The organism is Pseudomonas baltica, from assembly GCF_014235765.1.
Classification (GTDB): domain Bacteria; phylum Pseudomonadota; class Gammaproteobacteria; order Pseudomonadales; family Pseudomonadaceae; genus Aquipseudomonas; species Aquipseudomonas baltica.
This window is the reverse complement of record NZ_JACMYH010000004.1, coordinates 57,672-394,066: the sequence shown is the minus strand read 5'-3', so window position 1 is coordinate 394,066 and position 336,395 is coordinate 57,672. Positions and strand designations below refer to the sequence as shown.

Here is a 336,395-nt window from a genome sequence, read left to right as displayed (position 1 = left end):
GCAGACCGAAGCGCGGCTTCAGGCGCGGAACTGGCCCAGGCTGGCTTTGAGCTGGGCAGCGAGCTTGTCCAGCTCTCGGCTGCTGGCCGTGGTCTGCTGTACCGCGAACGCTGCTTTTTCTGCCTGGGCGTGAATCACCTGCACCCTGCCCTTCACCGCCTGCGCGCCTCGCGCCTGCTGTTCGGCCGCCTGGGTTGCCAGGCCGATCGCCGAGTGCACCTGTTCCACCGAAGCCTGAACGGCCTGCTGCAGCCGCGCACTGTCGCGCAGCACTGCCAAGCCTTCGTCCGCCTGCCGTCCGGCCTGACCGATAGCCGCCACCGCTTCCCGCGCCCCGGCCTGCAAAGCGCCGATGTGGGCCTGGATATCGCCGGTCGAACTCTGCGTCTTGCTTGCCAGCGCGCGCACCTCGTCGGCGACCACGGCGAAACCGCGCCCGGTCTCACCAGCCCGCGCCGCCTCGATGGCGGCATTGAGCGCCAGCAGATTGGTCTGCTCGGCGATCCCGTGGATCACCGTCAACACCACCTCGATCTGCTGGCTCTGCTCGGCCAGGCGCTCGATCACCTTTGAGCCGCTCTGCACCTGGCCGGCCAACGCCTCGATCAACCCTCCGACCTGTTGCGAGGCACGGGTATTGTCGTCGGTGGCCTTGCGAATCTGCGCCACCTGCTGCAAGGCCGACTGCATCGCCTGGCTCTCGGCCTGAGCCTCATCGGCCATCTGCGACAGGTCGTGCAGGCTCTGCGCCACTTCATCGCGCTGCAGTCGAGCGGCATCATCGGCACCAGCGTTGCGTTGGGCCATGCTGCCGATCTCGATACCGGTCTTGTGCGCCACCTCACCCGCCTCGCGAACGATAGGCTGCAGCTTGTCGACGAAACGATTGACCGCCGCCGCCATGTCGCCGATCTCGTCACGGCTGTGGATAGCGACGCGTTTGGTCAGATCACCCTCGCCTGCGGCCAGATCATCCAGCGCACCGACCAGCAGACGCAGACGATGCACCACGCGCCGCCCCAGTACCGCGGCCAGCACCACCAGCATGACCATGCCGACCAGGGCCAGACACAGCCCGATGCGCCAGCGCAACTGCGCCGCAGCGGCCTGCACCGTGTTGTGGGTATTGGCCTGCATGGTCGCCGCCGCCGATTCCGCCGACTGCAGACGCGCCTGCAGCGCCTTGGCACTTTCGGCCGAGGCGCCTTGCAGGCTCTCGCCCACCAACTGCCCCGCACTGGCAATCAATGCCGCGAAGCGCTTGTCCAGTTCGGCCACCTCGGCCTCTACACCGGTGCGCGAGACAGCCATCAGTACCCGGCCGATCTCTGCGCCATTGGGGTTGATCGAGGCCTCGACATAGATCACCGCCGGGTCTGTCTTGGCCGCATCGAGCACCTTGTCCAAGGCTCGCTCACCGGCGCCCTTGGCCAACAGCGCCTGGTTGATGGGGTTGTCGCGGTTCAAGTAACGGGTCAAGTGCTCGCCCTGGGCGTCGTTGTAGATCACGAACAGCACGTTGGGGTTGCGCTGGGCACGGCGGGCGAACTCGGAAAGCGTCGGTACATCGTTATCCCACATTGCCCGCGGCGCGACCGAGGCCAGCAATTCGGCCATGTCGGTGGCCGATTCCTGCAGGTCCTTGTCCAGCGTGGCGCGGATCTGCGCCTGCTCGCCGCTCAAACGCGCCGACAAACCGGCACTCAGGCGCTGGCGAGTATTGCCCGAAAGACTCTCGAGGCCGGAAGACACTTCCGCGCTCGCGCTTTGCAGCTCGCCCGTCAGCCGTTGACTATCCTGAGCCATGCGACGGTCCAGGTCCGATTCAAGCGCGGTGACCGTGCTTCGGGTCAGCGCAATGGCGGCCAGCACCTGCACCAAAAGAGCGATGCCCAAGGCGATGAAGACCGGACGCAGCAAACGGCTGCGCAGAAGAGAAAGGACAGCGGACATGTGAATCCCCTTTTTATTGACGCCATTCTGATGATGGCGCCTGATTGAGGACTCACACAGCAAAGGCCGTGCCGAGAAGGTTTGCCTGTTGCTTGAACGACAAAGGGCCCCGAAGGGCCCTGTGCTGTGTTGCGCGAACCGCTGTCAGCCGAACGGATGACGCAGCACGATGGTTTCGTTGCGGTCCGGCCCGGTCGAGATGATGTCGATCGGTGCGCCGATCAGCTCCTCGACACGCTTGATATAGGCACGAGCGTTGGCGGGCAGCTCTTCCAGGGTTTTGGCACCCACGGTCGACTCGCTCCAACCCGGCACTTCTTCGTACACGGGCTGCAGGCCCGCGTAGCTGTCAGCGTCAGTGGGGGCAACGTCTTTGCCCTCCGCATCTTTATAGCCGATGCAGATATTGATGGTTTCCAGACCATCGAGTACGTCCAGCTTGGTCAGGCAGATGCCCGAGATGCTGTTCACATCGATAGCGCGACGCAGGATGACGGCGTCGAACCAGCCACAACGACGAGCCCGGCCGGTGGTCGCGCCAAACTCGTGGCCTTGCTTGGCCAGGTGCGCACCGACTTCGTCGAACAGCTCGGTGGGGAACGGACCCGAACCTACACGGGTGGTGTACGCCTTGGTGATGCCCAGGATGTAGTCCAGGAACATGGGACCAACGCCGGAGCCGGTCGCAACGCCGCCCGCGGTGGTGTTGGAACTGGTCACGTACGGGTAGGTACCGTGGTCGATGTCGAGCAACGAACCTTGGGCACCTTCGAACATGATGTCTTTGCCGGCACGACGCAGGTCGTGCAGTTCGGCAGTCACGTCGAGCATCAGCGGCTTGAGCAGCTCTGCGTATTCCTTGCACTCGGCCAGAGTCTTTTCAAACTCGATGGCAGGCTCTTTGTAGTAACCAACCAACATGAAGTTGTGGTAATCCACCAGTTCACGCAGCTTGTCTTCGAAGCGCGGCATGTTGAGCAGGTCGCCCACACGCAGGCCGCGACGAGCAACCTTGTCTTCATACGCCGGGCCGATGCCGCGACCGGTGGTGCCGATCTTGAGCTCGCCACGGGCCTTTTCACGGGCTTGATCCAGCGCCACGTGGAAAGACAGGATCAGCGGGCAGGACGGGCTGATACGCAAGCGCTCGCGCACCGGTACGCCTTTGTCCTCGAGCTTGGTGATCTCGCGCATCAGAGCGTCGGGTGCAACTACCACACCGTTGCCGATCAGGCACTGGACGCCCTCGCGCAGCACGCCCGAAGGGATCAGGTGCAGGACGGTTTTCTCGCCGTCGATGACCAGCGTGTGGCCGGCGTTGTGGCCGCCTTGATAGCGCACCACCGCGGCAGCATGTTCGGTCAGCAGATCAACGATCTTGCCTTTGCCCTCATCACCCCATTGGGTGCCCAGGACTACGACATTCTTACCCATAACACTTGTCCTCATTCGCGCAAACTTGGTGCCGGCAGCGGCCGGCAGGAAAACTCAAGAGGCCAGTGGCAGCACTTGCCATTGCCCGTTCTGCTGAATCAATTGACAATCGCAATCTGCCTCGCCGGCAGCCTCGATCGTCTGTCCCGGCAATGCCTGGACCACGCGGCGACCCTCGCGGCGCAGTTGGCAGACTGCCTGCCACAAGGCCGCATCGGTGCTGTCAGGCATCCAGACGCCACCGACGGGCAGTTCGATCCGGGCCCGACCCAGCGTCACCAGGGACTTGAGGTCCGTGGAGAAACCGGTTGCCGGGCGGGCACGGCCGAAGTCCGCACCAATGTCGTCGTAGCGGCCGCCCTGGGCGATGGACTGGCCCATGCCTGGAACGAACACGGCGAACACCACGCCGGTGTGATAGTGATAACCGCGCAACTCGCCCAAGTCGAAGTACAGCGGCAATTGTGGAAAACGCAACGACAGCCGCTCGGCAATCGCCAGCAGGTCGTCCAGTGCGGTCATCACCGGCGCCGGTGCGTTGGCCAGGCGTACCTTGGCCTGAGCCAGCACTTCGCGACCGCCACACAGGCCAACCAGGGCACGCAGCATCTCGGCGATGTCCGCTTGCAGCCCTTCGGTGAGGACGATCACTTCGTCGATGGCCTTACGCTGCAGGGCATCGAACAACTGCTGCTCGACATCGCCCGACAACCCGGCCGCGCGGGCCAGGCCGCGGTAGATACCGACGTGCCCCAGATCCATGTGCACGTCTGGCACATCGGCCATTTCCAGCATGGTCAGCATCAGGCTGATGACTTCCACGTCGCTGCTCGGACTGGCATCGCCATACAGCTCGGCGCCCAGCTGGATCGGGCTGCGCGAACTGGACAGTGCCCGCGGCTGTGCATGCAGCACACTGCCGGCATAGCACAGGCGGTTCGGCCCTTCACGGCGCAAGGTGTGCGCATCGATGCGCGCCACCTGCGGCGTGATGTCGGCACGGAAGCCCATCTGCCGACCCGATTGCGGGTCGATCACCTTGAAGGTGCGCAGGTCCAGGTCCTGCCCGGCACCGGTCAGCAGCGACTCGAGGTATTCGATGTGCGGCGTTACGACGAACTCGTAACCCCAGCTCTGGAACAGGTCCAACACCTGACGCCGCGCGACTTCGATGCGCGCAGCCTCGGGCGGCAGTACTTCTTCGATGCCATCTGGCAGCAGCCAGCGGTCTACCGTTGCCATTACGCCTTTCCCCTATGATCCGGGCGGCCTGCCGTCGGGCTAGCCTTGAGTGAAGCAGAAATCGCCCACCGCAAGCAGGTCGCGGGGCAATGTCCTCATGAACCGGGCCTATGAATCGGCCAATCTAACTTGCAGACGCAAAAAAGCCGGGAATTTCCCGGCTGCCGCATCATACACACGTTTCGCCGATCGTTCACCCCGCCGAACGGTTAAACCGCTCGACGGGGAAAGCCGATCAGGGCTTGTACTTCTCCATGAAGCGGAAGAAATCGCTCTTGGAGTCCAGCACCATCACGTCGCTCTTGTTGGCGAAGCTCTGGCGGTATGCCTGCAGGCTGCGGAAGAAGGAATAGAATTCCTGATCCTGACCGTAGGCCTGGGCGTAGATGGACGCTGCCTGCGCATCGCCGTCACCACGCGCTTCCTCGGACTCACGATAGGCTTCGGCCAACAGCACACGACGCTGGCGATCGGCGTCGGCACGGATGCCTTCCGCCAACTCGTTACCCTTGGCACGGTGCTCGCGCGCCTCGCGCTCACGCTCGGTGCTCATGCGCTCGAACACGCTGCGGTTGACTTCCTTGGGCAGGTCGATGGCTTTGACGCGCACGTCGATGACCTCGATACCCAGCTCCTTGTCTGCCATGCGGTTGAGCGACGTAGTGATGTCGGACATCAACGCGTCACGCTCGCCCGACACCACTTCATGCAGGGTGCGCTTGCCGAACTGGTCACGCAGACCCGATTCGAGACGTCGCGACAGACGCTCGTCGGCGATCTGCTTCATGCCGGAAGTAGCGGTGTAGTAGCGCTCGGCATCCTTCACACGCCATTTGGCATAGGCATCGACCATCACCGCTTTCTTCTCCAGGGTCAGGAACCGCTGGGTCGGGGCGTCGAGGGTCATAAGCCGCGCATCGAACTTGCGCACCTGGTTGACGTACGGGAGCTTCACATGCAGGCCAGGCTGGACATCGGCCTGAACCACGCGGCCGAATTGCAGGAGGACCGCACGTTCGGTTTGCGCAACGATGTAGAAGCAGTTCCATGCTGCCACCGCCAGAACGACGGTGACGACAAGGGCGATCACAGATTTATTGCCCATCAGCGACTCTCCCTTGAACGCATTTCACGCTGTTGCTGCTGCAGGTCGGCCGCAGCGCGTGCGCCGGCGGCGTCGCTGGCCGAAGCCGGCGTGCTGGCGGCAGGCGTGCTGCTGTTGTTGCGGTCGCCACCGACCATCTTGTCCAGCGGCAGGTAGATCAGGTTGTTCTGACCTTCCTTGCTGGCCACCAGCACCTTGCTGGTGTTGCTGTACACGTCCTGCATGGTTTCCAGGTACAGGCGCTGACGGGTTACGTCGGGAGCCTTGCGGTACTCGGTGACCAGCTTGGTGAAGCGGTCGGCCTCACCCTTGGCGCGCGATACGACTTCGTCGCGGTAGCCGTTGGCATCTTCGATGATGCGCTGGGCCTGACCGCGAGCCTCGGGTATCACGCCATTGGCATAGCCTTCGGCCTGGTTACGCGAGCGCTGCTCGTCTTCCCGGGCGCGGATCACGTCGTCGAAGGCTTCCTGCACTTCACGCGGGGCTGCCGCGCTCTGCACGTTGACCTGAGTCACAGTGATACCGGTCTGGTAGGTGTCGAGGAAACGCTGCAGGCGCTCCTTGATCTCGCCGGCCATCTGCTCGCGGCCTTCGGTCAGCACCTGGTCCATGGCGGTGGAACCCACCACGTGGCGCAGCGCACTGTCGGTAGCATGCTGCAGGCTGATTTCGGGCTGGTCGACGCGCAGGACGAAGTCCTGCAGGTTGGTGATCTTGTACTGCACGGTCAGCGGCACTTCGACGATGTTCTCGTCTTCGGTGAGCATCTGCCCCTGCTTGGTATACGAACGCTCGCGCGTGACGTTTTCCAGGTACTTGCGGTCGATCGGCGGGAAATAGATGTTCAGGCCCGGACCCACCGTTTCGTAGTACTTGCCGAAGCGCAGCACCACGGCCTGCTCCTGCTCGTCGACCACATACACCGCGCTGTACAGCCAGATCGCGCCAAGCACGGCAAGGCCGATGCCCAACAGGCCGAGACCACCGCCCTTGGACGTGCCTCCACCGTCGCCACCGCCACCTGTGCGTTTCTTTCCACCGCCGAACAACCCGTTCAGGCTGTCCTGCAGCTTGCGGAAGGCCTCGTCGAGATCCGGTGGCCCCTTGCGGTCGCCTCCACGGCGTTTACCACCCCAAGGATCTTGATTGTTCGAGTTGCCACCCGGCTCATTCCAAGCCATAGCGCTCTCCATCTGATAAAGCAAAGACGCACCCACGGCGCGCCGACCAATGCTACAGAATGCCCGACATGACAGCACAGCTGCCACACGAGGCTTTTATTGCAAAGTGTGTTGCTCGATGAATTCAGCGGGCTCCATGCCTTCGCGACTGACCAGGCGATTGAGCTCCGCACGCGGCAGGCGTATTGCCAGCAGACTGCCACCTTGCTCATCATGCGCTTCGCTTTGCACCGCGCCCAGCGAAAACAGCTGGGCGCGCAGGCGGCCCAGTGTCTGGCCCAGCTGCAGCGTGCCGACGAACAGGTCTTCGCCGAGCAGCTCGGCAACCGCCTGCTTGACCAGCTCAAGGCCGCGCCCGTCGCGCGCCGACACCCATACCCTGACCGGTTTGCCGTCGGCATCGCGCTGTATCTGCGGCTCGACGTTCTCGAGCAGGTCGAGTTTGTTATACACCTCGAGGATCGGCAAGCCTTGCGCGCCGATCTCGGTGAGCACGGCCATGACCTGTTCGATCTGCGCCATGCGCTCGGGCTCATGGGCATCGATCACGTGCAGCAGCAGGTCGGAGTTGCTCGATTCCTCGAGGGTGGCGCGAAACGCTTCGACCAGCTTGTGCGGCAGGTGACGAATGAAACCCACCGTGTCGGCCAGGATTACCGGCCCCAGGTCGTTCAACTCGAGTCGGCGCAAGGTCGGGTCGAGCGTGGCGAACAGTTGGTCGGCCGCGTACACCTCGGACTGCGTGACGGCGTTGAACAAGGTCGACTTGCCGGCGTTGGTGTAGCCCACTAGGGACACCGACGGAATGTCGGCTCGCCGGCGGCCGCGACGTGCCTGCTCGCGCTGGCTGCGAACCTTTTCCAGGCGCTGCTTGATCTGCCGCAGGCGTACCCGCAGCAGACGCCGGTCGGTTTCCAGCTGGGTTTCACCAGGGCCGCGCAGGCCGATACCACCGCCTTGGCGCTCGAGGTGAGTCCAGCCGCGAACCAGCCGCGTGCTCATGTGCTCGAGCTGGGCCAGTTCGACCTGCAGCTTGCCTTCATGGGTACGGGCGCGTTGCGCGAAGATATCCAGGATCAGACCGGTACGGTCCAGCACGCGGCACTCGAAGACTTTCTCGAGGTTGCGCTCCTGGCTGGGTGTGAGGGTGTGATTGAAGATCACCAGATCTGCGTGCTCGGCCTTGACCTGGTCACGCAGCTCCTCGACCTTGCCGCTGCCGATCAGAAATTTGGCACTGGGCCGATGACGGGCGACATTGACGAATGCGACAGTTTCGGCGCCGGCCGAGATGGCCAGCTCCTGAAACTCCTGCGGGTCTTCGCGCGCCTCAGGGTCCTGACCATCCAGATGAACGAGGATCGCTCGCTCACCACCACCGTGGCGCTCAAAGAACAAGGCAGACTCCTATCAAGCGTTACCTGGGTCGGTGTCGCCCTGCTCGGATTCGGTCGCACTTGGCAGACGAATCGGACGCACCGGTACAACCGTGGAAATAGCGTGTTTGTAGACCATCTGGCTGACCGTGTTCTTCAGCAAAATGACGAACTGGTCGAACGATTCGATCTGGCCCTGCAACTTGATACCGTTCACCAGATAGATCGAGACGCCGACCTTCTCTTTACGCAAGGTGTTCAAGTAAGGGTCTTGTAGCGAATGCCCTTTTGACATGTGCCGCACTCCTTTAAGGATCAATAGTGGAAAAGCTTTGAAAAGATGAAGGCTCTGACCGTCAGACCCAAGGATAGACGGCAATTGCGGGACTCAGCTCAATATGGAGGCCGAACCCAGGTATTTCAAGGTGCGAGGCAGATTGTCGATGGCCAGGCTGTCGAGCCAGTGCAGATCGGCCCAACTGCGCAACCAGGTAAACTGTCGCTTGGCCAATTGGCGCGTGGCGATGATGCCGCGTTCGCGCATCTGCACCTCGGTCAGCTGGCCATCCAGATGATCCCAGACTTGCCGATAGCCCACCGCTCGTATAGACGCAAGCCCAGCATGCAAGTCACTTCGAGCACGCAAGGCAGTGACCTCGTCGACGAAGCCTTGTTCCAGCATTTGTCCGAAACGCACAGCAATTCGCTCATGCAGCACCGAGCGATCGGCGGGTGCGATTGCCAAGTGGGCCACAGTATAGGGCAATTGCCCGCTTGCCAATGCGCCTGCCTCGGTACTTTGCGCAGATTGTCGCGCGCGCAGCTCGGTCATGCTCGAACCACTCACGCGGTAGACCTCCAACGCTCGGATCAGCCGTTGCGGATCGTTGGGATGAATGCGCGCGGCAGAAACCGGATCGACCGCCGCAAGCTGGTCATGCAGTGCCTGCCAGCCGTGCAGCGCGGCCTGCGCCTCGAGATCGGCGCGCACCTGGGCATCGGCGCCCGGCATGTCCGCCAACCCCTCGAGCAAAGCCTTGAAATACAGCATGGTGCCGCCAACCAGCAGCGGGATGTTGCCCCGCGCGGTGATCTGCGCCATGGCCTGCAAGGCATCGCGGCGAAAGTCGGCGGCGCTGTAGCTTTGCGCCGGATCGAGGATATCGATCAGTGCGTGCGGATGGGCATCGAGCACCGCCCGCGACGGCTTGGCGGTGCCGATGTCCATGCCGCGGTAGACCAGGGCCGAGTCGACGCTGATCAGCTCGCACGGCAGCACCTTGCTCAGCTCGATGGCCAGGTCGGTCTTGCCCGCGGCCGTGGGCCCCATGAGGAAGATCGCCGGAGGTAGGCCACTCATGTTCAACGCCCGCGCAGGAAGAGTTTGTCCAGGTCGTCCAGTCCCATCTGGGTCCAGGTCGGTCGACCATGGTTGCACTGGCCACTGCGCTCGGTGTTTTCCATATCGCGCAGCAGGCCGTTCATTTCCGGAATGGCCAGGCGCCGGTTGGCACGAATGGCACCGTGGCAGGCCATGGTGCCCAGCAATTCGTTCAAGTGGGCCTGGATACGGTCGCTGGTACCGTACTCCATCAGGTCGGCCAGGACATCGCCGACCAGGCGATTGGCCTCGGCCTGCTTGAGCAGGGCTGGAATCTGGCGTATGGCCAGGGTTTCCGGGCCCAGCCGCTGCAGCTCGAAGCCCAGCCGCTGGAACCACGCCGCGTGCTCCTCGGCACAGTCCGCCTCGCGTTGGCTCATGGCCAGCGATTCGGGCACCAGCAAGGGCTGCCCGCTCAGACCTTCGCTGGCCATGGCGATCTTCAGGCGCTCGTACATGATGCGCTCGTGCGCCGCATGCATGTCCACCAGAACCAGCCCCTGGGCGTTTTCGGCCAGGATATAGATACCCTTGAGCTGTGCCAGCGCGTAGCCCAGCGGGGGGATGTCGCCCTGGCTTGGTGGCAGACTGGGAATCGGCGCGGTGCTGCTGCCGGCGGTAGGCAGCGGTGCGAAGAACTCCCGGTAGGCGCTCTGCGCCTCGGCCACCGGCAGGGCAGCGGTCGGCCGTGGCGTGTATGAATAACCGCCGCTGGAACCCCCACTTGACTGCGGCTGGGCCATCGGTGAGTGCAGCAGGTTGGCCGCCAGGCCCATTTCACCCTGAGGGCCGAACTCGCCTGCCTGGACCCCGCTCGGCCGCAACGGCTGGGCCTGCGCCGGCGCGCTCGCCAACTGGTCTTCCGGGCGAACATCGGCCAGCGCCCGGTGCAGTGTGCCGTAAAGAAAGTCGTGCACCATGCGCCCGTCGCGAAAGCGCACTTCATGCTTGGTCGGGTGCACGTTGACGTCGACCACCGCTGGGTCCACTTCCAGAAACAGGACGAAGGTCGGATGACGGCCGTTGAACAGCACGTCGCGATAAGCCTGGCGTACCGCGTGGGCCACCAGCTTGTCGCGCACCGCTCGGCCGTTGACGAAGAAGTATTGAAGGTCGGCCTGGCTGCGCGAGAACGTCGGCAAGCCAACCCAGCCCCACAGCCGCAGGCCGTTGCGCTCGACTTCTATAGGCATCGCCTGTTCAAGGAACGCCGGCCCGCAGACCGCAGCGACCCGCCGTGCACGAGCAGTTTCATCATGGGCCTCATGCAAGCCGAGGATGCTCTTGCCGTTGTGCCGCAGGTGGAAGCCTACGTCAAAGCGCGCCAGCGCCAGGCGCTTGATGACTTCCTGCAGGTGGTCGAACTCGGTTTTTTCGGTCTTGAGAAACTTGCGCCGCGCCGGCGTATTGAAGAACAGGTCGCGCACCTCCACCGAGGTGCCCACAGGGTGCGCCGCAGGCTGCACGCGGGCGTCCATGTCGCGGCCTTCGGTTTCTACCTGCCAGGCCTGATCGGCCGCCGCGGTGCGCGAGGTCAGGGTGAGCCGCGCCACCGAACTGATCGAGGCCAGCGCTTCGCCGCGAAACCCCAGGCTCATGACGCGCTCGAGGTCCTGCAGGTCGCGGATCTTGCTGGTGGCATGGCGCGCCAGGGCCAGCGGCAGGTCGTCGGCCGAGATGCCGCTGCCGTCGTCGCGCACGCGCAGCAGCTTGACGCCACCCTGCTCGACCTCGATGTCGATGCGCCGGGCGCCGGAGTCCAGGCTGTTTTCCAGCAGCTCCTTGATCACCGAAGCCGGTCGTTCGACCACCTCGCCAGCCGCGATCTGGTTGGCGAGCCGCGGACTGAGCAGCTCGATACGCGCCGATTCAACCATTACTGGGACGCCAGGGCAGTACTGGGAATGGTGACTTCCTGACCTATCTTCAATTCATCGGTTTTCAAGTCATTGGCGCTGCGCAAGGTGGCGATGCCCAGGTCGTAGCGCGCCGCCAGCATGGCCAGGGTTTCGCCGGGACGCACCACGTGAGTGCTGGGGCCGCGGGCAATCTTGCCGGTGTCGCGCAACCAGGCCATGTAGGTACCTGGCGGCGGGTTCTGCTGGAAGAACTGCTTCACGCCGGTACGGATGGAGCGCGCCAGCGCCTGCTGGTGACCCGAGCTTTGCAGTTTGTTGGCTTCGTTGGAGTTGGAGATGAACCCGGTTTCCACGAGGATCGAAGGGATGTCCGGCGATTTCAACACCATGAACCCGGCCTGCTCGACCCGACGCTTGTGCAGCGGTGTCACCTGGCCAATGTTGCTCAACACTTTCTGGCCCACATTGAGGCTGGAAGTCAGCGAAGCGGTCATCGACAGATCCAGCAACACGCCGGCGAGCATGCGGTCCTTGTCATCCAGGCTGACGTTACCGGCGCCACCGATCAAGTCCGAACGGTTCTCGGTATCGGCCAGCCAGCGTGCGGTTTCCGACGTGGCGCCGCGCTCGGACAGGGCGAATACCGAGGCGCCGAAAGCCGCCGAGGAGGGCGCGGCATCGGCGTGAATGGACACGAACAGGTCAGCGCCCTTCTTGCGGGCGATTTCGGTACGCCCGCGCAGCGGAATGAAGTAGTCGCCGGTGCGCGTCAGCTCGGCGCGAAAACCTTGTTCGGCGTTGATCTGGCGTTGCAATTCCTTGGCAATCTGCAACACCACGTCTTTTTCGTGCTGCCCGCGCGGCCCCGAGGCGCCTGGGTCTTCGCCGCCGTGGCCGGCATCGATGGCAATGACGATATCGCGCTTGCCGTTGGGCACCGGGGTCAGCTTGATGGCCGGACGCGTCGGCGTCACCGGCACCGCCGGCGTGATGGCCACGGCCGGCTGGGGTGGCTTGGGCTCGGCATCGGCCGCGGAGTCGAACAGGTCAACCACCAGGCGGTTGCCATATTGCTGGTTGGGCGCAAGCGTGAAGCTTTTCGGGGTGATGGCCTTTTTCAGGTCCACCACCACGCGCAGATCGGTGGGGGTACGCTGTGCCGAGCGCACGCTGGTGACGGGCGAGTCGCCAGGCGCCACGCTCAACGGACCGGCCGCAGTGGCGCCGTTGATGTCGATGACCAGTCGATCGGGCGACGACAGCGTGAACACGCTGTGCTGGACGGGACCGGTGAGGTCGAAGACCAGCCGGGTGTTATCCGGCGCTCGCCACAAGCGCACGCTCTTGACTTGTGTAGCGGCCACGGCATTGACGACAAAACCCGTCAACATCAGACCAACGACCGCGACCAGCGCGCGAATGCGCATACCTAACCCCATCAATTTATTTGGATTTCTGTGCCACAGCGGCACACCAGGACACACCGCGCGGGCCCTGTGGCGATAACTTCAACAGCCTTCCGGCCGCTTGCGGGCTTATGGTAATGGTCAGGTCCGGCTTTGGCAAAAAGCCTGCGCCTTGTTGGGGCCACTCGATCAGGCACAAGGCGTCCTCTTCAAAGTAGTCGCGGATGCCCAAATACTCCAATTCCTCTGGATCAACAAGACGATAGAGGTCGAAGTGAAAGGCTTTTATAGGGCCGATCTCGTAGGGTTCGACCAGAGTGAAGGTCGGGCTCTTGACCGCTCCGACGTGGCCCAGGCCGCGGATCAGGCCTCGGGAAAAGGTGGTCTTGCCGGCGCCCAGATCACCCTCCAGGAAGATCAATCCGTGGCCATGGGTCACCTCTGCCATGCGCGCACCGAATGCAAGCATGGCAGCCTCGCCTTCCAGGTAGATTTCTACTTCAGACACGGATAATGCTCCTCGAGCAACTGACGAATGGCAGGTATCAGGTCGCTGGCCGCCAGACCACGACCGAGCTTGCCCAGCCGCTCTCCGGCGCCGGCATGCAGCCACACACCCAGGCAGGCCGCATCGAAGCCATCCAGGCTTTGGGCACGCAGGGCGCCGACCAGCCCGGCGAGCACGTCGCCCAGGCCTCCGGTGGCCATGGCGGGATGACCCTGATCGCAGATCGCCAGGCGCCCATCGGGCGCAGCGATCAGGCTGCCCGCCCCTTTGAGCACGCACACTGCCGAATACTGACGCGCCAGGCGCAGGGCCGCCGCGGGGCGATCGGCCTGCACCTGCGCGGTGGAAATACCCAGCAGCCTGGCCGCTTCCCCTGGGTGCGGGGTCAGCACGGCATCGGCCGGCAGCGCGACGGCGCCCTGCGCCAACTGATTCAGTGCATCGGCGTCCCACACCTGTGGCTTGTCCTGGCTGGCCGCCACCGACAGCAAGCTTCGGCCCCAGCTGGCCTGCCCCAGCCCGGGCCCGACCACCAGCACCGTGGCCGCTTCGGCCAGCGCCAGCAACTGGTTGGCCGAAGCGATATCGGCAACCATCACTTCCGGCATGCGCGCCAGCGCCGGCGCCACGTGCTCGCCGCGGGTAGCGAGCGTTACCATGCCGGCCCCGCTGCGCAGGGCACTTTGCGCGCTGAGCAAGGCCGCACCGCCGGTGCCATGGTCGCCACCGATCACCAGTACACGGCCGTACATGCCCTTGTGCGCATCCATCGGCCGCGCGGCCAGAACCGGCAAGGTGGTGGGGTCGAGCTGCACAGCGGCCGAAGGCTGGCGCTGCCCCGCGTCGGGAATTTGCGTGTCTGGCGGCATGCTTGAACCTTTACTGTCGATGTCTGGCAGAATTATACCCACCTCCGCACAGGTTTCCTCGCTCGCATGTCTGCTCCCACCATCGACCTTCCCGCCCTGGCGCTCTCCATCAAGCAATGGGGACGCGAACTGGGTTTCCAGCAAGTCGGCATCGCAGGCCTGGACCTGGGCGAGCATGAACAGCACCTGCAGCGCTGGCTCGATTCTGGCTATCACGGCGAAATGGACTACATGGCTGCCCATGGCAGCAAGCGCTCACACCCCGAGCAACTGGTGCCAGGCACCCTGCGGGTCGTTTCGCTGCGCATGGACTACCTGCCCGGCGACACCCAGATGGCGCAACGCCTGGCGCAGCCTGAAAAAGCCTATGTGTCGCGCTATGCCTTGGGCCGCGACTACCACAAGCTGATCCGCAAACGCGTGCAGCACCTGGCCGAACGCATCCAGCAGGACATCGGCCCGTTCGGCTTCCGCGCCTTCGTCGACAGCGCGCCGGTGCTGGAAAAAGCCATTGCCCAGGAAGCGGGGCTGGGCTGGATCGGCAAGAACACCCTGGTACTCAACCGCAAGGCCGGCAGCTACTTCTTCCTCGCCGAACTGTTCGTCGATCTGCCGTTGCCGGTCGACGAGCCCCACGCCAGCGAGCACTGCGGGCGCTGCACGGCCTGCCTGGACATCTGCCCTACCGCCGCCTTCGTCGGGCCCTACGTGCTGGATGCTCGTCGCTGCATTTCCTATCTGACCATCGAGCTCAAGGGCCCCATTCCCACCGAGCTGCGTCCGCTGATCGGCAACCGTGTGTTCGGTTGCGACGACTGCCAGATCGTTTGCCCATGGAACCGCTTCGCCCGCCCTTCGGGCGAAGGCGATTTCCAGCCGCGGCATCAACTGGACAATGCCGAACTGGCGCAGCTGTTTTTGTGGGATGAAGACCGGTTTCTGAGCAGCACCGAAGGCTCGCCCCTGCGCCGCGCCGGTTACGAGCGCTTTCTGCGCAACCTGGCGGTTGGGCTGGGCAACGCACCGTCGAGCATCCCGGTGCTCGAAGCCTTGAAGGCACGCCGCGAACACCCCAGCGAACTGGTCCGTGAACACGTCGAATGGGCCCTGGCGGCCCACGCTCAACGATCGTCGTAGACGAACTTGGGCATTTCCCAGTGGAAACGGATAGCCAACAGGCGCAGCAGAAAACCGCCGAACAGGGTGATGGACAGCGCCTGAATCGGCACCAGCTCCAGGTAGGTGCAACCCAGAAAGCACCACGCCGCAGCGAATGAGACGCTGGCATACAGCTCGCGGCGGAACACCAGGGGAATGTCGTTGCAGAGGATATCGCGCAGGATGCCGCCGAAGACCCCGGTGATCATGCCGCTGATGGAAGCCACCAGATAATCGTGGCCCAGCTCCAGCGCGGTCATGGTACCGATCAGGGTAAACGCCACCAGCCCCAGCGCATCGAGCACCAGAAACAGCGAACGCAGGCGGCGCATGAGTGGCGCGATGAAAATCGTCACCAGCGCCGCCACGCTGGTCAGTACCAGGTATTCCGGGTGTTTGACCCACGTCAGCGGATAGTTGCCGAGCAACACGTCGCGCATCGACCCACCGCCCAATGCAGTCACACAGGCAATCAGCACCACGCCGAACCAGTCCATACCGCGCCGCCCTGCGGACAAGGCACCGGTCATGGCTTCAGCGGTGATGGCGATGAGGTAGAGGGTCAGCAGCATGGGAACCTGGAGCCAAAAGACGAGCAGTGTGATGGGCGCGGTATCGACTGCAACATGGGCGCCGCGATGATCGCTCATGATACCGGGCACGCACTGGCGTTGTCCGCTTCACGAGGTCCGGAGACACAGCGTGAGTTCATCGCCCACAGGATAGCTGCAACACGCCAATGCGTACCCAGCCGCGCGCTCCTGTACGCTCAGTGCAAAATCGGCCTCGCTGCGACATTCCCCTTTCAGGACTTTGATCTTGCACGCACCACAAATTCCAGCACGACACTGACTGCGCACTTTCAGGCCCTGGGATTCCAACTGCGCAAGCAGGGTCAGCGAATGAACCGCTTCGAACTCGACCCCCGACGCGGGGATCTTCAAACGCACCGTTCCAGTGTCGGCCTGCTTGGCGGGCAACGGCGAATCGGCCGAGCTGAATGCTTCGATAAAGTACTGGGCCCCACCATGCCGAACCTGCATGGCCCGGTGTATTTCTACAGCGAATGCCTGGCTTCCGCAGATTACGATGCCTTGCGACGCCTCCAGGGCGTCCAGTACCCCCTGGTTTGGACGCCCCCTCCACAAGCAGCCGTTGTCTTGGTACAACGACTGCCGGGTGACATGGATGCGCAAAGTGAACCAGCGTTCGGCAAGCTCCAGGGTCATCAACTCGGCGAAGCATGGCACGGCTTCCAGAGAGGGCGTGCACAACAGCAATGTGATCCGTGGCACTCGGCGGCCTTGCCGTGCCCATTGCCTGAATTCGCGTATCAATGCCCAAGGCAAGGCAAACCCGATACCACCAGCCAACAGCGCCACGCTATCCAAACCAGAAAGTTGTTGCGCCGTGATATCTCCTGCAACGCCCACACAGCGCACCAGGGCGCCGACCATCAGATGATTGAACATCGTCTCTGACAACCCTTTGGAAGGCACGCGCTGGACGATGATCTCAACCTGCCAGCGCGTGGGGCAGGCCACTATCGAATAGCAGGCCGTGCGAACTTGACCGGTAGCACCTGCGTATTCAAGTATCAGGTAACGGCCTGGGACATATTCTTCTTCACGCTGTTCATCGAGCACCGTGAAGACAAATCTCCTCGCGTTCTCGGCAACGTCGCATGCCACATCACACCGTAGAAAACCTGGCCCAACTGGCTCTACTGCAGATGAATTATTCTTGGCCGAAAGCACCATCTATTCCAGACCTATACGTGCAAGGAGACTGAAAACCGACTCGGTGTAGACCTCTACTTCGCTTGATCGAGAACACTCCAGAAGCATTGCCTCATACCCCTGGAATCCCGCTAGAGAAAGCGCCCGAGCCCACGCACCCAGTTCGTTATCGGCAAACATCTCTACCGTCCTGGCAATCACAGCCTGCAAGTACGTTCGTTCGCCAACACTTAGCGTGTGGACGATATCGCACGCTACAAAACTGAAAACACTTGAATGGCTCCACTCATCCACTGCGTGAGTACGAGTCACCTCATGGCACACCTGCTGGATGGAGTCATCCTCGGACAAGGTTTTCAGGTAGTCAGTGATCAAGGTTTCACTGGCACAGGCAATACCGAATCGAGTGAGCCGCCGCTGCCACTCAGCCTTACATGTGGACAATATCTGGTCCCGCCAGCGGATGAGATTGAAGTCGCTGAAATCGAGGTAGGGCAGCTTGCGGTTCAGATAGATGTAATTGCATGCCGTAACTGACATTTTGGTATGGAGCGCTTCGTCAAGCAGCGCCTCAGACATCACTCGCTGCAGGATGTCGCGGTTGCGAGACTCAACAGGTGGCCTTTTGATGATGTCCTCGCAGGCAGGTGTCACAATGTCGCATTCGATATAAATGGTTTTGAGGTTATAGATAATCCAGCCATAGGACAGACATCTGGATTTCATTTCAGCCGTAGCTGCCTGCCAGGCTGGATGACTTCGAAACGGAACCAGCGACTCGCTAAAGTCCAACCTGCCGTGTTCGAAGAGCAATTCGCTATACGGGGTCGCATCATTATTGACTGCTGCCCGTACGTTCCACAAAGAAGACAACTTCTCCAGCATGTTCCTGACGCCATCATGGCTTTCCGGACCAACTTCCATATTCACGTGCTGTGTACCTCTTTACCTGTAATGTTCAACCAATTGCGCCATTGATGGCATTCAAGTCTTTGCAAACATGCCCTGCGCATACAGCAACCGAATCCCGTCAGGCGTGGATTCCAACAACCGGCGCTCACCCGTTTTGCGTTGTATGTCGAGGGTGTAGCCCTCGCCTTCGGGGAAGCGGCGGACCACATCCGCCAATGCATGCTCGGCAGCGGCATGCTCTATATCGAACTGGCACCAGTACGCCCGGTGCAATTGAACGATGACGCGAAAGTGCTGCATGGTTTCTACTCTCCTGAAAGGGGACCCAGCACTCGGCTGGCCCAGTTCTCGATCTGGCCCGTTGTCAGGCGCCGCTCCACGAGTGAGCGCCAGGATGGTACGAGCGGCAGTTGCGCAAGTTGGCTCAACTCATCGAGGTCCAGCGGCCGTTCGTACAAGAGCGCGATGACTCTGCGCAACGGCCATCGAGGGATGGGGCGGTCCTCGAGCACCATTGCGTCGCCTGCTCGCAGGACACCGCCCTCGAGGACCCGGTAATACCAGCCGGTCATTGCACTGGCCTGCATGCGCAAGGCCATATCGCTCACCTCGAAGCGGTCGCTGAGCTTCCAGCAAGGCTGGCGGGTCTGGCTGACTTCGAGGAGCACGTCGCCGCAGCGAAAGATGTCACCCAGGCAAACGGTGTTTTCGTCGAGACCGACAGTCGACAGGTTCTCACCGAATGCGCCTGGCCGTGCAAGGCGTGGATGCTCGCCGATGAGCTGTGTCCACTCCTGATAGTGCTCGAACGGGTAGTGGTGAAGGGCTTTGTCGGGGCCTCCATGGATGCGGCGGTCCCCCTGCTCATCGCCTGTTATTCCCAGCGTTCCCACTTCAACCGGTCCGCACACCGACTCCTTGTCGATACCGGTGAAACTGCCTGGGCGCGTAAAACGGCGAGACTTGCCCGCGAGCACGTGCCGCAACTCGATGACGGACCGCGCCCCACTCATCGCAGGCGCGCCAGCCAGTCGATCAGGATCGTGCTGGCTGCTTGTACGCCTGCAGAACCCAGGGCCTGAGCCTGGGCGCGCAGTTCGCGGGGGTCGATTCGCTGTTGATGCAGTTCGTTGGCGTGGCCGACCAGCCATGCTTCGAGTGCCTGCGGTGCCACCTCGAGATGAAATTGCAGCGCGAGCACCTGATCGCCCACGCTGAATGCCTGATGAGGGCAGTCCTCGGTGCTGGCGAGCAGCGTGGCCTGCGCTGGAATGTCGAACTGATCGCCGTGCCAGTGCAATACGGGTATTCCGCTCGCCAGGGGCGCCAGTACCGAGGTGCTTCCGGCTGCGGTCAGCGTGACGGGGCCGAAGCCGATTTCCTTATGGCCCATGGCGGCAACGTCGGCGCCCAAGGCGCGAGCGATCAGCTGAGCGCCCAGGCAGATGCCCAACAAGGGTTTACCGTTGTCCAGGCGTTGGCGGATGAGCTGGAGTTCGTCCAGCAGGAATGGGTACAGCCCTTCATCGAAAGCGCCAATGGGCCCGCCAAGGATGATCAGCAGGTCTGCCGAGTTCACATCGAGCGACGCCAGCGGGTGCAGAGGCGCCTCTATCGTTTCGATTGCATAGCCTTCGGCTTCCAGCACCGCAGCCAGGCAACCCAGGTCTTCGAACGCGAGGTGACGCAGGACCAATGCTCTTTTCATTTTTGTACCAATACAATAATATGAATGTATGAATACATTATTGACGAATGCGTCCACTGCCGTCGAGATCGCCGACGCCATCGAGCGGCAGATCCGCCAGGGTGATTTGCTTCAAAACGCTTCGCTGCCTTCGGTCCGCAACCTGGCCATGCAGCTCGAGGTCAGCCCCAATACCGTCGCGGCGGCCTATGGAAGGCTGCGCGACAGCGGCCTGTTGATCACCGACGGGCGCCGCGGCACGCGCGTCAATGCACCTGGGTCGCAGGTCGCCGAACACGGCTTCGTTATTCCCCAGGGCCTCGACGACATGGCCAGCGGCAATCTGGATGCCGCGCTGTTGCCAGCCGCTGATCACGACTGGCTGCTGCGCAACTTCAAGCAGAATGGTTTCGACCAGTTCGGCGATGATCCACAGCTATCCGGCCTGGCACGCGACTGGCTCGTGAGCCAGCGATTGCCCAGCGAGCACGTGGGCGTGTATTGCGGGGCGCTGGACGCTGTGGAGCGAGCACTGCGGGCGCGCTGCCGACCCGGCGCCACGGTGCTGATCGAAGACCCGTGCTGGCCACCGTTGCGCGATCTACTCGCCGGGCTGCAGCTCAAGCCGGTGACCCTGGCGATGGACGACCATGGCGCGCTGCCACCGGCGCCCGAGGTGCTGCGCGGTGCGGCGGCCGTGGTATTGACGCCTCGCGCGCAGAACCCGACCGGCTGTTCGTTCGACGCCCAGCGGTGGCGGCAGTGGTCGCAGGCCATGCAGGACCCGGTGCAGACCCTGCTGGTGATCGACGATCATTGGGGGCCGCTGAGCCAGGCCCCGACCATTGATTTGCAGCCGCTGCCACAGCAATGGGTCTACGTGCTGTCGACCAGCAAGTTTCTGGGCCCCGATCTGCGGGTGTCGATTGCCGGCGCCAGCGCGTCCCTGCACGCCGAGATGCAACGCCAGCAGCGGGTAGGCCCGCGCTGGGTCAGTCTGCTGCTGCAACGGCTGACCGCTCATCTGTGGAGCGCGATGCTGCACGGGAATCGTTTGGCGGAAGTCGGGGCAGCCTATCGAAGCCGACGACGCTCGCTGGTCGAGGCGCTCGAACTCAACGGTGTGAGGCCGTCCAGTTCGGGTGAAGGCCTGCACCTGTGGCTGCCGGTTGCGGATGAAACCTCGACGGTGCAGGCCTTGGCCGCCGCGGGTTGGGCGGTCCAGGCAGGGAGCCCGTTTCGGTTGCAGAGCGGGCAGGCGGTGCGTGTCAGTGTCGGCAACCTGGCTCATGCCGATATCGCGCGGTTGGCCGGCGACATTGCCAGTGCCATGCAGGCACCGCGGCGTCGGGTGTATTGAGAGAGGTAGGCTTGAGGGCCTCTTCGCGGGCAGAGGGATCGCCGCCCGCTTCGCTCCCGCAGCAGAGGTTTCCGGGCTTCAGAACTTGATGAAATGCTTGCGGTAGTGTTGCAGCTCGGCGATGGATTCGCGGATGTCGTCCAGGGCCAGGTGGGTGCTGCCCTTCTGGAAGCTGTCCTTGACCTCCGGGGCCCAGCGCGCGGCCAGCTCCTTGAGGGTCGAAACGTCGAGGTTGCGGTAGTGGAAGTAGTTTTCCAGTTCGCGCATGTGGCGGTAGAGGAAGCGGCGATCCTGGCAGATGCTGTTGCCGCAGATCGGCGACTTGCCCTTGGGCACCCATTGCTCGAGGAAGGCAATGGTCTGCGCCTGCGCATCGGCCATGCTGACGGTGCTCTCGCGCACCCGCTGGGTCAGGCCGGAGCCGCCGTGCTGACGGGTGTTCCACTCGTCCATGCCGGCGAGGATCTCGTCGCTCTGGTGGATGGCGATAACCGGCCCTTCGGCCAGGGTATTGAGGTCGCTGTCGGTGACGATGGCGGCCATTTCGATGATGACATCGTGATCCGGGTCCAGGCCGGTCATTTCCAGGTCGATCCAGATCAGGTTCTGTGGGTTCTGCATGAAAGTCTCCTCGGCGTAGCTGCGCAGTTTAGCCTAGCCGGCCGTGCTAGTATCCCGCCTTCGTCAACACCTGCATTCATTTACACGGAACACACATGGCCAAACGCCAACTGAACCGCCGCCAGAACTGGCGCATCGAAAAAATCCAGGGCGAGCGCGCTGCCCGCGCCGCCAAGCGCGAGTCCCAGGCCCTGGAGACGCTGGAAGGCGGTGACCTGGGCCCCGAGCAGACGGGGCTGGTGATCGCGCACTTCGGTGTTCAGGTGGAAGTCGAGGCACTGGAAGGCGAGCACGCCGGCCAGGTCTGCCGCTGCTATCTGCGGGCCAACCTGCCGGCGCTGGTCACCGGCGACAAGGTGGTCTGGCGCGCGGGCAATCAGGGCATCGGTGTCATCGTTGCCCAACTGCCGCGCAGCACCGAGCTGTGCCGCCCCGACAGCCGCGGGCAGCTCAAGCCGGTCGCTGCCAACGTCGACCTGATCGTCATCGTGTTCGCGCCCATGCCCGAGCCCCATGCCAACCTGATCGACCGCTACCTGGTAGCCGCCGAACACGCGGGCATCCATCCCCTGCTGCTGCTGAACAAAGCCGACCTGATCGACGAGCAGAACGCGCCGGCGCTCAACGCGCTGCTGGCGGTGTATCGCCAGCTGGGTTACCCACTGCTCGAGGTCTCGGCTCATCAGGGCGATGGCATGCAGCAGTTGCAGGCACGCCTGGATGGTCACATCAGCGTATTCGTCGGCCAGTCCGGCGTAGGCAAGTCATCGCTGGTCAACAGCCTGCTGCCTGAAGTGCAGGCCCGTGTGGGTGCGCTGTCGGAATGGTCCGGCCAGGGCACGCACACCACCACCACCGCACGGTTGTTCCACTTCCCCGGCGGCGGTGAGCTGATCGACTCCCCCGGTATCCGCGAGTTCGGCCTGGGCCATGTCAGCCGCGCCGACGTCGAAGCCGGCTTCATCGAGTTCGCCGACCTGCTCGGCACCTGTCGCTTCCGCGACTGCAAGCATGACCGCGAACCCGGCTGCGCCTTGCTCGCAGCACTGGACGATGGCCGTGTGCAGCAGCAGCGCATGAACAGCTACCGCTCGATCATCGCCAGCCTGACCCAGGACACCTACTGATTCAGGGCACCTGCTGATCCTCGGGCCGGCTGCGGCCCCAGGGTCTGGACGATGTAGTCCACGAATGCGCGCAGCTTCGGCGAACGGTATCGCGCCTGTGGATAAAGCAGGTGCATGGGTCTGCCGGGCAACGCGTATCGAGCCAGTACCTGGACCAGCTTGCCTTCCTCGAGATCGCCACGCACCAGCACGTCGGGAAGCATCACCAGGCCCATGCCCGCCAGGGCGGCCTGACGCAGCCCGGCGCTGCTGTTGGTGACCAGACGCCCTCGAACATCGACGCCGATCGAGCCACTGGGCCCCTGCATGGACCACCGCTTTTGCGTGCCGCGCCACTCATCGCCTGGGTTGTACATGAACTGCAGGCACTCGTGCGCAGCCAGCTCTTCGGGGTGGCCAGGCGTGCCATGGCGACGCAGGTAGTCCGGAGACGCACAGATGCTCAGCCGATAGTCGTCCAGGGGACGTGCAATCAAGGTCGAGGGCTCCAGATTACCCAGGCGCAGGGCGGCGTCGTACCGGCCGTCGAGCATGTCCTGTACCTGATCACCGAGGCTGAGGCTGACGCTGATCTGTGGATAACGCTGAAGAAACCCCGCCAGTGCCGGCGCCAGGCACTCGGCGCCGAAGGTGGGCGGCGCGGTGATCCGTAACAGGCCCTGCGGGGTGCCTTGGGTGTGTTCGGCCCAGCGCTCGGAATCGGCGACCAGCCCCAGCACCTCCAGGCAGCGCTGGTAGTAGGCCTGGCCCGCGTCGGTCACCTGCTGACGGCGCGTGGTGCGCAGCAACAGGGTAACGCCCAGACGCCGCTCCAATGCCTGCAGATGGTTGCTGACCATGGTCGTGGACAGGTCGCAGGCGTTGGCGGCTGCCGTCATGGTGCCTAGTTCCACGACTTTCACGTACACCTGCATGGCTTGGAACAGATCCATTATCAACTCCAAGTGAAAAGTGCATCCAGTCTAGCGGCGTTTATCCATCTGAGCTTGAAGGGAATACTGCAGATTCATTTCCTCCCGAGCGATTCGCGATGAGCGCCAACCACTTGATGCCGACCTATCAACCCCTGCCCCTGACGTTCACCCGCGGCCTCGGCACCCGCCTGTGGGACGACAGCGGCCGCGAATACCTGGATGCACTGGCCGGCGTGGCGGTGACCAACGTGGGCCATAGCCATCCCGACGTGGTAGCCGCCATTGCCGAACAAGCCGGGTTGTTGCTGCACACGTCCAACCTGTATGCCATCGACTGGCAGCAACGATTGGGCGCGAAGCTGGCTGAAAAATCCGGCCTGGCCCTGGCGTTTTTCAACAATTCGGGGGCCGAGGCAAACGAGACCGCATTGAAGCTGGCCCGCCTGCATGGCCATGCCCGCGGCATCGCCCGGCCTTTGGTGGTGGTCATGAACAACGCCTTTCACGGGCGCACTCTGGCCACCCTGGCAGCCAGCGACGGCGCGCACCTGAGCGCCGGACTGGGCCAACTGCCGGGCGATTGCGTGAAGATCCCCTTCGCCGACCTCGACGCGCTGGCCAGCGTCACCCAGGCGTTCGGACAGCGCATTGCGGCAGTGCTGCTCGAACCGATTCAGGGCGAAAGCGGTGTGCATGTCGCCTCTGCCGCCTACCTACGCGCCCTGCGTGAGCACTGCGACAACCATGGCTGGTTGCTGATGCTCGATGAGATCCAGAGTGGCATCGGTCGCACCGGCCAGTGGTTCGCCTACCAGCATGCGGGCATCCAGCCAGATGTGCTCACGCTGGCGAAGGCCCTGGGCAACGGCATTCCGATCGGCGCCTGCCTGGCCAGCGCGGCAGTAGGCCGCCTGTTCACGCCCGGCAGCCATGGCAGCACGTTCGGCGGCAACCCGCTGGCCTGCCGGGTTGGCTGTACGGTGCTGGACATCATCGAGCGCGAGGGGCTGCTGGACAACGCCGCGCGCCAGGGGCAGGCGCTGCTCGAATGCTTGCGCAGCGAAGTGGGCATCTTGCCCGGAGTCAAGGCTGTGCGCGGCGTGGGCCTGATGATCGGCGTGGAACTGGACCGGCCCTGTCGCGAACTGATGCAGCGGGCGGCGCAAGAGCATGCCCTGCTGATCAACGTGACCCGTGGCACCACCCTGCGCCTGCTGCCGCCCTTGACCCTGAGCGCGGCTGAGGTGGAGCGTATTGCCGATGCCCTGTCCGCCCTGGTGCGCGCGCCGCAAGGGTTGTGCACAGGTGCCAGCTAGAGGAATTGGCTGTAGGAGAAGTTACTTTCCTAGGTAAGGAATGTCTCTTTTGAATGACATACCTTGCCGCTTAAACGGCATTGAACAATCTTTCAACCTTCAACACTCACGATGAAGGTTTTCCATGCTCGACCTGCCCCTTGCCTGCCTGCGCCTCGCTCGACCGACTGCTGGCGGGAGTCGGCGATGAGCGTGTTCATCGGCTACCAGCATGCCGATCATCCACACGCGCTGCGGGTCCGCAAGCAACTGCGCAGGGCCGGGATCGAGGTGCGCATGGACGTGATGGACTTCGAATCGCTGACCACCCTGCATGTCACCGAGACGATCACCGCGCACATCCGTGACTGCACCCACGTGATCCTGATGATGTCCCACAGCAGCGCGCGGCGTTGGTGGATACCCTTCTCCATCGGCGAGGCGACCTCGTGGGACCGACGCATCTGCGTGTATCGAATGGGTGACCAGGCGCTGCCCGAATACCTGGCCCATTGGCCGACCCTGACGCGCACGCAGCAATTGGACTTCGTCATCGAGGCCTACCACCGCGAGGCGGCCCTGCGCATGCCGGCCAGTCAGCGCGAGACGCCGCTGCAGCTGTGCGCGCGCGATATCCACAGGGGCCTGCGCGAACGCATCGGGCGTGGATTCTAGCTCGGCGGCAAGGCTGGGAAGGCTGGGAAGGCGATGCAGTCCATCAGGGCGCGGGTTTGCCCGGCTCGACCATCTTCGTCGAGCCGTCCTCGAAGAGGTTCAGCCGCTGGCGCAGCTCGCGCGGCTGCACCGGCGCATCGGGATCACCGATCGACGCGCCAGGAGGACTGGCAGCTGGAGGCGCGCCGGGTGCAGGCGTTTCCAGGGCCGGTTGCTCGCCTTCGATGTCGCGCTGGGCCTTCTTGGTCAGCACCACGATATCGATACGGCGATTGATGGAGTTCAGCGGATCCTTGCGGTCGAACAGCGAAGACGAGCCATAGCCAACCACTCGGGCGATCTGGTCTTCCGGGTAGCTGCCGGCTACCAGCGCGCGGCGCGCGGCATTGGCACGGTTGGACGACAGCTCCCAATTGCCGAAGCCGCCCGCCGCACTGCCGGCGTAGGGCTTGGCATCGGTGTGACCGCTGACGCTGATCTTGTTCGGCACCGCCTTGATGGTGTCCGCCATGGCCAGCAGGATGTCCTCGAAATAGGGTTTGAGCCGCGCACTGCCCAGGTCGAACATCGGCCGATTCTCGGCGTCGGTTATCTGGATGCGCAAACCGTCCTGAGTGATCTCGAAAAGGATCTGGTCCTTGAATTTCTGCAGCTGGGGGTTTTCGTCGACCTTGTTCTGCAGTTCCTGCAGCAACAATTCGAGGCGTTCCTTTTCAACCTGCTGGGCCACTTGCTCGGCCTGCTCGGCCGCGACCTGGGTCGAGGTCTCGGGCTTGGGCGGCGACACCTCGACGTCCGGATTCAGGGTCTTCTCGGGCGATAGCTGGGGCGAGCCGCCCAGGTCGATGACATAGGGCGTGCCGCTTTCGGAGAAGCCGATCGGGTCCTTGAAGTAGCCAGCGATGGCGATCTTCTGTTCAGGCGTGGCTTCGGACAACAGCCACAATACCAGGAAGAACGCCATCATCGCCGTCGCGAAGTCGGCGAATGCGATCTTCCAGGCGCCGCCATGATGGCCGCCGCCAAAGCGCTTGACCCGCTTGACGATGATGGGCTGGTTGTTTTCCATGACTCAGCGACCGCGTACGGCTTGTTCGAGTTCGGCGAAGCTGGGCCGGTGCGCCGGGTACAGCACCTTGCGCCCGAACTCCACGGCCAGCGACGGCGGCATGCCCGAGGCCGAAGCCACCAGCGACGCCTTGATGGCCTCGTAGACGTTCAGTTCTTCCTTGGCATCATGGGCCAGGCAGGTCGCCAAGGGCCCGAAGAAACCATAGGCCGCCAGGATACCCAGGAACGTACCGACCAGGGCGGCGCCGACGTGACCGCCGATCGCTGCCTTGTCGCCATCACCCAGCGAGGCCATGGTCACGACGATACCCAGCACCGCCGCAACGATACCGAAACCGGGCAACGCATCGGCGATGCCGGTGACGGCGTGGGACGGGTGCTCGAGCTCTTCCTTCATGCTCAGCAGCTCCATGTCGAACAGGCCTTCGAGTTCGTGTGGGGCCATGTTGCCCGAAGACATGATGCGCAGGTAATCGCAGATGAACGCCATCATCTGCTCGTCCTTGAGGAGGGCTGGGTACTTGGCGAAGATCGGGCTGGCGGCGACGTCCTCGATGTCGGCCTCGATGGACATCATGCCCTCGCGACGGCTCTTGTTGAGGATCTCGAACAGCAGGCTCAGCACTTCCAGATAGAAGGCATGACTGAAGCGCGACTTGAACATCTTCAGCGACTTCTTCAGCACGATCATGGTGGTGCTGCCGGGGTTGGCCTGCAGGAACGCGCCCAGTGCGGCGCCACCGATGATCAGCACCTCGAAGGGCTGCACCAGGGCAGCCAACTGACCATGGGAAAGAACGTATCCGCCGAGCACGCTCGCGAACACGACAATGATGCCGATAATTTTAGCCATGGATAAAAAACACTTCAGAAGTCGGGTTCATGGACGAAAAAGGTGATGTTGAATCTGTTGTTCTCCTTATCGGCAGAACTGCGCCAGACTATAGGCAGCGGTTTTCAAAAGCCAGTTTGGTCCGTTCGTGTAGTCGGCCTGCATTCAGGCATGCATCAGGATAAGCATAGTGTCCAACGCCAAGCCTCAAACCCTCGACACCTGGCTCGCATTGCTCGATGGCGTGCGCCTGCCGATCCCCAGGCTCTACCACGACAAGGTTCGCGCGGCGATCAAGGACCGACGCCGCTCGCTGCGCGACATCGCTGACCTGATGCAGCACAGCCCGGCGCTGGTGCTCAGCGTGATGCGCGAAGCCAACCGGCATGCCAGCAACAGCCTGGCGGAACCGGCGGAAAGCCTCGAAGTGGCCCTGAACCGGCTGGGCCTGTCGCGTGCCGAAGAGTTGCTGATGCGCCTGCCCGCGCTCGACCCGCAGCAGATGCCGCTGACCCTGCGTCAGTTGCAGATGATCAGCCAGCATGCCAGCCAGCAGGCCAATGGCCTGTTCGCGGCACGGCTGGCGCGGCTGTGGCAGGAGATCCACTGGGGCAGCCTGTTGTTCCTGTCGCCGCTCTGGCCACTGGCTGCAACCTACCCCGAACTGCTCGATGAATGGGAGCGCCGGGTCATTGCCGAGGGCGAAGCGGCGGCCACGGTCGAGCAGGCGCTGTTCGGCGTACCGCTGCTGGTGCTCTGCGAGGCACTGGCGCAGAAATGGCGCTTGCCGGCCTGGGTGCTGCACGGCTATCGCCTGCTGCTGGGGGAACGCCGGGCGCTGGTGCAGGCGCTGCACATCGCCCGCGATAACCAGCACCGCCTGCGTCAGCAACAGCAGCTGGACGACGAGCCGGCGCTGCGCCGCTGGTTGAACCAGCCGGCCAATACCATCCTGATGGCCAATGGTCTGGCCCTGGCGGCGCAGCACGGCTGGTTCACCCCCCACCTGCAGCGCTGGCAGTACCTGAGTTGCCTGTACCTGCAAGTGCCGCTGGAGCAGGTGCAGCAACAGGTTCATCAACACGCGGTGCACAGCGCCCGTGTGCACTGGGCTACCGACCTGTGGCACCCGGCGCGCAGCCTGCCGTGGCCGCCGCAGCACGCGCCCGCGACGCAGGACAGCGAACCGGCGCCGGCACCCAGCGAAGCGGCACTGGCGGGCTGGCGGCACCTGTGCACGCAGCTGCTGGCCACGCCGACGCCGTTCAACAATGCCTTGCACCTGACCACCTGTGCACGCGATGCATTGCTGGCGTGCGGCATGCAGCGCGTCATGCTGCTGATGGTCGACCGCAGCCATGGCAGCCTGCTCGTGCACCAGAGCGCCGGGCTGCCCAAGGAGGCGGCCGCGCTGAGCCTGGGCATCGAGCACAGCAGCCTGTTGCAGCGGCTGCTCGCCCAACCGACCCAGTTGCGCATGAACACCGCCAACAGTGCACAACTCCAGGCGCTGCTGCCGGCAACCCTGCGCGCGCTGTTCCGCGGTGAACACCTGCTGCTGCGCTCGCTGGGCGTCGAAGGCCGGGTACACACGCTGCTGGTCGCCGACCAGGGCGGGCGCCCGTTTTCCGAGATCAGTGTGCAGGGCTTCGGCAAGACCGCACAGTGCATCGAGCGCGCGCTGGACACCTTTACCAACCGCAGCCGGTAAGGCTTGCGCTACAATCGTCGTTCCGTTTTATCTGGAGACCCGCATGCCTGACTTCGCTGGCCTGCCCCTGGTGATCGAGCCCGAGGCGCTGAGTACTCGGCTCGATGCCGCCAACCTGATCGTGGTCGACCTGACCAGCGACGCGCGCTACGCATCCGGGCACATCCGCGGGGCGCGTTTCGTCGATCCCAAGCGTACCCAATTGGGTCAGCCGCCTGCACCGGGGCTGTTGCCCGGGCTGGCGTCACTGGAGCAGCTGTTCGGCGAGCTGGGTCACCACCCGCAGGCGACCTACGTGGTCTACGACGACGAGGGCGGCGGTTGGGCCGGACGCTTCATCTGGCTGCTCGACGTGATCGGCCATTCTCGCTATCACTACCTCGATGGCGGCATCCTGGCCTGGGAGGCCGCCGGCCTGCCGCTGAGCCAGGACACGCCAGCCAGCGCCGGCGGCCCGGTGTCGCTGACCCTGCACGACGAGCCCACCGCAACCCGCGAGTACCTGCAAAGCCGCCTGGGCGCCAGCGACCTGGCCATCTGGGATGCCCGCGGCCCGCTGGAATACTCGGGCGAAAAAGTGCTGGCAGCCAAGGCGGGGCACATTCCCGGTGCGATCAACCTGGAGTGGACCGCCGCCATGGATCCGGCGCGCCAGCTGCGCATCCGCAGCGACGTCGCGCAGATGCTCGACGGCCTGGGCATCACCGCCGACAAGGAAATCATCACTCACTGCCAGACCCATCACCGCTCTGGCTTCACTTATCTCGTGGCCAAGGCGCTGGGCTATCCACGCGTCAAGGGCTATGCCGGTTCCTGGGGCGAATGGGGCAACCACCCCGACACCCCCACCGAAGTTTAAGGACACTCAATGAAAGATCGCCTGTTCATCATCAGCCAGTACCTGCTGCCCCATCACCTGCTCTCGCGCCTGGCCGGGTGCGTTGCCGAATGCCGCTCGCGCTGGTTCAAGAACGCCTTCACCCGCTGGTTCGCCGAGCGCTACAACGTCGACATGTCGCTGGCCCAGGTCGAAGACCTGAGCGCCTACGAGAACTTCAACGCCTTCTTCACCCGTGCCCTGAAGCCCGATGCGCGTCCGCTGGACCCGACCCCCGGTGCAATTCTCTCGCCGGCCGACGGCGCCGTCAGCCAGCTGGGCACCATCGAACACGGTCGCATCTTCCAGGCCAAGGGCCACAGCTTCAGCGTGCTCGAACTGCTGGGCGGCGATCCAGACAACGCCGCTCCTTTCATGGGTGGCAAGTTCGCTACCATCTACCTGTCACCGCGCGACTACCATCGGGTGCACATGCCACTGGCGGGTACCCTGCGCGAAATGATCTATGTGCCGGGGCGCATCTTCTCGGTCAACCAGACCACCGCCGAGAACGTGCCTGAACTGTTCGCGCGCAACGAGCGGGTGGTGTGCATCTTCGACACCGAACGCGGGCCGATGGCCATGGTGCTGGTGGGCGCGATGATCGTCGCTTCGATTGAAACCGTCTGGGCGGGCCTGGTGACGCCGCCCAAGCGCGAACTCAAGACCTTTCGCTACGACGAAGCCGCTCGCGCGCCGATCCATCTGCAGAAGGGTGCCGAGATGGGCCGCTTCAAGCTGGGCTCGACCGTGGTCGTGCTGTTTGGCCCGGAGCAAGTCAAATGGGCCCATCATCTGGCCAACTTGTCACCGGTGAACATGGGCCAGGGCATCGGGCTGGCGGCCAGTGCGGACGACGTGGCGCCGGCGCCAGCTTCCACCGTGATCTGAACCGCCTGCGGCCTGCGCGGCGCAGCCTCGGCGACATCGAGGCTGCGACCTTTATCCAATGCTGTTAGAGTCCTTGCATACGGCCAAATGAATGGCCTGTCTTTTCTCGTCGTTCAAGCCCTCGAGCGACGACCTGAGTTGAACCAGGAAACGACCGATGTCGCCACGCCCCCATCTGTTGTTGCGCGCACCGACGCCATCGCAGTTGAGCCTGACCTTCTGCGAAGCGACCCCGCGCGACCTCAAGCGCTGGATTGCCAAGCTGCCCAAGGCCAATCTGGGGGAAACCGCCCGGTTGCTGTACCAGGGCCTTGGCGAGCTCAACCAGCTGCTCACGCCCAGCGAAAACCGCCTGCAACTGCTTGAGCTGCTGCGGCCCGAGGTGTATTTCGTCTGCAAGCATCTGGAACGACACTTCCTGAACCAGTCTATCGTTCTCGACGAACGCTCACGCAAGGTCGCCAACCTGTGCCAGGCCCTGCAGAACCATCTGGCCATCGGCTACAAGCAGATAGTGCTGCGCATTAGCGCCACCTACGCGAAAGACCGTGCCTCCAAGGATCGCGCCGCCCTTCTGGCCACCGCTGCGCAGCGCGCCCTGCACTGTCTGAATGGGCCAGTGATGCGTGCCAGCCTGCTGTACTGTCCGGTGCCCGACGGGGTCTGGCTGGAACTGCACCAGCTGTACCAGGCGGCCCTGGCGCATCAGTTGCAGAACGTCCCGATCAATGACCCGCTGGCCGCGCATGGCACGACCCTGAGCGTGCAGCAAAGCTACACCGCCGCCTTGTTGCTGGGCAGTTCACGCTGCAACCAGATGCGCCAGCAGGCGATCCTGCGTCTGGCCGAAGTGCTCGAGGCCTGGAGCCTGCTGGTGCGTGTGCAGCCTGCCACCCTGGCTTCGAGTCTGTTCGCCATGGCGCCCGACGAAGACAGCCCGCCGCGCTACAAGACGCTGTATGAAGAGGACCAGTTGCCACTGCTGGTCGGACTTGACCCCGCCGATCTGGTCGAGGCGATCAAGACGCACCTGGAAATGCCGGTCGAGCAGCGTGCTCAGTCGCGCCTGATTCCCAGCAATTTCAGCATCGATCTGCTGCAACACGTGGCGGCCGCCTGGGGCGATGTGGCGGAACGTACCTTTACCCGCACCCCTGGCCAGGGCAACCTGACGGTGTGCATCGGCATGAGCGCGCTGCATTACTACATTGGCGGCGAGCGTTCCTTCAGCGAGATCCTCAAGCGCCCGGCCCTTTCCCAGAGCGCACAGTTCGTGCCAGGCGCCACCACCCAGTCCTGGAGCAGGCCGAGCGAAACCGATCGGCACGGCGACTACGAAGAAATCCAGTACGACCTGCCGAGCGGCGAAGGCAGCGGCGCCGCCAGCGCGTCCAACAATGACCAGCACTTCCCTACCTACGCTCTGCAGATCGTCAACCACAGCCCCGGTGGCTATTGCCTGGCATGGCCAAGGGAAGTCCCGCCGCAGCTGCAGGCCGGAGAAATGATCGGCATCCAGGACACTCAGGCCCAGGGCTGGAGCGTGGCGGTGGTGCGCTGGATCCGTCAGGTGCGCAGTGGCGGCACGCAGATGGGCATCGAGCTGGTGGCACCGCACGCGCAGCCATGCGGTCTGCAACTGGTGCGCGTCAGCGAGCAGAACAGCCAGTTCCTGCGCGGCCTGTTGCTGCCGGAAATCCGCGCCATCGACATACCCGCCTCCCTGCTGGCCCCACGCATGCCGTTCCTGGAAGGCAACAAGGTGATCATCAACACCCAAGGTGAAGAACGCCCGGCCGGGCTTGGTCAGCGCATGACCGGCACCGGCAGCTTCAACCAGTTCGAATACCACCTGCTGGAGGTGGCCACACCGGCGCCGGCCGGTGCCGACGATGCTGCGCCCGAAGAAGACTTCGATTCGCTGTGGAAAGACCTCTGAGCCAGCCTGCGTTCAGTCGCGGCGGCCCAGCAGGTACAGCACGGCGTCCAGCCCCAGCACGCTGATGGCCTGACGCGCCGACTGCCGCACCAGCGGTTTGGCACGGAACGCCACGCCCAGGCCTGCAATCGCCAACATGGCCAGGTCGTTGGCGCCATCGCCCACGGCGAGGGTCTCGCTCAACTCCACACCTTGTTCACGAGCCAGCTGCTGCAGCAGGTCGGCCTTGCGCTGGGCGTCGACGATCGGCTCGACTGCCACGCCGGTGCATTTGCCGTCGACCACCTGCAGTTCGTTGGCGAACACATGGGTGATACCCAGGCGCTCCTGCAACTGCCTGGCGAAATATGTGAAGCCACCGGACAGAATGGCCGTCTTCACGCCCATGCGGTTGAGTTCGGCGAACAAGCGCTCGGCCCCTTCACTCAGGCGCAGTTGAGCACCGATGTCATCGAGTACCGCAACGTCGAGACCATCGAGCAGTGCCAGACGCGCCTTGAAGCTGGCGCGAAAATCGATTTCGCCGCGCATGGCCTGCTCGGTGATGGCCGCGACGCGTTCGCCGATGCCGGCCGCCTTGGCCAGTTCGTCGATCACCTCGGCCTCGATCAGGGTCGAATCCATGTCGAACACCGCCAGGCGTGGGTGTCGGCGCTGAGGTGACTCGGGCTGGTAGACGATGTCCAGACCCAGCGCAGCGCTCAGTTCCAGCACCTGCCCGCGCAATTGCAGAGGCTGCTCCAGCGTGCCAAGCAGGCCCAGCTCGAAACAGGCATTGCCGCCCACGGCGGCAGACAGGCGTTCGATGCTCGCCAACGCCAAGCCATGCTCGCTCAGCAGGCTGACCACCTGCTGCAAGGCGGGGTGACCGACCTGGCGCCCCATCACGCTGACCACATGTTCAGCCTGCGTGGCGGACTGGGCGGCGCTGAACGTGGTATCGGCGGCCAGGGCGGCGCGCAAGGCATCGGCGATGCCCGACTGCTCCTGAGCGGTGATGTTGATCAGGACGATTTCGCGCAAGAGGCACCCCGTTTCATGAAAAAAAACGCATTCTAACCACTTTCAGTGACCATCGGGCACAGGCAGCGCTTTGCCGCTCGGAGGGTGCTCGTTATACTGCGCGCCAACTTCACGGACAAAGAGCCGCGCTCAGTGAACCGGCCTACGCCAGTCAAAACCGACAACTTCTTCCTGCTGATCTTCCGAGCCGTGCGCCACCGTCGAGTGCCCCTGGCTTTGCGCATCGCGTTCACCAACATCGTGCTGGTTGCCATTGCCCTGGTGATCTACGCCTGTGTCATGGGTCTGCAGTTCAAGCAGGCCATGCACGAGCAGGCCGACGCGGTGGGGCAGAGCCTGACCACGCAGACGGCCACGTCCGCCACCGAGCTGCTGGTGTCCAACGACATCCTCAGCCTCAACGTGCTGCTCAACAACTTGGTGAAGAACCCGCTGGTCGCCCACGCGGCGATCTTCAGCCCGGACAACCGCATTCTCGCCGAAGCCGGCCAGCGCCCCAAGAGCGGCCTGCTGGGGCAGAGCCAGGGGCTGTACGAAACCAAGATCAACTTCCAGGATGCGCTGGCCGGGCAACTGCGCATCAGCCTGGACATGAACCAGTTCCAGCAGCCGTTGACCATCAGCCTGCAAAGCATGGGCGTTCTGGCCGGTATCCTGTTGGTGCTGGCACTGGCTTTGAGCCTGCGGCTGGGTCGCTACATCTCCACGCCGCTGCTGCAACTGCGGGTCTGGTTGCGCAACCCCGACGAGTTCACCCCGGCCACCCAGCGCACCGACGAGATCGGCGACCTGGCCCGGCAGCTGCACGCACAGCTGGCGCCAGAGCCGCGCGAGCCCGAGGTCGAACCCGAAGACACCGACGAAGACGAGGTGCCGCACGCAGCGCCACCCGTGCGCACGGCAACCGCCAAGCCGGGCCCCTTCCCGCCCGTGGCAGCCAAGCCGGTAAAACCGGTCATGCGCCAGATTCAGGCTGACGAAGACGAAGAAGACTTCGGTGACGACCCGTTCGCCGACCTGCGCGAAACCCCGGTGGCCGTGATCAAGCAGCCGACCACTGCCGTGGCTCGGGTGCACACCGACAGCGCCGTGCTGGCCGTGCAACTGGGTGCACAGGAACAACTGCGTCGTCTGCCCAAGGCACGTCTGGCCGAGCTGCTGGAGCGTTATCACGACTGCCTGCAACAGGCCGCCTCGCTGTACGAGAGCGAAGTGCACATGCTCAACGACGGCAGCACGCTGATGCTGTTCCACAGTGAACACAGCGGTGATGACTACCTGACCAACGCGATCTGCTGCGGCGAACTGTTGCGTGCCCTGGGCCATGCCTTGCAGATCGAGGTCGCCGACAGCGGCATCACCCTGCAACTGCAGTTGGGTCTGGTGCTCAGCGACGAAGTTCACGGCTTGAACTCCATCGACCTGCTGCTGACCGAATCGGCCCAGGATGCACTGGCGCTTTCGCAGCACAGCCGCAACCTGTTGCTGGTCGTGCGCGAGATCGGCGAAGACCCGCTGATCCGTCAACGCGCGCGCATTCGCTCGATCGCCAGCCCCGAAGGGGCCTGCTGCGTCGAGCGTCTGCTGGAGCCCTACCCGTCCCTGCTGGAACGCCAACTGGCACGAATCAGCTGATTGGTTGAGCGTTTGCCCATAAAAAAAGCCCGCAATGCGGGCTTTTTTGTGGGCGCCGTTCTAGAAGCGGAACACTTCCAGATCGGTGCGGATGGGCGTAGCCAGAGGAATCCGCGACTTTTCCTGCTCGCGGCGCACCTGCGCCGGCGCGGACTTGCGCTCCTCGACCAGCGCCGGCTGGTTGGCCAACGGCTTGAGCGCTGCAGTCAGCTGCGCGGCCAGGCGCTGCAGCAGTACGCCCTGGGCCTGGACTTGATCCGCGGTGCCGCCGTCATGCTTTTCCTCGAGATGGACGATGCGGTTGTCACGCACTTGCCCACGGCGGTCGAGGACACGCCACTGGGCATCCAGGACGGCAGGCTGGCCGCTGCCTGAATCGAGTCGAGTGATCGACAACAGCACCTGGGCGTCAGGCGTGAAGTTGGCGGGCGTAGGCGCCAACACCACACGCTGGCTGTCCAGGCGCCAGGCCATCTGGCGCAACAGCAACTGGTCGATGTCGGCAGAAAGGCTGCCGGCCCAGCGACCGTCGGTGGACGCTCTCAGGCTGCCGTCGGACTGGCGCTGCAGCAGCGTTTCGCGCTGCAGGTAGTCGGCCACGGATACTGGCCCCAGCAGCACGGCCATACCCCGACTTTCCTTGGGCAGCCCGGGGTTGCCGCTGTCGAGCTGGTACAGGGCCACCGGTTGATGCGTGCTGCATCCGGCCAGTCCCAGCACGCCGCTGAGCAATAAAATCACGGGAAGGCGCAACAGTTTCATCATTTCATCCAGGCGGCTGCCACACGGCAACCGCAGCAATACTTGACCGAGTCGTCTGGACGCTGCCGCTTGGCAGCGCCGCGAAAGGGCCTATCATCCGTGAATCCGCGCCCTGACTCCAGTGCTTGTCCGTCGAACGGCAGCACGGCCACCGTCCAGGCGCGGGCGTCGATCAGAGGTTTTCCACGACCAGGGCGTCGACACGCTGGAAACCGCGGGGCAGCTTGTTGCCGCGCCGCCCACGCTCGCCACGGTAGTGCTCCAGGTCATCGGGTTTGAGCGACAGCGTGCGTTTACCCGCGTGCAGCACCAGCGTCGAGCCTTCGGCGACCACCGCAAGGTCAGTGACGAATTCTTCACGACTGGCCACGCGATCACCGGGAATGCCGATGATCTTGTTGCCTTTGCCCTTGCCCAGTTGCGGCAGGTCGCTGATCTTGAACACCAGCAGGCGGCCCTCGGTGGTCACCGCGGCCAGCCAGTTCCGTTCCCGATCGGGTACGGCACGCGGGTTGATCACCTTGGCCCCTTTGGGCAGGCTGAGCAGTGCCTTGCCAGCCTTGTTCTTGGCCTGCAGGTCTTCGCCCTTGACCACGAAGCCGTAGCCGGCGTCCGACGCGATGACGTACAACGCGTCGTCGTCGGGCAGCATCACGCACTCGAAGCTTGCGCCGGGTGGCGGCGTCAGGCGGCCGGTCAGCGGCTCGCCCTGGCCACGGGCCGAAGGCAGGGTGTGCGCGGCCACCGAATAGCTGCGCCCGGTCGAGTCGATGAATACCGCGAACTGGTTCGAACGCCCGATGGCTGCGGTCTTGTAGCCGTCACCGGCCTTGTAGGAGAGGCCCGTGGCGTCGATATCGTGACCTTTGCCACAGCGCACCCAGCCTTTTTCCGACAGCACCACCGTCACCGGCTCGGTCGGCATCAGCTCGTTCTCCGAGAGCGCGCGTGCTTCGCTGCGCGCAACGATCGGCGAGCGACGCTCGTCGCCATAGGTTTCGGCGTCCTTGATCAGCTCGGCGCGCACCAGCTTCTTCAGCTTGCTTTCGCTGCCCAGCAGCGCCTGCAGCTTGGCGCGTTCCTTGGCCAGTTCTTCCTGCTCGCCGCGGATCTTCATTTCCTCGAGGCGCGCGAGCTGACGCAGGCGCGTGTCGAGAATGTAGTCGGCCTGGATCTCGGTGAGGGCAAAGCGTTCGATCAGGCGCGCCTTGGGATGCTCCTCGGTGCGGATGATGTGGATCACTTCATCCAGGTTGAGGAAGGCGATCAGCAAGCCGTCCAACAGGTGCAGGCGACGTTCGACCTTGTCCAGGCGGAACTGCAGGCGACGGCGCACGGTGTTGACACGGAACTCCAGCCATTCGACCAGCAACGTGCGCAGGTTCTTCAACTGCGGGCGACCGTCCAGACCGATGATGTTGACGTTGACCCGGTAGGTCGACTCCAGATCGGTGGTGGCGAACAGATGCTGCATCAAGTCGTCGACTTCGACGCGATTGGAGCGTGGAATGATGACGATGCGACACGGGTGCTCGTGGTCGGATTCGTCACGCAGATCGGCCACCATCGGCAGCTTCTTGGCCTGCATCTGCGCCGCGATCTGTTCCAGCACTTTGGCGCCGGACACTTGGTGCGGCAAGGCAGTGACGACTACGTCGCCGTCTTCCAGGCGATACACCGCGCGCATGCGCACCGAGCCGCGACCGGTCTGGTAGATTTTCAGCAGATCGGCACGCGGGGTGATGATTTCCGCTTCGGTCGGGTAGTCGGGGCCCTGGATGTGTTCGCAGAGCTGCTCGATCGTTGCCTTGGGCTCGTCGAGCAGGCGCACACAGGCGCTGGCCACTTCGCGCAGGTTGTGCGGTGGAACGTCGGTGGCCATGCCTACGGCAATGCCGGTGGTGCCGTTGAGCAGGATATTGGGCAGCCGTGCCGGCAGCACCGACGGCTCGTCGAGGGTACCGTCGAAGTTCGGCACCCAGTCTGCCGTGCCCTGGCCCAGCTCGGTGAGCAGCACCTCGGAATAGCGCGACAGACGCGCCTCGGTGTAGCGCATCGCGGCGAACGACTTGGGATCGTCCGGTGCGCCCCAGTTGCCCTGGCCATCGACCAGCGTGTAGCGATAGCTGAACGGCTGGGCCATCAGGACCATGGCCTCGTAGCAGGCCGAGTCGCCGTGGGGGTGGAACTTGCCGAGTACATCGCCCACGGTACGTGCGGACTTCTTGTGCTTGGCGTCGGCGTCCAGGCCCAACTCGCTCATGGCATAGACGATGCGTCGCTGGACCGGCTTGAGGCCATCACCGATATGCGGCAAGGCGCGGTCCATGATCACGTACATGGAGTAGTTGAGGTAGGCCTGTTCGGTGAAGTCAGCCAGGGACCGGCGTTCTACGCCGTCAAGACTGAGATCGAGGGAATCGCTCATGCAAGCCTCATCGTTTCGTGGTCTGGCGCAGCAGCAAGTTGCCGCCGCGCTGAGTGAATTCAAGTTGTTTCAGGGCGCTCATGCCCAGCAGCACCTGGTCGCCGTCGAAGCCCGGCACCACCAGGGCGCGGACATTGCTCAGGCGTATATCGCCCAGCTGCAGAGTGGCGATCTCGGTGCGATAGCCTTGGGTCTTGCCATTGGCAGTGGTCAGCAGCACCGGCGCACCGCGGGCCAGATCGAGCTTGCGCGCGACCGCTTCGGGCATGGCCACATCGGTGGCGCCGGTGTCGAGCATGAATTGCACCGGCTGCCCATTGATGAAGCCGCCGCTGACGAAGTGCCCCTGGCCATTGCCGGCCAGTTGCACTTCCACGTAGCCGTCGCCGTGCTGGGAAACCGGCACCGCATTGGGATTTTCTCGACGCTGTTCCCAGTCACCGAAGAACTGCGTGGCCAGGTACAACGCTGCGGCCCAGGCCAGCAGCATCAACACCTTGCCAACACGCCTGCCCGGTGCGGCCTGGCTCATGGCGCGGCGCTCCAGCCGCCGGCGGGGGCCGCGAAGCGCCAGACCACCGGACGCCGCTCGCCATCGGCGCGGGCCCACTGGTTATTGTCGGTGCCCACCCATGCCCCCTCGGCATCGACGCTCAGCGCTTCGGTCAGACCGTAAGGAGCATCATAGCGGCGAGCCGGCAACAGCGCCTCGGCGGCGAACGACCAGCATCGCTCCACGGCAGCCGTGTCCGCGTCGCGACGACAGATGCGATAGGCATTGCGTTCCAGCGTGAACAGCTTGCCATCGAACCAGGCCAGATCGGCAAAATCGCGCGGCATGTGCCTGGCCCGGGGAATCTGCACCGGCAGGGCTTCCGCACCGCCTTCAGCAAGCAATACGCAACGCCCCTCACAGCTCCAGCTCAATGGCCGCTTGCGAACGGCCAGCAGGCCGCGCTGCTGACGTTCGGCAGCCAGCCACAGGCGGTCGCCCGCCAGATTGACGGTCAGCCCTTCGAACAGGGCATTGAAATGCAACAGCAGGTGGCTGGCGCGTGCCTGACTGACCAGGGTCGGGTCCAGGGTCAACCATTTCGGCTCGCCTGACACGGGAATCTGCAGCACCGCGACGTGGGATTCACTGACCAGGTATTGGTTGCCTCGGGCATCGCAGCTGATGCCTTCGAAATCCAAGTCGCCGCCACGCACGAAGGCCGCCGCCCAACTGCTCATGCGCAGACGAACGGGCAGCCCGCTGGGCGGTACCGGCGGCGCCTTGAAGGTTACGGCCGTGGCCTGCCAGTTGGGAGTCGAGGTATCGAGCCGATAGACCGTACCGTCCTCCCGGTCCGAAACGGCCCACAAGGTCTTGCGGCACAGCGCCAGGCCGGACAGGTTCCCGGTGGGCATACCGTCCACCGCGTGCTCGCCGACCAGGGTCAGCTCGGGCACGGGTGGTTGCCCCGACGCCACGGCCAGCGTCGGCAGGGCCAGGGCGAACAGGGCTGTCAGCAGCGCTGCGATCAAGCCAGCACCTCGGCCAGGTTGCCCTTGGACTCGAGCCACGCCTTGCGGTCGCCCGCACGTTTCTTGGCCAGCAGCATGTCCATGATTTCGGTGGTGCCGGCGAAGTCGTCCAGGGTCAGTTGCACCAGCCGGCGGGTGTTGGGGTCCATGGTGGTTTCGCGCAGTTGCGGCGGGTTCATTTCGCCCAGGCCCTTGAAGCGCGTGACCTGCGGCTTGCCGCGTTTCTTTTCGGCGACCAGGCGGTCGAGGATGCCGTCGCGCTCGGCCTCGTCCAGGGCGTAGAAGATCTCCTTGCCCAGGTCGATGCGGTACAGCGGCGGCATGGCGACGTAGACGTGACCGGCGTCCACCAAAGGCCGGAAGTGCTGGACGAACAGCGCGCACAGAAGGGTCGCGATGTGCAGGCCGTCGGAGTCGGCGTCGGCCAGAATGCACACCTTGCCGTAGCGCAGCTGGCTGATATCGGCGGCACCGGGATCGACGCCGATGGCCACGGCAATGTTGTGGACTTCCTGGCTGGCGAGTACTTCGCTGCCGTCCACCTCCCAGGTGTTGAGGATCTTGCCGCGCAACGGCAGGATCGCCTGGAACTCCTTGTCCCGCGCCTGTTTGGCCGAGCCACCGGCCGAGTCCCCTTCGACCAGGAACAGTTCGGAGCGGGCCGGGTCCTGCCCGGCGCAGTCAGCCAGCTTGCCAGGCAATGCGGGGCCCTGGGTGATGCGCTTGCGCTCGACCTTCTTGCTCGCCTTGAGGCGACGCCCGGCGTTGCTGATCGCCAGTTCGGCCAACTGCATGCCCAATTCGGGATGGGCGTTGAGCCACAGGCTGAAGGCGTCCTTGACCACGCCGGAGACGAACGCAGCCGCCTCGCGCGAGGACAGCCGCTCCTTGGTCTGGCCGGAGAACTGCGCATCCTGCATCTTCATCGACAGCACGAAGGCGATGCGTTCCCAGATATCTTCGGGCGCCAGCTTCAAGCCGCGTGGCAGCAGGTTGCGGAACTCGCAGAACTCGCGCATCGCATCCAGCAGACCCTGGCGCAGCCCGTTGACGTGGGTACCGCCCTGAGCCGTCGGGATCAGGTTGACGTAGCTTTCCTGAACGCTGTCGCCGCCTTCGGGCAACCACAGCAGTGCCCAGTCCACGGCTTCCTTGTTGCCTGCCAGGCTGCCGCAGAACGGCTCGTCGGGCAGGCGAGCGAATTCGGTGACCGCATCGATCAGGTACGAACGCAGACCGTCTTCATAATGCCACTCGACCTTCTCGCCGCTGCCCTTGTCTTCGAAGCTGACCAGCAGGCCGGGACACAACACCGCCTTGGCCTTGAGCACATGCTTGAGGCGGCTGACGGAAAACTTCGGCGAATCGAAGTATTTCGGGTCCGGGGCGAAGTACACGCTGGTGCCGGTGTTGCGCTTGCCGACGGTGCCGATGACTTCCAGATCGGTGGCCTTGAAGCCATCGGCGAAGGTCATCTGGTACTCGTTGCCGTCGCGCTTGACCCTGACCCGCACCTGATTGGACAAGGCGTTGACCACCGAGATGCCCACCCCGTGCAGGCCGCCGGAAAACTGGTAGTTCTTGTTGGAAAACTTGCCGCCCGCGTGCAGCTTGGTAAGGATCAGCTCGACGCCGCTGACGCCTTCCTCGGGGTGGATGTCCACGGGCATGCCACGGCCATCGTCGGACACTTCAAGAGAGTGATCGGCGTGCAGGATGACCTGGATGGAACGTGCATGGCCCGCCAGGGCTTCGTCGACACTGTTGTCGATGACTTCCTGGGCCAGGTGGTTGGGCCGACTGGTGTCGGTGTACATGCCCGGGCGCTTGCGCACCGGGTCGAGGCCCGAGAGGACTTCGATGGCGTCTGCGTTATAGGAGCTAGCGCTGGGATTGGCCATGGGGTCTCGTCGTCAGTCGTTCGTGAAAAGAGTAATCAAAGCTGGGCAAAATCGACGGCCTGGTAACGCGCCGCGTCGATGCCGGCGAATGCCAGCAGCGCTGGCAACTTTTGCGCAAAGCCTTGGAAGCCGTGGTCGCCGCCGTTTTCGATGTGTACGCTGCAGGCTTGGTAGAAGGCCGCAGCCTGGCGATAGTCGAGGGTTTCGTCGCCGGTCTGCAGCCACACCTGAAGCCGCTCGGGGTCGGTGGGCGCCGGCACTTCCAGCTCGGCAAGGGCCGTGACGTGGTCGCGGGTCAACTGCCAGCGTTCGCCCGTATAGTGGTTGGTCTGCATTCCCAGGTAGCCATCGAACAGGTGGTGGGGATTGACCACCGGATTGATCAACAATGCCTTGAGGCCGAAGCGCTTTGCCAGGTGCGTCGCATAGTAGCCGCCGAGGGAGCTTCCCACCAGCAATGGTGCGTCGAGCTGCGCCAGCGCGGCTTCCAGTTGGGCAATGGCCTGGCGCGGATGGTGGTGCAGCGCCGGCGCGCGTAGCTGGTCGGCCAGGCCGATGCGTTGCATCAGCGCGCTCAGCTGGCGGGCTTTCTGCGAATCCGGCGAACTGTTCAGACCGTGAATGTAGAGGATCGAACCGGGCATGGGGGCCTCCGGGCATAGAGATGGCGCGCAGTTTACCTTGTCGGGGGTGCAGTTGGGGTGTTGCTGCGTCGGTATATGGGCAAGCCGCAATCCTGGCGCGAAACCCTGCGGGAGCGGGCTCTGGCCGCGAAGGCCGCACTACCGCCTCTGAATCAGTAACCCGCCGCGTCCAGGTCCGGGGTGAAGGTGAAGTTCGCCAGCCGCGACACGCCGGTCTCGATCTGCCCGTCCGGCATCAGGCGCAGCCAGCGGTAGCCCGGCGCGCGGTTGTCCAGGGCGAAATCCTCACTGCCGGGCAGAAACTGAATGCCCGTGGACGGCGACGCCAGCAGGCGCAAGCCATGGGCGTGCCGGTCAATCTCCTGATGCACATGCCCCCAGAGCACACCACGCGCCTGCGGGAAACGCGCGAGCAGTTCGAACAGGGCCCCGGCGTTGCGCAGCCCGATGGGCTCTATCCATTGGCTGCCGATCGCGACCGGATGGTGGTGCAGGCACACCAGATGATGCTTGTGCGGTGCTTCAGCAAGCGCCCGCTCGAGCAACTGCAACTGGTCGTCGGCCAGATGGCCGGCTGCCGAACCGGCGATGGTCGAATCGAGCAGCGTCACCCGCCAGGCGCCCACGTCCGCCACAGGCTCCAGCCACTGGGTGCCTTGGGCGGCCTGCTGCATGAGCGCAGGCTCATCATGGTTGCCAGGCAGCCAGCGCGTGGGTGCGCAAATGACCTGGGTGGCCTGCGCGAATGCCTGGTAAGACGCCAGCGTGCCGTCCTGAGACAGGTCACCGGTGGCGACCAGCAGGTCGATGCGCGGCTGCTCCTCGAGCACCTGCGCAACCACCTGCGCCAGGCTCCGTCGCGTGTTCAAGCCGAACATGGCACCGTCGGCTGCGGCCACCAGGTGGCTGTCGGAAAGCTGCACGAGCACTACCGGTGCATCGACAGCAGGATCAGATAGGCTCGACAAGACCGTCTCCAGGCAAAAGGGCGAACCGGCAAATTATGCGCAGCCTGGATGACAAGGGCAATGCGACCTGCGGCGCTCGTGCAGGCCGATGTTCAGCGTACCGCTTCGTACTCGTGGCCACAGGCCAGGCAATGACTCAGCCACTCACCCAGGAACAGATTGAGCTGGGCCTTTTCGTCAGGCTGGTGCATGGCCGCGTTGGGGTAGGGATAGACGCTGCGGAAACGCCGGGCGTGCTCGGCGCTGACGACTTCGGCCATGCGCGCGTCGTGGTACACCTGCACCTCCATCTGCGGCACCGGCAGCCATGGCAGGCTGTGTTCCTGGCGTACGCGCAGGGTGGTGGTGTACGGACAGGCAAGTAGCACCTCCAGCGTCAGCACACCGAGCATCTGGTCGGCCTGGGTCATGGCGATGCGGCGTGACAACTGCTGGCTGCGCATGTCCGGCAGCAGGCGCATGAGCCGCGCGTAATTGGCTTCGCAGGCGGCCTGCAGGCCGACCAGATCGACGCGGTAGCGCTCGCGCAACGGGCTCACGACCACAGCCCCCTGACTTCGTCGCGGTTCAGGGCCAGCCATTGGATGGCGATGATCGCTGCCGCGTTGATGATTCGACCATCGCGCACGGCCTGCAGGGCATCGTCGAATGCCCAGACCTTGACGCGGATGTCCTCGCCCTCTTCTTCCAGGCCATGCAGGCCACCTGCGCCCTCGCTGCTGCAGCGGCCCAGGTAAAGGTGCACGAACTCGTCGCTGCCGCCGGGTGACGGGAAGTACTTGCTGATCGGCCACAACGCTTCGATCTGCAGGCCCGCTTCCTCGTCGGCCTCGCGGTGCGCGACTTCCTCGGGCCGCTCGTCCTTGTCGATCAGCCCGGCGACCATTTCGATCAGCCAGGGGTTGTCGACCTTGCCCACCGCGCCGACCCGGAACTGCTCGATGAGCACCAGTTCGTCGCGAGCGGCGTCGTAGGGCAACACACACACGGCATCGTGGCGCACGAACAATTCGCGGCTGATCTGCTTGCTCATGCCACCGTTGAACAGCTCGTGGCGCAGGAACAGCTTGTCCAGTTTGTAGAAGCCCTGGAAGCAGAGCTCGCGCTTGTCGATTTCGACCGCCGAAGGCATTGATCGTGATGAATCTGGCATGGAAAAACCTCTTACTCGTGCATGCAGCATGGGGCCATCCTAACCGCGATGGGCCCGTATTGCAGCCCCTTTGAGGTGAAGCCGCGCGCCTCGGGATAGGCGGTTGGGCGAGCAGGCATTAAGATTGCGCAACTGGCGAACCGACGGTTCGACCGACAGTCCAACCACGATAATTCCATTACCCGCCAAGGACCCTCATGTCGTTTCTCAAGTTCGCCTCCGTGGCCTGCGTCGCCCTGACCCTGGGTGCCTGCTCCAGCCTCTTCCAGCCCAACTACCGGGCGCCGCTGGACACCAAGCGCGAGGCTTTCGAGCACCTCAAGCCTGGCTGCGACAATCAGGATTGCCCGCTGGTGAACATCGACGTGGTGCACTTTCCCGACGAGCCGGGCCTGGATGCAGCCATCGACAAACGCTTGCGCGAGATGACCGTCAATACCCCCGACGCCCGCGTGCCCGCGACCCTGAAGGCTTACGAAGAGCAGTTCATGCGCGAGGCCCAGCCACGTTACAGCAGCTACCTGCAAGCCAAGGTACGCGAACAGCATGACGGCATTGTTGTGGTCGAGCTGTCCAGCTACGCCATGACCGGCGGCGCCCATGGCATGCCCGGGCGCGGCTTCATCAACTGGTCGCGCCGCGAACACCGCGAGCTGACCTTGCAGGACATGCTGGTCCCAGGCCAGGAGCGTGCGTTCTGGCAGGCCGCCGAAGAAGCCCACCGCGGCTGGCTGGTCGCCAGCAAACTGGACAAGGACGCCGAGTTCATTCGCCAGTGGCCCTTCCAGCAAACGCCGAACATTGCCCTGACCTATGGGGGCGTGGTGCTCAAGTACAATGTGTACAGCATCGCCCCCTACGCCATGGGCCACCCGGAAGTGAAGATCGCCTACCCGCGCCTCAATGGCGTGATCAAGCCCGAGCTGTTCCCGGGTCGCGGTTGAGCACTCGCTCGATCAGGTAGTACAGCAACCCGGCCACCAGCAGCGCTGGCAGGGTTGCGCCGATCTGCGGGTACAGATTGGCCAGCACGTGGTACAGGCATACGCCGCCAAGCCAGGCCAGCAGCGCACTCCAGTGCACGGCGCGCGGTTCGACCTGCGCCGAACGCCTGCGCAGCACGAAGTGGTCCATCAGCACCACGCCGAACAGCGGCGCGAACACCGAGCCAATCAGCAGCAGGAAGTTCTGGTACTGCGCCAGCGGTGCCAGGCAGGCGATCAGCGTGCAGATCATGCCGATTGCCAAGGCCAGGTGTTCGACCTTGAGCCCTGACAGCAAGCTGGTCGATACCGCCGCCGAATGGATATCGGCGAAGGCGTTCTCCGTCTCGTCCAGCAGGATCAACAACAGCGGTATACCCAGGCCGGCCCCGGCCAACGCCAGCAGCAGCGCATTGACTTCGCCACTGGGCGCGAACGCCAGGGTGTAGGCGACGCCCAGGCTCATCAACCAGAAGTTGCCTATGAAAAACCCGACGGCCGTGCCGCCGAACACGCTTTTGGCGCGCTTGCCGAATCGCGAATAGTCGGCAATCAGCGGCAGCCACGACAAGGGCATGGCGATGGCGATGTCGAAGCCCGTGGCCAGGTCCATGGAACCGTCGCCAGCGGTGTTCCACAGGGTCGTCAGGTCGGCCTTGGCGAACAGATTCCAGGTCAGCCACAGGCACGCTGCCAACAGCAGCCAGATGCCCCACTTGCGCAGCACCTTGCGCACGAAGGTCAGCGGTCCGGTGACCGCCAGCAGTGTCGCCAGGCCGCCGAAAAACACGGTCCACAGCCAGGGGTTGCTGCCCAGGCTGCCCTCACCGAACGCGCGCGTGCCCAGCAGGCTCGCCGCATCGCGCATGACGATGATCTCGAACGATCCCCAGCCGATCAGTTGCAACAGGTTGAGCAAGGCCGGAACGCTGCCGGCGCCGCGGCCCAGGGTCAGGCGCAGGGCGGCCATGGCGGACAGGCCGGTGTCGCTGCCGATGACGCCGACCGAGGCGAGCAGCAAAACACCCACCAGGGTGCCCAGGAAGATCGCCGCCAGTGCGCCGGCCAGGCCCAGGCCAGGCGCCAGCAGGGCGCCGGTCTGGAGCACCATGAGGCCCACGCCCAGGGAAAACCACAGGGAGAACAGGTCGCGCCCGCCCAGCACGCGCTGGGCGGCGGACACCGCAGTATCGGGAGAATAGGAGGTTTTCAATGGCTGGGCTCGAGTGGAAATGGGTCGAAGGTTGTTGGGGCATCGGTGGTGCCGGTTCGCGGCCGCTGACCGCTCCTACGGAGGGATCGCAGGAGCGGTCAGCGGCCGCGAAAACCGCACCACCGAAGATACTGACTAGACCTTTTGGTACAACTGGCTGCCTTCCTGCTTGAAGCGCTGCGCCTGTTCGCGCATGCCCTCTTCAACGCTCAGATCGACGGCTTCGATCTTCTGGTTGGCCGCGTACTCGCGCACTTCCTGGGTGATTTTCATCGAGCAGAACTTCGGCCCGCACATCGAGCAGAAATGTGCGACCTTGGCCGAATCCTTGGGCAGGGTTTCGTCGTGGTAGGCGCGCGCGGTGTCCGGGTCCAGCCCCAGGTTGAACTGGTCTTCCCAGCGAAACTCGAAGCGCGCCTTGCTCAAGGCGTTGTCGCGGATCTGCGCGCCCGGATGTCCCTTGGCCAGGTCGGCAGCGTGGGCGGCGATCTTGTAGGTGATGATGCCGGTCTTCACGTCATCCTTGTTCGGCAACCCAAGATGCTCCTTGGGCGTCACGTAGCAGAGCATGGCGCAGCCGAACCAGCCGATCATCGCGGCACCGATGCCCGAGGTGATGTGGTCGTAACCCGGCGCAATGTCGGTGGTCAGTGGGCCCAGGGTGTAGAACGGCGCTTCGTCGCAGCACTCCAGCTGCTTGTCCATGTTCTCCTTGATCAGTTGCATCGGCACATGCCCCGGACCTTCGATCATGCACTGCACGTCGTGCTTCCAGGCGATCTTGGTCAGCTCGCCAAGGGTTTCCAGTTCGCCGAACTGGGCTTCGTCGTTGGCGTCGGCGATCGACCCCGGACGCAGGCCGTCGCCCAGGGAAAAGCTGACATCGTAGGCTTTCATGATTTCGCAGATGTCATCGAAGTGCGTGTACAGGAAGTTTTCCTTGTGATGCGCCAGGCACCACTTGGCCATGATCGACCCGCCGCGACTGACGATGCCGGTGACCCGCTTGGCGGTCAGCGGCACATAGCGCAACAGCACACCGGCATGGATGGTGAAGTAGTCGACGCCCTGCTCGGCCTGTTCGATCAGGGTGTCGCGGAACAGCTCCCAGGTCAGGTCCTCAGCCGCGCCGCCGACCTTTTCCAGGGCCTGATAGATGGGTACGGTGCCGATCGGCACGGGCGAGTTGCGGATGATCCACTCGCGGGTTTCGTGGATGTGCTTGCCGGTGGACAGGTCCATCACCGTGTCCGAGCCCCAGCGAATGCCCCAGGTGAGCTTGGCCACTTCTTCCTCGATGGAGGAACCCAGCGCGCTGTTGCCGATGTTGCCGTTGATCTTCACCAGGAAGTTGCGGCCGATGATCATCGGCTCGAGTTCGGTGTGGTTGATGTTGGCCGGGATGATTGCGCGGCCGCGGGCGATCTCGTCGCGGACGAATTCGGCGGTGATCTCCTGGGGAATACTGGCGCCGAAGCTGTGGCCCTTGTGCTGGTCCTTGAGCAGGCCGGCAGCGCGCGCCTCGGCCAGCTTCATGTTCTCGCGGATGGCGACGTATTCCATTTCGGCGGTAATGATGCCCTGGCGGGCATAGTGCATCTGGCTGACGTTGGCGCCGGCCTTGGCGCGGCGCGGGTTGCGCACATGGGCGAAGCGCAGTTTGGTCAGTTCCTCGTCGCTCAGGCGTTGCTGGCCGAAGTTGGAGCTCAGGCCGGCCAGGCGCTCGGTGTCGCCGCGGTCGTCGATCCACGCCGAGCGCACGTCGGCCAGGCCCTTGCGCACGTCGATGACGACGCTGGGGTCGGTGTACGGGCCAGACGTGTCGTAGACGGTCACCGGCGGGTTGATTTCACCTGCGCCGCTGCCGGTCGAGAAGTCGGTGGGCGTGACATCCAGGCTGATCTCGCGCATCGGCACGCGGATGTCCGCACGCGAGCTCTGGACGTAGATCTTGCGCGAACGGGTGAAGGGCTGCACGGAGCCCGAATCGACCCGGGCCGAGTCGCTCAAATGCACGGTGTTTTTTGCTTTTGTATTCATCACAGGCTCTCCAGACGGCATCCATCACGGGAATGTCGGAGCGAACCTGAAAGGCACGGATGCACCCTGTGAACGGATGCTGTGCTTGTACGCGAGGTGCCGTGCAGAAAATGCGCGAGACCCCGGACGAAGCACAAGAGGACTCGCCGAAAGGACGAGAAATCTTGTTCCCTACGCAGGCGTTAACCTGATCAGGTTCAACGGGATCCGGATTATCCGATCTCAGCCTCATAGCAAGGCACCCCGACAAGAACGTGCACAGCATAGACGGCCCGCACACGGAACGCCAACTCCGCCTGCAGGTCTTGATATTGGCCGTTGCGCCGGATTGTTGTGCAGCGCGTCGCGCTCTACACTCGCCCTGCCCCACGCCTATTTTCACAGCTGATGCCCAGACCCAGCTTTCAGACCAAGGATTGCCCCATGCTGCGCAGTAGATTTCCCTCGGCAACGGCCCTCGCCCTGGCCGTGTCCGGTGCCATTCCAGGCATGGTCCTGGCGCAGCAGGCACCGCTGGCGAGCATGACCGACCTGGTCAGCGTCTATCAGGAAGCGGTGCTGAACAACGCCGATCTGGCCGCGTCGCGGGCCGACTACGCCGCGCAAAGCGAAATCGTGCCGCAGGCGCGGGCCGGCTTGCTGCCCAACCTGTCGGCGGGCTATGACATCAACGATACCCGCACGGCGCTGGACCAGCCGTCGGCGGTGTACAACCGCAGCGGCAATTCCTACCGGGCGCAGTTGAGCCAGCCGCTGTTCCGCGCCGACCGCTGGTTCCAGCTCAAGGCCGCCAAGGCGGTCGACGAGCAGGCGGCCGTGCAGCTGTCGGCCACCGAGCAGAACCTGATTCTGCAGAGCGCCCAGGCTTATTTCTCGGTGCTGCGCGCGCAGGACAATCTGGCCACCGCGCGTGCCGAAGAGAATGCTTTCCGGCGCCAGCTCGATCAGTCGCAGGAGCGTTTCAACGTCGGTCTGTCCGACAAGACCGACACCCTGCAATCCCAGGCCAGCTACGACACCGCCCGGGCCAATCGAATCATCGCCCAACGTCAGGTCGACGACGCCTTCCAGGCCCTGATCACGCTGACCAACCGCGAATACAATTCGATCCAGGGTATCGTTCACACCTTGCCGGTGCTGGCGCCGATGCCCAACGACGCGAGTGCGTGGGTCGACACCGCTTCCCGGCAGAACCTCGATCTGCTGGCCAGCAACTACGCCGTGGAAGCTGCCGAGCAGACCTTGCGCCAGCGCAAGGCCGGGCATGCGCCCACGGTGGATGCGGTGGCGCAATACCAGAAGGGTGACAACGACAATCTGGGTTTCAGCAATCCTTCCAATCTGCCGGGCGTGAGCTATGGCAGCGACGTGTCGCAGCGCAGCATCGGGGTGCAGTTGAACATTCCGATCTACAGCGGCGGTTTGACCAGTTCGCAGGTCCGTGAGGCCTATGCGCGGCTCACGCAAAGTGAGCAGCAGCGTGAAAGCCTGCGCCGACAGGTGGTGGAGAACACCCGCAACCTGCACCGCGCGGTGAACACCGATGTCGAGCAGGTGCAGGCGCGCAAGCAGTCGATCATCTCCAACCAGAGCTCGGTGCTGGCCACGGAAATCGGCTATCAGGTGGGAACGCGCAACATCGTCGACGTGCTCGATGCGCAGCGCCAGCTGTACAGCTCGGTGCGCGACTACAACAACACCCGCTATGACTACATTCTCGACAACCTGCGGCTCAAGCAGGCGGCGGGCATTCTGAGCCCCGGCGACCTGCAGGACCTGACACGATTCCTCAAGGCCGATTACAACCCGGACCGGGATTTCCTCCCGCCAGACCTGGCCAAAGCGGCCGAAGCGCTGCTCAAGCCGCCAGCGAAACCATGACCTGACGCGCCGCTGCCACAGGGGGTGTGTGAGCCGCGTCCGGCGTCGAAGCGGGGTGTCAGGTGTATCGCGTCGCCAGTGACGCGGCTTGCGCCGCTGCTACAGGGCGCGCGCAGCCCGTAATGAGCCCCACGCGTTCCTGTAGCAGCGGCGCGAGCCGCGTCCGGCGTCGAAGCGGGGTGTCAGGTGTATCGCGTCGCCAGTGACGCGGCTTGCGCCGCTGCTACACGGGTCGCGCAGCCCATAATGAGCCCCACGCGTTCCTGTAGCAGCGGCGCGAGCCGCGTCCGACGTCGATGCGGAGTGTCAGGTGTATCGCTTCGCCAGTGACGCGGCGTGCGCCGCTGCTACAGGGGTCGCGCAGCCCGTAATGAGCCCCACGCGTTCCTGTAGCAGCGGCGCGAGCCGCGTCCGGCCTTGATGCAGTGGGTCAGGTGTACCGCGCAGTGGGTGACGCGGCTTGCGCCGCTGCTACAGGGGAAATTATTCGGGAGCGGAAAAAAGAAAACCCCGCCGAAGCGGGGTTTTGCAGACTGTTTCCCATGACATCCATTTCCGTCCGCCATCCTGGCAGAAATCCTACGTGTCCTTGTTATATCTAGGCGCATCCTGCGCAACGTCCTTGGAGTGAAGATTAACTGTGGATCCAATCCGTGGATATAGCTCAAAGACACCACGTGATGTAAGCCAAAGCTTACATCGTCAGAATTGCTCCTCATCCAACAGAAACAGTGACGCGCTGCCGGCATCGACGGCAGCCGCCAGCGAGTGGATCCGCGGCAACAACCGGGCGAAATAAAAGCGCGCCGTGCCCAGTTTGCTGGCATAAAACGCCTCGTCCTGCCTGCCCAGCGCGGCCGCCGCCATTCTCGTCCACATGTAGGCGTAGGCGGTGTAACCAAAGGCCTGCAGGTACTCGACCGATGCGGCGCCGATCTCGCCCGGATCGTTCGCGGCGCGGTCCAGAACCCCTGCCGTCAAGGCGTCCAAGCGATCCAGCGCGTGAATCAGCGGCTGGGCGAACTCCTGCAACGCGGCATCGGCCTGGGCGGCGTAGGCACGCACTTCGTCGGAAAACAGCTGATAGAACGCACCACCGTTGCCCACCACCTTGCGGCCCATCAGGTCCAGTGCCTGGATGCCGTTGGTGCCCTCGTAGATCTGGGTAATGCGCACATCGCGGACCAACTGCTCCTGGCCCCATTCGCGGATATAGCCGTGGCCACCGAATACCTGCTGGCCATGCACCGTGGTTTCCAGGCCCAGGTCGGTCAGGAAGGCCTTGGCCACCGGAGTCAGCAAAGCCACCATGTCTTCGGCGCGCTTGCGCGTGGCCGGCTCTTCGCTGTACTTGGCGGTGTCCAACTGCAGCGCCACGTAGGTGGAGAACGCCCGCCCGCCTTCATTGCAGGCTTTCATGGTCAGCAGCATGCGCCGCACGTCCGGGTGGACGATGATCGGGTCGGCCATCTTGTCGGCCTGCATGGCCCCGGTGGGCGAACGGCTCTGCAGCCGGTCACGGGCGTACTCCACAGCGTTCTGATAGGAGCGCTCGGCCGACGCCAGGCCCTGAATGCCTACGCCCAGACGCTCGTAGTTCATCATGGTGAACATGGCCGCCAGGCCCTTGTTGGCCTCGCCGACCAGGTAACCGGTGGCGCCATCGAAGTTCATCACGCAGGTGGCCGACGCCTGGATGCCCATCTTGTGTTCGATGGAACCGCAGGACACCGCGTTGCGCGCGCCCAGGTTACCGTCGGCATCGACCATGAACTTGGGCACCAGCAGCAGCGAGATGCCCTTGGGGCCGGGCGGTGCGTCGGGAAGCTTGGCCAACACCAGATGAATGATGTTCTCGGTCAGGTCGTGTTCGCCGCCGGTGATGAAGATTTTCGTCCCGCTGACCTTGTAGCTGCCGTCTGCCTGCGGTTCGGCACGCGTGCGGATCAGGCCCAGATCGGTACCCGCATGGGCTTCGGTCAGGCACATGGAGCCGGCCCAGGTCCCGGCATACATCTTGGGCAGGTAGGTGCGTTTCAGCTCTTCACTGGCATGGGCGTTGATGGACAGGCAGGCACCGGCAGTCAGCATCGGGTACAGGCCGAACGCCAGGCTGGCCGAGTTGACCATTTCCTCGACCTGCGCCGAAATCACCTTGGGCATGCCCATGCCACCGTGGGCAGGTTCGCCACCCACGCCGACCCAGCCACCCTCGGCGTAGGTCCGATAGGCCTGGATGAACCCAGCCGGAGTGGTCACCGCGGTATCGCGCCAGTGGCAGCCCTCTTCATCGGCCGCCCGGCTCAAGGGCGCGATGGCCTGGGCGGTGACCTTGCCGGCCTCCTCGAGAATGGCCTCCATGGTGTCGACATCGACGCTGTCGGCCAGGCCCGGCAGCTGCGCCCAGTGGCTGGCAACGTCGAATACTTCGTTCAGAACAAAGCGCATATCGCGCAGGGGAGCTTTGTAATCCGCCATGGCTGACTCGCAGAAATTCGAGGGCTGAGGTTCGAAAGCCGGGTGGCGCGCTCGGCAAGACGCGCGCCGCCCGGCTGGTTGGCGTACCTGTCAGTAGGACAGGTCGAAGTGCGCTTCGTCCATGTCCATCAGGTTGGCCGCGCCCGAGAGCATGGCGGCAACGTGAGTGCGGGTGCGCGGCAGGATGCGCTGGAAGTAGAAGCGCGCCGTTTGCAGCTTGGCCGTGTAGAACGCGGCATCGCCCGTGCCTTCAGCCAGCTTCTGCGCTGCCACACGAGCCATGTCGGCCCAGAAATAGGCCAGGCAGGCGTAACCCGAATACATCACGTAATCGACCGAGGCTGCGCCGACTTCTTCGCGATCCTTCATGGCGGCCATGCCAACCTTCATGGTCAGCTCGCCCCACTCCTTGTTCAACTGCGCCAGGGGTGTAACGAACTCGGCAACGGCTTCGTTGCCTTCGTTGGCCTGGCAGAACTTGTGCACGATCCGGGTAAAGCCCTTGAGGGCCTCGCCCTGGGTCATGAGCACCTTGCGCCCCAGCAAGTCGAGTGCCTGGATGCCGGTGGTGCCTTCGTACAGCATGGAAATGCGGCTGTCGCGCACGTTCTGCTCCATGCCCCACTCGGCAATGAAACCGTGCCCACCGTAGATCTGCACGCCGTGGTTGGCGGCCTCGAAACCGACTTCGGTCATGAACGCCTTGGCTATCGGCGTCATGAACGCCAGCAGGGCATCGGCGCGCTTGCGCTCTTCTTCGTCCTGGCTGAACTTGAGCACGTCCACCAGCTTGGCGGTGAAATAGACCATGGCCCGCGTGCCTTCGGCGAAGGCCTTGATGGTCAACAGCATGCGCCGTACGTCCGGGTGCACGATGATCGGGTCGGCAGCCTTGTCGGGCGCCTTGGGGCCGGTCAGCGAGCGCATCTGCAGGCGATCGCGGGCATAGCGCAGGCCACCCTGGAACGCGACTTCGGCATGGGCCAGACCCTGCAGGGCAGTGCCCAGGCGTGCCGTGTTCATGAAGGTGAACATGCAGTTCAGGCCCTTGTTGGCGGGGCCGATCAGGTAGCCGGTGGCGCTGTCGAAGTTCATCACGCAGGTGGCGTTGCCGTGAATGCCCATCTTGTGTTCCAGCGAGCCACAGCTCACCGCATTGCGCGCGCCGATCGCGCCATCGCTGTCAGGCAGGAACTTGGGCACGATGAACAGCGAGATGCCCTTGGTGCCGGCCGGTGCATCGGGCAGGCGTGCCAGCACGATGTGCACGATGTTGTCGGCCATGTCGTGTTCGCCGGCAGAAATGAAGATCTTCGTGCCGCTGATTGCATAGCTGCCGTCTGCCTGGGGTTCGGCCTTGGTGCGCAGCATGCCCAGGTCGGTGCCGCAGTGTGGTTCGGTCAGGCACATGGTGCCGGTCCACTCGCCGGACACCAGCTTGGTCAGGTAAGCCTCTTGCTGCTCGGGCGTGCCGTGAGCGGAAATGGTGTTCATGGCGCCGTGGGACAGGCCGGGGTACATGCCCCACGACCAGTTGGCGCTGCCGATCATCTCGCTCACCGCCAGACCGAGGGATTCGGGCAGGCCCTGGCCACCGTGTTCGACGTCGTGGGCCAGGCTTGGCCAGCCGCCTTCGACGAACTGTTTGTAGGCCTGCTTGAAGCCGGTCGGCGTCTTCACGCCGTCTTCGCTCCAGGTGCAGCCTTCGATGTCGCCCACACGGTTCAGCGGAGCCAGTACCTGTTCGCAGAACTTGGCGCCTTCTTCGAGGATGGCATCGACCATGTCCGGGGTCGCATCCTGGCAGCCGGGCAGGCTTTGATAGTGCGCTTCGTAGCCGAGCAACTCGTCGCGGACGAAGCGAATATCACGCAAGGGGGCCTTGTACTCAGGCATAGCGATAAACCTCTGCTGATGAATTCCGATGGGTTCGACCTGCGACAGGTTGTCGCTATCAAACGGCTGTTTGAAACATACGTTTACGCCTGCGCAAAGTCAATACCCGCCCGGCGGCCGTCACGGTGCCGTGGCGGCTGCGGGCTGGCTTGCTGAAAAGGGGGATCGACAGGGTTCGGCGGGTATGGCGCGGGTTAGAGCGGAGTACCGAGTAGAACGTTGGCAGGATCGAGCCACACATTGACCGAGTCGCCCTCACGGATCGAGCAGTGCTCGGAAAGTGCGCACAGGGTCTGCCCATTCGCCAGGCCGATACGCATTTCGCAAGGCCCTCGAGCGTCCTTCAGGACCTGCTCCAGCACACCCTGCAGGCAGCTGTGACCAGGCATGGCGGGAGCATCCAGTGGCAACACGCACAACCAACCCGCCTTGATCAAGGCCACCACACCAGCGCCGGGCACCAGCGTCAGGGTTTGCGTGCTGTCATGGGTGATCTGCGCGCGCAGGCTCAGCCCCTCGCCCAGGTCCAGAGTGATTTCGTCGTTGCGCCCTTGAGCGTCGATGGCAGTCACGCGGCCGTGCAGTTGATTGCGGGCACTGGTACGCAGCATGAGTCGGCCCAGCAGGTCGAGGTCGCCGACGTCCTCGGCGGCTTCGAGCACCTGCGCCTGCAAGGCCTGGAGCTTCTGGTAGAGGCGCAGCATGCGCTGCCCTTCCGCGGACAAGCACGCGCCACCACCGCCCTTGCCGCCCACGACCCGTTCGACCAGCGGCGTTTGGGCCAGGTTGTTGAGTTCGTCGATGGCGTCCCAGGCGCCCTTGTAGCTCAGGCCAGCCGCCTTGGCGGCACGGGTGATCGAACCCTGCTCGGCGATATGACGCAGCAGTTCGATGCGTTGCGGACGACGTGCGATGTACTGGGCCAGCAAAGGAGGCAAGGTCATGGCCCAAGGCTACTCGGGCTTGGCCGTGCGCGCCAGACAGTAGACGTCGACCCGCGCGGCGCCGCCCTCGCGAAGCAGCGTGGCCAGGGCCTGCGCGGTGGCGCCGGTGGTCATCACATCGTCGACCAAGGCGACGTGCACTCCATCGAGCACCGCACCGGGCATCAAGGCAAAGGCTCGTTCCAGGTTGTGCAGGCGCGCCTTGGCCCCCAGCTCCTGCTGCGCCTGGGTCTCGCGCGGTCGTTGCACCAGGGTCGAATCGCAGTCGATGTGCAGTGCCTCGGACAACCACCGAGCGAGCATTTCAGCCTGGTTGAAACCGCGTCTGCGCAGGCGTTTGCGCCCCATGGGCACCGGGATCAGCAACTGCGGGCGTGGCAACCCTTCGTTGAAACGATGATCGAGCCAGTGACTGGTCAACTCGGCCAGCAAACGTCCGTAGGGCCACTGGCTGTTGTGCTTGAAGCGGGTGATCAGGCTGTCGACGGGAAAACCATAGTGCCAGGGGGTTTCCACCTTGCCGAATGCGGGTGGCCGGCGCCGACAGGGCGCGCAGGTGAACCCACTCATCGCCAGGGGCAACGCGCACACCGTGCACTGCTCCTCCAGCCAGGGAAGGTCGCATTCGCAGGCCTCGCACAGGGCATAGGGATTGCCCGACGCTTCGTCGCACAGCAGGCAAATCTGATCAGTTTCTAGCCACTTGTAGACCTTGATAGCCGCAGAAGGTTGACAGTGCATGGAGCTTCCTTAATCATGCCCGCATTCGACTCAATAGCCGCGTTGCGCCCATGGACATTCCAGCGTCCCTGCGCGCGCCCAAGCATAAACAAGGAATCGCCGATGAGCGCCAGTACAACTGCAACCGTTCGTCACGACTGGACCCTGGCCGAGGTCAAGGCGCTGTTCGTGCAGCCGTTCAACGACCTGCTGTTTCAGGCGCAAAGCGTGCACCGGGCGCATTTCGACCCCAATCGGGTCCAGGTCTCGACCCTGCTGTCGATCAAGACCGGCGCCTGCCCCGAGGACTGCAAGTACTGCCCGCAATCGGGGCACTACAACACCGGGCTGGAAAAAGAAAAGCTGATGGAAGTGCAGAAGGTGCTCGAGGAAGCCGCCCGCGCCAAGGCCATCGGTTCGACGCGATTCTGCATGGGCGCGGCCTGGAAACACCCCTCGGCCAAAGACATGCCGTACGTGTTGCAAATGGTTGCCGGGGTCAAGGCGCTGGGCCTGGAAACCTGCATGACCCTGGGGCGCCTGGACGAGGACCAGACCAAGGCGCTGGCCCAGGCCGGCCTCGACTACTACAACCACAACCTGGACACCTCGCCGGAGTTCTACGCCAGCATCATCACCACCCGCACCTACAGCGAACGCCTGCAGACCCTGGCCCACGTGCGCGACGCCGGCATGAAGATCTGCTCCGGCGGCATCCTGGGCATGGGCGAGTCGCTGGACGACCGCGCCGGGCTGCTGATCCAGTTGGCCAACCTGCCCGAGCATCCCGAGTCGGTGCCGATCAACATGCTGGTGAAAGTGGCCGGTACTCCGCTGGAAAACGCCGAGGATATCGACCCGTTCGATTTCATCCGCATGCTGGCCGTGGCGCGCATTCTCATGCCGCAGTCCCATGTGCGCCTTTCCGCCGGGCGCGAAGCGATGAACGAACAGATGCAGGCACTGGCTTTCCTGGCCGGGGCCAACTCGATCTTCTATGGCGACAAGCTGTTGACCACGGCCAACCCGCAGGCAGACAAGGACATGCAGTTGTTCGCCCGCCTGGGGATCGCTCCCGAAGCTCGTGAAGAACACGCCGACGAGGTCCATCAAGCGGCCATCGAACAGGCCCTGGTCGAGCAGAAGAGCAGCGACCTGTTCTACGACGCCGCGTCCGCCTGACCCTGCGCCGGCCCCAGCGGCCGGCGTTCACCCCCTGCCATTCGAGGCCTGCATGCCCTTCGACCTCAGCGCGCGCCTGGCCGAGCGCCGCGCCGCCGACCTCTATCGTCAGCGTCCATTGCTGCAAAGCCCGCAGGGGCCATGCGTGGTGGTCGATGGCCAACCGCTGCTGGCTTTCTGCAGCAACGACTACCTGGGCCTGGCCAACCACCCCGAAGTGATCAAGGCCTGGCGCGAGGGCGCCGAGCGCTGGGGCGTGGGCGGTGGAGCATCGCATCTGGTGGTCGGTCACAGCAGCCCTCACCACGCGCTGGAAGAGGCCTTGGCCGAATTGACCGGGCGTCCGCGGGCGTTGCTGTTTTCCACCGGCTACATGGCTAATCTGGGGGCGGTCACCGCCCTGGTGGGGCAAGGCGATACCGTGCTGCAGGACCGGCTCAACCACGCCTCGCTGCTGGACGCCGGGCTGCTCAGCGGCGCGCGCTTCAGCCGTTACCTGCACAACGATGCCGCCAGCCTGGAAACGCGCCTCGACAAAGCCACCGGCAATACGCTGGTAGTGACCGATGGCGTCTTCAGCATGGACGGTGACCTCGCGGAGCTGCCACAACTGGCGGCTGCCGCACGGGCCAGGGGCGCCTGGTTGATGGTCGACGATGCCCACGGGTTCGGTGCCCTGGGCGCCACCGGTGGCGGTATCGTCGAACACTTCGGGTTGGGGTTGGACGATGTGCAGGTGCTGGTCGGGACCCTGGGCAAGGGCTTCGGCACTGCGGGCGCCTTCGTAGCCGGCAGCGAGGAACTGATCGAGACGCTGGTGCAGTTCGCCCGGCCCTACATCTACACCACCAGCCAGCCACCGGCGCTGGCCTGCGCCACGCTGCGCAGCCTGCAGCTGCTGCGCAGCGAGCACTGGCGGCGCGAGCACCTGGCGACCCTGATCGCGCAGTTCAGACAGGGCGCTGCCCGGTTGGGCCTGACCTTGATGGACAGCTTCACGCCCATTCAACCCATTCTCATCGGCGACGCCGGGCGAGCCCTGCATTTGTCGCGGCTGTTGCGCGAGCGCGGAGTGCTGGTGACGGCCATTCGCCCGCCAACGGTGCCTGTCGGCAGTGCGCGATTGCGGGTCACGCTTTCGGCCGCTCACAGCAGTGCCCAGGTGCAGCGACTGCTCGATGCGCTGGCTGAGTGCTACCCGCTGCTGGGAGCTGAACATGCTTGATCGCTTGATCCTGCTACCTGGCTGGGGCCTGGGCAACGGTGCTTTGGATCCCCTGGTCGCCGCCTTGCGAGGGCTCGCTGAACCCGTACAGGCGCGGATCGAAGTCTTGCCCGAGCCCGGTTCCATCCAGCTTTCCGACTGGCTCGACGCGCTCGACGAACGCCTGCCGGATGGTGTCTGGCTGGGCGGCTGGTCGCTGGGAGGCATGCTTGCTGCCGAACTGGCGGCGCGCCGTGGCGAGCGCTGTCGTGGCTTGCTGACGCTGGCCAGCAACCCCTGTTTCATGGCCCGCGCCGACTGGCCGGATGCAATGCCCGCTAAGACGTTCGAAGCGTTTCTGGCCGCTTGCGAGGCGGATCCGAAAAACCTGCTGAAGCGCTTCGCGTCGCTCTGTGCGCAAGGCGCTGCTGATCCGCGCGGGCTTTCTCGGCGACTGGCGGTTGCTGAGCCGACTTCGACACAGACGTTGGTGGAGGGCCTGCATGTGCTGACGGAGCTGGATACCCGGGCCGCGTTGCAGGCGTTTGCCGGGCCGCAACTGCACCTGTTTGCCGGGAACGATTCGCTGGTGCCTGTTGGTGCAGTAAGCGCGTTGCGGGAGCTGCTGCCAGAGGCGGAGATCGGCCTGGTCGAGCAGACCAGCCATGCGTTCATGCTGGAGGACTCGCAAAGGGTCGCCGGTGCAATTCAGGCCTTCCTGCGTGAGCGAGGTTTTGATGAATAACGGCAAGGGTTTTGCGTTTGGTGCACGTTTGGCGGTGGTAGACGACGCGGCTTGCGCCGCTGCTACAGGGGCCGAGGCGGGGTCTGCGTTGCCGGACAAGCGGCGGGTGGCGGCTTCCTTTTCCAAGGCGGCGGCGAGTTACGACAGCGTCGCGCAGTTGCAACGCGACGTGGGCCATGCGCTGCTCGCACGCCTGCCGACCGATCTGCAGCCATCGCGCTGGCTGGACCTGGGCAGCGGTACGGGCTATTTCAGCCGCGCCCTGGCCCAGAGTTTTCCGGACGTCGGCGGCGTGGCGCTGGACATCGCCGAAGGCATGCTGACCCACGCGCGCGCCCAGGGCGGCGCCACTTGGCATGTGGCCGGGGATGCCGAGCAGCTGCCGTTGCGCAGTGGCTGCTGTGGCCTGATCTATTCGAGCCTGGCAGTGCAATGGTGCAGCGATTTCGCCGCCGTGCTCGCCGAGGCCTACAGGGCCTTGCAGCCCGGCGGCGTGCTGGCCTTTGCCAGCCTGTGCGCGGGCACGCTGCACGAGCTGCGCCAGAGCTGGCGCGCAGTGGATGGCCGGGTGCACGTCAACCGCTTCCGTGAGTTCGCCGACTACCAGCGCCTGTGCGCCAACAGCGGTCTGGAGGTACTGAGCCTGGATAACGTGCCCCATGTGCTGCACTACGCGGACGTGCGCGGCCTGACCCATGAACTCAAGGCGCTGGGCGCGCACAATCTCAACCCCGGCCGACCCGACGGCCTGACTGGCCGCACGCGCATGCTTGGCCTGCTGCACGCCTATGAAACCTTTCGCACACCGCTGGGGCTGCCCGCCACCTACCAGGTGGTCTACGCTGTGTTGCGCAAACCTGTCGAGCAAGGACAATCCCGATGAGCGCCTATTTCATCGCCGGTACCGACACGGACATCGGCAAGACCACGATCGCGGCCGGCCTGTTGCACGCCGCTATGCTCAGGGGCCTCAGCACGCTGGGTGCCAAGCCCGTTGCCTCGGGCTGCGATGTCACACCCAAGGGCCTGCGCAACAGTGATGCGCTGGCCTTGATGGCGCAGAGTTCTATCAGCCTGGAATATGCGCAGGTCAATCCAGTGGCCTTCGAACCGGCGATCGCTCCACACATCGCCGCTCGCGAGGCTGGCGTGGCGCTGACGGTTGGCTCGTTGCTGGCGCCCATGCGCCACGTGCTGGCCCAGCAGGCAGACTTCACTCTGATCGAAGGCGCCGGCGGCTGGCGCGTGCCGCTGTCCGATCAGGCCAACCTCTCGGACCTCGCCATGGCCCTGAAACTGCCGGTGATTCTGGTGGTGGGCGTGCGCCTGGGTGCCATCAGCCATGCGCTGCTCAGTGCGGAAGCGATCGCCCGCGACGGCCTGCAGCTGGCCGGCTGGGTGGCCAACATCATCGAACCGAAAACCTCACGCCTGGAAGATAACCTCGCCACCCTGGCCGAACGCCTGCCAGCGCCCTGCCTGGGTCGCGTGCCCTACCTGAAGGACGCCAGTGCCCAAAGCGTTGCCGAGCATCTGCATCTGGAGCTTATTGGATAGGACGATTCAAACGTGCAATGCGGGTGCGCCGTATTGGCTCAACAATGCGTCGGCCGTCAGTAACTGCATGCTCTCGAGGGTAGCCTGGGCGAATAGCAGGCGATCGAACGGATCGCGATGAATGGGCGGCAGTTTTTCCACGGCCATGCCATGGGCTGCAGTGATGGGTAGCTCGCTGTAGCCATTGAGCAATAGCTGCCGGCGCAGACGCGCCGTATCGATGACCGTGGCGCTGCGGCTCAGACCGTTCTTGATGGCCACTTCCCACAGGCTCGCTGCGCTGAAGTACACCTCGTGATCCATATTGCCGATCAACGATCGAGCACTTGCTGAAAGCATCGGGCTGTCCTTGGCAACCCAGATCAGGATATGCGTGTCGAGCAGTAACTTCACACCTTGCCCTCGAAGAGATTGGCGACCTCAATGTCCAGCTCATCAAAGTCTTCGGGTACCTCCAGGTCAAGCATGAAACCGATACGCTTTGCTTCACCCGCTAGTGGCGTGTCATAAGCCACCAGCCGGGCAACCGGCTTGCCGGCTTTGGCAATGACGACCACTTCACCGGCCGCAGCTTGATCCAGTAGCCGGGACAGATTGCTTTTGGCATCGTGAACATTGTGAATGGCCATCGGTGGCGACTCCTTTGTACAGGTGACTACAGTGTATCTTAGCCCATCTGGTTAGCTAATTCTCTTGTGCGCATTCATGCTGACTTTGCACCGTGGTTCCCCCCGTATTGCTGTATTCGGAAACATTTCTGCACGCACGCATCGGCACACCCCCTGCCTGCAACCTGTTCGTCATAATCCCTCCTTAAGGTACTCGCTGACCTGAAGGGAGATGATCATGAGCCTATTAGAAGAACATCAAGCCACCGACCTGGAAAAGATCACCGGCCTGAGCCGTCGTCGCTTCATCGGTGCTGGCGCATTGTGCGGTGCCGCAATGTTCATGGGCGGTAACCTGCTGACCCGCACGGCCGTGGCCAGCGCCGTGAGCGCCGGTAACAGCGGTCTGCTCGGTTTCACCGGCATTGCGGCTGCCACCAGCGACACCATCAGCCTGCCGCCAGGCTATCGGGCCAGCGTGCTGATCAGCTGGGGGCAACCCCTGCAAGCCGGCGGCCCTGCGTTCGACCCCAGTGGCAACGGCAGCGCCGAAGCCCAGGAAGTGCAGTTCGGCGACAACAACGATGGCATGAGTCTGTTCCCCTTCCCCAACGACGCCAATCGCGCGTTGATGGCCATCAACAACGAATACACCAACTACCGCTACCTCTATGCCCACGGCGGCAGCCCGCAGTCGGCTGAAGAGGTGCGCAAGGCCCTGGCCTGCGAAGGCCTGTCGGTGATCGAGATCCAGCGCAAGGCCGGCCACTGGCACTTCGTCCAGGGCTCGCAGTACAACCGCCGCGTTCACGGCAACACGCCGATCCGCGTCAGCGGGCCAGCCGCAGGCGACGCTCTGCTCAAGACCGCCGCCGACAGCACCGGGCAACTGGTGCATGGCACTTTCCAGAACTGTGCCAATGGCAAGACGCCCTGGGGCACCTACCTCACGTGCGAAGAAAACTTCACCGACTGCTTCGGCAGCACCGACGCAACGCTGGCGTTCACCCCGGCGCAGAAACGCTACGGCGTGGTCGCGGCCAGCAAGGAAATCAATTGGCACCCCCACGATCCGCGCTTCGACATGGCGCGCAACCCCAACGAACTCAACCGTCATGGCTGGGTCGTGGAAGTGGACCCGTTCGACCCCACCGCCATGCCGGTCAAGCGCACCGCACTGGGTCGCTTCAAGCATGAGAACGCAGCCCTGGCCGAAACCCGCGACGGGCATGCCGTGGTGTACATGGGCGACGACGAGCGCGGCGAATTCATCTACAAATTCATCAGCCGCGATCGCATCGACCACCACAACCCCAAGGCCAATCGTGACCTGCTCGACCACGGCACACTGTACGTTGCGCGTTTCGACGACGGCGACGGCAACCCCGACCACCCCAAGGGCCGCGGCCAATGGCTGGAGCTGACCCATGGCAAGCACGACCTGGATGCCAGCAAGGGCTTTGCCAGCCAGGCCGAGGTACTGATCCACGCGCGGCTGGCTGCCACCGTCGTGCAGGCTACGCGCATGGACCGTCCCGAGTGGATCGTGGTCAGCCCGAAAGATGGCCAGGTCTATTGCACCCTGACCAACAACGTCAAACGCGGTGACGACGGCCAACCGGTCGGCGGCCCCAACCCGCGCGCGAAGAACGTCTACGGTCAGATCCTGCGCTGGCGCGAAAGCGACGACGAGCACGGCGCCATGGAATTCGAGTGGGACCTGTTCCTGGTGGCCGGCAACCCCAGCGTGCACCCTGGCCAGGCCAAGGGCGGCTCGTCCAACATCAATCCGCAGAACATGTTCAACAGCCCCGATGGCCTGGCGTTCGACGATGCCGGTCGACTGTGGGTACAGACCGATGGCGATACCACCAACGTGGGCGACTTCGCCGGCATGGGCAACAACCAGATGCTCTGCGCCGACCCTGCCAGCGGCGAAATCCGCCGGTTCATGGTCGGCCCGGTCGGCTGCGAAGTCACCGGCGTCAGCTTCGCCCCCGATCAACGCACCCTGTTCATCGGCATCCAGCATCCGGGTGAAAACGGTGGTTCGACCTTCCCCGAGCACCTGCCCAACGGCAAGCCGCGCTCCTCGGTGATTGCCATCAGCCGCGAGGATGACGGGGTGATCGGCGCGTAACGCGCCACCGCTGCCGCCGCGTCTGCGCTACCATGGCGAGCCGGACGCGGCAGCCTGCCGCGCGCAGGAGTACGCATGGCCCACCCTTTTGAAACACTGACCCCAGACCTGGTGCTCGACGCCGTGGAAAGCATCGGCTTTCTCAGTGATGCCCGGGTGCTGGCGCTCAACAGCTACGAGAACCGCGTCTACCAGGTGGGCATCGAAGATGGCCAACCGCTGATTGCCAAGTTCTACCGTCCCGATCGCTGGACCAACGCGGCCATCCTCGAAGAACACGCCTTCACCGCCGAGCTGGCCGATTGCGAAGTGCCCGTGGTCGCCCCCATGGTGCATGAAGGCGAAACGCTGTTCGAGCACGCCGGTTTCCGCTTCACCCTGTTTCCTCGCCGCGGCGGCCGGGCGCCGGAGCCGGGCAATCTCGATCAGCTCTATCGCCTGGGCCAGCTGCTGGGCCGCCTGCATGCCGTGGGCGCCACACGCCCGTTCGAGCACCGCGAAGCGTTGGGGGTGCAGAATTTCGGCCACGATTCGCTGCAGACCTTGCTCGAAGGCAACCATGTACCGCGCAGCCTGCTGCCCGCCTACGAGTCGGTCGCCCGAGACCTGCTCAAGCGCGTGGAAGAGGTGTACAAGGCCACACCGCACCAGAACATCCGCATGCACGGCGACTGCCACCCGGGCAACATGATGTGCCGCGACGAAGTGTTTCATATCGTCGACCTCGACGATTGCCGCATGGGCCCGGCGGTTCAGGATCTGTGGATGATGCTCGCCGGCGACCGCCAGGAATGCCTCGGCCAGTTGTCCGAGCTGATGGACGGCTACCGCGAATTCCACGACTTCGATCCGCGTGAGCTGGCGCTGATCGAACCCCTGCGGGCGCTGCGCCTGATGCACTACAGCGCCTGGCTGGCGCGGCGCTGGGAAGATCCAGCCTTTCCGCGCAGTTTTCCCTGGTTCGGCACCGAGCGGTATTGGGGCGACCAGGTGCTGGCGCTGCGCGAGCAGCTGGCCGCACTCAATGAAGAGCCGCTGAAGCTGTTCTAGCCTGATGCTGTGCCTGAAAGCAGTGCTCGCCTTTTTGTTTCCAGTGGTTTGATGTGTAACAGTTACCGACCAGCGATTCGATATCGAAACCGTGCCAGCAGGGAGCTCCATGCAAGTCGCCAATCCCCGTCGGGGGTACATCCTGGGCCTGAGCGCCTACATCTGTTGGGGGTTCATCCCTCTCTACTTCAAGACCCTTGCGCACTACCCGGCCGTGGAGATCATCGCCCAGCGGGTGCTCTGGTCGGCGCTGCTGGGGTCGTTGCTGCTGCTGGTGTGGAAACACCCCGGCTGGCTGCGCGAATTGCGCGAGAACCCCGTACGCCTGGCGATACTGGTGGGCAGCGGTTGCCTGATCGCCGCCAACTGGCTGGTCTATGTGTGGGCGGTGAACAATGGTCGACTGCTCGAGGCCAGCCTGGGCTACTACATCAACCCCCTGCTCAACGTATTGCTCGGGCTGCTGATCCTGCGCGAGCGGCTGCGCCCGCTACAATGGATCGCCGTGGCACTGGCGGCGACGGGGGTGGCGCAGCAGGTCTGGCAGGTGGGCAGCCTGCCATGGGTCTCGTTGGCACTGGCCTTGACGTTCAGTTTCTACGGACTGATCCGCAAGCGGGCACCGGTGGCGGCGTTGCCGGGGCTGGTGATCGAAACCTGGTTGCTGGTACCACTGGCCGCAGGCTGGCTGCTTTGGCACGGCGATGCCGTCAGTATCCAACCGGCCTTCTGGACCACCAGCGATGCGCTCTGGTTGATGGCTGCAGGGCCGATCACACTGGTGCCGCTTCTGTGCTTCAACGCTGCGGCGCGTCATTTGCCGTATACCACGCTGGGCTTCTTGCAGTACATCGCGCCAACGCTCGTGTTGCTGCTGGCCGTTCAGGTGTTCGGCGAACACCTGGCTCCCGCGACCTTGATGACGTTCATCTTCATCTGGGCGGGGCTGGCTATCTACAGTGTGGATATCTGGTGGAATCGACGCAAACGCGACTGATCAGAAAACGATCAACTGGCTGCAGGCCGCGCCGAGCTTGATGTACAGCGATCTACGCCGAGGTTATCCACAGCCTGGTCCCCGTGGATTGTGCACAACATGCCGTAAACTGGCTGTTTTTTGAACGATTTCCTGTAAGCCTTGCAGGACGCGCCCTGCAGAGGGGTCGACACAGGTTATCCACAGGCAGGCGCAGGATAACCTTGGATAACCTGGGAGAGGCTTCAGATCAAGCCGAGCTCTTCGCGCGCCAGTCTTACCAGCAAGTCCAGGTCGATCGGCTTGAGGAGAAAATCCACCACGCTCAGGTGCATGGCAGTAATCGCATCCTTCACGCTGGCATCGCCTGAAATGATGATGATCGGCAGCGCCGCACGCTCCGACTCGCGGACTTCACGGATGAGGTCCAGGCCCGACTCGGGCCCCATGCGCAGGTCGGTGATCAACAGCCCGATGCCCCTGTTGGCGCGCAACTGCAGCATTGCGCCCATGGCGCTGTCGGCCTGCAGGCACTCGATGCCATGCAGCGCCAGAATCTGCGCAAGGACATCCCGCGTGTCGTCGTCATCATCCACTACCAGCACCAGCTGCGGCGGCAGCGCCTGCACCTGGCCCAGTTCGCTGAGCGCTTCACGCTCGGCATCGCTCAACAACAATTCGTGATCGGACATACGCTTCCCGTCATCCAGAACCTATCCATCTGGCCATTGCGCTCGATCCCGCCTTTTAGACTTACGTCCAATGGGCACCTTCGCCCATGCAGTCGACCATGGCCGAACGATAAAGACAAATCTCCCATAACAACAACTTCCGATTCGACCTATCGAGCGGTAATGGCCATGAGCAAAACCGACGCCTTCACCCAGGCGGGCAAGACCGCGGTGCTGCAGAACATCCACGGCACCGTGCAGTTCCTGCAACGCTTCCCACCGTTCAACCAGATGGAAAACGCCCACCTGGCGTACCTGGTCGAGCAGTGCCAGCTGCGCTTCTATGCCGGCGGTGAAAGCATCATCAAACCGGCCAATGGCGCTGTCGAGCATTTCTATATCGTCAAGCAGGGGCAGGTGGTGGGCGAGCGGCCGCACAGTGCGCGTCGCGGCACCGAAACCACGTTCGAGATCACTGCCGGCGAGTGCTTTCCGCTGGCCGCCCTGCTCGGCGAACGGGCCACGCGCACCGAGCATCTGGCAGCCGAAGACACCTTCTGCCTGCAATTGAACAAGCCGGCCTTCATCAAGCTGTTCGCGCTGTCGACGGTGTTCCGCGACTTCGCCCTGCGCGGGGTGAGCAGCCTGCTCGACCAGGTCAACCAGCAAGTGCAGCGCCAGGCCGTGGAAACCCTGGGCACCCAGTATTCGCTGAACACCCGACTGGGGGACCTCGCCATGCGCCACCCGGTGACCTGCTCAGGCTCTCTGCCGCTGCGCGACGCCGTGCGGCTGATGCACGAGCAGCAAGTGGGCAGCATCGTCATCGTCGATGACCTGAAGGCCCCCCAGGGCATTTTCACCCTGCGCGACCTGCGCCAGGCCGTGGCCGACGCGGCCACCGATTTCGGTGCGGGCATCGAGCGCTACATGATCCCGCGGCCCTTCCACCTCAGCCCCGAAGCCAGCGCCTTCGATGCTGCCGTGGCCATGACCGAACGACACATCGCCCATGTCTGTTTGGTGAAAGACCAGCGCCTGTGCGGCGTGGTGTCCGAGCGCGACCTGTTTTCCCTGCAGCGGGTGGATCTGGTGCACCTGGCACGCACCATTCGCCATGCCTCGCGCCTGGAACAACTGATTGCCTTGCGTGGGGAGATCAGCGCTCTGGTCGAGCGCATGCTGGCCCATGGCGCATCGTCGACGCAGATCACCCAGCTCATTACCTTGCTCAACGATCACACCGTCTGCCGGGTGATCGAGCTGGTGCTGGAAGAGCGCGGTGATCCGGGCGTGCCTTTCAGTTGGCTGTGTTTCGGCAGCGAGGGCCGCCGCGAGCAGACCCTGCACACCGATCAAGACAACGGCATCGTCTTCGAAGCCCGCGACGCTGCCCACGCTGCCGAAATCCGCGGCAAGCTGCTGCCACTGGCGCACCAGATCAACCTGGCCCTGGCGCAGTGCGGCTTCAGCCTGTGCTCGGGCAACGTCATGGCCAGCAACCCCGAGCTGTGCCTGTCGCGTCTGGAATGGGCACGGCGTTTCGCCGGTTTCATTCGCGAAGCGAGCCCGGAGAACCTGCTCAATTCGAGCATCTACTTCGACCTGCGCACGGTATGGGGCGATGATTCGGCGTGTGCGCAGTTGCGCCGCAGCGTGCTGGAGCAGGTGGCCGACAATCGCCTGTTTCAGCGCATGCTGGCGCAGAACGCCTTGCGCCAACGCCCACCGGTGGGGCGCTTTCGCGACTTCGTGCTGACCCGTCAAGGCAGCGACAAGGCAGCCACCCTGGACCTCAAGGTGCAAGGCCTGACGCCCTTCGTTGACGGCGCGCGCCTGCTGGCCCTGGCCAACGGCATCGACACCGGCAATACCCTGGAGCGCCTGCGCCAACTGGTGGCCAAGGAGGTCATCGACGCGCAGGACGGCGCCGCCTACGAAGAGGCGTACCATTTCATCCAGCAGACGCGCATGCAGCAGCATCAGGCCCAGGCCCGGCAGCACTTGCCCTACTCCAATCGCATCGACCCCGCCGAGCTCAACCACCTGGACCGGCGCATCCTGCGCGAGTCGCTGCGCCAGGCCCAACGTCTGCAGGCCAGCCTGAGCCTGAGGTATCAACTGTGAATTTGTTCCCGTGGCGACGGCCACGCCCCACCCCGCTGGCAGTCGAGCTGCAGCAGCGCCTGCAAGGGTTGCCAGGCCCGCAGCCTTTGGCTGACTGCAGCCTGCGCGAACAGCGCTGGGTGGTGCTGGACCTGGAAACCAGTGGCTTGAACCTGAACAAGGACCAGGTGCTGTCGATCGGCGCGGTGGTCATCGAAGACGGCGCGGTGGACTTCTCCCAGCAGTTCGAACGCACATTGCTGCGCGAGCAACCTCGCCTGGGCGCCAGTGTGTTGATCCATGGCCTGGGGCCGGAAGCGATCGCCGCCGGCCAGGTGCCCGCAGACGCCCTGCTCGATTTCATGACCTTCGTCGGCGACAGCCCGCTGCTGGCGTTCCACGCACCGTTCGACGAGCACATGCTGGGCCGCGCGCTCAAGGACAGTCTGGGCTACACGTTGCAACACCCCTTCATCGATGTCGCCGAGCTGGCCCCGATGCTCTGCCCCGATGCGCTGCTGCGCGCAGCTGGACTGGACGACTGGACCACGCATTTCGGCCTGCAGGTCGGCGAGCGCCATCACGCCAGTGCCGATGCGCTGGTCACCGCAGAGTTGGCCATGCTGCTGTTCAGCCGTGCGCGCCGCCAAGGTCTGGATAGCCCCCGCGTCCTGGCCGAGAAAGTGAGCCAGTGGCGGCGCAGGCAGCAGAACCAGGTGTTCTGACCAGCGCAAAGGCGTGTATGCACCCGACCGCTACCCGACAGCGGTCGCCAGTATCGACTACAGGTGATAACGTCCTGGCACTCAACGCGCCATGACCCAGCCATCCCTGTGTGGACGGCTGGGTTCTTTTTGCAGGCCCTGAAATGAAAAGCACCACCATCCGCCGCTGGTCCTTCATCCACACCTGGACCAGCCTGATCTGCACCCTTTTCCTGCTGATGCTGGCCATCACTGGCCTGCCCCTGGTGTTCCATCACGAGATCGAACACCTGCTGGGCGATGCGCCACAGTTCCGCGAAATGCCTGCCAACACGCCGCAACTGGATCTGCAACAGCTGGTGGAAGCCGCCCAGGCCCATCGTGCGGGTGAAGTGGTGCAATACTTCGGCTGGGACGAGGACGAGCCCCACGGCGTGCTGGCGATTACCGCTGCCACCGCCGACACCGAGCCCAATTCGTCGCACACCTTCATGCTCGATGCGCGTACCGGCGAAGCCGTGGAAACGCCCTCGGCCAACGGTGGCTTCATGATGGTCATGCTGCGCTTGCATGTGGACATGTATGCCGGCCTGCCCGGCAAGCTGTTGCTGGCATTCATGGGTCTGCTGTTCGTGCTGGCGATCGTTTCCGGAGTGGTGCTGTATGCGCCGTTCATGCGCAAACTCACGTTTGGCACCGTGCGCAATCAGAAATCGACCCGCACCCGCTGGCTCGACCTGCACAACCTGATCGGCGTGGTCACCTTGACCTGGGCGCTGGTGGTGGGCGTGACGGGGGTGATCAGCGCCTGCGCCGACCTGCTGATCGGTGCCTGGCGGGCAGAAACCCTCAGCGCCTTGATCGAACCCTACCGCGACGCGCCACCGCTCAAACAACTGGCGCCCGCCACCCGCCTGTTGGACATCGCCCACGGCGCTGCGCCAGGCATGACACCCGACTTCATCGCCTTCCCCGGGACGCGCTTTTCCAGCGAACACCATTACGCGGTGTTCATGCAAGGCGGTACCCACCTGACCTCGCACCTGCTGACGCCAGTGCTGATCGACGCCACCACGCTGGACGTCACTGCCGTGGTCGAACGGCCTTGGTACATGGACGCCATGGGCCTGTCGCAGCCGCTGCACTTCGGCGATTACGGCGGCATGCCGATGCAGATCCTGTGGGCGGCGCTGGATGTATTGACCATCATCGTGCTGGGCAGTGGCGTGTACCTGTGGTGGGTCCGCCGCCGCGCCGCCAAGGCCTCTGGCGCAGAGGCCACTGCGTGACGAAAAGGAAGAAGTCGATGTTCTGGCCGGTGTTCCGCATTCCGCTGTTGGTCGGCGTGCTCGGCGCCACCGGATTGTTCGCTGCCCTGCTGGGGGATGGCGGGTGGGATGCCCTGGCGTGGGTGGGGTTGGGGGTTCCTGCGGTGCTGGGGGTGTGGGGGTTGGTGAGGAAGGGCTGAGCTGGGAGGAAGGAAGTTACCCCTGGTTAACTAGGCGGTAATGTTTTGTTTAACTTTGCGATCCTAGTATTTGATATTACCTAGTCCTACATAACAAGCCGCTCTACATCAAACAACTGAAAACAGCTTCCTACTTTGCAGTCAATTAATCCGGTACCCTTTGGTAAAATTTCCTACAGTTTTTTTGAACATAGAGATGCACGCAAGAGTTGTACAAAACCAAACTCAATGATATCTCTATGCACCTCGCAAACATCTTGCGAGATGAGGCTAAATACTCTGTTCAGCTTCACTATCCAAATGGAGATATTAAAAATGGGAAGCAAACGCTCTGAAATAAACACTCTTGAAATTTTTCGTAACCTCAGTGACTACAAGGTCACTTTCCTTGCGAGCGAGATGAGTTTCTTCGCTAAATCCGAGTATTGATCGGCCGCTGAAGCGTAACGCCTGGGGGGAAGGGCCCGCCCCCAGGCCTCATGATTGAAAAGGAACTCAACATGTCTGAACGCGAATTTACTGCAAGCGAAGCATTGGCCAGGATCACCGACACCATTAGTTCGCTCGGCCTAAACTACACACTTAACTTATCTAAGACATCAGATTTGATAGCTACTGCAGCATTAACTGACAAGGCTGGAAAAATACTTTCAGAAGGTGCGGGGAAAGGGCCATCCTGTTGTGTTGGAGCTCTCGCCGAATGTATCGAGCATCTCTATGCCACCGGTGATGTCAATCAACAGACTACTCGCATTGAAAGTCGTAAAATACTGCTCCAGAAATTCACCATTGTGGATGAAGTGATAGCCAATCTCCCTAACAAAGATATATCTCTTCCATGCCTTCTATTTTCTGACATCAGCGGAGGCTCGGAGGTCCAAGTGCCAGCAGCACTGATATCAACGAACAGGAAACTTCTTGAAACGACCATGAATTGTCCTGATACGAATTTCCTGGCGCGCTACTCCACCAATTCCGGCACAGCATTTGGATGTAGCTTCAATGAGGCAATTCTGCACGGCCTGAATGAAGTGGTTGAACGCCACACTTTATCGTACCTATTAATGTCTGCGTGCAAGCAGTCTCTAAGGCAGTACACCTATACTCCTTCGCCCACCCTGATGAGTCTGGTCTGTTTAGAGCTTTGTGACGCTTCTATAGATATATCTTGGATGAAGATTCTGCTTGTAGAATCGACTAGTGGAGTATTTTTCTCAGCAGCGCTTCCAAACGAATCCGAGAGTCAGTTTATCCTGTGCCTCGTTGGATCTGGATGTTCCATCTCTCCAGTTACTGCAATTGCAAGAGCGATAACCGAGCTTATTCAGATTACTGCTCTGCATGATGAGTCGGAAAAAAAACTAGACAGCATAACCTATGACCTACTTGACTCACACCCCCTCCTTCGAAACCTTATAAAACTCGCGGAGCTTCGGAAAGACGATCTTGCCGTATGGAACAAGAGCATTGACAGCCGAACACCTCCTATCGAAAAACAAATCAAGTTAATAGTCAACAGCTTAAAGAGGACGGGCCACAACACTTCATACAGAGTACTGAAAAAATTTGATAACGGCTGTATTGTCACTCAGGTTTACATACCGGGAATGGACCGATTCAACCTAATAAGAGCAGGCTCCGCTGTCGCCCCGCAGCATATCCTGCGATGCTCGAGAACGTGCGTACCCTACGATGAGACCTCATCGATATGAGGCGTTTCCTGGCGCAAGCAATAACACAAAGACCAGCCCTGTTCGGGGCTACCTTGATCACGATATTCATCCTCAAACTTTCGCTGTTTGCGCCTCCACTCTTGCTGGGTTCTATTATTGACAACCTGTCACTCGACAACAGCGGTGAAAACCTGGCGATACCTTATCTGCTCGGTGGTTATGCGTTGGTCATACTGGTGACAGCTGCGGTTGCACCCATCCAGACGTATGTCCTGACTCGACTGGTGCAGCAGACGGTCAAGGATCGATCCATCAGCTGGATGGCGGAGATATTCAGAAAAGAATTCAGCATCTTCAATAATCTGAGAATCGGCCATTTGATCAAAGCGACGGATCGAGGCATTACCGCTCATGAGCAGATACTGAATTTCTTTGTCACCGTTGGGCTGCCCCTGATCATCGAAATCCTTGTCGTCAGCGTTCTGTTTGTGCACTTTGGCGGCGCGCAACTCTTTGCAGCGCTGTTGACGGCGTCATGCATCTATTTATATGTGTGCCACAGAATCATCCAGTGGCGGACTCGACATATCAACGACGTCAACGACAGCGAAGACGAAGTCTCTGAACGTCTGTTCAGCACGCTGCGCGCCGCACGGTCGATCAAGCTGGAAGGCGCGGCAGAACAAACGCTATCCCCGCTCAACCTCGCATTCGAGCGCTACGCGCGTTGCGCTACCACCGTCGCCAGTTCTGCCGCAGCGCTGGGGTCCGCGAAAATGCTCTTCATCGGGCTCGCCACCTGTGGACTTCTGGTGTGGGGCGTTCGAAACCAGGGGATGACAAACCCGACATTGACCATCGGCGAGTTGGTTGCCCTATGCTCGATTGCGGGTGGATTTCTCACCAACATATCGGGCATTGCCGAAGCCTATCGTTCGGCCCACCAGTTCATGGCTGACAGAGTGAAACTGCAGCAGACCCTTAGCCTTCCGCGATTCGATGGACCGGACCGATCACTGGAACCTGGGACACCCCTCATCTACTCCTTGGAGTTGGCAGCATGCGAGGTGTCAGGCCGACATCTGACGCTCGACGCTTCCCTGCGATTCAAGTCCGATGAGAGCGTGGCGATCACGGGCCCCAGTGGTGCAGGCAAGTCAACATTGCTCGAGTTGCTGGCGGGTATGGATGCGGCGTATCGACAATATCTCTCTTTGAATGGTATCTGCGTTCAGCGTATCTGCGGCGCCTCACAGCTGCGCGCGCTGCGCTACTGCCCGCAAAGTCCGGTCTTTCTGCCGGGCGATTTGGAATCGGGCGTGATGTATGGCCATGCCGCCGGACCTGAACTGTTGAAGCAGGCCCGGCAACTATCATTGAGCGCACTCCTGAGCCAATTGAATCTCAACGACAACGCTTCCAACCTTTCCGGTGGACAGGCCAAGCGGCTTGGCCTGCTTCGCTTGTTGAACAGACCTGGACGCTTCAATCTTTTCGACGAGCCAACCGCTTCACTCGATCAGGAGCTGGCCATGGCAACGTGGGACACCCTGATGCATGCATTCAAAGGTAAAGGGTTGATCTGCGTTACTCACGATATCGAAGCATTGGCGCGTTTCGACCGGGTTCTGGTTATTCAGCAGGGCAGAATCATTGCCGATGGGCCATGGCATCTGTTGAGAAAGAAGGCAGGTCTGCTCGAAGGCATAGCGGAAGTGACACAACGCTGAGCGATAGCCCTGTGTACAAGTTGAGCTGTGAACCTGCATTCCTGGCCAACGCACCCAATGTCGGAGAGCGTGGATCACGATCAAGCTGAGACGACTTGACCCCATCTCACAGCTGATACAGGGTGTTTCCTTATCCAAGGAGAACACCTCATGCCCGCCATGACGCTCTATCACAACCCCGCCTCCCCCTTTGCTCGCAAGGTCATGGTGCTGCTGCATGAGACCGGTCAGTTGGAGCGGGTCGCTCTGAAGACGGTGGCGTTGAGCCCTGTCAGCCCGGATGCTTCAGTGAACCAGGACAACCCGGCCGGGAAGATTCCGGCGTTGGTACTCGAAGACGGCACTACGCTGCATGACAGTCGGGTGATCCTGGAGTATCTGGATCACCAGCATGTGGGCAACCCGCTGATCCCTCGGGAAGGGGCGCCGCGCTGGCGGCGGTTGACGGTGGCGTCATTGGCGGATGCGATGCTTGACGCGGCCGTGCTGATTCGCTACGAGAAGGCCCTGCGGCCGCCTGAGCTGCACTGGCCGTTGTGGCTGGATAATCAGGCGGAAAAGATCGAACGGGGACTGGCGTATCTGGAGGCCACGGCGGTCGCGGAGTTGAGCGCAGCGTTCGATATCGCGGCGATCGGCGTGGCCTGTGCGCTGGGGTATGTTGATTTTCGCATGCCGGAGTCTGGCTGGCGGCAGCGCTATCCGGAATTGGCAGGGTGGTATGCCGAGGTGAGTGAGCGCGAGTCGCTGCGCTCGACTGTGCCGTCAGCCTGACAGGCCGGGGTGCTCACGCGACCTCGCACCAGTCCTGTACCTCGAGTCCCTCGACAAAACGAAACGCCTTGTCACTGGTGACCAGTGTCATCCCGAGCGAAAGGCTATGGGCGGCGATAAGGCCGTCCAATGTGCCCAGACATTGCCCGCGACGCTCGCCTACGGCTCGGCTCGAGCCATAGGCCTGGGCCGCCTGGCTGCCCCAGGGAAGGATATCGACGGTTTTCAAGAACGCATTGACAAGTCCCGCCAATCGCTGCGCCGACGGTCGCTTGGCCAAGCCATAAAGCAACTCTGCCTCGGTGATGGAGGAAATGCACACCGATGCCATGGGCACAGCGCTCAAGTTCTTGATGACCGCTGGATGCCCCTTGAGCAGGTAGCTGACTGTATTGGTGTCCAGCATCAGCTGCTTCATTCAGGGATACCGTCAAGTGGATCACGGTTTTCACCACCCGCCTGGGTGCGATCGTCGGCGTTCAGGAAGTCGTCTGGAACGCCACCTTCCGCGACAAGTGCCAGAAACTCATCCCATGAATCCGGCTTTCTGGACAAAATAACATCGCCGGTCTCGGGATCGCGCCGTATGAAGACTTCATCGGTGTCGAATCGGAAAGCGGCAGGCAAGCGCACGGCTTGGCTTCGACCATTTACGAAGACTTTTGCTGTCTGAGACATGTGCATCCCCCAGTGCTGGTATACACCACAATATATACCAGCATCCAAGGGGGGAAAATGAGAGATTTTCCGTTCGCCTCGTAGGCCTCACGATCCTGATTAATGCACGTTGGATACGTGACAGGCGCATTGCCAGCTTGCCACACGCAGAATCAGCAGTCGGGCTTGTCGGCGACGAAGCGGCGGGCGGGGTTTACCGCGGCCTTGAATTCACGCAGGCCCTTGGCGCCGATCAGCAGGGGGTAGTTGAAGCTGCTGCGGTCTACCAGGTTGACCTCGACGGTGCGCTTGACGTCGCCCAGGCACAGCTCCAGGTCGACCACGGGGCGTTGCGAGACTTCGGTACCTTCACCATCGTCGTCTTCTTCGGCGCGGTTCTTGATCTTGCTCATGCGCGAGATCTTGTGCTCGTAAACCTTGTTGTCGGCGTCCTTGGTGGCCAGGCGAAAGCGTACCCAGTCATCGCCGTCGCGGGTGAACGTCTGGATGTCCTTGGCCGACAGCGACGCTGTCAGTGCGCCGGTGTCCATCTTGGCCTTGAGCGTCTGCCCGCCAATTTCGGGCAGTTTGATGTATTCATAGCGACCATACAGGGTCGGCTCTGCTGCCAGCGCGGGCAGGGCCAGTATGGACAACAGGGCGAGTACGTTCTTCACCTGGGATTCCTTCGGGGCAGTGTGCAATGCGCGCAGCATACCGAGATAAAAGTGAAACATTTGTTGACGAAACCCTCGGGCAGAATTGGTTACAGCCGCGCTTGTGCTTATCATTGCCTGCTTCATGAAGCCAGAGTAGCCCTATGCGCCGCCTTCTCACCGGCTGTCTTGCGACCGCCCTTCTGCTGCTCAATACGCTGGTGTTGATCGGCCCCTTGCTGGTGTTCGCCTTGGTCAAGCTGGTGGTGCGTGGTCGCTGGCGCGACCATGCCTCGGCGGCGGTCATGTGGATTGCCGAGACCTGGTCGGAGATCGACAAACTGATCTTCAAGGTCTGCACCCGTACCGAGTGGGATATTCGCGGAGCACGCGACTTGCGCAAGGGCACGTCCTACCTGGTGGTAAGCAATCACCAGTCGTGGATCGACATTGCCGCGTTGATCCAGGCACTCAACGGTCGCGCGCCGTTCTTCAAGTTCTTTCTGAAGAAGGAGCTGATCTGGGTACCGTTCCTGGGGCTGGCCTGGTGGGCGCTGGACTATCCGTTCATGAAGCGCTACAGCAAGGCGTTTCTGGACAAGCACCCACACCTCAAGGGCCAGGACCTGGAAATCACCAAGGCGGCGTGCGAGCTGTACAAGCGTCAGCCGGTGACCATCGTCAATTATCTGGAAGGGACTCGCTTCACCCAGGCCAAGCGCGAGCAGCAGGCCTCCCCTTTCCGCTATCTGCTCAAGCCCAAGGCCGGCGGCGTGGCCTTCGTACTGGCCGCGATGGGGCCGCAACTGGATCGCTTGCTGGACGTCACGGTGGTGTATCCACACGGGCGTATCCCGGGCTTCTGGAACCTGTTGTGCGGGGATGTGCGCAAGGTGATCGTGGATATCAAGTCGCGCAGCATCGATCCGGGCCTGATCGATGGCGATTATGAAAACGATGCGGTATTTCGGCTCAAGGTCCAGAACTGGGTCAACCAGCTATGGACCGAGAAAGACCAATTGATCGGCACATTGCGCACCGAATCGGGACGTTGATCAGCTGCCGGTGGCGCCCCAGATGCTGCCCAGGCTTTGCAGCAACGGGCCGCCGACACCCTGCTGGCCCAGGTACTGAAGAATGACTGGCGCGAACTGACCGACCATGCCGCTGTTCATGCCCAGCGCGCTGAAGGCGCTGTTCATGTCGCTGGTGGTTTTCACGTCGCCAAGGGCGTTGTTCAGTGCGCTGATGTTTTTCTGGTCGGACTTGCCGAGCAGGCCGCTCAGGCCTCCCAATCCACCCAAGGCGTTGTTGCCCGAAAGCTTGTCGATGCCGGGAACGGATTTGCTCAGTTGCGAATAGTCGGCGGTGCTGAGTTGATTCTTGGCCAGGCCCAGCATGGCGCCGGTGCCGCCGATGGCCTGGGTCGGAGTGATGTTCAGGGTCGAACCCAAGGTGTTCAGCAGGCCTGCGGCTTCCGGGGCTGCGGCAACGGCAGCGTTGTTGCCTTGCTTGCCGTTCTGCAGGGTGGAGGCGGCATTGACCGCGTCGTTCAGGTTGAAGGCGAAGGCGGGACTGGTGGCAACGGCCATCAGGGAAGCCAGGGCCATGGCGCGAGTGATGTTCATTGTGCAGCAACCTCGGGGACAGATAGACGGACCGTCGTCAAACGGCAGTTCGGTCCATTATGTTCCTCGGGGGTGAAAATTGTGTAATGGCAAAGATGAAGCCACGTAGGAGCGGCCCGTGGCCGCGAAAGGCGCGCTGCGGTCGTGCAGATACACCGCGGTGGCCTCTTCGCGGCCGATGGCCGCTCCTACAGGGGAGTTGTATGCTCGTTGCAGGAGCGGGTCTGGTCAGGCGGCGCTGAACAGCTTGTGCGGGTCGATGACGAATTTCTTCGGTACGCCCGCGTCGAATTCGCCGTAGCCGCGCGGGGCGTCGTCCAGCGAGATGACTTCCACGCCGACGATATCGGCGATCTTGATGCGGTCCCACATGATGGCCTGCATAAGCTGCCTGTTGTACTTCATCACTGGCGTCTGGCCGGTATGGAAACTGTGCGACTTGGCCCAACCCAGTCCGAAGCGAATGCTCAGGCTGCCCATCTTCGCCGCCGCGTCCACCGCGCCCGGATCTTCGGTAACGTACAGGCCGGGGATGCCGATCTTGCCCGCCACACGTACCACGCCCATCAATGAGTTGAGCACGGTGGCCGGTGCTTCTGCCTTGGCCCCGCTGTGACCGTGACCGCGTGCTTCGAAGCCTACCGCATCGACTGCGCAATCCACTTCCGGCTCGCCCAGCAAGGCGGCGATCTGCTCGTGCAACGGTGTGTCCTGGGACAGGTCGGCAATCTCGAAGCCCTGGGCCTTGGCATGCGCCAGACGTACCGGGTTGACGTCACCGATGATCACCACTGCCGCACCCAGCAGGCGCGCGGAAGCCGCGGCAGCGAGCCCGACAGGGCCTGCACCGGCCACGTAGACGGTACTGCCAGGGCCAACGCCTGCGGTCACGGCACCGTGATAGCCGGTCGGCAGAATGTCGGAGAGGCACGTCAGGTCGCGGATCTTCTCCATGGCGGCATCGCGGTCCGGCAGCTTCAGCAGGTTGAAGTCCGCATAGGGCACCAGCACGAACTCGGCCTGGCCACCGACCCAGTCGCCCATGTCGACGTAACCATAGGCGCCGCCGGGGCGCGCCGGGTTGACGGTCAGGCAGACGCCGGTGTTCTGCTCCTTGCAGGAGCGGCAGCGGCCGCAGGCGACGTTGAACGGTACCGAAACCAGATCGCCGACTTTCAGATGTTCCACGTCGCGGCCGGCTTCGATGACCTCGCCGGTGATCTCATGGCCCAGCACCAGGCCGACCTGAGCGGTGGTACGGCCACGGACCATGTGCTGATCGGAGCCGCAGATGTTGGTCGAGACCACGCGCAGGATCACGCCATGCTCGATGCGTTTGCCCCTGGGGTCCTGCAATTTGGGGAAATCGATATTCTGCACTTCGACTTTGCCGGAGCCCAGATACACCACTCCACGATTACCAGACATGCTTTCACCTCGCTGTTTGTTGTTTTTGAGCTTGGGTTTTGCGTGCTGCGGTCATGCGTTTGCTCGTGCGATGCCCCGACGCGGCTCGCGCCGCTGCTACAGGAATGCGCGGTCGTCCGTAGCAGCGGCGCGAGCCGCGTCAATGACGGCGCGGTACATCTGACACATCACATCAGGGCCGAACGCGGCTCGCGCCGCTGCTACAGCACTACCGTGCGGTTGGCGTTAAGAAACACGCGGCGCTCGATGTGGTAGCCGATGGCTCGGGCCAGGGTCAGGCATTCGATGTCGCGGCCCTTGGCGATGAGGTCTTCGGGGTAGTGACTGTGATCGACCACCTCTACACCCTGGGTGATGATCGGACCTTCGTCCAGATCATTGTTGATGTAGTGCGCGGTTGCCCCGACCAGTTTGACGCCTTTGTTGTAGGCCTGATGATAGGGTTTGGCGCCCTTGAAACCAGGCAGCAACGAGTGATGGATGTTGATCGCCCACCCGTCCAGACGCCGACACAGCTCTGGCGACAACACCTGCATGTAGCGGGCGAGGATAACCAGTTCGGCGCCGGCCTGCTCGATCACCTGCAACACCTTGCGCTCCTGGGAGGGTTTGTCCTTGGGGTCGAGCGGAAAATGGTAATAGGGAATGTCGTGCCAGCGCGCCAGCGGCTCGAGGTCCGGGTGGTTGGAGATCACTGCGACCACGTCCATCGGCAACTGGCCGATGCGCTGGCGGTAGAGCAAGTCGTTGAGGCAGTGATCGGCCTTGGAAACCATGATCACCACCTTGGGCCGGTATTGCGGCGCGGTCAACTCGAAGATCATGCCGAAGCTGGCTCCGCGCTCGGCGAGGCCTTCGCGAAAGGCAACTTCATCGAAGCCGTCGGGCTGACGAAACTCGACCCTGATGAAGAAGCGCGACGACAGTCGATCATCGAACGAGTGGTGCTCGGTGACATAGCAGCCCTGCTCGAACAGGTAGCGCGTAACCGCATCCACCGTGCCCAATACGCTGGGGCAATCGGCGGTGAGGATCCAGGTGTCAGGGGCGCGGCTCATGGGTAGTCCTTTGGTGTCGAGGTCGAAACAACTGTAGGAGCGGTCATCGGCCGCGAACGGCGCACGGTGGTATGTCCGATGCACCGCGGCGCCTGGTTAGCGGCCGATGACCGCTCCCACAGGGCTGTGCAATCCCTGCACTGTCAGGCCTGGATGCTCAGCCCATACTCGGCCGAGGCATCCTGCAACCACAGCCACCAGTAATCGGCGAAGCTGCGGCGGATCAACAGCTCCCAGGTGTCCTCTTCGGTGCGGCGGATCACCAGCTGAGACTTGGCGAACACCGTACCCACCGCCTTGCCTACCGGAAAATTGTTCGGGTGCACATCGTAGCTCGTGGACTTCATCAGCACGTCGCGCACGTTCGGCCCGCTCAGTTCGATCAGCGACTGGCCGCCGCTGACGTTGACCACCGCGACATGCAACCCGGCCAGCGCTTCGCGCAGGCGTTGCTCGGTGGCCAGTTCCTCGCCACCGGGAACGATCAGCAGCCACTCGTCCGGGCCCAGCCACTGCAGCGACGTGTCGCCGCTGCTGACCAGGCTCAAGGCGCCGGGCAATTCCAGGCCGGTTGCCTTGTGCACGGCGCCGGCAAAGATCGGGTCATGGCCGTCGCCGCGCAGGGTCAGGTGACCCAGCAGCTTTTTCTCGCGCAGGGTCACACCGGCGCCCTGGCGACCCTTGCCCACCAGGCTGGCGAGGTCGGCATGGTGGAGCGGGTCTTCGGCCTTGGCGCCCGAAGCGGGGCGTTGCTGGTATACGTTGACTGTGGTCATTTTGCTGCACCTGTCAGTGAATGCTGTTGAAGCCTGCAAGAAGGTGGTGAGCTCCCGTAGGAGCGGTCATCGGCCGCGAAGGGCCTGCTGCAGTTGCCTTGGCACACCGCGGCGGGCTTTTCGCGGCCACTGGCCGCTCCTACAGGCGCCCTGTGCTAGATGTTCTGCCGCTCGCCCTTCGGATCGAAGAACACCGAGGAGACGATTTCAGCTTCGATCACGCTGCCATCGGCCTGCGGCGAGAACACCCGTTCGCCCATGCGCTTGAGACCGCCCTTGACCACACCCATCGCGAACGAATAACCCAGCGAGTTGCTGGCATAGCTCGACGTTACGTGGCCGACCATGCTCATGGGGATCGCCTGCTTGGGGTCGAACACCAGCTGGGCACCCTCGGGCAACCACTTGTTCGGATCGACCGGCTTGAGGCCGACCAGTTGTTTGCGCTCGTGGCGCACGGTGTCTTCGCGGTTCATGCCGCGCCAGCCGATCCACGAGAAGGGCTTGGTCCGCCCGACACACCAGCCCATGTTCAGGTCGTCGGGGGTCATTGACCCGTCGGTGTCCTGGCCGACGATGATGAAGCCCTTCTCGGCACGCAGCACGTGCATGGTTTCTGTGCCGTAGGGGGTCAGGTTGTACTGCTTGCCGGCCTCGATGATCTTCTCCAGCACGCCCATGGCGTAGTCGGCCTGGACGTTGACCTCGTACGACAGCTCGCCGGTGAAGGAGATGCGGAACACGCGCGCCGGCACACCCCCCACCTGCCCTTCTTTCCAGGTCATGAAGCCGAAAGCGTCCTTGTCCAGGTCGATGTCGGTCACTTCACTGAGCAGCTTGCGGCTGTTGGGGCCGGACAGGGTCAGGGTCGCCCAATGGTCGGTGACCGAAGTGAAGTAGACCTTCAGGTCTGGCCATTCGGTCTGCTGGTAGATTTCCAGCCATTGCAGGACCCGCGCGGCACCGCCGGTGGTGGTGGTCATCAGGAAGTGGTTGTCGGCCAGACAGGCGGTGACACCGTCGTCGAAGACCATCCCGTCTTCCTTGCACATCAGGCCGTAGCGTGCCTTGCCCACGTCCAGCTTGGTCCAGGCGTTGGTGTAGATGCGGTTGAGGAATTCGCGGGCGTCCGGGCCCTGGATGTCGATCTTGCCCAGGGTCGAGGCGTCCAGCAGACCGACGCTGTCGCGCACCGCCTTGCACTCGCGGGCGACGGCAGCATGGATGTCCTCGCCACGCTTGGGGAAGTACCAGGGGCGCTTCCATTGGCCGACGTCTTCGAACTCGGCACCGTTCTTCACATGCCAGGCATGCAGCGCGGTGAAACGCACCGGCTCGAACAGGTGGCCACAGTGACGCCCGGCCACCGCACCGAAGGTGATCGGCGTGTAATTGGGGCGGAACATGGTCGTGCCCATTTCCGGAATGGTGACGTTCAGCGAACGGGCGGCGATAGCCAGGCCGTTGACGTTGCCCAGCTTGCCCTGGTCGGTGCCGAAGCCCAGCGCGGTGTAGCGCTTGACGTGCTCGACCGACTCGAAACCCTCGCGGGTAGCCAGTTCGATGGCGGCCGCAGTGACGTCGTTCTGCAGGTCGACGAATTGCTTCGGCGCGCGCGCCGTGTCCTTGTCGTGGGGCACCTGGAACAGCGCCAGGGTCGGCTCTTCAACGCGGGTCAAGACATTGGGCAAGGTGCCTTCGACGACGCCGAAGCCTGTTTCCGAGGCCGCTCGGGCACCGCCTTCGAAACCGTCGGCCATGGCATCGGCCAAGGCATACACACCGTTCACGCCGCCGACGCACAGGCGTTTCTGCGGTGCTTCGCCCGGCACGAAGCCGAGGATGTCTTCACGCCAGACGGGCTTGCCGCCCAGGTGCGAGGCCAGGTGCACCACCGGGCTGTAACCGCCCGAGCTGCCGACCAGGTCGCAATCGAGCCATTCGCCGGGGCTGACTACCCTGTGCGCCTTGACGTCGATGGCAGCGACGCGGGCAGCGGTGACATGCTTGCTGCCGCGAGCTTCGATCACCGCGCTCGCGGTGAGGATGCGAATACCCTTGGCCCGTGCTTCCTCGACCAGCGCGCCGCGCGGGTTGTGGCGGGCATCGGCCACGGCGACCACCTTGAGGCCGGCGTCGTGCCAGTCCAGGGCTACGCGGTAGGCGTGGTCGTTGTTGGTCGACAGCACCAGTTTCTTGCCCGGTGCCACGCCGTAGCGACGTACATAGGTGGAGATGGCGCCGGCCAGCATGTTGCCCGGCACGTCGTTGTTGCCGTACACCAGTGGCCGCTCGTGGGTACCGGTTGCCAGCACCACGCGCCCGGCGCGAACCCGGTGCATGCGTTGGCGGACCTGGCCCATCGGTGCACGGTCGCCAAGGTGATCGGTGAGGCGCTGGTGAATGGTCAGGAAATTATGGTCGTGGTAGCCGTTGACCGTGGCGCGGGGCAACAGCACCACTTCAGGCATGCCTGCAAGCTCGCTGATCACTGCGGCGACCCATTCGCCGGCAGGCTTGCCATCGAGGCTTTCACGGGTGTCGAGCAGCGAGCCGCCGAACTCTTCCTGCTCGTCGGCCAGGATCACCCGGGCGCCACTGCGCGCCGCGGCCAGGGCAGCGGCCAGGCCGGCAGGGCCGGCGCCGACCACCAGCACGTCGCAGGTGCGGCTCATGTAGTCGTAGGAATCCGGGTCCACCTCGGTCGGCGAGCGACCCAGGCCGGCAGCCTTGCGGATGTACTTCTCGTAGGTCATCCAGAAGGACTGCGGGTACATGAAGGTCTTGTAGTAGAACCCCGGCGGCATCAGCTTGCCGCCGACCTTGCCGAGGATACCCATCATGTCGGTATTGACGTTCGGCCAGCCGTTGGTGCTGGTGGCAACCAGGCCCTGGTACAGCGCCTGCTGGGTCGCCCGCACGTTGGGGATCTGGGTGGCTTCGGTGGCGCCGATCTGCAGCACCGCGTTGGGCTCCTCGGCACCGGCTGCGACGATGCCGCGCGGACGCGAATACTTGAAGCTGCGGCCGATCACGTCGACGCCATTGGCCAGCAGGGCCGAGGCCAGGGTGTCGCCTTCATAGCCGATGTAGGTCGTGCCATTGAAGGTGAAGGTCAGCTTCTTGCTGCGCTCCAGACGTCCGCCGGTGGAGAGGCGATTGACCTGGCTCATGGCTTGTCTCCCGAGGCGATCTGCGGCGCCTCATCAATGGTCTTTTCGACGAACTGCGGCTGGCTGCCGATGCGATAGGTTTCCAGGATCTCGTAGGTCACCGTGTTGCGGGTCGCATTGAAATACTGGCGGCAACCGGCGGCATGGATCCACAGCTCGTGCTGCAGGCCGCGCGGGTTGTTGCGGAAGAACATGTACTCGCCCCATTGCGCGTCGGTGCACGCACCCGGGTCGAGCGGGCGGGCAATGTGCGCCTGGCCCGAGCAGTGGAATTCTTCTTCGCTGCGCAGCTCGCCACAGTGTGGACAGAAGATGTTGAGCATGGTGGTTTCTCCTGTCAGTGGGCGACGGCGGCGGCGCCGTGTTCGTCGATCAACGCGCCGTTGTGGAAGCGCTCGATGGAAAACGGCTTGGCCAGCGGGTGCATCTCGCCCGTGGCCAGGCTGGCCGCGAACACATGGCCCGAGCCCGGCGTGGCCTTGAAGCCACCGGTGCCCCAGCCGCAATTGAAGAACATGTTCGGCACCGGGGTCTTGGAGATGATCGGGCAGGCGTCCGGTGTGGTGTCGACGATGCCGCCCCACTGGCGGTTCATGCGCACCCGCGAGAGCACAGGAAACATTTCGACGATGGCCTGCAGGGTGTGTTCGATGATCGGGTACGAACCGCGCTGGCCGTAGCCGACCCAGCTATCGATACCGGCACCGATCACCAGGTCGCCCTTGTCCGACTGGCTGATGTAACCATGGACGGCGTTGGACATGATCACGCTGTCGATGATGGGCTTGATCGGCTCGGACACCAGCGCCTGCAGCGGATGGGATTCGACCGGCAGGCGGAAACCGGCCAGCTTGGCCATGTGCCCGGAGTTGCCGGCGGTAACCACACCGACGCGCTTGGCACCGATGAAACCCTTGTTGGTTTCGACACCGATGCACACGCCGCTTTCCTTGCGAAAGCCGGTCACTTCGGTCTGCTGGATCAGGTCCACGCCCAAGGCATCGGCGGCACGGGCATAGCCCCAGGCCACAGCGTCGTGACGGGCCACGCCGCCACGGCGCTGGACGGTAGCGCCGATGATCGGGTAACGGGTGTTCCTGGTGCAGTCCAGGTAGGGGATCTCTTCGGCCACCTGCTTGTTGTTCAACAGCTCGCCGTCCACGCCGTTGAGGCGGTTGGCGCTGACGCGGCGTTCGGAGTCGCGCATGTCCTGCAGGGTGTGGCACAGGTTGTAAACGCCGCGCTGGGAAAACATCACGTTGTAGTTGATGTCCTGGGACAAGCCTTCCCACAGTTTCATGGCATGTTCGTACAGGTGGGCCGACTCATCCCACAGGTAGTTGGAGCGCACGATGGTGGTGTTGCGCGCGGTATTGCCGCCGCCCAGCCAGCCCTTCTCGACCACGGCCACATTGGTGATGCCGTGGACCTTGGCCAGGTAATAGGCGGTCGCCAGGCCGTGCCCGCCGCCGCCGACGATGACGACGTCGTAGACCTTCTTGGGGGTCGGTGTGCGCCACATGCGCTGCCAGTTTTCGTGGTGGCTGAGCGAGTGCTTGAAAAGGCCAAAGCCAGAATAACGTTGCATGGTGTTCACTCCACTCTCAGCGGTAGACCGGGAAGTCGCTGCACAGGGCCGTCACGTGACGGGCCACGTTGGCCTCGACGTCGGCATCGCCCAAATTGTCGAGGATGTCGCAGATCCAGCCGGCCAGATCAAGGCACTGGGCCACTTTGAAACCACGGCTGGTGACCGCTGGGGTACCGATGCGCAGGCCCGAGGTCACGAACGGTGACTGCGGGTCATTCGGCACGGCGTTCTTGTTCACGGTGATGTGCGCACGGCCCAGGGCGGCGTCGGCGTCTTTGCCGGTGAGGCCCTGGCGAATCAGGCTGACCAGGAACAGGTGGTTGTCGGTACCGCCGGACACCACGTCGAAGCCACGCTCGATGAACACGCCGGCCATGGCCTGGGCGTTGTCGATGACCTGCTGCTGGTAGGTCTTGAACTCGGGCTCCAGCGCTTCCTTGAAGCACACCGCCTTGGCAGCGATCACATGCATCAGCGGGCCGCCCTGGCCGCCGGGGAATACCGCGGCGTTGAATTTCTTTTCCAGGGCTTCGTTGGCACGGGCCAGGATCAGTCCGCCGCGCGGACCGCGCAGGGTCTTGTGGGTGGTGGTGGTGACCACGTCGGCGAACGGGATCGGGTTGGGGTACAGGCCAGCGGCAACCAGCCCGGCAACGTGGGCCATGTCGACGAACAGGTAGGCTCCGACCTTGTCGGCGATTTCACGGAAGCGAGGGAAGTCGAGGGTCTTGGAGTAGGCCGAAAAGCCGGCAATGATCATCTTCGGCTGGTGCTCGACCGCCAGGCGCTCGACTTCGTCGTAGTCGATCAGGCCGGTGTCGGTGTCGATGCCGTACTGCACGGCGTTGTAGAGCTTGCCGGAGAAGCTGACCTTGGCACCGTGGGTCAGGTGACCGCCATGGGCCAGGCTCATGCCCAAGACCGTATCGCCGGCCTGCAACAGTGCCAGGTAGACCGCGGCGTTGGCCTGGGAACCCGAGTGCGGCTGGACGTTGGCATAGTCGGCACCGAACAGTTGCTTGGCGCGATCGATGGCCAGTTGCTCGACCTTGTCCACGTGCTCGCAGCCACCGTAGTAGCGCTTGCCCGGATAGCCTTCGGCGTACTTGTTGGTGAGGCCGCTGCCCTGGGCTTCCATCACGCGCTTGCTGGTGTAGTTTTCCGAGGCGATCAGTTCGATGTGGTCTTCCTGACGCTGGTCCTCGGCGTTCATGGCAGCCAGCAGGACGTCGTCATAACCTTGGATCTGATCTTGTTTGCTGAACATCGCGGTCTCCCCAGCGGCGGCGTGGCGCCTGGCATGTTGGACGAAGGCGACCGGCAACGGCTGCCTCCCTTGATTGCGATGGTAGGGCCGGCGCGATCCGACCAAATGCCTGCGCGCGCCTTGCAGAGGTTCGTTTACGACATGGCGCGATCAGGCCAGCGTCAGAGTGCCCGCAACAGCAGGCGCAGGCCCAGCAGGGCGAGGAAATGCAGGGGGTAGATGGCGTACGCCCAACGGCGCATGGGGGCAACTGCCTGGTGTATCCCGACGCGCAGCACCAGCAGGCCCAGCCCTGGTGCCAGCAGACAGGCAACGATGCCGCCGATTGCCGGCCAGTAGAAGTGCCGCGCGGATTCGAACAGGTTGGCCCAGGCGTTGGCGGCCAGGCACAGCACGCCCAGGGGCAACGCCCAGTACAGCGGGCGCTGCCAGGCCAGGACAAACCCCAATGGCAGCAGCACGCCCGCCAGACCGAACATCAGCTGGTGGTCGAACAACGCCGCCACGGCACCCACCGCGCAGCCAAGTGCGGCCATGGCGGGTTGTCGACGTTGCTGCCAGGCCTTGGCCACGATCAAGCCCAGAGCGAGGGTGGGCAGCACGTTGAGAGTGTCGGCCGGGTAGACGAACAGGCGGTAGGGGATTTCCGACAGCGCGGCGAAGCTCAGCAACCAGGCCAGGTAGCGGCCGCCCAGGGGAGCCTCAGGGCGGCGCGTCAGGTTGGCGGCAATCGCCAGGCAGAACCAGGGGAAAGCCAGGCGGCCCGGCACGTAGAGGAAGTCCAGCGACCAGCCGACATAGCGCAGGTGGTCGAGGACCATGCACAGCATGGCCAGCCATTTGAGCAGATCCAGTGCATGATTTCGGGTCATCCGAGAAAAAGCTCCAGTTTTTGGGTTGTCATACCGGCCTCGTAGCGGCCACAGACCGCTCCCACGCGAGCCTCACACAGCGCAGGAGCTGTCCGCATGGACGACACGTTTCCCGTAGGAGCGGCCAGTGGCCGCGAAGAGGCCCGCCTAGACGACACATCTTTCACAGTTGGTTTACAGTGCCCGCATACCTAACACCAAGGACCCGCCCATGAACGACCAAACCCAACAGTTCGCCAGCGACAATTATTCGGGCATCTGCTCCGAGGCCTGGGCGGCCATGGAGCAGGCCAACCAGGGCCATCAGCGTGCCTATGGCGACGATCAATGGACCGCACGCGCCGCCGATGAATTCCGCCGCCTGTTCGAAACCGACTGTGAAGTGTTTTTCGCCTTCAACGGCACTGCGGCCAACTCCCTGGCCCTGTCGTCGCTGTGCCAGAGCTACCACAGCGTCATCTGCTCGGAAACCGCGCACGTCGAAACCGATGAGTGCGGTGCCCCGGAATTCTTCTCCAACGGTTCCAAACTGCTGACAGCGCGCACCGAGCTGGGCAAGCTGACCCCTCAGGCCATTCGCGAAGTCGCGCTCAAGCGCCAGGACATCCACTACCCCAAGCCTCGCGTGGTCACCCTGACCCAGGCCACCGAAGTGGGCAGCGTGTACCGCCCCGAAGAACTCAAGGCCATCAGCGCCACCTGCAAGGAACTGAACCTGAACCTGCACATGGACGGCGCGCGCTTTGCCAACGCCTGTGCGTTTCTGGGCTGTACACCGGCCGAGCTGACGTGGAAAGCGGGAGTGGATGTGTTGTGCTTCGGCGGTACCAAGAACGGCATGGCCGTGGGCGAGGCCATTCTGTTCTTCAACCACCGGCTGGCCGAAGATTTCGACTATCGCTGCAAGCAGGCGGGGCAGCTGGCGTCGAAGATGCGTTTCCTGTCGGCGCCTTGGGTGGGGTTGCTGGAGAACGATGCCTGGCTCAAGCATGCCGGACACGCCAACCATTGCGCGCAACTGCTCAAGGCGTTGGTCGAGGGTATACCGGGGGTGGAGTTGATGTTTCCAGTAGAGGCCAACGGGGTGTTTCTGCAGATGCCGGAACCGGCCCTGGAAGCCCTGCGCGCCAAGGGCTGGCGCTTCTACACCTTCATCGGCAGCGGCGGCGCTCGCTTCATGTGCTCATGGGACACCGAGGAAGCCCGCGTGCGCGAGCTGGCCCGCGACATTCAGGCCGTAATGGCCGCCTGAGCACCGGGTCGTCCCGTTCGCGGCCACGGACCGCTCCTACATCTCGCTCATGCCACCGCAGTTCCACCGTAGGAGCGGTCATCGGCCGCGAAGGGTGCGCCGCGGCATGGCTGAACCCCCCGCGGTGCGCTTTTCGCGGCCGATGACCGCTCCTACAGGTCACCACCGCCCAGCCTGACTCAGACTTCCAGGTAATCCAGGATCCCTTCGGCAGCGTTGCGGCCTTCGAAGATGGCGGTCACCACCAGGTCCGAACCGCGGACCATGTCGCCGCCGGCGAAGATCTTCGGGTTGCTGGTCTGGTGCTTGAACCGACCCTGCTCCGGCGCCACCACGCGGCCCTGGCTGTCGGTCTGGATGCTGTGGTCCTGGAACCACGCCGCCGGGCTTGGGCGGAAACCGAAAGCGATGACCACGGCATCGGCCGGGATGATCTCCTCGGAACCCGGAATCGGCTCGGGGCTGCGACGGCCACGGGCATCGGGTTCGCCCAGACGGGTTTCGACCACCTTCACCCCTTCGACCTTGTCTTCACCGACGATGGCGATCGGCTGGCGGTTGTAGAGGAATCTGACCCCCTCTTCCTTGGCGTTCTTCACCTCTTTGCGCGAGCCCGGCATGTTCGCCTCGTCACGCCGATAGGCACAGGTCACCGCCTTGGCACCCTGGCGAATGGAGGTACGGTTGCAGTCCATCGCCGTATCGCCACCGCCCAGCACCACGACCTTCTTGCCCTTCATGTCGACGAAATCTTCCGGCGACTTTTCGAAGCCCAGGTTGCGGTTGACGTTGGCGATCAGGAAATCCAGGGCATCGTGCACGCCAGGCAGGTCTTCACCGGGGAAGCCGCCCTTCATGTAGGTGTAGGTGCCCATGCCCATGAACACCGCATCGTATTCTTCCAGCAACTGCTCGACGCTGATGTCCTTGCCCACCTCGGTGTTCAGGCGGAACTCGATGCCCATGCCGGTGAAGACTTCGCGCCGATTGCTCAACACGCTCTTCTCCAGCTTGAACTCGGGGATACCGAAGGTCAGCAGACCGCCGATTTCCGGGTTCTTGTCGAACACCACCGGAGTCACGCCACCGCGCACCAGCACATCGGCGCAGCCCAGACCGGCCGGGCCGGCGCCGATGATGGCGACGCGCTTGCCGGTCGGCTTGACCTTGGACATGTCCGGGCGCCAGCCCATGGCGAACGCGGTGTCGGTGATGTACTTCTCCACCGAACCGATGGTCACCGCGCCGAAGCCGTCATTGAGGGTGCAGGCACCCTCGCACAGACGATCCTGCGGGCACACCCGGCCGCACACTTCAGGCAGGGTGTTGGTCTGGTGCGACAGCTCGGCGGCGGCGAGGATGTTGCCCTCGGCCACCAGTTTCAACCAGTTGGGAATGAAGTTGTGCACCGGGCACTTCCACTCGCAGTACGGGTTGCCACAGCCCAGGCAGCGGTGGGCCTGGTCGGCCGACTGCGCGGGTTTGAAGGGCTCGTAGATCTCCACGAACTCTTTCTTGCGTTGACGCAACAGTTTCTTCTTCGGATCTTTGCGCCCGACCTCGATGAACTGGAAGTCATTACTCAGACGTTCAGCCATTGTTAAAACCTCATCAAACTGTTCAGGCGCATATCACTGCGGGTTGGCACGGGTGCTGGACAGCAGCGATTTCAGGTTGGCGGCCTTGGGCTTGACCAACCAGAAGCGACGCAGATAGTCGTCCAGGTTTTCCCAAAGGTTGCGGCCCCATTCGCTGTCGGTTTCGGCGACGTATTCGGCCAGCACGCGCTCCAGGTGAGTACGGTAGGCCTCCATGGCTTCGCCACTGATGCGCTGGATTTCCACCAGCTCGTGGTTGACCCGGTCGACGAAGCTGTTGTCCTGGTCGAGCACGTAGGCGAAACCGCCGGTCATGCCCGAACCGAAGTTGTAGCCGGTCTTGCCGAGCACGCAGACGAAACCGCCGGTCATGTATTCGCAGCAGTGATCGCCCGTGCCTTCCACGACCGTGTGGGCACCGGAGTTGCGCACCGCGAAACGCTCGCCTGCGGTACCGGCGGCGAACAGCTTGCCGCCGGTGGCGCCGTACAGACAGGTATTGCCGATGATGGCACTGTCCTGGGTCTTGAACGGGCTGCCCTTGGGCGGCACGATCACCAGCTTGCCAGCGGTCATGCCCTTGCCGACGTAGTCGTTGGCATCGCCCTCCAGGTACATGTTCAAGCCACCGGCATTCCAGACGCCAAAGCTCTGGCCCGCAGTGCCCTTGAAACGGAAGGTCAGCGGATTGGCGTTCATGCCCTGGTTGCCATGCAGCTTGGCGATTTCCCCGGAGATGCGCGCGCCGATGGAGCGGTCGCAGTTGCAGATGTCCATCGCGTATTCGCCACCGGTCTTGCCCTGAATCGCCGGCAAGGCCATTTCCACCATCTTCTCGGCCAGCAGGCCCTTGTCGAACGGCGGGTTGCGCTCCACCTGGCAGAACTGCGGCTTGTCGGCTGGAATATGGTCGCTGCCCAACAAGGGGGTCAGGTCCAGGTGCTGCTGCTTGGCGGTTTCACCCGGCAGCATTTCCAGCAGATCGGTGCGCCCGATCAGCTCGCCCAGGCTGCGTACGCCCAGCTTGGCCAGCCACTCACGGGTTTCCTCGGCCACGTAGGTGAAGAAGTTGATCACCATGTCGACCGTGCCGATGTAGTGATCCTTGCGCAGCTTCTCGTTCTGCGTGGCCACGCCGGTGGCGCAGTTGTTCAGGTGGCAGATGCGCAGGTATTTGCAGCCCAGGGCAATCATTGGCGCGGTGCCGAAGCCGAAGCTCTCGGCACCCAGGATCGCCGCCTTGATCACGTCCAGGCCGGTCTTCAGGCCGCCGTCGGTCTGTACCCGCACCTTGCCGCGCAGGTCGTTGCCGCGCAGGGTCTGGTGGGTTTCGGCCAGGCCCAGTTCCCACGGTGCACCGGCATACTTGATCGAGCTCAGCGGCGATGCACCGGTGCCACCGTCGTAGCCGGAAATGGTGATCAGGTCGGCATAGGCCTTGGCCACGCCGGCGGCGATAGTGCCCACACCTGCCTCGGCCACCAGTTTGACCGACACCAGCGCGGCCGGGTTGACCTGCTTGAGGTCGAAGATCAGCTGCGACAAGTCCTCGATGGAGTAGATGTCGTGGTGCGGCGGCGGCGAGATCAGCGTCACGCCAGGCACGGCATAGCGCAGCTTGGCGATCAGGCCGTTGACCTTGCCGCCGGGCAGCTGGCCGCCCTCGCCGGGCTTGGCGCCCTGGGCCACCTTGATCTGCAGCACTTCGGCGTTGACCAGGTATTCGGGAGTGACACCGAAGCGGCCGGTTGCGATCTGCTTGATCTTCGAACTGCGTACGGTGCCGTAGCGCGAAGGGTCTTCGCCGCCTTCACCGGAGTTGGAACGCGCACCCAGGCGGTTCATTGCCTCGGCCAGCGCTTCGTGGGCTTCGGGCGACAATGCACCCAGGGAAATGCCCGCCGAGTCGAAACGCTTGAGAATCGCTTCCAGCGGTTCGATCTGGTCCATGCCCAGCGGTTCGTCGAGCGTCTTGACCTTGAGCAGGTCGCGGATCATCGACACCGGACGGTTGTCGACGATCGCGGTGTATTCCTTGAACTTGCTGTAGTCGCCCTGCTGCACGGCGGCCTGCAGGGTGTTGACCACGTCCGGGTTGTAGGCGTGGTACTCGCCGCCGTACACGAACTTCAGCAGACCGCCTTGCTGGATCGGCTTGCGCGGGCTCCAGGCCTCGGCGGCAAGGGCTTTCTGCTCGGCTTCCAGGTCGACGAAGCGCGCGCCCTTGATGCGGCTCGGCACACCACGGAAGCTCAGCTCGCAGACTTCCTCGGACAGACCGATGGCCTCGAACAGCTGGGCGCCGCGGTACGACGCCACGGTGGAGATGCCCATCTTCGAGAGAATCTTGAGCAAACCCTTGGTGATGCCCTTGCGGTAGTTCTTGAACACCTCGTAGAGGTCGCCCAACACTTCACCGGTACGGATCAGGTCGCCCAGCACTTCATAGGCCAGGAACGGATAGACCGCCGAAGCGCCAAAGCCGATCAGCACGGCGAAGTGATGCGGATCGCGGGCGGTGGCGGTTTCCACGAGGATGTTGCTGTCGCAGCGCAGGCCCTTCTCGGTCAGGCGATGGTGCACCGCACCGGTGGCCAGCGACGCATGCACCGGCAGCTTGCCCGCAGCGATGTTGCGGTCACTGAGCACCAGCAAGGTACGTCCGGCGCGTACCGCTTCCTCGGCCTGATCGGCGATGTTGCGCACGGCCGCTTCAAGGCCCATGGCTTCATCGTAGTTCAGTTCGATGACCTGGCGATCGAAGCCCGGCCGATCCAGGTTCATCAACGAGCGCCACTTGGCGGGCGAGATGACCGGCGAGCTGAGGATCACCCGCGAAGCATGCTCCGGGGACTCCTGGAAGATGTTGCGCTCGGCACCCAGGCAGATTTCCAGGGACATCACGATCGCTTCGCGCAGCGGGTCGATCGGCGGGTTGGTCACCTGCGCGAACTGCTGGCGGAAATAGTCATAAGGCGTGCGCACGCGACGCGACAGCACGGCCATCGGCGTGTCGTCGCCCATCGAACCCACGGCTTCCTGGCCTTGTTCACCCAGTGGGCGCAACACCTGGTCGCGCTCCTCGAAGGTCACCTGGTACATCTTCATGTACTGCTTGAGCTGGTCGCTGCTGTAGAAGGCCGAACCGTGGTCGTTGTCTTCCATGGTCGACTGGATGCGCAGCGCGCTCTTGCGCAGCCACTGCTTGTACGGGTGGCGCGACTTCAGGCGATTGTCGATGTCATCGGTGTGCAGCACCTGGCCGGTTTCGGTATCGACCGCCAGGATCTGGCCCGGACCCACACGCCCCTTGGCGATGACGTCCTCGGGCTGGTAGTTCCACACGCCGATTTCCGAGGCCAGGGTGATGTAGCCATTCTTGGTGGTGACCCAGCGCGCCGGACGCAGGCCGTTGCGGTCGAGCAGGCACACGGCATGGCGGCCGTCGGTCATGACCACGCCGGCCGGCCCATCCCAGGGCTCCATGTGCATCGAGTTGTATTCGTAGAACGCCCGCAGGTCCGGGTCCATGGTCTCGACGTTCTGCCAGGCCGGCGGAATCAGCATGCGCACGCCACGGAACAGATCGATACCACCGGTGACCATCAGTTCGAGCATGTTGTCCATGCTCGAAGAGTCGGAACCCACGCGGTTGACCAGCGGGCCGAGCTCTTCCAAATCCGGGATCAGATCGTTGGCGAACTTGGCGCGACGGGCCAGCGCCCAGTTGCGGTTGCCGGTGATGGTGTTGATCTCGCCGTTGTGGGCGAGAAAGCGGAATGGCTGGGCCAGCGGCCATTTCGGCAGGGTATTGGTGGAGAAGCGCTGGTGGAACACGCAGATGGCGGTCTGCAGACGCTCGTCGGACAGGTCTGGATAGAAGGCCGTGAGATCGGCCGGCATCATCAGGCCTTTGTAGATGATGGTCTTGTGCGAAAAACTGCAGATGTAGTGATCGGTGTCGGCGGCATTGGCCACGGAGGACCGGCGGCGGGCACTGAACAACTTGATCGCGAACTGCTGATCGCTCAGGCCTTCGCCCCCGACGAACACTTGCTGGATTTTTGGCAGGCGCTCAAGGGCCAGGCGGCCCAGCACGCTGGTGTCGATCGGTACGTCGCGCCAGCCGACCAACTGCAGGCCGGCAGCCTCGATTTCGCGGTTCATGTTTTCGCGGGCCGCTTGGGCGCGTACCGGGTCTTGATTGAAGAAGACCATGCCCACGGCATATTGCTTGGGCAGTTCGTTGCCGAAGTGCTGTTGGGCGATGGCACGCAGAAACAGGTCGGGCTTCTGGATCAGCAAGCCGCACCCGTCGCCGGTCTTGCCATCGGCGTTGATCCCACCGCGGTGGGTCATGCAGGTCAGGGCCTCGATGGCCGTTTGCAACAGGTTATGGCTGGGCTCACCCGACATATGGGCAATCAGGCCAAAACCGCAGTTATCCTTGAATTCATCCGGACGATACAGACCTGTTTTCATAGACACATTCTCACCAGGCTGCCTCTTGTTCGAGGCAATTTCTTTTCGATTCAACTAGTTACCACACGCGCCGAACGTTCGCCGGCTTTGCGGGGGCAAAAGGGAGGTCATTGTACACAGCGCTACGGGTGGTCACAAATTCAGCGACGAAATCAATAACTCATTTGTCGCAAATGTGAACGTTTCCAGCAGGCTATTGTGATAGCGACTTGAGCTGGATTCTGAATCCCGCAGCCTGACAGTGCAAGCCCGCATGCCTGCAGGGCCCGTGCTTGAGCCTTTCAGAGCAAACCAGGGAACAGGGACGGCGAAGCCTGCCTCGCAGTGCGGGGCAGGCTCGGGATTCAGATGACGCCGGAGGGTGGGGCGGCGGGGATAGGGTGCCGCCCGACAATCAGCGAGCTGTCGCGAGGTCCTGTTGGACGCTGGCGACAGTGCGTGGCCAAGGTTTACCAGCCTGGACCTTGGCTGGCAAGTTCTTGATGGCGGCAACGGCGGCATCACGGCTGGCGAAGCTGCCATAGGTGATCACGTAGAGCGGTTTGCCTTGCAGGGTTTTCTTGAAGTAGCGGAACTCGCCACCCTGCTCCTTGACGTAGGCCTGCGCAGCGCCTTCGTTGCTGGTCCCCAGAATCTGCACCACATAATTGCTTGGCGACTGCCCGGCATACCAACTGCCGCCGGCGGCAGCTTTGCCGGCCGCTGCAGGGGCCGCCGGAGCTGGCTTGGCCGCCACGGTGGGCGCAGGCGCAGGCTTGACGGCTGTGGTCGGCGCAGGTTTGGTGGTTGCTGGCGGAGCTGTCTGACGCGCAGGCGCTGGGCTCGGCGCGACCGCTGCAGGCGAACCTGCAGGCACACCGGCTGGCGGTGCGATGGTGGTCACGGTAGGCGGCTGCGGCGACGTATTCACCGCGTCGCCCGTCTCTTCTCCGTCGCCCATGCCGGTGGACTCGGCCAGCGGGCCACGCATGACCGGCTGCTGTCCATTCATCGGCAACGACTGCGAACTGCCATTGAATTCGACCGATGGATTGCCATTGTTGGACTGAGCTGCACTTGGCTGCCCCTGCCCCATTGGCAACTGGGCCTGTTCTGTCGTGCTCGGTGCCTTGCCGTCGCGGCTGGGGATCAGCCAGGCGGCAGCCACAGCGACGACTACAACGGCGGAAATCGCCAATACGTGTTTCTTAGGCATCTTAAACCCCATAGCAGGACGCTTCACCGACGAGCGGCTAGCGATCATGGCCTCGATCAGTGCGTCACGAGCAACCTGGTTGATGGCTCCTGGCCAACCATCCGAGTTCTCGTGAATGTCGGCGATCTGATCATTGGTGAGCAACTGGATTCCCTTACCGGCACCCTCCAGACGCAGGGCCAGGTATTCGCGGGTTTCCTCGAGGCTGTACGGTTGCAGCTCGATCACGTGGAACAATTCCTGCCCGGCGCTGAACTGCTCCAGGCCCGCGATCAATGAAGGCTCGCCGAACAGGAACACATGTGGGCGCCCGTCCGCGGTGCCCGCCGCCAACGCCAGCAGGGCTTCGAGTGCGGATTCGTCGAGTTGTTCCGCGTCGTCCACCAGCAGGTAGACTTCCTGCCCGGTCAGCCCCAGCTGGACGATCTGCGCCAGCAGGGCCGGCACTTCCAGAGTATTGAGGTTGAGCGACTGGGCGACCTGGGTCAGCACGCTGGCGGCATCGCCGGCCCCGCGCGCCGACACCACGATGCTTTGCACCGACTGCTTGTTGGTACTGGCGACCAAAGCCTGGCGCAGCAGGGTCTTGCCACTGCCATGCGGGCCGGTGACCACCAGCAACAGCTGGCTATAGCGCGCCAGGTGATGCAATTGGCCCAGTACCGGCTTGCGCTGGGCCGGGAAGAATTTGAAGCCAGGCACCCTTGCGGCGAAGGGGTCATGATCCAATTGGTAGTGGCCGAGAAAGGCCTCATCGGCATGCAGACTTGTCATCGAACTCTCGTAGAACAAAGGTGGATCGTTGATGGGTTGCTGGAAACACGTCCTGCTGGAACAGGCTCCACTAGGCTTCCAGCCCGGCGACGATGGCGCGGTAATCCGCTTCCAGGGTCGCCTGAAGCACATCGTGCGGGTAGTCGGCGGTGATCACTGCTTCGCCGATGCTGCGCAGCAGCACCAGGCGCAGACTGCCATCCAGCACTTTCTTGTCGATTGCCATGTGCTCGAGGAAATCGGTCGGCGTCATTTCCGCCGGCGGCACCACCGGCAGGCCGGCGCGCTGCAGCAGACGAATGCCGCGATCCCGCTCGGCCTGGGTGATCCAGCCAAGGCGCATGGACATCTCCAGCGCCATCACCGTACCGGCCCCCACGGCCTCACCGTGAAGCCACACACCATACCCCATATGGGTCTCGATGGCGTGGCCGAAAGTATGCCCCAGGTTCAGCGTGGCGCGCACACCGGACTCGCGTTCGTCCGCACCCACCACTCGTGCCTTGGCCTCGCAGGAACGGGCAATGGCCAGCGTGAGGGCCGCCTGATCGAGCGCCCGGAGGGCATCGACGTTATCTTCCAGCCAGCCCAGGAACGGTTCGTCGCAGATGAATCCGTACTTGATCACCTCCGCCAGCCCCGCCGACAGCTCGCGCGGCGGCAAGGTGGCCAGGGTGGTGGTGTCGATCACCACCGCCTGCGGCTGATAGAACGCACCGACCATGTTCTTGCCCAGCGGATGGTTGATGCCGGTCTTGCCGCCCACCGACGAGTCGACCTGGGACAGCAGCGTGGTCGGCACCTGGATGAAATCGACACCGCGCTGGTAGCAGGCAGCAGCGAACCCGGCCATGTCACCAATGACACCGCCGCCCAAGGCAATGACCGTAACGCGCCGATCCAGCCGTGCCGTGAGCATGGCATCGAAAATGGTCTGCAGGGTTTCCCAGTTCTTGAACGCTTCGCCATCAGGAAGCACCACGGGCACCACCGAATAGGCGCCCAGGGTCTGGGTCAGGCGATCCAGGTAGAGCGGCGCCACCGTGGCGTTGGAGATGACCGCCACCTTTCGCCCGGCAATGTGCGGGGCCAGCAGCCCAGCCTGATCTAGCAGCCCTTCGCCAATGTAGATCGGATAGCTGCGTTCGCCGAGGTCAACCTTGAGTGTCTGCATGTGTCCCCACTATTGTTCTGTGAATCGAATGCCGTCAAACGGCGCCCTGCGCCGGTAGCGGATGGCCGCGCGTACGGCCGCCTTCAGCGCGGCGGCAGGCGTTGCAGGCGTTCGAGGATATCGAGGACCACCATGCGCGGTGGGCGCTCGTCGGTCTGCACCACCAGGTCGGCGATCTCGCGGTACAGCGGATCGCGGATTGCCAGCAGGGCCCGCAGCGTGGCCTCCGGGTTGGCGGTGCGCAATAGAGGCCGATTGCGATCGCGTGCCGTGCGACCGACTTGCTGTTCGACCGAGGCGTGCAGGTAGACCACGCGCCCGCCGGCGTGCAATGCCTGGCGGTTTTCATCACGCATGACCGCGCCACCGCCGGTAGCCAGCACCAGGCCGTCGAACTCGCACAGTTCGGCCAGCATGGCCTGCTCGCGGTCGCGAAAGCCGACCTCGCCTTCCTGATCGAAGATCCACGGGATATTCGCTCCGGTACGGGTCTCGATTTCCTTGTCGGAATCCTTGAACGGCAACCGAAGCTCTTTGGCCAGCAAACGGCCAATGGTGCTCTTGCCTGCACCCATTGGCCCAACAAGTATCAAATTTCGCACAGAATCAACGACTCACAGCAATCGCCTGGTTATTCATGATACGCGGTGTCAAGAATACCAGCAGCTCGGATTTGGCTTCCGACACGACATCCCGACGGAAAAGGCGCCCAACATACGGCACGTCGCCCAAAAAGGGCACCTTGTCCACGGTTTTACTTTGCGTGTTGGAGAAAACCCCACCGATGACGATGGTCTCGCCGTCGTTGACCAGCACCTTGGCGTTGACCTCGTTCTTGCTGATCGGCGGTACACCCAGCACCGCGTTCAGGTAGTCGGGCTCATCCTTGGTGACCTTCACTTCCATGATGATGCGGCTGTCCGGGGTGATCTGCGGCGTCACCTCGAGTGACAGCGAAGCCTCCTTGAACGACACCGTGGTGGCGCCGCTGGAGCTGGCCTCCTGGTACGGCACCTCGGTGCCCTTGAGGATCTTCGCGGTTTCCTTGTCCGAGGTCACCACCTTGGGCTGGGAGACGATCTCGCCATTGCCGGTGCTTTCCATGGCACTGAGTTCGAGGTCCAGCAGAACGTTGTTGGTCACGAAACCCAGGCCGATGCCGGAGGTTGCATCGGCAGCTCCCAGGTCGATGAAGGGCGTGTTGCTGCCGACGTCGGCGCCGGTGTTGCCGGCTTCGTCGCCATTGTTGTCCAGGCCGTAGGCAGTCCAGTTGTTCTTGCCCCTCAGGTTGGTCGAACCGCCCCAACGCACGCCCAGCGCCTTGTTGTAGCCGACGTTGGCTTCGACGATGCGCGCCTCGATCATCACCTGACGCACCGGAATATCCAGCTGGGTGACGATGCGACGCAGTTCGTCGAGGCGATCCTGGGTCTGGTAGGCAATGATGTTGTTGGTGCGTTCGTCGACGGTGATCGAGCCACGCTCGGTCTCGACGTTCTCGCCACGGGTCACCGACTGGAACAGCTTGGCGATGTCGGCAGCCTTGGCATAGTTGACCTGCATCAACTCGCGGCGCAGCGGCGCCAGCTCCTGGATCTGCCGCTGCGACTCCAGCTCCTGGCGCTCGCGGGCGGCAATCTCGTCGGCCGGGGCCACCAGCAGCACGTTGCCGACCTTGCGTTTGTCCAGGCCCTTGGTTTTGAGCACCAGGTCCAGCGCCTGATCCCAGGGAACGTTCTGCAGGCGCAGGGTGATGCCACCCTGCACCGTGTCACTGGCCACCAGGTTGAGGTTGGTGAAATCGGCGATCAGCTGCAGCACCGAACGCACGTCGATGTCCTGGAAATTCAGCGAGAGCTTCTCGCCGGTATAGACATTGCGCTCGACATTGCGCCGCGCGACGTCCTCGTTGGTCAGCGGCCGCACACTGATGGTCAGGCGGTTTTCGGTCTGGTACGAGGAGTAGTCGAAGCTGCCGCTGGGCTCGATGGTCACGGTCGCGCCAGTGGCGCCGACCGAGGAGTTGACGAACTGCACCGGGGTCGCGAAATCCTTCACGTCCAAACGCACCCGCAACGGATCGGGCAGCTGGGTCTTGGCGAAAGTGAGCAGGATCTTGCCGCCCTGCTCCTGGATATCGGGGCTGATGGTCGGGTCGCTGAGGTCGATGATGACATTGCCCTCACCCAGCTCGCCGCGCTGGAAATCGACGTTGCGAATGGCCCGGCCGGCGGGCACCGCCGCCCGCGCAGGAGCAGGCACGGCTGCGGGTCGCGGGGCGGGCCGAGCTGCCGTCGGAGCCGGTATCGCCGTGCCCTGCAGGGCCGCGGCACCCTCGCCCACCAGCACGAACAGGTCGTTGCCCTGCACGCGGGTGCTGTAGGGCGCCAGCTTGGTCAGGTTGACGATGATCCGCGTGCGGTCGGTGGCCTCCACCACCACCACACTGCGGGCATTGCCCACGCCCAGGTCGCGACTGCGGGCGCCCAGTTGACTGGTCACACCCGGCAGGTCGAGGGCGATCCGGGCCGGTTGCTCGGTGGTATAGCCGCGTGGCGCCGTGACCGGGCCGTCGAACGAAAGCTTGAGCTCGACGCGATCACCGGGCAGGGAAGCAACGTCGAGCGTCTTCAAGTTCGCGGCCATGACGATCGGTGAAAGCATCGCTATCCCTAGCGAAATACCGAAGGCTGAGAGAATCCTGTTCATTTTCGAGTTCCACTAGACATGCTTGACCCAAGCCCTTTACGAGCGCTCTTTGAGCGGGATGGTGCGAGGCCGCTCCAACCAACCACCATCCCCATCGGGAACGATTTCAACGACATCGACCTGGGCATCGCTGATGGCGATGATCCGCCCGTCGTTGCGACCCAGGTAATCGCCTACCTTCAGGCGGTGCACGCCACCGGCGCCGCGCATCAGGGCAAAGCGGCCACCGGCATTGCCCAAGGTGCCGACCATTTCGAAATCCTCGATGTTGAAACCCTCCAGGAATTGCTTGACCCGCGTGGTGTCGGGCTTGATGAGCCGGGAGCCCTTCTGCCTGTTCACCAGTTCGATCTTGATCGGTGGCTGGAACGGGCTGCGCAACGACGCGGCCTCGTAGCTGAACGCCTGATAGGGCGCAAAGCGCGGTATCGGTTCGATCTTGCCCTTGGGCCGTGCCTTGACCTCGGCCATGAATGCGTCGAGGTCGGCGAAATCGCCGTTGCCACCGCAACCTGCCAGCACCAGCATGCACGCGGCCAGGCCTGCAACGAATACTGCTTTCATTTCGCTTGCCCCTGTGTCGGTGCCGCGTCCGCGCCAGGCAGGCCTTGATCGTTGTAGCGGTAGGTCTTGGCCAGGATACTCATGCGCAGCTGGCTGTTGCTGGCCTTCGGGTCCACGGGTTTCACTTCGAAGTCGTGCAGGGTGACGATCCGCGGCAGGCTGGCCACGCCACTGACGAAGGTGGCCAGGTCGTGGTAGGTACCGGTCACGCTGATCTGTATCGGCAGCTCGATATAAAACTGCTGGGTCACCTCAGGCAACAATTTTATTTCTTCGAACTCCAACCCCGAACCCAGACCGGTGCGCGTGATGTCCTCGAGCAGGCCCGGCACTTCGGTGTCGCTGGGCAACTGTCGCAACATGGCGCCGAACGACGTTTCCATTTCCTGCATCTGTTCGGTGTAGGTTTCCAGGTTCGCCGCCTGGAAGGCCTTGGTGGAGAACTGCTCCTTGAGCGCAGTTTCCTGATCGGCCTGCTGCTGCAATTGCGCTTCGAGGTCCGAGATGTGGAAGTTGTAGCCCAGGCCGAGAATGAGCGCCATCAGCAACACGCCGGCAATCACCTTGACCGCGGTGGGCCACGAACCGATGTTGTTCAGGTCAAGCTCGCTGAGCTCGACCTTGCGCAGGCTGTCCATCCAGCTCGAAGGGTTCATTTGTCGTCCCCTTCGGCCTGGACCGGAGCGGTCTGGCGCACGTTCAGCTGGAAACTGTTGGCGCCGTTGACGTCGGCACTGGTGTTGGCCTTGACTTCGTTGAGGGCGGGCGCTTCCAGCCAGGGCGAAGCGTCGAGGTTGCGCAACAGGTCGGACACGCGGTTGTTGGTCTCGGCGGCGCCGGCAATGGCAATGCTCTTGTCGGTCATTTTCACGTCGGTGAAGTACACGCCGTCGGGCAGCGTGCGCGCCATCTGGTCGAAGATGCGCCCGATGATCGGGCGGTTGCCCTGCAGGTCCTGGATGGTTTTCATGCGCTCGAGCAATTGCTTGCGCCGCGCCTTGAGCTCACTGATCGACTTGATGCGCTGATCGAGCAGGACGATCTCGGACTGTAGGTGGGCATTGCGCGCCGTCTGGGTGTCGATGGCATTGCCGATGAATCGGTCCGCCAGAAAAATGACCGCGATGGCGCCGACCAGCACGCCGGCCATGGCAATCAGGAATTGTCGCTTGCGCTCTTCTCGCAGCTGCTCGCGCCACGGCAGCAGGTTGATCCTTGCCATCTAGTCGAAGCTCCTCAGCGCCAGGCCACAGGCGATCATCAAGGCCGGTGCATCGCTGGCCAGCGCACCGGCGTTGACCTTGCTGCTCAGGGCCATATCGGCGAACGGGTTGGCCACCAGGGTCGGGGTGCCCAGGCGTTGCTGGATCAGCCGATCCAGGCCGGAAATCGAAGCGGTGCCACCGGCGAGCATGATGTAGTCGACATCGTTGAACTGGCCGGCGGCAAAGAAAAACTGCAGCGAGCGCGACACCTGCTGTACCACGGCATCCTTGAACGGTTGCAGCACTTCGGCCACATAGTCGTCGGGCAGCCCGCCCTGCTTCTTGGCCAGGCCGGCTTCCTCGTTGGACAGGCCGTAGCGACGCTGGATTTCCTCGGTCAGCTGGCGCCCCCCGAACAACTGCTCGCGGGTATAGATGATGCGGCCGTTGTGCAGCACGCTGAGGGTGGTCATGGTCGCGCCGATGTCCACCACGGCCACGGTCAGGGCCTGGTTGCCACCGGCCAGCTGCGCGGTGAGCAGGCCAAAGGCACGCTCCAGCGCATACGCCTCGACATCCACCACCTTGGCGCTCAGCCCGGCCAGGGCCAGGGCAGCCTCGCGGACCTCGACGTTTTCCTTGCGGCAGGCAGCCAGCAATACCTCGACCCGCTCGGGGTTGCGCGCCGAATAGCCCTGAACTTCGAAGTCGATGGCGACTTCTTCGAGGGGGTAGGGAATGTACTGGTCGGCCTCGACCTTGAGCTGGGTTTCCAGCTCGTCGTCCGACAGGCCGGCATCCATCTCGATGGTCTTGGTGATCACCGCCGAACCGGCCACGGCCACCGCGACGATGCGGGTACCGGTGCGCGCCTTGACCAGCACGCGGCTCAGGGCATGCCCGACGCCTTCGAGTTCGGCAATGTTCTTCTCGACCACGGCATTGGCCGGCAACGGTTCCACGGCATACGACTCGACCCGGAAACGGTTGCCCGTGCGGCTCAGCTCGAGCAATTTGACCGACGTGGAGCTGATGTCGATGCCCAATAGCGAATGTGCTTTCTTGCTGAAGAGTCCACGCACAACCGATTCCCTATTACTATCCGCGACTTACGGACCCTTTGTCGTACGAGGCATTTAATAGCAGTCTTGACAGAAGCGCAAATGACGCTCCGGGTCGAAAAATGCTTATAATGCCCAGCGTTTTTTCCACGTACCGCGTGCTGCGCTTAACCCATTCTTTTATCTGGAAATCCAAAAGCCTTGATACGCCTGCTGAAGTTTTTCTGGTGGTCTTTCCTCGCCGTCGTCTGCGGGCTGTTGCTCGTGCTCAGCGGGGCATTTCTGTATCTCAGCCCCAGCTTGCCGTCTGTCGACGCCCTGCGCAGCGTCGAGCTGCAGATCCCCCTGCGGGTCTTCAGCAGCGACGGAAAACTGATCGCCGAGTTCGGCGAGATGCGCCGCTCGCCGATCAAGTTCGCCGAGATTCCGCCACATTTCATCCAAGCCCTGTTGTCCGCAGAAGACGACAATTTCGAAAACCATTACGGCGTCGACCCCAGCAGCCTCATGCGCGCCGCCTCGCAGCTGGTGCGCAGCGGTCATATCCAGACCGGCGGCAGTACCATCACCATGCAGGTCGCCAAGAACTATTTCTTGACGTCCGAACGCAGTTTTTCACGCAAAATCACTGAAATCCTCCTTGCCTTGCAAATCGAGCGCCAACTTACCAAGGATGAGATTCTCGAGCTGTACGTGAACAAGATCTACCTGGGCAACCGGGCCTACGGGATCGAAGCCGCCGCACAGGTGTATTACGGCAAGTCGATCCGCGACGTAAGCCTGGCGCAGATGGCGATGATCGCCGGCCTGCCCAAGGCGCCTTCGCGCTTCAACCCGCTGGCCAACCCGGTACGCAGCAAGGAGCGTCGCGACTGGATCCTGGGGCGCATGTTCCGCCTGGGCAAGATCGACGAAGCCAGCTACAACGCTGCCGTCGGCGAGCCGCTCAACGCCAGCTATCACGTGCCCACGCCGGAAGTCAGCGCGCCGTGGATCGCCGAAATGGCCCGTGCCGAAATGGTCGGTCGCTACGGCAGCGAGGCCTATACACAGGGCTTCAACGTCACCACCACGGTGCCGAGCAATCTGCAGGAAGACGCCAACCACGCCATCAGCTCCGGGCTGATCGCCTACGATCAACGCCATGGCTATCGCGGTCCGGAAGCTCGCCTGCCCGGCAAGACGCCGCGCGAGTGGGCCCAGGAACTGACTCGCCAGCGTCCGCTGAACGGCCTGGAGCCTGCCATCGTCACCAAGGTCGACAAGACGGGCATCGTCGTGCTCACCCGCGACGACAAGCAGGAGTCGATTGCCTGGGACAGCATGAAATGGGCGCGCCCCTTCATGAACACCAACAGTGTCGGGCGCACGCCTGCGCAGCCGTCGGACGTTGCGCAGGTAGGCGATCTGATCCGCGTACAGCGTCAAGACGATGACACCTTGAAGTTCAGCCAGGTACCGACGGTGCAGAGCGCGCTGGTGTCGCTGGACCCGCGCACCGGCGCCATCCGTGCCTTGGTCGGTGGTTTCTCGTTCGAACAGAGCAACTACAATCGTGCGATGCAGGCCAAGCGGCAGCCGGGCTCCAGCTTCAAGCCGTTCATCTATAGCGCGGCACTGGACAAGGGCTACACGCCCGCCAGCCTGGTCAACGACGCCCCCATCGTGTTCGTCGACGAGTCGGTGGACAAGGTCTGGCGACCCAAGAACGACACCAATACCTTTCTGGGCCCGATCCGTCTGCGTGAAGCACTGTACAAGTCGCGCAACCTGGTCTCGATCCGCGTGCTGCAGAGCCTGGGTGTAGACAGCACCATCGACTACATCAGCAAGTTCGGCTTCAACAAGCAGGACCTGCCCCGCAACCTGTCGCTGGCACTGGGCACCGCCACCCTGACACCGATGGAAATCGCCACGGGCTGGAGCGTGTTCGCCAATGGCGGCTACAAGGTTTCGCCGTACTTGATCGAACGTATCGACAGCCGCAACGGCGAGACCCTGTTCCGCGCCAATCCGCCGACGGTACCGGCCGACGACATCGCCGCCGCCACGCCCCAGGCGGCACCGGCCAGCGCGACCACGGTATCGGCCCCCATCGCGGTGGACGCCACCTTGACGCCAGGCGCCGCCCCGGCCCCGGTGATTGCCGAGCGGATCATCGACGGGCGCACCGCGTTCATCCTCACCAGCATGCTCGAGGACGTCATCAAGAAGGGCACCGGGCGCCGCGCCATGGCCCTGGGTCGCACCGACCTGGCCGGCAAGACGGGCACTACCAACGACTCGAAGGATGCCTGGTTCTCGGGCTACAACGCCGACTACATGACCACTGTCTGGTCGGGCTTCGACCAGCCTGAAACCCTGGGCCGGCACGAGTTTGGCGGCACCGTTTCACTGCCGATCTGGATGACCTACATGGCCGCCGCGCTCAAGGACAAGCCGGCTCATGTGCAGCCCGAGCCCGACGGCATCCTCAGCCTGCGGGTAGACCCGATCAGCGGCCGCGCGGCCGCACCGGGCACGCCGGGCGCCTACTTCGAGCTGTTCAAGAGCGAAGACACACCGCCTTCCAACAGCGAGTTCGGTGGCGGCAGCGCACCGGGCAGCCCGCTCCCGGCAGACGAATCGGCGCCGATCGACCTGTTCTGATACCAGACCGCGTCGATCCCTTCGCAGCCACCACAAAAAAAGCCCCGACTCTCGCGAGCCGGGGCTTTTTCATGGCGCGTCCAAAGGCTTAGCCGTTGAACACGTCATCCACGCTCTGCAGCGGGTAATGCTTGGGGTACGGCAGGGTGGCCACACCGGTCTCGATTGCAGCCTTGGCCACGGCGTCGGAGATCAGGGTGATCAGGCGTGGGTCCATCGGCTTGGGAATGATGTACTCGCGACCGAATTCCAGCGAGATACCGCCGTAAGCGTCGCAGACTTCCTGGGGTACCGGCAGCTTGGCCAGTTCACGCAGGGCGTTGGCGGCGGCGATCTTCATTTCTTCGTTGATGCGCTTGGCGCGAACGTCCAGGGCACCACGGAAGATGAACGGGAAGCCCAGCACGTTGTTGACCTGGTTCGGGTAGTCGGAACGACCGGTGGCCATGATCACGTCGTCGCGGGTGGCGTGCGCCAGTTCCGGGGAGATCTCCGGATCGGGGTTGGAGCAGGCGAACACGATCGGATTGGCGGCCATCGACTTCAGGCCTTCGGCGCTCAGCAGGTTGGGGCCCGACAGACCGACGAACACATCGGCGCCCTGCAGGGCATCGGCCAGGGTGCGTTTCTCGGTGGTGTGGGCGAAGACCGCCTTGTACTGGTTCAGGTCGTCGCGGCCGGCGTGGATCACGCCCGTGCGGTCGATCATGAAGATGTTCTCGATGCGAGCGCCCATGCTGACCAGCAGCTTCATGCACGAGATGGCGGCGGCACCCGCGCCCAGGCAGACGATCCTGGCGTCTTCCAGGGTCTTGCCGGCGATTTCCAGGGCGTTGATCATGCCGGCTGCGGTGACGATCGCGGTACCGTGCTGGTCATCGTGGAACACCGGAATGTCGCACTGCTCGATCAGCGCACGTTCGATTTCAAAGCACTCGGGCGCCTTGATGTCTTCCAGGTTGATGCCACCGAAGGTGATCGAGATACGCTTGACCGTGTCGATGAAGGCCTGCGGGCTTTCCGAGTCGACTTCGATGTCGAAGACGTCGATGCCGGCGAAACGCTTGAACAGAACGCCCTTGCCTTCCATGACCGGCTTGGAAGCCAGCGGGCCGAGGTTGCCCAGGCCCAAAATGGCGGTGCCGTCGGAGATGACCGCTACCAGGTTACCCTTGCCGGTGTACTTGTAGGCCAGCTCGGGATCGCGACCGATTTCGCGAACGGGCTCGGCTACACCGGGGCTGTAGGCCAGCGACAGGTCGCGGGCGGTTGCAGTGGGCTTGGTGAGTTCGACGCTCAGTTTGCCTGGGCGTGGATGGGCATGGTACTCGAGAGCGGCAGTTTTCAAATCTGACATTGGGGGCGTTCCGCTTTTACGTTGGTCTGACGAGACCCGCGAGGATACGCAAGATGCCTACACCCGACAAGACTACCCGGTCACATGCGTCAAGGCCCCTGGCCTACGACTTTCGGCGGGTACCGACAGGGCCGTCGAGGGCCTGCGAGGCAGCCCATGCACGGGCGCCTCTGGCCGGTTCACGGCTGTATCTGCACCATCTGCGGGGTGCTCACCGGCAACATCCAGCGCAACTGCCCGGCAGCCCGATTGCCGCGCCGATTGCGATCCAGCACCCAGCCGCGGGCCTCGACCTTTTGGCCTTTCAGGGCATCGAGCCAGCCTTCGGGGAACAACGCGAACACCTTGGGCGCGACGTGCAGGACCACCGAGTCGTCCAGTTCGATCCAGGCCCCGGCGCGGTTGCGTTCGACCTTGCTGACCCGCCCGCCGAGCAGGGCGAAGCCGGCACGCTCCACCTGCGCGGCGACGATGGCCGGCGATTGACGCCACAGCCCCAGCCCGGCCTTTCGAGCGGCGTGCTCGGCCTGCTGCTGGCAGGCCACCTGCTCGACATTGGGCGCCACAGCGACCTGCAGGGCCAGTCCTTCGGCCAGCAATTGCGCCTCGAAGTTCAGCCCACCGCGGCCATAGACATGGGCCAGGGTGCGCTGGTAGCGATCCTGGCTCTCGCGGCCCAACTGCAGGCCGACCAGGCCGTCGCTGTCATCGACCAGCGCCTGCAATCGGCGCCGCGCGGCCACGGCGTAGGGCTCGTCGCCGCGCCCCTGGCGACCGATCTCAGGCGCATTGATACCGATCAGGCGGACGCTGCGGCCATCCTGCAGGCGCAGGGTATCGCCGTCGATGACCTGGCGGACCTGGGCGGTGCCCAGCCCGCTCGGAGCCGGGCAGAAGGCCTCGGCCTGAGCGGCGCCAAGCCAGAAAACGCCCACAAAAAAGGCGCCCGCAAGGGGCGCCTTCTTCAACAGCGAGAGCAAACCAATCAAGCTTTCTTGGCGCCGAAGCCGCCGAAACGCTGCTTGAAACGGTCAACACGACCGCCAACGTCCAGGGTCTTCTGCTTGCCAGTGTAGAACGGGTGGCATTCGGAGCAGACGTCGAGGCTCAGTGGCTTGGCCAGAGTCGAACGGGTCTTGATGACGTTACCGCAGCTGCAGGTAGCGTCGATGGCTTCGTATACTGGATGGATATCGGCTTTCATGGTGACTTCCTCAGGCTGCGTGCCGCCACCCGACACCATTGTCGAGTACCGCACGTAATTAGGCCGCGTATATTAACAGAACAGGGCGAACACGCAAGGTGTCGCTCGCACCGGCCGTCGTCTGCTAGTCTGCGCACCTCGAACCCCGTGCGAGCGGCAACCAGCCGCGACCCGTAAATCACGTAGGAGCGGTCTCCGGCCGCGAATGGCGCACCACGTCATTTCGGTAACACCGCGGCGCAGCCCTCGCGGCCGATGACCGCTCCTGCGACTGCAGTTGCTCCCACTCAAGAGAACTCCCGCGTGCCCGACGTCATCCTGCGCCTCGCCCTGCCCTCGCCGCTGCGACGCCTGTTCGACTACAAGGCGCCCGCCAACACTGCGCACACCGTGTTCATGCCCGGCATGCGCCTGCGGGTACCATTCGGGCGGCGGGAAATGATCGGCATCCTGATCGAAGTGGCCAGCCACAGCGATGTACCGGCCGACAAGCTCAAGCCCGCCATTGCCCTGCTCGATGCGGTAAGCCCTCTGCCACCTGCGCTGTTCAAGTTGTGCCTGTGGACTTCGCAGTACTACCAGCACGGCTTGGGGGACACCCTCAGCTGGGCGCTGCCGGTGCTGCTGCGTCAGGGCGAACCGGCCGAAGCGCGCCAGGAGCGCTTCTGGCACGCCGCCGCCGATGCACGCCTGGACGACCCGCGCATCGCTCGCGCACCCAAGCAGCGCGATGCCCTCAAGACCCTGGCCCAGCACCCCCATGGCGTCGCCCATCAGCTGTTGAGCAAGCTGCAACTGAACAAGGACAGCCTCGACCTGCTGCTGGCCAAGCAACTGGTCAGCGTGGAAGTACGCCGCCACGGCCCCGGGCCGCGGGCCGAACACTGGCTGGCGCAACCGGAACTGCCGCTCAACGAAGAGCAACGCGCGGCTTTCGAGGCGATCCGCGCCAGCCTCGGCGGCTTCCATGCGTTTCTCCTCGCGGGCGTGACCGGCAGCGGCAAGACCGAGGTGTACCTGCAACTGATCCACGAATGCCTGGAAGCCGGCAAACAGGCGTTGGTGCTGATCCCGGAAATCAACCTCGGCCCGCAAACCCTGGCGCGCTTCGAGCAGCGCTTCAACGCACGCATCGCGCTGGTGCACTCGGCGGTCAATGACCGCGACCGCCTCGACGCCTGGCTGGCGGCACGCGATGGCGAGGCCGACATCATCATTGGCACCCGCTCGGCGCTGTTCACGCCGATGAAGAACCCTGGGCTGATCATCATCGACGAAGAGCATGACGGCTCCTATAAACAGCAGGAAGGCCTGCGTTACCACGCACGCGACCTGGCGCTGGTGCGCGCCAGCCAAGAGAACATTCCCATTGTGCTGGGCTCGGCCACGCCTTCCCTGGAGAGCCTGCACAACGCCCATACCGGCCGCTACGGCCTGCTGCGCATCGACCATCGCGCCGGTGGCGCCCAGCAACCCAAGTTCATGCGCCTGGATGTAAAGAGCCGGCCGCTGGACAGCGGCATCAGCGGACCGATGCAGCAGGCCATCGGCCAGACCCTGGCCAATGGCCAACAGGTGCTGGTGTTTCTCAATCGCCGTGGCTTCGCGCCCACCCTGCTGTGCCACGACTGCGGCTGGTTGTCCGAGTGCCCACGCTGCGATGCCCGTACCACGGTCCACCAACGCTCGGGCGAGTTGCGCTGCCATCATTGCGGGCATGTCGAACGCGTGCCGCGCCAGTGCCCCAAGTGCGGCACGGTGGACCTGCGTCCGGTCGGCGCCGGCACCGAGCGCGCCGAGGAACGCCTGGCGATCCTCTTTCCCGATTACCCGGTGCTGCGCGTCGACCGCGACAGCACCTCGCGCAAGGACGCGATGAACCAGCTGTTCGCAACCATCCAGAAAGGCCATCCGTGCATCCTGGTCGGCACCCAGATGCTTGCCAAGGGGCATCACTTTCCACGGGTCACCCTGGTGTCGATTCTGGATGCCGACGGCGGGCTGTTCTCCGGCGACTTCCGCGCCAGCGAGCGCATGGCACAGTTGATCGTTCAGGTGGCAGGCCGCGCCGGTCGCGCGGAGGAACCGGGCAAGGTAATCATTCAGACCCACCTGGCCGACCACCCGCTGCTGGTGCAACTGACCGAGCAGGGCTACTTCGCTTTCGCCGAGCAGGCCCTGGCAGAGCGACGGGGCGCAGGCCTGCCGCCCTTCGCGCACCTGGCACTGCTGCGTGCCGAAGCGCACAAGCCGGGCCAGGCCGAAGCCTTTCTGGATGAGGCCTGTGCGGCGGCCGAAGTGCTGGTGGCGCAACTGGCCCTGGGCGGCCTGGAGCTGCTGGGGCCGGTCCCGGCACCCATGGAACGGCGCGCCGGACGCTATCGCGCACAGTTGCTGGTCCAGGCAACGCTGCGCGCCCCACTGCACCGCCTGCTCAATGCCTGGATGCTGCAACTGGAGCAACTGCCGAGCGGGCGACAGGTGCGTTGGTCGCTGGATGTGGACCCGGTGGATTTGTATTGAGATAGACGCACCTGAGGCAGGGATCGGCGGCGTCCGCCGTCGCGGCTGGCGCCGCTGCTACAGGGGTGGCGGTTTGCACGGGGGATTTGCGGGTTGGCAACCCCGGCCAACAACCGGATAATACCCAGTTTTTCCACCCGTGCATCCAGCACCGCCGTACCTGCGGTCGACCGAGAACCCCATGAAAGACACCATTCGCCAGCTGATTCAACAAGCCCTGACCCACCTTGTCGCCGAAGGTGTGCTGCCAGAAGGTCTGACGCCGGCAATCCAGGTGGAAAACTCGCGCGACAAGAAGAACGGCGATTTCGCCAGCAACATCGCCATGATGCTGGCCAAGCCTGCCGGCATGAAGCCGCGCGACCTGGCAGAAAAGCTGATTGCCGCACTGCCGACCGACGAGCAGGTGAGCAAGGTGGAAATCGCCGGCCCCGGCTTCCTCAATTTCTTCCAGAACAGTGCTGCTCTCGCCGCGCGCCTGGACGCCGCCCTGGCCGATGCCCGCATCGGCGTGCGCAAGGCCGGCCCCGCGCAGCGTGTGGTGGTCGATCTGTCTGCACCCAACCTGGCCAAGGAAATGCACGTAGGCCACCTGCGTTCGACCATCATTGGCGACGGCGTGGCCAATGTGCTGGAGTTTCTTGGCGATACCGTGATCCGCCAGAACCATGTCGGCGACTGGGGCACCCAGTTCGGCATGTTGCTGGCCTATCTGCAGGAAAAGCCCGCCACCAGCGACGAGCTCTCCGACCTCGAGAATTTCTACCGCGCGGCCAAGCAGCGCTTCGATGAATCCGCAGAGTTCGCCGAGCGTGCCCGCGGCCTGGTGGTCAAATTGCAGGCCGGCGATGCCGAATGCCTGGCCTTGTGGAAACGCTTCAACGAAATTTCCCTGTCGCACTGCCAAAGCACCTACGAGCGCCTGAACGTCAAGCTGACGCCGGCCGACGTGATGGGCGAAAGCGCCTACAACGACGACCTCGCCAACGTGGTCGCCGACCTGAAGGCCAAAGGTCTGCTAGTGGAAAGCAACGGCGCGCAGTGCGTGTTCCTCGAAGAATTCAAGACGGCCGAAGGCACGCCCCTGCCGGTGATCGTGCAGAAGGCCGGTGGCGGTTATCTGTACGCCACCACCGACCTGGCAGCGGTGCGCTATCGCAGCAACGTGCTCAAGGCCGACCGCGCGCTGTACTTCGTCGACCAGCGCCAGGCCCTGCACTTTCAGCAGGTGTTCGAGGTCGCGCGCCGTGCCGGTTTCATCACCAACGGCATGCAGCCGGAGCACATGGGTTTCGGCACCATGAACGGTGCCGACGGACGTCCGTTCAAGACCCGTGACGGTGGCACCGTGAAACTGGTCGACCTGCTCGATGAAGCCGAGCAACGCGCCTACACCCTGGTCAAGGAAAAGAACCCCGAGACCGCCGAGGCCGACCTGCGCGTGATCGCCCGAGCCGTGGGCATCGGGGCGGTGAAATATGCCGACCTGTCCAAGCACCGCACCAGCGACTACAGCTTCAACTTCGACCTGATGCTCAATTTCGAAGGCAACACCGCGCCCTACCTTCTCTACGCCTATACCCGCGTGGCCGGTGTGTTCCGCAAGCTGGGCAAGAACTTCGCGGACGTCGAAGGGCAGATCGTGCTGGAAGCCGAGCACGAGAAGGAACTGGCTGCCAAGCTGGCGCAGTTCACCGAAGTACTGAACAACGTCGGCGAGAAAGGCACGCCCCATGTGCTGTGCACTTACCTGTACGATGTGGCCGGGCTGTTCTCCAGCTTCTACGAGAACTGCCCGATTCTGGCGGCCGAACACCCCGCTCAGCAAAACAGCCGCCTGCGCCTGGCGGCGCTGACCGGTCGCACCCTCAAGCAAGGATTGGCTCTGTTGGGCCTGGAAACACTGGAGCGTATGTAAGTTGGCTGCCAAGAAAAAACCCGCACCCAAACGCGGCGCCAGCCGCAATTCCGCACCTGCGAAGAAGCCCATCCCAGGCTGGCTGTGGCTGGCGATCGGCCTGAGCGTGGGGGCCTTCGTGGTGTTCCTCATGAAGCTCGAGCCGGGCAACAGCGACGTCAAGCGCGTCAAGGCCGAGCAACTGAAAGCGGAAAAGATCGCCGAGGCGAACAAGACGCCGCCCAGCCCGCAGGCACCGGTCAAGCCCAAGTACGACTTCTATACGCTGCTGCCGGAATCCGAAGTGATCGTGCCACCCGAAGCGGTGCCCGAGAAAACCCCACCGATTCCGGCCCAGGCGCCGGTAACCCCGGCCGAGGCAGCCAAGATCGACACTGCCCGGGCTCAGGCCGCGCTCAGTGGCGCGACCCCGCCGCCGGCCCCGCCGGTGATCAAGCCTGCCGCAACCACGCAGTTCTACCTGCAGGCCGGTTCGTTCCGCAAGCAGGCGGACGCCGACCGGGTGCGGGCGCAGATCATCCTGCTGGGGCAGTCGGTGAACGTGGAATCCGGGACGGTCAAGGAAGACACCTGGTACCGGGTGCTGGTGGGTCCGTTCAGCAACCGCGAGCAGCTGACCGTGGCGCAGAAACAGCTGGCCGGCAGTGGCTTTAGTAACCTGCTGTTGCAGCAAAGGCAGATCCGACAGTAAACCGCGGCGCGCCCTTCGCGGCCGCTGACCGCTCCTGCAGACCGTAGGAGCGGTCAGCGGCCGCGAAAGCCGTGACACGGACCTCCCGATACCCGCAAGCTGTCCCACCACCGCGCACAACCGACAAAGGTTGAAATCTCCTCACCCACCCCCATATTCGTTTCCATCAGGGCATTTTCGCCCCGCTGCGTGGAGACTCTCCCCTTGACCACCATCGTTTCAGTCCGCCGTCATGGCAAAGTCGTCATGGGCGGCGACGGCCAGGTTTCTCTCGGCAATACCGTGATGAAAGGCAACGCCAAGAAAGTCCGTCGCCTGTACCACGGCCAGGTCATCGCCGGCTTTGCCGGTGCCACCGCCGACGCCTTCACGCTCTTCGAGCGTTTCGAAGGCCAGTTGGAGAAACATCAGGGCCATCTGGTCCGTGCCGCCGTGGAACTGGCCAAGGAATGGCGCACCGACCGCTCGCTCAGCCGTCTCGAGGCGATGCTGGCGGTGGCCAACAAGGACGCTTCCTTGATCATCACCGGCAACGGTGACGTGGTCGAGCCCGAGGACGGCCTGATCGCAATGGGCTCCGGCGGCGCGTTCGCGCAGGCCGCGGCCAGTGCGCTGCTGAAGAAGACCGAGCTGGGCGCACGGGAAATCGTCGAGACCGCCCTGGGCATCGCTGGCGACATCTGCGTGTTCACCAATCACAACATGACCATCGAGGAGCAGGATCTCGCCGAGTGATCAGACGGTTGTGGGGCCAGGCCTGCACGCAATGCGTCGCAAGCCTTCACCCCTCCCTGCCTGAACCTCCGAGTCCGGAACACACCATGTCCATGACCCCCCGCGAAATCGTCCACGAACTCAATCGCCACATCATCGGCCAGGACGATGCCAAGCGCGCTGTCGCCATTGCCCTGCGCAACCGCTGGCGGCGCATGCAGCTGCCCGAAGAACTGCGCGTCGAAGTGACGCCCAAGAACATCCTGATGATCGGCCCTACCGGCGTCGGCAAGACCGAAATCGCGCGGCGCCTGGCCAAGCTCGCCAATGCACCGTTCATCAAGGTCGAAGCGACCAAGTTCACCGAGGTCGGCTATGTAGGCCGCGATGTCGAATCGATCATCCGCGACCTGGCCGATGCGGCCATCAAGCTGCTGCGCGAGCAGGAAATGGTCAAGGTTCGCCACCGCGCCGAGGATGCGGCCGAAGAGCGCATTCTCGATGCGCTGTTGCCCGCCGCCCGTGCAGGCTTCAACGAAGAGCCGGTGAGCAACGATTCGAACACCCGTCAGCTGTTCCGCAAGCGCCTGCGCGAAGGCCAGCTGGACGACAAGGAAGTCGAGATCGAGGTGGCCGAGCAGATGGGTGGCGTGGACATCTCCGCGCCTCCCGGCATGGAAGAAATGACCAACCAGCTGCAGAGCCTGTTCGCCAACATGGGCAAGGGCAAGAAGAAGAGCCGCAAGCTCAAGGTCAAGGACGCGCTGAAAATGGTCCGCGACGAAGAAGCCGGCCGCCTGGTCAACGAGGAAGAGCTCAAGGCCAAGGCACTGGAAGCGGTCGAGCAGCACGGTATCGTCTTCATCGATGAAATCGACAAGGTGGCCAAGCGCGGCAATGTGGGCGGTGCCGACGTGTCCCGTGAAGGCGTGCAACGCGACCTGCTGCCGTTGATCGAAGGCTGCACGGTCAACACCAAGCTGGGCATGGTCAAGACCGACCACATCCTGTTCATTGCTTCGGGTGCGTTCCACCTGAGCAAGCCGAGCGATCTGGTTCCCGAACTGCAGGGTCGCCTGCCGATTCGCGTCGAACTCAAGGCGTTGAGCCCGCAGGACTTCGAGCGCATCCTCAGCGAGCCACATGCCTCGCTGACCGAGCAGTATCGCGAGTTGCTGAAGACCGAAGGCTTGAACATCGAGTTCGTGCCCGAAGGCATCAAGCGTTTGGCCGAGATCGCCTGGCAGGTCAACGAGAAGACCGAGAACATCGGTGCGCGCCGCCTGCACACGTTGCTCGAGCGGTTGCTGGAGGAAGTCTCGTTCAGCGCCGGCGACATGGCCGCTGCGCACAGCGAGGCGCCGATCCAGATCGATGCCGAGTACGTGAACAGCCACCTGGGTGAGCTGGCGCAGAACGAAGACCTGTCGCGCTACATTCTGTAAGACGGCCTGTCATGCGCGGTGCGGCCTTTGCGGCCGCTGACCGCGCCTACGGAACGCGGCTCGCGGGCGACGTCAATGATCGTTCCCACAGGCCGGGTTCGCAGGAGCGGTGCGTGGCCGCGAAACAGACACCGCGCGACTTCGAGACCCACCATGACCAGAATCCCCAGCGCCATCAATTTGCACAAGGCCTCCAAGACTTTGAGCCTGACCTATGGCCCCGACGAGGTGTTTCACCTGCCCGCCGAGTTCCTGCGCGTGCACTCGCCGTCCGCCGAGGTCCAGGGCCACGGCAAGCCGATCCTGCAGGTCGGCAAACTGGGGGTTGGCCTGGCCAAGGTCGAAGCTGCAGGCCAGTACGCCTTGAAACTGACCTTCGACGACGGCCATGACAGCGGCCTGTTCACCTGGGACTACCTGTACCAGTTGGCGCTGCGCCAGGAGCAGCTCTGGGCCGACTACCTGGAACAATTGCGCGCGGCCGGCAAATCCCGCGACCCCGCCGAATCCGTGGTCAGGTTGATGCTTTAAGCCGCCAGGGCCTTGTCCAGGGCCTTTTCGATCTCGCTCTGGATGGTGCCGCTCATCATCGCCAGCATCATGCCCAGCTTCAGATCGATTCGAATCGCTTCGTCGTCGATCTGCACGGTGCCCTGTGCACCGCTGCGCTTGACCGCCACCGTGTCGCCTTGCCAGGTAGCCTGCACGTCATAGCGGTCGATCAGCTTCTGTACCACCACTTCAGCTTTCTGCCGCGCCGCGTCGCGGCCCAGATTGTGTTTGCGTTCGACGTTGATCTGGGTCATCGGGGATTCCAACAGGTAAGGGTTCAATGGCGCACAGTTTAACCCGGTTGCCCCGGCAATCCATCGTGCCAAGACAAAGCGCCCTTGTGCGGCTTAGAATGGTGCGTAATTTTTCCTGGTGACAGCGATATGAATGATCAGCGCAAAGGCGGCGATGCCGAACCCACCACTCACTTCGGCTACAAGCACGTACCGGAAAGCCAGAAGGCCGAAAAGGTCGCCGAGGTGTTCCACTCGGTAGCGGCCAAGTACGACTTGATGAACGACGTGCTGTCCGGCGGCATGCATCGGCTGTGGAAGCGCTTCACCATCGAGCTCTCGGGCGTGCGCGTGGGTAACCGGGTGCTCGACATCGCCGGCGGCACGGGCGATCTGGCACGCAAGTTCTCCGACCTGGTAGGGCCTACCGGCCAGGTGGTGCTCGCCGACATCAACGCCTCGATGCTCAAGGTCGGTCGCGACCGGCTGCTCGACCGCGGCGTGGCCGGCAACATCGAATTCGTCCAGGCCGATGCGGAAAAGCTGCCGTTCCCCGACAATCACTTCGATTGCGTGACCATCGCCTTCGGCCTGCGCAACGTCACCCACAAGGAAGCGGCCATCGCTTCCATGCTGCGCGTGCTCAAGCCAGGCGGGCGCCTGCTGGTGCTGGAGTTTTCCAAGCCTACCAACAAGCTGATGTCCAAGGTCTACGACGCCTATTCATTCGCGTTCATGCCGCTGGCCGGCAAGCTGATCACCAACGATTCGGAAAGCTACCGTTACCTGGCCGAATCGATCCGCATGCATCCCGATCAGGAAACCCTCAAGGCCATGATGGTGCAGGCCGGTTTCGACCGCGTCACGTATCACAACATGACCAGTGGCATCGTTGCCCTGCACCGCGGGATCAAGCCCTGATGCTGCTCGGTGGCCTGATCGCCAGTGTCGAACACGGTCTGAACCGTGTGCTGCGCCTGGACGCCACGGCGTTGCCGCGCCTGGCGCACCTGCACGGCAAGGTGATTGCCATCCAGGGCCGCCAGCCCGCCTTTAACCTGTACATACTGCCCAGTGCCAATGGCCTGATGCTGGCCCAGCAGTGGGCCACGCCGCCCGACTGCACGTTGCGCGCGCCGGCTGCCAGCCTGGTGCAGCTGGTATTGCGCAAGGACAAGACCGCGGTGCTGCACAGCCCGCAGGTCGATCTGGACGGCGACAGCACCGCGCTGCTGGACCTGGTCAAGGTGCTGCAGGACCTTGAACTGGACTGGGAATACGAAGTCTCACGCTGGCTGGGGCCGGTGCCCACCGCCTTGTTGGCCGGGCATTTGCGCAGCCGTACGGGCTGGACCCGTCAGAGTCTGGCCACGGCGACGCAGAACCTGGGTGAATACCTGGCCGAGGAAGCGCGTACATTGGTGGGCGAGCAGGAAGCCCAGGCCCGTTTCAGTGAGCTGGATGCTTTGAAAGTCGACGTCGAACGCCTCGAGGCGCGTATTGAGCGCCTCGCCCGATCCCACAATTCCAGCGATAACGCATGAAGCTGCTTGCCGTCCGCCGTCTGTTGCGCATCCAGCGCGTCATCATTCGTTACCGCCTCGATGACCTGATGTTCGCCCTGCCACTGCCGTGGTGGCTGAAAATCACCCGTTTCGCCATGCCTTGGCGCTGGCTGCCGCGCAGCCGCCAGGAACTCAACCGTGGCGCGCGCCTGCGCCTGGCCTTGCAGGACCTGGGGCCGATCTTCATCAAGTTCGGGCAGATCCTTTCCACCCGCCGCGACCTGCTGCCCGAAGACATCGCCGATGAGCTGATGCTGCTGCAGGACCGGGTGCCGCCGTTCGACCCCAAGCAGGCCATGGCCCTCATCGAGCAGCAACTGGGTGCGAAGATCACCGACGTGTTCAGTCGCTTCGACGTCGAGCCATTGGCGTCGGCCTCGGTGGCCCAGGTTCACGCCGCTCGGCTCAAGACCGGTGAAGAGGTGGTGGTCAAGGTCGTTCGCCCGGGGCTCAAGTCGGTCATCAGCCAGGATCTGGCCTGGCTGTTCCTGCTCGCCCGCCAGGCCGAGCGGCTGTCCGCCGACGCGCGCCTGCTGCACCCGGTCGACGTGGTCGCCGACTACGAACGTACCATCTACGACGAACTCGACCTGTTGCGCGAAGCGGCCAACTCCAGCCAGCTGCGGCGCAATTTCGAAGACTCCGACCTGCTCTACGTGCCCCAGGTCTACTGGGACTGGTGCCGGCCGAAGGTCTTGGTGATGGAGCGCATCTACGGCGTGCAGGTCACCGACATGGCCGCCCTGGCCGACCAGCGCACCGACATGAAGCTACTGGCCGAGCGCGGCGTCGAGATTTTCTTCACTCAAGTGTTTCGCGACAGTTTCTTCCATGCCGACATGCACCCCGGCAACATCTTCGTCAGCACCGTGGCACCGTGGAGCCCGCGCTATATCGCCATCGACTGCGGCATCGTCGGCAGCCTGACCCCTGAAGATCAGGATTACCTGGCGCGCAACCTGTTCGCCTTCTTCAAGCGCGACTACCGCCGCGTGGCCCAGCTGCACATCGATTCGGGCTGGGTACCGGCCGAGACCAAGCTCAACGAATTCGAAGCGGCGATCCGCACCGTCTGCGAGCCGATCTTCGAGAAGCCACTGAAGGACATCTCCTTCGGCCAGGTGCTCATGCGCCTGTTCCAGACCGCACGACGTTTCAACATGGAAGTCCAGCCGCAACTGGTGCTGCTGCAGAAAACCCTGCTCAACATCGAAGGCCTGGGTCGACAGCTGTACCCGGACCTCGACCTGTGGAGCACCGCCCAGCCGTTCCTGGAACGCTGGATGCGCCAGCGGGTCAGCCCGAAATCTTTGTTTCAGAATGTTCAATCGCAGGTCGAGCAATTACCTCACCTGGCCAACATGACCCGCGATCTGCTCGAACGAATGTCTCAGCCTCATCGCAAGGATCCACCGCCGCCCTGGGAGCAACGCCACGATCGCTGGGCCCTGCGGCTGCTCGGCGGCGCCTTGCTGGTGGGTGGAACGGTCACCGCCGTCTCCGGCATAGCCCTGGACAGCGTCCAGGCATGGCCCGCCTGGTTGATGCTGGCATCGGGCTTGTACCTGGTCGTGCGCCGATAGCCAGTCGCGCCATCGGCTGGCACACTAGCCCTCTCTGTTGTCGGAGTCGCACATGAAAGACTGGCTGGACGAGATCAAATGGGACCGCGACGGCCTGGTGCCGGCGATTGCCCAGGATCACCACACCGGGCGCATCCTCATGATGGCCTGGATGAACCGCGAGGCACTGGCATTGACCGCTGCCGAAAACCGGGCGATCTACTGGTCCCGTTCGCGTGGCAAGCTGTGGCGCAAGGGCGAGGAATCCGGTCACGTGCAGAAACTGCACGAGCTGCGCCTGGACTGCGACGCCGACGTGGTCGTGCTCAGCGTCGAGCAGGTCGGTGACATCGCCTGTCACACTGGCCGCCAAAGCTGCTTCTATAGGGTCTTCGAGAACGGCCAATGGACCGTCGTCGACCCGGTCCTGAAAAATCCCGCTGCCATCTATTCCGCAGGCCATGGCCATGAATGACACTCTGGACCGCGTCGCTGCGGTGCTCGAAGAACGCAAGGGCGCCAGCGCCGACAGCTCGTATGTCGCCAGCCTGTACGCCAAGGGATTGAACAAGATTCTGGAAAAGCTCGGCGAAGAATCGATCGAGACCATCATTGCCGCCAAGGATGCCGCCCACAGCGGCGACTGCAGCGATGTCATCTACGAAACTGCCGATCTGTGGTTCCATAGCCTGGTCATGCTTGCACAACTCGGCCAACACCCACAGGCTGTACTCGATGAACTGGATCGCCGATTCGGCCTGTCCGGTCACGATGAGAAAGCCGCCCGCCTGCCGTCAGCCTGAAATGTCTTTTTGGAGGAGTTGAATCATGGGTCTGTTTGATTGGAAACACTGGATCGTCATCCTGATTGTCGTGGTACTGGTCTTCGGCACCAAGAAACTCAAGAACCTGGGCACCGACGTCGGTGAATCGATCAAGGGCTTTCGCAAAGCCATGAACGACGACGACAAACCGGGTGCCGAGCAGCCGACACAGCCGGTCCACCCGCAGGCCAGCTCGCCGCTGACTCCGCCGCATACCCTCGACGGCCAGCATCAGAAAGTCGAAGAACCCATCAGGAAAGACTGATCAATGTTCGGTATCAGCTTCAGCGAACTCATGCTCGTGGGCCTCATCGCCCTGTTGGTGCTGGGCCCTGAGCGACTGCCCGGTGCCGCGCGCACCGCAGGGTTGTGGATCGGGCGCCTGAAACGCAGCTTCAACGCGATCAAGACCGAAGTGGAACGCGAGATAGGCGCCGACGAAATCCGTCGCCAACTGCACAACGAGCACGTGCTTTCGCTCGAGGAGCAGGCGCGCAAGATCCTCGATCCGCAGCGCGCCGCGCGTCCGAGCGAGCCGCCCGCACCGCTGGCCGATCCGATTCCACCCGGCGCCCAGGCGCAACCGGTGCTTGATCGTGATGCGGTGAGCACCGACGTCACGCCTACCACGGTGCCCACTGCCACGCAGACACCGGCTGTGGTTGACCGTGACACGAGCAGCGCTCAGGCTGTTGCGATACCCGTATCCTCCAATGAACCTACACAGCCACCGCGGGCCCCATGAGCGAAATTCCGGAAAACGACCAGCCCATGCCGCTGGTCTCGCACTTGACCGAATTGCGCACGCGCCTGCTGCGTTGCGTTGCCGTGATTTTCCTGGTCTTCGCCGGGCTGTTTTCCTTCGCCCAACAGATCTACACCCTGGTGTCGGCGCCGCTGCGCGAGTACCTGCCCGAAGGGGCCACGATGATCGCCACTGATGTGGCCTCGCCGTTTCTCACGCCTTTCAAGCTGACCATGATGGTCTCGCTGTTCCTGGCCGTGCCGATCATCCTGCACCAGGTCTGGGGCTTCATCGCACCGGGCCTGTACAAGCACGAAAAACGCATTGCCATACCATTGCTGGTGTCGAGCATCTTCCTGTTCTATGCGGGGATGGCCTTCGCCTACTTTCTGGTGTTTCCACTGGTCTTCAAGTTCTTCGCCAGTGCCACGCCGGTGGGCGTGACCATGGCCACCGACATCGCCAGTTACCTCGATTTCGTCATGACGCTGTTCTTCGCTTTCGGCGTGGCGTTCGAGATTCCGGTGGCCGTGGTACTGCTGGTGTGGATCGGCGTCGTCGACGTCAAGTACCTGCGCAAGATCCGCCCGTACGTGATCATCGGCTGCTTCGTGGTCGGCATGATTCTGACCCCACCGGACATTTTCTCGCAGACACTGCTGGCCGTGCCGATGTGGTTGCTGTTCGAGATCGGCATCCTGTTCGGTGCCCTGATCCGCAAGCGCGGTGACGAACCAACCGAGGACGATGACCGCAACGGCCAGCCGCCTGCGACTCAGGCATGAACCTGCTGCTGCTAGAAACGGCCGACTTCACCGCGCCGGACAAGGTAGTGCTGCGTGATCGACGCTTCACCCACATGCAGGCCGTGCACCGTGTCGAGCTGGGCGACAGCCTGCGGGTGGGCAAGGTCGATGGCTTGATGGGGCGTGCCCAGGTCACGAGGTTGGAAGATCACGAGGCCGAACTCGCCGTGGTGCTCGACCAACCGCCACCGGCGAAACTGCCGCTGACACTGGTGCTTGCGCTGCCCCGCCCGAAAATGCTTCGCCGAGTGTTCCAGACCATTGCCACCATGGGGGTGGCCAAGCTGGTCCTGGTGAACAGCTATCGGGTCGAGAAAAGTTTCTGGCAAACCCCTTTTCTCGAGCCGGCTGCCATTCGCGAGCAGCTCATCCTGGGCCTGGAACAGGCACGCGATACCCAGCTCCCCGAAGTGCTGATCGAAAAGCGTTTCAAGCCCTTCGTCGAGGATCGCCTGCCTGCTGTGAGCGCCGGCACCCTGGGGCTGGTCGGGCATCCTGGCGACTACCCGCCCTGCCCGCGTCATCCGGAGCAGCCAGTGACCCTGGCCATTGGTCCGGAAGGTGGCTGGATTCCCTACGAGGTCGACCTGCTGGGCCTTGCAGGTTTGCAGCCAGTGCAGCTGGGCGAACGCATCCTGCGGGTTGAAACCGCCGTGGCGGTGCTGCTCGCGCGGCTGTTCTGACCCACGTCGTCCAGGCTTGACGATTCCCGGTGGGTCACGTCACTTAGCCACCATCGAGTTTCGGCGACACCTGCCGATGCCCCTGAACTGCCGACAATCATGCTGTCGGCCTGTCAGGGAGCTTCATCATGTCCAACACCTTTGCCCGCTACCTGGGCAATCTGAGCGTCAACCTGAAACTGGGGATTGGTTTCGGTGTGGTGCTACTGCTTACTCTTTTGATTGCCGCCACGGGCTGGTCTGGCCTGACCCGCTTGATCGAGCGCGCCGACAAGATCACCAGCATTTCCATACTCGACGACCGCATGCGTGACCTGCGCATTGCCGCTCAGTCGTTCGAACTGCAGAAAGGCAGTTCCGGTGCCGACAATGTCACCCGTCTTCTCGACCAGCTCGACACCGATCTTGCGGCCGCCCAGCACACTCTGGTGCAGCCCGAAGACATCGCGCTCGTCGAGCAGGAAATAGCCACCACCCAAGCCTATCGCCGGGAATTCACCGCATCGCTGGCGTCGATCCAGGGTCGCGAGGCAGCCCGCAGCCAACTGGGCAGCACCGCCGACCGCGCCGTGGCCGAAGTCAATCAGGCGCAGGCAGCGCTGCTGAGCCAGGGCGAGCTGACGGCCTACAGCACCCTGGTGGAAACCAGCCGGCTGATCCAGCAGGCGCGCTTTCAAGTGCGTGGCTACACCTATAGCGCCAAGGACGAAGCACGCCAGCCGGCGCTGGCGGCCATCGACCAGGCGATCGCTTCGGTCGCTGCTGCGGGGGCCAGCGTTTCCGGCGAATTCACCGGCCGCTTGCAGCAGGCCGACGAGTCCCTGCGTGCCTATCGCGCGGCGGTGGCGCAATTCAGCGAAAACCAGCAGGCCACACTGCAGAGCATCGACAAGATGACGGCATTGGGCACCACCCTGCTCGGGCTGAGCGACCGACTGGGCGACTCGCAGACGGCCAAGCGCGATGCCGACACGGCCCAGGCCAAGGCGTGGCTGGCCACTGCAGCCGCCCTGGCCACACTGCTTGGTATCGCTGCGGCATGGGCGATCACCGCGCAGATCGTCGGCCCGTTGCGGCAGACCCTGGCGAGTGTCGAGCGCGTCGCTTCCGGCGACCTCCGGCAGTCGCCCGCCATCACCCGACGTGACGAACTGGGCAAGGTTCAGCTGGCCCTGCAGCGCATGACCCTGAACCTGCGGGAACTGGTGGGTGGCATCAGCGAGGGCGTCACGCAGCTGGCCAGTGCCGCCGAGGAGCTTTCCGCGGTCACCGAGCAGACCAGCGCCGGGGTCAACGCGCAGAAAGTCGAAACCGACCAGGTAGCCACGGCCATGAATGAAATGGCGGCGACGGTGCAGGAAGTGGCGCGCAACGCCGAGGAAGCCTCGGAAGCTGCCGTGGCTGCCGATCAGCAGGCCCGTGAAGGTGATCGAGTGGTCAGCCAGGCCGTGGGCCAGATCGAGCGACTGGCAGCCGAGGTGCTGCATTCCAGCGAGGCCATGAATCAGTTGAAACAGGAAAGCAGCAAGATCGGCGGCGTGCTCGATGTAATCAAGTCGGTGGCGCAGCAGACCAACCTGTTGGCTCTGAACGCGGCAATCGAGGCGGCCCGTGCCGGCGAGGCAGGTCGCGGTTTTGCCGTGGTGGCCGATGAAGTACGCAGCCTGGCCCAACGCACTCAGCAATCGACCGAAGAGATCCAGTCATTGATCGCTTCGCTGCAGACCGGTACCCATGAGGTTTCCAGCGCACTGGACAGCAGCCGGGCGATGACCGACAGCAGTGTGCAACTGGCCCGGCGTGCCGGTGAGTCGTTGAGCGACATTACCCGTACCGTGTCGACGATCCAGGCGATGAACCAGCAGATCGCCGCCGCGGCGGAGCAACAGAGTGTGGTGGCTGAAGAGATCAACCGCAGCGTGCTCAACGTGCGCGACGTTTCCGAGCAGACATCGGCGGCGAGCGAGGAAACGGCAGCGTCGAGCATCGAGCTGGCGCGTCTGGGCACACATCTGCAGGGGCTGGTGGGTCAGTTCAAGGTCTGACCCTGGTTGGGTGAGCCTGATGGCCTCTTCGCGGGCAGAGCCCCGCTCCCACAGGAGCCTGCAGCGATCTTGTGGGAGCGGGTCTCTGCCCGCGAAAGCGGTCTGCGGATCGGCGCAGGAACCCGGGCTACAACACCTGCCGCAAAAACGCCTGTGCCCTTGGGTCCTTGGGTGCGTCGAAGAACTCGGCCGGGGGCGCGTCTTCCAGCAAACGGCCATGGTCGAAGAACAGCACACGGTCCGCCACTTCACGGGCGAAGCCCATTTCATGGGTGACGCACACCATGGTCATGCCTTCTTCGGCGAGGGTCTTCATCACTTCCAGCACCTCACCGACCATCTCCGGATCGAGCGCCGATGTCGGCTCGTCGAACAGCATGACCTTAGGGTCCATGCACAGCGCCCGGGCAATGGCCACGCGCTGCTGCTGGCCACCGGACAGCCGTGAAGGAAACGCATCAGCCTTCTCGCCGATGCCTACCTTGGCCAGCAATGCGCGTGCCTTGGCCTCGCGCTCGGCCTTGCCGCGCTTGCGCACCACTTTCTGCGCCAGGCACAGGTTTTCCAGCACGGTCATGTGCGGAAACAGGTTGAAGTGCTGGAACACCATGCCGACTTCGCGCCGGTAGGCATTGATGTTGGTTTTAGGATCGTCGAGGCGCAGGCCATCGATGCTCACCGAGCCTTCATCGAACGCCTCAAGGCCATTGAGGCAACGCAGGAAGGTGGACTTGCCCGAGCCCGAGGGGCCCAGTACCACCAGCACCTCGCCCTTGGCCACCTGCGTGCTCACCTGATCGACCGCGCGCACCACCTGGCCACGGGTATTGAACACCTTCAACAGGTCGCGTACTTCAATCACTTTGCGCAAGCCTCCGCTCGAGCCGGCTGGCGAAATACGACAGCGGCAGATTGATGACCAGGTACAGGGCCGCCACGCAGAACCAGATCTCGAACGTCGAGAACGACGTGGTGATGGCTTCGCGACCGCTCTTGGTCAGCTCGGTAATGGCGATCACCGACACCAGCGACGTGTCCTTGACCAGGCTGATGAACTGCCCGGCCAGGGGTGGCAGAACACGCTTGAAAGCCTGCGGCAGGATGACGTGACGCATCGACTGTCCGGCATCCAGGCCCAGGGAGCGGGCAGCCTCGCCCTGCCCCTTGGCGATGGACTGCACGCCCGAGCGTACGATCTCGGCCACGTAGGCACCGGTGAACAGCGCCAGCGCCGCCACCCCGGCGAATTCGCGCGAAAGGTTGAGCACGGTACCGATGAAGAAATAGAAGATGAAAATCTGCACCAGCAGCGGCGTACCCCGCACCAGCTCGACATACACCGTCGACAGATGGCGCAAGGTGGGGTTGCTCGACAGCCGGCACAGCCCGGTGACCAGGCCCAGCAGCAGGCCGGCCACGCCGGACACCAGCGACAGCCACAGCGTGGTCCACAGCCCCCAGGCGATCGGCCCGGCGGTCCAGTGGCGCGTCACGCCGATCTGGTCGCCTTCGGAGACGTCATCGCCCTCTTCGAGCACGACACTGCCACTGTCCGCCAGCAACACCTGTTCGCCACCGTCTTCGTCGCGCAGGGTGACCCGTGTCTGCCCGCCCTGCCGGACGATCTGCTCGACGCTGCCATAGCCCTCGGCGCGCTGCGGCAGCTCGGCCTGATAGACGAAGTACTGCGGCACTCGATTCCAATGCCACTCATAGGAAATGCGCGAGGTGGCAGCGTACAAGCTGAAAGCCAGGCCGATGAGCACCAGCGCGGTGAGCCCGTGCCAGGGCCATTGAGCTTTGTGGTGTTTGATCACAGGGGTTCAATCCGCTAGAAGACCGCCGCGCAGGGCAGGCCTGCGCGTCAGGGAGAGTCTGGCCAGAGGCGCAGTCATTGCATTTCGTCGAGCCAGTTCTTGCTCACGAACCACTTCTTGTGGATACGATCGTAGCTGCCGTCTTCACGGGCCTGGCGCAGGAAATTGTTGATGAAGTTGAGGCTGTCGTAGTCGCCCTTCTTCAAGCCGAACGCCAAGGGCTCGTAAGTGAAAGGCTCGTCGAGGTAGACCAGCTTGCCGTTACCGACCTTGTCCACCGCCACCACGTTGTAGGGCGAATCGTAGATGAACGCATCCGCCTTGCCGTTGACCACGTCGAGTACCGCCTCAGGCTCGTTGTCGTAGCCGTGGTACTGCGCCTTGGCGATCAACTTGCGCGCCACGAACTCGCCGGTCGTACCGACCTTGGAGGTGATGCGGTAGTCCGGCGAGTTCAGGTCCTTGTAGGTCTTGACCTTGTCGGCCAATTCCTTGCGAATCAGCAGGGTCTGGCCGACGACGATGAACGGGTCGCTGAAGTTGATGCGCAGGTTGCGCTCCTGGGTCAGGGTCAAGCCGCTGCCGATCATGTCGAACTTGTCGGTCATCAGCGCTGGAATGATGCCATCCAGGCTGGTCGACACCAGCTCCAGCTTGACGCCCATGGACTTGGCCATGGCCTTGAGCAGGTCGACTTCGAAACCGATGATTTCGCCACGCTTGTTGGTCATTTCGAACGGCATGTAGGTCGGGTCCATGCCCACGCGCAAAGTGCCGCGCTTGACCGCTTCGTCGATAGCGCCCGCTTGCGCCGAACCCACGACCGCCATGGCCATGACGCCGAGCAGCAGCCGCGACAGATACTTGTTCATTACCAATTCCCCTAGCCAACTTCGGGCACGGCCAAGCCTGGGCGCACCATTTCGGGGTGCGATCCTAACTCAAACGGGGGGTTGAACAAAGTTTGGCGGTGAAATGAGTGCCAGGTGGCACTGTTGGGGGGCATGGCAGGAATATCGAGGTGCAGCATTCGCGGGCAGAGCCCGCTCCCACAGGAGTGCTTTTGCTACTTGTGGGAGCGGGCTCTGCCCGCGAATGAGGCCAACACGGTCAGGCGTTCTGCAAGCCTGCCGCTGCAGCGGTGTCCAGCGTTGGCACAGCCGGCGATTGCCGCTCCGCCTGCTTGGACTGACGCCACGCTTCCAGCCACGCAACGTTCTGGTCAGCCCAGACATGCTCGTGCAGACGCGAGATCGCTACCGGATCACTGAGCAGCGACATGCGCGTGCTGTTGTCGAGCTTCTGCGGGCCACCCTCCAGTGCCTGATGCACCCACTGCGCGCGCATGCTTTCGATCGGCGCAGCCTTGCCGTGCCGCGCCGTGCCCAGGCCGTAGGCCAAGGCATTCTGGCGCGGATCGACAACGGCACGCACGAAACCATCCTTGAGCGCGTTATCACGGTTTGCCTGGGTATAGCGATCGGTGGACAGCAGCTCCTGTGGCGTGTCGTACTCCTCGGGAATCAGGAACAACTTCTCATCGCGTGCCTGCATGCCCAGATTGGTTCGGCTGGAGATCACCGACACCGGGATCGACAGCATCAGCGAACCCACGATCGGAGTCAGCCACCACAGGAAGCTGGGGTTCAGCCAGATCACCAGGGCAGCCCAAGCCGCGCCCAGCAGCGTCTGCGAGCCATGACGCTTGATTGCCTCGCTCCAGGGCGTGGAGTCGTCGTCACGCTGCGGCGAGTTCCAGGTCGCGGCCCAACCCAGGAACGCGGCGAGCACGAAACGGGTATGGAACAGCATGCGCACCGGCGCCAGCAGCATCGAGAAGAGCATTTCCAGCAGCATTGACAAGGTGACCTTGAAACGGCCGCCGTATTCTTTCGCGCCCTTGGCCCAGATCAGGATGATGCTCAGCAGCTTGGGCAGGAACAGCAGCACGATGGTGGTGGAGAACAACGCCACCGCCTTGTCCGGGTGCCATTGCGGCCACAGCGGGTACAGCTGCCGCGGCGCCAGGAAGTAGGTCGGCTCCATAAGCGTGTTCACCGCCAGCAGCGCGGTGGACAGCACCAGGAAGAAGAACCACAACGGTGCCGACAAGTACGACATCACGCCGGTGAGGAATACCGCCCGGTGAACCGGGTGCATGCCCTTGACCAGGAACAGCCGGAAGTTCATCAGGTTGCCGTGGCACCAGCGGCGATCGCGCTTGAGCTCGTCGAGCAGGTTGGGCGGCAGTTCTTCGTAGCTGCCCGGCAGATCATAGGCAATCCACACGCCCCAGCCGGCGCGGCGCATCAGTGCCGCCTCGACGAAGTCGTGGGAAAGAATCGCACCGGCGAACGCACCCTTGCCCGGCAACGGCGCCAGGGCGCAGTGCTCGATGAAAGGCTTCATGCGAATGATCGCATTGTGCCCCCAGTAGTGCGATTCGCCCAACTGCCAGAAGTGCAGGCCGGCGGTGAACAGCGGACCGTACACGCGGGTAGCGAACTGCTGCATGCGCGCGTACAGGGTGTCCATGCCCGAAGCCTTGGGCGCGGTCTGGATGATGCCCGCATCTGGGGTCGCTTCCATCAAGCGAACCAGGCTGGTCAGGCATTCGCCACTCATTACGCTGTCGGCGTCGAGTACCACCATGTAGCGGTATTCGCTGCCCCAGCGACGGCAGAAGTCGTCGAGGTTGCCGCTCTTGCGTTTGACCCGACGGCGGCGACGACGGTAGAAGATATGCCCGAAACCACCGGCTTCGCGGCACACTTCCAACCACGCCTGTTGCTCGGCAACCGCGATATCGGGGTCGTTGGTGTCGCTGAGCACGAAGAAGTCGAAACGATCCAGGTCACCAGTCGCCTTGACCGATTCGAACGTGGCGCGCAAACCGGCGAAGACGCGTGTCACGTCTTCGTTGCAGATCGGCATGACCAGCGCGGTACGCGCGCCTGCCTCGATCGGCTCGTTGCCCGCGCTGGCACCGGAGATGCGGTACTTGTCGCGACCGGTAAGCAGTTCGAGGAAGCCCATCAACGCCGTCCAGAAACCCGCCGATACCCAGCAGAACAGGATACCGAAAAGGATCAGGATGCTGGTCTGCAGGAAGTACGGCAGAACCTGAGTAGCGGTCTGCATGATCGGCTGACGAACCACTTCGTCGAGGTCGACCATGCCCCAGCCCTGGTACGGCATGATGCCTTTCATGTACCAGCCGGCGACGATGGTCTGGCCCAGCATCAGCACCAGCAGAATGTAGCGACGCATCGAACCGACCCAGCGCCAGCGTGCCTTCGGCAGCACCCGCTTGTCGCTGGTGGGCTCGGGCTTGCTGGCCTTGCCGGTCAGCTTGCGCCATACCCGCACCAGCACGTTGGTGCGCCACGGCTCGGGAATCACCAGCGTGCGGTTGATCGGTGGCGTGGCCTTGAGCTGCAGGCGACCGCTGGCGTCGACGCCAAGCATCTCGGCCTCTTCCAGCTCGGCAGCCGAGTCCAGCCGCAGGCGCTGCTCGACCGAGTTCTGTGCGCCAAGCACGGCATCGTGCGCCGGGCGCCCGGACAGGCGCTCGTGCAGTTCGGTGAAGGACGTGCAGTCGGCAAGTTCTGCGCGCTGTGCGTCCCCCAGGGGCAAATGAGCCAGATATTCGCCAAGCGATTCTGGCCGAGCTGGAGAATTAGTCATCGGCGGGCAACTGGTAGCTCCAGGTTTCAGTCAGGACCTGCTCGGTCTTGACCGGTTCGGTCGGTGTGACAGGAGCGGTTTCAGGCGCGGCGGGTGCCGGAGCCTGTGCAACCTCGGCAGCCTTGTCGGCCTTGCCGTGTGCCTTGTCATGCTTGGGCGCAGCCTTGTCTTCGACCGGCTGGGCTGCCTTGACAGGCTCCACCGGCAGATCCTTGACCAGCGCTGCACGCATTTCCACGGCCTTGTTCGGATCCTTCACCTTGACCCGCAGGGTCAGGCGCCAGCCTTTGGTCAGCGGGTTGTAGCGGACGTTGTTCTCGACCAGCTCGGCGTTGTCATCGACGCTGACCTGACTGCGAACGGCGGTGTCTTCAGCCAAAGCGGCCAGCACCGGACCTTCGTAGTCGATCAGGAAGGCAATGCTGCCATCGGCCTGACGGATCAGGTTGGACTGCTTCACGTCGCCGGTCGAACGCAGGGTCTGATTGACCCAGGCAACGTCGGGCGAGTGAAACTCGTCTTCGTCCGTGGTCCAGTGCAGGCGGTAGTTGTGCTCCAGCGCCTGACCGGGCTCCGGGATCTTTTCCGGGTTCCAGAAGGCCACGATGTTGTCGTTGGTTTCGTCGGCGGTCGGAATTTCGACCAGGTCGACGGTACCCTTGCCCCAATCGCCCTTGGGCTCGATCCAGGCGCTCGGACGCTTGTCATAGCGGTCATCGAGGTCTTCGTAACGGGAGAACTCGCGGCCACGCTGCAGCAGACCGAAACCACGCGGGTTCTCCACGGTGAAGCTGCTCACGGCCAGGTGCTTGGGATTGTTCAGCGGGCGCCACAGCCACTCGCCGTTGCCGGCATGGATGGACAGGCCGGTGGAGTCGTGCAACTCGTGACGGTAGTTCTGCACACGGGACGGCTGGTTCGAGCCAAACAGGAACATGCTGGTCAGCGGCGCAATGCCCAGGCGGCTGACACGGTCACGCAGGAACACCCGCGACTCGACGTCGACGGTCGTGTCCTTGCCCGGACGCAAGGTCAATTTGTAGGCACCGGTTGAGCGTGGCGAATCGAGCAGGGCGAAGATCACCAGCTGCTTGTCGCCTTCGTTCGGCCGTTCGACCCAGAACTCGCGAAACCGCGGGAACTCTTCGCCCGACGGCAATGCCGTATCAAGGGCCAGGCCGCGGGCCGACAGACCGTAGACCTGATTTTTGCCGATGACGCGGAAGTAGCTCGCGCCCAGCATAGTCATGATTTCGTCCTGCTTGTCCGCCTTGTTGATCGGGAACAAGACGCGGAAACCGGCGTAGCCCAACTGATCGGTGGATTTGGGATCGAACTGCAGGTCGCCGAAATCGAAACGCGCTGGGTCGTACTTGATTTCGTTGACGGTGGTAGCGGTGACTTCGTTGATCTTCACCGGGGTGTCGAAGTGCATGCCCTGATGATAGAAGGACAGCTTGAACGGGGTCTTGGCGTCGGCCCATTCGGCGTTTTCGTTGCGGAAACGGATCTTCTGGTAGTCCGCAAACTTCATGTCGCGAAACTCTTTGGGCAGATTGCTGCGCGGAGTTTCGAATTTCTGACCGGCGAGCTCCTTGGCGCGTCCGGCAACATCATCCAGGCTGAAGGCCCAGAGTTGGCTGGCGCTGAACAGGCAGAACAGTGCAGACCCGGCCAGCATCGCATTGCGCAACCGAGTGCGGGGTGTTCTTGAAGCATTTAAAGGACTAACAATCACGAGCAACCCTCGCCGAAAACATATCGAAAAACCAACGGCCAGCAGTCTTGCGCCGGGTTGGCGAGCACTGTTCCGACTCCAAAAGGGCACAATGATTCCCCAAGCGGAGCCGGACACGCTTCAAACTGGACATACCGGGTAGCGAAATGCGGCCCCCTGGCGCGCGATTATCTAGTACGTCGCGTCACAACGCATCAGGGTAGCTCAAGTATTTATGCTGTGAGAAACGGACGACGACTGCAAACTCGCCAGCAATAGGCCATTAAATTTGTAACAAAAAGGTTACGGGGCCATCGTTGGTCAGGCTTACCTGCATATCGGCACCGAACTGCCCGACCTGAACCTGTGGATGCGCTTTTTTTGCAGCGTCCACGAGGTGCTCGAAAAGCGCCTGCGCCAAGGCCGGCACGGCTGCAGTGGAGAAGCCTGCGCGCAGGCCGCTGCGGGTGTCCGCCGCCAAGGTGAATTGCGACACCAGCAACAGGCCGCCGCCAACATCCTTCAGCGACAGGTTCATCTTGCCTTGCTCGTCGCTGAACACTCGATAGTTGAGCAGCTTGTGCAGGAGCTTGTCGGCGCTGGCGGCGGTGTCGTCCGGCTCGACCGCTACCAGCACCAACAGCCCCTGGTCGATGGCCCCGATGGTTTGCCCGGCCACCTCGACGCGGGCCTGGCTGACCCGCTGCAGCAGCCCCTTCACGCTTCTTCCAGGGGCAGGTCCAGCAAACGCCGCGCCATCTGCTCGGCGGCGCGCACCAGGGCGTCGGTAATGCCCGGCTCCGAAGCGGCATGACCCGCGTCGCGAATGACCTGCAGCTCGCTGTTTGGCCAAGCCTGATGCAGCGCCCAGGCGTTGTCCAGCGGGCAGATCACGTCGTAGCGGCCGTGCACGATGACTGCCGGCAGGTGGGCGATGCGCGGCATGTCGCGGATCAGCTGGTCGGGTTCGAGGAAGGCATTGTTGACGAAGTAATGGGTTTCGATGCGCGCGATCGACAGCGCACGCTGCGGCTCGGAGAAACGATCGACCACCAGCGGGTTGGGCCGCAGGGTCGCGGTGCGCCCTTCCCAGGTGGACCAGGCCTTGGCCGCATGCATCTGGGCAATCTGGTCGTTGCCGGTAAGACGCTTGTGGAAAGCCTGCAACAGGTTGCCGCGCTCATCCAGCGGTATCGGCGCGATGTAGTCCTGCCAATAGTCGGGGAACAGGCGACTGGCGCCGGCCTGGTAGAACCATTCGATTTCCTGCGGGCGGCAGAGGAAAATGCCGCGCAGGATCAGGCCGTGGACGCGCTCGGGATGGGTCTGGGCATAGGCCAGGGCCAGCGTGGAGCCCCAGGAACCGCCGAACAGCACCCACTTGTCGATGCCAAGGTGCTCGCGAATGCGCTCCATGTCTGCCACCAGCCGCCAGGTGGTGTTGTTCTCGATGCTGGCATGGGGCGTGGAGCGGCCGCAGCCGCGCTGGTCGAAGGTCACGATGCGATAGACGTTGGGATCGAAGTAGCAACGGCTCTGCGCGTCGCACCCGGAACCCGGGCCGCCGTGGATGAACAGCACCGGCAAGCCCTTGGGCGAGCCGCTTTCGTCGACATACAGCACGTGCGGCTCTTCCACGGCCAGATCATGCCTGGCGTAGGGTTTGATCTGCGGGTACAAGGTTTGCATCGTGCGCTCCGTTGGATGTTGGGTCTCTGCCGTTGGCCATCATAAACCCGAATGACCGCTCGGCGCATTCTCCCTATTCATTGCAGGGTCTCCACTGCAGGGTTTCACAAGCGCTCCCCTACCAGATAGGCGCCACCCGGCACGCCCTGGTGCAAAGCCGTGCGGATATCGCGATACAAGCCGTCGGCCTGCTGCGCAGTCAGGGACTGGGCGTGGTCGCGCAGCACCACCTGCAGCACCAGGTTGTGCTGGCCGCGAACGATGCCCAGGCGCTTGATGGTCAGCGCGGGCAATTCCTCGAACGGCCAGCAGCCGCGTATGTGCAGTTCCTCGATCCAGCTGGCGCGGTAGCCGGCCACCTGCAGGACCTGCTCGGTGATGTCCTCGATCCCCAACCCCGGTGCCACCGCCAGCGACAGGTCACGGCTGATCGCCGGCTGGCGGTACAGGGGCTGCCAGGCCTTGAGGTCGCCCATCTGCGCCTGCACCTGGGGATGGCCGTCGCGCAGCAGGCGGATGTCCGGAACGCCCTTGCGCAGCATGGCCAGGCGGTCCAGCCCCAGGCGCAGAACCAGACCACCATGGGCCTGGGGATCGACCTCCAGACGCTGCAGGAACGCCGGGCAGATGCAGCCGCAGGCGAGGATGTCCACCGGTGCCTGGCGGGTCACCAAACTGACGTTGAGGCCATCGCGGGTAAAACCGCAGGCTCCGCAGCTGTGCCCCCACATTCGCCCCGGCACGGCGATGTCCAGCACATCACCGACCAGACGCAGCAGATCCTGACGATTGCCCAGTTCGGCGTCGCCCAGTACCCAGATGTCCATCTGGTGCGGCTCGGCGCAATGCCAGCGATCACGGATATCGCGACGGAAAGTGATGCCCGGTGCGGCGAGCATGATGGTTTCGCCCGGTGCCCGACGCGCCGCCGCTGCTTGCAGGCCGGTGATGATCGCGCTGCTGGTCTGGGTGCGCAGCAGCAGTTCGTCATCCACCCAGCAGCTGTGGTTGCCTACCTCATCCATCACCTGGGGATCGTCGCCGCACAGCTGGAAGTTTTCCACGGCAGAGATGATCCGCGGCCCCTTGTGCACCTCGGCCAAGGGCCAGCCTTGTCGCACCAGGCCGGCAAGCAGATCCTTGACCAGCAGGCGCACGGCATGGGGCGGCTCGCAGGCTTCGGTCAGGTCGGCAATGCGCAGCGCCTTGTGTATCGCTTCATGGCTGAGATAGTGCTTGGTGACGGGCATGCAGGCATTCCTTGTTCGAGGCGAATGCCTGCACGCTAGGCAGGGTATTGGGGGACCACAATCAGAAAAGTCTGAAAGGCCTGTTATTCAGAAACGTCTGTCGGACGTTTCTGAATAACAGGCCGTTTGGAGCTTCAGATCGCAACGCTGCGCCGCTGGACGAACCGGTCCACATAGTCGTCGGCCGGGTTGTGCAGGATTTCCCTGGCGGTGCCGGCCTGGATCAGGCGTCCGTCCTTGAGAATGGCGATCCGGTTGCCCAGGCGAAGCGCTTCGTCCAGATCGTGGGTGATGAACACGATGGTCTTGTGCAGGCGGGTCTGCAGCTCCAGCAGCTGGTCCTGCATTTCGGCGCGGATCAAGGGGTCCAGGGCACTGAACGCCTCGTCCATGAGAATGATGTCGGTATCCGCCGCCAGCGCCCGCGCCAGGCCCACGCGCTGGCGCATGCCGCCGGAGAGCTGCTGCGGGTAGGCACGTTCGTAGCCGTTGAGGCCCACCGCTTCGACCCAGTGCTGCGCGCGCTCCTCACACAGCGCCTTGCTCTCGCCTCGCACCTTGAGGCCATAGGCGACGTTGTCCAGCACGCTTCTGTGCGGCAGCAGGCCGAAGCTCTGGAACACCATGCTGATCTTGCGACGGCGAAATTCGCGTAGCGCCGGCATGCCGTAGCGCAGGATATCCTCGCCATCCACCAGTATCTGGCCACTGGAAGGATCTACCAGTCGGTTGAAATGCCGCACCAGGGTGGATTTGCCCGAACCGGACAACCCCATGATGACGAACACCTCGCCTGCGGCGATCGACAACGACAGGTCGTCGACCCCGACCACGCAACCGGTGGCGGCCAGCACCTGCTCCTTGCTCTGCCCTTGCTGGCTCAGCGCCAGCGCCTCTTTCTCGCGCTTGCCGAACACCTTGTAGACATTGCGCACTTCGATCTTCGGCGCGTTCATCGGCCTGCCTCGTGACGGGGACGACCATAGGCCTGGGTGATGCGGTCGATCACGACCGCCAGAATGACGATTGCCAGCCCGGCCTCGAGCCCCTTGCCCACGTTCAGGGTCTGGATGCCCACCAGTACGTCTTCGCCCAGGCCACGAGCACCGATCATCGAGGCAATCACTACCATCGACAGCGCCATCATGGTGGTCTGGTTGATGCCGGCCATGATGCTTGGCAGGGCCAACGGCAATTGCACACCGAACAGCTGCTGCCAGCGATTGGCACCGAAGGCATTGATCGCTTCCATGACCTCGCGATCGACCTGGCGAATGCCCAGGTCGGTCAGGCGTATCAGCGGCGGCGCCGCGTAGATCACGGTGGCGAAGATGGCCGGTACCTTGCCCAGGCCAAACAGCATCAGTACCGGGATCAGGTACACGAAGCTGGGCATGGTCTGCATGATGTCGAGCAGCGGCATCAGCACCGCGCGCAGACGGTCGCTGCGTGCGGCAAGGATGCCCAGGGGAATGGCGATCACGACGGAAATCAGCGTGGCAACCAGCATCAATGCCAGGGTCTGCATGAGCTTGTCCCACAGCCCCACCGCGCCGACCAGAAACAACAGGCCGACGATGACCGCAGTGGTCAGCCACTTGCGCGATGCATGCCAGGCGATGCCGCCGACGATTGCCAGCATCAGCCACCAGGGCGTCATGCGCAGCAGACTTTCCAGGTTGACGATGGCCCACAGCAGGGTGTCGGATATCTGCCGGAAGACATCGCCATAGCGGGTCACCAGCGCATCGACGCCGTCATTGACCCAGTTGGCGATGGAAAAAGTGAAGCTTTCAGGAAACATGGGGCGCTCTCGATGCTGGGGGCTTTGTCGATACCAAAGACCAGGTCAAAGCGCTGCTTCGATCTTGGTGGCGGCCGCTTCGCTGACCCATGGTTTCCAGACGTCCGGGTGCTCCTTGAGGAACAGGCGCGCCAGCTTGGGCGACTCGATACGCTCGCGACTCATGCGCGCCAGATTCTGGTTGAGCAGGTCGATGGGCAGGTTGACCTTTTCGAACACGCCGAGCAATTCCGGCGCACCGTCGTGAAAGGCCTTGGACAGGCCGACCTTGATGCTGATGGTCTTGTCCACACCGGGTTTTTCCGCCAGCTTGACGACGTCGACCTGGCCCAGCAGAGGGGTCGGTGACCAGTAATAGAACAGGATCGGTTCGCCACGCTTGTAGCTCGACAGTACCGCCGCATCGAGGGCGGGCCCTGTGCCTGGGCGGAAATTGGTGTAGCTGTCCAGCAGGCCGTAGCTTTTGAGCATTTCGCTGTTTTCCAGCTCGCAGGTCCAGCCGGCCGGGCAATTGTAGAAACGACCCTTGTTCGGTTCTTCCTGATCCTTGAACACCTGGGCGTATTTGCCCAGGTCGGCGATGGCTTTGAGGTCGGGCGCTTTGGCGTCGAGGCCGCGCTTGGCGTCGCCTTCGACCACATAGCGCGGCACGTACCAACCTTCCACGGCGCCGGTGATCGGCGCGCCTACACCCACCACCTTGCCCGCCTGCTCGGCCTTGTTCCAGACCTCGCTGCGACCGACCCATTCCTCGGCGAATACCTGGATGTCGTTGCTGCCCAAGGCACTTTCCATGGTGATGGAGTTGCCCGGCAGGCTGTCGGTCTTGCAGTCGTAGCCGTGTTCCAGCACGAACTGCAGCAGGTCGGTGAGCAGCATGCCGCTCTCCCAGTTCAGGCCGGCGAATTTCACCGGTTTGCCCGATTCGCACCACCCGGCGGCTTGGCTGTTACCGGCAGCGGCCAGCAAGCCCAGGGAAAGGGTCGTTGCCAGGAGGGTCTTGTTCAGTTTCATCGGGTCCTGCTCCACATGGGCCATGGGTCACGGCGGTCTATGGCTGTGACCGCGCGATGAGCCATTGTTCTGCGCGACCTGTGGCAGATTGGCGTATTTGTGTCGCCAGCAGGCCTATTTGGTGAAGCGTCCTTCCAGCCGATGACGCGAACCTGGGTGGATCAAGCGCGCCGCCGTGACCGGCGTCTTGCCCGACCAGGTGCGGCGCAGGATCAGCAGGCAGGGCTCGCCGCGCTCGATCTGCAGCAGTTCGCACTCGCTGGGGTTGGCGAGCATGGCTTCCACCAGGTGCTCGCCGGCGGTCAGCGGTGCCACACGGGTCAGGTAGGCATACGGCGTCTCTTCGACGAAGTCCTGCTGCAGGTATTGCGGAGCGATCTGGGCGTTGACGTAGCGATCCTCGATCTGCACCGGGATGTCGTTTTCGTAGTGGACGATGATCGAATGAAATACTCGCTGGCCTTCGCGCATGTTCAAGGTCAAGGCGCGCTCGGCGCCGGCCGCTTCTTCTTCCAGCAATACCAGGCGGCTGCTGTGGCGGTGGCCGCGGGCGGCGATCTCGTCGGCGACGTTGTGCACTTCGAACAGCGCCGACTGGCTTTTCGGCTCGGCCACGAACGTCCCTACGCCCTGCATGCGCACCAACAGGCCTTCGGCCGTCAACTCGCGCAAGGCGCGGTTGATGGTCATGCGGCTGAAGCCCAACTGGTTGACCAACTCGCTTTCCGAGGGCACCCGGTAGTGCGGTGGCCAGGTACCGTTGAGGATCTGCACCGCGATCATCTGTTTGACGCGGGCATACAAGGGCGCCGGACTTTCGCCCATCTGGGCAGCCAGCGCAGGGACAACGGGCGGAGTCGGCACAAGAATTCCTTGGATTGATTCGTGGGGCACAGCGAGTGACATTGTAACGCGACTCGCGCCTGGGCAGGACAACTCTGCGCGGGCCGGGCGCGAGAGGGGTTACGCCATCACTTGCCGATATCGGCATCCGCCGCGCGCCAGATCAGGCGCGTGGTGTCATAGCCCTGCTGGCGTGCTTTCGCCAGCATGCGCTCGCGCACGGCCGTGGACACCTGCGGCGTGCGCGACAGCAGCCACAGGTACTTGCGGTTCGGGCTGCCGACCAGCGCGTGCTGGTAGCCGTCGTCCACGTCCAATACCCAGTAGTCGCCCTTGGCCAGGTCCGGGGCCATTCGGGAGAACCAGTTGTCGAACACCACCCACAGCTTGTCGGTCTTGCCGGGGACCTGCGGCGAAGCGGTGCCGTTGGCTTCCTGCCACTTGCCAGCCTCGGTGCGGCAGCGGTTGAGCACGCCGATGTTGCCGTCGGCCTGCAGGGTGTAATGGGCTTCGGATTGGGCGCAGTTGCGCTGGAAGAACATGGGCAACCTGGCCACTTCGTACCAAGTGCCTTGGTAGCGCTTCAGGTCTACGCTGTCGACGGTACGTGGCGCCATGCTGGCGTCGGGGGCATTGCTGCAACCGGCGATCAACAGCGACAGGCACAAAGGCAGCAAGGCAAACGTGCGCAACGACATGGGGGGCTCTCCTCGAACGGCAGACACAGGGGATGTGCTGCTTAGAAGAGCGGAAGCGGCGCGGGTTCCAATTGGCAACGGTGCGCCTACCGCGGTGGGCCAGAGGCACCCCATGCACCAGTGCCTGTCTTCAACGCGGCCCCTGTAGCAGCGGCGCAAGCCGCGTCAGGGGCACAGCGGTGATTCATCCACACCGCATGCACCGCCGACGCGGCTCGCGCCGCTGCTACAGACGAATCCGCCAACCCCTGCACCAGCGCCCGGCTTCAATGCGGTCTTGCGGCGTTTACTCGGTGTGGTAACCGGTGACGCGCTCGACTTCCTGCTTGGAACCCAGGAACACGGCAACACGCTGGTGCAGGCCCTCGGGCTTGATGTCCATGATGCGCTGGCGGCCATCGGTCGAAGCACCACCGGCCTGCTCCACCAGGAACGACATCGGGTTGGCTTCGTACATCAGGCGCAGCTTGCCTGGCTTCTCTGGCTCGCGGCTGTCGCGTGGGTACATGAACAAGCCGCCGCGGGTCAGGATACGGTGCACGTCGGCGACCATCGAGGCGATCCAGCGCATGTTGTAGTTCTTCTTCAACGGGCCTTCTTCACCGGCCAGCAGCTCGTCCACATACTTGGTCACCGGGGCTTCCCAGTGACGCTTGTTGGACATGTTGATGGCGAACTCGGCGGTGGTTTCCGGAATCTGGATGTTCTCGTGGGTCAACACGAAGCTGCCCATTTCGCGATCCAGGGTGAAACCCTTGACGCCGTTGCCCAGGGTCAGGATGAGCATGGTCTGCGGGCCATAGATGGCGTAACCGGCAGCAACCTGCTCGGTGCCTGGCTGCAGGAAGGCTTGTTCCTTGAGGCTGTCGTTCTGGCTCAGGTGCTCGGTAGGGCAGCGCAGGACCGAGAAGATGGTGCCGACCGACACGTTGACGTCGATGTTGGAAGAGCCGTCGAGGGGGTCGAATACCAGCAGGTAGGCACCCTTGGGGTACTGGCCGGGAATCTGGTAGGCGTTGTCCATTTCTTCGGACGCCATGCCGGCCAGGTGACCGCCCCATTCGTTGGCTTCGAGCAGGATGTCGTTGGACAGCACGTCCAGCTTCTTCTGCACTTCACCTTGGACGTTTTCGGTGCCCATGCTGCCAAGCACGCCACCCAGGGCGCCCTTGGACACCGCATGGCTGATCTCTTTGCACGCGCGCGCCACCACTTCGATCAGGAAGCGCAGATCGGCCGGCGTGTTGTTGCTGCGGGTCTGCTCGATCAAGTAGCGACTCAGGGTAACGCGGGACATGGACGACTCCGGAGTAGAAAAGGGTTGGGGAAAGCCCGCACAGTTTACACGGGTGCGGTCAAACCTAGCGAGTGCTAGCCACGCCGCGGCAGCCATCAGATCGCTATCAGGGAATATAGTTCGCCGCTGAGTATGCGGCGAGCCCTTCGCGGCCGATGACCGCTCCTACCGGATGAACACAAAAATCCGTAGGAGCGGTCTGTGGCCGCGAAAAGGCTGGTGCGCTGTATTTGATACACCGCGGTGCGTTCTTCGCGGCCGATGACCGCTCCTACAGACATCCGTAGGAGCGGTCTTCGGCCGCGAAAAGAGCGCCGCCGATCCTGGCCCTACTCCAACGCCTGCCAGATATCCTGCGCATACTCGCGGATGGTTCGGTCGGAAGAGAACCAGCCCATGCGCGCCGTGTTCAATACCGCCATGCGCCACCACTTGTCGGCGTCGTGCCAGGTGTCCTCGACCTTGCGCTGGGCATCCCAGTACGCGTCGAAATCGGCGCACAACAGGAAGCGGTCGTAGTTGGTCAGCGAATCGACCAACCCGACATAGCGCGATGGATCGTCCGGCGAGAACACCCCGCCGCGGATGGCCTGCAGTACATCGTTCAACCGATGGGAAGCCGCGACATCGCCATGGGCACTGTAGCCCCCGGCATGCTTGCGTTCTTCCACCTGAGCGGCGGTCATGCCGAAGATGAACATGTTTTCCTTGCCCAGAAATTCGCACATCTCGACGTTGGCACCGTCCAGCGTACCGATGGTCAAGGCGCCATTGAGGCCGAACTTCATGTTGCTGGTGCCCGACGCTTCGTAGCCGGCCGTGGAAATCTGCTCGGATAGATCCGCTGCCGGAATGATGCTTTCCGCCAGGCTCACGTTGTAGTTGGGCAGGAACACCACCTTGAGCAGGCCGCGCACGGTCGGGTCGTTGTTGACCACGCGGGCGATGTCGTTGGCCAGTTTGATGATCAGCTTGGCCTGGTGATAACTGGCCGCGGCCTTGCCGGCGAAGATCTTCACCCGCGGCACCCAGTTCGTCTCCGGCTCGGCGCGAATGGCCTGGTAGAGCGCCACGGTGTGCATCAGGTTGAGCAATTGCCGCTTGTACTCGTGGATGCGCTTGACCTGAACGTCGAACATGGCCTCGGGATTGACCGCCACCCCCACGCGCTCATGAATGATGCGCGCGAGTGCTTTCTTGCTGTTAAGCCGTTGCGCAGCGAACGCCTTGCGGAACTCGGGCTGGTCGGCAAAAGGCTCGAGGTTCTTCAGCAGCATTTCCGGATTGTCGAGCAGTTCCGGCCCGAGCTTGTCGACCAGCATGGCGGTCAGCTCGCTGTTGGACTGGTACAGCCAGCGGCGGAAGGTGATGCCGTTGGTCTTGTTGTTGATCCGGTCGGGATAGAGCTTGTGCAGTTCGGAGAACACGGTGCTGCGCATCAACTGGGTGTGCAGGCCCGACACGCCGTTGACACTGTGCGAGCCGAGGAACGCCAGGTTGCCCATGCGCACGCGACGGCCGTTGTCTTCCTCGATCAGCGATACCGCGCGCAGCACATCGACGTCGTCCTGGCCTTTGGCGCGCAGCGAATCGATGTGATAGGCGTTGATCAGGTAGATGATCTGCATGTGCCGCGGCAGCATGCGTTCCATCAAGCCCACGGGCCAGGTTTCCAGCGCTTCGGGCAACAGTGTGTGGTTGGTGTAGGCCAGGGTGTTGACGGTTATTTCCCACGCCGTGTCCCAGGCCAGGCCATGTTCGTCCACCAACTGGCGCATCAGCTCCGCCACGGCGATGGAGGGGTGAGTGTCGTTGAGCTGGATGGCGGCCTTGTCGGACAGGTTGAGCAGGCTGTCGTTGCCATTGAGGTGACGACGCAACAGGTCCTGCAGAGAGGCTGCAACGAAGAAGTACTCCTGGCGCAGGCGCAACTCCTGGCCCGCCTCGGTGCTGTCGGCGGGGTACAGGACCCGCGAGATACTCTCGGCGCGTGCCACTTCGGCCACGGCGCCCAAGTGGTCGCCCGCGTTGAAGCGCTCCAGGTGCAGCTCTTCCAGTGCCCGCGCACGCCACAGGCGCAGCGTGTTGACACTGGAGCCACGCCAGCCGACCACTGGCGTGTCGTAGGCCACCGCACGAACGGTCTCGCTGGGCCACCACACCTGCTTTTGCTGGCCTTCGCTGTCGGTGACGGTTTCCACATGGCCACCGAAGCTGATCGGGTAGATCACTTCAGGACGCTCGAACTCCCAGGGGTTGCCGAAATTCAGCCAGTTTTCCGTCTGCTCCTGCTGCCAGCCGTCGACGATGGCCTGGCGGAACAGGCCGTGCTCGTAACGGATGCCATAGCCGTGGGCAGCGACGCCCAGGGTCGACATGCTTTCCATGAAACAGGCGGCCAGGCGGCCGAGGCCACCATTGCCCAGCGCTGCATCGGGCTCGAGCAGACGGATGCGTTCCAGGTCCACGCCCAGGTCGGTCAACGCTTCACGGGCGATGTCCAGCAGCCCGAGGTTGCTCAGGCTGTCGTAGAGCAGCCGGCCGATGAGGAATTCCAGCGAAAGGTAATAGACCCGTTTCTGACCCTTGCGGTAGATCTGCCGGGTGTGATCCATCCAGTGCTCGACCATGTGGTCGCGCGCCGCCAGGGCAATGGCCTCGAACCAGTCATGGTCGAATGCGTGATCGGGGTCCTTGCCCACCGCGTAGGTGAGTTTGGCGAGTACAGCAGCGCGGAAATCGGCCACCTCGGCGTCACGGACAAGCGGTTCCTGAGACATGCAATGCGTCCTCGGGGAAATTGACGATTCTAGATGGAATACCTGAGCCTAGACGCTTCGACACACGCTGAAAGCTCAGGTTCGTAACTTTGCACGATTAGCAGGGTTTCAGGCAGATGGTTGTTCACTTTTTCACCAATGCCGGTATGATCGCGCGCCCTGATCCACGTTACCTGATGACCTGACAATGAAAAGCTCTTTGATTGCCGCCGCCGAAGTGGACCGCCTGGACACCTGGCAGAAATATTCCGCGCCGATGTGCGGCGCCTGTATCTCGACCTGCTGCACGCTGCCGGTGGAAGTGAAGATCAAGGACCTGATCCGTATCGGCGTGGTGGATGAGTTCGAGAAAGGCGATCCCCCCAAGAACGTTGCCAAGCGTTTGCAGAAGGAAGGCATCGTCGAGCGCTTCAACCAGAAGTCGGGCATTTTCACCCTGACGCGCATGAGCAACAACGATTGCCTGTACCTGGACAAGAAAAGCCGCCTGTGCACCATCTATGAAAAGCGTCCGGACACCTGCCGCAATCATCCGAAGATCGGGCCTCGCCCAGGCTTCTGTGCCTACCAGCCCAAGCCAGTATCGCGCCAAGGCTGAGTAACGTCCCTGCTACCCCTGTGGGAGCGGGGCCTACCTGCGAACACTGCGCGCCTTGTGGGAGCGGGCTCTGCCCGCGAAGGCCATACCACGGTCTGCCAGGCACACTGCAGCGCCCTTTCGCGGCCAATGACCGCTCCTACAGAACATCGCCACACGCCTCCCCCCTGTGGGAGCGGGCTCTGCCCGCGAAGGGAGCGCCGCCGAATTGCCGCCGGTCACCCCTGTCGGCTCAGCCCTGCCAGACGGGTCGACAGAGCCTGCATGCCCTGGCTCAATTCACTGAGGCTCGACGCATCGCGCGCGCCGTCTTCGCTGGCTGCGTGAATGCGCACTGCCAGTTCGTTGATCTCCTGGGTGACATGGCTCTGTTCCTGGGCGGCCACAGCGATCTGCTGGGTGCGCTGGACGATGTCGTCAAAACCGACCACCGTGCTCCCCAGCGACACGCTCAACACGTCAGCTTGCTGCGCCACGGTCCGCGTGCGGTCTTCGCCCGCGACCATGGTATTGACCGCCTTCACCGACGCCTGGCGCAGTTCGCCGATCATCTCCTGGATCTCGTCGGCCGAAGCCTGGGTCCGTCCTGCCAGGGTGCGCACCTCGTCGGCAACCACTGCAAAACCTCGCCCCTGCTCACCGGCGCGAGCGGCTTCGATCGCGGCATTGAGTGCCAGCAGGTTGGTCTGCGCGGAAATCGACTTGATCACGTCGAGCACGCCACTGACACTTTCTATGTCCTGACCCAGGCTGGTGATCGCCTGTGCCACGCTGGCGATATCACCGGTCAAGGAATTGATCGTCTGGCTGTTCTGCTGAACATGCCCCTGGCTCTGGCGCGCCGTCGACAGCGACAGCTGCGCGGTGTCGGAACACTCGGTGGTGTTGGAGGCAACCTCCTGGGCACTGGACGACATCTCGGTAATCGCCGTGGCCAGCAAGGTGTTGTCCTGACGCTGGGTTTCGGCGCGTTCGGCCATGATCACCGACAACCGAGCAACGTCATCGGACTGTTTCTGCAGGCGCAGCGCCTCATCGGCGATGGCCTTGAGCATGCTGCGCAGGTTGCCGGCGTAACGGTTGACCGCCCCGCGCAGCAGGCCGATCTCGTCCGCTCGAGCCACGTCCAATTCGGCGCTGGCGCCACCGCCCTGCTCGCCCAGCTTGTCGATCTGTGCCGTGGTTTCGTTGATCTGACTGAACACCGCGCGCCCGGCCAGCCAGGCCAGACCGAACACCAATGCAAGGATCGGCAGCAAGGTGGTGAGGATATCCACAGTCAATTTGCTGGCAATGCCGGTCATGTGTGCCTGCGGCGTGGCCAGGCCCACCACCCAACCACTGGCCGGCACCCGCGTGAGACTGATGTAGCCCGCCCCACCCAGCTGGGCGTCCTGATCGACATGAAACGTCTGCGCTTCGCGCTGGCCGCTGCTGCGCCAATCGGCAACGCCCTTGAACCAAGGGTAGGCAGCGAGCATCGCCGCCTCGTCGGCAGGTGCCGGCTTGTCGTTGGCGGCCGGGAAATACAGGACCTTGCCTGATGGGTCGATGGCGAACGCATAACCCCCGGTGACCTGCCCATTGGACTTGAGGAAGTTGGCCAAGCCCGTGAGTGTCAGGTCGATGGTCGCCACACCGGCGAAACGTCCGTCACGACTGTAGGGCACGGTACAGGTGGTCATCAGGATCTTGCTGACCGGATCCTCGTAGGCATCCGACCACGCGCAGCGGCCAGGCGCGGATGCCTTGCCCTGCACGTACCAGTCGGCGGCGTGATAGTCATCGACGGCGCCGGCATTGTATTCCTCGGAATAACCCAGGCCCTGCCCACTGCGTGCCCAATAGAAACTGCGCCGCGGCACGCCTGCGCTGAACGCATTGGGCTCGGGCCACAGGCCACCGCCGGCAATGGCGGCATCGCCCTGTGAGTCGATGATCGGTGCCAATGCACCCTTCACCAGCTCAACGTCGGCCGGCAGCGTCGCGCCCAAACTCGCCAGCGCGGCGACGCGCCCCTCGACCTCGGCCAGCTGGATCGACAGCTGCCGAGCGATGGCCGTGGCCGACTGCTCGGCGCTCTTGGTGTTGGACTGGATCAGCTTGGGCTCGCCGCTGAGTACCATGACCGCGTAGATGGCCACCGTCGTGACCAGAAGGATGAACAGGATGCCCAGGCTGAAGCGGGACATGATCTTGGTAGGTAGCAGGCTCACGGGGCCCCCTTCGGAGGGAATCGATATTGCCTGCGCTATCGGCTCGGTCCGAGGAAACTCGAGAAGTGGGCGATGGAAGGTATGCAGGGTGCCAGGGCCGGCCCTTTCGCGGGCAGACCTGCCAACACACAGCCATAAAAAAACCCCCGGACGCTTTCGCGCCGGGGGCCTTTTCAATCAACCGGAACTACGGATCAGTTCTTGGCTTTCTTGGCAGCGCGGGTACGCTCGCCTTCGTCCAGGATCTTCTTGCGCAGACGGATCGACTTCGGCGTAACTTCGCACAGCTCGTCGTCCTGGATGAATTCCAGAGCCTGTTCCAGGGTGAAGCGAACAGGTGGAACCAGAGCGATGGTTTCGTCTTTGCCCGACGCACGCATGTTGTCCAGCTTCTTGCCCTTGGTAGGGTTTACGCCCATGTCGGTGTCGCGGCTGTTCAAGCCGACGATCTGACCGTTGTAGATCTCCTGGCCGTGCTCGACGAACAGCTTGCCGCGCGCCTGCAGGGTTTCCAGCGAGTAGGTCAGTGCCTTGCCGGTTTCGACCGAAACCAGTACGCCGTTCTGGCGGCCGGACATGTGGCCCGACTTCATCGGAGCGTAGCGATCGAAGATCGAAGTCAGGATGCCCGCACCGTTGGTCAGGGTCAGGAACTGGTTACGGAAACCGATCAGACCGCGAGCAGGGATGTTGTATTCCAGACGAACACGGCCCTTGCCATCCGGCACCATGTTGGTCAGGTCGCCTTTACGCAGGCCCATCTCTTCCATGACCTTGCCCTGGGATTCCTCAGGGGTGTCGATGGTGACGTTTTCGAACGGTTCCTGCTTCTCGCCGTCGATGACGCGGATGATCACCTCAGGACGACCGACACCCATTTCGAAGCCTTCGCGACGCATGGTTTCGATCAGTACCGAAAGGTGCAGCTCGCCGCGGCCGGAGACCTTGAACTTGTCGGCCGAGTCGCCTTCTTCAACGCGCAGAGCAACGTTGTACAGCAGCTCTTTGTCCAGACGTTCCTTGATGTTGCGGGACGTCACGAACTTGCCTTCTTTACCGCAGAATGGCGAGTCGTTGACCTGGAAGGTCATGGAAACGGTTGGCTCGTCGACGGTCAGCGGCTTCATCGCTTCGACGTTGTCCGGCTGGCACAGGGTGTCGGAGATGAACAGCGAGTCCATGCCGCTCACGCAGACGATGTCGCCAGCGAAGGCTTCTTCGACGTCGATGCGGTGCAGGCCGTGGTGACCCATCAGCTTGAGGATACGACCGTTGCGCTTCTTGCCGTCGGCGCCGATGGCGACCACCGGGGTGTTCGGCTTGACGCTGCCGCGAGCGATACGGCCAACACCGATGACGCCCAGGAAGCTGTTGTAGTCCAGTGCCGAGATCTGCATCTGGAACGGGCCGTCGCGGTCGACTTTCGGAGCCGGTACGTTGTCGACGATCGACTGGTACAGCGGGGTCATGTCTTCGGCCATGTCGGTGTGTTCCAGACCGGCAATGCCGTTCAGGGCCGAGGCGTAGACGACTTTGAAGTCCAGCTGTTCTTCGGTGGCACCGAGGTTGTCGAACAGGTCGAAGATCTGGTCCAGAACCCAGTCCGGACGCGCGCCTGGACGGTCGACCTTGTTGATGCAGACGATCGGACGCAGACCGGCTTCGAACGCCTTCTTGGTCACGAAACGGGTTTGCGGCATAGGGCCGTCCTGGGCGTCGACCAGCAGCAGCACGGAGTCGACCATCGACATCACGCGCTCTACTTCACCACCGAAGTCGGCGTGGCCCGGGGTGTCCACGATGTTGATGTGGTAGCCGTTCCAGTTGATGGCGGTGTTCTTGGCCAGGATGGTGATGCCACGCTCTTTTTCCTGGTCGTTGGAGTCCATCACGCGCTCGTCGTTGAGCTCGTTGCGCTCCAGGGTGCCGGACTGACGCAGGAGTTTGTCTACCAGGGTGGTCTTGCCATGGTCAACGTGAGCAATGATGGCGATGTTGCGTAGATTTTCGATCACTTGTGTATCTCGATCAGAGGATTCGGTTGCCGCGCATTCTACGTGGCGAATATTAAACAAAAAGCTATCCGGGCCAGACAGCGTAGGAACGTAGCGAGCGACGGCAAGGCAAGGAAGAAATAGGCGAGGAAGCACAGTTTACTGGTTGTAAATGAGCATTCCGAGCCTGTTTCTGACGCAGCATTGCCTAGCGCAGTAGTTCCTACGCTGTCTGGGGGTCGGGAGGGCGATGGCGGATACTCCCACCATTCAACCCTGGGACTCTATGTCGGACGATAAACGCGCACATTGGCATGTCCCTCACTCAACAGATGGTGAGCATGCAGTCGGCTCATGACGCCCCTGTCGCAATACAGCAAGTACTGGCGAGTGAAATCCAGTTCCTTGAAGCGGCTGTTCAGGGCATAAAAAGGCATTGCCTTGACCTCGATGCCGGCCAGTGACAGCGGCTGGTCTTCCTGGGCATCGGGGTGGCGGATATCGATGACGACTTGTCCGGACAGCGCCTCGCTGACCTCTTCGACCTCGATATCCCGGCCCAGCTGGTCGATGACTTCATCAATGGACACCAGCTTGGCGCGTTCCAGCGCTCGCTCAAGAACGGCCATGTCGAAAGACTTCTCTTCATGGACGACGCGCGGCAATTTTGCACTGGTGGTCGGGTTGACCGAAATCACGCCGCAATATTCTGGCATGTGTTTGGCAAAATCGGCAGTCCCAATTTCAACTGCTTGATCGATGATGTCTTGTTTGTGGCTCGCCAGCAGCGGGCGCAGTACCAATTTGTCGGTCGCGCTGTCGATCGCCGACAGGTTGGGCAGGGTCTGGCTGGACACCTGCGAGATGGCTTCGCCCGTGACCAGCGCGGGAATCTTCAGTTGGTCGGCCAGGCGCGTGGCGGCCCGCAGCATCATGCGCTTGAGGATCACGCCCATGTGGCTGTTGTCGACCTTGCCGAGAATCTCGCCCAGCACTTCTTCGAACGGCACGCTGATGAACAGCACGCGCTGAGAGCTGCCGTACTTCTTCCAGAGGAAGTGGGCAACTTCCATCACCCCCAACTCATGGGCGCGACCGCCCAGGTTGAAGAAGCAGAAGTGGGTCATCAGGCCACGGCGCATGATCTGGTAGGCGGCAACGGTGGAATCGAAACCGCCCGACATCAACACCAGCGTCTGTTCCAGCGCGCCCAAGGGGTAGCCACCCATGCCGTCGTGCTGGTCATGGATGACGAACAGGCGCTGGTCGCGGATTTCCAGGCGCACCACCACGTCGGGCTTTTTCAGGTCGATGCCGGCAGCACCACACTCGCGGCGCAATTGGCTGCCGACGGTGCGTTCCACATCCATCGAGCTGAAGGCATGCTTGCCGGCACGCTTGGCGCGTACCGAAAAGATCTTTCCAGGCAGCAGCGGGCCGAAGTGCGCCTTGCACTTGGCCACGATGTCATCCATATCGCCCAGCGGGTATTCGTCCACTTGCAGGAAATGCGCGATACCTGGCGTGCAGCTCAGGCGTTCGGTCATCTCGCGCAACACCTTGGCGTCCGTCAGCTTGGTCTGGACTTCAAGGTTGTCCCACACGCCAGTGACCATCAGCTGCGGGTCCAGGTCACGGAGCACCATGCGGATGTTCTTGGCGAGCTGGCGGATGAAGCGCCTGCGCACCGGCGGGCTCTTGATGGTGATCTCTGGAAAGACTTTTACGATAAGTTTCATGAAAACAGCGCGCGAAATGCCAGCCTGAAAAGAGGGGCGCGGATTATAGCGGAAATTGCTCAAGGTTTGACCAGTTATCGTACGAACGGGCAAACGCACCAATATCGACCACCCAAAACAGACCCGCACCAAACCAGCGCACCCCCCTTTAGCACCACCCCGTGTAGCAGCGGCGCAAGCCGCGTCCCGCGCTCATACCTATTAATGCCGGGGACGAAGCGTGACGCGGCTTGCGCCGCTGCTACAGGGGAATGGGTTCGAACCTGCGGATAGTGAGAATCAGCGTTGCGCCCATCACAGGGCACTGGCATGCAAATTGCTCCCTTGTGAGGCAGGTTGCCTTGGCCGACTATCGGGCCCGGCATCACACATACTTAGGGGCCCCCTTTCACAATCGGCCCCATTCCACCCCGGAGGACAACATGTCGAAGTCGGTTCAACTCATCAAAGATCATGACGTCAAGTGGATTGATCTGCGCTTCACTGATACCAAAGGCAAGCAGCAGCACGTGACCATGCCAGCGCGCGATGCCCTGGATGACGACTTCTTCGAAGTCGGCAAGATGTTCGACGGTTCCTCCATCGAAGGCTGGAAAGGCATCGAAGCCTCCGACATGATCCTGCTTCCGGACGACAGCACTGCCGTTCTGGACCCGTTCACCGAAGAGCCGACCCTGATCCTGGTCTGCGACATCATCGAACCGTCCACCATGCAGGGCTACGATCGCGACCCACGCGCCATCGCCCATCGCGCCGAGGAATACCTGAAGTCGACCGGTATCGGCGACACCGTGTTCGTCGGCCCGGAGCCTGAGTTCTTCATCTTCGACGAAGTGAAGTTCAAGTCCGACATTTCCGGCTCCATGTTCAAGATCTTCTCGGAACAGGCTTCCTGGATGACCGACCAGGACGTCGAAGGCGGCAACAAAGGCCACCGTCCAGGCGTCAAGGGCGGTTACTTCCCAGTGCCACCGGTCGACCATGACCACGAGATCCGTACCGCCATGTGCAACGCACTGGAAGAGATGGGTCAGGTCGTCGAAGTTCACCACCACGAAGTGGCGACTGCCGGCCAGAACGAAATCGGCGTCAAGTTCAACACCCTGGTCGCCAAGGCCGACGAAGTGCAGACCCTGAAGTACGTCGTGCACAACGTTGCCGACGCCTACGGCCGCACCGCTACCTTCATGCCCAAGCCACTGTACGGTGACAACGGCTCGGGCATGCACGTGCACATGTCGATCTCCAAGGATGGCAAGAACACCTTCGCTGGCGAAGGCTATGCCGGCCTGTCCGACACCGCGCTGTACTTCATCGGCGGCATCATCAAGCACGGCAAGGCGCTGAACGGCTTCACCAACCCGTCGACCAACTCTTACAAGCGTCTGGTCCCAGGTTTCGAAGCGCCGGTCATGCTCGCCTACTCGGCCCGCAACCGTTCGGCTTCCATCCGTATTCCTTACGTCAACAGCCCGAAAGGCCGTCGTATCGAAGCGCGCTTCCCGGACCCGGCAGCCAACCCGTACCTGGCTTTCGCGGCCTTGCTGATGGCTGGCCTGGACGGCATCCAGAACAAGATCCACCCCGGCGATGCCGCCGACAAGAACCTGTACGACCTGCCGCCCGAAGAGGCCAAGGAAATCCCGCAGGTTTGCGGCAGCTTGAAGGAAGCCTTGGAAGAGCTGGACAAGGGCCGTGCGTTCCTGACCAAGGGCGGCGTGTTCAGCGATGACTTCATCGACGCCTTCATCGCCCTCAAGAGCGAAGAAGAAATCAAGGTTCGCACCTTCGTACACCCACTGGAATACGACCTGTACTACAGCGTCTGATCCCTGTGATGTGACAGAAAGGCCACCCTCGGGTGGCCTTTTTTCGTTCTGCGCCTACCATGGCAACGCTGCACGCACCCCCTCAATTGCTCTATGCTGGCCACCATGCAAGCGCCACTCAGAGAAGTTTCCATGCGCTCACCCCTAGCCTGCCTGTTGCTGCTGTGCGCGCTGCCCGCCGTGGCGCAGATCTACAAATACACCGACGCCGAGGGCAACACGGCCTACAGCAACCAGCCGCCCCAGGGGCGTGCCAGCCAAACGGTCGAGCTGCCGCCGCTCAACAGCGTCGAGTCGCTGCGCAAGCCCGCGCCAACCACCCTGCCGAGCACCACCGTCGCGGTGCCGCAGACCCAGTACAGCCAGCTGGAACTGACCGGGCTGCCAACCGACGAAGCGCTGCGGGCCAACAACGGCACCTTCGATGTGGGCGTGGCGATCGTGCCACGCCTGCGTTCGGGCGATCGCCTGCGCCTGGTGCTCGACGGCGAGCCCTATGGTCAGCCAAGCAACGTGCCGCGCCTGCAACTGGTGAATGTCGATCGCGGCGAACATGGCCTGGCGGTACAGGTCCTCGATGCCCGCGAAGCCGTGATCCAGCAGAGCGCCACCGTCACCTTCACGGTCCAGCGGGTTCACCTGCCGTGATGCGCTGGACGCTGCTCTGGCTGGTAGTGATCGCCGCGTCGGCCCATGCCGCGGTGTACACCTACGTCGACGCCAATGGCAACCGGGTTTTCACCGACCAGCCGCGCAAGGGCGCCGAACGGGTGCCGATGCCTGCACGCGCCACGCCCACCGCCCCGGCTATCGTGATGCCGCCGCGCACCAGCAAGGTGCCAGTGCCGAACAGAACCGCGGCGACGCGTTATCAGATGCTGCGCATTCTCGGGCCCCTGCCGGACACCGCCGTGCGCGAGGAAGACGGTTCACTGATCGTGACCCTGACCAGCGAGCCGGCCTTGCAGCCGAATCATCGCTACCGCCTGTTGCTCGACGGCGAAGTGGCGCAGGCGCCGGGGCGCAGTCCGGTGTTCGCCCTGAGCAACGTCGACCGCGGCACCCATACCCTGGCCGCCGAGATCATCGATCAGGACGACCATGTGATCGAGCGCACGCCAGCCCAGCCGGTCCACCTGCAGCGTATCTCGCTGATCCAGAAACGCCGGGTTCACCCCTGCCGAAGTTCCGATTACGGTGTACGCCCGGAATGTCCACTCAAGGACAAGCCGGAGGACGACTGAGCAGCGGCAGCCGAAAACGATATATCCCTGCCCGCACTTTTTTGGTGCGCTATGCTGGTCATTGCCAGGCATGCCGTGCCATTTTGGGTCGCCATGGCATTTCACAGACCGAAGATCCCCTGCTGCGAAGCACTAATGGTACCCATTTGCAGGATCCGCGCTTCTTTTCGGAGCCTTGGTTTGGTTCTTGCATTTTCCCTGCACCAGCGAGTTTGTTTCGCGCGCGAACCCGGGCGCTGCCACGGGCGCCCTGTGCCAAAAGAGGTCACCTGTCCCCATGACCATCAGCGATGCCCTGCACCGACTGTTACTCGACAACCTCACCACTGCCACCATTCTGCTCAATGCCGACCTGCGCCTTGAGTACATGAACCCCGCAGCTGAGATGCTGCTGGCGATCAGTGGCCAACGCAGCCATGGTCAGTTCATCAGCGAGTTGTTCACCGAATCCACCGAAGCCCTCAACTCCCTGCGCCAGGCAGTCGAACAGGCTCACCCCTTCACCAAGCGCGAAGCGATGCTGACCGCGCTGGCCGGGCAGACGCTGACGGTCGACTACGCGGTGACGCCGATCCTCAGCAACGGCGCCACCTGGCTGCTGCTCGAAGTGCATCCGCGCGATCGTCTGCTGCGCATCACCAAGGAAGAGGCCCAGCTGTCCAAGCAGGAGACCACCAAGATGCTGGTGCGCGGCCTGGCCCACGAGATCAAGAATCCGCTGGGTGGCATCCGTGGCGCGGCTCAATTGCTGGCGCGCGAGCTGCCTGAGGAAAGCCTCAAGGACTACACCAACGTCATCATCGAGGAAGCCGACCGCCTGCGTAATCTAGTCGACCGCATGCTCGGTTCGAACAAGCTGCCTTTGCTGGCCATGACCAATATCCACGAGGTGCTGGAGCGCGTGGCCAACCTGGTCGAGGCCGAAAGCCAAGGCTGCATCACTCTGGTGCGCGACTACGACCCGAGCATTCCGGATGTATTGATCGACCGCGAGCAGATGATCCAGGCCGTGCTCAATATCGTGCGCAATGCCATGCAGGCGATCAGCGGCCAGAACGAGCTACGCCTGGGACGCATCAGCCTGCGCACCCGCGCCATGCGCCAGTTCACCATCGGCCATGTGCGGCATCGCCTGGTCAGCAAGATCGAGATCACCGACAACGGTCCGGGCATTCCTGCGCAACTGCAGGAAACCATCTTCTACCCCATGGTCAGTGGCCGTCCCGACGGTACCGGCCTGGGGTTGGCCATTACCCAGAACATCATCAGTCAGCACCAGGGCTTGATCGAGTGTGAAAGCCACCCCGGCCACACCACCTTTTCGATCTTCCTGCCGCTGGAACAAGGAGCCGCTTCGTCATGAGCCGTAGTGAAACTGTCTGGATCGTCGATGACGACCGTTCCATCCGCTGGGTACTGGAAAAGGCCCTGCAGCAAGAAGGCATGACCACCCAGAGCTTCGACAGCGCCGATGGTGTCATGAGCCGACTGGCACGCCAGCAGCCCGACGTGATCATCTCCGACATCCGCATGCCCGGTGCCAGCGGCCTGGACCTGTTGGCGCGCATTCGCGAACAGCATCCGCGCCTGCCGGTGATCATCATGACCGCGCACTCGGACCTGGACAGCGCGGTCGCCTCCTACCAGGGCGGCGCGTTCGAGTACTTGCCCAAGCCGTTCGACGTCGACGAGGCAGTGTCGCTGGTCAAGCGTGCCAACCAGCACGCCCAGGAACAGCAAGGCCTGACCGAAGTACCGGCTCTTACCCGCACGCCCGAGATCATCGGCGAAGCACCGGCCATGCAGGAAGTCTTCCGCGCCATCGGCCGCCTCAGCCACTCCAACATCACCGTGTTGATCAATGGCGAGTCGGGCACCGGCAAGGAGCTGGTCGCCCACGCCCTGCATCGGCACAGCCCGCGGGCCGCGTCGCCGTTCATTGCGCTGAACATGGCGGCGATTCCCAAGGACCTGATGGAGTCGGAGCTGTTCGGCCATGAAAAAGGCGCCTTCACCGGCGCTGCCAACCTGCGCCGAGGCCGCTTCGAACAGGCCGACGGCGGCACACTGTTCCTCGACGAAATCGGCGACATGCCGGCCGACACCCAGACGCGCCTGCTACGCGTGCTGGCCGATGGCGAGTTCTACCGCGTCGGTGGGCACATACCGGTCAAGGTCGACGTGCGCATCATTGCCGCCACCCACCAGAATCTGGAAACCCTGGTGCACGCCGGCAAGTTCCGCGAAGACTTGTTCCATCGCCTCAATGTGATTCGCATCCACATTCCGCGCCTGTCGGACCGTCGCGAAGACATCCCGACCCTGGCGCGACATTTTCTCAGCCGCGCGGCCCAGGAACTGGCGGTCGAGCCCAAGCTGCTCAAGAGCGAGACCGAGGACTACCTGAAGAACCTGCCGTGGCCTGGCAACGTGCGTCAGCTGGAGAACACCTGCCGCTGGATCACGGTGATGGCCTCGGGCCGCGAAGTGCACACCGGCGACTTGCCGCCCGAGTTGCTGAGCCTGCCGCAGGACGCGGCACCGGTGACCAACTGGGAGCAGGCGTTGCGCCAATGGGCCGACCAGGCCTTGGCACGCGGGCAATCGAGTCTGCTCGACAGCGCCGTGCCCAGCTTCGAGCGGATCATGATCGAGACCGCCCTGAAGCACACCGCCGGGCGTCGTCGTGACGCGGCCGTGCTGCTGGGCTGGGGTCGCAATACCCTGACGCGCAAGATCAAGGAGCTGGGCATGAAGGTCGACGGCGCCGACGAAGACGAAGTCGAAGAAGCCTGAGGTCCCGCACACCGTCACCGGCATATGCGATCCCTGTAGCAGCGGCGCCAGCCGCGTTCGGCCTCACCGCGCTGGGTCTGATGCACCGCACATACCGCCGACGCGGCTTGCGCCGCTGCTACAGGGGTACGTCAGATGCCCAGCACACACCCCCACGGCATACCCGATCCCTGTAGCAGCGGCGCCAGCCGCGTCCGCCCTCACCGCGCTGGGTCTGATGCACCGCACATACCGCCGACGCGGCTTGCGCCGCTTCTACAGGGGTACGTCAGATGCCCAGCACACACCCCCACGGCATACCCGATCTCTGTAGCAGCGGCGCAAGCCGCGTCCGGCCTCACCGCGCTGGGTCTGATGCACCGCACGTACCGCCGACGCGGCTTGCGCCGCTGCTACAGGGGGTTTGAAGAAACTCTCCGCTTTCGTGCATTCGCCTTGTGCAGTGCACCCACACGATGCGCTAGCGAACATCGCTTATTGCTCGGATAAAACCTCGTCCGTTTCAATGAGCTAAAAGACTGTTATCCGATAAAAATAATTTTCCCTTACATTCCAATCAGATAGATTCCAAGACAAAACGTTTTTGGCGTTCAGAAAGCTTCTGCAACAAAACTGGCACGCACGCTGCAATGTACTAACCATTACCCAGTTTCGGGAACCTCGGTACAGGCAGGCCGGGGATTCCCTCTTTACACCGCGACTCCAGCCAAGGCTGGAATACCGCACAACTGTTTTGGGGACCTTGGTACAGGCAGGCCGGGACTCCCCTTCTTTACATCGAAACGCCCGGCTGCAAGGCCGGGTGTTTCAGCCCCGCTTGGGGGGCCCCGGTACAGGCAGGCTGGGGTCCCCTCTTTTATTGCTCGCGCAGCTCGACGGTGGTTTGCCAGCGTCCATCGAGCTGCACCGCGCGCCATTGCATCTGCAACGGACGCGCTGCCACCACCGTCAACAACAACCCCTGATCACTGCGCTGAATGCGCCAGGTCACCGGCTTGCCGTCCACCAGCAACCGCCCGCTGGCCGGAGCGCCGGTGGCGTCGAACAGCATCGCCACCGTTCCTTCCACCACCTCGCCATGCAACCGCGGCTCATCGTTGAACCACAGCACCAACTGGTCGCGGTGCACTTCGATGTTGTCCAAGCGGGCAGGCTCGGGATTGGTCAGGCGACCGATCATCAGTCCGACCAGCAAGCCAATGATTGCCAGCGAGCCCAAGACCCGTGGCCACAGTTGCGAACGCTCGCTCGGATCAGGAGTAGAATGCTGCCCGTCCTTCAGTTCGGTGCCGCGCATGTTTCACGTGATCCTTTTTCAACCAGAGATTCCGCCCAATACGGGCAACATTATCAGGCTGTGTGCCAACAGCGGTTGTGCCTTGCACCTGATAGAACCGATCGGCTTCGAGCTGGACGACAAGCGCTTGCGTCGGGCCGGCCTGGATTATCACGAATATGCCACGCTGCAGCGCCATGCCGATCTGGCCAGTTGCCTGGAAGGTTTGGGGCAGCCACGGGTGTTCGCGTTCACCACCAAGGGTTCGCGACCGTTTCATGATGCCAGCTTCGAGAAGGGCGATGCGTTCCTGTTCGGTCCGGAAAGCCGTGGGCTGCCGGCCGAGGTGCTGGACGCGCTGGACGGCCAGCACAAGTTGCGCCTGCCGATGCGCGAGGGGTGTCGCAGTTTGAATCTGTCCAATACGGTGGCGGTGGCTGTCTATGAAGCCTGGCGACAGTTGGGGTTTGAGTAGGGCTTGAGGACCTCTTCGCGGGCAGAGGGCTCGCGAAATAGGCAGCACGCACACACAAAAAAGCGCCCCGAAAGGCGCTTTTTGTTCACAGCACGGCCATGCTTACTGGGCCGGAGGGGCTTCGCCCGATTCCTGCATGCGTTGCAGTTCCTGCGCGTAGAGCATGTCGAAGTTCACCGGAGCGAGCATCAGCGCCGGGAACGAACCGCGGGTTACCAGGCTGTCCAGGGTCTCGCGGGCATACGGGAACAGGATGTTGGGGCAGAAAGCACCCAGGGTGTGGCTCATCGAGCCTTCGTCCAGACCCTTGATCAGGAAGATACCGGCCTGTTGCACTTCGGCGATGAACGCCACTTCTTCGCCGTTCTTGACCGTGACCGACAGGGTCAGCACGACTTCGTGGAAGTCGCCTTCCAGGCCTTTCTGGCGGGTGTTCAGGTCCAGGGAAACGCTGGGTTCCCACTGCTGGCGGAAGATCGCCGGGCTTTTCGGGGCTTCGAACGACAGGTCACGCACGTAGATGCGCTGCAGCGAGAACTGCGGTTCGTTTTCGGCGGCAGCGCCATTGTTCGCTTGATCGGTCATCGCTGATCCTTGTGATCTTCAGAGGTGTGGGGGTAAAGGGGACCGAATCAGGCCCCCAGCAACGCGTCCAGTTTGCCGGCGCGCTCGAGGGCGAACAGATCGTCGCAGCCGCCGACGTGCAAGTCGCCGATCCAGATCTGGGGCACCGACGTACGGCCAGCCTTGGCGGCCATCTCCCGGCGCAGCTCGGGCTTGCCGTCGACCTTGATCTCGGTGAACGGCGCCTTCTTGCTTTCCAGCAAGTACTTGGCGCGCGAGCAGTAGGGGCAATAGTCGCTGGAGTAGACGAGGATCGGCTTCATGTCACTTCACCACAGGCAGGTTGTCGGCGCGCCAGCTCGAGACGCCACCGGCCAGCTTGGCGGCGGTGTGGCCGGCCTTGACCAGCTCGGCGCAGGCAGTGCCCGCGTGCTGGCCGATGGCATCGACCACGATCAGGGTCTTGCCCTTGTATTTTTCCAGCTCGCCGACGCGGCTGGCCAGCTTGTCCTGGGGAATGCTCAGCGCGCCGACGATGTGGCCCGCGGCGTAGTCCTTCTTGTTGCGGATATCCACGACCACGCCTTGGTCGCTGTTGACCAGCGCAGTCAGCTCGCGGGGGCTGAGGCTTTTGGCGCCCTTGCTCATTTCCAGCATGATCAGCATGACCAGCAGGACCACGAACGCGGTCACGAGCAGATAGTGATTTGTGGCGAATTCAATCAGGTGAGCGACCATCAGCGGGTTCCAAGGCGTTAAAATGTCGGCCAGTATACACAGCCGCCAAGTCCGGCCAAAGCCCGCCGGACGGAACCGCTCGGCCTGATTGCGGGTCTGTGCTTGTTGTTCTTGCACCCGCGGTGAAATAAACCGCCATGATTCGTCACGCAGGCCCGCAATGCCCTAAAATGCCGGGCTTCTCCTGAATGCTCTTCTGACATAGCGAGTGGGATCCATGACAGCCACGCCCAAACCCTTGGTCCTGATCATCCTCGATGGTTTCGGTCACAGTGAAAACCACGAGTACAACGCGGTCTATTCGGCTCGCAAGCCGGTGCTCGATGCCCTCATGGCACGCCAGCCCAATGGCTTGATCTCGGGGTCGGGCATGGATGTCGGGCTGCCCGACGGGCAGATGGGCAATTCGGAAGTCGGCCACATGAACCTGGGGGCCGGGCGTGTGGTGTACCAGGATTTCACTCGCGTGACCAAGGCCATCCGCGACGGCGAGTTCTTCACCAACCCCACTATCTGTGCAGCCGTGGACAAGGCCGTGGCCGCCGGCAAGGCGGTGCACTTCATGGGCCTGCTGTCGGACGGTGGCGTGCACAGCCACCAGGATCACCTGGTGGCCATGGCCGAACTGGCCGCCGGGCGCGGTGCTCAGAAGATCTACCTGCACGCCTTCCTCGACGGCCGCGACACCCCGCCCAAGAGCGCCCAGGCCTCGCTGGAACTGATGGATGCCACGTTCGCCCGCCTTGGCCGTGGGCGCACCGCCAGCCTGATCGGCCGCTACTTCGCCATGGATCGCGACAACCGCTGGGAGCGCGTCAGCGCGGCCTACAACCTGATCGTCGATGCTGCCTCCGAATTCCACGCGGCCACTGCCGTGCAAGGCCTGCAGGCCGCCTACGAGCGCGGCGAGAGCGACGAATTCGTCAAGGCCACCACGGTCGGCGAGCCGGTTCGCGTAGAAGATGGCGATGCCATGATCTTCATGAATTTCCGCGCCGACCGTGCGCGCGAGCTCAGCCGCGTATTCGTCGAAGACGATTTCCACGATTTCCCGCGCAATCGCCAGCCCAAACTGGCCGGCTACGTGGGCCTGACCCAGTATTCGGCAAAGATCCCGGCACCGGCGGCCTTTGCTGCCACCGGCCTGACCAACGTGCTGGGCGAATACCTGGCCAAGAACGGCAAGACCCAGCTGCGCATCGCCGAAACCGAAAAGTACGCCCACGTGACGTTCTTCTTCTCCGGTGGCCGTGAAGAAGAGTTCCCTGGCGAAGAGCGCATCCTGGTCCCCTCGCCCAAGGTGGCGACCTACGACCTGCAGCCCGAGATGAGCGCGCCGGAAGTGACCGACCGCATCGTCGAAGCCATCGAACAGCAGCGCTATGACGTCATCGTGGTCAACTACGCCAACGGCGACATGGTCGGCCACAGCGGCATCATGGCTGCAGCGATCAAGGCGGTCGAGTGCCTGGACACGTGCGTGGGTCGCATCGCTGCGGCACTCGACAAGGTCGGCGGCGAAGCGTTGATCACCGCCGACCACGGTAACTGCGAGCAGATGGAGGACGTCTGCACCGGCCAGGCGCATACCGCGCACACCACCGAGCCGGTGCCGTTCATCTACGTCGGCCAGCGTGACGTCAAGGTACGCGCCGGCGGCGTGTTGGCCGACGTGGCGCCCACCATGCTCTGGCTCATGGGCCTGCCCAAGCCCGAAGAGATGACCGGCACCTCGATCCTGGTACAAGGCTGACCCATGCTCCGCGCCCTGATGTTCCTGACCCTGACATGCCTGCTCGGCCCGGCCTTCGCCGACGAGCGCGCGCAAACCCAGCAGCAGATCGATGCCACCCGCAAGGACATCGCCGAGCTGCAGAAAACCCTTGGCAAGTTGCAGGCGGAACGCTCCGGGGTGCAGAAAGAGCTGCGCACCACCGAAACCGAGATGGGCAAGCTGGAAAAGCAGGTGGAGGCCCTGCAGAAAGAACTAAAAAAGACTGAGGGCGAACTGGAGCGTCTGCAAGGCGAGAAAGCCAAGCTCCAGGCCGCCCGGGTCGAACAGCAACGTCTCATTGCCATCCAGGCCCGCGCGGCCTATCAGAGCGGGCGCCAGGAATACCTGAAACTGCTGCTCAATCAGCAGAATCCGGAGAAGTTCGCCCGCACCCTGACTTATTACGATTATCTGAGCCAGGCGCGCCTGGAACAGTTGAAGAACTTCAACCAGACCTTGCACAAGCTGGCGGGTGTGGAAAAGGACATCAATCTGCAGCAGGCGCAGTTGCTGGTGCAGCAAGGCAATCTGGACAGCCAGCGCGAAGACCTCGACAAGGTGCGCAAGGAGCGTCAGGTCGCCCTGGCCAAGCTCAACGATCAGTACAAGCAAGGCGACCAGAAGCTGCAGACGCGTCAGCAGGACCAGGAAGACCTGGCCAAGGTGCTCAAGACCATCGAAGAAACCCTGGCACGCCAGGCTCGCGAAGCCGAGGAAGCGCGGCAGAAGGCCCTGCTGGCCGCCCAGGAGGCTGAAAAACGTCGCCAGCGCGAAGCGCAGGCGGCCGCCACTCGAGAAGCGCCAGCACCCGCGCCACAGGCCCCTCGCGCACCGAGCGGCCCGCTGGTGTCGAGCAGCGGCGAAAGCTTCGGTGGTGCATTTGCTTCGGCGCGGGGAAAACTTCCATGGCCTGTCGATGGTCGACTGTTGGCACGTTTCGGGGAAACCCGCGGCGACGATGTCCGCACCAAATGGGACGGGGTCATGATCAGCGCATCGGCCGGTAGCCAGGTGCATGCGGTACACGGTGGCCGAGTGGTATTCGCCGACTGGTTGCGCGGCGCCGGGCTTCTGGTCATTCTCGACCATGGCAATGGCTACCTGACCCTGTACGGGCACAACCAGACCCTGCTCAAATCGGCCGGTGACGTGGTCAAGCCCGGTGATGCCATCGCCACCGTAGGTACCAGCGGCGGGCAAAGCACGCCAGCGCTGTATTTTGCAATACGCCAGCAAGGCAAGCCGACCGACCCCTCGCAATGGTGTCGAGGCTGACTGGCGCAGTCGTTCAAAAGCAGCCCTCAAAGGCGCGAACCCGTATCAGGAGTCTGTTAGACATGCCGCATCTGTCCCGCCTTACCTCGCTGGCCCTGACGATCGCCGTGGCCTGTGCTGCCCCGGCAGTGATCGCCGCCGATCTGGCTCCCCAGCCTGCCCGGTCGGTCGGCACGGCTCCGGCCGCCGCACCGTTGCCGCTGGACGAGCTGCGGACCTTCGCCGAGGTGATGGACCGCATCAAGGCGGCCTATGTCGAGCCTGTGGATGACAAGACGCTGCTGGAGAATGCCATCAAGGGCATGCTCAGCAACCTCGACCCCCACTCTGCCTACCTGGGCCCCGAGGACTTCCAGGAGCTGCAGGAAAGCACCAGTGGCGAGTTCGGCGGCCTGGGTATCGAGGTGGGCAGCGAGAACGGCATGATCAAGGTGGTTTCGCCCATCGACGACACGCCAGCCTCCAAGGCCGGCATCGAAGCCGGCGACCTGATCGTCAAGATCAACAACCAGCCCACCCAGGGCCTGAGCATGACCGAGGCCGTCGATCTGATGCGCGGCAAGCTCGGCGAGAAAATCACCCTGACCCTGGTGCGCGACGGCGGTACGCCGTTCGACGTGACCCTGGCCCGCGCCACTATCCAGGTCAAGAGCGTCAAGGCGCAGTTGCTGGAGAACGGTTATGGCTATTTGCGCATCACCCAGTTCCAGGTGAAAACCGGCGAAGAAGTCGGCAAGGCCCTGGCAAAGCTGCGCAAGGACAACAACGGCAAGCTCAAGGGCCTGATTCTGGACCTGCGCAACAACCCCGGCGGCGTACTGCAAAGCGCCGTGGAGGTGGCCGACCACTTCCTCACCAAGGGCTTGATCGTCTACACCAAGGGCCGCATCGCCAACTCGGAACTGCGCTTCTCGGCAGACCCTGCCGATGCCAGCGAACGGGTGCCTTTGGTGGTGCTGATCAACGGCGGCAGCGCCTCGGCGGCAGAAATCGTCGCCGGCGCACTGCAGGACCACAAGCGCGGCATCCTCATGGGCACCGACAGCTTCGGCAAGGGCTCGGTGCAGACCGTGCTGCCGCTCAACAACGATCGCGCCCTGAAGATCACCACGGCGTTGTACTACACGCCCAATGGCCGCTCGATCCAGGCCCAGGGCATCATCCCGGATGTCGAGGTACGTCAGGGCAAAGTCACCCGCGATGCCGACACCGAAAGTTTCAAGGAAGCCGACCTGCAGGGTCACCTGGGCAACGGCAACGGCGGCGCCGATCGACCTTCGGGCAAGCCGGTGATCGGCGCCCGCAAGGCCCGGCCACAGGACGACGACTTCCAGATCAGCCAGGCGCTCAGCCTGCTCAAGGGCCTGAGCGTGACGCGCGGCAACTGACATGCGCCGCATCCTGTTGGTGGCCGTACTGTTGCTGACTGCCGGCCCGGTCTTCGCCGGGCCGGCGTACCTGAGCCTGATCATCGATGACCTGGGCCAGTCCCCGGCTCGCGACAGCCGCACCCTGGCTCTGCCCGGCCCAGTGACGCTGGCAATCATGCCGGATACCCCCCATGCCGCAGACTTTGCCCGCCAAGCGCACAAGGCCGGCAAGACCGTGATGGTGCACATGCCCATGGATCCTGCGACCGGCCCGTTCGCCTGGCGACCCGACATGCCTGCCAGTGAGCTACTCGCGCGCCTGCAGGCCGCGCTGCGCGCCGTGCCGTATGCCGCCGGTTTGAACAACCACGAAGGCAGCCGCATGACCTCGCAGCCCGAGGCCATGGCCCTGTTGATGAACGAACTGCAGCAGCACGGCATGTTCTTCGTCGACAGCCGCACCAGCGCCGCCACCGTTGCCGCCGCCAAAGCCCAGGGCATCGGCCTGGCCAGCCTCTCCCGGGACGTCTTCCTGGATGACACGCGCACTGTCGAGGCCATCGCCGGCCAGCTGGAAAAGGCCATAGCCCTGGCGCACAAGCAGGGCACGGTGGTGATCATCGGCCACCCCTATCCACAGACCCTGGAAGTGCTGGAGCGCGAACTACCGCGCTTGAAGGCCAGGGGAGTGGAGTGGATACCGGTCCGGCAGATGATCGGCGAGCGCGGCAACCGCGCCACGGCCGCCCATGGCAAGGGCGGGATCTACCACTGATTCGCCATTGCCCTGTTTCATGGAGTGCCGTGTCTCATAGATAGTCGGCAAATACCCGATCGACAAAGCCGTCGCGGCGCATCTCATCGAGTGATCGTTGCAGACGCTCGACCACCGCCTGCGGTGTGTCCTTGTTCAGCGCCAGAAACAGCTCGGCGCTGTTGAAGCGCAGCACGGTCTTGAGCCCGTTGATCCCTTCCAGACGTGCCAGATAGCGGCCAGCCGGATCGCCCGTGGCCCACAGGTCGATCTGGCCATCCAGCAACTTGCGTGCGTTGTCCTGGTCGCGCAGGGCGACGATCGGGCGCATGTCACGCTCGGCAAGGCTCTGCGCAATGGCATCGCCCTTGTAGGCGCCGATCCGGTAGGGCCGGGCCTGGTCGAGGGTTTGCAGGGTGATCGGGCTGTCCGCACGGGCCAGCATGATCCAGTCATCCGGACCCAGTGGGCCAACCCATTTGAAGGCCTGTTCGCGCTCGGGCAGGCGCGCGGTGACGAACACCCCATAGCCGGCATTGCTCAGGGCCAGCTTGTAGATACGGTCCCAGGGAAACCGCAGGGTCATGCTGTAGGGGATGTCCGCCCGGCGGAACATTTCGCGCACGAGTTCCGCTGCGATGCCGCGGATGTTCTCTTCCTGGGCGAAGTTCTTGTCGTTGCTGGCCATGTTGTAGGGTGGAAAGTTTTCGGTCAGCAAGACTATCGAATAGCCTGCCGGGACCTCGGCGCGCACGGGGCTGCCACTGAGCAGCGCAGCACAGAAGGCAAAGGCGAGAAAAGTGCGGTCGAGCATTACGAGGTCCCTGCAGCAAAGGCAACGTCAGAGTGCCGGTCAGGCCGACGGCTGTAAAGCCCTGCGACGATTACGTGACAAGGTGTCTACACCGCGCTGTGCAGCAGATTTTCCAAGGCTGTGAGGTCCGGCACCCGCGCTACGGTTTCGCCGACCTGCACCGCCGCCATTTCCAGCGGCTTGAGCGGCACGTCAACGTAGCTGAGCTGGCTGTCGACCCGGCACGAGCGAGGCACGTGCTGGATCAGTACGGCAATGAAACGCGTCGAGGTTTCACCCAGTGCATTGAGCACGACGATACGGGCGCGCTCGCCGATCACCGCTTCGCCGCCGCTGGCCGCTTCGAAGCTGACCAGCGGCAGGCGCAGGTTGCGCCACTCGATCATTCCCAGGTGCCAGCGCGCGGCGCCCAGCACCGGTTCACCGGGCAGATAGTCGATCAGCTCGGCCACCGCCACGTTGGGCAGCAACAGGCTTCGATCGGCCAGGGGCAGCACCAGCGCGGTAAGGCTGTCGCGGCGGCCGATCGCCCGATCAAGCATGGACCTGGCCCCAGCGTTCGATGCATTCCAGCAACTGGCTCTCCTGATAAGGCTTGCCCAGGTACTCGTTGACGCCAATGGCCATCGCCCGCTCGCGATGCTTTTGCCCCGTACGTGAGGTGATCATGATGACGGGAAGGTCCTTGAGCGTGGGATGCTGGCGGATGCGCCGGGCGACCTCGAAACCGTCCATGCGCGGCATCTCGATGTCCAGCAGGAGAATATCGGGGCTGTGTTCCTGCAACAGCGCCATGGCGTCGACCCCATCCTTGGCGGTCAGCACCTGCATGCCATGACGCTCGAGCAAGCGACTGGTGACCTTGCGCACGGTCACCGAGTCGTCGACCACCAGGACTTGCAGGCGCCGTACCTGCGCACCGTGCTGATAACCGGCGCGAGCCACGGCCACACCCTGACGGGCCCGCAGCTGAGCCAGCAGGTCGAGGATCAGCACCACGCTGCCATCGCCCAGGATGGTCGCGCCGCCCAGGCCCGGCACGGCCGCGAACTGGCTTCCCAGGCTTTTCACCACGATTTCGCGGGAGCCGGCCAAGGCATCGACCTGCACCGCCACCTGCTGATCGAACGCGCGCACCAGCAGCACGGGCAACGGTTGGCTCTGCGCCGTCAGCGAGGGGACGGCGAGGCCATGCAGCAGGGTGCCCAGGTAGCGCAGGTCATACACCCGCCCGGCGTAGCCGTAGCGCGGTGGGGCAGACTGATAGGCATCGTGCAGCTCGCCTGGCATGACCCGCACGATCCCCTCGATGCTGTTCAGGGGAATCGCATACTGCTCTTCGCCACACTGCACCATCAGGGCGCGGTTGACCGACACGGTGAACGGCAGGCGAATCTGGAACCGCGCACCTTGCCCCGGCCGCGAGTCGATACTCATGGCGCCGCCCAGCTGCTTGACCTCTTCGTGGACCACGTCCATGCCCAGGCCACGGCCGGAGATCTGCGTCACCTTGGTGGCGGTGGAGAAGCCAGGCTGGAGGATGAATTGCAGCACGTCGTGGTCGCTGAGGTCGCTGTGCGGATCCAGCAAACCACGCTTGATGGCCTTGGCGCGCACCGCTTGCAGGGGCACCCCGGCACCGTCGTCACTCATTTCGATGACGATGTCGCCGCCTTGGTGCAGCAAGGCCAGACGAATGTGCCCCACCGCCGGCTTGCCCGCAGCCAGGCGCTGCTCGATCGGCTCCAGGCCATGATCGACGGCATTGCGCAGCATGTGTTCGAGCGGCGCGATCATGCGTTCCAGCACGCTGCGGTCCATCTCGCCCTGGGCCTGGCTGACTTCGAACTCGACCTCCTTGCCCAGCGCTTCGGCCACCTGGCGCACTACACGCTGCAGGCGCGGCAGCAGGCGCTCGAACGGCACCATGCGCGTGCGCATCAAGCCCTCCTGCAATTGGCTGTCGACGCGCGCCTGTTGCTGCAGCAACGTCTGTGCTTCCAGGTTGCGGCCGGCCAGGGTTTCCTTCAGATCGAGCAGGTCCGAGGCCGATTCGAACAGGGCCCGCGACAGCTGCTGCAGGTGTGAATGACGGTCCATTTCCAGTGGGTCGAAGTCTTCGTAACCCTGCCCATCGACCTGCTGACGGCTGAGGATGCGGCCTTGAGTTTCGGTATCGAGGCGGCGCAGCTGATCGCGCATGCGCTCGATGGTGGTTTCCATTTCCTGCAGCGCCGCCTGGGCGTCATTGACCTGCTGCTCGATGCGTCCGCGAAAGATTGCAGTTTCCCCCGCCAGGTTGCCCAATTCATCGAGCAGCTCGGCGCCGACCTTGATCACATCGACGGGACCGCGTTCGGCGGCCACCGGTTCGGCAATGGCGGGCTTGGCCGAAGCAGCTGGCCCGGCGGGCCCGGCTGGCTCACTGCCGGCGGCGAATTCGGCGATCGCGGCAATCAGCTTTCCGGCGGCTGGCAACGCCTGCCGCGAGCGGACCGCGTCGAGCATCTGGGCCAGGCGGTCGTGACCCTTGTGGAGCAGGCCAAACAGTTGGCTGGAAGCCTGCAGCTGGCCCTGGGAAATGCGTTCGTACACCGATTCCAGCTCGTGGGCCAGGTCGCCCAGCGGACCGATCTCCACCATCCGTGCGCCGCCCTTGAGCGTGTGCAGGTCGCGCAGCAGGTTTTCCGCTTCGAGATGGTTGCCCGGTTCGGCCTGCCAGCGCACCAGTGCCGCGCCTGCGCTCTCGACGATGTCCAATCCCTCTTCGATGAAGATACCCAGCAATTCACCGTCGGCGTCGTCCACCTGCTCGATTCCAGGCTCCGATGGACCCGGACGCGGCGGGGGCTGGGATGCCCCCTCGTAGCCGGGTTCGCTCAGCCAGCGCCGCTGGGTCTGCTCGATGGATTCCTCGGTGAATGACCCTTCATCCTCGGCATCCGCCGCAGCGGCGTTGCCAAGCAGGGTAAGATCGATCACCGCGCCGCCTTCGCGCTGCACCACACCCATGGCGTGCGGGGCCAGGGCACCCTGCAACAGTGCCCGCAAGGCACGCACGTGGGTGGGCTGGGCCTTGACCTCTTGCCCGGCCGCCAATTGATCGAGCATGCCGATCATGGCTTCCTGGGCCTGTTCGGCCTGCTGGAAAAAATCCGTGCTGACACTCAGGCTGCTTTCTTCGACCGCGCCATACAGATCGAGCAGCGCCTCGCACAGCTCGTCGAGCGCCTGCACGTCCGTCAGTTGCGCCTGTTCGCCCAGCAGGGTCAGCTGGTCGAGCAGCCGTGGCAACTCCACACGGCTGGCCGGCGTCTGTTGCCAGCGCTGCAGCAAGCGCTCGGCATCGAGCAGGATATCCATGCCCTCGTCGAGCAACCGCTCGATCAGTTGCGGCGCCTGGACCTGCCGGGCATCGCCCAGCGTCTGTACGCCCTGCAGGCGTTCGGTGGTGTGTTCCTGTACCTGCCGGATCAGCTCGCCGGCACCTGGAATGGGCGTCAGCGGCTGCGCAGGCAATTGCAGCAGCTTCTGCCGCATCAGATAGTGGGCATCGCCCAGCAGGCCCAGCGTTCGGGCCTGGAACGGCAGCCGGTGGGCACGCAGCTCGCGGGCCATGACGTCGAAGGCCGTGGCCAGTTCGGCCAGCGGCGTGACACCGGCCACCAGCGCGCTGCCCTTGAGCGTGTGCAGGGCACGCTGCAATTCGTCGGTGACGGCGACGTCGTTGCCCTGCTCGTCCAGGGCGAGAAATCGCTCCACGGCGCTCAGGTGGCTCAAGGCCTCGCTGTGGAAGATCTCCAGCAATTGGGTATCCACGGGTTCGGGCTCCGGGCCCGTCGCGGCATGCGCCTCGCCGTGTGGGTCTGTTGGCGCAGCCGCTGCCAGGCCAGCCTCGGCCACCGCCAGCAGGCTCTCATGGGCAAGCTGCGGTGCTTCGCTGGTGCGCTGCAGGTAATGCTCGACCGCCGCGAGTGCAGCCGTCACCTGCTCCAGGGGCACAGGTACCGATGCCGTCGGCTCGTCCAACAGGTGCGCTTGAACGGCGTCATTGCAGCCTTGCAGCACCGCGGCGGCCCTGGGCAACGGCAGCATGACCAGCGCACCGCGCAGCTGGGTGAGCAGCGGCACCAAGGTGCGCAGCCGTTGCCGGTCCCAGCGGCCGTCGCTGGAATCGGCCAGTATGTCCCTGGCCTCCTGCAGGCCGAAGCGGGTTTCGCGCATCACCAGTTGGCGAATCTGCACCAGGTCGGTGCTGGACGTCTGCTGCTCATCGCGCCCCGGCGTATCGCTGGGTCCCGCCATGCCCGCCAGCGTGGCTTCGACATAGAGCAATGCCCCGGCGACGTCCATCAACACGGCATCGTTGGGCTCGCGGGTCCCCTGCACCAGGCTCTGGATCACCGCCAACTGGTCGATGATGACCTTGCGCGGCTGGCCGAAACCGAGCACAGCCAGGGCATCGGCAATCTGTCGCAACGATGCCGTCAGGCCGTTCAACTCCTGGGTGTACTCGCGACCACCGCGCACGAACAGGTCCAGCTGCTCCTTGACCTTGAGCAACTCCTCGCACAACGCGGGAAGTACGTATTCGTGCCGTTCAGCCATGATCACTCCGCAGTTGCATCGGCACTGGGCGCCGGCAAGGTGAAACCGGACACCGAACGGCGCATCTCGCTGGCCATCTGCGCCAGATTGCCGATGCTTTCAGCCGTTGCACTGGAGCCTGAAGAGGTCTGCTCGGTGATCTGCTGGATCACCGACATGGTGTGCGAGATCTGTCCTGCCGAACTGGTCTGCTGCTGGGCAGCGCTGGAAATCACCTGGATCAGCTCGGCCAGATCCTGCGACACGCCCTCGATCTCTTCCAGGGCGATCCCGGCGTCGTGAGCCAGGCGCGCACCGCGCACCACTTCGAACGTGGTCTGTTCCATGGAGATCACTGCCTCGTTGGTGTCGGCCTGGATCGCCCGCACCAGCGTCTCGATCTGCCGGGTAGCCGATGACGAGCGCTCGGCCAGGCGTTGCACTTCGTCGGCGACCACGGCAAAGCCACGCCCGGCCTCGCCAGCCATGGAGGCCTGGATAGCCGCGTTCAGGGCAAGGATGCTGGTCTGGTCGGCAATGTCGTCGATCAGGCTGACGATGTGGCCGATTTCCTGGGACGATTCGCCCAGCCGCTTGAGGCGCTTGGCGGTGTCCTGGATCTGCTCGCGAATGTTGTCCATGCCCTGGATGGTGTTGTTCACCACCTCGCTGCCCTTGTTGGCGATGGTCACCGAACGATCCGCAACCTTGGCCGACTCCCAGGCGTTCGTCGACACCCGGTCGATCGACTGGGCCATGTCGCTGATCGCCACCGATGCGTCACTGATCTGCTGCGCCTGATGCCCCGAGGCCCGCGCCAACTGGTGAGCAGTGGCCTGGGTGTCCTGCACGGCCGTAGCGACCTCTTCGGCGGTGAGGTTGATGGTGGCCACCAGATCGCGCAACTGGTCGATGGAATGATTGATCGAATCGGCGATGGCACCGGTGAATTCCTCGGTCACCGAGGCGGTCACGGTCAGGTCGCCATCGGCCAACCCACCGATCTCATCGAGCAGGCGCATGATCGCCGCCTGGTTGCGCTCGCTTTTCTCTGCGGTCTGGCGTAGTTGCCGTTTGGTTTCGCGCACCATCACCAGGGCGATCAGAATGATCGAAGCCAGCGCCGCCAGGCCCAGCACATAGCCACCGACGGTACCAGCGGAACGCCCGCTGGCCAGGTTCTCGAAGCCGCTGGCCAGGCGCGAGGCTTCTTCCAGAAGGGTCTGCGACTGATTGAAGATATTGCTGGCCGAGGCCCGCACCTGAAACAGTTCGGGCGAGGTTTCCAGGATCTCGTCGACGCTGCCCGAGACGAACTGGAACAGCTCGGCGATCTCGCGCAAGCGCGCGCGTGCCTCCGGATCTTGTACCTGGGTCACCCGGATCAGCGCATCGCCGTCGAGCATGCCGCCCAGCACCTGGCCGAAACGGTTGGCGTCGCGGCCGAAGCTCTCCGCAGCCTGGGCCGCGCTTTCGTCGCCGGACAGCACCGTGTTGACGGCGCCCAGAATGCGCTCGGCGAGCAACGACTGTCGCTGGGCCACGGCGACCTGGCTGGCAGGCGCGGCACCGCGCAGCAGCGTGTCGACGACCTTGTCGTACTCGACCTGCAGTTGCGGCACGGTTTCGGCCAGGGTCGCAGCCACCTGGTGCAGCGACAGCACCGTCTGCTCGCTGGCCAGGATCGCATCGGAATTGTGGCGCAACTCGTCCCAGTCGCGCTGCACCAGGCGCATCTGTTCGCGCATCGCCGCGGGGGCCGCAGGCAGCCCGGTGGCGCTGTCGCCCTCCTTGAGAAAACCCCAGCGGCGCTCGAAATCGTTGCGCGCATCGGCCAGCAACTTGAACGCTGCAGCCTTGCCAGCCGCCGCTTCGGTGGCGTTCTTGGCGATGCGCTGCGACAGCACGCGCAATTCGCCGGCATGGCCGATGTACTGCTTGTCGTAGGTGGATTGGGTGTTGAGGTAGGTGAAATTGGCGAACAGCAGAACGATGAAGATCACCAACGCCACGAACAGGCCGATGATCTGCGCGCCGGCTCGGGAGCCCAACAGAGAGTTGCCTGGCCAGCGCTTGGTCATGATGTGGGCCCGTGTAGGGCGAGTCTGCTGGGGGAAGTACGGATACGCATAGGCATGCTCAGAGTGCTACATCCAGGAAAGCGGGGGCCTGTACCAGCCGGGCCGGGCTGAACACGCACCAGGGGTGTTCACGCAGGAAGTGGCCCTGCAGGAACGGCGCGGCGGCAGCCAGCGCCATTTCGGGCAATGATGCCTGGTGGTTGGCCGAGCTGAAATGCTGCAGACCTGCGACCTCGTCCACCAGCAGGCCGACGAAGATGTCCGCTCGGTCCACCACCAGCACCCGGTGCTGTTTGCGCTGCGGCGACAGGCCATGGCCGAAGAATCCGCCCAGGTCGATGACCGGCAACAGCCGCCCGCGCAGGTTCGACACGCCCACGACCCAGGGCCTGACCCCCGGCAGCCGCGTGCTGCGTGGCTCGGGCAGCACTTCGGCGACCTCGCCCATGGGCGCGACGTACCAGTGCCCAGCCAGACGAAAACCGATGCCGCTCCAGGTCTGCAGGCGCAGTTCCTGCGAGGGCAGCTCGGCGGCCAGCAGGCGACAACGCTGGTCGATGTCGAGCAGCAGGTCGAAGGCGGTGCGTGACTCCAGCATCGGCGTGGGTCAACCGGCCAGGACGGTGTTCAACGTCTGGATCAAGGTGTCCTCGTCCACCGGCTTGGTCAGGTAGCCCTTGGCCCCCTGGCGAGTGCCCCAGACCTTGTCGGTTTCCTGATCCTTGGTGGTGATCATGATCACCGGAATGTGCGCGGTCTCTTCGTCCTTGTGCAACTGGCGGGTCGCCTGGAAGCCGTTCAAGCCGGGCATGACGATGTCCATGAGGACGGCGTCGGGCTTCTCCTGGCGGGCCAGGGCCACACCATCGGCACCGTTCTGGGCCTTGAGCACTTCATGACCGTGCCGTTCCAGCATGCCGGTGAGTTTGTAGGTTTCCGTCTGCGAATCATCGACGATCAGGATTCGAGCCATGCTGTTCCCCATGCGGTAAAGGCCCTGGCACGCGCCAGGGCTGGACAACGTTCGCTACGCGGCGAAACCCGGCACATGGGTGCGGATCGCGGCGAGCAGTTCTTGCTTGCTGAAGGGCTTGGTCAAAAATTGATCCGAGCCGACACTGCGGCCGCGAGCCTTGTCGAACAGGCCATCGCGCGACGACAACATCACCACCGGAATGGCGCTGAAGGCGCTGTTGCTCTTGAGCAGCGCGCAGGTCTGGTAGCCATCCAGGCGCGGCATCATGACATCAATGAAGATGATATCGGGACGTTCGTCGACGATCTTGGCCAGGGCATCGAAGCCATCGAGTGCGGTGATCACTTGGCAGCCTGCCTGTTCGAGCAACAGTTCGGCGCTGCGACGAATCGTCTTGGAGTCGTCGATCACCATGATCTTGAAGGCTTCGGACGTTTTCATGGAGGCTCTGATGTGCGCTTGCCCCGACGGGCGCCTTCGCGGGCAATAAAGAAGTCCGAGCCTTTTTAGCACACTCTCCAACAGCGTTCCATCGGCCGCTGCCCCTTGACCTGCGGGCCATGCGGCGCCACCCTGACGCCACTTTCCAAGACCCATTCGCAAGCGGCACGTCCCGCGTACAGGAGCTACCCCATGAGCGTTCGCCTCGGCATTGTCATGGACCCGATCGCCAACATCTCCTACAAGAAGGACAGCTCGCTGGCCATGCTGCTGGCAGCCCAGGCACGCGGTTGGTCGCTGTTCCACATGGAAATCCAGGACCTGTATCAAGGCCAGGGCCAGGCCCGCGCGCGGATGCGTCCGCTCAAGGTCTTCGCCGACCCGCAGCACTGGTTCGAGTTCGAGTCGGAATTCGACGCGCCGCTGGCCGATCTCGACGTCATCCTGATGCGCAAGGACCCACCCTTCGACCTCGAATTCGTCTACAGCACCTACCTGCTCGAACAGGCCGAGGCCGCGGGCGTACTGGTGGTGAACAAGCCGCAGAGCCTGCGCGACTGCAATGAAAAGATGTTCGCCACGCTGTTCCCGCAACTGACCCCGCCCACGCTGGTCAGCCGTCGGGCCGACATCCTGCGCGAGTTCGCCGCCGAACATGGCGACGTCATTCTCAAGCCGCTGGACGGCATGGGCGGCACCTCGATCTTCCGCCATCGGGTGGGCGATCCGAACCTGTCGGTCATCCTCGAAACGCTGACGGCCATGGGTACCCAGCAGATCATGGCGCAGCGCTACCTGCCGGCGATCAAGGACGGCGACAAACGCATCCTGATGATCGACGGCGAGCCGGTGCCCTACTGCCTGGCGCGTATTCCCGCCAGCGGCGAGACTCGCGGCAACCTGGCAGCCGGGGGGCGTGGCGAAGCGCGTCCGCTGAGCGACAAGGACCGCTGGATCGCCGAACAGGTCGGCCCGTCGCTGCGCGCCCGGGGCCTGTTGTTCGTCGGCCTGGACGTGATCGGCGAGCACCTCACCGAGATCAACGTCACCAGCCCGACCTGCATCCGCGAAATCGACGCCGCATTCGGCACCGACATCGGCGGCCAATTGATGGACGCCATCGATCGCAAGCTCAAGGCACGCTGACCCTACGCCCCTGCTCCGGGTTATGATGCACGCCCTTTCAGTTGCCGGGCGCGCATCGCCGCCCGGGTTGCACGCCTGCCGGATTCTTCATGACGCTGCCCGCCGACCTCCCTGCTGAACTGACCCGCATCGGCGCCCGCCCTGCGGATCGGCTGGGTTTTACCCTGTTCCTCGCCGCGCTGCTGCACGTCGCCCTGATCGTCGGCGTGGGCTTCGGCACGCAGCCGCCTACCCAGATCAGCAAGACCCTGGAAGTGACCCTGGCACCGCTCAAGAGCCAGACCGCGCCCAAGGATGCGGATTTTCTTGCCCAGGACAACCAGCAAGGCAGCGGCACCCTGGACAAGAAGGCCGTGCCCAAGACCACTGAAGTCGCGCCCTTCCAGGACAGCAAGATCAACAAGGTGACGCCACCGCCTGCGCCCAAGCCGGTCACCCAGCCCGAGCCTGCACCGCTGAAGAAGGCCATCGCCACCACGGCCCCCCGGCCGGTGAAGACCGAGGCACGACCGCCACCGGTCAAGCCCGACCCCAAGCCAAAGGCCGTTACCCCGGAATTCGACAGCTCGCAGCTGTCCAGCGAGATCGCCAGCCTGGAAGCCGAGCTGTCCCACGAGCAGCAGGCCTACGCCAAGCGTCCGCGCATCCACCGTTTGAGCGCGGCCTCGACCATGCGCGACAAGGGTGCCTGGTACAAGGATGACTGGCGCAAGAAAGTCGAACGCATCGGCAACCTCAATTACCCCGACGAGGCACGCCGCCAGCAGATCTACGGCAGCCTGCGGCTGATGGTGTCGATCAACAGCGACGGCTCGCTCTACGAGGTGTTGGTGCTCGAATCGTCCGGCCAGCCGCTGCTCGATCAGGCGGCCCAGCGCATCGTGCGCCTGGCCGCGCCGTTCGCGCCTTTCACCGGCGATCTGGCCGACGTCGACCGCCTGGAGATCATCCGTACCTGGCGCTTCGCCAAGGGCGATCGCCTGCAGAGCAATTGAGACACATGAAACTGCGCCTGCAAGCTTGTCAGGCTGGCAGGCCGACGCCACACTACAGGTCATGAAAAACGTCGAAACGAGCTACCTCAGGAACCAGTTCCTGATCGCCATGCCGCACATGGCGGACCCCAATTTTGCCCATACCTTGACCTACATCGTCGAGCACACGCCCAATGGCGCGATGGGCCTGGTGGTCAACCGCCTGCAGGACCTGAACCTGGCCGACATACTCGAGCAGTTGCGGCCGGACACCGAACCACCGGCTTCCTGCCAGCAGGTGCCCATCTACAACGGCGGGCCGGTGCAGACCGACCGCGGCTTCGTTCTGCACCCCAGCGGCCCGGTGTTCCAGGCCACGGTCGAGCTGGGCGAGGTCTCGCTGTCCACCTCCCAGGACATCCTGTTCGCCATCGCCGATGGCGCGGGTCCCGAGCAAAGCCTGATCACCTTGGGCTACGCCGGCTGGGAAGCCGGTCAGCTGGAAGCCGAACTGGCCGACAATGCCTGGCTGACCTGCCCTTTCGATGCCGATATCCTGTTCAATACCGACAGCGACCAGCGCCTCGGCGCGGCGGCGGCACGCCTGGGCATCAACCTCAGCCTGCTGACCAGCCAGGCGGGCCACGCCTGATGAGCGCACCCAGACTGCTGCTCGGCGTGGATTACGGCACCAAGCAGATCGGCTTCGCGGTCGGCCAGGTGATCACCGGCCAGGCCCGTGAACTGTGTACCCTCAAGGCCCAGAACGGCGTGCCCGACTGGACCCGCGTCGAAGCGCTGATCAAGGAATGGCAGCCGGACGCCATCGTCGTCGGCCTGCCGCTGAACATGGACGGCAGCCCCAGCGAAATGAGCGAGCGGGCAGAAAAGTTCGCCCGCCGCCTGAACGGCCGCTTCAACATCCCGGTGCACACCCACGATGAACGACTGACCACCTTCGAGGCCAAGGGCGAGCGCATGGCCCGTGGCGGGCAGCGCGGCAGCTACCGCGACAACCCGGTCGACGCCATCGCTGCCAAGCTGCTGTTGCAGGGCTGGCTGGAGGCCAACGCGCTGGGTGACAACGCCTGAAGATGACAGCCGCCGCACCCCAGCCCCCTGTAGCAGCGGCGCAAGCCGCGTCCGGCCCCGACGCATTTTTCCAGATACACCGCCCGTCCGGCCTCGACGCATTCTTCCAGATACACCGCACGACCGCCGACGCGGCTCGCGCCGCTGCTACAGGTGCGGTGCAAGCCGCGCCACGTTGCACCCCTCTCTTCGGACGATCTCAACCACAGGAGCACACATGAGCCTTCCCAACCCGGCCGAGCTGATCGGCGCGATGGCTGTCGACCTCAAGGCCCATCTGGCCAAGCGCTCCATTGCCGAGCCGCGCTACATCGGCATTCACAGCGGCGGTGTCTGGGTCGCTCAGGCGTTGCTGCAAGCCATGGACAGCAAGGCTGCGCTGGGCACCCTGGACGTGTCGTTCTACCGCGACGACTTCAGCCAGAACGGCCTGCACCCGCAAGTGCGCCCCTCGGCCCTGCCCTTCGAGATCGAGGGCCAGCATCTGGTGCTGATCGACGACGTGCTGATGAGTGGCCGCACCGTCCGCGCCGCCCTCAATGAACTGTTCGACTACGGCCGCCCTGCCAGCGTGACCTTGGTGTGCCTGCTCGACCTGGACGCCGGCGAGCTGCCGATTCGCCCCGACATCGTCGGTGCCACCCTGTCGCTGGCTGCCCATGAACGGGTAAAATTGCTCGGCCCGTCCCCGCTCGCCCTCGAGCGCCAGGACCTCGTTTCCGCCTCCAGCCTTTAAGAGCCCCCGCCATGACGCCTATCGACGCCAAGCGCCCGCTGCAGCTCAATGACCAGGGCCAGCTACGCCATTTTCTTTCCCTCGACGGCTTGTCCCGCGAACTACTGACCGAAGTGCTCGATACCGCTGATTCGTTCCTTGAAGTCGGCGCCCGTGCGGTCAAGAAAGTCCCGTTGCTGCGCGGCAAGACCGTGTGCAACGTGTTCTTCGAAAACTCCACGCGCACGCGCACCACCTTCGAGCTCGCCGCCCAGCGCCTGTCGGCCGACGTCATCACCCTGAACGTGTCGACCTCCTCGACCAGCAAGGGTGAAACCCTGTTCGACACCCTGCGCAACCTCGAAGCGATGGCCGCCGACATGTTCGTCGTGCGCCACGCCGACTCCGGGGCCGCGCACTTCATCGCCGAGCACGTCAGCCCGGAAGTGGCCATCATCAACGGTGGCGATGGCCGCCATGCCCACCCGACCCAGGGCATGCTCGACATGCTCACGATTCGCCGCCACAAAGGCGGCTTCGAGAACCTGTCGGTAGCGATCGTCGGCGACATCCTGCACTCGCGGGTAGCGCGCTCGAACATGATCGCCCTCAAGACCCTGGGCTGCCCGGACATCCGCGTGATCGGCCCGAAGACGCTGCTGCCCATCGGCGTCGAGCAGTATGGCGTCAAGGTGTTTACCGACCTGGAGCAGGGCCTCAAGGATGTCGATGTGGTGATCATGCTGCGCCTGCAGCGTGAACGCATGACCGGTGGCCTGCTGCCCAGCGAAGGCGAGTTCTATCGCCTCTACGGTTTGACCACCGCGCGCCTGGCTGGCGCCAAGCCCGATGCCATCGTCATGCACCCAGGGCCGATCAACCGTGGCGTCGAGATCGAATCGGCCGTCGCCGACGGACCCCATTCGGTAATTCTCAACCAGGTCACCTACGGCATCGCAGTCCGCATGGCGGTGTTGTCGATGGCCATGAGCGGGCAGACGGCCCAGCGTCAATTCGAGCAGGAGAGCGTCCAGTGAGCCTCAGTATTATCGGTGCACGGGTGATCGACCCCGCCAGTGGTCTGGACCAGATCAGCGACCTGCATATCAGCCAGGGGCGAATCGTGGCCATCGGCGATGCGCCCGCCGATTTCACCGCCAGCCAGCGCCTGGACGCCAGCGGCCTGGTGGCAGCGCCCGGCCTGGTCGACCTCAGCGTGTCGCTGCGCGAGCCCGGCTACAGCCGCAAGGGCACCATCGCCAGTGAAACCCGTGCCGCAGCTGCCGGTGGCGTCACCAGCCTGTGCTGCCCGCCGCTGACCAAGCCGATCCTCGATACCTCGGCAGTGGCCGAGCTGATCCTGGATCGCGCCCGCGAGGCTGGGCATGCCAAGGTGTTTCCGATCGGCGCGTTGAGCAAGGGCCTGGAAGGCGAGCAACTGGCGGAACTGATCGCCTTGCGCGATGCCGGCTGCATTGCCTTCGGCAACGGCCTGAACAGCTTCGGCAACCACCGGACGCTGTGTCGTGCGCTTGAGTACGCCGCAACGTTCGACCTGACGGTGATCTTCCATTCCCAGGACCGCGACCTGTCCGCCGGCGGGCTCGCCCACGACGGCCCTACGGCCAGCTTCCTTGGCCTGGCAGGCATTCCGGAAACGGCTGAAACCGTCGCCCTTGCACGTGACTTGCTGCTGGTCGAACAAAGCGGGGTGCGTGCGCACTTCAGCCAATTGACCACCGCACGTGGCGTCGAGCTGATCGAACAGGCGCAGGCCCGCGGCCTGCCGGTCACGGCGGACGTGGCGCTGTACCAGTTGATTCTGACCGACGAGGCGCTGACCGGATTTTCCAGCCTGTATCACGTGCAACCGCCGCTGCGCTCGGCGGCGGATCGGGAAGGCTTGCGTGCAGCGGTGAAGAAGGGCGTGGTGCAGGCCATTGCCAGCCATCACCAGCCCCACGACCGTGATGCCAAACTGGCCCCGTTCGGTGCGACCGAGCCGGGTATCAGCAGTGTCGAGCTGCTATTGCCGTTGGCCCTGACCCTGGTGCAGGACGGCTTGCTCGACCTGCCGACCTTGCTCGCGCGCCTGGGCCAGGGCCCGGCCGAGGCCATGCGTTTGCCGGCAGGCCGCTTGCAGGTGGGCGCGGCGGCGGATCTGGTGCTGTTCGATGAAGGCGTCTCGACGGTGGCCGGCGAGCGCTGGTTGTCCAAGGGGGCCAACTGCCCGTTCCTCGGTCACACGTTGCCGGGCGCCGTGCGTTACACCTTGGTGGATGGGCATATCAGCTTCACTGGCTGATCCCCCCCGCTCCTACAGACGACACCATCCCTGTAGGAGCGGTCAGCGGCCGCGAAGGCCTCACTGTGGTCTGCCTGATGCACCGCACCCACTTCTTCGCGGGCAGAGCCCGCTCCCACAAACGACCATCCCCGTAGGAGCGGTCAGCGGCCGCGAAGGCCTCGCTGCGGTCTGCCTGACACAGCGCAGCCGGGGCTGCAGCCTGAACGACCTACCCGCGCTGCGCGTTCTTCATCGACACCTGATCATTCAGCGTCCAGAAGTCATACAGCACTCCCACCAAGAACAACCCCCCAGTCAGCAGGTAGATCACCCCGGTGATCCACTTGCCCATATACATGCGGTGCACACCGAACAAACCGAGAAAAGTCAGCAGTACCCAGGCCACGTTGTAGTTGGTCTGGCCGCTGTGAAAGCGCATGTCGGCGTGCCGGTCCATGGCCGGAATCAGGAACAGGTCGATGAGCCAGCCAATGCCGAACAGCCCCAGGGTGAAAAACCAGATCGTCCCGGTCACCGGCTTGCCGTAGTAGAAGCGATGAGCACCGGTAAAGCCCAAAATCCACAACAGGTAGCCCATGACTTTGCTGTGGGTATCGTGGATCCGATAGCTGTTCATTGTTGATGTGCGCCCTCTGATATAAAAATTTTTTGAACGGATTTGTGACTTTTTTACCCCGTCCCGACGTATGGCATTTCTGTGACCGACATCGGCTGAACCCTTGCAGCACCTGAGTTGCGTGCCGCACAAAGGACAATTCTGCGCCCGATTGGTGCCATTTGCGACCTGCGTGCCTCGACCAGCGGATTAAAAACCACACAAAAAGCTGTTATAAAGTTGCGCGCCTACCCACATGAGCCCTGCCGAATGCGTCCATTTTTCAAGACATGGCTGACCATCTGCCTATTATTGCCCCTGGCCGCCCACGCCACCAATCGTGAGCAACGACTTCCCGCTGGCTTCAATGGCTACACCGCCCAGTCCGCTACCGAACAATCGCAACGCGCCCCACGCATCGTCGTGACCCGCCCCGCCAGCAACAACCAGGCCCTGGCCAAGGTTACCGCGGTCAAGGTCGGCAGCGCCTCGTCCAAGCAGAGCAGCGATGTGCTCAGCCGCGCGGTCAACGTGCTTGGCACCCCCTATCGCTGGGGCGGCAGCAGCCCGAGCAAGGGTTTCGACTGCAGTGGCCTGGTCAAGTATGCCTTCAACGACGTGAAAGCCGTTGATCTGCCGCGTACGTCCAACGCCATGGCTGCGGGCCACGGCGTCAAGGTTGAACGCAAGGACCTCAAGCCGGGTGACCTGGTGTTTTTCAACATCAAGAGCCGCAAGGTGAATCACGTCGCCATCTACCTGGGCAACGACCGCTTTATCCATGCCCCGCGTCGTGGCAAGGCCGTGACCATCGACACCTTGAAGAAACCGTACTGGAACACCCACTACGCCGTCGCCAAGCGCGTCCTGCCCAAAGAGCCCGCGCTGCGCATCGTCCAGCGCTAATCCCTCTTTCCGCGGCGCGCCCTTCGCGGCCACTGGCCGCTCCTACGGATGAGCGCAACTGTCTGTAGGAGCGGTCATCGGCCGCAACCCATTCACCGCAGGGCATCAGCCCGACCGCGGTGCGCCCTTCGCGGCCACTGGCCGCTCCTACGGATGACTGCCATTCTCTGTAGGAGCGGCCAGTGGCCGCGAAACGTACGCCACGGTGCAGCGGGATATGCACCGATCAGAAGTTGTCCGGGGACTTGGCCTTTTCGCGCGCCGAGTCGCGGCTGATGATGCCTTGGGCGAGCAGGTTCTTCAGGCACATGTCCAAGGTCTGCATGCCCAGCGACCCACCTGTCTGGATCGACGAGTACATCTGCGCGACCTTGTCTTCACGGATGAGATTACGAATCGCCGGGGTGCCGATCATGATCTCGTGCGCAGCCACCCGCCCGCCGCCAATCTTCTTCAGCAAGGTCTGGGAAATCACTGCCTGCAGCGATTCGGACAGCATTGAACGCACCATCGACTTTTCCTCTGCCGGAAACACATCGACCACCCGGTCGATGGTCTTCGCCGCCGACGTGGTATGCAGCGTGCCGAACACCAGGTGCCCGGTCTCGGCCGCCGTCAACGCCAGCCGAATGGTTTCCAGGTCGCGCATTTCGCCCACCAGGATCACGTCCGGGTCCTCACGCAACGCCGAGCGCAAGGCGTGGGAGAACCCCAAGGTGTCGCGGTGCACTTCACGCTGGTTGACCAGGCACTTCTTCGACTCGTGGACGAATTCGATCGGATCTTCCACGGTCAGGATGTGATGGTGCTTGTTGCTGTTGAGGTAATCGATCATCGCCGCCAGGGTAGTCGACTTGCCCGACCCGGTCGGCCCGGTGACCAGCACCAGCCCGCGCGGCACCTCGGTAATCTTGCGAAACACATCTCCCATGCCCAGGTCGTCCATGCTCAGCACCTTGGACGGAATGGTCCGAAACACTGCACCGGCACCGCGGTTCTGGTTGAACGCGTTGACCCGAAAGCGCGCCACACCGGGCACTTCGAAAGAAAAGTCGGTTTCCAGAAACTCCTCGAAGTCCTTGCGCTGCTTGTCGTTCATGATGTCGTAGATCAGCGCCTGGACCTGTTTGTCGTCCAGCGCCGGCAGGTTGATACGGCGCACGTCGCCATCCACCCGAATCATCGGCGGCAGGCCTGCGGACAGGTGCAGGTCGGATGCGCCTTGTTTCGCACTGAAGGCCAACAGCTCGGTAATGTCCATGAGACTCCCCAAATACAGACAAGCAGGTAGAATGCCGCAGACCTGAAACCCGCCGGCACGAATTCAATGTCCACGATAGCAGACAACATTTCGCAAGTGAGTGCCCGAATCGCAGCCGCTGTCCGACAGGCGCAACGCGAGCCCGGCCAAGTCGGCCTGCTCGCGGTCAGCAAGACCAAGCCTGCCGCCGCCATGCGCGAGGCATTCGCCGCCGGCATCCGTGACTTCGGCGAAAACTATCTGCAGGAAGCCCTGGGCAAACAGCTGGAACTCGCCGACCTGCCCTTGATCTGGCACTTCATCGGCCCCATTCAATCGAACAAGACGCGCGCAATCGCCGAACACTTCGACTGGGTACATTCCGTGGACCGCCTCAAGATCGCCCAACGGCTCAGCGAACAACGCCCGGCCGCGCTTGGCCCCCTGAACATCTGCATCCAGGTCAATGTCAGCGGCGAGGCCAGCAAGTCCGGCTGCGATCCCGACGACGTAGACACCCTGGCCAGCGCCATCGCCGCGCTGCCCAACCTGCGTCTGCGTGGCCTCATGGCCATACCGGAGCCCACCGATGACATCGCCCTGCAGAACGCTGCCTTTGCCCGCGTGCGTGCGCTGCAGCACGATCTGCCAATGCCGCTGGACACCTTGTCCATGGGCATGAGCCACGATCTGGAGGCAGCCATCGCCCAGGGCGCCACGTGGGTGCGCATCGGCACGGCGCTGTTCGGCGCGCGCAACTACGGCCAAGACACCTCCCCGGCGCACACCGCTGTGGCCTCCTCACCTCTGAGCAAGGATCCTTCATGAGCAACACTCGTATTGCCTTCATCGGCGCCGGCAACATGGCCGCCAGCCTGATCGGCGGCCTGCGCGCGCAGGGTGTCGAAGCCAGCCACATCCGCGCCAGCGACCGCGGCGCCGAACAGCGTGACAAGGTAGCGGCCGAACATGGCATCGAGGTGTTCGCCGACAACGCCGAGGCCATCGAGGGGGTCGACGTGGTGGTGCTGGCCGTGAAGCCGCAAGGCATGAAGGACGTGTGCCAATCGCTGGCACCGAGCCTGGCACCCGGTCAGTTGGTGGTCTCGATCGCCGCGGGCATCAACTGCGCGAGCCTGCAGGCGTGGCTCGGCGAGCAACAGCCGATCGTGCGCTGCATGCCCAACACTCCCGCGCTTTTGCGCCAGGGCACCAGCGGCCTGTACGCCACCGCCGACGTCAATGCCGAACAACGCCAGCAGGCCGAAGACTTGCTGGGCGCGGTCGGCCTGGCCCTTTGGCTGGATGAAGAACAGCAGCTGGATGCGGTCACCGCCGTGTCCGGCAGCGGCCCGGCCTACTTCTTTCTGTTGATAGAAGCCATGACCGCCGCCGGTGAAAAACTCGGACTGCCGCACGAGACGGCTGCCCGGCTGACCCTGCAGACCGCCCTGGGCGCCGCGCACATGGCCGTGGCCAGCGACGTCGACGCTGCCGAACTGCGTCGTCGCGTCACCTCACCCGCCGGTACCACCGAAGCGGCCATCAAGTCATTCCAGTCCGAAGGGTTCGAAACCCTGGTGCAGAACGCCCTGAACGCCGCCGCCCGGCGTTCGGCCGAGCTGGCCGAACAGCTGGGTCAATAACCAGGTCATCAAGGAGCTTTCATGTACGGTCTCAATACCGCGGCGATCTATGTCGTGCAAACCCTGGGCAGCCTGTATCTGTTGATCATGCTGCTGCGCTTCGTGCTGCAGCTGGTGCGTGCCGACTTCTACAATCCGCTGTGCCAGTTCATCGTGCGCGCCACGCAGCCGCTGCTAAAGCCGGTGCGGCGGATCATCCCCAGCCTGTTCGGGCTGGACATGTCCTCGCTGCTGCTGGCCATCGTCATCCAGATGATCATCATGGCGCTGACCTTGCTGCTCGCCTACGGCACCACCGGCAACCCCTTGCAGTTGCTGGTGTGGTCGATCATCGGGGTGACCGCGCTGTTCCTGAAGATCTTCTTCTTCGCCATGATCATCAGCGTGATCCTTTCCTGGGTCGCGCCGCAGAGCCACAACCCGGGTGCCGAGCTGGTCAACCAGATCTGCGAGCCGGCTCTGGCGCCGTTCCGGCGCATCCTGCCCAACCTGGGTGGCCTGGACATCTCGCCAATCCTGGCCTTCATGGTACTCAAGCTGCTGGACATGCTGGTCATCAACAACCTGGCCATGAGTACCGGCATGCCGCAGATCCTGCGCCTGCTGATCTGACCGCCGCATGCCGCCTGCGTGAAGGTCCCGATGGGCTTTCACGCACGCGGCAAACGCTCCCTGCCTGCGTGCCTCGAACCCCGCCAAGCGCTGCTTGCCCCTGTGCCCCGCGCTCTTTAGACTTACGCCTCATTCAAGCGTGAGCAGGGTCGATGTCCACTGTCTTTCCCGATGATTGCGTCGGTCTGGTCGCTCCACAAATTGCCCACTTCAGCGAACCCCTGGCCCTGGCCTGCGGACGCTCGCTGCCCGCCTACGACCTGATCTACGAGACTTACGGCCAGCTCAACGCCAGTGCCAGCAACGCGGTGCTGATCTGCCACGCGCTGTCGGGCCATCACCACGCCGCCGGCTACCACTCCGCCGACGACCGCAAGCCGGGTTGGTGGGACAGCTGCATCGGTCCCGGCAAGCCCATCGATACCAACCGCTTCTTCGTGGTCAGCCTGAACAATCTGGGCGGCTGCAACGGTTCCACCGGGCCCAGCAGCATCGATCCCGACACCGGCAAACCGTTCGGCGCCGATTTCCCGGTATTGACCGTCGAAGACTGGGTTCACAGCCAGGCCTGCCTGGCAGACGCCCTGGGAATCACCCAGTGGGCGGCGGTGGTTGGAGGCAGCCTGGGCGGCATGCAGGCCTTGCAGTGGACCATCACCTACCCCGAGCGCGTTCGTCACTGCCTGGCAATCGCTTCGGCGCCCAAGCTCAGCGCACAGAATATCGCCTTCAACGAGGTGGCGCGCCAGGCCATCCTGTCCGACCCCGAGTTCCATGGCGGTGATTTCCAGGCCCGCGGGGTGATTCCCAAACGCGGCCTGATGCTGGCGCGCATGGTCGGGCACATCACGTACCTGTCGGATGACTCGATGGGCGAGAAATTCGGCCGTGGCCTGAAGAGCGAAAAGCTCAACTACGATTTCCACAGCGTGGAATTCCAGGTGGAAAGCTACCTGCGTTATCAGGGCGAGGAATTCTCCGGTCGCTTCGACGCCAATACCTACCTGCTGATGACCAAGGCGCTGGACTACTTCGACCCCGCCGCAGCTCACGACGATGATCTGGCCGCCACGTTCGCCCATGTGCAGGCCAAGTTCTGCGTGATGTCGTTCACCACCGACTGGCGTTTTTCGCCAGCGCGCTCGCGCGAGTTGGTCGACGCCTTGATGGCCGCGAAGAAAGACGTCTGCTACCTGGAAATCGACGCGCCGCAGGGGCATGACGCTTTCCTGATCCCCATTCCACGGTATCTGCAGGCGTTCAGCAGCTACATGAACCGCATTGCACTGTGAGGCATCCATGAGAGCTGACCTAGAAATCATCCAGGACTGGATCCCTGCCGGCAGCCGCGTGCTCGACCTGGGCTGTGGCAATGGCGAGTTGCTCGCCTGGCTGCGCGACCACAAGCAAGTCACCGGCTACGGCCTGGAAATCGATGCGGACAACATCACCGAATGCGTGCGCAAGGGCATCAACGTCATCGAGCAGGACCTGGACAAAGGCCTGGGCAACTTCGCCAGCAACAGTTTCGACATCGTGGTCATGACCCAGGCGCTGCAGGCGGTAGAATACCCTGACCGTATTCTCGACGAAATGCTGCGAGTCGGTCGCCAATGCATCATCACCTTCCCCAATTTCGGCCACTGGCGCTGCCGTTGGTACCTGGCCAGCAAGGGCCACATGCCGGTATCCGAGTTCCTGCCGTATACGTGGTACAACACGCCGAACATCCACTTCTGCACCTTTGCCGACTTCGAGGCCCTGTGCAGCGAGCGTCGCGCGCAGGTGCTCAACCGCCTGGCAGTGGATCAACAGCACCGCCACGGGTGGGCGAGCAAGATCTGGCCCAACCTTCTGGGCGAGATCGGCATCTACCGGGTCAGCAGCCCCGGGCTGCGCGAGCATCGGGTGGCGGTGTAGACCTCTTATTCGCGGGCTCTGCCCGCGAAGCAGACGACTGGATTCACCAGACAGACCGCATGAACTGGCTCTTTGAACCCTTCGGAACCCATTCACAACCATGATCAACTTCACCCAACTCGTCCTCGCCAGCCATAACGCCGGCAAGCTCAAGGAACTGCAGGCCATGCTCGGCGGGGCGGTGCAACTTCGTTCGGTCGGTGAATTCAGCCAGGTCGAGCCCGAGGAAACCGGGCTGTCGTTCGTCGAGAACGCCATCCTCAAGGCACGCAACGCCGCACGCCTGTCCGGCCTGCCTGCGTTAGCCGACGACTCCGGCCTGGCCGTGGACTTTCTTGGCGGTGCTCCGGGCATCTATTCGGCGCGCTATGCCGATGGCCAGGGCGATGCCGCCAACAATGCCAAGCTGCTCGACGCCTTGCAGGGCGTGCCCGACGAGCAGCGCGGCGCGCAGTTCGTCTGCGTCCTGGCCCTGGTGCGGCACGCCGACGACCCGCTGCCGATCCTCTGCGAAGGGCTGTGGCACGGTCGCATCCTGCACGCCGCCAGCGGCGCTCACGGATTCGGCTACGACCCGTTGTTCTGGGTGCCCGAACGCAATTGTTCCAGCGCCGAACTCGACCCGACACAGAAGAACCAACTGAGCCACCGCGCCCGTGCCATGGCCTTGCTGCGCCAACGCTTGAGCCTTGCATGAACGACCGACTGCTTTATCCGCCGGCGCCGCGTCCCGACCAGGCGCTGGTGCAGCTGCCACCGCTGGCGCTGTACGTCCACATCCCCTGGTGCGTGCGCAAATGCCCGTACTGCGACTTCAATTCCCACACTGCCAGCCCGGTTCTGCCCGAAGAAGAATACATCGATGCCCTGCTGGCCGACCTGGACCAGGACTTGCGCGCGGTCTACGGACGCCCGCTGAGTTCGATCTTTTTCGGCGGCGGCACGCCCAGCCTGTTCAGCGCAGCCGCCCTGGGCAGACTGCTGGCCGGCGTCGAGCAACGCATCGCCTTCGCGCCCGACATCGAGATCACCCTGGAGGCCAACCCCGGGACCTTCGAACAGGACAAGTTCGTCGCCTATCGCAAGCTGGGGATCAACCGCCTGTCCATCGGCATCCAGAGCTTCCAGCCGCAGAAGCTCGAGGCGCTGGGCCGCATCCACACCGGTGACGAAGCCTTGCGCGCTGCCGAAATGGCGCGCCGAGCCGGTTTCGACAACTTCAACCTGGACCTGATGCACGGCCTGCCCGATCAGTCCCTGGAAGAGGCACTGGACGATCTGCGCCAGGCCATTGCCCTGGCGCCCACGCACCTGTCCTGGTACCAGCTGACCCTGGAACCCAACACGGTGTTCTGGAACCAGCCACCCGTGCTGCCCGAGGACGATATTCTCTGGGACATCCAGGAGGCCGGTCAGGCCCTGCTGGCCGAGCATGGCTTCGGCCAGTACGAAGTGTCGGCCTATGCCAGGCCAGGCAAGGCAGCGCGGCACAACCTCAACTACTGGAGCTTCGGCGACTTCATCGGCATCGGCGCCGGTGCCCACGGCAAGCTGAGCCACCCTGATGGACGCATCGTGCGTACCTGGAAAACCCGCCTGCCCAAGGATTACCTGAACCCCGCCAAGCCATTCAAGGCCGGCGAGAAGGCCTTGACCGCAGACGAGCTGCCCTTCGAGTTCCTGATGAACGCGCTGCGCCTCACCCAGGGCGTCGATGCCGGGCTGTTCGCGCAACGCACCGGCCTGTCCCTGCAGTCACTGGCGACGGCACGCGCCGGCGCCGAACAAAAGGGCCTTTTACAGGTCGAACCGACGCGTCTGGTCGCCACTGCCCGCGGGCAGTTGTTCCTCAACGACCTGCTGCAATACTTCCTGGTATAAGGATTGTCCTGATGGATTTCGTGCTCGATCTGCTCGCCACCGTGTCCCGCTGGGGCCGAGGCAACCTTTCGGAGATCTCCCTGGCCTTGGTGGGCTGTGTGCTGGTGCTGTTCGGCGCCGATGTGAAGGCGTGGGCCGAGGGCCGCCTGGGCTCGCTCTCGGGCATGCTGCGAGTGCCCCTGATCGCCTTGATGTGCGTGATCGGCAGTGGCGCGGCCTTGATCTATGCCACGCCCTGGGTGCTGAAGGGGTTGAGCCAGTTCAACAACTACAGCCTGGCGCCGGTGCTGTTGGTGGTGTTGGTGCTGCTGGGGATTGTCGCTGATCGCAAATGATGCGTGAGCCTCAATCGACCTTCTCGAACTTCAGATCCCACACCCCATGCCCCAGCCGCTCGCCGCGGCGTTCGAACTTGGTCACCGGCCGCTCGGCCGGACGCGGTACGCAACCGCCATCGGCCGCCTGGTTGCGGTAACCGGGCGCAACGTTCATGACTTCCAGCATGTACTCGGCATAGGGTTCCCAATCGGTCGCCATGTGCAGCACACCACCGACTTTCAGCTTGCTGCGAACCAGTTCGGCGAACGCCGGCTGGACGATGCGCCGCTTGTGGTGGCGCGCCTTGTGCCAGGGGTCCGGAAAAAACAGCAGCAGGCGATCCAGGCTGTTGTCGGCAACGCACTGCTTGAGCACTTCGATGGCATCGCAGTCGTAGACCCGCAGGTTTTTCAGGCCCTGGGTCAGGACGCCGTTGAGCAGCGCGCCAACGCCAGGCCGGTGTACTTCAACACCGATGAAATCCAGCTCCGGCGAGGCCGCTGCCATCTCGAGCAGCGAGTGGCCCATGCCGAAGCCGATCTCCAGGGTGCGCGGCGCAGTGCGGCCGAACACCTGGTCAAAGTCGGCCGGTTCATCGGTCAGTGGCAGCACGAACAGCGGCTTGCCCTGGTCCAGGCCACGCTGCTGACCTTCGGTCATGCGTCCGGCGCGCATCACGAAGCTCTTGATAGCGCGGTGCTGGCGCGGTTCGCCTTCGTTGGACGTTGGCGTTTCTTGCGAGTCAGTCATCGGGGGCTCTTACTTGATCAGGCCATCCAGCGGCGAAGAGGCGCTGGCATAGAGTTTTTTCGGCATGCGCCCGGCCAGATAGGCCATGCGCCCGGCAATGATGGCGTGCTTCATGGCCGCGCCCATCATGATCGGATCCTGCGCGTGGGCGATGGCCGAGTTCATCAGCACCGCTTCACAGCCCAGTTCCATGGCTATGGTGGCGTCGGACGCGGTACCCACGCCGGCATCGACCAGTACCGGGACCTTGGCCTCTTCCAGGATGATCTGCAGGTTGTACGGGTTGCAGATACCCAGGCCAGTGCCGATCAAGCCAGCCAGCGGCATGACTGCGATGCAGCCGATCTCGGCCAACTGGCGGGCGATGATCGGGTCATCACTGGTGTAGACCATCACGTCGAAACCGTCCTTGACCAGCACTTCGGCGGCCTTGAGGGTTTCGATCACGTTGGGAAACAGGGTCTTCTGGTCGGCCAGCACTTCCAGCTTGACCAGGTTGTGGCCATCGAGCAGCTCGCGGGCCAGGCGACAGGTGCGCACCGCCTCCACGGCGTCGTAGCAACCGGCGGTGTTGGGCAGAATGGTGTAGCGATCCGGCGGCAGCACGTCGAGCAGGTTCGGCTCGCCGGGGTTCTGGCCGATATTGGTGCGGCGCACGGCGACCGTGACGATCTGGGCGCCCGAGGCTTCGATGGCCAGGCGCGTCTGCTCGAGGTCGCGGTACTTGCCTGTGCCGACCAGAAGGCGCGACTCGAAGGTGCGACCGGCCAGGGTGAATGGCTTGTCAATGCGAGCATTGCTCATCGGAATTCCTCTGCTGAGGTAAAGATACGAACGTGGAAGGTGCCGGCGACTCGATCAGCCGCCGCCGATGGCGTGAACCACTTCGATCTGGTCGCCCTCGCCCAGTACGGTGTCACCGTGCTGGCTGCGCGGGACGATGTCCTGGTTCAGCTCGACGGCCACGCGGCGGCCGACCAGCTCGAGACGGACCAGCAGCCCGGCAACGGTTTCGCCGTCGGGAAGTTCGAAAGGGTCGCCGTTCAATTGAATGCGCATGCGGTCGGCAGCCATCATTTTTTGGGGGTCGCCATTCTAGCCCGATCGCCGAGGATTCCCAAGGCCAAGCCGACCACCCGCGCGATCAGCCCAGGCGCCAGGCGACCATACCCAGGCACAGCCAACCGGCGAGCAAGGCCAGGCCGCCGAACGGGGTCACGATACCCAGCTTGCTGACGCCGGTCAGGGTCAACAGATACAGGCTGCCCGAGAACAACACGATACCCAGACAGAACAGCGCGCCCGCCCAGCCCACCAGGCGCCCTGGCACATGGACGCTGAGCAGCGCGACCCCGAACAACGCCAATGTGTGGATAAGTTGATAGCTGACGCCGGTCTGGAAAATGGCCAGGTACTCGGCGCTCAGGCGGTTCTTCAAACCGTGGGCGGCGAAGGCGCCGAGCGCTACACCGGTAAAGCCGAAGAACGCAGCCAGCATCATGAACGTACGCAGCATCCAGGTGTGTCCTCATAAAGCCGTGTTGCACTGCAGGGTCTGTATAATGGCCCGCTCACCCGGCCAGGCCAAGCCCTTCATGCTGCAATCCTTCTTCCGCCGTCTGTGCAAGACCCTGCTCTGGTTCGTCGCCGCAAGCGTGGCCGTGGTGGTGATCTTTCGCTTCATTCCACCGCCGGGCACCATGCTGATGGCCGAACGCAAGATCGAATCCTTGATCGACGGCCAGCCGATCGACCTGCAACGCGATTGGCAACCCTGGGCGAACATTGCCGACGATCTCAAGGTGGCGGTGATCGCCGGCGAAGATCAACGTTTCGCCGAGCATTGGGGCTTCGACATCGCCGCCATCCGTGCAGCGTTTGCGCACAACGAAGAAGGTGGCTCGCTGCGCGGTGCCAGCACTCTGAGCCAGCAGGTGGCGAAGAACGTATTTCTATGGTCGGGCCGCAGCTGGTTGCGCAAAGGCCTGGAGGCGTGGTTCACCGGTCTGATCGAGATGTTCTGGTCCAAGCAGCGCATCCTCGAGGTCTACCTCAACAGTGCGGAATGGGATGACGGCGTGTTCGGCGCCGAAGCGGCCGCGCGGCATCATTTCGGCGTGGGCGCGGCTCAACTGTCCCGCCAGCAAGCCAGCCTGCTGGCCGCCGTGCTGCCCAACCCGCGCAACTGGAGCGCCAGCCGGCCCAGCCCTTACGTGGCTCGCCGCGCGGGCTGGATCCGCCAGCAAATGGGCCAACTGGGCGGGCATGACTATCTTCTGCGCCTCAACATGCCGCGACCGGCGCCCTGGGCGGATTAGGCCACGTCTGTGTGAGAGTGCGGCAAGCCCTCTCCAGCAAAGACTTCCTGCCAGGCAACAAAAAGCCCCGAACCAGTCGGGGCTTTTCAATTCGACACATCACATCAAGCCGCGATCGAAACCTTCAGCTTGTTCATCGCACTCTTTTCCAACTGACGAATGCGCTCGGCCGACACGTTGTACTTCTCGGCCAACTCGTGCAGCGTCGCCTTTTCCTCGGCCAGCCAGCGCTGGTAGAGGATGTCACGGCTGCGATCGTCCAGCACCTGCAGGGCTTCGTGCAGGTTGGTGTTGGAGTTGTCGCTCCAGTCGGCGTCTTCGAGTTGGCGCGCCGGGTCGTAGCGATGGTCTTCCAGATAGTTCGCCGGGGACTGGAACGCACTGTCGTCGTCTGCTTCGGCAGCCGGATCGAAGGCCATGTCATGGCCGGTCAGACGGCTTTCCATCTCGCGGACTTCACGCGGCTCCACACCGAGGCTTTCGGCCACGCGGTGCACTTCCTCGTTGTTCAGCCAGGCCAGACGCTTCTTCTGGCTGCGCAGATTGAAGAACAGCTTGCGCTGCGCCTTGGTGGTCGCCACCTTGACGATGCGCCAGTTGCGCAGAATGAACTCGTGAATTTCAGCCTTGATCCAGTGCACGGCGAACGACACCAGGCGCACACCCATTTCCGGGTTGAAACGCTTCACGGCCTTCATCAGGCCGACGTTGCCTTCCTGGATAAGGTCGGCTTGAGCCAGGCCGTAGCCCGAATAGCTGCGCGCGATATGCACGACGAAACGCAGGTGAGCGAGCACCATCTGCCGAGCCGCTCCAAGATCCTGCTCATAGTAGAGACTCTCGGCCAGTTCACGCTCCTGCTCGGGTGTCAGCAAGGGAATGCTGTTCACCGTGTGCACATAGGCTTCCAGGTTCGCACCCGGCACCAGTGCATAAGCAGGTTGCAAAGAAGTGGTCATACGAAAAAACCTCCGACTCACATGACTCGTGCCCGTGGGCACTGCGAAAAATTGACCGGAAACCAGTGGACAAGTTCCCTATGACGCTTTAACGGTCAATGACAATAAATTTAACTTGAATACACGTTCACACAGCACACATATCTGTTGGAGGCTAACGCGGCGCCAGTTCGCGCAGGTGCCGCCAGACCGCAATCCACGCACCGATATACCCTAACAATACCGCGCCTAGCAAGAGCGACAAGCCGTCGGCGACGGGAACTCCACCCAAGGCGAAGTCGCTGCCGTACAGGCCGGAAAGCCCGGTGACCGCATCGTTGAGCCAATCCAGGCCGAAGGCCAGGATGCCCCAGGCAAAAATGCCTGCACCGAAGCCGTACAGCGCCCCCATGTACAGGAAAGGTCGACGCACGTAGCTGTCCGTGCCCCCTACCAGTTTGATGACCTCGATTTCGATGCGCCGGTTCTCGATGTGCAGACGAATGGTGTTGCCGATTACCAGCAGCAACGCCGACACCAGCAGCAGGGTCAGGCCGAACACGAACCGGTCGCCCAGCTTGAGAATCGCCGCCAGGCGCTCCACCCATACCAGGTCCAGCTGCGCCTGCTGCACCTTGGGCAGTTCGGCGAGTTGCTGGCGCAGGGTTTCCAGGGCGGCCTTGTCGATTTCCAGCGGGGTGACCACCACTACACCGGGCAGTGGGTTCTCGGGCAGCTCCTTGAGCGCCTCGCCCAGCCCGGACTGCTGCTGAAACTCGCCCAGCGCCTGCTCGCGACTGATGAACTCGGCCTGCGCCACGCCCGACAGCCCCTTGATCTGCGTCACCAGGGCCTGGCCCTCGCGCTCGCCGGCATCGAGTTCCAGGTACAGCGAAATTTGCGCCGCGCGCTGCCACGAACCGCCCAGCCGCTCGACGTTCTTGAGCAGCAGGGACAGGCCCATGGGCAAGCTCAAGGCCACGGCCATGACCAGGCAGGTAAAGAAGCTGCCGATCGGCTGCTTGCCCAGACGGCGCAGGCTGTCGACCCAACTGGCGCGATGGCTTTCGACCCAGGCGCGCAGCAAGCTGCTGAACGGCGGCCCGTCGTCTTCGTCACGCTGGCGTTTCTTCGGCTTCTGCGGTGTGGGCTCGCCGCCCTTGGGCGCTACCCGGTCCGCGACCTTGGGGCTGCGTGTCGCACTCATTGTCCTGCCTCTCCGTCACCGATCAGGCGTCCGCGCTGCAGCGTCAGCATGCGGTGACGCATGCGCGCGATCAGCGCCAGATCGTGGCTGGCAATCAGCACACTGGTGCCTAGCCGGTTGATGTCTTCGAAGACCCCCATGATCTCGGCCGCCAGACGCGGGTCGAGGTTGCCGGTGGGTTCATCGGCGAGCAGCAAGGCTGGCTGATGGACGATGGCCCGGGCAATGCCCACGCGCTGTTGCTGGCCCGTCGACAAGTCGCCGGGGTACAGGTCGGCCTTGTCCGCCAATGCCACGCGCTCGAGCGCCGAATCGACCTTCTTGGCGATTTCCGGCTTGCTCAAGCCGAGAATCTGCAGCGGCAAGGCGATGTTGTTGAACACCGTACGGTCGAACAGCAGTTGGTGATTCTGGAACACCACGCCGATCTGGCGGCGCAGGAACGGGATCTGCGCATTGGTGATCTGTCCCAGGTCTTGGCCGGCCAGCAGCAGCTTGCCGCTGGTGGGCCGTTCCATCGCCAGCAGCAGGCGCAGCAAGGTACTTTTGCCCGCGCCCGAATGACCGGTAACGAACAGGAATTCGCCACGCCGCACCCGGAAGCTCAGTTCATGCAGACCGACATGGCCGTTGGGGTAGCGCTTGGCAACCTGTTCGAATCGAATCATGAAGGCTCCCGCTCGGCGAACAAGGCCTGGACGAAGGGTTCTGCCTCGAAGGTACGCAGGTCATCGATGCCCTCGCCCACGCCGATGTAGCGAATGGGCAGGCCGAACTGCTTGGCCAGCGCGAAGATCACCCCGCCCTTGGCGGTGCCGTCGAGCTTGGTCAGGGCCAGGCCGGTCAAGGCCACGGTCTGGTTGAACTGCTTGGCCTGGTTGATCGCGTTCTGCCCGGTACCGGCATCGAGCACCAGCAGCACTTCGTGCGGCGCCTGCTCGTCAAGCTTGCCCATCACCCGACGGACCTTCTTCAGCTCTTCCATCAGGTTGTCCTTGGTGTGCAGACGACCTGCAGTGTCGGCGATCAACACATCGATACCGCGCGACTTGGCGGCCTGCACGGCGTCGAAGATCACCGAGGCGGAATCGGCACCGGTGTGCTGGGCGATGACCGGGATATTGTTGCGCTCGCCCCACACCTGCAACTGCTCGACGGCTGCGGCACGGAAAGTGTCACCCGCCGCCAGCATGACCTTCTTGCCTTCGAGCTGCAGCTTCTTGGCCAGCTTGCCGATGGTGGTGGTCTTGCCGGCGCCGTTGACGCCCACCACCAGAATCACGAACGGCTGGTGCTCGGCCTTGATCACCAACGGCTGCTCGACCGGCCGCAGCAGGGCGGTCAGCTCGCTTTGCAAAGCCTTGTACAAGGCGGCGGCATCGGTCAGTTCCTTGCGTGCCACCCTGCGGGTCAGGCTCTGGATGATCACCGACGTGGCCTCGACGCCGACGTCGGCGGTCAGCAGGCGGGTTTCCAGCTCTTCGAGCAGGTCGTCGTCAATGATCTTGTTGCCCAGAAACAGGCTGGCCATGCCTTCGCCAAGGCTGGCGCTGGTCTTGGCCAGGCCCTGCTTGAGGCGGGCGAAGAAGCCGGTCTTGGTCTGCCCTGGAGGTTGCGCGGCAGCAACGGCAGGCGTCGGCGCTTCGACACGGGGCGCAGCGACGGTTGCCACGGGCATTTGCACTGGCAACGGTGGCGCAGGTACGGGGGCTGGCGCGCTGGGCGCCGCAGGCGCTGGTGGCGAAACAGGAACATGAGCAGGCTCGACGACCACCGGGGCCGGCGCTTCCGGCCGCGGAGCAATGACCGGCGGCGTTTGCGGGGCATCGTCCTCGACCAGCGCCACGGGCTCCTCGGGAACCGGGAGCACCAGGCCGTGCGGGGCAGGCTGCTCGAGCGGTGCGGCAGCGGGCTCGGCCTGCGGCGCCAGAACCGGCTCCGGTGCGAGCGCCACTGCAGCTTCCACGGAAGCCTGCGGGATCGCCTCGGCAGCGGCGTCGGCTGCTGCAGGCAGATCCTGGGCGGCAGGGGTTGGCGGCTGTTCGGCGACAGGTGTCTGCGGCTTCTTGCGCAGCCATCCGAACAGGCCTTTCTTTTCACCGGCCGGGGCCGGGGTCTTTTTGTCGTCGTTGGAACCAAACATGGAAGACGGCTATCTCAAGGTAGCGACGCGCCAGGCGGCGAGTCGGAAAAAATTCGAAGACGCAACACAGACTGCTTTTACGCCGGCTCGTTCACGCGCAACATTTTGTCGAGTTGCCCGGGCAGGTTCATGCCTTCCAGGCATGGCCCCCAGCGAACCGGATCAGTATCCTAGCACCTCCTCGCCCGTAGACGCTAAGGCCACGCGGGCAGCTCTCAAGGTTCTGAATCCCATGAATGTCCTCGCCCGCCGCGCCGCAGGCCTGCTGCTCTGCACGCTCAGCCTGCCTTTGGCGGCTTTTGCCGCCGATACACAGCCCACGCACGAATTCACCCTGGACAACGGCCTCAAGGTCGTCGTGCGCGAGGATCACCGCGCCCCGGTGGTGGTTTCCCAGATCTGGTACAAGGTCGGCTCCAGCTACGAAACCCCCGGCCAGACCGGCCTGTCCCACGCCCTTGAACACATGATGTTCAAGGGCACCGACAAACTGGGCCCCGGCGAAGGCTCGCGCATCCTGCGCGACCTCGGCGCCGAAGAAAACGCCTTCACCAGCGACGACTACACCGCCTATTACGAAGTGCTGGCCAAGGACCGCCTGGCCGTGGCGTTCGACCTCGAAGCCGACCGCATGGCCAGCCTCAGCCTGCCCGCCGAAGAATTCGCTCGGGAAATCGAAGTCATCAAGGAAGAACGCCGCCTGCGCACCGACGACAAGCCCAGCGCCAAGGCGTACGAGATCTTCAAGGCCATGGCCTTCCCGGCCAGTGGCTACCACACGCCCACCATCGGCTGGATGGCCGACCTGGAACGCATGAAGGTCGAAGAGCTGCGCCATTGGTACCAGGCCTGGTACGTGCCCAACAACGCCACCCTGGTGGTGGTGGGCGACGTCAAGCCAGACGAGGTCAAGGCCCTGGCCCAACGTTTCTTCGGCAACATCGCCCGGCGCCCCACCCCACCGGCGAAGATCCCGCTGGAACTGGCCAACCCCGGCCAGCGCCTGGCCACATTGCATGTCCGCACTCAACTGCCGAGCCTGCTGTACGGCTTCAACGTCCCAGCCCTGGCCACTGCCGACAAGCCGCGCGATGTCCAGGCCCTGCGGCTGATTTCCGCACTGCTCGACGGCGGCTACAGCGCGCGCATGGCCACACGCCTCGAACGCGGCGAGGAACTGATCTCCAGCGGCGGCGCCCGGTACGATGCCTTCACCCGCGGCGACAGTCTGTTCTTCATTTCCGCGACGCCCAATGCGCAGAAGAAAAAAACCCTCGCCGATGTCGAGAAAGGCCTCTGGAAACTGCTCGACGAGCTCAAGACCACGCCGCCCTCGGCCGACGAGCTGGAGCGCGTGCGCGCTCAGGTCATCGCCGACCTGGTCTACAGCCGCGACTCCATCAGCAGCCAGGCCACCACCATCGGCATGCTCGAAATCGTGGGGCTGTCGTGGAAACTCATGGACAGCGAACTCGAAGACCTCAAGAGCGTGACGCCGCAGGACATCCAGAGCGCCGCACGCACCTATTTCACCCGCGATCGCTTGAGTATCGCCCACGTTCTGCCAGAGGAAGCCGCTCATGAGTGAGCCCACCACCCCCCGTCGCCTCCTGGCTGGCTCGACCCTTCTGGTGCTAGTCGGCTGCCTGGCCACTTTCGCCGTCCAGGCTGCGGACGCCACCGGCGCTGGCCAACCCGCGCGCGGCCTGCAATCGGTGAGCGAGCAGGGCAACACCGCACCCAGCCATCGCCGCCTCGACATTCAAAGCTGGAAAACCGCCGAAGGCGCCAAGGTCCTGTTCGTCGAGGCCCATGAGCTGCCGATGTTCGACCTGCGGCTTACCTTCGCCGCCGGCAGCAGTCAGGATCAGAACCATCCCGGCATCGCCGTGCTGACCAATGCCATGCTCAACGAAGGCGTGGCCGGCAAGGACGTCAGCGCCATCGCCCAAGGCTTCGAAGGCCTGGGCGCGGACTTTTCCAACGGTGCCTATCGCGACATGGCCGTCGCGTCGTTACGCAGCCTCAGCGATACCGACAAGCGCACCCCTGCCCTCAAGCTGTTCGCCGAGGTCGTCGGCAAACCTACCTTCCCGGCAGACGCCCTGGTACGCATCAAGAACCAACTGCTCGCCAGCTTCGAATTCCAGAAGCAGAACCCTGCCAAGCTGGCCAGCAACGAGCTGTTCACGCAGCTGTATGGCAGCCATCCGTATGCACACCCCAGCGAGGGCGACGCCAAGAGCCTGCCGCGTCTGAGCATCGAGCAGCTGCGGGCCTTCCATCAACGTGCCTATGCTGCAGGCAACGCGGTGATCGCCATCGTCGGCGACCTGTCGCGCGGCGAAGCCGAGCAGATCGCCGCACAGGTATCCAGCGCCCTGCCCAAGGGCCCTGCGCTGGCCAAGCCGGCGCAACCAGCCGCGCCCGCAGCCGGTGTGACCCATATCGACTTCCCGTCCAAGCAGACGCAGATGTTCATCGCGCAGCTGGGCATCGACCGCAAGGACCCGGATTTCGCCGCGCTGTCCATGGGCAACCAGATCCTGGGCGGCGGTTCCTTCGGTACCCGCCTGATGAGCGAGGTCCGGGAAAAACGCGGGCTGACCTATGGGGTGTACTCGGGCTTCACGCCGATGCAGGTGCGCGGTCCGTTCCTGATCAACCTGCAGACCCGTGCCGAGCTCGGCGACGGCACCTTGAAGCTGGTGCAGGACATCCTGCGCGATTACCTCAAGACCGGCCCCACCCAGGAAGAGCTGGACAACGCCAAACGCGAACAAGCCGGCAGCTTCCCGCTATCCAATGCCAGCAACGCGAGCATCGTCGCGCAACTGGGCGCCACCGGTTTCTACGACATGCCGCTGACCTGGATGGAAGACTTCCTGCAGCAATCCCAGGCGCTGACCGTGGAGCAGGTGAAAGCTGCGATGAACAAACATCTGGATGCCGATAAACTGGTGATCGTCACGGCTGGCCCCAAGGTTGCGCAGCAACCGTTGCCGGCCCCTACGGACACACCCAATGAGCAACCGCTCGGCGTACCGGAGCACTGATGGCCAGCGTCAAAACCAAGCAACCCCATGGTGGCCAAGGCCACCTGCGCATCATTGGCGGCCAGTGGCGCAGCCGCAAACTGAGCTTCCCGGAAGCGCCCGGTCTGCGCCCTACCCCGGACCGGGTGCGTGAAACACTGTTCAACTGGCTGGCAGCGCACATCGAAGGTGCCAGGGTGCTGGATGCCTTCACCGGCAGCGGCGCGCTGTACCTCGAAGCGCTGTCGCGCGGCGCCAGCATGGCACTGGCACTGGATGCCAATGCCAGTGCCATTTCCAGCCTTCGGCACAATCTGGATCTGCTCGGTTGCGCCACGGGCCAGTTGCTGCAAAGCGATGCGCTCAAGTACCTGGAAACCCAGACCCCAAGCGCATTCGACCTGGTGTTCCTCGACCCCCCTTTCCACCAGAACCTGCTGCCAGCCACCTGCACACTGCTTGAAGACAAAGGCTGGCTGGCCGCGCGAGCCTGGATCTACACGGAGAGCGAGGCACCGCCCTCTGCGCTGCAGATGCCGGCAACATGGCGCCTGCACCGCGAGAAGAAAGCCGGACAGGTTTACTACTCCCTGTGGCAGCGTGGCTGACACAGGCTTGCCAAGGCAGCCACGTTGAACGCAACACACCCCAGCTTCCGCCCGGCCCTTGGGCTGGGCAACCCGCATCTACAGACGCTGTGGGGCCCTTTGTGGCGCAAGCAACCGGCACTGGCGCGCGAGCGCGAACGCCTGTGGCTGGAGGACGGCGACTTCGTCGACCTCGACTGGCACGGCCCACACGCACCCCATGCGCCACTGGTGCTGGTATTGCACGGCCTGACCGGATCATCCAACTCGCCCTACGTCGCCGGCCTCCAACGGCAGTTGGGGCTGCACGGTTGCGCAAGCGTGGCCGTCAACTGGCGCGGCTGCTCCGGCGAGCCCAACCTGTTGGCGCGCAGCTACCATTCCGGCGCCAGCGAAGACTTGCTGCACGTACTCGACCACCTGGGCAGGCAACGACCCCTGGCGCCGCTTTACGCCGTCGGTTATTCACTGGGTGGCAACATCCTGCTCAAGCACCTGGGTGAAAGCGGAGCGAACAGCCCATTGCAGGCCGCGGTGGCGGTATCGGTGCCGTTTCGCCTGGACCAGTGTGCCGACCGCATGACCCAGGGGTTTTCCAGGGTGTACCAGGCGCATTTCATGCGCGCCATGCTCGGCTACCTGACCGACAAGCGCAGCCGCTTCCAGCACGAGGGGCAGCACGAGGGACTGGCCGCGCTCGAAGCGCTGGGCTCGCTGCAGGGCATCAGGACCTTCTGGGATTTCGACGGGCAGGTCACGGCTCCGCTGCACGGTTTCAAGGATGCCCAGGACTACTATCGCCGCTCGTCGAGTCGGTACTACCTGGGCGGCGTCGCCAAACCCACGCTGATCATCCAGGCCAAGGACGATCCGTTCGTGTTTCCCCACAGCCTGCCCACCGCCGAGGAGATGTCGCCCTGCATCGAGTTCGAACTGCATGCGCGGGGCGGGCACGTCGGCTTCGTCGATGGCAGCCTGCGCAACCCCGGCTATTATCTGGAGCGGCGCATACCGCAATGGCTGAACCAGTGGATCGAGTTCATGGCCCCTTCTGCACGGGCCGCTGCGGGTCGGTGATCCAGTCGCTCCAGGAGCCTGGATACAGCGTCGCCAACGGGTAGCCCGCCAGGGCCATGGCGAACAGGTTGTGGCAGGCGGTGACGCCCGAGCCGCAGTAGGCCACGGCCTGTTCCACAGGACGGCCCTTGAGTTGAGCATCGAACCGCTCACGCAACTGCTCCACAGGGAGAAAGCGCCCATCGGGCCCCAGGTTCTCGGTAAAGGCTGCGCACTGTGCGCCGGGAATATGCCCCGCCACAGGGTCGATGGGTTCGACCTCGCCCAGAAACCTGGGCAATGCGCGTGCGTCCAGCAAGGTCAACCCGGGCGCTTGCAGGCGCGCCTGCAGCTGGGCCGCATCGACCACACGCTCGTTGTCGGGCGCCGCGATGAAATCGCCTGGATCGGTGGACGCCGCATCCAGACTCAAAGGCAGTCCGGCGGCATGCCACGCCGCCAGCCCGCCGTCGAGAAGGAAGACGCCGTCGCGCTTGCCCAGCCAGGTCAGCAGCCACCACGCACGTGCCGCATAGGCACCCGGCCCGTCATCGTAGAGAACCACCCGACTGTCTGCATCGATGCCCCAACGCTGCAGCCGTTCCTGCAACTGTCCAGGCTCGGGCAGCGGATGACGCCCGGTGACGCCCCTGACCGCCGGGGCGCTGAGGTCACGGCCCAGGTCGGCGAAACAGGCACCGGCGATGTGGCCCTCGGCATAGCTGCGCTGGCCGTAATCGGCGTCTTCCAGGCTGTAGCGGCAGTCGAGCAGGACCCATCCGGGGGAATCGATATGTTCGGCGAGCGCTTGCGGGCTGATCAGTTGCGCGAGGGGCATGAAGGACTCCGGCGGGGATGAATGATGGACCTGCGCGCAGCTGGAAAAGCTCGGGCAAGATCGATCGCGGCATGAATCACTGTAGCAGTCGGCACACCCGTTCGCGCGGCGCGTCGGGGCTGGCGGCCATCGTACAACGAGCGGTCGACCACCGCGACAGCGTGCCACAGGCGATCCTGCTTGCATTGCGCCATGGATGCAGGCTTGGCCCACCTCTCCGGCTGCGATACCATCGCATTCCCCAACAGATTCCCGCCAGGACGCCGTGATGAACCGAGTGTTGTACCCAGGTACCTTCGACCCGATCACCAAGGGTCACGGTGATCTGGTCGAACGCGCCTCGCGCCTGTTCGATCACGTGATCATCGCGGTCGCCGCGAGCCCCAAGAAAAACCCCCTGTTCGCCCTCGAGCAACGGGTGGAGTTGGCCCGCGAAGTGACGCGGCACCTGCCGAACGTCGAGGTCGTGGGCTTCTCGACCCTGCTCGCGCACTTTGCCAAGGAGCAGAACGCCAACGTGTTGCTGCGCGGCCTGCGGGCGGTGTCCGATTTCGAATACGAGTTCCAGCTGGCCAACATGAATCGGCAACTGGCCCCGGACGTGGAAAGCCTGTTCCTTACCCCTTCGGAACGCTATTCCTTCATTTCGTCGACGCTGGTGCGGGAAATTGCGGCCCTGGGTGGAGACATCACCAAGTTCGTCCACCCGGCCGTGGCCGAGGCGCTCACCCTGCGCTTCAGCAACAAGTAGCCGGCAAAGGTTGCGCCCGCGTGCACTGCGGGCGCTAATGCGGCACAATTGCGCCCATTGGTTTTCACATGCCTGGGCCGTTGTCTCGGGCCGGAGTCTTCATGTCCCTTATCATCACCGACGATTGCATCAACTGCGACGTCTGCGAACCCGAGTGCCCGAACGCTGCCATTTCCCAGGGGGAAGAGATCTACGTGATCGATCCCAACCTGTGTACCCAATGCGTAGGCCACTACGACGAGCCACAGTGCCAGCAGGTCTGCCCGGTGGACTGCATACCGCTGGACGAAGCGCATCCTGAATCCCAGGAACAGCTGATGGCCAAGTACAAGCAGATCACCGGCAAGCATTGATTCCAGCGCGCTGGCAGATGCGCCAGCGACAGGCTCAGTCGCGGTTGCCGTAGCCGCTCTGCGTGCAGCCCAGACAACGCACGAAGGCGGCCCTGCCCGGATCGACCACCAAGGCCTTGCCGCTGGCGCCGACGTTGCCACCGGCGGCGGTGAACGGCAATGCGATCACGAACAGCCCCGCGCCCACGATAGTGGCGGCCACCAGCAGCGGCCGCGCGATCAGCAGATCGCCGATCATGGCATAGGCCGGCGGATTCTGGATCTGGTAGGTCGGGTCACCGCTGCTGGTGCTCATGCTCGAATCGGCGGCAGTGGCCGGCACGACGTGCAGGCCGAAACTGACGACCAGCGCCAGCGACAGGGTTCGAAACAGGTTCATGGCACAATCCTTCTGCTCACGTGGGGCGACTGCGATTTGCGATGGGGTCATCAGGGATGCAAGTAACTATATCAGCTGCCCGCCATTGTGCAGGCCGCGCGCAGCCGGATCATGTCTGGCAGCGCGGGCAATACACGCTGGCACGCTGGCCCAGCTTGACCTCGCGCAGGGTGGTACCGCAGACCTTGCACAGCTGCCCACCGCGGCCATAGGCGAACAATTCTTGCTGAAAGTAGCCCGGCTGGCCATCCCCGCCGATGAAGTCGCGCAACGTGGTACCACCGCGTTCGATCGCGTAGGCCAGGATGCGCTTGATCTCGACCGCCAGGCGCAGGTAGCGGCCGCGCGATATGCCCCCTGCCGCGCGGCGCGGGTCGATACCGGCGGCGAACAGCGCTTCGGTCGCATAGATATTACCCACCCCGACCACCACCGCGTTGTCCATGATGAACGGCTTGACCGCCATGCTGCGGCCACGCGACAGCTGAAACAGCCGTTCGCCGTCGAACAGCTCGGTCAACGGTTCGGGGCCCAGACCCTGGAGCAATGTGTGGTTGAGCGCATCCAGGCTCCAGAACATGGCGCCGAAACGCCGCGGATCGGTGTAGCGCAAGGCCATGCCCGATTCCAGCTCGATGTCGACATGCTCGTGCTTGAGCGCCGGCAGGCCGGCTTCGACCAGGCGCAGGTTGCCCGACATGCCCAGGTGGCTGATCAAGGTGCCGACTTCGGCGTTGATCAACAGGTACTTGGCCCGCCGCTCGACGGCCACGATCCGCTGCCCGGACAACCGCGCATCCAGATCTTCGGGAATCGGCCAGCGCAGGCGCCGGTCGCGGACGATCACGCGGCTCACGCGCTGCCCTTCCAGGTGCGGGGCAATGCCCCGGCGAGTGGTTTCTACTTCGGGTAATTCAGGCATGGGGCCCCTGATGCGAAACGCGGATCGATAGGCAACCGTGCCCAGGCTCGACGCCTCGGACACCCTGAGATTCTAACCGCTAAGCCCCGCAGCGCCCACCGTGCGCACCGGGTCATTTGTCGAATGAGCCGTCGGCGACGGGGACGGCAGGTTATACTCCCGCTCTTTTTTCCGGAGCGACTTCATGTCCCTGCCCAGCCTTCGCCTCAAAGCCAACGCCGACCGCCGCCTGCGCGCCGGCCACCTGTGGGTCTACAGCAACGAGATCGACGTGGCCGCCACTCCGCTGAACGGGTTCCAGGCGGGCGATCAGGCCATTCTCGAAGCGGCGGGTGGCAAGCCCCTGGGCGTGGTTGCAATGAGCCCGAACAACCTGATCTGCGCTCGCTTGCTGTCGCGCGACGTCAAGCTGAGCCTGGACAAGTCGCTGCTGGTGCACCGCCTCAACGTGTGTCTGTCGTTGCGCGAGCGCCTGTTCGACAAGCCGTTCTATCGCCTGGTATTCGGCGATTCCGACCTGCTGCCGGGTCTCGTGGTGGATCGCTTCGGCGACATCCTGGTGGTGCAGCTGGCCTCGGCCACCATGGAACGCTACAAGGCCGATGTGATGGCCGCCTTGATCCAGGTGATCAAACCCAGCGGCATTCTGTTCAAGAACGACTCGGCCGCGCGTGATGCCGAAGGCTTGGAACGCTACGTGGAAAGCGCCTTTGGCGTGGTGCCGGAATGGGTCGCCCTGGAAGAGAACGGCGTGAAGTTCGAAGCGCCGGTGATGGAAGGCCAGAAGACCGGCTGGTTCTACGACCACCGCATGAACCGCGCGCGCCTGGCGCCCTACGTCAAGGGCAAGCGTGTGCTCGACCTGTTCAGCTACATCGGCGGCTGGGGCGTGCAGGCCGGTGCCTTCGGCGCCAGCGAAGTGTTCTGCGTCGACGCTTCGGGCTTCGCCCTGGACGGCGTCGAGCGCAATGCCGCGCTCAATGGCTTCGCCGAAAAAGTCACCTGTGTGGAAGGCGATGTGTTCGAAGCCTTGAAAGAGCTGAAGGCCGCCGAAGAACGCTTCGACGTGATCGTGGCTGACCCGCCCGCGTTCATCAAGCGCAAGAAAGACCTGAAGAACGGCGAAGGCGCCTACCGCCGTCTCAACGAGCAAGCCATGCGCCTGCTCAGCAAGGACGGCATCCTGGTCAGCGCGTCGTGCTCCATGCACCTGCCCGAAGACGACCTGCAGAACATCCTGCTGACCAGCGCCCGCCACCTGGACCGCAACATCCAGCTGCTGGAACGCGGCGGCCAGGGCCCGGACCATCCGGTGCATCCAGCGATTCCGGAAACGCGGTACATCAAGAGCATTACGTGCCGGTTGTTGCCTAATAGCTGACGTACCGCGGCGCCTGGTTCGCGGCCACGGACCGCTCCTACAGAGAATTGTGTCGCCCGTGGGAGCGGTCATCGGCCGCGAAAAGGACGACGTGCACTGGCTGATGCACCGCGGCGCCTGGTTCGCGGCCACAGACCGCTCCTACGGAGAATCAAGAGGGCCTGGCTGCGTCAGGCCTTACTGCCGATTACTTGCCCTGCCCCACGTTCCATCCTTCCCCCATGGGTGTAGAATCGTCCTACTCATCGCCAATCATCCCCCGGCGGGTTTATGAGCTCGGCCGAACGCGTGGCGATCCCGCAGCGTTACCGGCCTCATCCGCAAGCACGGCAACACACCGCCCGAGCGTGCCGCGGACCAGGAAAAGCTCAATCCCTCATTGCAACCCGATTAGCCGCCCGGAGTCGTTCCATGCCTGACTATCGCTCGAAAACGTCCACCCACGGTCGCAACATGGCCGGTGCCCGCGCGCTGTGGCGTGCCACTGGCATGAAGGACGACGATTTCAAGAAACCGATCATTGCCATCGCCAACTCGTTCACCCAGTTCGTGCCGGGGCATGTGCACCTCAAGGATCTCGGTCAGCTGGTTGCACGCGAAATCGAGCGCGCCGGCGGCGTGGCCAAGGAATTCAACACCATTGCCGTGGACGACGGCATTGCCATGGGTCACGACGGGATGCTGTATTCCCTGCCCAGCCGCGAGATCATCGCCGACTCGGTCGAGTACATGGTCAACGCCCACTGCGCCGATGCCATCGTGTGCATCTCCAACTGCGACAAGATCACTCCTGGCATGCTGATGGCCGCCTTGCGCCTTAACATTCCGGTGATCTTCGTTTCCGGCGGGCCAATGGAAGCCGGCAAGACCAAGCTGGCCAGCCACGGCCTGGACCTGGTCGACGCCATGGTGATTGCCGCCGACGATACCGCTTCGGATGAAAAGGTCGCCGAATACGAGCGCAGCGCCTGCCCGACCTGCGGTTCGTGTTCAGGCATGTTCACCGCCAACTCGATGAACTGCCTGACCGAAGCCCTGGGCCTGGCCCTGCCGGGCAACGGCTCCACCCTGGCGACCCACAGTGATCGCGAGCAGCTGTTCCTGCAGGCGGGCCGTACCATCGTCGAGCTGTGCAAGCGCTACTACGGCGAGAACGACGAGTCGGTCCTGCCGCGCAATATCGCCAACTTCAAGGCATTCGAAAACGCCATGATGCTGGACATCGCCATGGGTGGTTCGACCAACACCATCCTGCACCTGCTGGCCGCTGCCCAGGAAGCCGAGATCGAATTCGACCTGCGCGACATCGATCGCTTGTCGCGTACCGTGCCGCAGCTGTGCAAGGTCGCGCCGAACATTCAGAAATACCATATGGAAGACGTGCACCGCGCTGGCGGCATCTTCAGCATCCTCGGCTCGCTGGCCCGTGGCGGCCTGCTGCACACCGACCTGCCGACCGTGCACAGCCGCAGCATGGCCGAAGGCATCGCCAAGTGGGACATCACCCAGACCACCGACGAAGCGGTGCACCACTTCTTCAAGGCCGGCCCCGGTGGCATACCGACGCAAACCGCCTTCAGCCAGTCGACCCGCTGGGACACCCTGGACGACGACCGCGAAAACGGCTGCATCCGCAGCTTCGAACACGCCTACTCCCAGGAAGGTGGCCTTGCCGTGCTCTACGGCAACATCGCAATGGATGGCTGCGTGGTGAAGACCGCCGGCGTGGATGAGTCCATCCACGTGTTCGAGGGCAACGCCAAGATCTTCGAAAGCCAGGACAGCGCGGTGCGTGGCATCCTCGCCGACGAAGTGCAGGCCGGTGACATCGTGATCATCCGCTACGAAGGCCCCAAGGGTGGGCCGGGCATGCAGGAGATGCTCTACCCGACGTCGTACCTCAAGTCCAAGGGCCTGGGCAAAGCCTGCGCGCTGCTCACCGACGGACGTTTCTCGGGCGGCACGTCCGGTCTGTCGATCGGCCATGCATCGCCTGAAGCGGCGGCAGGTGGTGCCATTGGCCTGGTGCAGGACGGCGACAAGGTGCTGATCGACATTCCCAACCGCTCGATCAACCTGCTGGTGGACGATGCCGAACTGGCTGCCCGTCGTGCCGAGCAGGACAAGAAAGGCTGGAAGCCGGTCGAGGTGCGCCCACGCAAGGTGACCACCGCACTCAAGGCCTATGCCCTGCTGGCCACCAGCGCCGACAAGGGCGCGGTACGCAACAAGGCGATGCTCGACGGGCTGTAAGACGCCCTTCGCTGGCAGGACCCTGCGGCCGGTCTTCACGCAACCTCTGGTGAAGACCGGCCTCTTGCCGTGCAGGCCCAGACGCTTATTCCAAAAACGCCTAACGATCTTCCATTCCGATATTAATTACCTTTCGATTCAGGGTGTTAGCATTCGCGATTGACCAGCGTCCGTAGAGCCGCGGTCGTCAATCTTTCGGAGCTGACATGAACCTGCCCCTGCTGTTGAACCTGCTGATCTTCGCGGCATTGCTGCTGGGTCTGGCACAAACGCGTCGCACCGACTGGAGCCTGGCCAAGAAGGTCTTGCTGGGCCTTGCCCTGGGCGTTCTGTTCGGTATCGGCCTGCACACCGTCTACGGTGCCGGCCACCCTGTGCTCAAAAGCACCATCAGTTGGCTGGAACTGGTCGGCAACGGCTATGTGCAACTGCTGCAGATGATCGTCATGCCACTGATCTTCGCGTCCATCCTCAGTGCGGTAGCCCGTCTGCACAATGCCTCTTCGCTGGGCAAGATCAGCTTTCTGACCATCGGCACGCTGCTGTTCACCACCGCAATCGCAGCACTGATCGGTATCGGCCTGACCAACCTGTTCGGCCTGACCGCTGAGGGCCTGGTGGCCGGGACTCAGGAAACGGCACGTCTGGCGACGATCCAGAGCGACTACGCGGGCAAGGTGGCCGACCTCAATGTGCCGCAACTGCTGCTCTCGTTCATTCCACAGAACCCCTTCGCCGACCTGGCACGGGCCAAACCCACGTCGATCATCAGCGTGGTGATCTTTGCCGCGTTCCTGGGCATGGCGGCTTTGCAGCTGTTCAAGGACGATGCTGACAAAGGGGCGAAAGTGCTGGGTGCGATCGACGTGCTGCAGGCCTGGGTGATGCGTCTGGTGCGGCTGGTGATGAAGCTGACGCCCTACGGTGTGCTGGCCCTGATGGCCAAGGTGGTCGCCAGTTCCAACGTGCAGGACATCGTCAAGCTGGGCAGTTTCGTGGTGGTGTCGTACATCGGCCTGGCATTGATGTTCGCGGTGCACGGGCTGCTGCTGAGCCTGGCCGGGGTCAATCCGCTGCGGTTCTTCCGCAAGGTGTGGCCGGTGCTGACCTTTGCCTTCACCAGCCGCTCGAGCGCGGCGACCATTCCACTGAGCATCGAAGCGCAGACTCGTCGCTTGGGCGTACCTCAAGCGATCGCCAGCTTCGCCGCCTCCTTTGGCGCGACGATCGGCCAGAATGGCTGCGCTGGCCTGTATCCAGCCATGCTGGCGGTGATGGTCGCACCCACGGTTGGGATCAACCCACTCGATCCACTGTGGATCGCCACGTTGGTGGGCATCGTCACCCTGAGTTCGGCCGGTGTGGCAGGAGTGGGCGGCGGCGCGACCTTTGCTGCATTGATCGTACTGCCGGCAATGGGCTTGCCGGTCACCCTGGTGGCGCTGCTGATTTCAGTCGAGCCGCTGATCGACATGGGCCGCACGGCACTGAACGTGAGCGGGTCGATGGCGGCGGGCACCATTACCAGCCAAGTGATGGGTCAGACCGACCAGGCTTTGCTGGCAGCCGATGAGCACAAGGAACTGGCTTCGGCGTAACCGCTGCTGCCTGTTCGCGGGCGCCCTCTCGAACAGGCTGCGCGAACAGGCCATCCGATCATCTGCGCGCCCATACCTCGAGCGTGTAGGCCGGCTTGTCGTCGACCGCTTCGTTGGGCACGCTCGACACCCTCTGCCATCGGTTCTCGTCGAACTCGGGAAACCAGGCGTCCCCTTCCGGGTGCAAGGCTACCCGCGTCAGGTACAGGCGATCCGCCTGAGCAAGGCCCAGCGCGTACAGCTGCGCGCCACCAATGAGCATCACTTCCTCGGCGCCCTGTTCGCGAGCCCAGGCTTCGGCACGCTCGATGGCCGCCTGCAGCGAAGTGAACACTTCGGCACCCGGCAGTTGCAGGTCCGGCTGTCGGCTGACCACCAGGTTCAGGCGCCCCGGCAGTGGTCGGCCGAGCGAGTCCCAGGTCTTACGACCCATGATGATGGGCTTGCCCAGGGTGGTTGCCTTGAAATACTTGAAATCCCCCGGCAGGTGCCAGGGCATGCTGTTGTCGATGCCGATCACGCGGTTCTCGGCGAGCGCCGCGATCAGGCTTAAAGGGAGAGATGTCTTCATGGCCGGCAGAATAGCAGAGCCTCCTTGGGTTATGCTCACGACGAATCGGCCGCCTGGAAAAACGCGTGAGCGCACCCACTGCATTGCATCGACTCTGGCTCAGTGAAGCCATCCGCCTGCGCGAAGAGCAGGCAGGCCCCCTGGAAGACCTGGAAGCCAACCGCCGCGCACGTCAGCAAGGCGGCGACCTGGCCGCGCGCATCGAGCACCGTGCTCTGCTGCTGGCCGAACGTGATGGCCAGCGCCAGGCCCTGGGCCACTGGTTGCAGGGTGCGCGACTAGCGATGCTGCTGCTGGGCGTGCTGGCCGTGTTCAGCGGCGCGGGCCTGGCATTCGCGGCGCTGGGCGATGGCCTGCAGCCCGTCAACGTGTTCTGGGCGCTGGGCAGCCTGTTGGGGCTTAACCTCATTTTGCTGCTGAGCTGGCTGCTGGGGCTGGTCGCGTCCGGTGGACACGGTGCGGTGCTGGGCCGACTGTGGTTGTGGCTGAGCGAGAAACTGGCGCGTGATGCGCAAGCCGTGCATCTGGCACCGGCGCTGGTATTGCTGCTGCAGCGGCGGCGACTCAACCGCTGGGCCTTGGGCACACTGGTGCATGGGCTGTGGCTGCTGGCCTTGCTGAGTGCGCTGGCCGTGCTGCTGTTGCTGCTGGCGACCCGGCGCTATGGTTTCGTCTGGGAGACCACCATTCTGAGCGCGGACACCTTCATCAACCTGACTCGGATGTTGGGCGCCGTGCCCGCGCTGCTGGGTTTCAGTGTGCCGGACATCGACATGATCCGCGCCAGTGGCGATCAGGCGACCAACATCGAAGGCGCACGCCAGGCCTGGGCGGGTTGGCTGGTCGGCGTGCTGCTGGTGTTCGGTATCGGCCCGCGCCTGGTGCTGGCCGCGTTCTGCCAATGGCGTTGGCGCCGAGGCCGCGCGGGTTTGACCCTGGATACCAGCCTGCCCGGCTACAGCCAGTTGCGCGAACGGCTGATGCCCAGCAGCGAACGCTTGGGCGTGCGCGATGAGGCGCCCGACACGTTGCCGCATGTCACCACTCAAGCAGCCAGCGAGTCGAGCAGCGGCGCTGTGTTGGTAGCACTGGAACTCGACGGCCAGCATCCGTGGCCGCCTGCCCTGGCACCCGGCATTCAGGATGCCGGCGTGCTCGACAGCCGCGAGTCGCGCCACCGGCTGCTGGAACAGATGACCCGCTTTCCGCCCGCGCGGCTGGTGATCGCCTGCGATCCGCGGCGCTCGCCGGATCGCGGCAGCCTCGGCCTGATTGCCGAACTGGCCAGGTGCGCCACCGTTACCCGAGTGTGGTTGTTACCCGCGCCACCCGGCCAGGCCCTCGACCCACAACGCCATGGAGACTGGCAGGCGGGGCTGGATGCACTGGGCCTGCCGGTCGATGAATCGACCCCGTTGAGCTGGCTGGAGACAGGCCATGAGTAAGCCCCTGACCCTGGCCGTGGTCGGCCATACCAACGTCGGCAAGACTTCGCTGCTGCGTACGCTTACCCGCGACGTGGGTTTTGGCGAAGTGTCTCACCGGCCCAGCACCACACGACATGTGGAAGGCGCACGTCTTTCAGTGGATGGCGATGCCTTGTTGGAGCTCTACGACACCCCTGGGTTGGAAGATGCCATTGCCCTGCTGGAATTCGTGGAGCGTCTGGATCGCCCCGGCGAGCGTCTCGACGGTCCGGCGCGGGTCGAGCGGTTTCTGCAGGGCAGCGAAGCCCGTCAACGCTTCGAGCAGGAGGCCAAGGTGCTGCGCCAGTTATTGGCTTCCGATGCGGGCCTGTACGTGATCGACGCACGCGAGCCGGTGCTGGCCAAGTACCGGGATGAGCTGGAAGTGCTGGCCAGCTGCGGGAAACCGCTACTGCCAGTGCTCAATTTCGTCAGCAGCAGCCTGCAGCGCGAGGGGGATTGGCGCGAGGCCCTGGCCCGCCTTGGTTTGCATGCCTTGGTGCGCTTCGACAGCGTGGCGCCGCCCGAAGACGGTGAACGGCGTCTTTATGAAAGCCTGGCGTTGCTGCTGGAGCATTCCCGTCCGGCCCTGCAGCGGCTGATCGACGATCAACAGGCACAACGGCTGGCGCGCCAGGGCAGCGCGCGGCGGTTGATTGCCGAACTGCTGATCGACTGCGCCGCCTGTCGTCGCAGCGTGACCAGTGACGCCGCGGCGGGCGCCATCGAAGACCTCCGCCAAGCGGTGCGCACACGCGAGCAGCGCTGCGTGGAAACGTTGCTGAAACTGTATGCCTTCCGCAGCCAGGATGCCTCGGCAGGCGACCTGCCGCTGTCGGATGGGCGCTGGGGAGACGATCTGTTCAACCCCGATACGCTCAAGCAGCTGGGGGTGAAGGTCGGCGGCGGCATTGCGGCCGGCGCAGCGGCTGGCGCGGGCGTCGACCTGCTGGTGGGCGGTTTGACCTTGGGCATGGCGGCCATCGCTGGGGCCATTGCCGGCGGCGCGCTGCAAACCGCACGAGGCTATGGCGCGCGCTTGCTGGGCAAGTTCAAGGGCGAGCGCGAACTGACCGTGGACGACAATGTGCTACGGCTGCTGGCGTTGCGCCAACAGCAATTGGTCAAAGCCCTCGATGCCCGTGGCCATGCCGCCATGGGCACCATCGAAGTGGCGGCGCCACAGGAGCAGACCTGGCGCGAAGGCAAGCTGCCCGAAGCCCTGGACAAGGCCCGCGCCTATCCGCAATGGTCCTCGCTCAACGGTCACAAGCACCTGAGCCAACGCGAGCGCGAAGAGCAGATCGAGGCGCTGGCCCGGCAGCTCTGACAACCCCGTAGGAGCGGCCAGTGGCCGCGAAAAGAGCGGCGCGGTATGTCAGATGCATCGGGGTGAGCCTTTCGCGGCCGATGACCGCTCCTACGCTGAGATCCGCAGTGCCACGAACCTTGTAGGAGCGGCCAGTGGCCGCGAAAAGAGCGCCGCGGTATGTCAGATGCATCGGGGGAGGCCTTTCGCTGCCGATGACCGCTCCTACGGTGAGATCCGCAGTGCCACGAACCTTGTAGGAGCGGCCAGTGGCCGCGAAAAGAGCGGCGCGTAGTCACGGGTGCAACGTCACTTGCGCAGCAACCGCAGCCCGTTGAACACCACCAACAGGCTTACGCCCATGTCGGCAAACACTGCCATCCACAGCGTTGCCATACCGGCCACGGTCATCAGCAGAAACACTGCCTTGATCGCCAGGGCCAGTACGATGTTCTGCAGTAACACGGCGCGGGTCTGCCTCGACAGCCGAATGAACGCCGGTATCTTGCGCAGATCATCGTCCATCAACGCGACATCGGCGGTTTCGATCGCGGTATCGGTGCCCGCTGCCGCCATGGCGAAACCGATTTCGGCCCGCGCCAGCGCCGGTGCATCGTTGATGCCGTCACCGACCATGCCGACCCGATGTCCTTGGGCGTACAGCTGCTCCACGGCCTTGAGCTTGTCGGCGGGCAACAGATCGCCAATGGCCTGATCAATACCCACTTGAGCGGCAATCGCCTTGGCGGTGTGCGGGTTGTCCCCGGTCAGCATCACAGTCTTGATGCCCAGGGCATGCAACTGGGCAATGGCCTCGCGGCTGGTCTGCTTCACCGTATCGGCCACCGCGAACAACGCCACCGGCCCCTGCGGGCCCAGCAATACCACGACCGATTTACCTTCGCGCTCCAGCTGATCGAGTTGCGCTTCCAGCGCCGGGGAGCACTGACCCAGCTCTTCCACCAAGCGATGGTTGCCCAGGTGATAGGTCTGCCCTTCCACCTGGCCCTTGATGCCTCGCCCAAGCAAGGCCTCAAAGTTGTCCAAGGCCAGGGCCGCCTCATTTGCGTCAGCAGCAATCGCTCGCGACACAGGATGGTCCGAACGTCCCGCCAACGCCTGAGCAATCGCCTGGGCCCGGCCTTCGAAGGCGGAATCGAGCAGCGCGTAATCGGTCTGCACCGGCTTGCCATGGGTCAGCGTGCCGGTCTTGTCCAGCGCCAGATAGTCCAGTTTGTGACCACCTTCCAGGTACACGCCCCCCTTGACCAGGATGCCTTTGCGCGCAGCCGCAGCCAGCGCACTGACGATGGTAACCGGGGTAGAAATGACCAGCGCGCAGGGACAGGCGACCACCAGCAGTACCAGCGCACGGTAGATCCAGTCGAACCAGGCGCCGAAACCTACCAGCGGCGGTACCACAGCGATCAAAAGAGCCAGGGCAAACACCACCGGCGTATAGATCCGTGAAAAGTTATCCACAAAGCGCTGAGTGGGTGCCCGCGCGCCCTGCGCCTGCTCGACCGCATGGATGATACGCGCCAGTGTCGACTGGCCAGCCGCGGCAGTGACCTGAAACTCCAGCGAGCCGGCCTGATTGATGGTGCCGGCGAACACCTTGTCGCCCACGCCCTTCTCCACCGGCAGGCTTTCGCCGGTAATGGGCGCCTGATCGATGCTGGATTGACCGGAAATCACTTCACCATCAAGACCGATGCGTTCCCCTGGACGCACGCGCACGATGGCCTCCAGAGCGACGGTCTTGACGTCCTGTTCCAGCCATTGGCCATCGGCCTGGCGCACGGTGGCCGTGTCCGGCGTGAGGCGCATCAGACCGCCAATCGCATTGCGGGCCCGATCCAGGGACTTGGCCTCGATCAATTCGGCCACGGTGAACAGGAACATCACCATCGCCGCTTCCGGCCACTGGCCGATCAGCACCGCACCGGTCACCGCGATGCTCATCAACGCGTTGATATTGAGGTTGCCGTTCTTCAGCGCGATCCAGCCCTTGCTGTACGTGGTCAGGCCACAACTGGCGATCGATACCAGCGCCAGCAATGCCACGACCCAAGTCGGCGCCGCCTGGGTGAAATGGACCACTTCGGCCGCGACCGCCGTCACGCCTGACAGCGCCAGCGGCCACCAGGGCTTGCGCGGCGTCGGCAGCGCACTGGCGGCAGGCTCGTCTCCGTTGATGGGTTCGGCATGCATGCCCAACGATTTGATGGCGCTCTCGATCGCCTGGGTATCGGGAAGCGAATGGCGCACGCCAAGCACGCGGTTGATCAGATTGAAATCCAACTGCTGCACACCGGCCAGCTTGGCCAGCTTGTTCTGGATCAGCGTCTGCTCGGTCGGACAGTCCATGGCTTCGATGCGGAACTGGCTCAGCCGAGCATCCTGGCTGTCCCCGGGCGCGAGCTGGACGGTCGAGGGCGCCGTTGCCTTGCCTGCGCAGCAATGGCTGGCGGGTGCAGGGCTGTGCTCGTGCTCGTGCTCGTGCTCGTGCTCGTGCTTATGATCGTGGGCATGGCCGGAGGTGGGGTGGCTCATTGGTCGCAATTCCCTGAAGTGCAGGTTGCCAAGTGAACACCCTGTAGCCACTATAGGGTCAAGCACCTATTTGCAGGTCATCAGCATGAAAATCGGAGAACTGGCGAAAATCACCGACTGCCAGGTCGAAACTATCCGCTACTACGAACGCGAACACCTATTGCCCCTGCCGGCCCGCAGCGATGGCAACTACCGCCTCTACACCCAGGCCCATGTCGAGCGACTCACCTTCATACGCAATTGCCGCATCCTCGACATGACCTTGGATGAGATTCGCAACCTCCTGACCCTGCGCGACAGTCCTCAAGATCAATGCCAGAGCGTCAACGACCTGATTGACGAGCACATTCATCACGTCAAGGCACGCATAGACGGCCTGGTTGCGCTGCAGGAACAACTCGTTGCCCTGCGCCAGAAATGCCACGGGGGCACTGCCGAAGAACACTGCGCAATCCTTCAGCGCCTGGAAATCAGCGGCGCCGTCACCGTTCCCGATGCCGAACACTCCCATGTAGGCCGCAGCCACGGGCATTGAACGACTGAACACAGCCTGTGGGAGCGGGCTCTGCCCGCGAAAAGAGCACTGCGTTTCGTCAGCCATACCGCGGCGCGGCCTTCGCGGGCAGAGCCCGCTCCCACAAGAGATTACACAACCTCGTAGGAGCGGTCTGCGGCCGCGAAACAAACGTCGCGGCTCATCAGATACACGCTCCCATTCTAATCTTGTGTGCAGTGTGAATAGTATATGACTCATTAAATTTGACATGAACCATATACAGCTCATACTCAACCCATGCTAACCACACTTCTGCAACAGATCCGCAACCGCCGCCAACAACTGGGCCTTCAGATCCAGGACATGCCCTTGCGCACGGGCCTCACCCGCCAGCAATACGGAAAGATCGAAAAAGACGGCAACCCGCGCCTCAACACCCTCGACCTAATTGCCGAAGGCCTGGACGCCAGCATGGTCCTGGTACCCAAGGATCAACTCAAGCTGATCGAAAAGATCCTGGCAGGGGCACCGGTGTACTTCGAGGACGATCGCCCTGTGGATAACTATCCGGAAAACCCTTGGGACGATCTGCCATGAGTGCCGAAACCGTAGCGGCCTTGAAGCTGACGCTGCATTCGCAACTAGTCGGTTATGTCACCGGCCATTCGAATGGCAAGAATGTACTTACCTTGGCGCCGGATTACATCGATGATCCACACCGCCGCACGCTGACCTTATCTCACCTCAATCCGGGCATATTCAGGCGTCAACTGGCAAACAAACACCCCTACATCACCCATCACCGGCTGCACCCGGTGTTGAGCAATCTACTTCCGGAAGGCGCGCTGCGTGGCCTGGTTGCGCAAGCCATGAAAGTGCATCCAGACAGCGAATTTCCCTTATTGAGCTGGCTCGGTCAGGACTTGCCGGGTGCATTGGTCGCCACTCCCGTATCTGCCGAACACATACCCGCCTATGCGCTGGGCAACCACGGCAAGATCACTCCAGTATCCATCGACACACCCGACCATCGCTCGCATTTCTCGCTGGCCGGCGTACAGATGAAATTCTCCATGCACGACCGGGATGGTCGTTACATAACCGCAGACCCCACGGCGCCGGGAGACTGGATCATCAAGACGCCTTCCACCGTTCATCCATTCGTGCCGCTCAACGAATACACCTGCATGAAACTGGCACAACTGGCAGGCGTCGACATTCCTGAAATACGCCTGGTCGGCATGGACATGATCGACAGCCTGCCCGCAATCAACCTACCCGACGAGCAATGGGCCTATGGCATTCGTCGTTATGATCGGCTTGCTGGAGGTCAGCGCGTTCATTCAGAAGACTTCGCCCAGGTGCTTTACGCCTACGCACACGATAAATACCGCAGCGGCCGTTATGAACAGATCGCCAAATTGCTCTACACCCAGACCCGCCATGGCCAACGGGATGTCACGCAAATGGCTGTGCGTTTGCTGGTCAATGTGCTCCTGGCCAACGGCGATGCGCATCTGAAGAACTGGAGCCTGATCTATCCGGACACTTTCAGCGCAGAACTGTCCCCGGCTTACGACATCGTCGCGACCAAGGTATTTATTCCCGGCGAGAGCCAGTTTGCGTCGAACATGGCCGATACCAAAGCCTGGTATGACGTCTCGCTCGAACACTTCAAACGATGGGCCGAGACCTCTGGAATACCTTGGCGACCCGTGCTCGTTCATCTACGAGAAACACTGGACGCAGCACGAACGCTGTGGCCTGAGGCCCTAGCGGCCAGCGTCATGAAGCCAAACCAGCAAGCGATCCTGCGCCAACATTGGCAACAGCTGCATGCGGACTTTCGGATCTCTTAACTGAATCAGCGAGCAAGGTTTTGAAACAATCCTGGTTTCGCTATTGCAAAGCCTGCCTATAGGTTCGTTGCACATGTCCAACAAAAAGAACCTGTCATGAATCGCACCGCAACCCCCTTTCAAATATCAGATCTGCGCACTGAACCTGGTTTTCTTGCCATCGTGGGCGAGCGGCTGTGGCAAGCCTGGTGGAAGGAAGACGGCCAAACCTTGGAAGATGTGCTGACGCTTCTGGAAGACAGCCTGCGTTCCAAGCCCATTCCCACCACTTTGGTCGCTCATGCAGGTGAGCGGTTCATGGGCACGGTATCGCTGATCGTTTCGGACATGGATGAACGAGTGCAGTATTCGCCCTGGCTGGCGGCGCTGTGGGTGGAGGCCGAGAGCCGCAATGAGGGCGTCGGGGCGGCATTACTCACAGCCGGAATGCAGAAAGCGAAAGCTGAGGGTGTCGAGCGGGTCTATCTATGTGCTGTCGAGGAAAAGTCGGCGTACTACGGGCGGCTTGGCTGGGAGCAGATCGAGACTGACGTTGGGGGGATGAATATCTTCATGAAAATGTCGAAGGAGTAAGGTCGGAAAGTCTGTAGGGCTGGCATATGCCAGACTTCGATGTTGTTACCTGACCAGAAAGCTCGCCGCCCCGTCTTGAAAACCGTAAAGACCCTTGCGAAGACACGCAACTCTATCCATTCATCACCTAATCCGACGAAAAACCTGCGTTTGTGAAGGAAATGGCGCAAGGCATCCTAAAGCATAGGTTTCGGAAATGCCTTACGTGATAATAGGAATCATTACGTTTTATCGAGTTGCTTTACGCTATACGCTTTCATCTTCATTTCAAGGATGTGAGGGTGCCCATGACGTCGGCTCGAATCGGAACGCAACAAGCCGTTCTATCCCGCTGGATAAAAGCCTTAGATACGGAAGCTTTTAAACGTCGAGGTATAGGTCTCAGTGATCTAGTAAATGCGGCGCCCATCGCCTTGGAACATTCTTGCCAACGCTTGATCCAGGCGATGTTTCGGGAAAAACTTCTGGATTCTTCAGCGCTTAGTGCCTGTGCGGATGGAACCACATGCTTGGCTATCTCAGGGCGTGGTCGTATACGCTTTGACTCACTCAAGTCAGGGCCCATGGGGAGCTGGACGATAACAGGGAAGGTTTCGGTCGAAAACGTACAAGGCGTGGTAAAACCTGTCGAACTACCCTCCGACCTTCTGGAACTAATATACGATCATCTTACGGTGCATAACAGTAACTGCACCTTCGCAAGTATTGAGTCCGAAATCAACGATAGCTTTGCGAATGATATTTTGTGCATAGCATTCCAACGCCGTTGGGCATCACAACTTAGCAATATCGCCAAGCATGATGGCTATAGAAACACGCTGGACTGGCTCCACTCAAATCCTCAAAACTCGAATCCTACAGCCTTACTGGAGCAATGGGGTACCCTCGGACATCCTTGGCATCCAAATTACAAAACCAAGCTGGGTTTGGACATCTCTCAGATCATCGACTTTTCCCCAGAGTTCGAAGCTAGACTTCCGGTGATGCTGGCTGCGTTGCGCACTGACGTGTGTTACATAGAGTCAATGGATCCTGTTGAGAGCCATACAAAGTGGTGGCAACAACGTTTTCCAAAAGCGGCTGAAGAGTGGAAGCAAGCCCTTATAAAACTTAAACTAAAGCCCGATGATTACACGCCCATTCCGGTTCACCCCTGGCAAGCGACTACGGAACTCCCGAATTTATTTCCTGATGAAATTCGTCAGCATATGCTGGTGATTACCGATGTGACAGCGTTTACGGGCCATCCAACGATGTCATTCAGAACCGTAATACCAGATGGCAGGAGGAAAGCCCCATTAGTAAAACTTCCAGTCTCGCTAAGGCTGACCAGTGTGCAGAGAACAATCTCACCCCGCTCTGTACGGATGGGACCACGAGTAAGCAGACTATTACAAGAAATGCACGAAATTGAGCCGACCCTTATCCACTACCTGAAGATCATTCCAGAGCGCGTGGGCATCCAATATGAACCAGCACAATCGGATGACGATCGCGCGCGGCATATAGCAGCCATATTCAGAGACAATCCTGCAGATCTGGTTGATGACGGCGAACTGGCGATCCCGGTGGGCAGCCTATTTGCAATGGACGCGTCTGGCAGGCCGTTATTGGAACAGTGGATTGAGTTACGCTACAACTCCAATGAGCCTGACGCCGCTTTGAAATTCTACAAAGAATACATTTCAATGGCACTCCCTGGGCTTCTGGGATTCTATCTGATTTTCGGTGTCGCGTTTGAGGCACACCAACAGAACAGCTTCGTGATATTAGGCACCGGCCAACAGCCCAGCAAGCTCCTGATCCGCGACTTTGGTGACATCCGAATAGATCGTCAGGCATTCAATAAACATGCTTTGAATATTCAACTGCATGACCCTCACATGACACTGTTCGATGATTCTAACCATGTGAGAGACAAATTCATTCACACGACCCTGATGTGCCACATTGGGGAACTCTCTCTGCTCTGCGCACGGCAGTGGCGTATTCCCCATGCTGTGCTGTGGAATGCCCTGACTAAGGAAATAGAATCTGTGTTCTACCAATTCAGGTCAAAAGTAGACGCTCAACGCTGGGAAGCAGAGCGCCAGGCTATCCTTTTTGAGGACTGGCCTGCAAAAGCATTTCTGCGCATGCGGCTGGAAGAAAGTTCGAAAGATATTGTTGAAAGGATACCCAATCCACTGCGCACGCACAGCAATGCACGCTGACCATAAAGCGATTTTTCTCCTCGTTGCGATCCAGGCACTGTCGATGGGTGCTTTGGAAATGAGTGGCCCTTTCTGGCCTTTGCATATAAAAGCTCTTCTAGGTCCAGCATCTCAGGAACACTTGGCATTCTTCACAATGGGAGTATATGCAGGCCCCTTGGTAGCGGCAATGCTGCTGAGCCCGCTATGGGCTCGCTACGGAGACCGGGTCGGGCACAAAGCGATGATCTTGCGCGCACTTCTTGCGCTGAGCATATTCCAAGGCGCAGTGGCATTTATCTCAGACCCGACAACTTTGGTCATAACTCGTAGCATCCAAGGCGGACTTGCAGGGTTCTTGGTAGCCGCACAGGCCTATGCTTTGTGTTGTTGTCACGAGTTTAACAAAGCCAAAACATTGGCTTTACTTCAATCAGCAACTGCAATCGGTTCTTTGGTTGGTCCAGTCGTAGGCGGATGGTTGATTGACAAATATGACTTCAAACACATTTGCAGTGTAGCTGCATACGTTTGCCTAGCCTGTGCAATAGGCGGCGCGTTCTTGACCAACCATCGCCCGCAGGCTTATAGGTACCGCCAACGAGGGCCTGTGATCAGGCTCGATAGAAAGTGGCTTGCTGGGTTGTTATCAGTCATGTTTTTTTTGCAAGCGGCTAAAGTAATCTCTCAGCCTTTCTACTCACTTTATGTACTGGAGGTACTGAATGCACCTGGGTGGCTTATTGGAATTACTTATGCCGCAAGCGCAGCAACCCTTGCAGTCTCCGCGCCATTATGGGGGAAACTGTTTGATCATCATTCACATAGCCAGACGCTCAGGCTGATCGAAGGTATCGCATGGCTCTGTGCACTTACTATGGCAATAACAATATTCGCACAAGGTTGGCTAAGTTTCTTGATAACACGTTTGGTTTGGGGCGTATGGCAAGGAGCTTTGCTGCCTGTCACTTACGCAATTATTGCTCAGACAATCGATTCAACCCAGCGTGGATTCGTGATGGCGCTTGGTAATAGTGCAGCCAAGGCAGGGTCGCTGTTGGGCATCGCCTTGGGCGCTTCAACGCTGGCATGGATGCCCCTCGCTCAAAGTTTTTGGATCGTGGCTGCAACCTATGTTGCAGCGGCCATAGCCATTCGGCTCATGCGCAAAAGGACTGGCGCGCCACGGAGTATCTCCTAGTTTCCAACTAAAAGGACTTTGTATGCCCTACACGATTAGACCTGTCTGGCTTTTGACGATACTGACTCTGTGCACGGACTCGCGCGCCAGTGAAATGGAAAAAGAGGCCTTCCTGAGTCTTGACGCCAGTGTGGTCTCAGCCACCAGAACACAGGCGAGCATCGCTTCGATTCCAGGCTCGATCCAAGTGATCGATGAGTACCAGATCAGACAACAGGCAGGCACCGGTCGCCGCCTTTCGGATGTGCTTGGTCAGCTTGTACCCAGCCTTTCGCCTTCTAGCGGTGGCATGAGCAATTTTGGCCAAACGCTTCGGGGAAGGAACATGTTGGTCTTGATTGACGGGGTTTCCCAGAATGCTACTAGAGACAATTTCCGACAGCTGAACAGTATTGCTCCCAACAGCATAGAGCGTATCGAAGTCATATCTGGAGCGACCAGTATCTACGGCGCAGGTGCGTCAGGTGGCATCATCAATATCATCACCAAACGCAACTCTGATGCCGATTTATTGCTGCACAGTAAAATCGGACTGACATCTCCCGATACCCTACATCGTGGAGGGCTCGCCTATGAATTCTTCCAGAGCGCAACTGGCCGGCACGGTCCGCTGGACTGGTATGGCTCTGGCAATCTCATTCAGCGCAACGATCAATACGATGCAAGCCACGCGCGTATACCTCAAGACACGTCGCAGGGTAGCAGCATGGACACTCAAACCTATGACCTGCAGACCCGGTGGGGACTTGCTTTGGGGGAAGACCGTAATCTGACCCTGTCTCTGCAGGACTATAAGGACCGTCAGGACACTGACTACACCAAAGACCCTCGAAACAAGACCCGTCCAGTAGCTGTGAAGGGGCTGTATCTGAAGGAACAGCCTTACACGCATAATCAAGCGATCAATCTGAACTACAGAGAGGGGGACTTTTACGGCCAGACAGTGCAACTCGAAACCTATTGGCGTAAGGCCGATGCGCGTTTTTTCCCCGACCGCAAACGCGGACACGCCGGCGTTGCCAGCACCACCAGCACGCAGAATGTATACGGCCTTCGCGCGGCAGTGGAAACCGAGCTTCCCGGCATCGGCGCCAGTAGCGGAGATCTTGTGTGGGGTGCGGACTATAGCAACGAACACGCACGTCAACGTGGCGACCACTACCTGGTGGATGGGCTGACCTATCGAAAAACTGGAATTCGTTACGAATTGGGGCCTGACTTGACTACTCAGACACGCGCGCTATTTGCCCAGCCCGCATGGTATTGGGGCGACTGGACGCTTCGAGGGGGCGTTAGACACGAGCGGATCAATAGCGAGATAGCGGACAGCATTGCCTATGGCGAGATCGTTCAAACCGGCCAGCGCGCTGTACTCCCCGGGGACACGCTTGATTACAACGCCACGCTCTACAATCTGGGTATGGTGTATCAGCTCACTGATCAACAGAACGTTTTTACGAATTTCAGTCAGGGATTCTCTTTGCCTGATATTCAGCGTTTCATGCGGGACGTCACCAGCAGCTTCGATATCCAAACTCTCAACGCCCAAGCCATAAAGGTCGATAGCTACGAGCTGGGCTGGCGAGGTGATTGGAGCAACTGGCAAGGCCGCGTAAGCGCTTATCAGAACACATCGGATGTTACGCAGTTCTACGATGCCCAAGCACGCGTACTGCGGCTGATCAACCAACGTGAACGTGTGCGAGGCTTTGAAATGAGTGTTGACCACTCACTCAACGAACAATGGAGAGCGGGCGGCACCTACGCCTGGACAAAAGGCGAGACATACCAGCGAGGTAAGTGGCTGGACCTTCCCGCTACCCGGATTGCACCGCCCAAAACCACCGCGTATGTCAGCTATCAATCAAGCACCTACGACCTGCGCGCCCAAGCCATGCGACTCAGCAGCTATGGCGCCGCTGCGCGAGACCACAACGGTCGCAGAACCAAGGGCTATCTGACGATGGATCTGATAGGCGGCGTTGCACTCCCGGTCGGCCGTCTGGAAGCAGGCGTTTACAACGCGACTAACACGAAATACCAGACGCTGCTTACCCAAGCCAATGCCACCGCGCCTTATGCAAATGCGCAAGGGCGAACGCTGAGCCTGGCCTATTCGGCCGATTGGTAGGGTTGGGACCTGACTTGTCGCGAACGCCGAAATTGCTGCGGTACGTCACGCCTCCTGCAGCCAAGTCTTGCCCGCCGCCAGACCGATTCCAGGGGGGTTCTCGCCTTCAGTGGAGACCGATCACACCGCCATCGGTGCAGTCAGTGGTGCGTGGTGTTCGTACCCTTCCAAGGTAAAGTCGCTGGGTTCGATCAGCTCCAGCCACTCCGGTTGGTACACGCCAGTCTTGGCGAACTCGGGCACGCGGTCGGAGATCACCAGCTTGGGGGCCGGTAGCGGCTCGCGTTTCATCTGCTCGTTGAGCATGTCCAGATGGTTCTCGTACACATGGGCGTCGCCGATGAAGTAGGTGAACCAGCGCGGCGTGTAGCCCGTCAGGCGCCCGACCAGCGACAGCAGCGCGGCGCCTTCGGTGAGGTTGAACGGCGTACCCAGGCCCAGATCGTTGGAGCGGATGTACAGCGTCAACGAGATCTCGCGGGTTTCCGGGTTGGGGTGGAACTGGTACAGCAAATGGCAAGGCGGCAGCGCCATTTCATCGAGCTGGGCGCAGTTCCAGCCGTGGAACAGGATCCGCCGGCTGCCGGGGTCCTTGATGATGGTGTCGACGCATTGGCGAATCTGGTCGATGGCCTTGTACAGCACCACAAAGCCTTCGCCGTTTTCTTCGGCCTGGGCAATCTGCAGATATCCCTGGCTGGTGGCCAGTTCGATCGCCGCTGGGTTGCTCAGGGCGATGCGTTTGTAGGCCGGCCACTGGCGCCACTGCACGCCATAGATCTCGCCCAGGTCGTCTTCACCCTGGCGGAACGGGTTGGCCAGCCATTGGGCGTTCTCGTTGGCGTTCTGGTCCCAGACCTTGCAGCCAAGGGCGCGGAATTCGGCGGCATTGTTGACCCCGCGCAGAAAACCGACCATTTCGCCGATGGCCGACTTGAACGCCAGCCGCCGGGTAGTGATCGCTGGAAAGCCTTCCTGCAGATCGAACCGCAGCATGGCACCCGGGAAACTGATGGTGCGCACGCCGGTGCGGTTGCTTTGCAAGGTGCCGTTCTTGATGACGTGGGCGACCAGTTCCAGATATTGCTTCATGACTTACCTGCATCGTTCAGGGCGCAACCGCAGTCACGCCCAGGCAAAAAGAATCAAACGGCCGGGCGCGGAGCTGCCGGCACGCGGTGATAGGCCCACCAGATCAACCCCAGGCCGCCCAGGATCATCGGCAGACACAGCACTTGTCCCATGGTCAGCCAGCCCCACGCCAGGTAGCCCAGCTGCGCATCGGGCACCCGGACGAATTCGACGATGAAACGGAAGATTCCGTAGAACAGCGCGAACATGCCCGATACCGCCATGGTCGGCCGCGGTTTGCGCGAGAACAGCCAGAGGATGATGAACAGCGCGACCCCTTCCAGGGCAAACTGATAGAGCTGCGAGGGGTGACGGGGCAACTGCGCCGGATCGCTGAAAGGCGGAAAGATCATCGCCCATGGTACGTCGGTGGCCTTGCCCCACAGCTCGGCGTTGATGAAGTTGCCGATACGCCCGGCGCCCAGCCCTATCGGCACCAGCGGCGCGATGAAGTCCATCAGTTGGAAGAACGATTTGTCGTTCTTCCTGCCGAACCACCACGCGGCCAGCATCACGCCCAGCAGCCCGCCATGGAACGACATGCCGCCCTTCCACACCTCGAATATCAAAGTAGGGTTGGCGATGTATTGCTCCAGGTCGTAGAACAGCACGTAGCCGAGGCGGCCGCCGACGATCACCCCCATTGCGCACCAGAACACCAGGTCCGAGAGCTTTTCCTTGGTCCAGGTCGGGTCGAAACCGTTGAGCCGGCGCGAAGCCAGCAACCAGGCGCCACCAATGCCCACCAGGTACATCAAGCCGTACCAGTGGATTTTCAGCGGTCCGATGGCCAGGGCCACCGGGTCGATCTGCGGGTAAGGCAGCATTGCGATTCCTCAGCTAAGCAAAAAACTCATGCCGACGCTGAACAGCAGCGCGGCGAACAGGCGTTTGAGCACACGTGGCGATAACTTGTGCGCCAGGCGTGCCCCGTATTTGGCGAAAAACATGCTGGTGATGGCGATGCCCGCCAAGGCCGGCAGGTAGACGAATCCGAAACTATGCGCTGGCAGGCCCGGCTCTTGCCAGCCCAGCACCATGAAACTTGTCGCGCTGAACAGGGCGATCGGCAGGCCGACCGCCGAGGACGTCGCGACGGCCTGCTGCATGGACACGCTGCGCCAGGTCAGGAACGGCACGGTCAACGAGCCGCCACCGATACCGAATATGGCCGAAGCCCAACCGATCACCGTGCCGGCCACGCCCAGACCCAGTTTGCCGGGTACCTGACGGGTGGCCTTGGGCTTGAAGTCCAGTGCCATCTGCACGGACACCAGCACGGCGAACACGCCGATGATTTTCTGCAGGTGCGGGCCCTGGATCAGCGACGCGGTGAACGCGCCGATGCCTGCGCCTACCACGATACCCAGGGTCATCCAGCCGACCACTGGCCACTGCACCGCTTTCATCCGGTGGTGGGCACGAATGGCATTGATCGAGGTGAACACGATAGTGGCCAGCGAGGTGCCCACCGCCAGGTGCGTCAGTACCGAGGCATCGAAGCCCTGCAAGGTGAAGCTGAACACCAGCACTGGCACGATGATGATACCGCCGCCCACGCCGAACAGGCCGGCCAGCACGCCAGCGCAGGCACCGAGCAGTAGATACAGCGCGAATTCCATGGTTGCCCCCGTAAACAGTTCGGCATGGTACCGGAACCGGTGCCCCACGCTCCACCTTGCAGCGATGGATAGGCGCGCCGGGGATCGGTAGAGTGAAGCCAAACTACAAGGATTTCCACGTATGTGCCTGATCGTTTTCACCTGGCAGCCCGGTGATGCCCACCCGCTGGTGCTGGCGGGCAACCGTGACGAATTCCATGCACGGCCCACGGCGCCCCTGTCCGCGTGGCGGGAACACCCCGGCGTCCATGCCGGGCGGGATCTGGAAGCCGGCGGTACCTGGCTGGGCATCGGGCCGCAGCAACGCATCGCCGCCCTGACCAATATCCGCCGACCTGGCCAGCCGCCCGCCCGACGCTCCAGAGGTGATCTGGTCGCAGGGTTTCTCACCGGCACGGAGTCGATCGACGATTACCTGCAGCGTGTCATGGACCGCCTGGACGAATATGCCGGATTCAATCTGCTGCTCGGCGATGGCCAGCGCCTGTGCTACCTGCACTCGGCCGCGGCCGCGCCGCACTATCTGTCGGCGGGCACCTATGGGTTGTCCAATGCCGGGCTCGATACGCCATGGCCCAAGCTGGTGAAAGCCCGTCAGGGGCTGGAAGCATTGGGCAGCCAGCCCCATGCGCTGCTGGACATGCTGGCCGACCCGGCCCAGGCGCCCGAGCATGCATTGCCCGACACCGGCGTGGGCCTGGCCACCGAGCGGTTGCTCTCGAGCGTATTCATTACCGGAGCCAGCTACGGGACGCGGGCCAGCACCGTGGTCATCGTCGATGCCGCAGGCCGTCGGGAAATGATCGAGCGCAGCTTCGGCCCACTGGGCAGCGCACTGGGCGAAGTGCACCTGCAATCGGTCTAGCCAGTTGTGCGCTAAACCGAACGGCCGATGCGTTTGCCCTGGCGCTTGCCGATGTCGCTGGCCTGGCCATCGCGCTGCTTGCCGGTGCGCGCATCGCTGATCAGGCCAGGAATCAACGCCCCTTCTGGCAGGTTCTTCCAGAAGCGGGTGGGCAGGTGGCCCTGCATGACCTTGGGGTTCAGGCGCGCAGGATTGAAGATGTGGCTGTAATAGGTCAACCACAGCTCGCCTTGCGGGTCGTGCGCCTGCTGCGCCAGCTGTTGCCATTCCAGCGGGCACTGCCGTTCGTGGATCAACTGCACGCCGTCGTAATAGACCCCGTCCTGCGGCGTTGCGATCAGCCAGCGACTGCGCCCCATGCGGCCGATGAAATGCTCGCTGGCGATGGCCAGAATATCGTGGGCCGGTTCATGCCAGGCCACGTACTCGGGGCCCGGTGGCCCCTCGGCCGCCGTCGGCAGCTCGACGAAACGCAGGAAGGCATGCAGATGGTGGCTTTCGCGTCGCACCTGCTTGATGCGCCGGTGCAGTTCACTGCCCAGGCGATCACCCGCCAGCATGGCCGTGCGATCGCCGTGACTGACGCGCCAGAGCACCTCGTACAACAGGCTCCAGCGTTGCTCGCCGCGGTACTGCGCTGCGCTTTCCAGAAGCTCGATGAGGGCTAGGGGAATGCGCGCCTGGAATGGCCCGACTTCCGCCGGGTAGTGCTCGTCCGTGGCGAACAGGTCCGCCACGGTGTTCCAGCCCACATGACTCGGATCGATCTGATGGCTGAGCAGCCAGCGCGCCTGCTGCCGCCAGGTCGCGAACAGGTCGTCGCAATCCAGGCATATCATCCCCACAGCCCCAACTGCTGGGGTTGCGGGCGATCACGCAGCTGGTCGCGCAGCAACAGGGTGGAGATCTCGGCCTGCTGTGGGTGGTAGTCGCTGGTGATGAAGAACGGCTTGGCCTTGGCCAGCACGCAGCGCAGGCGAGTCAGGTCTTCATAGCGAATCCGTCGCTGCCGGCGTAGCTCTACCAGGCGCTTGGTGGTACGCAGGCCAATACCAGGTATGCGCGCGATCAGCGCCGGTTCGGCACGGTTCAGGTCCAACGGGAAAACGCTTCGGTTTTCCAGGGCCCAGGCCAGTTTCGGGTCGATGTCCAGCGCCAGGTCGCCCGGACCGGACAGCAATTCGTCCGCCTTGTAGCCATAGCTGCGCAACAGGAAGTCGGCCTGGTAGAGGCGGTGCTCGCGCATCAGCGGCGGTGCTGCCAGCGGCACGCTCTTTGGGCTGTTGGGAATGGGGCTGAACGCCGAATAGTAGACCCGCTTCAGGCCGAAGTTGCCGTACAGCGACTCGGCGCTGTGCAGGATGGTGCTGTCATCGGTCTGGTCGGCACCGACGATCATCTGCGTGCTCTGCCCGGCCGGTGTGAAACGCGGCGCACGCGGCTCGTTGAGCACGGTCTGCTGACCGGTGTAGATGGTGCTCATGGCTTTCTTGATCGAAGCGACGTCTTTTTCCGGGGCCAGGGTCTGCAGGCTGGCATCGGTGGGCAGCTCGATGTTGACGCTCAAACGATCGGCATAGCGACCGGCTTCGGCGATCAGCGCCGGGTCCGCTTCGGGGATGGTCTTGAGGTGGATGTAACCGCGAAACTGATGTTCCTCGCGCAACAGGCGTGCGACGCGAATCAACTGCTCCATGGTGTAGTCGGCCGAGCGAATGATGCCGGAGCTCAGGAACAGCCCGCTGATGCAGTTGCGGCGATAGAAATCCACCGTCAGGCGCACCACTTCTTCGGGCGTGAAGCGCGCCCGCGGCACGTCACTGGAGCGGCGATTGACGCAATACTGGCAATCGAACAGGCAGAAGTTGGTCAACAGGATCTTGAGCAGCGATACACAGCGGCCGTCCGGCGTGTAGCTGTGGCAGATGCCCATGCCATTGGTCGAGCCCAGCCCGCCCTTGCCTTCCGAGCTGCGCTTGGGCGCACCGCTGCTGGCGCACGAGGCATCGTACTTGGCGGCGTCGGCGAGGATGCTGAGCTTATCGATCAATTGCATGAAATTTCCCGATACTGTTTTTATGTACAGTACAGAAATACTCGCCCGCCAGCAACGCCACCGGTCGGCCAGAAGCCAGGCAATACGCGGCTTCGGCCCTGACCGGGGGTCATCCCCGTGAACTCAGCCGACGGTGTCGAACTGATCCTTGATGTAGCGAATTTCGCTGCGTCCGTGGGGTGCCGGCAGGCCATCTTCGCCGAGGTTGACGAACACCAGTTTGTCCACCGTCAGGATGCTCTTGCGGGTGATCTTGTTGCGCACTTCGCACGTCAGGGTGATGGAGGTCCGCCCGAACTCGGTGGCGGTGATACCCAACTCGATGATGTCGCCTTGGCGCGAAGCGCTGACGAAGTTGATCTCGGAGATGTACTTGGTCACCACGCGCTGGTTGCCCAACTGGACGATGGCGTAGATGGCCGCTTCCTCGTCGATCCAGCGCAGCAGGCTGCCACCGAACAAGGTGCCGTTGGGGTTGAGGTCTTCGGGCTTTACCCATTTGCGCGTATGAAAATTCATGCTGGCTCCTCTGTTCTTCACCTAAGTGGCTCGAATCATGGCAGACCGCGGCGCCCGGCTCCATTGAGCTTTGCCTATGAATACCATTATCGATCCGGCGCTGATCGTCAGAAATACTTTGGCAGCTGGGCACATCGCTATATAATCGCCACCGATTCACCCAACGGCCTTTTTCACTCCCGGCCGTTCCCGCCACCCGTCCGAGGGGCGCTGCAGCAGGTTCGACCTGTCAGGCTCGGATGGGGCGTTGTCCCTAAAGGCTTTGCCTGGGGACGCCAAACGCACACAACGGCGCCCATTCGAACCTTACGAATGGAGGCTCTTAATGAGCGCTGTACTTACGCCTGCTGGTTTTTCCGATTTCAAAGTCGCCGACATCTCCCTGGCTGCCTGGGGCCGTCGCGAAACCATCATTGCCGAGTCGGAAATGCCCGCACTGATGGGCCTGCGCCGCAAATATGCCGGCCAGCTGCCGCTCCAGGGCGCGAAGATCCTGGGTTGCATCCACATGACCATCCAGACCGCCGTGCTGATCGAGACCCTGGTCGCCCTGGGTGCCGAAGTGCGCTGGTCCTCGTGCAACATCTTCTCCACCCAGGATCAGGCCGCTGCAGCCATCGCTGCCGCCGGTATCCCGGTGTTCGCCTGGAAAGGTGAAACCGAGGAAGAATACGAGTGGTGCATCGAGCAGACCATCCTCAAGGACGGCCAGCCATGGGATGCCAACATGATCCTGGACGACGGCGGCGACCTGACCGAAATCCTGCACAAGAAATACCCGGCCATGCTGGACAAGGTCCACGGCGTGACCGAAGAAACCACCACCGGCGTACACCGCCTGCTGGACATGCTGGCCAAGGGCGAACTGAAGATCCCGGCCATCAACGTCAACGACTCGGTGACCAAGAGCAAGAACGACAACAAGTACGGCTGCCGTCACAGCCTCAACGACGCCATCAAGCGCGGCACCGACCACCTGCTGTCGGGCAAGCAGGCGCTGGTGATCGGCTACGGTGACGTGGGCAAGGGCTCGGCCCAGTCGCTGCGTCAGGAAGGCATGATCGTCAAGGTTTCCGAAGTCGACCCGATCTGCGCCATGCAGGCCTGCATGGATGGCTACGAGCTGGTTTCGCCATTCATCGACGGCATCAACGACGGCACCGAAGCAAGCATCGACAAGGCCCTGCTGGGCAAGATCGACCTGATCGTCACCACCACCGGTAACGTCAACGTCTGCGATGCCAACATGCTCAAGGCGCTGAAGAAGCGTGCCGTGGTCTGCAACATCGGCCACTTCGACAACGAAATCGACACCGCTTTCATGCGCAAGAACTGGGCATGGGAAGAGGTGAAGCCGCAGGTACACAAGATTCACCGCACCGGTGCCGGCAGCTTCGACGCGCAGAACGACGACTACCTGATCCTGCTGGCCGAAGGCCGTCTGGTTAACCTGGGCAATGCCACTGGTCACCCAAGCCGCATCATGGACGGCTCGTTCGCCAACCAGGTGCTGGCGCAGATCTTCCTGTTCGAGCAGAAATACGCCGACCTGGACGCCAACGGCAAGGCTGCGCGCCTGACCGTCGAAGTGCTGCCGAAGAAACTCGACGAGGAAGTGGCCCTGGAAATGGTCCGCGGCTTCGGCGGCGTGGTCACCCAGCTGACCCAGCAGCAGGCCGACTACATTGGCGTCACCGTCGAAGGTCCGTTCAAGCCAGAAGCCTATCGCTACTAAGCTTCTGCACCGTTGATACGGCGGGCCAGTCAACCCTGGCCCGCTCGATGGGTTTACCGAGAAACTGCCATGTCTCAAGATCGTCCCTTAAGCTTCGAGTTCTTTCCGACCAAGACCGATGCCGGGCATGAAAAGCTGATGGGCGTTGCCCGCCAGTTGGCTGCCTACAAACCCGATTTCTTTTCCTGCACCTACGGCGCCGGCGGTTCGACCCGCGACCGTACGCTGAATACCGTTCTGCAGCTGGAAAACGAAGTCAATGTTCCCGCCGCTCCGCACCTGTCGTGCGTGGGCGACAGCAAGCAGGACCTGCGTGGTCTGCTTGACCAGTACAAAGCGGCCGGCATCAAGCGCATCGTTGCCCTGCGCGGCGACCTGCCTTCGGGCATGGGCATGTCCAGCGGCGAGCTGCGCCATGCCAACGACCTGGTCGAGTTCATTCGCGCCGAAACCGGCGACCACTTCCACATCGAAGTGGCGGCCTACCCGGAGATGCATCCGCAGGCGCGCAACTTCGAAGATGACCTGGTCAACTTCGCACGCAAGGCCAATGCCGGCGCCAGCAGCGCAATCACTCAGTACTTCTTCAACGCCGACAGCTACTTCTACTTCGTCGAGCGCGTGCAGAAGCTGGGCGTGAACATTCCGATCGTGCCCGGCATCATGCCGATCACCAACTACAGCAAGCTGGCGCGTTTCTCCGACGCCTGCGGCGCAGAAATCCCGCGCTGGGTGCGCAAGCAGCTGGAAGCCTACGGCGATGACGTGAAAAGCATCCAGACGTTCGGCGAGCAAGTGATCACGCAGATGTGTGAGCGTTTGTTGCAGGGCGGCGCACCGGGCCTGCATTTCTATACCCTTAACCAGGCAGAACCCAGCCTGGCCGTATGGAACAATCTGAAACTCAGCAGCTGAGTCTTCTCAGGCGGCCACAGGGCCTCGGCACATTGCCGGGGCCTTTTTTCGTCGTTCATCAGCATCAAAATCAGGTCCATGGTCACTCAAACCCGCTCTTCTCGCCCGCAACTGGTCTACCTCGTGTTCGGTGCCGACACCTATCACCGGGAAGCCGTCTTCAGCATCTGCAGCGCCCTGGCGCGTCTACGGGAAACGCCCGGTCACCGCATCGATATCCAGGTGTTCACCGACGACCCCGCGCCCTACGGCGACCTGCCGGTACGCGTGCGCAATTTCGACGCGGCCACCCGTGAGGCGTGGATGCAACCGCACGGTTACCACTTCCGCATCAAGCACATGGCGCTGCTCGAAGTGCTGCGCGAATCCGAAGTCGCTCTGCTGATCGACACCGACACCTTCTTCCATCAATCGCCGCTGGCGCTGTTCGAGCGTATCGCGCCGGGGAGCCTGCTGTGCAACGCAATCGGTATCCGCTATGGCGACTGCCGGGAAAGCGTGCTGTACAGCGCATTGAGCGAAGAACTGCAGGCGCGCGGCCTGGCCGATGACCAGATGCCCCTGATCAACTCCGGGGTGATCGGCCTGCATGCCGACGATGCCTGCCTGCTCGAGCGCTCGATCGAGCTGATGGACGACCTGTACCCGCGGGCGCAGGGTGCGTACATCCTGGAGGAGTTCTGCCTGGGCATCGCCGCCTACCGGCACTACGCCCTGCGTGAATGCCCCGACCTGATCCACCACTACTGGAGCCGCAAGCAGCTGTTCCGGGCCAAGGTCATGGCGTGGCTGCGCAAGCACCAAAACGTGCCGCTCGATCCTGCTGCGCTGGACGATACCCGGCAGGTCACCGCCCAGTTGCCGCGTCCGCCCGCTGCGCAACGCCTGCTGTTCAAGGCAGTGACCCTGCTGCTGCCCGGTCATCAGCGGCAGTTCGTGCGCGAAGTGCTGTATGGCTGCTATCCCCATGCCAACGAGTTCGATCAGGCCTGCGCGCCCGTCTGGTGGGAAAAGGCTCAGGACAACGTCGAGCGGCGCATGCACACGCCGCTGCAGCCGCGGCAACTGGAACAGTGGCTGGGGCATCCCGGCGTTCGTTTACTGCTGGGCCGCCGCCGCAGCTCCATCTATCAGCACCTGACGAGCCGGCAAAAGTCCTGAAAGCCCGGCGCAGACCTTTTCAAGCGGAGCCAGCCGTCGTAATCTCCGGCCCATGGTTGCCATCCTCCGCTCGTTGCCCTCTGCGCTTCTCCTTTGCTGGTGCCTGCAGGCCCACGGCGAAACGCTGCGCATCGTCACCGATTCATGGGCGCCCTACGCCTTCGAGGAAAACGGTAAGGCGCAGGGAATCGACTACGACATCACGGCGCTGATCTTCGAGCGCCTGGGCATTCAAGTGCAGTGGCAATTCCTGCCGTGGAAACGCTGCCTGGCCATGCTCGATCAAGGCCAGGCCGACGGCATCCTCGATATTTTCCAGACCAACGAACGCGATGCCAGCCTGTTCTATCCCAGGGAGCCGCTGTCGGAGGTGGAATGGGTGTTCTACCAGGCCAACGATCGCCCTCACCCCGTGCAGAGCATGGCCGACCTCAAGGGGCTGACCGTGGGCATAACGGCGGGGTACGACTACGGTGACGAGTTCGCCCAGGCGCCTGGCGTGATCCGCGAGAGCGGACCCAGCCAGGAAGCCAACTTCGGCAAGCTGGCCAAGGCACGCATCGACCTGCTGATCACCGACCGCCGGGTGGGCGAATACACTATCAAGCGTCTGGGCATGGAGCAGCGGGTCAGTCGCCTGCCCATGGAGATCGGCAGCAATCCGCAGTTTCTGGCGGTACGCCGCGGCGCCGGGATGGACCTGCTGGTGCAGCGCTTCGCCGCGGAACTGCGCCGGTTCAAACAGGAGCCGGCCTACGCGCAGTTGCTGGCACGCTATGCCGACGCGCCAATGAGTGGTAAAACGCTACCTTCCGCTGCGCCGCAGATACTGCGGCAACCGCCCGCGAGCACCGCTGGGCAGCGTGAAAGCAGCGCAATGTGATTGCTCTGTTATACTCGGCCCTTGTGCCAGGCTTACGTCCGGCCGCTCGGCCTTGCCAAGGCCTCTCGAAGCACCTGCCAGCTGGGCTTGCGCCCGCGCATCGCTTCGTGAAGCCCCCTTTGCAACCCCAGCAGGACCGGACGCGACAGTGTCATCACACACCCGTCGCGCCAGGCAAGATTATCCCTCGGGCATAAGCCCCTACTAGAACAGGATTACTCATGTCCTTTGCTTCCCTCGGTCTCTCCGAGGCTCTAGTCCGCGCCATCGAGGCAGCGGGCTACACCCAGCCCACACCGGTGCAACAGCGGGCCATTCCCGCCGTGTTGCAAGGCCGCGACCTGATGGTTGCCGCTCAGACAGGTACAGGTAAGACCGGCGGTTTCGCCCTTCCGATTCTGGAACGGCTGTTCCCAGGTGGTCACCCGGACAAATCCCAACGTCATGGCCCGCGCCAACCGCGCGTGCTGGTCCTGACCCCGACGCGCGAGCTCGCCGCCCAGGTTCACGACAGCTTCAAGACCTACGCTCGCGACCTGAAATTCGTCAGCGCCTGTATCTTCGGCGGTGTCGGCATGAACCCGCAGGTTCAGGCCATGTCCCGCGGTGTCGACGTGCTGGTGGCCTGCCCCGGTCGTCTGCTCGACCTGTGTGGCCAGGGCAGTGTCGATCTGTCCCACGTTGAAATCCTCGTGCTCGACGAAGCCGACCGCATGCTCGACATGGGCTTCGTGCACGACGTCAAGAAAGTGCTCTCGCGCCTGCCGTCCAAGCGTCAGAACCTGCTGTTCTCGGCGACGTTCTCCAAGGACATCACCGACCTCGCCGGCAAGCTGCTGCACAACCCCGAGCGCATCGAAGTCACGCCGCCCAATACCACGGTCGAGCGCATCGAGCAGCGCGTCTATCGCCTGGCCTCGAGCCACAAGCGCTCGCTGCTGGCGCACCTGATCACTCAGGGCGCATGGGAGCAGGTGCTGGTGTTCACCCGTACCAAGCACGGCGCCAACCGCCTGGCCGAGTACCTGGAGAAGCATGGCCTGAGCGCTGTGGCCATCCACGGCAACAAGAGCCAGAACGCACGCACCAAGGCCCTGGCCGACTTCAAGGCCGGTGCCGTACGCATCATGGTTGCCACCGACATCGCTGCCCGTGGCCTGGACATCGACCAGTTGCCCCACGTGGTCAACTTCGAGCTGCCCAACGTCGACGAAGACTACGTGCACCGCATTGGCCGTACTGGCCGTGCCGGCCGCAGTGGCGAAGCGATCTCGCTGGTCGCGCCGGACGAAGAGAAGCTGCTCAAGAGCATCGAGCGCATGACCAAGCAGAAGATCCCGGACGGTGATCTGATGGGGTTCGATGCCAGCACCGTGGAAGCGGAAAAACCCGAGGTGCGTGAACGCCCTCAGGCCAACAATGCCCGCGGCGCTCGCGCGCCACGCGGCGACGGCAGCAGCAATGCCGGTGGTGGACGCAAGGACAAAGGGAAGGACAAAGGCAAGGAAAAGCCCGCCGGGGCGCGTTCTGAACGCCAACCCCGTGACCAGAAGCCACGCCAGCCCCAAGCTGCGCGCCCGGCCGTAGAATCGACTGTTTCCGCCAACCGTGCGCCGGACGAATTCCTCGATGACGAAGTGGACAACTTCGGCAACCGTGCGGATTACGTCAGCCCCTATCAGGGCAAGAACCAGGGCCGCGGTCGTCGTCCGGGCGCTTCGGCTCCGGCCGGTGCTGCCGCGCCTGCAGCCGCGCCTCGCCAGGGTCGTCCTGCCGGTGGTGCGCCGCGCAGCGGTGGCGCCGCGCGTCCGGCTGGCACCGGTGACAACGCTGGTGCCAAGCGTGGCCCGCGCAGCAACGGGGGTGGCGCGCGTGACGGCCAGCCCCGTCGCGAAAGCAATCCGCGCAACCGCCGCCCGGCGCGTGACGAGCAACCACGCCAGGAACCGGTGGTAGCTGACTCGCGCAATCCGAGCCAACCGGTAATCGTGCACAAGGAATCGAAGATCGATCGTTTCCCGACTGCCGAGCAGCTGGAGCAATTGCCAAGCCGGCCACGGGGTGAAAAGCCTGCGCTGCTGACGCGTAACCGCGAAGGCTGAGCATGAGGTAGGCAGGCCCGCCGCCCTGTGGGAGCGGGCTCTGCCCGCGAAGGTTTCAGCACGGCTCCCATGCCTGACACAAAAAAACGCCGCAGCCCTCAAAGGCTGCGGCGTTTTTTTGTGTCAGCGAATAACTTACTTCGCTTTCACGCCTTCAAACGTGAAGTACAGCTCGACGGTGTCCGACTGTGGACCCAGGTCCATCGACTTGGGCGCGAAGTCCTTGCGGTTGATCGACGTGGTGCCTTCGAAACCGGCACGGTAGCCGCCCCATGGATCCTTGCCTTCACCCAGGAAGGTGGCCTTGATCACGACTGGCTTGGTCACGCCGTGCAGGGTCAGGTCGCCGGTCACGTCGGCAGTGGTCTTGCCATCGGCGCTTTTGCCGGTCGGCTTGACGCTGGTGGACTTGAAGGTAGCCTCGGGAAACGCGGCAACGTCCAGGAAGTCCTTGCTGCTGATGTGCTTGTCGCGTTCGGCGTGGTTGGTGAACACGCTGGCGGTCTTCAAGGTCACGTCGATCTTCGAATCTTCAGGCTTGGCTGCATCGAAGCTGAACGAGCCGTCGAAGTCCTTGAAGGTACCGGTGATGAAGCTGTAGCCCAGGTGGCTGATCTTGAAGTCGACGAAAGCGTGCTGGCCTTCCTTGTCGATCTTGTAGTCGGCGGCCATGGCCTGACCTGCGGTGAACAAGGCAGAGCCAATGGCGAGTGCGGCAAGAGTCTTTTTCAGCATAGAAAGCATTCCTCTGGAAAATTGATAGGTACGGCGGTCAAACTTTGCGACCCAGCATACGGATGAGGGTTGCATCACGATCGATGAAGTGGTGTTTCAATGCGGCCAGGCCATGCAATACGGCGAATATCACCAATACCCAGGCCAGGTAGAAATGCACGGTACCGGCGGTTTCCGCCTGATCGGGCAACCCACTGACCAATGCCGGAATCTCGAACAGTCCGAACACGGGAATCCCCACGCCGTCGGCCGTCGAGATCAGGTAACCGGCGCTCATCACCAGGAACAGGTCCACATAGAGAAACAGGTGGCCCAGATGAGCCGCAGTGCGGGTGAGCTTGCCTTGATTGGGCGTAGCGGGCGGCGGCGGGCTGATGAAGCGCCAGACCACGCGCAGCAACATGAAGAAGAACAGCACCAGACCGATGCTCTTGTGCAGGTCGGGGCCGGCCTTGCGCCATGGGTCGTAATAGCCCAGGCCAACCATCCACAGCCCCAGGGCGAAAAGCCCGAACACGGTCAGCGCGACGCCCCAGTGCAGAACGATGCTGACCCAGCCATAGCGAGAAGTGGAATTACGTAGCTGCATGTGCCTGGACCCTGTAAGAACTGCGCTCAAGATGACTGACTCACCTATCGAATTAAAGCGGAAAATCTCGCTTTGAAATATCGATAAAGTCGATTAAGTCAGTATTAAGCGCAGTGCTATCGGTGACCAGGGTGTAGCTATAGCACGTTGAAGGCTCGCCGCCGCCCTGTGGGAAAGGCGACGGCGAGGGTGTGAAACCTACGGCTGTACCGCAGGCTTTTTCGCTTCTGCCTTGTTTTTCGGTTCGACCGGTTTCTTGGTTTCGACCGGTTTCTTGGCCACAGGCTTCTTCACCTCGGCTTTCTTCGTCTCCGGCTTCTTGGCGTCGACCTTTTTCACCGGTGCGGCCTTCTTCACCGGCTCGGCCTTGGCCGGCGCGGGCGCGGGTACCACCACAGGCACCGGGGCGGGCGTTGGTGCTGGCGCAGGTACTGGTGCAGGCGCAGGTGCAGGTGCAGGTGCAGGTGCAGGTGCAGGTGCAGGTGCAGGTGCAGGTGCAGGCTCGACCGGCTTGGCCACCGGCGTCTCGCCCCCGCCAAACCATTTGGAGAAGAACCCAGGCTTGCTGTCCACGGCCTTCGCCGGCACGGCCACTGGCGGAACCACTTTGACCGGCTCGAAGGATTTACCCGCTGCCAGGTCCACAACCTGGCCAGCGGCGTGCTGGCCACTGCGCAGGGCACCTTCCAGCGTGCCTGGGTACAGCGAATCAGTGTGCTCACCGGCGAAAGCGATGCGCTGCTGCGGCTTTTCCCAGACCTTCCAGAACTTGCTGATCTGCCCCGGCCCGTAGGCCAGGTAGGCACCACCGTAGGAAGGATCGACACTGTAGCGACGGATTTCATAGCCGGTGAAGGCACCGCGTGCCTGAGGATAGAACGCGTGCAGGCGGATCAACACCTGGTCGACCATCTGCTTGTCGCCAAAGGCCTGCAGCAGGCGAGCGTTGTCACCGGACAGGTTGATCACCACGTTGGCGCCGCCCTTCAATGCCGGCTCGATCCACAACATGCCCAGCCCGGTGTTGCTGTAGATCTCGCCGGACATGCGCGCCTTGCTGTCCCACACCGGCGTCTTGAACTTGAGCAGCAACTGGTCGCGCCAACCGTAGTTGGTGCCTTTGATCGCGGCCAATTGACGATTGTCCAGCGCCGGCGTGAAAGCGATCTTGCCCAGCGCACGCAAGGGTACGGCCAGCACCACGTAACTGGCCTGGTAACCCACCGCGCCGACCTTGACGGTCACGCCGTCCTTGTCCTGACTGATGGCCGAGACCGGCGAATCGGTCTTGATGGTCTTGATCTGTTTGACGAAGGCCTGAGCGAGCACGGGGCTGCCGCCAATCAAGCGTGAAGCGCGCAGATCGCGATCGTCGATGTCCTGGTAGACGCGGCTTTGCTGGGCGAAATACAGCAGCGACAGACGCGATGGTTCGTCATAGCGCGTACGAATTTTCTGATTGATAAGCTGCCGTGCCGTGGCGGGCAGTTGCAGGCGGTCCAGCCAGTTGGACACGTTGATCTGGTCCAGAGCGAACAACGTGCTGGTCGCGCCGGGGTTTTCCGGGTCCTTGACCGAGCGGGCCAAGTCATCCAGGGTTTTCTCGTAGCGCTTGAGCGCCTCGGCAGTGGCCGGCTGCTTGGTGGCCAGGTCGGCGGCGGTGAAGTATTCGCCGTCGATCAGGTAGCCGGGGTTGCGGACGAATTCCGGCGCCGGCTGGGTGGCCAGCTTGAAGGTGTTCACATAGCCGTTGAGCACCGGCTGGATCTTGCTGCCGCCGATCCACTCGCTGGTGGCCAGGCCCGAGCGGCCGCCAAGGCTGGCGCGCGCCTCGAGCAAGGTCACCTGCCAGCCCTTGGCCTGCAGCTCGTAGGCGGCTGTGAGCCCCGCCAGACCGCCGCCGACGACGATCGCCGTCTGTGCCTTGTCATTGCCCAACGCCTGCGCGCTGAACAGCCCCACCACTATCAGCGCCCAAGCGCGCAACCAACCAGCAGACATGCAGAGAACTCCGGCAGAGCAAGCGATATGGCCGGATCATGCCCCGGCAATGGCAAAGTGCCGCGCAGCATACGCCAGCGCCATACTGCCCGCCAGCGCCGCCATCGAGCATGTTTGGGTTGTGAGCCGAGGCCTCATTGCATAGGCTTGCGCGACTGTTTGCCAAGCGTGTTGCCGCGGGAGAAAAAGATGGGACTCAACGATCAGTGGATGAAGCGCGACCTCGAGGTCTTGTGGCATCCCTGTACCCAGATGAAAGACCACGAGCGCCTGCCGCTGATCCCGATCAAGCGCGGTGAAGGCGTATGGCTTGAAGACTTCGAGGGCAAGCGTTACCTGGACGCGGTCAGCTCCTGGTGGGTCAATGTGTTCGGGCACGCCAACCCGCGCATCAATCAGCGCATCAAGGATCAGGTCGACCAGCTGGAACACGTGATCCTGGCCGGCTTCAGTCATCAGCCGGTGATCGAGCTGTCAGAGCGGCTGGTCAAGATGACGCCCGAGGGGCTGACCCGCTGCTTCTACGCCGACAACGGCTCGTCGTGCATCGAAGTCGCGCTGAAGATGAGCTTTCACTACTGGGTCAACCGCGGCCAGCCGAACAAGCAGCGCTTCGTCACGCTGACCAACAGCTATCACGGCGAAACCATTGCGGCGATGTCGGTTGGTGACGTGCCGCTGTTCACCGAAACCTACAAGCCGCTGCTGCTCGACACCCTGAAAGTGCCGAGCCCGGACTGCTACCTGCGGCCCGAAGGGGTGAGTTGGGAGGCGCATTCGCGCACGCTGTTCCAGGCCATGGAACACACCCTGGCCGAGCACCATGAAAGTATTGCTGCGGTGATCATCGAACCGTTGATCCAGGGCGCTGGCGGCATGCGCATGTATCACCCGGTGTACCTCAAGCTGTTGCGCGAGGCGTGCGACCGCTACGGCGTGCACCTGATCCACGACGAAATTGCGGTGGGCTTTGGCCGTACCGGAACGATGTTCGCCTGCGAGCAGGCCGGCATCCGTCCGGATTTCCTGTGCCTGTCCAAGGCGCTGACCGGGGGCTATCTGCCGCTGGCCGCCTGTGTGACCACCGATGACGTCTACAGCGCTTTCTACGACGACTACCCGACCCTGCGCGCCTTCCTGCATTCGCACAGCTACACCGGCAATCCGCTGGCCTGTGCCGCGGCGCTGGCGACGCTGGACATCTTCGAGCAGGACAACGTCATCGAGAACAACCGCGCCCTGGCCGAGCGCATGGCCAGCGCCACGGCGCACCTCGTCGATCATGCCCACGTGGCCGAAGTGCGCCAGACCGGCATGGTCCTGGCCATCGAAATGGTCCAGGACAAGGCCAGCAAGACCGCCTACCCCTGGCAGGAGCGGCGCGGATTGAAAGTATTCAACCATGCACTCGAACGTGGCGCGTTGCTGCGGCCGCTGGGCAGCGTGGTGTATTTCCTGCCGCCCTACGTAATTACGCCCGAGCAGATCGACTTCCTGGCCGAGGTGGCCAGCGAGGGGATCGATATCGCCACGCGCAGCAGCGTGAGCGTGCAGGTCGCCGAGGATTTCCACCCCGGGTTTCGCGATCCAGGTTGAGTAATGCGTCGCCTGTACCAGCGCTTTCGCGGCCACTGGCCGCTCCTACAGGGGCACACCCTGCAACCGTAGGAGCGGCCAGTGGCCGCGAAGAGGCCCGAATAAACACCAAAAAATCACCAGAGACACCCCCATGCGACTGTCCCGCTTTTTCATCGACGCCCCGCTCGCCCTGGGCGAACACGAACTCCCCGAAGCCCAGGCCCACTACATCGGCCGCGTGCTGCGCATGGCCGCCGGCGACAAGGTGCAGCTGTTCGACGGCAGCGGTCAGGAATACCTCGGCACCTTGCTGGAAGTGGGCAAGAAACGCGTCAGCGTCACCCTCGACGAACAGTTTGCCGGCCAGCCCGATTCGCCGCTGGCCATCCATCTGGGTCAGGGCCTGTCCCGTGGCGAACGGATGGACTGGGCGATCCAGAAAGCTACCGAACTGGGCGTGAGTGAAATCACCCCCCTGGTGAGCGAGCGCTGCGAGGTGCGCCTCAAGGACGAGCGCGCCGACAAGCGCATGGCCCACTGGCGCCAGGTGGCGGTCAGCGCGTGCGAGCAGTGCGGCCGTTCCAGCGTGCCGGTCATTCATGCGCCGCAGGCGCTGGCCGATTGGGTCGCCGCCAGCCACGCCGAACTCAAGTTGGTGCTGCATCCCGTTGCAGAGCCGCTGCTCAGCCATGCAAAACCTGCCAGCCTGGCGTTCCTGATCGGCCCTGAAGGCGGTTTGAGCGATGCCGAAGTGGAGCAGGCCAAGGCTGGCGGCTTTCACGCTGCCCGCCTCGGGCCGCGCGTATTGCGCACCGAAACCGCGCCGGTGGTTGCCCTAGCGGTGGCGCAGCAGCTATGGGGTGATTTCTAGGGTTCAGATGACGTAGAAAAAGATCGCGATGAAGTGCAGCACGCTGCCCGCGATCACGAACAGGTGCCAGATCCCGTGGGCATGGCGCAGGCGCTTGTCCAGTGCAAAGAAGATGATGCCCACGGTGTACAGCGCGCCGCCCGCGGCCAGCCAGGCGAATCCGGCGGGGCCCAGCAGGCGCAGCAGCGGCCCGATCGCGACCAGCACGATCCAGCCCATCACCGCGTAGATCACGATGGACAGTACGCGGGCCTCGGAGCGTGGCTTGATCTCCTGCAACATGCCCAGCACCGCCAGCCCCCAGACCACACCGAACAGGCTCCAGCCCCAAGGCCCGCGCAGGGTGACCAGACAGAACGGCGTGTAGCTGCCGGCGATCAGCAGGTAGATCGACAGGTGATCGAGCTTCTGCATGAGCGCTTTGCCGCGCCCGCGCACGCTGTGGTAGATCGTGGAAACGCTGTAGAGCAGGATCAGCGTGCTGCCATAGATGCACACGCTGACGATCTTCCAGGGATCACCTTGAAACGCTGCCACCAGCAGCAGCCAGACAGCACCGACCGCCGCCAGCACAGCCCCTGCCAAATGGGTCCAGGCGTTCATTCGTTCGCCATGGTACATACAAACTCCTTACCCCTGTAGCAGCGGCGCAAGCCGCGTCAAACGCCGACGCGATCAGCCGTCCCACCGCGCTGCCCGCCGACGCGGCTCGCGCCGCTGCTACAGGGTCGCGGTGATGCCGGACGCGGTTGCCGAAACGGTGACCATCATTACCCGGACGCCGGACGCGGTTGCCGTGAAGGCGATCGTCATTACCCGGACGCCGGACGCGATTACCGCAACGGCGATCGTCATTACTCGGACGCCGGACGCGGTTGCCGTGAAGGCGATCGTCATTACCCGGACGCCGGACGCGGTTACCGCAACGACAGATTCCTTGTAGCAGCGGCGCGAGCCGCGTCGGCGGTGCGTGCGGTGAACCTGGCGCAACGCGGTGACGCCTGACGCGGCTTGCGCCGCTGCTGCAGGGTCAGCGGACCACGATGCCTTGCTTGGCCATGAACGCCTTGGCCTCGGGCACGGTGTACTCGCCGAAGTGAAAGATACTGGCGGCCAGCACCGCGCTCGCGCCGCCCTGGATCACGCCATCGGCCAGGTGCTGCAGGTTGCCCACCCCGCCGGAAGCGATCACCGGGATGCCCAGTGCGTCGCTGATGGCGCGGGTCACGCCCAGGTCGAAGCCGTTCTTCATGCCGTCCTGGTCCATGCTGGTCAGCAGGATCTCACCCGCGCCCAGGCCTTCCATCTTCTGCGCCCATTGCACGGCGTTCAGGCCGGTAGGCTTGCGCCCACCGTGGGTGAAGATCTCCCAGCGCGGCTCTTCGCCGGGCCCCGAGACCTTCTTCGCATCGATGGCCACCACGATGCACTGCGAGCCGAAGCGCGAAGCCGCCTCACCGACGAACTCCGGGTTGAACACCGCAGCCGTGTTGATCGAAACCTTGTCCGCACCGGCATTGAGCAGGTTGCGGATATCCGCCACCGTGCGTACGCCGCCGCCCACGGTCAGGGGGATGAACACCTGGCTGGCCATGCGCTCGACGGTGTGCAGGGTGGTGTCACGGCCATCGACACTGGCGGTGATGTCGAGGAAGGTGATCTCGTCGGCACCCTGCTCGTCGTAGCGCCGGGCGATCTCGACCGGGTCGCCGGCGTCGCGGATGTTCTCGAACTTGACGCCCTTGACCACTCGGCCGTTGTCCACGTCCAGGCAGGGGATGATGCGTTTGGCCAGGGCCATGGGGAATCTCCGATTGGATGGGGAGCGAGGTGCTGGCGGACGCGGCTTGCGCCGCTGCTACAGGGGGCCGCGTCCAGCCGTTACGCGTTGTACGAATCGCAGAATGCCTGGGCCTCGGCGACGTCCAGGGTGCCTTCGTAGATGGCGCGGCCAGTGATGGCGCCGATGATGCCCGGCGCCTTGGCATCCAGCAGGGCACGGATGTCGCCCAAGTTGTGGATACCGCCGGAGGCGATCACCGGGATCTTGGTCGCGGCCGCCAGAGCAGCGGTGAAGGGCACGTTGCAGCCCTGCATCATGCCGTCCTTGGCGATGTCGGTGTAGACGATCGCCGACACGCCATCGGCCTCGAACCGCTTGGCCAGGTCGATGACCTGCACCGTGCTCACTTCGGCCCAGCCGTCGGTGGCGACGAAGCCATCCTTGGCGTCCAGGCCGACAATGACCTTGCCGGGGAATGCACGGCAAGCCTCGGCGACGAACTCGGGCTGCTTGACCGCCTTGGTGCCGATGATCACGTAGCTCACGCCGGCCTTGACGTAGTGCTCGATGGTTTCCAGCGAGCGGATGCCGCCGCCGATCTGGATCGGCAGGTGCGGATAGCGCTTGGCAATGGCAGTGACCACATCGCCATTCACCGGCTGGCCTTCGAAGGCACCGTTGAGATCGACCAGGTGCAGGCGACGGCAGCCGCCCTCGACCCACTTGGCAGCCATGCTCACCGGATCGTCCGAAAACACCGTGGAATCTTCCATGCGGCCCTGGCGCAGGCGCACGCAGGCACCGTCTTTAAGATCGATAGCGGGGATAATCAGCATCTGCAAAAACCTTCGAAGTCGGTGAAAGGCGATGCTCGGAAGTCAGTTCTTCTCGAGCGCCCACAGGTCGCTCTCGATGCTTTCGAACCTCTCGCTGAGGTGCGCCTGCACATCGAAAATCGCCCTGTTGTAATAGTGTGGAGCCATTTCGCGGGTGAACAGCTCGAGCACCTCGAGGGCCTCGAACGAACCCAGGTCGAGATCGAAGCGGTCACGCATGAACCGCTTGATCTTCTCGGCCGCTTCGCTCTCCTGCTCCGGCGTCAGGGTAAGAATGGGCGGCTTGCCGGCCTTGGCCATTACCAGCGTCCATCCCAGGCTGCGAAATTCTGCAGCAGCTGCAGGCCATGGGTATGGCTCTTCTCGGGGTGGAACTGCACGGCGAAGCGTGACCCTTCGGCCAGTGCCGCGGCGAAGTCGCGACCGTAATGGCCGCGCCCCACCACCTGGCCCGGCTTGCCGGCCTCGATGTAATAGCTGTGCACGAAGTAGAAACGCGCCAGGTCCGGAATGTCGTGCCACAGCGGGTGATCCACCGCCTGCTGCACTTCGTTCCAGCCCATGTGCGGGACCTTCAGGTGCTCGCCACCTTCGTGCAGGTCCTTGCCGAAAAAGCGCACCTTGCCGGGAAACACGCCGATGCAGTCGACGCCGGCGTTCTCTTCGCTGTGCTCCATCAACGCCTGCATGCCGACGCAGATACCCAGGAAGGGCCGGTCCTGACTGACTTCGCGCACCAGCGCATCGAAGCCCAGGCGGCGGATTTCAGCCATGCAGTCGCGAATGGCACCGACACCGGGAAAGACCACGCGGTCGGCTTCACGAATGACATTGGCGTCACTGGTGATCAGTACCTTGCCGGCACCGACATGCTCCAGAGCCTTGGCCACGGAGTGCAGGTTGCCCATGCCGTAGTCGATTACCGCGACGGTCTGCATCAGAGCACGCCCTTGGTCGACGGCATCTGCCCGGCCATGCGTTCGTCGACCGCAACGGCCATGCGCAGCGCGCGGCCGAAAGCCTTGAACACGGTTTCGATCTGGTGATGGGTGTTGTGCCCACGCAGGTTGTCGATGTGCAGGGAGACGTTGGCGTGGTTGACAAAGCCCTGGAAGAACTCCTGGAACAGGTCGACATCGAAGCCGCCGACGGTGGCGCGGGTGTAGGGCACGTGCATCTGCAGACCAGGGCGGCCGGAGAAGTCGATGACCACGCGCGACAGCGCTTCGTCCAGCGGGACGTAGGCGTGGCCGTAGCGAAAGATGCCTTTCTTGTCGCCGATGGCCTTGGCGAATGCCTGGCCCAAGGTGATGCCGACGTCCTCCACGGTGTGGTGGTCGTCGATGTGCAGGTCGCCCTTGCACTCGATGTCCAGGTCGATCAGCCCGTGCCGGGCGATCTGGTCAAGCATGTGCTCAAGAAAAGGAACGCCGATATCGAATCGGGCCTTTCCGGTGCCATCCAGGTTGATCGAGGCTTTGATCTGGGTTTCCAGAGTGTTGCGCTCGACGAACGCGATACGTTCGGCCATCACCAGCTCCGCAAAATCGTTGGGCGAAAAAGGTGATCATTATAGGCACGCAGGCGGGAAACGGGAACAGAAGAGGGGGGAAAGGATGATCTGCGGTGGCCTTTTCGCGGCCGATGACCGCTCCTACGAGATGTCGTAGAAGCGGTCAGTGGCCGCGAACGGGCCACCGCCGATTCAAGCATCTACATCAATGAAACAGCACCGCCGTCTTCTGCAGGGTCACCCACACACCCCACGCCAACGGAATGCCCACGGCCAGCCAGGCAGCGATGGCCAGCGGCTTGGAAGCCGGATTGGCCTTCCACTCCAGCACGGTCGTGCCGTCTGCACCTTTGTCATGGCCCAGCGCCTGCTCGGCCTTGAGCTCGGCATCGGTCATGAAGTACTTGTCGGCCACCGGACGCACCAGCGCGTTGCAGATGAAACCCAGCACCAGCAAACCGGAGAGGATGTACAACGTGGTGTCGTACACGGCCGCGCGCGGAACGCCCTGCGCCAGTTGGTAGTCACGCAGGTTGGTCACCAGCACCGGACCCAGCACACCGGCCACGGCCCAGGCGGTCAACAGGCGACCGTGGATGGCGCCGACCATCTGCGTGCCGAACAGGTCGGCCAGGTAGGCCGGAACCGTGGCGAAGCCGCCGCCGTACATCGACAGCACGATGCAGAAGGCTGCCACGAACAGCGCGATGCTGCCCGAATGACCCAGGGTCGGTACCGAGGCGTACAGTGCCACGCCCAGGGCGAAGAACACGAAGTAGGTCACCTTGCGGCCGATGTAGTCGGAGAACGAAGCCCAGAAGAAGCGTCCACCGATGTTGAACAGGCTGAGCAAGCCGGTGAAGCCCGCCGCGATGGCGGCGATCTGCGCCAGTTGCGCCGAGTCCAGCTGGTTGAACGCCAGGTCCACGCCCAGCAGCTTGCCGCCGAACACTTCCTGCAGCAGCGGCGAAGCCATGCCGAGGATGCCGATACCTGCGGAAACGTTGAGGCACAGTACCAGCCACACCAGGGCGAACTGAGGCGTCTTCCAGGCCACGTTCACGTGCACGTGGCGGTTGGTGATCATGCCCTTGGCCTTCTTTGCCGGAGCGACATAGCCTTCAGGCTTCCAACCGGTAGGCGGTACGCGGTAGGACAATGCGCCGCCGATCATGAAGACGAAGTAGATCGCCGCCATCACCAGGAAGCTCTGCCACACGCCGACGCTGGTAGGCGAGGCGAAATGGCCCATCAGGACCGCTGCCAGCGGTGCGCCCACCATGGCGCCGCCACCGAAGCCCATGATCGCCATGCCGGTAGCCATGCCGCGCTTGTCCGGGAACCATTTGATCAGGGTCGATACCGGGGAAATGTAGCCCAGCCCCAGGCCGATACCACCGATCACGCCCGAGCCCAGCCACATCAGCCAGATCTGGTGGGTGTAGATACCCAACGCGGAAATGACCAGACCACCGCACCAGCACAGTGCCGAAACCACACCGGCCTTGCGCGGCCCGGCGTGTTCCAGCCAGCCACCCCAGATGGCTGCCGAGCAGCCCAGGAAGATGAAGAACAGTGTGTAGATCCAGCTCAGCATCGACACCGACCAATCACAGGACGATGAAAACACTTGGCTGAAGAAGCTCATGTCGGGCGCGCACGCCACTGGCGCGGTGATACCGATCGCCTTGGACAATGGCAGCCAGAACACCGAAAAACCGTACGCCATGCCGATGCACAAGTGAATGGCCAACGCAGCTGGTGGAACCAGCCAGCGGTTGAAGCCAGGCTTGGCGATGATCCGCTCCTTGGACAGGAATCCTGGCTGGGCACCCACGCCGCCGCCCGAAAGACTACTGCTCATTTTGTAACCCCCGTTGATTTTTGTAGTTCAGCTGTCTGCACACAAATGCGCCCACATTCTTCACGCGCGTTGGCGATCGATTGTTTTATCGGCAGCACTTGGCAAATCGCGACATAAAGTCGCAGCGGACAGTTGAAGGGGCGGAGATTACCACTAGATGTAACCAATGGAAGCAAACTGCTATCCCTTTATCGCGATGAACTGCCAGGTGGTTGGCAAAATCCCCCTGCATGGCTCGGCAGTCGCCCGATGGAGCGGTGAAAACCACGGCCCAAAGCGCTTGGGCGACCTTCACGAAGCGGCCATCGGCGCCCAGTGAAATGGCACCGACGGACCGCCCACATCGCCAGTCGCACAACGTTATACTCTCCCGCTAACTTCCAAAATTCGGACTAAAGGACTCGCCCATGAAAGCGTTCGGCAAAATCCTCGGCCTGTGCATTCTCGGTCTGTTGTTGATTCTGGTGGCCCTGGGCTTCGCCCTCACCCACCTGTTCGACCCCAACGACTACAAGGACGAGATTCGCCAACTGGCACGGGACAAGGCTCACGTCGAGCTGACCCTCAACGGGGATATCGGCTGGAGCCTGTTCCCATGGCTGGGCCTGGAACTGCACGACGCCAGCGTGGCCACCCTTGCCAACCCCAAGGCACCCTTCGCCGATCTGCAGATGCTCGGGCTGTCCGTGCGCGTGCTGCCGCTGCTGCGCAAGGAAGTGCAGATGAGCGACGTACGGGTCGAAGGCCTGAACCTGTCCCTGGAACGTGATGCCAACGGCCACGGCAACTGGGAAGACATCGGCAAGCCGCTGCCCGCCACAACGGCCGACGCCACCGACCCGAACGCACCGGCAGTCACCGAGCCGGGCAAACCGCAGGCGCCCTCGCGCCCGGTCAAGCTCGACATCGACAGCCTGACCGTGAACAACGCCCGCGTGCAGTACAACGACGTGCGCACAGGCCGCATGTACACCGCCGAAAGCATCCAGCTGAGCACCGGCGCCGTCCACGAAGGCGCGGACATTCCGCTGAAACTGACCGCTTTCCTGGGCACCAACCAGCCGGTCGTGCGGGCCCGCACCGAGCTTGCCGGCGAGCTTCGCTTCGACCGCGTGCTCAAGCGCTACCAGCTCGAAGACATGCGCCTGAGCGGTGAAGCCTCGGGCGACCCGCTGCAGGGCAAGACCGTGACCTTCAGCGCGCAGGGGCAGTTGCTGCTCGACCAGTCCGCCAACGTCGCCGAATGGACCGGCCTCAAGCTGGCCGCCAATCAGCTGCGCGCGCTGGGCGAACTGCGCGTGCGCAATCTGGACAGCGACCCTCAGCTCACCGGCGGCCTGTCGATTGCCGAGTTCGACCTGCGCGCCTTCTTCGACGGCATCGGCCAACCGTTGCCGGCGATGGCACCGGGCAGCCTCGGCAAGTTCGAGCTGGTCAGCCGCCTGCAGGGCACCCGCGACAGCCTTGGCCTGGAAGACCTGACGCTGAAACTGGACGACAGCACCTTCACCGGCCGCATCGCCGTGGACGATTTTGCCCGCCAGGCCCTGCGCCTGCAGCTCAAGGGCGACACCTTCAACGCCGATCGCTACCTGCCGGCCAAGACCGAAAAGGCCACCAATGCCAGCGCGGCGCGCCAGGCCGAAGTGCAGAACAGCGAAGCGGCCGCAGTCGCCTCGGGCGAATCACCGCTGCCGGAGCCCCCGACCCGCGGCGCCTGGAGCGATGACCGCCTGCTGCCCGTGGAGCGTCTGCGCGCCCTGGACGTGCAGGCCGACCTGACCATTGGCCAACTGACCCTGAAGGGCCTGCCTGTGCACAACGCCACCCTCAAGGCGCAGGGCCAGGGCGGCATGCTGACCCTGCAGACCCTGGCCGGCGGCCTCTACAACGGCAGCTTCAACACCCAGGGCACGCTCGACGTGCGCCCGGACATGCCGCTGCTGGCGTTGCAGACACGCATCGACAAGGTGCCGGTGGAAAACTTCATCAAGACGCAGAACGCCAACCCACCGCTGCGCGGCCTGCTGAACCTCAACAGCAACCTCAGCGGTTCAGGCAACAGCCAGAAGGCCCTGGTCGAATCGCTCAACGGTACCGCCAGCTTCGTCCTCAACGACGGCGTGCTGGTCAACGCCAACCTCGAGCAGCAGATCTGCCGCGGCATCTCGGTGCTCAATCGCAAAACGCTCAACGGCGAACCGCGTGGCAAGGACACGCCGTTCAAGGAGCTCAAGGGCAGCCTGGTGTTCCGTAACGGTGTGGCCAGCAACCAGGACCTGCTCGTACGCATCCCCGGCCTGACCGTGAAGGGCAACGGCGACGTCGATCTGCGCGTGCTGGGCATGGACTACCGCATTGGTGTGGTGGTCGACGGCGAACAAGGCACCAGCGCCGACCCGGCCTGCCAGGTGGGCGAGCGCTTCGTCGGCGTCGAGCTGCCGCTGCGCTGCCGCGGCCCGCTGGAGATGGGCGCCAAGGCCTGCCGCATCGACCGTGACGGCTTGGGCCAGGTCGCCGCCAAGCTGGCCGGCGACCGTATTCGCGACAAGATCGACGAGAAGCTCGAAGAAAAACTGGGCGACAAGGTCGATCCAAAACTCAAAGACGCATTGCGAGGTCTGTTCAACCGATGAGCCCCGAGCAGTTTTCCAGCGCCGTGCTGGAATGGTACGACCGCAATGGCCGGCATGATCTGCCCTGGCAGCAGGGCATCAACCCATACCGGGTATGGGTATCGGAAATCATGCTGCAGCAGACCCAGGTCAGCACAGTGCTGAACTACTTCGACCGCTTCATGGCCGCGCTGCCCACGGTGCAGGCGCTGGCCGAGGCGCCGGAAGACGAAGTGCTGCACCTGTGGACCGGACTGGGCTATTACACCCGCGCGCGCAACCTGCAGAAGACCGCGAAAATCGTGATGAGCGAGCACGGCGGCGAGTTTCCCCGCGACGTGGAGAAGCTGGTCGAGCTGCCCGGCATCGGCCTGTCCACGGCCGGGGCCATCGCCAGCATAAGCATGGGCCTGCGCGCGCCGATCCTCGACGGCAACGTCAAGCGCGTGCTCGCCCGCTACACCGCGCAGGAAGGCTACCCAGGCGAGCCCAAGGTGGCCAAGGCGCTGTGGGCCACCGCCGAGCGCCTGACCCCGCAGACCCGGGTGAACCACTACACCCAGGCAATGATGGACCTGGGCGCCACGCTGTGCACCCGCAGCAAGCCCAGCTGCCTGCTGTGCCCGCTGGAAAAGAGCTGTGAAGCGCACATGCTCGGCCTGGAAATCCGCTACCCGATACCCAAGCCGCGCAAGACCATCCCGCAACGCGCAACACTGATGCCCCTGCTCGCCAACCGCGACGGCGCCATCCTGCTCTACCGAAGGCCCTCGACAGGCCTGTGGGGCGGCCTGTGGAGCCTTCCGCAGCTCGACGACCTGAGCGATCTCGATCACCTTGCCGACCAGCACGCACTGCACATGCTCGCACGCCGTCAATTGCCAGCCCTGACCCACACTTTCAGCCACTTCCAGCTGGCCATCGACCCCTGGCTGGTGCAGGTCGAACAGACCGCCCACCACGTGGCCGAGGCCGACTGGCTCTGGTATAACCTCGCCACACCGCCGCGCCTGGGCCTCGCAGCCCCGGTGAAGAAGCTGCTGCAACACGCAGCCGACGCCTTGAACGCAGGAGATCTGTAATGACCCGCACCGTATTGTGCCGCAAGTACAAAGAAGAACTGCCTGGCCTGGAACGCCCTCCCTACCCCGGCGCCAAGGGCGAAGACATCTACAACCACGTCTCCCAGCAAGCCTGGGGCGACTGGCAGAAACACCAGACGCTGCTGATCAACGAGCGTCGCCTGAACATGATGAACGCCGAAGACCGCAAATTCCTCCAGGGCGAAATGGACAAGTACCTGTCCGGCGAGGAATACGCCAAGGCTGACGGCTACGTACCACCCGCCGAATAACCCAGCAAAATCGTAAGCGACGGTAATGATTAAAATTTTTTTCGACATCACGCTTGACGACCCGTCGAAAAACCAGTTTAATGCGCCCCGTTGCCCAGATAGCTCAGTCGGTAGAGCAGGGGATTGAAAATCCCCGTGTCGGCGGTTCGATTCCGTCTCTGGGCACCACTAATACCGAGAAACCTCTGAATTGAAAGATTCAGGGGTTTTTTATTGGGCGGGATTTGGGGGCTGGGTGGCTTCCTTGTGCCCCTGCCATGCTCACACATGCTGTTACCTCTCGAACCTATTCACGTCTGCCCCCCTACAGGCTCATCGGCTATCTTTCAGGCTTCGCGCTTATCTCTCGATAAACACCGGGAGCCACCCAACGATCAAAGGACGGATCAAGAGCAAGCACACGGAGTCAGCATGCATGCCGATCAAAAGTCCGAACACCTCTCGCCCGCCTTGCAGTCAATGGGCGAGCAGCCAGCCATGACCTCGAAGAGGCAGGCGTTTCTCAACCACCTTGCATTGTGCCGGCGGAAGGTCGAGCAGTGGCCGGAATGGAAGCAGGCGTTCCTCAAGCCACCTGCCAAGGCGCGGACAAGCGATTCCGAAGCGAAGGAACAGGATAACTTGAGCGGCTGATGCGCCGAGCCAGGCACGCTTGCACTGGCTTACAGGCCCGCAGAAACAACAAAGGCCGCTGTCGTCACCGACAGCGGCCTTTGCGTTCAAGCGGTCGAAGCGATCAGCGACCGAGCGCCACGCGTGAGTTACCCGCCTTGCGGCGGCTGGAGACGATCAGCCCGGCGACGACCACCGCGATGGCCAGGCCACCGGTGGCGAGGATTTCCACGCGGTGGTCTTCGCGTAGTGCCATGGTGGTCAGTACTGCAACGATGAACAGGATGACCAGGTAGGTGAGGCCGGGGAACAGCCACATCTTGAAGTCGATCTTCTCACCGGCCAACTCGCGCTTGCGGCGCATGCGCAGTTGCGACACGGCGATCACCAGGTACACCAGCAGCGCGATGGCGCCAGAGGTGGCAAGCAGGAAGTCGAACACCGCCGCTGGGGCGACGTAGTTGGCGATCACTGCCACGAACGCGGCCGCGGTGGACATCAGCACGGCCACCGACGGGGTACCCGACTTCGAGGTTTTCTGCGCGGCAGCAGGCGCGTCGCCGCGCTTGCTGAGGGAGAACAGCATGCGCGACGCGGTGTACAGCGCAGAGTTCAGGCAGCTGGTTACAGCGACCAATACCACGATGTCGACGATCAGCTTGGCGTTGGGGATGCCGATCAGCTCGAGCACGGTCTGGTAGGAGCCCAGCTCGGCCAGGCGCGGGTCGTTCCACGGCACCAGAGCCACCACCAGGAAGATCGAAACCAGATAGAACAGGAAGATCCGCCAGATCACCGAGTTGGTGGCCTTGGAGATCTGCTGACCTGGGTTCTTCGATTCGGCGGCAGCAATGGTGACGATCTCGGTACCCATGAACGAGAACATGGTGGTCAGCATGGCGGCGACGACGGCACCCAGCCCGTTGGGCATGAAGCCCATGGTGTCAGTGAGGTGGCTGACACCGCTGACCTGGCTGTTGGGCATGAAGCCGAACACGGCGCCCAGGCCAACGACGATGAAGGCAATGATTGCCAGCACCTTGATCAGCGCGAACCAGAATTCGAATTCACCGTAGTTCTTCACGCTGAACAGGTTGGTCACCGTTAGCACCAGGGTGATCAACAATGCGAACACCCAATGCGACACGCCAGGAATCCAGGCATGCAGGATCGAGGCGGCAGCGTTGGCTTCCAGCGGAATCACCAGCACCCAGAACCACCAGTACAACCAGCCGATGGAAAAACCGGCCCAGTGACCGATGGCACGGTCGGCGTAGGTGGAAAACGACCCAGTGTCCGGCGAGGCAACGGCCATTTCACCGAGCATGCGCATGACCAGCACCACCAGGCTGCCGGCAGCAGCATAGGCCAGCAGCACAGCAGGGCCGGCAGCGGCGATGGCGTGCCCGGAACCTACGAACAGGCCGGCACCAATGACACCGGCGATCGACAACATAGTTACATGACGCGGCTTGAGTCCCTGAGCGAGACCTGTGGAATTCTGCGTACTCATAAAACTACCTTTGCGAAGAATAGCGTTCTGTCCGGCGGTGATGGCGAGCCTTGTGCAAAGTCCGCTACACCCCGTTCCTTATCTTTTACGCAAAAATTGCGCCAAATTGTACCAAGGTATATCCTGCCGCCCTGAAACGGACCTCTCCGCCATTCGTGCCAACAGATTGAATCTGTTGAGATTTGCTTTGCGGGCCGAGACGGATTACCGAACTACTCAGCGTGGGGCGATATGCCGCACCAAAAAACGACGCCGGTAACACCTTCGCACAAAAACAGTGCAACCTAAAGGCGCAACTTTTGCATGGGCACTGCGTGGCTCAGGTGCAACTTCGTGCGACCTGCCTCTTATCGCGTTGCCACATTCAAGCCGCATTCGCGCTTTCCTCCACTGGGCAAAACTGGCAACATCGCGCCTTTTTTATCGCGCCCTGCCCGTCCGACGTTCCTGCTGCGGTGCCTTCGCACATCGCGCCAGGCAGATCGGACACAAGCTGCAAGTCCAGCCTCGCCATCCGCGCTATGCTAGCTTTGCGCTTGGCTGTTCACTTCGGTGACGGCAGGCCGCACCCGCCTATATGAGGACCGCACATGGCTCAGGCCACGCCCGCTCTGGAAATCCGTAACCTGCACAAGCGCTACGGTGCACTGGACGTGCTCAAGGGCATATCGCTGGCCGCCAACGACGGCGCGGTGATTTCCATCCTCGGTTCGTCCGGCTCCGGCAAGTCGACCCTGCTGCGCTGCATCAACCTGCTGGAAAACCCCCATCAGGGCGAGATCCTGGTGGCCGGTGAAGCGCTCAAGCTCAAGGCCGCCCGCAACGGCGAGCTGATCGCCGCCGACAGCCGCCAGATCAACCGGCTGCGCAGCCAGATCGGTTTCGTCTTCCAGAACTTCAACCTGTGGCCGCACATGAGCGTGCTCGACAACATCATCGAGGCACCGCGCCGCGTGCTGGGGCAAAGCCGCGCCGAAGCGATCGAAGTGGCCGAGGCGCTGCTGGCCAAGGTGGGTATCGCCGACAAGCGCCACGCCTATCCGAACGAGCTTTCCGGCGGCCAGCAACAACGTGCAGCGATTGCCCGCACCCTGGCCATGCAGCCCAAGGTTATTCTGTTCGACGAACCGACCTCGGCGCTGGATCCGGAAATGGTCCAGGAGGTACTCGCGGTTATTCGCAACCTGGCCGAAGAAGGCCGTACCATGCTGCTGGTGACACACGAGATGGGCTTTGCCCGGCAGGTCTCCAGCGAGGTGGTGTTTCTGCATCAAGGTCTGGTGGAAGAGCAGGGTACGCCCGAGCAAGTATTCGACAACCCCTTGTCGGCGCGCTGCAGGCAGTTCATGTCCAGCAACCGCTAACGGAGCAATAACAATATGAGCATGAAGAAAATCTTCCTGGCGGTTGCCGCCACACTGCTGGTCAACGGCGCGGCCATGGCTGCCGACAAACTGCGCATGGGCGTGGAAGCGGCCTACCCACCGTTCAACAACAAGGACACCAGCGGCCAGGTCGTGGGCTTCGACGTCGACATCGGCAAGGCCCTGTGCGCCAAGATGGAAGTGGAGTGCGAAATCGTCACCTCCGACTGGGACGGCATCATTCCCGCACTGCAGTCGCAGAAGTTCGACTTCCTCGTGTCGTCGATGTCGATCACCCCCGAGCGCTCGGAAGTGGTCGACTTCACCAACCCCTACTACAGCAACAAGCTGCAGTTCATTGCCAAGAAGGGCGATGACTTCAAGACCGACGGCGACAGCCTCAAGGGCAAAGTCATCGGCGCCCAGCGCGCGACCCTGTCCGGCACATGGCTGGAAGACAAGTACGGCATGGATGTCGACCTCAAGCTGTACGACACCTCTGAAAACGCCTTTCTCGACCTGAGCAGCGGCCGCCTCGACGCCATCCTGGCCGACAAGTACGCCAGCTACGATTGGCTCAAGAGCGACGCCGGCAAGAATTTCGAATTCAAGGGCGACGCGGTCGAGCAAAGCGACAAGATCGGCATCGCCGTGCGCAAGGGCGATGCCCTGCGCGACAAGCTGAATGCCGCGCTGCAGGAAATCATTGCCGACGGTACCTACAAGAAGATCAACGACAAGTACTTCCCTTTCAGCATCCTCTGACAGCCCGGCGGGCGTTGGCCTACACGGCCGATGCCCGCCCCTGAACAAGCCTGCCCATGAACATCGATCTCTATGGCTTCGGCCCTGCGCTTGCCGCAGGCGCGCTGATGACCGTCAAACTGGCCCTCAGCGCTCTGTGTCTGGGGCTGCTGCTGGGCCTCGCCGGTGCCTTGGCGAAAACCTCCGGCAACCGCCCCCTGCAATGGCTCGGCGGTTTCTACTCGACGCTGGTGCGCGGCATCCCTGAACTGCTGTGGGTGCTGCTGATCTACTTTGGCACCGTCAACGGCCTGCGCAGCATCGGCCTGGCGCTGGGTGTCGGCAGCCTGGAACTCAGCCCCTTCGCCGCCGGCGTCATCGCCTTGGGCCTGTGCTTCGGCGCCTACGCCACGGAGGTGTTCCGCGGCGCCATCCTGGCCATTCCCAAAGGCCACCGCGAAGCCGGCCTGGCCCTGGGCCTGAGCACCTCGCGCATCTTCATTCGCCTGGTGCTGCCGCAGATGTGGCGCATCGCCCTGCCGGGGCTGGGTAATCTGTTTCTGATTCTGATGAAGGACACCGCACTGGTATCCGTCATCAGCCTGGAAGAGATCATGCGCAACGCGCAGAACGCCGTCACCGTCAGCAAACAACCGTTCACCTTCTATATGGTTGCCGCCCTGATGTACCTGAGCCTCACCGTGGTCGCCATGGTTGCCCTGCACTTCATGGAGAAACGCGCCTCGCGCGGCTTCGCGAGGGCTTCGCAATGAACTGGGAAGTGATCATCAAGTGGCTGCCGCGCCTGATGCAAGGCGCCACCCTGACCCTTGAGCTGGTGGCCATCGCGGTACTCGCCGGGCTTATCCTGGCCATCCCGCTGGGCATCGCCCGCACCTCGAAGAAGTGGTACATCAGCGGCCTGCCGTACGCCTACATCTTCTTCTTTCGCGGCACCCCGCTGCTGGTGCAGCTGTTTCTGGTGTACTACGGGCTGGCGCAGTTCGACGCGGTGCGCGAGAGCAGCCTGTGGCCGTACCTGCGCAGCCCGTTCTGGTGCGCCGCCGGGACCATGACCCTGCACACCGCTGCCTATATCGCAGAAATCCTGCGCGGGGCGCTGCAAGCCATACCCAAGGGCGAAATCGAAGCCGCCCGCGCCCTCGGCATGTCCCGCAGCAAAGCCCTGCTGCACATCATGCTGCCGCGCGCCGCGCGCATCGGCCTGCCGGCCTACAGCAATGAAGTGATCCTGATGCTCAAGGCCAGCTCGCTGGCCAGCACCGTCACCCTGCTGGAACTCACCGGCATGGCCCGCACGATCATCGCCCGCACCTACCTGCCAGTGGAAATCTTCTTCGCCGCCGGCATGTTCTACCTGGCCATGTCGTTCGTGCTGGTGCAGGGCTTCAAACTGCTTGAACGCTGGCTGCGCGTGGACGCGTGCCAGGGCCGCTGACACTGCAAGGCGACCAGCTGCGTGAGCGCTTTCACGCACTGGACGCCTTTCTGGCTGCCCACGTCGACCTATGGCGGCCCAAGCCTTTCACCCGATTGACCTTACCCTGGGAAGCGAAACATCCCGAGCTCGCCACCTGGCTGCGCGCCCGCACCCTGGCCGAAGCCGAGGCTGTGCATAACTCGTTGTTGGACCTGGACGCTCCGGCGCCCTTTCCTGCCTTAGCCCAGCAGGCGCATGCGCTGGCAGCGGTAGGCCCGCTGCCGACCAGTTTTTTGCCCACTGCGCGCCATCGTTTCAACGTCGATGTACCCGGCCGCAAATGGCAACAGATCGAAGCCTTCGCTGCCGCCCTGCCGTTCGCAGCGTCCGCCAGCCACTGGCTGGACTGGTGCGCCGGCAAAGGCCACCTCGGCCGACGACTGCTGCGCGACGGCCAGCAACTCACCTGCCTGGAACACGACCCGGCACTGGTGACCTGCGGCGCCCAGCTCAGCACCCATCACGCCTTGCCCGCACAGCACCACCTGCAAGACGTCATGGCCGACGATCTGCGCCTGCCAGCCTCCAGCACACCCGTCGCCCTGCATGCCTGCGGCGACCTGCACGTCCAGCTCATGCACCGCGCCACCCAGGCAGGCTGCCAACACCTGGCCTTCGCACCCTGCTGCTACAACCGCACCCACGGCGCCTATCGCCAACTGTGCGCCGAACCCTCCGCCCTCTCCCTGACCCTCGAAGACCTCGGCCTGCCCCTCGAAGCCACCGTCACCGCCGGTGCCCGCGTGCGCCGACAGCGTGACCATTCCATGGCCCGCCGCCTGGCCTTCGACCTGCTGCAGCGCGAACAACGCGGCGTCGACCACTACCTGCCATGCCCCTCCCTGCCCGCCGCCTGGCTGGACAAACCCTTCGCCGATTACTGCCGCGACCTTGCAGCGCTGCAGAACGTACCTATCGGGCATGGCGTGGACTTCGTTGAGCTTGAAGCACGCGGCTGGCAACGACTTGCCCAAGTCCGCAACCTGGAACTGCTGCGCGGCCTGTTTCGCAAGCCCCTGGAACTGTGGCTGGTGCTCGACCGCGCCCTGTACCTGCAAGAGCGCCGGTACACAGCACAGGTCGGCACCTTCTGCCCGGAAACCCTGACCCCACGCAATCTGATGATCATCGCCAACCGCCTATAAAGCGTGCGCAACCTGTGGATAACTCTGTGGGTAGAAATGTTGCGCGTCGCATCGAGTCCGCGTTTGAACGCGAGACTGATGATCAGTCATTTTTTGTTCATGTCCGTTTCGCCAGCGAAAACAGTAGCTTGCGAACGATGTCATCAAACCGACCCAAACGGCGAGTGGTGCATGGGGTTGGCACGCTGAATGTGCATAAGCGCTGACGGGTTAAGAGCTAAAGGCGAAGAAATTATGCCGCAGGGGGTTTACTCGGCCGATCGAATAGCTATAATCAGCGCCCTCACTTGCCGGTATAGCTCAGATGGTAGAGCAACTGACTTGTAATCAGTAGGTCCCGGGTTCGATTCCTGGTGCCGGCACCATATAAAACAAGGGCTTGCAGCGATGCAGGCCTTTTGTTTTTGTCCAGCACGTAACAATGCACGTAACAAGCATGCGGCGAAGCATAGTCAGACGCCCAGGCATTGCCGTCCTCCGGGCAAGCGTGCAGCCATCTATGAGCCCCTCCCAGCGTGGCTGATCCTGGTTTCATGGTGACCCATGGGAAACAGGTAACCGAGGTAATTTTTCGTTCTACTCCTCGGAAAGCCTTGCCACACAAGCGTTCTACCCCAGTTATGAAAGTAATTTTCAAGTAATTTGAAGTAATGGTCTTACCTTTCAACAGGGTGAGAGTGAAGTGGTCAACTGATCCGGGACACTGCGTTAAGTTTTTCCTCGGCGACCGCAGGAGCTAACCCTTCATTGAACTGATGCGGTCGCCGCCAGTTGTACTGCTGCATCAGATACCGACAGATATCCTGGTTCGCCAGCGCAGCGCTCATGTAGCGCACCGGCGGTATCCATCCAGTCTTTAGGCTGCGAAATAGCCGTTCCATCAGCGCATTGTCATGGCAGTTACCGCACCGACTCATGCTCCGTGTAACGCGGTATCGACATAGTCTTTGGCAGAAACTTCGGCTGCCATATTGGCTGCCCTAGTCGCTGTGAAACAATGTGCTTTGCGGCCTGCCACGCTGCTCGTAAGCCATGTCCAGTGCCTTGATTAGCAACTCGGCGTCGGGCTTGGGTGAGAACGCCCAACCCACGACACGGCGGGCGCAAAGGTCGAACACAGCCGCCAGATAGTGCCATCGGCCTCCAGACCAGACGTACGTAATGTCGCTGCACCAGACCTTGTTTGGGGATGTGACGGTGAATTCTCGATCAAGCACGTTAGGAATATCAGATCGCTCCACGGTCGCCTTTTTATAGACATGCTAACCGGGCTATTTGCTGATCAGGTTCACCTCGCGCATCAACTAGCGTACCCTGAAACGCTCCATCTGCATGCCGTCGTCTTTCATCATCAACATGATGCTCCAGTAGCCCGCGGCGCTTCGGCTTTGCGTAAACAGCTCGTTCACGCGGCTGCGCCAAACTACCCGCTGGGCATTCGGATACCGACGTTTCCTGCAGTACGCGTAGTAGCATGGTCGCCTTACTTACAATACCAAGCACAACATATGAATTGGCTCTTGAGCTCGCATTTGATCAATTAACGCGAACGCTTGTGTTCCTCGGCCATCAAGGGCACGGTGGCCTTTTTTAAAATCGATTTATCTCGTTCCAAGCGGTTGATTCGGGCTTCCAGCTCTTGGATTTTATGCTGCTCGGGTGTCAGTGCTTTGCTGGTCGGCGTGGCACCGTCTCGTTCCTGCTGGAGCTAGTTGACCCACCGGCGCAAGGTCGACTCTACCAATCCAAGCGACTGGGCTGCATCAGCGTGGCTGTAGCCCTGGTCGAGCACCGAGCTGGCAGCTTCGCGCTTGAATTCGGGGGTGACGGTACGTCGTTGTCTGCTCATCGAAAACCTCTGTGTGGCGATCTTTTTCGCCTAAAAAAGTGTCCGGGGTTAGTAGACCACTACAAAGCGTAGTTACAGCCACATCCTGATCACTGTAGGTCACCCCACCCCCAACCTCCCCAACCACGCCTCATACCTCCCCGGCCACTCCCCACTCGCCGTCCCCCTCCTCCCCAACCCAAACCCATGCCCACCTGTCGCATACCGATGCATCTCCACAGCCACCCCACGCTGTTCACAGGCCGCAGCCATGATCAGCGTATTGTGCGGATCAACCACCGAGTCATCTTCCGCCTGCACCAAGAACTCAGGGGGTGTGCTGCCAGTCACGCGGTTCTGCACAGACCACTTAGCCTCTTCTGCCGCAGAAGCATCTGGCCCCACCAATACCTTGTGAGTCGAGGTATATGTATAAGGCCGCTCCAACGTAATGGGTGGATAGATCAACGCCGCCCCCTCAGCGACGGCGGGTATCGAATCGATGCTGTCCTGCGCGGCATACGTCTGAGAATCACCCAGCGTTGCGGTCATGCCCATCAGATGCCCACCCGCTGAGAAACCCAGCAGGGTCACATGCTTTTCCCGGCTGCGAACGATGCGCAGCGCGCGTTGTGCATCTTGCAGTGCGACGATGTTGCCGGCGTTCCAGCCTTCGCTCGGCAAGCGGTAGGCCAGCACATAGGCGGTATAACCGCGCTCGGTCAGCCACTGCGCCAAGGGCCATCCCTCGATGCCCAGTTCGATTCGTTTATAGCCCCCGCCAGCAGCGACGATCACGGCTTTTCCATTGGGTGTGGCGGGTTTGAAGATCTGCAGGTATGGGCGGGTGACGTTGCTCAGAGAGCCATGGGATGTGAGCGAGTTGTCTCCCGACGGTCCGCCTCCGCCTGGCGGTACGCCGCTCCACAGCTCGACGGTTTCGCTGTTGGCCGGTGGATCATTGGCCTGAGCGGCGGCCAGTTTCAACATCAGCATGGCAGAGCTGGCGCCCAGGATGAAATTGCGGCGATTCATGAAAGCTCACTCAGTCGGTGGACGAGAATTTCTGACGCACCCTAGTATCTTGTTGGGTGCTTCAGGAAAGCTACCTCACTTTCGACCGACCGCACTGAGCTCCGCATATTTTTCAAGCATTCATGATCGACGACTCACTATCAGCTCACGCTAACCTGTGCCCATCCGGCCGAAACAAGCCCTCTCAATACTTCCACGTCACCGAAGCCGTCAAATTGCGCGGCGCGCCGTAGTTGGTCGACCCGGACGACTGATACAGCGACAGCAAGTACTTGCGATCGGTGACGTTGTTGAGGTTCAGCGAGGTGCTCCAGTTGTCGTCGATGTCGTAGCTGGCCATCAAGTCCACCAACGCGTAAGCCTCTTGGCGCACGTTGCTGTTGGTGTCGACCTCGGTTGCACTCTGCCATTGGAAACGGGTGCCTATCTTGAGGCTTGGCATCTCGGGCAGGCGATAGGTCAGGCTGCCGCGCAGGGTGTGGGTGGGGATGTACTTGCGGGTGTCGTCGCCGTTGTCGTCTTCGATCTGCACGAAGGTGTAGCCGCCCGCTATGTCCAGGCCGGGTAGCGCTTCGCCCGACGCGCCCAGTTCGAAGCCATGGCTTTTGACGTTGGTGCCGCGGTACAGGTACTGGCCACCGACGATTTCGCCGGTGAGCTCGGCGACGTTTTGCTGATCGGTTTTGAACGCGGCAGCGGTGAGGGTGAGTCGCTCATCGAGCACGAGGCCTTTGACACCCACTTCCAGGCTTTTGCCTTCGAGGGGAAGGATCAAGCCGCCGCTGGTGCTGCGTAGGTATTGCGGTTTGAAGATTTTCGTCCAGCTGGTGTACAGGCTCCACTGTGGGGTGAGGTCGTAAACCAGACCGGTGTACGGGGTCACTTTGCCGTGCACCCGTGTGTCGTGGGGCGATCCGTACCCGGCGCCATCGCCGTCGGCGCTGAGCATGCGTGCGCCGGCGATCCAGTGCAGGTCATCGATGACGCTGAAGCGCGCGCCGGCGAACAGGCTCTTTTGTCGGTCGGTGAACAGCTGGGTATTGAGGTCGTCGGTGTAGTTCAGCGGCGGTTGCACGACGTTGCCGGACAGCGCGTCGGCCAGGCTCACCATTTGGTTGCCGGATGCGTCTTTGTAATGGCCGACCTCGTCGTGGTGGGTGCGGCCGTAGTTGGCGCCCAGGGTCAGTTCATGTTCCCTGCCGAACAGCGCGAAGGGTCCGGACAGTTTCGCTTCGGCGGTGACTTGCTCTTCCTTGCTGGTGGTACGGTTGATGTAGCCGTACACCTGGTCCGCGGTGGCGGGGATGGCGTAGAACATCTTGGTGTCGGAATCCTGCTTCATTCCGGCCAGGGTCAGGGTGCTGGTCCAGCCATTGTCGAACGCGTGGGTCAGCTCGGCGAAGGCGCGCTGGGTGTGCACGTCCCAGTAAGTCCAGGGCTGGCCGACACTGGAGCTGCGGCTGCTGTAGTGAATGCGGTTGCCCTGGTAGTCGGCGATGGGCAAGGCGCCCCAGGTGCTGCCATTAGAGTAGCTGTTCTGCTGGGTGAAGCCTACGGTGAGGGTGTCGGCATCGGACAGGTCGAAAGCCAACAGGCCTGCCGCGACATTGACCTCATGGCCGTACTGATCAAGGTAGGAGTTGCCTTTGTCATGGGAGGTGATGAAGCGTCCGCGAACGTTTCCGCTTTGGCTGAGTGGACCCGACACGTCAAAGCTCAAGCGGCGGTTGTCCCACGAGCCCACGCTGCTGTCGACCCGCGCCTGGAACGTGTCCGTGGGGCGTTTGCGCACCAGGTTAACCGTGGCAGACGGATCGCCGGTGCCGCTCATCAAGCCGTTGGCACCGTGCAGCACGTCGACCTGCTCGAACTCGGTCATGTCCTGATCGCCGACCAATACGCCGCCGGAGAACGGCAGGCTCATGCCGTCGAACTCGAAGTTTTCGATCTTGAAACCACGTGAAGTGAAGGCGGTGCGATCGGTTTCGAACTGTTCCACGGTCACCGACGGTGCGTTACGCAGCGCATCCTTCACGCTGTTGAGCTGGAAATCGTCCATCTGCTCGCGCGTAATCACGGTGATCGCTTGCGGGGTTTCCTTGTCGCTCAGGCCCAGGCGAGTGGTGCTGGACACCGGGTTTGCCCGGTAACCGCGGGTTGGGCTGACATCACCGGAGGTTTGATACTGGATCTGCGTGGGCGCCAGCAGGATTTCGCTGCTGGCCTGCGTGTTCTGCACCGGGACCAGGTAAACGGTCATGGCATCGGTTCGGGCGAAGGTGTAGCCACTGCCCTGCAACAACTTCGCCAGTGCCTCTTCCGACGAGTAGCGACCTTGTACGGCGGTGCTGCGCAGGGCGCTGTCCAGGTTGCCGTCCAGCAGCACGTTCTGGCCGGACTGCTGGCTGAACTGCAGCAAGGCCTGACGCAGGGGTTGCGCGGAAATATTGAGTGACAGCCGCTCTACGGACGTCGCCGCCGAATGGACCTGCGCGCCATGAGCCTGAAGTGCGCCGACGAGCAGTGTGCACGCCAATGCGGTGCCCAGCGCGTTGCGCTGCCAGCGGCTGTCGATGCTGGTTTCATGGTTGAGTTGCCTTGCCATTGCGGTCGTACCCCAGGAAGTGCGCGAAAATGCGAATACCAATCAGTCAGGCTAAGACGCATGAGCGCACGCAATTCCCTGAGAGTGCGTAAAAGATTTTTCTGCGGGATCAGGCGGGATAGATCAGGGTGATCAGATCGGTGTAACGATCCACACGGACCGCCAGGGCTTTGGTGATGGCGTCGAGCATCTGCTCGGGCTTGTTCAGATTGAGGATCAAACTGACCCGGCGGCTGGCGAGTTGCTTGTCCATGATGAAAATTCGGCCTTCGCGCCAGCGTTGCAGCTCATCAATGACCGTAAACAAGGGCTTGTCGAAGAACACCAATCGTCCGCTGCGCCAGGCGAGGACTTGGGCCAGTTCGGCGTGCTGGATGGGGCTGGTCCGATCACTGCTGAAACGCAGCGACAAGCCCTCCGCCAGATCGATCTGCTGGTTGGCCGTTACCACACGGACCGTCTTGCGGCTTACCGTCAGCAGTGTCGATGCGTCATCGCATGACAAGCAGAACTCGCCTTCGGCGGCCACCACCTGCCCGGATCGGCTGTTGACCGTGAACTCACCGGCGGCTGCGGGCAGCACATTGAAGTAGGCCTCGCCGTGAAGCAGTTCCACGGCGCGCCGGGTCGGTGAAAAATCCACATTCAGTGCGGTGTGGCCGGCAAGGTCGACGGTGGACCCATCGGGCAAGCTGACCGTCCGCCGCTCGCCCACGGCGCTGCGGACATCGGCGAACGGCAGGCCCATATCGTTGAGCCACAGCATGGAGGCGCATGCACTGACGGCCACGGCACTGGCGGCGATGCCCATGCCGACGAAACGCCGTCGGGACAGTTGCGCAGCCGCCGGTGCCGCGTTGAGCGAAGGCAACTGCGCGGACGCGGCCCACAGGTGCTCGAGCTGGGCATAGGCCTCGGCATGTCGGGGGTCGGCATCCAGCCACGCGGCCAACTCCGCCTGTTCCGCCGCAGTGGGCGACCCGCCCTGCATCAACGCAAACCAGGCGCTGGCTCGATGGCTTATGTCGTCAACGTGCGCCATAGGGGACGCTGGTGGTGGTTCGGCGCTCATTCGGACATACCGATCTTGAGCAGATCCAGGGCGCGCACCATGCGGCTATACGCGGTTTTGGCAGGAATACCCAGGCGCTGGCCTATTTCCACATAGGTCAGGCCTTCCACGCGCACCATCAGGAACACCTCGCGACAGGGCGCGGGCATGTTCTGGATCACGACGTTCAACGTATTGAGTCGTTGATGGGCAATTGCCGCTTGTTCAAGCGTTGGCGTGGACGGCTCGAAGCTTGAGGTCGTCTGCGGGTCGAGGGCCTCGCCTTTGCGGTGCTCCTGGCGCCGGGTGTGATCGATGAACAGATTGCGGGCGCTGGAGAACAGATACGCACGGAAGTTCGCAATCGGCGTTCGGCCCATTTGTTCGGAGAGGCGAATGAACGTGTCCTGAGTCAGATCGGCGGCGGTCTCTTTGCAACGCAAACGACGGTCCAGATAATCCTGAATTTCGCTGCGGTGGGCAAGGTACAGCGCCTTGAGATCTGGGCCGGACATGAAGGAACCTTGAAAGGCGGAGTGGCAAGGGCAGGAAAATATCACAAAGAGAATCATTTGCGCTTGCGAAGGCGTTGTTGCCTGCGCTTTCCTGCCTGCTCAATAGCGCCTTGCTCCCATCAACTCACCCAGTACCTGATTGGGGATGCGAAAGGGTATGGAGGCGTGGTCCTCGCCAGCTTCGACCACAAAGCCGGTGCGCAGCCCGGTACCGGACAATTCCTGCAGGCGTGAGTACAACGCTCTGGCATCCTGGATCCCCTGAACCGAATCGCGCTCGGCCATCACGATACTCAGGCTGGTCTGCGTCATGTCGAGTTGCCCGGCGCGGACGCGTTCGGTGAAGGCGCGTTCAGGCGCCAGCAGAAACTGGTCGCGCCACCACAGGCTGGGGCTGACCGCGACAACGTGTTGAAACAGAGTGGGCCGAGTGAACATCGCGTACACGCCCAGCATGCCGCCGAACGAGTGCCCGACCAGGCTGCGCTGGTCTTCGTCGACTTTGAAATGCTCGGACACCTTGGGCATCAGGCGCGTCTGGATGAAATCGAGAAACAGATCCTGGCCGCCCTGTGGAGGTGTGTTGCGATCGGCGGGCGCAGGTGGGGTCAGGTCGAACGCGCGCCGGGCAAAGTCCAGGGGCGTATCACTCGGATAACCGATGGCCACCAGGATGGCTCCGCGCAATTTGGCCTGTGCGCGTTTGGCGGTATGAAACGCCGGGAAATAGGCATTGCCGTCCAACAGATAGATCACTGGATAACCGCCGGTGTAGGGCACGTCACCCTCGGGAAGGCTGATCATGATGCGATATTCCAGCCCGCCTTCGCTTTGCATCGTCCATTGCTCGGTACCGTCCAGCGTGACCGGCTGCGCATGAGCGGCCATCGCCGCGCCAAGAAGCCAGGCGGTGAACACTGCAATTACTTTACGAATCATGATTTCAGACGGTCCTCATTGGTCAGGCCCGCAAGCGGATGCCGTCGACGTCAAAGAAGCCGACCGGCACACCTGCGCGGTGGAGAATGTTCTCGCATGCCCATAAGACGGATGACGGCGTCGTTTGTCTTGCTTTGGCGATGGCCAAACCGATTTACTTGCAGAACGGATCGTCCCAGAACGGGCGCTCGATCTCTTTATAGATATCCGCCCGGCTCAAGCCCAGGTCCTTGAGCCCGGCGTCACTCATCTGCTCGAGTTGATGCCGTTGCCGAGTCAGTTCATACCAGCGCGCGATACGCTTCCATGGATTGGCAAAAAACCTTGCTGATTCACTTTGGGTGCAGCAGCCATCGTTCGAAACACAGGCATTCATTGTTTGACCTTTCATCTGCTCATCCTCCGGGTTGATGGCTTGATTCTCGGTTCAGGCTTAACATCAATCCAACGAATGTTTTGAATGCTGTGCATCTCAGAGATTGATCAATGTCCCATTACCAGAGCATCGACTCGGAAGTCCTGCGTACTTTCGTGGCCATCGCCGATGAAGGCGGTTTCACCAAGGCCGGCGAGCGGGTTAACCGCACTCAATCGGCAGTGAGCATGCAGATGAAGCGGCTCGAGGAGGACGTGCTGTGTCGGCAATTGTTCGAACGTGATGGCCGGCAGGTGAAGCTGACGGCTGAAGGGCAGATTCTGCTGGGTTACGCGCGCCGCATTCTCAAATTGCACAGCGAAGTGTTCACCACCCTGCGCGAGCCGCACATGGTCGGCACCGTGCGCATCGGCACTCCGGACGACTACGCCATGCGCTTTCTGCCGGGGATCTTGTCCGGCTTCGCCCAGGCGTTTCCGCTGGTGCAGGTGGAGGTCCATTGCGAGAGCTCCCGGCAATTGATGCAACGCAAGGATTTGGATCTGACGATCGTTACCCGTGAGCCCGGGCGCGAAGTCGGCCAGCTGCTGCGTCAGGAACGCTTCGTGTGGGCCGAAGCCGAGGGCTTTTTTCTCCATGAACAAACGCCCGTGCCACTGGCGATGTTCAATACCGACTGTTTTTGCCGGATATGGGCGTGCAATGCCTTGGACGCCGCGCAGAAGCCGTACCGGATCGCCTACTCCAGCCCCAGCCTCGCGGCGATAATGGCCGCGGTCGGCGTTGGCCTGGCGGTCACCGCACAGTTGCAGAGCCTGATCACGCCGGGGCTGCGGATCATCGGCGAAGCCGAGGGCATGCCCTTGTTGCCATTGGCGAGCATCATGCTGCTGCGCAACCCAGATACCCGGTCGCCGATGATCGATGCGTTGGCCGAGCATATCGTCGAGGGGTTCAGGCTTTGAGTACCGGAGCAGACTCGACGTCATGACCGATCGCCAACCTGCGCAAAGCTCCCCTACCCCCGCGTCAGCCCGGTCAACGTATCCGCAATCCCCTTGGTCCGCCTCGCCGTGCCTTCCGTGGCCTGGCTCGATGCCTCCAGGGTATCCAGCATCTCCCTCAGCGCGCCCACCCCTGTGGACTGGTCTTCGATCTGCTGAGCCACGCGCTGAATCTCGCTCGACAGCAAGTCGACATCCACGCCGATATCCGCCGCATTCTTGCGGGTGATCTCCGCCAGCTTGCGCACCTCGTCAGCCACCACTGCAAACCCTCTGCCCAGTTCGCCAGCGCGGGCTGCTTCGATAGCAGCGTTCAACGCAAGCAAATTGGTCTGCCCGGCAATCTGCTGGATCACCTGCACGATGGACTGGATCTGCAGGCTCGAACTGGCCAGCGCACGTGCGCCCACCACCGCTTCGTCCGCCTGCCGGGCAAGGTCTTCGACGGTGCTGCCGGCCTGGCTGGAAACGGTGTTCTGCCGGTCGATGGTGGCCGCCAGGTCGTCCATGGAAAGGTGCAGTTCGCCGGAGTAATGCTTGATCTGGGTGGCCATCTGCTCCTGTTGCTCGCCCGCGTCGGCGAGCACCTGGCCCAGGGCCGCGAGGCCTTTGAAAACGGGAAGGATGCCGTTGTCCAGGCCGCGGGTGTCGAGGGCGCTGGTGAAGTCGTTGCGTTTGAAGGCTTCGATCTGTTTGACCACTACGTGATTCAAGCCAACCATTTTCTTCAGTTGGCGGCGCAGGAAGAACGCTTTGAATTCGCCGTAGTGAGCGATGAAGCGGTCCACGTATTCGTCGGTGAACGAAGCACCCTTGGCGACGTGGAAGAAGAAGATCGCGGTCAGGGTCTGGTTGAGGTTCAGACCGAGGATTTCGCCGAAGGTCGAAAAGCCCACCACCGGCACATCGCCAAAGAGCCCGCGCATGCTGCCCAGGTCATTGGCGTTGTTGAGCCTGCGCAAGATGCAGTCGTTGAGAATGGCGGCGACCGGCTGGCCGCCCTTACCTTGCAGGAACTGTCGGTAGTCTTTTTCCGTGGCCTGACGCAACGGCGTACGCTTGACCATGACCAGCTCTTCGCCCGGTGCGACGTCGCAGAACAGTTGGATGATCTGCTGGGCGTGGTCGATGCGGGCAATGGAGCGCACGAACAATTCACTGCCGACACGGATGGCGAACGAGTACTCGGCCAGGTTCTTTTCCAGGGAGTGGCTGTCGCATTTGAAGGCGTTGCACAGGGCCTGCACCATGCTCATGATGTTGCCGTTACTGTCGATCACCTGGTCGATGGTGCGGTCTTCGACGGAGGCGGTGAGCACGCTGAACGTCAGCCCGACCGGTTCGAAGTTCTGGCTTTTGAACACACCGAACCGGATATCCGGAGCCGTCTTCAGGAAGACGATCTGGGCGTGGTTCTGGTAGCTGCGTTTGCCGTCGTGGATCAGGGTTTTCTGGAAGTCCGATTTGCCGCCGGCGGAACCGCCGACGAACAGGCATGGAAAACGACCGGACTCGTAGAGCGCCTCCATGAAGAACGATTCGGACGCCGACAGCCCGTCGAACACCACATAGGCGAGGGTGTCGCGGTGGTCGATGGTCGTGCTGACCTGCACGCGCTTGATGTTGTTGACCAGCTTTTCGATGCGCTCGCGCATCTCCATGCGTTTGCCGCCCTTGCGGATGTCTTCGCACTCCAGCGGCACCATGACCACTTCCGCCGAGGCAATCACGCTGCGCTCGAAGCACTGCAGGACGATACGGTCCCAATGCTCGCCTGCGGCGCAGTACAGGCCATCGGCGCTGTTGCACAGCTCACCCGAGGTGGTGCACAGGCTGATGATGCCATTGGGAAAGCGCTGCCTGACGCTGGCCGCGACCTTGTCGATGTCCAGGTGGGGCGAGACGAAACCTGTCACCAGCACGGGATCCGCGCGCAAACCGGCCAGGGCACGGTCCAGCTCACCGGCCGTGCAACTCAGGCTCACGGCGCCCTGGCTGTTTGCGCGGGCGTTGTTGAAGAGTTTGAAAAGGTTCATCACTGGGCTCGCTAGAAGAGGGCACAGCGCACGCGGGGCGTGGGCTTGCATTGGTTCTGCTATCGGCCTTGGGAAGGGGGACTTGAAGCAGGTGGTCGGGTTTATGGGGATCGAGGCTACTGTGACCTGCCGGGTTGTGTGCCTGCGTTCCAACCGCCAGACCGAACGCTTTCTTGCAAGCATTCAGAAGCATCATCAATAACCGTAAAGCTGCCGAAATGCCTGGCCCTTATGGTATTCAACCCACTCCTCCACATCGTAAGGAATGTACAGCTGGTGCCGAGCGCGGGAAATTGCGACGTACACTGCACAAATTCGCTCGTCGAATTCGTAGGCATCCTTGAGCGCCCCCGTGGTAAGCAGCTCGGGGGTCAGTAGCACCTGATCAAACTCCATTCCACCAGCGTCCTGGGCCATCATCAGCACACAACTGCTGCCGAGCTGGCCTTGCAAGCGGTTCAGCCGTGTCATGTCTGCAACGTTGAAACCCTTCTCCAGCGCGTCTTCTACCCATGAGAACGAATTGTCGTATCGATTGGCTTCGCGCACCTGAGCCCAGTCGAGCAATTCGTTAAGATCCGGGTGTGCGCCTTTGCCATGATGGTCAAGGCTGTAATATTCAGGCTTGTAGAGCGCGATGGCCGTGGACATGAAGTGCTGAAGGTCGTCCTGAGCCTTTTTGTTCGGGAAGCTGAAGCCACAGTTGGCGTCGTGAAGCTGCATGACCCATTTCATGGTGTCCCAATGCGAAGCCGTCAACACCGCACAGCTTTCAGGTGGCACGAAACCCTCGTGATAATGTTCCACTCGTACGTCCGCGTTGCGAGCCCCCTCGAAATACACTTTGCTCTTGGCCGAGTGCCGAGAGATAAGCGGGTTGACCAACTTCTCCACGTTGCGCCCCGAACGTAACGAATAGCTGATATCACTGCGACGCACTCCATGACGGCGCGGCACAGTTGCACCCTTGATCTGCTGATACTCATCGCCAAGGGTGATCAACACTTGTTTGCCACGCTCGATGATCTGCAATAGCGACGCGGGAATGTCCTGACTTTCATCGATGAGCACATGGGTAAACCGTGCCGGTACCACGCAGTCCGCCAAGCTGGCACGTTTGATCATCAACAGCGTGGCGAAATACCCATGACCTGCCCATGCCGGGGTCGAGTCCAAGTACCGCCATAGGCGTCTGGCATACTCGAGCAACACCTTGGCATCCTCACTGGTCAATGCCTGCTGGAAATGCGGAAGATGTGCAGCGCTCAAGCTGTAGTCTCTGGAAGCGCTGTAGTTTTCCAGTACTTTGAGGCACAGGCCCAAGGTAGTCGGCCCGTCATACTGGCGCAGGCCCAGGACGTTGAGTTCCAGAGCCAGTGCCTGCTTCGTCGGCAATCCGGCCGGGGCCGTTGCCGTGTTGAACCTGGAATGCTTCAGCAGTGCGTGCGCAAAGCCCTGGAAGGTGGAACCGGCTTTTCTGTCGCGATCGCCGCCCATGTGCTTGCGCAACACTTCAAGCTTGCTCTTCGTGCGCGCCAGTACAAGGGTGGTTTCGGGGCGCAGAAACTCCAGCAGTGCGCCCAGCAAATGGCTTTTCCCGACGCCGGCATAACCTTGTACATGCAAGTCTTCATTCAGATTGGCGCGGAAGGTGCGCAGCAGGTTGTCTTGCGCGTCGCTCAACCAGCGCTCCCGATGCCGCGGCGTAATCACATGCTCGCGGTAGGGGTTGTTCGCTCGGTAGTGTCGAATACTGAAGCTGCTATCCCACTCCCCCCCAGGCAAGAGGTAATCCTGGGCGGCGACCTCTTCGTCTTCCAGCAAGCGCAGTTTCAGGGTCTTGATCGCCTCAAGGCCGTAATACAGCTTGCCTTGGTCGAACAAGCGTTGTGCTTCGGATAACAGGCCACTCGGTCGTCGAGAGGCCACGGCCCATCCGATCAGCTTGGCCAATATTCTTTCGGCCCCAGCGGCATTCAAGTCTTTTTCAGCGGCCTGTGCCAGGTTTTGAATGACGAGCACGGCAGCCAGCTCCGGACCGCTCAGAGATTCAAGCTGGGAAGCACCGTCTTCGGCGAGCAGACGTAAACAGGTTTTCTCGGCGACAGGCAGGAAAACGGGATGGGATAAATCAACATGTTCGGCGTGCATAGACTCTCATTGCCAAGCGGTACGTTTCACGAGGGCCGTGGCTGCGCCACCCATCACTCATCATGCAAACGTCACTATACGGGTAGTCCCGTGACCGACGTGCCAACCAGTTCCGGGGTTGCTCCCATGCGTGGAAGCGTGGGAGGCGCGCCGAACGTCTTTGAGCCAGTTCAACTGCATCAGCCTGAACCCTACCGCCGATGTCGATACACCCAAAGCGATGCTCAAATCGGTAACAATGCGTTGCGCCGTTTCGATATTGTGGCGTTGGTAGTCGACATAGAGGCGGCCATGTCCACGCCATTTGACATCGTAGTGCTCAAGTAAAGGCGTCAGATGACGATTGAGAACGTATTCGTCACTCCACTGGTCAATCTTGCTTTCGTCCATTCAATGCACCTCCCACAGGTAGGCACATAAGTATGCCACCTTGATTTGCATTGATGTCCGGATCCGCAGGTTGGATAGGGAAAATAATCTTTAACGGACGTTTCAAGCGACGTCGTGCATGTGGGCTAGGCATTAGACAGTCTCAAACCTACATGACCTTTTCACTAGCCTGTGTTGGACCAACGCAGGCTGTGCATTGGAGCCAACCGGGCGCCCGCTGTAGCTTTCAAAACTAACAGAACAATCCTTCCGGATGGCGCGCTAAATTCGCTATTTCTACTGTAGGTGATGCGTATAGCGGGGCCGATGAAGCCGCTTCGCGCGTCGAATACCCCGACGAATTTTGGGCAATTCATGTATTGGTGAGACGAGGACCCGCACGCTCCAATATGCCCACCCTACCGTTTTTCGAAGCAATAGGCGGTCGCCCAGATCGTGCAACTCCAAGACTTCCGCAACAAACCTATAGAAGGCTGTATTACTAAGGTACTGATCATTTATGGACTCCAGCAATACATCGCCAACTAACTTCAGCGAGCCAAGAATGACTGCGCAGGGCAACACACAAACGGTAATAATTATAACCAGCCAAAACAGCTCAGTCATCGCCAAAGCGATATCAACATAGTCATTGATAGAACCAAACACGGCATCGGGCGTCATCGTTGCAATGACTATACCTGCCACTACCGCAAGGATACCAGTGACATAAGCTGCAAAGTTAGACGCTGAAGGAAGCCTAAAAAAACCAGAGGCACGTATCAGCCAGGTTTCTTTACACCGAAGCTTGATTTTCTCGCGCCACTCCCATTCATCGACCAGTTCAGCGGCCAATCTCATCAAATCATCTTCGATACGAAAAATCTTCTTCAGATAAGCCGTTTTTTCATTTGTAAGATTCGAAAAGGATCGCCGGAAGCCGAATGATATGGCATTGGGATTGTATAGCCTATACCGGCGCGCCCTGCCTAGGTAATAAGCCTGCCCAAGCCCCAATAGTGCAGGCAGCTCTGCTAAGAGTAGTGAAAATTGAGAATGGGAACTGAGTAAGAAGGTATTGCCCGCAAGCCTGATATAAAGATCACTGAGAACTAGCGAAAGGATTAGCGCTACGAGCACCAGTGAGAGCCATAGTACCAAGCTTCCCATGGCGTAGAAAACTGGCGGACGAAAGGTTTTTCGGTAGTGACGAATCTTATCGCTAATGGCTTGCACGACAACTCCTTTGATCTGGCTGCTCCATATTATGGTCATCATACTACTAAAGCGCCTCGCCGTAGCTCATGAGAAATTTTTCTAACTTACTGTATAGCCGCGACAGCGAATACACACACCGCCAGGTGACTCTCTCTTGAACAGGTAACACCCAGATAGTTTGCGACTTTGATGGTCAGCTCCGACAAGAGTTTTCACGCGTACAGAACATCAAGCCGAGTATCTATTGCATTTCATGGGTAGCAGCCTTTGCTCTTGACCCCCCTCACCTCCTCCAACCTCACTAACCTGCACGACTCAATGCTCAAACATCTGGACATCCCCAACCCAGTTCCCCAAGCCACGCTCCAACAATGGCTAAGCTAGGTGAATGCCCTCAGTCAGGCGCTCGAAGGTATCCAGCCTGCGATTCAGCAAGTGGTGGATGTCACCGATGCATTGGCGTTGACAGGGCAGTTGCTGGGTGCCGACCACCCCACGGCGCTGGATGCCGACAAGATGCGTTGCCTGCTCGGGCCGTTTTGCGAACGGTTGGAGTGGGCGGGCGAGCGGATTCGTCAGGTGCTCTAAAAACGAGCCGTGATTGGCCCGTATCATAAGCATCTAAAACGGCCCTTGATATCCAGCGTGAGCCGAATACACTCAACATTCGGCTCACAATATGAGCCGAATAAGATCCCCAATCGGCTCATCAAGGCGAGGAATGCTCATGCCCCAGTGGATCTGGCAGCAACCTCAATGGCCGCAATTCTCCTGGCAAGCCGACAAGCTGGCTGACCTGCTGCGTCGATGTACAAGCGAGCAAGGGCGGCTATTGGGCAGGCTTGGCGCCGTGGGTGATGAGAGCAGCCGACAGGGCATGCTCGATACGCTGCTGCAGAACATCATCACGTCCTCGGCAATCGAGGGTGAGGCACTCAATGCCGGTTCGGTTCGATCTTCCCTGGCTCGCCGCTTGGGTGTACACGAGCCCAAAGAGGCGCAGAGAACTTCGCGCAGCGAGGGTCTGGCGCAATTGATGGTCGATGCAACGTGCAATCACGCTCAACCTTTGAGCGTAGAGCGCTTGCTGCAGTGGCATTCGCTGCTGTTTCCAGCGGACGATTCGAGTCAGCTGCACACGCCGGTGCGTGTGGGTGAGCTGCGTGGCAATGAGCCAATGCAGGTGGTGTCGGGCCCGCTGGATCGGCCAACGGTGCACTTCGAAGCCCCATCTAGGCACGGGCTGGAACAGCAGCTTGAAACGTTCGTTGACTGGTTCAACGTGGCGTCGACCACGCTGGATCCCCTGTTGCGCGCGGGTCTCGCTCACCTGTGGTTCGTGACTCTGCACCCCTTCGACGACGGCAACGGTCGTTTGACCCGCGCGCTCACCGACCTGGCGCTTGCCCAGGGTGACCACCAAGCGGTGCGTTTCTACGCGATGTCAGCCAGCATTCTGGACAACCGGGTGGGTTACTACTCGGTTCTGGAACAAACGCAGAAAGCCGACATGGACGTCACGCCGTGGCTGGTGTGGTTTCTTCAGACGTTGCTCGCAGCAATTACCGCAGCGATCACGAACATCGATCGAGTGCTGAACAAGGCGCGCTTCTGGCAGGCGCACCGTGCGCTGCCGTTATCGAAGGAGCAGCTGAAAGTGATCAATCGCCTGCTCGATGGTGGCGCCAAGGGATTCGAAGAAGGGATCAGCGCCGCGCAGTATCAAGCGGTAGCGAAGGTCAGCAAGGCCACCGCCACACGCCACCTCGCCGATCTATTGGAAAAGGGCCTGCTGCAACGATTGCCAGGTGGGGGTAGGAGTACGCGCTATGAGATCGCGTTGGAACAAGCTGAACATCCCAAGTCCTGAAAGAAGACCTACACTTCAAGCCGCATCCGGATGATCCAGCGTTTCCCACCCTAGGCACGCTAGCGCCAAGGTCCGCGGCACTGCCTCTCGGCCACTGCTGTATCGGCTGATGCTGCGAGCGCTAACGCCTAGAGCCTCGGCAGCCTGATCCAGTGTAAGACGGTGCTTCAATCGCCACTGGATGAAGAGGCGCGTATTTTCGTCCAGCGCCGATTGCGCCAGCGCGTCCAGAAACAGCGTGTCGGCGCCAATCTGAATATCGAGCGCAGGCCATTCGACCGTCCAACCTGCGTCGCCCATCACGGCGCCTTCAAAGGCTTTGCCTTTGGTCAGTGAGCGCAGGCCAGGGTACCTTTTCAAATCGTCATGCATGTTGAGGCGCAATTGCTGACCGCTGGTAAACGTCAGATCAAGTATGGCGCCTGGATGTGCCTGCACAGCCCGCAGGCGGGGGCGTTTCATCGATGCCATTGCTTCCACTCCTCCAGTGAGACAGCTAAACCGCGACTATCCCGATCCAATGAGTATAAGGTTCAGTATCGCCAATTTGGCGATATCACAATACTAGGCTGGAGCCTCAATTTTCTCCTACCCCAAACTCCGCGCCGAATTGCTCAACACCTGCACACACTGCATCAACGCCGGCACCAGCTGGCTTTCGGCGTCGGCGCGAGTCCAGCGGCTGGTGGGGGCGACCACGTGGACGGCGGCCACGGGGCGGCCGTTGCCGCCGATGACGGGGGCGGCGATGGTCATGTCGCCGAGGAACAGTTCCTGGGTGTTCACCGCGTAGCCGCATTCGCGCACGGTTTGCAGCGAGGCCATGATCTCGTCCACGTCGGTGTGGGTGTGCGGGGTGTGCGCGACGCGTGCGCTGCTTTGCACCAGGGCCAGGGCCTCGGTGGGTGGCAGGGCGCTGAGGTAGGCACGACCGGAGCCGGTGCAGTACATCGGCACGCGGCTGCCGATGGGCATGTGCACGGGTACGAAGCGGGCGCTGACGAAGCGCGCGATGTAGGTCATTTCCACACCGGTGGGCTCGGTCAGGCAGGCGGTCTCGCCGGTCAGCCGGGTGAGTTCGGCGAGAAACGGGTTGCCCACCTCGATCAGCGAGTGAGCGTCCAGATAGCTGAAGCCCAGTTCCAGCACATGTGGGGTCAACTGGTAATGCCGGGTGCGCGAGTGTTTCCGAAGGTAACCGAGGCTTTCCAGGGTGAACACCATGCGCTGGGCCGAGCTTTTAGTCATGTGGGCGGCTTCGGCGATCTCTGCAAGGCTCATGCTGCGGCGCTTGGCGCTGAATGTACGCAGTACGGCCAGGCCTTTTTCCAGGGACTGGTTGAACAGGCTGTTGCGATCTTCGGACATGAGGGCCTCAAGGAAATGACCAGCGATTGAACCCGGACTACAGCTAATCAACAGCAAATAACGGGCCTGAAAATCGTATATCGATACGAAAACTCCGTTAAACGATTTTTCAGCTGCGTAAATTGATAGCAAAGACCTGGAATGGCACAGAGCTTGCGACCTTCCTCAGGACCGCATGGCGGTACCCACCTTCCGATTCCTTCTGGAGTGACCCGATGAACAGCCTTTCCCCTCTGTTTCGCCGTTTCGCGCTCGGTATCTGCATGACGCTCGGTGCCTCCCTGGTGCACGCTGCCGAGGCACCGATGTACAAGGTTGGTGCAACCGCCACGGGTTCGCCCTTCACCTTTCTGGACATCAAGAGCAACAGCATTCAGGGGATGATGGTCGACATCGCCAAAGCAGTCGGCGAGGCGGGTGGCTTCGGCACGCAGATGGAACAGACCAATTTCGCGGCGCTGATCCCGTCGCTGACGTCGGGCAAGCTGGACTTCATTTCGGCGGGCATGCTCAAGACCGAAGAGCGCGCCAAGGTGGTGGACTTCAGCACGCCGGTCTATTCCTACGGCGAAGGCCTGATCGTCAGTGCCGACGACAACACCGCCTACCCCGACCTCAATGCGTTGAAGGGTGAAGTGATCGGCGCCCAGGCGGGCACCGCCTTCTACGACCTAGTCAACAAAATGGGCATCTTCAAGGAAGTACGCACCTACGATTCGATTGCCGAGATGGTCCGTGACCTGTCCCTGGGTCGCATCAAGGCCGCCGTGGCCGACCAGCCGATCGTGGCCTACCAGATTCGTCAGAACACCTTCAAAGGGGTGAAGCTGGCTGCCGACTACACGCCGGCCAAAGTCGGCGATGTGTGCTTCGTGGTGCGCAAGGGTGACAGCGAAACCCTGGAGCGCCTGAACAAGGCCATCGACACCATCAAGGCCAACGGCACGCTGCAAGGCATCGTGCAGAAGTGGGGCGTGTAGGCTGAGGAGCGACCATGAAGCTTGCTGAATTCTTGCAGAACGCGCAGGACTTCCTGCCGATTCTGCTTCAGGGTGCGTGGGTGACCATCCAGATCACGGTGCTGTCGTTTCTGCTCAGCAGCGTGCTCGGGCTGGTGCTGGCGCTGCTCAAGCTGTCGCCGATCCGCGCGCTGTCGTGGGCGGCGAGCACGGTGATCAACGTGATCCGCGGGCTGCCGATCATCGTGCAGCTGTTCTATATCTATTTCGTGCTGCCGGAGATGGGCATTCATCTGACCGCCTTCCAGGCCGGCGTGATCGGCATGGGCATCGCTTACTCCGCTTACCAGGCGGAAAATTTTCGCACCGGCATCATTGCCGTCGACCAGGGTCAGCGCGAAGCGTCGGAAGCGCTGGGCATGCGCTCGTTCATGATGATGCGCCGGGTGATTCTGCCGCAGGCGTTTCGTATCGCGCTGCCGCCCTACGGCAATACGTTGGTGATGATGCTCAAGGACTCCTCGCTGGTGTCGACCATTACCGTGGCCGAGATGACCCGCCAGGGCCAGTTGATTGCCTCGTCGACCTTCCAGAACATGACCGTCTACACCTTGGTGGCCTTGCTGTATCTGCTGATGAGCCTGCCGCTGGTGTACGGGTTGCGGCGCATGGAGCAGCGTCTGAGCCGGAGGAAGAAGGCATGATCAAGATCAGCCAGTTGCAGAAGAACTATGGCGACCACCGCGTGTTGCACGGGGTCGATCTCGAGGTGCAGAAAGGCGAAGTGGTGTGCCTGATCGGCCCGTCGGGTTCGGGCAAATCGACGTTGCTGCGCTGCATCAATGCGCTGGAAACCTATGAAGGTGGCTCGATCCAGGCCTTCGGTGAAACCGTGCAGCGCGGCAGCAAGACGGTGCACACCCTGCGCAGCCGCATGGGCATGGTGTTCCAGCGCTTCAATCTGTTCCCCCATCGCACGGTGCTGGAGAACGTGATGGAGGGGCCGCTGTACGTCAAGGGCGAACCGGCCGCGCAGGTGCGCAGCGAGGCACTGGCGTTGCTCGACAAGGTCGGCCTGGCGGAAAAGGCCGATGCCTACCCGGAGCAGTTGTCCGGTGGCCAGCAGCAGCGTGTGGCCATCGCTCGCGCACTGGCAATGAAGCCTGAGGCCATGCTGTTCGATGAACCGACGTCGGCGCTGGACCCGGAGCTGGTGGGCGATGTGCTGCAGGTGATGCGCACCCTGGCAGACGAAGGCATGACCATGATCGTCGTCACTCACGAAATGGGCTTTGCTCGCGAGGTCGCCGACCGCGTGTGCTTCCTGCACGGGGGTTATCTGGTGGAGACCGGACCGGCCGAAGAGGTGCTGGGCAATCCGCAGCACCCGCGCACCCAGGATTTCCTGCGCCGGGTCTTGCACCCGACCACCAGCACCCGGAGCCAGCCATGATCGATGTGCCTTCACTGTGGGCGGCGACCGCGCCGCCTGCGCGGGTCACCCCGCCATTGCGCGAGTCGGGTACGTACGATGTGGTGATCGTCGGCGCCGGGTACACCGGCCTTTCCACTGCACTGCACCTGGCCGAGCGTGGCGTCAGCGTGTGCGTGCTGGAGGCGCGGGAGCCGGGCTGGGGCGCTTCGGGGCGCAACGGGGGGCAGGTCAACCCGACCTTGAAGCATGACCCGGACGAACTGGTGCGGCTGTACGGCGCAGCCATCGCCGAGCCGTTGATCGACACCGTGTCGCGCTCGGCCGACCTGGTGTTCGACCTGATCAAGCGCCACGGCATAGAGTGTGCAGCGGTGCGCAAGGGCTGGATGCAGGTGTCCTATTCGCACAAGGGTGTGGCTGGCCTGCACGCTCGCGCCGCGCAGTGGGAGAAACGCGGGGTGCCGGTGCAGCGCCTGGATGCTGGCGAGGTCGCTGCGCGCATGGGCAGCCAGGCGTTCGCCGGCGGTTGGCTGGATGGCCGCGCCGGCGCCATCCAGCCCCTGGCCTATGCCCGCGGGCTGGTCACTGCGGCGCAAGCGGCTGGCGCCAGTGTCCATGGGCAGAGCCCGGTGACCGGGTTGCAGCCAGTGGGGTCAGGCTGGCAGGTGCAGACGGCCAATGGCGCCCAGATCAACGCAACCCAGGTGGTGCTCGCCACCAACGGTTACAGCGATGGCCTGTGGCCGGGCATGGCGCAGAGCGTCCTGGCGGCGAACAGCTTCATCGTTGCGACCCGGCCGCTGCAGGGGGCGGCGGCACAGAGCATTCTGCCCGGGCAGGAGACCGTGTCCACGGCGCAGCGGCTGCTGCTGTACTTTCGCAAGGACAGCCACGGGCGGTTGCTGATGGGCGGCCGCGGCACCTTCAGCGACCCCGGCGCACCTCAGGATTTTGCCCATCTGGAACGCTCGCTGGCGTTGCTCTTCCCGCAGCTGGGCAAGCTGGATTTCGAGTACCGCTGGGCCGGACGCATCGCCATCACCCGGGACTTCATGCCCCACGTGCACCAACCTGCGCCGGGCCTGACCCTGGCACTGGGTTGCAACGGCCGCGGCATCGCCCTGTGTACCAGCCTGGGGCAACAACTGGCTGCCAGCCTGTGCGACAGCCGTGCCGAATTTGCCTACCCAGTGAGCCCTCTGCAGAAGCTGCCCATGCATGGCCTGCAACGCTTTTACATCGGCGCAGGCGTGGCCTGGTACAGCCTGCTCGACCGTTTGAACGTGAGCTGAGCGCCTGCGGCAGAGCGTCGCGCACGGGATTGGCGGTGAACCAATCGCCGTGCGCCGGTTTCTAAGGGGTTCACTCCGAACAATGGTTGCACCTCCATGCCTAAGAAACTTTCCCTCGCTCTGCTGATGATTTCCGCCCTGGGCCTGGCGGCCTGTGACAAGACGTCCGAAGACCATGTGCAGAAAGCCAACGAGCACACCGAAGCCGCCGCCCAGAAGCAAGCCGAAGGCAAGCCTGCGCAAGCCGCCGAGGAAAAAGCCGAAGCCGCCGAAGAACACGACAAGGCCCGCGAAAAGCGCGTCACCGAAGACCGCCACCAGGCGCTGTCCTCGGACGTACCGGACGAGATCAAGGCGCCCGAGAAGAAGTAAATCGCAACGCGATCGGCCCAGGCCCCGCCCGTGATGGACGGGGCTTTTTTGTACCGGGCGCTTGGCTCCAGACCACATTTGGAAACAGCCGGGTGTTCGAAGACCTCTCACAATGTCGTTACTCTGAGATGCCGATACGCAGGAAGCGTGATCGTTTACATCACGGAATAAGCATGATAAAAAGCTTTCAACACAAGGGCCTGAAGGCTTTCTTCGAAACCGGATCAACCAAGGGTATCTGCGCTGATCATGCCAAACGCCTTGCTCGCATCTTGCCGATTCTGGAGCGCGCCATTGATGCTGGCGATGTTGACATGCCTGGGTGGAGGCTATATCCACTCAAGGGTGATCTCGTGACGTATTGGTCGGTAACGGTGAGCGGCAACTGGCGGCTGATCTTTCGCTTCGAGGACGGCAACGTCGAACTGCTCGATTACCTCGACTATCACTAAGGATGACTGCGCCATGCCTATGCACAACCCTCCTCATCCCGGCGAAGCGTTGCTGGAAGATGTACTTCCGGCCCTGGACATCAAGATCGCGGAGTTCGCCCGGCGCTTGGGCTATGCCCGGGAAACCCTTTCACGGATCTTGCACGGTCATGCCCCCATCAGCCCGGACCTGGCCGTTCGCCTGGAGCGTGCTGGAATCGGCAAAGCACGTACCTGGCTGGCCATTCAGGCTGACTGGGATCTATGGCAGGCAGAGCACCGCCAGCAACCGCTGATCGAGCCGTTTGCCGCTTCCGTGTCTTGACTGCTCTGCCCTCAACTCCGTCTAGACGAAGTCGGCAGCTTCAGCCAGGGCCTTGACGAACACGCGGTAGGTCTTGGGGTTGGCCTCGCGAAACTTCTTGGTGGCGTACTCGTCGCTACGCGGCTCAGCCTGCCATTGCCTTGACATCATCTGTCCAATTCCTTTACAAAGCCGACACACAGGGATTCGCTGATCAGGCCACGGATGAAGGCTAACTATTTTCGATTCTGGCTGGGGCAGGTGCTGCTCGGCCTGTTCATAGGCTGCATCGCACTGCTGGACCCCTTCGGGCTTTCCAGCTCCAGTGACGCTGCGTCTTCGCAGTGGATCAATCGCATCGCCGCCAGCAGCTACCCGGACACCGGGCAGCAGCAGGTGGTCGTCGTGCTGATCGACGACGCCTACCTCATGCGCAACGCCACCTTCTGGCCCCTGCCCTATGCGCAGCAAAGCCAGCTGTTCAGGCGTCTGTTGGCGTACAAACCGCGGGCGGTCTTCGTGGACTTGATGTACAGCCACGACCACTCACTCAATGATGCCGACAACGGCAGCCAACTGCTGGTCAATGTCTTCGAGCGCTATCGAGAACAGGGCATCTCGCTTCTGTTGGCCAACACCGGCGACACTCGCGGTGTCAACGGTCAGGCCAACGCTTTGGCGCCGCTGGACCAGATGAGCCGTCGTGCACTGGTGAAGTGGAGCGATGTCGGCGACCGATACCCGTTGGCCGTCGAGACGTCGCAGGGGCTGATCGAAACGCCAGCGCTGGGCCTGTACCGCGAGTTTTGTCGCGACCGCGAATGTACCGGGCTGCCTGTCGATGCGGCCCAGGCAGCGCAACGCGCACCCATCGCGCTGCGCTGGGGAAGGACACTGTCACCCCTGCAATCGCTGGCCACCTCGGTGGCGGAATGCTCGGTAGCGGGCAATGCCTGGTATGCCCAGTTATGGCAGGCGATCTTCTGGAAGTTCGGCGACAGCGGCCAGGCCACTTGTGCCTATACCCTCACCCTCAAGGCCAGCGCCCTGGAAGCCAATTCGCCCGAGGACCGTGCGCTCTTGCGGCAGTTGCTCAGCGACAAACTGGTGCTGGTGGGGGCTCAGATCACCTCGGCCGGCGACCTTACCCAAACGCCGGTGCACGGCCTGCTGCCAGGGGTGTACCTGCACGCCATGGCGCTGGACAACCTGGTGACCTACCACGATGCGTATCAACGCGATCCGGACAGTTATTTCTGGCTATCGATCAGTTGGCTGGACCTGGTGCAATTGGGTTTCGTTATCGTCATCGTCGGTCTGCGTGCCTGGTATCGACGGCGCCGCCATCGTCGCGCCAAAGCGTGGCGCGCCCCCCTGTTCAGTTGGGCCATCGTCCAGGTAGCACTGGCCGTGCTGTGCTGGGGACTGTGGCAAAACAACATCAGCCCGGCCAATGTCCTGGCCATTGCCGTGTTGTCGGTTTCAATCATTTCAGCGCCGATCAGCCGGTTTGCCAAGCGGCGATGGCGATCGCTCGTGCGTTATTTCGCCCAGCGCAGGCGCGCTCGTATTTCACTTGTAGAAGGAACTCAAGGATGACCCGAATCACGTTTTTGCTGTTGGCAGCGCTGTGCAGCCCGAGTGTGTTGGCCACCACCGTCGACGCCTATGAAGCCGATCCGCTGACATTGCTCGACGAGCATGGCAAATCTCAGGGCAGGTTGCCTGTGAAGGATGCACCCAAGCCGCCGTTGCAGGTGTTGACCGCCCACCCGAATCTGGATCAGGTACAGGTCGAGCTTGGCGGACGCAAAGTCTGGCTGGACACCATGGACCTGCGTTTGAGCGAAGGCAAGATCGTTACCACGCCTTGCGAAAGCCTGCCCATCAGCCAGAAGGCCGACACCCGGAACGCCTCGACCATCGGCTTCGGTTCAGGCTGCAGCAAACCATGAGCGCCGGGACCGTGAGGGACCGGGCCTTGCACACCAGCCTTTGCGCCTTGGCCTGCCTGCTGCTCGGTGGTTGCGGCACGCTCAAGGGCGCAGATGCTGCATTCATGAACCTGGTAGGGCCTTCTACCCAATCCCAGGTCAAAGGACGCTATCTGGACACGGCGGATGTACGCCAGTATTACAGGCTCGACCCGCAACGGGTCAGCGCACAGCGCCTGAGCTATGACGGCATGGCGGTCCCGGCCGGGGAAATTCGCCAGCACAATGTGGTGCTCATTCCACCTTTGCAGACGTACCTGCAAGGCATCGTCGGCAGGCTCGGCAAAGGTTGGCCAGGCGAGTTGCCCGCTCTGCAGGTGAAGGTCATCGACAGCTACGGTTTCGGGCCATCGGCCGACCCGTACGGCAATCTGTTCGTCCCCTTGGGCATGCTCGACAACGTCCAGAGCGAGGACGAGATCGCGGCGATGCTGGGGCACGAAATGAGCCACGTACTGCTGCACCATCATGATCGACGGGCAGCGTTCCAGCAGCAGAATGCTGTGCTGAGCAACGTGGCAACCTCGGTGGTGCTCGCGACCATGATCGCTGACACCGGAGTGAACCGTAGCTCGGGCAGCTTGAAGTTCATCAGCAAGGACCCGCAGGGCATGCAGAAAACCGTGGGCAATACGGTGCTGTATACGGCCTTGGTGAACAGCTTCTCGGAAAACATCTGGAGCACGGCCTGGGGCCGCAGCCAAGAGGACCAGGCCGATCTGCTGGGTGCCGACTTGATGATCAAGGCCGGCTATGCTCCGCGCGCCGCCAGCCACAGCCTGCAGCGCCTGAGCGATTTCCAGGGCAAGCAGAAGTCCTTGCTCGGCAGCTTTGCCACGCAGCGAAAGGAAGCCATGCAGGCGTCGTTGCAGAACCTGCAGGTCGATCGCTTGGTCAAGGAGGTGGAAGTCACCTTGAATCAAGGGCTGGCCACCGGCATCACTGCCGCAGGCCAGTATTTCCAGCGCTCGCACATGTCGCCGCTGGACCGCGATACCGAACTGCGCCAGTACCTGCAACGCCAGTACGATGGGCAACGACGTGCGCCGGTCAATGCCGATGACTGGCAGCGATTGCGGGCCTCTGGCGCGGTCGCACCGTCGCTGCAAGCCTACAAGGACGCCTATGCGGCGACCGTGGCACTTGAACAAAAGAAACTGCGCGAAGCGCAGCTGTTCAGCGACCGGGCGCTGACGTCTGCGGTACGCGACCAGCCCGGCATCCGCCGAGCAGCCTTCAGTGTCGACATGGCGCAGGGCAAACGCCGCGAAGCGCTGAGCGAGTTGCAGTCGATCAAAGACTGGTCACTGGCCAGCCCTGAGCTGTACGACTTGATGATCGCTCACCATCTGCGCAACGACGATCCACGCGCAGCCTTGGCACTGATCGCCCAAGCGGAAAGGACACTGGGCTCCGAAGAGCTTTTCATCACCGAGAAGCTGGCCGCCAACCAACGGCTCAAGGACGACGCACAGGTCAAGCTACTGGCACGCAAGTGCGCGCAGTACCCGACGCGCAAGGACGGTTGCAAGAAACTGCTACCGGTCTGAGGCGCGTCGCGTGTTCACTTGGCGAACTTGTACTCGCCGCCCTGCTCGATCGCTTTCTGATAAGCCGGACGCGCCTGCAGGCGTTCGACCCAGGCCGACAGGTGCGGATAGGCGTCCAGCTTGCCCTGGGCTTTGGCCAACTCGCCGACGAAGCTCATCTGCACGTCGGCGCCGGTCAGTTCTTCACCCACCAGGTAAGGCGTCAGGCTGAGGGCGGTATTCAGGTAGCCCAAGTAGTTATCCAGTTCGGATTCGATGCGCGGATGCAGCGGCGCGCCGGCTTCGCCCAGACGGCCGACGTACAGATTGAGCATCAGCGGCAGCATCGCCGAGCCTTCGGCGAAGTGCAGCCACTGCACGTATTCGTCGTAGGTGGCGCTGGCCGGATCAGGCTGGAGAGCGCCATGGCCGTGACGACGGATTAAATAATCGACGATGGCGCCGGACTCGATGATGGTGTGCGGACCATCCTGGATCATCGGCGATTTACCCAATGGATGGACGGCCTTGAGCTCGGCGGGCGCGAGATTGGTCTTGGTGTCGCGTTCATAACGCTTGATCTCGTAAGGCACGCCGAGCTCTTCCAGCAGCCAGATGATGCGTTGCGAGCGTGAATTGTTCAGGTGGTGAACGATGATCATGACGAAGACCTTCTGTAGGGGCAGGTTAAGAGCAGACCCGGCCTGATCTGCAGAGTGCAAAAAATCCCTGCGCGGGGAGCGCGCTCTTCACTCATCTCGATAGCTTCCTGTGGGCAAAACAGTTCCTGCTGCGCCACTCGGTGTTTTCGCAATAAAACGCTTCGACGGCGCCGATTTGTGGCCGCTTGCGCGCAGCCCCTGGCGGTAGATTGGACAGCAGCGGTCCAGCAGAACGACCGAGCGACAACAACCAGCTCGCCTCCCACCTGCCAACCTTCAGGAGTCCCGTACATGACACCGACGCCACTGCGCGCATTCAAGTTCGCAAGCCTTGCACTGCTGGTCGGCGCCTTCGGGCAGGCCTGGGCCGAGGACATCACGTTCGTTTCGCAGGGCGGTGCCTACCAGGAGGCACAGAGCAAGGCCATCCTCGAACCGGCGGCCAAGAAGCTCGGCCTGACCCTCAAGCAGGACAGCTCGCCCAAGGCCTACCCGATCATCAAGACCCAGGTCGAAAGCGGCAAGGTCAGTTGGGACGTGGTCGACCTGCCCACCGGCGATTGCCTGCGCGGTGAGGCCGAGGGCCTGTTCGAAAAGCTCGACCCAGCCCTGGTGCCGAACGCTGCGCAGCTTCCGGCGGCGCTCAAGGACGACTACACCGTCGGCTACATCAGCTACTCCACCGTGCTGGCCTATCGCACCGATGCCTTCAAGGGTGACAACGTGCCCAGGACCTGGGCGGATTTCTGGGACACGAAGAAATTTCCGGGGCAGCGCTCGCTGCGCAACCTGCCGCGCCCCACCCTCGAGATTGCCTTGATGGCCGACGGCGTGGCGCCTGACAAGCTGTACCCGCTGGACGTGGAGCGGGCCTTCAAGAAGCTCGAGGAAATCAAGCCGCACATTGCCACCTGGTGGACCTCCGGCGGGCAGTCGGCGCAGTTGATCAGTGATGGCGAGGTGGACATGATCCAGGCCTGGAACGGTCGCATCACGGCGGTGCAGGCCGACGGTGCGCCGGTAGCCTTCGACTACAACCAAGGCGTGCTGGAAACCAACTCGCTGTGCGTGCTCAAGGGTACGGCGCACCGGACGGCAGCGATGAAGTTCGTCAACGAGGCCATCGACGCCAAGCTGCAGGCTGCGCTGCCGATGATCATCGACTACGGCCCGCTGAATCCCGAGGCGTTCAAGACCGGCACCATTCCTGCCGAACGTGCGACCAAGCTGCCGTCTTCGCCTGAAAACATCTCGCGTCAGGCGCTGCTGTCGGCCAAGTGGTGGGCGTCGCAGGAAGGGGTGAAGGCCGAAGAGCGCTGGCTGGCCTTTGTGCAGAAAAAGTAGGCGTGCCAGGGCGGGCCTCTTCGCGGGCAGAGCCCCGCTCCCACAGAAGCACGTCTGAAGCCTGCTCCTGAAGTGGAGCACTTCAGCGCTGCCTTTGTGGGAGCGGGTCTCTGCCCGCGAAGGGGCCGACGCAGTTGCTGCTGTCGCCCACCCTCAATACGAAACAAACCACTCCGGCGCAGGCCTTTTAAGCCCGTTTCGTTCTTGGCTGAGTCGGTACATTGAACCTTGAGGGTCGCCATGACCGACCAACAACAAGCTGCTTGCGCTGGTTCACCGGCGCTCGGCCGTGAGGAATCGTTCCATGTCCAACGCCTATCTCGCCAAATCCATGCCTGACGCCCACAGCGAACCGCCTGCAAGCAATGCCGAAGCCCTGGCGCGCGAGGAACGTCGGGAGAATACCTCGATGTTGCTGCTGCTCGCCCCGGCGCTGTTCATGGTGGTAGTGCTGTTGATCCTGCCGATGTGCTGGCTGGCGTTCCAGTCGGTACAGACCGAAGACGGCTTTTCGCTGGCCAACTACGCGCGCATCTTCGAAGAACGCATCTACTGGGATACGTTCTACCTGACGTTCAAGATCAGCCTGATCGTGACCCTGCTGTCCATCGTCATGGGCTTCCCGATAGCCTACGCAGCCTCGCGCCTGCAGGGCTTCTGGGCCAACCTGATTCTGATCTGCGTGATCCTGCCATTCTGGACCAGCGTGCTGGTGCGCTCCTACGCCTGGCTGGTGTTGCTGCAGCGGCGCGGGGTGGTCAACCAGACGCTGCTGGACATGGGCATCATCGACCAACCGCTGAACATGATGCACAACACCACCGGCACGGTGATCGGCACTCTGCACGTGATGTTGCCGTTCATGGTGCTGCCGCTGTATTCGGTGATGAAGAAGATTCCCCAGGACCTGATGCAGGCTTCCGAAAGCCTGGGCGCCAAACCCTTCTACACCTTTCGCCGGGTGTTTCTGCCGATGGCGGCGCCGGGTGTGATGGCCGGTTCCATCCTGGTTTTCGTGATCTGCCTGGGCTTCTTCATCACCCCTGAACTGCTGGGCGGCGGTCGCACCATCCTGGTGTCGATGCTGGTGCAGCGCAACGTCGAGCTTTATCACGCCTGGGGCGCCGCCAGTGCGGTGGGCCTGGTGCTGCTGTTCGTGGTGTTCCTGATCTTCTGGGGCATCAACCGCTTCATCCCCATCGAACGCATCCTGGGAGCACGCTGATGAATACGCTTGCCTACCTGCGCCAGCTACGCCTGTCGCATGTGCTGTTCACCGTGCTGGTTGCGGCGATTCTGCTGTACCTGATCATCCCGGTGCTGATCGTGGTGCCGATGTCGTTCTCCGAGGCGCGCTTCCTGCAGTTCCCACCCAAGGAGTGGTCGCTGCGCTGGTATGAAGCCTTCTTCCACAGCGCCGAATGGATGTCGGCGGCGCGGGTCAGCCTGATCACCGCCGTAGTGACCACTGCAGTGAGCCTGCCCATCGGCATGGCCGCGGCCTACGCCATCAACAACTCGAGCCTGAAGGTCATCCGCACCCTGCAGATCGTGTTGCTGCTGCCCATGATGGTGCCGATCATCCTGATCGCGGCGGGGGTGTTCTTCGTCTACGCGCGGGTGGGGCTGATCAGCTCGCTGACCGGCCTGGTACTGGCGCATATCATGCTGGCCCTGCCCTACGTGATCATTGCCCTGCTCGCCGGGCTGCGCAATTTCGACATGTCGCAGGAGATGGTCGCGCGCAGCCTGGGCATGAACCGCTTTCGCGCGTTCATGGCGGTGACCTTGCCGCAGATCAAGCCCAGCGTGGTCTCGGCAACCCTGTTCGCGTTCATCACTTCGCTGGATGAGACGGTGGTAGCGCTGTTCATTTCCGGGGGTGACAACCAGACCCTGACCAAGCGCATGTTCACTGCACTGCGCGACGAAATCGACCCGACGATTGCGGCGATCAGTTCGATCCTGATTCTGGCGTCGCTGATTCTGGTGGTGGTGGCCGGGCGCAACAAGCAGGGGTAACACCCCCCAGCACAGCCTGCCGCCACTCCACCGCAATTCAGCATCCGCGCCGCGTCGCGTGCCCCATCTCGGCATCGCCCGCTGCGTGGACATTTCTACACTAGGTCCATCGTTCGGACTGCAAAGGCACCTTGATCATGTTGAAGCATTCACTGCGTGACCCTTCCCTGCTCGTCGAGCGCGCCTACGCCAATGGCCAGTGGATCACCGCCGATGACGGCGCCACCCTTGCCGTGACCAATCCTGCCGATGGCAGCGTGATCGCCAACGTACCGGCCTTGCAGGCGGCCGAAACCCGGCGCGCCATTGCCGCCGCCGAGGCCTGTTTCGTCACCTGGCGCGAAGTGCCTGCGGCCGAGCGCGCCAAATTGCTGGAGAAGTGGTACCAACTGATCCTGGACAACCAGGAAGACCTGGCCTTGATCATGACCGCCGAACAGGGCAAACCCCTGGGCGAGTCGCGCGGTGAAATTGCCTACGGCGCGAGCTTCGTCAAATGGTTCGCCGAGGAAGCGCGGCGCATCTATGGCGACACCATTCCTTCACCCGCCGCCGACCGCCGCATTCTGGTACTCAAGCAACCGATCGGCGTGGTCGCGGCGATCACCCCGTGGAATTTCCCCAACGCCATGATCACGCGCAAGTGCGCACCGGCCCTGGCAGCCGGTTGCCCGGTGCTGGTCAAGCCGTCGGAGATGACCCCGCTGTCGGCCCTGGCCCTGGCGGTGTTGGCCGAACGCGCAGGCATTCCGGCCGGGGTGTTCAACGTGCTCACCGGCCTGCCGGCAGGCGTGGGCGGCGAGATGACCAGCAATCCGGCCGTGCGCAAACTGTCGTTTACCGGTTCCACCCGCGTCGGCCAACTGTTGATGAGCCAATGCGCGACGACCATCAAGCGCCTGAGCCTGGAGCTGGGCGGCAACGCGCCGTTCATCGTGTTCGATGACGCCGACCTGGACCTGGCCATTGCCGGCGTCATGCAGAGCAAATTCCGCAACGCCGGGCAGACCTGCGTGTGTGCCAACCGCATTCTGGTGCAGGACGGCATCTACCAACGTTTCGCCGAACGCCTGAAGGCGGCGGTGGCCGAGCTGAAAGTCGGCCACGGACTGGCCGAGGGTGTGACCATCGGCCCGTTGATCAACGCTGCGGCAGTGGACAAGGTGGCCCGCCACATCAGCGATGCCGTGGAGAAAGGCGCTACCGTTGCCATTGGTGGGTTGCCGCAAAACGATGGCCTGTACGTGCAGCCCACGGTGTTGCTGGACGCCAACGCCGACATGCTGCTGGCCAGCGAGGAAACCTTCGGCCCCGTGGCGCCGCTGTTTCGCTTCCACACCGAGGACGAAGCGCTGGCGCTGGCCAATGCCACGCCCTATGGCCTGGGTGCCTACTACTTCACCCAGGACATGCGCCGCGCCTGGCGCGTGGGCGAGCGTCTGGAGTTCGGCATGGTCGGCTTGAACACCGGGATCATCTCCATGGAAGTGGCGCCCTTCGGCGGCGTGAAGCAATCGGGCACCGGCCGCGAGGGATCCAAGTACGGCCTGGATGAATTTCTCGAAGTGAAGGCCTGGCACATCGGTGGGTTGGGTTGAAGGCGCGGGGTCATGGCGGGCCTCATTCGCGGGCAGAGACCCGCTCCCACAGGGTTGTGTGCACGCCTTGTGGGAGCGGGTCTCTGCCCGCGAAGAGGCCACCCCTGACATCTTCCCGAAACGACATTCTTGATCTCCTGGAGCACCACAGATGAATTTCACTGAAGGTTTCGAATCGGTCAGCGTCAACCAGGTCAGCAAGCACTACGGCAGCCTCAAGGCGCTGGACAAGGTCAATCTCAAGGTGGAAGCCGGCGAATTCATGTCGCTGCTGGGGCCCTCGGGTTCGGGCAAGACCACCTTGCTGAGCATTCTGGGTGGCTTCATACGGGTGAGCTCCGGCAACATCCTGTTCGGCGAGCGCAACGTCACCCTGATGCCGCCGCACAAACGTGAAATCGGCGTGGTCTTTCAGAATTACGCGCTGTTCCCGCACATGACCGTTGGCGAGAACGTGGCCTTCCCGTTGCGTGCCCGTGGCGAAAGCGCGGGCAAGAGCCGGGAGCGGGTCAAACAGGCCTTGGCGACGGTGGAACTGAGTGGCTACGAAGAGCGCTCGATTGCCGCGCTTTCCGGCGGCCAGCGTCAGCGTGTGGCGCTGGCCCGAGCCATCGTTTTCGAACCCAAGCTGATCCTCATGGACGAGCCGCTGTCGGCGCTGGACAAGCAGCTGCGCGAGACCATGCAGATCGAACTGCGCGCCCTGCACAAGCGCCTGGGCGCGACCATGATCTACGTCACCCACGACCAGCGTGAAGCGCTGACCATGAGCGACCGCATCGCCATCATGCGCGGCGGGCAACTGGTTCAGGTCGACACGCCACGCCGCCTGCACGACCACCCTTCGGACGACTTCGTCGCCAGCTTCATCGGCGAAAGCACCTTGGTGCCGCTGCAACGCAGCGCGAACAACGGTTTGACCCTGGGCTCCACGGCCCTGCGCACCACGCGTCCGGTGCCCGCTACGGGCGATGTATTCCTGGCGCTGCAAGCGGAAAAGCTGCTGCTGGACAGCGCCAGCGCCGGGCCTGAGTGGAATCGCTTGAGCGGGCGGGTCGCCGACATCGTCTTTCAGGGCGAAAGCCTGAAGGTTTTCGTCGACCTGGACGGTGGGCCCACCGTCAGCCTGCGCCAGCCCAGCCACCACGAAGGCAACCTGAGCCTGCCGCCGATCGGCTCGCCGATGCTGATGCGCCTGCATCCGGAAGACACCATCGTGGTGCCGCGCGCCGGGGTTTGAGGAGGTCAGTGCAGGCCCCTTCGCGGGCAGAGGGCTCGCCGCCCGCCCCGCTCCCACAAGGACCTGCACAACTGTGGGAGCGGGGCGGGCGGCGAGCCCTCTGCCCGCGAAGAGGCCAGCACTGACACCCCACCACCCAAACAACCGAATCTACCGCCCCACCCGCAAAAAAAACGCAAACACCCCAGCCAAACCCACAACTTCGGTGCTTGTGATTTGCGCCACTCCTTATCCTGATCACATCACCCGCCACGCTCGGCGCTCACGGAGATCGAGATGAATTCTGCACTGACCGAAAATCAACGCCTGCTGGCCCTGCGCGAACAACACGTGCCCCGTGGCATCGCCACCGCGCACCCGATCGTGGCCGCGCGCGCCCAGGGTGCCGAGCTGTGGGATGTGGACAACAAGCGCTATCTGGATTTCGTCGGCGGTATCGGCGTGCTCAATGTCGGCCACAACCACCCCGCTGTGGTCGAGGCGGTGCGCAGCCAGGTGGGCAAGGTGTCCCATGTCAGTTTTCAGGTGGCGGCCTACGAGACCTACATCGACGTGGCCGCGCGGCTGAACGTGCTGGTCGGCGGGGACGAGCACTACAAGAGTGTGCTGTTCACCTCCGGCGCCGAAGCGGTGGAAAACGCGATCAAGATCGCCCGCGGCTACACCCAGCGGCCTGCGGTGATTTCGTTTCGCGGAGGGTTCCACGGACGCACCCTGTTGGGTGTGACCTTGACCGGCATGAGCCAGCCCTACAAACAGAATTTCGGCCCGTTCCCGGCGGAGATCTATCACGCCAGCTACCCCAATGCCTATCGCGGCATCAGCAGCGACGACGCCCTGGCGCAGTTGCACGAGCTGTTTGCCAGCGACGTGGCGCCGGATCGGGTAGCGGCGATCCTGATCGAACCGGTGCAGGGCGACGGCGGTTTCCTGGCCGCGCCGGTCGAGTTTCTCCAGGCGCTGCGCGCGCTGTGCACGCAGCATGGCATCGTGTTGATTGCCGATGAAATCCAGGCCGGATTCGGCCGTACCGGGAAAATGTTCGGTTTCCAGCATGCGGGTATCCAGCCGGATCTGGTCACGGTGGCCAAGTCGCTGGCCGGTGGCATGCCACTGTCGGGCGTGGTGGGCCGAGCCGAGATCATGGATGCGCCGACGCCCGGTGGGTTGGGCGGCACCTACGGTGGCAACGCCGTGGCCTGTGCGGCGGCGCTGGCGGTGTTGGACCTGTTCGAGCACGAAGACCTGCTGGCGCAGGGCGAGCAGCGTGCGGTGCAGTTGCGCGAGGGCTTGCTGGGGCTGCAGAAACGCTATCCGCGCATCGGTGATGTGCGGGGCCTGGGCTTCATGCTGGCCATCGAGATGGTCAAGGACGATGCCGGGCACAGCGCCGACGCCGATCTGGCCCAGCGGGTCATCGACCAAGCGCGCCAGGCGGGGTTGCTGGTGATCAAGTGTGGGCTGTATCGCAACGTGGTTCGCTTCCTCGCGCCGCTGGTGACCAGCGCCGAGCAGGTGGCAGAAGCCTTGCAGATGCTCGACAAGGCATTGGCAAAAGCCGGGGCCTGACTGTGGGAGCGGGGCGGGCAGCGCGCTCTTCGCGGCCACGGACCGCTCCTACAGGGATCAGGGCCAAACGTAGGAGCGGTCAGCGGCCGCGAAGAATGCGCCGCGGTACACCTGGCACACTGCGGCGCGCTGTTCGCGGCCACCGACCGCTCCTACGGTGGAAAAGCTGTAGGAGTCTGCAGGGAAGCCCTTCATACCGTCGCTCAGGAGCATTCCATGAAAGTCACACAGTACAAGGCCCTGGGGTTCTCTTATGCCACCCTGGTCGACCGTGAACGGGGCATTCTCGAAGGCCTGCGACCCTTGTCGGTGCAGAGCGAGACTCCCGGCAGTGACGCGCAACTGCTGACGGCCTACCGCGCCATCGCCCAGGAGCTCGGCCAGGCGGGCGGCAACCCCAGTGCCAGTGCGTTCCACGGCCAGCTGTACCAGCGCATGGCGCACCGATTGCATGTGATTCCCGGCTGGGATGAAAGTGTGGCTTTCGGTAGCTCGTCGGCCCATTGGCCGATCTTCGAAGACGCCCCCGGCGCCCTGCAGTACCTGAGCAAGTTCTACCGGTTGATACTGATCGCCCCACCCCACGGCATCGATGTCGGCGCCCTGACCCAACGCTTGCCGGTGGCATTCGATGCGGTCATCGAACCTTGCAACGATGACTGGCACAGCAGCCTCGCCACCGAGCTGCAGCGCCTGGGCCTGGAGCGCTCGCAGTTGCTGCCGGTGCGCAGTACCGAAACGGATGACCCCTGGAACCTGCGCGTGGATTTTCCGGTGTGTACCCTGCACCGCGACCACCGCCAGCCATGGAATCTTTCGCCCCAGGCTCTGGACGGCAAGCGCTGTGAATACGCCAGCCTTGCAGACCTCGCCCATGCCCATCAAACGGCATTGCACGCCTGAGGCCCACGTTCATGCTTTGACTTGACGAGGTCCACCCCATGGATGCTGCAACGAAACTGGATCGCATCGACATCAATATTTTGGTGCAGCTGCAGAAGGACGGGCGCATGACCAACGTCAGCCTCGCCGAAGCCGTTGGCCTGTCCCCCAGCCCCTGCCTGCAACGAGTCAAACGCCTGGAGTCGGCGGGCTACATCAGTGGCTATGAAGCGCACGTCAATCTGGCCAAGTTCGCCAGCTCCGTCACGGTGTTCACCGAGGTGACCCTGTCGGACCACAAACGCGCCGATTTCGTGAAGTTCGAATCGAGCATCCGCAACATCGACGAGGTGCTCGAGTGCCATTTGATCAGCGGCGGGTATGACTACCTGGTGCGGTTCCTGTGCAGCAGCATCCAGCACTACCAGGAGCTGATGGAGTCGATCCTCGACAAGAACATCGGTATCGACAAGTATTTCAGCTACATCGTCATCAAGAGCCCGGTGCTCAAGAGCGCTGTGCCGTTGCGCAGTTTGGTGCGCGCGGTTTGATTCCCACACCGCGGTGACCCCGGACGCGGCTCGCGCCGCTGCTACAGGCCGATGTTCACGTCCGCCCACCCTACACATCCCACGCCGCGTCCGGCCGTTACGCCGCCTCAACTCAAAATGCAAAACACCTTGCGCACCGTCTGCTCGCTCGACCAGGCATTGGTCGCCCCCGCCGGCACCACCACGACCTCGCCGGCGCTGACCGTACAGGCGTCGCCCTGCTCGGGCGTCAAGGTCACTGCGCCTTCCAGAATGAACATCAGCTCGCTGTAGGCCGGCTGCACCTGCTTGCGCGCGTAGGCCTCGCACTGCCATAGGCCGATACGCAGGTTGGCCGCGCTGAACAGCGTTTCGCTCCAGGCTTTCGGAGCCGGAGTCAGCAGCACCGTTGCCGACGGCGGCTCGCTGGGCGGCAGTGGTTGAGCGAAGTCGATCTTCAGCGGCGTGCGAGGCATGTCAGTGCTCGGCGGCAAGCCGGGAAAAGCCATGAACAGACGGCGCAACTGCCCGCGATGCTGCCAGCGCACCGCCACACCACGAGGCACCACGAAACAATCCCCGGCCTTCAGGCGCAGGTCGAAGCCCTCGCCCTGCAGGGTCAGCTCGCCGGCCTCCACAATCCCCAGTTCGACCCAGGGAAAATCATCGATCGACAAATTGGCGCCGACGCTGGTCGACGCGCCCACCGCGTAGCCCGTGTGGGGGTCATGGAAATGCACGGTACGGCCGGCCGCCAGGGGGTCGTCCTGCAACGCAAAGGCGGCGACGGGTAGACGGCGTTCGATGGCGGGCTGTGAATAATGCAGGATCGGGGGCATAGGTCTCGTCTTGGCAATGAAGAAGTTCGCGGCTCAGCGGCCGATGGCATCAAGCAGTTGTTGCCAACCTGCCGCCAAGCGTACACCCGGCGCGCGAAAGGCATGCAGGGGAATGGGTTTGAACGTGTCGCCCGCCAGCAGGCCCAGTTGCACCGGTTCGCCCGCGGTCATGGCTGCCAGTTGCTTGCCCATGTAGGTGGACATCGCCACGCCACCGCCGTTGTAGCCGATGGCATAGAAGCTGCGCGCGTCCAGTTGACCTGCGTGGGGCAGGTAATCGAGGGTCATGGCCACCAGCCCAGACCAGCGAAACGCCACAGGCTGGTCGCGCAGGACCGGAAACACCTCGCCCATGCTGCGTTGCAGGGTGGCGAAGGCGCTGTCCGAATCGTCCTTGCCGAACGCTCCGCGGCCGCCGAAGATCAACCGGTCGCCGACCACCCGGAACCAGCGCAGCATGCGTTTGGTGTCGCCACAGACCTGGCCGCCGGGCATCAGCGTGGCCAATACGTCGGCCGGCAGTGGTGCAGTGGCAATGATTGCGCTACGAAAGGGGATAAGTCGTCGGTGCAGAGTATCGGTCGCAGCGCTCTGGTCGGAATAGCCATTGGTGGCATACACCACCTGTCTGGCACTGACCCTCCCCTGAGGCGTCTGCACGATGACCCGGTCGCCTTCCTGGCGGACCTGCAACGCCGGGCTGTTGATGAACATCTTCACGCCGCGCTCGTTCAGGCTGTGAGCCATGCCCCGGGCATAGTTGAGCGGGTGAATGCCGCCCGCCTTCGGCGTCAGCAGCCCGCCGTGAAAAAGGGTCGAGCCGGTCATTTCCCGCACCTGCACCGCGTCGATCATGCGCGACGACTCGCCGCCGGTTTCGCGCTTGATCCAGTCAGCGGTGTTGCGCAGCCCGTTCAAGGCAAGTTCGTTGTGGGCCGCGGCGATGTGCCCACCCATGTGCAACTGCGCGCCCTCGATGCCTAGGCTGTCGATCATTTCCACCAGGCTGTCCACGGCTGCATAACCGGTGCGGTACATGTGCAGAGCGGTGTCGCGATCGAAGCGCTGCATCAGGGCAGGAAAGCCGACGCGAAACTTGGGTGACACCACGCCACCGTTACGGCCACTGGCGCCCCAGGCCAGGGTATTGGCTTCCAGAATCAACGGCTCGCGGCCGCTCAGGGCAATGTGATGAGCCGCAGACAGCCCGGTGTAGCCGGCACCGACGATCACCACGTCGCACTGCCGCTCGCCCTGCAATGCTTGCAGGGCCGGGGCCGGTCGGGCGGTGGCCGCCCATAAACTCTTCGCAGTCATAGCCGGTTTCCACCAGAAGGCGGCGCTCGGAGCAAGCGCCGCTGTTGTCAGCCCAGTTCCTGTTCGACCGCGTCGGCCAGTTGCGCCAACGAGGTGAAATGGTAGTGCGGCTTGGTGTGCTCGGATTCCAGGGTGCCGCCGCTGCCCTTTTGCGCGTGGCGACGTTCGATCCAGCAGGTCTGGTAGCCCAGGCGCATGGCCACGCCAATGTCGTGGTACTGGCTCTGCGCAACGTGGAGAATCTCTTCGAAGACGATGCCCTGCGTGGCCAGCACCCCACGGGTGTAGGCGAAAAACTGCGGATCGGGCTTCTCGAACCGCACATCGTCAACGGTCACGCGCACATCGAACGGCTCGTCGAGGGTCTTGGCCATGTGGTTCAAGGCCCAGATCTGCGAGTTGGTGGTGGCCACCAGCTTGAAGTGCTTGTGCAGACGCTTGAGCGCCTCGATCGAGTCGGGGAAGGCCGGGAAGTTTTCCACCGCCAACGCCAGGCCGCGGGCGTATTCGTCGCTGTCCGGCAAGCCGAGCTGGCGCGCGATCAAGTGATAGCAGCGCTCCAGGTCATCCGGCCACCAGCCCGAATCGGGCATCGCGCGGGCATCGCGGTAGGCCTTCAGAATGTCGTCGTCGCTGCACGCCTTGCCCGCTTCGCCAGCCACTTCGCGCACATGGTTGAGAATGCCGGCTTCGAAATCGATCAGGGTGCCGACGACATCGAACGTCAGGGCTTTGAACTGCTTGAATGACATAGGGCGCTCCGCATGATGAACCAGGGGAAGGTGCAAGGTGTGGTTCAATTATCAGCCGGGTGAATCGCCATATGTTCTGTTTTGTCCTTACCTCAGGGCATAACCTACTGTTTTTCCCGCGATGGCGGCATACCTGTGTTCATGACGCCTCCGCGATCTTCCGTGCCAGGCATAACTGTGGGTAAAGCGCGTCGACGCGCACGATGTCGGCCTGCATTTCTTCGATGATCCACTGGCGCACGCTTTCCACGATAGGGCGGCTCGGACGGTTGGCCGGTGTCACCAGGCAGCAGTGCCGGGCACTGACCGTGACCTCGTCACCCACCGGCAGCAACTGCCCGTTGGCCAGGCAGTGCGAGACCACGTTGAGCCAACCCAGGGCCATGCCCTGGCCAAGCAGGGCGGCCTGCACCACCACCGCATAATCGGAGAACACCAGGGCATTGTCTGCGCGTCCACCCTGGTCGAAAGGCGTCGCCCAGGTACGGTCCTGGTTGTCCATGTGGATCAGCGCAGGCATTGCATTCTTGCCCTTGCCGCTCGGTACGCCGGCACGGTACTGCGGGCTGCAGACGGGCAGGGTGATCTCCGGGAGAACCAGGCTGTCTGCGGCCTTGACGCTGCCGGCGTCGAGGTAGCGCATGCCCAGGTCGACATCCATCAACGGTCCGCCGATGCGCCCGGACATGAGTTGGTAACGCATGTCCACCGCGGGAAAGCGCTCGCTGAAACGGCTCATGCGCGGCATCAGCCAATGCGTGGTGAACGCGGTGGACACCGACAGGGTGATGGTTTCCATGCCGGTAGCGCGGGCCGAGATTTCGCCGATGGCCGATTCGATGGTGTCGAAACCTTCCTGGACCCGGCGGTAAAGAAGGGTCCCGCTTTCGGTGAGCCGCGCGCCGCCACGAACGCGTTCGAACAACTGCACCCCAAGGTGTTCTTCCAGGCGCGAGAGCATGCGGCTCACGGCAGGCTGGCTGACGCAGAGTTCGTCGGCCGCACGGGTGAAACTGCCGCAACGGGCGGCTGCCTCGAAAACGAACAAGGAACCGGAGCTGGGCAGTTTTCTGCGAAGGTTGGACATTACCTGAGTTTATGCCTGGGAAAACTATTAGTAAATTGCCCTGACAGGAAAACCGTTCCTATTCTGACGGCATGTAACCCCTTTTTCCCTGTGGCGCTGTCGGCATATGCGGTGTACCTGACCGACCGCAGCGAACCCGGACGCGGCTTGCGCCGCTGCTACAGGGGATCGCGGGGTGCCTGTAGCAGCGGCGCGAGCCGCGTCGGCGGCATATGCGGTACGCCTGAACGACCGCAGCGAGCCGCGTCGGCGGCATATGCGATACGCCTGACCGACCGCAGCGAGCCGCGTCGGCGGCATATGCGGTACGCCTGACCGACCGCGACGAACCCGGACGCGGCTCGCGCCACTGCTACAGGGGATCGCGGGGTGCTTGTAGCAGCGGCGCGAGCCGCGTCGGCGGCATATGCGGTACGCCTGAGCGACCGCGGCGGACCTGGACGCGGCTTGCGCCGCTGCTGCAGGGGATCGCGGGGTGCTTGTAGCAGCGGCGCGAGCCGCGTCGGCGGTATATGCGGTACGCCTGAACGACCGCAGCGAACCCGGACGCGGCTTGCGCCGCTGCTACGGGGGATCGCGGGGTGCTTGTAGCAGCGGCGCGAGCCGCGTCGGCGGCATATGCGGTACGCCTGACCGACCGCGACGAACCCGGACGCGGCTTGCGCCGCTGCTACGGGGACGCAGGCGCATCGGCCTTTTTTATCACTGTGGAGAGCGAATTTTGGACAACGCGTTGAAGTTCTATATAGACGGCCGATGGGTCGAGCCTTCAGGCGCGCGGCGCCTGGCGGTGATCAATCCGGCCAGCGAGCAGGCGTTTACCGAAATCGCCTTGGGTGAACAGGCCGATGTCGATGCGGCGGTCGCGGCGGCGCGACGCGCCTTTACCGGCTTTGCGTTTACCACTCCGGCCGAGCGCAAGGCGCTGCTCGGACGGATCCTCGAGTCGTTCATGGCCCGCTACGACGACATTGCCGCGGCCATCATGCAGGAGGTCGGCGCACCGCGAGCCTTGGCCCATGACTGGCAGGCCGGCATCGGCAAGCGACACCTGGAGCAGATGCTGCGCACCCTGGACAGCTTCGAGTTCCGCACCCGGCGCGGCACCACGCTGATCAATCAAGAGCCAGTCGGCGTGGTGGCCTTGATCACGCCCTGGAACTGGCCGATCAATCAGATCGCCTGCAAGGTGGCACCGGCACTGGCCGCCGGCTGCACCCTGGTGCTCAAGCCCAGCGAGATCGCGCCGATCAACGCCATCATTTTTGCCGAAGTGCTGCACAGCGCCGGAGTGCCGGCGGGCGTGTTCAACCTGATCAATGGTGACGGGCCTGGCGTGGGCGCAGCGCTGGCCAGTCACCCCGACGTGGACATGGTGTCGTTCACCGGCTCCACCCGGGCCGGCGTGGAGGTGGCGCGGCTGGCCGCACCGACGGTCAAGCGGGTGCACCAGGAACTGGGCGGCAAGTCGGCCAATATCCTGCTCGACGATGTAGACCTGCACGCAGCGGTGACGGCAGGGGTCAACGGGTGCTTCGGCAACAGTGGCCAGTCCTGCAACGCGCCCACGCGGATGCTGGTGCCTGCCGCGCTGCACGACCAGGCAGTGGCGATCGCTCGCGTGGCGGCATCGGCCCATCGAGTCGGCGCGCCCGACGACCCGTCCACGACCCTGGGCCCGGTGATCAGTGACCGGCAATACCAGGCGATCCAGCGGATGATCGCCATCGGCATCGAAGAAGGCGCGCAGTTGGTGTGTGGCGGGCTGGGCCGGCCGGCCGGGTTGGACCTCGGGTATTACGTGCAGCCAACGATTTTCGCCGGGGTGGATGCACAGATGACGATTGCCCGCGAAGAGATCTTCGGCCCGGTGCTGGTGATCCAGCCCTATACCGATGAGCAGGACGCGGTACGTATGGCCAACGACAGTGTGTTCGGGCTGGCGGCGTACGTGCAGTCGGCCAGCCTTGCGCGGGCACGCCAGGTGGCCCTGCAGATGCGCGCCGGCAGCGTCTACATCAACTATCCCAGCTGGGACGCAGCGGCGCCGTTCGGTGGCTACAAGCAATCGGGCAATGGCCGCGAATACGCCGAATGGGGGTTGGAGGCGTTTCTGGAGGTGAAGGGTATCGTGGGTTGGGGTACCTGACACACCACAGCGCGCCCTTCGCGGCCAAGGACCGCTCCTACCGTTGACCGGCAACCCGTAGGGGCATCCATCGGCCGCGAACCAGACGCCGCGGCCTTCCTGAAACACCGCAGCGCGCCCTTTGCGGCCAAGGACCGCTCCTACCGTTGACCGGCAACCCGTAGGGGCATCCATCGGCCGCGAACCAGACGCCGCGGCCTTCCTGAAACACCGCAGCGCGCCCTTCGCGGGCAAGGACCGCTCCTACCGTTGACCGGCCACCCGTAGGAGCGGTCATCGGCCGCGAACCAGGCGCCGCGGTCTGCCTGAAACACCGTCGCCTCAACCCGCCTTGATCAGATCGGCGATACGCTCGGCAATCATGATGGTCGGCACATTGGTGTTGGCGCATGGAATCGACGGCATCAACGACGCATCGCACACCCGCAATCCCGTTACCCCGATCACCCGCCCGTTACTCGAGGTCACTGCCTGGGGATCCTCCGCGCGGCCCATGCGGCATGTGCCTGACGGGTGCCAGGTGCCGCCCACATTGGCGCGCACGAACGCCGTCAGTGCCTTGTCGTCGGCCAGCAACTTTTCCAGGGTCACACCTTGGGTCACCAGGCCTCGCACCAACAGCCCGCGCAAGGGGCCGGCGATGTCCAGCAGCACGCTCAACAGCCCACGCTGCAGGGCATTGAAACGGCCAGGCATCGCCACCTTGGCCACCCGCGGCGAGTAGCTGGATGGAAACACCACACTGCGCAGACCGCCCAGCCCCGGTGCCGACAGCGTCTCGGCACCCATGCGCAGGGCCTGCTTCAACCGCTGCAGGTCACGGGCTTCGGACAGCATCGAGAAACTGACATCGGGCTCCTGCAACGGATCCAGCGACGTCACCTGCACCCGCCCTCGCGAGTAGGACTTGTTGACCCAGAAAAACATCGTGCCCAGCCGGTAGCCCACCGAGTGCCAGCCGGAACGCGACAGGATCGCACCGTGCATGTCACCCGGCACCGTGCCCGGCAACCCGGATGAAAAGCGCACGATGGCCTGCTCGTGATGCTCGTCGACGTGAGGTGTTCGTCCCTGCGCCGTCAGCAGCGCCGACACGGCAATCGACGGATGCTCCATGAGATTGCCACCCACGCCCGGCCGGTCGGCCACCAGCGGCACGCCCAGATCGAGCAATTGGTCCAGCGGGCCAACGCCACTGCGGATCAACAACGCAGGGCTGTGAATCGCCCCGGCGCAGACGATCACCTCCCCGGCAAACACTTCCTCGGCCACGCCGGCCTGGCCCAGCAGACGCGCGCCCACCGCCTGGTTGCCGCGGAACAGCACGCGGTCCACCACACACTCGGTGCGCAGGGTCAGGTTGGGGCGGGCACGCACCTCGTCGGTGAGATAGCACACCGACACCGGAATTCGTTCACCCTGCTCGCTGACACCGATGGCACCCACGTAGACGCCATCCTGCCACTGCCCATTCTGGTCCGGGCGGGTGGGCAGGCCACGAGTCGCCAATACGCCCATGACCGCTTTCACGAAGGGCGACAGAAAGGCCGGCGCCGTACGCCGGATCCGTATCGGTCCGTCGCTGCCGTGCAGCGGCCCGCTGAAATCGCAGTCGGTTTCGAGTTTGCGAAAGTACGGCAGGCAGTTTTCCCAGCTCCAGCCTTCGGCACCGAGCCGCCCCCACTCGTCGTAGTCATCCGGCGCCCCGCGGTTGGTCATCAGCGCATTGATCGCCGATCCGCCGCCGAGCAGGCGCGCCTGCTCATAGCGACGGCTGCCCTGGGTGGACATGCGTGCGGTCAGGCGCTGCCAGATGTTGCGCCCATCCAGATAGGCACGTCCGGGGTAGCGACTGGCGATGGCCGCGGGCATCTTGCCCGGCGCAATGTCACGCCCGGCTTCCACCAGGCACACGCGCTTGCTGGGGTCTTCGGACAGCCGCGCGGCGAGCACACACCCCGCGCTGCCGCCGCCGAGAATCAGATAGTCGATCACGCTTGCGGCCGCCTTACTGGACGAATTTCAACCAGCGGTCCTTGGCGGCAATACCGTCAGCCGACGACCACCACTCTTCGGACATCAGCGCCTGCTTGGCGGCGTTCTCCGGCGAGCTTGGGAGCTCCTTGCCCCGTTCGGCGCTGAGCTTGCCAGTAGCGAACGCGGCGGGGTTGCCAGGGCCGTAATCGATGTACTTGGGCAGGTCGGCCTGCAGATCGGGCGACACTGCGGTGTCGACGAACTTGACCGCCTGGGCCAGGTTCGGCGCGTTCTTGAGGATGCACAGCTGGGTGTTCTGCAGGATGCCGTCGTTGTAGGTGAAGTCGACATCGGCGTTGTCTTTCTTCACCGCGCCTACGCGGCCATTCCAGATCATCAGCATGTCCACTTCACCGTCGTTGAGCAGCTGCGCCGATTGCCCGCCCGAACTCCACCACACGGCGATGTCCGGCTTGATCTGGGCTAGGCGCTTGTAGGCGCGGTCGACGTCCAGCGGGTAGAGTTTGTCGCGCGGCACGCCATCGGAAATCAGCGCCGCTTCCAGGGTACCCATGGGGTCGTTGCGCAATGCGCGGGTGCCCGGGAAGTCCTTGACGTTCCAGAAGTCGGCCCAGCTTTGCGGGACCTTCTTCAGGCTCTTGGTGTTGTAGCCCAGGACCGAGGAATAGAACTCGTAGGCCACCGAGTAAGGCGTGCGATAGGCCTCGGGCATGCCCTTGACGTTGGGCATTTTCGCCAGGTCCAGCGGTTCGATCAGGCCTTCGCGGCCACCACGGATACAGTTCGAAGGCGGGGTGTCGATCACGTCCCATACCGGCTTGCCGGTTTCGCCCTGGGCCTTGACCATGGGCCAGGCGTCCGGAACGCTGTCCTGCTTGATGGTGATGCCAAGCAACTTGGCGGCGGGGTCGAGGATGGCCTTGGTCTGCGCTTCTTGATACACGCCACCTTGGGACACGAAGGTAATCTGCTCGGCCTGGGCGCTGGTGGAACACGCCATGGCCACGTACAACAGGGATAGGACAGAACCGAAAGACAAGGTTTTCATGGCAAATCATCCTGGGGGTAGATTAATTCGGCAGCGACAAAAACCTCGACGGGTAGCCCATGTTTGCACCGGTTCTGTATTTTTGTTTGACCGAGCGGGACCGCTGGAAGGTACAAGAGGCGAAGCCTGCGCGACAATGCACCATTAGTCAGTACCACCATGATTTCAGGTTATCTATACCCACCCCGGCACGCTTACCCTGTAGCAGCGGCGCGAGCCGCGTCACCAACGCCGCGGTACATCTGCCCCACCGCGTCGAGGCCGGACGCGGCTCGCGCCGCTGCTACAGGTCACCGACCGCAAACGGCAATCGTTGGCCCAGCGCCTCGCGCAGGTAATGCACGAATGCGGTGATGCGCTGGGGCGTATGGCGCCGTTGCTGGTACATCGCAAACACGTCGGCCTGCGGTGCCTGATGATCGGTCAGCAGCGCCTGCAGCCGGCCACTCTGCAGATGGGCCTGCACGTCCCAGCGCGACCTCAGGATCAAACCGTGGCCGTCCAGCGCCCACCCCAGCGCCACCTCGCCATCATTGCTCGACAGCGTCCCGGTCACCTTGTGCGCATAGTCCTGGCCATCCTTGCGGAAGCGCCAGATGGCGTAATCGCTGCCGAACTGACGCAGCACGATGCAGTTATGGGCGGCCAGATCGGCCACCCGGAGGGGTGCAGGCATGTTCTCAAGGTATCCCGGTGCTGCACACAGCACGCGCGGATTCTCCAGCAGGCGCACGGCGATGAGCCGCGAATCGGGCGGCTCGCCCATGAACACGCCGAGGTCGAACTGATCATCGAGCAGGCTCATGGGCTGGCTGCTCAGTTCCAGGGATACTTCCAGCTCGGGATGCAGGCGCGCGAATGCAGAGACTACCTGAGCCAGATGCCTGCGACCGAAGCCCAGGGTGGCGTTGATCCGCAGTCGCCCGTGCAGGGTCGGCTGACGCGTGCCCAGCGCGCTTTCCAGTTCATCGAGCTGACGCAGGATAGGCCGCCCGCCTTCCAGGTACAGCACACCCTCGGGCGTCAGCGACAAGCGTCGCGTGGTGCGTTGCAGCAACTGCACACCCAGGCGCTGTTCCAGTTGGCTCAGCCGTTTGCTCACCGCTGGCAGCGACAGGCCAAGATGCCGGGCTACATCGGTCAGGCTGGCGCGGGTGGCCACCTGCTGAAAGAAGCTCAGGTCATCGATCATGCTCATGGATTGTTTACCTGAATCTAAGAATGGCTTAACCGCCAGGCCAATTATTAATCCGCACACCCTGATTACACTGAGTCGGCAAGTTCATCAACCCGTGGAGTGGCACCATGAGCAAGTCCAATTACAAGATTGCAGTGATTCCCGGTGACGGCATCGGCAAGGAGGTCATGCCCGAAGGGGTCCGTGTGCTGGATACCGTGGCGGCCCGCTACGACCTGAACTTGCAGTGGGACTGGTTCGACTTCGCCAGCGCCGATTACTACCTGGCTCACGGCAAGATGATGCCGGACGACTGGTTCGAAACGCTCAAGGGCTACGACGCCATCTACTTCGGCGCCGTGGGCTGGCCCGACGTGGTGCCCGACCATGTGTCGCTGTGGGATTCGCTGTTGCAGTTCCGCCGCGAGTTCGACCAGTACGTCAACCTGCGCCCTTGCCGGCTGATGCCTGGGGTGAAGGCACCGCTGGCCAACCGCAAGCCTGGTGACATCGATTTCTGGGTCGTGCGCGAGAACACCGAAGGCGAATATTCCAGCGTGGGCGGCAAGATGTTTCCCGGCACCGACCGCGAGATCGTCCTGCAGGAAACGGTGATGACCCGGGTCGGCGTCGACCGCATTCTCAAGTTTGCCTACGAACTGGCGCAGAGCCGACCGAAGAAACACCTGACCTCAGCGACCAAGTCCAATGGCATTGCCATCACCATGCCGTACTGGGACGAGCGCGTGGTCGAGATGGGCAAGAAGTACCCGGAAGTGAACGTCGACAAGTACCACATCGACATTCTCACGGCCAACTTCGTGCTGCATCCGGACTGGTTCGACGTGGTGGTGGCGAGCAACCTGTTCGGCGACATCCTCTCCGACCTTGGCCCGGCCTGTACTGGCACCATCGGCATCGCGCCGTCGGCCAACATCAACCCGGAACGCAACTTCCCCAGCCTGTTCGAACCGGTACACGGCTCGGCGCCGGACATCGCCGGCAAGGGCGTCGCCAACCCCATCGGGCAGATCTGGTGCGGCGCCATGATGCTCGAACACCTGGGCCATCCGGAGGCTGGCGCGGCGGTTCTGGCGGCCATTGAAAAGGTCCTGGCCATGGGCCCGGAACACGCACCACTGACCGCCGACATCGGCGGCACCGGCACCACCCGCGCCCTGGGCGAAGCCATCGCTGCCGCCTGTTGAGGCCGCGGCACCCCTGACACCGCACCGCCCCTTTCGCGGCCACAGGCCGCTCCTACAGGGATTGCGCAGCTCGTAGGAGCGGTCATCGGCCGCGAACCAGACGCCGCGGTACCCCTGACACACCGCACCGGCCCTTTCGCGGGCAGAGCCCCGCTCCCACACAGCACCGCTGCTACGGTCAACTTGTTCTGTTTCGCCCGCTCGATTCGGGAGAATGTTGCGCGGCAATCTGGCATCGTCGGTGTTCCTTCCGATCGTCAGCGAGAACCCACCTTATGACGCTGCTGTTCAAAGTCCCCGACGAGCGTGCGTCGGCCTGGAAGGCACTGTTCGCCCAGCATGCAGCGGATATTCCCGTGCGTTTCTGGCCGGACATCGGCGACCCGGCGCAGGTCCGCTATTTCGCCGCCTGGCAGCCGCCAGCGGACCTGTATGACCGATTCCCCCAACTGCAGGTGGTTTTCGCCACGTCGGCGGGGGTGGATCAGTTCGACCTTGCGCACGTTCCCGGGTCGGTCAGCGTAGTGCGCATGCTCGACCCTGGCATTGCCCAAGGCATCATCGAGTACACCGGCTTCGCCGTGCTCGCCCTGCATCGCCAGATGCCGACCTATCTGCAGCAACAGCGCGAGGGCAAGTGGGCGATCCATCCGCTGCTGGAGGCCGGCAAGCGCCGCGTCGGTGTGATGGGCCTGGGCAATCTGGGCCAGGCGGCATTGAACGCGCTGCGGCCGTTCGGCTTTGCCTTGAGTGGCTGGTCGCGCACGCTCAAGACACTGCCCGGCGTGCACTGCTATGGCGGCCGCGAGCAATTGCCGGACTTTCTCGGCAGCTGTGACATCCTGCTGTGCCTGTTGCCCTTGACCGCCGACACCGCTGGCATCCTCAATGCGCAGACTTTCGCCGCGCTGCCGGCCGGCGCCAGCCTGATCAATCTGGGCCGCGGCGGCCATCTGGTGGAAAGCGACCTGCTGGCCGCGCTGGATTCAGGCCATTTGGCCCATGCGATCGTCGATGTGCTGGAAGAAGAGCCGCCGCGCAGCGATCACCCCTTCCTCAGCCACCCGAACATCTGGCTCACGCCACATATCGGCGCTATGACCGATCCGCATTCGGCATTCCAGGTGCTGCTGGACAACATCCGCCGGCATCAACGGGGTGAACCTATGGTAGGTCTGGTAGAGCCTGGGACAGGCTACTAGTGGCAAGCGTAGGGATACAGAATCTACTGTAGAAGCGGTCTTCGGCCGCGAAACGAGCACTGCGGTGTTTCATTTGATCTGCAGGGATGCCGTTGCGGCCTTGACCGCTTGCAGCACGCCTCAGTGCTTCTTCGGCGTGCTCGGATTGATCATCCGCGACAGGCCCAGGTTCTTCAGGGCCAGTTGCAGCGAGCTGTGGATAACTTGCGGGTTGTCGATCTTGCTCAACTGCGCCAGCAGCTCCTTGGCCTTGCTCAGGTTCACCTGGCGCAGCATCCACTTCACCTTGGGCAGGTTGGTGGCGTTCATCGACAGGCTGTCGAACCCCATGGCCATCAACAAGATCGCCGCCGCCGGATCGCCAGCCATCTCGCCGCAGATACTCACCGGCTTGCCTTCGGCATGCGCCTCGGTGACCACGTGCTGCAACGCCTGCAGCACAGCCGGGTGCAGGTAGTCGTACAAATCGGCCACGCGCGGGTTGTTGCGGTCCACGGCGAGCAGGTACTGGGTCAGGTCGTTGGAGCCGACCGAGAGGAAATCGACCTGCCGCGCCAGTTCCTTGGTCAGGTACACCGCTGCGGGAATCTCGATCATCACCCCCACCGGCGGCATCGGCACGTCGGTGCCTTCGTCGCGCACCTCGCCCCAAGCCCGGTGGATCAAGTGCAGGGCTTCTTCCAGCTCATGGGTGCCGGAGATCATCGGCAGCAGGATACGCAGGTTGTTCAGGCCCTCGCTGGCCTTGAGCATGGCGCGGGTCTGCACCAGGAAGATTTCCGGGTGGTCGAGGGTCACGCGGATACCGCGCCAGCCCAGAAACGGGTTTTCCTCCTTGATGGGGAAGTACGACAGCGACTTGTCACCACCGATGTCCAGGCTGCGCATGGTCACCGGCAGGGGGTGGAAGGCCGCCAGCTGCTCACGGTAGATCGCCAGTTGTTCCTTCTCGCTGGGAAAGCGCTGGTTGATCATGAATGGCACTTCGGTGCGGTACAGCCCCACACCTTCGGCGCCGCGTTGCTGGGCACGGGCCACATCGGCCAGCAAGCCGGTGTTGACCCAAAGCGGCATGCGGTGGCCGTCCAGGGTCACGCAGGGCAGCTCGCGCAAAGCATCGAGGCCCAGCGCCAGTTGCCGCTCTTCCTCGACCACATCGGCAAATTGCTTGCTGAGAATGTCGCTGGGGTTGGTGTAGACCTCGCCATGGTAGCCATCGACGATCATCTTGATGCCGTCGACCTTGGAATACGGCAGGTCGACCAGGCCCATGACCGTCGGGATGCCCATGGCGCGCGCCAGAATGGCGACGTGGGAGTTGCCCGAGCCCAATACCGACACCAGGCCCACCAGCTTGCCTTCCGGCACCTCGCCGAGCATTGCCGGCGACAGTTCTTCGCTGATCAGGATGGTGTTATCGGGGTAGACCAGGGTTTGCTGACGCGCCTCCTGCAGGTAGGCCAACAGGCGCCGCCCCAGGTCCTTGACGTCGGAGGCGCGCTCGCGCAGATATGCGTCGTCCATCAATTCGAAGCGGTTGACGTGCTCGGTGACGACGTGGCGCAGCGCACCCTGGGCCCACTGCCCGGTCTTGATCACGTTGGTCACTTCGCTGCCCAACGAAGCGTCGTCGAGCATCATCAGGTAGACGTCGAACAGGGCCCGCTCTTCGGGGCGCAGCTGCGTGGCCAGTTTCGCCGACAGGGTGCGCATGTCGTTGCGCACGCCTTCCAGGGCGTTCTGGAACAACGCCAGCTCGGCATCGATGTCGCTGACGCTCTTGTCGGGCACCACGTCCAGATCGGCCGGCGGCAGCATCACCACCGCGGTCCCGACCGCCGCGCCGGGCGAGCCGGGCACGCCGACGAAACGCGCTTCCTGGATGCCCTTGCCCTGGCGCCCCAGGCCGCGGATCGAACCGGTGGCTTCGGCGTGGGCGATGACGCCCGCCAGTTGCGCGCTCATGGTAACCAGGAAGGCTTCTTCGCCTTCGTCGAACTGACGCCGCTCCTTTTGCTGGATCACCAGCACCCCCACCACACGCCGGTGGTGGATGATCGGCGTGCCGAGGAACGACGCGTAGCGTTCTTCACCGGTTTCGGCGAAGTAGCGATAACGCGGGTGGCCGGCGGCATTTTCCAGGTTGAGCGGTTCTTCGCGCGTGCCCACCAGGCCCACCAGGCCTTCGTTGGGGGCCATGCTGACCTTGCCGATGGAACGCTTGTTGAGGCCTTCGGTGGCCATGAGGACGAAACGGTTGGTTTCCAGATCCAGCAGGTACACCGAGCAGACCTGGCTGCCCATGGCTTCCTTGACGCGTTGCACGATGATCCCCAGCGCCGACTTGAGATCCTTGGCGGAGTTGACTTCCTGGACGATCTTGCGCAGCGTATTGAGCATGGCTCGGGGTCGAACTCCGTCGTCAGTCGCGCGAAAGAAGGCGCGGGGCTAGCTCTTTGAGCGCGCGTCTGTAGACCTCGCGCTTGAATGTCACCACCTGGCCCAGCGGATACCAATAGCTGACCCAGCGCCAGCCATCGAACTCGGGCTTGCCGGTCAGGTCCATGCGCACGCGCTGTTCGTTGGACACCAGGCGCAGCAGAAACCACTTCTGTTTCTGGCCGATGCACAACGGTTGGCTGTGCGTACGCACCAGGCGTTGGGGTAGACGATAACGCAACCAGCCGCGGGTGCAGGCAAGTATTTCAACATCCTGGCGTTCCAGCCCGACTTCTTCATTCAGCTCGCGGTACAAGGCCTCTTCCGGCGTTTCCTGAGGGTTGATACCCCCTTGCGGGAATTGCCAGGCGTCCTGATTGATACGCCGAGCCCATAGCACCTGACCGGCGTCATTGGTAAGAATGATGCCAACGTTAGGGCGAAAACCATCGGGGTCGATCACGGCAACAACCTCGTAAACGCATGTTCTGGCATTGTTCCACAAAGCCTGTGAAGGCAGCAACGACGCCGCGTAGCTTATGTGCACGCATGTGAAAAGTCCGTATTCTGTGGGCCTTTTCCTTACTTCATGCGAGTCATTTCATGCGCCTGGCCCTCTTCGACCTCGACAACACGCTGCTCGGCGGCGACAGCGACCATGCCTGGGGTGACTATCTGTGCACACGCGGCATTCTCGATGCCGACACGTACAAGGCACGCAACGATGAGTTCTACGAGGATTACCTAGCCGGCCGCCTGGACCTGAATGCGTACCTGGATTTCACCCTGGAAATCCTCGCGGCGACCGACGTGGCGCAACTGGATGAATGGCATCGCGAATTCATGCGCGATTGCATCGAGCCCATAATGCTGCCCAAGGCCGCGGCCTTGCTGCAACAGCATCGCGATGCGGGTGACAAGCTGGTGATCATCACTGCTACCAACCGCTTTGTCACTGGCCCGATCGCTGCGCGGCTTGGGGTGGAGACCTTGCTGGCAACCGAAGTCGAAATGGTTGACGGCCGCTACACCGGGCACAGCTTCGACGTGCCTTGCTTCAAGGAAGGCAAGGTGACGCGTTTGAATCGCTGGATGGAGGAAAACGGCTACGACTTGCAGGACAGTTATTTCTACAGTGACTCGATGAATGACCTGCCTCTTCTAGAGCAGGTCACCCATCCGGTGGTGGTGGACCCGGACCCACGCCTGCATGAAGAAGCCAAACGCCGCGGCTGGAAAGAAATCTCCCTGCGCTGATAGCTGCCAACTGTGGGAGGGGGCTCTGCCCGCGAAGAATGCGCTGCGGTTTGTCTGATACACCGCGGCGCTCTTTTCGCGGGCAGAGCCCGCTCCCACAGGGATCGGGACCAACCGTGGGAGCGGCCATCGGCCGAACAATGCCCTGCGGTTTGTCTCAGGCGGGCTTGGTCACCATCAAGCCGATGATCGACAGCAGCACCACCACTGCAACGGTCGCGATGATCAACACATTGCGGCGCTTGGCCGCGATTACGCCTTCGTTCAACCCAGTCGCGAAGCGCAGGCGGTTCACCCGGTTGATCAGCAGCAACCAGACCCCACCGCCGATCACATACAGCACCGCAGCGGTGAGAATCCAGGTTTGCCCCAAAGGCCAACCGACCCTGTGCACCAGCCACCATCCCGTGACGGGAAAGCTCACCAGGCTCAGGGCCATGACCAGCCAGGCATACACCCAGGGCCGTTGCAGGGTGCTGGCGAACGGTAGCCGGTCGCCGCCCTTCCAGCTGCGCCAGGCTCGGTAGATGACGGCCGCCACACTGCCCAGCAGCACAACAGTGGCAGCGACGTGGAATATTTTCAGAACCGCCAGGCTTTCCATGACGCGTGATCCCCGTGGGCCATTACGATGCATCATCGACAAGCGTAGCAGCCATCGAGTTCAGCGCAGCGAGACCTACCCCTGTAACAACTGGCACACCCCATCGCCCCTGTGGGAGCGGGCTCTGCCCGCGAATGGCACACCGCGGACTCAAGCCAGTGCACCGCATCACTAACCCAGGAACAACTTGTACGCCGGATTATCCGTTTCATCCCAGAACGGGTAGCCGATCTCGGCCAGCGCGCCGGCTACCAGATGGCGTTCATCCTCGGGCACCTGCAACCCAGCCACCACACGCCCATCGGCGGCGCCATGGTTGCGGTAGTGGAACATCGAGATGTTCCAGCGCCCGCCCAGCTTGTCGAGAAAGTTGAACAGTGCCCCCGGACGCTCGGGGAACTCGAAGCGCAGCACCATCTCGTCACTGACCCTGACCGCATGGCCACCGACCATATGGCGGATGTGCAGCTTGGCCAGCTCGTTGTCGGTCAGGTCCAGCACCGGGAAGCCATGCGCCTCGAGGGTCTGCAGCAGCACCGCGCGCGGGTCCCGCTCGGGATGGGTCTGCACCCCGACGAAAATGTGCGCTTCATGGCCGGTGTGGTAGCGGTAGTTGAACTCGGTGATCTGGCGTTTGCCGATGGCCTCGCAGAACGCCTTGAAGCTGCCCGGACGCTCGGGGATGGTCACCGCGATGATGGCTTCGCGGCCCTCGCCCAGCTCGGCTCGCTCGGCCACGTGGCGCAACCGATCGAAGTTGACGTTGGCACCCGAATCGATCGCCACCAGGGTCTGCCCCGACACGCCTCGGGCCTCGACGTACTTCTTGATCCCGGCGACCCCGAGCGCGCCCGCAGGCTCGGTGATGGAACGGGTGTCGTCGTAGATATCCTTGATCGCCGCGCAGATCTCGTCGGTGCTGACGGTGATCACCTCGTCCACGTGGTCCTTGCAGATCTCGAAGGTGTAGTGACCGATCTGCGCCACCGCCACGCCATCGGCGAACAGCCCGACCTGCGGCAGCACCACGCGCTCCCCAGCGTGCATGGCCTGCTGCAGGCAGTTGGAATCGTCCGGCTCGACGCCGATGATCTTGATGCCCGGCCGCAGGTATTTGACGTACGCGGCAATGCCGGCGATCAACCCGCCGCCGCCCACCGGTACGAAGATCGCATCGAGATCGCCCGGATGCTGGCGCAGGATTTCCATGGCCACGGTGCCCTGCCCGGCAATGGTGTAGGGGTCGTCGTAGGGATGGATGTACACCATGCCCTGCTCGTCCACCAGCTTGAGCGAGTGGGCCAGGGCTTCGGCAAACGAATCGCCATGCAGCACCACGATGCCGCCGCGCGAGCGCACACCTGCGATCTTGATTTCGGGGGTGGTGTTGGGCATCACGATGGTGGCCTTGATGCCCAGCTCGCGCGCCGCCAGCGCCAGGCCCTGGGCATGATTGCCGGCCGACGCGGTGACCACGCCGCATGCTGCTTCCTGCGCGGTGAGCTGCGACAGCTTGTTGTAAGCGCCGCGAATCTTGAACGAGAACACCGGCTGCAGGTCTTCGCGCTTGAGCAGAATCTTGTTGTTCAGACGCTCGGACAGCTGCCCGGCGGGCTGCAAAGGGGTTTCCACCGCGACGTCGTAGACGCGCGAGGTGAGGATCATCTTTACGTACTGTTCGAGCATGGCAGACATCACTGACGATAACGGGCGGGGCCGATGAGTCTAAGCCAACGACCACCGCAAAACCAAGGTTTTGCCCTTATAATGCGTGGCTTCGGGGCCGCAACCACTAGAGCCCCAACTGCCGCTGCGGAGCTTGCATGACCCAGGACCAACTCAAACAGGCCGTCGCCCAGGCTGCCGTGGATTTCATTCTGCCCAAGCTGGGCGAAAAGAGCGTTGTCGGTGTCGGCACCGGTTCCACCGCCAATTGCTTCATCGATGCGCTGGCCCAGCACAAGAGCGCCTTCGACGGCGCCGTGGCCAGCTCCGAGGCAACCGCTGCGCGGCTCAAGGGCCATGGCATCCCGGTGTACGAACTCAACAGCGTCGGTGACCTGGAGTTCTATGTCGACGGCGCCGATGAAAGCGACGAGCACCTGAACCTGATCAAGGGCGGCGGCGCTGCGCTGACCCGCGAGAAGATCGTCGCTGCCGTGGCCACCACCTTCATCTGCATCGCCGATGGCAGCAAGCTGGTGCCGGTGCTGGGCGAGTTTCCACTGCCGGTGGAAGTCATTCCCATGGCCCGCAGCCACGTCGCGCGCCAGTTGGTGAAGCTGGGCGGCGACCCGGTCTATCGCGAAGGCGTGGTGACCGACAACGGCAACATCATCATCGATGTGTACAACATGCAGATCACCGACCCGGTGGCGCTGGAAACGCAGATCAATGCCATCGTCGGCGTGGTCACCAACGGCCTGTTCGCCGCTCGCCCGGCCGATGTGCTGCTGCTGGGCACTGCCGAAGGCGTAAAGACCCTCACCCGCCTCGCCTGACCTTCTATTGTGGGAGCGGGACGGGCGGCGAGCCCTCTGCCCGCGAAAAACACACTGCGGTGTACCTAATACACCGCAGCGCCCCCTTCGCGGCCACGGACCGCTCCTATGGGAATCACCGGATGCCCCCCCGTAGGAGCGGTCATCGGCCGCGAAAAACACACTGCGGTGTACCTGGTATACCGCAGAGGCTGCTACCACAAGGGTCACTATACGGCTCCAAGGAAAAACCCATCTATCCATATTCCCAATCGTTAGTTCATTTAGATTTAACAAACGATTAGGGTATATACACCGGACCACCGGACCTGCGTACACCCAAGCAAGGCGACATACGCCGTGCATGACGTGAGGACGGTATGGTCACCCACTCGATTTCCCGCGAACACTCCCAAACCTTGCCGGCCGACGACGGCCCGGCGCTCGTGCCCGCGCAGATACTGCGCAATGACCTCGACGCGCTCGACGCCGCGCGAGCCCTCGCCGCCAGCGCCCGTACTCATGCGGCCCGGCGCGACCAGCACCGCGAACTGCCCTGGCAACTGATCGAGCAATTCACCGCGAGCGGCCTGGGCAGTATCACCGTACCACGTGCCTTCGGCGGCCCGGACGTCAGTTTCGAAACCCTGGCCGAGGTGTTCCGTCTGATCAGCGCCGCCGATCCGGCCCTGGGGCAGATTCCGCAAAACCATTTCGGCATCCTGCAGATGCTTCGCGGCACTGCCACCGCGCAACAGCAGCAGACGCTGTTCAGCGCCGTGCTGCAAGGCGCGCGCATCGGCAATGGCGGCCCTGAACGCGGCACCCGCAACACGCTGGAGATCAAGACTCGCATCGTCCGCGACGGTGACGACTGGCAGATCAGCGGACAAAAGTTCTACTCCACCGGCGCGCTGTTCGCCCACTGGGTGGCGGTCAAGGCCGTGGATGAGCACCAGCGCCTGGTCATGGCCTTCGTGCGGCGCGGCACACCCGGCCTGCAAATCATCGACGACTGGTCCGGCTTCGGCCAGCGCACCACCGCCAGCGGCACCGTGGTGCTGGGACACGTGCAGGTGCCCGACACCCATGTCGTGGAGATCTGGCGCCAGGCGCAACAACCGAACATTCAGGGCGCCGTATCGCAACTGATGCAAGCGGCCATCGACGCCGGCATTGCCGCGGCGGCCATCGACGACACCATCGCCTTCGTCCGCGAGAAATCCCGCCCGTGGATCGACGCCGGGGTCGAGCGCGCCAGCGACGACCCTTTCGTGATCGCCGATATCGGTCGCCTGAAGCTGGAGCTGCACGCGGCCCAGGCACTGCTGCGCAAGGCCGCGCGCGTGCTCGACCAGACTCGCCACGCGCCCGTGGACGCCACCTTGGCAGGCCAGGCGTCGATCGCCGTGGCCGAGGCCAAGGTGATCACCACCGAAATCGCCCTGCACGCCAGCGAAAAGCTCTTCGAGCTGGCCGGCAGCCGCGCCAGCCTCGCCGAGTTCAACCTCGACCGTCACTGGCGCAATGCCCGCGTGCACACCCTGCACGATCCCGTGCGCTGGAAATACCACGCTATCGGCGCCTACCACCTGAACGGCAGCCTGCCTGCGCGCCATTCCTGGATTTGACCAGACCGCTGGAGATCAGCATGAGCTCATTGCCCCACCCCCTCGACGGCGTCGCATTGATCGCCAACGACCAACAGGCCCTGGACGTTGCCCGCCAACTGGCTCCCCTGTTGCAACGCGACAGCGCCCTGCGCGACCGCGAACGGCTGCTGCCCCATGGCGAACTGACGCTGTTCTCGCGCTCTGGCCTGGGCGGCATCAGCGTGCCCAAGGCATTCGGCGGAGCGGCTGTGTCCAACGTCACCCTGGCCCAGGTCATTGCCTTGCTGGCCGCCGCCGACGGCTCGCTGGGCCAGATCCCACAGAATCATTTCTATGCCCTGGAAGTGCTGCGCATCAACGGCAGCGCGGCGCAGCAAAAGCGCCTGTACGCCGACGTGCTGGCAGGCCAGCGGCTGGGTAACGCCCTGGCGGAACTGGGCACGCGAACCGCCCATGACCGCACCACGCGCCTGACCCGCGACGGCGACGGTTTGCGCATCAATGGTCGCAAGTTCTACGCCACCGGCGCGCTGTATGCCCAGTGCATTCCTACCTCGGTGGTCGATGAACAGGGCGTGCAACAACTGGCTTTCGTACCCGCCGACAGTGCCGGTGTACAGGTCATCGACGATTGGAGCGGCTTCGGCCAGCGCACCACGGGCAGCGGCTCGGTGGTGTTCGACAATGTCTGGGTCAGCGCCGACGCCATCGTGCCGTTTCAAAGCGCGTTCGAACGGCCCACCACGGTCGGCCCGTTCGCGCAGATCCTGCATGCCGCGATCGACACCGGCATTGCCCGCGGGGCGTTCGAGGACGCCTTGCAGTTCGTCCGCATCCGCACTCGGCCATGGATCGACGCCACCAGCGACAAAGCCGTGGAAGACCCGCTGTCACTCAAGAGCTTCGGTCATCTGGCAGTCCGTCTGCATGCCGCCGAAGCCCTGCTCGAGCGTGCCGGCGAGGTGCTCGACAAGGCGCAGGCCGAGCCCAGCGCGGAAAACGTCGGCGCCGCCTCGATTGCCGTGGCCGAGGCTCGGGCGCTGAGCACCGAAATCTCCCTGGCCGCCGGCAGCACCCTGTTCGAGCTGGCGGGCAGCCAGGCCACCCTGGCCGAGCACGGCCTCGACCGGCATTGGCGCAACGCCCGCGTACACACCCTGCACGACCCAGTGCGCTGGAAGTACCACGTCATCGGCAACTACTACCTCAACAACCAGCTGCCACCACGCCGGGGGACGATCTGATGAGCAAGAAACAGATCCTGCTCAACGCCTTCAACATGAACTGCGTGGGCCACATCAACCACGGCCTGTGGATCCATCCGCGCGATACCTCCAGCCAGTACAAGACCCTGGAGTACTGGACCGAACTGGCCCAGTTGCTGGAGCGCGGCCTGTTCGACGGCCTGTTCATCGCCGACATCGTCGGGGTCTACGACATCTATCAGGACTCGGTCGACGTGACGCTCAAGGAGTCGATCCAGCTGCCGGTCAACGACCCGTTGCTGCTGGTCTCAGCCATGGCCGCGGTTACCCGCCACCTGGGTTTCGGCCTGACCGCCAACCTCACCTACGAGGCGCCGTACCTGTTCGCCCGGCGCCTGTCCACGCTCGATCACCTGACCCGTGGCCGGGTGGGCTGGAACATCGTCACCGGGTACCTGGACAGCGCCGCCAAGGCCATGGGCCTGACCCACCAGGTGGAGCACGACCGTCGCTACGATCAGGCCGACGAATACCTGCAGGTGCTGTACAAACTCTGGGAAGGCAGCTGGGAAGACGATGCCGTGATCGAGGACCGCGAACGGCGCATCTACGCCCAGCCGGAAAAGGTCCACAAGGTAGAGCATGAAGGCGAGTTCTACCGCGTCCAGGGTTACCACCTGTGCGAACCCTCACCGCAGCGCACGCCGCTATTGTTCCAGGCGGGCAGTTCGGCACGCGGCCTGCAGTTCGCCGGTCAGCACGCCGAGTGCGTGTTCATCAGCGGGCAGAACAAGCAGGCCACCCGCGAGCAGGTGGACAAGGTCCGCAACGCCGCCCGCACGGCCGGTCGCGACCCGCAGGCGGTGAAGGTCTTCATGGGCCTGACGGTCATCGTCGCCGCCACCGAGGCGCAGGCCCGGGCCAAGCATGACGAATACCGCAGCTACGCCAGCGCCGAGGCCGGTGTCGCCCACTTCGCCGCCTCCACGGCAATCGACTTCGCCCGCTACGAACTCGACGAGCCCATTGAGTACGTCAAGGGCAATGCCATCGAGTCGGCCACCAAGACCTTGCAGAACAACGACTGGACCCGGCGCAAGCTGCTCGATCAGCACGCCTTGGGCGGGCGCTACATCACCTTGGTCGGTGACCCGGAACAGGTCGCCGACGACCTTGAAGCCTGGATCGCCGAGACCGGCCTGGACGGTTTCAACCTGACCCGCACGGTGACCCCGGAAAGCTACGCCGACTTCATCGACCTGGTGATTCCCGTGCTGCAGGCACGCGGTTCGTACAAGACCGCCTATGCCCAGGGCACGCTGCGCGAAAAGGTCTTCGGCCAGGGCCCGGGGCTGCCTGAAGGGCATGCTGGCTTCAGTTACAAGCGCGGTGCCTGATCGGGCCTCTTCGCGGGCAGCCCGCTTCCACAATCAACGAGCGCACGCTCATGTGGGAGCGGGTTCTACCCGCGAAGAGGCCACCCCAAACAACACAAGAAATCACTGGAAACCCAACATGCTCAAACCCACCTTGCTCCTCGCCCTCACCCTCCTCGCCGGCCTGGCCCATGCCGCCGATGACAAGCCGCTGATCGTCGGTACCACCGCCGCCTTCGCCATTCCCCTGGAAAGCGCCGTGGAGGAAGCCAAGAAACAGGGCCTGCCCGTCAAGCTGGTGGAATTCACCGACTGGATCGCACCCAACGTCAGCCTGGCCGCCGGCGACATCGACGTGAACTACTTCCAGCACATGCCGTTCCTGGAAAACGCCAATACCCAGGCTGGCACCGATCTGGTGCCGTATGCGCCGGGCATCATCAACAACGTCGGCCTGTATGCCAAACGCTACAAAAGCTTCGACGAACTGCCCAAGGGCGCGACCGTCGCCATTGCCAATGACCCGATCAACAGCGGCCGAGGCCTGCAACTGCTGGCCAAGGCTGGCTTGATCACCCTCAAGCCGGGGGTTGGCTACAAGGCCACCGAAGAGGACATTCTCACCAACCCCAAAAACCTGAAGATTCTCCAGGTCGAGGCGGTGCAGTTGGTGCGCGCCTACGATGACGCCGACCTGGTGCAGGGCTACCCGGCCTACATTCGCCTGTCCAAGACCTTCGATGCAGGCTCGGCGCTGCTGTTCGATGGTCTGGATCATCCTGAATACGTCATCCAGTTCGTGATCAAGCCCGAGCGCAAGGACGATCCGCGGCTGGCCAAGTTCATCGACATCTACCAGCATTCGCCGGTGGTGCGCGCCTCGCTCGACAAGGTCAACGGCAAACTCTACCAAGTCGGCTGGAAGGAGTGAGCATGCCCACCACCAATGTGCAACGCAGGCTGGCCGCTACCGCCGGCATTGCCCGGCCTGCCGAGCCGCTGGAACTGTATCCACAACTGGCCAATGCGCTGGTGCGTTTCATCGGCGTCGGCAAGACCTATGAGGGCGCCCAGGGCCCCGTGCAGGCGCTGCAGGGCATCGACCTGACCATCGAGCGTGGCGAAGTGTTCGGCATCATCGGCCGCAGCGGCGCTGGCAAGTCGTCGCTGATCCGCACCATCAACCGGCTTGAGCAGCCCAGCAGCGGGCGCGTGCTGGTCGATCAGGTGGACATCGGCGAGTTCGACGAGGACCGCCTGGTGGCCCTGCGACGGCGCATCGGCATGATCTTTCAGCACTTCAACCTGATGTCGGCGAAAACCGTGTGGCAGAACGTCGAGTTGCCACTCAAGGTCGCCGGTGTGCCCCAGGCCGAGCGCTGGCGCAAGGTCGGTGAACTGCTCGAACTGGTTGGCCTGCAAGGCAAGCGCGACGCCTATCCGGCGCAGTTGTCCGGCGGGCAGAAGCAGCGTGTCGGCATCGCCCGGGCGCTGGTGCACGACCCGCAGATTCTGCTCTGCGACGAAGCCACCTCGGCGCTGGACCCGGAGACTACCGAGTCGATTCTCGCCCTGTTGCGCGATATCAACCAGCGGCTGGGGCTGACGGTCATCCTGATCACCCACGAAATGGCCGTTATCCGCGCCATCTGCGACCGCGTGGTGGTGCTCGAAGGCGGCCAGGTGGTTGAGCAGGGCCCGGTGTGGCAGGTGTTCGGCAACCCCCAGCATGAGGTCAGTCGGACCTTGCTGGCCCCGCTGCAACACGGCCTGCCCGAGGAACTGCGCGCCCGTCTGCGCAGCACGCCTTCAACGCCTGGCGCAGCGCTGGTACTGCGACTGCGCGTGACCGGGGCACAGGCCGGCGAGGCGGACCTGTCGTCGTTGTTCAACCTGCTGGGTGGCCAGGTCAGCCTGCTGCAGGGCGGTATCGAACGGATTCAAGGTCGCGCACTGGGCAATCTGGTCGTGGCGGTAAGCAATTCGCCCCACGACCGCGAGCATCTGCTGCAACGCGCCGGGCAATGGGCACAACGAGTAGAGGAGCTGGGCTATGTGGTTTGATCGTCTGTTGCAAGGCGCCCTGGACACCTTGCTGATGGTGGGCGTTTCCTCGTTGATCGCGCTGCCCGTGGGCGTGGTGATGGCCGTGGTGCTGGTCACCAGCGACCGTGGCGGTATCTACCAGGCACCCGCGCTGAACCGCGTGCTGGGCGCGTTCGTCAACCTGTTCAGGTCGGTGCCGTTTCTCATTCTGATGGTGGCGCTGATCCCGTTCACCCGGTTGATCGTCGGTACCACCTATGGCGTGTGGGCGGCCGTGGTGCCGTTGACCATCGCTGCGACGCCGTTCTTTGCGCGCATTGCCGAGGTCAGCCTGCGCGAGGTCGACCATGGCCTGGTCGAAGCCGCGCAAGCCATGGGCTGCCGACGCTGGCACATCGTCTGGCACGTGCTGCTGCCCGAAGCGCGACCGGGCATCGTGGCCGGCTTTACCATCACCGTGGTGACCATGATCAATTCATCGGCGATGGCTGGTGCGATCGGTGCCGGCGGGCTGGGCGACATCGCCTACCGCTATGGCTACCAGCGATTCGACAGCCAGATCATGCTCACGGTCATCGTGTTGCTGGTGGCCCTGGTGACCCTGATCCAGTTCGGCGGCGACCGATTGGCGCGGGTGCTCAACAAGCGCTAGTCGCGGAACCGAGATGCGCCCTTCGCGGCCGCTGACCGCTCCTACGGGGGGTTCGTGGCGGGCCTTCGCGGCCAACGACCGCTCCTACAGGGGATAATGTCCTGCGTAGGAGCGGTCCGTGGCCGCGAACGCCACGCTGCGGTATCTCAGACGGAGCACCCTACTTTCTTTTGCCCAACCTGAATCAAGCCTCCTTCCCCTCGCGCTCGTCTTCCTTGATCCGGTACCAGGCCACATACAGCGCCGGCAGGAACAACAGGGTGAGCAAGGTCGCCACCACGATCCCGCCGATCATCGCGTAGGCCATCGGGCCCCAGAACACCTCGCGGGCGATCGGGATCATGCCCAGACTGGCGGCTGCCGCCGTGAGCAGGATCGGCCGGCGTCGATGCTCGGTTGCCTCCAGCACGGCATCCCAAGGCTTGTAGCCATCGCGTTCATAGGCGTCGATCTGGGTCACCAGAATCACCGAGTTGCGGATGATGATGCCGATCAGCGCCAGTATCCCGAGAATCGCCACGAAGCCCATGGGCGTTCCGGTCGGCACCAGCGCCAACACCACACCGATGATGCCCAGCGGCGCCACACTGGCCACCAGGAACATCTTCTGCACACTGTGCAGCTGGATCATCAGGAAGGTCGCCATGAGGAACAGCATCAACGGCACCACCTTGGCGATGGGTCCCTGCGCCTTGCCGCTTTCCTCGACCGTACCACCGGTGGCCACCTTGTAACCCACCGGCAGGCCTTCGGCGAATTTCTCGATCTCGGGCTTCAGCTGGGCCACCAGATCGGTCGGCTGGATATCGTCGCTGACCGCCGCCTTCAAGGTGATGGTCGGCAAGCGATCACGCCGCCACACCAGCGGCTGCTCCAGCTCGTAGCGCACGGTGGCGAAGGCCAGCAGCGGAATCGAGGTGCCGCTGGGCGTGACGATCTGCAGGTTCTGCAAGGTTTCCGGCGAACCGCGCTCGGCGTCGTTGGCACGGCCGACCACGTTGACCAGATAGATATCGTCATTGACCTGGGTCACCGCCGAGCCGCTGACGATGGTGTTCATCAGCTTGGCCACGTCTTCGGACGACAGGCCCAACTGCCGCGCCTTGTCCTGGGCGATGTCGATGCGCAGCACTTTGCCCGGCTCGTTCCAGTCGTAGATCATCTCGCCGACGTGCGCGTTCTGGTCCAGCAGCGTGGCCAGCTCGATGGCGTGCTTGCGCACCTGGTCGATGTCCTTGCCGCTGACCCGATACTGGATCGGCCGGCCTACCGGCGGCCCCATTTCCAACGCCTGGACGTAGGTGCCGATGCCGACGAAGTCTTCGCGCAGGCGCTTCTTCAAGCGCTCGGTCAGCGCGCCACGCTGCTCCAGGCCTTTGCTGACGATCACCAACTGGGCGTAGTAAGGGTTCTCCAACTGCTGGTCAAGCGGCAGATAGAAACGGATCGCGCCCTGACCGATGTAAGTGCTCCAGCGCGCGATGTCCGGATCATCCTTGAGCGTGGCTTCGAGGCGGTCGACCGCCTTGCGCGTCTCGTTGATCGAAGCGTTCTGCGGCAGGTTGAGGTCCACCAGGATTTCCGGGCGGTCGGACGAGGGGAAGAACTGGTTCTGCACGAAACGCATGCAGAACAGCGCCGCAGCGAACAGCAGCAACGTGCCGATGATCGTCAGCCAACGGTGGCGCATGCAGCCCAGCAGACCACTGTGGAACCAGCGCGCGACACGCCCCGGCTGCTCCGGCTTGGGTTTGACGTTCTTGCTCAGGATGTGCACGCCGATGACCGGTGCGAACAGCACCGCCACCACCCAGGACACCAGCATGGCCACCGCGATAACGGCAAACAGGGTGAAGGTGTACTCACCGGCCGAGCTGGCGTTCAAGCCGATCGGTACGAAGCCGGCCACTGTGACCAAAGTGCCCGTGAGCATCGGGAATGCGGTAGAGGTGTAAGCGAAGGTAGCCGCCTCCTCCTTGCTGTCGCCCGCTTCCAGGCGAGTGACCATCATTTCCACGGTGATCATTGCATCGTCCACCAGCAGGCCCAGGGCGATGATCAACGCCCCCAGGGAAATACGCTGCATGGTGATGCCGCTGTACTCCATGAACACGAAGACCATGGCCAGCACCAGCGGAATCGAGCAGGCCACCACCAGGCCAGCGCGCACGCCCAGGCTGATGAAGCTGACGATCAGCACGATGACCACAGCCTCGAACAACGCGCTGGTGAACCCGCCGACGGCCTTCTCGACCACCTCGGCCTGGTCCGAAACCTTGTGCACGCCCACGCCCACCGGCAACTGCGCGGTCAACGCGTTCATGCGCGCATGCAGCGCGGTACCGAATTCCTGAATGTTGCCGCCGTCTTTCATGGCGATGGCCAGGCCGATGGCGGGCTGGCCGTTGTAGCGGAACATCGGCGCGGCCGGGTCTTTGTAGCCACGTTCGATGTCGGCGATATCGGTCAGCCGGTAGAAGCGGTCGTTGAGCCTGAGGTTGACCGTTTCCAGGTCTTTTTCCGACTTGAACTGGCCCGAGGTGCGCACCGAGATGCGTTCCGGCCCAGCCTCGATCACGCCCGCCGGCGTCACCGCATTCTGTGCCTGCAGCGCGCCGACCACCTGTTGCTGGTCCAGGCCCAGCGCGGCCAGTTTGCGCGTGGAAAAATTCAGGTAGATCACTTCGTCCTGCTGGCCCACCAACTGAACCTTGCCCAGGTTGTCGACCTGACGGATCTCGGCGCGCACCTGCTCCACGTAGTCGCGCAGCTGCCGCATGCTCAGGCCGTCGGCAGTGAAGGCGTAGATGGAGCCGAACACGTCACCGAATTCATCGTTGAACGAAGGCCCCTGCAGGCCCTGGGGAAAAGTGCCGCGAATGTCGTCGACCTTCTTGCGCACCTGGTACCAGATCTGCGGAATCGCCTTGGCGCTGGTGGTGTCACGCAGATACACGAACACCGTCGACTCGCCAGGCCGCGTGTAGCTTTTCACGTAGTCCAGGGAGTCCAGCTCTTCGAGCTTCTTTTCGATGCGGTCGGTGACCTGCTTGAGCGTTTCATCCTGGGTCGCGCCCGGCCAGCGGCTCTGGATGACCATGGTCTTGATGGCGAACGCCGGGTCTTCTTCACGGCCCAGGTTGAAATAGGAAAACACGCCCATCAGCAGGCCGACGAACATCAGGTACCAGACGAAGGACTGGTGCTTGAGCGCCCAGTCGGACAGGTTGAAACTTCCCTTCATTGCCGGCTCGCCTCGTCCAGTTTGATTTTCTGCCCGGGTTTCAGGCTGTTGACGCCAGCGCTGACCACGCGCTCACCCGCCTGCACACCGCTGCCCAGCACTACGACGCCACGGTCGCGGCTGAGCACGGTGACCGGGCGCGGGTTGACGGTCTTGTTCTGGACGTCCACCAGCCACACCTGGGTCTTGCCATCGACTTCCTGCACTGCGGTCTCCGGCAATTCCAGGCGCTGCGCGATGCTTGAACTCAAGGTCACGCTGATCGCCGTGCCCAGGCGCAGGCCGGCGGGGCTTTCGCGCAGGGTCAGGCGTGCGCGCCGGGTGCGCGTGGCACTGTCGGGCCGCGGCTCCAGCTCACGCAGGGTGCCAGTGGTGGCAACGCTCGGGTCGAGCTGGGACTGCACACGAAACTCCACGCCCTCGGGCAGGGTTTCGGCAAGCCCGGCGGGCAGATCGATGACAGCCTCCTTGATATCGGGACGGGCCAATACCACCACCTCTTCACCGGCGCTCACCACTTGCCCGACTTCCACTTTCCATTGATTGACCACGGCGGCGTGGTCGGCGCGCAGCTCGCTATAGCCCAGTTGATCCCTGGCTTGGCTGACGGCGGCCTTGGCCTGGTCGAGCGAGGCCTGGGCGGTCTTCAGGTCGGTCTGGGCGATGTCCAGGCCAGCCTGCGCACCGACGCCACGGTCGAACAACTCCTGCTGGCGGCGAGCATTGGCCTGGGCATTGATGAACTCCGCCTGCACGCGGGCCAGATCACCCTGGCTCGAGCGCAACTGGTTCTGCTGGTCGGTCGGATCGAGGGTGGCCAGCAGCTGGTTCTTCTCCACCTGGCTGCCGACATCCACCGCACGCCGGGCGATACGCCCCGATACGCGAAAGCCCAACGTGCTTTCGTAGCGCGCCTGGATATTGCCCGCGAAGCGACCCAGGCTCTGCTGGTCCAGGCCCTTGACCTCGACCGACAGCACCGGGCGGATCGGCTCGGGAGCTTGCTCTTCCTTCGAACAGCCTGCCAGCAACAGCACGGCCGCAGACAACGCGATCACCGCCTTCATGGCTGGCGCTCCTCGGCAATTTCCACCTGCATGTCCGGGTGCAGCAACTGCCCGCCGGCGACGACCACGCGGTCGCCGTTCTTCAAGCCATCGGCGATCACCACCTTGCCGGTCAGGTAACGGCCCACGTCGACCTTGCGCAGATTGACCTTGTCGCCTTCCCCCACCACCCACACGGCAGGCTCGGCGATGTCCTTGGTCAACGCCGACCAGGGCAGCTCGACGCTGGTCTTGCCCGGACCGTTGAGCGATGCGTTGACCACCGAGCCGAGGTCCATGCCCTTGGGCAGGCCTTGCAGGGCGATCTTCACGCGCACCGTACCGGTCTGCGCGGACACCGCTGGGGTGACTTCGCGCACGGTGCCGGTGGTCTTGATCGCCGGCTCGTCGAGCAGGCTGACGGTGATCGGCTGCTGGCCGGCCGGTTGGGCAAACAGCGACTCGTACACGTCGAATACCGCATCGCGGTCGCCATCGCGGGCCAGGCCGAAGATCGGCGCAGTGGCCTGTACCACCTGGCCAACCTCTGCCTGGCGGGCAGTGATCACGCCTGGGGCGTCGGCCACCAGGTCGGTGTAGCTCAATTGTTCACGGGCATTGGCCAACTGGGCGCTCGCCGCCGTCAACGAACTCTGCGCACCGCGCAGCGCCGCCTGGGCCGAGTCGTATTCACTCTGGCTGGTGTAGCCCTTGGGCAGCAGCTTCTGCTGGCGCACGAAGGCCGCCGATGTCTGTTTCACACGTGCCTGTTCGGCGGCCACTGCAGCCTTGGCCGAATCGACGTTGGTCTGCAGGTCCTTGGGGTCCAGGCGCGCCAGCACCTGCCGTGCGCTGACATGATCGCCCACGTCCACCAACCGCTGGATGATCTTGCCACCGACGCGGAACGACAACTGGGTCTGGATGCGCGCCTGCACATCGCCGGTGAGATTGACCGCAGCGGCGAACTCGCCGCTCTGTACATTCTCCACGCGCACGCGCGGATGCGTCGGCTCGATGGGCTTGTCTTCACCACACCCCGCCAGCGCAACCAACAAAAGGGAAACCCCTACAACCTTCCAACGAGGACCAGCCATGCAGGCTCCTTTGCGTGCGCTGTGATGCCAGGTGTGTATGCGACTGTGGCCGTGATGCGAGGTTCATTTGCCGGGAATGGCCCTGCCCGGACAAAGCAAAACGCCGACACTGTACAAGCTGTCGGCGCTCAGGTGAACCGTTGTCACACTCGGGAATCAGAACGCCGGCAATACCGCGCCGCTGTACTTCTTCTCGATGAAGGCTTTGACTTCGGGGCTGGTCAGCGCCTTGGCCAGTTTCTGCATGGCCGGGCTGTCCTTGTTGTCCGGACGGGCCACCAGGAAATTCACGTAAGGCGAATCCGATCCTTCGATCACCAAGGCATCCTTGGCCGGGTTCAGGCCGGCTTCAAGTGCGTAGTTGGTGTTGATCATGTCCAGGTCGACCTGGTCCAGCACGCGCGGCAGCATGGCCGATTCCAGCTCCTTGAACTTGAGGTTCTTGGGGTTGCTGGCGATGTCCTTGGGGGTGGCCAGGGCGTTGCTCGGGTCCTTCAGGGTGATCAGGCCGGCTTTCTGCAGCAGGATCAACGCACGGCCGCTGTTGCTGCCCTCGTTGGGGATGGCGACGGTGGCGCCGTCCTTGAGCTCGCTCAGCGACTTGACCTTCTTCGAGTAACCGCCGAAGGGCTCGACGTGCACGCCGATCACGGTGACCAGGTTGGTGCCCTTGCCCTTGTTGAAGCTTTCCAGGTACGGCAGGGTCTGGAAGTAGTTGGCGTCCAGACGCTTTTCGTTCACCTGTACGTTGGGTTGCACGTAGTCGGTGAACACCTTGATGTCCAGCTCGACGCCTTCCTTGGCCAGGGTCGGCTTGATCAGCTCGAGGATCTCGGCGTGGGGAACCGGCGTGGCGGCGATCACGAGTTTTTCTGCCGCGTTGGCCAGGCCGAAAGACAGGGAGGCCGCCAGAGCGGTGAACAGCAAAGCCTTTTTCATGCTAAGTCCTTGAAATTGGGTGGTGGCGGCAGCAATCGGCCAGCCTTGCGCGGACAATACCGGGAATTAATATTCCTACAAATACCTTTTAGTTTGCTGCTTATGCCTTTTTACGCAAGCGCTCGACGCTGCGGTTCAGCAGTGCTGCCAAAGCAACCGGCTCGGCGTGCTCGGCGGCCTGCGTCAACAGCTGCTCGAGATGCACGAGCAGGTCCGTGTTCGCGGCCGCTGGCAGATTGAGATGCTCGGGCAGGATCTCGTCGCCGCGGCTGACCAGCAAGGCAAAATGGATGACGTTTTCCAGCTCGCGGGTATTGCCAGGCCAATCGTGGCGCTCCAGCGCTCGCTGCGCATCGGCGCTGATCAGCGGCACCGCCAGGTTCAGACGATGGCTGTAGATGCCCAGGAAATACTCGGCCAGGGCGAGGATATCGCCGGTCCGCTCGCGCAACGGCGGCAAGGTCAGGCGGCCTTCGCCCAGATAGGCGTGCAACCGTTCGTTGAATTTCCCCGCGGCCACGGCCTGGCCCAGATCGATGCTCGACGCCGCCACCAGGCGCACGTCCACCGGATTGGGCTGGGCCGCGCCGACGCGGGTCACTTCACGGGTTTCCAACGCCGCGAGCAGCTTGGTCTGGATCGCCAGCGGCAGGTCGGCGATCTCGTCCAGGTACAGCGTGCCGCCGTTGGCCGAGCCGAACCATCCGGCCCGGCTGCTGGCCGTGCCGCTGTGGGCGCCTGCGCTGTAGCCGAACAGCTCGGCATCGGCGTAGGTCGGGCTGATCGCGCCGCAATTGACCGAGACGAAAAGGCCGCCACGATCACTGCCACGATGAATGTGGCGGGCAAGCAGTTCCTTGCCGGTGCCGCTTTCACCCTGAATCAGCACCGGCAGTGCCTTGGGCGCGAGCCGCTCGAGCTCCTCGCGCAAGCGTCGCGAGCGCGGATCGACGAACACCAGCGCCTTGGCGCGGATGCTCAGCGGGCTCTTGTCGGCGTCGGGAAAGGTCAGCAGCGGCTGGCCGAAGGTGTCGTTGTATGCGGTCATGGGCAAGGCTCCCACCGGCCTGGCTGCAGGCGGCGTACTCGGTTGTCGGGCATTCAGGCGCGCAGCTGGATGTGCTGGTCCATGCGACTCTGCAGGCGATAGAGGTAGGCAAACCCCTGTTCCCAGCGTCGATGCCCGGACTTGACGTTGATATGCCCGGCACCGGCCAGAATGCCGGCTTCGGCGCCCCAGTCGCGGGCCAGTTGCAAGGCTCGCGGAGCACTGGCCGCAGGGTCGTTGTCCGAGCCCACCACTTGGCTGGGGAACGGCAGCAGGTGTTTGGGGATGGGTGCGAAATTGCGCAGGGCCGGCGAGCAGGCCGGGCGCTCTACGTCTGCGGGCGCCACCAGCAGGGCTCCGCGGACCTTGCGCAACGAGACCAGCGAGGCATGGGCCGACCAGTGGGCAACGGTCACGCATCCCAGGCTGTGAGCAATGAGAATCACCGGATCGGCGCTGGCATTCACCGCGCGGTCCAGCGCCGCGACCCAGTCTTCACGCCGTGGCGTGAGCCAGTCATCCTGCTCGACCCGCGCGCTGTTGGGCAGGGTTCGTTGCCAATGGCTTTGCCAATGGTCGTCGGACGAGCCCTGCCAGCCTGGCACGATCAGATAGCGGATCGACTCATTGCGCATGGGATGCGCCTCCTGCAAACGTTGCGTTGGAGGCCAGTATAAGGAAAGGAGTTATATTCGTTAAGGAATAAGAAGCTATTTATTAATAACCAAAATAAAGGTCAATCAGCCCCGTAGCAGCGCCGCAAGCCGCGTCGGCGGCACGTACAGTCTGCCTGCTGCACCGCATCGATCCCGGACGCGGCTCGCGCCGCTGCTACAAGGTGCGCGTGATCTTCTGTAGCAGCGGCGCAAGCCGCGTCGGCGGCACGTACAGTCTGCCTGCTGCACCGCATCGACCCCGGACGCGGCTTGCGCCGCTGCTACAAGGTGCGTGTGATCTTCTGTAGCAGCGGCGCGAGCCGCGTCGGCGGTACACGCGGTGTCTCTGACGCACCGCGTTGAATTCGGACGCGGCTTGCGCCGCTGCTACAGACCTGACGCCTTCTGCCAGACCTTGGGCTTGAAGAACAACGTCTCGCCCCGCGCCAGGCCACTCAGGCTGTCATGGTCCTTGACCACTTCGGCCTCGATCAGCTCGCTCTGCCCCTCGACCTTGAGCGTCACCCGCGTGGTTGCGCCCAACGGACGAATGTCACGCACTTCGGCGGCATGATGGTCGTCCAGCTCGTGGCGCGACAGCGACACTTCGTGCGGACGAAACAGCACATGCTCCTCACCACCCAACTGCAAGCGGTTGGAGTCGCCCAGAAAGTGATAGACGAAGTCGCTGGCCGGGTTCTCGTACACCTCGCCGGGCGAACCGATCTGCTCGATGACACCCTTGTTCATCACCACGATGCGATCCGCCACTTCCATGGCTTCTTCCTGGTCGTGGGTTACGAAGACCGAGGTCAGGTTGATGTCCTCGTGCAAGCGCGCGAGCCAGCGACGCAGCTCCTTGCGCACCTTCGCGTCGAGCGCGCCGAAGGGTTCGTCGAGCAGCAGCACCTTGGGCTCGACCGCCAGGGCACGGGCCAGGGCAATACGCTGGCGCTGTCCCCCGGACAACTGCTCGGGGTAGCGATCGTGCAACCAGTCCAGCTGCACCATGTTCAACAGCTCATGCACCTTCTGCGCAATCACCGTTTCGGTGGGCCGCTCGCGCTTGGGTTTCATGCGCAAGCCAAAGGCGACGTTGTCGAACACTGTCATGTGTCGGAACAGCGCGTAGTGCTGGAACACGAAACCGACGTTGCGATCCCGCACATCGTGGCCGGAAACGTCCTCGCCGTGGAACACGATGCTGCCCTGGTCGGGCGTTTCCAGGCCGGCGATGATGCGCAGCAAGGTGGTCTTGCCGCACCCGGATGGGCCCAGCAGAGCCACCAGCTCGCCACTCTGGATGTCCAGATTGATGGAGTCCAGGGCCTGGAAGGCATTGAAGCGCTTGCTGACGTTACGAACTTCGATCGACATTAATCATTCCTCCGCGGCGCTGTTGCGCAGGCGGTCAATACGGGACTCGCTCCACTGCTTGAGCAGCAGGATGAAGAGCGCCAGGATCAGCAACAGGCTCGCAACGGCAAAGGCGGCGACATGGTTGTATTCGTTGTAGAGAATTTCCACGTGCAGCGGCAGGGTATTGGTCACGCCGCGAATGTGCCCGGACACCACCGACACGGCACCGAACTCGCCCATGGCCCGCGCGGTACACAGCACCACGCCGTAGATCAGTCCCCACTTGATGTTCGGCACGGTGACGTACCAGAACATCTGCCAACCATTCGCGCCCAGCAGACGCGCCGCTTCCTCTTCCTGCGTGCCTTGTTCCTGCATCAGCGGGATCAGCTCGCGGGCCACGAACGGCACGGTCACGAAGATGGTGGCCAGCACGATACCCGGCAAGGCGAACACGATCTGGATGTCGTGGTCCTGCAGCCACGGCCCGAACAGGCCCTGAGCGCCGAACATCAGCACATAGACCAGACCGGCAATGACTGGCGACACCGAGAACGGCAGGTCGATCAACGTGACCAGAATGCTCTTGCCGCGAAACGAATACTTGCTCACGCACCACGCGGCGCTGACGCCGAACACCAGGTTCAGCGGCACCGAAATGAGCACGGCGAACACCGTCAGCTTCAGCGCCGACAGCGCATCGGGCTCGAAGATCGCCGCGAAAAAGGTCCCCAGGCCCTGCTTCAAGCCCTGGGACACGACGATCAGCAACGGCAGCAACAGAAACACGGCGAAGACCAGCCAGCCCAGGGCGATCAACACCCGCCGCGAGGTTGCGCTGCCACGCCGGGCCGCATTGGTGGAGGCAGCAATGGAAGATGCAGACATGTGCGGAGCCTCCTTCAAGGGGTTTCGATGCGCCGCTGCAACAAGTTGATCAGCAGCAGCAGAATGAAGGAAACCACCAGCATCATCACGCCGATGGCCGTGGCGCCGGTGTAGTCGTATTGGTCCAGCTTGACCATGATCAGCAGCGGCAGGATTTCGGTCTTCATCGGCATGTTGCCGGCAATGAAAATAACCGATCCGTACTCACCCACGCCGCGGGCGAACGCCAGCGCGAAACCGGTGAGCCAGGCAGGCAACAGCGCCGGCGCGAGGATGAAGCGGAACACCTGCAACGGCTTGGCACCCAGGCAGGCTGCGGCTTCCTCGACCTCGCGCGGGATGTCGGCCAGCACCGGCTGCACCGTGCGCACCACGAACGGCAGGGTGACAAAGGTCAGGGCCAGGGTGATGCCCAAGGGGGTGTAGGCGATCTTGAAACCCAGGTCGGCGGCGAACTGCCCAACCAGGCCGTTGGGTGCATACAGCGCCGTCAGGGCAATGCCTGCCACGGCCGTGGGCAGGGCGAATGGCAGGTCGATCATCGCATCGATGATCTTGCGTCCGGGAAAGGTGTAGCGCACCAGCACCCAGGCCAGCAGGGTGCCGATCACTCCATTGATGATCGCCGCACACAACGCCGTGCCGAAACTGAGTTTCAGTGCGGCGAGTACGCGAGGTGCGGTAACGATGGTCCAGAACTGTTCCCAGGTCAGCTGCGCAGCATGCACGAACATGGCGGCCAGGGGGATCAGCACGATCAGGCTGAGGTACACGACGGTGTAGCCCAGCGTCAGCCCGAAGCCGGGTATGACGGGGGAGATACGACGCGACATAGAAGTCCTTGATGAATACGGTTTACGCAATCGGGCCTCTTCGCGGGCAGAGCCCACTCCCATAGGCTTTACGGTGACCTGTGGGAGCGGGGCGGGCGGCGAGCCCTCTGCCCGCGAAGAGGCCAGCCGCCTCAACGAATCTTATTGAGCCTGATAAATCTGATCGAACACCCCACCATCATTGAAGAATTTGGGCTGTGCGGTTTTCCACCCGCCGAAATCCTTGTCGATAGTAACCAGATTCAGCGCTGGAAATTGCTTCGCATACTTGGCTGCCACATCCTTGTCGCGCGGACGATAGAAGTTCTTCGCAGCGATTTCCTGGCCAGCCGGGCTGTACAGGTGCTTGAGGTAGGCTTCGGCGATTTCCTCGTTGCCCTTCTTCTTCACGTTCTTGTCGACCACAGCTACCGGCGGCTCAGCCAAAATCGACAGCGAAGGCACGACAATGTCGAACTTGTCCGCGCCACCGTCTTCCTTCAATGCCAGGAACGCCTCGTTCTCCCAGGCCAGCAAAACGTCGCCCTGACCATTGTTGACGAAGGTGATGGTCGAGCCACGGGCACCGGTGTCCAGAATCGGCACGTGCTTGAACAGCGTCTGCACGTACTCTTTGGCCTTGCCTTCGTCGCCATCGCCGGCTTTCAGGCCGTAGGCCCAGGCTGCCAGGAAATTCCAGCGGGCGCCGCCGGACGTCTTCGGATTCGGCGTGATCACCGAGACATCATTCTTGATCAGGTCGCCCCAGTCCTTGATGCCCTTGGGGTTGCCCTTGCGCACCAGAAACACGATGGTCGAGGTGTAGGGCGTGCTGGCGTCCGGCAGACGGGTCTGCCAGTTCTCCGGGATGGACTTGCCCAAGCGGCTGATCTCGTCGATGTCACCGGCCAGCGCCAGGGTCACCACATCGGCGGGCAGGCCGTCGATCACCGCGCGGCCCTGTTTGCCCGAACCACCGTGGGATTGCTTGATCGACACGGTGTCGCCCGCGTGCTCCTTCTTCCAGAAATTGACGAACTCGGCGTTGTATTCCTGGTACAGCTCGCGGGTCGGATCGTAGGACACGTTGAGCAGCTCGTAGTCCTTGGCGACGGCGGAGCCGGCAAATACGGCGCTGGCGAGGGCTGCCAAGGCATAACGGCGGATAGACATGGACGAAGCTCCTGGAATGGCGGGTATTTTTCTTATGGCTGCTACGCAGGACGCGTACTCAGCTGGGCTTGTTGCCCGGGTTCTGCAAACGGAATTTTTCCTTGCGTTCGATCTGCACGACTTGAGCGTTGTGTACGGTGATCTCCACCGCACCGAAACGCAGGTCGCGCAGCGCACTCTGAATTTCCCGCAGAATGGTGGCTTCGTCCTGTCCTTCGACGCTGCGTAGCGATGCGCTCATGATCATGCTCCTGGGTAAGGGGTGCCAAGGTGGCGTGAGCGCGATAGTAGAGCGGTCTTGTTATTCTTAAAAATACTGTTTAAGAATTTTCATATAACCAGAAGTTTTTATACGCACCTATTGGACCTGCCATTGCAGCGCAGCGGCTTGCACCGGACGGCCGAACCAATAGCCCTGGCCCAGTCCGCAACCGTGCTCCAGCAGGAACTGCGCCTGATTCGCCTGCTCGATGCCCTCGGCGTGCACCTGCATGCCCATGCTGTGCGCCAGCGCGATGATCGCCGTGGTGATCGCCACATCGTCCTCGTCGCCGGGCAGGCCGGCGACGAAACCCTGGTCGATCTTGAGTTTGTGGACCGGCAGGCGCTTGAGCCTGAGCAAGGATGAATAACCGGTGCCGAAGTCGTCG

306 protein-coding genes, 2 tRNA genes, 4 pseudogenes and 2 riboswitches (1 of these 314 only partly in view) are annotated in these 336,395 nt (G+C 62.9%); of the genes and pseudogenes, 145 read left to right on the top strand and 167 right to left on the bottom strand.

Features of this window, described 5'->3' with window-relative positions; all coding sequences use genetic code 11:
- Positions 1-18: 18 nt before the first annotated feature.
- The 12 genes and pseudogenes from H7993_RS16230 to H7993_RS16175 form a co-directional block, all read right to left on the bottom strand.
- Positions 19-1,953 carry a methyl-accepting chemotaxis protein gene (locus H7993_RS16230; protein WP_185794993.1) on the bottom strand — a complete coding sequence of 645 codons (1,935 nt, stop codon included), beginning with the start codon at positions 1,951-1,953 and terminating at the stop codon, positions 19-21.
- A 144-nt stretch (positions 1,954-2,097) separates the two neighbouring features.
- Positions 2,098-3,387, bottom strand: coding sequence for an adenylosuccinate synthase (locus H7993_RS16225; RefSeq protein ID WP_185794992.1), 1,290 nt, complete (start codon positions 3,385-3,387; stop codon positions 2,098-2,100).
- A 54-nt stretch (positions 3,388-3,441) separates the two neighbouring features.
- Positions 3,442-4,629 (bottom strand): ATP phosphoribosyltransferase regulatory subunit, encoded by a 1,188-nt coding sequence (locus tag H7993_RS16220; protein WP_122480369.1) that lies wholly within the window; start codon positions 4,627-4,629, stop codon positions 3,442-3,444.
- A 235-nt stretch (positions 4,630-4,864) separates the two neighbouring features.
- The gene (gene hflC / locus H7993_RS16215) at positions 4,865-5,734 is read right to left on the bottom strand and encodes a protease modulator HflC (RefSeq protein ID WP_122480370.1); all 870 of its coding nucleotides are present in this window, start codon (positions 5,732-5,734) and stop codon (positions 4,865-4,867) included.
- Entirely contained in the window at positions 5,734-6,918 is a 1,185-nt protein-coding gene (hflK, locus tag H7993_RS16210; protein ID WP_122714618.1) for an FtsH protease activity modulator HflK, read from the bottom strand. The genes hflC and hflK overlap by 1 nt, the downstream gene beginning before the upstream one ends.
- A gap of 96 nt (positions 6,919-7,014) precedes the next feature.
- On the bottom strand, positions 7,015-8,316 hold the full coding sequence (hflX, locus tag H7993_RS16205) for a ribosome rescue GTPase HflX (protein ID WP_122480372.1): 1,302 nt from the start codon (positions 8,314-8,316) through the stop codon (positions 7,015-7,017).
- A 12-nt stretch (positions 8,317-8,328) separates the two neighbouring features.
- Positions 8,329-8,589 carry an RNA chaperone Hfq gene (gene hfq / locus H7993_RS16200; protein ID WP_043191144.1) on the bottom strand — a complete coding sequence of 87 codons (261 nt, stop codon included), beginning with the start codon at positions 8,587-8,589 and terminating at the stop codon, positions 8,329-8,331.
- Between the two features lie 93 nt (positions 8,590-8,682).
- Positions 8,683-9,654, bottom strand: a complete 972-nt coding sequence (gene miaA / locus H7993_RS16195) for a tRNA (adenosine(37)-N6)-dimethylallyltransferase MiaA (protein ID WP_185794991.1) — start codon at positions 9,652-9,654, stop codon at positions 8,683-8,685.
- Positions 9,655-9,656: 2 nt separating this feature from the next.
- The gene (mutL, locus tag H7993_RS16190; RefSeq protein ID WP_185794990.1) at positions 9,657-11,552 is read right to left on the bottom strand and encodes a DNA mismatch repair endonuclease MutL; all 1,896 of its coding nucleotides are present in this window, start codon (positions 11,550-11,552) and stop codon (positions 9,657-9,659) included.
- A complete protein-coding gene (locus tag H7993_RS16185) occupies positions 11,552-12,961 on the bottom strand; it encodes an N-acetylmuramoyl-L-alanine amidase (RefSeq protein WP_185794989.1) in 1,410 nt (469 codons plus the stop codon). The genes mutL and H7993_RS16185 overlap by 1 nt, the downstream gene beginning before the upstream one ends.
- Positions 12,962-12,977: 16 nt before the next feature.
- Positions 12,978-13,448, bottom strand: a complete 471-nt coding sequence (tsaE, locus tag H7993_RS16180; protein ID WP_185794988.1) for a tRNA (adenosine(37)-N6)-threonylcarbamoyltransferase complex ATPase subunit type 1 TsaE — start codon at positions 13,446-13,448, stop codon at positions 12,978-12,980.
- A pseudogene (locus tag H7993_RS16175) lies at positions 13,436-14,275 on the bottom strand (NAD(P)H-hydrate dehydratase); the annotation flags it as partial. The pseudogene H7993_RS16175 and the gene tsaE, both read right to left, overlap by 13 nt.
- A gap of 108 nt (positions 14,276-14,383) precedes the next feature.
- On the opposite strand from H7993_RS16175, the gene queG reads away from it, so the two are divergent.
- Positions 14,384-15,454 carry a tRNA epoxyqueuosine(34) reductase QueG gene (gene queG / locus H7993_RS16170; protein WP_185794986.1) on the top strand — a complete coding sequence of 357 codons (1,071 nt, stop codon included), beginning with the start codon at positions 14,384-14,386 and terminating at the stop codon, positions 15,452-15,454.
- Here queG and H7993_RS16165 read toward each other — a convergent pair.
- From H7993_RS16165 to H7993_RS16140, 6 genes are all read right to left on the bottom strand, one after another.
- On the bottom strand, positions 15,439-16,047 hold the full coding sequence (locus H7993_RS16165) for a trimeric intracellular cation channel family protein (protein WP_185794985.1): 609 nt from the start codon (positions 16,045-16,047) through the stop codon (positions 15,439-15,441). The genes queG and H7993_RS16165 overlap by 16 nt on opposite strands.
- A 108-nt stretch (positions 16,048-16,155) precedes the next feature.
- Positions 16,156-17,121: a 2Fe-2S iron-sulfur cluster-binding protein gene (locus H7993_RS16160; RefSeq protein ID WP_185794984.1), complete on the bottom strand. Its 966-nt coding sequence runs from the start codon at positions 17,119-17,121 to the stop codon at positions 16,156-16,158.
- Positions 17,122-17,235: 114 nt separating this feature from the next.
- Positions 17,236-18,138, bottom strand: a complete 903-nt coding sequence (locus H7993_RS16155; protein WP_122480381.1) for a diiron oxygenase — start codon at positions 18,136-18,138, stop codon at positions 17,236-17,238.
- 60 nt (positions 18,139-18,198) lie between these two features.
- Positions 18,199-18,426 carry a hypothetical protein gene (locus tag H7993_RS16150; RefSeq protein WP_049862045.1) on the bottom strand — a complete coding sequence of 76 codons (228 nt, stop codon included), beginning with the start codon at positions 18,424-18,426 and terminating at the stop codon, positions 18,199-18,201.
- A 5-nt stretch (positions 18,427-18,431) separates the two neighbouring features.
- Positions 18,432-19,139 carry an MOSC domain-containing protein gene (locus H7993_RS16145; RefSeq protein WP_185794983.1) on the bottom strand — a complete coding sequence of 236 codons (708 nt, stop codon included), beginning with the start codon at positions 19,137-19,139 and terminating at the stop codon, positions 18,432-18,434.
- Positions 19,136-19,834: a glutamine amidotransferase gene (locus H7993_RS16140; RefSeq protein ID WP_185794982.1), complete on the bottom strand. Its 699-nt coding sequence runs from the start codon at positions 19,832-19,834 to the stop codon at positions 19,136-19,138. Before H7993_RS16140 ends, H7993_RS16145 begins: the two co-directional genes overlap by 4 nt.
- 28 nt (positions 19,835-19,862) lie before the next feature.
- Here H7993_RS16140 and H7993_RS16135 point away from each other — a divergent pair, with 28 nt between their 5' ends.
- Positions 19,863-21,173, top strand: a complete 1,311-nt coding sequence (locus H7993_RS16135) for an aminotransferase class I/II-fold pyridoxal phosphate-dependent enzyme (RefSeq protein WP_185794981.1) — start codon at positions 19,863-19,865, stop codon at positions 21,171-21,173.
- Positions 21,174-21,251: 78 nt separating this feature from the next.
- Here the strand turns inward: H7993_RS16135 and orn are convergent, their stop codons facing one another.
- A complete protein-coding gene (gene orn / locus H7993_RS16130) occupies positions 21,252-21,794 on the bottom strand; it encodes an oligoribonuclease (RefSeq protein WP_185794980.1) in 543 nt (180 codons plus the stop codon).
- A 95-nt stretch (positions 21,795-21,889) separates the two neighbouring features.
- Here orn and rsgA point away from each other — a divergent pair, with 95 nt between their 5' ends.
- On the top strand, positions 21,890-22,921 hold the full coding sequence (gene rsgA / locus H7993_RS16125; RefSeq protein WP_122714605.1) for a small ribosomal subunit biogenesis GTPase RsgA: 1,032 nt from the start codon (positions 21,890-21,892) through the stop codon (positions 22,919-22,921).
- On the opposite strand, the gene H7993_RS16120 is transcribed toward rsgA, so the two are convergent.
- Positions 22,915-23,853, bottom strand: coding sequence for a LysR family transcriptional regulator (locus tag H7993_RS16120; protein WP_185794979.1), 939 nt, complete (start codon positions 23,851-23,853; stop codon positions 22,915-22,917). The genes rsgA and H7993_RS16120 overlap by 7 nt on opposite strands.
- A 98-nt stretch (positions 23,854-23,951) precedes the next feature.
- Between H7993_RS16120 and H7993_RS16115 the strand changes: the two genes are divergently transcribed.
- Entirely contained in the window at positions 23,952-25,151 is a 1,200-nt protein-coding gene (locus H7993_RS16115) for an aspartate aminotransferase family protein (protein ID WP_185794978.1), read from the top strand.
- Between the two features lie 186 nt (positions 25,152-25,337).
- On the top strand, positions 25,338-25,805 hold the full coding sequence (locus H7993_RS16110) for a toll/interleukin-1 receptor domain-containing protein (protein WP_163007695.1): 468 nt from the start codon (positions 25,338-25,340) through the stop codon (positions 25,803-25,805).
- 43 nt (positions 25,806-25,848) lie between these two features.
- On the opposite strand, the gene motB is transcribed toward H7993_RS16110, so the two are convergent.
- Both motB and motA read right to left on the bottom strand, forming a co-directional pair.
- Entirely contained in the window at positions 25,849-26,874 is a 1,026-nt protein-coding gene (motB, locus tag H7993_RS16105; RefSeq protein WP_122480390.1) for a flagellar motor protein MotB, read from the bottom strand.
- Positions 26,875-26,877: 3 nt separating this feature from the next.
- Complete coding sequence (motA, locus tag H7993_RS16100) at positions 26,878-27,729, bottom strand: flagellar motor stator protein MotA (RefSeq protein WP_122480391.1); 852 nt, start codon at positions 27,727-27,729, stop codon at positions 26,878-26,880.
- A gap of 169 nt (positions 27,730-27,898) precedes the next feature.
- On the opposite strand from motA, the gene H7993_RS16095 reads away from it, so the two are divergent.
- From H7993_RS16095 to H7993_RS16080, 4 genes are all read left to right on the top strand, one after another.
- Positions 27,899-29,419 carry an HDOD domain-containing protein gene (locus tag H7993_RS16095; RefSeq protein ID WP_342345051.1) on the top strand — a complete coding sequence of 507 codons (1,521 nt, stop codon included), beginning with the start codon at positions 27,899-27,901 and terminating at the stop codon, positions 29,417-29,419.
- Positions 29,420-29,462: 43 nt separating this feature from the next.
- On the top strand, positions 29,463-30,278 hold the full coding sequence (locus H7993_RS16090; protein WP_185794977.1) for a rhodanese-like domain-containing protein: 816 nt from the start codon (positions 29,463-29,465) through the stop codon (positions 30,276-30,278).
- A gap of 9 nt (positions 30,279-30,287) precedes the next feature.
- Positions 30,288-31,187 (top strand): archaetidylserine decarboxylase, encoded by a 900-nt coding sequence (gene asd / locus H7993_RS16085; protein WP_185794976.1) that lies wholly within the window; start codon positions 30,288-30,290, stop codon positions 31,185-31,187.
- Between the two features lie 157 nt (positions 31,188-31,344).
- The gene (locus H7993_RS16080) at positions 31,345-33,126 is read left to right on the top strand and encodes a molecular chaperone (protein WP_185794975.1); all 1,782 of its coding nucleotides are present in this window, start codon (positions 31,345-31,347) and stop codon (positions 33,124-33,126) included.
- A 12-nt stretch (positions 33,127-33,138) separates the two neighbouring features.
- Here the strand turns inward: H7993_RS16080 and serB are convergent, their stop codons facing one another.
- Positions 33,139-34,101 carry a phosphoserine phosphatase SerB gene (gene serB, locus H7993_RS16075; RefSeq protein ID WP_425312025.1) on the bottom strand — a complete coding sequence of 321 codons (963 nt, stop codon included), beginning with the start codon at positions 34,099-34,101 and terminating at the stop codon, positions 33,139-33,141.
- 180 nt (positions 34,102-34,281) lie between these two features.
- Here serB and H7993_RS16070 point away from each other — a divergent pair, with 180 nt between their 5' ends.
- Positions 34,282-35,784 (top strand): histidine kinase, encoded by a 1,503-nt coding sequence (locus tag H7993_RS16070; RefSeq protein ID WP_185794973.1) that lies wholly within the window; start codon positions 34,282-34,284, stop codon positions 35,782-35,784.
- A 60-nt stretch (positions 35,785-35,844) separates the two neighbouring features.
- Here H7993_RS16070 and H7993_RS16065 read toward each other — a convergent pair whose 3' ends face one another.
- The 9 genes from H7993_RS16065 to H7993_RS16025 all read right to left on the bottom strand — a co-directional run bounded on the left by H7993_RS16065 (position 35,845) and on the right by H7993_RS16025 (position 45,167).
- Positions 35,845-36,549, bottom strand: a complete 705-nt coding sequence (locus H7993_RS16065; protein WP_122480397.1) for a PqiC family protein — start codon at positions 36,547-36,549, stop codon at positions 35,845-35,847.
- A gap of 169 nt (positions 36,550-36,718) precedes the next feature.
- Positions 36,719-38,974, bottom strand: coding sequence for a DNA topoisomerase IV subunit A (parC, locus tag H7993_RS16060; protein ID WP_185794972.1), 2,256 nt, complete (start codon positions 38,972-38,974; stop codon positions 36,719-36,721).
- A 7-nt stretch (positions 38,975-38,981) separates the two neighbouring features.
- Positions 38,982-39,506, bottom strand: coding sequence for a retropepsin-like aspartic protease family protein (locus tag H7993_RS16055; RefSeq protein ID WP_185794971.1), 525 nt, complete (start codon positions 39,504-39,506; stop codon positions 38,982-38,984).
- Positions 39,503-40,489 carry an esterase-like activity of phytase family protein gene (locus tag H7993_RS16050; RefSeq protein WP_425312024.1) on the bottom strand — a complete coding sequence of 329 codons (987 nt, stop codon included), beginning with the start codon at positions 40,487-40,489 and terminating at the stop codon, positions 39,503-39,505. Before H7993_RS16050 ends, H7993_RS16055 begins: the two co-directional genes overlap by 4 nt.
- An 8-nt stretch (positions 40,490-40,497) precedes the next feature.
- Positions 40,498-42,402 carry a DNA topoisomerase IV subunit B gene (parE, locus tag H7993_RS16045; RefSeq protein WP_043191207.1) on the bottom strand — a complete coding sequence of 635 codons (1,905 nt, stop codon included), beginning with the start codon at positions 42,400-42,402 and terminating at the stop codon, positions 40,498-40,500.
- Positions 42,403-42,437: 35 nt separating this feature from the next.
- Entirely contained in the window at positions 42,438-43,046 is a 609-nt protein-coding gene (locus H7993_RS16040; RefSeq protein ID WP_122480400.1) for a YqiA/YcfP family alpha/beta fold hydrolase, read from the bottom strand.
- A gap of 152 nt (positions 43,047-43,198) precedes the next feature.
- The gene (gene cpdA / locus H7993_RS16035) at positions 43,199-44,014 is read right to left on the bottom strand and encodes a 3',5'-cyclic-AMP phosphodiesterase (RefSeq protein ID WP_185794970.1); all 816 of its coding nucleotides are present in this window, start codon (positions 44,012-44,014) and stop codon (positions 43,199-43,201) included.
- A 92-nt stretch (positions 44,015-44,106) separates the two neighbouring features.
- Complete coding sequence (locus tag H7993_RS16030; protein ID WP_197975833.1) at positions 44,107-44,595, bottom strand: DUF1249 domain-containing protein; 489 nt, start codon at positions 44,593-44,595, stop codon at positions 44,107-44,109.
- Positions 44,550-45,167, bottom strand: a complete 618-nt coding sequence (locus H7993_RS16025) for an NUDIX domain-containing protein (RefSeq protein WP_185794969.1) — start codon at positions 45,165-45,167, stop codon at positions 44,550-44,552. Before H7993_RS16025 ends, H7993_RS16030 begins: the two co-directional genes overlap by 46 nt.
- A gap of 197 nt (positions 45,168-45,364) precedes the next feature.
- On the opposite strand from H7993_RS16025, the gene H7993_RS16020 reads away from it, so the two are divergent.
- Positions 45,365-46,111, top strand: coding sequence for an RsiV family protein (locus H7993_RS16020; protein WP_185794968.1), 747 nt, complete (start codon positions 45,365-45,367; stop codon positions 46,109-46,111).
- Here H7993_RS16020 and cytX read toward each other — a convergent pair.
- A complete protein-coding gene (cytX, locus tag H7993_RS16015; protein ID WP_206683055.1) occupies positions 46,080-47,363 on the bottom strand; it encodes a putative hydroxymethylpyrimidine transporter CytX in 1,284 nt (427 codons plus the stop codon). The two genes, H7993_RS16020 and cytX, sit on opposite strands and share 32 nt — an antisense overlap.
- Before the next feature lie 135 nt (positions 47,364-47,498).
- Positions 47,499-49,403: a phosphomethylpyrimidine synthase ThiC gene (gene thiC / locus H7993_RS16010; RefSeq protein ID WP_185794967.1), complete on the bottom strand. Its 1,905-nt coding sequence runs from the start codon at positions 49,401-49,403 to the stop codon at positions 47,499-47,501.
- A 151-nt stretch (positions 49,404-49,554) separates the two neighbouring features.
- Positions 49,555-49,659, bottom strand: a riboswitch (TPP riboswitch).
- A gap of 167 nt (positions 49,660-49,826) precedes the next feature.
- On the opposite strand from thiC, the gene H7993_RS16005 reads away from it, so the two are divergent.
- On the top strand, positions 49,827-51,284 hold the full coding sequence (locus H7993_RS16005; protein WP_185794966.1) for a TolC family outer membrane protein: 1,458 nt from the start codon (positions 49,827-49,829) through the stop codon (positions 51,282-51,284).
- A 702-nt stretch (positions 51,285-51,986) separates the two neighbouring features.
- Here H7993_RS16005 and H7993_RS16000 read toward each other — a convergent pair.
- The 4 genes from H7993_RS16000 to H7993_RS15985 all read right to left on the bottom strand — a co-directional run bounded on the left by H7993_RS16000 (position 51,987) and on the right by H7993_RS15985 (position 57,343).
- Positions 51,987-53,762 carry an acyl-CoA dehydrogenase C-terminal domain-containing protein gene (locus tag H7993_RS16000; RefSeq protein WP_185794965.1) on the bottom strand — a complete coding sequence of 592 codons (1,776 nt, stop codon included), beginning with the start codon at positions 53,760-53,762 and terminating at the stop codon, positions 51,987-51,989.
- Positions 53,763-53,852: 90 nt separating this feature from the next.
- On the bottom strand, positions 53,853-55,658 hold the full coding sequence (locus tag H7993_RS15995; protein ID WP_185794964.1) for a phenylacyl-CoA dehydrogenase: 1,806 nt from the start codon (positions 55,656-55,658) through the stop codon (positions 53,853-53,855).
- A gap of 194 nt (positions 55,659-55,852) precedes the next feature.
- Positions 55,853-56,602 (bottom strand): TOBE domain-containing protein, encoded by a 750-nt coding sequence (locus tag H7993_RS15990; protein ID WP_185794963.1) that lies wholly within the window; start codon positions 56,600-56,602, stop codon positions 55,853-55,855.
- A gap of 9 nt (positions 56,603-56,611) precedes the next feature.
- The gene (locus H7993_RS15985) at positions 56,612-57,343 is read right to left on the bottom strand and encodes a ComFC family protein (protein WP_185794962.1); all 732 of its coding nucleotides are present in this window, start codon (positions 57,341-57,343) and stop codon (positions 56,612-56,614) included.
- 102 nt (positions 57,344-57,445) lie between these two features.
- Between H7993_RS15985 and bioB the strand changes: the two genes are divergently transcribed.
- From bioB to bioD, 5 genes are read left to right on the top strand one after another with little or no spacing between them, the layout of a single operon-like run.
- Entirely contained in the window at positions 57,446-58,504 is a 1,059-nt protein-coding gene (gene bioB, locus H7993_RS15980; RefSeq protein WP_122480412.1) for a biotin synthase BioB, read from the top strand.
- A 52-nt stretch (positions 58,505-58,556) separates the two neighbouring features.
- Positions 58,557-59,729: an 8-amino-7-oxononanoate synthase gene (gene bioF / locus H7993_RS15975; RefSeq protein ID WP_185794961.1), complete on the top strand. Its 1,173-nt coding sequence runs from the start codon at positions 58,557-58,559 to the stop codon at positions 59,727-59,729.
- Entirely contained in the window at positions 59,722-60,453 is a 732-nt protein-coding gene (locus H7993_RS15970) for an alpha/beta fold hydrolase (protein WP_185794960.1), read from the top strand. The genes bioF and H7993_RS15970 overlap by 8 nt, the downstream gene beginning before the upstream one ends.
- Entirely contained in the window at positions 60,446-61,336 is an 891-nt protein-coding gene (bioC, locus tag H7993_RS15965) for a malonyl-ACP O-methyltransferase BioC (protein WP_185794959.1), read from the top strand. Before H7993_RS15970 ends, bioC begins: the two co-directional genes overlap by 8 nt.
- Positions 61,333-62,010 (top strand): dethiobiotin synthase, encoded by a 678-nt coding sequence (gene bioD / locus H7993_RS15960; RefSeq protein ID WP_185794958.1) that lies wholly within the window; start codon positions 61,333-61,335, stop codon positions 62,008-62,010. Before bioC ends, bioD begins: the two co-directional genes overlap by 4 nt.
- A gap of 6 nt (positions 62,011-62,016) precedes the next feature.
- Here the strand turns inward: bioD and H7993_RS15955 are convergent, their stop codons facing one another.
- Together H7993_RS15955 and H7993_RS15950 are read right to left on the bottom strand one after the other, a co-directional pair.
- A complete protein-coding gene (locus H7993_RS15955; RefSeq protein ID WP_122480417.1) occupies positions 62,017-62,403 on the bottom strand; it encodes a type II toxin-antitoxin system VapC family toxin in 387 nt (128 codons plus the stop codon).
- Positions 62,400-62,639 carry a type II toxin-antitoxin system Phd/YefM family antitoxin gene (locus H7993_RS15950; protein WP_122480418.1) on the bottom strand — a complete coding sequence of 80 codons (240 nt, stop codon included), beginning with the start codon at positions 62,637-62,639 and terminating at the stop codon, positions 62,400-62,402. Before H7993_RS15950 ends, H7993_RS15955 begins: the two co-directional genes overlap by 4 nt.
- Positions 62,640-62,856: 217 nt before the next feature.
- Between H7993_RS15950 and H7993_RS15945 the strand changes: the two genes are divergently transcribed.
- The 3 genes from H7993_RS15945 to rarD all read left to right on the top strand — a co-directional run bounded on the left by H7993_RS15945 (position 62,857) and on the right by rarD (position 66,805).
- Positions 62,857-64,758 (top strand): PhoX family protein, encoded by a 1,902-nt coding sequence (locus H7993_RS15945; RefSeq protein WP_185794957.1) that lies wholly within the window; start codon positions 62,857-62,859, stop codon positions 64,756-64,758.
- 75 nt (positions 64,759-64,833) lie between these two features.
- Positions 64,834-65,808, top strand: a complete 975-nt coding sequence (locus H7993_RS15940; protein ID WP_122714579.1) for a serine/threonine protein kinase — start codon at positions 64,834-64,836, stop codon at positions 65,806-65,808.
- Positions 65,809-65,917: 109 nt separating this feature from the next.
- Complete coding sequence (gene rarD / locus H7993_RS15935) at positions 65,918-66,805, top strand: EamA family transporter RarD (protein ID WP_122480420.1); 888 nt, start codon at positions 65,918-65,920, stop codon at positions 66,803-66,805.
- 224 nt (positions 66,806-67,029) lie between these two features.
- Here the strand turns inward: rarD and H7993_RS15930 are convergent, their stop codons facing one another.
- A complete protein-coding gene (locus tag H7993_RS15930) occupies positions 67,030-67,476 on the bottom strand; it encodes a response regulator (protein ID WP_185794956.1) in 447 nt (148 codons plus the stop codon).
- Positions 67,477-67,638: 162 nt separating this feature from the next.
- Here H7993_RS15930 and H7993_RS15925 point away from each other — a divergent pair, with 162 nt between their 5' ends.
- From H7993_RS15925 to H7993_RS15895, 7 genes are all read left to right on the top strand, one after another.
- Entirely contained in the window at positions 67,639-69,582 is a 1,944-nt protein-coding gene (locus tag H7993_RS15925) for a putative nucleotidyltransferase substrate binding domain-containing protein (RefSeq protein ID WP_185794955.1), read from the top strand.
- Positions 69,579-70,286 (top strand): exonuclease domain-containing protein, encoded by a 708-nt coding sequence (locus tag H7993_RS15920; RefSeq protein ID WP_185794954.1) that lies wholly within the window; start codon positions 69,579-69,581, stop codon positions 70,284-70,286. The genes H7993_RS15925 and H7993_RS15920 overlap by 4 nt, the downstream gene beginning before the upstream one ends.
- A gap of 143 nt (positions 70,287-70,429) precedes the next feature.
- On the top strand, positions 70,430-71,554 hold the full coding sequence (locus H7993_RS15915) for a PepSY-associated TM helix domain-containing protein (protein ID WP_185794953.1): 1,125 nt from the start codon (positions 70,430-70,432) through the stop codon (positions 71,552-71,554).
- Positions 71,555-71,571: 17 nt separating this feature from the next.
- Positions 71,572-71,733 (top strand): hypothetical protein, encoded by a 162-nt coding sequence (locus H7993_RS15910; protein ID WP_163007696.1) that lies wholly within the window; start codon positions 71,572-71,574, stop codon positions 71,731-71,733.
- A 500-nt stretch (positions 71,734-72,233) separates the two neighbouring features.
- Positions 72,234-73,445 carry a YcaO-like family protein gene (locus tag H7993_RS15905; protein ID WP_185794952.1) on the top strand — a complete coding sequence of 404 codons (1,212 nt, stop codon included), beginning with the start codon at positions 72,234-72,236 and terminating at the stop codon, positions 73,443-73,445.
- On the top strand, positions 73,442-75,136 hold the full coding sequence (locus tag H7993_RS15900; RefSeq protein WP_185794951.1) for an ATP-binding cassette domain-containing protein: 1,695 nt from the start codon (positions 73,442-73,444) through the stop codon (positions 75,134-75,136). Before H7993_RS15905 ends, H7993_RS15900 begins: the two co-directional genes overlap by 4 nt.
- Before the next feature lie 150 nt (positions 75,137-75,286).
- Entirely contained in the window at positions 75,287-75,910 is a 624-nt protein-coding gene (locus H7993_RS15895; RefSeq protein ID WP_185794950.1) for a glutathione S-transferase, read from the top strand.
- Between the two features lie 13 nt (positions 75,911-75,923).
- On the opposite strand, the gene H7993_RS15890 is transcribed toward H7993_RS15895, so the two are convergent.
- The 3 genes from H7993_RS15890 to rloA2 form a co-directional block, all read right to left on the bottom strand.
- Positions 75,924-76,328 (bottom strand): type II toxin-antitoxin system VapC family toxin, encoded by a 405-nt coding sequence (locus tag H7993_RS15890; protein WP_122480426.1) that lies wholly within the window; start codon positions 76,326-76,328, stop codon positions 75,924-75,926.
- Positions 76,325-76,588, bottom strand: coding sequence for an antitoxin (locus H7993_RS15885; protein WP_185794949.1), 264 nt, complete (start codon positions 76,586-76,588; stop codon positions 76,325-76,327). The genes H7993_RS15890 and H7993_RS15885 overlap by 4 nt, the downstream gene beginning before the upstream one ends.
- A gap of 152 nt (positions 76,589-76,740) precedes the next feature.
- Positions 76,741-77,244 carry a retropepsin-like aspartic peptidase RloA2 gene (gene rloA2, locus H7993_RS15880; protein ID WP_185794948.1) on the bottom strand — a complete coding sequence of 168 codons (504 nt, stop codon included), beginning with the start codon at positions 77,242-77,244 and terminating at the stop codon, positions 76,741-76,743.
- Positions 77,245-77,387: 143 nt separating this feature from the next.
- On the opposite strand from rloA2, the gene H7993_RS15875 reads away from it, so the two are divergent.
- Positions 77,388-78,278: an acyltransferase gene (locus H7993_RS15875; protein ID WP_185794947.1), complete on the top strand. Its 891-nt coding sequence runs from the start codon at positions 77,388-77,390 to the stop codon at positions 78,276-78,278.
- Here the strand turns inward: H7993_RS15875 and H7993_RS15870 are convergent, their stop codons facing one another.
- The 9 genes from H7993_RS15870 to H7993_RS15830 form a co-directional block, all read right to left on the bottom strand.
- On the bottom strand, positions 78,279-78,851 hold the full coding sequence (locus tag H7993_RS15870) for a DUF2780 domain-containing protein (protein WP_122480429.1): 573 nt from the start codon (positions 78,849-78,851) through the stop codon (positions 78,279-78,281).
- A 228-nt stretch (positions 78,852-79,079) separates the two neighbouring features.
- The gene (gene fdhA, locus H7993_RS15865; RefSeq protein ID WP_122796568.1) at positions 79,080-80,279 is read right to left on the bottom strand and encodes a formaldehyde dehydrogenase, glutathione-independent; all 1,200 of its coding nucleotides are present in this window, start codon (positions 80,277-80,279) and stop codon (positions 79,080-79,082) included.
- A gap of 200 nt (positions 80,280-80,479) precedes the next feature.
- Positions 80,480-81,337, bottom strand: a complete 858-nt coding sequence (gene purU / locus H7993_RS15860; RefSeq protein ID WP_185794946.1) for a formyltetrahydrofolate deformylase — start codon at positions 81,335-81,337, stop codon at positions 80,480-80,482.
- Between the two features lie 143 nt (positions 81,338-81,480).
- Entirely contained in the window at positions 81,481-82,113 is a 633-nt protein-coding gene (locus H7993_RS15855; protein WP_185794945.1) for a sarcosine oxidase subunit gamma, read from the bottom strand.
- A 155-nt stretch (positions 82,114-82,268) separates the two neighbouring features.
- Positions 82,269-85,286, bottom strand: a complete 3,018-nt coding sequence (locus H7993_RS15850) for a sarcosine oxidase subunit alpha (protein WP_122480433.1) — start codon at positions 85,284-85,286, stop codon at positions 82,269-82,271.
- On the bottom strand, positions 85,283-85,609 hold the full coding sequence (locus H7993_RS15845; RefSeq protein ID WP_122480434.1) for a sarcosine oxidase subunit delta: 327 nt from the start codon (positions 85,607-85,609) through the stop codon (positions 85,283-85,285). Before H7993_RS15845 ends, H7993_RS15850 begins: the two co-directional genes overlap by 4 nt.
- 14 nt (positions 85,610-85,623) lie before the next feature.
- Complete coding sequence (locus tag H7993_RS15840) at positions 85,624-86,874, bottom strand: sarcosine oxidase subunit beta family protein (protein WP_185794944.1); 1,251 nt, start codon at positions 86,872-86,874, stop codon at positions 85,624-85,626.
- A 16-nt stretch (positions 86,875-86,890) separates the two neighbouring features.
- Entirely contained in the window at positions 86,891-88,144 is a 1,254-nt protein-coding gene (gene glyA / locus H7993_RS15835) for a serine hydroxymethyltransferase (protein ID WP_122480436.1), read from the bottom strand.
- A gap of 161 nt (positions 88,145-88,305) precedes the next feature.
- Entirely contained in the window at positions 88,306-89,016 is a 711-nt protein-coding gene (locus tag H7993_RS15830; protein ID WP_185794943.1) for a TraX family protein, read from the bottom strand.
- Between the two features lie 211 nt (positions 89,017-89,227).
- Between H7993_RS15830 and H7993_RS15825 the strand changes: the two genes are divergently transcribed.
- Complete coding sequence (locus H7993_RS15825) at positions 89,228-90,268, top strand: threonine aldolase family protein (RefSeq protein ID WP_122480438.1); 1,041 nt, start codon at positions 89,228-89,230, stop codon at positions 90,266-90,268.
- A 179-nt stretch (positions 90,269-90,447) separates the two neighbouring features.
- Here H7993_RS15825 and H7993_RS15820 read toward each other — a convergent pair whose 3' ends face one another.
- From H7993_RS15820 to H7993_RS15775, 10 genes are all read right to left on the bottom strand, one after another.
- Entirely contained in the window at positions 90,448-91,866 is a 1,419-nt protein-coding gene (locus H7993_RS15820) for an FAD-dependent oxidoreductase (protein WP_122714560.1), read from the bottom strand.
- A gap of 33 nt (positions 91,867-91,899) precedes the next feature.
- Positions 91,900-96,348 (bottom strand): glutamate synthase large subunit, encoded by a 4,449-nt coding sequence (gene gltB, locus H7993_RS15815; protein ID WP_185794942.1) that lies wholly within the window; start codon positions 96,346-96,348, stop codon positions 91,900-91,902.
- Positions 96,349-96,742: 394 nt separating this feature from the next.
- The gene (locus H7993_RS15810) at positions 96,743-98,317 is read right to left on the bottom strand and encodes an SPOR domain-containing protein (RefSeq protein WP_122480664.1); all 1,575 of its coding nucleotides are present in this window, start codon (positions 98,315-98,317) and stop codon (positions 96,743-96,745) included.
- Positions 98,318-98,387: 70 nt separating this feature from the next.
- Complete coding sequence (gene aroB, locus H7993_RS15805; protein WP_185794941.1) at positions 98,388-99,491, bottom strand: 3-dehydroquinate synthase; 1,104 nt, start codon at positions 99,489-99,491, stop codon at positions 98,388-98,390.
- A gap of 83 nt (positions 99,492-99,574) precedes the next feature.
- On the bottom strand, positions 99,575-100,093 hold the full coding sequence (aroK, locus tag H7993_RS15800) for a shikimate kinase AroK (protein WP_185794940.1): 519 nt from the start codon (positions 100,091-100,093) through the stop codon (positions 99,575-99,577).
- Between the two features lie 4 nt (positions 100,094-100,097).
- A complete protein-coding gene (locus H7993_RS15795; protein WP_185794939.1) occupies positions 100,098-102,200 on the bottom strand; it encodes a type IV pilus secretin PilQ in 2,103 nt (700 codons plus the stop codon).
- Between the two features lie 36 nt (positions 102,201-102,236).
- The gene (gene pilP, locus H7993_RS15790) at positions 102,237-102,764 is read right to left on the bottom strand and encodes a type 4a pilus biogenesis lipoprotein PilP (RefSeq protein ID WP_122480443.1); all 528 of its coding nucleotides are present in this window, start codon (positions 102,762-102,764) and stop codon (positions 102,237-102,239) included.
- Positions 102,761-103,420 carry a type 4a pilus biogenesis protein PilO gene (gene pilO / locus H7993_RS15785; protein ID WP_122480444.1) on the bottom strand — a complete coding sequence of 220 codons (660 nt, stop codon included), beginning with the start codon at positions 103,418-103,420 and terminating at the stop codon, positions 102,761-102,763. Before pilO ends, pilP begins: the two co-directional genes overlap by 4 nt.
- Positions 103,417-103,986 (bottom strand): PilN domain-containing protein, encoded by a 570-nt coding sequence (locus H7993_RS15780; RefSeq protein ID WP_185794938.1) that lies wholly within the window; start codon positions 103,984-103,986, stop codon positions 103,417-103,419. Before H7993_RS15780 ends, pilO begins: the two co-directional genes overlap by 4 nt.
- Positions 103,987-105,051: a pilus assembly protein PilM gene (locus tag H7993_RS15775; protein WP_122480446.1), complete on the bottom strand. Its 1,065-nt coding sequence runs from the start codon at positions 105,049-105,051 to the stop codon at positions 103,987-103,989.
- A gap of 183 nt (positions 105,052-105,234) precedes the next feature.
- On the opposite strand from H7993_RS15775, the gene H7993_RS15770 reads away from it, so the two are divergent.
- On the top strand, positions 105,235-107,679 hold the full coding sequence (locus tag H7993_RS15770) for a penicillin-binding protein 1A (protein ID WP_425312023.1): 2,445 nt from the start codon (positions 105,235-105,237) through the stop codon (positions 107,677-107,679).
- Between the two features lie 88 nt (positions 107,680-107,767).
- Here H7993_RS15770 and H7993_RS15765 read toward each other — a convergent pair whose 3' ends face one another.
- The 3 genes from H7993_RS15765 to rpmE form a co-directional block, all read right to left on the bottom strand.
- Positions 107,768-109,036 carry a malic enzyme-like NAD(P)-binding protein gene (locus H7993_RS15765; RefSeq protein WP_185794936.1) on the bottom strand — a complete coding sequence of 423 codons (1,269 nt, stop codon included), beginning with the start codon at positions 109,034-109,036 and terminating at the stop codon, positions 107,768-107,770.
- 179 nt (positions 109,037-109,215) lie between these two features.
- Complete coding sequence (locus H7993_RS15760; RefSeq protein WP_425312019.1) at positions 109,216-109,971, bottom strand: thermonuclease family protein; 756 nt, start codon at positions 109,969-109,971, stop codon at positions 109,216-109,218.
- A gap of 50 nt (positions 109,972-110,021) precedes the next feature.
- Positions 110,022-110,240: a 50S ribosomal protein L31 gene (gene rpmE / locus H7993_RS15755; protein WP_043193699.1), complete on the bottom strand. Its 219-nt coding sequence runs from the start codon at positions 110,238-110,240 to the stop codon at positions 110,022-110,024.
- Positions 110,241-110,543: 303 nt separating this feature from the next.
- On the opposite strand from rpmE, the gene H7993_RS15750 reads away from it, so the two are divergent.
- The 6 genes from H7993_RS15750 (at position 110,544) to H7993_RS15725 (ending at position 118,062) form a co-directional block, all read left to right on the top strand.
- Positions 110,544-112,763: a primosomal protein N' gene (locus tag H7993_RS15750; protein WP_122480449.1), complete on the top strand. Its 2,220-nt coding sequence runs from the start codon at positions 110,544-110,546 to the stop codon at positions 112,761-112,763.
- Positions 112,764-112,944: 181 nt separating this feature from the next.
- Positions 112,945-114,681 carry an arginine--tRNA ligase gene (argS, locus tag H7993_RS15745; protein WP_185794935.1) on the top strand — a complete coding sequence of 579 codons (1,737 nt, stop codon included), beginning with the start codon at positions 112,945-112,947 and terminating at the stop codon, positions 114,679-114,681.
- 1 nt (position 114,682) lies between these two features.
- Positions 114,683-115,372 (top strand): SPOR domain-containing protein, encoded by a 690-nt coding sequence (locus H7993_RS15740; RefSeq protein WP_122480451.1) that lies wholly within the window; start codon positions 114,683-114,685, stop codon positions 115,370-115,372.
- Positions 115,373-115,576: 204 nt separating this feature from the next.
- A complete protein-coding gene (gene hslV, locus H7993_RS15735) occupies positions 115,577-116,107 on the top strand; it encodes an ATP-dependent protease subunit HslV (RefSeq protein WP_043191380.1) in 531 nt (176 codons plus the stop codon).
- A gap of 86 nt (positions 116,108-116,193) precedes the next feature.
- Complete coding sequence (hslU, locus tag H7993_RS15730; protein ID WP_122480452.1) at positions 116,194-117,531, top strand: ATP-dependent protease ATPase subunit HslU; 1,338 nt, start codon at positions 116,194-116,196, stop codon at positions 117,529-117,531.
- 153 nt (positions 117,532-117,684) lie between these two features.
- Positions 117,685-118,062, top strand: a complete 378-nt coding sequence (locus H7993_RS15725; RefSeq protein ID WP_122480453.1) for a gamma-butyrobetaine hydroxylase family protein — start codon at positions 117,685-117,687, stop codon at positions 118,060-118,062.
- Here the strand turns inward: H7993_RS15725 and H7993_RS15720 are convergent.
- Positions 118,059-118,337: a polyhydroxyalkanoic acid system family protein gene (locus H7993_RS15720; RefSeq protein ID WP_043191383.1), complete on the bottom strand. Its 279-nt coding sequence runs from the start codon at positions 118,335-118,337 to the stop codon at positions 118,059-118,061. The genes H7993_RS15725 and H7993_RS15720 overlap by 4 nt on opposite strands.
- Before the next feature lie 129 nt (positions 118,338-118,466).
- Between H7993_RS15720 and ubiE the strand changes: the two genes are divergently transcribed.
- From ubiE to H7993_RS20995, 11 genes and pseudogenes are all read left to right on the top strand, one after another.
- A complete protein-coding gene (gene ubiE / locus H7993_RS15715; RefSeq protein WP_043191385.1) occupies positions 118,467-119,237 on the top strand; it encodes a bifunctional demethylmenaquinone methyltransferase/2-methoxy-6-polyprenyl-1,4-benzoquinol methylase UbiE in 771 nt (256 codons plus the stop codon).
- A complete protein-coding gene (locus H7993_RS15710; RefSeq protein WP_185794934.1) occupies positions 119,237-119,860 on the top strand; it encodes a ubiquinone biosynthesis accessory factor UbiJ in 624 nt (207 codons plus the stop codon). The genes ubiE and H7993_RS15710 overlap by 1 nt, the downstream gene beginning before the upstream one ends.
- Positions 119,857-121,464 (top strand): ubiquinone biosynthesis regulatory protein kinase UbiB, encoded by a 1,608-nt coding sequence (gene ubiB, locus H7993_RS15705; protein ID WP_122480456.1) that lies wholly within the window; start codon positions 119,857-119,859, stop codon positions 121,462-121,464. The genes H7993_RS15710 and ubiB overlap by 4 nt, the downstream gene beginning before the upstream one ends.
- Before the next feature lie 52 nt (positions 121,465-121,516).
- Positions 121,517-121,918 (top strand): phosphoribosyl-AMP cyclohydrolase, encoded by a 402-nt coding sequence (gene hisI, locus H7993_RS15700; RefSeq protein WP_185794933.1) that lies wholly within the window; start codon positions 121,517-121,519, stop codon positions 121,916-121,918.
- The gene (locus tag H7993_RS15695) at positions 121,911-122,246 is read left to right on the top strand and encodes a phosphoribosyl-ATP diphosphatase (RefSeq protein WP_122480666.1); all 336 of its coding nucleotides are present in this window, start codon (positions 121,911-121,913) and stop codon (positions 122,244-122,246) included. Before hisI ends, H7993_RS15695 begins: the two co-directional genes overlap by 8 nt.
- Positions 122,247-122,271: 25 nt before the next feature.
- Positions 122,272-122,532, top strand: a complete 261-nt coding sequence (locus H7993_RS15690; RefSeq protein WP_122480458.1) for a twin-arginine translocase TatA/TatE family subunit — start codon at positions 122,272-122,274, stop codon at positions 122,530-122,532.
- A gap of 3 nt (positions 122,533-122,535) precedes the next feature.
- Positions 122,536-123,012 (top strand): Sec-independent protein translocase protein TatB, encoded by a 477-nt coding sequence (tatB, locus tag H7993_RS15685; RefSeq protein WP_185794932.1) that lies wholly within the window; start codon positions 122,536-122,538, stop codon positions 123,010-123,012.
- Complete coding sequence (gene tatC, locus H7993_RS15680) at positions 123,009-123,797, top strand: twin-arginine translocase subunit TatC (protein WP_122480460.1); 789 nt, start codon at positions 123,009-123,011, stop codon at positions 123,795-123,797. The genes tatB and tatC overlap by 4 nt, the downstream gene beginning before the upstream one ends.
- Entirely contained in the window at positions 123,794-124,501 is a 708-nt protein-coding gene (locus H7993_RS15675) for a 16S rRNA (uracil(1498)-N(3))-methyltransferase (RefSeq protein ID WP_185794931.1), read from the top strand. The genes tatC and H7993_RS15675 overlap by 4 nt, the downstream gene beginning before the upstream one ends.
- A 128-nt stretch (positions 124,502-124,629) precedes the next feature.
- Positions 124,630-125,691 (top strand): annotated as a pseudogene (locus H7993_RS21000) (methyl-accepting chemotaxis protein); the annotation flags it as partial.
- The gene (locus H7993_RS20995; protein ID WP_425312022.1) at positions 125,683-126,546 is read left to right on the top strand and encodes a methyl-accepting chemotaxis protein; all 864 of its coding nucleotides are present in this window, start codon (positions 125,683-125,685) and stop codon (positions 126,544-126,546) included. The pseudogene H7993_RS21000 and the gene H7993_RS20995, both read left to right, overlap by 9 nt.
- A 127-nt stretch (positions 126,547-126,673) precedes the next feature.
- On the opposite strand, the gene H7993_RS15665 is transcribed toward H7993_RS20995, so the two are convergent.
- From H7993_RS15665 to H7993_RS15595, 15 genes are all read right to left on the bottom strand, one after another.
- Positions 126,674-127,408 (bottom strand): ATP-binding cassette domain-containing protein, encoded by a 735-nt coding sequence (locus H7993_RS15665; protein WP_185795002.1) that lies wholly within the window; start codon positions 127,406-127,408, stop codon positions 126,674-126,676.
- On the bottom strand, positions 127,401-128,363 hold the full coding sequence (locus H7993_RS15660; protein ID WP_185794929.1) for an amino acid ABC transporter permease: 963 nt from the start codon (positions 128,361-128,363) through the stop codon (positions 127,401-127,403). Before H7993_RS15660 ends, H7993_RS15665 begins: the two co-directional genes overlap by 8 nt.
- A 74-nt stretch (positions 128,364-128,437) precedes the next feature.
- Positions 128,438-129,235 carry a transporter substrate-binding domain-containing protein gene (locus H7993_RS15655; RefSeq protein WP_122480464.1) on the bottom strand — a complete coding sequence of 266 codons (798 nt, stop codon included), beginning with the start codon at positions 129,233-129,235 and terminating at the stop codon, positions 128,438-128,440.
- 238 nt (positions 129,236-129,473) lie between these two features.
- Complete coding sequence (mdoH, locus tag H7993_RS15650) at positions 129,474-132,050, bottom strand: glucans biosynthesis glucosyltransferase MdoH (RefSeq protein ID WP_122480465.1); 2,577 nt, start codon at positions 132,048-132,050, stop codon at positions 129,474-129,476.
- Positions 132,043-133,788 (bottom strand): glucan biosynthesis protein G, encoded by a 1,746-nt coding sequence (locus H7993_RS15645; protein WP_342345050.1) that lies wholly within the window; start codon positions 133,786-133,788, stop codon positions 132,043-132,045. The genes mdoH and H7993_RS15645 overlap by 8 nt, the downstream gene beginning before the upstream one ends.
- A gap of 262 nt (positions 133,789-134,050) precedes the next feature.
- Positions 134,051-134,488: a D-aminoacyl-tRNA deacylase gene (gene dtd, locus H7993_RS15640; protein WP_122480466.1), complete on the bottom strand. Its 438-nt coding sequence runs from the start codon at positions 134,486-134,488 to the stop codon at positions 134,051-134,053.
- Positions 134,485-135,456 carry a prolyl aminopeptidase gene (gene pip, locus H7993_RS15635; protein ID WP_122480467.1) on the bottom strand — a complete coding sequence of 324 codons (972 nt, stop codon included), beginning with the start codon at positions 135,454-135,456 and terminating at the stop codon, positions 134,485-134,487. The genes dtd and pip overlap by 4 nt, the downstream gene beginning before the upstream one ends.
- 104 nt (positions 135,457-135,560) lie before the next feature.
- Positions 135,561-136,706 (bottom strand): PheS-related mystery ligase SrmL, encoded by a 1,146-nt coding sequence (gene srmL, locus H7993_RS15630; protein ID WP_185794928.1) that lies wholly within the window; start codon positions 136,704-136,706, stop codon positions 135,561-135,563.
- 134 nt (positions 136,707-136,840) lie between these two features.
- Complete coding sequence (locus H7993_RS15625) at positions 136,841-137,662, bottom strand: quaternary amine ABC transporter ATP-binding protein (RefSeq protein ID WP_185794927.1); 822 nt, start codon at positions 137,660-137,662, stop codon at positions 136,841-136,843.
- On the bottom strand, positions 137,659-138,510 hold the full coding sequence (locus tag H7993_RS15620) for an ABC transporter permease (RefSeq protein ID WP_122480470.1): 852 nt from the start codon (positions 138,508-138,510) through the stop codon (positions 137,659-137,661). Before H7993_RS15620 ends, H7993_RS15625 begins: the two co-directional genes overlap by 4 nt.
- Before the next feature lie 45 nt (positions 138,511-138,555).
- Positions 138,556-139,524 (bottom strand): ABC transporter substrate-binding protein, encoded by a 969-nt coding sequence (locus tag H7993_RS15615; RefSeq protein WP_122480471.1) that lies wholly within the window; start codon positions 139,522-139,524, stop codon positions 138,556-138,558.
- A gap of 114 nt (positions 139,525-139,638) precedes the next feature.
- On the bottom strand, positions 139,639-140,349 hold the full coding sequence (gene hutC, locus H7993_RS15610; protein ID WP_240998863.1) for a histidine utilization transcriptional repressor HutC: 711 nt from the start codon (positions 140,347-140,349) through the stop codon (positions 139,639-139,641).
- 146 nt (positions 140,350-140,495) lie between these two features.
- A complete protein-coding gene (locus H7993_RS15605; RefSeq protein ID WP_425312021.1) occupies positions 140,496-140,984 on the bottom strand; it encodes a lipocalin family protein in 489 nt (162 codons plus the stop codon).
- A gap of 367 nt (positions 140,985-141,351) precedes the next feature.
- Positions 141,352-142,362 (bottom strand): class 1 fructose-bisphosphatase, encoded by a 1,011-nt coding sequence (locus H7993_RS15600; protein WP_122714533.1) that lies wholly within the window; start codon positions 142,360-142,362, stop codon positions 141,352-141,354.
- A 329-nt stretch (positions 142,363-142,691) separates the two neighbouring features.
- On the bottom strand, positions 142,692-145,142 hold the full coding sequence (locus H7993_RS15595; protein ID WP_122480475.1) for a glycogen/starch/alpha-glucan phosphorylase: 2,451 nt from the start codon (positions 145,140-145,142) through the stop codon (positions 142,692-142,694).
- 187 nt (positions 145,143-145,329) lie between these two features.
- On the opposite strand from H7993_RS15595, the gene H7993_RS15590 reads away from it, so the two are divergent.
- Complete coding sequence (locus H7993_RS15590) at positions 145,330-145,740, top strand: YkgJ family cysteine cluster protein (protein WP_122480476.1); 411 nt, start codon at positions 145,330-145,332, stop codon at positions 145,738-145,740.
- 218 nt (positions 145,741-145,958) lie between these two features.
- Here the strand turns inward: H7993_RS15590 and H7993_RS21050 are convergent, their stop codons facing one another.
- From H7993_RS21050 to thiI, 3 genes are all read right to left on the bottom strand, one after another.
- Complete coding sequence (locus tag H7993_RS21050; protein WP_185794924.1) at positions 145,959-147,956, bottom strand: methyl-accepting chemotaxis protein; 1,998 nt, start codon at positions 147,954-147,956, stop codon at positions 145,959-145,961.
- Between the two features lie 194 nt (positions 147,957-148,150).
- Positions 148,151-149,971, bottom strand: coding sequence for a translational GTPase TypA (gene typA, locus H7993_RS15580; protein ID WP_122480478.1), 1,821 nt, complete (start codon positions 149,969-149,971; stop codon positions 148,151-148,153).
- A 263-nt stretch (positions 149,972-150,234) separates the two neighbouring features.
- Complete coding sequence (gene thiI, locus H7993_RS15575; protein WP_185794923.1) at positions 150,235-151,689, bottom strand: tRNA uracil 4-sulfurtransferase ThiI; 1,455 nt, start codon at positions 151,687-151,689, stop codon at positions 150,235-150,237.
- 422 nt (positions 151,690-152,111) lie between these two features.
- Between thiI and glnA the strand changes: the two genes are divergently transcribed.
- The 5 genes from glnA to ntrC all read left to right on the top strand — a co-directional run bounded on the left by glnA (position 152,112) and on the right by ntrC (position 157,558).
- Positions 152,112-153,518: a glutamate--ammonia ligase gene (gene glnA, locus H7993_RS15570; RefSeq protein WP_122480480.1), complete on the top strand. Its 1,407-nt coding sequence runs from the start codon at positions 152,112-152,114 to the stop codon at positions 153,516-153,518.
- A gap of 132 nt (positions 153,519-153,650) precedes the next feature.
- On the top strand, positions 153,651-154,166 hold the full coding sequence (locus tag H7993_RS15565) for a DUF4124 domain-containing protein (protein WP_185794922.1): 516 nt from the start codon (positions 153,651-153,653) through the stop codon (positions 154,164-154,166).
- On the top strand, positions 154,166-154,762 hold the full coding sequence (locus H7993_RS15560) for a DUF4124 domain-containing protein (protein WP_185795000.1): 597 nt from the start codon (positions 154,166-154,168) through the stop codon (positions 154,760-154,762). Before H7993_RS15565 ends, H7993_RS15560 begins: the two co-directional genes overlap by 1 nt.
- Positions 154,763-155,039: 277 nt before the next feature.
- The gene (gene glnL, locus H7993_RS15555; protein WP_122480483.1) at positions 155,040-156,125 is read left to right on the top strand and encodes a nitrogen regulation protein NR(II); all 1,086 of its coding nucleotides are present in this window, start codon (positions 155,040-155,042) and stop codon (positions 156,123-156,125) included.
- Positions 156,122-157,558 (top strand): nitrogen regulation protein NR(I), encoded by a 1,437-nt coding sequence (gene ntrC, locus H7993_RS15550; RefSeq protein ID WP_122480484.1) that lies wholly within the window; start codon positions 156,122-156,124, stop codon positions 157,556-157,558. The genes glnL and ntrC overlap by 4 nt, the downstream gene beginning before the upstream one ends.
- An 856-nt stretch (positions 157,559-158,414) precedes the next feature.
- On the opposite strand, the gene H7993_RS15545 is transcribed toward ntrC, so the two are convergent.
- Complete coding sequence (locus H7993_RS15545) at positions 158,415-158,855, bottom strand: hypothetical protein (protein ID WP_185794921.1); 441 nt, start codon at positions 158,853-158,855, stop codon at positions 158,415-158,417.
- Between H7993_RS15545 and H7993_RS15540 the strand changes: the two genes are divergently transcribed.
- Positions 158,854-159,309, top strand: a complete 456-nt coding sequence (locus tag H7993_RS15540) for a tRNA (cytidine(34)-2'-O)-methyltransferase (RefSeq protein ID WP_185794920.1) — start codon at positions 158,854-158,856, stop codon at positions 159,307-159,309. The genes H7993_RS15545 and H7993_RS15540 overlap by 2 nt on opposite strands.
- Positions 159,310-159,411: 102 nt before the next feature.
- Here the strand turns inward: H7993_RS15540 and secB are convergent, their stop codons facing one another.
- Genes secB through H7993_RS15525 form a run of 3 tightly spaced genes read right to left on the bottom strand, consistent with a single transcriptional unit; the run spans position 159,412 to position 160,611 of the window.
- Complete coding sequence (gene secB, locus H7993_RS15535; RefSeq protein ID WP_185794919.1) at positions 159,412-159,894, bottom strand: protein-export chaperone SecB; 483 nt, start codon at positions 159,892-159,894, stop codon at positions 159,412-159,414.
- Between the two features lie 47 nt (positions 159,895-159,941).
- Complete coding sequence (gene grxC / locus H7993_RS15530; protein WP_185794918.1) at positions 159,942-160,196, bottom strand: glutaredoxin 3; 255 nt, start codon at positions 160,194-160,196, stop codon at positions 159,942-159,944.
- A gap of 1 nt (position 160,197) precedes the next feature.
- Positions 160,198-160,611: a rhodanese-like domain-containing protein gene (locus H7993_RS15525; protein WP_122480489.1), complete on the bottom strand. Its 414-nt coding sequence runs from the start codon at positions 160,609-160,611 to the stop codon at positions 160,198-160,200.
- 217 nt (positions 160,612-160,828) lie between these two features.
- Here H7993_RS15525 and gpmI point away from each other — a divergent pair, with 217 nt between their 5' ends.
- From gpmI to H7993_RS15505, 4 genes are all read left to right on the top strand, one after another.
- Positions 160,829-162,364, top strand: coding sequence for a 2,3-bisphosphoglycerate-independent phosphoglycerate mutase (gpmI, locus tag H7993_RS15520; protein ID WP_122480490.1), 1,536 nt, complete (start codon positions 160,829-160,831; stop codon positions 162,362-162,364).
- 3 nt (positions 162,365-162,367) lie between these two features.
- Positions 162,368-163,660, top strand: a complete 1,293-nt coding sequence (locus H7993_RS15515) for a murein hydrolase activator EnvC family protein (protein WP_122480491.1) — start codon at positions 162,368-162,370, stop codon at positions 163,658-163,660.
- Between the two features lie 62 nt (positions 163,661-163,722).
- Positions 163,723-165,048, top strand: coding sequence for a S41 family peptidase (locus H7993_RS15510; RefSeq protein WP_122480492.1), 1,326 nt, complete (start codon positions 163,723-163,725; stop codon positions 165,046-165,048).
- A 1-nt stretch (position 165,049) separates the two neighbouring features.
- Positions 165,050-165,805 (top strand): divergent polysaccharide deacetylase family protein, encoded by a 756-nt coding sequence (locus tag H7993_RS15505; protein ID WP_185794917.1) that lies wholly within the window; start codon positions 165,050-165,052, stop codon positions 165,803-165,805.
- A 34-nt stretch (positions 165,806-165,839) separates the two neighbouring features.
- Here H7993_RS15505 and H7993_RS15500 read toward each other — a convergent pair whose 3' ends face one another.
- The 7 genes from H7993_RS15500 to H7993_RS15470 form a co-directional block, all read right to left on the bottom strand.
- A complete protein-coding gene (locus tag H7993_RS15500) occupies positions 165,840-166,598 on the bottom strand; it encodes a substrate-binding periplasmic protein (protein ID WP_185794916.1) in 759 nt (252 codons plus the stop codon).
- A gap of 86 nt (positions 166,599-166,684) precedes the next feature.
- Entirely contained in the window at positions 166,685-167,140 is a 456-nt protein-coding gene (locus tag H7993_RS15495; protein WP_122714520.1) for a chemotaxis protein CheW, read from the bottom strand.
- Positions 167,133-171,206: a hybrid sensor histidine kinase/response regulator gene (locus H7993_RS15490; RefSeq protein WP_185794915.1), complete on the bottom strand. Its 4,074-nt coding sequence runs from the start codon at positions 171,204-171,206 to the stop codon at positions 167,133-167,135. The genes H7993_RS15495 and H7993_RS15490 overlap by 8 nt, the downstream gene beginning before the upstream one ends.
- Positions 171,207-171,208: 2 nt before the next feature.
- Positions 171,209-173,266 (bottom strand): methyl-accepting chemotaxis protein, encoded by a 2,058-nt coding sequence (locus H7993_RS15485; RefSeq protein ID WP_122480497.1) that lies wholly within the window; start codon positions 173,264-173,266, stop codon positions 171,209-171,211.
- A 58-nt stretch (positions 173,267-173,324) separates the two neighbouring features.
- Positions 173,325-173,864 (bottom strand): chemotaxis protein CheW, encoded by a 540-nt coding sequence (locus H7993_RS15480; protein WP_185794914.1) that lies wholly within the window; start codon positions 173,862-173,864, stop codon positions 173,325-173,327.
- Between the two features lie 9 nt (positions 173,865-173,873).
- A complete protein-coding gene (gene pilH, locus H7993_RS15475) occupies positions 173,874-174,239 on the bottom strand; it encodes a twitching motility response regulator PilH (protein ID WP_122480669.1) in 366 nt (121 codons plus the stop codon).
- 54 nt (positions 174,240-174,293) lie between these two features.
- Complete coding sequence (locus H7993_RS15470) at positions 174,294-174,683, bottom strand: response regulator (RefSeq protein ID WP_122714517.1); 390 nt, start codon at positions 174,681-174,683, stop codon at positions 174,294-174,296.
- Between the two features lie 192 nt (positions 174,684-174,875).
- On the opposite strand from H7993_RS15470, the gene gshB reads away from it, so the two are divergent.
- The 7 genes from gshB (at position 174,876) to H7993_RS15435 (ending at position 180,915) form a co-directional block, all read left to right on the top strand.
- Positions 174,876-175,829 (top strand): glutathione synthase, encoded by a 954-nt coding sequence (gene gshB, locus H7993_RS15465; protein WP_122795940.1) that lies wholly within the window; start codon positions 174,876-174,878, stop codon positions 175,827-175,829.
- An 89-nt stretch (positions 175,830-175,918) separates the two neighbouring features.
- The gene (locus H7993_RS15460; protein ID WP_122480501.1) at positions 175,919-176,824 is read left to right on the top strand and encodes an energy transducer TonB; all 906 of its coding nucleotides are present in this window, start codon (positions 175,919-175,921) and stop codon (positions 176,822-176,824) included.
- A 61-nt stretch (positions 176,825-176,885) separates the two neighbouring features.
- Positions 176,886-177,455: a YqgE/AlgH family protein gene (locus H7993_RS15455; RefSeq protein WP_185794913.1), complete on the top strand. Its 570-nt coding sequence runs from the start codon at positions 176,886-176,888 to the stop codon at positions 177,453-177,455.
- Positions 177,455-177,895 carry a Holliday junction resolvase RuvX gene (ruvX, locus tag H7993_RS15450; protein WP_122714513.1) on the top strand — a complete coding sequence of 147 codons (441 nt, stop codon included), beginning with the start codon at positions 177,455-177,457 and terminating at the stop codon, positions 177,893-177,895. Before H7993_RS15455 ends, ruvX begins: the two co-directional genes overlap by 1 nt.
- Before the next feature lie 217 nt (positions 177,896-178,112).
- Entirely contained in the window at positions 178,113-178,631 is a 519-nt protein-coding gene (pyrR, locus tag H7993_RS15445; protein WP_185794912.1) for a bifunctional pyr operon transcriptional regulator/uracil phosphoribosyltransferase PyrR, read from the top strand.
- A gap of 11 nt (positions 178,632-178,642) precedes the next feature.
- Positions 178,643-179,647, top strand: coding sequence for an aspartate carbamoyltransferase catalytic subunit (locus H7993_RS15440; RefSeq protein WP_122480505.1), 1,005 nt, complete (start codon positions 178,643-178,645; stop codon positions 179,645-179,647).
- Positions 179,644-180,915, top strand: a complete 1,272-nt coding sequence (locus tag H7993_RS15435; protein ID WP_185794911.1) for a dihydroorotase — start codon at positions 179,644-179,646, stop codon at positions 180,913-180,915. The genes H7993_RS15440 and H7993_RS15435 overlap by 4 nt, the downstream gene beginning before the upstream one ends.
- A 211-nt stretch (positions 180,916-181,126) precedes the next feature.
- On the opposite strand, the gene H7993_RS15430 is transcribed toward H7993_RS15435, so the two are convergent.
- Positions 181,127-181,534 carry an NINE protein gene (locus H7993_RS15430; RefSeq protein ID WP_122480507.1) on the bottom strand — a complete coding sequence of 136 codons (408 nt, stop codon included), beginning with the start codon at positions 181,532-181,534 and terminating at the stop codon, positions 181,127-181,129.
- A 249-nt stretch (positions 181,535-181,783) separates the two neighbouring features.
- Here H7993_RS15430 and H7993_RS15425 point away from each other — a divergent pair, with 249 nt between their 5' ends.
- Entirely contained in the window at positions 181,784-182,419 is a 636-nt protein-coding gene (locus H7993_RS15425; protein ID WP_122480508.1) for a C40 family peptidase, read from the top strand.
- 226 nt (positions 182,420-182,645) lie between these two features.
- Here the strand turns inward: H7993_RS15425 and H7993_RS15420 are convergent, their stop codons facing one another.
- On the bottom strand, positions 182,646-183,680 hold the full coding sequence (locus tag H7993_RS15420; protein WP_122480509.1) for a type IV pilus twitching motility protein PilT: 1,035 nt from the start codon (positions 183,678-183,680) through the stop codon (positions 182,646-182,648).
- 66 nt (positions 183,681-183,746) lie between these two features.
- On the opposite strand from H7993_RS15420, the gene H7993_RS15415 reads away from it, so the two are divergent.
- The 8 genes from H7993_RS15415 to H7993_RS15380 all read left to right on the top strand — a co-directional run bounded on the left by H7993_RS15415 (position 183,747) and on the right by H7993_RS15380 (position 190,053).
- Positions 183,747-184,487 (top strand): YggS family pyridoxal phosphate-dependent enzyme, encoded by a 741-nt coding sequence (locus tag H7993_RS15415; protein ID WP_185794910.1) that lies wholly within the window; start codon positions 183,747-183,749, stop codon positions 184,485-184,487.
- On the top strand, positions 184,484-185,305 hold the full coding sequence (gene proC, locus H7993_RS15410; protein ID WP_185794909.1) for a pyrroline-5-carboxylate reductase: 822 nt from the start codon (positions 184,484-184,486) through the stop codon (positions 185,303-185,305). The genes H7993_RS15415 and proC overlap by 4 nt, the downstream gene beginning before the upstream one ends.
- 21 nt (positions 185,306-185,326) lie before the next feature.
- On the top strand, positions 185,327-185,917 hold the full coding sequence (locus H7993_RS15405; protein ID WP_122480512.1) for a YggT family protein: 591 nt from the start codon (positions 185,327-185,329) through the stop codon (positions 185,915-185,917).
- A gap of 152 nt (positions 185,918-186,069) precedes the next feature.
- A complete protein-coding gene (metX, locus tag H7993_RS15400; RefSeq protein ID WP_185794908.1) occupies positions 186,070-187,209 on the top strand; it encodes a homoserine O-succinyltransferase MetX in 1,140 nt (379 codons plus the stop codon).
- Between the two features lie 7 nt (positions 187,210-187,216).
- Positions 187,217-187,837, top strand: coding sequence for a methionine biosynthesis protein MetW (metW, locus tag H7993_RS15395; RefSeq protein WP_122795929.1), 621 nt, complete (start codon positions 187,217-187,219; stop codon positions 187,835-187,837).
- Positions 187,838-187,937: 100 nt separating this feature from the next.
- Positions 187,938-188,534 carry an RdgB/HAM1 family non-canonical purine NTP pyrophosphatase gene (gene rdgB, locus H7993_RS15390; protein WP_043191521.1) on the top strand — a complete coding sequence of 199 codons (597 nt, stop codon included), beginning with the start codon at positions 187,938-187,940 and terminating at the stop codon, positions 188,532-188,534.
- Positions 188,531-189,718 carry a radical SAM family heme chaperone HemW gene (hemW, locus tag H7993_RS15385; RefSeq protein WP_185794907.1) on the top strand — a complete coding sequence of 396 codons (1,188 nt, stop codon included), beginning with the start codon at positions 188,531-188,533 and terminating at the stop codon, positions 189,716-189,718. Before rdgB ends, hemW begins: the two co-directional genes overlap by 4 nt.
- A gap of 11 nt (positions 189,719-189,729) precedes the next feature.
- Positions 189,730-190,053: a DUF3392 domain-containing protein gene (locus tag H7993_RS15380; protein WP_122480515.1), complete on the top strand. Its 324-nt coding sequence runs from the start codon at positions 189,730-189,732 to the stop codon at positions 190,051-190,053.
- Positions 190,054-190,063: 10 nt separating this feature from the next.
- Here the strand turns inward: H7993_RS15380 and trmB are convergent, their stop codons facing one another.
- The 4 genes from trmB to H7993_RS15360 all read right to left on the bottom strand — a co-directional run bounded on the left by trmB (position 190,064) and on the right by H7993_RS15360 (position 192,302).
- On the bottom strand, positions 190,064-190,786 hold the full coding sequence (gene trmB / locus H7993_RS15375; protein ID WP_122480516.1) for a tRNA (guanosine(46)-N7)-methyltransferase TrmB: 723 nt from the start codon (positions 190,784-190,786) through the stop codon (positions 190,064-190,066).
- 9 nt (positions 190,787-190,795) lie between these two features.
- On the bottom strand, positions 190,796-191,590 hold the full coding sequence (locus tag H7993_RS15370) for a thiazole synthase (protein WP_122480517.1): 795 nt from the start codon (positions 191,588-191,590) through the stop codon (positions 190,796-190,798).
- A gap of 54 nt (positions 191,591-191,644) precedes the next feature.
- Positions 191,645-191,860, bottom strand: a complete 216-nt coding sequence (thiS, locus tag H7993_RS15365; protein WP_342030363.1) for a sulfur carrier protein ThiS — start codon at positions 191,858-191,860, stop codon at positions 191,645-191,647.
- Positions 191,861-191,930: 70 nt separating this feature from the next.
- Positions 191,931-192,302: a DUF423 domain-containing protein gene (locus H7993_RS15360; RefSeq protein ID WP_122480518.1), complete on the bottom strand. Its 372-nt coding sequence runs from the start codon at positions 192,300-192,302 to the stop codon at positions 191,931-191,933.
- A 79-nt stretch (positions 192,303-192,381) separates the two neighbouring features.
- Between H7993_RS15360 and mtgA the strand changes: the two genes are divergently transcribed.
- Positions 192,382-193,104, top strand: coding sequence for a monofunctional biosynthetic peptidoglycan transglycosylase (gene mtgA, locus H7993_RS15355; RefSeq protein WP_122480672.1), 723 nt, complete (start codon positions 192,382-192,384; stop codon positions 193,102-193,104).
- Between the two features lie 104 nt (positions 193,105-193,208).
- Here the strand turns inward: mtgA and rpoH are convergent, their stop codons facing one another.
- From rpoH to ftsY, 4 genes are all read right to left on the bottom strand, one after another.
- Entirely contained in the window at positions 193,209-194,063 is an 855-nt protein-coding gene (gene rpoH, locus H7993_RS15350; RefSeq protein WP_043191535.1) for an RNA polymerase sigma factor RpoH, read from the bottom strand.
- A 154-nt stretch (positions 194,064-194,217) separates the two neighbouring features.
- Complete coding sequence (gene ftsX, locus H7993_RS15345) at positions 194,218-195,249, bottom strand: permease-like cell division protein FtsX (protein WP_122714503.1); 1,032 nt, start codon at positions 195,247-195,249, stop codon at positions 194,218-194,220.
- Positions 195,246-195,917: a cell division ATP-binding protein FtsE gene (gene ftsE, locus H7993_RS15340; RefSeq protein ID WP_122480520.1), complete on the bottom strand. Its 672-nt coding sequence runs from the start codon at positions 195,915-195,917 to the stop codon at positions 195,246-195,248. The genes ftsX and ftsE overlap by 4 nt, the downstream gene beginning before the upstream one ends.
- Positions 195,914-197,392, bottom strand: a complete 1,479-nt coding sequence (ftsY, locus tag H7993_RS15335) for a signal recognition particle-docking protein FtsY (protein WP_185794906.1) — start codon at positions 197,390-197,392, stop codon at positions 195,914-195,916. Before ftsY ends, ftsE begins: the two co-directional genes overlap by 4 nt.
- Before the next feature lie 232 nt (positions 197,393-197,624).
- On the opposite strand from ftsY, the gene H7993_RS15330 reads away from it, so the two are divergent.
- From H7993_RS15330 to H7993_RS15315, 4 genes are read left to right on the top strand one after another with little or no spacing between them, the layout of a single operon-like run.
- Entirely contained in the window at positions 197,625-198,980 is a 1,356-nt protein-coding gene (locus H7993_RS15330; protein WP_185794905.1) for a M16 family metallopeptidase, read from the top strand.
- Positions 198,973-200,448 (top strand): M16 family metallopeptidase, encoded by a 1,476-nt coding sequence (locus tag H7993_RS15325; RefSeq protein ID WP_185794904.1) that lies wholly within the window; start codon positions 198,973-198,975, stop codon positions 200,446-200,448. Before H7993_RS15330 ends, H7993_RS15325 begins: the two co-directional genes overlap by 8 nt.
- Positions 200,448-201,035 (top strand): 16S rRNA (guanine(966)-N(2))-methyltransferase RsmD, encoded by a 588-nt coding sequence (rsmD, locus tag H7993_RS15320; RefSeq protein ID WP_185794903.1) that lies wholly within the window; start codon positions 200,448-200,450, stop codon positions 201,033-201,035. Before H7993_RS15325 ends, rsmD begins: the two co-directional genes overlap by 1 nt.
- A 24-nt stretch (positions 201,036-201,059) precedes the next feature.
- Positions 201,060-202,091: a hydrolase gene (locus H7993_RS15315; protein WP_185794902.1), complete on the top strand. Its 1,032-nt coding sequence runs from the start codon at positions 201,060-201,062 to the stop codon at positions 202,089-202,091.
- On the opposite strand, the gene H7993_RS15310 is transcribed toward H7993_RS15315, so the two are convergent.
- On the bottom strand, positions 202,054-202,908 hold the full coding sequence (locus H7993_RS15310) for a sulfurtransferase (RefSeq protein WP_185794901.1): 855 nt from the start codon (positions 202,906-202,908) through the stop codon (positions 202,054-202,056). The two genes, H7993_RS15315 and H7993_RS15310, sit on opposite strands and share 38 nt — an antisense overlap.
- Positions 202,909-203,176: 268 nt before the next feature.
- On the opposite strand from H7993_RS15310, the gene coaD reads away from it, so the two are divergent.
- Both coaD and H7993_RS15300 read left to right on the top strand, forming a co-directional pair.
- Complete coding sequence (gene coaD, locus H7993_RS15305; RefSeq protein ID WP_122480527.1) at positions 203,177-203,659, top strand: pantetheine-phosphate adenylyltransferase; 483 nt, start codon at positions 203,177-203,179, stop codon at positions 203,657-203,659.
- 101 nt (positions 203,660-203,760) lie between these two features.
- Positions 203,761-204,012: a YfhL family 4Fe-4S dicluster ferredoxin gene (locus H7993_RS15300; RefSeq protein WP_043191560.1), complete on the top strand. Its 252-nt coding sequence runs from the start codon at positions 203,761-203,763 to the stop codon at positions 204,010-204,012.
- Between the two features lie 34 nt (positions 204,013-204,046).
- On the opposite strand, the gene H7993_RS15295 is transcribed toward H7993_RS15300, so the two are convergent.
- Both H7993_RS15295 and mutM read right to left on the bottom strand, forming a co-directional pair.
- On the bottom strand, positions 204,047-204,391 hold the full coding sequence (locus H7993_RS15295) for a multidrug transporter (RefSeq protein ID WP_185794900.1): 345 nt from the start codon (positions 204,389-204,391) through the stop codon (positions 204,047-204,049).
- A gap of 109 nt (positions 204,392-204,500) precedes the next feature.
- Entirely contained in the window at positions 204,501-205,313 is an 813-nt protein-coding gene (gene mutM / locus H7993_RS15290) for a bifunctional DNA-formamidopyrimidine glycosylase/DNA-(apurinic or apyrimidinic site) lyase (protein ID WP_185794899.1), read from the bottom strand.
- Between the two features lie 184 nt (positions 205,314-205,497).
- Here mutM and H7993_RS15285 point away from each other — a divergent pair, with 184 nt between their 5' ends.
- From H7993_RS15285 to H7993_RS15275, 3 genes are all read left to right on the top strand, one after another.
- A complete protein-coding gene (locus tag H7993_RS15285; protein ID WP_122480530.1) occupies positions 205,498-206,694 on the top strand; it encodes a class I SAM-dependent rRNA methyltransferase in 1,197 nt (398 codons plus the stop codon).
- Positions 206,695-207,105: 411 nt separating this feature from the next.
- Positions 207,106-208,947 carry a dihydroxy-acid dehydratase gene (gene ilvD, locus H7993_RS15280; protein ID WP_122480534.1) on the top strand — a complete coding sequence of 614 codons (1,842 nt, stop codon included), beginning with the start codon at positions 207,106-207,108 and terminating at the stop codon, positions 208,945-208,947.
- A 206-nt stretch (positions 208,948-209,153) separates the two neighbouring features.
- On the top strand, positions 209,154-210,545 hold the full coding sequence (locus H7993_RS15275; RefSeq protein WP_122480535.1) for an L-cystine transporter: 1,392 nt from the start codon (positions 209,154-209,156) through the stop codon (positions 210,543-210,545).
- A 58-nt stretch (positions 210,546-210,603) separates the two neighbouring features.
- Here the strand turns inward: H7993_RS15275 and H7993_RS15270 are convergent, their stop codons facing one another.
- The gene (locus H7993_RS15270; RefSeq protein ID WP_185794898.1) at positions 210,604-211,116 is read right to left on the bottom strand and encodes a dihydrofolate reductase; all 513 of its coding nucleotides are present in this window, start codon (positions 211,114-211,116) and stop codon (positions 210,604-210,606) included.
- A 65-nt stretch (positions 211,117-211,181) separates the two neighbouring features.
- Between H7993_RS15270 and H7993_RS15265 the strand changes: the two genes are divergently transcribed.
- Positions 211,182-212,561 (top strand): DUF2868 domain-containing protein, encoded by a 1,380-nt coding sequence (locus tag H7993_RS15265; RefSeq protein ID WP_185794897.1) that lies wholly within the window; start codon positions 211,182-211,184, stop codon positions 212,559-212,561.
- Entirely contained in the window at positions 212,554-213,912 is a 1,359-nt protein-coding gene (locus H7993_RS15260) for a DUF3482 domain-containing protein (RefSeq protein WP_185794896.1), read from the top strand. The genes H7993_RS15265 and H7993_RS15260 overlap by 8 nt, the downstream gene beginning before the upstream one ends.
- A 288-nt stretch (positions 213,913-214,200) precedes the next feature.
- Here H7993_RS15260 and H7993_RS15255 read toward each other — a convergent pair whose 3' ends face one another.
- The gene (locus tag H7993_RS15255) at positions 214,201-216,447 is read right to left on the bottom strand and encodes a heavy metal translocating P-type ATPase (RefSeq protein WP_185794895.1); all 2,247 of its coding nucleotides are present in this window, start codon (positions 216,445-216,447) and stop codon (positions 214,201-214,203) included.
- Positions 216,448-216,532: 85 nt separating this feature from the next.
- Between H7993_RS15255 and cadR the strand changes: the two genes are divergently transcribed.
- The 7 genes from cadR to H7993_RS15220 all read left to right on the top strand — a co-directional run bounded on the left by cadR (position 216,533) and on the right by H7993_RS15220 (position 224,899).
- Complete coding sequence (gene cadR, locus H7993_RS15250; protein WP_122480673.1) at positions 216,533-216,982, top strand: Cd(II)/Pb(II)-responsive transcriptional regulator; 450 nt, start codon at positions 216,533-216,535, stop codon at positions 216,980-216,982.
- 258 nt (positions 216,983-217,240) lie between these two features.
- On the top strand, positions 217,241-217,540 hold the full coding sequence (locus H7993_RS15245; RefSeq protein WP_090355550.1) for a helix-turn-helix domain-containing protein: 300 nt from the start codon (positions 217,241-217,243) through the stop codon (positions 217,538-217,540).
- Positions 217,537-218,802: a type II toxin-antitoxin system HipA family toxin gene (locus tag H7993_RS15240; protein WP_185794894.1), complete on the top strand. Its 1,266-nt coding sequence runs from the start codon at positions 217,537-217,539 to the stop codon at positions 218,800-218,802. The genes H7993_RS15245 and H7993_RS15240 overlap by 4 nt, the downstream gene beginning before the upstream one ends.
- A 96-nt stretch (positions 218,803-218,898) precedes the next feature.
- On the top strand, positions 218,899-219,375 hold the full coding sequence (locus H7993_RS15235) for a GNAT family N-acetyltransferase (protein ID WP_185794893.1): 477 nt from the start codon (positions 218,899-218,901) through the stop codon (positions 219,373-219,375).
- 287 nt (positions 219,376-219,662) lie between these two features.
- On the top strand, positions 219,663-221,588 hold the full coding sequence (locus H7993_RS15230; RefSeq protein WP_185794892.1) for an IucA/IucC family protein: 1,926 nt from the start codon (positions 219,663-219,665) through the stop codon (positions 221,586-221,588).
- A complete protein-coding gene (locus H7993_RS15225; protein WP_122480544.1) occupies positions 221,578-222,768 on the top strand; it encodes an MFS transporter in 1,191 nt (396 codons plus the stop codon). Before H7993_RS15230 ends, H7993_RS15225 begins: the two co-directional genes overlap by 11 nt.
- 22 nt (positions 222,769-222,790) lie before the next feature.
- Positions 222,791-224,899, top strand: coding sequence for a TonB-dependent receptor (locus H7993_RS15220; protein ID WP_185794891.1), 2,109 nt, complete (start codon positions 222,791-222,793; stop codon positions 224,897-224,899).
- A gap of 120 nt (positions 224,900-225,019) precedes the next feature.
- On the opposite strand, the gene H7993_RS15215 is transcribed toward H7993_RS15220, so the two are convergent.
- From H7993_RS15215 to H7993_RS15205, 3 genes are read right to left on the bottom strand one after another with little or no spacing between them, the layout of a single operon-like run.
- Positions 225,020-225,991, bottom strand: a complete 972-nt coding sequence (locus H7993_RS15215) for a thymidylate synthase (protein WP_185794890.1) — start codon at positions 225,989-225,991, stop codon at positions 225,020-225,022.
- 53 nt (positions 225,992-226,044) lie between these two features.
- Positions 226,045-226,857: a prolipoprotein diacylglyceryl transferase gene (gene lgt / locus H7993_RS15210; protein ID WP_185794889.1), complete on the bottom strand. Its 813-nt coding sequence runs from the start codon at positions 226,855-226,857 to the stop codon at positions 226,045-226,047.
- A 9-nt stretch (positions 226,858-226,866) separates the two neighbouring features.
- Positions 226,867-227,652, bottom strand: coding sequence for a sulfite exporter TauE/SafE family protein (locus tag H7993_RS15205; protein WP_185794888.1), 786 nt, complete (start codon positions 227,650-227,652; stop codon positions 226,867-226,869).
- 121 nt (positions 227,653-227,773) lie between these two features.
- Here H7993_RS15205 and H7993_RS15200 point away from each other — a divergent pair, with 121 nt between their 5' ends.
- The gene (locus H7993_RS15200) at positions 227,774-228,517 is read left to right on the top strand and encodes an NRDE family protein (protein ID WP_185794887.1); all 744 of its coding nucleotides are present in this window, start codon (positions 227,774-227,776) and stop codon (positions 228,515-228,517) included.
- A gap of 11 nt (positions 228,518-228,528) precedes the next feature.
- On the opposite strand, the gene H7993_RS15195 is transcribed toward H7993_RS15200, so the two are convergent.
- The 3 genes from H7993_RS15195 to H7993_RS15185 form a co-directional block, all read right to left on the bottom strand.
- The gene (locus H7993_RS15195; RefSeq protein WP_185794886.1) at positions 228,529-229,356 is read right to left on the bottom strand and encodes a TIGR03915 family putative DNA repair protein; all 828 of its coding nucleotides are present in this window, start codon (positions 229,354-229,356) and stop codon (positions 228,529-228,531) included.
- Positions 229,353-230,573: a putative DNA modification/repair radical SAM protein gene (locus H7993_RS15190; RefSeq protein WP_122480551.1), complete on the bottom strand. Its 1,221-nt coding sequence runs from the start codon at positions 230,571-230,573 to the stop codon at positions 229,353-229,355. The genes H7993_RS15195 and H7993_RS15190 overlap by 4 nt, the downstream gene beginning before the upstream one ends.
- 123 nt (positions 230,574-230,696) lie before the next feature.
- Positions 230,697-231,092 carry an acyl-CoA thioesterase gene (locus H7993_RS15185; RefSeq protein ID WP_122480552.1) on the bottom strand — a complete coding sequence of 132 codons (396 nt, stop codon included), beginning with the start codon at positions 231,090-231,092 and terminating at the stop codon, positions 230,697-230,699.
- A 196-nt stretch (positions 231,093-231,288) separates the two neighbouring features.
- Positions 231,289-231,396, top strand: a riboswitch (S-adenosyl-L-homocysteine riboswitch).
- A 21-nt stretch (positions 231,397-231,417) separates the two neighbouring features.
- Between H7993_RS15185 and ahcY the strand changes: the two genes are divergently transcribed.
- The 5 genes from ahcY to rhlE2 all read left to right on the top strand — a co-directional run bounded on the left by ahcY (position 231,418) and on the right by rhlE2 (position 237,888).
- Positions 231,418-232,827, top strand: a complete 1,410-nt coding sequence (gene ahcY, locus H7993_RS15180; RefSeq protein WP_122480553.1) for an adenosylhomocysteinase — start codon at positions 231,418-231,420, stop codon at positions 232,825-232,827.
- A gap of 69 nt (positions 232,828-232,896) precedes the next feature.
- Entirely contained in the window at positions 232,897-233,742 is an 846-nt protein-coding gene (metF, locus tag H7993_RS15175) for a methylenetetrahydrofolate reductase [NAD(P)H] (RefSeq protein ID WP_185794885.1), read from the top strand.
- 78 nt (positions 233,743-233,820) lie between these two features.
- A complete protein-coding gene (locus tag H7993_RS15170) occupies positions 233,821-234,903 on the top strand; it encodes a hypothetical protein (RefSeq protein ID WP_185794884.1) in 1,083 nt (360 codons plus the stop codon).
- Between the two features lie 52 nt (positions 234,904-234,955).
- Positions 234,956-235,786, top strand: a complete 831-nt coding sequence (locus tag H7993_RS15165; RefSeq protein ID WP_185794883.1) for a substrate-binding periplasmic protein — start codon at positions 234,956-234,958, stop codon at positions 235,784-235,786.
- A 221-nt stretch (positions 235,787-236,007) separates the two neighbouring features.
- Positions 236,008-237,888 carry an RNA helicase RhlE2 gene (gene rhlE2, locus H7993_RS15160; protein ID WP_122480557.1) on the top strand — a complete coding sequence of 627 codons (1,881 nt, stop codon included), beginning with the start codon at positions 236,008-236,010 and terminating at the stop codon, positions 237,886-237,888.
- 135 nt (positions 237,889-238,023) lie between these two features.
- Here rhlE2 and H7993_RS15155 read toward each other — a convergent pair whose 3' ends face one another.
- The 3 genes from H7993_RS15155 to H7993_RS15145 form a co-directional block, all read right to left on the bottom strand.
- Positions 238,024-238,623 (bottom strand): YceI family protein, encoded by a 600-nt coding sequence (locus H7993_RS15155; protein WP_122480558.1) that lies wholly within the window; start codon positions 238,621-238,623, stop codon positions 238,024-238,026.
- Between the two features lie 37 nt (positions 238,624-238,660).
- Positions 238,661-239,212 (bottom strand): cytochrome b, encoded by a 552-nt coding sequence (locus H7993_RS15150; protein WP_185794882.1) that lies wholly within the window; start codon positions 239,210-239,212, stop codon positions 238,661-238,663.
- 198 nt (positions 239,213-239,410) lie between these two features.
- Positions 239,411-241,213 carry a flavin monoamine oxidase family protein gene (locus H7993_RS15145; protein ID WP_185794881.1) on the bottom strand — a complete coding sequence of 601 codons (1,803 nt, stop codon included), beginning with the start codon at positions 241,211-241,213 and terminating at the stop codon, positions 239,411-239,413.
- 189 nt (positions 241,214-241,402) lie between these two features.
- Here H7993_RS15145 and H7993_RS15140 point away from each other — a divergent pair, with 189 nt between their 5' ends.
- Positions 241,403-242,809, top strand: a complete 1,407-nt coding sequence (locus H7993_RS15140; RefSeq protein ID WP_185794880.1) for an adenosylmethionine--8-amino-7-oxononanoate transaminase — start codon at positions 241,403-241,405, stop codon at positions 242,807-242,809.
- A 133-nt stretch (positions 242,810-242,942) separates the two neighbouring features.
- The gene (locus H7993_RS15135; RefSeq protein ID WP_185794879.1) at positions 242,943-243,662 is read left to right on the top strand and encodes a 16S rRNA (uracil(1498)-N(3))-methyltransferase; all 720 of its coding nucleotides are present in this window, start codon (positions 242,943-242,945) and stop codon (positions 243,660-243,662) included.
- 3 nt (positions 243,663-243,665) lie between these two features.
- Here the strand turns inward: H7993_RS15135 and trhA are convergent, their stop codons facing one another.
- Entirely contained in the window at positions 243,666-244,283 is a 618-nt protein-coding gene (trhA, locus tag H7993_RS15130) for a PAQR family membrane homeostasis protein TrhA (protein ID WP_122480563.1), read from the bottom strand.
- Between the two features lie 115 nt (positions 244,284-244,398).
- Between trhA and H7993_RS15125 the strand changes: the two genes are divergently transcribed.
- A complete protein-coding gene (locus H7993_RS15125; protein ID WP_185794878.1) occupies positions 244,399-244,605 on the top strand; it encodes a hypothetical protein in 207 nt (68 codons plus the stop codon).
- A gap of 87 nt (positions 244,606-244,692) precedes the next feature.
- Here H7993_RS15125 and hisF read toward each other — a convergent pair whose 3' ends face one another.
- The 6 genes from hisF to H7993_RS15095 form a co-directional block, all read right to left on the bottom strand.
- On the bottom strand, positions 244,693-245,463 hold the full coding sequence (gene hisF / locus H7993_RS15120) for an imidazole glycerol phosphate synthase subunit HisF (protein WP_185794877.1): 771 nt from the start codon (positions 245,461-245,463) through the stop codon (positions 244,693-244,695).
- Positions 245,464-245,543: 80 nt separating this feature from the next.
- Positions 245,544-246,281, bottom strand: a complete 738-nt coding sequence (gene hisA / locus H7993_RS15115) for a 1-(5-phosphoribosyl)-5-[(5-phosphoribosylamino)methylideneamino]imidazole-4-carboxamide isomerase (protein ID WP_122480564.1) — start codon at positions 246,279-246,281, stop codon at positions 245,544-245,546.
- Positions 246,282-246,323: 42 nt separating this feature from the next.
- The gene (locus H7993_RS15110; RefSeq protein WP_185794876.1) at positions 246,324-246,581 is read right to left on the bottom strand and encodes a DUF2164 domain-containing protein; all 258 of its coding nucleotides are present in this window, start codon (positions 246,579-246,581) and stop codon (positions 246,324-246,326) included.
- Entirely contained in the window at positions 246,581-247,219 is a 639-nt protein-coding gene (gene hisH / locus H7993_RS15105) for an imidazole glycerol phosphate synthase subunit HisH (protein ID WP_122795890.1), read from the bottom strand. The genes H7993_RS15110 and hisH overlap by 1 nt, the downstream gene beginning before the upstream one ends.
- Entirely contained in the window at positions 247,219-247,812 is a 594-nt protein-coding gene (gene hisB, locus H7993_RS15100) for an imidazoleglycerol-phosphate dehydratase HisB (protein WP_043191647.1), read from the bottom strand. The genes hisH and hisB overlap by 1 nt, the downstream gene beginning before the upstream one ends.
- Positions 247,813-247,999: 187 nt before the next feature.
- The gene (locus tag H7993_RS15095) at positions 248,000-249,658 is read right to left on the bottom strand and encodes an OFA family MFS transporter (RefSeq protein ID WP_122480567.1); all 1,659 of its coding nucleotides are present in this window, start codon (positions 249,656-249,658) and stop codon (positions 248,000-248,002) included.
- 407 nt (positions 249,659-250,065) lie between these two features.
- Between H7993_RS15095 and H7993_RS15090 the strand changes: the two genes are divergently transcribed.
- From H7993_RS15090 to H7993_RS15070, 5 genes are all read left to right on the top strand, one after another.
- Positions 250,066-252,294 carry an AsmA family protein gene (locus H7993_RS15090; RefSeq protein ID WP_185794875.1) on the top strand — a complete coding sequence of 743 codons (2,229 nt, stop codon included), beginning with the start codon at positions 250,066-250,068 and terminating at the stop codon, positions 252,292-252,294.
- Entirely contained in the window at positions 252,291-253,355 is a 1,065-nt protein-coding gene (gene mutY / locus H7993_RS15085; RefSeq protein ID WP_185794874.1) for an A/G-specific adenine glycosylase, read from the top strand. Before H7993_RS15090 ends, mutY begins: the two co-directional genes overlap by 4 nt.
- A complete protein-coding gene (locus H7993_RS15080) occupies positions 253,355-253,627 on the top strand; it encodes an oxidative damage protection protein (protein ID WP_043191657.1) in 273 nt (90 codons plus the stop codon). Before mutY ends, H7993_RS15080 begins: the two co-directional genes overlap by 1 nt.
- Before the next feature lie 92 nt (positions 253,628-253,719).
- Positions 253,720-253,795: transfer RNA gene (locus tag H7993_RS15075), tRNA-Phe, on the top strand.
- A 243-nt stretch (positions 253,796-254,038) separates the two neighbouring features.
- Positions 254,039-254,260, top strand: a complete 222-nt coding sequence (locus H7993_RS15070) for a hypothetical protein (RefSeq protein ID WP_185794873.1) — start codon at positions 254,039-254,041, stop codon at positions 254,258-254,260.
- A 103-nt stretch (positions 254,261-254,363) separates the two neighbouring features.
- Here H7993_RS15070 and gabP read toward each other — a convergent pair whose 3' ends face one another.
- Positions 254,364-255,752, bottom strand: coding sequence for a GABA permease (gabP, locus tag H7993_RS15065; protein ID WP_185794872.1), 1,389 nt, complete (start codon positions 255,750-255,752; stop codon positions 254,364-254,366).
- 590 nt (positions 255,753-256,342) lie between these two features.
- Here gabP and H7993_RS15060 point away from each other — a divergent pair.
- From H7993_RS15060 to H7993_RS15035, 6 genes are all read left to right on the top strand, one after another.
- Positions 256,343-257,116, top strand: a complete 774-nt coding sequence (locus tag H7993_RS15060; protein ID WP_122714459.1) for an ABC transporter ATP-binding protein — start codon at positions 256,343-256,345, stop codon at positions 257,114-257,116.
- A gap of 15 nt (positions 257,117-257,131) precedes the next feature.
- Positions 257,132-257,881 carry an ABC transporter substrate-binding protein gene (locus H7993_RS15055; RefSeq protein WP_185794871.1) on the top strand — a complete coding sequence of 250 codons (750 nt, stop codon included), beginning with the start codon at positions 257,132-257,134 and terminating at the stop codon, positions 257,879-257,881.
- A gap of 56 nt (positions 257,882-257,937) precedes the next feature.
- A complete protein-coding gene (locus tag H7993_RS15050; protein ID WP_122714457.1) occupies positions 257,938-258,633 on the top strand; it encodes an ABC transporter permease in 696 nt (231 codons plus the stop codon).
- A complete protein-coding gene (locus tag H7993_RS15045) occupies positions 258,630-259,319 on the top strand; it encodes an ABC transporter permease (protein WP_122480575.1) in 690 nt (229 codons plus the stop codon). The genes H7993_RS15050 and H7993_RS15045 overlap by 4 nt, the downstream gene beginning before the upstream one ends.
- Positions 259,304-260,506 (top strand): methyltransferase, encoded by a 1,203-nt coding sequence (locus tag H7993_RS15040; RefSeq protein WP_342345048.1) that lies wholly within the window; start codon positions 259,304-259,306, stop codon positions 260,504-260,506. The genes H7993_RS15045 and H7993_RS15040 overlap by 16 nt, the downstream gene beginning before the upstream one ends.
- A gap of 289 nt (positions 260,507-260,795) precedes the next feature.
- Positions 260,796-260,871 (top strand) — tRNA-Thr (locus tag H7993_RS15035).
- Positions 260,872-261,192: 321 nt separating this feature from the next.
- Here the strand turns inward: H7993_RS15035 and H7993_RS15030 are convergent.
- The 7 genes and pseudogenes from H7993_RS15030 to H7993_RS15000 all read right to left on the bottom strand — a co-directional run bounded on the left by H7993_RS15030 (position 261,193) and on the right by H7993_RS15000 (position 268,870).
- A pseudogene (locus H7993_RS15030) lies at positions 261,193-262,355 on the bottom strand (IS3 family transposase).
- 99 nt (positions 262,356-262,454) lie between these two features.
- Positions 262,455-263,369 (bottom strand): alpha/beta hydrolase, encoded by a 915-nt coding sequence (locus H7993_RS15025; RefSeq protein WP_185794870.1) that lies wholly within the window; start codon positions 263,367-263,369, stop codon positions 262,455-262,457.
- A 184-nt stretch (positions 263,370-263,553) separates the two neighbouring features.
- The gene (locus H7993_RS15020) at positions 263,554-265,974 is read right to left on the bottom strand and encodes a TonB-dependent siderophore receptor (protein ID WP_185794869.1); all 2,421 of its coding nucleotides are present in this window, start codon (positions 265,972-265,974) and stop codon (positions 263,554-263,556) included.
- Positions 265,975-266,083: 109 nt separating this feature from the next.
- On the bottom strand, positions 266,084-267,016 hold the full coding sequence (locus H7993_RS15015; protein WP_185794868.1) for a FecR family protein: 933 nt from the start codon (positions 267,014-267,016) through the stop codon (positions 266,084-266,086).
- 26 nt (positions 267,017-267,042) lie between these two features.
- Positions 267,043-267,540, bottom strand: coding sequence for an RNA polymerase sigma factor (locus H7993_RS15010; protein WP_185794867.1), 498 nt, complete (start codon positions 267,538-267,540; stop codon positions 267,043-267,045).
- A gap of 99 nt (positions 267,541-267,639) precedes the next feature.
- Positions 267,640-268,479: an alpha/beta hydrolase gene (locus tag H7993_RS15005; protein ID WP_185794866.1), complete on the bottom strand. Its 840-nt coding sequence runs from the start codon at positions 268,477-268,479 to the stop codon at positions 267,640-267,642.
- A 154-nt stretch (positions 268,480-268,633) separates the two neighbouring features.
- Positions 268,634-268,870, bottom strand: a complete 237-nt coding sequence (locus H7993_RS15000) for a DUF1127 domain-containing protein (RefSeq protein ID WP_244647065.1) — start codon at positions 268,868-268,870, stop codon at positions 268,634-268,636.
- A gap of 95 nt (positions 268,871-268,965) precedes the next feature.
- Here H7993_RS15000 and H7993_RS14995 point away from each other — a divergent pair, with 95 nt between their 5' ends.
- Positions 268,966-269,820, top strand: coding sequence for a LysR family transcriptional regulator (locus H7993_RS14995; protein ID WP_122714447.1), 855 nt, complete (start codon positions 268,966-268,968; stop codon positions 269,818-269,820).
- 53 nt (positions 269,821-269,873) lie between these two features.
- Here H7993_RS14995 and H7993_RS20980 read toward each other — a convergent pair whose 3' ends face one another.
- The 5 genes and pseudogenes from H7993_RS20980 to H7993_RS14975 form a co-directional block, all read right to left on the bottom strand.
- Positions 269,874-270,368 carry a methyl-accepting chemotaxis protein gene (locus tag H7993_RS20980; RefSeq protein ID WP_244657432.1) on the bottom strand — a complete coding sequence of 165 codons (495 nt, stop codon included), beginning with the start codon at positions 270,366-270,368 and terminating at the stop codon, positions 269,874-269,876.
- Positions 270,369-270,740: 372 nt separating this feature from the next.
- A pseudogene (locus tag H7993_RS20975) lies at positions 270,741-271,895 on the bottom strand (FIST signal transduction protein); the annotation flags it as partial.
- Between the two features lie 195 nt (positions 271,896-272,090).
- Positions 272,091-274,046 (bottom strand): P-loop NTPase family protein, encoded by a 1,956-nt coding sequence (locus H7993_RS14985; protein WP_185794864.1) that lies wholly within the window; start codon positions 274,044-274,046, stop codon positions 272,091-272,093.
- Between the two features lie 60 nt (positions 274,047-274,106).
- Entirely contained in the window at positions 274,107-274,436 is a 330-nt protein-coding gene (locus tag H7993_RS14980) for a hypothetical protein (protein WP_185794863.1), read from the bottom strand.
- A 276-nt stretch (positions 274,437-274,712) separates the two neighbouring features.
- Positions 274,713-275,651, bottom strand: a complete 939-nt coding sequence (locus H7993_RS14975; RefSeq protein ID WP_185794862.1) for a hypothetical protein — start codon at positions 275,649-275,651, stop codon at positions 274,713-274,715.
- A gap of 366 nt (positions 275,652-276,017) precedes the next feature.
- On the opposite strand from H7993_RS14975, the gene H7993_RS14970 reads away from it, so the two are divergent.
- On the top strand, positions 276,018-276,221 hold the full coding sequence (locus tag H7993_RS14970) for a hypothetical protein (RefSeq protein ID WP_185794861.1): 204 nt from the start codon (positions 276,018-276,020) through the stop codon (positions 276,219-276,221).
- Positions 276,222-276,354: 133 nt separating this feature from the next.
- Positions 276,355-277,503: a Fic family protein gene (locus H7993_RS14965; protein WP_185794860.1), complete on the top strand. Its 1,149-nt coding sequence runs from the start codon at positions 276,355-276,357 to the stop codon at positions 277,501-277,503.
- Positions 277,504-277,518: 15 nt separating this feature from the next.
- Here the strand turns inward: H7993_RS14965 and H7993_RS14960 are convergent, their stop codons facing one another.
- Entirely contained in the window at positions 277,519-277,974 is a 456-nt protein-coding gene (locus tag H7993_RS14960) for a DUF2442 domain-containing protein (protein ID WP_185794859.1), read from the bottom strand.
- A gap of 117 nt (positions 277,975-278,091) precedes the next feature.
- Complete coding sequence (locus H7993_RS14955; protein ID WP_122480588.1) at positions 278,092-278,871, bottom strand: IclR family transcriptional regulator; 780 nt, start codon at positions 278,869-278,871, stop codon at positions 278,092-278,094.
- 215 nt (positions 278,872-279,086) lie between these two features.
- Between H7993_RS14955 and H7993_RS14950 the strand changes: the two genes are divergently transcribed.
- The 7 genes from H7993_RS14950 (at position 279,087) to H7993_RS14920 (ending at position 283,685) form a co-directional block, all read left to right on the top strand.
- Positions 279,087-279,851 carry an ABC transporter substrate-binding protein gene (locus H7993_RS14950; RefSeq protein ID WP_122480589.1) on the top strand — a complete coding sequence of 255 codons (765 nt, stop codon included), beginning with the start codon at positions 279,087-279,089 and terminating at the stop codon, positions 279,849-279,851.
- 14 nt (positions 279,852-279,865) lie between these two features.
- Complete coding sequence (gene ehuD / locus H7993_RS14945) at positions 279,866-280,534, top strand: ectoine/hydroxyectoine ABC transporter permease subunit EhuD (protein ID WP_122480590.1); 669 nt, start codon at positions 279,866-279,868, stop codon at positions 280,532-280,534.
- Positions 280,531-281,283 (top strand): amino acid ABC transporter ATP-binding protein, encoded by a 753-nt coding sequence (locus tag H7993_RS14940; RefSeq protein WP_185794858.1) that lies wholly within the window; start codon positions 280,531-280,533, stop codon positions 281,281-281,283. Before ehuD ends, H7993_RS14940 begins: the two co-directional genes overlap by 4 nt.
- Positions 281,284-281,288: 5 nt before the next feature.
- Positions 281,289-282,557, top strand: a complete 1,269-nt coding sequence (locus H7993_RS14935; RefSeq protein WP_342345052.1) for an NAD(P)/FAD-dependent oxidoreductase — start codon at positions 281,289-281,291, stop codon at positions 282,555-282,557.
- A gap of 96 nt (positions 282,558-282,653) precedes the next feature.
- Positions 282,654-282,929 (top strand): hypothetical protein, encoded by a 276-nt coding sequence (locus H7993_RS14930; RefSeq protein WP_122480593.1) that lies wholly within the window; start codon positions 282,654-282,656, stop codon positions 282,927-282,929.
- Between the two features lie 173 nt (positions 282,930-283,102).
- Positions 283,103-283,381 (top strand): type II toxin-antitoxin system RelE/ParE family toxin, encoded by a 279-nt coding sequence (locus H7993_RS14925; protein WP_185794856.1) that lies wholly within the window; start codon positions 283,103-283,105, stop codon positions 283,379-283,381.
- Between the two features lie 13 nt (positions 283,382-283,394).
- Positions 283,395-283,685: a HigA family addiction module antitoxin gene (locus tag H7993_RS14920; RefSeq protein WP_122480595.1), complete on the top strand. Its 291-nt coding sequence runs from the start codon at positions 283,395-283,397 to the stop codon at positions 283,683-283,685.
- Between the two features lie 21 nt (positions 283,686-283,706).
- Here H7993_RS14920 and H7993_RS20830 read toward each other — a convergent pair whose 3' ends face one another.
- Entirely contained in the window at positions 283,707-283,835 is a 129-nt protein-coding gene (locus tag H7993_RS20830) for a hypothetical protein (RefSeq protein ID WP_280517420.1), read from the bottom strand.
- A gap of 54 nt (positions 283,836-283,889) precedes the next feature.
- Here H7993_RS20830 and H7993_RS14915 point away from each other — a divergent pair, with 54 nt between their 5' ends.
- The 3 genes from H7993_RS14915 to H7993_RS14905 are packed head-to-tail and all read left to right on the top strand — an operon-like array spanning position 283,890 to position 287,208.
- Complete coding sequence (locus H7993_RS14915; protein WP_185794855.1) at positions 283,890-285,263, top strand: CHASE2 domain-containing protein; 1,374 nt, start codon at positions 283,890-283,892, stop codon at positions 285,261-285,263.
- A complete protein-coding gene (locus H7993_RS14910) occupies positions 285,260-285,619 on the top strand; it encodes a hypothetical protein (protein ID WP_185794854.1) in 360 nt (119 codons plus the stop codon). Before H7993_RS14915 ends, H7993_RS14910 begins: the two co-directional genes overlap by 4 nt.
- Positions 285,616-287,208 carry a M48 family metallopeptidase gene (locus H7993_RS14905; RefSeq protein WP_185794853.1) on the top strand — a complete coding sequence of 531 codons (1,593 nt, stop codon included), beginning with the start codon at positions 285,616-285,618 and terminating at the stop codon, positions 287,206-287,208. Before H7993_RS14910 ends, H7993_RS14905 begins: the two co-directional genes overlap by 4 nt.
- Positions 287,209-287,222: 14 nt before the next feature.
- Here the strand turns inward: H7993_RS14905 and H7993_RS14900 are convergent, their stop codons facing one another.
- Positions 287,223-287,849, bottom strand: coding sequence for a glutathione S-transferase family protein (locus H7993_RS14900; protein WP_185794852.1), 627 nt, complete (start codon positions 287,847-287,849; stop codon positions 287,223-287,225).
- A gap of 291 nt (positions 287,850-288,140) precedes the next feature.
- Between H7993_RS14900 and H7993_RS14895 the strand changes: the two genes are divergently transcribed.
- The 8 genes from H7993_RS14895 (at position 288,141) to H7993_RS14860 (ending at position 297,055) form a co-directional block, all read left to right on the top strand.
- On the top strand, positions 288,141-289,193 hold the full coding sequence (locus H7993_RS14895) for an ABC transporter substrate-binding protein (RefSeq protein ID WP_122480600.1): 1,053 nt from the start codon (positions 288,141-288,143) through the stop codon (positions 289,191-289,193).
- 304 nt (positions 289,194-289,497) lie between these two features.
- Entirely contained in the window at positions 289,498-290,418 is a 921-nt protein-coding gene (locus H7993_RS14890; protein WP_122480601.1) for an ABC transporter permease, read from the top strand.
- The gene (locus tag H7993_RS14885; RefSeq protein WP_122480602.1) at positions 290,418-291,215 is read left to right on the top strand and encodes an ABC transporter permease; all 798 of its coding nucleotides are present in this window, start codon (positions 290,418-290,420) and stop codon (positions 291,213-291,215) included. The genes H7993_RS14890 and H7993_RS14885 overlap by 1 nt, the downstream gene beginning before the upstream one ends.
- A gap of 137 nt (positions 291,216-291,352) precedes the next feature.
- Positions 291,353-292,813: an NAD-dependent succinate-semialdehyde dehydrogenase gene (locus H7993_RS14880; protein WP_185794851.1), complete on the top strand. Its 1,461-nt coding sequence runs from the start codon at positions 291,353-291,355 to the stop codon at positions 292,811-292,813.
- A 151-nt stretch (positions 292,814-292,964) separates the two neighbouring features.
- Positions 292,965-294,053: an ABC transporter ATP-binding protein gene (locus tag H7993_RS14875; RefSeq protein WP_185794850.1), complete on the top strand. Its 1,089-nt coding sequence runs from the start codon at positions 292,965-292,967 to the stop codon at positions 294,051-294,053.
- Between the two features lie 276 nt (positions 294,054-294,329).
- On the top strand, positions 294,330-295,622 hold the full coding sequence (gene gabT, locus H7993_RS14870) for a 4-aminobutyrate--2-oxoglutarate transaminase (protein WP_185794849.1): 1,293 nt from the start codon (positions 294,330-294,332) through the stop codon (positions 295,620-295,622).
- Between the two features lie 216 nt (positions 295,623-295,838).
- Complete coding sequence (locus H7993_RS14865) at positions 295,839-296,525, top strand: HAD family hydrolase (RefSeq protein ID WP_185794848.1); 687 nt, start codon at positions 295,839-295,841, stop codon at positions 296,523-296,525.
- 38 nt (positions 296,526-296,563) lie between these two features.
- Complete coding sequence (locus H7993_RS14860) at positions 296,564-297,055, top strand: Lrp/AsnC family transcriptional regulator (RefSeq protein WP_043191751.1); 492 nt, start codon at positions 296,564-296,566, stop codon at positions 297,053-297,055.
- Positions 297,056-297,162: 107 nt separating this feature from the next.
- Here the strand turns inward: H7993_RS14860 and H7993_RS14855 are convergent, their stop codons facing one another.
- The 4 genes from H7993_RS14855 to H7993_RS14840 all read right to left on the bottom strand — a co-directional run bounded on the left by H7993_RS14855 (position 297,163) and on the right by H7993_RS14840 (position 301,029).
- Complete coding sequence (locus H7993_RS14855) at positions 297,163-297,873, bottom strand: cupin domain-containing protein (RefSeq protein WP_185794847.1); 711 nt, start codon at positions 297,871-297,873, stop codon at positions 297,163-297,165.
- A 33-nt stretch (positions 297,874-297,906) separates the two neighbouring features.
- Entirely contained in the window at positions 297,907-299,190 is a 1,284-nt protein-coding gene (locus tag H7993_RS14850; protein WP_185794846.1) for an NAD(P)/FAD-dependent oxidoreductase, read from the bottom strand.
- A gap of 47 nt (positions 299,191-299,237) precedes the next feature.
- Positions 299,238-299,942 (bottom strand): HAD-IA family hydrolase, encoded by a 705-nt coding sequence (locus H7993_RS14845; RefSeq protein ID WP_122480608.1) that lies wholly within the window; start codon positions 299,940-299,942, stop codon positions 299,238-299,240.
- Between the two features lie 139 nt (positions 299,943-300,081).
- Positions 300,082-301,029, bottom strand: a complete 948-nt coding sequence (locus tag H7993_RS14840) for a LysR family transcriptional regulator (protein ID WP_185794845.1) — start codon at positions 301,027-301,029, stop codon at positions 300,082-300,084.
- 721 nt (positions 301,030-301,750) lie between these two features.
- Between H7993_RS14840 and H7993_RS14835 the strand changes: the two genes are divergently transcribed.
- Positions 301,751-303,178, top strand: a complete 1,428-nt coding sequence (locus tag H7993_RS14835) for an aldehyde dehydrogenase family protein (RefSeq protein WP_185794844.1) — start codon at positions 301,751-301,753, stop codon at positions 303,176-303,178.
- A gap of 321 nt (positions 303,179-303,499) precedes the next feature.
- Here the strand turns inward: H7993_RS14835 and H7993_RS14830 are convergent, their stop codons facing one another.
- From H7993_RS14830 to H7993_RS14820, 3 genes are all read right to left on the bottom strand, one after another.
- Positions 303,500-305,173, bottom strand: coding sequence for a GMC family oxidoreductase N-terminal domain-containing protein (locus tag H7993_RS14830; protein WP_185794843.1), 1,674 nt, complete (start codon positions 305,171-305,173; stop codon positions 303,500-303,502).
- A gap of 13 nt (positions 305,174-305,186) precedes the next feature.
- Complete coding sequence (locus tag H7993_RS14825; RefSeq protein ID WP_122480612.1) at positions 305,187-306,224, bottom strand: ABC transporter substrate-binding protein; 1,038 nt, start codon at positions 306,222-306,224, stop codon at positions 305,187-305,189.
- A 283-nt stretch (positions 306,225-306,507) separates the two neighbouring features.
- Positions 306,508-307,422 carry a LysR substrate-binding domain-containing protein gene (locus H7993_RS14820; protein ID WP_185794842.1) on the bottom strand — a complete coding sequence of 305 codons (915 nt, stop codon included), beginning with the start codon at positions 307,420-307,422 and terminating at the stop codon, positions 306,508-306,510.
- A gap of 107 nt (positions 307,423-307,529) precedes the next feature.
- On the opposite strand from H7993_RS14820, the gene H7993_RS14815 reads away from it, so the two are divergent.
- Both H7993_RS14815 and H7993_RS14810 read left to right on the top strand, forming a co-directional pair.
- Positions 307,530-308,609: a tartrate dehydrogenase gene (locus tag H7993_RS14815; protein WP_122480614.1), complete on the top strand. Its 1,080-nt coding sequence runs from the start codon at positions 307,530-307,532 to the stop codon at positions 308,607-308,609.
- A gap of 275 nt (positions 308,610-308,884) precedes the next feature.
- Positions 308,885-309,811: a 2-hydroxyacid dehydrogenase gene (locus H7993_RS14810; protein WP_185794841.1), complete on the top strand. Its 927-nt coding sequence runs from the start codon at positions 308,885-308,887 to the stop codon at positions 309,809-309,811.
- 120 nt (positions 309,812-309,931) lie between these two features.
- On the opposite strand, the gene ptsP is transcribed toward H7993_RS14810, so the two are convergent.
- The gene (gene ptsP / locus H7993_RS14805) at positions 309,932-312,211 is read right to left on the bottom strand and encodes a phosphoenolpyruvate--protein phosphotransferase (RefSeq protein WP_043191774.1); all 2,280 of its coding nucleotides are present in this window, start codon (positions 312,209-312,211) and stop codon (positions 309,932-309,934) included.
- Positions 312,212-312,233: 22 nt separating this feature from the next.
- Entirely contained in the window at positions 312,234-312,713 is a 480-nt protein-coding gene (locus tag H7993_RS14800; RefSeq protein WP_043191776.1) for an RNA pyrophosphohydrolase, read from the bottom strand.
- 140 nt (positions 312,714-312,853) lie between these two features.
- Between H7993_RS14800 and H7993_RS14795 the strand changes: the two genes are divergently transcribed.
- A complete protein-coding gene (locus H7993_RS14795; protein ID WP_185794840.1) occupies positions 312,854-313,507 on the top strand; it encodes a histidinol-phosphatase in 654 nt (217 codons plus the stop codon).
- Positions 313,508-313,664: 157 nt separating this feature from the next.
- Here H7993_RS14795 and H7993_RS14790 read toward each other — a convergent pair whose 3' ends face one another.
- Together H7993_RS14790 and ilvA are read right to left on the bottom strand one after the other, a co-directional pair.
- Entirely contained in the window at positions 313,665-314,111 is a 447-nt protein-coding gene (locus H7993_RS14790; RefSeq protein ID WP_185794839.1) for a DUF2269 family protein, read from the bottom strand.
- A 171-nt stretch (positions 314,112-314,282) separates the two neighbouring features.
- Positions 314,283-315,797: a threonine ammonia-lyase, biosynthetic gene (gene ilvA, locus H7993_RS14785; protein WP_185794838.1), complete on the bottom strand. Its 1,515-nt coding sequence runs from the start codon at positions 315,795-315,797 to the stop codon at positions 314,283-314,285.
- 137 nt (positions 315,798-315,934) lie between these two features.
- Between ilvA and rpiA the strand changes: the two genes are divergently transcribed.
- The 7 genes from rpiA to H7993_RS14750 all read left to right on the top strand — a co-directional run bounded on the left by rpiA (position 315,935) and on the right by H7993_RS14750 (position 323,483).
- Positions 315,935-316,612 carry a ribose-5-phosphate isomerase RpiA gene (gene rpiA / locus H7993_RS14780; protein WP_185794837.1) on the top strand — a complete coding sequence of 226 codons (678 nt, stop codon included), beginning with the start codon at positions 315,935-315,937 and terminating at the stop codon, positions 316,610-316,612.
- Positions 316,613-316,971: 359 nt separating this feature from the next.
- On the top strand, positions 316,972-318,222 hold the full coding sequence (locus H7993_RS14775; RefSeq protein ID WP_185794836.1) for an SfnB family sulfur acquisition oxidoreductase: 1,251 nt from the start codon (positions 316,972-316,974) through the stop codon (positions 318,220-318,222).
- Between the two features lie 20 nt (positions 318,223-318,242).
- Positions 318,243-319,448 (top strand): SfnB family sulfur acquisition oxidoreductase, encoded by a 1,206-nt coding sequence (locus H7993_RS14770; RefSeq protein ID WP_185794835.1) that lies wholly within the window; start codon positions 318,243-318,245, stop codon positions 319,446-319,448.
- Positions 319,448-320,806, top strand: coding sequence for an LLM class flavin-dependent oxidoreductase (locus tag H7993_RS14765; RefSeq protein WP_185794834.1), 1,359 nt, complete (start codon positions 319,448-319,450; stop codon positions 320,804-320,806). The genes H7993_RS14770 and H7993_RS14765 overlap by 1 nt, the downstream gene beginning before the upstream one ends.
- Positions 320,807-320,924: 118 nt before the next feature.
- Positions 320,925-321,716, top strand: coding sequence for a MetQ/NlpA family ABC transporter substrate-binding protein (locus tag H7993_RS14760; RefSeq protein ID WP_122480623.1), 792 nt, complete (start codon positions 320,925-320,927; stop codon positions 321,714-321,716).
- 2 nt (positions 321,717-321,718) lie between these two features.
- On the top strand, positions 321,719-322,849 hold the full coding sequence (locus H7993_RS14755; RefSeq protein WP_185794833.1) for a methionine ABC transporter ATP-binding protein: 1,131 nt from the start codon (positions 321,719-321,721) through the stop codon (positions 322,847-322,849).
- Positions 322,839-323,483 carry a methionine ABC transporter permease gene (locus H7993_RS14750; RefSeq protein WP_122480625.1) on the top strand — a complete coding sequence of 215 codons (645 nt, stop codon included), beginning with the start codon at positions 322,839-322,841 and terminating at the stop codon, positions 323,481-323,483. The genes H7993_RS14755 and H7993_RS14750 overlap by 11 nt, the downstream gene beginning before the upstream one ends.
- Positions 323,484-323,667: 184 nt before the next feature.
- Here H7993_RS14750 and H7993_RS14745 read toward each other — a convergent pair whose 3' ends face one another.
- The 12 genes from H7993_RS14745 to dibA form a co-directional block, all read right to left on the bottom strand.
- Positions 323,668-326,727 carry an efflux RND transporter permease subunit gene (locus tag H7993_RS14745; RefSeq protein WP_185794832.1) on the bottom strand — a complete coding sequence of 1,020 codons (3,060 nt, stop codon included), beginning with the start codon at positions 326,725-326,727 and terminating at the stop codon, positions 323,668-323,670.
- Positions 326,724-327,794: an efflux RND transporter periplasmic adaptor subunit gene (locus H7993_RS14740; protein WP_185794831.1), complete on the bottom strand. Its 1,071-nt coding sequence runs from the start codon at positions 327,792-327,794 to the stop codon at positions 326,724-326,726. Before H7993_RS14740 ends, H7993_RS14745 begins: the two co-directional genes overlap by 4 nt.
- On the bottom strand, positions 327,791-328,870 hold the full coding sequence (locus tag H7993_RS14735) for an efflux RND transporter periplasmic adaptor subunit (RefSeq protein ID WP_185794830.1): 1,080 nt from the start codon (positions 328,868-328,870) through the stop codon (positions 327,791-327,793). The genes H7993_RS14740 and H7993_RS14735 overlap by 4 nt, the downstream gene beginning before the upstream one ends.
- Before the next feature lie 156 nt (positions 328,871-329,026).
- The gene (locus H7993_RS14730; protein WP_122480629.1) at positions 329,027-329,809 is read right to left on the bottom strand and encodes a MetQ/NlpA family ABC transporter substrate-binding protein; all 783 of its coding nucleotides are present in this window, start codon (positions 329,807-329,809) and stop codon (positions 329,027-329,029) included.
- Positions 329,810-329,909: 100 nt separating this feature from the next.
- Positions 329,910-330,857 (bottom strand): sigma 54-interacting transcriptional regulator, encoded by a 948-nt coding sequence (locus tag H7993_RS14725; protein ID WP_185794829.1) that lies wholly within the window; start codon positions 330,855-330,857, stop codon positions 329,910-329,912.
- Between the two features lie 53 nt (positions 330,858-330,910).
- On the bottom strand, positions 330,911-331,492 hold the full coding sequence (locus tag H7993_RS14720) for an alpha/beta hydrolase (protein ID WP_122480631.1): 582 nt from the start codon (positions 331,490-331,492) through the stop codon (positions 330,911-330,913).
- A 408-nt stretch (positions 331,493-331,900) separates the two neighbouring features.
- Positions 331,901-332,890 (bottom strand): sulfate/molybdate ABC transporter ATP-binding protein, encoded by a 990-nt coding sequence (locus H7993_RS14715; RefSeq protein ID WP_122480632.1) that lies wholly within the window; start codon positions 332,888-332,890, stop codon positions 331,901-331,903.
- Between the two features lie 3 nt (positions 332,891-332,893).
- Entirely contained in the window at positions 332,894-333,760 is an 867-nt protein-coding gene (gene cysW, locus H7993_RS14710; protein WP_122480633.1) for a sulfate ABC transporter permease subunit CysW, read from the bottom strand.
- Between the two features lie 14 nt (positions 333,761-333,774).
- Positions 333,775-334,593 (bottom strand): sulfate ABC transporter permease subunit CysT, encoded by an 819-nt coding sequence (cysT, locus tag H7993_RS14705; RefSeq protein WP_056844570.1) that lies wholly within the window; start codon positions 334,591-334,593, stop codon positions 333,775-333,777.
- Positions 334,594-334,734: 141 nt separating this feature from the next.
- Entirely contained in the window at positions 334,735-335,745 is a 1,011-nt protein-coding gene (locus H7993_RS14700; RefSeq protein ID WP_185794828.1) for a sulfate ABC transporter substrate-binding protein, read from the bottom strand.
- A gap of 58 nt (positions 335,746-335,803) precedes the next feature.
- A complete protein-coding gene (gene oscA, locus H7993_RS14695) occupies positions 335,804-335,986 on the bottom strand; it encodes a sulfur starvation response protein OscA (RefSeq protein WP_043191814.1) in 183 nt (60 codons plus the stop codon).
- A gap of 117 nt (positions 335,987-336,103) precedes the next feature.
- A protein-coding gene (gene dibA / locus H7993_RS14690; RefSeq protein WP_185794827.1) for a phosphodiesterase DibA crosses the window boundary here: on the bottom strand, positions 336,104-336,395 show its 3' portion. The gene runs 1,574 nt beyond the window's last position; 292 of the gene's 1,866 nt are visible here — the last part of the coding sequence; its start codon lies beyond the right edge, outside the window; its stop codon occupies positions 336,104-336,106.

Bases quoted from the DNA above. Each gene is read 5' to 3' on its own strand.
- H7993_RS15015 (WP_185794868.1), bottom strand. From the start codon at position 267,016: ATGGCGCACGTTGACGACATAAGCCATCGAGCCAGCGCCTGGTTTGCG.
- H7993_RS15510 (WP_122480492.1), top strand. From the start codon at position 163,723: ATGCCGCATCTGTCCCGCCTTACCTCGCTGGCCCTGACGATCGCCGTG.
- H7993_RS15330 (WP_185794905.1), top strand. From the start codon at position 197,625: ATGAATGTCCTCGCCCGCCGCGCCGCAGGCCTGCTGCTCTGCACGCTC.
- gabP (WP_185794872.1), bottom strand. From the start codon at position 255,752: ATGAGTACGCAGAATTCCACAGGTCTCGCTCAGGGACTCAAGCCGCGT.
- H7993_RS14840 (WP_185794845.1), bottom strand. From the start codon at position 301,029: ATGTCCAACCTTCGCAGAAAACTGCCCAGCTCCGGTTCCTTGTTCGTT.
- H7993_RS15870 (WP_122480429.1), bottom strand. From the start codon at position 78,851: ATGAACATCACTCGCGCCATGGCCCTGGCTTCCCTGATGGCCGTTGCC.
- H7993_RS14825 (WP_122480612.1), bottom strand. From the start codon at position 306,224: ATGAAAACCTTGTCTTTCGGTTCTGTCCTATCCCTGTTGTACGTGGCC.
- H7993_RS15825 (WP_122480438.1), top strand. From the start codon at position 89,228: ATGAACGACCAAACCCAACAGTTCGCCAGCGACAATTATTCGGGCATC.
- H7993_RS14965 (WP_185794860.1), top strand. From the start codon at position 276,355: ATGCTCATGCCCCAGTGGATCTGGCAGCAACCTCAATGGCCGCAATTC.
- H7993_RS15125 (WP_185794878.1), top strand. From the start codon at position 244,399: ATGCCGGACGCGGTTGCCGAAACGGTGACCATCATTACCCGGACGCCG.
- H7993_RS16185 (WP_185794989.1), bottom strand. From the start codon at position 12,961: ATGCGCATTCGCGCGCTGGTCGCGGTCGTTGGTCTGATGTTGACGGGT.
- H7993_RS15895 (WP_185794950.1), top strand. From the start codon at position 75,287: ATGCCCGCCATGACGCTCTATCACAACCCCGCCTCCCCCTTTGCTCGC.
- H7993_RS15155 (WP_122480558.1), bottom strand. From the start codon at position 238,623: ATGCTGAAAAAGACTCTTGCCGCACTCGCCATTGGCTCTGCCTTGTTC.
- gabT (WP_185794849.1), top strand. From the start codon at position 294,330: ATGAATTCTGCACTGACCGAAAATCAACGCCTGCTGGCCCTGCGCGAA.
- glyA (WP_122480436.1), bottom strand. From the start codon at position 88,144: ATGTTCAGCAAACAAGATCAGATCCAAGGTTATGACGACGTCCTGCTG.
- hisF (WP_185794877.1), bottom strand. From the start codon at position 245,463: ATGGCCCTGGCCAAACGCATCATCCCCTGCCTGGACGTGGACAACGGC.
- oscA (WP_043191814.1), bottom strand. From the start codon at position 335,986: ATGAGCGCATCGCTACGCAGCGTCGAAGGACAGGACGAAGCCACCATT.
- H7993_RS15230 (WP_185794892.1), top strand. From the start codon at position 219,663: ATGACGTCGGCTCGAATCGGAACGCAACAAGCCGTTCTATCCCGCTGG.
- glnA (WP_122480480.1), top strand. From the start codon at position 152,112: ATGTCGAAGTCGGTTCAACTCATCAAAGATCATGACGTCAAGTGGATT.
- H7993_RS14790 (WP_185794839.1), bottom strand. From the start codon at position 314,111: ATGGAAAGCCTGGCGGTTCTGAAAATATTCCACGTCGCTGCCACTGTT.
- H7993_RS15165 (WP_185794883.1), top strand. From the start codon at position 234,956: ATGGTTGCCATCCTCCGCTCGTTGCCCTCTGCGCTTCTCCTTTGCTGG.
- H7993_RS14810 (WP_185794841.1), top strand. From the start codon at position 308,885: ATGACGCTGCTGTTCAAAGTCCCCGACGAGCGTGCGTCGGCCTGGAAG.
- H7993_RS15255 (WP_185794895.1), bottom strand. From the start codon at position 216,447: ATGAGCCACCCCACCTCCGGCCATGCCCACGATCATAAGCACGAGCAC.
- H7993_RS20995 (WP_425312022.1), top strand. From the start codon at position 125,683: ATGACCCTGAACCTGCGGGAACTGGTGGGTGGCATCAGCGAGGGCGTC.
- H7993_RS15970 (WP_185794960.1), top strand. From the start codon at position 59,722: ATGCTTGATCGCTTGATCCTGCTACCTGGCTGGGGCCTGGGCAACGGT.
- H7993_RS15245 (WP_090355550.1), top strand. From the start codon at position 217,241: ATGCTAACCACACTTCTGCAACAGATCCGCAACCGCCGCCAACAACTG.
- trmB (WP_122480516.1), bottom strand. From the start codon at position 190,786: ATGACTGACTCGCAAGAAACGCCAACGTCCAACGAAGGCGAACCGCGC.
- H7993_RS15200 (WP_185794887.1), top strand. From the start codon at position 227,774: ATGTGCCTGATCGTTTTCACCTGGCAGCCCGGTGATGCCCACCCGCTG.
- H7993_RS15545 (WP_185794921.1), bottom strand. From the start codon at position 158,855: ATGCGCGGCACCGAACTGAAGGACGGGCAGCATTCTACTCCTGATCCG.
- H7993_RS15485 (WP_122480497.1), bottom strand. From the start codon at position 173,266: ATGACCAAGCGCTGGCCAGGCAACTCTCTGTTGGGCTCCCGAGCCGGC.
- ntrC (WP_122480484.1), top strand. From the start codon at position 156,122: ATGAGCCGTAGTGAAACTGTCTGGATCGTCGATGACGACCGTTCCATC.
- metX (WP_185794908.1), top strand. From the start codon at position 186,070: ATGTCCACTGTCTTTCCCGATGATTGCGTCGGTCTGGTCGCTCCACAA.
- H7993_RS15380 (WP_122480515.1), top strand. From the start codon at position 189,730: ATGGATTTCGTGCTCGATCTGCTCGCCACCGTGTCCCGCTGGGGCCGA.
- H7993_RS16090 (WP_185794977.1), top strand. From the start codon at position 29,463: ATGCCTGACTTCGCTGGCCTGCCCCTGGTGATCGAGCCCGAGGCGCTG.
- metF (WP_185794885.1), top strand. From the start codon at position 232,897: ATGTCTCAAGATCGTCCCTTAAGCTTCGAGTTCTTTCCGACCAAGACC.
- H7993_RS15795 (WP_185794939.1), bottom strand. From the start codon at position 102,200: ATGAACAGGATTCTCTCAGCCTTCGGTATTTCGCTAGGGATAGCGATG.
- H7993_RS15260 (WP_185794896.1), top strand. From the start codon at position 212,554: ATGAGTAAGCCCCTGACCCTGGCCGTGGTCGGCCATACCAACGTCGGC.
- ftsY (WP_185794906.1), bottom strand. From the start codon at position 197,392: ATGTTTGGTTCCAACGACGACAAAAAGACCCCGGCCCCGGCCGGTGAA.
- H7993_RS15060 (WP_122714459.1), top strand. From the start codon at position 256,343: ATGGCTCAGGCCACGCCCGCTCTGGAAATCCGTAACCTGCACAAGCGC.
- cysT (WP_056844570.1), bottom strand. From the start codon at position 334,593: ATGTCGCGTCGTATCTCCCCCGTCATACCCGGCTTCGGGCTGACGCTG.
- H7993_RS14875 (WP_185794850.1), top strand. From the start codon at position 292,965: ATGAATTTCACTGAAGGTTTCGAATCGGTCAGCGTCAACCAGGTCAGC.
- hutC (WP_240998863.1), bottom strand. From the start codon at position 140,349: ATGGGCGAAAGTCCGGCGCCCTTGTATGCCCGCGTCAAACAGATGATC.
- H7993_RS14820 (WP_185794842.1), bottom strand. From the start codon at position 307,422: ATGAGCATGATCGATGACCTGAGCTTCTTTCAGCAGGTGGCCACCCGC.
- argS (WP_185794935.1), top strand. From the start codon at position 112,945: ATGAAAGACACCATTCGCCAGCTGATTCAACAAGCCCTGACCCACCTT.
- H7993_RS15270 (WP_185794898.1), bottom strand. From the start codon at position 211,116: ATGAAGACATCTCTCCCTTTAAGCCTGATCGCGGCGCTCGCCGAGAAC.
- H7993_RS15600 (WP_122714533.1), bottom strand. From the start codon at position 142,362: ATGTCCCGCGTTACCCTGAGTCGCTACTTGATCGAGCAGACCCGCAGC.
- ubiB (WP_122480456.1), top strand. From the start codon at position 119,857: ATGAAGCTGCTTGCCGTCCGCCGTCTGTTGCGCATCCAGCGCGTCATC.
- H7993_RS15480 (WP_185794914.1), bottom strand. From the start codon at position 173,864: ATGCTGGAGTCACGCACCGCCTTCGACCTGCTGCTCGACATCGACCAG.
- H7993_RS15195 (WP_185794886.1), bottom strand. From the start codon at position 229,356: ATGATATGCCTGGATTGCGACGACCTGTTCGCGACCTGGCGGCAGCAG.
- H7993_RS16055 (WP_185794971.1), bottom strand. From the start codon at position 39,506: ATGAGCCAGGCCGCACCGGGCAGGCGTGTTGGCAAGGTGTTGATGCTG.
- rpoH (WP_043191535.1), bottom strand. From the start codon at position 194,063: ATGACCACTTCTTTGCAACCTGCTTATGCACTGGTGCCGGGTGCGAAC.
- H7993_RS15235 (WP_185794893.1), top strand. From the start codon at position 218,899: ATGAATCGCACCGCAACCCCCTTTCAAATATCAGATCTGCGCACTGAA.
- H7993_RS14890 (WP_122480601.1), top strand. From the start codon at position 289,498: ATGTCCAACGCCTATCTCGCCAAATCCATGCCTGACGCCCACAGCGAA.
- H7993_RS16030 (WP_197975833.1), bottom strand. From the start codon at position 44,595: ATGGCTGGCCCTGAACCGCGACGAAGTCAGGGGGCTGTGGTCGTGAGC.
- H7993_RS15765 (WP_185794936.1), bottom strand. From the start codon at position 109,036: ATGTCAGATTTGAAAACTGCCGCTCTCGAGTACCATGCCCATCCACGC.
- ehuD (WP_122480590.1), top strand. From the start codon at position 279,866: ATGAAGCTTGCTGAATTCTTGCAGAACGCGCAGGACTTCCTGCCGATT.
- asd (WP_185794976.1), top strand. From the start codon at position 30,288: ATGAAAGATCGCCTGTTCATCATCAGCCAGTACCTGCTGCCCCATCAC.
- H7993_RS15810 (WP_122480664.1), bottom strand. From the start codon at position 98,317: ATGACAAGTCTGCATGCCGATGAGGCCTTTCTCGGCCACTACCAATTG.
- H7993_RS14950 (WP_122480589.1), top strand. From the start codon at position 279,087: ATGAACAGCCTTTCCCCTCTGTTTCGCCGTTTCGCGCTCGGTATCTGC.
- H7993_RS14770 (WP_185794835.1), top strand. From the start codon at position 318,243: ATGAGCTCATTGCCCCACCCCCTCGACGGCGTCGCATTGATCGCCAAC.
- H7993_RS15930 (WP_185794956.1), bottom strand. From the start codon at position 67,476: ATGTCCGATCACGAATTGTTGTTGAGCGATGCCGAGCGTGAAGCGCTC.
- rsmD (WP_185794903.1), top strand. From the start codon at position 200,448: ATGGCCAGCGTCAAAACCAAGCAACCCCATGGTGGCCAAGGCCACCTG.
- H7993_RS15420 (WP_122480509.1), bottom strand. From the start codon at position 183,680: ATGGACATTACCGAGCTGTTGGCCTTCAGTGCGAAACAAGGCGCATCC.
- H7993_RS15140 (WP_185794880.1), top strand. From the start codon at position 241,403: ATGGGACTCAACGATCAGTGGATGAAGCGCGACCTCGAGGTCTTGTGG.
- H7993_RS16120 (WP_185794979.1), bottom strand. From the start codon at position 23,853: ATGGATCTGTTCCAAGCCATGCAGGTGTACGTGAAAGTCGTGGAACTA.
- hisH (WP_122795890.1), bottom strand. From the start codon at position 247,219: ATGCAGACCGTCGCGGTAATCGACTACGGCATGGGCAACCTGCACTCC.
- pyrR (WP_185794912.1), top strand. From the start codon at position 178,113: ATGAGCCTTCCCAACCCGGCCGAGCTGATCGGCGCGATGGCTGTCGAC.
- H7993_RS14760 (WP_122480623.1), top strand. From the start codon at position 320,925: ATGCTCAAACCCACCTTGCTCCTCGCCCTCACCCTCCTCGCCGGCCTG.
- H7993_RS15055 (WP_185794871.1), top strand. From the start codon at position 257,132: ATGAGCATGAAGAAAATCTTCCTGGCGGTTGCCGCCACACTGCTGGTC.
- bioF (WP_185794961.1), top strand. From the start codon at position 58,557: ATGCCCTTCGACCTCAGCGCGCGCCTGGCCGAGCGCCGCGCCGCCGAC.
- ubiE (WP_043191385.1), top strand. From the start codon at position 118,467: ATGAATGATCAGCGCAAAGGCGGCGATGCCGAACCCACCACTCACTTC.
- rpmE (WP_043193699.1), bottom strand. From the start codon at position 110,240: ATGAAAGCCGATATCCATCCAGTATACGAAGCCATCGACGCTACCTGC.
- H7993_RS15360 (WP_122480518.1), bottom strand. From the start codon at position 192,302: ATGCTGCGTACGTTCATGATGCTGGCTGCGTTCTTCGGCTTTACCGGT.
- H7993_RS14920 (WP_122480595.1), top strand. From the start codon at position 283,395: ATGCCTATGCACAACCCTCCTCATCCCGGCGAAGCGTTGCTGGAAGAT.
- H7993_RS15500 (WP_185794916.1), bottom strand. From the start codon at position 166,598: ATGCTCGACCGCACTTTTCTCGCCTTTGCCTTCTGTGCTGCGCTGCTC.
- H7993_RS15190 (WP_122480551.1), bottom strand. From the start codon at position 230,573: ATGCAATTGATCGATAAGCTCAGCATCCTCGCCGACGCCGCCAAGTAC.
- H7993_RS16220 (WP_122480369.1), bottom strand. From the start codon at position 4,629: ATGGCAACGGTAGACCGCTGGCTGCTGCCAGATGGCATCGAAGAAGTA.
- H7993_RS15370 (WP_122480517.1), bottom strand. From the start codon at position 191,590: ATGAGCAATGCTCGCATTGACAAGCCATTCACCCTGGCCGGTCGCACC.
- H7993_RS14930 (WP_122480593.1), top strand. From the start codon at position 282,654: ATGCCTAAGAAACTTTCCCTCGCTCTGCTGATGATTTCCGCCCTGGGC.
- H7993_RS15045 (WP_122480575.1), top strand. From the start codon at position 258,630: ATGAACTGGGAAGTGATCATCAAGTGGCTGCCGCGCCTGATGCAAGGC.
- H7993_RS16230 (WP_185794993.1), bottom strand. From the start codon at position 1,953: ATGTCCGCTGTCCTTTCTCTTCTGCGCAGCCGTTTGCTGCGTCCGGTC.
- H7993_RS14865 (WP_185794848.1), top strand. From the start codon at position 295,839: ATGAAAGTCACACAGTACAAGGCCCTGGGGTTCTCTTATGCCACCCTG.
- secB (WP_185794919.1), bottom strand. From the start codon at position 159,894: ATGACCGATCAAGCGAACAATGGCGCTGCCGCCGAAAACGAACCGCAG.
- H7993_RS14860 (WP_043191751.1), top strand. From the start codon at position 296,564: ATGGATGCTGCAACGAAACTGGATCGCATCGACATCAATATTTTGGTG.
- purU (WP_185794946.1), bottom strand. From the start codon at position 81,337: ATGAGCCGCGCCCCTGACACCTGGATCCTCACCGCCGATTGCCCCAGC.
- H7993_RS15275 (WP_122480535.1), top strand. From the start codon at position 209,154: ATGAACCTGCCCCTGCTGTTGAACCTGCTGATCTTCGCGGCATTGCTG.
- srmL (WP_185794928.1), bottom strand. From the start codon at position 136,706: ATGCCCGTCACCAAGCACTATCTCAGCCATGAAGCGATACACAAGGCG.
- metW (WP_122795929.1), top strand. From the start codon at position 187,217: ATGAGAGCTGACCTAGAAATCATCCAGGACTGGATCCCTGCCGGCAGC.
- ahcY (WP_122480553.1), top strand. From the start codon at position 231,418: ATGAGCGCTGTACTTACGCCTGCTGGTTTTTCCGATTTCAAAGTCGCC.
- H7993_RS14765 (WP_185794834.1), top strand. From the start codon at position 319,448: ATGAGCAAGAAACAGATCCTGCTCAACGCCTTCAACATGAACTGCGTG.
- queG (WP_185794986.1), top strand. From the start codon at position 14,384: ATGTCTGCTCCCACCATCGACCTTCCCGCCCTGGCGCTCTCCATCAAG.
- H7993_RS15925 (WP_185794955.1), top strand. From the start codon at position 67,639: ATGGCCATGAGCAAAACCGACGCCTTCACCCAGGCGGGCAAGACCGCG.
- H7993_RS15565 (WP_185794922.1), top strand. From the start codon at position 153,651: ATGCGCTCACCCCTAGCCTGCCTGTTGCTGCTGTGCGCGCTGCCCGCC.
- H7993_RS15285 (WP_122480530.1), top strand. From the start codon at position 205,498: ATGTCCCTGCCCAGCCTTCGCCTCAAAGCCAACGCCGACCGCCGCCTG.
- H7993_RS14725 (WP_185794829.1), bottom strand. From the start codon at position 330,857: ATGACCGCATACAACGACACCTTCGGCCAGCCGCTGCTGACCTTTCCC.
- H7993_RS14900 (WP_185794852.1), bottom strand. From the start codon at position 287,849: ATGATCATCGTTCACCACCTGAACAATTCACGCTCGCAACGCATCATC.
- H7993_RS15655 (WP_122480464.1), bottom strand. From the start codon at position 129,235: ATGAACAAGTATCTGTCGCGGCTGCTGCTCGGCGTCATGGCCATGGCG.
- thiC (WP_185794967.1), bottom strand. From the start codon at position 49,403: ATGAATACAAAAGCAAAAAACACCGTGCATTTGAGCGACTCGGCCCGG.
- H7993_RS15070 (WP_185794873.1), top strand. From the start codon at position 254,039: ATGCATGCCGATCAAAAGTCCGAACACCTCTCGCCCGCCTTGCAGTCA.
- H7993_RS15010 (WP_185794867.1), bottom strand. From the start codon at position 267,540: ATGTCCGGCCCAGATCTCAAGGCGCTGTACCTTGCCCACCGCAGCGAA.
- H7993_RS16040 (WP_122480400.1), bottom strand. From the start codon at position 43,046: ATGCCCGGTTCGATCCTCTACATTCACGGTCTGAACAGTTCGCCGGAT.
- pilO (WP_122480444.1), bottom strand. From the start codon at position 103,420: ATGAACCCTTCGAGCTGGATGGACAGCCTGCGCAAGGTCGAGCTCAGC.
- H7993_RS15875 (WP_185794947.1), top strand. From the start codon at position 77,388: ATGCGCCGCCTTCTCACCGGCTGTCTTGCGACCGCCCTTCTGCTGCTC.
- pilP (WP_122480443.1), bottom strand. From the start codon at position 102,764: ATGAAAGCAGTATTCGTTGCAGGCCTGGCCGCGTGCATGCTGGTGCTG.
- H7993_RS15080 (WP_043191657.1), top strand. From the start codon at position 253,355: ATGACCCGCACCGTATTGTGCCGCAAGTACAAAGAAGAACTGCCTGGC.
- pilH (WP_122480669.1), bottom strand. From the start codon at position 174,239: ATGGCTCGAATCCTGATCGTCGATGATTCGCAGACGGAAACCTACAAA.
- H7993_RS16155 (WP_122480381.1), bottom strand. From the start codon at position 18,138: ATGGAAGTTGGTCCGGAAAGCCATGATGGCGTCAGGAACATGCTGGAG.
- H7993_RS14750 (WP_122480625.1), top strand. From the start codon at position 322,839: ATGTGGTTTGATCGTCTGTTGCAAGGCGCCCTGGACACCTTGCTGATG.
- H7993_RS15470 (WP_122714517.1), bottom strand. From the start codon at position 174,683: ATGAAAACGTCCGAAGCCTTCAAGATCATGGTGATCGACGACTCCAAG.
- H7993_RS15215 (WP_185794890.1), bottom strand. From the start codon at position 225,991: ATGAAGCAATATCTGGAACTGGTCGCCCACGTCATCAAGAACGGCACC.
- H7993_RS15310 (WP_185794901.1), bottom strand. From the start codon at position 202,908: ATGCCCCTCGCGCAACTGATCAGCCCGCAAGCGCTCGCCGAACATATC.
- H7993_RS15205 (WP_185794888.1), bottom strand. From the start codon at position 227,652: ATGGAATTCGCGCTGTATCTACTGCTCGGTGCCTGCGCTGGCGTGCTG.
- H7993_RS15695 (WP_122480666.1), top strand. From the start codon at position 121,911: ATGAATGACACTCTGGACCGCGTCGCTGCGGTGCTCGAAGAACGCAAG.
- cadR (WP_122480673.1), top strand. From the start codon at position 216,533: ATGAAAATCGGAGAACTGGCGAAAATCACCGACTGCCAGGTCGAAACT.
- H7993_RS15170 (WP_185794884.1), top strand. From the start codon at position 233,821: ATGGTCACTCAAACCCGCTCTTCTCGCCCGCAACTGGTCTACCTCGTG.
- H7993_RS16165 (WP_185794985.1), bottom strand. From the start codon at position 16,047: ATGCTGCTGACCCTCTACCTCATCGCCATCACCGCTGAAGCCATGACC.
- H7993_RS16080 (WP_185794975.1), top strand. From the start codon at position 31,345: ATGTCGCCACGCCCCCATCTGTTGTTGCGCGCACCGACGCCATCGCAG.
- rarD (WP_122480420.1), top strand. From the start codon at position 65,918: ATGCAAGTCGCCAATCCCCGTCGGGGGTACATCCTGGGCCTGAGCGCC.
- H7993_RS15900 (WP_185794951.1), top strand. From the start codon at position 73,442: ATGAGGCGTTTCCTGGCGCAAGCAATAACACAAAGACCAGCCCTGTTC.
- H7993_RS15220 (WP_185794891.1), top strand. From the start codon at position 222,791: ATGCCCTACACGATTAGACCTGTCTGGCTTTTGACGATACTGACTCTG.
- H7993_RS14755 (WP_185794833.1), top strand. From the start codon at position 321,719: ATGCCCACCACCAATGTGCAACGCAGGCTGGCCGCTACCGCCGGCATT.
- H7993_RS15675 (WP_185794931.1), top strand. From the start codon at position 123,794: ATGAACCTGCTGCTGCTAGAAACGGCCGACTTCACCGCGCCGGACAAG.
- H7993_RS15405 (WP_122480512.1), top strand. From the start codon at position 185,327: ATGTACGGTCTCAATACCGCGGCGATCTATGTCGTGCAAACCCTGGGC.
- mtgA (WP_122480672.1), top strand. From the start codon at position 192,382: ATGCTGCAATCCTTCTTCCGCCGTCTGTGCAAGACCCTGCTCTGGTTC.
- H7993_RS16115 (WP_185794978.1), top strand. From the start codon at position 23,952: ATGAGCGCCAACCACTTGATGCCGACCTATCAACCCCTGCCCCTGACG.
- H7993_RS14720 (WP_122480631.1), bottom strand. From the start codon at position 331,492: ATGCGCAATGAGTCGATCCGCTATCTGATCGTGCCAGGCTGGCAGGGC.
- H7993_RS14955 (WP_122480588.1), bottom strand. From the start codon at position 278,871: ATGTCCGAAGATCGCAACAGCCTGTTCAACCAGTCCCTGGAAAAAGGC.
- H7993_RS14910 (WP_185794854.1), top strand. From the start codon at position 285,260: ATGACCCGAATCACGTTTTTGCTGTTGGCAGCGCTGTGCAGCCCGAGT.
- H7993_RS14700 (WP_185794828.1), bottom strand. From the start codon at position 335,745: ATGTCTATCCGCCGTTATGCCTTGGCAGCCCTCGCCAGCGCCGTATTT.
- H7993_RS16025 (WP_185794969.1), bottom strand. From the start codon at position 45,167: ATGCCAGATTCATCACGATCAATGCCTTCGGCGGTCGAAATCGACAAG.
- H7993_RS14885 (WP_122480602.1), top strand. From the start codon at position 290,418: ATGAATACGCTTGCCTACCTGCGCCAGCTACGCCTGTCGCATGTGCTG.
- H7993_RS14775 (WP_185794836.1), top strand. From the start codon at position 316,972: ATGGTCACCCACTCGATTTCCCGCGAACACTCCCAAACCTTGCCGGCC.
- aroB (WP_185794941.1), bottom strand. From the start codon at position 99,491: ATGCAGACACTCAAGGTTGACCTCGGCGAACGCAGCTATCCGATCTAC.
- H7993_RS15095 (WP_122480567.1), bottom strand. From the start codon at position 249,658: ATGAGCAGTAGTCTTTCGGGCGGCGGCGTGGGTGCCCAGCCAGGATTC.
- H7993_RS15490 (WP_185794915.1), bottom strand. From the start codon at position 171,206: ATGGCTGAACGGCACGAATACGTACTTCCCGCGTTGTGCGAGGAGTTG.
- H7993_RS15240 (WP_185794894.1), top strand. From the start codon at position 217,537: ATGAGTGCCGAAACCGTAGCGGCCTTGAAGCTGACGCTGCATTCGCAA.
- H7993_RS15455 (WP_185794913.1), top strand. From the start codon at position 176,886: ATGAAAAACGTCGAAACGAGCTACCTCAGGAACCAGTTCCTGATCGCC.
- hflK (WP_122714618.1), bottom strand. From the start codon at position 6,918: ATGGCTTGGAATGAGCCGGGTGGCAACTCGAACAATCAAGATCCTTGG.
- H7993_RS15440 (WP_122480505.1), top strand. From the start codon at position 178,643: ATGACGCCTATCGACGCCAAGCGCCCGCTGCAGCTCAATGACCAGGGC.
- glnL (WP_122480483.1), top strand. From the start codon at position 155,040: ATGACCATCAGCGATGCCCTGCACCGACTGTTACTCGACAACCTCACC.
- H7993_RS14855 (WP_185794847.1), bottom strand. From the start codon at position 297,873: ATGCCCCCGATCCTGCATTATTCACAGCCCGCCATCGAACGCCGTCTA.
- motB (WP_122480390.1), bottom strand. From the start codon at position 26,874: ATGGAAAACAACCAGCCCATCATCGTCAAGCGGGTCAAGCGCTTTGGC.
- H7993_RS14795 (WP_185794840.1), top strand. From the start codon at position 312,854: ATGCGCCTGGCCCTCTTCGACCTCGACAACACGCTGCTCGGCGGCGAC.
- H7993_RS15185 (WP_122480552.1), bottom strand. From the start codon at position 231,092: ATGAATTTTCATACGCGCAAATGGGTAAAGCCCGAAGACCTCAACCCC.
- H7993_RS15110 (WP_185794876.1), bottom strand. From the start codon at position 246,581: ATGGCCAAGGCCGGCAAGCCGCCCATTCTTACCCTGACGCCGGAGCAG.
- ilvA (WP_185794838.1), bottom strand. From the start codon at position 315,797: ATGCTCGAACAGTACGTAAAGATGATCCTCACCTCGCGCGTCTACGAC.
- cysW (WP_122480633.1), bottom strand. From the start codon at position 333,760: ATGTCTGCATCTTCCATTGCTGCCTCCACCAATGCGGCCCGGCGTGGC.
- H7993_RS15830 (WP_185794943.1), bottom strand. From the start codon at position 89,016: ATGACCCGAAATCATGCACTGGATCTGCTCAAATGGCTGGCCATGCTG.
- H7993_RS15050 (WP_122714457.1), top strand. From the start codon at position 257,938: ATGAACATCGATCTCTATGGCTTCGGCCCTGCGCTTGCCGCAGGCGCG.
- bioB (WP_122480412.1), top strand. From the start codon at position 57,446: ATGAGCGCCAGTACAACTGCAACCGTTCGTCACGACTGGACCCTGGCC.
- thiI (WP_185794923.1), bottom strand. From the start codon at position 151,689: ATGAAACTTATCGTAAAAGTCTTTCCAGAGATCACCATCAAGAGCCCG.
- H7993_RS14940 (WP_185794858.1), top strand. From the start codon at position 280,531: ATGATCAAGATCAGCCAGTTGCAGAAGAACTATGGCGACCACCGCGTG.
- gpmI (WP_122480490.1), top strand. From the start codon at position 160,829: ATGACAGCCACGCCCAAACCCTTGGTCCTGATCATCCTCGATGGTTTC.
- H7993_RS15145 (WP_185794881.1), bottom strand. From the start codon at position 241,213: ATGTCTGCTGGTTGGTTGCGCGCTTGGGCGCTGATAGTGGTGGGGCTG.
- H7993_RS15940 (WP_122714579.1), top strand. From the start codon at position 64,834: ATGGCCCACCCTTTTGAAACACTGACCCCAGACCTGGTGCTCGACGCC.
- H7993_RS14895 (WP_122480600.1), top strand. From the start codon at position 288,141: ATGACACCGACGCCACTGCGCGCATTCAAGTTCGCAAGCCTTGCACTG.
- H7993_RS15820 (WP_122714560.1), bottom strand. From the start codon at position 91,866: ATGGCTGAACGTCTGAGTAATGACTTCCAGTTCATCGAGGTCGGGCGC.
- H7993_RS15325 (WP_185794904.1), top strand. From the start codon at position 198,973: ATGAGTGAGCCCACCACCCCCCGTCGCCTCCTGGCTGGCTCGACCCTT.
- lgt (WP_185794889.1), bottom strand. From the start codon at position 226,857: ATGCTGCCTTACCCGCAGATCGACCCGGTGGCCCTGGCCATCGGACCG.
- H7993_RS15025 (WP_185794870.1), bottom strand. From the start codon at position 263,369: ATGAATCGCCGCAATTTCATCCTGGGCGCCAGCTCTGCCATGCTGATG.
- H7993_RS15885 (WP_185794949.1), bottom strand. From the start codon at position 76,588: ATGTCTCAGACAGCAAAAGTCTTCGTAAATGGTCGAAGCCAAGCCGTG.
- H7993_RS14715 (WP_122480632.1), bottom strand. From the start codon at position 332,890: ATGTCGATCGAAGTTCGTAACGTCAGCAAGCGCTTCAATGCCTTCCAG.
- H7993_RS16140 (WP_185794982.1), bottom strand. From the start codon at position 19,834: ATGAAAAGAGCATTGGTCCTGCGTCACCTCGCGTTCGAAGACCTGGGT.
- H7993_RS15915 (WP_185794953.1), top strand. From the start codon at position 70,430: ATGAAAAGCACCACCATCCGCCGCTGGTCCTTCATCCACACCTGGACC.
- pip (WP_122480467.1), bottom strand. From the start codon at position 135,456: ATGCAAACCTTGTACCCGCAGATCAAACCCTACGCCAGGCATGATCTG.
- H7993_RS14845 (WP_122480608.1), bottom strand. From the start codon at position 299,942: ATGTCATTCAAGCAGTTCAAAGCCCTGACGTTCGATGTCGTCGGCACC.
- H7993_RS15620 (WP_122480470.1), bottom strand. From the start codon at position 138,510: ATGTTTCCTGAAAGCTTCACTTTTTCCATCGCCAACTGGGTCAATGAC.
- H7993_RS16135 (WP_185794981.1), top strand. From the start codon at position 19,863: ATGAATACATTATTGACGAATGCGTCCACTGCCGTCGAGATCGCCGAC.
- H7993_RS15840 (WP_185794944.1), bottom strand. From the start codon at position 86,874: ATGCAACGTTATTCTGGCTTTGGCCTTTTCAAGCACTCGCTCAGCCAC.
- H7993_RS15590 (WP_122480476.1), top strand. From the start codon at position 145,330: ATGAAAAGCTCTTTGATTGCCGCCGCCGAAGTGGACCGCCTGGACACC.
- hflC (WP_122480370.1), bottom strand. From the start codon at position 5,734: ATGGGCAATAAATCTGTGATCGCCCTTGTCGTCACCGTCGTTCTGGCG.
- tatC (WP_122480460.1), top strand. From the start codon at position 123,009: ATGAGCGAAATTCCGGAAAACGACCAGCCCATGCCGCTGGTCTCGCAC.
- H7993_RS14850 (WP_185794846.1), bottom strand. From the start codon at position 299,190: ATGACTGCGAAGAGTTTATGGGCGGCCACCGCCCGACCGGCCCCGGCC.
- H7993_RS14730 (WP_122480629.1), bottom strand. From the start codon at position 329,809: ATGAAAAAGGCTTTGCTGTTCACCGCTCTGGCGGCCTCCCTGTCTTTC.
- H7993_RS14745 (WP_185794832.1), bottom strand. From the start codon at position 326,727: ATGAAGGGAAGTTTCAACCTGTCCGACTGGGCGCTCAAGCACCAGTCC.
- H7993_RS15515 (WP_122480491.1), top strand. From the start codon at position 162,368: ATGCTCCGCGCCCTGATGTTCCTGACCCTGACATGCCTGCTCGGCCCG.
- bioD (WP_185794958.1), top strand. From the start codon at position 61,333: ATGAGCGCCTATTTCATCGCCGGTACCGACACGGACATCGGCAAGACC.
- H7993_RS16150 (WP_049862045.1), bottom strand. From the start codon at position 18,426: ATGCAGCACTTTCGCGTCATCGTTCAATTGCACCGGGCGTACTGGTGC.
- H7993_RS15020 (WP_185794869.1), bottom strand. From the start codon at position 265,974: ATGGCAAGGCAACTCAACCATGAAACCAGCATCGACAGCCGCTGGCAG.
- H7993_RS14995 (WP_122714447.1), top strand. From the start codon at position 268,966: ATGTCCCATTACCAGAGCATCGACTCGGAAGTCCTGCGTACTTTCGTG.
- H7993_RS15910 (WP_163007696.1), top strand. From the start codon at position 71,572: ATGTTCTGGCCGGTGTTCCGCATTCCGCTGTTGGTCGGCGTGCTCGGC.
- H7993_RS14960 (WP_185794859.1), bottom strand. From the start codon at position 277,974: ATGGCATCGATGAAACGCCCCCGCCTGCGGGCTGTGCAGGCACATCCA.
- H7993_RS15495 (WP_122714520.1), bottom strand. From the start codon at position 167,140: ATGCTTGATCGGGCGATCGGCCGCCGCGACAGCCTTACCGCGCTGGTG.
- motA (WP_122480391.1), bottom strand. From the start codon at position 27,729: ATGGCTAAAATTATCGGCATCATTGTCGTGTTCGCGAGCGTGCTCGGC.
- thiS (WP_342030363.1), bottom strand. From the start codon at position 191,860: ATGGCTGCCGACCGCATGCGCATTCAATTGAACGGCGACCCTTTCGAA.
- H7993_RS15605 (WP_425312021.1), bottom strand. From the start codon at position 140,984: ATGGCGCCACGTACCGTCGACAGCGTAGACCTGAAGCGCTACCAAGGC.
- H7993_RS15000 (WP_244647065.1), bottom strand. From the start codon at position 268,870: ATGAAAGGTCAAACAATGAATGCCTGTGTTTCGAACGATGGCTGCTGC.
- mutM (WP_185794899.1), bottom strand. From the start codon at position 205,313: ATGCCTGAATTACCCGAAGTAGAAACCACTCGCCGGGGCATTGCCCCG.
- H7993_RS14985 (WP_185794864.1), bottom strand. From the start codon at position 274,046: ATGCACGCCGAACATGTTGATTTATCCCATCCCGTTTTCCTGCCTGTC.
- H7993_RS15005 (WP_185794866.1), bottom strand. From the start codon at position 268,479: ATGATTCGTAAAGTAATTGCAGTGTTCACCGCCTGGCTTCTTGGCGCG.
- hemW (WP_185794907.1), top strand. From the start codon at position 188,531: ATGAACGACCGACTGCTTTATCCGCCGGCGCCGCGTCCCGACCAGGCG.
- H7993_RS16110 (WP_163007695.1), top strand. From the start codon at position 25,338: ATGAGCGTGTTCATCGGCTACCAGCATGCCGATCATCCACACGCGCTG.
- H7993_RS15540 (WP_185794920.1), top strand. From the start codon at position 158,854: ATGTTTCACGTGATCCTTTTTCAACCAGAGATTCCGCCCAATACGGGC.
- ftsX (WP_122714503.1), bottom strand. From the start codon at position 195,249: ATGAGTGCGACACGCAGCCCCAAGGTCGCGGACCGGGTAGCGCCCAAG.
- H7993_RS20830 (WP_280517420.1), bottom strand. From the start codon at position 283,835: ATGATGTCAAGGCAATGGCAGGCTGAGCCGCGTAGCGACGAGTACGCC.
- ptsP (WP_043191774.1), bottom strand. From the start codon at position 312,211: ATGCTCAATACGCTGCGCAAGATCGTCCAGGAAGTCAACTCCGCCAAG.
- parC (WP_185794972.1), bottom strand. From the start codon at position 38,974: ATGAGCGATTCCCTCGATCTCAGTCTTGACGGCGTAGAACGCCGGTCC.
- ilvD (WP_122480534.1), top strand. From the start codon at position 207,106: ATGCCTGACTATCGCTCGAAAACGTCCACCCACGGTCGCAACATGGCC.
- hslU (WP_122480452.1), top strand. From the start codon at position 116,194: ATGTCCATGACCCCCCGCGAAATCGTCCACGAACTCAATCGCCACATC.
- H7993_RS14905 (WP_185794853.1), top strand. From the start codon at position 285,616: ATGAGCGCCGGGACCGTGAGGGACCGGGCCTTGCACACCAGCCTTTGC.
- bioC (WP_185794959.1), top strand. From the start codon at position 60,446: ATGAATAACGGCAAGGGTTTTGCGTTTGGTGCACGTTTGGCGGTGGTA.
- H7993_RS15225 (WP_122480544.1), top strand. From the start codon at position 221,578: ATGCACGCTGACCATAAAGCGATTTTTCTCCTCGTTGCGATCCAGGCA.
- H7993_RS14740 (WP_185794831.1), bottom strand. From the start codon at position 327,794: ATGAAGGCGGTGATCGCGTTGTCTGCGGCCGTGCTGTTGCTGGCAGGC.
- hisI (WP_185794933.1), top strand. From the start codon at position 121,517: ATGAAAGACTGGCTGGACGAGATCAAATGGGACCGCGACGGCCTGGTG.
- H7993_RS14880 (WP_185794851.1), top strand. From the start codon at position 291,353: ATGTTGAAGCATTCACTGCGTGACCCTTCCCTGCTCGTCGAGCGCGCC.
- H7993_RS15150 (WP_185794882.1), bottom strand. From the start codon at position 239,212: ATGCAGCTACGTAATTCCACTTCTCGCTATGGCTGGGTCAGCATCGTT.
- H7993_RS16065 (WP_122480397.1), bottom strand. From the start codon at position 36,549: ATGATGAAACTGTTGCGCCTTCCCGTGATTTTATTGCTCAGCGGCGTG.
- ruvX (WP_122714513.1), top strand. From the start codon at position 177,455: ATGAGCGCACCCAGACTGCTGCTCGGCGTGGATTACGGCACCAAGCAG.
- H7993_RS15985 (WP_185794962.1), bottom strand. From the start codon at position 57,343: ATGCACTGTCAACCTTCTGCGGCTATCAAGGTCTACAAGTGGCTAGAA.
- H7993_RS15725 (WP_122480453.1), top strand. From the start codon at position 117,685: ATGACCAGAATCCCCAGCGCCATCAATTTGCACAAGGCCTCCAAGACT.
- H7993_RS15850 (WP_122480433.1), bottom strand. From the start codon at position 85,286: ATGAGCCAGGTCAATCGCCTCTCCACCGGCGGACGTCTGGAGCGCAGC.
- H7993_RS15690 (WP_122480458.1), top strand. From the start codon at position 122,272: ATGGGTCTGTTTGATTGGAAACACTGGATCGTCATCCTGATTGTCGTG.
- H7993_RS15710 (WP_185794934.1), top strand. From the start codon at position 119,237: ATGCTGCTCGGTGGCCTGATCGCCAGTGTCGAACACGGTCTGAACCGT.
- parE (WP_043191207.1), bottom strand. From the start codon at position 42,402: ATGGCCAATCCCAGCGCTAGCTCCTATAACGCAGACGCCATCGAAGTC.
- trhA (WP_122480563.1), bottom strand. From the start codon at position 244,283: ATGTACCATGGCGAACGAATGAACGCCTGGACCCATTTGGCAGGGGCT.
- H7993_RS15415 (WP_185794910.1), top strand. From the start codon at position 183,747: ATGTCCACGATAGCAGACAACATTTCGCAAGTGAGTGCCCGAATCGCA.
- H7993_RS15430 (WP_122480507.1), bottom strand. From the start codon at position 181,534: ATGAACAGCTATCGGATCCACGATACCCACAGCAAAGTCATGGGCTAC.
- H7993_RS16005 (WP_185794966.1), top strand. From the start codon at position 49,827: ATGCTGCGCAGTAGATTTCCCTCGGCAACGGCCCTCGCCCTGGCCGTG.
- hfq (WP_043191144.1), bottom strand. From the start codon at position 8,589: ATGTCAAAAGGGCATTCGCTACAAGACCCTTACTTGAACACCTTGCGT.
- H7993_RS15425 (WP_122480508.1), top strand. From the start codon at position 181,784: ATGCGTCCATTTTTCAAGACATGGCTGACCATCTGCCTATTATTGCCC.
- H7993_RS15780 (WP_185794938.1), bottom strand. From the start codon at position 103,986: ATGGCAAGGATCAACCTGCTGCCGTGGCGCGAGCAGCTGCGAGAAGAG.
- miaA (WP_185794991.1), bottom strand. From the start codon at position 9,654: ATGAGTGGCCTACCTCCGGCGATCTTCCTCATGGGGCCCACGGCCGCG.
- H7993_RS15720 (WP_043191383.1), bottom strand. From the start codon at position 118,337: ATGACCCAGATCAACGTCGAACGCAAACACAATCTGGGCCGCGACGCG.
- hisB (WP_043191647.1), bottom strand. From the start codon at position 247,812: ATGGCCGAACGTATCGCGTTCGTCGAGCGCAACACTCTGGAAACCCAG.
- rpiA (WP_185794837.1), top strand. From the start codon at position 315,935: ATGACCCAGGACCAACTCAAACAGGCCGTCGCCCAGGCTGCCGTGGAT.
- H7993_RS15995 (WP_185794964.1), bottom strand. From the start codon at position 55,658: ATGCCTGAGTACAAGGCCCCCTTGCGTGATATTCGCTTCGTCCGCGAC.
- mdoH (WP_122480465.1), bottom strand. From the start codon at position 132,050: ATGACTAATTCTCCAGCTCGGCCAGAATCGCTTGGCGAATATCTGGCT.
- H7993_RS14815 (WP_122480614.1), top strand. From the start codon at position 307,530: ATGAGCAAGTCCAATTACAAGATTGCAGTGATTCCCGGTGACGGCATC.
- H7993_RS16225 (WP_185794992.1), bottom strand. From the start codon at position 3,387: ATGGGTAAGAATGTCGTAGTCCTGGGCACCCAATGGGGTGATGAGGGC.
- H7993_RS15890 (WP_122480426.1), bottom strand. From the start codon at position 76,328: ATGAAGCAGCTGATGCTGGACACCAATACAGTCAGCTACCTGCTCAAG.
- H7993_RS15560 (WP_185795000.1), top strand. From the start codon at position 154,166: ATGCGCTGGACGCTGCTCTGGCTGGTAGTGATCGCCGCGTCGGCCCAT.
- fdhA (WP_122796568.1), bottom strand. From the start codon at position 80,279: ATGTCTGGTAATCGTGGAGTGGTGTATCTGGGCTCCGGCAAAGTCGAA.
- proC (WP_185794909.1), top strand. From the start codon at position 184,484: ATGAGCAACACTCGTATTGCCTTCATCGGCGCCGGCAACATGGCCGCC.
- H7993_RS15945 (WP_185794957.1), top strand. From the start codon at position 62,857: ATGAGCCTATTAGAAGAACATCAAGCCACCGACCTGGAAAAGATCACC.
- rhlE2 (WP_122480557.1), top strand. From the start codon at position 236,008: ATGTCCTTTGCTTCCCTCGGTCTCTCCGAGGCTCTAGTCCGCGCCATC.
- coaD (WP_122480527.1), top strand. From the start codon at position 203,177: ATGAACCGAGTGTTGTACCCAGGTACCTTCGACCCGATCACCAAGGGT.
- gltB (WP_185794942.1), bottom strand. From the start codon at position 96,348: ATGAAAACAGGTCTGTATCGTCCGGATGAATTCAAGGATAACTGCGGT.
- H7993_RS15090 (WP_185794875.1), top strand. From the start codon at position 250,066: ATGAAAGCGTTCGGCAAAATCCTCGGCCTGTGCATTCTCGGTCTGTTG.
- mutY (WP_185794874.1), top strand. From the start codon at position 252,291: ATGAGCCCCGAGCAGTTTTCCAGCGCCGTGCTGGAATGGTACGACCGC.
- H7993_RS15855 (WP_185794945.1), bottom strand. From the start codon at position 82,113: ATGACCACAGTCAACGTATACCAGCAACGCCCCGCTTCGGGCGCCAAG.
- H7993_RS15300 (WP_043191560.1), top strand. From the start codon at position 203,761: ATGTCCCTTATCATCACCGACGATTGCATCAACTGCGACGTCTGCGAA.
- H7993_RS15460 (WP_122480501.1), top strand. From the start codon at position 175,919: ATGACGCTGCCCGCCGACCTCCCTGCTGAACTGACCCGCATCGGCGCC.
- H7993_RS15990 (WP_185794963.1), bottom strand. From the start codon at position 56,602: ATGACCTTGCCTCCTTTGCTGGCCCAGTACATCGCACGTCGTCCGCAA.
- H7993_RS15135 (WP_185794879.1), top strand. From the start codon at position 242,943: ATGCGACTGTCCCGCTTTTTCATCGACGCCCCGCTCGCCCTGGGCGAA.
- H7993_RS14925 (WP_185794856.1), top strand. From the start codon at position 283,103: ATGATAAAAAGCTTTCAACACAAGGGCCTGAAGGCTTTCTTCGAAACC.
- H7993_RS16145 (WP_185794983.1), bottom strand. From the start codon at position 19,139: ATGAGTGGGGCGCGGTCCGTCATCGAGTTGCGGCACGTGCTCGCGGGC.
- H7993_RS14915 (WP_185794855.1), top strand. From the start codon at position 283,890: ATGAAGGCTAACTATTTTCGATTCTGGCTGGGGCAGGTGCTGCTCGGC.
- hisA (WP_122480564.1), bottom strand. From the start codon at position 246,281: ATGCTGATTATCCCCGCTATCGATCTTAAAGACGGTGCCTGCGTGCGC.
- gshB (WP_122795940.1), top strand. From the start codon at position 174,876: ATGAGCGTTCGCCTCGGCATTGTCATGGACCCGATCGCCAACATCTCC.
- mutL (WP_185794990.1), bottom strand. From the start codon at position 11,552: ATGGTTGAATCGGCGCGTATCGAGCTGCTCAGTCCGCGGCTCGCCAAC.
- tatB (WP_185794932.1), top strand. From the start codon at position 122,536: ATGTTCGGTATCAGCTTCAGCGAACTCATGCTCGTGGGCCTCATCGCC.
- H7993_RS15615 (WP_122480471.1), bottom strand. From the start codon at position 139,524: ATGAAACTGAACAAGACCCTCCTGGCAACGACCCTTTCCCTGGGCTTG.
- H7993_RS15295 (WP_185794900.1), bottom strand. From the start codon at position 204,391: ATGAACCTGTTTCGAACCCTGTCGCTGGCGCTGGTCGTCAGTTTCGGC.
- H7993_RS14980 (WP_185794863.1), bottom strand. From the start codon at position 274,436: ATGGACGAAAGCAAGATTGACCAGTGGAGTGACGAATACGTTCTCAAT.
- H7993_RS14735 (WP_185794830.1), bottom strand. From the start codon at position 328,870: ATGGCTGGTCCTCGTTGGAAGGTTGTAGGGGTTTCCCTTTTGTTGGTT.
- orn (WP_185794980.1), bottom strand. From the start codon at position 21,794: ATGCAGAACCCACAGAACCTGATCTGGATCGACCTGGAAATGACCGGC.
- ftsE (WP_122480520.1), bottom strand. From the start codon at position 195,917: ATGATTCGATTCGAACAGGTTGCCAAGCGCTACCCCAACGGCCATGTC.
- H7993_RS15525 (WP_122480489.1), bottom strand. From the start codon at position 160,611: ATGGTCGCTCACCTGATTGAATTCGCCACAAATCACTATCTGCTCGTG.
- H7993_RS15950 (WP_122480418.1), bottom strand. From the start codon at position 62,639: ATGGCCATTCACAATGTTCACGATGCCAAAAGCAATCTGTCCCGGCTA.
- H7993_RS15845 (WP_122480434.1), bottom strand. From the start codon at position 85,609: ATGCTCAACATCTTCTGTCCACACTGTGGCGAGCTGCGCAGCGAAGAA.
- H7993_RS15505 (WP_185794917.1), top strand. From the start codon at position 165,050: ATGCGCCGCATCCTGTTGGTGGCCGTACTGTTGCTGACTGCCGGCCCG.
- H7993_RS16020 (WP_185794968.1), top strand. From the start codon at position 45,365: ATGTCGTTTCTCAAGTTCGCCTCCGTGGCCTGCGTCGCCCTGACCCTG.
- H7993_RS20980 (WP_244657432.1), bottom strand. From the start codon at position 270,368: ATGGACGACCTGGCGGCCACCATCGACCGGCAGAACACCGTTTCCAGC.
- H7993_RS15595 (WP_122480475.1), bottom strand. From the start codon at position 145,142: ATGTCTCAGGAACCGCTTGTCCGTGACGCCGAGGTGGCCGATTTCCGC.
- rsgA (WP_122714605.1), top strand. From the start codon at position 21,890: ATGGCCAAACGCCAACTGAACCGCCGCCAGAACTGGCGCATCGAAAAA.
- grxC (WP_185794918.1), bottom strand. From the start codon at position 160,196: ATGAAGCCGATCCTCGTCTACTCCAGCGACTATTGCCCCTACTGCTCG.
- H7993_RS16000 (WP_185794965.1), bottom strand. From the start codon at position 53,762: ATGGCGGATTACAAAGCTCCCCTGCGCGATATGCGCTTTGTTCTGAAC.
- rdgB (WP_043191521.1), top strand. From the start codon at position 187,938: ATGATCAACTTCACCCAACTCGTCCTCGCCAGCCATAACGCCGGCAAG.
- H7993_RS15625 (WP_185794927.1), bottom strand. From the start codon at position 137,662: ATGAACGCGCCGAAGATCGAAGTGCGCAATGTCTACAAGGTGTTCGGC.
- H7993_RS15905 (WP_185794952.1), top strand. From the start codon at position 72,234: ATGTCTGAACGCGAATTTACTGCAAGCGAAGCATTGGCCAGGATCACC.